Annotated in this window: 404 protein-coding genes, 2 tRNA genes, 2 other RNA genes and 12 pseudogenes (2 of these 420 running past the window's edge); 256 read left to right on the top strand and 164 right to left on the bottom strand. The window is 50.7% G+C overall.

Annotation, left to right across the window (positions count from 1 at the left end):
* Together MNO13_RS14595 and gss are read left to right on the top strand one after the other, a co-directional pair.
* Window positions 1–1,592, top strand: the 3' portion of a protein-coding gene (locus MNO13_RS14595) for a glycoside hydrolase family 3 N-terminal domain-containing protein (protein ID WP_241938935.1). It extends 793 nt beyond the left edge of the window; the window shows 1,592 of its 2,385 coding nt (coding positions 794–2,385); the start codon falls outside the window, past its left edge; the stop codon is at window positions 1,590–1,592.
* A gap of 86 nt (window positions 1,593–1,678) precedes the next feature.
* Window positions 1,679–3,556: a bifunctional glutathionylspermidine amidase/synthase gene (gss, locus tag MNO13_RS14590; protein WP_241938934.1), complete on the top strand. Its 1,878-nt coding sequence runs from the start codon at window positions 1,679–1,681 to the stop codon at window positions 3,554–3,556.
* Window positions 3,557–3,559: 3 nt separating this feature from the next.
* Here gss and rprA read toward each other — a convergent pair.
* Both rprA and ydiK read right to left on the bottom strand, forming a co-directional pair.
* Window positions 3,560–3,666, bottom strand: an RNA gene (gene rprA / locus MNO13_RS14585) — antisense sRNA RprA.
* Window positions 3,667–3,863: 197 nt separating this feature from the next.
* Entirely contained in the window at window positions 3,864–4,964 is a 1,101-nt protein-coding gene (ydiK, locus tag MNO13_RS14580; protein WP_241938933.1) for an AI-2E family transporter YdiK, read from the bottom strand.
* Between the two features lie 287 nt (window positions 4,965–5,251).
* On the opposite strand from ydiK, the gene ydiJ reads away from it, so the two are divergent.
* The 19 genes from ydiJ to eutR all read left to right on the top strand — a co-directional run bounded on the left by ydiJ (window position 5,252) and on the right by eutR (window position 23,717).
* Entirely contained in the window at window positions 5,252–8,308 is a 3,057-nt protein-coding gene (ydiJ, locus tag MNO13_RS14575) for a D-2-hydroxyglutarate dehydrogenase YdiJ (RefSeq protein ID WP_232886850.1), read from the top strand.
* Entirely contained in the window at window positions 8,305–8,715 is a 411-nt protein-coding gene (gene menI, locus MNO13_RS14570; protein WP_064547483.1) for a 1,4-dihydroxy-2-naphthoyl-CoA hydrolase, read from the top strand. The genes ydiJ and menI overlap by 4 nt, the downstream gene beginning before the upstream one ends.
* Window positions 8,716–8,898: 183 nt before the next feature.
* Window positions 8,899–9,234: an ethanolamine utilization microcompartment protein EutS gene (eutS, locus tag MNO13_RS14565; RefSeq protein ID WP_064547481.1), complete on the top strand. Its 336-nt coding sequence runs from the start codon at window positions 8,899–8,901 to the stop codon at window positions 9,232–9,234.
* Window positions 9,235–9,238: 4 nt separating this feature from the next.
* On the top strand, window positions 9,239–9,700 hold the full coding sequence (eutP, locus tag MNO13_RS14560; RefSeq protein WP_064547479.1) for a EutP/PduV family microcompartment system protein: 462 nt from the start codon (window positions 9,239–9,241) through the stop codon (window positions 9,698–9,700).
* Window positions 9,697–10,386 carry an ethanolamine utilization acetate kinase EutQ gene (gene eutQ, locus MNO13_RS14555; protein WP_064547476.1) on the top strand — a complete coding sequence of 230 codons (690 nt, stop codon included), beginning with the start codon at window positions 9,697–9,699 and terminating at the stop codon, window positions 10,384–10,386. Before eutP ends, eutQ begins: the two co-directional genes overlap by 4 nt.
* 12 nt (window positions 10,387–10,398) lie before the next feature.
* A complete protein-coding gene (gene eutT / locus MNO13_RS14550) occupies window positions 10,399–11,208 on the top strand; it encodes an ethanolamine utilization cob(I)yrinic acid a,c-diamide adenosyltransferase EutT (RefSeq protein ID WP_121815515.1) in 810 nt (269 codons plus the stop codon).
* Window positions 11,198–12,208, top strand: a complete 1,011-nt coding sequence (pta, locus tag MNO13_RS14545) for a phosphate acetyltransferase (protein WP_241938932.1) — start codon at window positions 11,198–11,200, stop codon at window positions 12,206–12,208. Before eutT ends, pta begins: the two co-directional genes overlap by 11 nt.
* 173 nt (window positions 12,209–12,381) lie before the next feature.
* Window positions 12,382–12,675, top strand: a complete 294-nt coding sequence (gene eutM, locus MNO13_RS14540) for an ethanolamine utilization microcompartment protein EutM (protein ID WP_034455942.1) — start codon at window positions 12,382–12,384, stop codon at window positions 12,673–12,675.
* A gap of 105 nt (window positions 12,676–12,780) precedes the next feature.
* On the top strand, window positions 12,781–13,068 hold the full coding sequence (gene eutN, locus MNO13_RS14535) for an ethanolamine utilization microcompartment protein EutN (protein ID WP_064547470.1): 288 nt from the start codon (window positions 12,781–12,783) through the stop codon (window positions 13,066–13,068).
* A gap of 15 nt (window positions 13,069–13,083) precedes the next feature.
* Complete coding sequence (locus MNO13_RS14530) at window positions 13,084–14,493, top strand: aldehyde dehydrogenase family protein (RefSeq protein ID WP_064547468.1); 1,410 nt, start codon at window positions 13,084–13,086, stop codon at window positions 14,491–14,493.
* 10 nt (window positions 14,494–14,503) lie between these two features.
* On the top strand, window positions 14,504–15,343 hold the full coding sequence (eutJ, locus tag MNO13_RS14525) for an ethanolamine utilization protein EutJ (RefSeq protein WP_121815517.1): 840 nt from the start codon (window positions 14,504–14,506) through the stop codon (window positions 15,341–15,343).
* Window positions 15,333–16,520 carry an iron-containing alcohol dehydrogenase gene (locus tag MNO13_RS14520; protein ID WP_064547464.1) on the top strand — a complete coding sequence of 396 codons (1,188 nt, stop codon included), beginning with the start codon at window positions 15,333–15,335 and terminating at the stop codon, window positions 16,518–16,520. Before eutJ ends, MNO13_RS14520 begins: the two co-directional genes overlap by 11 nt.
* A 46-nt stretch (window positions 16,521–16,566) precedes the next feature.
* Complete coding sequence (eutH, locus tag MNO13_RS14515) at window positions 16,567–17,811, top strand: ethanolamine utilization protein EutH (RefSeq protein ID WP_064547462.1); 1,245 nt, start codon at window positions 16,567–16,569, stop codon at window positions 17,809–17,811.
* A complete protein-coding gene (gene eutA, locus MNO13_RS14510; protein ID WP_121815518.1) occupies window positions 17,808–19,205 on the top strand; it encodes an ethanolamine ammonia-lyase reactivating factor EutA in 1,398 nt (465 codons plus the stop codon). The genes eutH and eutA overlap by 4 nt, the downstream gene beginning before the upstream one ends.
* 12 nt (window positions 19,206–19,217) lie before the next feature.
* Window positions 19,218–20,579, top strand: coding sequence for an ethanolamine ammonia-lyase subunit EutB (locus tag MNO13_RS14505; protein WP_064547459.1), 1,362 nt, complete (start codon window positions 19,218–19,220; stop codon window positions 20,577–20,579).
* 19 nt (window positions 20,580–20,598) lie between these two features.
* Complete coding sequence (gene eutC / locus MNO13_RS14500; RefSeq protein WP_232886847.1) at window positions 20,599–21,492, top strand: ethanolamine ammonia-lyase subunit EutC; 894 nt, start codon at window positions 20,599–20,601, stop codon at window positions 21,490–21,492.
* 13 nt (window positions 21,493–21,505) lie between these two features.
* Entirely contained in the window at window positions 21,506–22,165 is a 660-nt protein-coding gene (gene eutL, locus MNO13_RS14495) for an ethanolamine utilization microcompartment protein EutL (RefSeq protein WP_064547455.1), read from the top strand.
* Window positions 22,166–22,172: 7 nt separating this feature from the next.
* Window positions 22,173–22,646 (top strand): ethanolamine utilization microcompartment protein EutK, encoded by a 474-nt coding sequence (eutK, locus tag MNO13_RS14490; protein WP_064547453.1) that lies wholly within the window; start codon window positions 22,173–22,175, stop codon window positions 22,644–22,646.
* 18 nt (window positions 22,647–22,664) lie between these two features.
* The gene (gene eutR / locus MNO13_RS14485) at window positions 22,665–23,717 is read left to right on the top strand and encodes an HTH-type transcriptional regulator EutR (protein ID WP_064547451.1); all 1,053 of its coding nucleotides are present in this window, start codon (window positions 22,665–22,667) and stop codon (window positions 23,715–23,717) included.
* Window positions 23,718–23,847: 130 nt separating this feature from the next.
* On the opposite strand, the gene MNO13_RS14480 is transcribed toward eutR, so the two are convergent.
* From MNO13_RS14480 to MNO13_RS14470, 3 genes are all read right to left on the bottom strand, one after another.
* Window positions 23,848–24,282 carry a hypothetical protein gene (locus MNO13_RS14480; protein ID WP_241938931.1) on the bottom strand — a complete coding sequence of 145 codons (435 nt, stop codon included), beginning with the start codon at window positions 24,280–24,282 and terminating at the stop codon, window positions 23,848–23,850.
* Window positions 24,283–24,545: 263 nt separating this feature from the next.
* Window positions 24,546–24,842, bottom strand: coding sequence for a NadS family protein (gene nadS / locus MNO13_RS14475; protein WP_133523092.1), 297 nt, complete (start codon window positions 24,840–24,842; stop codon window positions 24,546–24,548).
* Window positions 24,812–25,207 carry a type II toxin-antitoxin system RelE/ParE family toxin gene (locus MNO13_RS14470; RefSeq protein WP_269811556.1) on the bottom strand — a complete coding sequence of 132 codons (396 nt, stop codon included), beginning with the start codon at window positions 25,205–25,207 and terminating at the stop codon, window positions 24,812–24,814. The genes nadS and MNO13_RS14470 overlap by 31 nt, the downstream gene beginning before the upstream one ends.
* A gap of 252 nt (window positions 25,208–25,459) precedes the next feature.
* Between MNO13_RS14470 and nudI the strand changes: the two genes are divergently transcribed.
* The 5 genes from nudI (at window position 25,460) to MNO13_RS14445 (ending at window position 28,832) form a co-directional block, all read left to right on the top strand.
* Window positions 25,460–25,885 (top strand): nucleoside triphosphatase NudI, encoded by a 426-nt coding sequence (nudI, locus tag MNO13_RS14465; RefSeq protein WP_121815520.1) that lies wholly within the window; start codon window positions 25,460–25,462, stop codon window positions 25,883–25,885.
* A 35-nt stretch (window positions 25,886–25,920) separates the two neighbouring features.
* A complete protein-coding gene (locus tag MNO13_RS14460) occupies window positions 25,921–27,234 on the top strand; it encodes a sensor histidine kinase (protein ID WP_241938930.1) in 1,314 nt (437 codons plus the stop codon).
* Window positions 27,234–27,848 (top strand): response regulator transcription factor, encoded by a 615-nt coding sequence (locus MNO13_RS14455; protein ID WP_121815522.1) that lies wholly within the window; start codon window positions 27,234–27,236, stop codon window positions 27,846–27,848. Before MNO13_RS14460 ends, MNO13_RS14455 begins: the two co-directional genes overlap by 1 nt.
* Window positions 27,849–27,949: 101 nt before the next feature.
* Complete coding sequence (locus MNO13_RS14450) at window positions 27,950–28,453, top strand: GlcG/HbpS family heme-binding protein (protein WP_133523089.1); 504 nt, start codon at window positions 27,950–27,952, stop codon at window positions 28,451–28,453.
* 217 nt (window positions 28,454–28,670) lie between these two features.
* Complete coding sequence (locus MNO13_RS14445; RefSeq protein ID WP_166642090.1) at window positions 28,671–28,832, top strand: hypothetical protein; 162 nt, start codon at window positions 28,671–28,673, stop codon at window positions 28,830–28,832.
* 71 nt (window positions 28,833–28,903) lie between these two features.
* Here MNO13_RS14445 and MNO13_RS14440 read toward each other — a convergent pair whose 3' ends face one another.
* Both MNO13_RS14440 and MNO13_RS14435 read right to left on the bottom strand, forming a co-directional pair.
* A complete protein-coding gene (locus MNO13_RS14440) occupies window positions 28,904–29,218 on the bottom strand; it encodes a hypothetical protein (protein ID WP_241938929.1) in 315 nt (104 codons plus the stop codon).
* 296 nt (window positions 29,219–29,514) lie between these two features.
* A pseudogene (locus MNO13_RS14435) lies at window positions 29,515–29,703 on the bottom strand (hypothetical protein); the annotation flags it as partial.
* Between the two features lie 213 nt (window positions 29,704–29,916).
* Here MNO13_RS14435 and MNO13_RS14430 point away from each other — a divergent pair.
* From MNO13_RS14430 to ldtE, 8 genes are all read left to right on the top strand, one after another.
* Window positions 29,917–30,744, top strand: a complete 828-nt coding sequence (locus MNO13_RS14430) for an aminoglycoside phosphotransferase family protein (RefSeq protein ID WP_241938928.1) — start codon at window positions 29,917–29,919, stop codon at window positions 30,742–30,744.
* Window positions 30,745–31,157: 413 nt separating this feature from the next.
* Window positions 31,158–31,526 (top strand): Fe-S cluster assembly scaffold SufA, encoded by a 369-nt coding sequence (gene sufA, locus MNO13_RS14425; protein WP_121815525.1) that lies wholly within the window; start codon window positions 31,158–31,160, stop codon window positions 31,524–31,526.
* 8 nt (window positions 31,527–31,534) lie between these two features.
* Window positions 31,535–33,019: a Fe-S cluster assembly protein SufB gene (gene sufB, locus MNO13_RS14420; RefSeq protein ID WP_232886840.1), complete on the top strand. Its 1,485-nt coding sequence runs from the start codon at window positions 31,535–31,537 to the stop codon at window positions 33,017–33,019.
* 16 nt (window positions 33,020–33,035) lie between these two features.
* A complete protein-coding gene (gene sufC / locus MNO13_RS14415) occupies window positions 33,036–33,782 on the top strand; it encodes a Fe-S cluster assembly ATPase SufC (RefSeq protein ID WP_133523085.1) in 747 nt (248 codons plus the stop codon).
* Window positions 33,757–35,037, top strand: a complete 1,281-nt coding sequence (sufD, locus tag MNO13_RS14410) for a Fe-S cluster assembly protein SufD (protein ID WP_241938927.1) — start codon at window positions 33,757–33,759, stop codon at window positions 35,035–35,037. Before sufC ends, sufD begins: the two co-directional genes overlap by 26 nt.
* Window positions 35,034–36,254 carry a cysteine desulfurase SufS gene (sufS, locus tag MNO13_RS14405; RefSeq protein WP_241938926.1) on the top strand — a complete coding sequence of 407 codons (1,221 nt, stop codon included), beginning with the start codon at window positions 35,034–35,036 and terminating at the stop codon, window positions 36,252–36,254. The genes sufD and sufS overlap by 4 nt, the downstream gene beginning before the upstream one ends.
* Window positions 36,255–36,267: 13 nt before the next feature.
* The gene (gene sufE / locus MNO13_RS14400) at window positions 36,268–36,684 is read left to right on the top strand and encodes a cysteine desulfuration protein SufE (protein ID WP_064547428.1); all 417 of its coding nucleotides are present in this window, start codon (window positions 36,268–36,270) and stop codon (window positions 36,682–36,684) included.
* A gap of 101 nt (window positions 36,685–36,785) precedes the next feature.
* Window positions 36,786–37,835 carry a L,D-transpeptidase LdtE gene (gene ldtE, locus MNO13_RS14395; RefSeq protein ID WP_064547426.1) on the top strand — a complete coding sequence of 350 codons (1,050 nt, stop codon included), beginning with the start codon at window positions 36,786–36,788 and terminating at the stop codon, window positions 37,833–37,835.
* Between the two features lie 72 nt (window positions 37,836–37,907).
* Here the strand turns inward: ldtE and MNO13_RS14390 are convergent, their stop codons facing one another.
* From MNO13_RS14390 to ynhH, 3 genes are all read right to left on the bottom strand, one after another.
* Entirely contained in the window at window positions 37,908–38,144 is a 237-nt protein-coding gene (locus tag MNO13_RS14390) for a major outer membrane lipoprotein (RefSeq protein ID WP_034455915.1), read from the bottom strand.
* A gap of 307 nt (window positions 38,145–38,451) precedes the next feature.
* Window positions 38,452–39,864 carry a pyruvate kinase PykF gene (pykF, locus tag MNO13_RS14385; RefSeq protein WP_064547424.1) on the bottom strand — a complete coding sequence of 471 codons (1,413 nt, stop codon included), beginning with the start codon at window positions 39,862–39,864 and terminating at the stop codon, window positions 38,452–38,454.
* Entirely contained in the window at window positions 39,861–40,100 is a 240-nt protein-coding gene (gene ynhH / locus MNO13_RS24560) for a protein YnhH (RefSeq protein WP_422387222.1), read from the bottom strand. Before ynhH ends, pykF begins: the two co-directional genes overlap by 4 nt.
* Before the next feature lie 511 nt (window positions 40,101–40,611).
* Between ynhH and MNO13_RS14380 the strand changes: the two genes are divergently transcribed.
* The gene (locus tag MNO13_RS14380) at window positions 40,612–40,926 is read left to right on the top strand and encodes a hypothetical protein (protein ID WP_064547422.1); all 315 of its coding nucleotides are present in this window, start codon (window positions 40,612–40,614) and stop codon (window positions 40,924–40,926) included.
* Window positions 40,927–41,014: 88 nt separating this feature from the next.
* Here MNO13_RS14380 and MNO13_RS14375 read toward each other — a convergent pair whose 3' ends face one another.
* From MNO13_RS14375 to pth, 5 genes are all read right to left on the bottom strand, one after another.
* Window positions 41,015–41,905 carry a transporter substrate-binding domain-containing protein gene (locus MNO13_RS14375; protein ID WP_241938925.1) on the bottom strand — a complete coding sequence of 297 codons (891 nt, stop codon included), beginning with the start codon at window positions 41,903–41,905 and terminating at the stop codon, window positions 41,015–41,017.
* A 55-nt stretch (window positions 41,906–41,960) separates the two neighbouring features.
* The gene (locus MNO13_RS14370) at window positions 41,961–42,878 is read right to left on the bottom strand and encodes an amino acid ABC transporter substrate-binding protein (protein WP_133523080.1); all 918 of its coding nucleotides are present in this window, start codon (window positions 42,876–42,878) and stop codon (window positions 41,961–41,963) included.
* Window positions 42,879–42,885: 7 nt separating this feature from the next.
* Window positions 42,886–44,409 (bottom strand): diguanylate cyclase domain-containing protein, encoded by a 1,524-nt coding sequence (locus MNO13_RS14365; RefSeq protein WP_241938924.1) that lies wholly within the window; start codon window positions 44,407–44,409, stop codon window positions 42,886–42,888.
* A 433-nt stretch (window positions 44,410–44,842) separates the two neighbouring features.
* Window positions 44,843–45,934, bottom strand: coding sequence for a redox-regulated ATPase YchF (gene ychF / locus MNO13_RS14360; RefSeq protein ID WP_064547413.1), 1,092 nt, complete (start codon window positions 45,932–45,934; stop codon window positions 44,843–44,845).
* A 137-nt stretch (window positions 45,935–46,071) separates the two neighbouring features.
* On the bottom strand, window positions 46,072–46,656 hold the full coding sequence (gene pth, locus MNO13_RS14355; RefSeq protein ID WP_064547411.1) for an aminoacyl-tRNA hydrolase: 585 nt from the start codon (window positions 46,654–46,656) through the stop codon (window positions 46,072–46,074).
* A gap of 274 nt (window positions 46,657–46,930) precedes the next feature.
* Between pth and ychH the strand changes: the two genes are divergently transcribed.
* Entirely contained in the window at window positions 46,931–47,209 is a 279-nt protein-coding gene (gene ychH, locus MNO13_RS14350; protein ID WP_064547408.1) for a stress-induced protein YchH, read from the top strand.
* Window positions 47,210–47,266: 57 nt separating this feature from the next.
* Here ychH and dauA read toward each other — a convergent pair whose 3' ends face one another.
* From dauA to lolB, 4 genes are all read right to left on the bottom strand, one after another.
* A complete protein-coding gene (gene dauA, locus MNO13_RS14345; RefSeq protein ID WP_232886823.1) occupies window positions 47,267–48,940 on the bottom strand; it encodes a C4-dicarboxylic acid transporter DauA in 1,674 nt (557 codons plus the stop codon).
* A gap of 130 nt (window positions 48,941–49,070) precedes the next feature.
* Complete coding sequence (gene prs, locus MNO13_RS14340) at window positions 49,071–50,018, bottom strand: ribose-phosphate diphosphokinase (protein WP_008454180.1); 948 nt, start codon at window positions 50,016–50,018, stop codon at window positions 49,071–49,073.
* A gap of 122 nt (window positions 50,019–50,140) precedes the next feature.
* Entirely contained in the window at window positions 50,141–51,010 is an 870-nt protein-coding gene (gene ispE, locus MNO13_RS14335) for a 4-(cytidine 5'-diphospho)-2-C-methyl-D-erythritol kinase (RefSeq protein ID WP_064547404.1), read from the bottom strand.
* Entirely contained in the window at window positions 51,010–51,633 is a 624-nt protein-coding gene (gene lolB / locus MNO13_RS14330) for a lipoprotein insertase outer membrane protein LolB (RefSeq protein ID WP_064547402.1), read from the bottom strand. Before lolB ends, ispE begins: the two co-directional genes overlap by 1 nt.
* Window positions 51,634–51,837: 204 nt before the next feature.
* Here lolB and hemA point away from each other — a divergent pair, with 204 nt between their 5' ends.
* From hemA to kdsA, 6 genes are read left to right on the top strand one after another with little or no spacing between them, the layout of a single operon-like run.
* Complete coding sequence (gene hemA / locus MNO13_RS14325) at window positions 51,838–53,094, top strand: glutamyl-tRNA reductase (protein ID WP_064547617.1); 1,257 nt, start codon at window positions 51,838–51,840, stop codon at window positions 53,092–53,094.
* 35 nt (window positions 53,095–53,129) lie between these two features.
* Entirely contained in the window at window positions 53,130–54,212 is a 1,083-nt protein-coding gene (prfA, locus tag MNO13_RS14320; protein ID WP_064547400.1) for a peptide chain release factor 1, read from the top strand.
* Complete coding sequence (prmC, locus tag MNO13_RS14315) at window positions 54,212–55,042, top strand: peptide chain release factor N(5)-glutamine methyltransferase (protein ID WP_121815549.1); 831 nt, start codon at window positions 54,212–54,214, stop codon at window positions 55,040–55,042. The genes prfA and prmC overlap by 1 nt, the downstream gene beginning before the upstream one ends.
* A 19-nt stretch (window positions 55,043–55,061) precedes the next feature.
* On the top strand, window positions 55,062–55,451 hold the full coding sequence (gene sirB2, locus MNO13_RS14310) for an invasion regulator SirB2 (RefSeq protein ID WP_064547396.1): 390 nt from the start codon (window positions 55,062–55,064) through the stop codon (window positions 55,449–55,451).
* Between the two features lie 3 nt (window positions 55,452–55,454).
* The gene (gene sirB1 / locus MNO13_RS14305) at window positions 55,455–56,264 is read left to right on the top strand and encodes an invasion regulator SirB1 (RefSeq protein WP_064547394.1); all 810 of its coding nucleotides are present in this window, start codon (window positions 55,455–55,457) and stop codon (window positions 56,262–56,264) included.
* A 40-nt stretch (window positions 56,265–56,304) separates the two neighbouring features.
* Window positions 56,305–57,159 (top strand): 3-deoxy-8-phosphooctulonate synthase, encoded by an 855-nt coding sequence (gene kdsA / locus MNO13_RS14300; RefSeq protein WP_064547392.1) that lies wholly within the window; start codon window positions 56,305–56,307, stop codon window positions 57,157–57,159.
* Window positions 57,160–57,307: 148 nt separating this feature from the next.
* Here the strand turns inward: kdsA and chaA are convergent, their stop codons facing one another.
* A complete protein-coding gene (gene chaA, locus MNO13_RS14295) occupies window positions 57,308–58,411 on the bottom strand; it encodes a sodium-potassium/proton antiporter ChaA (protein ID WP_241938923.1) in 1,104 nt (367 codons plus the stop codon).
* Between the two features lie 279 nt (window positions 58,412–58,690).
* On the opposite strand from chaA, the gene chaB reads away from it, so the two are divergent.
* On the top strand, window positions 58,691–58,921 hold the full coding sequence (chaB, locus tag MNO13_RS14290; RefSeq protein ID WP_064547377.1) for a putative cation transport regulator ChaB: 231 nt from the start codon (window positions 58,691–58,693) through the stop codon (window positions 58,919–58,921).
* 225 nt (window positions 58,922–59,146) lie between these two features.
* On the top strand, window positions 59,147–59,842 hold the full coding sequence (locus tag MNO13_RS14285; protein WP_064547390.1) for a gamma-glutamylcyclotransferase: 696 nt from the start codon (window positions 59,147–59,149) through the stop codon (window positions 59,840–59,842).
* 41 nt (window positions 59,843–59,883) lie between these two features.
* On the opposite strand, the gene MNO13_RS14280 is transcribed toward MNO13_RS14285, so the two are convergent.
* Together MNO13_RS14280 and MNO13_RS14275 are read right to left on the bottom strand one after the other, a co-directional pair.
* A complete protein-coding gene (locus tag MNO13_RS14280; RefSeq protein WP_064547375.1) occupies window positions 59,884–60,129 on the bottom strand; it encodes a DUF1883 domain-containing protein in 246 nt (81 codons plus the stop codon).
* Between the two features lie 236 nt (window positions 60,130–60,365).
* A complete protein-coding gene (locus MNO13_RS14275; RefSeq protein ID WP_064547373.1) occupies window positions 60,366–60,719 on the bottom strand; it encodes a DsrE/DsrF/TusD sulfur relay family protein in 354 nt (117 codons plus the stop codon).
* A gap of 83 nt (window positions 60,720–60,802) precedes the next feature.
* Between MNO13_RS14275 and MNO13_RS14270 the strand changes: the two genes are divergently transcribed.
* The 7 genes from MNO13_RS14270 (at window position 60,803) to MNO13_RS14240 (ending at window position 73,323) form a co-directional block, all read left to right on the top strand.
* Window positions 60,803–62,017: a nitrate- and nitrite sensing domain-containing protein gene (locus MNO13_RS14270; RefSeq protein WP_064547371.1), complete on the top strand. Its 1,215-nt coding sequence runs from the start codon at window positions 60,803–60,805 to the stop codon at window positions 62,015–62,017.
* 240 nt (window positions 62,018–62,257) lie between these two features.
* The gene (locus tag MNO13_RS14265) at window positions 62,258–63,511 is read left to right on the top strand and encodes a CmpA/NrtA family ABC transporter substrate-binding protein (protein WP_064547369.1); all 1,254 of its coding nucleotides are present in this window, start codon (window positions 62,258–62,260) and stop codon (window positions 63,509–63,511) included.
* 10 nt (window positions 63,512–63,521) lie between these two features.
* A complete protein-coding gene (gene ntrB / locus MNO13_RS14260; protein WP_064547367.1) occupies window positions 63,522–64,403 on the top strand; it encodes a nitrate ABC transporter permease in 882 nt (293 codons plus the stop codon).
* A gap of 10 nt (window positions 64,404–64,413) precedes the next feature.
* Window positions 64,414–65,202: an ABC transporter ATP-binding protein gene (locus MNO13_RS14255; protein WP_064547365.1), complete on the top strand. Its 789-nt coding sequence runs from the start codon at window positions 64,414–64,416 to the stop codon at window positions 65,200–65,202.
* A 10-nt stretch (window positions 65,203–65,212) separates the two neighbouring features.
* Window positions 65,213–69,280: a nitrite reductase large subunit NirB gene (gene nirB / locus MNO13_RS14250; RefSeq protein ID WP_074388578.1), complete on the top strand. Its 4,068-nt coding sequence runs from the start codon at window positions 65,213–65,215 to the stop codon at window positions 69,278–69,280.
* Window positions 69,277–71,856, top strand: a complete 2,580-nt coding sequence (locus MNO13_RS14245) for a nitrate reductase (protein ID WP_064547363.1) — start codon at window positions 69,277–69,279, stop codon at window positions 71,854–71,856. The genes nirB and MNO13_RS14245 overlap by 4 nt, the downstream gene beginning before the upstream one ends.
* Window positions 71,857–71,922: 66 nt before the next feature.
* Window positions 71,923–73,323, top strand: coding sequence for a YchO/YchP family invasin (locus tag MNO13_RS14240; RefSeq protein WP_121815552.1), 1,401 nt, complete (start codon window positions 71,923–71,925; stop codon window positions 73,321–73,323).
* 95 nt (window positions 73,324–73,418) lie between these two features.
* Here MNO13_RS14240 and narL read toward each other — a convergent pair whose 3' ends face one another.
* Complete coding sequence (gene narL / locus MNO13_RS14235; protein WP_064547361.1) at window positions 73,419–74,069, bottom strand: two-component system response regulator NarL; 651 nt, start codon at window positions 74,067–74,069, stop codon at window positions 73,419–73,421.
* Window positions 74,056–75,846 (bottom strand): nitrate/nitrite two-component system sensor histidine kinase NarX, encoded by a 1,791-nt coding sequence (gene narX, locus MNO13_RS14230; protein WP_241940069.1) that lies wholly within the window; start codon window positions 75,844–75,846, stop codon window positions 74,056–74,058. Before narX ends, narL begins: the two co-directional genes overlap by 14 nt.
* 307 nt (window positions 75,847–76,153) lie before the next feature.
* Here narX and narU point away from each other — a divergent pair, with 307 nt between their 5' ends.
* The 8 genes from narU to narI all read left to right on the top strand — a co-directional run bounded on the left by narU (window position 76,154) and on the right by narI (window position 87,748).
* On the top strand, window positions 76,154–77,548 hold the full coding sequence (gene narU / locus MNO13_RS14225) for a nitrate/nitrite transporter NarU (protein ID WP_064547357.1): 1,395 nt from the start codon (window positions 76,154–76,156) through the stop codon (window positions 77,546–77,548).
* Between the two features lie 195 nt (window positions 77,549–77,743).
* A complete protein-coding gene (locus MNO13_RS14220; protein WP_064547355.1) occupies window positions 77,744–78,451 on the top strand; it encodes a GntR family transcriptional regulator in 708 nt (235 codons plus the stop codon).
* Between the two features lie 8 nt (window positions 78,452–78,459).
* Window positions 78,460–79,434 (top strand): sugar phosphate isomerase/epimerase family protein, encoded by a 975-nt coding sequence (locus MNO13_RS14215; RefSeq protein ID WP_241938922.1) that lies wholly within the window; start codon window positions 78,460–78,462, stop codon window positions 79,432–79,434.
* A gap of 92 nt (window positions 79,435–79,526) precedes the next feature.
* The gene (locus tag MNO13_RS14210) at window positions 79,527–80,792 is read left to right on the top strand and encodes an MFS transporter (protein WP_064547351.1); all 1,266 of its coding nucleotides are present in this window, start codon (window positions 79,527–79,529) and stop codon (window positions 80,790–80,792) included.
* A 299-nt stretch (window positions 80,793–81,091) separates the two neighbouring features.
* Window positions 81,092–84,838: a nitrate reductase subunit alpha gene (locus MNO13_RS14205; protein ID WP_241938921.1), complete on the top strand. Its 3,747-nt coding sequence runs from the start codon at window positions 81,092–81,094 to the stop codon at window positions 84,836–84,838.
* A complete protein-coding gene (gene narH / locus MNO13_RS14200) occupies window positions 84,835–86,370 on the top strand; it encodes a nitrate reductase subunit beta (RefSeq protein WP_133523074.1) in 1,536 nt (511 codons plus the stop codon). Before MNO13_RS14205 ends, narH begins: the two co-directional genes overlap by 4 nt.
* A complete protein-coding gene (narJ, locus tag MNO13_RS14195; RefSeq protein ID WP_133523073.1) occupies window positions 86,367–87,068 on the top strand; it encodes a nitrate reductase molybdenum cofactor assembly chaperone in 702 nt (233 codons plus the stop codon). Before narH ends, narJ begins: the two co-directional genes overlap by 4 nt.
* A 2-nt stretch (window positions 87,069–87,070) precedes the next feature.
* Window positions 87,071–87,748, top strand: coding sequence for a respiratory nitrate reductase subunit gamma (gene narI / locus MNO13_RS14190; RefSeq protein WP_064547343.1), 678 nt, complete (start codon window positions 87,071–87,073; stop codon window positions 87,746–87,748).
* 297 nt (window positions 87,749–88,045) lie between these two features.
* Here narI and MNO13_RS14185 read toward each other — a convergent pair.
* The 5 genes from MNO13_RS14185 to MNO13_RS14165 form a co-directional block, all read right to left on the bottom strand.
* A non-coding RNA gene (locus MNO13_RS14185) (RtT sRNA) lies at window positions 88,046–88,176 on the bottom strand.
* Between the two features lie 44 nt (window positions 88,177–88,220).
* Window positions 88,221–88,305 (bottom strand) — tRNA-Tyr (locus MNO13_RS14180).
* Window positions 88,306–88,348: 43 nt separating this feature from the next.
* Window positions 88,349–88,433: transfer RNA gene (locus MNO13_RS14175), tRNA-Tyr, on the bottom strand.
* 166 nt (window positions 88,434–88,599) lie between these two features.
* Window positions 88,600–89,442: a formyltetrahydrofolate deformylase gene (gene purU / locus MNO13_RS14170; RefSeq protein ID WP_064547341.1), complete on the bottom strand. Its 843-nt coding sequence runs from the start codon at window positions 89,440–89,442 to the stop codon at window positions 88,600–88,602.
* A gap of 53 nt (window positions 89,443–89,495) precedes the next feature.
* Window positions 89,496–89,954 carry a YchJ family protein gene (locus MNO13_RS14165; RefSeq protein ID WP_064547339.1) on the bottom strand — a complete coding sequence of 153 codons (459 nt, stop codon included), beginning with the start codon at window positions 89,952–89,954 and terminating at the stop codon, window positions 89,496–89,498.
* A gap of 115 nt (window positions 89,955–90,069) precedes the next feature.
* Here MNO13_RS14165 and rssA point away from each other — a divergent pair, with 115 nt between their 5' ends.
* The 5 genes from rssA (at window position 90,070) to MNO13_RS14140 (ending at window position 95,582) form a co-directional block, all read left to right on the top strand.
* Window positions 90,070–90,978, top strand: coding sequence for a patatin-like phospholipase RssA (gene rssA, locus MNO13_RS14160; protein WP_064547337.1), 909 nt, complete (start codon window positions 90,070–90,072; stop codon window positions 90,976–90,978).
* 92 nt (window positions 90,979–91,070) lie between these two features.
* Window positions 91,071–92,084 carry a two-component system response regulator RssB gene (rssB, locus tag MNO13_RS14155; protein ID WP_064547335.1) on the top strand — a complete coding sequence of 338 codons (1,014 nt, stop codon included), beginning with the start codon at window positions 91,071–91,073 and terminating at the stop codon, window positions 92,082–92,084.
* A gap of 199 nt (window positions 92,085–92,283) precedes the next feature.
* Complete coding sequence (gene galU / locus MNO13_RS14150) at window positions 92,284–93,192, top strand: UTP--glucose-1-phosphate uridylyltransferase GalU (protein ID WP_064547333.1); 909 nt, start codon at window positions 92,284–92,286, stop codon at window positions 93,190–93,192.
* A 24-nt stretch (window positions 93,193–93,216) separates the two neighbouring features.
* Window positions 93,217–94,557 (top strand): UDP-glucose dehydrogenase family protein, encoded by a 1,341-nt coding sequence (locus tag MNO13_RS14145; protein ID WP_064547332.1) that lies wholly within the window; start codon window positions 93,217–93,219, stop codon window positions 94,555–94,557.
* A gap of 14 nt (window positions 94,558–94,571) precedes the next feature.
* Entirely contained in the window at window positions 94,572–95,582 is a 1,011-nt protein-coding gene (locus MNO13_RS14140) for an NAD-dependent epimerase (protein WP_064547330.1), read from the top strand.
* 144 nt (window positions 95,583–95,726) lie between these two features.
* Here the strand turns inward: MNO13_RS14140 and hns are convergent, their stop codons facing one another.
* On the bottom strand, window positions 95,727–96,137 hold the full coding sequence (hns, locus tag MNO13_RS14135; protein ID WP_034494985.1) for a histone-like nucleoid-structuring protein H-NS: 411 nt from the start codon (window positions 96,135–96,137) through the stop codon (window positions 95,727–95,729).
* A gap of 556 nt (window positions 96,138–96,693) precedes the next feature.
* Here hns and tdk point away from each other — a divergent pair.
* Complete coding sequence (gene tdk / locus MNO13_RS14130) at window positions 96,694–97,299, top strand: thymidine kinase (protein WP_064547328.1); 606 nt, start codon at window positions 96,694–96,696, stop codon at window positions 97,297–97,299.
* 122 nt (window positions 97,300–97,421) lie between these two features.
* On the opposite strand, the gene adhE is transcribed toward tdk, so the two are convergent.
* Window positions 97,422–100,109 carry a bifunctional acetaldehyde-CoA/alcohol dehydrogenase gene (gene adhE, locus MNO13_RS14125; protein ID WP_121815560.1) on the bottom strand — a complete coding sequence of 896 codons (2,688 nt, stop codon included), beginning with the start codon at window positions 100,107–100,109 and terminating at the stop codon, window positions 97,422–97,424.
* A 479-nt stretch (window positions 100,110–100,588) separates the two neighbouring features.
* On the opposite strand from adhE, the gene MNO13_RS14120 reads away from it, so the two are divergent.
* The 7 genes from MNO13_RS14120 (at window position 100,589) to MNO13_RS14090 (ending at window position 108,606) form a co-directional block, all read left to right on the top strand.
* On the top strand, window positions 100,589–101,236 hold the full coding sequence (locus MNO13_RS14120) for a YchE family NAAT transporter (RefSeq protein WP_064547324.1): 648 nt from the start codon (window positions 100,589–100,591) through the stop codon (window positions 101,234–101,236).
* Window positions 101,237–101,997: 761 nt separating this feature from the next.
* Window positions 101,998–103,632 (top strand): oligopeptide ABC transporter substrate-binding protein OppA, encoded by a 1,635-nt coding sequence (gene oppA, locus MNO13_RS14115; protein ID WP_064547322.1) that lies wholly within the window; start codon window positions 101,998–102,000, stop codon window positions 103,630–103,632.
* Between the two features lie 217 nt (window positions 103,633–103,849).
* Complete coding sequence (gene oppB / locus MNO13_RS14110) at window positions 103,850–104,770, top strand: oligopeptide ABC transporter permease OppB (RefSeq protein ID WP_064547319.1); 921 nt, start codon at window positions 103,850–103,852, stop codon at window positions 104,768–104,770.
* 14 nt (window positions 104,771–104,784) lie between these two features.
* Window positions 104,785–105,693: an oligopeptide ABC transporter permease OppC gene (gene oppC / locus MNO13_RS14105; protein WP_064547317.1), complete on the top strand. Its 909-nt coding sequence runs from the start codon at window positions 104,785–104,787 to the stop codon at window positions 105,691–105,693.
* Window positions 105,694–105,704: 11 nt separating this feature from the next.
* Window positions 105,705–106,718 (top strand): ABC transporter ATP-binding protein, encoded by a 1,014-nt coding sequence (gene oppD / locus MNO13_RS14100; RefSeq protein ID WP_064547315.1) that lies wholly within the window; start codon window positions 105,705–105,707, stop codon window positions 106,716–106,718.
* Window positions 106,715–107,719 carry a murein tripeptide/oligopeptide ABC transporter ATP binding protein OppF gene (gene oppF, locus MNO13_RS14095; RefSeq protein WP_064547313.1) on the top strand — a complete coding sequence of 335 codons (1,005 nt, stop codon included), beginning with the start codon at window positions 106,715–106,717 and terminating at the stop codon, window positions 107,717–107,719. The genes oppD and oppF overlap by 4 nt, the downstream gene beginning before the upstream one ends.
* An 80-nt stretch (window positions 107,720–107,799) precedes the next feature.
* Entirely contained in the window at window positions 107,800–108,606 is an 807-nt protein-coding gene (locus MNO13_RS14090; RefSeq protein ID WP_064547311.1) for an ion transporter, read from the top strand.
* Between the two features lie 50 nt (window positions 108,607–108,656).
* Here MNO13_RS14090 and MNO13_RS14085 read toward each other — a convergent pair whose 3' ends face one another.
* Both MNO13_RS14085 and cls read right to left on the bottom strand, forming a co-directional pair.
* Window positions 108,657–108,986, bottom strand: coding sequence for an HI1450 family dsDNA-mimic protein (locus tag MNO13_RS14085; RefSeq protein ID WP_034455830.1), 330 nt, complete (start codon window positions 108,984–108,986; stop codon window positions 108,657–108,659).
* Between the two features lie 37 nt (window positions 108,987–109,023).
* Complete coding sequence (cls, locus tag MNO13_RS14080) at window positions 109,024–110,484, bottom strand: cardiolipin synthase (protein WP_064547309.1); 1,461 nt, start codon at window positions 110,482–110,484, stop codon at window positions 109,024–109,026.
* Window positions 110,485–110,689: 205 nt separating this feature from the next.
* Here cls and MNO13_RS14075 point away from each other — a divergent pair, with 205 nt between their 5' ends.
* A complete protein-coding gene (locus tag MNO13_RS14075; RefSeq protein ID WP_074388575.1) occupies window positions 110,690–110,872 on the top strand; it encodes a YciY family protein in 183 nt (60 codons plus the stop codon).
* 47 nt (window positions 110,873–110,919) lie between these two features.
* Here MNO13_RS14075 and MNO13_RS14070 read toward each other — a convergent pair whose 3' ends face one another.
* Both MNO13_RS14070 and MNO13_RS14065 read right to left on the bottom strand, forming a co-directional pair.
* Window positions 110,920–111,075, bottom strand: a complete 156-nt coding sequence (locus MNO13_RS14070; protein WP_157092958.1) for a hypothetical protein — start codon at window positions 111,073–111,075, stop codon at window positions 110,920–110,922.
* 112 nt (window positions 111,076–111,187) lie between these two features.
* On the bottom strand, window positions 111,188–111,445 hold the full coding sequence (locus MNO13_RS14065) for a YdgH/BhsA/McbA family protein (RefSeq protein ID WP_064547307.1): 258 nt from the start codon (window positions 111,443–111,445) through the stop codon (window positions 111,188–111,190).
* 288 nt (window positions 111,446–111,733) lie between these two features.
* Here MNO13_RS14065 and MNO13_RS14060 point away from each other — a divergent pair, with 288 nt between their 5' ends.
* Entirely contained in the window at window positions 111,734–112,081 is a 348-nt protein-coding gene (locus MNO13_RS14060) for a hypothetical protein (RefSeq protein WP_064547305.1), read from the top strand.
* 77 nt (window positions 112,082–112,158) lie between these two features.
* Here the strand turns inward: MNO13_RS14060 and MNO13_RS14055 are convergent, their stop codons facing one another.
* Window positions 112,159–112,455, bottom strand: coding sequence for a YciI family protein (locus tag MNO13_RS14055; RefSeq protein WP_064547302.1), 297 nt, complete (start codon window positions 112,453–112,455; stop codon window positions 112,159–112,161).
* A gap of 223 nt (window positions 112,456–112,678) precedes the next feature.
* Between MNO13_RS14055 and tonB the strand changes: the two genes are divergently transcribed.
* Window positions 112,679–113,398, top strand: coding sequence for a TonB system transport protein TonB (gene tonB / locus MNO13_RS14050; RefSeq protein ID WP_064547300.1), 720 nt, complete (start codon window positions 112,679–112,681; stop codon window positions 113,396–113,398).
* A 62-nt stretch (window positions 113,399–113,460) separates the two neighbouring features.
* On the opposite strand, the gene pqqU is transcribed toward tonB, so the two are convergent.
* From pqqU to MNO13_RS14030, 4 genes are all read right to left on the bottom strand, one after another.
* Window positions 113,461–115,584 (bottom strand): TonB-dependent receptor PqqU, encoded by a 2,124-nt coding sequence (gene pqqU / locus MNO13_RS14045; RefSeq protein WP_121815564.1) that lies wholly within the window; start codon window positions 115,582–115,584, stop codon window positions 113,461–113,463.
* A gap of 244 nt (window positions 115,585–115,828) precedes the next feature.
* Window positions 115,829–117,295 (bottom strand): L-asparagine permease, encoded by a 1,467-nt coding sequence (gene ansP, locus MNO13_RS14040; RefSeq protein ID WP_064547296.1) that lies wholly within the window; start codon window positions 117,293–117,295, stop codon window positions 115,829–115,831.
* 209 nt (window positions 117,296–117,504) lie between these two features.
* Window positions 117,505–120,600, bottom strand: a complete 3,096-nt coding sequence (locus MNO13_RS14035; protein ID WP_241938920.1) for a beta-galactosidase — start codon at window positions 120,598–120,600, stop codon at window positions 117,505–117,507.
* Window positions 120,601–120,712: 112 nt separating this feature from the next.
* A complete protein-coding gene (locus tag MNO13_RS14030) occupies window positions 120,713–121,819 on the bottom strand; it encodes a LacI family DNA-binding transcriptional regulator (protein ID WP_121815566.1) in 1,107 nt (368 codons plus the stop codon).
* Window positions 121,820–121,905: 86 nt separating this feature from the next.
* On the opposite strand from MNO13_RS14030, the gene MNO13_RS14025 reads away from it, so the two are divergent.
* The gene (locus tag MNO13_RS14025) at window positions 121,906–122,706 is read left to right on the top strand and encodes an arylamine N-acetyltransferase family protein (RefSeq protein ID WP_241938919.1); all 801 of its coding nucleotides are present in this window, start codon (window positions 121,906–121,908) and stop codon (window positions 122,704–122,706) included.
* A gap of 61 nt (window positions 122,707–122,767) precedes the next feature.
* Entirely contained in the window at window positions 122,768–122,998 is a 231-nt protein-coding gene (pptA, locus tag MNO13_RS14020; RefSeq protein WP_064547288.1) for a tautomerase PptA, read from the top strand.
* 44 nt (window positions 122,999–123,042) lie between these two features.
* Here the strand turns inward: pptA and MNO13_RS14015 are convergent, their stop codons facing one another.
* Window positions 123,043–124,077, bottom strand: coding sequence for an AI-2E family transporter (locus MNO13_RS14015; RefSeq protein ID WP_064547286.1), 1,035 nt, complete (start codon window positions 124,075–124,077; stop codon window positions 123,043–123,045).
* 225 nt (window positions 124,078–124,302) lie between these two features.
* On the opposite strand from MNO13_RS14015, the gene MNO13_RS24600 reads away from it, so the two are divergent.
* From MNO13_RS24600 to mdtI, 3 genes are all read left to right on the top strand, one after another.
* A complete protein-coding gene (locus tag MNO13_RS24600) occupies window positions 124,303–124,416 on the top strand; it encodes a protein YdgV (protein WP_479683964.1) in 114 nt (37 codons plus the stop codon).
* 141 nt (window positions 124,417–124,557) lie between these two features.
* Window positions 124,558–124,935, top strand: coding sequence for a multidrug/spermidine efflux SMR transporter subunit MdtJ (mdtJ, locus tag MNO13_RS14010; protein ID WP_083963401.1), 378 nt, complete (start codon window positions 124,558–124,560; stop codon window positions 124,933–124,935).
* Complete coding sequence (gene mdtI / locus MNO13_RS14005; protein WP_241938918.1) at window positions 124,922–125,251, top strand: multidrug/spermidine efflux SMR transporter subunit MdtI; 330 nt, start codon at window positions 124,922–124,924, stop codon at window positions 125,249–125,251. The genes mdtJ and mdtI overlap by 14 nt, the downstream gene beginning before the upstream one ends.
* Before the next feature lie 37 nt (window positions 125,252–125,288).
* Here mdtI and MNO13_RS14000 read toward each other — a convergent pair whose 3' ends face one another.
* From MNO13_RS14000 to MNO13_RS13985, 5 genes are all read right to left on the bottom strand, one after another.
* On the bottom strand, window positions 125,289–126,095 hold the full coding sequence (locus MNO13_RS14000; RefSeq protein ID WP_064547281.1) for a trypsin-like serine peptidase: 807 nt from the start codon (window positions 126,093–126,095) through the stop codon (window positions 125,289–125,291).
* A gap of 129 nt (window positions 126,096–126,224) precedes the next feature.
* Window positions 126,225–126,305, bottom strand: coding sequence for a small membrane protein YdgU (gene ydgU / locus MNO13_RS24595; RefSeq protein WP_458573714.1), 81 nt, complete (start codon window positions 126,303–126,305; stop codon window positions 126,225–126,227).
* Window positions 126,306–126,384: 79 nt separating this feature from the next.
* Window positions 126,385–126,708, bottom strand: a complete 324-nt coding sequence (asr, locus tag MNO13_RS13995; protein WP_064547279.1) for an acid resistance repetitive basic protein Asr — start codon at window positions 126,706–126,708, stop codon at window positions 126,385–126,387.
* Window positions 126,709–126,857: 149 nt separating this feature from the next.
* Window positions 126,858–128,342 carry a carboxypeptidase M32 gene (locus MNO13_RS13990; protein ID WP_241938917.1) on the bottom strand — a complete coding sequence of 495 codons (1,485 nt, stop codon included), beginning with the start codon at window positions 128,340–128,342 and terminating at the stop codon, window positions 126,858–126,860.
* A gap of 74 nt (window positions 128,343–128,416) precedes the next feature.
* A complete protein-coding gene (locus MNO13_RS13985) occupies window positions 128,417–129,667 on the bottom strand; it encodes an MFS transporter (protein ID WP_064547275.1) in 1,251 nt (416 codons plus the stop codon).
* A 99-nt stretch (window positions 129,668–129,766) separates the two neighbouring features.
* Between MNO13_RS13985 and MNO13_RS13980 the strand changes: the two genes are divergently transcribed.
* The 3 genes from MNO13_RS13980 (at window position 129,767) to bioD (ending at window position 132,865) form a co-directional block, all read left to right on the top strand.
* Window positions 129,767–130,675 carry a LysR family transcriptional regulator gene (locus tag MNO13_RS13980; protein WP_241938916.1) on the top strand — a complete coding sequence of 303 codons (909 nt, stop codon included), beginning with the start codon at window positions 129,767–129,769 and terminating at the stop codon, window positions 130,673–130,675.
* 117 nt (window positions 130,676–130,792) lie between these two features.
* Window positions 130,793–132,010, top strand: a complete 1,218-nt coding sequence (gene mlc, locus MNO13_RS13975; protein ID WP_064547271.1) for a sugar metabolism global transcriptional regulator Mlc — start codon at window positions 130,793–130,795, stop codon at window positions 132,008–132,010.
* A 159-nt stretch (window positions 132,011–132,169) separates the two neighbouring features.
* A complete protein-coding gene (gene bioD / locus MNO13_RS13970; RefSeq protein ID WP_241938915.1) occupies window positions 132,170–132,865 on the top strand; it encodes a dethiobiotin synthase in 696 nt (231 codons plus the stop codon).
* Here bioD and clcB read toward each other — a convergent pair.
* From clcB to MNO13_RS13920, 10 genes are all read right to left on the bottom strand, one after another.
* Complete coding sequence (gene clcB / locus MNO13_RS13965; protein WP_241938914.1) at window positions 132,818–134,113, bottom strand: voltage-gated ClC-type chloride channel ClcB; 1,296 nt, start codon at window positions 134,111–134,113, stop codon at window positions 132,818–132,820. The two genes, bioD and clcB, sit on opposite strands and share 48 nt — an antisense overlap.
* Before the next feature lie 59 nt (window positions 134,114–134,172).
* The gene (gene osmV / locus MNO13_RS13960) at window positions 134,173–135,318 is read right to left on the bottom strand and encodes an osmoprotectant ABC transporter ATP-binding protein OsmV (RefSeq protein WP_133521336.1); all 1,146 of its coding nucleotides are present in this window, start codon (window positions 135,316–135,318) and stop codon (window positions 134,173–134,175) included.
* A complete protein-coding gene (gene osmW / locus MNO13_RS13955; RefSeq protein WP_064547263.1) occupies window positions 135,318–135,965 on the bottom strand; it encodes an osmoprotectant ABC transporter permease OsmW in 648 nt (215 codons plus the stop codon). Before osmW ends, osmV begins: the two co-directional genes overlap by 1 nt.
* A gap of 9 nt (window positions 135,966–135,974) precedes the next feature.
* Window positions 135,975–136,877: a glycine betaine ABC transporter substrate-binding protein gene (gene osmX / locus MNO13_RS13950; protein WP_241938913.1), complete on the bottom strand. Its 903-nt coding sequence runs from the start codon at window positions 136,875–136,877 to the stop codon at window positions 135,975–135,977.
* Between the two features lie 22 nt (window positions 136,878–136,899).
* Window positions 136,900–137,616: an osmoprotectant ABC transporter permease OsmY gene (gene osmY, locus MNO13_RS13945; protein ID WP_241938912.1), complete on the bottom strand. Its 717-nt coding sequence runs from the start codon at window positions 137,614–137,616 to the stop codon at window positions 136,900–136,902.
* Window positions 137,617–137,904: 288 nt separating this feature from the next.
* Window positions 137,905–138,531: a Tat proofreading chaperone DmsD gene (dmsD, locus tag MNO13_RS13940; RefSeq protein WP_241938911.1), complete on the bottom strand. Its 627-nt coding sequence runs from the start codon at window positions 138,529–138,531 to the stop codon at window positions 137,905–137,907.
* A 46-nt stretch (window positions 138,532–138,577) separates the two neighbouring features.
* Window positions 138,578–139,435, bottom strand: a complete 858-nt coding sequence (locus MNO13_RS13935; RefSeq protein WP_241938910.1) for a dimethyl sulfoxide reductase anchor subunit family protein — start codon at window positions 139,433–139,435, stop codon at window positions 138,578–138,580.
* A gap of 1 nt (window position 139,436) precedes the next feature.
* Entirely contained in the window at window positions 139,437–140,054 is a 618-nt protein-coding gene (locus MNO13_RS13930; protein WP_064547252.1) for a DMSO/selenate family reductase complex B subunit, read from the bottom strand.
* Window positions 140,055–140,064: 10 nt separating this feature from the next.
* Complete coding sequence (gene ynfE, locus MNO13_RS13925; protein WP_121813249.1) at window positions 140,065–142,506, bottom strand: selenate/tellurate reductase subunit YnfE; 2,442 nt, start codon at window positions 142,504–142,506, stop codon at window positions 140,065–140,067.
* A gap of 227 nt (window positions 142,507–142,733) precedes the next feature.
* The gene (locus MNO13_RS13920; RefSeq protein ID WP_064547248.1) at window positions 142,734–143,036 is read right to left on the bottom strand and encodes a DUF1161 domain-containing protein; all 303 of its coding nucleotides are present in this window, start codon (window positions 143,034–143,036) and stop codon (window positions 142,734–142,736) included.
* A 234-nt stretch (window positions 143,037–143,270) separates the two neighbouring features.
* Here MNO13_RS13920 and MNO13_RS13915 point away from each other — a divergent pair, with 234 nt between their 5' ends.
* Together MNO13_RS13915 and MNO13_RS13910 are read left to right on the top strand one after the other, a co-directional pair.
* Entirely contained in the window at window positions 143,271–143,981 is a 711-nt protein-coding gene (locus MNO13_RS13915) for a YnfC family lipoprotein (protein ID WP_237931875.1), read from the top strand.
* Window positions 143,982–144,001: 20 nt separating this feature from the next.
* On the top strand, window positions 144,002–145,000 hold the full coding sequence (locus tag MNO13_RS13910) for a bile acid:sodium symporter family protein (RefSeq protein WP_064547240.1): 999 nt from the start codon (window positions 144,002–144,004) through the stop codon (window positions 144,998–145,000).
* A gap of 29 nt (window positions 145,001–145,029) precedes the next feature.
* On the opposite strand, the gene add is transcribed toward MNO13_RS13910, so the two are convergent.
* The 3 genes from add to malX form a co-directional block, all read right to left on the bottom strand.
* A complete protein-coding gene (gene add / locus MNO13_RS13905) occupies window positions 145,030–146,031 on the bottom strand; it encodes an adenosine deaminase (protein WP_121813251.1) in 1,002 nt (333 codons plus the stop codon).
* A gap of 102 nt (window positions 146,032–146,133) precedes the next feature.
* On the bottom strand, window positions 146,134–147,306 hold the full coding sequence (locus MNO13_RS13900; protein ID WP_241938909.1) for a MalY/PatB family protein: 1,173 nt from the start codon (window positions 147,304–147,306) through the stop codon (window positions 146,134–146,136).
* A gap of 41 nt (window positions 147,307–147,347) precedes the next feature.
* The gene (malX, locus tag MNO13_RS13895; RefSeq protein WP_241938908.1) at window positions 147,348–148,940 is read right to left on the bottom strand and encodes a maltose/glucose-specific PTS transporter subunit IIBC; all 1,593 of its coding nucleotides are present in this window, start codon (window positions 148,938–148,940) and stop codon (window positions 147,348–147,350) included.
* A 174-nt stretch (window positions 148,941–149,114) separates the two neighbouring features.
* Between malX and MNO13_RS13890 the strand changes: the two genes are divergently transcribed.
* Window positions 149,115–150,149, top strand: a complete 1,035-nt coding sequence (locus MNO13_RS13890) for a Mal regulon transcriptional regulator MalI (RefSeq protein ID WP_064547234.1) — start codon at window positions 149,115–149,117, stop codon at window positions 150,147–150,149.
* Window positions 150,150–150,253: 104 nt separating this feature from the next.
* The gene (locus MNO13_RS13885) at window positions 150,254–152,155 is read left to right on the top strand and encodes a diguanylate cyclase (RefSeq protein WP_241938907.1); all 1,902 of its coding nucleotides are present in this window, start codon (window positions 150,254–150,256) and stop codon (window positions 152,153–152,155) included.
* Between the two features lie 308 nt (window positions 152,156–152,463).
* Here the strand turns inward: MNO13_RS13885 and MNO13_RS13880 are convergent, their stop codons facing one another.
* The 4 genes and pseudogenes from MNO13_RS13880 to MNO13_RS13865 form a co-directional block, all read right to left on the bottom strand.
* Window positions 152,464–152,679, bottom strand: a complete 216-nt coding sequence (locus tag MNO13_RS13880) for a hypothetical protein (RefSeq protein ID WP_241938906.1) — start codon at window positions 152,677–152,679, stop codon at window positions 152,464–152,466.
* 244 nt (window positions 152,680–152,923) lie between these two features.
* A pseudogene (locus MNO13_RS13875) lies at window positions 152,924–153,181 on the bottom strand (RHS repeat-associated core domain-containing protein); the annotation flags it as partial.
* 458 nt (window positions 153,182–153,639) lie between these two features.
* Window positions 153,640–154,029, bottom strand: a complete 390-nt coding sequence (locus MNO13_RS13870; RefSeq protein WP_232886797.1) for an Imm50 family immunity protein — start codon at window positions 154,027–154,029, stop codon at window positions 153,640–153,642.
* 12 nt (window positions 154,030–154,041) lie between these two features.
* A pseudogene (locus MNO13_RS13865) lies at window positions 154,042–154,758 on the bottom strand (HNH/endonuclease VII fold putative polymorphic toxin); the annotation flags it as partial.
* A gap of 31 nt (window positions 154,759–154,789) precedes the next feature.
* On the opposite strand from MNO13_RS13865, the pseudogene MNO13_RS24395 reads away from it, so the two are divergent.
* Window positions 154,790–154,867, top strand: a pseudogene (locus MNO13_RS24395) (SymE family type I addiction module toxin); the annotation flags it as partial.
* A gap of 51 nt (window positions 154,868–154,918) precedes the next feature.
* A complete protein-coding gene (locus MNO13_RS24360) occupies window positions 154,919–155,047 on the top strand; it encodes a hypothetical protein (RefSeq protein ID WP_277881107.1) in 129 nt (42 codons plus the stop codon).
* 67 nt (window positions 155,048–155,114) lie between these two features.
* Here MNO13_RS24360 and MNO13_RS13855 read toward each other — a convergent pair whose 3' ends face one another.
* From MNO13_RS13855 to manA, 5 genes are all read right to left on the bottom strand, one after another.
* Window positions 155,115–155,438 carry a hypothetical protein gene (locus tag MNO13_RS13855; protein ID WP_232886795.1) on the bottom strand — a complete coding sequence of 108 codons (324 nt, stop codon included), beginning with the start codon at window positions 155,436–155,438 and terminating at the stop codon, window positions 155,115–155,117.
* Window positions 155,431–159,789 (bottom strand): PAAR-like domain-containing protein, encoded by a 4,359-nt coding sequence (locus tag MNO13_RS13850; RefSeq protein WP_241938904.1) that lies wholly within the window; start codon window positions 159,787–159,789, stop codon window positions 155,431–155,433. The genes MNO13_RS13855 and MNO13_RS13850 overlap by 8 nt, the downstream gene beginning before the upstream one ends.
* Before the next feature lie 2 nt (window positions 159,790–159,791).
* Entirely contained in the window at window positions 159,792–160,970 is a 1,179-nt protein-coding gene (locus MNO13_RS13845) for a DUF2169 family type VI secretion system accessory protein (protein ID WP_241938903.1), read from the bottom strand.
* 361 nt (window positions 160,971–161,331) lie between these two features.
* Complete coding sequence (locus MNO13_RS13840; RefSeq protein WP_241938902.1) at window positions 161,332–162,882, bottom strand: YdgA family protein; 1,551 nt, start codon at window positions 162,880–162,882, stop codon at window positions 161,332–161,334.
* Window positions 162,883–163,016: 134 nt separating this feature from the next.
* Complete coding sequence (manA, locus tag MNO13_RS13835; RefSeq protein ID WP_232886793.1) at window positions 163,017–164,189, bottom strand: mannose-6-phosphate isomerase; 1,173 nt, start codon at window positions 164,187–164,189, stop codon at window positions 163,017–163,019.
* A gap of 208 nt (window positions 164,190–164,397) precedes the next feature.
* Here manA and fumA point away from each other — a divergent pair, with 208 nt between their 5' ends.
* Together fumA and fumC are read left to right on the top strand one after the other, a co-directional pair.
* Window positions 164,398–166,044, top strand: coding sequence for a class I fumarate hydratase FumA (fumA, locus tag MNO13_RS13830; RefSeq protein ID WP_064547229.1), 1,647 nt, complete (start codon window positions 164,398–164,400; stop codon window positions 166,042–166,044).
* Between the two features lie 51 nt (window positions 166,045–166,095).
* Window positions 166,096–167,493, top strand: a complete 1,398-nt coding sequence (gene fumC / locus MNO13_RS13825; RefSeq protein WP_064547228.1) for a class II fumarate hydratase — start codon at window positions 166,096–166,098, stop codon at window positions 167,491–167,493.
* A gap of 17 nt (window positions 167,494–167,510) precedes the next feature.
* On the opposite strand, the gene tus is transcribed toward fumC, so the two are convergent.
* From tus to ydgH, 7 genes are all read right to left on the bottom strand, one after another.
* Window positions 167,511–168,440 (bottom strand): DNA replication terminus site-binding protein, encoded by a 930-nt coding sequence (tus, locus tag MNO13_RS13820; protein WP_241938901.1) that lies wholly within the window; start codon window positions 168,438–168,440, stop codon window positions 167,511–167,513.
* Window positions 168,441–168,714: 274 nt separating this feature from the next.
* Complete coding sequence (gene rstB / locus MNO13_RS13815; protein ID WP_241938900.1) at window positions 168,715–170,004, bottom strand: two-component system sensor histidine kinase RstB; 1,290 nt, start codon at window positions 170,002–170,004, stop codon at window positions 168,715–168,717.
* A gap of 176 nt (window positions 170,005–170,180) precedes the next feature.
* Window positions 170,181–172,283 carry an EAL domain-containing protein gene (locus tag MNO13_RS13810; RefSeq protein WP_064547225.1) on the bottom strand — a complete coding sequence of 701 codons (2,103 nt, stop codon included), beginning with the start codon at window positions 172,281–172,283 and terminating at the stop codon, window positions 170,181–170,183.
* Window positions 172,284–172,614: 331 nt separating this feature from the next.
* Window positions 172,615–173,343, bottom strand: coding sequence for a two-component system response regulator RstA (gene rstA / locus MNO13_RS13805; RefSeq protein WP_064547223.1), 729 nt, complete (start codon window positions 173,341–173,343; stop codon window positions 172,615–172,617).
* 74 nt (window positions 173,344–173,417) lie between these two features.
* Window positions 173,418–174,143, bottom strand: a complete 726-nt coding sequence (gene folM / locus MNO13_RS13800; protein ID WP_241938899.1) for a dihydromonapterin reductase — start codon at window positions 174,141–174,143, stop codon at window positions 173,418–173,420.
* A gap of 17 nt (window positions 174,144–174,160) precedes the next feature.
* Window positions 174,161–175,543 carry an amino acid permease gene (locus MNO13_RS13795; protein ID WP_121813337.1) on the bottom strand — a complete coding sequence of 461 codons (1,383 nt, stop codon included), beginning with the start codon at window positions 175,541–175,543 and terminating at the stop codon, window positions 174,161–174,163.
* A gap of 193 nt (window positions 175,544–175,736) precedes the next feature.
* Entirely contained in the window at window positions 175,737–176,681 is a 945-nt protein-coding gene (gene ydgH, locus MNO13_RS13790; RefSeq protein WP_064547216.1) for a DUF1471 family protein YdgH, read from the bottom strand.
* A gap of 554 nt (window positions 176,682–177,235) precedes the next feature.
* Here ydgH and pntA point away from each other — a divergent pair.
* Both pntA and pntB read left to right on the top strand, forming a co-directional pair.
* The gene (gene pntA, locus MNO13_RS13785) at window positions 177,236–178,762 is read left to right on the top strand and encodes a Re/Si-specific NAD(P)(+) transhydrogenase subunit alpha (protein ID WP_064547215.1); all 1,527 of its coding nucleotides are present in this window, start codon (window positions 177,236–177,238) and stop codon (window positions 178,760–178,762) included.
* 10 nt (window positions 178,763–178,772) lie between these two features.
* Window positions 178,773–180,161, top strand: a complete 1,389-nt coding sequence (gene pntB, locus MNO13_RS13780) for a Re/Si-specific NAD(P)(+) transhydrogenase subunit beta (protein WP_064547214.1) — start codon at window positions 178,773–178,775, stop codon at window positions 180,159–180,161.
* A gap of 218 nt (window positions 180,162–180,379) precedes the next feature.
* Here the strand turns inward: pntB and hpaR are convergent, their stop codons facing one another.
* Window positions 180,380–180,796, bottom strand: coding sequence for a homoprotocatechuate degradation operon regulator HpaR (hpaR, locus tag MNO13_RS13775; RefSeq protein ID WP_064547212.1), 417 nt, complete (start codon window positions 180,794–180,796; stop codon window positions 180,380–180,382).
* A gap of 264 nt (window positions 180,797–181,060) precedes the next feature.
* Here hpaR and MNO13_RS13770 point away from each other — a divergent pair, with 264 nt between their 5' ends.
* The 18 genes from MNO13_RS13770 (at window position 181,061) to mazF (ending at window position 198,331) form a co-directional block, all read left to right on the top strand.
* Window positions 181,061–181,693, top strand: coding sequence for a fumarylacetoacetate hydrolase family protein (locus MNO13_RS13770; RefSeq protein ID WP_237931824.1), 633 nt, complete (start codon window positions 181,061–181,063; stop codon window positions 181,691–181,693).
* On the top strand, window positions 181,690–182,451 hold the full coding sequence (locus tag MNO13_RS13765) for a fumarylacetoacetate hydrolase family protein (RefSeq protein ID WP_064547210.1): 762 nt from the start codon (window positions 181,690–181,692) through the stop codon (window positions 182,449–182,451). Before MNO13_RS13770 ends, MNO13_RS13765 begins: the two co-directional genes overlap by 4 nt.
* On the top strand, window positions 182,451–183,917 hold the full coding sequence (gene hpaE / locus MNO13_RS13760) for a 5-carboxymethyl-2-hydroxymuconate semialdehyde dehydrogenase (RefSeq protein ID WP_241938898.1): 1,467 nt from the start codon (window positions 182,451–182,453) through the stop codon (window positions 183,915–183,917). Before MNO13_RS13765 ends, hpaE begins: the two co-directional genes overlap by 1 nt.
* Before the next feature lie 10 nt (window positions 183,918–183,927).
* Window positions 183,928–184,779: a 3,4-dihydroxyphenylacetate 2,3-dioxygenase gene (hpaD, locus tag MNO13_RS13755; RefSeq protein ID WP_064547204.1), complete on the top strand. Its 852-nt coding sequence runs from the start codon at window positions 183,928–183,930 to the stop codon at window positions 184,777–184,779.
* Window positions 184,780–184,788: 9 nt separating this feature from the next.
* Window positions 184,789–185,169 carry a 5-carboxymethyl-2-hydroxymuconate Delta-isomerase gene (locus MNO13_RS13750; protein WP_064547203.1) on the top strand — a complete coding sequence of 127 codons (381 nt, stop codon included), beginning with the start codon at window positions 184,789–184,791 and terminating at the stop codon, window positions 185,167–185,169.
* 10 nt (window positions 185,170–185,179) lie between these two features.
* A complete protein-coding gene (gene hpaH / locus MNO13_RS13745) occupies window positions 185,180–185,983 on the top strand; it encodes a 2-oxo-hept-4-ene-1,7-dioate hydratase (protein WP_064547382.1) in 804 nt (267 codons plus the stop codon).
* Window positions 185,984–185,997: 14 nt separating this feature from the next.
* Window positions 185,998–186,789: a 4-hydroxy-2-oxoheptanedioate aldolase gene (hpaI, locus tag MNO13_RS13740; RefSeq protein ID WP_064547384.1), complete on the top strand. Its 792-nt coding sequence runs from the start codon at window positions 185,998–186,000 to the stop codon at window positions 186,787–186,789.
* Window positions 186,790–186,897: 108 nt separating this feature from the next.
* Complete coding sequence (gene hpaX, locus MNO13_RS13735; RefSeq protein ID WP_241938897.1) at window positions 186,898–188,274, top strand: 4-hydroxyphenylacetate permease; 1,377 nt, start codon at window positions 186,898–186,900, stop codon at window positions 188,272–188,274.
* Window positions 188,275–188,283: 9 nt separating this feature from the next.
* Entirely contained in the window at window positions 188,284–189,174 is an 891-nt protein-coding gene (hpaA, locus tag MNO13_RS13730) for a 4-hydroxyphenylacetate catabolism regulatory protein HpaA (protein WP_064547201.1), read from the top strand.
* Window positions 189,175–189,569: 395 nt separating this feature from the next.
* Entirely contained in the window at window positions 189,570–191,528 is a 1,959-nt protein-coding gene (locus MNO13_RS13725; RefSeq protein ID WP_241938896.1) for a type VI secretion system Vgr family protein, read from the top strand.
* Between the two features lie 2 nt (window positions 191,529–191,530).
* Complete coding sequence (locus MNO13_RS13720; RefSeq protein WP_241938895.1) at window positions 191,531–192,370, top strand: DUF4123 domain-containing protein; 840 nt, start codon at window positions 191,531–191,533, stop codon at window positions 192,368–192,370.
* The gene (locus MNO13_RS13715) at window positions 192,361–193,977 is read left to right on the top strand and encodes a hypothetical protein (protein ID WP_121813343.1); all 1,617 of its coding nucleotides are present in this window, start codon (window positions 192,361–192,363) and stop codon (window positions 193,975–193,977) included. Before MNO13_RS13720 ends, MNO13_RS13715 begins: the two co-directional genes overlap by 10 nt.
* A 12-nt stretch (window positions 193,978–193,989) precedes the next feature.
* A complete protein-coding gene (locus MNO13_RS13710) occupies window positions 193,990–194,931 on the top strand; it encodes a hypothetical protein (protein ID WP_241938894.1) in 942 nt (313 codons plus the stop codon).
* 40 nt (window positions 194,932–194,971) lie between these two features.
* Window positions 194,972–195,259: a type VI secretion system PAAR protein gene (locus MNO13_RS13705; RefSeq protein WP_232886859.1), complete on the top strand. Its 288-nt coding sequence runs from the start codon at window positions 194,972–194,974 to the stop codon at window positions 195,257–195,259.
* Window positions 195,260–195,567: 308 nt separating this feature from the next.
* Complete coding sequence (hpaB, locus tag MNO13_RS13700) at window positions 195,568–197,130, top strand: 4-hydroxyphenylacetate 3-monooxygenase, oxygenase component (RefSeq protein WP_064547186.1); 1,563 nt, start codon at window positions 195,568–195,570, stop codon at window positions 197,128–197,130.
* A gap of 19 nt (window positions 197,131–197,149) precedes the next feature.
* A complete protein-coding gene (locus MNO13_RS13695; RefSeq protein ID WP_064547185.1) occupies window positions 197,150–197,656 on the top strand; it encodes a 4-hydroxyphenylacetate 3-monooxygenase reductase subunit in 507 nt (168 codons plus the stop codon).
* Window positions 197,657–197,753: 97 nt separating this feature from the next.
* Entirely contained in the window at window positions 197,754–197,999 is a 246-nt protein-coding gene (locus MNO13_RS13690) for an AbrB/MazE/SpoVT family DNA-binding domain-containing protein (RefSeq protein ID WP_064547184.1), read from the top strand.
* Entirely contained in the window at window positions 197,999–198,331 is a 333-nt protein-coding gene (gene mazF, locus MNO13_RS13685; protein WP_241938893.1) for an endoribonuclease MazF, read from the top strand. Before MNO13_RS13690 ends, mazF begins: the two co-directional genes overlap by 1 nt.
* Before the next feature lie 91 nt (window positions 198,332–198,422).
* Here mazF and uspE read toward each other — a convergent pair whose 3' ends face one another.
* The 6 genes from uspE to MNO13_RS13655 all read right to left on the bottom strand — a co-directional run bounded on the left by uspE (window position 198,423) and on the right by MNO13_RS13655 (window position 205,313).
* Window positions 198,423–199,373, bottom strand: a complete 951-nt coding sequence (uspE, locus tag MNO13_RS13680; protein WP_064547181.1) for a universal stress protein UspE — start codon at window positions 199,371–199,373, stop codon at window positions 198,423–198,425.
* Window positions 199,374–199,509: 136 nt separating this feature from the next.
* The gene (fnr, locus tag MNO13_RS13675) at window positions 199,510–200,262 is read right to left on the bottom strand and encodes a fumarate/nitrate reduction transcriptional regulator Fnr (protein WP_064547179.1); all 753 of its coding nucleotides are present in this window, start codon (window positions 200,260–200,262) and stop codon (window positions 199,510–199,512) included.
* Window positions 200,263–200,462: 200 nt separating this feature from the next.
* A complete protein-coding gene (gene ogt / locus MNO13_RS13670; RefSeq protein ID WP_064547177.1) occupies window positions 200,463–200,978 on the bottom strand; it encodes a methylated-DNA--[protein]-cysteine S-methyltransferase in 516 nt (171 codons plus the stop codon).
* 12 nt (window positions 200,979–200,990) lie between these two features.
* A complete protein-coding gene (gene abgT, locus MNO13_RS13665; RefSeq protein ID WP_241938892.1) occupies window positions 200,991–202,517 on the bottom strand; it encodes a p-aminobenzoyl-glutamate transporter in 1,527 nt (508 codons plus the stop codon).
* 40 nt (window positions 202,518–202,557) lie between these two features.
* Window positions 202,558–204,003: a M20 family metallopeptidase gene (locus tag MNO13_RS13660; RefSeq protein WP_241938891.1), complete on the bottom strand. Its 1,446-nt coding sequence runs from the start codon at window positions 204,001–204,003 to the stop codon at window positions 202,558–202,560.
* Complete coding sequence (locus tag MNO13_RS13655) at window positions 204,003–205,313, bottom strand: M20 family metallo-hydrolase (protein WP_241938890.1); 1,311 nt, start codon at window positions 205,311–205,313, stop codon at window positions 204,003–204,005. Before MNO13_RS13655 ends, MNO13_RS13660 begins: the two co-directional genes overlap by 1 nt.
* A gap of 165 nt (window positions 205,314–205,478) precedes the next feature.
* On the opposite strand from MNO13_RS13655, the gene MNO13_RS13650 reads away from it, so the two are divergent.
* Together MNO13_RS13650 and smrA are read left to right on the top strand one after the other, a co-directional pair.
* Window positions 205,479–206,375, top strand: coding sequence for a LysR family transcriptional regulator (locus tag MNO13_RS13650; protein ID WP_241938889.1), 897 nt, complete (start codon window positions 205,479–205,481; stop codon window positions 206,373–206,375).
* 73 nt (window positions 206,376–206,448) lie between these two features.
* The gene (gene smrA, locus MNO13_RS13645) at window positions 206,449–207,012 is read left to right on the top strand and encodes a DNA endonuclease SmrA (protein WP_064547165.1); all 564 of its coding nucleotides are present in this window, start codon (window positions 206,449–206,451) and stop codon (window positions 207,010–207,012) included.
* Between the two features lie 73 nt (window positions 207,013–207,085).
* Here the strand turns inward: smrA and MNO13_RS13640 are convergent, their stop codons facing one another.
* Complete coding sequence (locus MNO13_RS13640) at window positions 207,086–207,892, bottom strand: IclR family transcriptional regulator domain-containing protein (protein WP_121813349.1); 807 nt, start codon at window positions 207,890–207,892, stop codon at window positions 207,086–207,088.
* 182 nt (window positions 207,893–208,074) lie between these two features.
* Between MNO13_RS13640 and MNO13_RS13635 the strand changes: the two genes are divergently transcribed.
* Genes MNO13_RS13635 through pcaC form a run of 6 tightly spaced genes read left to right on the top strand, consistent with a single transcriptional unit; the run spans window position 208,075 to window position 213,149 of the window.
* On the top strand, window positions 208,075–208,758 hold the full coding sequence (locus MNO13_RS13635; RefSeq protein WP_232886776.1) for a 3-oxoacid CoA-transferase subunit A: 684 nt from the start codon (window positions 208,075–208,077) through the stop codon (window positions 208,756–208,758).
* A gap of 11 nt (window positions 208,759–208,769) precedes the next feature.
* Window positions 208,770–209,426 carry a 3-oxoacid CoA-transferase subunit B gene (locus tag MNO13_RS13630; protein WP_064547160.1) on the top strand — a complete coding sequence of 219 codons (657 nt, stop codon included), beginning with the start codon at window positions 208,770–208,772 and terminating at the stop codon, window positions 209,424–209,426.
* Between the two features lie 9 nt (window positions 209,427–209,435).
* Entirely contained in the window at window positions 209,436–210,638 is a 1,203-nt protein-coding gene (gene pcaF, locus MNO13_RS13625) for a 3-oxoadipyl-CoA thiolase (RefSeq protein WP_064547158.1), read from the top strand.
* A gap of 9 nt (window positions 210,639–210,647) precedes the next feature.
* A complete protein-coding gene (locus tag MNO13_RS13620; RefSeq protein ID WP_133521363.1) occupies window positions 210,648–212,003 on the top strand; it encodes a 3-carboxy-cis,cis-muconate cycloisomerase in 1,356 nt (451 codons plus the stop codon).
* Window positions 212,000–212,758: a 3-oxoadipate enol-lactonase gene (gene pcaD, locus MNO13_RS13615; protein ID WP_237932435.1), complete on the top strand. Its 759-nt coding sequence runs from the start codon at window positions 212,000–212,002 to the stop codon at window positions 212,756–212,758. Before MNO13_RS13620 ends, pcaD begins: the two co-directional genes overlap by 4 nt.
* A 4-nt stretch (window positions 212,759–212,762) precedes the next feature.
* A complete protein-coding gene (gene pcaC, locus MNO13_RS13610) occupies window positions 212,763–213,149 on the top strand; it encodes a 4-carboxymuconolactone decarboxylase (protein ID WP_133521365.1) in 387 nt (128 codons plus the stop codon).
* 85 nt (window positions 213,150–213,234) lie between these two features.
* Here pcaC and pcaQ read toward each other — a convergent pair whose 3' ends face one another.
* The 3 genes from pcaQ to pcaH form a co-directional block, all read right to left on the bottom strand.
* Entirely contained in the window at window positions 213,235–214,158 is a 924-nt protein-coding gene (gene pcaQ, locus MNO13_RS13605) for a pca operon transcription factor PcaQ (RefSeq protein ID WP_133521366.1), read from the bottom strand.
* Window positions 214,159–214,327: 169 nt separating this feature from the next.
* Window positions 214,328–214,948, bottom strand: coding sequence for a protocatechuate 3,4-dioxygenase subunit alpha (gene pcaG / locus MNO13_RS13600; protein WP_241938888.1), 621 nt, complete (start codon window positions 214,946–214,948; stop codon window positions 214,328–214,330).
* A complete protein-coding gene (gene pcaH, locus MNO13_RS13595; RefSeq protein ID WP_064547145.1) occupies window positions 214,948–215,670 on the bottom strand; it encodes a protocatechuate 3,4-dioxygenase subunit beta in 723 nt (240 codons plus the stop codon). The genes pcaG and pcaH overlap by 1 nt, the downstream gene beginning before the upstream one ends.
* 244 nt (window positions 215,671–215,914) lie before the next feature.
* Between pcaH and hglS the strand changes: the two genes are divergently transcribed.
* Window positions 215,915–217,258: a 2-oxoadipate dioxygenase/decarboxylase HglS gene (gene hglS, locus MNO13_RS13590; RefSeq protein WP_241938887.1), complete on the top strand. Its 1,344-nt coding sequence runs from the start codon at window positions 215,915–215,917 to the stop codon at window positions 217,256–217,258.
* Between the two features lie 82 nt (window positions 217,259–217,340).
* On the opposite strand, the gene fbpC is transcribed toward hglS, so the two are convergent.
* The 7 genes from fbpC to MNO13_RS13555 all read right to left on the bottom strand — a co-directional run bounded on the left by fbpC (window position 217,341) and on the right by MNO13_RS13555 (window position 226,242).
* The gene (gene fbpC / locus MNO13_RS13585; RefSeq protein WP_241938886.1) at window positions 217,341–218,390 is read right to left on the bottom strand and encodes a ferric ABC transporter ATP-binding protein; all 1,050 of its coding nucleotides are present in this window, start codon (window positions 218,388–218,390) and stop codon (window positions 217,341–217,343) included.
* A 14-nt stretch (window positions 218,391–218,404) separates the two neighbouring features.
* On the bottom strand, window positions 218,405–220,483 hold the full coding sequence (locus MNO13_RS13580; RefSeq protein WP_064547123.1) for an ABC transporter permease: 2,079 nt from the start codon (window positions 220,481–220,483) through the stop codon (window positions 218,405–218,407).
* 65 nt (window positions 220,484–220,548) lie between these two features.
* On the bottom strand, window positions 220,549–221,580 hold the full coding sequence (locus tag MNO13_RS13575; RefSeq protein ID WP_064547117.1) for an ABC transporter substrate-binding protein: 1,032 nt from the start codon (window positions 221,578–221,580) through the stop codon (window positions 220,549–220,551).
* A gap of 9 nt (window positions 221,581–221,589) precedes the next feature.
* Complete coding sequence (gene uhpC, locus MNO13_RS13570; protein ID WP_241938885.1) at window positions 221,590–222,918, bottom strand: MFS transporter family glucose-6-phosphate receptor UhpC; 1,329 nt, start codon at window positions 222,916–222,918, stop codon at window positions 221,590–221,592.
* 87 nt (window positions 222,919–223,005) lie between these two features.
* Entirely contained in the window at window positions 223,006–224,547 is a 1,542-nt protein-coding gene (locus MNO13_RS13565; RefSeq protein WP_133521371.1) for an MASE1 domain-containing sensor histidine kinase, read from the bottom strand.
* Entirely contained in the window at window positions 224,548–225,177 is a 630-nt protein-coding gene (locus tag MNO13_RS13560) for a response regulator transcription factor (protein WP_121813359.1), read from the bottom strand.
* 204 nt (window positions 225,178–225,381) lie between these two features.
* On the bottom strand, window positions 225,382–226,242 hold the full coding sequence (locus MNO13_RS13555; protein WP_121813360.1) for a LysR substrate-binding domain-containing protein: 861 nt from the start codon (window positions 226,240–226,242) through the stop codon (window positions 225,382–225,384).
* 122 nt (window positions 226,243–226,364) lie between these two features.
* Here MNO13_RS13555 and MNO13_RS13550 point away from each other — a divergent pair, with 122 nt between their 5' ends.
* From MNO13_RS13550 to MNO13_RS13540, 3 genes are all read left to right on the top strand, one after another.
* Window positions 226,365–227,534 (top strand): pyridoxal phosphate-dependent aminotransferase, encoded by a 1,170-nt coding sequence (locus MNO13_RS13550; protein ID WP_064547106.1) that lies wholly within the window; start codon window positions 226,365–226,367, stop codon window positions 227,532–227,534.
* Window positions 227,535–227,546: 12 nt separating this feature from the next.
* On the top strand, window positions 227,547–228,323 hold the full coding sequence (locus MNO13_RS13545) for an ABC transporter substrate-binding protein (protein WP_121813361.1): 777 nt from the start codon (window positions 227,547–227,549) through the stop codon (window positions 228,321–228,323).
* 216 nt (window positions 228,324–228,539) lie between these two features.
* Window positions 228,540–230,195, top strand: coding sequence for a glucan biosynthesis protein D (locus MNO13_RS13540; RefSeq protein ID WP_241938884.1), 1,656 nt, complete (start codon window positions 228,540–228,542; stop codon window positions 230,193–230,195).
* A gap of 208 nt (window positions 230,196–230,403) precedes the next feature.
* Here the strand turns inward: MNO13_RS13540 and hpxO are convergent, their stop codons facing one another.
* Window positions 230,404–231,561 carry an FAD-dependent urate hydroxylase HpxO gene (hpxO, locus tag MNO13_RS13535; protein ID WP_241938883.1) on the bottom strand — a complete coding sequence of 386 codons (1,158 nt, stop codon included), beginning with the start codon at window positions 231,559–231,561 and terminating at the stop codon, window positions 230,404–230,406.
* A 181-nt stretch (window positions 231,562–231,742) separates the two neighbouring features.
* On the opposite strand from hpxO, the gene rimL reads away from it, so the two are divergent.
* Window positions 231,743–232,336, top strand: a complete 594-nt coding sequence (gene rimL, locus MNO13_RS13530) for a 50S ribosomal protein L7/L12-serine acetyltransferase (protein ID WP_241938882.1) — start codon at window positions 231,743–231,745, stop codon at window positions 232,334–232,336.
* On the opposite strand, the gene ydcK is transcribed toward rimL, so the two are convergent.
* Window positions 232,321–233,250 (bottom strand): YdcK family protein, encoded by a 930-nt coding sequence (gene ydcK / locus MNO13_RS13525; protein WP_241938881.1) that lies wholly within the window; start codon window positions 233,248–233,250, stop codon window positions 232,321–232,323. The genes rimL and ydcK overlap by 16 nt on opposite strands.
* Before the next feature lie 121 nt (window positions 233,251–233,371).
* Here ydcK and tehA point away from each other — a divergent pair, with 121 nt between their 5' ends.
* The gene (tehA, locus tag MNO13_RS13520) at window positions 233,372–234,361 is read left to right on the top strand and encodes a dicarboxylate transporter/tellurite-resistance protein TehA (protein ID WP_064547092.1); all 990 of its coding nucleotides are present in this window, start codon (window positions 233,372–233,374) and stop codon (window positions 234,359–234,361) included.
* 1 nt (window position 234,362) lies between these two features.
* On the top strand, window positions 234,363–234,950 hold the full coding sequence (gene tehB / locus MNO13_RS13515) for a tellurite resistance methyltransferase TehB (RefSeq protein WP_422387194.1): 588 nt from the start codon (window positions 234,363–234,365) through the stop codon (window positions 234,948–234,950).
* On the opposite strand, the gene MNO13_RS13510 is transcribed toward tehB, so the two are convergent.
* Window positions 234,947–235,339: a VOC family protein gene (locus MNO13_RS13510; protein WP_133521378.1), complete on the bottom strand. Its 393-nt coding sequence runs from the start codon at window positions 235,337–235,339 to the stop codon at window positions 234,947–234,949. The genes tehB and MNO13_RS13510 overlap by 4 nt on opposite strands.
* A 195-nt stretch (window positions 235,340–235,534) precedes the next feature.
* Here MNO13_RS13510 and MNO13_RS13505 point away from each other — a divergent pair, with 195 nt between their 5' ends.
* Complete coding sequence (locus MNO13_RS13505; protein WP_121813368.1) at window positions 235,535–236,206, top strand: DUF3313 domain-containing protein; 672 nt, start codon at window positions 235,535–235,537, stop codon at window positions 236,204–236,206.
* 34 nt (window positions 236,207–236,240) lie between these two features.
* Here the strand turns inward: MNO13_RS13505 and MNO13_RS13500 are convergent, their stop codons facing one another.
* Window positions 236,241–237,146: a DMT family transporter gene (locus MNO13_RS13500; RefSeq protein ID WP_064547086.1), complete on the bottom strand. Its 906-nt coding sequence runs from the start codon at window positions 237,144–237,146 to the stop codon at window positions 236,241–236,243.
* A 178-nt stretch (window positions 237,147–237,324) separates the two neighbouring features.
* Here MNO13_RS13500 and MNO13_RS13495 point away from each other — a divergent pair, with 178 nt between their 5' ends.
* Complete coding sequence (locus MNO13_RS13495) at window positions 237,325–238,197, top strand: AraC family transcriptional regulator (RefSeq protein ID WP_064547084.1); 873 nt, start codon at window positions 237,325–237,327, stop codon at window positions 238,195–238,197.
* On the opposite strand, the gene MNO13_RS13490 is transcribed toward MNO13_RS13495, so the two are convergent.
* Window positions 238,177–239,343, bottom strand: a complete 1,167-nt coding sequence (locus MNO13_RS13490; RefSeq protein ID WP_064547082.1) for a benzoate/H(+) symporter BenE family transporter — start codon at window positions 239,341–239,343, stop codon at window positions 238,177–238,179. The two genes, MNO13_RS13495 and MNO13_RS13490, sit on opposite strands and share 21 nt — an antisense overlap.
* A gap of 106 nt (window positions 239,344–239,449) precedes the next feature.
* Entirely contained in the window at window positions 239,450–241,384 is a 1,935-nt protein-coding gene (locus tag MNO13_RS13485; RefSeq protein ID WP_121813369.1) for a putative bifunctional diguanylate cyclase/phosphodiesterase, read from the bottom strand.
* A 285-nt stretch (window positions 241,385–241,669) separates the two neighbouring features.
* Here MNO13_RS13485 and MNO13_RS13480 point away from each other — a divergent pair, with 285 nt between their 5' ends.
* On the top strand, window positions 241,670–243,631 hold the full coding sequence (locus MNO13_RS13480; RefSeq protein WP_241938880.1) for a peptidase U32 family protein: 1,962 nt from the start codon (window positions 241,670–241,672) through the stop codon (window positions 243,629–243,631).
* Window positions 243,632–243,729: 98 nt separating this feature from the next.
* Here the strand turns inward: MNO13_RS13480 and MNO13_RS13475 are convergent, their stop codons facing one another.
* Window positions 243,730–244,593, bottom strand: a complete 864-nt coding sequence (locus tag MNO13_RS13475; RefSeq protein ID WP_241938879.1) for a LysR family transcriptional regulator — start codon at window positions 244,591–244,593, stop codon at window positions 243,730–243,732.
* Between the two features lie 102 nt (window positions 244,594–244,695).
* Here MNO13_RS13475 and MNO13_RS13470 point away from each other — a divergent pair, with 102 nt between their 5' ends.
* On the top strand, window positions 244,696–245,136 hold the full coding sequence (locus MNO13_RS13470; RefSeq protein WP_064547074.1) for a multidrug/biocide efflux PACE transporter: 441 nt from the start codon (window positions 244,696–244,698) through the stop codon (window positions 245,134–245,136).
* 74 nt (window positions 245,137–245,210) lie between these two features.
* Here the strand turns inward: MNO13_RS13470 and tam are convergent, their stop codons facing one another.
* The gene (tam, locus tag MNO13_RS13465) at window positions 245,211–245,984 is read right to left on the bottom strand and encodes a trans-aconitate 2-methyltransferase (RefSeq protein WP_241938878.1); all 774 of its coding nucleotides are present in this window, start codon (window positions 245,982–245,984) and stop codon (window positions 245,211–245,213) included.
* 104 nt (window positions 245,985–246,088) lie between these two features.
* On the opposite strand from tam, the gene MNO13_RS13460 reads away from it, so the two are divergent.
* Window positions 246,089–247,120: a DUF2157 domain-containing protein gene (locus tag MNO13_RS13460; RefSeq protein WP_232885956.1), complete on the top strand. Its 1,032-nt coding sequence runs from the start codon at window positions 246,089–246,091 to the stop codon at window positions 247,118–247,120.
* 70 nt (window positions 247,121–247,190) lie between these two features.
* Window positions 247,191–247,484, top strand: a complete 294-nt coding sequence (locus MNO13_RS13455) for a hypothetical protein (protein WP_064547068.1) — start codon at window positions 247,191–247,193, stop codon at window positions 247,482–247,484.
* 132 nt (window positions 247,485–247,616) lie between these two features.
* Here MNO13_RS13455 and MNO13_RS13450 read toward each other — a convergent pair whose 3' ends face one another.
* Together MNO13_RS13450 and ftrA are read right to left on the bottom strand one after the other, a co-directional pair.
* Window positions 247,617–247,991 (bottom strand): RcnB family protein, encoded by a 375-nt coding sequence (locus MNO13_RS13450; RefSeq protein ID WP_064547066.1) that lies wholly within the window; start codon window positions 247,989–247,991, stop codon window positions 247,617–247,619.
* 70 nt (window positions 247,992–248,061) lie between these two features.
* Complete coding sequence (gene ftrA / locus MNO13_RS13445) at window positions 248,062–249,081, bottom strand: transcriptional regulator FtrA (protein ID WP_232885977.1); 1,020 nt, start codon at window positions 249,079–249,081, stop codon at window positions 248,062–248,064.
* 65 nt (window positions 249,082–249,146) lie between these two features.
* Between ftrA and MNO13_RS13440 the strand changes: the two genes are divergently transcribed.
* Together MNO13_RS13440 and MNO13_RS13435 are read left to right on the top strand one after the other, a co-directional pair.
* A complete protein-coding gene (locus MNO13_RS13440) occupies window positions 249,147–249,536 on the top strand; it encodes a rhodanese-like domain-containing protein (RefSeq protein WP_241938877.1) in 390 nt (129 codons plus the stop codon).
* Between the two features lie 77 nt (window positions 249,537–249,613).
* Window positions 249,614–250,114: a DUF1993 domain-containing protein gene (locus MNO13_RS13435; protein ID WP_064547062.1), complete on the top strand. Its 501-nt coding sequence runs from the start codon at window positions 249,614–249,616 to the stop codon at window positions 250,112–250,114.
* Between the two features lie 134 nt (window positions 250,115–250,248).
* On the opposite strand, the gene MNO13_RS13430 is transcribed toward MNO13_RS13435, so the two are convergent.
* Complete coding sequence (locus tag MNO13_RS13430; RefSeq protein ID WP_241940067.1) at window positions 250,249–251,166, bottom strand: bestrophin family protein; 918 nt, start codon at window positions 251,164–251,166, stop codon at window positions 250,249–250,251.
* Window positions 251,167–251,407: 241 nt separating this feature from the next.
* Between MNO13_RS13430 and MNO13_RS13425 the strand changes: the two genes are divergently transcribed.
* Window positions 251,408–252,520, top strand: coding sequence for a cobalamin-independent methionine synthase II family protein (locus tag MNO13_RS13425; RefSeq protein WP_241938876.1), 1,113 nt, complete (start codon window positions 251,408–251,410; stop codon window positions 252,518–252,520).
* A gap of 69 nt (window positions 252,521–252,589) precedes the next feature.
* Here the strand turns inward: MNO13_RS13425 and MNO13_RS13420 are convergent, their stop codons facing one another.
* The gene (locus tag MNO13_RS13420) at window positions 252,590–254,128 is read right to left on the bottom strand and encodes a methyl-accepting chemotaxis protein (RefSeq protein WP_121813378.1); all 1,539 of its coding nucleotides are present in this window, start codon (window positions 254,126–254,128) and stop codon (window positions 252,590–252,592) included.
* A gap of 187 nt (window positions 254,129–254,315) precedes the next feature.
* On the opposite strand from MNO13_RS13420, the gene MNO13_RS13415 reads away from it, so the two are divergent.
* The 12 genes from MNO13_RS13415 to MNO13_RS13360 all read left to right on the top strand — a co-directional run bounded on the left by MNO13_RS13415 (window position 254,316) and on the right by MNO13_RS13360 (window position 265,654).
* Window positions 254,316–255,602: an esterase-like activity of phytase family protein gene (locus tag MNO13_RS13415; RefSeq protein ID WP_237932656.1), complete on the top strand. Its 1,287-nt coding sequence runs from the start codon at window positions 254,316–254,318 to the stop codon at window positions 255,600–255,602.
* Between the two features lie 621 nt (window positions 255,603–256,223).
* A complete protein-coding gene (yiaK, locus tag MNO13_RS13410) occupies window positions 256,224–257,225 on the top strand; it encodes a 3-dehydro-L-gulonate 2-dehydrogenase (RefSeq protein ID WP_064547051.1) in 1,002 nt (333 codons plus the stop codon).
* A 24-nt stretch (window positions 257,226–257,249) separates the two neighbouring features.
* A complete protein-coding gene (locus MNO13_RS13405; RefSeq protein ID WP_064547049.1) occupies window positions 257,250–257,741 on the top strand; it encodes a TRAP transporter small permease in 492 nt (163 codons plus the stop codon).
* On the top strand, window positions 257,738–259,018 hold the full coding sequence (locus MNO13_RS13400) for a TRAP transporter large permease subunit (RefSeq protein ID WP_064547047.1): 1,281 nt from the start codon (window positions 257,738–257,740) through the stop codon (window positions 259,016–259,018). Before MNO13_RS13405 ends, MNO13_RS13400 begins: the two co-directional genes overlap by 4 nt.
* 18 nt (window positions 259,019–259,036) lie before the next feature.
* Entirely contained in the window at window positions 259,037–260,011 is a 975-nt protein-coding gene (locus MNO13_RS13395) for a TRAP transporter substrate-binding protein (RefSeq protein WP_241938875.1), read from the top strand.
* Window positions 260,012–260,099: 88 nt separating this feature from the next.
* On the top strand, window positions 260,100–260,792 hold the full coding sequence (locus MNO13_RS13390) for an L-ribulose-5-phosphate 4-epimerase (protein ID WP_133521388.1): 693 nt from the start codon (window positions 260,100–260,102) through the stop codon (window positions 260,790–260,792).
* 207 nt (window positions 260,793–260,999) lie between these two features.
* Complete coding sequence (locus MNO13_RS13385; RefSeq protein WP_232885952.1) at window positions 261,000–261,491, top strand: NanQ anomerase/TabA/YiaL family protein; 492 nt, start codon at window positions 261,000–261,002, stop codon at window positions 261,489–261,491.
* Complete coding sequence (locus MNO13_RS13380) at window positions 261,488–262,972, top strand: FGGY-family carbohydrate kinase (RefSeq protein ID WP_241938874.1); 1,485 nt, start codon at window positions 261,488–261,490, stop codon at window positions 262,970–262,972. The genes MNO13_RS13385 and MNO13_RS13380 overlap by 4 nt, the downstream gene beginning before the upstream one ends.
* A gap of 2 nt (window positions 262,973–262,974) precedes the next feature.
* Window positions 262,975–263,619 carry a 3-keto-L-gulonate-6-phosphate decarboxylase UlaD gene (locus MNO13_RS13375; RefSeq protein ID WP_241938873.1) on the top strand — a complete coding sequence of 215 codons (645 nt, stop codon included), beginning with the start codon at window positions 262,975–262,977 and terminating at the stop codon, window positions 263,617–263,619.
* A gap of 6 nt (window positions 263,620–263,625) precedes the next feature.
* The gene (locus MNO13_RS13370) at window positions 263,626–264,402 is read left to right on the top strand and encodes an IclR family transcriptional regulator (protein ID WP_064547035.1); all 777 of its coding nucleotides are present in this window, start codon (window positions 263,626–263,628) and stop codon (window positions 264,400–264,402) included.
* Window positions 264,383–265,264, top strand: a complete 882-nt coding sequence (locus tag MNO13_RS13365) for an L-ribulose-5-phosphate 3-epimerase (protein ID WP_064547033.1) — start codon at window positions 264,383–264,385, stop codon at window positions 265,262–265,264. The genes MNO13_RS13370 and MNO13_RS13365 overlap by 20 nt, the downstream gene beginning before the upstream one ends.
* A gap of 66 nt (window positions 265,265–265,330) precedes the next feature.
* Window positions 265,331–265,654, top strand: a complete 324-nt coding sequence (locus tag MNO13_RS13360) for a hypothetical protein (RefSeq protein WP_241938872.1) — start codon at window positions 265,331–265,333, stop codon at window positions 265,652–265,654.
* A 198-nt stretch (window positions 265,655–265,852) separates the two neighbouring features.
* Here the strand turns inward: MNO13_RS13360 and MNO13_RS13355 are convergent, their stop codons facing one another.
* A complete protein-coding gene (locus tag MNO13_RS13355; RefSeq protein ID WP_121813380.1) occupies window positions 265,853–266,806 on the bottom strand; it encodes a hypothetical protein in 954 nt (317 codons plus the stop codon).
* Window positions 266,807–267,243: 437 nt separating this feature from the next.
* On the opposite strand from MNO13_RS13355, the gene MNO13_RS13350 reads away from it, so the two are divergent.
* Both MNO13_RS13350 and MNO13_RS13345 read left to right on the top strand, forming a co-directional pair.
* Window positions 267,244–268,002, top strand: coding sequence for a hypothetical protein (locus tag MNO13_RS13350; RefSeq protein ID WP_064547028.1), 759 nt, complete (start codon window positions 267,244–267,246; stop codon window positions 268,000–268,002).
* A gap of 102 nt (window positions 268,003–268,104) precedes the next feature.
* Window positions 268,105–268,569: an NUDIX domain-containing protein gene (locus MNO13_RS13345; RefSeq protein ID WP_241938871.1), complete on the top strand. Its 465-nt coding sequence runs from the start codon at window positions 268,105–268,107 to the stop codon at window positions 268,567–268,569.
* 102 nt (window positions 268,570–268,671) lie between these two features.
* Here the strand turns inward: MNO13_RS13345 and MNO13_RS13340 are convergent, their stop codons facing one another.
* Window positions 268,672–269,643, bottom strand: coding sequence for a LacI family DNA-binding transcriptional regulator (locus MNO13_RS13340; RefSeq protein ID WP_232885949.1), 972 nt, complete (start codon window positions 269,641–269,643; stop codon window positions 268,672–268,674).
* 185 nt (window positions 269,644–269,828) lie between these two features.
* On the opposite strand from MNO13_RS13340, the gene MNO13_RS13335 reads away from it, so the two are divergent.
* The 11 genes from MNO13_RS13335 (at window position 269,829) to MNO13_RS13285 (ending at window position 282,984) form a co-directional block, all read left to right on the top strand.
* Window positions 269,829–271,076: an MFS transporter gene (locus tag MNO13_RS13335; RefSeq protein ID WP_064547020.1), complete on the top strand. Its 1,248-nt coding sequence runs from the start codon at window positions 269,829–269,831 to the stop codon at window positions 271,074–271,076.
* The gene (locus MNO13_RS13330; protein ID WP_241938870.1) at window positions 271,066–272,154 is read left to right on the top strand and encodes a Gfo/Idh/MocA family protein; all 1,089 of its coding nucleotides are present in this window, start codon (window positions 271,066–271,068) and stop codon (window positions 272,152–272,154) included. Before MNO13_RS13335 ends, MNO13_RS13330 begins: the two co-directional genes overlap by 11 nt.
* Window positions 272,154–273,212 carry a sugar phosphate isomerase/epimerase family protein gene (locus MNO13_RS13325; protein WP_232885947.1) on the top strand — a complete coding sequence of 353 codons (1,059 nt, stop codon included), beginning with the start codon at window positions 272,154–272,156 and terminating at the stop codon, window positions 273,210–273,212. The genes MNO13_RS13330 and MNO13_RS13325 overlap by 1 nt, the downstream gene beginning before the upstream one ends.
* 2 nt (window positions 273,213–273,214) lie before the next feature.
* Window positions 273,215–274,330 (top strand): Gfo/Idh/MocA family protein, encoded by a 1,116-nt coding sequence (locus MNO13_RS13320; protein ID WP_241938869.1) that lies wholly within the window; start codon window positions 273,215–273,217, stop codon window positions 274,328–274,330.
* A 178-nt stretch (window positions 274,331–274,508) separates the two neighbouring features.
* Window positions 274,509–275,774, top strand: coding sequence for an ABC transporter substrate-binding protein (locus MNO13_RS13315; RefSeq protein WP_232885943.1), 1,266 nt, complete (start codon window positions 274,509–274,511; stop codon window positions 275,772–275,774).
* Window positions 275,775–276,689, top strand: coding sequence for a carbohydrate ABC transporter permease (locus MNO13_RS13310; protein ID WP_241938868.1), 915 nt, complete (start codon window positions 275,775–275,777; stop codon window positions 276,687–276,689).
* Window positions 276,689–277,534 carry a carbohydrate ABC transporter permease gene (locus tag MNO13_RS13305; protein ID WP_133521394.1) on the top strand — a complete coding sequence of 282 codons (846 nt, stop codon included), beginning with the start codon at window positions 276,689–276,691 and terminating at the stop codon, window positions 277,532–277,534. The genes MNO13_RS13310 and MNO13_RS13305 overlap by 1 nt, the downstream gene beginning before the upstream one ends.
* Window positions 277,535–277,536: 2 nt before the next feature.
* On the top strand, window positions 277,537–278,631 hold the full coding sequence (locus tag MNO13_RS13300; RefSeq protein ID WP_064547006.1) for an ABC transporter ATP-binding protein: 1,095 nt from the start codon (window positions 277,537–277,539) through the stop codon (window positions 278,629–278,631).
* Between the two features lie 134 nt (window positions 278,632–278,765).
* On the top strand, window positions 278,766–280,349 hold the full coding sequence (locus tag MNO13_RS13295) for a glycoside hydrolase family 13 protein (protein ID WP_338423839.1): 1,584 nt from the start codon (window positions 278,766–278,768) through the stop codon (window positions 280,347–280,349).
* A gap of 3 nt (window positions 280,350–280,352) precedes the next feature.
* Window positions 280,353–282,002 carry a glycoside hydrolase family 13 protein gene (locus MNO13_RS13290; RefSeq protein WP_241938866.1) on the top strand — a complete coding sequence of 550 codons (1,650 nt, stop codon included), beginning with the start codon at window positions 280,353–280,355 and terminating at the stop codon, window positions 282,000–282,002.
* Window positions 282,003–282,177: 175 nt separating this feature from the next.
* Entirely contained in the window at window positions 282,178–282,984 is an 807-nt protein-coding gene (locus tag MNO13_RS13285; RefSeq protein WP_241938865.1) for a YdcF family protein, read from the top strand.
* A 109-nt stretch (window positions 282,985–283,093) separates the two neighbouring features.
* Here MNO13_RS13285 and MNO13_RS13280 read toward each other — a convergent pair whose 3' ends face one another.
* The 8 genes from MNO13_RS13280 to MNO13_RS13245 all read right to left on the bottom strand — a co-directional run bounded on the left by MNO13_RS13280 (window position 283,094) and on the right by MNO13_RS13245 (window position 292,055).
* On the bottom strand, window positions 283,094–284,512 hold the full coding sequence (locus MNO13_RS13280) for an L-fucose/L-arabinose isomerase family protein (protein WP_241938864.1): 1,419 nt from the start codon (window positions 284,510–284,512) through the stop codon (window positions 283,094–283,096).
* Between the two features lie 19 nt (window positions 284,513–284,531).
* Complete coding sequence (locus MNO13_RS13275; protein WP_241938863.1) at window positions 284,532–286,022, bottom strand: FGGY family carbohydrate kinase; 1,491 nt, start codon at window positions 286,020–286,022, stop codon at window positions 284,532–284,534.
* A gap of 2 nt (window positions 286,023–286,024) precedes the next feature.
* The gene (locus tag MNO13_RS13270; RefSeq protein WP_241938862.1) at window positions 286,025–286,969 is read right to left on the bottom strand and encodes a transketolase family protein; all 945 of its coding nucleotides are present in this window, start codon (window positions 286,967–286,969) and stop codon (window positions 286,025–286,027) included.
* Window positions 286,962–287,792 carry a transketolase gene (locus tag MNO13_RS13265; RefSeq protein ID WP_241938861.1) on the bottom strand — a complete coding sequence of 277 codons (831 nt, stop codon included), beginning with the start codon at window positions 287,790–287,792 and terminating at the stop codon, window positions 286,962–286,964. The genes MNO13_RS13270 and MNO13_RS13265 overlap by 8 nt, the downstream gene beginning before the upstream one ends.
* 86 nt (window positions 287,793–287,878) lie before the next feature.
* The gene (locus tag MNO13_RS13260; protein WP_121813392.1) at window positions 287,879–288,979 is read right to left on the bottom strand and encodes an ABC transporter permease; all 1,101 of its coding nucleotides are present in this window, start codon (window positions 288,977–288,979) and stop codon (window positions 287,879–287,881) included.
* A 1-nt stretch (window position 288,980) separates the two neighbouring features.
* Window positions 288,981–290,498 (bottom strand): sugar ABC transporter ATP-binding protein, encoded by a 1,518-nt coding sequence (locus MNO13_RS13255; protein WP_241938860.1) that lies wholly within the window; start codon window positions 290,496–290,498, stop codon window positions 288,981–288,983.
* Entirely contained in the window at window positions 290,498–291,100 is a 603-nt protein-coding gene (locus tag MNO13_RS13250) for a DUF2291 family protein (RefSeq protein WP_241938859.1), read from the bottom strand. The genes MNO13_RS13255 and MNO13_RS13250 overlap by 1 nt, the downstream gene beginning before the upstream one ends.
* 13 nt (window positions 291,101–291,113) lie before the next feature.
* Complete coding sequence (locus MNO13_RS13245; protein ID WP_121813394.1) at window positions 291,114–292,055, bottom strand: D-ribose ABC transporter substrate-binding protein; 942 nt, start codon at window positions 292,053–292,055, stop codon at window positions 291,114–291,116.
* Between the two features lie 211 nt (window positions 292,056–292,266).
* Here MNO13_RS13245 and MNO13_RS13240 point away from each other — a divergent pair, with 211 nt between their 5' ends.
* From MNO13_RS13240 to yncE, 17 genes and pseudogenes are all read left to right on the top strand, one after another.
* Window positions 292,267–293,211 carry a sugar-binding transcriptional regulator gene (locus tag MNO13_RS13240; RefSeq protein WP_121813395.1) on the top strand — a complete coding sequence of 315 codons (945 nt, stop codon included), beginning with the start codon at window positions 292,267–292,269 and terminating at the stop codon, window positions 293,209–293,211.
* Between the two features lie 214 nt (window positions 293,212–293,425).
* Window positions 293,426–294,865 carry an aldehyde dehydrogenase gene (gene aldA, locus MNO13_RS13235; RefSeq protein ID WP_232885931.1) on the top strand — a complete coding sequence of 480 codons (1,440 nt, stop codon included), beginning with the start codon at window positions 293,426–293,428 and terminating at the stop codon, window positions 294,863–294,865.
* A gap of 292 nt (window positions 294,866–295,157) precedes the next feature.
* Window positions 295,158–297,266: a type VI secretion system Vgr family protein gene (locus MNO13_RS13230; RefSeq protein WP_241938858.1), complete on the top strand. Its 2,109-nt coding sequence runs from the start codon at window positions 295,158–295,160 to the stop codon at window positions 297,264–297,266.
* A 56-nt stretch (window positions 297,267–297,322) separates the two neighbouring features.
* A pseudogene (locus MNO13_RS13225) lies at window positions 297,323–301,009 on the top strand (RHS element core protein); the annotation flags it as partial.
* Complete coding sequence (locus MNO13_RS24555) at window positions 300,986–301,435, top strand: DUF4329 domain-containing protein (RefSeq protein WP_074388572.1); 450 nt, start codon at window positions 300,986–300,988, stop codon at window positions 301,433–301,435. The pseudogene MNO13_RS13225 and the gene MNO13_RS24555, both read left to right, overlap by 24 nt.
* Window positions 301,436–301,438: 3 nt before the next feature.
* Window positions 301,439–301,723 carry an NTF2 fold immunity protein gene (locus tag MNO13_RS13220; protein ID WP_241938856.1) on the top strand — a complete coding sequence of 95 codons (285 nt, stop codon included), beginning with the start codon at window positions 301,439–301,441 and terminating at the stop codon, window positions 301,721–301,723.
* Window positions 301,724–301,915: pseudogene (locus MNO13_RS24550) on the top strand (RHS repeat-associated core domain-containing protein); the annotation flags it as partial.
* A 1,230-nt stretch (window positions 301,916–303,145) separates the two neighbouring features.
* A pseudogene (locus tag MNO13_RS24545) lies at window positions 303,146–303,354 on the top strand (hypothetical protein); the annotation flags it as partial.
* A gap of 281 nt (window positions 303,355–303,635) precedes the next feature.
* Entirely contained in the window at window positions 303,636–304,106 is a 471-nt protein-coding gene (locus tag MNO13_RS13205) for a hypothetical protein (protein WP_241938854.1), read from the top strand.
* A 34-nt stretch (window positions 304,107–304,140) separates the two neighbouring features.
* Window positions 304,141–304,641, top strand: a pseudogene (locus tag MNO13_RS24540) (RHS repeat-associated core domain-containing protein); the annotation flags it as partial.
* An 861-nt stretch (window positions 304,642–305,502) separates the two neighbouring features.
* Window positions 305,503–306,072: a hypothetical protein gene (locus tag MNO13_RS13195; protein WP_241938853.1), complete on the top strand. Its 570-nt coding sequence runs from the start codon at window positions 305,503–305,505 to the stop codon at window positions 306,070–306,072.
* 79 nt (window positions 306,073–306,151) lie between these two features.
* A complete protein-coding gene (locus MNO13_RS13190) occupies window positions 306,152–306,505 on the top strand; it encodes a hypothetical protein (RefSeq protein WP_232885926.1) in 354 nt (117 codons plus the stop codon).
* 279 nt (window positions 306,506–306,784) lie between these two features.
* Window positions 306,785–307,780: pseudogene (locus MNO13_RS24590) on the top strand (RHS repeat-associated core domain-containing protein); the annotation flags it as partial.
* Window positions 307,773–308,372, top strand: a complete 600-nt coding sequence (locus tag MNO13_RS13180) for a hypothetical protein (RefSeq protein ID WP_241938852.1) — start codon at window positions 307,773–307,775, stop codon at window positions 308,370–308,372. The pseudogene MNO13_RS24590 and the gene MNO13_RS13180, both read left to right, overlap by 8 nt.
* Before the next feature lie 27 nt (window positions 308,373–308,399).
* Window positions 308,400–308,611 (top strand): annotated as a pseudogene (locus MNO13_RS13175) (RHS repeat-associated core domain-containing protein); the annotation flags it as partial.
* 163 nt (window positions 308,612–308,774) lie between these two features.
* Complete coding sequence (locus MNO13_RS13170; protein ID WP_133521411.1) at window positions 308,775–309,047, top strand: hypothetical protein; 273 nt, start codon at window positions 308,775–308,777, stop codon at window positions 309,045–309,047.
* Between the two features lie 617 nt (window positions 309,048–309,664).
* Window positions 309,665–310,726 carry a 7-bladed beta-propeller protein YncE gene (gene yncE, locus MNO13_RS13165; RefSeq protein ID WP_232885924.1) on the top strand — a complete coding sequence of 354 codons (1,062 nt, stop codon included), beginning with the start codon at window positions 309,665–309,667 and terminating at the stop codon, window positions 310,724–310,726.
* 100 nt (window positions 310,727–310,826) lie between these two features.
* Here yncE and nifJ read toward each other — a convergent pair whose 3' ends face one another.
* Window positions 310,827–314,357, bottom strand: a complete 3,531-nt coding sequence (gene nifJ / locus MNO13_RS13160) for a pyruvate:ferredoxin (flavodoxin) oxidoreductase (RefSeq protein WP_241938851.1) — start codon at window positions 314,355–314,357, stop codon at window positions 310,827–310,829.
* Window positions 314,358–314,644: 287 nt separating this feature from the next.
* Here nifJ and MNO13_RS13155 point away from each other — a divergent pair, with 287 nt between their 5' ends.
* Window positions 314,645–314,926, top strand: coding sequence for a putative hemolysin (locus MNO13_RS13155; protein ID WP_064546958.1), 282 nt, complete (start codon window positions 314,645–314,647; stop codon window positions 314,924–314,926).
* 5 nt (window positions 314,927–314,931) lie between these two features.
* Here MNO13_RS13155 and hslJ read toward each other — a convergent pair whose 3' ends face one another.
* Together hslJ and MNO13_RS13145 are read right to left on the bottom strand one after the other, a co-directional pair.
* Window positions 314,932–315,357: a heat shock protein HslJ gene (hslJ, locus tag MNO13_RS13150; protein ID WP_133521414.1), complete on the bottom strand. Its 426-nt coding sequence runs from the start codon at window positions 315,355–315,357 to the stop codon at window positions 314,932–314,934.
* Between the two features lie 178 nt (window positions 315,358–315,535).
* Entirely contained in the window at window positions 315,536–316,525 is a 990-nt protein-coding gene (locus tag MNO13_RS13145) for a 2-hydroxyacid dehydrogenase (RefSeq protein WP_232885921.1), read from the bottom strand.
* 222 nt (window positions 316,526–316,747) lie between these two features.
* Between MNO13_RS13145 and MNO13_RS13140 the strand changes: the two genes are divergently transcribed.
* The 6 genes from MNO13_RS13140 (at window position 316,748) to MNO13_RS13115 (ending at window position 323,735) form a co-directional block, all read left to right on the top strand.
* Window positions 316,748–319,390: a YdbH family protein gene (locus MNO13_RS13140; protein ID WP_241938850.1), complete on the top strand. Its 2,643-nt coding sequence runs from the start codon at window positions 316,748–316,750 to the stop codon at window positions 319,388–319,390.
* Window positions 319,387–319,587: a YnbE family lipoprotein gene (locus MNO13_RS13135; RefSeq protein ID WP_064546921.1), complete on the top strand. Its 201-nt coding sequence runs from the start codon at window positions 319,387–319,389 to the stop codon at window positions 319,585–319,587. Before MNO13_RS13140 ends, MNO13_RS13135 begins: the two co-directional genes overlap by 4 nt.
* A gap of 5 nt (window positions 319,588–319,592) precedes the next feature.
* Window positions 319,593–319,916 (top strand): YdbL family probable chaperone protein, encoded by a 324-nt coding sequence (locus tag MNO13_RS13130; protein WP_064546919.1) that lies wholly within the window; start codon window positions 319,593–319,595, stop codon window positions 319,914–319,916.
* A gap of 106 nt (window positions 319,917–320,022) precedes the next feature.
* Window positions 320,023–320,328 carry a hypothetical protein gene (locus tag MNO13_RS13125; protein WP_241938849.1) on the top strand — a complete coding sequence of 102 codons (306 nt, stop codon included), beginning with the start codon at window positions 320,023–320,025 and terminating at the stop codon, window positions 320,326–320,328.
* Between the two features lie 530 nt (window positions 320,329–320,858).
* Window positions 320,859–322,244, top strand: coding sequence for a diaminobutyrate--2-oxoglutarate transaminase (locus MNO13_RS13120; protein WP_121813408.1), 1,386 nt, complete (start codon window positions 320,859–320,861; stop codon window positions 322,242–322,244).
* An 18-nt stretch (window positions 322,245–322,262) separates the two neighbouring features.
* The gene (locus MNO13_RS13115) at window positions 322,263–323,735 is read left to right on the top strand and encodes a pyridoxal phosphate-dependent decarboxylase family protein (RefSeq protein WP_064546954.1); all 1,473 of its coding nucleotides are present in this window, start codon (window positions 322,263–322,265) and stop codon (window positions 323,733–323,735) included.
* Between the two features lie 487 nt (window positions 323,736–324,222).
* Here the strand turns inward: MNO13_RS13115 and MNO13_RS13110 are convergent, their stop codons facing one another.
* Window positions 324,223–325,557 (bottom strand): aminotransferase-like domain-containing protein, encoded by a 1,335-nt coding sequence (locus tag MNO13_RS13110; protein ID WP_241938848.1) that lies wholly within the window; start codon window positions 325,555–325,557, stop codon window positions 324,223–324,225.
* Window positions 325,558–325,671: 114 nt separating this feature from the next.
* Between MNO13_RS13110 and MNO13_RS13105 the strand changes: the two genes are divergently transcribed.
* Together MNO13_RS13105 and MNO13_RS13100 are read left to right on the top strand one after the other, a co-directional pair.
* Window positions 325,672–326,562, top strand: coding sequence for a DMT family transporter (locus tag MNO13_RS13105; protein WP_241938847.1), 891 nt, complete (start codon window positions 325,672–325,674; stop codon window positions 326,560–326,562).
* Between the two features lie 28 nt (window positions 326,563–326,590).
* Window positions 326,591–327,481, top strand: coding sequence for a dihydrodipicolinate synthase family protein (locus tag MNO13_RS13100; RefSeq protein ID WP_241938846.1), 891 nt, complete (start codon window positions 326,591–326,593; stop codon window positions 327,479–327,481).
* Between the two features lie 81 nt (window positions 327,482–327,562).
* Here MNO13_RS13100 and azoR read toward each other — a convergent pair whose 3' ends face one another.
* Window positions 327,563–328,168: an FMN-dependent NADH-azoreductase gene (gene azoR / locus MNO13_RS13095; protein ID WP_064546909.1), complete on the bottom strand. Its 606-nt coding sequence runs from the start codon at window positions 328,166–328,168 to the stop codon at window positions 327,563–327,565.
* Between the two features lie 206 nt (window positions 328,169–328,374).
* On the opposite strand from azoR, the gene hrpA reads away from it, so the two are divergent.
* The 15 genes from hrpA to MNO13_RS13020 all read left to right on the top strand — a co-directional run bounded on the left by hrpA (window position 328,375) and on the right by MNO13_RS13020 (window position 345,952).
* Window positions 328,375–332,274 (top strand): ATP-dependent RNA helicase HrpA, encoded by a 3,900-nt coding sequence (hrpA, locus tag MNO13_RS13090; RefSeq protein WP_241938845.1) that lies wholly within the window; start codon window positions 328,375–328,377, stop codon window positions 332,272–332,274.
* Window positions 332,275–332,616: 342 nt separating this feature from the next.
* Entirely contained in the window at window positions 332,617–333,381 is a 765-nt protein-coding gene (locus tag MNO13_RS13085; RefSeq protein ID WP_121813413.1) for an SDR family oxidoreductase, read from the top strand.
* Between the two features lie 181 nt (window positions 333,382–333,562).
* Window positions 333,563–334,687 carry a 1-propanol dehydrogenase PduQ gene (locus MNO13_RS13080; RefSeq protein ID WP_241938844.1) on the top strand — a complete coding sequence of 375 codons (1,125 nt, stop codon included), beginning with the start codon at window positions 333,563–333,565 and terminating at the stop codon, window positions 334,685–334,687.
* A 2-nt stretch (window positions 334,688–334,689) separates the two neighbouring features.
* Window positions 334,690–335,346: a phosphate propanoyltransferase gene (gene pduL / locus MNO13_RS13075; RefSeq protein ID WP_241938843.1), complete on the top strand. Its 657-nt coding sequence runs from the start codon at window positions 334,690–334,692 to the stop codon at window positions 335,344–335,346.
* 12 nt (window positions 335,347–335,358) lie between these two features.
* Entirely contained in the window at window positions 335,359–336,063 is a 705-nt protein-coding gene (locus MNO13_RS13070; RefSeq protein ID WP_241938842.1) for a hypothetical protein, read from the top strand.
* A gap of 8 nt (window positions 336,064–336,071) precedes the next feature.
* Window positions 336,072–336,341, top strand: coding sequence for a EutN/CcmL family microcompartment protein (locus MNO13_RS13065; protein ID WP_121813417.1), 270 nt, complete (start codon window positions 336,072–336,074; stop codon window positions 336,339–336,341).
* A gap of 12 nt (window positions 336,342–336,353) precedes the next feature.
* Entirely contained in the window at window positions 336,354–336,863 is a 510-nt protein-coding gene (locus MNO13_RS13060; RefSeq protein ID WP_237930023.1) for a GlcG/HbpS family heme-binding protein, read from the top strand.
* Window positions 336,864–336,952: 89 nt separating this feature from the next.
* Window positions 336,953–338,149, top strand: coding sequence for a propionate kinase (gene tdcD / locus MNO13_RS13055; protein ID WP_241938841.1), 1,197 nt, complete (start codon window positions 336,953–336,955; stop codon window positions 338,147–338,149).
* Window positions 338,150–338,333: 184 nt separating this feature from the next.
* Window positions 338,334–338,615, top strand: coding sequence for a propanediol utilization system shell hexameric protein GrpH (grpH, locus tag MNO13_RS13050; RefSeq protein WP_064546893.1), 282 nt, complete (start codon window positions 338,334–338,336; stop codon window positions 338,613–338,615).
* A gap of 21 nt (window positions 338,616–338,636) precedes the next feature.
* A complete protein-coding gene (gene pduB, locus MNO13_RS13045) occupies window positions 338,637–339,422 on the top strand; it encodes a propanediol utilization microcompartment protein PduB (protein ID WP_064546891.1) in 786 nt (261 codons plus the stop codon).
* Between the two features lie 52 nt (window positions 339,423–339,474).
* A complete protein-coding gene (locus MNO13_RS13040; protein WP_241938840.1) occupies window positions 339,475–340,986 on the top strand; it encodes an aldehyde dehydrogenase family protein in 1,512 nt (503 codons plus the stop codon).
* Window positions 340,987–340,997: 11 nt separating this feature from the next.
* Window positions 340,998–341,297: a BMC domain-containing protein gene (locus tag MNO13_RS13035; RefSeq protein WP_064546887.1), complete on the top strand. Its 300-nt coding sequence runs from the start codon at window positions 340,998–341,000 to the stop codon at window positions 341,295–341,297.
* A gap of 84 nt (window positions 341,298–341,381) precedes the next feature.
* Window positions 341,382–343,919, top strand: a complete 2,538-nt coding sequence (gene grpM, locus MNO13_RS13030; RefSeq protein ID WP_241938839.1) for a glycyl radical protein — start codon at window positions 341,382–341,384, stop codon at window positions 343,917–343,919.
* A 262-nt stretch (window positions 343,920–344,181) separates the two neighbouring features.
* Entirely contained in the window at window positions 344,182–345,105 is a 924-nt protein-coding gene (locus MNO13_RS13025) for a glycyl-radical enzyme activating protein (protein ID WP_133521428.1), read from the top strand.
* A 37-nt stretch (window positions 345,106–345,142) separates the two neighbouring features.
* Window positions 345,143–345,952, top strand: coding sequence for an MIP/aquaporin family protein (locus tag MNO13_RS13020; RefSeq protein ID WP_241938838.1), 810 nt, complete (start codon window positions 345,143–345,145; stop codon window positions 345,950–345,952).
* A 122-nt stretch (window positions 345,953–346,074) separates the two neighbouring features.
* On the opposite strand, the gene MNO13_RS24355 is transcribed toward MNO13_RS13020, so the two are convergent.
* The 5 genes from MNO13_RS24355 to pepT form a co-directional block, all read right to left on the bottom strand.
* Complete coding sequence (locus tag MNO13_RS24355; RefSeq protein ID WP_277881106.1) at window positions 346,075–346,479, bottom strand: BMC domain-containing protein; 405 nt, start codon at window positions 346,477–346,479, stop codon at window positions 346,075–346,077.
* Window positions 346,480–346,506: 27 nt separating this feature from the next.
* Complete coding sequence (gene metK / locus MNO13_RS13010; protein ID WP_241938837.1) at window positions 346,507–347,655, bottom strand: methionine adenosyltransferase; 1,149 nt, start codon at window positions 347,653–347,655, stop codon at window positions 346,507–346,509.
* Window positions 347,656–347,800: 145 nt separating this feature from the next.
* The gene (locus tag MNO13_RS13005) at window positions 347,801–348,853 is read right to left on the bottom strand and encodes a response regulator transcription factor (RefSeq protein ID WP_064546880.1); all 1,053 of its coding nucleotides are present in this window, start codon (window positions 348,851–348,853) and stop codon (window positions 347,801–347,803) included.
* Between the two features lie 18 nt (window positions 348,854–348,871).
* Window positions 348,872–350,101: a sensor histidine kinase gene (locus tag MNO13_RS13000; protein ID WP_133521433.1), complete on the bottom strand. Its 1,230-nt coding sequence runs from the start codon at window positions 350,099–350,101 to the stop codon at window positions 348,872–348,874.
* 136 nt (window positions 350,102–350,237) lie between these two features.
* A complete protein-coding gene (gene pepT / locus MNO13_RS12995; RefSeq protein WP_237930028.1) occupies window positions 350,238–351,467 on the bottom strand; it encodes a peptidase T in 1,230 nt (409 codons plus the stop codon).
* Between the two features lie 134 nt (window positions 351,468–351,601).
* On the opposite strand from pepT, the gene MNO13_RS12990 reads away from it, so the two are divergent.
* Window positions 351,602–353,215, top strand: coding sequence for an ABC transporter substrate-binding protein (locus MNO13_RS12990; RefSeq protein ID WP_237930029.1), 1,614 nt, complete (start codon window positions 351,602–351,604; stop codon window positions 353,213–353,215).
* Window positions 353,216–353,367: 152 nt separating this feature from the next.
* Here MNO13_RS12990 and MNO13_RS12985 read toward each other — a convergent pair whose 3' ends face one another.
* Window positions 353,368–355,758 (bottom strand): glucose/quinate/shikimate family membrane-bound PQQ-dependent dehydrogenase, encoded by a 2,391-nt coding sequence (locus MNO13_RS12985; RefSeq protein WP_241938836.1) that lies wholly within the window; start codon window positions 355,756–355,758, stop codon window positions 353,368–353,370.
* Between the two features lie 214 nt (window positions 355,759–355,972).
* Complete coding sequence (locus MNO13_RS12980) at window positions 355,973–358,270, bottom strand: FdhF/YdeP family oxidoreductase (RefSeq protein ID WP_241938835.1); 2,298 nt, start codon at window positions 358,268–358,270, stop codon at window positions 355,973–355,975.
* A gap of 246 nt (window positions 358,271–358,516) precedes the next feature.
* On the opposite strand from MNO13_RS12980, the gene MNO13_RS12975 reads away from it, so the two are divergent.
* Window positions 358,517–360,211, top strand: a complete 1,695-nt coding sequence (locus tag MNO13_RS12975; RefSeq protein WP_241938834.1) for a methyl-accepting chemotaxis protein — start codon at window positions 358,517–358,519, stop codon at window positions 360,209–360,211.
* Between the two features lie 72 nt (window positions 360,212–360,283).
* On the opposite strand, the gene MNO13_RS12970 is transcribed toward MNO13_RS12975, so the two are convergent.
* From MNO13_RS12970 to MNO13_RS12960, 3 genes are all read right to left on the bottom strand, one after another.
* The gene (locus tag MNO13_RS12970; protein ID WP_241938833.1) at window positions 360,284–362,008 is read right to left on the bottom strand and encodes an ABC-F family ATP-binding cassette domain-containing protein; all 1,725 of its coding nucleotides are present in this window, start codon (window positions 362,006–362,008) and stop codon (window positions 360,284–360,286) included.
* 289 nt (window positions 362,009–362,297) lie between these two features.
* Window positions 362,298–363,764 (bottom strand): aldehyde dehydrogenase, encoded by a 1,467-nt coding sequence (locus MNO13_RS12965; RefSeq protein ID WP_241938832.1) that lies wholly within the window; start codon window positions 363,762–363,764, stop codon window positions 362,298–362,300.
* 83 nt (window positions 363,765–363,847) lie between these two features.
* Complete coding sequence (locus tag MNO13_RS12960; protein WP_241938831.1) at window positions 363,848–364,750, bottom strand: LysR family transcriptional regulator; 903 nt, start codon at window positions 364,748–364,750, stop codon at window positions 363,848–363,850.
* 97 nt (window positions 364,751–364,847) lie between these two features.
* Between MNO13_RS12960 and MNO13_RS12955 the strand changes: the two genes are divergently transcribed.
* Complete coding sequence (locus tag MNO13_RS12955) at window positions 364,848–365,813, top strand: NmrA/HSCARG family protein (protein WP_241938830.1); 966 nt, start codon at window positions 364,848–364,850, stop codon at window positions 365,811–365,813.
* Window positions 365,814–365,889: 76 nt separating this feature from the next.
* Window positions 365,890–366,687, top strand: a complete 798-nt coding sequence (locus tag MNO13_RS12950) for an MBL fold metallo-hydrolase (protein ID WP_241938829.1) — start codon at window positions 365,890–365,892, stop codon at window positions 366,685–366,687.
* A 56-nt stretch (window positions 366,688–366,743) separates the two neighbouring features.
* Here the strand turns inward: MNO13_RS12950 and MNO13_RS12945 are convergent, their stop codons facing one another.
* The 3 genes from MNO13_RS12945 to MNO13_RS12935 are packed head-to-tail and all read right to left on the bottom strand — an operon-like array spanning window position 366,744 to window position 373,165.
* Window positions 366,744–368,876, bottom strand: a complete 2,133-nt coding sequence (locus MNO13_RS12945; RefSeq protein ID WP_241938828.1) for a virulence factor SrfC family protein — start codon at window positions 368,874–368,876, stop codon at window positions 366,744–366,746.
* Window positions 368,873–371,845, bottom strand: coding sequence for a virulence factor SrfB (locus MNO13_RS12940; protein ID WP_241938827.1), 2,973 nt, complete (start codon window positions 371,843–371,845; stop codon window positions 368,873–368,875). The genes MNO13_RS12945 and MNO13_RS12940 overlap by 4 nt, the downstream gene beginning before the upstream one ends.
* Window positions 371,846–371,848: 3 nt before the next feature.
* The gene (locus tag MNO13_RS12935; RefSeq protein ID WP_241938826.1) at window positions 371,849–373,165 is read right to left on the bottom strand and encodes an SrfA family protein; all 1,317 of its coding nucleotides are present in this window, start codon (window positions 373,163–373,165) and stop codon (window positions 371,849–371,851) included.
* Between the two features lie 196 nt (window positions 373,166–373,361).
* Here MNO13_RS12935 and MNO13_RS12930 point away from each other — a divergent pair, with 196 nt between their 5' ends.
* The 4 genes from MNO13_RS12930 (at window position 373,362) to MNO13_RS12915 (ending at window position 377,054) form a co-directional block, all read left to right on the top strand.
* Entirely contained in the window at window positions 373,362–374,075 is a 714-nt protein-coding gene (locus MNO13_RS12930; RefSeq protein ID WP_241938825.1) for a glutamine amidotransferase, read from the top strand.
* Window positions 374,076–374,249: 174 nt separating this feature from the next.
* Window positions 374,250–375,848 carry an ABC transporter substrate-binding protein gene (locus MNO13_RS12925; protein ID WP_133521447.1) on the top strand — a complete coding sequence of 533 codons (1,599 nt, stop codon included), beginning with the start codon at window positions 374,250–374,252 and terminating at the stop codon, window positions 375,846–375,848.
* A gap of 152 nt (window positions 375,849–376,000) precedes the next feature.
* The gene (locus MNO13_RS12920) at window positions 376,001–376,756 is read left to right on the top strand and encodes an alpha/beta fold hydrolase (protein ID WP_241938824.1); all 756 of its coding nucleotides are present in this window, start codon (window positions 376,001–376,003) and stop codon (window positions 376,754–376,756) included.
* A gap of 64 nt (window positions 376,757–376,820) precedes the next feature.
* Window positions 376,821–377,054, top strand: a complete 234-nt coding sequence (locus MNO13_RS12915) for a DUF2526 family protein (RefSeq protein WP_064518779.1) — start codon at window positions 376,821–376,823, stop codon at window positions 377,052–377,054.
* Window positions 377,055–377,122: 68 nt separating this feature from the next.
* On the opposite strand, the gene dtpB is transcribed toward MNO13_RS12915, so the two are convergent.
* The gene (gene dtpB, locus MNO13_RS12910; RefSeq protein WP_064546835.1) at window positions 377,123–378,601 is read right to left on the bottom strand and encodes a dipeptide/tripeptide permease DtpB; all 1,479 of its coding nucleotides are present in this window, start codon (window positions 378,599–378,601) and stop codon (window positions 377,123–377,125) included.
* A gap of 460 nt (window positions 378,602–379,061) precedes the next feature.
* Between dtpB and atzF the strand changes: the two genes are divergently transcribed.
* The 10 genes and pseudogenes from atzF (at window position 379,062) to MNO13_RS12860 (ending at window position 392,130) form a co-directional block, all read left to right on the top strand.
* Window positions 379,062–380,858, top strand: coding sequence for an allophanate hydrolase (atzF, locus tag MNO13_RS12905; protein WP_241938823.1), 1,797 nt, complete (start codon window positions 379,062–379,064; stop codon window positions 380,856–380,858).
* A gap of 11 nt (window positions 380,859–380,869) precedes the next feature.
* On the top strand, window positions 380,870–384,490 hold the full coding sequence (gene uca / locus MNO13_RS12900) for an urea carboxylase (RefSeq protein ID WP_241938822.1): 3,621 nt from the start codon (window positions 380,870–380,872) through the stop codon (window positions 384,488–384,490).
* Between the two features lie 91 nt (window positions 384,491–384,581).
* Window positions 384,582–385,259 (top strand): GntR family transcriptional regulator, encoded by a 678-nt coding sequence (locus MNO13_RS12895; RefSeq protein WP_121813450.1) that lies wholly within the window; start codon window positions 384,582–384,584, stop codon window positions 385,257–385,259.
* Between the two features lie 25 nt (window positions 385,260–385,284).
* Window positions 385,285–386,556 carry an urea ABC transporter substrate-binding protein gene (gene urtA, locus MNO13_RS12890; protein WP_241938821.1) on the top strand — a complete coding sequence of 424 codons (1,272 nt, stop codon included), beginning with the start codon at window positions 385,285–385,287 and terminating at the stop codon, window positions 386,554–386,556.
* Between the two features lie 103 nt (window positions 386,557–386,659).
* Window positions 386,660–388,150 (top strand): urea ABC transporter permease subunit UrtB, encoded by a 1,491-nt coding sequence (gene urtB / locus MNO13_RS12885; protein WP_121813451.1) that lies wholly within the window; start codon window positions 386,660–386,662, stop codon window positions 388,148–388,150.
* Window positions 388,150–389,223 carry an urea ABC transporter permease subunit UrtC gene (gene urtC, locus MNO13_RS12880; RefSeq protein ID WP_121813452.1) on the top strand — a complete coding sequence of 358 codons (1,074 nt, stop codon included), beginning with the start codon at window positions 388,150–388,152 and terminating at the stop codon, window positions 389,221–389,223. The genes urtB and urtC overlap by 1 nt, the downstream gene beginning before the upstream one ends.
* Window positions 389,223–390,020, top strand: coding sequence for an urea ABC transporter ATP-binding protein UrtD (urtD, locus tag MNO13_RS12875; RefSeq protein ID WP_241938820.1), 798 nt, complete (start codon window positions 389,223–389,225; stop codon window positions 390,018–390,020). Before urtC ends, urtD begins: the two co-directional genes overlap by 1 nt.
* Window positions 390,021–390,152: 132 nt before the next feature.
* The gene (gene urtE / locus MNO13_RS12870; RefSeq protein ID WP_241938819.1) at window positions 390,153–390,851 is read left to right on the top strand and encodes an urea ABC transporter ATP-binding subunit UrtE; all 699 of its coding nucleotides are present in this window, start codon (window positions 390,153–390,155) and stop codon (window positions 390,849–390,851) included.
* Between the two features lie 103 nt (window positions 390,852–390,954).
* Window positions 390,955–391,644, top strand: a pseudogene (locus tag MNO13_RS12865) (GNAT family N-acetyltransferase); the annotation flags it as partial.
* A 162-nt stretch (window positions 391,645–391,806) separates the two neighbouring features.
* Entirely contained in the window at window positions 391,807–392,130 is a 324-nt protein-coding gene (locus MNO13_RS12860; protein WP_232885973.1) for a GNAT family N-acetyltransferase, read from the top strand.
* Between the two features lie 40 nt (window positions 392,131–392,170).
* On the opposite strand, the gene ydeE is transcribed toward MNO13_RS12860, so the two are convergent.
* The gene (gene ydeE / locus MNO13_RS12855; protein WP_241938818.1) at window positions 392,171–393,382 is read right to left on the bottom strand and encodes an efflux MFS transporter YdeE; all 1,212 of its coding nucleotides are present in this window, start codon (window positions 393,380–393,382) and stop codon (window positions 392,171–392,173) included.
* A 190-nt stretch (window positions 393,383–393,572) separates the two neighbouring features.
* Between ydeE and eamA the strand changes: the two genes are divergently transcribed.
* The gene (eamA, locus tag MNO13_RS12850; protein ID WP_133521455.1) at window positions 393,573–394,466 is read left to right on the top strand and encodes an O-acetylserine/cysteine exporter; all 894 of its coding nucleotides are present in this window, start codon (window positions 393,573–393,575) and stop codon (window positions 394,464–394,466) included.
* Between the two features lie 42 nt (window positions 394,467–394,508).
* Here the strand turns inward: eamA and marB are convergent, their stop codons facing one another.
* Genes marB through marR form a run of 3 tightly spaced genes read right to left on the bottom strand, consistent with a single transcriptional unit; the run spans window position 394,509 to window position 395,600 of the window.
* Window positions 394,509–394,718, bottom strand: coding sequence for a multiple antibiotic resistance regulatory protein MarB (marB, locus tag MNO13_RS12845; RefSeq protein ID WP_064546814.1), 210 nt, complete (start codon window positions 394,716–394,718; stop codon window positions 394,509–394,511).
* A 52-nt stretch (window positions 394,719–394,770) separates the two neighbouring features.
* Complete coding sequence (marA, locus tag MNO13_RS12840) at window positions 394,771–395,145, bottom strand: MDR efflux pump AcrAB transcriptional activator MarA (protein ID WP_064546812.1); 375 nt, start codon at window positions 395,143–395,145, stop codon at window positions 394,771–394,773.
* Window positions 395,146–395,165: 20 nt separating this feature from the next.
* Window positions 395,166–395,600 (bottom strand): multiple antibiotic resistance transcriptional regulator MarR, encoded by a 435-nt coding sequence (gene marR / locus MNO13_RS12835; protein WP_064546810.1) that lies wholly within the window; start codon window positions 395,598–395,600, stop codon window positions 395,166–395,168.
* Between the two features lie 199 nt (window positions 395,601–395,799).
* Between marR and MNO13_RS12830 the strand changes: the two genes are divergently transcribed.
* Window positions 395,800–396,471, top strand: a complete 672-nt coding sequence (locus MNO13_RS12830; RefSeq protein ID WP_064546808.1) for a MarC family NAAT transporter — start codon at window positions 395,800–395,802, stop codon at window positions 396,469–396,471.
* Window positions 396,472–396,520: 49 nt separating this feature from the next.
* On the opposite strand, the gene MNO13_RS12825 is transcribed toward MNO13_RS12830, so the two are convergent.
* The gene (locus MNO13_RS12825; protein ID WP_064546806.1) at window positions 396,521–397,717 is read right to left on the bottom strand and encodes a sugar transporter; all 1,197 of its coding nucleotides are present in this window, start codon (window positions 397,715–397,717) and stop codon (window positions 396,521–396,523) included.
* 166 nt (window positions 397,718–397,883) lie between these two features.
* Between MNO13_RS12825 and MNO13_RS12820 the strand changes: the two genes are divergently transcribed.
* On the top strand, window positions 397,884–398,681 hold the full coding sequence (locus MNO13_RS12820) for a PhzF family phenazine biosynthesis protein (protein WP_064546804.1): 798 nt from the start codon (window positions 397,884–397,886) through the stop codon (window positions 398,679–398,681).
* Here MNO13_RS12820 and ptrR read toward each other — a convergent pair.
* Window positions 398,678–399,538 carry a putrescine utilization regulator PtrR gene (ptrR, locus tag MNO13_RS12815; RefSeq protein ID WP_241938817.1) on the bottom strand — a complete coding sequence of 287 codons (861 nt, stop codon included), beginning with the start codon at window positions 399,536–399,538 and terminating at the stop codon, window positions 398,678–398,680. The two genes, MNO13_RS12820 and ptrR, sit on opposite strands and share 4 nt — an antisense overlap.
* A 101-nt stretch (window positions 399,539–399,639) precedes the next feature.
* On the opposite strand from ptrR, the gene sad reads away from it, so the two are divergent.
* The 5 genes from sad (at window position 399,640) to MNO13_RS12790 (ending at window position 405,321) form a co-directional block, all read left to right on the top strand.
* On the top strand, window positions 399,640–401,016 hold the full coding sequence (gene sad / locus MNO13_RS12810) for a succinate-semialdehyde dehydrogenase (protein ID WP_064546800.1): 1,377 nt from the start codon (window positions 399,640–399,642) through the stop codon (window positions 401,014–401,016).
* Between the two features lie 80 nt (window positions 401,017–401,096).
* A complete protein-coding gene (gene glsB / locus MNO13_RS12805) occupies window positions 401,097–402,023 on the top strand; it encodes a glutaminase B (protein ID WP_064546799.1) in 927 nt (308 codons plus the stop codon).
* Between the two features lie 68 nt (window positions 402,024–402,091).
* Window positions 402,092–403,546: a GGDEF domain-containing protein gene (locus MNO13_RS12800; protein ID WP_241938816.1), complete on the top strand. Its 1,455-nt coding sequence runs from the start codon at window positions 402,092–402,094 to the stop codon at window positions 403,544–403,546.
* Window positions 403,547–403,700: 154 nt separating this feature from the next.
* Window positions 403,701–405,152 carry a tagaturonate reductase gene (locus MNO13_RS12795; RefSeq protein WP_064546795.1) on the top strand — a complete coding sequence of 484 codons (1,452 nt, stop codon included), beginning with the start codon at window positions 403,701–403,703 and terminating at the stop codon, window positions 405,150–405,152.
* Between the two features lie 10 nt (window positions 405,153–405,162).
* Complete coding sequence (locus tag MNO13_RS12790) at window positions 405,163–405,321, top strand: hypothetical protein (RefSeq protein WP_241938815.1); 159 nt, start codon at window positions 405,163–405,165, stop codon at window positions 405,319–405,321.
* A gap of 50 nt (window positions 405,322–405,371) precedes the next feature.
* On the opposite strand, the gene dsbG is transcribed toward MNO13_RS12790, so the two are convergent.
* Entirely contained in the window at window positions 405,372–406,136 is a 765-nt protein-coding gene (dsbG, locus tag MNO13_RS12785) for a thiol:disulfide interchange protein DsbG (RefSeq protein WP_241938814.1), read from the bottom strand.
* Between the two features lie 145 nt (window positions 406,137–406,281).
* On the opposite strand from dsbG, the gene MNO13_RS12780 reads away from it, so the two are divergent.
* Entirely contained in the window at window positions 406,282–406,572 is a 291-nt protein-coding gene (locus tag MNO13_RS12780) for a VF530 family protein (RefSeq protein ID WP_064546791.1), read from the top strand.
* Window positions 406,573–406,611: 39 nt separating this feature from the next.
* Here the strand turns inward: MNO13_RS12780 and MNO13_RS12775 are convergent, their stop codons facing one another.
* The 4 genes from MNO13_RS12775 to MNO13_RS12760 all read right to left on the bottom strand — a co-directional run bounded on the left by MNO13_RS12775 (window position 406,612) and on the right by MNO13_RS12760 (window position 410,721).
* Complete coding sequence (locus MNO13_RS12775) at window positions 406,612–407,616, bottom strand: FecCD family ABC transporter permease (RefSeq protein WP_241938813.1); 1,005 nt, start codon at window positions 407,614–407,616, stop codon at window positions 406,612–406,614.
* Window positions 407,616–408,572: an ABC transporter substrate-binding protein gene (locus tag MNO13_RS12770; protein ID WP_241938812.1), complete on the bottom strand. Its 957-nt coding sequence runs from the start codon at window positions 408,570–408,572 to the stop codon at window positions 407,616–407,618. Before MNO13_RS12770 ends, MNO13_RS12775 begins: the two co-directional genes overlap by 1 nt.
* Before the next feature lie 77 nt (window positions 408,573–408,649).
* Entirely contained in the window at window positions 408,650–409,450 is an 801-nt protein-coding gene (locus tag MNO13_RS12765) for an ABC transporter ATP-binding protein (RefSeq protein WP_241938811.1), read from the bottom strand.
* Window positions 409,451–409,533: 83 nt separating this feature from the next.
* Window positions 409,534–410,721, bottom strand: a complete 1,188-nt coding sequence (locus MNO13_RS12760) for a TCR/Tet family MFS transporter (protein WP_237931941.1) — start codon at window positions 410,719–410,721, stop codon at window positions 409,534–409,536.
* Between the two features lie 365 nt (window positions 410,722–411,086).
* Here MNO13_RS12760 and MNO13_RS12755 point away from each other — a divergent pair, with 365 nt between their 5' ends.
* The 4 genes from MNO13_RS12755 (at window position 411,087) to MNO13_RS12740 (ending at window position 413,810) form a co-directional block, all read left to right on the top strand.
* Complete coding sequence (locus tag MNO13_RS12755) at window positions 411,087–411,353, top strand: hypothetical protein (RefSeq protein ID WP_064546780.1); 267 nt, start codon at window positions 411,087–411,089, stop codon at window positions 411,351–411,353.
* Window positions 411,354–411,551: 198 nt separating this feature from the next.
* Window positions 411,552–412,142, top strand: a complete 591-nt coding sequence (locus MNO13_RS12750) for a lipid-binding SYLF domain-containing protein (RefSeq protein ID WP_064546778.1) — start codon at window positions 411,552–411,554, stop codon at window positions 412,140–412,142.
* 202 nt (window positions 412,143–412,344) lie between these two features.
* A complete protein-coding gene (locus MNO13_RS12745; protein ID WP_064546777.1) occupies window positions 412,345–413,511 on the top strand; it encodes a methyl-accepting chemotaxis protein in 1,167 nt (388 codons plus the stop codon).
* A gap of 134 nt (window positions 413,512–413,645) precedes the next feature.
* Window positions 413,646–413,810, top strand: coding sequence for a YnfU family zinc-binding protein (locus tag MNO13_RS12740; protein WP_074388569.1), 165 nt, complete (start codon window positions 413,646–413,648; stop codon window positions 413,808–413,810).
* A gap of 25 nt (window positions 413,811–413,835) precedes the next feature.
* Here the strand turns inward: MNO13_RS12740 and MNO13_RS12735 are convergent, their stop codons facing one another.
* Complete coding sequence (locus MNO13_RS12735; protein WP_241938810.1) at window positions 413,836–415,458, bottom strand: ABC-F family ATP-binding cassette domain-containing protein; 1,623 nt, start codon at window positions 415,456–415,458, stop codon at window positions 413,836–413,838.
* Window positions 415,459–415,686: 228 nt separating this feature from the next.
* A complete protein-coding gene (locus MNO13_RS12730; RefSeq protein ID WP_133521467.1) occupies window positions 415,687–415,899 on the bottom strand; it encodes a hypothetical protein in 213 nt (70 codons plus the stop codon).
* 110 nt (window positions 415,900–416,009) lie between these two features.
* On the opposite strand from MNO13_RS12730, the gene MNO13_RS12725 reads away from it, so the two are divergent.
* The gene (locus MNO13_RS12725; RefSeq protein ID WP_133521468.1) at window positions 416,010–416,372 is read left to right on the top strand and encodes a hypothetical protein; all 363 of its coding nucleotides are present in this window, start codon (window positions 416,010–416,012) and stop codon (window positions 416,370–416,372) included.
* Between the two features lie 53 nt (window positions 416,373–416,425).
* On the opposite strand, the gene MNO13_RS12720 is transcribed toward MNO13_RS12725, so the two are convergent.
* Window positions 416,426–416,734, bottom strand: coding sequence for an ArsR/SmtB family transcription factor (locus tag MNO13_RS12720; protein ID WP_064546771.1), 309 nt, complete (start codon window positions 416,732–416,734; stop codon window positions 416,426–416,428).
* Window positions 416,735–416,845: 111 nt separating this feature from the next.
* Here MNO13_RS12720 and MNO13_RS12715 point away from each other — a divergent pair, with 111 nt between their 5' ends.
* Window positions 416,846–417,871, top strand: a complete 1,026-nt coding sequence (locus tag MNO13_RS12715) for a permease (RefSeq protein ID WP_241938809.1) — start codon at window positions 416,846–416,848, stop codon at window positions 417,869–417,871.
* 41 nt (window positions 417,872–417,912) lie between these two features.
* Here the strand turns inward: MNO13_RS12715 and arsC are convergent, their stop codons facing one another.
* Genes arsC through MNO13_RS12700 form a run of 3 tightly spaced genes read right to left on the bottom strand, consistent with a single transcriptional unit; the run spans window position 417,913 to window position 420,026 of the window.
* The gene (gene arsC, locus MNO13_RS12710) at window positions 417,913–418,341 is read right to left on the bottom strand and encodes a glutaredoxin-dependent arsenate reductase (protein WP_241938808.1); all 429 of its coding nucleotides are present in this window, start codon (window positions 418,339–418,341) and stop codon (window positions 417,913–417,915) included.
* A gap of 28 nt (window positions 418,342–418,369) precedes the next feature.
* Window positions 418,370–419,659, bottom strand: a complete 1,290-nt coding sequence (locus MNO13_RS12705) for an arsenic transporter (protein WP_064546765.1) — start codon at window positions 419,657–419,659, stop codon at window positions 418,370–418,372.
* 46 nt (window positions 419,660–419,705) lie between these two features.
* Window positions 419,706–420,026, bottom strand: coding sequence for a metalloregulator ArsR/SmtB family transcription factor (locus MNO13_RS12700; protein ID WP_064546763.1), 321 nt, complete (start codon window positions 420,024–420,026; stop codon window positions 419,706–419,708).
* A gap of 87 nt (window positions 420,027–420,113) precedes the next feature.
* Between MNO13_RS12700 and arsH the strand changes: the two genes are divergently transcribed.
* Complete coding sequence (gene arsH, locus MNO13_RS12695; protein ID WP_064546761.1) at window positions 420,114–420,818, top strand: arsenical resistance protein ArsH; 705 nt, start codon at window positions 420,114–420,116, stop codon at window positions 420,816–420,818.
* Window positions 420,819–420,951: 133 nt separating this feature from the next.
* Here arsH and MNO13_RS12690 read toward each other — a convergent pair whose 3' ends face one another.
* Together MNO13_RS12690 and MNO13_RS12685 are read right to left on the bottom strand one after the other, a co-directional pair.
* Complete coding sequence (locus MNO13_RS12690; protein WP_064546759.1) at window positions 420,952–422,256, bottom strand: glycoside hydrolase family 28 protein; 1,305 nt, start codon at window positions 422,254–422,256, stop codon at window positions 420,952–420,954.
* Between the two features lie 28 nt (window positions 422,257–422,284).
* Entirely contained in the window at window positions 422,285–423,703 is a 1,419-nt protein-coding gene (locus MNO13_RS12685) for an MFS transporter (protein WP_133521471.1), read from the bottom strand.
* A gap of 619 nt (window positions 423,704–424,322) precedes the next feature.
* Between MNO13_RS12685 and MNO13_RS12680 the strand changes: the two genes are divergently transcribed.
* Window positions 424,323–424,607, top strand: a complete 285-nt coding sequence (locus MNO13_RS12680; protein WP_064546755.1) for a SemiSWEET transporter — start codon at window positions 424,323–424,325, stop codon at window positions 424,605–424,607.
* A gap of 85 nt (window positions 424,608–424,692) precedes the next feature.
* Here the strand turns inward: MNO13_RS12680 and MNO13_RS12675 are convergent, their stop codons facing one another.
* Genes MNO13_RS12675 through MNO13_RS12660 form a run of 4 tightly spaced genes read right to left on the bottom strand, consistent with a single transcriptional unit; the run spans window position 424,693 to window position 430,194 of the window.
* Window positions 424,693–425,340: a hypothetical protein gene (locus MNO13_RS12675; protein ID WP_064546753.1), complete on the bottom strand. Its 648-nt coding sequence runs from the start codon at window positions 425,338–425,340 to the stop codon at window positions 424,693–424,695.
* An 8-nt stretch (window positions 425,341–425,348) separates the two neighbouring features.
* Complete coding sequence (locus MNO13_RS12670) at window positions 425,349–427,499, bottom strand: hydantoinase/oxoprolinase family protein (protein WP_064546751.1); 2,151 nt, start codon at window positions 427,497–427,499, stop codon at window positions 425,349–425,351.
* Between the two features lie 43 nt (window positions 427,500–427,542).
* Window positions 427,543–428,838, bottom strand: a complete 1,296-nt coding sequence (locus tag MNO13_RS12665; RefSeq protein ID WP_202914368.1) for a Na+/H+ antiporter NhaC family protein — start codon at window positions 428,836–428,838, stop codon at window positions 427,543–427,545.
* Between the two features lie 9 nt (window positions 428,839–428,847).
* The gene (locus MNO13_RS12660; RefSeq protein WP_064546748.1) at window positions 428,848–430,194 is read right to left on the bottom strand and encodes an FAD-dependent oxidoreductase; all 1,347 of its coding nucleotides are present in this window, start codon (window positions 430,192–430,194) and stop codon (window positions 428,848–428,850) included.
* Window positions 430,195–430,470: 276 nt separating this feature from the next.
* Here MNO13_RS12660 and MNO13_RS12655 point away from each other — a divergent pair, with 276 nt between their 5' ends.
* The 3 genes from MNO13_RS12655 to MNO13_RS12645 all read left to right on the top strand — a co-directional run bounded on the left by MNO13_RS12655 (window position 430,471) and on the right by MNO13_RS12645 (window position 434,093).
* Window positions 430,471–431,391, top strand: a complete 921-nt coding sequence (locus MNO13_RS12655) for an ROK family protein (protein WP_133521474.1) — start codon at window positions 430,471–430,473, stop codon at window positions 431,389–431,391.
* Between the two features lie 24 nt (window positions 431,392–431,415).
* Window positions 431,416–432,396, top strand: a complete 981-nt coding sequence (locus MNO13_RS12650; RefSeq protein ID WP_064546939.1) for a LacI family DNA-binding transcriptional regulator — start codon at window positions 431,416–431,418, stop codon at window positions 432,394–432,396.
* 149 nt (window positions 432,397–432,545) lie between these two features.
* Window positions 432,546–434,093, top strand: a complete 1,548-nt coding sequence (locus MNO13_RS12645) for a BglG family transcription antiterminator (protein ID WP_232885879.1) — start codon at window positions 432,546–432,548, stop codon at window positions 434,091–434,093.
* Between the two features lie 6 nt (window positions 434,094–434,099).
* On the opposite strand, the gene nagA is transcribed toward MNO13_RS12645, so the two are convergent.
* From nagA to MNO13_RS12630, 3 genes are read right to left on the bottom strand one after another with little or no spacing between them, the layout of a single operon-like run.
* A complete protein-coding gene (gene nagA / locus MNO13_RS12640; RefSeq protein WP_064546743.1) occupies window positions 434,100–435,311 on the bottom strand; it encodes an N-acetylglucosamine-6-phosphate deacetylase in 1,212 nt (403 codons plus the stop codon).
* A 3-nt stretch (window positions 435,312–435,314) separates the two neighbouring features.
* Entirely contained in the window at window positions 435,315–436,664 is a 1,350-nt protein-coding gene (locus MNO13_RS12635; protein WP_121813482.1) for a class-II fumarase/aspartase family protein, read from the bottom strand.
* A 2-nt stretch (window positions 436,665–436,666) separates the two neighbouring features.
* Entirely contained in the window at window positions 436,667–438,229 is a 1,563-nt protein-coding gene (locus MNO13_RS12630; protein ID WP_064546739.1) for a PTS transporter subunit EIIC, read from the bottom strand.
* Between the two features lie 287 nt (window positions 438,230–438,516).
* Between MNO13_RS12630 and MNO13_RS12625 the strand changes: the two genes are divergently transcribed.
* The 9 genes from MNO13_RS12625 (at window position 438,517) to MNO13_RS12585 (ending at window position 445,597) form a co-directional block, all read left to right on the top strand.
* On the top strand, window positions 438,517–439,122 hold the full coding sequence (locus MNO13_RS12625; RefSeq protein WP_232885877.1) for a CDP-alcohol phosphatidyltransferase family protein: 606 nt from the start codon (window positions 438,517–438,519) through the stop codon (window positions 439,120–439,122).
* Window positions 439,119–440,036: a phosphatidate cytidylyltransferase gene (locus MNO13_RS12620; RefSeq protein WP_241938807.1), complete on the top strand. Its 918-nt coding sequence runs from the start codon at window positions 439,119–439,121 to the stop codon at window positions 440,034–440,036. Before MNO13_RS12625 ends, MNO13_RS12620 begins: the two co-directional genes overlap by 4 nt.
* 6 nt (window positions 440,037–440,042) lie before the next feature.
* On the top strand, window positions 440,043–440,681 hold the full coding sequence (locus MNO13_RS12615; protein WP_064546732.1) for a lysophospholipid acyltransferase family protein: 639 nt from the start codon (window positions 440,043–440,045) through the stop codon (window positions 440,679–440,681).
* Window positions 440,674–442,434, top strand: coding sequence for a bifunctional alpha/beta hydrolase/class I SAM-dependent methyltransferase (locus MNO13_RS12610; RefSeq protein ID WP_241938806.1), 1,761 nt, complete (start codon window positions 440,674–440,676; stop codon window positions 442,432–442,434). Before MNO13_RS12615 ends, MNO13_RS12610 begins: the two co-directional genes overlap by 8 nt.
* A complete protein-coding gene (locus MNO13_RS12605; protein WP_241938805.1) occupies window positions 442,431–443,717 on the top strand; it encodes a phosphatase PAP2/dual specificity phosphatase family protein in 1,287 nt (428 codons plus the stop codon). The genes MNO13_RS12610 and MNO13_RS12605 overlap by 4 nt, the downstream gene beginning before the upstream one ends.
* Window positions 443,693–444,094, top strand: a complete 402-nt coding sequence (locus MNO13_RS12600; protein ID WP_121813486.1) for a hypothetical protein — start codon at window positions 443,693–443,695, stop codon at window positions 444,092–444,094. The genes MNO13_RS12605 and MNO13_RS12600 overlap by 25 nt, the downstream gene beginning before the upstream one ends.
* Window positions 444,095–444,181: 87 nt before the next feature.
* Window positions 444,182–444,505, top strand: a complete 324-nt coding sequence (locus tag MNO13_RS12595) for an antibiotic biosynthesis monooxygenase family protein (protein WP_064546725.1) — start codon at window positions 444,182–444,184, stop codon at window positions 444,503–444,505.
* Window positions 444,498–444,890, top strand: coding sequence for an amino acid-binding protein (locus tag MNO13_RS12590; RefSeq protein WP_133521479.1), 393 nt, complete (start codon window positions 444,498–444,500; stop codon window positions 444,888–444,890). Before MNO13_RS12595 ends, MNO13_RS12590 begins: the two co-directional genes overlap by 8 nt.
* Window positions 444,887–445,597: an ArsR/SmtB family transcription factor gene (locus MNO13_RS12585; protein WP_241938804.1), complete on the top strand. Its 711-nt coding sequence runs from the start codon at window positions 444,887–444,889 to the stop codon at window positions 445,595–445,597. Before MNO13_RS12590 ends, MNO13_RS12585 begins: the two co-directional genes overlap by 4 nt.
* A gap of 64 nt (window positions 445,598–445,661) precedes the next feature.
* Here MNO13_RS12585 and MNO13_RS12580 read toward each other — a convergent pair whose 3' ends face one another.
* Window positions 445,662–446,033: a hypothetical protein gene (locus MNO13_RS12580; RefSeq protein ID WP_232885872.1), complete on the bottom strand. Its 372-nt coding sequence runs from the start codon at window positions 446,031–446,033 to the stop codon at window positions 445,662–445,664.
* Between the two features lie 333 nt (window positions 446,034–446,366).
* On the opposite strand from MNO13_RS12580, the pseudogene MNO13_RS12575 reads away from it, so the two are divergent.
* Window positions 446,367–454,947 (top strand): annotated as a pseudogene (locus MNO13_RS12575) (GH36-type glycosyl hydrolase domain-containing protein).
* Here the strand turns inward: MNO13_RS12575 and MNO13_RS12570 are convergent.
* Window positions 454,940–455,524, bottom strand: coding sequence for a nuclear transport factor 2 family protein (locus MNO13_RS12570; protein ID WP_064546717.1), 585 nt, complete (start codon window positions 455,522–455,524; stop codon window positions 454,940–454,942). The pseudogene MNO13_RS12575 and the gene MNO13_RS12570 overlap by 8 nt on opposite strands.
* Before the next feature lie 108 nt (window positions 455,525–455,632).
* Between MNO13_RS12570 and MNO13_RS12565 the strand changes: the two genes are divergently transcribed.
* Together MNO13_RS12565 and MNO13_RS12560 are read left to right on the top strand one after the other, a co-directional pair.
* A complete protein-coding gene (locus tag MNO13_RS12565) occupies window positions 455,633–456,520 on the top strand; it encodes a LysR substrate-binding domain-containing protein (protein WP_241938803.1) in 888 nt (295 codons plus the stop codon).
* A gap of 85 nt (window positions 456,521–456,605) precedes the next feature.
* Window positions 456,606–457,028: a ribosomal maturation YjgA family protein gene (locus MNO13_RS12560; protein WP_241938802.1), complete on the top strand. Its 423-nt coding sequence runs from the start codon at window positions 456,606–456,608 to the stop codon at window positions 457,026–457,028.
* A gap of 229 nt (window positions 457,029–457,257) precedes the next feature.
* Here the strand turns inward: MNO13_RS12560 and MNO13_RS12555 are convergent, their stop codons facing one another.
* Window positions 457,258–458,313 carry a LysR family transcriptional regulator gene (locus MNO13_RS12555; protein ID WP_083963377.1) on the bottom strand — a complete coding sequence of 352 codons (1,056 nt, stop codon included), beginning with the start codon at window positions 458,311–458,313 and terminating at the stop codon, window positions 457,258–457,260.
* Window positions 458,314–458,558: 245 nt separating this feature from the next.
* On the opposite strand from MNO13_RS12555, the gene MNO13_RS12550 reads away from it, so the two are divergent.
* The 5 genes from MNO13_RS12550 (at window position 458,559) to MNO13_RS12530 (ending at window position 461,113) form a co-directional block, all read left to right on the top strand.
* Window positions 458,559–458,948 carry a tautomerase family protein gene (locus tag MNO13_RS12550; protein ID WP_241938801.1) on the top strand — a complete coding sequence of 130 codons (390 nt, stop codon included), beginning with the start codon at window positions 458,559–458,561 and terminating at the stop codon, window positions 458,946–458,948.
* Between the two features lie 135 nt (window positions 458,949–459,083).
* Entirely contained in the window at window positions 459,084–459,407 is a 324-nt protein-coding gene (locus tag MNO13_RS12545; protein WP_237931110.1) for a hypothetical protein, read from the top strand.
* A 38-nt stretch (window positions 459,408–459,445) separates the two neighbouring features.
* Window positions 459,446–459,739: a DUF1330 domain-containing protein gene (locus MNO13_RS12540; RefSeq protein WP_064546708.1), complete on the top strand. Its 294-nt coding sequence runs from the start codon at window positions 459,446–459,448 to the stop codon at window positions 459,737–459,739.
* Window positions 459,740–460,199: 460 nt separating this feature from the next.
* Window positions 460,200–460,835, top strand: coding sequence for a DUF6904 family protein (locus tag MNO13_RS12535; RefSeq protein WP_237931108.1), 636 nt, complete (start codon window positions 460,200–460,202; stop codon window positions 460,833–460,835).
* Window positions 460,836–460,942: 107 nt separating this feature from the next.
* Window positions 460,943–461,113, top strand: coding sequence for a hypothetical protein (locus MNO13_RS12530; protein ID WP_157092953.1), 171 nt, complete (start codon window positions 460,943–460,945; stop codon window positions 461,111–461,113).
* A 118-nt stretch (window positions 461,114–461,231) separates the two neighbouring features.
* Here the strand turns inward: MNO13_RS12530 and MNO13_RS12525 are convergent, their stop codons facing one another.
* Window positions 461,232–461,373 carry the 3' portion of a GNAT family N-acetyltransferase gene (locus MNO13_RS12525; RefSeq protein WP_232885866.1) on the bottom strand. The gene runs 359 nt beyond the window's last position, so the window shows 142 of its 501 coding nt (coding positions 360–501); its start codon lies beyond the right edge, outside the window; it ends in the stop codon at window positions 461,232–461,234.

The following is a 461,373-nucleotide window of genomic DNA, read 5'->3' as shown; positions in this document are numbered from 1 at the left end:
ACCAGCCAGGCCACTCGGATGAATTCTTACTGACCACCGTGTTGCGTGAACAATGGGGCTTTGATGGGCTGATTGTTGCTGATTATGGCGGCGTGAGTTTGCTGCATCAGCATCACGGTATTTCGCACGATGCGGCAGAATCTGCGGCGCTGGCATTTAATGCCGGGCTGGATGTGGAACTACCAAAAGATGACTGCGCGCGCCATCTGGCCCAAGCCGTCGAGCGTGGTTTAATCACCATGGAAAAAGTGGATGAGATTGTCGCTCGCGTGTTGAAAGAGAAATTCCGCCTCGGGTTATTTGAACAGCCTTATCGCGATGAAAACGGCGTCGTATTGCAAAGTGAATCGACAAAAAATATCGCTCGGGAAGTCGCCACACGCTCCATCACCATGCTCGAAAACGACGGAACGTTACCGCTGAAAGGGCAGCCGCGCGTGGCGGTTATTGGGCCAACGGCCGACGACCCGCTGGCTTTGCTCAGTGGTTATAGCTTCCCGGTGCATTTGATCATCAGCGATATGCTGGAACAAACTTCACAAGTCGTCACCCCACTGCAAGCACTGCGCGAACAACTGGGTAGCGACAACATCCGTTATGCCAAAGGTTGCCATATTATCGAAAAACGTATGGCTGGCGCGCCTGTTTTCCCCGGTGATAGCGGCGGCAAACCGATGCAGTCTTCTCCGGTTTCAAACGACATTTCATTGATTCCTGATGCGATGAAAGTCGCCCAACAAAGCGATGTTGTGGTGCTGTGTGTCGGGGATTTATCCGGCTTATTCCAGAGCGGTACAGTGGGCGAAGGTTCAGATACCGACAGCCTGGTGTTGCCGGGTGTACAGCAGCAATTGCTGGACCAACTGATTGCCACCGGCAAACCGGTGGTCGTAGTGATGACCGGCGGGCGTCCTTACAATTTAGGCGGCCAGGAAGACAATGTTGCGGCATTACTGATGGCCTGGGCGCCAGGGCAAGAAGGTGGGTACGCCATTGCTGATGTGCTAACAGGGCGCGCAGAACCCGGCGGGCGGCTGGTAGTTTCCATCCCTAAAAGTGCGGGCGCAATGCCGTATTACTACAACCACAAACTCAAAAGCGGCGGCACGCCGTTTGCCTTCCACTTCGGTTCCCGGTATCCGTTTGGTTTTGGTAAAACCTGGACTGAGTTCGACTACAGCCCGCTGCAATTTTCCCGTCACGAGGTGCCGAATGATAATGGTGTGGTGAATGTCAGCGTGACCGTCAGCAACCGTGGGGTGGTGGCAGGTAGCGAAGTGGTGCAGCTTTATGTGCACGATAAAGTGGCGTCGATGGTGCGGCCGGTACAGGAGCTTAAAGCTTTCCAGCGAGTACATCTTGAGCCAGGGGCCAGTGCCAGTCTCACTTTTGATATTCCCACCGATATGCTGAATTTCACCCGTCGCAATGGCGAACGCGTGGTGGAGCCTGGCGAGTTTGAGATTCGTGTTGGCGCATCAAGTGGCGATATTAAAAGCTCGGGAATTGTGCGGGTCACCGGTGACACCCGGGTCATCAACGGGGAGTGGCGAATGGTAAGTCATTGCGAGGTAGAGCATTTTTTCGCGTAAAGATCCTTTTTTCCGAACGAAGCGCGTAAGATTGATGCTTATCCTTGCTGTCGGGATGGCAGCGATAAATTTCTAAGGCTGTTGTCATGAGTGTAAGCACTTCAGAAAGCCATGCTCCTTTTGGTGCGTTATTAGGCCATGCCCCAGGCGGTGTGGCCATTTACTCCTCAAATTACGATTCGCTTGACCCCAACGCCTGGCCGGATGACACGTGGTTCAGACATTATCTGGACCACGAATACATGGGTTATAAGTGGCAGTGTGTCGAGTTCGTGCGCCGCTTTCTTTATATCAATCACGGGATAGTTTTCACTGATGTCAGCATGGCATATGAAATCTTCTCGTTGCGCTATCTGCGCCAGGTCGTCAATGACAATATTCTTCCCCTTCAGGCGTTTGCCAATGGCTGTGAACGCGCACCAGTCGCCGGTTCATTGCTGGTCTGGCAACAAGGGGGCGAGTTTGAGCACACCGGACATGTGGCGGTGATTACTCAGGTTCTGGCCGATAAAGTCAGGATCGCTGAGCAAAACGTCATCCATCATCCACTGCCAGTCGGCCAGCAATGGACCCGTGAACTGGTTTTGGTCAATCAGGATGGGAAATACTTCATTCAGGACACCTTCGATGATACGGAGATCTTAGGCTGGATGATTCAGACGGCGGAGAGTCAATACAGCCTGCCGCAACCGGAAATTCCGGCCCAGTGCCTGGCGATTCATTGTCAGCAAGTCGATGATAAAGGGCAGTTTGCCAGTCACTGGCTGGATGAGCAGGACCCGGTCGAGTTGGCCTATGTTCAGGCCAAAGAAGGGCACATTGTTAATGCCAATCCGTATCGTTACTTTACGCTGTCCCACAGTGCGGAACAGGAACTCATTCGCGCCACCAATGAGCTGCATCTCATGTATCTGCATGCCACCGACAAGGTGCTGAAAGATAATGATCTGTTGGCGTTGTTCGATATTCCGGAAGTGTTATGGCCGCGCCTGAGACTCTCCTGGCAGAATCGTCGCCATCATATGGTGACGGGGCGTCTTGACTTCTGCATGGATGAACGCGGATTAAAAGTGTACGAATACAATGCGGATTCGGCCTCATGCCATACCGAGGCCGGTTTGATTCTGGCGAAATGGGCGCAGCAAGCGGGTGTGACAGAAGGTAGCGATCCTGGCGAGCGTTTGTTTAATGCGCTAACCAATACCTGGAAACATAGCTATGCGCGTCCGTTTGTCCATATCCTGCAAGATAACGACGCGGAAGAGAATTACCATGCGCAGTTTGTTCAACGCTCGCTGGCGAAGGCGGGGTTCGAAAGTAAAATTCTGCATGGTCTGGATCAGTTGCAATGGGATGCCACCGGGCAATTGGTTGACGGTGAGCATCGCCAGATTAACTGCGTGTGGAAGACGTGGGCATGGGAAACCGCACTCGACCAGTTGCGCGCTGAGAGTGAAGCCGCCTACGCCGGGCTGCCGATTCGTACCGGGCATTCTCAAGATAGCGTCAGGTTGATTGATGTCTTGTTGCGTCCGGAAGTGATGGTTTTTGAACCGCTATGGACCATTATTCCCAGCAACAAAGCGATACTGCCGGTGCTTTGGTCTTTATTCCCGAACCACCGCTACCTGCTGAATGCGGATTTCGAAGTCAATAAAGCGCTTGAGCAAAGCGGTTATGCCGTCAAACCGATCGCCGGACGTTGCGGCAATAATATCGGGCTGATTAGTCACCAGGAGCAAGTGCTGGATGAAACCAGCGGCAACTTCTCCGGGCAGAAAAATATCTACCAACAACTCTGGTGCTTGCCTAAAGTGGCTGGTCGTTATGTGCAGTTATGCACGTTTACAACTGGCGGGCATTACGGCGGGGTGTGCGTCCGTTCTGAGAACAGTCTTGTGATAAAAAAAGAGAGCGATATCGATCCGCTGCGCATTCTTGGCGATGAGCACTTTGTTAAATAACGCGCAAAAAAAAGCCCATCGTTGAGATGGGCAAAGACTACACACAGCAATTCGTTGTTTCACTCAGGGGATTTCCATGCTTATAAATCAATGCGTTGATTCATAGCCGTGAAGTAATAGTAGGTATATCCCCTGGGAGCGTCACTCGGATTCCTCTCAATAGTTAATGGATAGTTAACGATTAAGATCACATTTATCGAATCGAAACTCTGTGCGGAAGATAAAAGCGGAGGGATAGATAAGCATTGCTAACCTTTACGCTTGTGTTACTCCCCGATTGAGGGAGCAACACAAGTTTCAATGACGGTTATTCTCGCTCTTCCAGAACTTCAACCACTTCATTGGGGTCGTCTTGCGGGGCTGGTGCTTCATGAATCCACACCGAAATCAGGCGATATGAAACCGCCAGCAGAACCGGCCCGATAAACAAGCCAATCATGCCAAAGGCAATCAAACCGCCAATGACGCCAGAAAGGATCAGGATCATCGGCAAGTCAGCACCCATACGAATCAGCACCGGACGAATAAAGTTATCCATCGTGCCGACCACGCAACTCCACACCAGCAGCACGGTGCCCCAGGTGCTATCACCCGTCCAGTACAGCCAGGCAATGGATGGAATCAGCACCAGCAACGGGCCGATTTGCACCAGGCAACACATCAGCATCACCACGGTTAACAGTGTGGCATTGGGGATACCGGCAATCGCCAGACCCACGCCGCCCAATATCGACTGAACCAGTGCTGTGACCACCACGCCCAACGCCACTGCGCGAATCGCTTGCCCGGCCAGTAACACGGCGGCATCGCCGCGTTTGCCTGCCAGACGGAACGCAAAATGGCGAATCCCATTGCCCAGCGTTTCACCTTTTGCATACAGCAACACGCTGAACAACAGCATCAGGCCGCAGTGCATCAGGAAGCTGCCAACGTGAATCGCTTGTCCAAGGAACCAGGTCGTGGTGCTGCCAATATAAGGGCGAATTTTTGCCATAATGGCGCTGCCGCCGCTGTCTACCAGCGTATTCCAGCCAGAGTAAAGGCTGTCACCGATCAGCGGAATGCTATGGAGCCAATCAAATTTCGGCAATTCCATATTGCCTTTGGTTGCCCACTCAATAACCGGGCCGCTGTTATCCACCAGGCTATTAACCAGCAGCGCCACCGGAATAACAAACAGCATCAGTAGCAGAAGCGTCATCACCAGTACGGCTAGCGAACGCTTTCCCCACAACAAATGTTGCACTCTGATCATCAACGGCCAGGTCGCAAGAACGATTGTCCCCGCCCAGGCGAAGCCGAGCACAAACGGACGGACAATCCAGATACAGGCGATCATCATCACCGAAATAAACAACACCGACAGCAAGATCTGCAGCAGATCCTTTGGCTGACTGACTTTAACCATAGATAAAATCACCTTAATAACCGATCGCGGGCAAAGTGCCTGCGTTAAAACCGCAAAGCGGTAACGATAATGATGATGTATTTACAGGATTTTTAACAGGAACAAAACAGTCAGGCATGTCCTAAAAAAATGTGTTAAAAAATGGGGACCCCTGATTCTTCAAGCTGTGGATGCGTTAACCGCGTTCATCACTTTGCCTGCAACTCGAATTAATTAGGGTATTAGGATGAATATTAGAATTAATATACGCAAACGATAACTTACAACTCATATGGGTCGACCCAGCAATGATCCCACAAATTTCTCAGGCACCAGGCGTTGTTCAATTGGTGCTCAATTTTTTGCAGGCACTGGAACAACAAGGTTTTACCGGCGATACCGCAACCAGCTACGCTGACCGGCTCACGATGGCAACCGATAACAGTATTTATCAGTTGCTACCGGATGCGGTTTTATTCCCCCGTTCTACGGCTGACGTTGCATTATTGACCCGGCTTGCCTCAGAAGAACGCTTCAAATCCCTGGTCTTTACACCGCGAGGCGGCGGCACTGGCACCAACGGCCAGTCCCTCAATAAAGGCATCGTCGTCGACATGTCGCGCTACATGAATCGCATCATTGAAATCAACCCTGAACAAGGTTGGGTGCGTGTCGAAGCGGGCGTGATAAAAGACCAGCTAAACCAATATCTCAAACCTTACGGTTACTTCTTCGCTCCGGAACTGTCTACCAGCAACCGCGCCACACTTGGCGGTATGATCAATACCGACGCCTCGGGGCAAGGCTCGCTGGTCTACGGGAAAACGTCCGACCACGTGATGGGAGTGCGCGCTGTTTTGCTCAGTGGCGATATTCTTGATACCCACCCAATGTCGACCGCACTTGCGCAAGACCTTGGTCGTGACGACAGCCCGACCGGCAAGATTTATCGCACGGTGCTTGAGCGTTGCCGTGAACAACGCCAGCTGATTATCGACAAATTCCCGAAACTCAACCGTTTCCTGACGGGCTACGATCTACGCCACGTTTTTAACGACGATCTTTCGCAGTTCGACCTGACGCGCATTCTTTGCGGTTCCGAAGGTACGCTGGCGTTTATCACCGAGGCGAAGCTGGACATTACGCCGCTGCCAAAAGTGCGTCGTCTGGTGAACATCAAATATGACTCGTTCGATTCCGCGCTGCGCAATGCACCGTTTATGGTGGAAGCACGCGCGCTTTCCGTCGAAACCATCGATTCAAAAGTCCTCAATCTGGCGCGGGAAGATATCGTCTGGCATTCAGTGAATGAATTGATCACCGATGTACCGGGCAAAGAGATGCTCGGCCTGAATATCGTGGAATTTGCTGGCGACGATCTGGAATTAATCGAAGGCCAGGTTGCTGCACTGTGTGAGCGTCTTGACAGCTTAATGGCCGAAGGCGAGGGCGGCGTTATCGGCTGGCAGGTTTGTACTGAACTGGCTGGTATTGAACGCATCTATAACATGCGTAAAAAAGCCGTCGGCCTGCTGGGGAATGCCAAAGGTCAGGCCAAGCCGATTCCCTTTGCGGAAGATACTTGCGTACCGCCGCAGCATTTGGCCGATTACATCACTGAATTCCGCGCATTACTTGATAGCCACCACCTGAGTTACGGTATGTTCGGCCACGTTGATGCTGGCGTTTTGCATGTGCGTCCGGCCCTGGATATGACCGATCCGCATCAGGAAGTGCTGATGAAGCGCATTTCCGACGATGTCGTGGCACTTACCGCCAAATACGGCGGTTTGTTGTGGGGTGAACACGGTAAAGGTTTCCGCGCTGAATACAGCCCGGCGTTCTTTGGCGAAACGTTGTATGAAGAATTACGCCGCATCAAAGCGGTCTTTGACCCGGATAACCGCCTGAATCCAGGTAAAATCTGCCCGCCGTTAGGTGTCGATGACCCGATGATGCAGGTCGATGCGGTAAAACGCGGGACTTTCGACCGGCAAATCCCGATTGCGGTGCGCTCCTCATGGCGTGGCGCGATGGAGTGTAATGGCAACGGTTTGTGCTTTAACTTTGATGTGAATAGCCCAATGTGCCCGTCGATGAAAATCACCAGCAATCGCATTCATTCGCCAAAAGGGCGCGCAACGTTGACGCGCGAATGGCTGCGTTTGTTAGCCGATCGTGGCGTCGACCCGGATGCGTTAGAAAAACAGATGCCGGAAAAACGTGCCAGCCTGCGCACGCTAATCGAGCGCTCGCGTAACTCCTGGCATGCCCGCAAAGGCGAGTACGATTTTTCTCATGAAGTGAAAGAGGCAATGTCCGGTTGCCTGGCGTGTAAAGCGTGTTCTACGCAGTGTCCAATTAAAATCGACGTGCCGGAATTCCGTTCGCGTTTCTTGCAGCTTTATCACACCCGTTACTTGCGCCCAATGCGCGACCATCTGGTGGCGACTGTCGAAAGCTACGCACCACTGATGGCGCGAGCGCCTAAAACCTTCAACTTCTTTATGAGCCAACCGTGGGTGCGCAATCTGTCGGCCAAACACATTGGCATGATTGATTTACCGATGCTCTCCACGCCAACGCTGCAGCAGGAATTGGTCGGGCATGCGTCTGCGAACACCACGCTTGAACAGCTCGAAAGCTACAGCGCACAACAGCGAGCCAAAACGGTGCTGGTGGTTCAGGATCCGTTCACCAGTTATTACGATGCGCAAGTGGTGGCGGATTTTGTGCGTCTCGTGACTAAATTAGGCTACAACCCGGTGGTGCTGCCATTCTCTCCAAATGGTAAAGCGCAGCATATAAAAGGCTTCCTGCAAAAATTTGCCCGCACCGCGCGTAAGACTTCGGAGTTGCTGAACCGCATTGCGAAGTTGGGAATGCCGATGGTTGGCGTCGACCCGGCGCTGGTGCTTTGCTATCGCGACGAATATAAACAAACGCTGGGTGATGAACGTGGTGATTTCCAGGTGCAACTGGTTCACGAATGGCTGCCAGCGGTGCTTGATAACCGCGAAACCACGGCGGTGAGCGGCGAGTCGTGGTATTTGTTCGGCCACTGTACCGAAGTGACGGCACTGCCGACTTCGCCAAACCAGTGGGCGGCTATTTTTGCGCGTCTGGGGGCGAAACTTGAAAATGTCAGCGTCGGTTGTTGTGGCATGGCGGGAACCTACGGGCATGAAGTGAAAAACCATGCCAACTCACTGGGGATTTACGAACTTTCGTGGCATCAGGCAATGCAGCGCCTGCCGCGTCAACGCTGCCTGGCGACCGGCTATTCGTGCCGCAGCCAGGTCAAACGTGTGGAAGGCAATGGTGTTCGCCATCCGCTACAAGCATTACTGGAGATTCTGGGATGATCTGGCGACGTGAAGTGAATCTTGAAGCGCTCAATAAAATGGGTGCCGACAATATGGTGCAGCATGTGGGCATCGTTTTTACCCGCATTGGCGAGAACGAACTGGAGGCCATCATGCCAGTTGACCATCGCACCCGCCAACCGTTTGGTTTGTTACATGGTGGCGCTTCGGTGGTGCTCGCAGAAACGCTCGGCTCGGTCGCAGGATATTTATGCACCGAAGGGGAGCAAAATATTGTTGGGTTAGAAGTTAACGCTAACCATTTGCGCTCAGCGCGTGTTGGCATTGTGCGCGGTGTCTGCAAAGCGGTTCATGTTGGGCGTCGCCATCAGGTTTGGCAAATTGAAATCAGCGATGAGCAAGAACGGCTTTGTTGCACTGCCAGATTAACAACTGCTGTGGTCTGATTAATACTAATAATAATGACGGCGAGATATTATCTCGCCGTTTTTTATTTACATTTTGAAATCAATATTGGTGTTTCCTTATTTATTAGGTGATCAACTTCACCTTTCCTCATTACTTGCCGAAATTTGTTATTCCCTTTTCCAGATTATTGTCAGCATGAAGAAAATTCTTCAGGAGGCGCAATGGAAAAGGAACGCATTATTCAGGAATTTGTTCCTGGAAAACAGGTCACACTGGCGCATCTAATTGCCCACCCCGGTGAAGAACTGGCAAAGAAAATAGGCGTTCCTGGCGCTGAAGCCATTGGCATTATGACCCTTACTCCAGGGGAAACCGCGATGATCGCAGGCGACCTTGCGACGAAAGCTGCAAGCGTACAAATTGGTTTTCTCGACAGATTCAGCGGTGCGCTGGTTGTTTATGGATCAGTAGGTTCGGTAGAAGAAGCGCTACAACAAACCATTGCCGGCCTCAGTAACATCCTCAGTTATACCGTCTGTACGCTGACACGGAGTTAGCCCTATGAAACGCATCGTGTTTGTCGGCGCTGTGGGGGCAGGGAAAACAACGTTGTTTAATGCGTTGCAGGGGAATTATTCGCAGGCGAGGAAAACCCAGGCCGTTGAGTTTAGTGATACCGGAAATATTGATACGCCAGGGGAATTTTTTAGCCACCCCCGTTTGTACGCGGCGTTAATTAATACCCTGACTGACGCCGAATTACTGATATATGTCCACGCCGCAAATGATTCCCAGTGCCGTATTCCTGCGGGATTATTGGATATTTATCCACATCTAAAACGTGTTGCGGTAATAAGCCAAATTGATCTACCCGATGCAAATATTGCGCAAACCGAGGAGCTGTTAATTAATTCAGGTTTTGCGCCACCGATATTTGCGCTGAACAGCCTTGATGCTTCAAGCGTCAGGCAACTTGAGAATTATCTGACTGAAGCATGTGGCCAGGAGGAACCTGTTCAATGAAAAAGCTCATTACGGCGAATGATATTCGTGACGCTCATCACCAAGGCCTGAAGACGATTGCTTATGTCCTCAAAGAATCCATCGTCACCCCTGAAGCGCGTGTGGTTGCTGAGCAATTAGAGATTGCGTTAGTGGAAGACGCGGTTGCTCCGGCACCAGCAGCGGATAGCCCACCACAGCGCTCAGAACGCCAGCGTATTCGTGAAGAAATCATTGCTCAGCTACCGGAAGGCCAGTTCACCGAAAGCCTGGTGGCGCAGCTGATTGCGAAAGTTGAACAAGAGCAGAAAACCCGTTCTGGCAGCGGTATGCAGCCAGGTTTTCACTCCATCACCGGCAAAGGCGGCATCAAAGTCATTGACGGCAGTTCGGTGAAATTTGGCCGCTTTGATGGCGCGCAGGAACCGTGTGTCGGGTTAACCGACCTGGTCACCGGTGCCGATGGTAGCAGCATGGCGGCAGGGTTCATGCAGTGGGAAAACGGCTTTTTCCCGTGGACGCTGAATTACGACGAAATCGATATGGTGCTGGAAGGGGAGTTACATATTCGCCACGAAGGGGAAACGCTGATTGGCAAGGCCGGGGATGTGATGTTTATCCCGAAAGGTTCCAGTATTGAATTTGGCACCCCCAGCCACGTTCGTTTTCTGTATGTTGCCTGGCCTGCCAACTGGCAGGAATGCTAAGGCGGGGCGCATATGAGCACCTTCATCACCGAAGATTGGCTACGGGCAAACCACACGCTCAGCGAAGGCAGCGAAATCCGTCTGCCGGTTGACAGCCGCATGACGCCCTCGGCCCGCGAACTGATTGACGCTCGCCATCTGCTGGTGAAATTCCAGGATGACGAGGGTCGCCTGTTTGTTGAAGAGCAAGAACAATTGCAGCCGGTACATGGTTTGACGAGTGAACCCGCCGCACAGGTTGCACATTGTGAGTTGTGCAAGCAACACGTGCAGGAAAAGCCTGACACGTTAACCCACCTGAATGCGCAAGTGATGGTGGCGAAAAATGATCCTCGTCTGGCGTTTCGTGCCAGCCTGGACAGCTCGATTGCTACAGCGGTATGGCTGCAAACAGAGTTCGATAAATCCGCCGCACTGTGGCTTGCGGATATCCGTTCCCTACTGGGCAATATCATGCGTGCCGATGCACTGGAAAAAGCGCTACCCGAGCAGCAAATCGTCGGCTTATCGGCGGATGATTTACACCGTTTATCGCACCAACCACTGAAATACCTTGGGCACGATCATCTGGTTCCCGACGCGGCTCATGGGCGCGATGTGGCACTGCTTAATCTGTTACGCACAAGTATTCGTGAAAGCGAAATCTGTGCAGCGCAGGTGTTTATCGGCGTGGATTACCACGTGCAAAAAGCCGATTTATTGCAGGCGCTTAATCGCCTCTCCAGCGCGGTTTATGTGTTGATGATCTTGTGTCTGAAAAAAGAGTGGCCGGATGCGAAAACACTGCAACGACGTTTAGCCGGAGGCACTCATGCTGCTTGAACGTTGTCGTCGCCAGGCACAAAACCAGCCTAAGCGCGTGGTTTTCCCGGATGCACAAGATGCCCGGGTTATCGAAGCGGCGCACTACTTACAGCATTACGGCCTGGCGCAACCTATTTTACTGGCGAATCCGTTTGCCTTGCGCCATTTCGCTCTGACCGCGGGGTTACCGCTTGACGGGCTACAGATTATTGACCCGGCGATGTCACAGGCCTGGCTGACGCAGTTTCAACAGCAGCTTACGCAGCGTCTCGGCGACAAAACGCCAGATGACGCAGCCGTGCGCTTACGTGACCCGCTGTGGTTTGCGGCGGCGATGGTTCAGGCCGGTAAAGCGGATCTGTGTATCGCCGGGAATATTTCATCGACTGCCGCGGTTTTGCGGGCGGGGCTGAAAGTCATCGGCCTGCAGGCGGGTGTGAAAACGCTGTCATCGCTGTTTCTGATGTTGCCGCCGGAAGGTGAGCGGATGCTGGGTTTTGCAGATTGCAGCGTGGTGCCACAACCCACGGCGGCACAGCTTGCTGATATTGCTATCAGCAGTGCGCAAAGCTGGGAAGCCATTACCGGGCAAACTGCTCGAGTCGCTATGTTGTCGTTTTCGACCAATGGTAGCGCCAGGCACCCGTGTGTCGCGACGGTACAGCAGGCGACGGACATGGTGCGTGAACGTGCACCTAATTTGTGTGTAGACGGTGAACTGCAATTTGACGCGGCATTTGTTCCCCAGGTCGCGGCACAAAAAGCGCCAGAAAGTGAGCTGGCAGGGCAGGCCAACGTATTGGTTTTCCCGTCGCTTGAGGCGGGCAACATCGGCTACAAGATTGCCCAACGCTTAGGAGGGTTCCGCGCGCTAGGTCCATTGATTCAAGGGCTAAATGCACCCCTTCACGATCTTTCTCGTGGTTGCAGTTCGCGGGAAATTGTTGAATTGGTGTTGGTCGCTCAAACCACCCTCACCCCAACCCTCTCCCTGAGGGAGAGGGAGGAAACGGCCTGATCCCCTTTCCTGGGGGAGAGGGAGGAAACGGCCTGATCCCCTTTCCTGGGGGAGAGGGAGGAAACAGTCTGATCCCCTCTCCTGGGGGAGAGGGTTAGGGTGAGGGCGAACATGAAGGCGAGCAGTGAAACGAAACAAAACAAGACTTTTAACCGAGTGAGAGGAAATAAATCATGGAAGCACTAGGACTGATCGAAACCAGAGGTTTGGTTGCTGTGATTGAAGCATCGGACGCAATGGTCAAAGCGGCTCGCGTCAAACTGGTAGGTGTAAAACAAATCGGCGGTGGGCTGGTAACAGCCATGGTTCGTGGTGATGTGGCGGCCTGTAAAGCCGCGACAGATGCCGGGGCTGCCGCCGCTCAGCGTATTGGTGAACTGGTCTCCGTTCACGTCATTCCACGCCCACATGGTGATTTGGAAGAAGTTTTCCCAATTGGCCTGGGTAGCGACAAAACGATCGACTGATCGTCGGTGACGTCATCCCCGGACGTCACCCTTCTTTAATCTAATTATCTGGCAGCCTCAGGGCGGCACGGGATAGTTGTACCTGAATGTTGTCCGGAGGCGAGCATGAAGCTAGCTATGGTCGTAGGTCAAATCGTTTGCACAGTCCGCCATAGCGAGCTGGCACACGACAAATTACTGATGGTGGAGATGATTAATCGCCAGGGTGAACCGAGCGGCGAATGTGCAATAGCCACTGACAGCATTGGTGCCGGAAACGGTGATTGGGTGTTATTGGTGGGCGGCAGCTCCGCCCGCCGGGCACACCACAGTGAAGCCTCTCCCGTCGACATGTGCGTGATAGGCATTGTCGATGAAGTGGTCATGGATAGAGAAATCATCTTCCATAAATAGTGAGGGTTGAACGACATGGACAGGCAGCAAATTGAACAGGTGGTAAAGGCGGTACTCGCAGGCATGGCGGTGAACACCACAGCAGAATCCACTGCGAAACCCTGCGGTGCGGGTGTTTTTGTCTCACTTGACGACGCGGTTCAGGCGGCTAATGTCGCCCAAAAATCTTTGACCAGCGTAGCGATGCGTCAAAAAGCCGTTGCGGCCATCCGCCTTGCGGGTGAACAACATGCACAACCGCTTGCGGAAATGGCGGTAGCGGAAACCGGAATGGGGCGTGTCGCCGATAAATGCGCCAAGAATATTGCTCAGGCGCGCGGCACACCTGGTGTTGAATGCCTGACTCCGCAAGTGCTGACGGGTGATAACGGCCTGACGCTTATCGAAAATGCGCCGTGGGGGGTTGTCGCCTCGGTGACTCCGTCAACTAACCCTGCCGCCACCATCATTAATAATGCGATCAGCATGATTTCAGCCGGCAATAGCGTGGTGTTTGCTCCACATCCGGCGGCCAAAAAAGTCTCGCAGCAAACCATTACCTGGCTTAACGAAGCGATTGTCGCGGCAGGTGGCCCGGCGAATTTACTGGTGACCGTGGTTAATCCTGATATTGAAACCGCGCAACGCTTATTCAAATTCCCTGGCATCGGTTTGCTGGTGGTTACGGGCGGCGAAGCGGTGGTAGAAGCCGCGCGCAAACACACCAATAAACGCCTGATTGCTGCCGGTGCTGGCAACCCGCCAGTGGTGGTGGACGAAACTGCCGACATTTCTCGTGCGGCAAAATCCATCGTGCAGGGCGCATCGTTTGATAACAACATCATCTGCGCAGATGAAAAAGTGCTGATTGTGGTGGCAAGCGTGGCAGATGCGCTGCTCGAAGAAATGCAGCGCCATCACGCCGTGTTACTCAGCAATGCGCAGGCAGAACAACTTCAGCCGGTGTTGCTTAAAAATGTCGATGAGCACGGGAAAGGGCAAGTCAGTCGCGACTGGGTCGGGCGTGATGCGGCGAAAATTGCCGCGGCCATCGGCCTTAACGTGGCACCGGAAACACGCTTGCTGCTGGTCGAAACCACGGCTCGCCATCCGTTTGCTGTCACCGAAATGATGATGCCAGTGCTGCCGATGATTCGCGTGGCAAACGTCAGCGAAGCCATTGCTTTGGCGGTGAAACTGGAAGGCGGTTGCCACCACACCGCGGCGATGCACTCACGCAATATCGAAAATATGAACGCGATGGCCAATGCCATCGACACCAGTATTTTCGTTAAAAATGGCCCTTGTATTGCCGGGCTGGGGCTGGGCGGTGAAGGCTGGACCTCAATGACCATCACCACGCCAACCGGCGAAGGCGTGACGTCGGCCAGAACCTTTGTGCGCCTGCGTCGCTGTGTACTGGTCGATGCTTTCCGCATCGTATAAGGAGCTTGTCATGTCACGTACCGAACAGACCTGGCTCAACGACCGTTTAAGTCATGCTGCTTTGCTGTGCAACGGGCAGCCCGATGCTGCGCAACAACCGCTGTGGTTGGGTATCGATCTGGGCACTTGCGATGTGGTGTCACTGGTTGTGGATAGTGACTGCCAGCCAGTTGCGGTCTGCCTGGACTGGGCCGATGTGGTGCGTGACGGCATCGTGTGGGATTTCTTTGGTGCGGTGCAAATCGTGCGCCGTCACCTCGATACGCTGGAACAACAGTTGGGATTTCGTTTTACCCATGCTGCGACCTCATTTCCACCAGGCACCGATCCGCGCATTTCCGTCAATGTGCTGGAATCCGCCGGGCTGGAAGTCAGCCGTGTGCTGGATGAACCGACAGCCGTCGCCGATATGCTGCAACTCGACAAAGCCGCCGTGGTGGATATTGGCGGTGGCACCACGGGCATTGCGGTGGTGGCGCAAGGGCAAGTGATTTACTCCGGCGACGAAGCGACCGGTGGGCACCACATTTCCCTGACGCTGGCCGGTAATCGGCGCATCGCGCTGGAAGAAGCGGAACAGATGAAGCGCGGCAGCGATGCGACTCTCTGGCCGGTGGTTCGCCCGGTATACGAAAAAATGGCCGATATCGTGGCGCGCCACATTGAAGGTTACGACATTGAACACCTCTGGCTGGCGGGCGGTTCCTGTATGCAGCCCGGTGTGGAAGGGTTGTTCCAACAGTCTTTTCCTGGTGTCACGGTGCGGCTACCGCCACATTCAATATTCATGACCCCACTCGCCATCGCGGTTTGTGGCATGACAGAAGTGGAGGGTGCTCATGCGCAGTGAAGAAATGCAGTCCGCGCTGTATCAGGCGCTGGACATGATGAATGCCCGCAACGTGCGCGAGTTTTCTGTTCCCCCCGCCACGTTTATGGGGCCGGGTGCGGTGGCTCGTTGTGGCGAAGCATTACGCGAGCGTGGCATTAACCGCCCTTTGTTGATGGTCGATGGCATGTTGCATGGTGCCGGAATGACCGAAGTGCTGGAGCGCAATCTCAGGCACAGCGGCATTGATTACGAAGTCTGGCCTTGCCCGCCGGGTGAACCTGTCGACCGCGACATTGGTGCCGCCGTTGAGCAAATCGCCCGTTGCCAGTGCGATGGCATTATCGCCCTCGGTGGCGGCTCCGTTCTGGATGCCGCCAAAGTGGTCGCGGTGATTGCCACCAATCCTGACTTAGCCCTCGACAATCTTGTGGCAGGCACGCGTCTGAATCGCCGCTTGCCGTTTATTGCTATCCCGACGACGTCGGGTACCGGTTCGGAAGCCACTAATGTCGCGGTGATTATTGCGGCACAAACGCACCGTAAACAGGTGCTGGTTCACGCCATGCTGATACCCGACCTGGCGATTATTGATGCCTGCCTGACGTTAGGTGTCCCGGCTCATATCACCGCCGCCACCGGAATCGACGCATTAACGCACGCGATTGAAGCCTACGTGGCAAGCAATGGCACACCGCTCACTCGAGGACTTGCTTATCGCGCCATTAGTAGCATCGGCCAGGCTTTACCGCTGGCGGTTGGGCAAGGGCATGATTTAGCCGCACGTGAAGCGATGATGCTGGCCTCTTACATGGCGGGCATGGCGTTTTCCAACGCGGGACTAGGTTTATGCCACGCCAGTGCGCATCAGATTGGCGCGGCGTATGGCATCCCCCATGGCAAAGCTAACGCCATCATGTTGCCCGCCGTGATGAAATTTAACCAACTGGTATGCAAAAGCACCTACGGAGAAATTGGCCACGCGCTGACAGGGAAATCTTGCGCGGCCAGCGAGACTATCGCCTGCGTTGAACACCTCATTAACGAACTAGGACTTGGTTGCGGATTACGTGCAGCAGGAGGCTGCGAAACTGACTTTGCCAACTTCGCTCGTGCGGCACTGAGCGACATCTGTATTACCACCAATCCACGCACTGTGACGGAAGCCCAGATTATTGAGCTGTATCAGGACGCCTGAACGGACATGACACCCGCCTGCCAGCAGGCGATGAAGGAGAAGGGATATGGGAATTAACGACATTATCATGTACATCATGATGATTTTTATGCTAATTGCCGCCGTTGACCGGGTATTCACCCAGTTTGGCGGTTCAGAAAAAATCCTCGGTTTTATTGGGCTAGGCAAACTCGGGAAAAGTATTTCCGGTTCCGGTGGCCAGTTCGAAGAAGGTTTTATGGCAATGGGTGCGCTGGGGCTGGCAATGGTCGGGATGACCGCGCTGGCACCGGTTCTGGCTTACTTGCTTGGCCCGGTGATTATCCCGGTCTATGAAATGCTCGGTGCCAACCCATCGATGTTTGCCGGAACCTTGCTGGCTTGCGATATGGGTGGTTTCTTCCTTGCTAAAGAACTTGCTGGTGGGGATGTCGCCGCCTGGATGTATTCGGGGCTTATTCTAGGCTCAATGATGGGGCCAACCATTGTGTTCTCGATTCCGGTGGCGTTGGGCATTATCGAGCCTTCCGACCGGCGTTATCTCGCATTGGGCGTACTGGCAGGGATTGTCACTATTCCTATCGGTTGTATTGCCGGTGGGCTGGTGGCGATGTATTCCGGTGTTGAAGTGAACGGGCAACCGATTGAATTCACCATGAGCTTGATTCTACTCAATATGATCCCGGTGATAATCGTCGCAGTGCTGGTGGCGCTGGGGCTGAAGTTCATCCCGGAAAAAATGATCAACGGTTTCCAGATTTTCGCCAAAATTCTGGTCGCCCTTATCACCATTGGCCTGGCGGCCGCAGTGGTGAAATTCCTTGTCGGCTGGACCATCATTCCAGGGCTTGATCCTATCTTCATGAGCGAGGGTGACAAACCTGGCGAAGTGATGCGCGCCATCGAAGTGATTGGCTCGATCTCTTGCGTGTTGCTGGGCGCTTACCCGATGGTTTTGCTGCTGACTCGTTGGTTTGAAAAACCGCTGATGAGTGTCGGCAATCTGCTGAAAATCAACAATATTGCGGCGGGTGGCATGGTGGCGACACTGGCCAACAACATCCCTATGTACGGCATGATGAAGAACATGGATGCGCGCGGCAAAGTCATCAACTGCGCGTTTGCGGTGTCGGCGGCTTTCGCACTCGGTGACCATCTGGGCTTCGCGGCAGCCAACATGGCACCGATGATCTTCCCAATGATCGTCGGCAAATTGGTGGGTGGCGTGACGGCGATTGGCGTTGCCATGATGCTGGTACCGAAAGAAGAAAATACTCCGGCTGCGGTGGAATCAGCGGAGGCGCAATCGTGAAAATCCGCGAACTCCTGAGCGTTGGCATTGATGTTGGTACCACCACTACGCAGGTGATTTTCTCCTGCCTGGCGTTGGTCAACCGGGCTGCGATTTCGCAGGTGCCACGCTATGAGTTCGTGAAACGTGAAATCACCTGGCAAAGCCCGGTGTTTTTCACCCCGGTTGATGTCGATGGGCATCTGCGCGAAGCCGAGCTGTTAACGCTTATCCTCGCGCAGTATCAGGCCGCAGGTATTGCACCTGAAGCGATTGATTCCGGCGCCATTATTATTACCGGCGAAACCGCCAAAACCCGTAATGCACGGCCTGCCGTGCTTGCGCTCGCACAACAGCTTGGCGATTTTGTCGTCGCTACCGCAGGCCCGCATCTTGAGTCGGTGATTGCCGGTTACGGTTCTGGTGCGCAGGCACTCTCACAACGCCAGCTAAATCGAGTGATGAATATCGACATCGGTGGTGGCACCGCCAACTACGTGTTGTTCGAAGGTGGCAAGGTGGTGGCGTCAGCCTGCCTGAATGTCGGCGGGCGGCTGTTTGAAACCGATACCCACGGCAATGTCACTTTTATCCATCAGCCAGGCAAGTGGATTGCTGACGAGCTATTCGGCGAAGGCCAACACTCGCTGACAACCGCACAGCTTGAAGCCGTTGCCGACCGCATGGCGCAACTGCTTTTTGAAGTGATAACCGGCGATATTTCACCGCTGGCGCAGCGTTTATTAATGACCGATACGCTGTCTGGCGGGAAAGCTGCGGACGTGATTACGCTGTCTGGCGGAGTGGGGGAATGCTATCGCCAGCCGCCAGCCAACCCCTTTGAATTCGGTGATATTGGACCGCTGCTGGCACAGGCGATTCATCGCCACAGCGGGTTTTCCACACTCCCGGTGCAAGTTCCTGAGCAAACCGTGCGTGCCACCGTCATTGGTGCCGGTGCGCATACGCTTTCGCTTTCCGGAAGCACCATCTGGCTTGATGAGCTGACCCTACCGCTGCGCAATATTCCGGTAGTTCATCCCATCGGCCACGACGACCTGGCTTTGAGCTGGCAACAGGCTTTGGCGCTGATGGATCTCAACGCGACACAAGACTGTTACGCCCTGGCGGTGCCGTCTGAATTACCAACCTGTTATGCAACCGTACAGCAAGTGATTGATGCACTGAATATTTTCAACCAGCGTTTTCCCTGTTCACAGCCGCTGATTGTGGTAGCGGAGCAGGATCTGGGCAAAGCGTTGGGAATGCTGCTTTATCCGCAAATGAAGCAGCGCAAAGTTGCGGTGATCGACGAAGTGGTCACCCGTACTGGCGATTATATCGATATTGGTTTGCCACTGTTTGACGGGGCTGTCGTTCCGGTAACCATTAAATCGCTCGCCTTTCCTTCCTGAGGGATCGACACAATGAAATTAAAAACCACGTTGTTTGGGCAAGTTTATCAGTTCAAGGATGTTAAAGAAGTGCTGGCGAAAGCCAACGAACTGCGTTCCGGTGATGTGCTGGCAGGCGTTGCCGCACAGAGTTCGCAGGAGCGTGTGGCGGCAAAACAGGTGTTGTCTGAGATGACGGTGGCGGATATCCGCATGAACCCGGTTATCGCTTACGAAGACGACTGCGTGACGCGCATTATTCAGGATGACATCAACGAAACTTCCTATGCCCGGATTAAAAACTGGAGCATTAGCGAGCTGCGTGAATACATCCTTAGCGATGAAACCAGCGTTGATGACATTGCGTTCTTGCGCAAAGGCATCAGTTCTGAAGTGGTGGCTGCGGTGGCAAAAATCTGCTCAAACGCAGATTTAGTCTATGGCGGCAAAAAAATGCCGGTCATCAAAAAAGCCAACACTACCATTGGCTTACCCGGCACGTTCAGCGCACGCCTGCAACCGAACGATACCCGCGATGATGTGCGCAGCATTGAGGCACAAATTTACGAAGGGCTGTGTTTCGGTGTGGGCGATGCTGTCATTGGGGTTAACCCGGTGACCGACGATGTTGGCAACTTAACCCGCGTGCTCGACACCATTTACAGCGTTATCGACAAGTACTCCATTCCGACGCAAGGCTGCGTACTGGCGCACGTCACCACACAAATTGAGGCGATTAAACGCGGCGCACCTGGCGGGCTTATCTTCCAGAGTATTTGTGGCAGCGAGAAGGGGCTGAAGGAATTCGGCGTAGAGCTTGCCATGCTGGACGAAGCGCGCGCGGTAGGTGCGGAGTTCAACCGTATTGCCGGAGAAAACTGCCTGTACTTCGAAACCGGGCAGGGGTCGGCACTGTCTGCCGGAGCCAACTTTGGTGCAGACCAGGTGACGATGGAAGCGCGAAATTACGGTCTGGCGCGCCATTACGATCCGTTTATCGTCAACACCGTTGTCGGCTTTATTGGGCCGGAATATCTCTATAACGACCGCCAGATTATCCGCGCCGGTCTGGAAGACCACTTTATGGGCAAGCTCAGCGGCATCTCAATGGGCTGTGACTGCTGCTACACCAACCACGCGGATGCGGACCAAAACCTCAATGAAAACCTGATGATCTTGCTGGCGACCGCCGGGTGTAACTACATCATGGGCATGCCGCTTGGCGATGACATCATGCTGAATTATCAAACTACGGCCTTCCACGATACCGCCACTGTGCGTCAGTTGTTGAACCTGCGGCCTTCGCCGGAGTTTGAGGCATGGCTGGAAACCATGGGGTTGATGGCAAATGGCCGTTTAACTTCACGGGCGGGCGACCCGTCGTTGTTCTTCTGAAATCATCAGGGAAATCATCATGGATCAAAAACAGATTGAAGAAATTGTACGCAGCATTCTGGCAAACATGGATACACCGGAAAATGCAGTACCGCCTGTGCAGGCCGCTTCCCCAACCACGCCTGCCGCAACGACTACGACTGAAGAAAGCTGTAGCGTCGATTTAGGTTCTGTTGAGGCGAAAATGTGGATTGGTGTGCAGAACCCGCATCGCGCAGATGTGCTGGAAGAATTGCGCCACAGCACGGTTGCCCGTGTGTGTACAGGGCGTGCTGGCCCGCGTCCGCGTACTCAGGCGTTGCTACGTTTCCTGGCCGACCATTCCCGTTCCAAGGATACCGTTCTCAAAGAAGTGCCAGCCGAATGGGTGCAGCAACAGGGTTTGCTGGAGCTGCAATCAGAAATCAGCGACAAAAACCTATACCTGACCCGCCCGGATTTAGGGCGCCGTCTGAGTGCGAATGCTATCGAATTGCTGCGCACCAGCTGTAAGCAAAACCCGGATGTTCAGGTGGTTATCTCCGACGGGCTTTCAACCGATGCGATAACCGCCAACTACGGCGAGATTTTACCGCCACTGCTACAGGGGCTGGAACAGTCTGGTCTGCATGTCGGCACGCCTTTCTTCGTGCGTTACGGGCGCGTGAAGATAGAAGACCAAATCGGCGAGCTGTTAGGTGCGAAAGTGGTGATTTTACTGGTCGGCGAACGACCAGGGCTTGGGCAATCTGAAAGCTTGTCTTGCTACGCCGTGTATTCACCAAAAACAGCCACCACGGTTGAAGCCGACCGTACTTGCATTTCCAACATTCACCGGGGTGGCACACCGCCAGTAGAAGCGGCTGCCGTCATTGTCGAACTTGCAAAACGTATGCTGGCGCAGAAAGCGTCGGGCATCAACCTGACTCGTTAAAGGGAGCGATATCATGCCAGCTTTAGATTTGATTAAACCGAATGTGAAAGCGATGCGGGTTATCGCCAACGTGAGCGAAGGATTTGCCCGCCAGTTGAAATTGCCTTCCCATATTCGTAGCCTGGGTTTGATTACTGCCGATTCCGATGATGTAACCTATATCGCAGCCGACGAAGCGACTAAACAGGCACAGGTTGAAGTGGTATTTGGCCGTTCATTGTACGCAGGTGCCGCACATGGTCCATCGCCAACAGCTGGGGAAGTGCTGATTATGCTGGGTGGGCCGAATCCGGCGGAAGTGCGCGCCGGGCTGGATTCCATGCTTGCCACTATCGAACAAGGACCAGCATTCCAGTGGGCCAACGATGCAGAGGATACCGCGTTTTTGGCACATTTAATTTCCCGTACAGGGTCGTATCTTTCGACTACCGCCGGAATTTTGCTGGGTGACCCAATGGCTTATCTGGTTGCGCCGCCGCTGGAAGCCACCTTTGGCATTGATGCTGCGCTGAAATCTGCTGATGTGAGCATTGTTACCTACGTGCCGCCGCCATCGGAAACCAACTACTCCGCGGCGTTTATGACTGGTAGCCAGGCTGCATGTAAAGCCGCCTGTAATGCCTTTAGCGAAGCGGTGCTTGAGATAGCACGTAACCCAATCCAGCGCGCGTAGGGGGCCAATAATGAACTCTCTCGGCTTACTGGAAGTTTACGGTTTGGTGGCGGGTATCGACGCTGCAGATGCGATGCTAAAAGCGGCAAACGTGCGTTTACTCAGCCACGAAGTGCTCAACCCTGGCATGGTGACGCTGGTTGTCGAAGGTGACCTCGCGGCCTGTCGCGCTGCGCTGGATGCGGGGTCTGCTGCTGCCAGCCGCACCGGGCGAGTTATTAGCCGTAAGGAACTGGGCCGCCCGGATGAAGACATCGAGCGGCTGGTTTGTGGGTTTGGGCGTAAACCTGCGGTTAAAAAACCGCAGTATACCCAGCCACTGCTTGATGCCCTGGAAACTCAGGCGCATGGCATGACCGTCGGTGAAGTTGCGGCACATTTTAACTGGCCGCTTGAAGAAGCTAAAGCACAGCTCGATGCGCTATTCCGTGACGGGAAATTGCGCAAACGTAGCAGCCGCTATCGTCTGAAGCCGGATTAGCGACGCAAGGAATCGCGTATGAGTAGCAAAATAAATGCTGACTTACACCATTTGCGTAAAACTGAGTACGCGCTGGACGAAAAAGTGATGCCTCTGATTGAAGAAGAGAGCGTACAACAGCGCGTCACTAAAGATGTGTATGAACATGCCTGCACCATAACGGCATGGCAGCAACTCTATGATCAGCTCCAGCCAGGGCATTTTCAGGGGGAGCTGACGGAGATGCTGCTGGATGATATTCAGATGTTTCGTGAATACACCAGTCTGGCGCTTCGTCAGTCGTGCATGGTATGGCCAAATGCTTTTTGGTTTGGCATACCTGCTACTCATGGTGAAAAGGGGTTTATCGGTTCCCAACTGCTGGGGAAGGAAGAGATCGCGGTCCGCCCTGGCGGGGCTGAATTTGAGCTGAGCACGCCAGACGAATACACCATTCTTGGGGTCGTCATCGCCAACGATGTGTTATTTCGTAACGCCGGGCTGTTTCATGAACCGGAAACACTGTTTAAGCTTTTGCTGAATAACTCTGCGCTGGATGTTTGCCAGCAGAAGAAAGAGACACTGTGGTGTTTTATCCATCATGCCCTGGCTCACGGCAGTATCGACCCGCAATCTATGCGTAATGAGAATGTGCGTAAAGTGCTCACCCATAATCTGTTATCCGGGGTGAGTGAACTGCTGGAAAGTGCTCAGCCTGTCTCTTCTGAGGTAATCTCACGCAAAATCAGTTACCAAAAGTTGGTGTCGCAAGCGCGTGACTGCGTGCTAAGCCGCACGTCGGAACCATTAACGGTGCTCGACCTTTGTAATGAACTGCACGTTAGCCGCCGTACTTTGCAAAATGGCTTCCAGGCGGTGCTGGGTATCGGCCCGAATGCGTGGTTAAAAACCCTGCGCCTGAATGCCGTCCGCCGCGAATTGATAAGCCCATGGTCGACCTGGAGCACAGTGAAAGATGCCGCTATGCAATGGGGTTTCTGGCATCTGGGGCAGTTTGCGACGGACTATCAACGCTTGTTTCTTGAGAAACCTTCTGAGACGCTGCATTTACGGCAACGGGATTTACAGTAAAGGGGGATTTTCAGCGCTGCTACTTTAAAACGAAAAAGAGCACAAAGAAAATGTCGGGTGACGCTGCGCTTACCCGACCTGGGAAATGCCGTTGTAGGGTGGATAAGCGCTAGCGTCATCCACCAGTTTTTCAGGCTACATTTACAGTACGCAAAAAGCGCGGCGTTTTTAAATCATCTACCAGCGCATTAACCAGCCGCATCAATAAACCATTCAGTTGCTGTGTTGCTTTCAATGGCAGCGAGCGGCATAACATCGCTCGCGCAACAGCCTGGCAGTAATCACAAAGATCGTCGCTATCCGCAAGCCATTTCGCATCGGGGAATTCAGACGGATCGTCAACCGATAATTGTTCAATACGTGCAGCCGATAATGGTTTATCCAGATTCTCTTTTATCGCTTCAATATGTGCATATACGTAATTGCACAGCGCTACGCATTCGGCTGGGTTTTCGCTATCGATTAATATATCGGTGAGTAATTCACAGCGTTCGGCAAGATCGATGATATCGAGGTTTTTGGTGTTAATTGAAATAGGTGTTAAGTAGTGAAGATAAGCAACCATTTCGGCGTCCTTTCTAACGAATGAATGATTAAAAGTGATTTTCCGTCAGTGTGCAGGACGCCAGGCCTGGCACCTGATTTCGCAGGTGCGTGGGTATATTATTGCTTTAAAAACGCATCCGAAAGCGTGTGATTCAGATACTGGAAAGCCACTCGCAAACAATTTTTTTGATTTGCATAGAGTGAAAAATTACGCTTTTAAATAAATGGATGTATTTCTCATCATAAATATGATGAATAACTCAAGCCATTAAAAGATTGTAGCTACAGTGCCAGCAGCACATTAATCAGCGCCGGATTGTGTTCGAGCATCAACAATATTTTTAGCGATGACCCTGATGGGATGCGGCGTTTTTGCTCCCAGCTCTGTACCAGCGAAGGGCTAACGCCTACAGCACGGGCAAATTCTTCTTGTTTTAATCCGGCAGTTTCACGGATTTCTTTTACCGCTGGCATCGGGTGGCGGTGAATCCTCTCAGGAGGCGGTTGCACTTCTCCATTATGAATGGCAACCATCTCTTCCATGCTTTTTACCAAATCGTCAAAAAGTTCTTTATCCATATCAAGGCCTTTACCGTTGAGCTGAGGGGTATTTGTTTTTGAATAATCAGTTTTTCAGTTAATTTTTTAAATGTATTTTTTTCTGCGTCAGTCAGATCGTCTTTTGCATTTTTAGCGTAAACCGTTAGCAAAAAAATTCTGTTATCAGGTTCGACGACATAATAAATAACCCTGACCCCGCCTTGTTTTCCCATACCAGGGCGATTCCATCTTATCTTTTGGCAGCCACCGGTTTTGCGTATCGTATCGCCATCTGAATGATATTTGATCAGGAATACCTGAAGTTCCATGAAGCTGTCATCATCTAGCAACGTAGCTCTCTGCCTGCTGAAGATTACTGTCTCGATGAATTCAAAATAATCCATATCGTACTCATTTCCTTGTGATGATCCTATGCGTACACAGTACGATTGACAAGTCCTTTCTCGTACTTTGTACGTTTCTGTTGGAGTCGTAATATATTTTCTCAGTCACGAGAAAATGCGACTGTATTACCAGAAAACGGGGAGCGACAGCCACTGCCAAAAATTGTGGAAAGTGCCTCGCAAAATATTTTTCTAAGCAAATTGAGTAATCTGTTAAGGTCATACGGCGGCCATAAAACATAAGGAAATCCAATGCGTCAGAGAGTTATCGTTTGCCCGATTATTGAAAATAATGGCGAAGTGCTGCTGTGTAAGATGGCGGACGATCGCGGTGTTTTTCCCGGCCAATGGGCGCTATCTGGCGGAGGAATGGAGCCTGGGGAGAAAATGGAAGAGGCGTTATTGCGCGAAATCCAGGAAGAGCTGGGGGCTGAGTTACAGATAACCCGCATCAAACCCTGGACCTTTGCGGATGATATTCGGGTAAAAACCTATGCTGATGGTAGCAAAGAAGAAATCTACATGATTTATCTGTTGTTCGATTGCATCAGCGCCAATCGCCAGGTCACTTTTAATGAAGAGTTTCAGGAAATCGCCTGGGTCAAACCGTCAGACCTGAACAACTATGATTTAAACGAAGCGACCAGAATCACCTTTACCAGGAAAGGATGGCTTTGACCGCTGTTTAACACTTCGCCGAATTAAGGAACGCGATGCGTAAACTACTCATCTGGCTGATTCTCACGGTGCTCTCTGGCGGCGGCGTGGTTATCTATGCGTTACATCAGCAGTATGAGGAACAAAGCGCCGAGTTTCGTATTTTGTACCGTGATATCACGGTTAAGCTTGCGCAAAATGATGTGATCCTCGCGCTGCTTTCGAACAGCAGCGACCCGAAAGTCGTGCAGCAAAAATTCCCCTATATTCTGCGCTGGCAAACCAAACCCCATGAGCCACCACGCCCGGATATTAACCCTGCGCGTGCAGGCACTTACTGGATAAACTCGCCGCAGGGATCTTTGCTGATTGATTTGCCAACGTTGCTGGCCGATTTTGTTCGCACCCAGAAATTCCACCATTTCAGCCTTAACTGGAAAGATACGCCGCTTCTCACGCAGGGGGCGGAAGGCAAGAATGACTGGTGGAGTTGGGAAAAGCACATCGCCAGCCCTTCACAGCCGTTGAATTTGCTGGTGACGAGTAATCCGGACTGGCGAAGTTTGCCCTGGTTGGGTTTACTGCTGGTGGGTGTTTTTTGGGCGGTCGTTATCTACTTTTATAATCAGTATCAGATGACTAAACGACAGCGCAATATTGCCAATTTACGCGCTCATTTTTCAGAGTTGGCGCGTTTGAATGCGATGGGAGAAATCGCCGCAGGCATGGTGCACGAACTGAATCAGCCACTCACGGCAATTTTAAGTTATTCGCAGACGGCACAGCGTTTAATTAAGCAGCAACAGGCGGAAAAAGCCCAGCCACTGCTGGATGCGTCGGTTATGCAAACCAAACGCATCAGCGCTCTGCTACTGGCATTCAGAGAAAAATTGCACAGTGACGAACAGGCACTGCAACCGGTCAATTTGCGCCAGGTTTGGGAACGAGTGGTCATGCTGCTGGGCAACGAAATCGAGCGTGGCAAAGTCAGTGTCATTAACCAGATTCCTGAGTCTCTGCCTCCACTCATCGCCTCGCCATTGGGTATTGAGCAAATCTTCCATAATCTGCTCAATAACGCGATTCAGGCGCAGCAGCAAACGGACAAAGCCTGGGTCACAATCAATGCATCCCAGACGGCTGACAGCATTATTCTGACGGTCAAGGATGGCGGGCAGGGTTTATCCGAACAGGCCTTAGAGCAAGTATTTATGCCTTTCTTCACGACTCGAAAAGAAGGGCTGGGGTTAGGAATGGCGTTGACCGAAACGCTGGTACAACGGCTTAACGGCAGCATTCAGGCAGAAAATAGCCCCAATGGCGGAGCGTGTTTTACCCTGATATTTCCCTTTGCTCAACAGGAGGCATGATGGCGCAATGTATCTACCTAATTGATGACGATGAAGCGATACGCTTTTCGCTAAGCGCACTTCTGGCGACCATGGGATGGGAAACGAAGGTTTTTGAAAGCGTGCAGTGTTTTATGGAAGCAGAGCCTGATGTGCAAAACCTGAACGGTTGTTTACTGCTGGATATTCGCATGCCAGGAAAGTCAGGCATTACGTTGCTTGAGAACTGGCAGCAAATGGGGAGCACTTTGCCAATCATTATGATGACGGGTCACGGCAGTATCGATCTTTGCCGTCGTGCATTTAAAAATGGCGCGTTTGAGTTTCTTACCAAGCCAGTTGATGCAGATTTGCTGATTGAAACAGTGGGGGCGGCACTCGAACAACAGAAACTCAGCCAGCAACAGCGTGAAAATCAGGCCGATTTACAGGCGAAACTGGCGACTCTTTCTGCCCGCGAGCATGAAGTGATGGCGCTTATCATGCAGGGGAAATCGAACAAAGAGATGGCTCGCGATCTTTCGTTGTCACCGCGAACCGTGGAAGCGCACCGCGCGAGTTTGTTTGCCCGGCTAGAAATAAACTCGCTGGCGAAGCTGATTAAAATCTACGGTGGTTTAAAAGGAACTACGTAAAATTACCTGGTTTACCAGGTATTCGCCCGAATGGTTTCGCATCGCACGGTTGGTTACCTTAACTCCTGTAAATTAATCACTCCGAGTTGAGGGAAGAAACCATGAAAAAATCAATCTTGTTAGCGGCTGTTCTGTTCAGTGGTGCCGCAGCAATGCCTGCATTCGCCAGCAACGTGCTGAGCGAAAAGAACCTCTCACTCGAGTTTGCCGATAAGCTCGCACAGAGCGCAATCCAGGCCTGTAGCGCTAAAAACTACAACGTGGCGGTAACGGTTGTTGACCGCGCGGGTGTGGTGAAAATTGTTAAACGCATGGATAACGCAGGTCCGCATACTGTAGAAGCCAGCCGTATGAAAGCATACACCGCGCTGACTACCAAAAATGCCACCGGTGATGTTATGAAGAGTGCACAGGATAACGCCGGTGCGCAGAATATGCGTGATATCCCTGGCTTCTTATTATTGGGCGGTGGAGTTCCTGTCAAAGTCGATAACCAGACTATTGGCGCTATTGGTATTGGCGGCGCACCTGGCGGGCATTTGGATCAGCAATGTGCGGTTGACGCGCTCGAAGCAAATAAATCACTGCTCAATACTTCCGCTTAATAATCCATCCATTTTGTTTAAGTTGCAGGTCTATTATATAGCCTGCAACTTAAATTATTTCAGCTATAAGTTGTATCTCACGCGCTATATAAAACAGCCTTGAATCCAGCGCACCTTGCCCATGAACTCTTTTTTTGTCAAAATAACGGCGTAAGCGTCAAATACTTTAAGTATTACACGGACGTTATTTATACAGATATGAGTTTATGGAGCTATAATGAAGTATGTACTTGCACTTATGTTGGGCGTGGTATTATCCGGTTGTACAGCTAATGACTGGGTAGATGCTGCTGGTGGCATAATGCAGGCTAAAGATAGCCATGAAAAAGACAGCAGGAATAAGCGTATAAAAGCGGCTAATAAGGCTGCAGGTTACTAATATTTAGAGAAATTCACACATCCCTCTTCTGACTGTATAGAGTGAGAAGAGGAATGATCTTTTATGATGACTTACTGGCTAAATACTCCTTTGGCTCTCGCCTGTTGGCAGGAGATATAGCCATAATGTTTGCGGTTTCCATTCTCATCGAATGCCACATAAAAAGGCATTGTCTCAGCATCTTTTTTTAGCGTGTAATTGATGCAAGTCCCATTGATTTCTGGAACATTCATCTCACTGTCTGGTTTCCCACCCGCTGCAATAACGGAGCTTTTTGTCGCATTAGTCGCGTACGTCGCTTGTACTAACGGATAATTATCAAACTTCATAAAACTGAAACTACAGGCACTTAATAAAGGCACAATTATAAAAGGTGTATAGCGCATTGGATATCCTTCCGTAGAATATAATTACCAACAAAATTAAAATTAACGAACGGATTTTTCTTGCTCGTCAAAGCCACTTTCTCATATATATTAAGCGTATGAAGGACTCAGTACAATTACCGGGCTAATGGTCACGGTATTTAACAAAATGAAGAACAGGGGATATTGTCGCTGGGCATAAAAAAGCCCCGCAGATGCGAGGCTCACGGACAGGGGAATATGTTAATCGAACACACCGTTAATGACGGAGGTCACAATGGCCATGCTTAAAGCAATAAGCACCAAATCATTACCCACCGCTTGCCATGATCCTCATTCGACTTTCCGTTACCCTGGCCTTTGTTGCCCTGGTCCCCGCTATTACCACTGTTACCGTGATTACCGCCACCATTGCCGTTGCCCGGGTTTGCATAAACGGGGGCTGCAAGGACCGTCAGAGAAATAACCGCCGCAAATGCAGTTTTGAGAGTGCGACGCTTAATCATGATGCTTATTCCTTGAGGGGAAATACACACTTTGAAAATATGACGAGGTTATAACCTTAACAATCTTATGTTTTCTTATTTTTAAATACAGTTGCATGAATGACCTAACCATCAGATTTAAGTTGAGAAAAATTTACTCAAGCTATGAGTTAGAATTGTTCACATGCCTGTCGCATTCAGTGACTTTCACGATAAGGAAGTAAGGAAAATATTATGGACATTAGCGGGTTCACACTCTGGTTAGATCGCTGGAACCTCATTCCAGATGGTACACCGTTCACAACCCATACCTCCAAACTCTTGCCTGTTGAGACAATAACAGGAGGTATGAAAGCCATGCTTAAAATCACAGATGATGCGGATGAGCAATCCGGTAATGCTCTAATGTCATGGTGGGAAGGAAATGGCGCAGCACAGGTTATTGCATATGAAAATGAAGCCATTCTTCTCGCACGCGCAATGGGGGAGGCATCACTCTCCTCTATGTCCCGGGAAAGTCAGGATGCTGAGGCGTGTCGGATTTTATGCTTTACAGCAAACAGACTTCACACCACCCCAAAACGGCCTTTACCACAACTTCCGACTCTGGCTGAGTGGTTTTGTCCTCTTCAATCAGCAGCCCAGCTGTATGGAGGCATCCTGTCGCGTAGCGCTGAAATAGCAGAAGAGTTGTTATCGACTCCACAAGAGTTGGTCGTATTACATGGCGACTTACATCATGAGAACGTTCTTGATTTCGGTGCCTCAGGCTGGCTGGCCATTGATCCAAAAGGAATCATCGGTGAACGAGGTTTCGACTTTGCCAATATTTTTACCAATCCGGATCTTGGCAATCCCATACCCCGGGTTGCTACTGTCCCAGGAATATTTAAACAACGACTGAATCTGGTTAGCGAAATGGCGGGCCTTGATAGAGAGCGTCTACTCAAATGGATCATTGCGTGGTGCGGACTCTCAACAACATGGTCACTCGAGAGCAACGAAACAGCATCCATAGCATTAGAAGTTGCAGCGCTGGCAGTGTCCGAACTGAATCAGTGAACATGCAGTCTCGAGTTAAATGCCCGTAGGCCACCTGTCTGGATCTTGCAACAGGAAGTGTTGAGGCTATTTTCACGTCACCAGATTAAGCAGAAATAGTTAAATTGTTGATGTTGCAGTAAATCGTTGTTTTCAGACATTTTAGGTTACCTATCGCATAAATCGGTATTCTCTATACATCTTTTACTTTCTATCACCTAATCATTCGCCCGGCATTTAAATCCTTCTCAATTCAGTGGCTTAAATAGCTCTTTTCACCACCTGCAAGACTTTCAGTAGGGTCTATCCTTAGTTAAGACGCCTAAAAATGCAGCATTTTTCGAATACCCCTGTTATCAGGATGTTGTATTGATAATAGTTATCATTAACATGGGGTGTAGGCTTTTAGGCGCCAAAACATTAAGAGGTGAACTATGGATGTGCAAACCGGTAGCTTCGATCCCAGTGAATTTGCCTGGAAGGGACTGACGTTGACCCCTGATGCGTGCTCACATATTCGCAAACTGGCAAGCCAGCAACCTGGATTTTTGGGTGTGCGTTTGGGGATTAAACAGACAGGTTGTGCAGGGTTTGGCTATGTACTGGACACCGTAAAAGAACCAAAACCCGACGATCTCCTTTTTGAAACAGACGGCGCAAAGCTGTGGGTGCCACTTTCAGCGATGCCGTTTATCGACGGGACGGAAGTCGATTATGTGCGCGAAGGATTAAACGAAATATTCAAATTCAACAACCCGAAAGCCCAGCACGAATGTGGCTGTGGTGAAAGCTTTGGGGTGTAGGCGGGATTATGTCACGTAACACTGAAACGTCTGAAGAAGTGCAAACCTGGGCGGGCAGCCATTCTTATAAAGAAGGTTTTTTCACCCAGTTAAAAACCGACGAAATGGCGCACGGCATCAACGAAGATGTGGTGCGGGCAATTTCTGCGCGGCGTAATGAGCCTGAGTGGATGCTGGAATTTCGCCTGAGCGCATATCGTGCCTGGCTTGAAATGGAAGAGCCGCACTGGCTGAAGGCCAATTACGAAAAACTTAACTATCAGGATTACAGCTATTACTCCGCGCCGTCGTGCGGGAGTTGCGACGATAACTGTGAGTCTCAACCGGGTGCGGTTCAGAAACCCGGCAGCAACGCCTATCTGACCGGTGAAGTAGAAGAGGCATTTAAACAGCTAGGTGTTCCGGTGCATGAAGGCTCGAATATCGCCATGGATGCGATTTTTGACTCCGTTTCTGTTGCCACCACTTACCGTGAAAAACTCTCTGAACAGGGGATTATTTTCTGCTCCTTTGGCGAGGCGATTCACGAATTCCCTGAGCTGGTGCAAAAGTATCTCGGCACCGTGGTTCCGAGTAACGACAACTTCTTTGCCGCACTTAACGCGGCGGTTGCCTCCGACGGCACGTTTATTTATGTGCCGAAAGGCGTACGTTGCCCGATGGAGCTTTCTACCTATTTCCGTATTAACGCCGAGAAAACTGGGCAGTTCGAACGTACCATTTTAGTCGCTGATGAAGGCAGCTACGTCAGTTATATCGAAGGGTGTTCAGCACCTGTGCGCGACAGCTATCAGCTTCACGCAGCGGTGGTGGAAGTCATCATCCATAAAGATGCTGAAGTGAAATATTCCACGGTACAAAACTGGTTCCCAGGCGATGGCAACACGGGTGGCATTCTGAATTTTGTGACCAAACGTGCGCTGTGCGAAGGGGCAAATAGCAAAATGTCCTGGACGCAATCCGAAACCGGTTCTGCTATTACCTGGAAATACCCAAGTGTCATTCTTCGTGGCGATAACTCTATTGGCGAGTTTTTCTCCGTAGCGCTGACTGCCGGGAATCAGCAGGCCGACACTGGCACCAAAATGATCCACATCGGCAAAAACACCAAATCGACAATTATCTCGAAAGGGATCTCCGCCGGGCATAGCCAGAACAGCTATCGCGGTTTAGTGAAAATCATGCCGACGGCGACCAACGCCCGTAACTTCACACAGTGCGATTCGATGCTTATCGGCCCGGACAGCGGCGCGCACACTTTCCCGTATGTTGAGTGCCGCAATAATACCGCCCAGCTTGAGCACGAAGCCACCACCTCGCGCATCGGGGAAGATCAGTTGTTCTATTGCCTGCAACGCGGGATAGCCCAGGACGATGCAATTTCGATGATCGTCAACGGGTTCTGTAAAGACGTGTTCTCAGAATTGCCGCTCGAATTCGCGGTGGAAGCACAAAAACTATTAGCGATCAGTCTGGAACATAGCGTCGGTTAAGGATTAAGGGAAAATTATGCTGAGCATTAAAGATTTACAGGTAAGCGTTGAGGACAAAGAGATCCTGCGCGGTTTGAGCCTTGAAGTGAAACCGGGCGAAGTACACGCCATTATGGGGCCGAACGGCTCCGGGAAAAGTACGCTTTCTGCAACGCTTGCTGGTCGTGAAGACTATGAAGTGACCGGTGGCGAAGTTCATTTTAAAGGCAAAGACTTACTTGAGTTATCGCCGGAAGACCGTGCCGGAGAAGGCATTTTTATGGCGTTTCAGTATCCGGTAGAAATTCCGGGAGTCAGCAACCAGTTCTTCCTGCAAACCGCGCTGAATGCGGTGCGAGAGTATCGCGGCCTTGAAGAACTCGACCGTTTTGATTTTCAGGATTTGATGGAAGAGAAGATCAAACTGCTGAAAATGCCGGAAGATTTGCTGAGCCGTTCAGTGAACGTGGGTTTTTCTGGCGGTGAGAAAAAACGTAACGATATTCTGCAAATGGCGGTGCTTGAACCGGAACTGTGCATTCTTGATGAGTCAGATTCCGGGCTGGATATTGATGCGCTGAAAATTGTCGCTGAAGGTGTTAACTCCCTGCGTGATGGCAACCGTTCATTCATCATCGTTACGCACTACCAGCGTATTCTTGATTACATCAAGCCTGATTTTGTTCATGTGTTGTATCAGGGCAGGATTGTAAAATCGGGAGATTTCAGTCTGGTGAAACAACTGGAGGAGCAGGGTTATGGCTGGCTTACCGAACAGCAGTAACAGCAACGCTCTGCAACAGTGGCACCACCTGTTTGAAAGCCAGGGCGATAAACGAAGCAAAGAAGCGCAGGAACATATGCAGCAAATGCTGCGTCTGGGTCTGCCAACGCGCAAACATGAAAACTGGAAATATACGCCACTTGAAGGGCTACTGAATAATCAGTTTATCTTGCCCGCACCTGAAGTTTTTACAGCTGTGCAACGCGACGAGCTGGTGCTGCCAATAGATGCGTGGCGACTGGTGTTTGTCGATGGGCGCTTTAACGCTGAGCTAAGTGACGATCTCACCAATAGCGGTTTTGACGTTATCGTTGATGAAAAGCGTGATTCTTTGCCAGCAGCCGTGCAGGGTGAAGTGTTTCTGCATCTCACTGAAAGCCTCGCCGAAAGCGTGACGCATATCCGTGTTGCGCGAAATCATAGCCCCGCTAAGGCGTTGTTATTGATGCACATCAGCCGTGGCAGTGAATTGGGTGAAATGAATACTGCGCACTATCGCCACCATTTATCTCTTGGTGAGGGTGCTAAAGCGACGGTTATCGAGCATTACGTCAGTCTGAATGATCAGGCGCATTTCACGGGCGCACGCTTGACTGTCGATGCAGCGGCAAACAGCCAGTTGCACCACTACAAGCTGGCGTTTGAGAACGCGCAAAGCTACCACTTTGCCCATAACGATTTAGTGATAGGCCAGGATGCCACCGTTGACAGCAACAGCTTCTTGTTGGGTACCGCGGTGTTGCGCCATAACACCAGTTCGCAGCTCAATGGCGAAAATACGCAGTTGCGCATGAACAGTCTGGCGTTGCCGATTAACAACGAAGTGTGCGACACGCGAACCTGGCTTGAACACAACAAAGGCTACTGCAACAGCCGTCAGCTGCATAAAACCATCGTGCGCGATAAAGGCCGGGCGGTGTTTAACGGCATGATCAAAGTGGCGCAGCATGCGATTAAAACTGACGGACAGATGACCAACAACAACCTGTTGCTTGGGCGTCTTGCGGAAGTGGACACCAAGCCGCAACTGGAAATTTACGCCGACGATGTGAAATGCAGCCACGGTGCCACCATCGGCCGTATCGACGATGAACAGATGTTCTACCTGCGTTCGCGTGGCATTAAAGAGCAGGCTGCACTTCAGATGATTATCTATGCCTTCGCCGCAGAGCTTACGGAAAGCATTCGTGACGAAGCATTAAAACAGCAAGTGTTGGCGCGGATCGGCCAACGGTTTGCAGGGGGCGAGGCATGAGTTTTTCCATAGAACGGGTGCGTGCTGATTTTCCAATTTTAAGCCGGGAGGTTAACGGGCAGCCGCTGGTCTATTTAGACAGTGCCGCTAGCGCGCAAAAACCGCAGGCGGTCATTGATGCTGAACTGGATTTTTACAGCCACGGTTACGCTGCGGTACATCGCGGGATCCATACGCTGAGCGCGGAAGCGACACAGTTAATGGAAAACGTACGCAACCAGGTTTCGCGTTTTATTAATGCGCAATCGCCAGAAGAAATCGTTTTTGTTCGCGGCACCACCGAAGGGATTAACCTGGTCGCCAACAGCTGGGGGCGTGCCAATATCCAGGCCGGAGATAACATCATTATTTCCACCATGGAGCACCACGCGAATATCGTGCCGTGGCAAATCCTCTGTGAGCATACCGGTGCAACACTGCGTGTGATTCCGCTGAATCAGGACGGCACTTTGCAACTGGATGTGTTCCCTACGCTGATTGATGAGCGTACAAAATTGCTGGCGATTACCCAGGTTTCTAACGTACTGGGCACTGAAAACCCGGTGCGAGAAATGATCGCCACAGCGCATCAGGCTGGTGTGAAAGTGCTGGTGGATGGGGCTCAGGCCATCATGCACCACACTATCGATGTGCAAGAGTTGGATTGCGATTTCTATCTTTTCTCGGGGCATAAAATTTACGGCCCAACGGGTATTGGCGTGTTGTATGCCCGTGAAGAAATCCTGCAAAACATGCCACCGTGGGAAGGCGGCGGGTCGATGATCGCCAGTGTGAGCCTGACCGCAGGCACGACCTACGCCGCGGCACCGTGGCGCTTCGAAGCGGGGACGCCAAATACCGCAGGCATCATCGGACTGGGCGCCGCGTTACGTTATGTCGATAGCCTAAACTTAACTGAGGTGAGCGAGTACGAGCAATCGCTGATGCGTTATGCGCAGCAGGCGCTAAAAGCGGTTCCAGACCTGACGATTTACGGCCCGGATCAACGTCTTGGGGTGATCGCGTTTAATTTGGGTAAACATCATGCCTACGACGTGGGGAGTTTTCTCGATAACTATGGCATTGCGGTGCGTACCGGGCACCATTGCGCCATGCCGTTAATGGCGTTCTACCAGGTTCCGGCGATGTGTCGCGCTTCGTTCGCCATGTATAACACTGAAGAAGAGGTGGATCGCCTGGTGACGGGGTTACAGCGTATCCATCGTCTATTGGGCTAACAGGGAGAAAGCCATGGCCACCATGCCCGACAAAGAAAAGTTATTGAAGAATTTCAGCCGCTGCAGCAACTGGGAAGATAAGTATCTCTACATCATTGAACTTGGCGGGCGTCTGCCCGAGTTCCCTGAAAGTGAGCGCAAAGCGGAAAACACCATTCAGGGTTGCCAGAGCCAGGTGTGGATTGTGATGCAGCAACAGCCTGATGGTGTGATGAAGCTTGAGGGCGACAGCGACGCCGCGATAGTCAAAGGGCTGATTGCTATCGTGTTTATTCTCTACCAACAGATGACTGCGCAGGATATTGTTGCGTTTGATGTTCGCCCATGGTTTGAGAAACTTGAGTTGGCTCAGCACCTTACACCTTCTCGTTCCCAGGGGCTTGAAGCAATGATCCGCGCAATCCGTACCAAAGCTTCTAATCTTAGCTAAACTCAAAGAACAGCTTTCATCCTGTAAACGCGAGGTAATTTTATTACCTCGTACGGTTTTCAGCATTCCGGCATTCCAGCCGGTGAATACAGGAATCCAGTATGAAGCGCGCGTTCTCTCAAATTACATTAATTCTTATCAGTGCTCTGGCGGTAAGCCAGTCGGCCTGGGCCGTTGACTATTTATTGCCTCCTCCTGGCAGCCGAATAATTGGCGAGAATCAAACCTATATTGTTCCTGGTGATGGTAAAAACCTTGAGGCAGTTGCTGCGAAATATAATACCGGAGTGTTACTGTTAATCGAGGCAAACAATACTGTTGACCCTTTCTTACCGAAACCGGGAAGTGAATTAACCATACCGTCGCAAATGATTCTGCCAGATGCCCCGCGTGAGGGGATTGTTATCAATTTGGCCGAGTTGCGGTTGTATTACTATCCGCCAGGGCAGAACCGGGTTGAGGTTTATCCGCTCGGTATTGGTCAGCTTGGGCGTGAAACACCAGTGATGGTGACTCGCGTCAGTCAAAAAATCCCTAATCCGACCTGGACGCCAACCGCGAATATTCGTGCACGTTCAGCCGCACAAGGTATTACGCTGCCCGCAGTGGTGCCAGCAGGGCCTAATAACCCACTTGGGCGTTATGCACTGCGCCTGGAGCAGGGCGGCGGCGAGTTTTTGATTCACGGTACTAATGCCCGTAACAGTATTGGCTTACGCGTGAGTTCGGGTTGTATGCGTATGCGTGCGCCGGATATTAAAGCGTTGTTTAGCCAGGTGGCGTGGGGGACACGGGTTCAAATCATCAACGAGCCGGTGAAATTCAGCATCGAACCTGATGGCAGGCGTTATGTGGAAGTGCATCAGCCGTTGTCGCGTAATGACTGGGAGAATCCACAAACCGTGCCGATTGCTATTTCAGCCTCGTTTGGTTCGTTTATCGACAACCCGATGAGTGACAAAGCGCAGGTAGATAGTGCCATCGCGAGGCGAGCGGGTTATCCGGTATTAGTGAATGCTGCGCAAGGTGTTCCATCACAACCCGTCAACATTACCCCGATACAGAGCGTCAGAACGACCACAGGCAGCGCGCCTGCGACAAACAGTACTGGGAGCATGGTTAGCGGGCAGAGTAGCGTGGTGATGAATTAGAGGCGTTTTGAGTGCAGGATATTCAGGCAAAAAAAATGGCGCACAATGTGCGCCATTTTAATACAAGTACTCTTACTTACGGTAAGAGTGAGCTTGGTTGTCCAGACGCTGGTTAGCGCGTGCTGCGTCGTCTTTAGCAGCTTGAACGTCAGAACGCATTGCGTTCACGTCGTTGCTCAGCTGATCAACTTTAGCGTTCAGAGTCTGAACGTCAGAAGACAGTTGATCGATTTTAGCGTTAGAAGAACAACCTGCCAGCATAGTAGAAGCCAGGATTACCGCGCCCAGTACCAGTTTAGTACGATTCATTATTAATACCCTCTAGATTGAGTTAATCTCCATGTAGCGTTACAAGTATTACACAAAGTTTTTTATCTTGAGAATAAATTTTTGATGGGAATGCACTTAAATTTGATCGTTCGCTCAAAGAAACACCGAACCGGGGCTAAAACCTAAAAAAAATAGAAAAAACAGAGGATTTTAATCGGATTCATCTTAGTAAAACACGACTTAAATAGAGCAGGCCGATTTGCTTTTTAATCAGAAATGGCTTCTAAGCCGAATAAAAAAAGCGCCCGAAGGCGCTTTTTAAGCAAATTATTCGTTCACAGTAAATTTACAGTACGTGAACAGACGCAGTATTGGTTGTGCCACTTGGTACCAGAGCACCAGAAACCATCACTACGATGTCGCCTTTGCGAGCCAGGCCGCTTTCCAGCGCAACTTCTTTACCCAGACGGTAGAAATCATCAGTAGAAGCGATTTCTTTAACCAACTGAGGAATCACACCTTTGCTCAGAACTAACTGACGAGCAGTCACTTCATTGGTGGTCAGCGCCAGAATAGTTGCGTTCGGGAAGTATTTACGCACAGCTTTCGCTGATTTACCGCCCTGGGTTGCGACCACAATGACTGGCGCTTCCAGGTTTTCTGCAGTTTCAACCGCACCACGGCAAACTGCTTCAGTAATGCGCAGTTTACGGCTGTCATGGTTGTTATCCAGACGGCTGGTCATCACGCGGTCAGTACGCTCACAGATAGTAGCCATGATGGTCACGGCTTCCAGTGGGTATTTACCTTTAGCAGACTCACCAGACAGCATTACTGCGTCGGTACCGTCGATGATGGCGTTAGCAACGTCACCAGCTTCTGCACGGGTAGGGCGTGGGTTTTTGATCATGGAGTCGAGCATCTGAGTTGCAGTGATAACAACTTTACGAGCGCGAACACATTTCTCGATCATCATCTTCTGCGCGAAGATAACTTCTTCAACCGGGATTTCAACGCCCAGGTCACCACGAGCAACCATGATACCGTCTGAAGCTTCGAGGATTTCGTCGAAGTTGTTCAGGCCTTCCTGGTTTTCGATTTTAGAGATGATCTGGATGTTTTCGCCGCCATGAGCTTTTAAATGCTCGCGGATTTCAACGACGTCAGAACGTTTACGGATGAAGGACGCAGCAACGAAATCAACGCCTTGTTCGCAACCGAAGATCAGATCTTGTTTGTCTTTTTCAGCCAGAGCTGGCAGAGCGATGGAAACGCCTGGCAGGTTAACGCCTTTGTTTTCGCCCAGGTCGCCGTTGTTCAGTACTTTACAAACAACGTTTTTACCTTCAATTGCAGTGACTTCCATACCGATCAGACCATCGTCTACCAGTACAGTATTGCCCACGCTCAGGTCGCTGGTGAAACCTTCGTAAGTCACAGCAACGATGTCGCTGTTACCTACAACAGTTTTGTCAGTGGTGAAAGTGAAAGTCTGGCCCGCTTTCAGAGAAACGTCTTTGCCACCTTCCAGTTTGATGGTGCGGATTTCAGGACCTTTGGTGTCCAGCAGAATTGCTGCTTTCTTACCTGATGTCGCCATTACGTTGCGCAGGTTCTTGATACGCTGACCGTGTTCTTCGTAGTCACCGTGGGAGAAGTTCAGACGCATTACGTTCATGCCAGCATCAAGCATGTTGCTCAGCATTTCTTCGGATTCGGTTTTTGGACCGATGGTGCAAACAATTTTAGTCTTTTTCATGACAGTCTTATCTGTAAGTTGAGAAGGATTGTGAAAATTCGGTTCCGGTCGATACGGGCGCCGGAGCGCAAACTAAAGCTGGTATTGTTCAAGTGCCACCTGGTAAGGATAGGTGACAGAAATAAAGCGTGCAGAGGAAAGTGTGCTTGCGGTTCAGCCTGCCGGTGATGTGGATTGCTTTCTAATGTAATAAGACAGTTCAATGTGCTGAAACCATTCAAGTCAGGACCTCGCATATTATAGAGGTAACTTGCAGCGAAAGGAATTAAAAACACTGTTTCAAAATCGGAATGCGCAGAAATACAGCGAAGTGTTATCAATGCGTTAATAAAATATTGCCGAGACTGGTAAGGAAAAAAGAGTGGTGTCCTGTTTTTGGCAATGGGTTTACATCCAGAAAAACGCTTCAGCTTTCTCTATATGATGAATGGGTCTTAAAAATTATTTGCAGAATGTAATATTTTGTTGAAAACAAATTGTGGGCATTAAAAGCCCCTTACTGGACAACGAAGTTCCCACGCTGGCAAATCTCGTTACTATTCAGAAATAGCCCTTTACACGGTAAGCTTTCAATTGTTATTCACGGATGAGCAATTTAGCGCCAATTCACTTGAAATATTTTCAACTTAAGTTTTATTAATCTTTATGTGCTTGATTAGGTTATTTCTTAGCTACATTATTATTGAACAATGGATAGGAGGTAAATGATTTACCTCTGAGTGTTATTATTAATCACGGATTTTGATTATGTTGTCACTGGAAATGGAAGAAGATGTTGTCCTGCGGGTAAAAGGCATGGAGAAAATGCTTGAAGGAATTGTCCGCGAACTCAAAGCTAACAAGGGTGTTGTCGATGAGTTTATTCGGGATGATATTGCTAGATTCCGACATTGTTCAAAAGATGTAATATCACACCATGTTCAGGTTTCGCGCAGCGTACGTAAAAGACTGGAAGACGTCACCATCCATTCTCAAAAACGCGTACGCAAAACAGCACAGAATAACTTGTTATATGGTGTATTGTGCGGTATGTCTTTCTGCATGATTCTGCAATTGATGTAATTAACATCAATTCATGGTAACTGTATTGGGGGAGAAAGTAAGCTTTCTCCCTTTTTTATCTCTGATATTCAGAAATATGATTGAATAATCATGACTCTTTTTGAGTTAAATATTTATACATGGACGATGTCAATGGGATATGAAGATTAATATTTTTTCCTGGTAAGGTATGATTAAACCATTGTTCATAGAACTGTTTGAAATCTGGGCGTTCAAATCGAGTTAAAAGCGTCTTATCAATAATTTTTTTAAACTCAGTATCGTCATGACGTAGCATAATACCGAGGTTCTGGGCAGGACCAAAAACCCCATCTGAAACAGCATATTGTGATGAATCCCCACTATTTTCAATAAGTTCTCTTAATGACACTTCATTCATGGCAGCAGCAAAACATTTATGATTGCTCATCATATCAAATGACTCTTTCATTGTTGGTTGAGAAAGGATCAAAATATTAAGCTTTTGCAGACGGTTAAGCTGATTAAGATTCACTAAGTCAGATGAGCCTCTTGCCACACTGATTGTTTTCCCCGCTAAATCGTTATAGGTGTGAACAGAATTCCCTGCCTGCATCCCCGCACGTGTACTCACAGATAAATAATGGCGAGAGAAAAGAACGAGGCTTGCACGTTTCACCGTATCAGTGTTCACCGAACAGTCCATATCAATAATATTATGGTTTAGCATTGTGGTGCGCATCGTAAGGGGCACAGGAACATAATTAACCGCCAGATTGCTAATATGCAGTTCCTTTTTCAAAGATTCGGTAACATCTCTGCATAAGTCAATGACATATCCAATAACATGCCCATCGCTGGTTTTATAAGAGTAGGGGGCTGCATCACGATAGCCAATATTAATCATTTTCCGTGCAGAAATATTCTGCAAAGTGGAGAGATTTGAGTCGGAATGAACCAGTCCTGTATAGCAGACGAATAAAAAACTTAGGCTATATGTAAGAAAACTCATTTTTTTCATTTTTTTAACTTTTTATTGTTGGCTAAATTCCCCGGGGTGCCCCGGTGAAAACCTTTTAATAAGAATAAAATTGTTTCGAAAGCGTTGATTGCTGCAACTCAGGTGATAATGGCAAGTTGAGCGTAATACCTTCAGGCATGATTGGCTGCATAAACCATTTGTTATAAATAGTAATGAATTCAGTGCTCAACATCAGGCGCTTCATCGCGTGATTAATCAACTCCGCAAATTGGGGGTTACCTTTCTGCATCGGCATTCCGATGGGCAGGCGCGGGCTTAGCAAGTCATCTGATAGGGTAAACGCCTCGGGATTGGCTGAAAGCGCTATTTGCCCAAGTAATAAAACCTCACTGGAGATAATTGCTGGCGTTCTGCCGCTTTCAAGTTCAGAGAAGGCTTTAACATTGTCGGTATCAAGGTCAATGTTAAGGGATAGCTGATACAAAGCATTAGCATCCTGGATGTGCCTGACGAACACGGTGCCACTTTTTACCATCACCGTATGCCCATTAAGTTCGGTAATGCCCGAAATATCATCTTCCTTACGCGAGACAAAACGAGTTGCCGAAAAGAAATAGGGCTCGGAAAACGTCACGGTTTGTTGGCGCTCGGCGGTGTAGATCGTGGGAATACATCCCATATCGATCGTTTTATTTTTGATGGTTAAAAATTGAGTAGCAGTGGTGACTGGAACCCAATTAATCTTCAACAATGGCAGATGAAGTTCCTGCCTGATCATGTCGACCAGTTTATAGCAGATATCAATGGAGTATCCGTGTGGTTTGTTATCTGCAACATAGGAGAAGGGGAAAACATCTGTCTCATAGCTCAGCGTAATCGCGCTGGTTTTCTCGATACTTGAAACCAGCTCATCTGCTCTGCTGGCAGAAGATGCCAGCAGGCTGAAGCTGAGCGTCAGTATCAGAGCCAGTGAGGATAATGAATAATTTAAATGAGAGACTCGATTCTTCATGGCTTTTCTATTTTCTCTTGCCCGGCTCTGTCGTCACTCGGGCATTGCCTGGCGCCTGGTCAAAATAGTTTCCCGCTACAGTCATTGCTTCGTGGTTCATGGTCATGCCGTTAGCGTAGAAATGAAAGCAGTTGCGGCCGAAGTTTTTGGAGGTGTAAAGCGCGAGATCGGCGTGCGCAAATAAATCCTCGCGGGTTTGGCCGTGCTGCGGTGCGCAAGAAATCCCGATACTGCTACTGATGGCAAAAGTATGCCCACTGCAGTTAAAGGGAGCGTTAAGTGCATGTAACACTTTATTGGCTAACGCCTCGGCTTCTGAGATCTGGTTGCAATTAACCTGCTGAAGAATGGCAAATTCGTCCCCACCTAAGCGGATAGCCGTATCTCCACTGCTGACCAGGGTGGACAATCTTGTCGCTGATTCGACGAGCAACTCGTCTCCCACGACATGTCCGTAGGTGTCATTAACAGGTTTAAAATTATCCAAATCGATTAACAGGAGATTAAAGAGGGTGCCTTCGGTTTTCACTTTGACCAGCCGTCCGTCGATGGAATTTCGATAGGCAACTCTATTAGGCAGTAAGGTCAGAGAATCATGGTGCGCCATGTATTCCATTTTTAGTGCCATCTCCTGCATGCGTTGCAAATAGCCGCGCTCAACCATAGCGACCCGCAACTTTTCAATCGCCCTTGCGAGCTCACCTATTTCATCCTCCTGAGACTGGAACGGTGTAACCTGATCGGTTTTTTCATCGGCTATCGATGATACTGCCTGGATAAGACGGGGAACGGGGCGAAAAAGATTACGCACCAGCCAATTAACCACAACAACTGTCGCGCCGAGGATTAGAACCAGTATCAGTAAAGTGTGATTCAATAATTGATTATGGATCTCCAACAGTGCGTCACGTTCACCGATACTGGTGACCACAGCACCGAGTAACTTGCCTGACAAATTAACAATTGGAATCGAGCCGACGAAATACTCTTTGCTGCCGAGAGTGGCAAATCCACGGTAATATTCCTTGAGTGCAAAGCCTGGGCCTTTATTATCATCAGTTATCGTGACTTGTTGTTGCGTTTGGGTATCAATAAAGCCGTGTTTATCATCGTAATACAATAACCACGTTGGATTATGAGTTTGCGTTGAAACCAGAGTCAGCATATCGGCTGGATTGAAACCTGTCTGGATTACGCTTTCGTCATCCCATAGCGGTCTTTCTGATTCAATGCTGACAACCTGTCCTTCGCTATTGGATTTAACAGCAACGGAAGTGTAGATATTACGAATAATATAGCTGGTAATTTGCGAATTAGTCGCAGCCTGCTTAAACCACTGTGTTTGAGAAATGCGCTTCACTTCAAAAAATCCAGCACCAGAACCAACGCTATAGGCAATCAAGACCCCAAGCATCAGGTAAATGGCTACCTTCCCGGTAATCGAATGATACCAGTGGTACTCCCCATGGTTGTTGGACTCCTTCCTTGCCGACGGCACAACTTCATGACGAATGAGCTCTTTATCAACCATTGTTCTGTACGTGCTCTTATTAAGTGATTAAAGAAGACTCTGGAGGAAAGTTATAAGTTGATAATTTTAATGTTCTTTATAGATCTGACTCTAAAATTACGGCTCTGGTAATGTTAGAAAAAAGTACTTACTCGTTACACTTATGAAATAAATGGTTTGGATAACAGGTAATGTTTACATGAGAGGGGCGGGATTATAAATCTGGCTATTTACTGCGTCAACGATAAATATTATTGTGGTCGATGTCCAAAAATATACACTTTATTCCTCATCTAAATAAATAATTACTGTATAAAAATGGACAGTGGATAAGTTTCATTATTGGTGATAATGGATATATTCAGACGATAAAAAAAGCCCACGCAATAGCGTGGACTTTTAATTGTTTCATCTTCCAGCCCTGAGCATAAAAATGCTGTGGGCTGAAAGGGAATTAGACGTTGAACAAGAAGTTCATTACATCGCCATCTTTAACGATGTAGTCTTTACCTTCAGCACGCATTTTGCCAGCTTCTTTCGCGCCTTGCTCACCTTTGTAGGTGATGAAGTCTTCGAAGGCAATAGTCTGAGCACGGATGAAGCCTTTTTCGAAGTCAGTGTGGATTTTACCCGCAGCTTGTGGAGCTGTAGCGCCAACTGGGATAGTCCATGCACGTACTTCTTTCACGCCAGCGGTGAAGTAAGTTTGCAGGTTCAGCAGCTCGTAACCCGCGCGGATAACGCGGTTCAGGCCAGGTTCTTCGAGGCCCATTTCTGCCATGAACTCGTCACGGTCAGCATCGTCAAGTTCAGCAATATCAGACTCAACGGCGGCACAAACAGCAACAACCACAGAACCTTCGGCAGCGGCGATTTCGCGCACTTTGTCGAGGTATGGGTTGTTTTCGTAACCGTCTTCATTGACGTTCGCGATATACATCGTTGGTTTCAGCGTCAGGAAACTCAGGTATTTGATTGCCGCTTTGTCTTCTTCGGTCAGAGGAAGCGCACGCAACATACCGGCGTTCTCAAGCTGTGGCAGACATTTTTCCAGCGCAGCCAGTTCAGCTTTTGCGTCTTTATCGCCGCCTTTTGCTTTCTTCTGCACGCGGTGGATGGCACGTTCGCAAGTATCCAGATCTGAAAGCGCCAGCTCAGTGTTAATGACTTCGATGTCATCGGCTGGATCAACTTTGTTATTCACGTGAATGATGTTGTCGTTTTCAAAACAACGCACTACGTGGCCGATGGCTTCGGTTTCGCGAATGTTGGTCAGGAACTGGTTACCCAGGCCTTCACCTTTGGATGCGCCTTTCACCAGACCGGCGATATCAACGAACTCCATGGTAGTTGGCAGAATGCGCTGTGGTTTTACGATTTCGGCCAGTTTATCCAGACGTGGGTCCGGCATTGGTACCACACCAGTGTTCGGCTCAATGGTACAGAACGGGAAGTTTGCAGCTTCGATTCCCGCTTTGGTGAGCGCGTTGAACAGGGTTGATTTACCAACGTTCGGCAAGCCGACGATACCGCATTTGAATCCCATGGTTTAATTCACCTTAATTACTTGATATTCAATGAGTTGATGTTGTCTCATTGATAAAATGATCATAACTTTCCCCATTATACACCCAAACGGCATATAACGGGCGCAGAAATCCTTGCTGAAAGCCGCGAGAACGTTTATTGCGCTTTAAAGGCGTGCAGGCGATTAGTGGCTTTGGTTAAACCTTCCTTCAGCCATACCTCAGTGCAACGTGCCGCTTCGTCTACTGCGTCATCAATCAGCTTCTGTTCGCTGAGCGGCGGTTTACCCAATACAAAGCCGACAACTTTGTTTTTATCACCAGGATGGCCGATTCCGACGCGTAAGCGGTGAAAGTTAGGGTTATTGCCCAGTTTGCTGATGATGTCTTTCAGGCCATTGTGGCCACCGTGGCCGCCGCCGAGTTTGAATTTTGCTACACCTGGCGGTAGATCTAACTCATCGTGCGCAACAAGAATTTCATCTGGCGCGATGCGGAAAAATGTCGCCATCGCCCCAACAGCTTTACCACTGAGGTTCATAAACGTGGTTGGCACCAACAGGCGAACATCTTCACCGGCAAGGTTTATGCGCGCTGTGTAACCGAAGAATTTGCTTTCTTCTTTGAGCGACTGATTATGGCGCTGTGCAAGCAGATCCACATACCAGGCTCCTGCGTTATGGCGGGTTGCAGCATATTCCGCACCTGGATTTGCCAGGCCAACAATTAATTTAATGCTCACGTTTAATATCCTGAAAACAGACAAGAGCCGCGTAGTTTACTGTGCCCAGGACTCGATGACAAAGAAGCAATGCAATCCCTATTCAAGTGTTGAATAGTTCACCATCTAAACAATTAGAATTTCATGCTATTCAGCGAGTTATTTGTAAATATATGTAGGCTTTCATTCGTAATTGTGATCGCCCACGCACATAATTCGAAGCGGTGTTGTCTATACTTTACACACAAGGAATGGGGATTTCCCCCGCCGACCCAGGTACACCCGGAGGTGATATATGAAACGCAAAAACGCTTCATTACTCGGCAACATTTTCATGGGCTTGGGGCTTGTCGTCATGGTGGGTGGTGTTGGTTACTCAATTTTAAACCAACTCCCTCAATTCAATTTCCCGCAATATTTCGCCCACGGTGCTGTGTTAAGCATTTTTGTTGGTGCGGTGCTTTGGCTGGCTGGTGCGCGTGTCGGTGGGCACGAACAAGTAGGCGACCGTTACTGGTGGGTGCGCCACTTTGATAAACGTTGCCGCCGCGATGACAGCCATAAACATAGTTAACTAAATTTAGAAAATGAAAACGGTTCTGTCGCAGAACCGTTTTTTTTGGCAAAAACTTTACTCAGCCAATGCAGCCTGAATATCCGGGAAGAAAGCAAGGCGACCCGCAATGGGCTTAACACCCGCTCGAGCCAGTGTTTTAAGCGGCTGAAACTCCAGGTTAGTTACCCGCAACTCGCAACCTTCCGGCAGTTTTTCCACAAAACGTTGAAACGCATCCAGTCCACCGGCATCCAGTACCGGAACGGCATCCCATTGCAAAATAATCAGATGATTTTGCTCAACGCGCTGGGCGAGATCATTAAATAATCCCTCGGCGGCGGCGAAGAATAGCGGCCCGGTGACGCGTAATGCCAGCACACCTTCTGGCGTAGGAATGTTTACCGGTGCCAGACGGGTCATGCGGGCAATGCGACGCATAAACAGTAAAGAGGCCAGCACAATCCCCACGCTAATCGCGATAACCATATCGAACAGCACCGTTAACGACATGCAGATAAGCATGACGATGATGTCGTCTTTCGGCGCACGGCGCAGCAGGCTGACCACTTTATGCGCTTCACTCATATTCCACGCCACCATTAGCAGCAGGGCGGCCATTGCGGAAAGCGGCAACCAGGAAAGCAGAGGGGCCAGCACCAATAACGCCATAATCACCAGCAATGCGTGAATCACGGCAGCCATCGGTGATGTTGCGCCAGCGCGCACGTTGGCGGCTGACCGGGCAATGGCGGCGGTGGCAGTAATCCCACCAAAGAATGGCGCAATGATATTGCCCATCCCCTGGCCGATAAGTTCGCTGTTGGCGTTATGTTTGGTGCCCGTCATACCATCTAACACCACGGCGCACAGCAGCGATTCAATTGCGCCGAGCATCGCCATCGAAAAGGCTGCCGGGAGCAGGGCGCTTAAAGAATCCCAGCTCAGCGTGAAGTTTGAGTTGGGAATATTCCACGGCAGCATCAGTTGTGGCAACAGTTGTGGAATGCCATTGCCCTGGGTGCCGTCAGCCAATACATAGTGGAAGCGTGAGCCGATAGTCGCCACATCGAAGCCTGCTGCATGTACCGCTGCCATGGTGGCACAGCCTGCCAGCAGTGCCGGTAAGTGGCCGGGTAAACGAATGCCAAAACGCGGCCAGAGAATCAACACGCCGAGTGTCACGATGCCAATTGCCGCATCGCCGAGATTAATTGTTGGCATTGCCATCGCCAGCGCCGCCACTTTATTCAGGTAGTGTTCCGGCACGTGTTCCAGCGTCAGGCCAAAGAAATCTTTCACCTGCATAGTGGCGATGGTAATCCCAATCCCGGAGGTAAAACCGAGTGTTACGGAAAGCGGGATGTATTCAATCAGGCGGCCAAACCGCGCCAAACCAAACAAAATAAGAAACACGCCGGACATCAATGTGGCGATGAGTAAACCCGCAAGGCCGAACTGTTGCGCCACCGGATAGAGGATCACCACAAACGCCGCTGTTGGGCCGGAAACACTGAAACGTGAACCGCCGCTTAAGGCAATCACAATCCCGGCAATCGCTGAAGTATACAGGCCATACTGCGGGGCGACACCGCTGCCAATCGCTAACGCCATCGCCAGGGGAATAGCAATAATCCCTACGGTAATACCAGCGATAACATCGCGGCTAAAACGAGAAACCGTGTATTTCTCTCGCCAACAAGCGTCTACCAGAGCGCGGAAAGGTAATATAGAAGAAGATACGTTTTTCACTTTGATTCCATCCGTGAGCGCATCATCTGTCATTTATGAGGGATATGGCAGGTGAAGGAGGCATTGGTTTAATAAATACATACTACAAAAGAAAAAACCCGCCGCAGCGGGTTTTTTTAAACGAGTTCGATTAGTGCTCGAACATCGCAGAGATTGATTCTTCATTGCTGATACGGCGAATAGCTTCAGCCAACATGCCAGACAGAGTCAGGGTGCGGACGTTAGGCAGTGCTTTGATTTCATCAGACAGTGGGATGGTGTCACATACGATAACTTCGTCGATCACGGAGTTACGCAGGTTGTGAACCGCATTGCCGGAGAAAATCGGGTGAGTTGCGTAAGCAAACACACGTTTAGCACCACGCTCTTTCAGTGCTTCAGCTGCTTTGCACAGAGTGCCGCCGGTATCGATCATATCGTCAACCAGTACACAATCACGGCCAGATACATCACCGATGATATGCATAACCTGGGAAACGTTAGCGCGAGGACGACGTTTGTCGATGATAGCCATGTCGGTATCGTTAAGCAGTTTTGCGATAGCACGAGCACGCACAACGCCACCGATATCTGGAGAAACCACGATTGGGTTTTCCAGGCCGATTTGCAGCATATCTTCTAGCAGGATTGGGCTACCGAAAACGTTATCTACAGGAACATCGAAGAAGCCCTGAATCTGTTCTGCGTGCAAGTCCACGGTGAGAACACGGTCAACCCCAACACTTGAGAGGAAGTCAGCAACCACTTTCGCGGTGATTGGCACACGGGCGGAACGCACACGGCGATCCTGACGAGCATAACCAAAGTAAGGGATAACAGCGGTGATACGACCTGCAGAAGCACGGCGCAGGGCGTCGACCATAACAACCAATTCCATAAGGTTGTCATTAGTTGGTGCACAGGTGGACTGGATGATGAAAATATCACCACCGCGTACATTTTCGTTGATTTGTACGCTTACTTCTCCGTCGCTAAAACGACCGACGGCGGCGTCACCAAGGGAGGTGTACAGGCGGTTGGCAATACGTTGTGCTAGTTCCGGGGTGGCGTTACCAGCAAAAAGCTTCATATCAGGCACGAGAAAAACCTCAGGCATGCGTCCAGTGGCGGATGGTACTACCGCAGCTTATGCGGGCGGGGTAGCGCCATCCAGGCGGTGTATAAAGAGCTTGATGCAACGTCTGAAACAAGGTGACGTTGTCACCAATACTCAGCTTGCCCGGATATGGCCTGATGCAGCGGGGAGACATTAACGCCTCGCGCAACAAACCCATGCAGCCATTCCGGGGCTTGCTTAAGCACCTGGCGGGCAGCGTTCTCGGTGTCAAATTCAGCAAACACACAAGCGCCGGTGCCGGTCAGGCGCGACGGCGCGTATTCTAACAGCCAGGAAAGCAGCTCATCAACCTTACGAAAACGTTTTCTTGCGATAACCTCACAATCATTACCAAATTCACAGTTTAATAACGTGTCAATTGATCTGATCGGGGTATTTCGTGGTAGCTCTGGATCTTTGAAAATGACAGGCGTGGGAATGCTGACGCCAGGATGTGCAACCAGGTACCACTTTTCCGGTGGAGAGACGGGGGTGAGCTTCTCACCAACACCTTCGGCAAAAGCGGCAAATCCACGCACGAATACGGGGACGTCGGCGCCGAGAGTGATACCCAACGCCGCCAGTTGATCTTCAGTCAGGCCGGTGTTCCACACATGGTTTAGCGCCACCAACACTGTTGCTGCATTTGATGACCCGCCACCTAAACCGCCGCCCATTGGCAATCGTTTTTCAACGCTGATTTCTGCCCCGGCACCCTGCGGCAACGTGCCCATTAGCAGGGCGGTGTCTTGCAATAATCGAGCCGCGCGGACAATTAAATTCTCTTCATCCGGCACCCCTTCAATCGGAGTAGCTAAGCGAATTTGACCATCATTTGTCGGCTCAATGCTGAGGGTGTCGCCATAATCAAGGAACTGAAATAAAGTTTGTAAATTATGGTATCCGTCTTCACGACGACCGGTGATATACAAAAATAAATTCAGTTTTGCTGGGGATGGCCAACGTTTTCTCATTATTTGACTGTCCAGTTATCCATTTTGAGTTTGATACGCTGTGAGCCTTCGCGCAGTTCCATATTTGACGGCAGAGCAGGCTGCACACTGTCGTCATAATCGCTATACACCACTTTCCAGGTTTTGCCGTCCTGGGTGTAGTTGATTTCACTCAGGCGATATTGAGCATCAATTTTATAGTCAGTGGCCTCACCCGGCAGGCCGAGGATCCATTGACGCAGGCTATTGAGCGGAATAGGCATTCCCGTCAATTTACCCACCATCTCTTCTGCATTATCGGCGACGTACTTTTTGCCATTGCGGTCAGTCAGTTGCACGACACCAGGCTGCGCATTGAGCTCAAGCTCGGTGCTGCCTAACGGGTTAGTCAATAATAAGCGATAGCGATCCGGCGAGGTTTGTTGCCAGTTATAGCGTGCATAAACTTTTTGACTATCGGAGAGATAAGCAAAAGCACCACGTGTTTGATATTGGGTGATTTTTTGTACTTGTTGCTGGTGTTGTAACCACTGCGGAGAGTCAGGACTTTTGCCTGGACCGCTTGGTTTTGGCGTGACACAAGCAGTCAAAATAAGGCTTGCCAGTGGCGCAAGGCGCAGCAGACGGGCTTTCGTCATAGACATAGAGGCAACGGTTCCTTCTCATTAATTTTAGTTGTTAACTGTTTATGCTAGCGGCGCATAGTCAGGTCGTCTATGGTCATGTTGTCTTAAATCATTAATTGTAGTGATACCCCACAAGGAGTGGCTCCCTTTTATTGACTGCACGCATCCTGTATGATGCGCCGAGTTAATCCTTATCAACATCGGTATTACTCAGACCGCTCAATGACCCTTTTAGCGCTTGGCATCAACCATAAAACAGCTCCAGTCTCGTTGCGAGAACGTGTTACGTTTTCGCCGGACACGCTCGACCAGGCATTGAACAGCCTGCTCGAACAGCCGATGGTGCAAGGTGGGGTGGTGTTGTCGACGTGTAACCGGACTGAGCTGTATCTGAGCGTCGAAGAACAGGAAGACCTGCACGAGCAGCTCGTGCGTTGGCTATGTAATTACCACAACCTCAACGAAGAGGAAGTGCGTAAAAGCCTGTACTGGCATCACGACAACGACGCAGTCACCCATTTAATGCGTGTCGCAAGTGGTCTTGATTCGCTGGTGCTCGGCGAGCCACAAATCCTCGGGCAGGTTAAAAAGGCCTTTGCCGACTCACAAAAAGGGCATTCGCTTTCCAGCGAACTGGAGCGCATGTTCCAGAAGTCCTTCTCCGTTGCCAAGCGTGTTCGCACCGAAACCGAAATCGGCGCGAGTGCCGTATCCGTAGCGTTCGCGGCCTGCACCCTGGCACGACAAATTTTCGAATCCTTATCGACTGTCACCGTGTTGCTGGTTGGTGCGGGTGAAACCATTGAACTGGCGGCGCGTCATTTACGTGAACACAACGTTCAGAAGATGATTATTGCCAACCGCACGCGTGAACGCGCTCAGGTGCTGGCTGATGAAGTCGGTGCCGAGGTAATAAGCCTGAGTGACATTGATTCTCGCTTGCAGGAAGCTGACATTATTATTAGTTCCACCGCCAGCCCACTGCCAATCATTGGTAAAGGCATGGTCGAACGCGCGTTAAAAGCTCGCCGCAACCAGCCGTTACTGTTAGTCGATATCGCCGTCCCGCGCGATGTTGAGCCGGAAGTAGGCAAACTGGCGAACGCCTATCTGTATAGCGTTGACGACCTTCAGGCGATAATTCAAAGCAACCTCGCGCAGCGCAAGGCTGCCGCCGTTGAAGCTGAAACGATTGTCGCACAGGAAAGTGGTGAGTTCATGGCCTGGTTGCGTGCCCAAAGCGCAACGGAAACTATCCGTGAATACCGCACACAAGCAGAACAGGTTCGTGATGACCTGGCTGCTAAGGCTATCGCCGCGCTCCAGCAGGGTGCCGATGCCGAAACAGTCCTTCAGGATTTGGCATGGAAATTAACCAACCGCCTGATCCACGCTCCAACCAAATCGCTCACGCAGGCTGCCCGTGACGGGGATGACGAACGCCTGCAGATTCTGCGCAACAGCCTCGGGCTGGATTAGCAAATAAACTCTTATTACAAGGTGAAACACCGCCCATGAAGTCTTCTATCGTTGCCAAACTAGAAGCTCTGCAAGAGCGCCATGAAGAAGTTCAGGCACTGCTTGGGGATGCTGCCACAATTGCCGACCAGGATCGTTTCCGTGCTTTGTCACGTGAATATGCCCAGTTAAGTGACGTTTCCAGTTGCTTCCTGAAATGGCGTCAAGTGCAGGAAGATATTGAAACCGCACAAAGCATGCTCGATGACCCGGAAATGCGCGAAATGGCGCAAGAAGAATTAAACCAGGCGAAAAGCGACAGCGAAGAATTAGAACAACAACTGCAAGTCTTGCTGCTGCCAAAAGATCCTGATGACGAACGCAACGCTTTTGTGGAAGTTCGTGCCGGGACCGGCGGTGATGAAGCGGCTATTTTTGCCGGTGACCTGTTCCGTATGTACAGCCGTTACGCAGAAGCACGTCGCTGGAAAGTTGAAATACTGAGCGCCAACGACGGTGAACATGGTGGCTTTAAAGAAGTAATCGCCAAAATCAGTGGTGAAGGTGTTTACGGCCGTTTGAAGTTTGAGTCCGGCGGTCATCGCGTGCAGCGTGTTCCGGCAACTGAATCTCAGGGGCGTATCCATACTTCCGCTTGTACCGTGGCAGTGATGCCAGAAATTCCTGAGGCAGAATTGCCAGATATCAACCCAGGTGATTTGCGTATCGACACCTTCCGGTCCTCGGGCGCGGGCGGTCAGCACGTTAACACCACCGACTCTGCAATTCGTATTACCCACTTACCGACCGGGATCGTAGTGGAATGCCAGGACGAACGTTCCCAGCATAAAAACAAAGCCAAAGCGCTTTCGGTATTGGGTTCGCGTATTCGTGCCGCTGAAATAGCAAAACGCCAACAGGAAGAAGCTTCAACGCGTCGCAATTTGCTGGGCAGTGGCGATCGTTCAGACCGCAACCGTACTTATAACTTCCCGCAAGGCCGTGTAACCGACCATCGCATCAACGTGACGTTATACCGTCTGGATGAAGTGATGGAAGGGAAACTCGACGCATTGATCGAACCTATTGTGCAGGAGTTCCAGGCAGACCAGTTAGCGGCGTTGTCTGAGCAGGATTAATGGATTTTAAACACTGGTTACAACAGGCAATTGCCCAGCTTCAGGAAAGTGAAAGTCCGCGTCGCGACGCGGAAATCCTGCTGGGTTTTGTCACCGGTAAAGCACGAACCTTCATCCTCGCTTTTGGTGAAACCGAGCTGGCAGCCGAGCAACAGCAACAACTTGCTGTTTTGCTGGCAAGACGTGTGAAGGGCGAGCCTATCGCGCATTTGGTTGGCGAGCGTGAGTTTTGGTCGCTGCCTTTGCGCGTATCGCCGGTGACGCTTATTCCGCGCCCTGATACCGAATGCCTTGTCGAACAAGCCCTCGCCAGAATGCCTGCCACCGCGTGTTCCGTGCTGGACTTAGGCACCGGTACCGGGGCGATTGCGTTGGCGATTGCCAGCGAGCGCCCGGATTGTGACGTTGTCGCACTGGACTTGATACCTGATGCGGTTGAACTTGCGCGCGATAATGCGAGTCGCCTTGGAATAACCAACGTTGAGGTCTTGCAAAGCAACTGGTTTAGTGCGCTCAATACGCAGCGTTTTGCCGTGATTGTCAGTAATCCACCCTATATTGATGAGGAAGATCCGCACCTTTTACAGGGTGATGTTCGCTTTGAACCTCGCAGTGCGCTGGTGGCTGATAACCACGGTTTGGCCGATTTACGCACGCTGGTGGAAACATCGCGCAACTTCCTTGAATCGGGCGGTTGGTTATTGCTCGAACACGGTTGGCAGCAGGCAGCACAAGTTCGTGAACTGTTTAGCGACGCCGGATATACCGAGATACAAAGCTGTCAGGATTACGGTGGCAATGACCGTCTGACAACAGGACGCTTTTTCTAAAGATAAGGAACTGAGCAAAATGGCAACTTACTTCGCGCTCAAGCATTTTCATATTCTGACGGTTATCATTTCCGTGAGTTTGTTCGTTTTACGCTACTGGTGGCAATACCGCGATTCAGCCATGTCGAACAAGCGCTGGGTGCGCATTGTGCCGCATGTGAATGATACGCTATTGCTGGTCAGCGGTGCTGCACTGGTGATGATTACGCATTTCTATCCCTTCACGCCGCAAGGTGCATGGCTGACTGAGAAGCTATTTGGCGTTATTATCTATATCGTTTTAGGGTTTATCGTGCTGGGCAAACGCCCGCGCAGTCAGCAGATCCGGCTATTTGCCTTTTTGCTGGCGCTGGTGGTGCTTTACATCATCATTAAACTCGCCACCACCAAAATACCATTACTGGGGTAAGTCATGAGGTCGTTAGCCGATTTCGAATTCAATCAGGCGCCGTTGTGCGAGGGCATGATTTTAGTCTCGCAGTTGATCCGTGATGATTTCCCGGCAGAAGAAGTGCGTGCACAACTGGAAAGCCTGGCAAGCCTGGCGCGGGAAGAGATCTGCGAAGGTCAGCACCAGGATGTGCAACTCGAAAAATTAGTCGAGCTGTTTTATGGCAGTTGGGGTTTTAAAGACTCCAGCGGCGTTTACCGTTTATCCGATGCATTGTGGCTTGATAAAGTGCTGACAAAACGCCAGGGAAGTGCGGTGTCTTTGGGGGCGATTCTGTTATGGATTGCCGAGCGCCTTGATATCCCGTTAAATCCTGTAATTTTCCCCACGCAGCTAATTTTGCGTGGCGACTGGATGGACGGCGAAATGTGGCTGATCAACCCATTTAACGGCGATACGCTCAACGAACATACGCTGGAAGTGTGGTTGAAAGGTAATGTCGGGCCAACAGCTGAACTGTTCGATGAAGATTTAGATGAAGCTGATAACGCGGAAGTGGTGCGTAAATTACTCGACACCCTTAAATCTGCGCTGATGGAAGAACGTCAAATGGAACTGGCACTGCGTACCAGTGAAACCTTGCTCCAGTTTAATCCGGAAGACCCGTATGAAATTCGCGATCGTGGCTTAATTTATGCGCAGCTTGATTGCGAACACGTGGCTCTTACCGATCTCAGCTATTTTGTCGAGCAGTGCCCGGAAGACCCGATTAGCGAGATGATCAAAGCGCAAATTAATTCGATTTCGCAAAAACAGGTCACTTTGCACTGATGCTAAATTTTTAAATGTTTCCCAACAAGGCGAGATAAAGATGGAACAAAAAGTGGTTAAGATTGGTGACATCAACGTCGCAAACGACCTGCCGTTTGTGCTGTTTGGCGGCATGAACGTACTGGAATCACGCGACCTTGCAATGCGTATTTGTGAGCATTACGTCACCGTGACCCAGAAACTGGGCATTCCATACGTGTTCAAAGCGTCCTTCGATAAAGCCAACCGTTCATCCATCAACTCTTATCGTGGCCCAGGCCTCGAAGAAGGGATGAAGATTTTCCAGGAACTGAAGCAAACCTTCGGCGTGAAAATCATCACTGACGTTCATGAAGCAAGCCAGGCACAACCTGTTGCCGATGTAGTTGATGTGATTCAGCTGCCTGCGTTCCTCGCCCGCCAGACCGATCTGGTAGAAGCGATGGCGAAAACCGGTGCGGTGATCAACGTCAAGAAGCCTCAGTTCGTCAGCCCTGGTCAAATGGGTAACATCGTTGATAAATTCCACGAAGGCGGTAACGACCAGATTATCCTGTGTGACCGTGGCGCGAACTTCGGTTACGACAACCTGGTTGTCGACATGCTCGGTTTTAGCGTAATGAAGCAGGTATCTAACGGTTCACCGGTTATTTTCGACGTGACACATGCTCTGCAATGCCGCGACCCGTTTGGTTCAGCGTCGGGCGGCCGTCGTGCGCAGGTGACTGAACTGGCTCGTGCCGGTATGGCGACTGGCCTGGCAGGTCTGTTTATCGAAGCGCACCCGGACCCAGATAACGCACGTTGTGATGGCCCATCTGCATTGCCGCTGGCGAAGCTCGAGCCATTCCTCAAGCAAATCAAAGCGATTGACGATCTGGTGAAGAATTTCGAACCACTGGATACCAGCAAGTAAGTCAGGACTAATGGCGGATGACGTTGCACTTATCCGCCCTACAAAAATCAGACTTTTTGACGTGGTAGGGTGGATAAGCGCGAGCGTCATCCACCAAAATAAAAAGCTCTTATCTCACGATAAGAGCTTTTTTTATGACGCAAATTCGTCAGGCAAAAATGGTCATCAAATAAGCGGCAAACAGCGCAAGGTGCGCGGTGCCGTTGAGCACATTGGTGCGCCCGGTTGAAAACGAAATCTGGCATAACACTAATGAAGTTAGCATCACGACTAACTCAGGCATCCCTAAACCAAAGGTCAGGTCGTTGCCCGTCAACATCGCAATCAGCGTCACCGCAGGGACTGTCAGTGAAATCGTCGCCAGTACCGAGCCAAAGAACAGATTCATGGCTCGCTGAACCTGGTTACTCAATACGGCTTTCAACGCCCCCAGGCCTTCAGGCGAGAGAATCAATAATGCCACCAGGAAGCCAGTAAATTGCGCCGGTGCATTCAGTGTCGTTAGCAGTGACTCCAGCGGGCCGGCATTCATTTTAGTGACCGCAATTACCGCTACCAGATGCACGATTAACCAAATGGAATGCCAGGTGCTGCTATGCGCAGATGGCTTACCATGATGCGGGTCGTCGTCGTCAGACTCGTCTTCATGCTCATAGACAAACAGGCTCTGGTGCGTTTTGGTCTGAATCAACAAGAACACGCCGTACATTGCCGCCGAAATAGCCGCCGCCATTAACGCCTGGCCGGTACTAAAATTACCTTCCGGAAGCGCTGTGGGTAACACCAGCACAATGACCGCAAGGGGAAACAGGGCAATCAAATACTGTTTGATGCCAAACAGGTTCATATACTGTGTGGCGAATTTATTTCCACCCAGCAGAAGAGAGAAACCAACCAGCCCCCCCGTCACAATCATGATGATGGAGTAGAGCGTATCGCGCATCAGTGTCGGCGCGGCATCACCGGTCGCCATCAATGCAGAAATTAAGCTAACTTCTAGAATAACCACCGAAAGACTAAGAATCAGGGAACCATAAGGTTCACCTAAACGGTGCGCAAGCACGTCAGCATGACGCACCACGCTAAAAGCACTACTTAAAATGCCCACCAGGGCCAGAATATTAATCCCTACAACCGCCGGTAAAGACTGGCTTCCTCCCCACACCGCCAGTACGACCAGCGCTAATACCGGGAAAATGAGGGAACTCTCCTTATGACGGGTTTTCACCGCCTCATGTTGTGTTTTGGTCAAAATACTTCTCCAGTTGCATAGGTATTAAGCAATTTAGTTATTATAGTCGGACATTAAAACCCCGTTAAAATAGCAAACTAAGGCGTTTTTATGGGGAAATTTACTCAGTTTTACCGCTTATATAGCCATAGTATTTCTGATGAATAAAAATCACAGTTTACTGATTTTAAGCAATACTAAACATAGAGATAGAATTTGTATAAAAGCAATAACCCCGATTTCTGGCAAAATCACATATGTTGTTTCACACTTTAGTTTTCCCTGACTGAGGATGGTGTGATGCCTTACAACAGCCGAAGTGACCTCCCTGAAAGTGTTCAAAACGTTCTTCCCGCCCACGCCCAGGATATTTACAAAGAGGCATTTAATAGCGCATGGGATGAATATAAAGACAAAGATGACCGTCGCGATGAGGCCAGTCGCGAAGAAACAGCCCACAAAGTTGCCTGGGCGGCGGTGAAACACGGTTATCAAAAAGGGGACGATGACAAATGGCACAAGAAAAAGTAAACCTTACATAATGTATTGATATCCATATTCAAACGCCGCAACACACATCAGTATGGCAAGTTAATATGACATTTTTGTTGTTTTGTGATCGTCATCAAACTTGCCAGCGTCCCGCTAATTGCTTATGTTCTCAGATATGTTGCTCTATATATGAGCAGTAACTAAAAAGCCCGGAAGGCACATCTGACGTAGTCACACGGAAGTATGCAGTGGCGGAGGTGTATGGTGTTAACGCGTGATTTCTTAATGAAAGCGGATTGTAAGACAGCTTTTGGTTCCATTGAGGAATCGTTGTTGTGGAGTCCTGAGCAGCGCTCGGCATCACTTGCCGCGACGATGGCTTGCCGTCCCGATAACAGCCCCGTATGGATTTTCGGCTATGGCTCCCTGATGTGGAACCCGGCATTTGAATATGAAGAGTCGGCCGCAGGAACGCTTGTTGGCTGGCACCGTGCTTTTTGCCTGCGTTTGACGGCAGGGCGCGGAACCGCTTGTCAGCCTGGGCGCATGCTGGCGCTCAAAGAAGGCGGGCGCACCACGGGTCTGGCCTACCGCCTACCCGATGCGATGCTTGAGGATGAGCTGACGCTGGTGTGGAAGCGGGAGATGATAACAGGCTGCTATTTGCCGACGTGGTGCAAACTCGGACTCGATGATGGCCGTGTCGTCAACGCGCTGGTCTTTATCATGGATCCGCGCCATCCGCTGTACGAAGCCGATACGCGAGCTGAAATTATCGCGCCGTTAATTGCCGCCGCCAGCGGCCCGTTGGGCACCAATGCGCAGTATCTCTTCTCGCTGGAACAAGAGTTAATCAAGCGGGGGATGCATGATGATTGCCTGGATGAGCTGGTGAATAAAGTCAGAGACTGGCTACAGCCGAAGGGCGATGACGGGGATTTACAAACTCACTTCGCATAAATTCATTCCGGCTCTTATTAATCAGAGCCGGAATGCTGCTTTTAAGCAGGAACATAACTAATTGAATGCTCAAGCGATTTGCTGTGGCTATCAATCAGCACTTTCCACTTCCCGCTGTACGGCACCGTCAAATAAGCAGACTGCCTGTCTTCCACGCTCAAAATATCCGCCTGCGGTTTGCCCGCAGAACTGTTGTCGCTCATCAAATGAATATGGCTTTTATTTGAACAGTGAACCACCACGGTATCACCGCCGAAAAGATGCAGACTGGCTTTCACTACAGGCATTTTTATACTCCGCTATCACAACAAAGTTAGACATCCGCGCCGCTGGTTTTGCTGGTGATTAGTGATGTTGTTCACAAATCACACTTTATGCATAACACCAGACCCCGACGTCAGAAATGCTGACTTCGATCAAAAAATGCTGTAACGAATCAACTTTAGTGTACATATTCCTGAGACCATTCAGCTGATGAATTTTTATGCGGGAAATTCGCCTCTGGTCATCATTAAATCTGGTGTCAGAAGGTTAAGACTTTATCGGCGGCCAGCGTCCACTCAGCCAGTTCAACTAACGTGCCAATTTCAACGCCATCAACCAAAGGTAAAGCCGTGATGCCGCGCCCGTCGGTGCAGGTCTTGCACAGTTTTACCGGTACGTTCTGCGCAGTCAAAATCTCCAGCATTTGCTGAATGTTATAGCCTTCAGAAGGTTTCTGGCCGCGTAAACCCGCGGTCACTGCATCAGACATCAAAAACAGTTTCACTTCCGGCTGCGGCTGTTGATCGCACAACGCGATGGCCAGGCGCAGACTGTTAAACAGAGATTCACTGCCGTAAGCAGCCCCGTTGGCAATAATCACAACTTTTTGCATTTGTTCTCCTTTGCGCCCGACGGCACGACTTTTGCTTAATTCTTTGCATCATTAGAGCAACACTTGCCGCTCAGGAGCGTTATATGAAGGCTACCGTCGCCGCGAATCCTACTGCTCGCGACTTTTTAATCGCGGCCCGAACCCGTGGGCGTGAGCAATTGCAGGACATTTTGCAAATCGGTGAGTTGACTGGCTGCATAGCCAGGCTCGCGCACATGCTACAACGCGAACGCGGGGCTTCCAACATCTGGCTGTGCTCCTCCGGTCAATTATTTGGCGATCAACATCAGCGCTGTATCGCAGAAGTTGATCGTGAGCTGGCGCATTTTCGCCTGGCTATCGCTGAACCCGATTATCTGCCGGGGAGTGCTCTGTTTGTCAGTCTCGCGTGTGCGCTGCATTACCTTGAACGGTTACCCGAGTTGCGAGTGCAAATTACCGCTCAGCAGATTCAGCCCTTGCATGCGATGGAGCAGTTCAATCTCACCTTGCGCCATCTCCTCAGTATTGTGCCTGAAACCAGCAACGTGATAGATGAAGCCGGTGTGGCTCGGGCTCTGGCGGCGTTGTTTAGTTTTATGCAAGGCAAAGAGCTCGCCGGACAAGAGCGGGCGATTGGTGCGCTGGGTTTCACGCAAGGGGAATTTAGCGACACCTTGCGCCAGCAACTGGTGGATCGCATCGATAGCCAGCAACGCTGTTTTGACGCATTTTGCAGCATGGCGGAGTTGCCTCTACGCCAGCAATTCCTCGACTGTGGGGAACCGTGCCGCGAAACGGAACAACTCCGGCGCATGGCTTGCACCCGACTCCTGCACGATGGGGATGAACCGCAGCGAGCATTGCGCTGGTTTGCGCTGCTAACGACGCGAATTGACGCCCTGAAAGAGGTGGAAGACGCGCTTATCGATGCCGTGATGGCGCAAGCGCAGCAGGCACTTGGTCAGGTGTTGCAAGAAAGGGAACCCGGCGAGAGCGACATCGCCAGTTGGGTCGCCGGACATGGCGGTCAGGAGGGCGAGCGTTATTTCGATCGCCATCTTTTACCGCTGGTGCGCCAGCAGGCCCAGCAACTCGAAACCATGGCTCAACAGTTAGCCTCGCTCAAGGCCACGCTTGAAGAGCGCAAAGTTATCGACCAGGCCAAAGCCATGCTGATTCATCACCAGGGTTACAGCGAAGAACAGGCGTGGCAAACGCTGCGCAAAATGGCGATGAACCAGAACAAACGCATGGTGGATGTTGCAAGCGCGATGGTGTCCGTGGCGGATATCTGGCGGCTACCCACTAAGGAGTAGCTGCACGAAGTGTGGGCATTTAATGCGTTTTTCCGGTGCATGACTTAGCTGATTTACCCTAAAACCCGTGTTTCATCGGCTTTCTAACCTGGCACGAGAGTTGCAGTAATAACGTGAAGATTATTTTTGACCTGGATTGTGCCAATGGCGGTGCGGTTCGGGTTGGACAAAGGCGTCCTTCAATGTGCTGACCCACATTGTTGGGCGCTTTTTTTTTACCCTTTTATCAGGATGAAACCGATGAGCAACAAAACCATAACCCTCTCACGCCGTCGATTTCTACAGGCGGGTGCGGCATTAGGCGGTGCATATTTGCTGCCTGGCATGATGAATTCCGTGTGGGCGGCGGGGAGCGACAAACCCGAACAGAACACGGTGAAAGTCGGGTTTATCCCGCTGACCGATTGTGCCTCGGTCGTCATGGCTGCGGTCAAAGGCTTTGATAAAAAGTACGGTATTTCAATTGTACCGAGCAAAGAAGCAAGCTGGGCGGCGGTGCGCGACAAAATGGTTTCCGGTGAACTCGATGCTGCTCACGTGTTGTACGGCCTGGTTTATGGCCTGGAAATGGGCATTGCGGGTAAACAGCAATCGATGGCGAACCTGATGACGCTTAACAACAACGGCCAGGCCATCTCCCTTTCGATGGATCTCGCAAAGCAGGGCGTGACGGATGCGCAAAGCCTGAAAAAACTCGTGGCCAGCAAAGAGCCGGGAAGTTTCACCTTCGCGCATACCTTCCCCACGGGTACCCACGCGATGTGGCTCTATTACTGGCTGGCGCAGGCGGGCATTAACCCGTTTACCGACGTGCGCACCGTGGTCGTTCCGCCGCCACAAATGGTGATGAATATGCGCATTGGCAATATGCAGGGATTTTGCGTCGGTGAACCCTGGAACCAACGGGCAATCAGCGACGGTATCGGCTTCACCGCTGCAACCTCGCAATCAATCTGGCCGGATCACCCGGAAAAAATCCTCGGTACCCGCAGTGCTTGGGTGGAACAAAATCCCAACACCGCACGAGCCTTAGTCGCCGCCATTCTTGAGGCATCGCGCTGGATTGATGCCAGCGACGACAACCGCCGCGAAACCGCTAATGTGCTCGCCGGGCGGGCGTACCTCAACACCAAAGCCGATTTCCTGACCGGGCGCATGCTCGGGCAATACGACAATGGCATCGGCAAGAAATGGCAGGACGACCACGCCATGCATTTTTTCCGTGATGGCGAAGTGACCTTCCCGTGGCTTTCCGACGGCATGTGGTTCCTGACCCAGCACCGCCGCTGGGGCTTGCTGGATAGCGACCCGGACTACCTTGCTATCGCCAAACGCATCAATCGTATCGACATCTATCAGCAGGCCGCAACCGCCGTGGGCAATATTTCCGTCTCCACAAGTCCGATGCGCAGCAGCACTTTGATGGATGGCAGCACCTGGAACGGCAATGACCCTGCCGCCTACGCCGCAAGTTTCGCCATTAATAAACGCTAAGGGGAATGACATGAATCAGCCTGCACAGAAACCGCCCGCCACGGCACTTAGCACCACCGTTGGGGAAGTGATTGTTCTGCCGCCCGTCACCGTTCGCCGCCGTACACCGCAGTGGCGTAAATATTGCGTGAGCTTTTTCCAGCGCCTGGTGCCCGCCGTTCTGGGACTGGGATTGTTAGTGGTGGCCTGGCAGATTGCCGCGCTGAACAGTAAAGGTTTCCCGACGCCGCTTAGCACGCTGGAATCGGCCATCACGCTGTTTTCCGACCCGTTCTATAACGCCGGGCCAAACGACCAGGGGATTGGCTGGAATATTCTTGCCTCGCTCGCGCGCGTCGCCGTTGGCTTCGGCCTCGCCGCCATTGTCGGTATACCGGCAGGCTTCCTGATTGGTCGCTTTACCTTCTTAGCCCGCATGTTTAACCCGGTTATCTCGCTCTTGCGCCCGGTCAGCCCGCTGGCCTGGCTGCCGATTGGTCTGCTGCTGTTTCAAAAAGCGGAGCCTGCGTCGAGCTGGACCATTTTCATCTGTTCCATCTGGCCGATGGTGATTAACACCGCCGAGGGGGTGAAGCGCATCCCGGACGATTACCTCAACGTGGCGCGTGTGCTGCAGCTCTCCGAATGGACGGTGATGCGGAAAATTTTGTTCCCGGCGGTTTTGCCCGCGGTATTAACCGGTGTGCGGTTATCTATCGGCATTGCGTGGCTGGTGATTGTCGCCGCCGAAATGCTGACCGGCGGCCTGGGCATTGGCTTTTGGATCTGGAACGAGTGGAACAACCTCAACGTCGAAAACATCCTGATCGCAATTGTGATTATCGGTGTCGTCGGGCTGCTGCTCGAACAGGGTTTGATGTTATTGGCACGTCATTTTAGCTGGGAAAAATAAGGGGAAACCAATGAAGAAGATCATCCAGGTTCAGAATGTCAGCCAACGTTTTTCCACCGCAAGTGGCGAATTTTTAGCCCTGAGCAACGTCAGTTTTGATATCGCCGAAGGGGAAACCATCAGCCTGATAGGGCACTCGGGTTGCGGCAAATCCACGCTGCTAAATCTGATTGCCGGGATCACCTTACCCTCTGACGGCGGCCTGCTTTGCGACAACCGCGAAATCGCCGGGCCGGGGCCGGAGCGCGCCGTAGTGTTCCAGAACCATTCCCTGCTGCCGTGGATGACCTGCTTTGAAAACGTGGCGCTGGCGGTGGATCAAGTGTTTCGTCACACCATGAGCCGCGCCGAGCGTCGCGAATGGATAGTTCACAACCTCGAACGCGTGCAAATGGGCCACGCGATAAACAAACGACCCGGTGAAATATCCGGCGGCATGAAACAGCGTGTCGGCATTGCCCGTGCGTTGGCGATGAAACCGAAAGTGCTGCTGATGGACGAGCCGTTCGGGGCGCTCGATGCTTTGACGCGCGCCCATTTGCAGGATGCGGTAATGCACATACAACAAGAGTTGCATACCACCATCGTGCTGATCACTCATGACGTTGATGAAGCCGTTTTGCTCTCAGATCGCGTGCTGATGATGACCAACGGCCCGGCGGCTACGGTAGGTGAAACATTACAGGTTGATTTACCGCGCCCGCGTAATCGTGTGGAACTGGCGGAGGACAGCCGCTATCACCATCTGCGCCAGCAAGTGCTGCGCTTCCTCTACGAAAAGCAGCCAAAGGCTGCCTGAGGGAACGCTCATGATGCGACGTCTGATTGTTATCGGCAACGGCATGGCGGCCATCCGCCTGGTCGAACAAATTGTCGCGCAAGCGGCGGGGCAGTTTGCCATCACTGTTTTTGGTGAGGAGCCCGCTCTGAGCTACAACCGCATTTTGCTCTCGCCGGTGCTGGCGGGGGAGAAAACCGCCGGCACGACACAATTGCACGATGCCGCCTGGTATGTCTCCCACGGTATTGAGCTTTTAACCGGCGAAGCGGTATTAGAAGTGAATACTCAGCGCCGTACCGTGCATTCGGACAAACGCATGCTCGAATATGACGAACTGGTTTTTGCCACCGGTTCACGCCCGTTTATCCCGCCGATTGACGGGCATCAGTTGCCGCATGTACACGGTTTTCGCAACCTGGCGGATGTCGACGCGATCCTGGGCGGCGAGGGAAATGCCGTGGTACTTGGCGGCGGTTTACTGGGCGTGGAAGCGGCGGCGGCACTTTGCGCGCGCGGTATTCCCGTCACTTTAATTCACCGCCAGCCGTGGCTAATGGACATTCAACTTAACCCGCAGGCGGGTTTGCTGCTTGAGGAACATCTCGCGCAAAGGGGGATTTCATGCCAGTTAAATTGCGGCATTGAACGCATTTCTGATGCCAGTGTGACGTTAAGCAACGGCGAGGTATTACCTGCCGGGCGGGTGATTATCGCCACCGGTGTGAAGCCGAATATTACGTTGGCACAAGAGTCCGGAATTGCCTGCCAGCGTGGCATCACCGTCGATGCGCAACTGCGAAGCTCGATGCCCCATATCAGCGCGCTGGGCGAATGCTGCGAAATTGACGGGCAAACCTGGGGGCTGGTGGCGCCTTGCTTGCAACAGGCCGATGTTTTAGCCGCCCGTTTATGCGGCAACACAGCGCACGACTTTTGCTATCAGGACTGCGGCACGCGCCTGAAAGTCAGCGGTATTCCGCTGTTTTCCGCAGGTGAAATCCGCAGGCAGCCAGACACGCGTGTGCTCACCGCTTTTGATCCCCTGACAAAACACTATCGCTGCCTGCATTTGCGCGGCGGCAAGCTGGTGGGCGCATTGCTGATGGGGGATATCACGCCCGCCAGTGCGCTCACCGACATTTTACTCAGCGCGACCCCCGTTACACCTGGCGTGCTGTTTGATGAATATCACTCTGATGAGCAGCAACTGGCTGCTGGAAATGACGACATGACAAAAGCAACCCTGGTAGTCATTGGGCACGGTATGGTCGGGCACCACTTTCTGGAACAGTGTGTGGCACAGCAACTGCATCACAGTTATCACATCGTGGTGTTCGGCGAGGAGCGCCACCCAGCGTATGACCGCGTGCATCTCTCGGAATATTTTGCGGGCCGTAGCGCCGAATCGCTCTCGATGGTGCAGGGCGATTTCTTTAACCAACACGGGATTGAGCTGCGTTGTCAGAGCAAAATCGTTGCGATTGACCGCCAACAGCGCGTTGTGCGCGACAGCGAAGGGCGTGAAACCTACTTCGATAAACTGGTGCTGGCGACAGGATCTTATCCGTTTGTCCCGCCGGTTCCCGGCAACGATTTGCCCGGGTGCTTTGTCTATCGCACGCTCGACGATCTGGATGCTATCGCGCAACGTGCGCGTCACGCCAGACGTGGTGTTGTGATTGGCGGAGGTTTGCTCGGGCTGGAAGCGGCGAATGCTCTCAAACAGCTTGGACTGGAAACGCATGTGGTGGAGTTCGCCCCAAATCTGATGGCGGTACAACTCGATAACGCGGGGGCGACGATGCTGCGTGAGAAAATCAGCGATATCGGCGTGCAGGTGCATACCAGCAAATCGACGACGGCCATTACAGATACCGATGGTTTGCAGCTTAATTTCGCTGACGGCGAAACGCTGAGTACCGACCTCATTGTCTTTTCCGCCGGGATCCGCCCGCAGGATGCACTGGCTCGCAGCAGCGAACTCGCCCTTGGCGAACGTGGCGGCATTGTGATCAACGACAGCTGCCAGACCAGCGATAACGCGATTTACGCTATCGGTGAATGTGCGCTGTGGGAAGGGAAAATCTATGGCCTGGTGGCGCCGGGTTATCAAATGGCGCGCGTCGCGGCGGCAGCGCTTGCCGGGCAAGAGTCCGTATTCCGGGGGGCGGATATGAGCACCAAACTCAAATTGCTCGGCATTGAAGTGGCATCGTTTGGCGATGCACTCGGGCGCACACCCGGCAGCCAAAGCTACCAGTGGACTAACGGCCCGCAGCAGATCTACAAAAAGATTGTGGTGTCTGCCGACAACAAAACCCTGCTCGGCGGCGTGCTGGTGGGTGACAGCCAGGAATACGCTACGTTGCTGCAAATGATGCTCAACGGCATGGCGCTCCCCGCACAGCCCGAAAGCCTGATTCTGCCTGTATCCGCAGGTGGCGTGCCAAAAGGTCTGGGGGTTGCGGCATTACCGGAAACCGCACAGATTTGCTCCTGCCATAACGTCAGCAAAGCCGATATTTGTGCCGCGGTGAGCAACGGAGCGGGCGACATGGGGGCCATTAAAACCTGCACCAAAGCAGCAACGGGCTGCGGCGGTTGTTCAGCCCTGGTGAAACAGGTGATGGAATACCAGTTGCAAGAGCAGGGTGTTGAAGTGAAAAAGGATATTTGCGAACACTTCCGGTACTCACGCCAGGAAATCTACCATCTGGTGCGCGTTAACCATATCCACAGTTTTGAACAGCTGATTAGCCGCTACGGTCATGGGCACGGTTGCGAAATTTGCAAACCGCTTGCTGCGTCGGTGCTGGCATCGTGCTGGAATGAGTACTTATTAAAACCAGCGCATCTTCCGCTCCAGGACACCAACGACCGCTATTTCGCTAACATCCAGAAAGACGGTACTTACTCCATTGTACCGCGTGTGCCTGCCGGGGAAATCACGCCGGATGGGCTTATTGCCATAGGCCAGGTGGCAAAACGCTATCAGCTGTACAGCAAAATTACCGGCGGTCAGCGTATCGATTTGTTTGGTGCACGCCTCGAAGAACTGCCCGCCATCTGGGAAGAGCTGGTGGCGGCTGGGTTTGAAACCGGGCACGCCTACGGTAAATCATTGCGCACGGTGAAATCTTGCGTTGGTTCAACCTGGTGCCGCTACGGCGTGCAGGATTCTACCGGCCTGGCGATTGAGCTTGAGAACCGCTACAAAGGTTTGCGCTCTCCGCACAAAATCAAAATGGCTGTTTCGGGCTGCACCAGAGAATGTGCCGAAGCGCAAAGCAAAGACATCGGCGTGATTGCCACCGACAAAGGCTGGAACCTCTACGTGTGCGGCAACGGCGGCATGAAGCCGCGGCACGCCGATCTGTTCGCCAGCGATCTTGACCGTGAAACACTGATCCGCACCATCGACTGTTTGCTGATGTTTTACATCCGCACCGCAGACCGTTTGCAGCGCACCAGTACCTGGATGGATAACCTTGAAGGCGGCATTGAATATCTGCGCGACGTCATACTCAACGACAGTCTTGGCCTTGCCGATGAGCTGGAAAAAGAGATGGCGGGCGTGGTGGAGACTTACCAGTGCGAATGGCAGACCACGCTTAACAGCCCGGACCACCTGGCGTTGTTCCGCTCTTATGTCAACAGCGAACAACCCGACGAAGCGGTGCAACGCCAGACTCTGCGCGGGCAGCTACAGCCGGTCAGCGAAGTTGTCCATCTGCCCGCCACGACGCCAGCCAAACCATGGCAGGCGGTGTGCGATATCAGTGCAATCCCGGCGCAGGCAGGTATTGGCGCACGTTTGGGCGAGTTGCAAATCGCGCTGTTCCGTATTGGTGATGCCATTTACGCGCTGGATAACCTGGAGCCTGGCAGCGATGCGAACGTGCTTTCTCGCGGGATTGTTGGTGACGCTTCCGGCGAGCCGATTGTGATTTCGCCGCTCTACAAACATCGTATTCGCCTGCGCGATGGGCGTATGCAGGACGGTGAGCAGGCGGTTCGTGCCTGGCCGGTCAAAGTAGAACATGGCACCGTGTGGGTCGGGAGTCAGGCGCTAATTTTGCGTGCGGAGGCATCATGAATAGCGTGGTGCGCACCACTTGCCCTTATTGCGGAGTCGGGTGTGGCGTTGAAGCCCGGCCAGCAGAAAATGGCGGCTACGAGATAACCGGTGATAAACATCACCCGGCAAATTTTGGGCGGCTGTGCGTTAAAGGCGCCGCGCTCGGAGAAACGCTTGGCCTTGACGGGCGTTTGCTTTACCCGGAAGTCGGCGGCGAACGCGTGAGCTGGGACGCGGCGCTGGATGAAACCGCCAACCGATTGCAGGCCATTATTAATGAGTTTGGCCCAAAAGCGGTCGCGTTCTACGCTTCCGGCCAGTTGCTGACCGAAGATTATTACGCCGCCAATAAACTGATGAAGGGGTTTATCGGTGCGGGCAATATCGACACCAATTCACGGCTGTGCATGTCGTCAGCGGTGGTGGGGTATAAACGCGCCTTTGGCGCAGATTTTGTGCCGTGTAGCTATGAGGATCTTGAGCAAACCGATTTGGTTATTCTGGTCGGATCCAATGCGGCCTGGGCGCATCCGGTGCTGTATCAACGCCTGGCTCAGGTTAAAAAACTGCGTCCGCAGATGAAAGTGGTGGTTATCGACCCACGCCGTACCGCCACCTGCGACATTGCCGATTTACACCTGGCGCTGCGCCCCGGAAGTGATGCCGCCTTGTTTGTCGGGCTGCTGAATATTTTGCAGCCGTCTTTGGCTATTAATTCTTTTGATGGCCAAAACGCAGCGCTTGAAATCGCTGCCGAGTGGAGCCTGGAGAAATGTGCCGATTTTTGTCAGCTCGAAAGCGCTGCGGTGCAGACATTCTGGCAATGGTTTACGCAGGCCAATCGGGCGATGACGCTTTACACCATGGGCATCAATCAATCGTCGAGCGGCAGTGACAAATGCAACGCTATCATTAACGTTCACCTTGCGAGCGGAAAAATTGGGCGCGGAGGTTGCGGTCCGTTTTCGCTGACCGGGCAGCCAAATGCGATGGGCGGGCGAGAAGTGGGCGGTCTGGCGAATCAGCTGGCCTGCCATATGAATTTCGAGCCTGCGGATATTGCCCGTCTGGGGCGCTTTTGGGGCAGCGAACGCATTGCCGAAACGCCAGGATTGATGGCGGTTGAACTGTTCGAGGCGATAGGGCGCGGTGAAGTGAAGGCCGTGTGGATTATGGGGACCAACCCGGTGGTATCGCTGCCGGATAACTCCCGTGTGGCGCAGGCGCTGGCGCGGTGCCCGTTGGTGATTGTCTCAGATGTGGTGTGCGAAACAGATACTTCGCGCTTCGCCAGCGTTAAATTTCCGGCTCTGGCGTGGGGGGAGAAAAACGGCACCGTCACTAACTCTGAACGGCGAATTTCGCGCCAGCGCGCGTTTCTACCGGCGCCGGGTGAGGCTCGCGCCGACTGGTGGATGGTGGCGCAAATAGCCCGGCGCCTGGGTTATCGCGAGGCCTTTGACTGGCAGCATCCGCAGCAAATTTTCAGCGAACACGCAGCGCTTTCAGGTTATGAAAATAATGGCACTCGTGCATTTGATATCAGCAACCTGGCGTACATGACGAGTGAACAATACGACGCGCTGGAACCTGTGCGCTGGCCGGTTTCAGGAGATGCACATTCATCATTTAAAAGCTGGCGCGAGAATGGAAAGTTTCAACTGCTGCCGGTGGAACCGGTTTTACCGCAGGCAAAAGTCGACCATTATTATCCGTTGATTCTGAACAGCGGACGCATTCGCGATCAATGGCATACCATGACGCGTACCGGGAGCGTGCCGCGCCTGATGCAGCACATCACTATGCCGATTATGGAAATTCACCCGAGGGATGCGAAACGTTACGGTGTCACCCATGAAGGGTTGGTCAGAGTGGCCTCGCGTTCCGGTGGCATGGTGGCGAAGGTGCGGGTGAGCGAAAGCCAGTTACCGGGGAACGTCTTTGTGCCGATGCACTGGAATCAGCAATTTGCGCGAAAAGGGCAGATTAACAGCCTGGTGGCAAGCGTATGTGACCCGCATTCCGGGCAGCCTGAAAGTAAGCAAACCGCAGTACGTATTCAGCGCTGGCAGCCCGCATGGTGCGGAGAGATTTTTGCCAGGGTCGCTATCGCCTTCGGCGAGGAGTTTCACTGGTGGAAGCAAGCAACACCCGGTGTTCACCATTTCCTGTGTGCGGCAGACAGCGACGCTAAAGCGTGGATTGAAACGCTTGCCGCAGGGCGTGGCTGGCAGTTGCAAACCGCCTGCGGAGACGGTCAGTTTCACCATGTGCTCGCCTGGTATCACGGGGAGTTACAGCTGGCTTTTTATAGCGCAAATGGCTGGCAAGACATCAGTGCGGCAGCGGTGCTCAGCGCTTTTGAACAGGCCCCGACAACGGCATCGGAACGCCATCGCCTGCTGGCCGGAAAGGCACCCGACACACAACCTGATACGGGGGCCACGGTGTGTAGCTGCTTTGGCGTGGGAGAGAAAACGATCCTTGCTGCCATCGCCGGGGGATGCCGGTCGGTCGCCCAGTTGGGTGAAAAACTGCGCTGCGGCACAAACTGCGGATCCTGTATTCCTGAACTCAAAGCGTTGTTGAAGTAAAACCAGAGTAATCTGTGTTTACCAGTTTGGGCGTGAATTGCAGGGTTGAGATGTTATAATTTCCAGATGTTTAGAAAAGCCGTTCCATTTTTTACCCTGTCTTATGCACTCCTCAGCGCTGGAGGGGCTGCCAGTACCCGGCAGACCTTTATCGAACAAGCCGAAAATCCTTTTGACCAAACCACCGAACAATTACCGGACTTAGGCATGGCGCCGGAAAGCGATGCCACGGCGCGGGAAATCGCCGCCATGGCGAAGAAATTCGGTGAAGCGAGCATGGTGGATGATGGGCTGGATGCGGGCGATCAGGCGCGGATGTTCGCTTTTGCCCGGTTGCGCGATGTGTTAACCAGCAAAGTGACCAACGAAGCGGAATCGCTGTTATCGCCGTGGGGTAAAGCCAGTATCAATTTGCGGGTGGATGAACACGGTAACTGGAATGGCAGCAACGCCTCGCTGTTTAGCCCGTGGGAAGATAACAGCCGTTATTTGACCTGGAGCCAGGTGGGGTTTACCCAGCGCGATGATGGCACCATCGGCAACCTTGGGGCCGGGCAACGTTGGGTTGCCGGTGACTGGTTGCTGGGCTACAACGCGTTTTACGACAATCAGCTTTCCACCCATTCGCAGCGCGCAGGGTTTGGTGCCGAAGCGTGGGGCGAATATCTACGTCTTTCGACAAATTTCTATCAACCGCTAAAAAACTGGCAAGAAGGCGAAAGTGAAACGATGGAGCAGCGCCTGGCACGGGGTTACGACGTGACCGCACAGGCCTGGTTACCGTTTTACCGGCACATCAATACTAGCCTGAGCTTTGAGAAGTATTTTGGTAACAGCGTTGACCTGTTTGATAGCGGCACCGGTTATCGCAACCCGGTGGCGGTGACGATGGGGCTGAATTATACCCCCATCCCGTTATTGACGCTGACCGCCCAGCATAAGCAGGGGGAAAGTGGTGTCTCGCAGGATAACCTTGGCCTGAAAGTGAATTATCGTTTTGGTGTGCCGGTGAGTAAGCAGATTTCTGCGGCTGAGGTCGCCACCACCAGTTCGCTGCGCGGTAGCCGCTACGACAACGTGGAACGTAATTCGCTGCCGGTGATGGAATATCGTCAACGTAAAACGCTGGCGGTCTTTTTGGCGACACCACCCTGGGAATTACAGCCTGGTGAGACTGTGGCACTGAAGCTGCAAATCCGCGCCAGCCATGGTATCCGCAGCGTAATCTGGCAGGGTGACACCCAGGCGCTGAGTTTGACGCCACCTGCAGATAATCGTGACACCAGCGGCTGGAGCATGATTATGCCAGCATGGAGCGAGCAAGGGCCCAATGAGTTCCGTCTTTCGGTAGTTATCGAGGATGATAAAGGCCAGAAAGTGACCTCTAACTGGATTACGCTGCAGCTGGCGGAGCCGTTGATTGTCAACCCGGTTGGTGACCCCAGATATGAGTTGTTGCCCGAATAGTAGGTTATGTCGGATGGCGGTCATGTCGGATGACGGGATTTTGTAGGGTGGATAAGCGCAGCGTCATCCACCATTCTTTTCCATCATTCAAACCATCAGAAAATACGATCCTGATGCACCCACACCGCCGCTTCAACGCGGGATTTAAGCTTCATCTTCTTCAACAAATGCTTAACGTGAACCTTCACCGTACTTTCGGTAATGTCCAGACGGCGTGCGATCATCTTGTTCGGCAAGCCCTGGGCGATAAGTTTGAGAATGTCGCGCTCGCGCGGCGTAAGCAGATTCACATCACGGTCAGAGGTGGCGCGGTTGGCGCGCAAACTGGCAGCCAGCACTGGCGTTAACGCTTCACTCAGTACCATTTCCCCGGCGGCGGCTTGTTGCAAGGCTTTCAGCAAATCTTCCGGTTCCATGTCCTTCAACAAATAACCATCTGCGCCTCTTTTCAGCGCCGTCACCACATCTTCTTCATGGTTCGACACGCTAAACACCACGATGCGGCCAGAAAGCGGTTTTTCACGCAGGCAATCCAGCGTTTCCAGACCGTTCATACCCGGCATATTCAAATCCAGCAGAATCAGATCCGGGTCGAGTTCCTCCGCCAGTAGCACGCCTTGCGCACCATTGCCCGCTTCACCCACGACGGCTAACTCCGGCGCCATACTGATCAATTGTTTAACACCAGTGCGCAGCATCGGATGATCGTCGATGAGCAAAATGGTTGAGGCTTCAGGGTGACTCATGATTGGCTCCTGTGGCTATTTCGGGGATAAAACTGACGACGATCTGGGTACCGCCATTTGGGCGCGCCAGTACCTGGCAGTCACCTTTCAGACTCTGCGCGCGGTCACGCATAATGATCAGTCCGTAATGATTGCGCCGCTCGCCGTTGTCGGGGATACCACGACCGTTATCCCATATGGTTAAGGTCATTTGATTCTCGCGATGTATCACGCTTACCCCACACGCGGTGGCGCGGGCGTGTTTGAGGCAGTTATTCAACGCTTCACGGGTGATTTGCACCAGATGAATCGCCTGATGTGAGGGCACCAGACGCGGCGGTACTTGATAATCAAGAACCACCGGGAAACCCAGTTTTTCACTAAACTCGCGGCAACTCTCTTCAAGTGCCGGACGCAACCCAGGCTCGATTAACTGCAGGCGGAAAGTGGTCAGCAGTTCGCGCAACTGTCGCCATGAAGTATTCAGTTCGCTGCGCATCTGGCTGAGTAAGGTCTGCATCTCAGGCGGCAGCGTGGCCCCCTGCATTTGCAAACAGCTGACCTGCATCTTCAGGCAGGATAGCGATTGGGCGATGGAGTCGTGCAGTTCACGGGCAATGGCGGAACGCTCTTCCATCACCACCAGTTGCTGTTGGCGTTCATATTGCCTTTCCAGCGCGAGAGTGGCCGTCAGTTGTTCCATCAGGGTCAGCACTAATTGCTGCTGGTCGTGCGTCAGACTGCAGCCGATCGGTAATTGCGCCAGCACCAGGCCATATTGAATGTGGTTGTCGGTTAATCGCCACTTTTGCGGCGTGGATTCGCAAGGCTGCGGTGCCGGTTCGCGTGGGCAAAGATTGCAGCCGCTGGCTTCGCAACTGCTGTCTGGCTGGTAGGTGTATTCTTCGTAATTCTCTTCATCTTCATACTCATACACCCGCAATTCGAGATTCCGCAGCGGCGTCAAATGCTGTAGTTCGCTGAGTACCGGAGACAGGCGCTGGCACAGCGGAGCCTGCGAGTGCAGGCGGCGATTAGCCTGATAGAGAAACGATAACATCTGATTCTTTTGCTCAAGCCCGGCGGTTTTCTCGCGCACGCGCTGCTCAAGGCTGGCGTAACTTTCTGCCAGTTCCGCCGACATACTGTTTAAGGCGATGCCCAGCGTTGCCATCTCATTTCGCCCGCGCACCTGCACGCGATGGGTGAAGTCACGCTGGCCAATCGCCTGAGCCATAGTCAATAATTTTTGCCACGGGCGTAGCAGGCGTTTGCGTAACCAGATGACGGTGAAAATGATCAGCAAACCCATTAATGCGGCCATGCCCATTTGTAGCTGAATAATTCGCTGCAGGCGCAGTTCGGTGGTGTGATCAAAGGTGGTGACCAGTTGGTCTATGCGCCCGACGAAACCCGCGACATGCGGTTTGACCTGGTCGGCATTCTGGGCACGATGCAGTGCGGGTTCTAGCACCTCGCGCCAATAATGTTGCAGTGCAGCTAATTTGTCTTGTTGCCCATCCTGCTGTGCGGCTTGTGCTAAATCGTTGCTCCAGGTGGTTTTTTCCATCTCGTCGAGCAGGGCGCTGTCCTGTTCGGTGAGCGGAATGGCGGCTAGCAGACGATAGCTCTGCATGCGCATCGACCCGGCTTTGTTGATAGCGTGCGCGTTGCCCTGAATACCTTGTGCCAGCCAACTCGCCAGGCTCATTCCCGCAACACCGAGCAACGCCAACAACAGCACTATCAATGCCAGTTGGTTAAACAAGGTGAGAGGGGACAACAGGCGTTTTAGCATCGAAAGGTGAACTCCGGAGTCAGGATAGAGAGTGCGGGTATTCTCAGACATCCCCTGGAGTATACCCATACCCCTTAAGGATTACCCACTAATTGCCAGGGGTGGCATAGCGAGATAGCGGGTGACTAACACCTGCTTTCAGCCATGTGAAAAACCACACTATTTTCATTTTCAGTGCTTACCCATAAAGAATGACGGTGAGTTTTTGAACGTTGTTTAGATGGTTTATCCCTTGATTCACATCAATTTCTATTCCTGATTAGCCCCTAATGTGGCGGCAATTACTCTCACTTTTTTTGAGGTGTTTATGTCCCAGTCTCCCGATAGTAGCCAAAAAACGGGATCGCTTATTACCGAGTGGCGACCAGAAGAACCGGCGTTTTGGCAAAGCAGGGGTCACGGCATTGCCAGCCGCAATTTATGGATTTCCGTACCTTGTTTGTTGTTAGCATTCTGCGTGTGGATGCTGTTTAGTGCGGTGGCGGTAAACCTGAATAAGGTGGGTTTCAACTTCACTACTGACCAGCTGTTTATGCTGACTGCGCTGCCGTCAGTTTCCGGGGCTTTGTTGCGCGTGCCTTACTCCTTTATGGTGCCGGTATTCGGTGGCCGCCGCTGGACGGCGTTCAGTACCGGGATTTTGATCATTCCTTGCGTGTGGTTAGGTTTCGCGGTGCAAAACCCAGCAACGCCATTTAGCGTGTTCATCATCATCGCGCTGCTTTGCGGTTTTGCGGGGGCAAACTTTGCCTCCAGCATGGCGAATATCAGCTTCTTCTTCCCGAAAGCAAAACAGGGTGGTGCACTGGGTATTAACGGCGGTCTGGGGAACCTGGGCGTGAGCGTGATGCAGCTTGTTGCGCCGCTGGTGATTTCGCTGTCGATGTTTGCAGTATTCGGTGGAACTGGCGTTGAGCAAGCGGATGGCACCATGCTGTTCCTCGAAAACGCCGCCTGGGTGTGGGTGCCATTGCTGGCGATTTTCACTCTCGCCGCGTGGTTTGGTATGCACGACCTCGCCACCTCGAAAGCCTCGTTGAAAGAACAGTTGCCGGTGCTTAAACGCGCGCACTTGTGGATCATGGGCGTACTCTATCTGGCGACTTTCGGTTCGTTTATCGGTTTTTCTGCCGGTTTTGCGATGCTGGCAAAAACCCAGTTCCCGGATGTCAACATTCTGCACTTCGCCTTCTTTGGCCCGCTGTTCGGTGCGCTGGCGCGTTCTGCGGGTGGCGCAATTTCCGACCGTTTTGGTGGCACCAAAGTGTCGCTGATTAACTTTGTATTTATGGCGATTTTCAGTGCGTTGCTGTTTACCACGCTGCCACACAATGGTGTCGGCGGTAACTTTATCGCCTTCTTCGGGGTATTCCTGATGTTGTTCCTGACGGCGGGTTTGGGGAGCGGTTCCACCTTCCAGATGATCTCCGTTATCTTCCGTAAGTTGACCATGGATCGTGTGAAAGCGCAGGGCGGCACTGAAGAAAGAGCGTTGCGCGAAGCGGCAACCGATACGGCGGCGGCACTGGGCTTTATCTCGGCGATTGGTGCTGTTGGCGGCTTCTTTATCCCGAAAGCATTTGGTACATCCCTTGCTCTAACCGGTTCTCCGGCGGGGGCAATGAAAGTTTTCCTGGTGTTCTACATTGTTTGTGTGGTGATTACCTGGGCCGTTTATGGCCGCAAATCATCGCGTAAATAGTCCATTTTTAACCATTTGGTTATCCCTTGCGCGGCTTCGGTCGCGCTTTTTTTTGCCTGAAATACCCCCCTGATCCTGCCTTATTCTGAGAGAAACCTCACATTTAGAATAACTACTACCCCTGGTACCATTGTCACTTTCGCAGGCAAAGAGTACCTTTGCCGTAAATCTGGTTTAAACCAAATGGGTTAAAGCATGAAAAGCCGTTCCACAGTAGAAGCCGCAAAAGAGATGCTCAACGACTGGCTGAGCAAAGGTGTGGTACAGCCGGGCAGTAAATTACCTTCTGAACGTGAACTGGAAGAGTTACTGGGCATCAAGCGCATGACACTGCGGCAGGCGCTGTTGTTTCTCGAAGGGGAAGAAAAGATCTTCCGTAAAGATCGTCGCGGCTGGTTCGTTGCCTTACCGTGTTTCAAATACACCCCGAACACGTCCACCAGTTTTAAGCAGGCCGCACTTGAACAGGGCCGTTTGCCATCCTGGGGATTCCTGGAGAAAGAGCGTGTTTATAGTGCTGAGCCGGAAATTTTGGCGTTGTTGAACGTCAAAGAGGGTGATGAAATCTACCAGATTTGTGGATGGGGAGCTCTTGATAATCATAAAGTTTTCTATCATGAAACCTTTATCAATGCGCAGTTTGCACCCGGTTTTATCGACAAATTAGGCGACCGTTCATTTGTTGATGTGTGGCAAGAAGCCTTCGGCAAAAGCTCGCACACGCAGCACTTAGCGTTTAAACCAACACGGCTTTCGGCGGGCGCCTGCAAAGGTATGGGCGGCACGCCCGGTACACCGGCTATCCGTGTTGAAAAATACCGTGCCGACGAAGCCGGGCACGTTATTCAGGTTGATATTGAATATTGGCGTTTTGAATCTGTAGAGTTTTATATCGATTTATAGGAGTTACCATGGATAGCATCCAAGCTACAAAAATTGTCGAGCGCGCCGCAAATCTGCCGCTTTATCTGCATGCCTATGCGTTTCATTTAAACATGCGTATGGAGAAGATCCTGCCGGAAGATTTGCTGGATATTGCCAGCCAACAGCAACTGAAAGGGGTGAAGATTCATGTTGTTGATGGTGAAAGCCAGTCGCTAAGGCATGCCAGCGGTGAGCGGCTCGAGCGTTTTGCGGCGAAAGCGCGCCAGCTAGGGCTGGATGTGCATATCGAAACCAGTGCATCGGATGCGCGGACGATTGATGAAGCGGTCAATATTGCGCTGAAATCGGGTGCCACGTCAGTGCGGTTTTACCCTCGCTATGAAGGTTCGTTGTCTGAGGTAATGGACATTATTGCGAAGGATATTCAGTACATTAAAGCGCAATACCAACACTGCGGCCTGACCTTTACCCTTGAGCAACACGAAGATCTGCAAAGTCACGAATTGGTGCAACTGGTGCAACAGGCCGACTTCCCGCAGCTTTCCCTGCTGTTTGATTTTGCCAACATGATTAATGCCAATGAAGAGCCACTTGAAGCGTTGGCGGTGATGGGAAAAGAAACCACCCAGGTACATATCAAAGATGCGCTGATTAATCACGAAGGTACCGGACGCGGACATACCGCATGTATTTCCGGGCAAGGCGAATTGCCGTTTAAAGAGTTGCTGCTGCAATTAATCTGTTTGGGTGAGGATAAACCCCAGGTCACGGCATTCGGTCTGGAAGAAGAAGTGGATTATTACGCGCCCGCATTTCGTTTTACCGATGAAGACAGCAACCCATGGATCCCATTACGTGAGATGAGTGAAACTCCTTTACCCACATCGGGGCTGGCTGAAAGGCTGAATAAAGAAATTGATGATGCAATGAATCAAATAAGTCATGTCCGCAATATTGTTGCTGACTTGAATAAAGATGCGCTAGCTGTTTTAAATAAATAATTAGAATCATTTAAAGCCAAGTTTCTCACATTGTGTGAGATGGCTATATTCTCAAAAATAATAAATACCGCTAATTCAGGGTGGGGTGTCTTATGCTAACTAAAAAAAGATGGACTATATTTAGTCTTTTGGTTCTGTGCGGTGGAACAATATATAAATTGCCTTCATTGAAAGATGCATTTTATGTTCCTATGCAGGAGTATTTTCATCTCACCAACGGTGAAATTGGTAACGCGATGTCGGTCAACTCGATTGTCACGACGATTGGTTTCTTCCTGTCTATTTATTTTTCTGACCGTCTGCCACGCCGGTTTACCATGTCGTTTTCACTGATCGCCACCGGTCTGTTAGGTATTTACTTATCCACCATGCCGGGCTATTGGGGGATACTGTTTGTTTGGGCGCTGTTTGGTGTGACCTGCGACATGCTCAACTGGCCGGTGCTACTAAAGTCCGTCAGTTTACTCGGTGACAACACCCAGCAAGGGCGCTTGTTTGGCTTCTTCGAAACCGGACGTGGCATTGTTGATACTATTATTGCCTTCAGTGCACTGGCAGTGTTTACCTGGTTCGGTAGCGACTACTTTGGTTTTAGAGCGGCTATTATATTCTATTCCGCTATCGCGATTGTCGTCGGCGTGGTCATTATGTTTGTGCTGAAAGAAAGCCCGGAAGAACAAGTGGTGAAGCAAGAATGTTCTGAGGAAAAAGCAGATAAACCAGGTATGGGTAGCGTATTAAAAAATAAGACCGTTTGGTTAATTGCTTTCAGCGTATTCTTTGTGTATGCGGTGTATTGCGGCCTGACTTTCTTTATTCCATTCTTAAGAAATATCTACGCATTACCGATTGCCCTGGTGGGTGCTTACGGGATTATTAACCAATATTGCCTGAAAATGGTCGGTGGCCCAATTGGCGGTTTAATTGCCGATAAAGTTTTAAAATCACCAAGCAAGTATCTGTTCTATACCTTTATTGTTAGTGCCATTGCATTAGTCGGCCTGATTTTATTACCACATGAACATATGCCTGTTTATTTGGGTATGGCTTGTACATTGCTGTTTGGCGCAGTGATCTTTACCCAACGTGCCGTGTTCTTTGCCCCTATCGGCGAGGCGGGCATCAGTGAAAAGAACACCGGTGCGGCGATGGCGCTGGGCAGCTTTATTGGTTATGCCCCAGCGATGTTCTGCTACAGCCTGTATGGTTATATTCTGGACCACAACGCTGGGCTTATCGGCTACCAGATTGTGTTTGGTTTGATGGCGGTATTCGCTTGCGCAGGGATTATCGTTTCTGGCCTGCTGATGAGAAACATCCGTGCGACTCGCCAGTCTGAACTTGTCGAATCTGTCTGATGAATATTTGGGGCTTGCCTTGCTGCAAGCCCCAGTGATTACCCCTTAATACCCAGCCTCTCAATTTTCAACTCCTTTTTAGCCGTAAATACCGATAAATAATCTTTTTTATTAATGACTTACTTTCTGTTTGGCGCTTGCCACTTTGGTGGTATATCGGCTGTTCTTGCCTGGAAACTGCTCAACCCCAGTTGATCCTCATCAATTCTCCCCACCTATGCGCGGGTTACCGTGCCAGCAGTCTTAGCAATGTCGACCTTACCAGAAGAGCCTCCAGGCTCCACATCAGGAGAACCCCGATGAGCAAATTTCTTGACCGGTTTCGTTACTTCAAACAGAAGGGCGAAACTTTTGCCGATGGACATGGCCAACTGCTCGATACCAACCGTGATTGGGAAGAAGGTTATCGCCAGCGTTGGCAGCACGACAAAGTGGTTCGCTCCACTCACGGTGTAAACTGCACAGGCTCCTGTAGCTGGAAGATCTACGTCAAAAGCGGCCTGGTGACCTGGGAAACTCAGCAAACCGACTACCCGCGTACCCGCCCTGATATGCCAAACCATGAGCCACGCGGCTGCCCACGCGGTGCAAGCTACTCCTGGTATCTCTACAGCGCCAACCGCCTGAAATATCCTTTGATGCGCAAGCGCCTGATCAAACTGTGGCGTGAAGCCAAAACCCTTCATGCTGACCCGGTCGACGCCTGGGCTTCCATCATCAACGACGCGGAAAAAGCCAAAAGCTATAAACAAGCCCGTGGTCGCGGTGGTTTTGTGCGCTCTAGCTGGCAGGAGGTGAATGAGCTGATTGCTGCCGCCAACGTCTTTACTGCCAAAACCTTCGGCCCTGACCGTATCGCGGGTTTCTCACCGATTCCAGCGATGTCGATGGTTTCGTACGCTTCTGGCGCGCGCTATCTTTCACTGATTGGCGGCACCTGTCTGAGCTTCTACGACTGGTACTGCGATTTGCCACCGGCTTCGCCAATGACCTGGGGCGAGCAAACGGACGTGCCGGAATCGGCCGACTGGTACAACTCCAGCTACATTATCGCCTGGGGTTCTAACGTCCCGCAGACGCGTACACCTGATGCCCACTTCTTTACCGAAGTGCGTTACAAAGGCACCAAAACTGTGGCGGTGACGCCGGATTACGCCGAAATCGCCAAACTGTGCGACCAGTGGCTGGCACCAAAACAAGGCACTGATGCCGCGATGGCACTGGCAATGGGCCACGTGATGCTGCGTGAGTTCCACCTCGATAACCCGAGCCAGTATTTCACCGATTACGTGCGCCGCTATACCGACATGCCAATGCTGGTGATGCTCGAGGAGCGTGACGGCTTCTACGCAGCAGGCCGTATGCTGCGCGCATCTGACCTGGTGGATGGCCTCGGCCAGGAAAATAACCCGCAGTGGAAAACCGTGGCCATCGATAGCCAGAACGGCGAACTGCTGGCACCGAATGGTTCGATTGGTTACCGCTGGGGCGAGAAGGGCAAGTGGAACCTTGAGCAGCGCGATGGCACCAGCGGTGAAGAAGCTGAACTGCGCCTGAGCCTGTTGGGTAGCCACGACGAAGTGGCGGATGTCGGTTTCCCATACTTTGGTGGTGAAAGCACCGAACACTTCAGCAACGTGAAGCTCGATAACGTACTGATGCACAAACTGCCGGTTAAACGACTTCAACTGGCTGATGGTTCAAGCGCGTTAGTGACCACCGTTTATGACCTGACGCTGGCCAACTATGGCCTCGATCGTGGTCTGGACGACTCGAATTGCGCAGCAAGCTATGACGATGTTAAAGCGTATACCCCAGCGTGGGCTGAGCAAATCACCGGCGTTTCTCGCCAGAACATTATCCGCATCGCACGTGAGTTTGCTGACAACGCAGATAAAACCCATGGCCGCTCGATGATTATCGTCGGTGCCGGGATGAACCACTGGTTCCACATGGACATGAACTACCGTGGCCTGATCAACATGCTGATCTTCTGCGGTTGCGTCGGCCAAAGCGGTGGCGGCTGGGCACACTACGTTGGCCAGGAAAAACTGCGCCCACAAACCGGCTGGACTCCGCTGGCGTTCGCCCTCGACTGGCAGCGCCCACCGCGCCATATGAACAGCACGTCATTCTTCTACAACCATTCCAGCCAGTGGCGCTATGAATCGTTGACCGCAGAAGAACTGCTCTCTCCGCTGGCAGATAAATCCCGTTATAGCGGCCATTTGATTGACTTCAACGTGCGTGCTGAACGCATGGGCTGGTTGCCGTCAGCACCTCAGCTCAACACTAACCCGCTGCATATTGCACAGCAGGCGAAAGCGGCAGGCATGAGCCCGGCGGATTACACCGTTCAGCAGCTGAAAAGTGGCGATATTCGTTTTGCCGCCGAGCAACCGGATGCCGGCAATAACCATCCGCGCAACTTGTTCGTCTGGCGTTCAAACCTGCTGGGTTCTTCCGGTAAGGGCCACGAGTACATGCTCAAATACCTGCTGGGTACCGAAAACGGTATTCAGGGCAAAGACCTCGGTAAAGAAGGCGGCGTGATGCCGGAAGAAGTCGAGTGGGTGGATAACGGCCTCGATGGAAAACTGGATCTGGTTGTAACGCTGGACTTCCGTTTGTCGAGCACCTGTTTGTATTCCGATATCGTGCTGCCAACGGCCACCTGGTATGAGAAAGACGATATGAATACTTCGGATATGCATCCGTTTATTCACCCGCTTTCTGCAGCCGTTGACCCAGCCTGGGATTCAAAAAGCGACTGGGAAATCTATAAAGCCATCGCTAAGAAATTCTCTGAAGTGTGTGTCGGCCATTTGGGCAAAGAAACCGACGTGGTAACGCTGCCAATTCAGCATGATTCCGCAGCAGAACTGGCGCAGCCGTTTGGCGTGATGGACTGGAAAAAAGGTGAATGCGACCTGATTCCAGGTAAAACCGCACCGCATCTGGTGACGGTTGAACGCGATTACCCGGCGACCTACGAGCGTTTCACCTCGGTTGGTCCGTTGATGGAAACCATCGGCAACGGCGGGAAAGGTATCGCGTGGAACACGCAGTCTGAAATGGATCTGCTGCGTAAGCTCAATTACACCAAAACGGAAGGCCCGGCAAAAGGCCAGCCGATGATCAACACGGCTATCGACGCCGCAGAAATGATCCTCACCCTGGCACCCGAAACCAACGGCCAGGTAGCCGTGAAAGCCTGGGCGGCGCTCAGTGAATTTACCGGTCGTGACCATACGCATCTGGCGCTCAATAAAGAAGATGAAAAGATTCGCTTCCGCGATATTCAGGCACAGCCGCGCAAAATTATCTCCAGCCCAACCTGGTCGGGCCTGGAAGATGAACACGTTTCTTACAGCGCTGGTTACACCAACGTTCACGAGCTGATTCCATGGCGCACCCTGTCTGGCCGCCAGCAGCTGTATCAGGATCACCAGTGGATGCGTGATTTTGGCGAAAGCCTGCTGGTGTACCGTCCGCCGATTGATACCCGCTCCGTCAAAGGCGTGATGGGTAAAAAATCCAACGGTAATCCGGAGAAAGCGCTGAACTTCCTGACGCCGCACCAGAAATGGGGCATTCACTCAACTTATAGCGACAACTTGCTGATGCTGACGCTGTCACGCGGCGGGCCGATTGTCTGGATGAGTGAAATCGACGCCAAAGATTTGGGCATCGAAGATAACGACTGGATTGAAGTGTTCAACAAAAACGGTGCGCTGACGGCGCGTGCAGTGGTCAGCCAGCGTGTGCCTGAAGGCATGACCATGATGTATCACGCGCAGGAACGCATTGTGAACTTGCCTGGTTCTGAAATTACCGGCCAGCGTGGCGGGATTCATAACTCGGTCACCCGTATTAGCCCGAAACCGACGCACATGATTGGCGGTTACGCGCAACTGGCTTACGGCTTTAACTACTACGGCACCGTCGGTTCCAATCGTGATGAGTTCGTGGTGGTGCGCAAGATGAAAGACATTAACTGGTTAGACGGTGAAGGCAACGACCAGAAACAGGAGAGCGTAAAATGAAAATTCGTTCACAAGTCGGCATGGTGCTGAATCTTGATAAGTGCATCGGCTGTCACACCTGTTCTGTGACCTGCAAAAACGTCTGGACCAGCCGCGAAGGGATGGAGTACGCGTGGTTTAACAACGTCGAAACCAAACCGGGGATTGGCTACCCGAACGACTGGGAAAACCAGGAAAAATGGAAGGGCGGTTGGATCCGTAAAATCAACGGCAAACTGCAACCACGCATGGGTAACCGCGCCATGTTGCTGGGTAAAATCTTTGCTAACCCGCATCTGCCGGGCATCGACGATTATTACGAGCCGTTTGATTACGACTATCAGCATCTGCATAACGCACCGGAAGGCAAGCACCAGCCGATTGCGCGCCCGCGCTCGCTGATTACCGGCCAGCGGATGAATAAAATCGAAGCGGGCCCGAACTGGGAAGAGATCCTCGGTGGCGAATTTGAAAAACGCGCCAAAGATCAGAACTTCCAGAACATGCAGAAGGCGATGTACGGCCAGTTCGAAAACACCTTCATGATGTATTTGCCGCGCTTGTGCGAACACTGCCTGAATCCAGCCTGTGTCGCGACTTGCCCAAGCGGGGCGATTTATAAGCGTGAAGAAGACGGCATTGTGCTGATTGACCAGGACAAATGCCGCGGCTGGCGGATGTGTATCACCGGTTGCCCGTACAAAAAGATCTACTTCAACTGGAAAACCGGCAAATCAGAGAAGTGCATTTTCTGTTATCCGCGTATTGAAGCGGGGATGCCGACAGTCTGTTCGGAAACCTGTGTGGGACGTATTCGTTACCTCGGCGTGGTGTTGTATGACGCCGATGCCATTGAACAGGCCGCCAGTACCGAGAACGAAAAAGATCTCTACGAGCGCCAGTTGAGTATTTTCCTCAACCCGAACGACCCGGCGGTTATCGAACAGGCGCTGAAAGATGGCGTGCCGCAGAGTGTGATTGATGCCGCGCAGCAGTCGCCAGTGTACAAAATGGCGATCGACTGGAAGCTGGCGCTGCCGCTGCATCCGGAATATCGCACGCTGCCGATGGTTTGGTATGTGCCGCCGTTGTCGCCAATTCAGTCTGCGGCTGACGCGGGTGAACTGCCGCATACCGGCATTCTGCCTGACGTTGAAAGCCTGCGTATTCCTGTTGAATACTTGGCGAACTTGCTGACGGCGGGCGACACCGCGCCGGTGCTGCGTGCGCTGAAACGCATGATGGCGATGCGCCATTACAAACGTGCTGAAACGGTCGAAGGCGTTATCGATACCCGTGCACTGGAAGAAGTTGGGCTGACGCAAGCGCAGGCGCAGGAAATGTATCGCTACCTGGCGATTGCTAACTACGAAGATCGTTTCGTGGTGCCATCAAGCCACCGCGAGCTGGCGGCGGATGCGTTCCCTGAAAGCAAAGGCTGCGGCTTCAGTTTTGGCGACGGTTGCCACGGTTCTGATAGCAAATTCAACCTGTTCAACAGCAAACGTATCGACGCGATTGATGTGTCGAGCAAAACGGAGCCAAAACCATGATTGAGCTGCTGATCATTTCCCGTTTGCTTGAGTACCCGGATGATGCTCTTTGGCAGCATCAACAAGAGCTACGCGATGCTTTAGCCGAGGGCGAGGCGCTTAATTTGCAACAGGCTGCTCAACTCAACGGCTTTATTACGACGCTGTGCAGCCGTGATTTGCTGGATGCGCAGGCCAGTTACAGCCAGCTGTTTGACCGTGGGCGCGCCACTTCATTGCTGTTGTTTGAACATGTTCACGGCGAATCTCGTGACCGTGGCCAGGCGATGGTCAACCTGATGAACCAGTATCAGCAGGCGGGTATGGAAATTGACAGCCGTGAGCTGCCGGACCATCTGCCGCTGTATCTGGAATATCTGTCGCAGCGGGAAGAAAGCGAGGCGCGTGGCGGTTTGCAGGATGTGGCGCCGATTCTGGCTCTGCTGGCAGCACGCCTGAAACAGCGTGAAAGCGATTATGCGGCGCTGTTTGATGTGCTGTTGGCTATCTCGCAAAGCGATGTGGCGGTGGAAAGCGTTAGCCAGCAAATCGTTGATGAAGCACGTGATGATACGCCGCAAGCACTGGACGCCGTCTGGGAAGAAGAACAGGTGAAATTTGTGGCTGACGCAGGGTGCGGCGAGTCTGAAATCAGCAGCCATCAGCGTCGTTTTGCCGGGGCTGTCGCTCCGCAGTATCTGAATATCGGAGGACAGTAATCATGCAATTTCTCAATGTGTTCTTCTACGACATCTATCCGTACATTTGCGGCACGGTATTCCTGCTCGGCAGTTGGTTGCGTTACGACTACGGCCAGTACACCTGGAAAGCCGGTTCCAGTCAGATGCTGGATCGCAAAGGGATGAACCTGGCGTCCAACCTGTTCCATATCGGGATTCTGGGGATTTTCGCTGGTCACTTACTGGGGATGTTAACGCCGCACTGGATGTATGAGTCTTTCCTGCCTATCGATGTGAAGCAGAAAATGGCGATGATTGCCGGTGGTGCATGTGGCGTGATGACGCTGGTGGGTGGTTTGTTGCTGCTTAAACGTCGTCTGTTTAACCCGCGGATTCGTGCGACATCAACGACGGCGGATATACTGATCCTTAGCCTATTGATGATTCAGTGCGCACTGGGCTTGTTGACCATTCCATTCTCTGCCCAACATATGGATGGCAGCGAGATGATGAAACTGGTCGGCTGGGCGCAGGCAGTGGTGACGTTCCAGGGCGGTGCATCTGAGCACCTTGATGGCGTGGCGTTTATCTTCCGCGTGCATTTGGTATTGGGTATGACGCTGTTCCTGTTATTCCCATTCACCCGTCTGGTGCATGTATGGAGCGCGCCGGTGGAGTATTTGACGCGTAAGTATCAGGTGGTTCGCGCTCGTCGCTAAGTTTTGTTGTTTAATTTGAAGATACCTGGCTTAGGCCGGGTATTTTTTTGTGCTTTTGTTGGCGTGGCTGTGTCGGATGACGCTGCGCTTATCCGACCTACGGTTCGGTTTTGGTTTTGGTTTTGTAGTGGCTGTGTCGGATGACGTTGCGCTTATCCGACCTACGGTTCGGTTTTGATTTTGGTTTTGAATTTTGGTTTTGAATTTTGGTTTTGTAGGTTGGATAAGCGAAGCGTCATCCAACAAGAAGTGCTGAGTATGTTGCGATTTGGATAATTTAGGAAGGTACTAAAGAGATGGTGGCGGGGGAAGGATGACTCGACGCTTTGCGTCTCACCCTTCGGGTCGTTGCCTGCGGCAACGCTTTCTCGCTTTGCTCGAATCGAACCTTAGTCGAAGCTTCTCATCCTTCCCCAACGGGAATATGAAAATTTGTGCGATTTGGATAAGTTCGGGAGTTATTACTAAGAGATGGTGGCGGGGGAAGGATTCGAACCTTCGAAGTCGATGACGGCAGATTTACAGTCTGCTCCCTTTGGCCGCTCGGGAACCCCGCCAGGGGTGTTTGCTATTACAGGCCGTGCTTTTGAAGCTTGATGATGGTGGCGGGGGAAGGATTCGAACCTTCGAAGTCGATGACGGCAGATTTACAGTCTGCTCCCTTTGGCCGCTCGGGAACCCCGCCAGGGGTATTACATTTTGTTGGCTTTCTTGCTCGCGTCCTTTGTCTGGAAGCGGGGCGCATCATATCAAATGAAGCGCCGCTGTAAAGCATTCACTGTAAGAAAATGAATCGTTTGCCGTTTTTTTACACGTAACGTTGTAAAGCTAAACAATTCATACGCCAACAGCTAGAGAATGATGGTGCGATTGCCATAAACAAACACGCGTTGCGCCAGTACCTGGTATAACGCGCGGCTTAAAACGTTTTTCTCAACATCACGCCCGGCGCGCATCATATCTTCTGCGGTGTAGGTGTGATCGACGTGAATTACATCCTGCATGATGATTGGGCCTTCATCCAGATTGTCATTCACATAGTGCGCGGTGGCACCGATGATCTTCACGCCACGTTCGTATGCCTGGTGATAAGGACGAGCGCCGATAAACGCTGGCAGGAACGAATGGTGGATATTGATAATCTGGTTCGGGAAGCGTGAAACAAATTCTGGCGTCAATACGCGCATATATTTTGCGAGTACCACGTAATCCGGTTTGTGCGCTTCAATGGCATCTGCCATCTGCTTATCGTGATCTTCACGAGTCAGCCCTTCATGGCTCACCAACTCAAACGGAATATCAAAACGTTCTACCAGAGTGCGCAGCGTTTCGTGATTGCCGATAACCGCGGCAATTTCGACATCCAGGCCACCGTAGTTGGCTTTCATTAATAGATCGCCCAGGCAGTGCGCTTCTTTGGTCACCAGAATGACAACGCGGCGACGGCCAGCAGGCGTTAACTCACGCACCGAACCTTCAGGCAATGCGCTATCTAAATCGGCCAACAGAGTGTTGTCGTTGAAAATACCTTCAAGCTCGGTACGCATAAAGAAGCGACCGGTGCGATGGTCAACAAACTCATTGTTCTGAACAATGTTCAGCTCGTGTTTGTAACAAATATTGGTGATCTTGGCGATTAACCCTTTTGCGTCAGGGCAGATGGTGCGTAGTACTTTTCGTTGTAATGCTTGCATCGCTTGGTAAGTCCTGTTGTGCGTGTATTTGCTTCAATGTCTGCCACGGCTCGTTATCGGCCACAGCACTTTTTAAATTTTTTCCCGGAGCCGCAAGGGCAGGGGTCATTACGGCCAAACTGTGGGCGCATCCCATCAGCATAGTACCACTGACCGTTTTCCTTTAAGAAACGCGAACGTTCGATGATGGCACTTTCTACGCCTTGCTCTTCAAAACGCGCCACGAAAGCGACGAAACCTTCGTTCTCATCACGTCCGTCAGCGGTTTCATACACCGTCAAACCCAGCCAATGTGTCGTTGCAAAACTACCCGAAATATCGCTTTTCAGTGTCGGGCTGCGTGTCTGCGGATACCAGCTTGTTACCAAATAATCTGCTTCCTGCATCACATAGGCGGTATAACGTGAGCGCATAAGCTGTGACGGGGTTGGCGCATACCGGTCTGCGCGTAGGTAAGGCTGGCAACATAAGCTATACTCCAGACCGCTACCACATGGGCAAAGTTGCGACACAGCATCTCCTTGGTTACAAAAAAAGAGTCGGCGTAAATACGCGGGGTTGATATGTTAACTGAGCAGTGGCGACTTCGTCACGGATGATATACCGGGGAACAAAGACCGAGGCGGAATGAGACAGGTAAAGATCGGCCTGGCGTTAGGGTCGGGAGCAGCAAAAGGATGGGCGCATATTGGTGTCATTAATGCGTTAAAACGTGCAGGCATTCAGATTGATATCGTTGCAGGTTGCTCCGTAGGGGCACTGGTCGGTGCCGCTTATGCCAGTAATCGCTTGCCTATGATGGAACGCTGGGTGCGCTCGTTCGGCTATTGGGATGTTCTGCGACTGATGGATCTTTCCTGGCGCCGTGGCGGTTTGTTGCGTGGCGAAAGAGTGTTCAATAACATTCGCAAGATAATCACCGAAGAAAATATTGAAGACTGCGCGCTGCGCTTCGGTTCCGTTGCCACCAATTTAAGTACTGGCCGCGAGCTATGGTTCACGGATGGTGATCTGCATCAGGCGGTTCGTGCGTCTTGTAGCATGCCAGGGTTGTTGTCGCCTGTTGGATACAACGGTTATTGGTTGGTGGATGGTGCGGTGGTCAACCCTGTGCCAGTGTCGCTAACCCGAGCGTTAGGGGCCGATATCGTTATCGCAGTCGATCTACAGCACGACGCGCATCTGATGCAGCAAGATTTACTTTCCGTCAATATGACGACGCCCTTGGCAGACAACCAGGTGCAACCTGATAGCTGGCGTGGGCGGTTGCGTGAGCAACTGGGTAAAATCACCACCCGACGAGCCAGTACTACGCCAACGGCGATGGAAATCATGACCACTTCCATTCAAGTGTTGGAAAACCGCCTGAAACGCAACCGTATGGCGGGCGACCCACCAGATATTTTGCTGCAACCTTTCTGCCCGCAGATTTCAACTCTGGATTTCCACCGTGCCGCTGAGGCGATCAGTGCCGGGAGCCTGGCGGTTGAAAAAAAGATAGATGAGTTGCTGCCACTGGTTCGTACCCATGAATGAATTTTCTGATTTACATGACTTCTGGCAATTCTGACAGGCGACCAAGGCCATACCATGCCACTATTTAATTATTGCCAGTCAGGGGAGCGCACATGACACAGCCACTCGATGGAAAGCTCATCCTCATTGTTGAGGATGAGCCCGTTTTCCGCTCTTTGCTGGATAATTACCTTACCTCTTTAGGGGCGATAATTACGGTTGCCACAGATGGCATTGATGCGCTGGAGAAAATGAGCCATTTAGCCCCTGATTTGTTGATTTGCGATCTGGCTATGCCGCGCATGAACGGGCTAAAACTGGTAGAGCATTTGCGTAATGAAGGGATTCAAACGCCGATACTGGTCATTTCGGCCACCGAAAATATGTCAGATATCGCCAAAGCATTACGCTTTGGTGTGCAGGATGTCTTGCTCAAACCGATTAAAGATCTCAACCGCCTGCGTGAAACGGTGTTCGCCTGCCTCTATCCCAACATGTTCAATTCTCGTGTCGAAGAAGAAGAGCGATTATTTAAAGACTGGGACGCGCTGGTTAGCGACCCGCAGGCAGCATCCAAATTATTGCAAGAGTTGCAACCTCCCGTGCAACAAGTGATGTCGCACTGCCGCATCAATTACCGTCAACTGATCACCCTTAATCAGCCTGGGCTTGTGCTGGATATCGCGCCGCTTTCAGAAAACGATCTGGCATTTTATTGTCTTGATGTGACCCGCGCCGGGGATAACGGTGTGTTAGCCGCGTTGTTATTACGCGCGTTATTTAATGGCTTACTGCAAGAGCATCTTTCCCAGCAACGCCAGCGCTTACCAGAGTTAGGGAATTTACTTAAACAAGTGAACCAGTTATTACGCCAGGCGAATTTGACCGGCCAATTCCCGTTGATGGTGGGCTATTATCATAGCGAGCTCAAGAATCTGATTTTGGTCTCGGCGGGGCTGAATGCCACCTTAAATACCGGCGAGCATCAAATCCAGGTCAGCAACGGTGTGCCGTTAGGAACCCTGGGCAATACTTACCTCAACCAAATCAGCCAGCGCTGCGAATCCTGGCAGTGCCAGGTTTGGGGTACGGGCGGGCGATTACGCCTGATGTTGTCTGCGGAATGAGCATCTGGACGACTGAAAACATTTAGTTTTTCTCCCCTGACAGCGTGGGTGTTAATATCGCAATTAACTCATTCGTATTTATCTTAAATTACCAACGCATCGGGTAAACAGCCGTAGATTTCATTTTTAAGCTGATATACTCGAGGCGTTTTTTAATTGACTTGCAAGTGAAAACTTGAACAGTCCAGGAGATTTTTCAATGGCTGCCCTTAATTCAAAAGTAAGAAAAGCAGTAATCCCTGTCGCGGGATTAGGCACGCGTATGTTACCGGCTACTAAGGCTATTCCTAAAGAGATGTTGCCTTTGGTTGATAAACCTTTAATTCAGTATGTGGTCAACGAATGTATCGCCGCAGGTATTACTGAAATTGTTCTGGTGACTCACTCTTCGAAAAACTCCATCGAAAACCATTTCGATACCAGTTTCGAACTGGAAGCGATGCTGGAAAAACGCGTTAAGCGCCAGTTGTTGGAAGAAGTTCAGGCTATCTGCCCTCCACATGTCACGATTATGCAGGTTCGACAGGGTCTGGCAAAAGGCCTTGGTCACGCCGTGTTGTGTGCTCACCCGGTTGTGGGTGATGAGCCAGTTGCGGTAATCCTGCCTGATGTGATCCTTGATGAGTTCGAATCTGATCTTTCCCAGGATAACCTGGCTGAAATGATCAAACGTTTTGATGCTACAGGCCACAGCCAAATCATGGTTGAGCCCGTAGAAGATGTGACGGCTTATGGTGTTGTTGACTGCAAAGGCGTTGAATTGAACGCAGGCGATAGCGTGCCAATGGTGGGTATCGTTGAGAAGCCGAAAGCAAATGTTGCGCCATCCAATCTTGCTGTAGTGGGGCGTTATGTCCTGACGGCAGATATCTGGCCGCTGCTGTCCAAAACGCCTCCGGGTGCTGGCGATGAAATTCAGCTGACTGACTCCATCGCTATGTTGATGGAAAAACAGACTGTTGAAGCCTACCACATGAAAGGCGTTAGCCATGACTGCGGTAATAAACTCGGCTACATGCAGGCGTTTGTGGAATACGGTATCCGTCATAGTTCTCTGGGGCCAGATTTTAAAGCCTGGTTAGAAGAGATTGTTGGCGCGAAAAAGTAATTCATTTCAACGCAGGATAGAAAGATGAAAGTTACTGTATTTGGTATCGGCTATGTTGGACTTGTGCAGGCTGCGGTGCTTGCAGAAGTCGGTCACGAAGTGATGTGCATAGATGTCGATGCGAAGAAAGTTGAAAATCTGAAAAACGGCGTGATCCCGATTTTTGAACCTGGCTTAACGCCACTGGTTAAGAAAAACTATGAAGAAGGCCGTTTGCAGTTCAGCACCGATGCTGAAATGGGTGTTCATCATGGTGAAATGCAATTTATTGCTGTTGGCACGCCGCCTGATGAAGACGGCTCTGCTGACCTGAAATATGTCACTGCTGTGGCGCGTACCATCGCGCAGCACATGACTTCCCATAAAGTTGTGCTCGATAAGTCTACCGTTCCAGTCGGAACCGCAGACAGAGTGCGCAGCGTAATGGAAGAAACGCTGAAAGCGCGTGGCGTAGAAATTCCATTCGATGTAGTTTCTAACCCTGAATTCCTGAAGGAAGGTGCCGCAGTTTCTGACTGTATGCGCCCTGAGCGTATTGTTATCGGTACTGATAACGATGATGTGGTCGATTTATTGCGTGAACTGTATGAACCGTTCAACCGCAATCATGACCGTATGATCCTGATGGATATCCGTAGCGCCGAGTTGACCAAGTACGCAGCCAACTGCATGCTGGCGACTAAAATCAGCTTTATGAACGAAATCTCTAACCTGGCAGAACGTCTGGGTGCGGATATCGAGAAAGTGCGTATGGGTATCGGTTCTGACTCACGCATCGGTTACAGCTTTATCTATCCTGGCTGTGGTTATGGTGGTTCCTGCTTCCCTAAAGATGTGCAGGCACTGATTCGTACTGCTCAGCAGATTGGCTATACACCACGTATTCTGCAAGCAGTCGAAGAGGTAAACCACGACCAGAAGTTAAAACTCCCTGAGTTTATTTCTCGTCACTTTGGTGAAGACCTGAAAGGCAAGACCTTCGCGCTGTGGGGGCTCTCTTTCAAACCGAATACTGACGATATGCGTGAAGCCTCAAGCCGCGTCCTGATGGAAGCGCTTTGGGAACGCGGTGCTCAGGTGCAGGCGTATGACCCGGAAGCAATGGATGAAACCCAGCGCATTTACGGACATCGTTCAGACCTGAAATTGATGGGTACCAAAGAAGCTGCATTACAAGATGCAGATGCTCTGGTTATTTGTACAGAGTGGCAAAGTTTCCGTGCACCTGATTTCGATGCAATTAAGAAATCACTAAAGCAACCGGTTATCTTTGACGGCCGTAACCTGTATGATCCTGAGAGACTCAGCAAGCGCGGCTTTGTTTATTATGCAATCGGCCGCGGAGCGTCCATCAATATTGCATAATAAATGAGGGTTGTATGAAATTTCTGGTTACCGGCGCCGCAGGCTTTATTGGATTCCATGTTAGTGAACGTCTGCTCAACGCCGGTCACCAGGTTATCGGTATCGATAACCTGAACGACTATTATGACGTCAATCTCAAACAAGCTCGTCTTGATCGCCTTGCTCCTCATTCATCATTCCGTTTCGAAAAAATTGACCTCGCCGATCGTAATGGTATGGCGCAATTATTTGCCACTGAGAAATTCGATCGTGTGATTCATCTTGCTGCGCAAGCTGGTGTTCGTTATTCAATCGATAACCCTCACGCTTATGCGGATTCAAATCTGGTAGGGCATTTAAATGTGCTCGAAGGTTGCCGCCATAATAAAGTCGGGCATCTGTTATATGCGTCTTCAAGCTCAGTATATGGCCTGAATCGTAAACTCCCGTTCTCCACGGATGACAGTGTCGATCATCCAATTTCTTTATATGCGGCAACTAAAAAAGCCAACGAGTTGATGTCACATACCTACTCGCACTTATATGGATTGCCAACGACGGGTTTGCGTTTCTTTACCGTTTATGGTCCGTGGGGGCGCCCGGATATGGCGTTATTTAAATTTACTCGTGCGATTGTCGAAGGGAAGAGTATTGATGTTTACAATCACGGACAAATGCGTCGTGATTTTACTTATATCGATGATATTGCTGAGGCGATTGTGCGTTTACAGGACGTCATTCCACAAGCTGATGCACAATGGACGGTAGAAGAGGGAACTCCAGCAACTAGCTCAGCGCCGTATCGTGTATATAACATCGGTAATAGCAACCCAGTGACGCTGATGGATTATATTACGGCCCTGGAAACCTCACTGGGTAAAGTTGCGCACAAGAACATGCTTCCTATGCAGCCTGGTGATGTACTGGAGACCAGTGCGGATACACAGGCGCTGTATGATGTTATCGGCTTCAAGCCTCAGACATCAGTAAACGATGGCGTACAGAACTTTGTAGACTGGTATAAGGCATTCTATAAAGTCAGCTGACACTGTGATTAGTTTGTAAAATGAAAAAGGAAGCTCAGGCTTCCTTTTTTGTGGATACTGTTTTCGGCATAATTTAAAAAAACATTACACACAAATAAAAATCCCGCCGAAGCGGGATTTAATAAGCAGCACTAAAAGCGAAAATTAGGCAATCAGGAAGTCTTCCAGTTTCTTGCCTTGTTCTTCCATTGCTTTTTTGATTACTGCTGGAGTACGGCCCTGGCCAGTCCAGGTTTTGCTTTCGCCGTTTTCGTCGATGTACTGATATTTAGCTGGGCGCGCAGCGCGTTTTGCTTTGCCTGCAGATTTAACAGCAGCCATGCTATTCAGTAATTCGTTAGGATCAATGCCGTCAGCGATCAGCATTTCACGGTATTGTTGCAGTTTACGAGTACGCTCTTCAATTTCTGCAGCAGCAGCATTATCTTCTTCGCGACGTTCGTTAACAACAACTTCTAATTTTTCCAGCATTTCTTCCAGCGTTTCCAGAGTACATTCTCTAGCTTGTGCACGAAGAGTACGGATGTTGTTCAGAATTTTAAGTGCTTCGCTCATTTTAGTAATCTCAATCTTATATTGATGGTTGGCTTGATGGGCTAATAATAGAGGCTTAAATTAACTTCTGCAATAGGCGGGAATGTAAGGAATTCAAAATTCCATAATATTTTGTCGATTTATAAAAGAACATTAACTTAAATTTTGCTTCATACGGCGGGAAAACAAAACGTGGATAACTCACTTTTTCAACAACAACCCTGATAGTAACAGGGGTTGTTGAGGCTCTAAATTGAGGTGTGACCGCATTAATGGTGAAATATCAACCTTTGGTATTATTGTCCAAAACAGTGGATATTCTTAATAGATAATTATTATTAGGGATTCAATGAGTTCCATCGTATAGCAATGAAAATGCTGAAAACTCCGTAAGTTAAGTGCAGCGTGACGAACTTCAAACATCAGGTGCATAACAACCATTTTGCTCTACTACTTATATATCAGAAGAACAATACAGAATTTTTTCTTACAAACCTCAGGCAACGATAACTCTGTAACGGCTTATGATATAATCCGTGTTAATAATATTTACATTTTAACTCAGGCTAGCTGACCAATGGCACAACTCTACTTTTACTATTCCGCAATGAATGCGGGTAAATCCACGGCATTACTGCAATCCTCATACAACTATCAAGAGCGCGGGATGCGTACGCTGGTGTATACCGCAGAAATTGACAACCGGTTTGGCTCTGGGAAGGTGAGTTCACGTATTGGATTATCGTCGCCCGCTAAGCTCTACAATGGCTCAACCCAATTATTCAATGAAATAAGTGAAGAGCATCAGCGTGATGCCGTGCATTGTGTTCTGGTGGATGAATGCCAGTTCCTGACACGCGATCAAGTACTAGCGTTATCAGACGTGGTGGATGAATTAGATATTCCCGTACTGTGTTATGGATTACGTACTGATTTTCAGGGCGAATTATTTGGCGGAAGCCGCTATTTATTAGCGTGGTCAGATAAGCTAGTAGAATTAAAAACTATTTGTTTCTGTGGTCGTAAAGCCAGTATGGTGTTGCGACTTGATCAGGAAGGCCGTCCATATAACCAGGGTGAGCAAGTGGTTATTGGTGGCAATGAACGTTATGTGTCGGTTTGCCGCAAGCATTATAAAGAAGCGCTACAAAAAGGCTCTCTGCAGGGCATCCAGAGCGCATAAAAAATAAAAGCGAGGGGAAGGCTAGTCTTTCCCGCTGGTCTTCGTGAAGGGCTGTACATTGCGAATTTGAAAAGCAGACATAAAAAAACCCGCCGAGGCGGGTTTTTTATTAGGCTTTACAATTAAGCGGTTTTCTTCGCTTTCTTGTCAGCTTTAGCTGCTGGAGCAGCTTCTTTTGCAGTCGATGCTGGCACGCTACCTTCTTCTACATAATCACGACCGTAGAAGGTATCCATCAGAATCTGTTTCAGTTCAGAGATCAGTGGGTAACGCGGGTTAGCACCGGTACACTGGTCATCGAACGCATCTTCAGACAGTTTATCAACGTGAGCCAGGAAGTCAGCTTCCTGAACGCCTGCTTCGCGGATGGACTTAGGAATACCCAGTTCAGCCTTGATGCTTTCCAGCCATGCCAGCAGTTTTTCGATCTTAGCAGCAGTACGGTCGCCCGGTGCGCTCAGACCCAAGTGGTCTGCGATTTCAGCATAACGACGACGCGCTTGTGGGCGGTCATACTGGCTGAATGCAGTCTGCTTGGTTGGGTTGTCATTCGCGTTATAGCGGATAACGTTGGAAATCAACAGGGCGTTCGCCAGACCGTGAGGAATGTGGAACTGTGAACCCAGTTTGTGCGCCATTGAGTGGCACACACCCAGGAAGGCGTTAGCAAACGCGATACCGGCGATGGTCGCAGCGTTGTGTACACGCTCACGAGCAACTGGGTTTTTAGCGCCTTCGTTGTAAGATGCTGGCAGGTTTTCTTTCAGCAGTTTCAGTGCTTGCAGAGCCTGACCGTCAGAGAATTCGCTAGCCAGTACGGAAACGTAAGCTTCCAGTGCGTGAGTCACGGCATCCAAACCACCGAAAGCACACAGGGACTTAGGCATATCCATCACCAGGTTGGCATCAACAATTGCCATATCTGGAGTCAGAGCGTAGTCCGCCAGCGGGTATTTCTGACCAGTTGCATCATCAGTTACAACCGCAAACGGGGTCACTTCTGAACCAGTACCGGAAGTGGTGGTAACCGCGATCATTTTCGCTTTTACGCCCATTTTCGGGAACTTGTAGATACGCTTACGGATGTCCATGAAGCGCAGCGCCAGTTCTTCGAAGTGAGTTTCTGGGTGCTCGTACATAACCCACATGATTTTCGCAGCATCCATCGGTGAACCGCCGCCCAGCGCGATGATCACGTCTGGTTTGAAGGAGTTCGCCAGCTCTGCACCTTTACGTACCACGGTCAGAGTTGGATCCGCTTCTACTTCGAAGAATACTTCAGTTTCAACGCCAGCTGCTTTCAGAACAGAAGTGATCTGGTCTGCATAGCCGTTATTGAACAGGAAACGGTCGGTAACGATCATCGCACGTTTGTGACCATCAGTAATCACTTCGTCCAGCGCGATTGGCAGAGAGCCGCGGCGGAAGTAGATAGATTTCGGAAGTTTATGCCACAACATGTTCTCAGCTCGCTTAGCAACGGTTTTCTTGTTGATCAGGTGCTTAGGACCCACGTTCTCAGAGATGGAGTTACCACCCCATGAGCCACAACCCAGAGTCAGGGAAGGCGCGAGTTTGAAGTTGTACAGGTCACCGATACCACCCTGTGAAGCAGGGGTGTTGATCAGGATACGTGCAGTTTTCATTTTGTCGCCGAAGTGCTTAACGCGCTCTGGCTGGTTGTCCTGGTCTGTGTACAGGCAAGAGGTGTGGCCGATGCCGCCCATCTCAACCAGTTTCTCAGCTTTAACAACAGCGTCTTCGAAGCTCTTAGCACGATACATAGCCAGAGTTGGAGACAGTTTTTCGTGAGCGAATGGCTCCGAATCGTCAACAACGCTAACTTCACCAATCAGGATCTTGGTGTCAGCCGGTACAGTGAAGCCTGCCAGTTCAGCAATTTTAGTTGCTGGCTGACCAACGATAGCGGCGTTCAGTGCGCCGTTTTTCAGGATGATGTCCTGAACAGCTTTCAGCTCTTTACCCTGCAGCATGTAGCCGCCGTGGGATGCAAAACGTTCGCGTACTGCATTGTATGCAGAGTCAACAACGATAACTGATTGCTCGGAAGCACAGATTACGCCGTTATCGAAGGTTTTAGACATCAGGATAGAAGCAACAACACGTTTGATGTCGGCAGTTTCGTCAACAACAACAGGGGTGTTACCTGCGCCAACACCGATTGCTGGTTTACCGGAGCTATATGCTGCTTTAACCATGCCTGGACCACCGGTTGCCAGAATCATGTTGATATCTGGGTGGTGCATCAGAGCGTTAGACAGTTCGACAGATGGCTGGTCAATCCAACCAATCAGATCTTTAGGTGCACCAGCAGCGATAGCAGCTTGCAGAACGATGTCTGCGGCTTTATTGGTCGCGTCTTTTGCACGTGGGTGTGGAGAGAAGATGATCGCGTTACGAGTCTTCAGGCTGATCAGAGATTTAAAGATAGCCGTTGAAGTTGGGTTAGTCGTTGGCACGATACCGCAGATGATACCGATTGGCTCAGCGATAGTGATAGTCCCGAAGGTGTGGTCTTCATCCAACACACCGCAGGTTTTCTCATCTTTATAGGCGTTGTAGATATACTCAGAAGCAAAGTGGTTTTTGATCACTTTATCTTCAACAATACCCATGCCAGATTCGGCAACGGCTAGTTTCGCGAGAGGGATTCGAGCATCAGCGGCAGCCAGAGCGGCGGCGCGGAAGATTTTATCAACTTGCTCTTGAGTAAAGTTGGCATATTCACGCTGGGCTTTCTTGACGCGCTCTACAAGTGCGTTAAGTTCAGCGACATTAGTTACAGCCATAATGCTCTCCTGATAATGTTTAAACTCTTTTAGTAAATGAGCTGCTCGAGTCGACAGTATAGTCAGCGGGCAACAGCTTGCGTAGAAGAGGGCCACGACTATCCAAAAACTTCCCAAAACATCTTGCTGATTTACTAAAAGAGCCTTATCGAAAAAACCTATTCATGGTCTGAATCATACGCTCTTCAGATGTTTCCAAGAGTACTCACTTCTGAGTAGGTTTTTTGTGACTTGCATCACATTATCCTAAGGCTGACTCCATTCAGCATGACAGATTCAGGTTATTGATAAGTCTTTAAAATTCTTGTCACAGCAAAGCTAAAACAAACTACCATATTTTCAACAAGTGAGTAACAATATTGTTTAATATCGTAATTGTGCATAAAAGTAGTTATCTATGCTGCGAAAGGGCGTAGCGCCAGAACTGGTTTTCCATTACATTACCGCGGCCTTTGCTACGTTCATTTGCGGAGTTTTTAGTGGCTCAATCCTTATTTGATTTGCCAACCTATTTTAAGTTCTTTATTGGCCTGTTCGCGCTGGTAAACCCAGTTGGGATCATTCCCGTGTTTATCAGCATGACCAGCTACCAAACCGCGTTGGCGAGGAATAAAACAAACCTTACCGCCAACCTGTCAGTAGCGATTATTTTATGGACGTCGTTGTTCCTCGGTGACGGTATCCTCCAATTATTCGGCATATCAATTGATTCCTTCCGAATTGCCGGCGGCATTCTGGTGGTGACCATTGCGATGTCGATGATCAGCGGTAAACTGGGTGAAGATAAACAGAACAAACAAGAAAAATCAGAAAGTGCTATTCGCGAAAGCGTAGGCGTCGTTCCGTTAGCTCTTCCATTAATGGCAGGTCCTGGTGCAATCAGTTCGACTATTGTCTGGGGCACGCGATACCACAGCTGGAATTATTTAATCGGTTTTACGATTGCCATTGCGCTCTTTGCTTTTTGCTGTTGGTTAGTTTTCCGTCTAGCTCCTTTGCTAGTGCGCCTGTTAGGGCAAACGGGGATTAACGTTATTACCCGTATAATGGGTCTGTTATTGATGGCTCTGGGTATTGAATTTATTGTGACTGGTCTGAAAACTATTTTCCCAGGATTATTAAGTTAGTTCTGCTGAAAGCTACATATGAAAAAGCAGAATAACCATTCTGCTTTTTTTTGTTAAATTCCCACAAACTGATTTGAATCATAAGCGCTGCTGTTCTTTTCACTAGAAAACCATTCATAAGAAAATGCTTTGGAAACCGTATATTAGCGGCCCCGGCATTTGTCCGTTGTACATAAAGTTAACAATCAAATCGTTATTTAACTAACCCTACACAATGATGCTTGCTGCAGCTTTATTGAGATGATATTAGTTAATCAAGCTGTCTTGTAGATGAATGTGCTAAAAAATAACCAATTGTTAATTTTATGTGAACGCTAGTGTGTTGTGTTCATGTTGCAACAGAACAAGCCAGATTAACACTGCAATTTCTTTATTTTTTAGTGTGTTAACTCGACAAAATGCATTGATGCAGCATCTTTCCAGACGACGTTCTGGATAGATAAAAGAGAAATGGTTAACAAATTTGCAAATTGTATTGGCGGGAATTAGGTGCTTTTGATACTTTCCGGACAACACAATTATCTGAAAAATGTTTCATTTACAGATGACTCATCAAAATCAACCTCAGTACAGGGTAGGTTGATTAAGAATCGACGGAGCAGGGTGCCATAAAGAGCATCCCCCAAATAAAGTCGGTGATAGCAAGTAAGACAAAAAATAAAGCCTGGCAGTTGCATAACGCTCTTGCACTGTAAAGGAACCCCTGAGGGGAAGAGGCTGGCTTTCGGGTCGGTAATTATAATGAGTGGAGTATCAACACAATGTCCATCATCACAAAAAAAAGTCTGGTAGCAGCAAGCATTTTATCCGCGCTAATCGTAGGCAATGTGGCCATGGCGGCCGAAGTTCCTGCCGGTGTTCAACTGTCAGAAAAGCAAACGTTGATTCGCAATAACGGTGCTGAACCACAGTCTTTGGACCCAAACAAAATTGAAGGTGTTCCTGAGTCAAACGTGAGCCGTGACCTGTTTGAAGGCTTACTGATTACCTCTCCAAAAGACGGCCACCCAATTCCGGGCGTGGCAGAGTCCTGGGATAATAAAGATTTTAAAGTCTGGACCTTCCATCTGCGTAAAGATGCGAAATGGTCTAACGGCGAGCCAGTCACGGCACAAGATTTCGTCTATAGCTGGCAGCGTCTGGTTGATCCAAATACTGCTTCCCCATACGCAAGCTACCCGCAATACGGCCATATCGTAAACGTTGATGCCATCATCGACGGCAAAATGAAACCAAGTGAACTGGGCGTAAAAGCCATTGACGACCACACGCTGGAAGTCACTCTGAGCGAGCCTGTTCCTTACTTCTACAAACTTCTGGTTAACCCGGCGATGTCCCCGGTGAATAAAGCGGCCATTGAGAAGTTTGGTGAGAAGTGGACCCAACCTGCCAACATCGTGAGCAACGGTGCTTACAAACTGAAGGACTGGGTGGTTAACGAACGTATCGTGATGGAGCGTAATACCAATTATTGGGATAACGCGAAAACTGTTATTTCACAAATTACTTATCTGCCAATCTCCTCTGAAGTCACGGATGTTAACCGCTACCGCAGCGGCGAGATTGACATGACATATAACAACCTGCCAATCGAACTGTTCCAGAAGCTGAAAAAAGAAATTCCAGCTGAAGTACACGTTGACCCGTATCTGTGTACTTATTACTACGAAATCAACAACCAGAAAGCTCCGTTTAACGATGTGCGCGTCCGTACCGCTCTGAAACTGGGCCTGGATCGTGACATCATCGTTAATAAAGTGAAGGCGCAGGGCGATCTGCCAGCTTACGGCTACACGCCTCCTTATGCTGACGGTGCAAAACTGACTAAACCTGAGTGGTTCTCATGGACTCAGGAAAAACGTAACGAAGAAGCTAAGAAATTGCTGGCTGAAGCGGGCTACACCAAAGACAAACCGCTGACCTTCGACCTGCTGTACAACACTTCCGATCTGCACAAGAAACTGGCCATCGCTGCCGCTTCTATCTGGCAGAAAAACCTCGGTGTGAACGTTAAGCTGGTAAACCAGGAGTGGAAAACCTTCCTTGATACTCGTCACCAGGGCAACTACAACGTTGCACGTGCTGGCTGGTGTGCGGATTACAACGAACCGACTTCCTTCCTGAACACCATGTTGTCTGGCAGCTCAATGAACACCGCGCATTATAAGAGCCCGGCCTTTGACGCCATCATGGCGGAATCGCTGAAAGCAACAGATGAAGCACAACGTGCCGCCGCGTACGATAAAGCGGAACAGCAGTTGGGCAAAGATTCTGCAATCGTTCCGGTTTATTACTACGTGAACGCCCGTCTGGTGAAACCATGGGTAGGCGGTTATACCGGCAAAGACCCGATGGATAATATCTATACTAAAGATATGTATATCATCAAACATTAATGGCAATTCGTGGGGTAAGTTTTACCCTTCATACTTCACGCGGCAGGTGCGTTAACTGCGCTCATTCACCCCAGTCACATAGTTTGTCTATGTTCCTGGGGATTCATGAGTTTGTTGCCTTCCTGCACCGTGAATTATTTAGGGTAAAAAGGGTAGGACTTACCCCATCGTGTCTTATTTAATCGCATGCTAAAGGCACAGCCAGAAGGTACGGGCAATGTTGAAATTTATTCTACGTCGTTGTCTGGAAGCAATTCCGACACTCTTTATTCTTATAACTATTTCATTCTTCATGATGCGTCTTGCGCCGGGTAGTCCATTCACCAGCGAACGCGCGCTTCCGCCAGAAGTGATGGCGAACATCGAAGCTAAATATCATTTAAACGATCCAATCACGACACAGTATTTCAGTTATTTGAAACAACTGGCACACGGTGATTTTGGCCCGTCATTTAAATACAAAGATTATTCAGTAAACGATTTGGTCGCCTCAAGCTTCCCTGTCTCGGCAAAATTAGGTGCTGCTGCATTTATCTTTGCGCTTGTTTTAGGTGTTTTAGCGGGGGTCATCGCCGCACTGAATCAAAATACCAAATGGGATTACGCCGTAATGGGGGTGGCCATGACGGGGGTTGTTATCCCGAGTTTCGTGGTGGCGCCATTACTGGTTCTGATATTTGCGATAACACTTAAGTGGCTGCCCGGAGGCGGGTGGAACGGCGGTGCCATTCAATACATGATCCTGCCGATGGTTGCACTTTCATTAGCTTATATTGCGAGTATCGCGCGTATCACTCGTGGCTCAATGATTGAAGTGCTGCACTCTAACTTCATCCGTACAGCTCGCGCTAAAGGTTTGCCAATGCGTCGCATTATTTTGCGCCACGCGTTAAAACCGGCTCTGTTACCCGTACTGTCATATTTGGGCCCAGCTTTTGTCGGTATTATCACCGGCTCGATGGTGATTGAAACCATTTACGGGTTACCGGGTATTGGCCAGTTGTTCGTAAACGGAGCATTGAACCGTGACTACTCACTGGTTCTGAGCCTTACCATTCTGGTAGGCGCGCTGACGATTCTCTTTAACGCGATTGTTGACGTGCTGTACGCCGTTATCGATCCAAAAATCCGTTACTGACACTGGAGTTCGCCATGATGTTGAGTAAGAAAAACAGCGAGGCGCTGGAAAACTTCAGTGAAAAACTAGAAGTAGAAGGCCGTAGCCTTTGGCAAGATGCCCGTCGCCGTTTTATGCATAACCGTGCCGCGGTTGCCAGTTTGATTGTTCTGGCGATTATCGCGCTGTTCGTGGCCTTTGCGCCGATGCTGTCGCAGTTTAGCTACTTTGATACCGACTGGGGAATGATGTCGGCAGCACCAGATATGGAATCCGGGCACTACTTTGGCACAGACTCCTCCGGTCGAGATCTGTTAGTTCGCGTGGCAATCGGCGGGCGTATTTCTCTGATGGTGGGTGTCGCTGCGGCGCTGGTCGCGGTAGTCGTTGGCACATTATACGGCTCGCTCGCGGGTTATCTGGGCGGTAAAACCGACTCAGTGATGATGCGCTTGCTGGAAATCCTCAACTCCTTCCCATTCATGTTCTTCGTGATTTTGCTGGTGACCTTCTTTGGGCAAAACATCCTGCTGATTTTTGTGGCAATCGGGATGGTTTCCTGGCTGGATATGGCGCGTATCGTCCGTGGCCAAACTCTGAGCCTGAAACGTAAAGAGTTCATCGAAGCAGCCCAGGTTGGCGGTGTCTCTACCGTTAACATCGTTGTTCGTCACATTGTGCCAAACGTACTCGGCGTGGTGGTGGTTTATGCCTCGCTGCTGGTGCCAAGCATGATCCTGTTCGAATCTTTCCTGAGCTTCCTGGGTCTGGGTACACAAGAGCCATTAAGTAGCTGGGGTGCATTGCTGAGCGATGGTGCCAACTCCATGGAAGTGTCCCCATGGTTGCTGATGTTCCCGGCAGGCTTCCTGGTTATCACTCTGTTCTGTTTCAACTTTATCGGCGATGGCCTGCGTGATGCCCTCGACCCGAAAGATCGTTAAGGAGTGCCGCGATGAGCACAATTGAAAATCCTGCGGTGGTGACTCCACTGAGCCAGACTTCTACGCTGTTAGACGTAAAAGATCTGCGCGTCACCTTTGGTACTCCAGATGGTGACGTTACGGCGGTAAACGATCTGAATTTCAGCCTGCGCGCCGGTGAAACACTGGGCATCGTAGGTGAATCCGGTTCCGGTAAATCGCAAACAGCATTTGCGTTGATGGGCTTGCTGGCGGCGAATGGCCGTATTGGCGGGTCGGCTAAATTCAACGGTAAAGAGATCCTGAATCTGCCAGAGAACCAACTCAACCGACTGCGTGCAGAGCAGATTTCCATGATCTTCCAGGACCCAATGACCTCACTGAACCCTTACATGCGTGTAGGTGAGCAGTTGATGGAAGTGCTGATGCTGCACAAGAAATTGGGCAAAGCCGAAGCCTTTGAAGAATCTGTTCGTATGCTTGATGCGGTAAAAATGCCCGAAGCGCGTAAGCGTATGCGCATGTTCCCGCATGAGTTTTCCGGTGGTATGCGTCAACGTGTGATGATTGCGATGGCGCTGCTGTGCCGTCCAAAATTGCTGATTGCCGACGAACCGACCACTGCGCTGGACGTCACCGTTCAGGCGCAAATCATGACGCTGCTTAACGATCTCAAACGTGAGTTCAATACTGCGATCATCATGATTACCCACGATCTTGGCGTAGTCGCCGGGATCTGTGACAAAGTGCTGGTGATGTATGCAGGTCGTACTATGGAATATGGCCAGGCGCGCGACGTGTTCTACAACCCGGTTCATCCTTACTCCATCGGCCTGCTCAACGCGGTTCCACGTCTTGATGCTGAAGGCGAATCTTTGCTGACCATTCCTGGCAATCCACCAAACCTGTTACGTCTGCCGAAAGGTTGCCCGTTCCAGCCACGTTGCCCACACGCCATGGAAATCTGCAACACGGCTCCGCCGCTGGAACAATTTGGTGAAGGCCGCTTACGCGCTTGCTTTAAGCCAGTGGAGGAGTTGGTATGAACGCCGTGACACAAGATAAAAAAGTCCTGCTGGAAATTGCCGATCTTAAAGTTCACTTTGATATCAAAGACGGCAAACAGTGGTTCTGGCAACCCTCCAAAACGCTGAAAGCGGTTGATGGCGTGACACTACGTTTGTACGAGGGTGAAACGCTGGGTGTGGTAGGGGAGTCTGGCTGCGGAAAATCGACCTTTGCCCGTGCCATTATCGGCCTGGTCAAAGCCACCGAAGGCAGAGTTGCGTGGCTGGGTAAAGATCTGCTGGGGATGAATCAGGACGAGTGGCGCGATGTGCGCAGCGACATCCAGATGATTTTCCAGGACCCGCTGGCATCACTCAACCCGCGAATGAACATCGGCGATATTATCGCTGAGCCGCTGCGTACCTATCACCCGAAAATGCCGCGTCAGGAAGTCCGTGACCGTGTGAAAGCGATGATGATGAAAGTGGGCTTGCTGCCAAACCTCATCAACCGTTACCCGCACGAATTCTCAGGCGGCCAGTGTCAGCGCATCGGGATTGCCCGCGCGCTGATCCTTGAGCCAAAACTGATCATCTGTGACGAACCCGTTTCGGCACTCGATGTATCCATTCAGGCTCAGGTGGTGAACCTACTGCAAAAACTGCAACGTGAAATGGGACTGTCGTTGATCTTCATCGCCCACGACTTGGCGGTGGTAAAACACATTTCAGATCGCGTCCTGGTGATGTATCTGGGTCATGCAGTTGAGCTGGGTACTTACGACGAGGTGTACCACAACCCGCTGCATCCTTACACCAAAGCCTTGATGTCTGCGGTACCCATTCCCGACCCGGATTTGGAAAGAAACAAAACGATACAACTTCTTGAAGGGGAGTTGCCATCGCCTATTAACCCGCCGTCAGGCTGTGTTTTCCGTACCCGTTGTCCTATTGCTGGGCCAGAATGTGCCAAAACTCGCCCGGTGCTGGAGGGCAGCTTCAAGCATGCCGTTTCCTGTCTTAAGGTAGACCCGTTATAATCTCGCAGGGCTGGCATGATGCCAGCCCTTTTTGTTTGTGAGGTTACTTGCCTGTGCTTATTCTTGTTACCCGTCAGCGGATGTACCATCTTCTCTTTGATCAAAAAACGCGCTCAGGCCGACGCTTTGAAGCGTTATGCGGGTTATTCGCTTTACTCAGCGTGATTGCGGTCTTTATCGAGTCAGGACTCGGCACGCAATACCATCTGACCTACGATGAATGGCAGCTCTTTGTGGCTCTGGAAATTGGCTTCACTCTGCTGTTTACGCTGGAGTATATTCTGCGGGTGCTGTGTTGGCCTGACCCCAGAAAGTACGTCTTCAGCTTCTGGGGCTTCATCGATCTGGCGACGATTTTGCCGCTGTACGTGTTGTGGCTGTGGCCTGAAATAGGCGTCAATTACGTGTTTGCGTGGCGCGCAATGCGTGCAATCCGCGTACTTAGAATACTCAAACTGCTGCGCTACATGCCGACGTTGCACACCTTATGGCAAGCTATTGTTAATGCTCGCCACCAATTGATTCTGTTCTATTCCTTTATTCTCATCGTGATGGTGGTCGCTGGTGGCCTGATGTACGGCATTGAAGGGCCGCCAAACGGTTTTACTAACCTGGGGACGTCGGTGTACTGGGCGGTGGTGACGGTGACGACAGTGGGGTATGGCGACATCACTCCGCATACCGGGCCGGGGCGCATGGTCGCTTCAATTCTTATCTTGATTGGTTACTCGGTGATTGCCATCCCAACCGGGATTATTACCGCGCATATGACTAACGAGTTTCAGAAACAGCGGAATGCCCGTTTGTGCCCAAACTGCCATAAAGGCAATCACGACGAAGAGGCTCGATTCTGCAAATCCTGCGGGAGTGCGTTACCTAAGCTGTAGGTCAGATGTAAATGGCGGATGACGCTAACGCTTATCCGCCCTACAAAGGCTTATTCGCGCCAGAGAATATGGCAAAGTTTGTGGTCTTTTTCGCGGCACAACAGTACACGTGCGAAGATGTCGTTAATTTCACCGCCATCGGTATCGGCCAGGCCAATCACCACTTCGGCGAAGAAATCAGGGTTCAGATCGAAATCCACATGTTCCTGCCAGTCTTCTGCCGGGTCAAAAAGCTCAGCACCGCCGCGCTCTTCAAATTGCAGATTAAACAAAATTACATCGGCTGGGTCGAGGTTATCGACCGCCAGCTCAAGAAAAATATCGTAAGCCTGCTCGAGGGTTTCATCTTCTGTCAGGCGATTGTTCAGATCCATTTCCATGTCTGGTTCCACTTATTAAATACTGATGCGCCACGTTTTACAGCAACGGGCTAAAGAAGTAAAACAGTCGCTCTACCACGCGCTGCCACATTGGACGCTTAACCCACAAACGCTGGTCTAACAGGCGAGAGCGGGAGATATAATCGTCTTGTACCGCCGCCAGATCGCTGGCAAAACCGGAGTCATCAATCACCAGCGTAATCTCGAAATTAAGCCACAAGCTGCGCATATCCAGATTCACGGTACCGACTAAACTCAATTGCCCATCGACCAGCACACTCTTGGTGTGCAGCAGACCGCCTTCAAACTGGTAAATTTTCACCCCAGCAGCCAGTAACTCAGTGAAGAAGGCTCGGCTCGCCCAGCCCACCAGGAGAGAGTCATTCTTGCGTGGGACAATAATACTCACGTCGACGCCACGTTGCGCCGCGGTGCAAATAGCATGTAGCAAATCATCACTCGGGACGAAATAAGGCGTCGTCATAATTAAATATTCACGCGCCGCATAAACTGACGTTAGCAGCGCCTGATGAATTAAGTCTTCCGGGAAACCAGGACCTGAGGCAATGGTATGAATGGTATGCCCGGTCGCCTCTTCAAAAGGCATAATATTCGCGTCTGGAGCCGGTGGTAAAATACGCTTACCGGTTTCTATCTCCCAGTCACAGGAATAAACAATCCCCATCGCGGTGGCGACCGGGCCTTCCATACGCGCCATTAAATCGACCCATTGCCCGACGCCAGCATCCTGTTTAAAGAAACGCGGATCGACGAGATTCATACTGCCGGTGTAAGCAATGTAGTTATCGATCATCACCATTTTACGGTGCTGGCGTAAATCCATACGGCGCAGGAACACACGCATCAGGTTAACTTTGAGCGCCTCAACCACTTCGACGCCAGCGTTACGCATCATATTCGCCCACGGACTGCGGAAGAACGCGACGCTACCCGCAGAATCGAGCATTAATCGGCAATGAATCCCGCGACGCGCGGCTGCCATCAGCGATTCAGCAACCTGGTCAGCTAAGCCCCCTGGCTGCCAGATATAAAACACCATCTCGATATTGTGGCGAGCCAACTGGATGTCACGAATCAACGCGTGCATCGTTTCATCTGACGTGGTGAGCAGTTGGAGTTGGTTGCCTTTGACACCGCCAATCCCCTGGCGGCGCTCACACAGCTGGAACAGTGATGTCGCCACTTCGCTGTTTTCTTCGGCAAAAATATGTTTGCAGCTTTTAAGATCGTTCAACCATTTGGCGGTTGATGGCCACATGGCACGCGCGCGCTCTGCGCGGCGTTTACCCAGATGCAGTTCGCCAAATGAGAGATAGGCGATGATCCCAACCAGCGGAAGAATATAAATGATAAGAAGCCATGCCATGGCTGAAGGAACTGCACGACGCTTCATCAAAATTCGTAGCGTCACGCCGGCTATTAAAAGCCAGTAACCTAAAATTATCAGCCAACTAAAGACTGTATAGAAGGTTGTCATCGTTCAAAAATCCTTTAGAAACCGTATGCTTTTGAGTTTACGCACAACAGCCAGCGGTTAACACTAAAACTATACCCAAAATTGGGAATACGAGCAGCCAGCGGGCCAACAGCTTGAAGTGTGACGGGTATAATCGTAAAACGACTGGTCTGTAGGGCAGAAGGCACTATAATGGCGCGTCTTACATGCAACCCGAGTCGTAAAAATGAGGCGTAGTAGAACTGAGGTCGGACGGTGGCGTATGCTTCGTCAGACGCAACGGCGCAGATCGCGTTGGCTGGAAGGTCAGTCACGCCGCAACATGCGCATTCACGCCATCAGAAAGTGCCAGACAAACCGCGCGCGTAATTCCTTGCTGTTTGCTATTCACGATCAATGGGCGTCGTAAAGAAAAGGGCACCGCTCGCGGTGCCCAGTATCATTTAGCTGCGACCTTTAGAAGAAATGCATCGCAAGTACAATAATCAGAACTGTTATTGTGGCCGCCGCCACTAACACCATTGGGTGACTGGCCAGCCAGGCATTCCAGCGAGCTTCCTGATTTCCCACCGATTGCTTATGTTGTTCATAAGACTCATCAAAAAGATCCATGAAAATTTCCCGACAAATTCAATAACAGCATTAACTTAAAATTACCCATTCAGTACGCTGCGCATTGTCACCTTTTGTGAATCTTTGAACAATGTTTCCTGGTTATCCAATGTTATTTGTAGAGGGTCGCCTCTCCGTAGACCTGCCCATCATCGCTACTCTCGGTCGTGATCGTATAGGCTGATGCACCGTTGTTTATTGCTTCTGCTTTAAGGGAGTTTTCCACTTCTTCAATAGTGCTCCCCCTTGCTGTGAGGGTGCCGCTTTGTTGGTTATAAGAGGTTTCATCGGCGAGAGTATCAACAGCCAGGGTCGTTATCGGAAGGGCTATCAGGACCGCAGCTACTGAAAAATAAAGTAAATTTTTCATCATTACATCCTCAAGGCTTACGAGTGATTAAAAGTAATTACCTCATAAAGTGTAGGTGAAATGACTTGGCGAAAAGTCAAAAAAACGATGGGATAATTCTCATTTTGTTAATGCTAAAACATGACGAATTTGCTGTTTTGATTTTCATGCAACACTTGTGAATTGGAACCGTGTCAGCCGATCATGATTGCGCTCGGCAGTTAGATTTATTCAATAAACCGGATAACATTGACTACTATTAGGGGGAAGCCGCTAAAGGGTTGATTTTCGTAACCTAAGGAATGAATCATGTTGAAAAAATTCTGTGTTATTGCCGTGACAGGCGTTCTTGTTTCAGGCTGTGCATCCCAGAATGATTTATCCCCACAAGAAAAGAAATACCAACGTGTAAATGCCGCCGCGCATCAATGTGCAGAAGAAGTAAAAAATAAAACCATCGAATTAACCGCCAAAGGAATGTCAACTACCGTCCGTTGGACGACCTTACAGTATGTGGTGACAGGCTCCGATGGCACAGAAAATCTGCGCGCAGTTGAGTACAGAACGTCAACAGTTCTGGATAATGACGTACCGGGGAGTGCGTGGAAAATATGCATGCAAAATGCCGATGCGTTGGTCCCAGAGTTGAAGTTCTGAGTGTCGTATTCAGAAAGAAAAGGCACTTCAAAATACGATGAGTACTTATTTGTGCCCTTTATGAATTAAAGAATAAATCAAAAGACCTTTTTATAGGGCTTGATCGCGACCTGTTTAACGACGCCAGCGGCGATATAAGGATCGGCCTCGGCCCAGGCTTGTGCATCTTCTAGCGACGCAAACTCAGCAATAACCGTTGAACCGGTAAAACCCGCAGCCCCTGGATCATTGCTATCAACGGCAGGCATTGGCCCCGCGGTTAACAAGCGACCTTCATCGCGTAAAAGTTGTAGGCGTGCAAGATGGGCAGGGCGCACAGCTAGCCGCTTTTCGAGAGAATCGGCATTATCTTCCGCATAAATGATATACAGCACGTGCAGCACTCCTTTTGATATGAGGGTTGTAAAATACGGTAAGTGAATGGCGCAAAGACTGCAATTGAAACATAAACAAGATGTTAAATCGCGGTCACGAATGGGGGAAAAACCTGCAGGTGGAAGGAAAAAGAGCCACTTTCTTCGATGCGTTGTTGAATATGATTGCTATTTGCATTTAAAATTGACGCCTGTTTAAGAGACTTAAGCCATTATGACGTCAATGACCCTTGATTTACCTCGCCGCTTTCCATGGCCAACCGTTCTCTCGGTTGTGATACATGGTGCTGTTGTCGCGGGGTTGCTCTATACCTCGGTACATCAGGTTATTGAGTTGCCAGCGCCCGCACAGCCTATCAGTGTCACCATGGTGACCCCGGCTGAGCTCGAACCCCCACAACCTGAAGTGGTGCAACCGCCTCCGCAGCCGGTAGCAGAACCTGAGCCAGAACCGATTCCCGAACCGCCAAAAGAAGCGCCGGTAGTCATCCATAAGCCTGAGCCGAAACCCAAACCAAAGCCTAAGCCAAAGCCGGTGAAAAAAGTGGAACAGCCGAAGCCAGAAGCCAAACCGGTTGAACCCCGTCCAGCAACTGCGGTAACCAACACTGCACCAGCTCGTCCGGCACCGGTTGCTAAAACGGCACCAGTGGCGTCTACCGCTCCGGTTGCGACAGGGCCACGCGCGCTTAACCGTAATTCGCCACAGTATCCTTCTCGTGCACATGCGTTACGCATTGAAGGTAAAGTGCGGGTGAAGTTTGATGTTGGCCCGGATGGCAGCGTGAGTAACGTGAGCATCCTCTCCGCAACGCCTGCCAATATGTTTGAGCGTGAAGTGAAAATGGCGATGAAAAAATGGCGCTACGAAAGCGGAAAGCCAGGCCAGGGTTTGATTGTCAATGTGGTCTTCAAACTTAACGGCGGCGCAACGATGGAGTGATCAAGCTCCTTGCCAAATAAAAACGGAACCTAATGGTTCCGTTTTTTGTTTATAAGCTGTACTTACAAGAAGGTGTAACTCAAATTCACACCCACGCCATAATTGCGCCCCGGTGCAGGTTCGAAGTAGCGACCATTACTTTCGTTGACGATGACAGAGCCGACATATTCCCGATCAAATAAGTTATCGACACGCCCCCAAACATCCAACAGCCAGCGTTCCTGAATACGCAATTTGTAACCGCTGTTGAGCGAGGCAACCGTATAAGCAGGCGCCTGTTCGCTATTCTCATCATTGGCCTGAATGTCACTCATATAGCGAACGTCAGCACCGGCATAAAAACCTTCTGGCGGTGCGTATTCCAGCGCCGCGTAGCCCATGTTACGCGCAATACCCGGAATGCGATTTCCCTCGCAATTGTCTTCACCCCCACAAGCGTTACTGCGATACGTTGCATCCAGATAAGTCCACGCCATTTTTACGCGCCAGTCATAACCTAACTGGCTATCAGCAGAAAGCTCCATGCCACGACGGCGTGTCTCACCGGCATTTTTATAGGTTGTGCGGCCACCACTACTTTGGTCGGCAACAATCTCATCGTCGGTGTCTGTCTGGAATAGCGCGGCGGTCAACAAACTGTTGCCGACCCGGGTTTTGCTGCCGATTTCTATGGTGTCGCTGGTGGATGGCTTCAGACCGAAATTCAAACCCGCCTGGCCATTATCACGATAGGAGAGTTCGTTGATGGTCGGTGTTTCAAAACCGCGACCCGCAGAGGTATACACATTCCACGCATCGTTGACTGCATACTTCAGTGCCGCCGCTGGCAGCCATTTGTGATAGCTCGCGTCACCACTGTCATCGCCATTCCGGGCAGTAATGTATTCGTCATTCGAATCGAAATAAACCGAACTAAAACGCACACCAGCATCGAGACTCAGCTTATCGGTGAATTGCCACGCGGTTTGTAGATACGGGTCAACATTCCACATCAGATTACGTTCGTCACGGCGCAAATCGCCTTTCTCACCCAAAACCGTGGTGCCATTTTCGACCACAAAGTTTTCATAGCCTTTGCGCTTTTCTGACATGGTTTCGTAATCAAGACCCGTGGTAAATGTCACTGGGACAGATAGCAGATTGCCACGGTGCGTCCAGCGTGAATCAATCCCCTGATAATGGCGGCTCAGCTCAATCACACCACCGGGATGAGTTGGGTTTAACTGCGGAGCGACGGGTATCGATTGGTATTGAGTGGTTTCGCGCACACCTGCATAGGTCATGACACTGAGGTCATCATTAGCGGTTAATTGCCTGTCGTAACGCAGGCCGGCCTGCGTTTGTTTTGTGGTTTTACGCGTATTGTACTGCTCAGCGCGAGGTGCCTGAGTGGGGTTATCGTGCCATTCCTGCTCGGTTAAACCGCCTGGGTCGTTGGCATCAATATCGACGCTATTGAGCAGCAGCGTCAATTTACTGGCTTCATTAAGGCGCACACCCAATTTGGCGTTACCGAGATTTTTTTGCGCGCTGCTGTGGTCACGATAACCATGAGTGGTAAAGCGCGAAGCCGAAACCGCGTAATCGACATCGCCTGCTTGTGTGCCATCGCCTGTTGCACCGGTGGCTTTAATGCTGTTGCGCCAGCTTCCGAAACTGCCGTAATAACTGCTGGCTTCCAGCGTTGGTGGCTGAGTTCCGGTAGTGGTGCTGACATTCACCACACCGCCAGAAGCGTTGCCGTAAAGTGCGGAGAAGGGGCCACGTAACACCTCGATACTTTCTACGCTATTGATGTCGATATTTGAGGTTTGGCCCTGGCCATCAGGCATGGTTGCCGGAATGCCATCTACATACATGCGTACGCCACGCACACCGTAAGTGGAACGCGAACCAAAACCACGAACCGACAACTGTAAATCCTGCGCATAGTTTTGACGGTTCTGGACTTGCAAGCCTGCAACACTGCCCAGGCTCTCGGAAAGATTCACACGCGGTGCCGCCTGGCGCATATCATCGCCATTAACAACACTCACAGCCGCAGGCGTATCCAACTCGGAAATCGTGCCTTGTGTTGCAGTCACGACCATCGTCTCTTCTGCCGCAAGCGCGGGCAGGGCGAACGAAGAAAGGGCCGGAACTAAGATAAGTGGAAGCGACAGCTTTCCATGTTGCACAATTTTCATCAGACATTTTCACAGGTAGGAACATTTACGCTCCGGACGAACCATCTGGAACATTCAAGTGCATATGTTAATACTTGTGATGAATGTTTGAAAAGTGTTAACGGCACATAACGTTAATGCGATGAAAAACGGCAGGCTAAAAAAATAGCCCCAAAATGGGGCTATCAGATGGCTGACAAAGGCCACTAAACAGGTGTTGCAGGGGGATTAGCGATAGCGTCATCCACCCTTTGCGCAAGTTTTGTCAGCTGGCGTTGTCTTCGTAGTGTTTATTAACATCGTGAGCGAGTTCATGGACACGTTTACGTGCACCAAACCAGCCAATGACAAGCACCAAAGCAATCAATGGGATAGAGGCGATGGTGTAGGTTCCATTCGGGTAATCAAAGGCCATCAACACTAACACGCTGAACAGGAATAACAGCGTCAGCCACGAGGTGAAAGGCGCACCCGGCATTTTAAAGCTGACATCTGCGGCTTTGCCTTCTTTAATCGCTTTGCGTAAACGCATCTGGCAAACCACGATAAACGCCCAGGAAGAAATAATACCCAGCGAAGCCACGTTAAGGACGATTTCAAAGACCTGCGACGGCACCAGGTAATTCAGGAATACGCCAATCACATACACTCCAAGCGTCACCAGAATACCCGCGTAAGGGACTTGCTGCTTGCTCATTTTCGCCATGAATTTAGGCGCTGAACCGCCCATCGACATCGAACGCAAAATACGTCCGGTGGAATAGAGGCCAGAGTTCAGGCTGGATAATGCAGCACTCAGAACCACCATATTCATAATGTCGCCGATATACGGCACGCCGAGTTTTGAGAAGAAGGTGACAAATGGGCTTTGTCCGGCTTGATAGGCATTCCATGGCAACAACAGCACCAGTAAAACCACCGAACCGACGTAGAAAAGACCGATACGCCAGATAACGCTATTAATGGCTTTTGGTACCATATTCTGCGGGTCTTTACACTCGCCAGCCGCCGTACCCACCAGTTCAATCGAGGCGAAGGCAAATACCACGCCTTGCACCAGCACTAATGCCGGTAATAAACCGTGTGGGAAGAATCCGCCGTTATCGGTAATTAAATGGAAACCCGTGGTATTGCCATCGAGCATTTTCCCGCTGCCGAGGAAAATAGTACCCACCACCAAAAAGACCACGATGGCGAGGACTTTAATTAACGCGAACCAAAATTCCATTTCGGCAAACCACTTCACGCCGATCATGTTCATGGTGCCGACTATACCCAGTGCGCACAGTGCAAATACCCATTGCGGTACATCACCGAAGGCACCCCAATAATGCATATATAAAGCGACAGCGGTAATGTCGACAATGCCGGTCATTGCCCAGTTGACGAAGTACATCCAGCCTGCAACATACGAAGCTTTTTCACCGAGAAATTCACGGGCGTAAGAAACGAAGCTGCCGCTTGATGGGCGATGGAGCACCAGCTCGCCCAGTGCGCGTAAAATGAAGAAAGAGAAGATCCCGCAAACCAGATACACCAGCGCTAACGCCGGGCCTGCCATTTGCAGACGAGCACCTGCACCTAAAAACAGACCGGTGCCAATGGCGCCGCCGATGGCAATCATTTGTACCTGACGATTACCCATCGCTTTGTGATAACCGGAATCATGAGAATTGAGCCAGCGTCGCTTGGCTGCGTGTTTTTCTGCTTCCGTTTTGTGTGTTGCTTTCATGTTAACCCTGTTCCCTTGTTAAAAGATCCCCGTGCATTTGCCTGGCATTTTTATAACTTCAGCGCCATGGCAAATCGGGCGCTAGATCCTATACAGGATTGTTAACGGACGCTAATGTCTTTTTTTGAAAAAGGGGGTTGGGGCGCGAAAAAAATGTTACGAAAATGCAACGCGGAAAACCCGCGCTGCATAGAGGAAGATGCGAGGAATCAGCGGCGCTGCCAGCTTATCGCGTAGTGATAGTGTTTTTTATCAAGCCAAAACTCGGGTGATACGCTCGGGCTCCAGGAGTCATCGCCACCTACGCCCATATGGAAACCATCCAGATTTAAACAAGTTCCAGCTTGCTTGACCAATAAATGGCGATGCGAGGTTTCGCGCAATTGTTGTTGGCTAAAGCGGCTGATATTGAAATGGAAGTTCCCCTGCCAAAGGTTGTCGCCATATTCCAGCGTCTGGGTAGCGCAGCGCAGGCCGTTTTCGGATGGGAAAACATATGGCGTATACAGATCTTCAAGCGGGCGCTGCCAGTGGCCAAATAATGCCGATTGCTGGCGATCAGGGTAGTTTTCATGCGGCCCCAGCCCCAGCCAACTGACAGGCGCATCAATTTGCGCTAATTCGCAAGTCAGCCCGATGCGCGCCGGAGGCGGGGTGCCAAAAGCCACCTCAACATCAACGCTAATATGCAGTGTGCCTTCGCAATCAATACGCCAGCTTTTATGGCTGACAAACAGCGTTTTCCCGTTGTGCTGCCAGCTATGAGTGGTGCGGATCAGCACTTCGTTGGCCAGTTGTTCGGCTTCACAATTTTGCAACTGGGATTCCAGTTGATACATGCCCGCCGCTTTCCAGCGTTCGACCCAGGCGTTGGGATCGATACGGCTGGCTTCACTGACGCCAATGTCGTTATCCAGCGGGGCGCGAGTGAACTGGTCTTGCAGTGGTTGCAGCAGTGCGGGTTGCTGCGCTTTCCACCACTGGCTTAATAAACCGGTTTCACGATTGAACTGCCAGTGGTGCTTGCCGAGGCGAATAGTGAAATGACAATGGCTGGTTTCAAGCCCTGGCGTTTCACCGCTAAATGGCAGCGGTGTGGTGCTGAGTATGCCCGGTAACTGCCATTGATCCCAGGCGCAAACATGCCCGGCTTCACACCAGTCGGTAGCGTGGATTTGCTGCACTTTCACCGTCAGCCACACGTCGCCATTTTCGGTTATCGGCGGCAGGGCATCAAAAACCAGGTTCTGTGTGCCTTCAGGGGCAATATCTAACAACACTTCACCTTCTGCGAGCAGCACTCCAGCCTGCGAAACCTCCCAAATCAGGCGCTCGTTATCGCTAGGGCGGAACAAATATTCGCTTATCACCTCAAGGCGCAATGGGGTTTCACGATGCAGGGCGAACTGAAAAAACTGCTGTGCTTGCTGGGCTTCATACAGCGCCGGATGCGGTGTGCGGTCGGCAAACACCAGGCCATTCATACAGAACTGCCGATCGTTTGGTTTGTCGCCAAAATCACCGCCGTAAGCTGACCAGGCTTCACCGTTTTCGTCATGTTTAATCAACGACTGGTCGACCCAATCCCAGACAAAGCCGCCTTGTAAGCGAGGATGCTGGCGGAATGCTTGCCAGTATTTGTGGAAGCCGCCAAAGCTGTTGCCCATGGCGTGGGCATATTCGCAAAGGATCAGCGGGCGTGTTTCATCCGGCATGCCGATCCACTTTTTAATCGACCATTTTGGCACCGCCGGGAACGGCTGATCCTGGTCGACACGCGCGTACATCGGGCAAATGATATCGGTGGCAGCACTGTTGGCACCGCCGCCTTCATATTGCACCGGGCGTGTGGGGTCGAATGATTTTATCCAGCGATACAGAGCGTCATGGTTCGCGCCATGCCCGGACTCATTACCGAGCGACCAGATGATAATTGAAGGGTGGTTAACATCGCGTTGTACCATGCGCGTGACGCGTTCTGTCATCGCAGGTAGCCAGACCGGGTCGTCACTCAGGCGATTCATTGGCACCATACCGTGGGTTTCAATGTTCGCCTCATCCACCACATATAAGCCGTAACGGTCGCACAGCCGATACCATAATGGGTGATTGGGATAATGCGAGCAGCGCACGGCGTTGAAGTTGTGCTGCTTCATTAACACAATGTCCCGGCGCATGGTTTGTTCGTCCATGACCTGGCCGTTAAGCGGATGATGTTCATGGCGGTTGGTGCCACGGATCAGCAATGGTTTACCGTTTAACTTCAACAACCCCTGATGGATTTCAACTTTACGGAAACCGACATCATAAGCTTCTGCTTCGATCGTCGCGCCCTGGTTATCGCGTAATGTCACCACTGCGCGATAAAGATGGGGTTGCTCGGCACTCCACAGCAGCGGGTTGGCGACAGCAATTTTTAATGTTGTGCGGTCAGAGTATGCGCCACGTTCATCAATAATTTCACTGCCGAGGGCTTGCTGTTTTTCGTCGATGCAATCTTCGCCGTGCCACAATTGCAAGCTGACTTGTCCAGCGCTGTCGATATTGCCTTTAACAACCACCTGCGCTTGTAACATCGCGTGGCTAAAATCTTCGTTTAACTGCGTGCTGATACGCACATCGCTGATTTGTGTGGCGGGTTTATGCAGCAGCGTCACGTTGCGGAAAATCCCGCTCATACGCCACATGTCCTGGTCTTCCAGATAGCTGCCGTCGGACCAGCGCAGCACCATGACCGCAAGGCGGTTTTGCCCTGAGTGCAGCACGCCACTGAGATCAAACTCCGATGGCAGGCGGCTGTCTTGCCCGTAGCCAATCCAGTGCCCGTTACACCACAAGTGAAACGCTGAATTCACACCATCAAAAATAATCCGTGTCTGGCCGCTCTCAAGCCAGGAAGGTTCGACACTAAATGTGAGCGAGTAACAACCAGTGGGGTTTTCTTCAGGAACGTGCGGTGGGGTGACCGGAATGGGATAAGTGACATTGGTGTAAATCGGCGCATCGAAACCATGCATTTGCCAGTTTGATGGTACCGGAAAAGTCTGTGCATCCGCTAAGTCCGCATCCAGCCAATCTTCGGGAACCTTCTCGGGTTGCGTAAAGTAGCTGAACTGCCAGTCCCCGTTCAGGTGTTTCACACTTTCTGAAACTGCGTCTTCGCGCGCAGCCCGTTCATTACGCCAGCTGGCAAACGGTGGATGAGCTGGCAGGCGGTTTAATTGCGTGACTGCCGGGTTTTCCCAGTCACGGCGGCCAAGAATCGCTGCCAGAGAGGCGGCAACAGTACCTGATTGAATTGTCATGCTGGAGGTTCCTTTGCATTTTTGTGATGCGCTCACAATTTATAGCAATATGATTTTTGTCACTGGCAAAGTAAAGCAGCAAAACAGCTTCAGGTGAGGCGATTCACAGAAATTACTTCAGCCGCGAAACCTGGCGGGCGAGCACAGTCAGCGCATCGGCCAGCGTTTGTGGGGAAGGGGTTGAGGTATCTGGCGCGGCCGTCGTTTTACGTTCGATAAGCGTGATCGGCAGTACCGTGGCCTGCACGGGCATATTTGGCGAGCGTATTTGTTCAATCAGGCGGTCAACGCTGGCAGAACCCAGCAGCTTAAAATCTTGTTTGATGGTGGTCAGCGGCGGGATAAAACAGGCGCTGTCTTCGGTGTCATCATAACCCATTACCGATACTTGCCCCGGTACCGCTAAACCAGATTCATTCAGCGCCCGTAACGCGCCAAGTGCCATTTGGTCGTTGGCGACCAGCAGGGCAGTGAAAGTGATGCCCTGGCCGATTAATGCCAGTGTCTGTAGATAACCCGCTTGTGAGCTCCAGTCGCCTTGCAATTGTGCCACGGCGGTCAGCTGATGCTTTGCCAGCGCCTGTTGCCAGCCTTCAAGACGCAGGCGCGCAGAAACGGAAGCCAACGGCCCACTCAGTAAAGCAATTCGCTGGTGGTCTTGCGCAACCAGATGCTCAACCGCCAGATGCGCACCTGCCGTAGCATCAAAGATAATACTGTCCAGATTCAGCGCGGGTGAGACATCGAGGAACAGCACGGGCACCGTGCCAGACATTTCGTTGATGATTCGTGCCTGCTCACTTTCCAATGGAATGTTGACGATCAAACCGTCGACGCGCTGCGCAAGCAAGTTGTTGACCGCACTTTTGCAGGCTTCTGGATCAGGCTGTTCAATCATCGACATCATGACATTAAAGTGCCGCCGGCTGGCCTGTGACTTAATGGCAGCGGCGATTTGCGACGGGGCATGTAGCGACAAATTACTGGTCACCAGGCCAATGTTCTGGCTCAGTTTCCCAGCCAGCTGCTGCGCTACACGATTGGGAACGTAATTGAGCGACTGCATGGCCGCTTCGACTTTACGCCGGGTTTTATCAGAAACATGCGTCGCCTGATTAATCACGCGTGACACCGTTTGATAGGAAACATTGGCATGTTTCGCCACATCGTAAAGCGTTATCGACTTGGTTTTCACGGTGAGTTTCCTTATGGCGCTCATATTCCTGAGTGTGTAGGGCATTATCGATCATCTGCGAGCAAAAAACGCATTATAGTGAATTCATCTGTTTTTAAGAGATTGAGATCATGGCTTTTGACCTTCAGGCATATTTCACGCGCATTGGTTTGCAGGGCGAGGCAAAACCGGATCTGGAAACCTTACAACGCATTCATCTGCTGCATACGTGCGCCATTCCTTTTGAAAATTTGGATGTGCTGTTAAGACGAGAAATCCGCTTAGAAATAGAGTCCGTTTTTGAAAAACTGGTGGTCGCAGGGCGAGGGGGATACTGCTACGAGCAAAATGCATTGCTGCGTGCGGCTCTTGAGAGTATCGGCTTTGTGGTCGAAGACCTGGCTGCCCGGGTGTTGATTACGCAACCTACCGAGATGCCGCCGCGAACGCATCGTTTATTGCTCGTCACCCTCAATCAACAACGCTACCTGGCCGATGTTGGTTTTGGTGGCAAAACGCTGACGTCCCCGCTGCGATTCGACATGGACGTCGTGCAGACCACCGATTTCGGTGATTATCAATTAACGCAGGTGGACGGTGACTTTTTGCTGAGCACGCATCAGCAGGATAAATGGCTGGCGCTGTATCGTTTCGATTTGCAGCCCCAGTTTCTGTCAGACTTCGAGGTGGCTAATTATTATGTTTCGACCTGGCCGCAGTCGCATTTCTGCCAACATTTAATGATCTGTTTGAAAAATGCCGATGGCACAACGTTTACGCAAAATGACAGGCAATTTAACGATGGCCAGCCGCGGACGCTTGACGATGCCGCCGAGTTTTATCAGTTGCTACAGGATAAATTTGGTTTGCGGGTCAATCACCCACGCTATGGCTTCAGTCTTGCGGAATTCGCAGCGATTTCTCTGCCTTAACGGTTGCAAGGAACGGGCGCTTAACGTAAGTATATTGTTTCCAATAAAGGGGAGAACCGCTGTGCCACATATCACTGTAAAACACTTTCCGCGTGAACTGACTGACGAACAAAAAGAAGCGCTGGCTGCCGATATTTGTGCCGTACTCAAGAAGCATTTCAATTCAACGGATGAATCATTGTCTGTCGCGTTGACCCCAATCCAGAAAGATCGCTGGAAAGAGGATGTTTACGATAAAGAGATCGCCCCAGCTCTGGATACGCTGGCTAAAAAACCGGGTTACACCCTGTAAACTTTGCTCAGAGCCGCTCCCCAATGGCGAACGGCTCTGGCTGATTAGCTTTTTGTGACATCACTCAACAACACGGCGATACTCTTGCCGCCTTCGGTTTGCTCCAGCGCGATTTTCACCGCAATCGTCAGTGGTACCGACAACAGCATACCTACCGGCCCCAGTAGCCAACCCCAGAAGATCAACGACAAGAACACTACCAGAGTCGATAGCCCCAGCCCTCTGCCCATCATGCGTGGCTCGATGATATTGCCAAACACCAGGTTGATAGCCAGATAACCGGCAACCACCAGTAAGGCTTCATACAAGCCACTGAAGACCAATACCTGCGCGACAGGCGGGATCGCTGCCAGTACCGAACCGATGTTAGGAATGTAATTGAGTGAGAAGGCGAGAAGCGCCCAGACGAAGGCAAAATGCACATCTAACATGATGAGCATAATCCAGACTACCAGGCCGGTGACCAGGCTAATCACAGTTTTGAGCACCAGATAATGGCTTACGCTGTCTAATGCTCGCTGAATCGCGACCATGCCGACTTCGGGACGGGACATTAATTGCTGAAGTTTTATTGGCAGCTGTGGCACTTCTATCAGCATGAATATCACGGTCAGCAGCAGTAAAAAGATCGATGACATAGCATTAGAAAGCTGGGTGATAAGACGTGTGGCAAGCGTCATCGCTGAATTCGGGTCGATATACTTGAACAGTTCATCCACTGACACCTTGATTCCGGCCCGTTGCAGCCACGGGTCAATTGCCTGCAGAGGGGAAATAAACGAGGCACGGTATTGCGGCACGGTGCGTGTCAGTTCATTGAGAATGGTGCCAAGATAGGCCAGCAGCAGTACAACCAGGAAGATAATCACCGAAATCACCAGGGTAATCGCCAGCACACGTGGGACATGAATGCGCTCCAGACGACGGATCATCGGGTTGACCACGATGGCAATAAATAGCGCCAGAATAAACGGAACGATCATATCGGCCGCCACTTTTATTCCTGCCAGGATGATGACCAGCATCCCGAACATGAGGACGACTTTTAATCCACCTAACGTAATAATGGGTTTTGCCACTATTGACGATCTCCTTCACAATAATTCGTTCCTTAATTATGGGTATAATACGGGGGCGCAACTGACTAATACACCGTTATTTTTTTGGCAAATCATCGTAAAGAATTGAAAAGAGAGGTTGAGAATATTCTTTCATATGCTACAAATTAGCAATCTTTAGCTACTGAGGACAATTTACTATCCGCAACTGATGAGAAGCAACAACGCGGATACGTTGTGAAAACTATGGACATTATGCTTACCAACAAGCTGCTCCACACGTCAGAAATCCATCAAACACCCTCGTTTACTTTTGCTTATTCACTTTGCGGTGAACAGCACTGGCGCAACGCGCTTTAGATCCGCTCTCCTGCTTATCCCGTCATATTTCGCGCCCCAGCTGCGTCTGCATGTTTTGCTGGAACTCGAATTATTTAGGGAAAAAATACACACATTTTATTTTAAAGCTTTCGTACAGCTATTTTCTCTGTCAGGAGAGGAATCATGATCTATTGGATATTATTAGCATTAGCCATTGCTGCGGAAATTACCGGCACTTTATCAATGAAATGGTCGAGTGTTAGCGATGATAACCTCGGTTATATTTTCATGCTGTTAATGATCACACTTTCTTATATTTTATTATCATTCTCGGTGAAAAAAATCGCCCTCGGCGTGGCTTACGCTATGTGGGAAGGTATCGGTATTTTATTTATTACTTTATTCAGTGTGCTGCTGTTTGATGAGTCAATCTCATTGCTAAAAATAATTGGACTCACGACGCTGGTGGTCGGGATCGCGCTGATTAAATCAGGTACCGCGACCAAGAAAGAAAGCGCCAGGAAACCAATAAAGGGTAGCGAACATGCAGTCGTTTGAATGGATTCACGCATTATGGTTACTGGCGGCAATTGTGTTGGAAATTGTCGCCAACATTTTCCTGAAACACTCGGATGGTTTCCGTCGTTTTGGTTACGGCGTGCTCTCTCTCTGTGCGGTACTGGCGGCCTTCAGCGCGTTGTCTCAGGCGGTGAAAGGTATCGAATTGTCGGTGGCTTACGCGTTGTGGGGCGGGTTCGGTATTATCGCCACCGTAGCGGCGGGCTGGATTTTGTTTGGTCAACGCCTCAACCGTAAAGGATGGATAGGGCTGGTTCTGTTGCTTACGGGTATGGTGCTCATCAAAATGGCGTAAAAGAAAAGCCGCCTGGCATGAGTGCCGGGCGGTGTCATCATTGACTAGCTAATTTCTGTAACTGCTCGCGAAAACCGGTAACTGAGATCGCCCGGTTGTCGGCGCGATAGCGGTCTTTAGCCGCAGGAGCCGAACTTTGTACGGCGATTAATTGCCAGCCGTTTTCTGTTTTCAGCATCAATGGCGAACCACTGTCACCAGGCAAAGTGTCGCACTGGTGTGATAACACCGTTTTCTGTGCCCAGCCGGTTATCTGGCAATCATTATGCGTGTAGAGATCGTCGAGATGGTCTTCTGGATAACCCGACTGCGTGACTTTACGGTCCTGGTTTTTCAGCGCTTCGGTGAGCGCATCACGGTCGCCTTCAAACAGCGGCAACGGCGTGATGCCTGAAGGCGGGTTGTGCAACACAATCAGGCCAAAATCGTGAGGTGCCGCATTAGATGGCACAATCCAGCCATCGCCGTCAGGTTTCAACCGACGCCCCAGCGTGGATTCTACTCGCCCTTCAATATCATGAATCTCGTAACGCCACTTTCCTTTCTGCGAAACAAACCGCAAAGCAATCGCTTTGTCAGGAGTCCCGCGCGGCGGTTGCAGCAAACAATGTCCTGCGGTTAGCGCCAGATGGGGGGAAATTAAGGTCGCAGTGCATAAATTACCGCTGGCAGTCTCAAGCTGACCAATGGCATCCCACGGGGAACTGGCTGAATCGGCGACACGTGTGCGGTCATCCTTACCAAAGAACAGCGTTTTGACGTCAGCAGTGCTCTCGTCATCTGCATGGGAAAGGGCAGGTAAAAAACACAGCACGCCTAACAACAACACCACTTTTTTGCGCATATCACTCTCTGATGGGGCGATTAATTTTAATTTTTATACCCGTCATCCTTCAAGCTGCAGGGGTATATATAGAACCTGTGAATGGATTAACTATAGACGGGTAGCACAGAAAGTGGGAGTAAAAAGTCATTACAGCCAGAAGCTTAGCGTAATAATGCCGCAAAGAATAAGCAGCGTGAGGATGATTTCAAAACTATAGCGTCGCAACATCATCCAGACTCCGGAAGTAAACACCCGGCGAGCCGGGTGTTTGTAGTGTGGCTATGCTTTCGGGATTGCCCCGACAACCTTATGCTGCTGGCTGAGTAGCTGGTTTAGCCGCTTCAGTTTTTGCTACAGGTTTTTTGTGGTGTTTTTTAGCAGCTTGCGCTTTCTGTGCAGCAGGTTTCGCAGCATCAGCTTTCGCTACAGGTTTTTTATGGTGCTTTTTAGCTGCCTGAGCTTTTTGCTCGGTTGCTGCTTTTTTGTGTTTTTTATGATGAGTAGTGGTGGCAGCAGGTGCTTTAGCCGCAGAAGTTGCAACTGGCGCTGCAGTTGCAGTCGTTTCAGCAGCGAAAGCGGCAGAGGACAGACCCATTGCAGCGACTACAACCAGAGCTAATACTTTATTCATCTCGACATCCTCAAATTTGTTTATGTTTGAACCCCTGAGGGGCCGTTGAGATGAACTATAAACTCGTGGATCAATGGCTTCAGTGAGTGATTGGTGTCGGCGTGTAACGGTTTGTACAAAGCCGGGGAAAGTTCCCCGGCTTTGGTGGCTTACAAGTAACGAGCTTCCAAATGTTTACGGAAATACAGCGGGTTGAGATCTTCACCCGTTGCATTAGTGATCAGCTCTGAAGTGGTGAATCGGCTGCCGTGCTGCCAGATATTCTGGCGTAACCAGTCGAACAGTGCGCTGAAGTTGCCCTCGGCAATATCGGCTTCAAGCTGCGGCAAGGCGAGTTTGGCGGCGTTGAACAGTTGTGCTGCATACATTGCGCCCAGCGTGTATGACGGGAAGTAGCCAAACGCGCCGTCCGTCCAGTGAATGTCCTGCATGCAGCCGTTGCGGAAGTTGTTTTTGGTAGACAGCCCCAGCCAGTGCTGCATTTTCTCATCCCAAAGTGCCGGAATATCTTCAACTTCGATTTCGCCATCGATGAGCGCACGCTCAATTTCGTAGCGCAAAACGACGTGGGCCGGATAGCTGACTTCATCGGCATCAACGCGAATATATCCGCGTTCAACGCGCTGGTTTACCGCAATAAAGTTCGCCGCTTCAAACGCCGGTTGTTTGCCGAAGCGCGTGGTCACCATTGGCAGCAGCAGTTTCAGGAACTCTTTACTGCGCCCTAACTGCATTTCAAAGAACAGACTTTGGGATTCGTGGATCGCCGTAGAACGTGCCAGAGCAACGGGCTGACCAAGCCATTCACGCGGCAGGTTTTGTTCATAACGGGCATGGCCGGTTTCATGGATCACGCCGAATAATGCGCTAACCAGATCGCTTTCATCGTAGCGAGTCGTGATGCGCACATCTTCCGGCACACCGCCGCAGAATGGATGCGCACTAACATCCAGCCTGCCGCCGTTAAAATCAAAACCCAGTAACTTCATGGTTTCCAGCCCCAATTCGCGCTGGTCGTGCGTGGCGAATGGGCCTGATGGGGTGATAACCGATTCTTTCGCTTGCTTATCAACGACTTTTTGTAGCAAATCAGGCAGCCAGCTACGTAAATCACCAAATAGCACATCGAGTTTGGCGCTAGTCATGCCCGGCTCGTAAATATCTAACAGCGCGTCGTAGCAGGATTTTCCTTTGGCATCGGCACGCAGTTTTGCCTCTTCACGGCAAACGCGAACCACTTCCTTCAAATTGGCGGCAAACCCTTGCCAGTCGTTAGCGGGCCGCTGCGTTCGCCAGCCATGCTCGCAGCGCGTACCGACCAGCGATTTTTCTTCTACCAGCGAGGCGGGCAGCAAAATGGCTTCCTGATATTGGCGGGTCATTTCACGCAGGTTGGCGCGTTCAACATCATTGAGATCTTCCTGAACCGCAGCCTGTAACAGCGTGGCGATTTTTTTATCGGTCAGGATTTGGTGTTGCAAAACGCTGAGTTCCGCCAGCGCTTCGCCACGAGCGGTGCTGCCATTGGGTGGCATATTGGTGAACATATCCCAGCCAGCGATGGCTGAGAGGTGTCCGAAACGGGAAAGACGCTGGAAGGTGCGGGTGAGGTGATTGTAGTTTTGCTTTTCCATAGTGCCTCGTGAAGAGATGATTTACGCAAGCGAAAATAGCAAAAAGCCATCCCGAAAACGAGGCCGTAACGGGGTTAATGTGCGCGGTGATGCAAACGCGTGCCGACTAACAATGCAATCACCAAAAGAGAGCCAATAAAACTCGCCACACCGCCCCAACCAAATGCGTGCCAGAAGATGCCACCGAGCGTCCCGGCAATGCTTGAACCAAGGTAGTAGCTAAACAAATATAACGATGAGGCTTGCCCTTTCGCGCGTTTCGCCCGTGGGCCAATCCAGCCACTGGCGACCGAGTGTGCAGCGAAGAATCCGGCAGAAAAAAGCAGCATCCCAATGAAAATAATCGCCAGCGGTGAAAACACGGTTAATACCAGGCCGAGCAACATTACCGCAGTTGAGAAAATCATCACCGGGCCACGGCCAAATTTGGCGGTCATTGCCCCGGCTTTTGGCGAACTCCAGGTTCCGGTTAAGTAAGCCACCGACAGCAGGCCCACCACCGCCTGGCTCAAATACCACGGCCCTTGCATTAAGCGATAACCAATGTAATTAAACAGCGTGACAAACGCGCCCATCAGCAAAAATCCCTGGGTAAATAACAGCGGTAACCCCTTGTCGCGCCAGTGCAAACGGAAGTTAATAAACAGCGTTTTCGGGCGTAATGAAGAAGGGCGGAAGTGCCGCGATTCAGGCAATATCTTCCAGAACATTAAGGCTGAGGCTAGGGCGAAACAGCCGATGGCGGCGACCGCAATGCGCCAGTTAAACAAATCAGTCAGCACACCGCTTAACAGGCGGCCACTCATGCCGCCAATCGAGTTACCACTGATGTACAAACCCATCGAAAAGGCCACGACACTCGGATGAATCTCTTCACTCAGATAGGTCATACCCACCGCGGCGACGCCGCTGAGCGATAGCCCAATCAAGGCGCGCATCACTAATATGCCGTGCCAGCTGGTCATCATAGTCGAGAGCAGTGTGCAGCTTGAGGCGAGCAACAACGCCGTTACCATGACTGGTTTGCGGCCAATGGCGTCAGAAAGTGGCCCGGTGAATAACAACCCAACGGCTAACATGGCGGTAGAAACTGACAGCGAAATACTACTACTGGCGGGGGATACGCCAAATTCATGCGACAGCACGGGCAAAATGGGTTGCACACAATAAAGCAGCGCAAAGGTGGCAAGTCCGGCAGAAAATAGCGCCAGGGTGACGCGCATGAATTGGGGTGAACCCCGCTTAATATAAATTGCCGGCTGGAGGGGAAGTCTGTCGTCTACATCTTCTGCCGGAGCGGTGTTGACGAGGGTTGTACGGCTCAAAATCGATCCTTAGTGCACTTTTGAAGTCTTCTTTTCAGAGTAGAAAATCGGGAATGTTCTGTCTAATATATTAATAATCTCAATTGATATGTTTAAAATATGAATATTGAATTGCGCCACCTGCGTTACTTTGTTGCGGTGGCTGAAGAGCTGCATTTTGGCCGTGCCGCTGCACGTCTGCGAATCTCACAGCCGCCCCTGAGCCAGCAAATACAAATTCTGGAACAACAAGTCGGGGCGCGTTTACTGGCGCGAACCAACCGCAGCGTGAGCCTAACCGCGGCGGGTGATCAGTTTTTGCTCGATGCCAGGCAGATTTTAAGCCAGGTTGAAAGCGCCGCCGCCCGCGCCGCCCGGCTGCATCACGGTGAAACAGGCGAATTACGCATTGGTTTCACCTCATCGGCACCGTTTATCAAAACCGTCTCTGACAGCCTGTCGACATTTCGCCGCAGTTATCCCGATGTGCATTTACAGATGCGGGAAATTAACACACGTGCGCAAATTGCACCGCTGAATGAAGGTGAGCTTGAACTGGGGCTGATGCGCAATACGCGGCTGCCGGACACTCTCGACTGGAAACTGGTGTTAAGGGAACCGCTGATGGCGATGGTGCATCGCGACCATCCGTTAGCCCAATGTACGGCGATTTCCCTGCAAAAACTGGCAAACGAGCCTTTTGTCTTTTTTGACCCGCACGTCGGAACTGGCCTGTATGACGATATTCTTAGTTTGTTACAACGTCACGACATTACGCCGTTTATCACCCAGGAAGTGGGCGAGGCGATGACGATTATCGGCCTGGTTTCCGCGGGGCTAGGTGTTTCGATCCTGCCTGCATCGTTTAAACGCGTTCGGATCTCGGAAGTGGTTTGGTTGCCCATTGAAGAACCCGAGGCACAATCAGAAATGTGGCTGGTGTGGCCTAAACATCGCGAGTTGTCTGCCGCAGCACTTCGAATCTCCGCATTGCTAACGGAGTCAATAACTCGATTAAAAGGCATTTAAAACACCGTAATATGTGCGGTAAATCACAACCCTAGGTAAATATTTGACTCCTTTGGTTGAAGTGTTTCACCATAGCCCAAAGTTTATTTCGAAGCGCGAAAATAAAGGGAGTCGCAAGTGGTTGCTGATAGCCAACCGGGCCATATTGATCAGATCAAGCAAACCAATGCGGGCGTAGTTTATCGTCTGATTGATACCCATGGACCGGTGTCGCGAATCGATCTTTCTCGTCTGGCGCAACTCGCTCCTGCCAGTATCACGAAAATTGTTCGTGAAATGATAGAAGCGCATTTGGTGCAGGAAACGGAAATCCAGGATCCCGGTAGCCGGGGGCGTCCTGCGGTGGGTCTGATGCTGGAAACTGAAGCATGGCACTATTTGTCTGTGCGGATTAGCCGTGGGGAAATCTCTCTCGGTCTGCATGATTTAAGCAGCAAATTGATTGTTGAAGATACCGTCTCGCTCGCGGTTGAAGACCAGCAGCCGCTCATTGAGCGGATAATCGCGCAAATCGACCAGTTCTTTATTCGTCATCAGCAAAAACTCGAACGCCTTACGGCGATTGCTATCACCATGCCGGGGATTATCGACACCAAACGCGGCATCGTTCATCGCATGCCGTTTTATGATGTCTGTGACATGCCTTTGGGCGAGATCCTCGAAAACTACACCGGCGTGCCGGTGTATGTGCAACACGACATCAGCGCGTGGACCATGGCAGAAGGGCTGTTTGGTGCCTCTAAGGGCGCACGCGATGTGATTCAGGTAGTAATTGATAATAACGTCGGTGCCGGTGTGATTACCGATGGACGTTTGCTTCATGCGGGCAGCAGCAGCCTGGTCGAGATTGGTCATACTCAGGTCGACCCTTACGGGAAACGCTGCTATTGCGGCAATAACGGTTGCCTTGAAACCATTGCCAGCATCGACAGTGTGCTGGAATTGGCCCAGTTGCGCATGAGCCAGTCGATGGGCAGCATGCTGCATGTCCAGCCACTGACCGTTGAGTCGTTGTGTGATGCTGCGTTAAACGGCGATCTATTAGCGAAAGATATCATTCTTGGGGTGGGGACCAACGTCGGTCGAATCCTGGCGATTATGGTCAACTTATTCCATCCACAAAAAATTCTGATTGGTTCGCCACTTAATCGAGCCGCAGAAATTCTGCATCCGGCGATTACCGCTTGCATTCGTCAGCAGTCGTTACCGGCTTATAGTGAACATATGATTGTTGAAAGTACCCAGTATAATCACCGTGGAACCATGGCGGGTGCAGCGCTGGTAAAAGACGCAATGTATAACGGTTCGTTATTGATTCGCCTGCTGCAAGGCTAATGTTTATGGCTTGATCCACTAAAAATTGCGCTATCTCAATCTGACTGAAGCACTATTCTTTTAGACTTTCCCTCCTGAATTATTCAATTTCTAATCACTCATATCCGTCTTACAAATAAATAAAGACGGGTATTTGCAGCATTTCCTTGGGAGTTAGTCATGCTTACGCGTTTCTTTATAACGGGTACCGATACTGCAGTCGGGAAGACTGTGGTTTCACGCGCCTTGTTGCAGGCGCTTGCAGCCAGCGGCAAAAGTGTTGTCGGCTATAAGCCGGTAGCCAAAGGAAGTAAAGAGACGCCAGAGGGCCTGCGCAACAAAGATGCGTTAGTTCTGCAAAGTGTTTCCACACTTGAATTGCCTTATGAAGCTATTAATCCTATCGCGCTGAGCGAAGAAGAAAGCAGCGTGAGTCATAGTTGCCCGATTAACTATTCGCTGTTGTCTGACGGGTTGCAAAATTTAGCCGGGCAAGTGGACCACGTTGTGGTTGAGGGCACTGGCGGTTGGCGGAGTTTGATGAATGATTTACGCCCGTTATCTGAATGGGTAGTTCAGGAACAATTGCCGGTGTTGATGGTTGTGGGTATTCAGGAAGGTTGTATTAACCATGCTTTGCTGACGGCTCAGGCCATTGCAAATGATGGCTTACCGCTGATTGGCTGGGTGGCGAACCGCATCAACCCAGGCCTTGCGCACTACGCAGAAATCATTGATGTATTAAGCAAAAAACTGCCAGCGCCGCTGGTGGGCGAGCTGCCTTATTTACCACGCGCCGAACAGCGTGATTTGGCAAATTACATCGATTTATCCCGCCTTTGCGGCGCTCTGGCGATAGACCGTTTGCGGGCGTAACCAGCGCGAAAGTGCTGAAGCAATCACGCACGACAGCAACAGGCCGGGGAGCAATGTAAACTCCCCGGTCATTTCACAAACCATCAGCGTGGACATTATCGGTGCATGTGTGGTGGCGGCCAGCAGTGTTGCCATTCCGGTTAATGCCAGCAAAATCGCAATGTTATCGCCACTCCACGCCCATATCCCGTACCACTGCCCGACCAACATTCCCAATGCTGCGCCAACAAATAACGTCGGAGTAAATACGCCGCCCGGCGCACCAGAGCCGCTGCTTGCCAGCACTGCCGCCAATTTGTAAACCAGAACACCTGCCACGAACAGCAGTGCAGGCGGTTGCGAGAGAAATGACTGCACCACGCTGTAACCGTTACCCCAAACCAGCGGGGTGATAAGCGACAGCAACCCAACCAGCAATCCCCCTAACGCGAGTTGCCACGGCGGGCTTAAATGCAGACGCTGGAATATTTTGCTGCTTTGCGCCATAAGCCAGAGAAACAGTGGCCCAGCAAGCCCCGCGAGCATACCGAAGGATGCCATCAGCAAATATTGAACTGGCTGCGGAGCGCTGAGTGCGCGCACGGTGTAGAGCAGCGCTTGTTCGTCATTTAACAAGTGGGTCATCAGCAGGGCACTGACAGCGGCAATGACCACGGGGCCGAGGGAGGCGAGCATCAACGTGCCAAACAGAATCTCTGCGATAAACAAGCTACCCGCCAGCGGGGCATGATAGGCGCTGGCCATCCCGGCTGCCGCACCACAGGCGACCCACAACTTCCATTCGTCTGAACGTGAAAAACGCTGCGCGAAAACAGAGGCAAAGACGGTTGCCAGCAGTACCATCGCACCTTCACGGCCAATGGCGCTGCCGCTGGCGACAACAATCAAAGAGGCGGCAGATTTGACCAGGCTTGCGCAAACATCTAAGCGCCCGTCGCCGGTTTCAATCGCCTCCATATAGTCGGTGGGAGCCGAAGGGCGCTGGCGTGTCGCACGCTGCCATGCCCAAAGTAGCGTACCGGCAAGCAATCCACCTATTGCAGGGGTGAGCAGTCTTCGCCAGGGCGGTAGTGCCGCCGCAGCAGCGACCAGGCTGCCACTGTGGTCACCTAAAAAAAGACCTTCAAGGAAATACATCGACTGGCGAAACAGCCAGACCACCATTGCTGAGGCGATACCAATCCAGACGGCGAATATTAGCCGCCGTAGCATGCCTTTCATGTCGGGGAAGTGGTGTAAGCGGTGCATAGCAAGCATTGTAGGGTGGATAACCGCGAGCGTCATCCACCAATGTGAAGTAAACCCTGCTACGGTTGGTGAATATTCAATACCCGACGAGTGCGTCCCGAGCTGAGATAGTCAGCGATGTAATCCTGCGAAATCTCACCACTATAACGACCATCTTCATCGGTTATCGGCATCCACACCATGTTGTGCTCGTAGAGTTTTGACAGCACGATACGCAAGTTATCTTCTGCGCGCCCGGTCACTCTGAAGGGGTGGAGCACATCTGCGCAAACTCCTGTGGCTCCCCGCGTTTCACGGCGTTTCACAAACCCTAATGGTTTACCTTCATCGTCGACCACGGTTATCGAACGCATATCGTTGTCATCCATGATCGAGAAAGCTTCTGGTAACGAAGTCGATTCACGTGCGGTGACGGTCGGTTGCTGGCCGGTGACGTCTCCTGCTTGTACCAACAGCAGGCGTTTCAGCGTGCGATCCTGGCCCACAAATGAGCCAATAAATTCGTTAGCCGGTTTAGCCAGTAATTCATCGGGGCTGGCACATTGCACAATTTTCCCCTGGCGGAACACCGCGATGCGGTCACCTAATTTCAGTGCTTCATCAATATCGTGACTCACCAGCATCACGGTTTTCTTCAACTGGCGCTGCATTTCCAGAAACTCATTCTGAATCGCTTCGCGGTTGATGGGGTCGACCGCGCCAAAAGGTTCATCCATCAACAGTACCGGAGGATCCGCCGCCAGCGCGCGTATCACGCCAATACGCTGTTGCTGCCCGCCGGACATTTCTCGCGGGTAACGATGGAGAAATTTGTTCGGGTCCAGCGCCACCATGCTCATCAGTTCGCTGGCACGCTCTTTACAGCGGGCTTTTTCCCAGCCCAACATGCGCGGCACCACGGTGATGTTTTCTTCAATCGTCATGTTAGGGAACAGACCGATTTGCTGGATAACGTAGCCAATATTGCGGCGTAGCGTCACGGTATCCAGTTCGTTAGTATTTTTACCGTTGATCAGAATATTGCCGCCAGTGGGGGCAATCAGGCGATTGATCATTTTGAGTGTGGTGGTTTTGCCACAGCCGGAAGGGCCGAGCAGCACACACATTTCACCTTCCGGCACATTCAGGTTGATATTATCAACCGCATTAAAAGGTTGGCCATTCTTCTGAGCGAACTGTTTGGTGAGGTTTTCCAGTTTTATCATTATCGAATCCCCTTTGGTGTCAGGACTAATTGCAAACGATGTAGCAACCAGTCCAGTAGAATCGCTAAAACACAAATCAATACCGCGCCGGCGATCAACATGCGGATGTCGCTGCTGCCGATACCGTTAAGCAATAACAAACCCAAGCCGCCAGCACCGATAACTGCGGCAATGGCCATGACGCCAATATTCATCACTACGGCAGTACGAATGCCGCCGAAAATAACCGGTAATGCCATGGGGATTTCAACCCAGCGCAGGCGTTGCCAGAATGTCATGCCAATACCACGACCCGCTTCACGCAAACCTGGCGGCAGGCTGTCGAGTGCGGTATGCGTGTTACGGACAATCGGTAACAGGGAATAGAGGAATACCGCGGTGATGGCAGGCAATACGCCAATCCCTTGCCCGATCATCGAAAACAGCGGAATCATCAGACCAAACAGGGCAATGGAGGGAATGGTCAGCACAATGGTGGCGATACCCAGCACCGGCGTGGCAAGCCATTTGTGACGCACGATTAAAATGCCCAGCGGCACACCAATCACAATCGCCAGACCCACGGCCATTAACACCAACCATAAATGTTGCAGCGTCAGACTGCCGAGATAGCTCGCGTTATCAAGCATATAGTGCAACGTTTCCATGGTGCCTCCTTAGAGCAAGCCTTTCTGCTGCAGGAATTCACGAGCCACCTGCTGTGGGGTTTCATGGTCGATGTCCACTTTGGCATTCAGGGTGGAAATCACGTCGTTGTTCAGTAAACCGGAAAGCGTATTGAGTGCTTCTTCAAGGCCGGGGTTGGCGGCGAGTGTTTCTTTACGCACCACAGGCGTAACAGCGTAACTTGGGAAGAAGCCTTTATCGTCTTGCAGCACTTTTAAATCGAAGCCTTTTACTCGCCCGTCGGTGGTGTAAATCAGCCCAGCGTCAACGAAACCATCGCGCACTGCGTTATAGACCAGTCCGGGGTCCATTTGGCGTATCTGCGGCCTGTCCAGCGGCATGCGGTAGGCTTGCTGCAATGGTTTCATGCCATCGCTACGACCAGAAAACTCCAGGTCCAGGCCGAGCATCCAGTTGTTATCAGGGTCGGTCTGGCGGATATGTTCAATTTTTTCCACCAGTTCTGACATGGTGTTGATGTTCTCTGCTTCCGCACGTTTGCGCTGCATGGCGAACGCGTAGGTGTTGTTCATATCCGCCGGTTTCAGCCAGACAATCCCCAGTTTTGCATCGAGTTTTTTCACCGTGTCGTAGGATTCCTGCGGCGTCATTCGTTTGTTGATGTGATTAAAAATAATCAGCGACGTGCCGGTGTATTCCCAGGTCATATCCACTTGTTTGTTGACCATGGCATTACGCGAAATCACGGTAGCAATGTTGGTCTGTGGCGTGACCTGGAACCCTTTTTCTTGCAGATACTGCGTGGTCATAGCTGAAAGGATGTGTTGTTCGGTGAAGCTTTTGGTTGCCAGAACCAGCGGCTCAGCTCGTGCTGCGCCCGCCAGGAATAGTGTGGCGGCTAATGCAGCAAACAACGGTTTAAACGGGATCATAGTTATCTCCTTTTTATTATTGTTATTCCGCTGTGTGGGGGCTTAACACGCGCCCTAAGCCCGCGAGTGCAATATCAAGCAGCAGGGCAACGAGTGCCGTGGCGGTTGCGCCCAAAATCAGCGTTGGGAAATCGTTGAGATAAATGCCAGGGAAAATCAGCTCGCCATAACTGCTGGCACCAATTAAAAAAGCCAGCGGCGCCGTGCCGACGTTAATGGCTGTGGCAATGCGGATCCCTGAAAGCATGACCGGCCACGCGTTGGGCAACTCGACCTGGCGCAAACGTTGCCCCTTGGTCATGCCAATCCCATTGGCCGCTTCGATAAGCGAAGCCGGGACGCCGCACAACCCTGAATAGGTGTTACGGACAATGGGCAGCAGCGAGGCGAGGAATAGAGCGATAATCGCCGGTTTATCGCCAATCCCGATGAAGACCATCGCCAGTGCCAGCACCGCCAATGGTGGCAAGGTATTCCCGACGTTAAATATCTGCATCGCATACTCAGCCCAACGCCGTGCGCAAGGACGGCTGAGTAGAATACCGCCAGGGATCCCCACTAACAGGGCCAGCGCCATCGAGTTAAACACCAAAATTAAGTGTTGTTGCCCGAGATACAATAAGTCGACCTGGCGTGCTTTTATGACGTTGGGGCCGATGCCCCAGATGAGTAAACCGAGCACGATTGTCAGTGCTATGACGCCTAAAAAAGTGCGTTTTATGAACGATGAACGCTGCATTGCTGTGTGTCTCCCTGGGTGCACGTTATAGCGACGTGATGGATCGCCTGTTGTTATGCCGTGTGTCGGCAGGGTGTTTTGACCTATAACAATGTGAGGGGAAGGAATCCAGCTAATGAGGGAAATAGCAGATTAATGATTTGCGAGGAAATTAATGCTTTGGCCTGCACCGCCTCGCTTGCGAGGGTGAGATAAGAATTGTCTTAAAATGCATTAGCTAAAGTTACGGCGTAACTTTTGGTTTGTGCGGTGGATAAGCGCAAGTGTCATCCACCGCTTCTAAAATTATTAGAAATACAGCTCTTTAGTGGCAACCGGAATCAGCATCTCTTTGCGCCACTCGGCCAGGGTGATTTGAGTCAATTCACCTAATGCCTGGTAGAACGGATGTTCGGCATGAGCAATAAACAGCTCCAGGAAACGCCCACTCCACGGCAAAATGTGCCACGCCAGCAGTTCGTCGACTTTCTGCTGCAAACCTTCTTCAGCAAGCCACGCCGCCAGCATCAGCAATATCCCGATGTGGTCGTCCGGTTCGTTGCTCGCTTGTTCGTTGGCGATGTCGTTCTTGCGCATCCATTTGCGCAATTCAAGCATCGAATCACCAAACAGCACGTTTTCTTTATCGAGATACACAGAACCCCATGGTGAAGCTGGTAGTGCGTAAGGGCCTATAAACAGGCGTTGCCAGGCCTGGCTCAATGATTCTGGTTCATAACTGAAACCCTCAGCCATGCGTTGGGCGAGAGCATCCAGCTGTTCATGCTGCACCGGCCATTGTTTCGCCCATTCAGGATCTTCAAGTGTGGCGTAAAGTGCGGCGACTTCCTGGCTGGTGGGAGCTTGATAATACAGCGCACCCAGTACTCTTCCGGTCAGGGCGATGTTCGCCAGTCTTTGTGTCGTTGTAGACATTTTTCTCTTCCTTGTTGCGCGGATTGCTCCGCGCATTTTGTATCAATTAACCTGCTACCGCCATGCCGACTGTCATATGCAGACCGTAAAAAATCCCACGGCCAATACATTCACCGACAACCACCAGTATGAATCCGAGCAGCAAACCGGATGTTTTGGCTGGTGTGCGGCGTATCAATGAGCAAATCCAGCAACCCAAACCCAGCGCTATTAACGCAATGCGCCACACTTGCAGCGAGGTGTAATCAGGCACCAACGCGCTGGCATGCTGCACAGAACTCTGTATTTCCGCCAGTTCGTTGCTTTGCAAAACGATCACCGCAATGGCGATGAATAACGCCAGAACGCTGACTGTTGCCAGTCTACGGCTGCGGTATTCGTAACCGATGCTTCGCAGCAACAGCACCGCCAGCAGTGGGCCAGTCAGTAAGACGGTGAGGAAGAAGCTCAGCGTGGTGTATCCGTTATGCCAGGTTGGCACGGTATCAATCTGGTAAACACGAGTCATCGCCGCGACAAAAAACACGCCCAACAACACGGTTATGACGAGCCAGATTTTGCCAATCGCCGCAGGCATTTTCTTCAGTATTGAAATCAGCCACCAGAAACCGCCAACGGCGAAGAACACCGAACCACTGGCAATTTCATTGCTCAAAGCCGATTCGCCAATACGATTGAGTGAGTTAAACGCCCGTAACGGGGAGCCGAGGTGCATCACCGAGGCAATAAACGCAATGCCCATCAACAGCCAGATAAAGAACATCGGGCGTAACATTTTATGCTGCAACTCACTGTTATTACTGGCGTGATTCCAGGCATAACTCATGACAATGACAGCCCCAACCACGCACTGGCCCAGTACGGTAAACAACACCAACGGCCATTCATGCCATCCGCTTCCCATCTCAAACCTCCTTTGGATTCGCCAGGTAGCCGGTTTTATCCCCGCAAGGACGGCTGTTGGCATTGGGTTTAATCACAATATTTGGCTTCGTGAAATGTGCTGACGGCAGCGGAGCAATAGCGGCTTGCTCGCCGTATTTTTTACGTAGTTCGTCGATGGGAGCCAAATCCAGCGCACGCAATGGGCAAGATTCCACACAGATAGGTTTCTTGCCTTCCGCGACTCTGGAGTAACAGCCATCGCATTTGGTCATATGGCCTTTTTCGGCATTATATTGCGGCGCACCGTATGGGCAGGCCATATGGCAGTAGCGGCAGCCAATACAAATATCCTCGTTCACCACCACAAAACCATCTTCGCGTTTGTGCATCGCACCACTTGGACACACCTTAGTGCAGGCGGGATCTTCGCAATGGTTGCAGGCGATGGATAAGTAATAAGCAAACACATTTTGCTGCCAGACCCCATTGTCTTCCTGCCAGTCGCCACCGGCATATTCATAAATGCGGCGGAAGCTGACGTCCGGGGATAAATTTTTGTAGTCCTTACAGGCCAGCTCGCAAGTTTTGCAGCCGGTGCAACGACTGGAATCAATATAAAAACCATATTGGGTTGTCATCAGCTATTCCTTACGCCTTTTGGATTTCGACCAGGTTGGTATGTTGCGGGTTGCCTTTAGCCAACGGTGAAGGTCGATGAGTGGTCAGCGTGTTGATGCATGAACCGTGATCGACACGGTCGCCGCTCATATTGGCTTCGTGCCATGCGCCCTGGCCCATTGCGGTGACGCCCGGCATGATACGTGGCGTGACTTTCGCCGGAATACGCAATTCACCACGGCCATTAAACACCCGCACCATATCGCCACTGGCGATACCACGCGCCTGCGCATCTATCGGGTTAATCCACACTTCCTGACGACACGCGGCCTTCAGCACATCAATGTTGCCGTAGCTTGAGTGGGTACGCGCTTTGTAATGGAAGCCGAACAGTTGCAGTGGGTAAGTGCTGCGTTCGGCCGCATCCCAGCCGTCGAAGGTGGAGGCATAAACGGGCAGTGGGCTGATGGTTTCGTCTTTTTCTAACTCCCAACTGGCGGCAATGTCAGCCAGTTTGCTGGAGTAGATTTCGATTTTACCAGAGGGGGTTTTTAATGGATTGGCATCCGGGTCGTTGCGGAAAGCCTTGTAGGCAACAAAATGGCCGTTCGGGTCTTTACGCTTATAAATTCCCATCTCGCGTAACGCCTCATACGAGGGTAATTGCGGGTCTTTTACCAGCATCTTCGCGTACAAAAATTGCAGCCACTGCTCCTGAGTACGCCCTTCGGTAAATTTCTGGTAGATATCCGGCCCGAGGCGACGAGCCACTTCGCTGGTTATCCAGTAAATTGGCTTACGTTCAAATTTCGGCTCGGTGGCAGGCTGGATGAAAATCAGATAGCCCATATTCCCGGCGTAATCGTTCGGGATAATGTCTTCTTGTTCGACCGTCATTAAGTCTGGCAGCAGGATGTCGGCGTATTTTGCCGACGAGGTCATGAAGTTCTCGATGACCACAATCATTTCGCACTTGCTGTCATCTTGCAGAATGTCGTGAGTTTTGTTGATGTCGGAATGCTGGTTGGTAATGGTGTTACCGGCGTAGTTCCAGATAAACTTAATCGGCACGTCGAGCTTATCTTTACCGCGCACGCCGTCGCGTTTGGCGGTCATTTCCGGGCCGCGAACAATGGCATCGGTCCAGCTAAAGCAGGAAATTTGCGTTTTCACCGGATTGGTCAACACCGGCATACGTTCAATAGTGATGGTGTAAGTCGATTCACGAGCGCCGCTGTTTCCACCGCTAATCCCGACGTTTCCGGTCAAAATCGGCAACATCGCGATAGCGCGTGAAGTCAGTTCACCGTTGGCCTGGCGTTGTGGCCCCCAACCCTGAGCGATATACGCCGGTTTGGTGCTGCCAATTTCACGCGCCAGCTTGATGATTTTGTCTACCGGAATACCGGTAATCACGGACGCCCACTGCGGAGATTTTGCAACGCCGTCATCACCCTGACCGAGAATATAAGCTTTGTAATGTCCGTTGGCTGGCGCACCTTCTGGCAGCGTTTTCTCATCATAGCCGACGCAGTATTTGTCGAGGAACGGCTGGTCAACGAGGTTTTCGCTAATCAGTACGTGGGCGATACCGGCAACCAGTGCGGCGTCGGTGCCCGGACGAATCGGCAACCATTCATCTTCGCGCCCAGCGGCGGTATCGGTATAGCGCGGGTCGATAACTATCATGCGCGCATTGGAACGTTCACGCGCCTGTTCCAGATAATAAGTAATGCCGCCGCCGCTCATGCGGGTTTCGGCAGGGTTGTTGCCGAACAACACCACCAGTTTGCTGTTTTCAATATCAGAGGTGCTGTTACCGTCGTTGGTGCCGTAGGTGTAAGGCATCGCGCAGGCAATTTGCGCGGTACTGTAGGTGCCATAGTGGCTAAGAAAACCACCGTAGCTGTTCATCAGTCGGGCAACCAACGAGGCGGATGGGGAAGAGCGGGTGATGTTGCCGCCGACAATCCCCGAGGTGTAGTTAATGTAAACCGCCTCGTTACCGTATTTTTCCACCGTGCCTTTCAGGCTTTTGGTGATGGTATCCAGCGCTTCATCCCAGGAGATGCGCTCGAATTTCCCTTCGCCGCGTTTGCCCACGCGTTTCATCGGGTAGTTCAGGCGTTCAGGGTGGTTGATTCGGCGGCGAATCGAGCGGCCACGCAGACAGGCGCGGACTTGATGATTGCCATAAATATCATCGCCGGTGTTATCGGTTTCCACCCAGGTGACTTCATTATCGCGCACGTGTAACCGCAGCGCGCAGCGGCTACCGCAGTTTACCGAGCATGCCCCCCACACGACTTTGTCTTCTGTCTCAGGGTTAACAGCCGCACCCACCGCAGTGGCAGCGGCTCGCAGGCCAAAGGGCAGGGATATTCCACTTACAGCCAGCGCCAGCCCGCTGATGGCGCTGGTTTTCATCAGGGTTCGACGGGAAATCCCATCATGGCAACATTGGTTCGACATAACTCACTCCGTGTTATCTCTGGTTGGGATGTCATGGATGTTTCTAATTTTTTTACGAACGGCGAGGACGCGAAATATTGCTTATCAGGCGAATATTATCGGCGGGGATGAGTTTTACTCATTTAGAGGTAGCAGTTGTTAACACGGGTCAAAGTAAGTGTGGAGTGTTGAATGAAAGCTGATTGAGCGGAGAAAATAAAGCGGGGCGATGCCGCCCCGGCAATCGATTACTGTGGTTCGGCTGGTGTGCCGTCTTGTGTAGCAGTGCTGCTGGCTTGAGAATTGCCACTGCTGGTACGCGTATAAAGAATTTTCTGCGTATCATTAGCACAGTGGCCAACGACTTGTGCGTCAGGTTGGTCGGCCTGGTCGTTCGGAACAATCGTCAAACTGAATCCAGATTCCGCAACACCATTGCCAATGATTTTTTGCTGAATGTCTGCCTTAACTTTGTCACATGACGTCTGCGCAGCCAGCACGGGAACAGTCGCTGCCAACAGGCACACACCCAGCCAGATTGAACGTTGCATGGTCTCTTCCTTATGTTGAGGATGATGTATACCCGTCATCCTTCAAGCTGCAGGGGTGTTGGCTACACTCACTTACCCAAATCACTTACTTAAGTAAGCTCATCGGGATAAGCTCCCAGGCCGCCTGGCTGCAACTCGAATGCTAACGGGTATATAAGAATAGTCGCTGTAGTGTAAAGTGTTGTATTTGCTTATATCATGTATATAACAATTCCAGTCGGAGACCGGACTTACGTGAAGAAAATCATTATCCTCAGTGTGCTGGCAGTGTCTATTGCCGGCTGTGATAATCAGAATATTACGCTGACCTACACGCCAGAAATGGCCAGTTTTTCGAACGAATTTGATTTTGATCCATTGCGCGGGCCGGTTAAAGATTTCACACAGACATTGATCAACGACAAGGGCGAGGTCATCAAACGCGTGGTTGGGCTGGTGTCGGAAGAAGGCTGTTTTAACGAGCTTGAATTCCATGATCTGGAAAACAACACCGGTGCCACTCTGGTGCTAAATGCCAATTATTATGTTGATGCAATAAGCCATGAAAGACGGGTCAAACTTCAGGGGAAATGCCAATTGGCGGAATTACCCCAGGCGGCACTCACTTATGAAACCGACGATAATGGCTTTGTCGTTGCCGCGCATGGTGAAAAGACATCGATAGTTTATCGCTATGATGCTGACGGCTATCCGTTAGGTAAAATAACTAAATCGCAGGACGACACACTCACCATCACCGCGAAAACTGGCAGTGACATCAAGAAAAAGCTCGATTACACCGCAGAAAGCATACTGAACGGTAAATCTATCGGCTTAGCCAAACAATCCTGTGATTACGACGGCCATTTCAACCCACTGGAGTGCGTGCTGAACATCACCAATGAAAGTGCAAAACCGCCTAAAGTTGAAACCTACACCATCAAAAACAACATCAATTATTATTGATAGCGAACAAAGGAAGCCGGATGAAATGGTTGCAACGCCTGAAAATTGATACTTTTTTGCTGATCATGATCGCTGTGGTGATCCTGGCTTCACTATTTCCCTGCGAAGGCGCGGTAAAAACGGCATTTGAATACCTGACCACTGCGGCGATTGCGTTGTTGTTTTTCATGCATGGGGCAAAGCTTTCCCGTGAGGCGATAGTGGCAGGAATGGGGCACTGGAAACTACACCTCGTGGTTTTCCTCAGCACCTTTGCACTTTTCCCGTTATTGGGGCTGGCGATGGGCTTTCTTTCACCAGCCATCCTTAACCAACCCTTGTACATGGGCTTCCTGTACCTTTGCGCGCTGCCCGCAACTGTACAATCGGCTATCGCCTTCACCTCGGTTGCTGGTGGAAACGTTGCCGCCGCGGTGTGTAGTGCTTCGGCATCAAGCATATTGGGGATTTTCCTGTCACCAGTGTTAGTCGGGGCATTAATGAACACCCAGGAAGGCACCACCGACACACTGCACGCGATTGGAAAGATCATCCTGCAATTGATGGTGCCGTTCGTGGTGGGGCATTTGTCGCGCCCGCTGATTGGCCGTTGGGTAGATAAACATAAGAAACTGATTAGCATGACCGACAGATCATCCATTTTGCTGGTGGTGTACGTGGCATTCAGCGAAGCGGTGGTGGAAGGCATTTGGCATCAGGTTAATGGGGTGGCGTTGTTAGCTGTTCTGGGCTGCTCAATTGTGCTGCTGGCAATTGTGCTGGTGATTAACACCTGTGTGGCACGGTTGATGGGGTTCAACACTGCAGATGAAATTACCATTGTGTTCTGCGGCTCCAAGAAAAGCCTGGCAAACGGTGTGCCGATGGCGAACGTGCTGTTCCCGGCCAGTGCCGTGGGCATGATGGTCCTGCCGCTAATGATATTCCATCAGGTGCAATTGATGGTCTGTGCGGTGCTGGCGCAGCGTTATGCACGAAGAACGGCGAAGGAAAAAAGAGCGCTTGAGTCAGTTTCCTGACCCAAGCGTTTGACGAAGGGATTGGCTGATTAAGCGGCGCGAACTTTAGCGATCAGCGCCTGCTTTTCTGCTTCACTCAGGAAGGCAATTTTCAAACCATTCTCTTGCGCGGTGCGGATATGCGCAGCACTCAGACCCGCTTGCGGGGCGGCTACTGTATATTCATGAATAATATCGATACCCTGGACTGCGGGATCATCGGTATTAATGGTCGCCAGCACGCCTTTATCCAGGAAGGTGATTAGCGGGTGCTTATCCAGCGAGGCGATAGTGCTGGTCTGGATATTGGACGTCAGGCACGATTCAATCCCGATACCGTGTTCCGCCAGGAAATCCATCAGCGCCGGATCTTCAACGGCTTTGACCCCGTGACCGATACGTTCAGCACCCAACTCACGAATCGCCTGCCAGATACTTTCCGGGCCTGCCGCTTCACCCGCGTGAACGGTGATATGCCAGCCGGCATCACGCGCACGGTTGAAGTGATTCAGGAATAAGCTACCAGGGAAACCGAGTTCATCACCGGCAAGGTCAAGCGCGGTAATGTGGTCGCGATGCGTCAGCAGTGCATCCAACTCCGCTTCGCAAGCGGCTTCACCAAACGTACGGCTCATGATGCCAATCAAACGGGCTTCAACACCAAAATCGCGGCAGCCCTGACGGACACCTTCAATCACCGCTTCTACTACACCGGCGACTGGCAAATTATGCGTCATCGCCATGTAACCTGGTGAAAAGCGCAGCTCGACATAATGCAGGCCATTGCGCGCGGCATCTTCAATATTTTCCCATGCCACACGGCGGCAGGCATCAAGAGAGGCAAGGACTTTCACGCCCCAGTCGAGTTTTTGCAGGAAGCTGACCAAATCAGGCGCGGTTTCCACAACCTGTACATGCGGGCGAAGTGCTTCAAGAGAATCAGCCGGAAGCGGTAAATTAAACTGGCGGCCTAGATCGAGGATAGTTTGCGCACGAATATTACCATCGAGGTGGCGGTGCAAATCGGTTAACGGCAGGGTGGTATCAATCATGGTCGCACTCTTTTATTGATTAAAGTGCGATAGATTATAAAAACAAATGTGTCCAAAAAGCTACGTTGCGCAAATAAAAAGGGGAGTTGCCTCCCCAGACGTTTATTGCAGCGACTTGATTGCCGCAATCAGGCGTTTCACACCTTCTTCAAGCTTAACTCGTGGGCAACCAGCATTCAGGCGCACAAAACCTTTCCCTTCTTCGCCGTAGGTATATCCCGGCATGATGGCGACTTTTTGCTGTTCGATCAGCACTTTTTGCAGCGCGTTGTCATCAATACCCAGCGGACGCAAATCAATCCACGCCAGATAAGTTGATTCCGGTGGTTGCCAGTTCAGTTGCGCAAACTCACTGTTTAGCGCATCTGCCACATAGCGAAGATTGCTTTGCAGGTAAGCGCGCAGTTCATCCAGCCATGCGGCACCTTCCTGATAAGCCGCAATGTGGGCGATAACCGCCAGAATGGCAGGGGATGACAGTCCATCCTGGCCTTTCAGCACATTCAAATACTGCTGGCGTTCATGAGCATCGTTAATCAGGCCGTAGGCTCCGGTTAACGCAGGAATGTTGAAGCTCTTGGAACCGGAGGTGAACAGCGCCCACTGGCCTTTGCCTACTTCACACCATGGCGTGTGCAGGTTTCCTTCCCACACCATATCCATATGAATTTCATCACTGATAACTCGGACGCCGTGGCGTTCGCACAGCAAGGCCATGGTTTCCAGTTCGCTGTGTGTCCAGACTTTGCCGGTTGGGTTTTGCGGGCTGCACAGCAACATGATTTTGCATTCAGGTTTGGCCAGTTGCGCCTCGAGTGCTGTCATATCGCACATCCAGCCGCCATCGGTTTTATGCAACGGTGCGCTAAAGACCTCGCGCTGGTTGCCTTCGATGGCTTTGTAAAACGCATCATAAGCCGGAGTATGGATCAGTACCGCGTCACCTGGTGCTGACCACTGGCGAATCAGCTGTGAAACCATGTAGATAACAGAAGGGCCGTAAACCACCGCTTCTTTATCTATCACGCTGTTAAAACGAGCTTGATACCAGTGGGCAATCGCGCCAAGAAACTCGTCATTCTTCCAGCGGCTATAACCCAATACACCGTGAGATAAACGCTTTTGTAATGCGTCCAGAATGACCGGAGCGGTAGGGAAATCCATATCGGAGATGGTAAAGGGCAGGAGGTCTGCGGCACCAAAACGGTCTGCGACATAATCCCACTGGGTACACCAGGTTCCGTAACGGTCAACGGGGGTGGAAAAATCGAACATATCACCTCGCAACAAATGGGCGCTGAAGCGCCCATCGTGATTTACGCCTGAGCAGTTTGCATCAGATGCGCCATTTCATCTTTCACTGACTGGACCTGCGGCCCAATCACCACTTGCAGATTATGCTGGTTAAGCTGAACCACACCAATGGCGCGCAGATTCTTCAGTGCGGCTGAGTCGACTAAAGACATATCTTTTACGGACATACGCAGACGAGTGATGCAGTTATCGAGAGACACGATATTTTCCGCACCGCCAAGTGCGGCTAGCATCGCTGGAACATTGTATCCAGACTTGCCAACCTGACCGGCAATCGCTTTTTCAGCGCTGCTGGTAGTGTCAACATCGCGACCCGGTGTTTTGATATTGAAGCGAGTAATCGCGAAGCGGAAGATGGCATAATACGCGCCGAACCAGATAGCTGCGACGACTGGCACCATGTACCATTTAGTCGCCAGGCCATGCAGGATCCCGAACACTACGAAGTCGATGATGTTGCCATCGGTATTGCCGATAGTCACGCCCAACACCGCCATAATGGTAAAGCCAAGGCCAGTCAGCAATGCGTGGATGACGTATAGCACTGGAGCAACAAACAGGAACAGGAATTCCAGTGGTTCTGTGGTGCCACCAACGACGCAAGCAATCACGCCAGAGATCAGCAGCCCTTTAATTTTATGGCGGTTTTCTGGGCGAGCACAGTGGTACATCGCCAATGCAGCACCAGGTAAACCACCAAGGAAGGCTGGCATTTTACCCTGTGACAGGAAGCGGGTGGCGCTTTCAGAGAAGCCGTGAACGCTTGGGCAACTCAGTTGAGCCTGGAAGATGGTCAATGCGCCGCTGACGCTGTGACCACAAACATCCATGGTGCCGCCAGCATCAGTAAAGCGAATCAGCGCAACCAGAATGTGGTGCAAACCGAACGGCAGTAATAAACGCTCGCCAGTACCGAAGATCATCGGCCCAAACATACCTGCGCTGTTAATCATATTGCCCAGCGCGTTAATGCCTGCGGCAAAAATTGGCCAAATTAACGGGATAACCAACCCAACCAGCCCCATCACCACCGTGGTGATGATGGGCACAAAGCGTGTACCGCCAAAGAACGCCAGCGCATCAGGCAGACGCACATTGTGGAAACGTTCATGAAGCAGGAAAACAATCACCCCGACAATCACTGCACCTAAAATACCGGTGTCAATTGACTGGATCCCAAGGATGCTTTGAATGTTGTTTGCCTTCAGAATCGCGGTATCGGTGGTAGGCAAAATGCCTTTTGCGGTAAGCCAGAAGTTGACTGCCAGGTTCATTACCGCATAACCGACGAAACCTGCAAATGCGGCAACACCTTTATTTTCACGCGCCAGCCCAAGAGGGATAGCGATACAGAACATGATTGGCAGGAAGCTGAATGCAAACGAACCTACTTTGCTCATCCAGACGAAAATGAGCTGTAAAACTGGGTTACCTAATGCGGGAAGCAAAGTGACCACGTCGTGGCTACTCAGTGAGCTTCCGATCCCGAGCATGATGCCGCAAAACGACAGCAGTGCCACGGGCAACATAAAGGTTTTGCCAAGGTTTTGAAAAAACTCCCAAAGCGTAATTTTTTGTGTTGTATTAGCCGCCATAACGACTCCTTGAACCTTGGTTAATAAATGAGTAGCAGTACAAAACGAAGCGGATGATAAAACGTTTTACCAAGCTTTATTGCGTGCTGTATCACAGATTCAAAGCTCGACAGAGTGCCTAATACACCTGCTGAGATTAAACGTTTTATCACTGCTGGAGGGTTCGTCTCGCCGATGACGACTCAGGAAAAGAAAATCACGATTAACGAAGTGGCCGAAGCTGCTGGTGTTTCTGTCACGACGGTCTCTTTGGTGCTCAGTGGCAAAGGGCGTATTTCCCCGGCGACGGGGTTACGCGTGAGCGAAGCCATCGAAAAATTAGGATTTGTGCGCAACCGCCAGGCGGTTTCACTGCGTGGAGGCCAAAGTGGCGTGATTGGCCTCATCGTGCGTGACCTCTGTAACCCGTTCTATGCTGAACTGACCGCTGGCCTGACCGATGAGCTGGAAAAACAGGGGAAGTTGCTGTTCCTGACGCAAAGTGGTGCACAAGGTCAGCATATGCAGCGTTGTTTCGACATGCTGGTCGCTCAAGGCGTTGATGGTATTATCGTGGCGGGTGCTGCTGAGCAGGGTGCGGATATGCGTGTCATTGCGGAACAAAAAAATCTGCCGCTAGTTTTTGCCTCCCGCGCCAGTTATCTCGACGAGGCCGATATCATCAGGCCTGATAATATGCAGGCTGCGCAACTCGTGACTGAGCACCTTATCAAACGCGGACATCAGCGAATCGCCTGGCTGGGTGGTGACGGTTCTTCATTAACACGGGCCGAACGCGTCGGCGGCTACTGCGCGACATTGCTGAAATACGGTTTGCCTTTCCATAGTGAGTGGATCATCGAATGCGAGCCGAGCCAGAAAAAGGCGGCTGATGCGATTACCACACTGCTGCAACACAATCCAACGATTACCGCTGTGCTTTGCCACAACAGTACCGTGGCGATGGGAGCATGGTTCGGATTATTGCGAGCCGGGCGGCAAAGTGGAGAAGGGAGCATCGACAGCTACTATGACCGGCATGTAGCGTTGGCAGCCTTTGCTGAAGTGATGGATGATGAACTGGATGATTTACCGCTGACCTGGGTTTCTACACCCGCTCGAGAAATTGGGCGCACTGCGGGGCAAAGGATCCTTAAACGCGTACAAAACGACAACGAAGAAGTTCGTAGTCAGATCATGCCTGCAAGATTAGTCATTCGGAAAAATTAAAACGCCCACAATTGCCGGTAGGTTACGGCTGGCAGCTTGTTGATACTCTTCGTGATATATACTTAAAAAAACCTGATTTGATCGGGGATTCATGGAATGGTTGTATGAATGTGTTTGCGACTAGCCTTACATCATATCTGAGTCGGGTGTTATCAAACCTGGGTGAAAAGCGCTGGGTACTGGTTTTAGTGATGCTCATTCAGGCCGGTGGTTTAGTCATTTACTTGTACTTGTCGCATAACTGGATTGAATCTGGTGTGGTGCAGTCATTGAGAAATGTGTCGTCGATGCACTTGCGGGGTTTTGAACAACTCGAAAGGACGATTAGCTACCAACTTGCTTCGGTGGGGGAAGCGGTGGCGGACGATGCACAGTTCAGATATGCGAAAGAATATATCCGTGGTGAAGTGGAACAAACCGGGCTGGATTCCATCATAGTTTTGGATAGGACTGGCAAGATTATTGCGTCTGAGTCTGTTGTCCCGCTGGAATTGATCCTACCTCCCAGTGTCTTCGCGACACAGTCCTTCAGGGATTTACCGCAATTTAAAACTTTTCAGCGTGGCGGAACGAATTCTACCTTTTTTGTATCCCGGCAGTATGTTCCCGAAATGGGGGGCAACGGCATGATTATGTACCACATGATGACATCTCCTGAAGGACGGCCGCTGGGCAGCGTAATTGGTTATACCAGCCCGCGTAGTTTGTCTATGCTGCTTTACGCGGATACCGCTCGGGGATTCGATCTGGGCAAAAACGGTGTGTTATCAATTTTTGATAACCACACCCGGCAGGTCCTGTATCGCTATGCTTATTCACGTGTTCCCGTTGAGGAACATAGTTTGGCGCTGCCAGCCATCAGAGACAGATATTTTCAAAACACACGTTATGGGCCGGACGTGAAGTATTACCAGTCTCCGGTTGACGGTGTGGAAAGGCTGGTGGTGTTAACTCCACTGCATCTTGGTCAATGGATGCAGCTGGTGGGTGAAAGCCCGAATGAATACCTGTTCGAGTGGCGAATACAGGTGGCGATTTCGGTATTTGTTTTTATTTGCGTCAGTTTCTTGCAAGTGCTGTTGATGGATATTTTTCGCCAAAACAAGGCCCAGCGTACCCTGCTGGATTTGGTTCTCAACTCCGTGGATGCCTGTGTTTACTTAAAGACCAGCGATCGACGTTTCAGCTATGTTAATTCGAAAACTGCCGAGCTGTTTGGGCTTCCAGTGGAACAGATAATCGGTCGCCGGGATAAGGATATTCTTCCGCAAAAGTTAGTCGATGATTTCTGGGCGACGGACAAACAGGTGCTAGAGACTGGCAATAGGCAACTCTGTACTGAGATGATGATTAACCCGCAAGGGGAACGCCGCTACTTTTCGACGATAAAAGAGCTGGTGAGAATACCGGATCAACTTCCTGCGGTGATTGGCTTGTCCACGGATGTCACCGAACTGCATGAACAAACAGAGGCAAGAAAGGCCGCTGAGGATGCCATTCGAAAAATGGCATTTTTCGACCAACTGACTGGGTTGCCTAACCGCCGTATGTTAGAAGAACGCCTTGGCAAAACGCTTGCTCAGGCGAAATTGAAACAGCAGAAGTTATCGCTGCTTTTCATTGATCTCGACAAATTCAAGGCAGTAAATGATTTGCATGGGCACAAGACCGGTGACTGGCTGCTTACTCAGGCTGCATCTCGCATGAGTAGCGTACTACGCGCGTCCGATATCGTCTCACGCATTGGTGGTGATGAGTTTGTCGTTCTGTTGCCTGATGCCCAGAGTCTGGACGAAGCGGTGAGGGTAGCGGAAAGGATCCGTGCTTTATTGGAACAACCTTTTGTGATGGATAATGGCGTAGCGCTGGATATCTCATCAAGCATTGGTGTGGTGATTTACCCAGACCTGGCCGATAACGTGCATGATTTACTGCACTTTGCCGATGAGGCCATGTATCGCGCCAAGAAAGGTGGCAAGAACGCGGTCGAGGTCTTTACCGGCTAGTTTGCGGCGTTAGATTACCGGATAAAACAGCTTCTCGTAGGCGGCTGTATCAAACTGAACCGGTCGTACTTCCAGTGTTTGAGCATCCTCGACATGCAGCCGAGTACCCACATTTCACTGTTAAAATAGCTGACAGCTGCATTGTGATTATTAAAGACAGCGAAGAAGTGGATATGCTGAAACATGAGCAGGAAGCGCTGCGTCAGCAACTGCGGGATATAATCTGAATATAAAGAGCGCGGCTCCGTGGGATGGCAGTTTAAGAAATAGAGTCGGAAAGATCTTTCGGTCTTTCCGACTCTATTTACTTATTGCCCAATAATAGTTATGTCTGGCTTGCTATCTTTTTTATAAAAATCATTAAGATGCTCATGTCCAAACTTGCTGCCATGAGCCTCCATCAATTTTGCCGTATTTCTTAGAAATTCAATAAATTCGTTAAGTTCTTTTACTGATAGCTGAAGTGTAAGTTCACTAAGCGATACTAAGTCGCTGTCTTCAGACTCATAACCGTAGATTTTCATAAATACCCCAACTACTCCGGTGGAATCCAGCCATGTTCTCGTAGCCAGTCTTGAGTTTTTTTACTCGGATTCGGTGTTCCATTATGTGCGTCGTGAACGCCGCCGCTCAGATTGGATGAAGTCCCGTCTTTATAATGAACATGTGGTTCTTGACCTGGAATATGTCCTTTATCTACTCGAATGACATCTCTGGGAGCCTGCCCTCTCTCAACTTGCTTTTGCATATTCCCTGGAGAAGAAACCTTCCCCTTAACTCCCTGACAGCAGTCCTTCCCAGCCAGCCCCTCAGTGGATTCGACACATACCCGTAAGGATTAACCCCACCCAGCAAGCCTATCGGGTCAGGCGTCAGATACTGTCCCGTTTCACTATCATAGTAACGGAAGCGGTTGTAGTGCAATCCGGATTCTTCATCTTCATACTGACCCGCAAAACGCAGGTTGCAGCTCACTTTATCCGCCGCCTGCCTGCGCCAACGGCTCCCGCTACCCCAGTTGGTTAATGGATGGGAGGGACATCATAAAACAGCAGAGAAGATCGTGGATTGAGTTTCTCTGCAATTATTTATAATTTTCTGTTGTATTTTTGAGGTGTTTTACACAAGTCCAATGACAATTACAGTAAAATACTCTTGATCTTGGTTAGGTTATGTTTTCAATATTTATATAATTAATATTAGTATGTAAATCCCCCTTCATTGTTATAATGACTTCATGGAAGTGATAATCACAGGTATTATTTTAAATTATTATAAAATTTTCATCAATAAAAAAGATACTAAATCACTTGTCGGCTTACAAATCTCAATATTATCTACTTTCACAACTAATATAATCCTATAGGAATTCCAATTGGACGTAATATGTTTTGATAATCTCCTACAGAGTATTATGGTAGTTTAGGGACAATAAACATAGTATTGCCGGGAAGGCTTAATATCTTCCCGGTTTGGCTTTCTTTTTAATCCCATCTTTCATCTATGTAAGGAGTGATTCCCTCGATAGTTAAAAATTTTGCTCTACAGTACAAACTAAGTTCATTACATTTTAATTTTATTTCCGAATAATCCTTAAAAGAATTTATTATTGGAGAGCAAAAAAAACCAACTCGTGAACCTGTAATATCAAATTCAATTATATCACCAAAAGTAACTACCAAACTAAGGGCGTTAAAACGTTCTTTATCCCATTTTTCAGGATGTTTTTTGGGAATATTCTTACAGCAAAAATGAAATTTCAAGTCTGAAAACCTCTCCAGGCAAAAGCTATTAATTTCAATGTGTTGTACACTAAGTTCATTATCAAACATGAATTGAATTTTTTCTTTACCTATAGCATGTTGAAACCACATTCTTGGCTCCTTTCAAAAGTTATAATGACCATGAGTTCCAGGTACACTACCTGTATTCAAATTCTCAGGTGGTCTGACATTAAAATGTGGTTCAGCCCCATGCCCTGGCGTAGCCTTGGTATGACCTAAACTATGCTCTTGTATAAAGACAGAGTTTCCATTATCAGTAGTAAATTCATATTGTCTTGTTTTTATTGGCTGTCCGTTACTGTTTAATAATTTCTTACCACTACCATCTAATAAATCAGGTTTTGTAACTGATTGAGACTGCTGATTCATTGGGATTCCAGCGTCTCGTTTAGCCTGTCTGAATGCATCTTTCCGGCCACTGCCATCGTAAGTTGTCTTTTTAGTAGGACAACAAGCCAGCCCCAGCGGATCAACCCACCTCAACGGATTCGCCACATACCCGTAAGGATTCAGCCCACCCGCCAAGCCGATAGGGTCTGCTGAAATGTACTGCCCCGCCTCACTATCATAGTAACGGAAGCGGTTGTAGTGCAACCCGGATTCTGTGTCTTCGTATTGCCCCGGAAAGCGCAGTCTGCAACTCAGGTTGCCATCGTTAGCACTTTCTTCACGACCCCAGAGCTGTTGCTTGCCGCGCCAGACGATGGTGCCGTCTTCGGTCAGTAATTCCTGAATGCGGCCGACGGTGTCTGTGACGGCATAGTGCAGTTTTCCCTTCGCATGCCGCGCGACAGGCGTTAGTGCCGCCGGCTCGTACAGCTACTGAACTCTTTCCTCAAACGTCGGCGTTATTGTCGGCTATGTACCGAACCGGGGCGATACCGGCACTCCCAATATTCATTTAAAGGGTAAATGGCTGAAAGAGACGGGATTTGAGACGGGTGCACATCTCACCGTTAAAATATCGGACGGCTGCATTGTGATTATTAAAGACAGCGAAGAAGTTGACGCGCTGAAGCATGAGCAGGAAGTGCTACGTCAGCAACTGCGGGAAATTAATCTGGCTAATCTGAATATTAAATCTGCATTACAGGGCATAGCGAGTTAAATGAAAAAGCAGGAAAGGTCGGGATGATCTTTCCTGCTTTTTGTCATCGCAATAAATTGATATTGAATCAATCTGTTGCGAACATATTTATATCATCCATTGCATCTTCAATTCTTCCAATCAAGTTATGGTTACTTTTTTTACTCATAAGAACTGGGATAACTTTTTCTTTGTTAATTTTTGAATGAATTCTAGCCACATGACCTAAACATGTTATTGCAAGTCCGCTTATATCATCGTTATCACAGTTAAGCAGCGAAAGACAATAATCTTCAATCCAATCAACATCATCAATATTAAATGTTGCATATAAAAGCGCATCACTTATAACTTTTACATCAGTGGATTTATGCAATAGCTCATTAAGCTCTGCTTTTGAATAATTATCCACAGCATTTTCCTTTCTTATTTACTTTGCGAGTATTTTTCAACGCATTTTGTTGGTCAACATGCAGATCATTCCACGATCTTACATGTCCATGATAGATATCATCGCCATTAGGTAATGTTCGTGTTTTATCTAAAACAACGAATTCGCCAGTTGCATTATCAACTCCAACTCGTCGAGGTGATGTCGATTTAACTTGGGTGGAGTTATCTAAAGCTCCTTGCCCATTTGTTGGTGCTCGGCTTTTAACTGAATTATCGGTTTTTCCGTGATAAGGAGCATCTTCATAAATCGCAATCAGCCCCAGCGGGTCAACCCAACTCAGCGGATTCGCCACATACCCGTAAGGGTTCACCCCACCCAGCAGCCCTATCGGGTCTGCCGAAATGTACTGTCCCGTTTCACTATCATAGTAACGGAAGCGGTTGTAGTGCAACCCGGATTCTGTGTCTTCGTATTGCCCCGGAAAGCGCAGCCTGCAACTCAGGTTGTCATCGTTAGCACTTTCTTCCCGACCCCAGAGCTGTTGCTTGCCGCGCCAGACGATGGTGCCGTCTTCGGTCAGTAATTCCTGAATACGACCGACAGTGTCTGTGACGGCATAGTGCAACTGGCCTTTTTCATAACGTGCCAGCGGTGTGAAGCTGCCTGGTTCGTAAATCCAGCGGATACTGTCGTCATATGCCGGGGGGCCACCGGCATACACCGGGATTTCTTCGGTCAGCTGGTCACCATTCCAGTGGAAGTCGTAACCGGTTTTCTCGCGGTTGGTGCAGCGTTTGCTGATGCGCCTGCCAGACGGGTCGTAGCGGTATTCCCAGCGTTCGCCGTCCGGGGTTTCCAGCGCGGTGAGCTGGCTTCTGGCGTCCCAGCGGTAGCGCCACTGAAGAGGGCGATAGCCGCCTTTATCCACCAGTTTTTCCACCAGACGCCCGTTAACATCGTATTTCCAGGTGATGTTGTGTTCGTTCACCACCCGGACAAATTTTCCGTCTTCGGGTTTCCCGCTGTCGGGGTTGATGCGCGAAGTGGTGTGCCGCCAGGCTTTGTGCTCCCGCGATGCGACCCGGCCATGCTGCTGTTGCTGGTAGGCCTCACTTTCCATTACGTCATTCACCCAGGTCTGGCGGCGGGTGATATTGAGGTTCTGGTCATAGGTGAAGCGTTCTTCGCGCATCGGCACACTGCTGTTGCCGGTCCAGGTGGCGTGGCTTATCTGGTCGTTCGCGGTCAGGGTGTGAACTGCGGTACCGCGCAGTGAGTCGGCAATCATGGTCAGGTTATAAGCTTTGTCATACAGCCACTGGCGGTGCAGGGTTTTGTTGCGCCGGTCGTGCGGATTCAGCTCTGCCGGATTGCCGACCTGTTGCTGCGTCAGCATCCCGGTTGGTGTGTAACCCAGTTGCTGACGGAAGCCGGTGTCACTCTGTCGGGTGATTTCGTGGCCGCGCAGGTCGTGGGTGAAGGTCAGTGGCGCATGGTCTGCTATCTGCCACTGTGTCAGCTCTCCCATTAATCCACGGGTGAAGTGTTCGGTGAGTCCTTCAGTGGTGCGTTGTGAGATATAGTCGCGTTCTTTTTCCCATGTATATTCAGTGCGTCGGCCGTTGAGAATTTCGGCAGTAAGGCGACCGGCCTCATCATATTCATAATTGACGGTAGCATCGTCATTCTTTGCTTCGACCAGACGGCAGAGGGTGTCATAGCGGAATAGGGTGGCACTGAGTACGCGGGTGCTGTCGCCCTGAGTGACGTCCTCGCGTACGACCTGGTCGGTGACGTTATATACCCGGTTAAGGTGGGCGCCATCCGGGAAAGAAGTGCAGATACAGTGGCCTGCGGCGTCGTAGCGGTAATTCAGCATTCTGCCGGTAAAGTCGGTTTCCGCAATAAGTTGCCCGGCTTTGTCGTAGGTCAGACGGTAGTGCTCACCGGCGGCGTTGGTGATTTCAGTCAGGCGGGTGAGTTTATCGTAACGGCATTCCAGCCGTTCACCGTCCGGGCGTATCACCGCCGTCAGCAGGTCGAATGCACCGTATTCATAACGGGTGGTTTTTCCTTCCCCGTCAGTGAAGCTTTCGGGCAGTTTTTCACTGTTCTGACGCATCAGTTCGCGCACACCGTCGGGGCGGTTAATTTCCTCGATGCTACCCTGTGGCCCGGCATGTTTTTTGCTGTGGCGGAACTGCGTGGTGAAGCCCAGCGGGTCTTTGACACTCAGCAGACGGCCCAGCATATCCTGTTCTGTGTGTGTGATACCGCCATTCGGGGCAGTGGTTTCGCGCACCTGGTGCAGGGCATCATGGCTCCAGCGCCAGGTCGCGCCGCCGGGAAGAATATGAGCCTGTAAATCGCCCTGTTCGCTGTAGCTGAACTGCTGGCTCCGGCCCTGCGGGTCAGTGAGGCTGACCACGCTGCCGAGCTCGTCGTAAGCCCACAGCCATTGCTGGTCGCCCGGTGTGGTCAGGCGGGTGAGCTGTCCGGCGTCGTTGTACTCGTACCAGAGACTGTGGCCGCCGGGGAGGGCGACATGGCGGATATCGCCTTCATCGTTATAGTGATATTCAGTGGTGCGCCCAAGGGCATCGGTGCGTGACTGAAGCTGGGTGTTCTCCCACACCGTGATTTCTTCCCGTCCCAGCGGGTCGGTGCTGCGGGTAACCAGGCGATCTTCGTTGTACCAGTAACGGGTTTCTCCGCCCTCCGCATCCTGGTAGGTGGTACATTTTTCTTCATCGTTATAGATAAAGTGGTCACTGTAATAGCCTTCGGTTGACTGTGTGCTGATGACCCGGCCCTGCATGTCATAGCTGATATCGACACAGGTTTTATCCGTATCCCGCCAGCGGGTCATAAACCCTTCAGGAGAGTATTCGTGCCACAGATGGGTGAACTGGAAGGTGTCGCATTCAGCGAGAAAACCGTTGCTGTCATAGTGGCAGGTGACAAGGCGCTGGCGTTGAGGGGTGACCAGGTCAATGCTCATCAGTTGCCGGTTCTGCCAGTCAAGGGCGAGCGTGTAACCGTCGCTGTGGCGGATTTCAGTCAGCAGATCATCTGTGCGGATAAAGTCAATGCGGTTGCCGTAACGGTCATAAATAGTGGAGAGTAAATAAGTTCCGCAGCCTGCCGGGGAAAACACCTGGGTCTGTTGCGAACGACGGTCAAAAACGGACAGTTTATCGCGAATATCCCCCATCAAACGGTAATGCGTCTGACGAGAGTTAACAGCTTCGTGGAAAATACCGTCCTGAGGAATGGGGTAATAGAGCACCACGCCTTCGTGGTCGGTGAAGTGTAAATCACCGTCGTGTACCGTCAGAGATGTAGACCATTCATCGGTCCATTTCGGGCCGAACAGACCACCAGTTCTGGCTTGCGAACGGTAGGTGCGCGAGAGGGGTAGAGGCAAGGTGCCTGGCAGGGCCAGGACACTCAGTTGCTGAAGAAAATCGCCAGTTACCACATCAACAGGCTCACCCGCTTTGGTGCAAAAAGATAATGAAAAGTTTTCCCCTTCTCCTGCCTGACCCTTTGTTTTTCCTTTGACCCTGGCACCATCCATGTCTATGCCCCCCGCAGATCGCAGAGAATATGCCATCATCATTCCCTGAACTGCCTGCATTAGCGCCCGGTTCTGCGGTGTGTCTATAGTATTAAAGTTTTCAAGCGCCTCTCCGCCTATCTGCTCGGCAATGTTCCGCGCCGTTTCAGCAGACATATTGTAATAACTCCCAGCACTCAGCATTGCACCTATTGCCTGGCTATTCATAACATCGTCAGGCGTATGGTCGGTGAAAAAATCTGTGGTCGCGTTCTGAACAGAGTTTGCCGTGTCGGCTATTGCCCGAGCCTTTTGAAGCTGATACTCGACATATGATGTTAACAGGGATTGAAAGAACCCCTTTTCCTCTGCAGTTTCAGTCTGAATGGCAGGGTCAGCATCGTGGGCGGATACAATCGCTGCCGGAGGCTGGCCAACAATAATGCCCGTGGTATTACGGGCATTCATCCAGAATATATCGTCATGACGCAAAACGGGTTTCCCCCCAGCCCGCACGGTCTGACTGTGTGCCAGCGGTTCGCAGATATCACCGACGGTGCCACTCGACACTCCCTTCGCGATACCAGCTTCATCTCCTTTTGTCCGGGGCATGAAGCTCTGATCAAGTACCAGCAGCGGGCCGCCATTCGCCCTCACATTAGGGATCACATTCATGGCATCGGCCATGCTAGCCGTTACTGGATAGGGGACCGGGGGAATTGCTGGACCCATGGGTGTCTTACAGACATCGGGTTTGGTACTGATCACCAGCCACTGGATGTCCTGGCGTGCAATATAATTAATCGCCATATTCATTTCCCTTCGGTGCGATAGCGGGCTTCCATTACCCGGATATCATTGCGGACGGGTAGCCGGTAGCGCCAGGTCAGTGCGACAGTGAACGTGTCGGTATTTATTGCCAGGGTATCTATCCATAACAGTTGTGGTATCAGCCCACCGATGTTCATTCGGAGTAACACCATTGCCTGATGCGCTGGAAGGATAAAACGGATATCCCCATCCGGGTGAAAGCCTGTCAGCACAAATTCTGGTCCCGGTTCGGGATACCGAATCTGCTGGGTATGCGGTGCTCCATTCCAGTAGCCAAAATCAAAATCATCCGGCAGGTCGGGGTGCTGCGTTTCCAGCCATTGCTGGTCGTAGGTTCCTGCCAGCGGCAGGCGTGGCAACCAGGCGCGACCGATACAACCAAAGCCGGCAGGCTGATATTCGGAAGCAAACCAGTCGGCTTTCCCGTCAAGGCAGGCAACGAATTGTTTGAGGGTAAAGGGGGCGTCCAGCGCGATGATACGGGGAGCTTCAACCTGCTGAACCTCGCAGGCGTGCAGATACCATGGCTGCATGTAACCCAGCCCCAAAGGGTTCACCGGGCAGGCCATATGCGCCAGCGGTGGGTTGTTCTGGTCGGGATGTTCGCGGCGTTGCACATCTGTCAGGAGGTATTCTTCGGGAATGCGCTCAGCGTGATGACTATCAGCCTCTATGCGACACTCGCCGCCAAAGGCGTAACGGTAATCCAGCGGCAGGGAAGTAAATGGCTCCGGCTCTGTGTCATACCACTCCCCGGTTAGCGCCTGGCGCTGGTAAAAGCGTCTGCCTGTTACCTGCAGTTTCTTGTCCACCAGTACTTCGCCTGAAGGTGAGTACATCTGTATACCTGCCGTCATTTCCTGCGCGGCAGCCCCGCCAGGTGTATAAGCGGTACCGTTGACGATGATATCGCAGAGAGGTTTCAGCGGGGCGAGGTCACTTTCACGCAGAACCGGGGAAAGGTTCATCTCACCGGCATATTCATCTTCCACACATAACGGTAGCACCGGGTTTTCCATCAGTAGTGCCTGCCACAGTCCCTCAGCATCCTGTACCAGCCGGAAGCCGGTTTTCATGGCAACCACCCGATGACGTTCGTTATGCTTATCATCCATTGCGTATTCCATCACTGAAAATGGAGTCCGATTACGGAATTCCATATATATTCCTTTCCTTTTTCTGAAATAAAAGAATGCGTATCTATTTATGTATTAGTGGGATTCATTTTTATGATGAATGAAATAACGTTTTTTTCTAAAAAACAATATCAATAATTAGAAGGTATTTTGAATGTGAAGTTTATGCGGATTGTCAATTTAATGAGTTTTTTTTAATTGATATGTGAGTAATGATTAATATTTTGGTATTTCTGGTGAAGTGCTAAGGCAAAGTGTTGAATTATATTTTGGAGAGCTTTGCCAACTCATTTTTTATTTTAAGTATCACTAACTTCATTCTTAACTAAATGGCTAGGAGATAAAAAAGCCTCCCGCAGGAGGCTCTATCAAACTAAACCAATACTTACTGTTGTGGAACCGCGGGAACCGCAGGCAGTGCTGGAACCGGTGGCACTTCCAGTTCAGGCGCTGGCTCGGCACCGGTATCTGGTAAACCAAACATGCCAAACAGTTCGCTCAGTGGCATTTTCTGGCCGTTCAACGTGACCTGACTATTGGAATATTGCAGGCTGGAAACCACGTTATTTCCGTCCATTGTGGTCACACGGAACATTTGCCCCATTGCGGCCATGCCTTTAATTTGTTGCTCGGCAAGTTTAGCGGCCTCGGCTGGCTGATACCCTTCAAGCTGTGCAATCTGAGTCATTAACTCTGTCGCCATATCCACTGGAATCACCAGCTTGCTATCGAGGGATTTCACCACGCGATTAATCTGTTCTTCCTGAGAGGTTGGCTCGCCAGTAGCGGTTGATGGGTCTTTCAGGAACAGTGAGAGGTTAAAGGTACTTTCGCCTTTGGCATTCTTCCAGCTCAACGGTGCAATGGTAATGACCGGATCGCCTTTTAACAACAGTGGCAGGTTAGCGGCAAACAGCTCAACAATTCGCTGCTGATAAATATCTGGATCTTTCGCCGTTGCCGGGTCTGCCAGCAGTTTTTGCGACTCAGCATTGTACAACTTGCTGAACTCTTGCACGGCCGCACCATCAAGGTTGCCAATTTTTACCGTCAATTTGCCACTACCAAGATCTTTGCTCTGTACTTTGAGCGACTTCAGGGTGTAATCGATTTGACCAGAAAGATGTTTTTTATCTTCCTGCAATTCGGATTTGGCATCGATACCTAAACCTTCCACCACGGCCATCTCTTTGCCTTCGATGGAAACCGCGAGTTTGTCGATAGAACCTTTTTGGCTACCAATACGTTCGATAAATTCGCTACGGCTGCTATTGCCTTCGGTTTTGATGCCATTGAATGTCATCAGTACTTTTTGGCCATATTCGTTGGTGGTATTCACCAGGCCGCTTTGTGCTTCTCCGCTGATAGCAATTTTGTCACCGTTACCATCGACATCCGCTTTGAATTGACCGCCGCTGAAGGCCACTTTTTCATCGCCTTTAACGTAGTCCAGTGGCAGCAAATTGATATCTGAAGAGGTATCACCGCTATAGCCGATACGCGTTTGTGCATCAATAAATGACTGCCCTTTAGCGATATCAAATAAAGGTTTAGTGGTCGGGTTATTGACCAGCGTGGTGTGAACGGATGCCATGGCCGGCAGCAGATTGAATTTTTTCAGTTGTGCGAAGGGGAATGGGCCGTGATCAATAGTTTCATTGAATACGATACTTTGCTCAGGCCTGAGAATGGCACTGGTCACTCCTGCTTTCGGTTTGATAACTAACTGCATTGAGCTGTGGAACAGACCACGCTGATAGTCCTGGTAGCTTAGCGTTAAACCAGCTTCCGGTGAGGCTTTGTTCAATTCGGCGTTAGCGTTAGCCACCATCTCCGCCATGCGGCCTTCAAGCTGTTTACCGGTGTACCAGGCAGTACCTGTCCACACCACACCCAGAGCCACAATGACACCTACAGCAACCAGTGATTTTTTCATTCAGTCGTCGTCCATATAAAGTGCGTCTGCTGGTAGTCCTCCAGCAGACGATTGAAATGCCAACCGGCATTTAAGAAATCTATCCTGTGAAGCTTAGCAATCCTGAATTAAAAGATCAGTAAGTTACTTCAAACTCAGATTTTGGAATAGACGCGAGCCACACGGCCAACGCCGCTAATAGCAACCGGTGATTCTTCGGCGGAGATAAACGCCGACTCACCAGGTTTGAGTACCAGTTGCTGTTGGTCCTTGCTCAAGACTGCTTCGCCTTCGGTACAGAAAACGATGGCCGCACTGGTTTGCGCAAGCTCGGTCTTTTGCGCGCTGAGATCGTGCAAAGAGAACGCGAAGTCATCAACCGGAATAGGGAAGTCCAGCTCGTTTGCCAGTTTCACTGGCTGAGTTAACAACTCTGCCGCCGGTTTAGGTTCAAACTTCACGTTTGCGACCAGTTCAGGAATATCGATGTATTTTGGCGTCAGACCGGCACGCAGCACGTTATCGGAGTTCGCCATCACTTCCAGCGCCACACCCTTCAGGTAGGCATGCGGGGTTTCGGCAAACAGGAACATCGCTTCGCCTGGCTGCAATTTCACGACATTTAATAGCAATGGTGAGAACAAACCACTGTCATCCGGGTAGAACTCAGAAATCACCCGAATGGTTTCCCATGGCTCACCCTGTTGATTATTAAGAGCGGCTTTCAATACGCCCAACGCAAGGGACTTTTCATCACCTTTCATATTCAGCAAGCTGGCGAAAAGCTGTGACAAACATTCAGCATCAGGCTGTTGTAAGAAGTGAGCGATGGCAGGATGTGCACCGGAAACTGGCTGCAAAAGCGAAACAATGTCAGCAAATTCGCGGAAGGCGTTCATGGCGAGGAACGGCGTTAAGGCAAACACCAGTTCAGGTTTATGGTTTGGATCTTTGTAGTTACGCTCAGCAGCATCTAACGGGATACCTGCCGCGTTCTCTTTGGCAAAACCTAACTCAGATGCTTTCTTGTTAGGATGCACCTGGATGGAAAGCGGTTGATCGGCACATAGCACTTTAAAGAGGAAAGGTAACTCGCCAAAACGCTCTGCAACGGCCTTGCCCAACAGTGCGGGTTTGTTCGCATCAATCACATCACGCAGTGAACGCGCCTGACCATTATCAAGAATTTTTGAGCTGCTTTTCGGGTGTGCACCCATCCACAGTTCTGCCATTGGCAGGTTTTGCGGATTTTGCACACTATAAAGTTCCGTTAACGCAGTTTTACTTCCCCATGCGTAGTTTTGCACTGAGTTGATCAGTTTTTGCATTATCAAGCCCTGTAGTAATGTAGATAAAGTTCCGGCTATTAAACCAATTATCTGTGATGAAGTAACCTGGGGAGTAAAAAGTCGTATTAGTCTCAGTTTTTGTTAAAAAACTGTGTAGCATATTGTGATTCATTTTTAACACGGTGCAGGTTTACTGTACCCGAAGCCATAAATAGTTAACGTAGCTAATGTCGTAAGTGAGAGAACAATGCCGAACAAAGCCTTTCATTATCAAGAGCCGTTCCCGTTAAAAAAAGATGAAACTGAATACTACTTGCTAAGCAGTGATTATGTTTCAGTGTCGGAGTTCGAAGGGCAGGAAGTCCTGAAAGTTGACCCCAAAGCCCTCACGTTACTGACCCAACACGCCTTCCACGATGCCTCGTTTATGTTGCGCCCGGCCCATCAGCAGCAAGTGGCCGATATCCTCAATGATCCTGAAGCCAGCGAAAACGATAAGTACGTCGCGCTGCAATTCCTGCGTAACTCTGAAATCGCCGCCAAAGGTATCTTGCCGACCTGCCAGGATACCGGTACGGCGATAATCATGGGTAAAAAAGGCCAACGTGTCTGGACAGGTGGTGGCGATGAAGAAGCGCTGTCTCGCGGCGTCTACAACACCTTTATTGAAGATAACCTGCGCTACTCGCAAAACGCGGCGCTGGATATGTACCAGGAGGTGAACACCGGCACCAACCTGCCAGCACAAATCGATCTCTATACTGTCGATGGTGACGAATACAAATTCCTCTGTGTCGCCAAAGGTGGCGGTTCAGCTAACAAAACCTATCTGTATCAGGAAACTAAGGCGCTGCTGAGTCCTGGCCGTCTGAAAGATTACCTGGTCGATAAAATGCGCAGCCTCGGTACTGCCGCGTGTCCGCCATACCATGTCGCGTTTGTGATTGGTGGCACTTCAGCTGAAGCCACGCTGAAAACAGTCAAACTGGCATCAACCAAATACTATGACGGACTGCCGACCGAAGGTAACGAACACGGGCAGGCCTTCCGCGATGTTCAGCTTGAAGAAGAGTTGCTCAAAGAAGCGCAGAATCTGGGGTTAGGTGCGCAGTTCGGTGGCAAATATTTCGCGCATGACATCCGCGTTGTGCGTTTGCCGCGCCACGGGGCATCATGCCCGGTAGGGATGGGCGTTTCTTGCTCCGCCGACCGCAACATTAAAGCCAAGATCAACCGTGACGGTATCTGGATCGAGAAACTCGAGCACAATCCTGGCAAGTTCATTCCACAAGAACTGCGCCAGGCGGGGGAAGGCGAGGCGATTAAAGTCGACCTGAATCGCCCAATGAGCGAGATCCTCAAGCAGCTATCGCAATACCCGGTTTCTACCCGTCTTTCTTTAAGCGGCACGATAATTGTGGCGCGTGACATCGCCCACGCTAAACTCAAAGAGCGTATCGACAACGGCGAAGGGTTGCCGCAATACATTAAAGATCATCCGGTGTATTACGCGGGACCGGCCAAAACGCCAGAAGGTTATGCGTCGGGTTCCCTCGGGCCGACAACCGCCGGGCGCATGGACTCTTATGTCGATCTATTGCAAGCCAATGGCGGCAGCATGGTGATGCTGGCGAAAGGTAACCGTAGCCAACAAGTGACGGATGCCTGCCATAAACACGGTGGTTTCTATCTTGGCAGTATCGGCGGCCCGGCAGCGGTTCTGGCGCAGCAAAGCATCAAGAGCCTCGACTGCGTTGAGTATGCTGAGCTGGGGATGGAAGCTATCTGGAAAATCGAAGTCGAAGACTTCCCAGCCTTTATTCTGGTCGATGACAAGGGCAATGACTTCTTCCAGAAAATACACGCTTCGCAATGTACGCGATGCGTGAAGTAGACCACTCAAGCCGCCCATAAGGGCGGTTTTTTTTGCTCAAAGGAGAATGAAATGGTAGCCGTTCGTAGTGAAAAAGACTCAATGGGCCCAATTGACGTCCCGGCAGATAAACTGTGGGGCGCGCAAACTCAGCGCTCTCTTGAGCACTTCCGCATTTCCACTGAAAAAATGCCAACTGCACTGATCCAGGCGCTGGCATTAACCAAACGGGCAGCCGCGAAGGTGAATATGGATTTGGGCCTGTTGGTGGCTGAGCGCGGCAACGCCATCATCAACGCGGCTGATGAAGTGCTGGCAGGTAAACACCCGGATGAATTCCCGTTAGCCATCTGGCAAACCGGCTCTGGTACCCAGAGCAACATGAATATGAACGAAGTACTGGCAAACCGCGCGAGTGAAATTCTCGGTGGTGTGCGCGGCATGGAGCGTAAAGTTCACCCCAACGACGACGTGAATAAAAGCCAAAGTTCGAACGACGTTTTCCCAACGGCTATGCACGTTGCGGCGGTGATTGCGCTGCGCGAACAACTTATCCCGCAATTGAACGTGCTGAAAGCAACGTTGCACAGCAAAGCCGAAGCCTTCCGCGACATCGTCAAAATTGGCCGTACCCATTTACAAGATGCCACACCGTTAACCCTCGGCCAGGAGATTTCCGGCTGGGTAGCGATGCTTGAGCACAATCTTAAGCATGTCGAGAACAGCTTACCGCATGTTGCGGAGCTGGCGCTGGGTGGGACAGCAGTGGGAACCGGGCTGAATACGCACCCTGAATATGCCGTTCGCGTAGCCAAAGAACTGGCTGAAATTACCGGGCAACCGTTTATCACCGCGCCGAATAAATTCGAAGCGCTGGCAACCTGCGATGCGCTGGTGCATGCCCATGGCGCATTAAAAGGGCTGGCGGCGTCACTGATGAAAATTGCCAACGACGTGCGTTGGTTGTCCTCTGGGCCGCGCTGCGGGATTGGTGAAATCGCGATTCCTGAGAACGAACCGGGCAGTTCAATTATGCCAGGCAAAGTTAACCCAACGCAGTGCGAAGCGATGACGATGCTGTGTTGCCAGGTGATGGGCAACGATGTGGCTGTGAATATCGGCGGCGCATCGGGCAATTTTGAGCTTAACGTCTACCGCCCGATGGTGATTCACAACTTCTTGCAATCGGTGCGTTTGTTGGCCGATGGCATGGAAAGTTTTAACGAGCATTGCGCGGTAGGCATCGAGCCGAACCGTGACCGAATCGCCCAATTGCTGAATGAATCGCTGATGCTGGTGACGGCGCTCAATACACACATCGGCTACGACAAAGCGGCGGAAATTGCCAAGAAAGCCCATAAAGAAGGGCTGACACTGAAGGCATCAGCGTTAAAGCTCGGTTATCTCAGCGAAGAAGAATTTGACGCCTGGGTGCGTCCGGAAGAGATGGTCGGCAGTATGAAACAGTAAGCTTTACTGCGCCTGCCTCACTCTTCGCAATACAGATGCAGGCGCGGGATCACCAGCCGTAACGGTTGCGCATCCGGCTTATAACGATGGCGGATATTCTGCGCATCATAATTGAGTAACTCCCCGATTTCAGGCGGCATTTCGCCATTGTCAGAATTGCACAATACAATCAGCGGCGAAGGGCAGGCATGTTGCACCTGTTTTTTGCGTGCCTGATACCATGCGCGAGCCACAGGCTGCACCTTGACGGGACGTTTAATTTTCAGGCGCACGTTATCCGACAGGCGACTGATGTCATTGAGCTCGCGGGTAATTTGTTCGGCCCATTGTTCGCGGGTATACGGCGGCACAGCGCGATTTGCTTTCAGGCTCTTCTCAAGTATCTCGATCACCTCACGCCGGGAATAGTTTTTGATGATTTGCTTATTCGCCCAGCCAAAATTGAGCGTGTCCGGGTTTTCCAACAGCGTGATGGTGCGATAGGTGTTGAGCGTAATCAGCCCAGGTAGTTGGCGGTGTACCCACTCAAAACGCTGCACGCTGGCTAAACCTGATTCCACACTGACAATATTTTCAAACTCTTGTTTGTGCTGATTAATTCGCTGAATCAGTTCTCGTGTTTGCTCGCGTTCCTGCTCGTTTACCTGATAACAAACCGCACCCGGTAGGCGCACAGCGGCCTTACTGCTGGTTTTTTCCGACTGCTGCTGGATAAACAGGCGAGTAAAGTGGGAAAGGGTGGCCTGGTGCGCGGTTTTACCGAGTAGTTGCGTGACCTCAATTTTAGTCACCGCATCGTGCTCTTTCCCTTTATCTACCGTAGGAAGCGGGAAAACACGACCAACCAATAATCGATAACTCTCGAGATGTTCACGTAATTGATGCAGGTCGCGCTCGATCTCACGAAAGGTACTGTTCAGGCGTTCAATCAAATCATATTTAGCCATTTCGCCATCCATTAGTTACAACATACTAATTGATTTATAGCATAGGGAGATGAACCTGACCATCGGTGTGGTGATGGTCAGGCAGGTGGCAATGGATTTTTAGCAGGGTGGCGTCATTGAAGCTAATGGCAGAGGGGATTGAGACTGATGACAAACCTTTTTCACAGGTCGGATAAGCGCAGCGCCATCCGACACTTTTATCTGTAACAACAGGCGAAAATGGTGGATGACGCTATCGCTTATCCACCCTACTAAACCTGTTTAGTGACCTTTGTCAGCAGTCTGATTCGGTTTTTATCGGCCAGCTAAAGCGGAAGCGAGCACCACCCAGAGCACCGCTATCCACCACCACCGATCCTTCCATCGCCGTGGCAACGGAGTGCACGATTGCCAGCCCTAATCCACATCCGCCCGTGGCACGGTCGCGGCTAGGGTCGAGGCGCACGAATGGTTCAAATACTCGCTCGCGTTCTTCGGCTGGAATGCCGGGGCCATCGTCTTCGACTTGCAAAATTGCGGTTTTGTTATCGCGCCACAGGCTGATGCGCAGTTTCTCTTTGCTGTAACGCAGCGCGTTGTTGACCAGATTATCGGTCACACGCTCCATCAGGCGCAGGTCTATCAGGCCAAAATCACCGGCGGCTGGTGTATCCAGCAAAATAGTGAGCTGCGGATGAATGATTCTGACATCGGCAATATGTTCATCAAGCCAGCGGGGGACATCCACGCTTGCCAGTTGCAGCTCCGTTTGCGGGCGGTCGAGGCGTGCGTAAGTGAGAAGTTCTTCAATCAGTGCTTCGAGTTGGCCAATATCACGGTTCAGCGCCAGTGACTCTGCTTGCGTCAGGTTATCACTCATCTCAAGGCGATAACGCAAACGCACCAGCGGCGTGCGCAGCTCATGGGCAATCCCGTCAATCAACATTTTCTTACTGGCAATTTGGGCGTTGATACTGTCAGCCATTTGGTTAAATGCGACACCTAATCTCTCGAAACTGGAAGCGCTGTCGAAATGAATACGCTCATCAAGATACCCGGCACCTAACCGCTGCGCGGCGGTTTCCAGTTTGAGCATGTCCTTCCAGTGCGGGCGCATCCAGATAAACACCGGGAAGGCGAGGGAAATGGCAATAAACGCCATGAGCGCGACGTCCAGCAGACGCATCTGGTGCAAGAAAAAGAGATAAGGAATAGGGCCGACGGCCAGAACGTAATGGCTGCGAGGAATACGCTGAATAAAAGTGTATTCATCGTCGAGAGCGACGATTTCACCGGCACGCAGGTGGCGCATCGTCATGTCATCAAGCTTGAATTTTTCAAGCGGCTCGATGTGCAGTTTAAAGGACAAGTTGAGGTCGAGATCTTTAATGGTTTTGTTCCAGTCACGCGGCGGGATTTCGCGTAACTCGCTACGCATCAAGTACAGCGAGCTTTTCATTAAATCATCAAGCGACTGGCGGCCGGCCCGTTCGGCAGTGAATTTGTACACCAGGCCAACCAGCATGGTCATCACCAGGAAGCAGACGAACAGTAAGAGATAGAACTGAATAAATAGCTTTTTCAACGAAAATCACCGGTTTATCAGATTATGAGAGCTGCTTCCTGTCAGGCAGGAGTGCGACGAGGACAAGCGGGACGGCGTGTTCTTGCCCCATCTGGCTGGCTATGTAAGCAGGGTTTGCCTCTGCTGACAATATCCGGCATCTAATCTGGCATGTAAACTCAGGGGAAATGTCTGAATTACACCGTGGCGGCAACCGATTGGTGGGTGGGGCTCATCGGTTTGTGCTGTTCTGCCAGCAACTGGCAAACGGCATTGCCTGGTAAAGGGCGGTGGAATAAAAACCCCTGACACAGTTCGATTCCTGCTTCTTGCACTTGCTCCAACTCTTGCGCTGTTTCAACGCCTTCAATCAGGATTTCACACTGAATAACTGTGCATAATTTCACGACTTGTTGCAGGAAGCAAAATCCATCTGGCTTGGCTAAACCCAGCACCATGGAGCGATCCAGCTTAATTTTATCCAGCGGATAGCGGGTCAGATAATGCAGCGTGGAATATCCTGAGCCAAAGTCATCGAGGGCAATTTTGATTCCCAGTCTGCGCATTTTATCCAGTACTTCGGCAACGCGTACCGGTTCCTGCACCTTTTGCGACTCGGTAATTTCGAATTCCAGTTGCCATCCAGTGGGTAGCGGTTTAGCCATCACTTTACGGACGATATTGAGCAGCCGGTAGTCGATCAGCGTCTGCGGTGAAATATTGACCGAGAGCGTCATGTTTTCGGCATCAGACATATGTTCGCGAACGTAATCCAGCGCGTGCTCCATGACCCAGAAATCAATCTCCGGCATCATGCCGGTGCGCTCATAGTATTTCAGGAAAACGGGAGGGGTAATCTTGCCGTCATCGCTCTGGTGGCGGAGCAACACTTCAAGGGCGACGATTTTCCGGTCTGTAAGACGAACCTGTGGCTGGAAATAGAGGATGAACTGACCGCTGGTTTGCAATTTCTCAATTTTCCGCTGGGCTTCGATATAGCTATTTTGCTCAACCACATGGCTGTAATTGGGCACCATTTCAAAATCAGTCGGTTGGTTGATTTTCATCTCGCCAGTCAGTAAATCGAGATCGGTATTATCAGCAGTGGATTGTTTTAATGAGCTTTTGACGAAAGGGCGATAAATGATCACGCCAAGAGCAAGCAACAGCAGATAAAGCAGCACCGCAACCGGCGAGTGGCCGCTGGCTAGCCACACTTTTAGCGGCCCAGGTGTTGACCAACTGACGATTTCTGAAATCCGTGGAATGAGTTCCATATACGTCGCGCCATAGGCCACCAGATAGGCGGATAACGGTGTCAGGACGAACGGAATGATCATCACTGGGTTGAGGACAATCGGGAAGCCAAAAATCAGCGGTTCATTGATGTTAAACAATGCCATCGGAGCGGCAACGCTCAGCAAGCGACGGTGCTGGTTTTTTTTCTGCATCAAAATGCAGATAATCAGGCTTAGCGTATTTCCGGTACCACCAGAATTACACCACATATCATAAAACACCGGGCTGAGAATATTGAGTGCGCTATGTCCGGCATGCCATTCACTGATATTGACTTTAGCCGCGGCAGTAAATGCGACATCAATGTCCATAAATAGATAATAACCATGCAGGCCAAAGAACCATGGCACACTGCGTAACAGTACATACAAAATACCGTGTAGAAAATCTGTCGGATAAAAATACAGCGACAAACTGCTGAAGAAATTCATCGTATTCGTGACATAGATTTCAGCACCTAATTTTATTACGCTGCTGAACAGGGCGATAATTCCCAATGTGACAAAAAAGGAGATAATCGTAATATTATTGTTATCTTTCCATTGCCGAATTTTTAGCAGGTTTTTACTGACGACTTCTTGTAATACATTACCGATAATTCCGGATGCCAGAGCCATGGGAATACTGATGTCGAGGAAAAACTGGGCATTGTCATCAAGTATACGGCGGAAGATCATCAGGGTGCTGATACTGAGCGCGATACAATAAATTTGTGAAAGCCGGTTTCTCACTGCCCAGTGCACCGCGATATAGATGTTCATCACCAGCGGTGCCAGAGACAGGAAACCGATCTGCAACTGCATGAACCACACCGCGGCGTTGTTGAAGCCTGCAGTGTCACAAATTACGGAAGCGGTAATCACCAGCCCGCGAACAATCGAAAGAGGAACTATCGCCATCGTGCTGGCGATAATGGCATTGGCATAGCGATTATTTAATAACTTAATTTGGCTATTATTTAAACGGCACAGCAGGTTGTTGTGAAGCCACTCTTTTATCACAAAATCACCTAAAGCAATGATGGCTATTAATAGTTTTTTTACATGGATGATCGAGGGCGCTGAATCAGAGTTTTTATGTTTATGCCATCGAAAAATATAGTCATATTTCTACAATTAATGGTGCTGGTTATATCCAAAAATAAACACATGCGCTAAAGTTATTCTCGCTAATTTATTTTAAAAAACGTGTTTTGTCTTGAATAAAACAAATTCAGAGGGAATCTATCATAACTGAGGTTATTATTTCTATGCGAGCGAGTATTAAATTTGGCCACCTGAATTTAACTCATCATCAAATCAGGTGGCTCGCACTATAACGGGTATAAAACTGTCAGGCTTCGCTTTCCCACGCATGCGGGGCAAATAAATAACCTTTATTGCGTACGGTTTTTATTCTGAAGGGTTCCGTGGCGCTATCGTAGAGTTTCTTTCTCAAGCGGGAAATGGCGACATCAACGCTGCGATCTAAGCCGTCATAAGTCACGCCACGCAGGTTTTTCAGCAAGGCATCGCGGTCCATGATTTGTCCCGCGTGGGTAGCCAGTTCCCATAGCAAATCGAAATCAGCCGTTGAGAGCGTGATATTTTCGCTACCCAGCGTCACCTGGCGGTTTACCGGGTCAATACACAACGTGCCAAAGCGCATCGCTTTGTGAGGTTTAAGCGCATTAGAGCTACTTTCGACGGTTTGCTGTGCTGAAACGCGCTGGCGCAGATGAAGGCGCAGACGCGCTAACAGAACGGCTGGCGGAGTAGTTTTAAGAATATAATCGTTGGCACCCATTTCGAGCGACAATATATGGTTCATATCGCTGTCGAGTGAGGTGAGCAACACAATCGGGCCATCCCATTGCGGGCGTAAATCACGGCATAACGTCATGCCGTCTTTGCCTGGTAGCATCACATCCAGCAGGACAAGGTCCGGGCACTGCTGCGCAATCGTCGCTTCGGCGCGATCGCCACGGCTTTCGACAATAACGTCAATGTCATGTTTGCCGAGGTAAGCGGCAATTAACGCTCCTACTTCTGGATCGTCTTCTACGTATACGATTTTATTCATGGCCAGCGCATCAAATCAAAAGGAAAACATACCCTGGTTCTGGGGGCAAAACCATATATGACGGGTAAACGGATTTATCGAAGCGGGCGGCCGCCATCAACGGCATGTGTCCGGCCAGTGACGTATTGGCTGCGGAGCAGATAATCGACCAAAGCAATTATTTCCTGCTCGCCAGGGGCGATTTTCATCAGTGATTTGTTGAGCGCCTCTTGACGGTACTGCGCATCGTCATGGTCGTTGAACATAATCATTGCCGGTGCAATGGCATTCACCTTCACCTCAGGTGCCAGCTTACGGGCAAAAGAACGCGTCAGATTATCCAGCGCGGCTTTACTGGCGGCATAGGCGATATGCTTGTCGCTCCCGCGTTCGACGACATAATCGGTGAAATGAATAATGTCGGCACTGGCATGACCACGCCCGCGCAGCAATGGTTCAAGAAGATGATTGAGTAAATAGGGCGTATTGACGTGAATTTGCAGCATCGCTGCCAGAGTCGCGGCGGGAGATAAGTCGGGCGACTCGGCAAGCCAGGCACTGGCGTTATGCACAATGGCGCGCAAGCCAGCGCAATGCTGCTTCACGGCATCAGCAAACTGCGTAATGCCGTCATTGCTCGAAAAGTCCCCGTACAAACAAACCGCTCCAGCTTGTTCAAGCTCATCTACCGCAGCATAACGCGTGCGGTAGCTGATGATTACGGGTTGTTGCTGAGCCAAAAAGTGTCGTGCTAATGCCAGGCCAATTCGTTTACCGGCACCGGTAATCAAAACAGGACGAGCAGATGATGTAATCCCCATCGACGACTCCTTGTTAGTTACTTCACCAGTACCCATGTCGCCGGAAACGCCGCTACCAGCATCAAGATAATTACCGATTTTTCTTTGAGATTCAGCCCAATATCATGCGTATGGGTGCTGCGAGTGTACATAAAGACTAATAAACCCGGCGCATACAATACCACTGAAAGCAGCAGGTGCATCGGGCCTGACGCATAAAGTAACCATAAGCCATAAATACAGGCTCCCAGGCCAATCGCCTTATGCAGCGGTCGGGTTGAGATTTTCAGCAAAAAGGCGCCAACCAGGAAATAGGGTACCAGAATCATTTCTGAAGCGATGGTTAAAAGGGTGTTGTAATCCGACCCGGTCAACCAAATCAACACCAGGCAAATTTGCACGCTGATGTTGGTCAGCCACAGGGATGCGGATGGCGCGTTATTTTTGTTCTGACGGGCAAAAATTTTCGGGAATGCTTTGTGCGTTGCAGCGAGGAACGGGACTTCAGCCGCCATTATCGTCCAGCTAAGATAAGCGCCGCATACCGAAACAATCAGCCCTGCGGCGATAATAATTTCACCCCATGGCCCCATCATTTCGACCATCAAGCCTGCCATCGACGGGTTGCGCATGCCAGCAAGTTCCGGACGTGCAATCACACCCAGAGAAAGCAACGTTACCAGCAGGTAAACGCATAATGCGGCAACTACCGCTAACAATGTGGCGCGACCAACGTCATTTTTATTACGCGCTCGAGCGGAAACCACCACGGCACCTTCCACACCAATAAATACCCACAAGGTAATAAGCATGGTGTTTTTGACCTGTTCCCAAACCGGAACACCCAGCGCAATCCCGCTGAAATCAAGGCTAAAAGTGGAGAGTTTAAAGGCTATCGCCGCCAGCACCACAAACAAACCCAGCGGTATCAATTTTGCCAATGTGGCGACCAGATTGATGCTGGCTGCGGTTTGTACGCCACGCAGAACCAGGAAATGCACCATCCACAGCAAGACAGATGCACCAACAATCGATTGCCACGTATTACCATCACCAAACAGGCGTAATTCTGGCGTATCGGTGAAGAAACTTAACGCCGAGAAAACGATAACCAAATATGAAACGTTGGCGATGACGGCACAAAGCCAGTAACCCCAGGCAGAAAAGAAACCAATCAGCTCGCCAAAGCCTTCACGTGCATAAGTAAAAATCCCGCCATCGAGATCCGGACGCAAACGGGTCAACACCAGCATTGCCAGTGCCAGCAGTAAAATACCAGCACCCGTGATGGCCCAACCGATCAGCAAAGCTGCCGGGCTAGCCACACTCGCCATATTTTGCGGCAGGCTAAAAACACCAGCACCGAGCATTGAACTCAAAACTAATGCCGTTAATGCAGCGAGGCCAAGCTTCTTTTCCATTGCAGTCCTGTAATTTTCCAATTAGAGCCAGAATAATTATTATGCTTTTGTGCATAAAAATGGTGGGTAACGCTAAGGCGCGGGATTTTACGGAGAGTACGAGCTGCTTGCAATGGCATGAGCCACAAAATCATCGGGGAAATAAAAAAAGGGCACTCACGGCCCTTTTTAGAATTTTTAGCGGGGGGATATCTTACTTGTACAAATCCGCGCTGATAGTCAAGTTACCACCACGTTCTTCCCATTGACGGGTGATGTGGTAGTACTTAGCGCCTTTCTTCGCAGCACGTTTAGCAACCTGATAAGAAACTTCAGTGCTGCTGCTGTAGTGGCCGGTGAACTTCACGCTATCAAATGGAACCATTTGTGCGGCGGTGACTTTGTTCACTTCCTGGATTTTTGTACCGTCAGGGAGCGTTACGGTGTAACGGCCACCTTGTGTGGTTTGCGTTTCAAAGAAACGGCCAACATCAGCACTTGGGGTACTGGAACTGGCGACACCCGGGATCTCAACAGCGGCAGCGGCGGCACCACCGGCTGCCAGGGCGGCTTTACCTGCTTCGGAATCAGCAGGGATCACATCAGAACTTTGCACCACACGTTTCTTGGCATCTTTTTTATAGATATAAGCGGTAATACGCTGGTTGCCACCGGAGTTTGCGTCGATTTGACGAACGATGTAGAACGAATCCGCACCTTTTTGTTTAGCCACTTTGGTGATCGCATCGTTAACTTCAGGCTGACTGCGATAAAAACCCTGGATGGTCACGGTATCGAATGGCTCAAGAAGATAGGCTTGATCTTTCGGTAATTCCGTCACGCCATTAATCACGCGATTAGTCGTTTTCTCAGCTTCAGGGGCATCTGCATGATACACATCTGCGACTACACGCCAGTTACCGCTGCTGCCAGTATCGTTAGTGTCCAACACGTAGAAAGATGCCGCACCCATATTATCCGCACGACGAGAAACAGATTTCACTGCTTCGCCAATAGAGTTAAAGCGGCCAGTGATGGTAATGCGATCAAAAGGTTTAAGAGCAGCAGCTTGATCGGGTGTCAGCTCTTTTGCTGCCTGAGCGGACAGCGTAGTAAGAGATATCAGTGCTGACGCCAGAAGAGTGGTCTTGAGCTTCATAAAAATAATCCTTCGCCTTGCGCAAAATGAATACAAATACCGCATTCTCTGAGGGTTACCTGCTAACCGCCGATTATGGCATTGAAACACTGCAACTGTCTGCGGCATTTTTCACTCTTCAAACGCGGATTACAGATATTTTCCATAACGAATATTTATATGTTAATAAAAGAGTCCTTTGACCAGTAAAAGCGGTAAAGCTTACAACTTAATTAGTTAATGTAATGTTAAATGTGCAATTTGCGATGGCTCAGAATCGTGAATTGAGGCTAAGTTTAAGCGGATTATCAGGTCTCACAGATTAAAGTCAGTCAAAAAGAGCTGTCTGAAAGGCTCAACGCTAATCTTTTACGATAATGATACAAATACTGAGATCCTGATCTAGATCACAGGCGTTATTTTCAGTAGGTTATAAAAAGTTTGTTACAGATGTATTTTTATTGAATCGGTAACGGAAATGACGATTGCCTTGTGTTCTAAACAGGCAACGTGTCTGGATTGCCAAGGCAATGTCTGACAAACCATCAACAAAAAATCAGATGGAAGGGAATACTATGCGTATTGGGGTACCAAGAGAGCGGTGGGCGGGAGAATCCCGAGTGGCAGCCACGCCAAAAACAGTGGAGCAATTGCTGAAGCTGGGTTTCACCGTCACCGTTGAGAGTGGCGCAGGTAAGCTGGCAAGCTTCGATGACGAAGCGTTTGTAAAGGCTGGCGCGACCATTTCAGATACCGCTGATGTCTGGCAGTCTGACGTTATTCTGAAGGTGAATGCACCACAGGACAGCGAAATCGAACTACTGCGTGCAGGTTCTACGCTGGTGAGTTTTATCTGGCCTGCACAAAATCCTGAATTACTCGAAAAACTGGCCGCAAAAAACGTCACCGTGATGGCGATGGATTCCGTGCCGCGTATTTCTCGTGCGCAATCCCTTGATGCCCTGAGCTCCATGGCAAACATCGCGGGTTATCGTGCCATCGTCGAAGCTGCTCATGAATTTGGCCGTTTCTTTACCGGGCAAATTACTGCTGCGGGCAAAGTTCCACCGGCTAAGGTGATGGTTATCGGCGCCGGTGTGGCAGGTCTTGCGGCGATTGGCGCGGCAAACAGCCTGGGTGCTATTGTCCGTGCATTCGACACCCGCCCGGAAGTCAAAGAACAAGTGCAAAGTATGGGCGCTGAGTTCCTTGAACTGGACTTTAAAGAAGAAGCGGGCAGCGGTGACGGCTACGCCAAAGTCATGTCCGAAGCCTTCATTAAAGCCGAAATGGCGCTGTTCGCCGCGCAAGCTAAAGAAGTCGACATTATTGTCACCACCGCGCTGATCCCTGGTAAACCGGCTCCAAAACTCATCACTCGTGAAATGGTTGATTCCATGCAGCCGGGTAGCGTGATTGTCGATTTGGCAGCACAAAACGGCGGTAACTGCGAATACACCGTGGCGGACAAAGTCACCGTCACACCAAACGGTGTAAAAGTGATTGGCTATACCGATTTACCAGGACGTCTGCCAACACAATCCTCTCAGCTTTACGGGACTAACCTGGTTAACTTGCTCAAACTGCTCTGTAAAGAGAAAGATGGCAATACCGTGGTTGATTTCGAAGATGTGGTCGTTCGTGGTGTGACAGTGATTCGCGATGGCGAAGTCACCTGGCCGGCACCGCCAATTCAGGTGTCTGCACAGCCGCAGGCTGCCGCAAAACCTGCTGCACCGGTTGAAGAGAAGAAGCCTGCATCACCGTGGCGCAAATATGCGTTTATGGCACTGGCGATCATTTTGTTCGGCTGGCTTGCGGACGTCGCACCGAAAGAGTTCCTCAGTCACTTCACCGTATTCGCGTTGTCGTGCGTGGTCGGTTATTACGTGGTGTGGAACGTTTCGCACGCATTGCACACACCTTTGATGTCGGTAACGAATGCCATTTCAGGGATTATCGTGGTTGGTGCTGTGCTGCAAATTGGTCATGGTGGCTGGGTTAGCTTCCTGAGCTTTATTGCGGTGCTGATTGCCAGTATCAATATTTTTGGTGGATTCACCGTCACTCAGCGCATGCTGAAAATGTTCCGGAAGAACTAAGGGGTAACACATGTCTGGTGGATTAGTTACAGCAGCATACATTGTTGCCGCGATTCTGTTTATTTTCAGCCTGGCGGGGCTGTCAAAACACGAAACTTCAAAACAAGGCAACTTGTTCGGTATGGCGGGTATGGCCATTGCGCTGGTCGCAACCATCTTTGGGCCTGAAACCGGCAACGTCGTGTGGATTATCGTGGCTATGGTGATTGGTGGTGCCATCGGTATTCACCTTGCCAAAAAAGTAGAAATGACCGAAATGCCGGAGCTGGTGGCGATTCTGCACAGCTTCGTAGGTCTGGCTGCGGTTCTGGTTGGCTTCAACAGCTACCTTGATCACGCGCCAGGTCTTGAGCCAGTGATGGAAAACATCCATTTAACGGAAGTGTTCCTCGGTATCTTCATTGGTGCGGTGACCTTCACAGGTTCAATCGTGGCGTTTGGTAAACTGCGCGGCAAAATATCCTCTAAACCGCTGATGCTGCCAAACCGTCATAAACTGAACCTGGCTGCGCTGGTCGTTTCCTTCGCGATGCTGATTATCTTCGTGCGTACCGAAAGCGTTGGCCTGCAAGTGCTGGCGCTGTTGGTCATGACTATCATTGCGCTGGTTATTGGCTGGCACCTGGTGGCGTCCATTGGTGGCGCAGATATGCCAGTTGTGGTTTCCATGCTGAACTCCTACTCCGGTTGGGCGGCGGCGGCGGCAGGCTTTATGCTCAGCAACGATCTGCTGATCGTGACGGGCGCGCTGGTGGGTTCTTCGGGTGCGATTCTGTCTTACATCATGTGTAAGGCGATGAACCGTTCCTTTATCAGCGTAATCGCTGGCGGCTTCGGTACTGACGGTTCCTCAACCGGTGAAGGCGAAGAAGTGGGCGAACACCGTGAAATCACGGCAGAAGACACGGCTGACATGTTGAAAAACTCAACGTCAGTGATCATCACCCCAGGCTATGGTATGGCGGTGGCTCAGGCGCAATACCCGGTGGCTGAAATCACTGAAAAACTGCGCGCTCGTGGCATCAAAGTTCGCTTTGGTATTCACCCGGTTGCTGGGCGTTTGCCAGGCCACATGAACGTTCTGCTGGCTGAAGCCCGCGTACCGTATGATGTGGTTCTGGAAATGGACGAAATCAACGATGATTTCACCGACACCGACACCGTTTTGGTTATCGGCGCGAACGACACGGTGAACCCGGCAGCACTTGAAGATCCACGCAGCCCAATCGCGGGCATGCCAGTGCTGGAAGTGTGGAAGGCGCAGAACGTTATCGTCTTCAAACGCTCGATGAACACCGGTTACGCAGGGGTGCAAAACCCACTGTTCTTTAAAGATAATACCCACATGCTGTTCGGTGACGCGAAAGCCACCGTTGAAGCAATTTTGAAAGCACTCTAGTTTTTAAGTAATTGAGATGCTCAGCAAAACCGCCTTTCGGGGCGGTTTTTAGATTGCTGGTAAAGGTCACTAATCAGGTGTTGTAGGGGGGATAAGCGATAGCGCCATCCACCATTTGCGCCTGTTGTTGCAGATAAAAATGTCGGATGACGCTGCGCTTATCCGACCTGGGAAGAGGTTTGTCATCAGTCTGAAAACCGCCTTTCGGGGCGGTTTTTTTATGGTTCGCCCAGAGCAATAAGCTCTTGTAGCAGCGCCGTCAGCTGTTGCATTTTCTCCGGCGTAAACTGAATTTCAATCTGCTTATAGGCCTCTTCAACTTGCGCCTGCGCGCGGGCATACAGCGCATTTCCCTCTTTGGTCAGTGAGATGTACAACTTACGCTGGTCGTTAACCGGTTTTAACCGCAGCACCAGACCATCGCGTTCCATACGCGTCAAAATACCCGTCAGGCTGGGGCGAAGGATACAAGTACTGAACGCCAGATCATGAAAATCCATGGAAGGGTTGTCAGCCAGCACACGAATAATCCGCCACTGCTGCTCCGTTAAATTGTGCTGCTTAATAATCGGGCGAAAGTAGCCCATTGCCACTTCTCGCGCCTGCATCAAGGCGATGGTTAAAGAAACCTGCATCATGCCTCCTGGTGTCTGAACTCATTAATATGTGAATAATATAATAATGTTGCTTTTATCGACAGCTTATTTTCCTGTGAAATAACGGTAAGTTTTACAAAAAATTAATAACAACTTGATAAATAACAACTTAATTTAAATAATGTAAATTTATTGTTAATCAAATCACAAAAAATTAACTCGCGCTTGCTAAATGCATAATGGGGGAATAAAACATATTGTTAATATATTAATGAAATGTTTGCTGTCTCTGAGGAGCTATCAATGAAAGGTACTGTTTTCGCCGTAGCGCTCAACCACCGCAGCCAGCTTGATGCCTGGCATGAGATGTTTGAGAAAGCCCCCTATAAAACACCCCCTAAAACGGCGGTCTGGTTTATCAAACCGCGCAATACCGTCATTCGTGGCGGTGAGCCGATTCCGTATCCGCAGGGGGAAACGGTGCAGAGCGGTGCCACCGTGGCGCTCATTGTTGGAAAAGCAGCACGCAAAGTGAGCGTTGAAAACGCGCATCAATATATTGCCGGTTATGCACTGGCCAACGACGTCAGCCTGCCGGAAGAGAGCTTCTACCGTCCGGCAATCAAGGCGAAATGCCGTGATGGTTTTTGCCCGCTAGGGGAAATCGCTACCGTTGATGACGTCAACAATCTCACCATCGTGACTGAAATTAACGGTCGCGAAGCCGACCACTGGATCACCACAGACTTGCAACGCAATGCCGCCGAACTGCTAAGCGCGCTGAGCGAATTTGCAACCTTAAATCCCGGTGACGCTATTTTGCTTGGCACACCGCAGTCCCGTATCACGTTGCGTCCAGGTGACCGCGTGCGTATTCAGGCCACAGGGTTCCCGGCGCTTGAAAACCCAGTAGTTGCCGAAGGAGAACTCGCATGAAAAAGGCTCGTATTCGTTATCAGGGGCAGGATATTGACGTTTGCGTCGATGGGCAAAATCAGGTGCTGCTGGCAGGCGGCCATAAGCTCGAAAACGGCACTTTTAGCTGGCTGCCACCCGCCGACGGCACGCTGTTCGCGTTGGGATTGAACTATGCCGATCACGCCAGCGAACTGGATTTTAAGCCGCCGGAAGAACCGCTGGTATTTATCAAATCAGCCAATAGTTTTATCGGCCATGAGCAGGAGTCAGTTCGTCCGGACAACGTCGAGTACATGCACTACGAAGCAGAATTGGTGGTGGTTATCGGCAAAACGGCGCGCAAAGTCAGTGAGGCCGATGCCATGGATTACGTTGCCGGTTATACCGTTTGCAACGATTACGCCATCCGCGACTACCTGGAAAACTACTACCGCCCAAATCTGCGGGTAAAAAGCCGCGATACCCTGACCCCAATTGGCCCGTGGATTGTCGATAAAGCCGATATTCCGGACCCGCACAACCTGGCTTTGCGCACCTGGGTTAACGGTGAATTGCGCCAGCAGGGCACCACCGCCGACTTAATTTTCAACATCCCGTATCTGATTGCTTATCTCAGCGATTTTATGACCCTGCAACCAGGCGACATGATCGCCACCGGCACGCCGAAAGGGCTGTCTGACGTGGTACCAGGGGACGAAGTGGTGGTCGAAGTTGAAGGCGTGGGCCGTCTGGTCAACCGCATCATCAGCCAGCAGGCGTATGAGGAGCAGCTGTAATGAAAAAGATTAATCATTGGATCAACGGCAAAAACGTCGCGAGCAAAGACTACTTCCAGACCACCAATCCGGCGACGGGCGATGTACTGGCGGATGTAGCTTCTGGTGGCGAAGCTGAAATCAACAGCGCGGTTGCCGCTGCCAAAGAGGCCTTCCCGAAATGGGCTAACTTGCCGATGAAAGAGCGTGCGCGCCTGATGCGCCGCCTGGGTGACTTGATTGACCAGAACGTGCCGGAAATTGCGGCGATGGAGACTGCCGACACCGGTTTGCCTATCCATCAGACCCAAAACGTGTTGATCCCACGCGCTTCCCATAACTTCGAATTCTTTGCTGAAGTGTGCCAGCAGATGAACGGCAAGACCTATCCGGTCGATGACAAGATGCTCAACTATACCCTCGTCCAGCCAGTGGGGGTTTGTGCGCTGGTGTCGCCGTGGAACGTGCCGTTTATGACGGCCACCTGGAAAGTTGCACCATGCCTGGCGTTGGGTAACACCGCGGTACTGAAAATGTCTGAACTGTCGCCGTTAACGGCCGACCGTCTGGGTGAACTGGCGCTGGAAGCAGGGATTCCGGCGGGTGTGCTGAACGTGGTGCAGGGCTATGGTGCGAACGCGGGCGATGCCCTGGTGCGTCATAACGATGTCCGCGCTATCTCGTTTACCGGCGGTACCGCTACCGGACGGCGCATTATGCAGAATGCGGGTCTGAAAAAGTATTCCATGGAACTGGGCGGTAAATCGCCGGTGCTGATTTTTGAAGATGCCGATATTGAGCGCGCACTGGATGCCGCGCTGTTTACCATCTTCTCGATCAATGGCGAGCGCTGTACTGCGGGCTCACGCATCTTTATTCAGCAAAGCATCTATCCAGAATTCATCAAACGTTTTGCTGAACGTGCAAACCGCCTGCGTGTCGGCGACCCGACAGACCCGAACACCCAGGTTGGCGCATTGATCAGCCAGCAACACTGGGAAAAAGTGTCCGGCTATATTCGCCTCGGCATTGAAGAAGGCGCGACACTGCTGGCGGGTGGCCCTGATAAACCGTCCGATTTGCCTGCACATTTGCGCGGCGGCCACTTCCTGCGACCAACGGTGCTGGCGGATGTCGACAACCGTATGCGCGTGGCACAAGAAGAAATTTTTGGCCCGGTTGCTTGCTTGCTGCCATTTAAAGACGAAGCGGAAGGCTTGCGTCTGGCTAACGACGTTGAATACGGACTGGCTTCGTATATCTGGACCCAGGATGTCAGCAAAGTGCTGCGCCTGGCGCGGAGTATCGAAGCGGGAATGGTGTTCGTGAACACCCAAAACGTACGAGACCTGCGTCAACCATTCGGCGGCGTGAAAGCCTCTGGTACCGGACGTGAAGGTGGTGAGTACAGTTTTGACGTGTTCGCCGAAATGAAAAACATCTGCATTTCCATGGGCGACCATCCGATCCCGAAATGGGGCATTTAAGGAGAATATCATGGGCAAATTAGCGTTAGCCGCCAAAATCACCCACGTACCGTCAATGTATCTCTCTGAACTGCCGGGAAAAAACTACGGTTGCCGCCAGGCCGCCATTGACGGGCACAAAGAGATTAGCAAGCGTTGCCGTGAACTGGGTGTTGATACCATTATCGTGTTTGACACCCACTGGCTGGTCAACAGCGCCTATCACATCAACTGCGCCGACCATTTTTCCGGGGTCTACACCAGTAACGAACTGCCGCACTTTATTCGCGACATGACCTACGACTACGACGGTAACCCGGAACTGGGGCAATTGATCGCCGACGAAGCGGTGGCGCTGGGCGTGCGTGCCAAAGCGCACAACATCCCAAGCCTGAAGCTGGAATACGGCACGCTGGTGCCGATGCGTTATATGAACAGCGACAAACATTTCAAAGTGGTGTCCATCTCTGCCTTTTGTACCGTTCACGATTTTGCCGACAGCCGCAAGCTCGGTGAAGCCATTGTTAAAGCGATTGAAAAGTATGACGGCACCGTCGCGGTGTTCGCCAGCGGCTCGCTGTCGCATCGTTTCATTGACGACCAGCGTGCGGAAGAGGGAATGAACAGCTATACCCGAGAATTTGACCATCAAATGGATGAGCAAGTGGTCAAGCTGTGGCGCGAGGGCAATTTCAAAGCGTTCTGCACCATGCTGCCGGAGTATGCCGATTACTGCTACGGCGAAGGCAATATGCACGACACAGTAATGCTATTGGGGATGCTGGGTTGGGACAAATATGACGGCAAGGTGGAGTTTATCACCGAGCTGTTCGCCAGCTCCGGTACCGGCCAGGTGAACGCTGTTTTCCCGCTACCCGCCTAAGGACAAACCATGCCGCATTTTATTGCTGAATGTACCGACAACATCCGTGAACAGGCCGATTTACCCGCGCTGTTTGCCCAGGTTAACGAGGCGCTAGCCGCTACCGGCATCTTCCCGATTGGCGGCATCCGTAGCCGGGCAATCTGGCTGGATACCTGGCAGATGGCCGATGGGAAGCACGATTACGCTTTCGTACACATGACGTTGAAAATCGGTACCGGGCGCAGCCTGGAGAGCCGTCAGGAAGTCGGGGGTATGCTGTTTGAGCTGATAAAAAACCACTTTGCCGCCCTGATGGACAGCCGTTATCTGGCCTTGTCGTTCGAGATTGAAGAACTGCACCCTACGCTGAATTACAAGCAGAACAACGTGCATGCGTTGTTCCGTTGAGGTCACCAAAATGCTAGATAAATCAATTCATAGCCTGATTGCCCAGCGGTTGAACCAGGCTGAAAAGCAGCGTGAGCAGATTCGCCAGATCTCGCTTGATTACCCAACGATCACTATTGAAGACGCCTACGCCATTCAGCGCCTGTGGGTCGAAATGAAGATTGCTGAAGGCCGCGTGCTAAAAGGCCACAAAATCGGTCTGACCTCAAAAGCGATGCAGGCCAGTTCACAGATCAGTGAGCCGGACTTCGGCGCGTTGCTTGACGACATGTTCTTCCACGACGGCGGCGACATCCCAACCGATCGCTTTATCGTTCCGCGCATCGAAGTGGAGCTGGCGTTTGTGCTGGCAAAACCGCTGCGTGGCCCAAATTGCACGTTGTTCGACGTCTACAACGCTACCGACTACGTGATTCCAGCACTGGAGTTAATCGACGCCCGTTGCCATAACGTCGATCCGGAAAGCCAACGCCCGCGCAAAGTGTTCGACACCATCTCCGATAACGCCGCCAATGCCGGAGTCATCCTCGGTGGTCGCCCGATCAAACCCGACGAACTCGACCTGCGATGGATTTCGGCACTGCTGTATCGCAACGGTGTGATCGAGGAAACCGGCGTTGCTGCTGGTGTGTTGAATCATCCGGCGAACGGCGTGGCATGGCTGGCGAATAAGCTCGCCGCTTACGACGTCCAGCTGGAAGCAGGGCAGATCATTCTTGGCGGTTCGTTCACCCGTCCGGTTGCCGCGAGCAAAGGCGACACCTTCCATGTCGACTACGGCAACATGGGTTCGATCAGTTGCCGCTTTGTGTAAGGGGAAACAAGATGATGAAAAATAGCTTTAAAGAGGCGCTGAAGGCGGGGCGTCCGCAAATTGGATTATGGCTGGGATTGTCCAGCAGCTATAGCGCCGAGCTGTTAGCGGGAGCGGGTTTCGACTGGTTGCTGATTGACGGCGAACATGCGCCGAACAACGTGCAGACGGTGCTCACTCAGTTGCAGGCGATTGCGCCATATCCCAGCCAAGCGGTGGTTCGTCCGTCGTGGAATGATGCGGTGCAGATCAAACAACTGCTGGATGTCGGCACGCAAAACCTGCTGGTGCCGATGGTGCAGAACGCCGAAGAAGCTCGCGCGGCGGTTCGTGCCACACATTATCCACCGCAGGGTATTCGTGGCGTGGGCAGTGCACTGGCGCGCGCTTCGCGCTGGAACCGCATCCCGGATTACATTCATCAGGCCAATGACGCAATGTGCGTACTGGTGCAGATTGAAACCCGCGAAGCACTAAATAATCTTCCACAGATTCTGGACGTTGAAGGCGTCGATGGCGTGTTTATCGGCCCGGCCGATCTCAGTGCCGACATGGGTTTTGCTGGTAACCCGCAGCATCCGGAAGTCCAGGCCGTCATTGAACGTGCCATCGTGCAAATTCGCCAGGCGGGCAAAGCTCCCGGCATTTTGATGGCTAACGAGCAACTGGCAAAACGCTATCTGGAACTGGGGGCGCTGTTCGTCGCCGTCGGTGTCGATACCACGCTGCTGGCACGTGGAGCCGAGGCACTAGCCGCGCGCTTTTGCGAGCAGAAAATCTCGTCAGATTCGTCCGGTGTTTACTAGCACTATCAATCACAACATTCATTGCTAATTGCCATCTGGTGTCATCGCGCCAGGTGGTGTGGTACCCACGCTGTCTCACTACAAAAATGCCCATCAGAGGAAAGGACAATGAGCGACGCATCACCTGCAATCCCGGAACAACTTAACCCTGCTGACCAGCATAAACAGCTGACTGCCAGACAGCAGTCAGTCATCAACAAGCTGTTTCGTCGTTTGGTTCTGTTTTTGTTTGTGTTGTTTATCTTCTCATTTTTGGACCGCATCAATATTGGTTTTGCCGGGCTGACCATGGGGCAGGATTTGGGGCTTAACGCCACCATGTTCGGGCTAGCCACCACGCTGTTTTACGCCACCTACGTGATTTGCGGTATTCCCAGCAACGTGATGCTTAGCATCGTCGGTGCGCGCCGCTGGATAGCCGCCCTGATGGTGTTGTGGGGCATTGCCTCCACCGCAACCATGTTCGCCGTCGGGCCGAAAAGCTTGTATGTGCTAAGGATGCTGGTGGGCATCACCGAAGCGGGCTTCCTTCCGGGCATTTTGCTCTACCTGACTTACTGGTTCCCGGCGTTTTTCCGCGCTCGTGCCAACGCGCTATTTATGATTGCGATGCCCGTGACCACCGCCCTGGGTTCGATAGTCTCAGGCTATATTCTCTCGATGGATGGTCTGTTGAATTTACACGGCTGGCAGTGGCTGTTCTTGCTCGAAGGTTTCCCATCGGTGCTGCTCGGTATTTTGGTTTGGTTCTGGCTGGATGATTCCCCGGCTAAGGCGAAATGGCTGACCGAAGATGACAAGAAATGCCTGCAAGAGATGATGGATAACGACCGCCTGACCTTGGTTCAGCCGGAAGGGGCTATCATTCATCATGCCATGCAGCAGCGCAGTCTATGGCGTGAAGTCTTTACGCCCATTGTCCTGATGTACACCTTTGCCTACTTCTGCCTGACTAACACGCTCAGTGCTATCAGCATCTGGACGCCGCAAATTCTGAAAAGCTTCAACGAGGGCAGCAGCAATATCACCATCGGCCTGCTGGCCGCTATTCCGCAGATTTTTACTATCCTCGGGATGATTTACTGGAGCCGCCATTCGGATAAACATCAGGAGCGAAAACACCATACCGCCTTACCGTTCCTGTTTGCTGCTGCGGGCTGGTTATTGGCGTCGGCGACCGACCATAATCTGATCCAGCTATTGGGGATAATCATGGCCTCCAGTGGTTCGTTTAGCGCGATGGCGATTTTCTGGACCACGCCAGATCAGTCAATCAGTTTACGCGCCAGAGCAATCGGCATCGCAGTGATCAACGCTATGGGGAATATTGGGTCGGCGCTAAGTCCGTTTATGATTGGCTGGCTGAAAGATATTACCGGCAGTTTCAACAGCGGATTATGGTTTGTCGCCGCGTTGTTGGTCATTGGGGCGATGGTTATTTGGCTTATCCCGATGAAATCCTCGCGCCCACGTGCCACGCCGTAAGGAACCACTATGTGCCAGCGTGCGATCGCCAATATCGACATCAGCAAAGAGTACGAGGGAAGCCTGGGCACAAAAGATGTGCATTACCAGTCGTTTGCCCGCATGGCTGAATTTTTTGGCCGTGATATGCAGGCACATCGTCATGACCAGTATTTTCAGATGCACTTTCTTGATACCGGGCAGATTGAACTGCAACTCGACGATCACCGCTACTCGGTGCAAGCCCCGCTGTTTGTGCTGACACCACCGTCGGTTCCGCACGCTTTTATCACCGAGTCAGACAGCGACGGCCACGTGCTCACGGTACGCGAAGATCTCATCTGGCCGCTGCTGGAAGTGTTGTATCCCGGCACGCGGGAAGCGTTTGGCTTGCCGGGAATATGTTTATCGCTGGCGGATAAATCGGAGGAGCTGGAAGCATTGGCGCACTATTGGCGGCTGATTGAACGTGAATCATCTTCGCAGTTGCCAGGGCGCGAGCACACGCTGGTATTATTGGCGCAGGCGGTTTTTACGCTGCTGCTGCGTAATGCGCCACTGGACGATCTGGCCGCCAGCGGGGTGCGTGGCGAACTTAAACTGTTCCAGCGTTTTAACCAGATGGTCGATAAAAACTACCATTTACACTGGAATATGCCGGACTATGCGGCGGAGCTGCATTTGACGGAGTCACGTCTGACGGACATCTGCCGCCGTTTCGCCAACCGCTCGCCAAAGCGGCTTATTTTTGACAGACAACTGCGTGAAGCTAAGCGGCTACTGCTGTTTTCTGACAGCACCGTCAGCGAAATCGGCTGGCAGCTTGGTTTTAAAGATCCTGCCTATTTTTCCCGCTTTTTTAACCGCTTAGTCGGTTGCTCGCCGAGCGAGTTTCGTGCTCAGCAGGTTCGTGTGTCGTAAGTTTTTCGCGCTCTGATATTTTGCGTGAGGGATAACAGTTGGCCTCGCAGGTTTTCCATTCACCCGTGCGTTCAGTTATCTCTTTAATTTCCGATAACGGTGAACGGAACCTTCTCCGTACGGGCACTTTCTCTTCCTGCAATACCACAAATGCCCGTAACCTCCTGCGGGTTCATTTCCGAACATCTCCGAATGTGACCTCGCTCACTGATCAACCCTCTGATTAAGCCTACCTTCAATTTTTAATTATCATATTGATTTTATTATATTTGTTTGAATTATGTGTGAAATTGAATCATACATTCAGGCTAATAACTCCATCTAAATTAAAGGAATAACATGATGGCATCTGATGCGTTTCATGGATCCGTTTTCTCTACATCAGGGAGAGCGCTGTGTCATTAAAAGGACTGCGTTTCACACTGGAGGTGGAAGGGATGGAGCCGGACACTTTTGCGGTGGTGAGCTTTCGCCTGCTGCAGCATAACTCCGCTGCATTTGTCCTCGATGCTGACGTCGCCAGTAAGTCTTTCCGCCAGACGGCTGACCCGTTGCTGGAGAAAAACGTCACCCTGACGCTCTGGCAGGGGCAGAAAGTCCTGCGCCATGTCAGCGGCATTATTGCCACCTTCGGCATGAGCGAGCACAACGGCTGGCAGATGCAGTACTCCCTGCGCATTCATCCTTCCCTGTGGCGCTGCGGCCTGCGCCAGAACTTCCGTATCTTCCAGCAGCAGGATATTCAGACCATCACCGCCACGTTGCTGGCAGAAAACGGCGTCACCAACTGGACGTCGGTGTTTTATGAACCCCATCCGGCCCGCGAGTTCTGCGCCCAGTACGGGGAAAGTGACTTCGCTTTTTTATCCAGACTGTGGGCCGAAGAAGGCATTTTCTTCTTTGACGACGTCTCCCCGGAAGGGGGGCAGCGGCTGATGCTGACTGATGATGTGACCGGCCTGCGCAGGCGGCAGGATGCCTTTCCCTTTAATCCGAATGTATCGACTGGAACCACCACGGAGCACATCAGTGTGTTTCGTCACGAAGCGGGCATTGCGCCATCATCGGTCACCAGCCTGGATTACACCTTTAAGATGCCGGACTGGCCGGGGGGCTATCGCCAGAAAGCACAGAGCCTGAATGGCCAGCGCACACAGTATGAAGTGCTGGATTATCCGGGGCGTTTTAAGGATGAACAGCACGGTGAAGATTTCACCCGCTATAAACTGGACGCCTGGCGTAACCAGGCCGAAACCGCCACCGGCACCAGCAATTCTCCGGCGCTGTCGCCTGGCGTGCGTTTCCCCCTTTCCGGCCACCCGATAAAAAGCCACAACCGGCAATGGCAGGTCATCAGCAGTGCGATGACCGGGGAACAGCCACAGGCCCTGCACGGCAGTCGCGGCGAGGGGACCACCCTCACCAACCGGTTTGTGGCCATACCGGGAGACCGCACCTGGCGCCCGAATCGCCCGCAGAAACCAAAGGTCGACGGCCCGCAGAGCGCGGTGGTCACCGGTCCGCCGGGGGAGGAAATTTTCTGCGACGAACACGGGCGGGTGCGGGTGAAATTCCGCTGGGACCGTTATCACGGCGAAACAGAAGACAGCTCGTGCTGGATACGGGTGTCGCAGGCGTGGGCCGGTGCCGGGTTCGGTCACCTGGCGATACCGCGTGTCGGCCAGGAAGTGATAGTCGATTTCCTCAACGGCGACCCGGACCAGCCCATCGTGATGGGGCGTACGTATCATGAAGATAACCGCTCGCCGGGCAGTCTGCCTGGCACAAAGACGCAGATGACCCTGCGCTCAAAAACCTATAAGGGTAGCGGGTTTAACGAACTCATGTTTGAGGATAAGACAGATCAGGAACTGCTATTGATACATGCTCAAAAAGACATGCAGGTTAAAGTTCTTAACAGTAAAGATGTGCGTGTAAATTACGACAGAACCGTCAGCATCGGGCACGATGAGTTGTTGGTAGTAGCCAATGACAGAAAAGTGACCGTTGAAGGTCAGCAGGATCATAAGACCACTAAAGATTATTTAAGCTTGATTGAAGGTGAACACCATATTGAAATCAAAGGGGATCTGGCTCAGAAAGTTGCAGGCGCAATGGGAATTAAAGTTGAGGGCGATATTGTTTTACACAGTGACAGTAAAATTAGTTTCCGTGTTGGTGGTTCATTTATTTCCATCCATGCAGGTGGTGTCGATATTAAAGGGCCAAAAATCAATCTGAATGGTGGGGGCAGTCCCGGCGAGGTTATTTTACCGATGAGCCCCGCGATTCTGAAGGCCGCAGCGGGTGACGGAACAATGTTTGTCGCTCATTGCCCAATGGAGGATGAGTAATCATGGACTCTGTACGTTATGCCATCGTTGATGGTGCTGTCGTTGAAGATCTCCTGGATTTTCTGTCTGAGTATAATCCTCCACATTCTTGCCTGTACTCTGAGCCACTACAGCCAGAATTAGTAAAACTGGCTCCATATTTACTTGAAGTTACAGCGGATGTAGAGAACTGGTTAAATTCTTGTACAAGGCCGTGGGGAATATATCTGACAACAAAAGTCACGATGCGGATACTGCGCCAGCATTTAAGAAAATTTCTGCAGGTACTTCTTCCCGATGAAACAAAACCTGTAATATTTCGCTTTTATGATCCACGAAATATTTGGGATTTTATAAATGTCTTATCAGGCTGGGAAAAACATCTTTTTCTTAAAAATATTCTAAAAATAGAAACAACTTACCGACATGGTCAGGAGTTGTTATTAGATGAGTTGCATGGAATCTATCCACCAGACTCCAGAAAAAAGCAGTCGTCTAAATTAATGGTGATCACTAAAGCACAATACTTACAACTAGAGAAAGTATTTGAACGAAGATACATTGAAGATCTGGCAGGAATTATGAACTCGGATGCTGGAGCAGTAGAACGTTTTTCCATAGACTGGGCAGGGAAATTATTCAGTTACTTAAGAGAGTTAGGAATAACAGACCGCCGAAGTATAGATGAGATCGCAAAATTATTTTCGCGTGATAATATCCACCATTTGAGTGAGATCCCAACAAGATACAAGGCTATTTTAGAAGGAACAATGAGCCCCGGACATTATCGCACGGATCTTTTACTGCTGGATGTTTATGGTGAAATACCTGTCTGGAAAAGGAGTGGGTTATCATGGGGATAAGTTTGACAGCAGGTTCACCTAAATGCTCCTGTAAAAATCCAGACACCTGTACACATGCATTAGAAATTAAAACAAGCACTCCCGACGCAACCTATGAATATAAGCAAGGTGAATCATTGCCTGTCATTTACCTTCATGACAAAGATGCAGAAGGGGTTAAAGTAACGACAACTCTTGCAGGTAAAACATGTGTTAGTAATAGTCCTGACTGCCCGTCAGGTGTTATATACAATGATTACTACCTTAGTCAATTAACAAAGGGTATAAATAACGATACGTTAAAGTATCTTAGCTACGATGAAAAACTGAAGCTGACAATGGGGGGAATGGGTACGAAGGGCGGCGAATTAACTGCATCAAAATATGTTTATGGGGCTCTGGAATATTTAGATATAGTCACCTTTTTAAGTGATGTTGTTTTCGATGGTCTTAACAAAATTGATAAAACAGAATATGAGTTACAGGCAGGAGAATGCCTGGGACAACCAGTAAAAGAATTGATCTTCCCACTTAAAACAACAGCGAATGATAAAGCTAAATATCCGATCTATACGACTGTCGATACCAGAATAATAGTATTCCCGAAGTTTTCTTGGTCTGTGGGGGTAAATATTACAGGTGGAAAGAACAATGGCACCAAAGAACTCACTGATGATGAACGCTATGATATTTTGCAAGGCAGAAATAATAATGAGTCAATGAGTGTAGGTAAATATGCGATTACCCGAGGTGTGAGTATAGATGGCACGGCGTCAATAAGCGTCGGAAGTAGTAGTAAAGATTATCAAAAGACGATGCAGGCGGAATTTACACGTTACAAAGATAAATTAAGTCTACTGAAAAAAGCAGAGGAAACGATTGATACTGTTACCAGCCTTTTTAAAGCGGATGATAGTAAGATACAGGTATTAAAAGTTGATGTTAAATACCCTTTAATTGATGTTAAAGGGAGTGGTGAGTTATTTCTTGGTAAAAATAATAAACCCTATATTCACTGTGCTGTAGATGTAAAGTTATCGCCGCTGATTAATTTTACTATCACTCTCGATTTGATTCAGGCTTTTGCAGCTTATTTTCATCAGGAGAGAAACATTGCAAAGATAAGAGAAAAAGCGCAATCACAAGAGGATGATGTTAATAAAGGCGGAAATGGTATTTATGCCAAAGCCGTTTTAAACCTTATTGTTACCGGCGATATCAATCTTTCTTATCGCTATTTATCGGATGAAAAGTATGATTTTCATTCTGAGCTAGGTGATAAGAATGAAGGGACGCTTGGTTTAGCACTGGAATCTAAAGTCGAGGCTGGGCTTAAAGTTGTGATCGTGGAGGCATTCTTTAGTGCTGAAGCAAAAATCACTGCTGAATGTTGTTTTGCATTGGAGAAAAAAAAGGATAAAGATCTTGAACTGATCTTTTTCCATAACGGCATTGTTATGTATGCGAAATATAAAATTAAAGTTGAGATCGGTAATGATGATGATGATGAAAAAAGCCCTACTGGGAGGAGCGAGTCTCAAGATGAAAGTTGGGAAGAAGGAAAGGGGGAATGGACCATTTGTGATGCACTAGGAAAAGAACAATCATCCTTTAGGATAAAATTTTGAGGCGTGTTCATAATGTATAAGTTATTAATCGCGAGTGCTTTATTATTTTCTAATTATATATTTGCTGGAGCCAATATGGATAATGTAAGATATTCTGCATATTTTAAAACACTCAGTAGTACTTGTATACTTTCAGTGAATGGGCTTGATTATCTTAGTACACTAAAAGGATCAAGGAATATTAGTACAGGTAGTGATATAACTGATGCGTTAGAGAACGGTGTGAATAATAGTATAGGGTTGATATTTTTTCCTTCTGAGTCAAAAATAAAAACTGAAACATATTCTTGTGAAGTGAAAATTGTGAAGTCAGTGCCAGATCGGCATGATGAAATAGTCACTAACTTCAAAGTTTTTTTCGATGGTAAAAATAATCGGCCATTTAATGACTTGGAAGGCTATTCTATACAAGATATAAGTGATGGGACTAAGCAACCTATTATCAAAGGTATTTCAAATCGAATTATATTTTCTGGCGAAGAAAAACCAGAAGATTGGCTTACAGCTTATCGTAATTTTACTGTTTCAGAAATTCCTGTATGGCGATGGACAAAAGCTACGCCACAAAAAGATGATTTGGCTTTACGTAGTCAATTGATAGCAGCCTATAATGAGCTAATCAATGATTTGAAAAAAAGAGATCTTACTACCATTAAGAAAAAATACTCAATTGCTTTGGGTGAATATGCGAAAGCAGGTTTGACGGATGATACTGAATTCTTTTTCAATTCTATTGGTTTAGTTAGCGCACTCCAAAAAGGTGAAGTAATTTTAAATCCTGACTGGAAAAAATACAAAGTGTTAATGTATCAAAATAATAGAATGTTTTGTCTTGGTATCGGTGGGGCAAGTAGAAACTCTCCAATTCAATTCTTCAATGCTGAAGGGAAAAGAATATTCTCCTGGAACCCCTTCTTCGCCATGATCGACGGTAAAATGGTATTAGTTCGTTAAATAAAAACTAATATCTTCACTGACTGTAATAAGGATATTTATGCCGTTAGCCGCAAAACTGAATGATCAAGGAACTGAACACGATGGTTTTCATTCCACGCCGATAATTGCTGGTTCACCAACAGTATTTATTGATGGTTTACCTGCAGCCCGGTTGGGGGATCCGTTATTTGAGCACAGCAAACCGCCAGATCACCCACCTCATCCTCGCGCTATCTCAAGTGGCTCTGGGACAGTTTTTATCGATGGGATTCCGGCAGCCAGAACAGGGGACAGTATTAGCTGTGGCGGCGTTGTGATTGGGAGTGGGACTGTCAATATTGGTTAAATAGAACCATCCTTACCCTAACTATCTCAAGACTATCTCTTATATAAAAATCACCCTGGCAATCTTGTCAGGGTGAGATCTGTAAACCTGCGTGATTTTCCGTTTACCCGTGTGTTCAGTTATTTGTTTGATTCCCGCAGACGTTCACCGGTTCCGTGGAGACCCCGATCACAGAACACCATCCCGCCTGAAAAGTACCAGCCATTGACCTAAAAGTCTCTTCACCGAATCGGGTTTAAGAGCTTCAATTAAGAAACAAAAACAAAACATAAATTTAACAAAATCCGATTAATACTGAAGAGGTCACGATGAAACCTGAAGATTTCCGCGCAGACACAAAACGCCCGTTCACCGGTGAAGAGTACCTGAAAAGCCTGCAGGATGGCCGTGAGATTTATATTTACGGTGAGCGTGTTAAAGACGTCACCACCCATCCAGCATTCCGCAACGCGGCGGCATCTGTCGGCCAGTTATATGACGCGCTGCACAAACCTGAGCTGCAAGACTCCCTGTGCTGGAACACCGATACCGGCAGCGGTGGTTACACTCACAAGTTCTTCCGTGTCGCCAAAAGTGCTGATGACTTGCGTCAACAGCGTGATGCTATCGCCGAATGGTCGCGTCTGAGCTACGGCTGGATGGGACGCACCCCGGATTACAAAGCTGCCTTCGGTTGTGCGCTGGGGGCTAACCCGGCGTTCTATGGGCAATTCGAGCAGAACGCCCGCCACTGGTACACGCGTATTCAGGAATCCGGCATGTACTTTAACCATGCCATTGTTAACCCACCGATCGACCGCCATAAATCGGCCGATGAAGTCAAAGACGTTTACATCAAGCTGGAAAAAGAGACCGATGCCGGGATCATCGTTAGCGGGGCGAAAGTTGTCGCGACCAACTCAGCATTGACCCACTACAACATGATTGGCTTCGGCTCGGCGCAGGTGATGGGTGAAAACCCTGATTTCGCTTTGATGTTTGTTGCACCGATGGATGCGGAAGGCGTGAAACTTATCTCACGTGCATCTTACGAATTGGTGGCAGGTGCGACTGGCTCACCGTATGACTATCCGCTCTCCAGCCGTTTCGACGAAAACGACGCAATTCTGGTGATGGATAAGGTGCTTATTCCATGGGAAAACGTACTGATTTACCGTGACTTCGATCGTTGCCGTCGCTGGACAATGGAAGGTGGCTTTGCGCGTATGTACCCGCTGCAAGCCTGTGTGCGTCTGGCGGTGAAGCTCGACTTTATTACCGCGCTGCTGAAAAAATCGCTCGAATGTACTGGCACCCTTGAATTCCGTGGTGTGCAAGCGGATCTCGGTGAAGTTGTGGCCTGGCGCAATATGTTCTGGGCATTGAGTGACTCTATGTGTTCAGAAGCGACGCCGTGGGTGAACGGGGCATATCTGCCAGACCACGCTGCACTGCAAACCTACCGTGTGATGGCGCCGATGGCCTACGCCAAAATTAAAAATATTATCGAACGTAACGTGACCAGCGGCCTGATCTACCTGCCGTCGAGCGCACGTGACCTGAATAACCCGCAGATTGATCAGTATCTGGCGAAATACGTGCGCGGCTCCAACGGTATGGACCATGTGCAGCGCATCAAGATTCTCAAATTGATGTGGGATGCTATCGGCAGCGAATTTGGCGGCCGCCACGAACTGTATGAAATCAACTACTCTGGTAGCCAGGATGAAATTCGCCTGCAGTGCCTGCGCCAGGCGCAGACCTCCGGCAACATGGACAAAATGATGGCGATGGTCGATCGCTGTCTGTCCGAATACGACCAGCACGGCTGGACAGTTCCGCATCTGCACAACAACGCGGATATTAATCTTCTGGATAAGCTGCTGAAGTAATTCACAGCAGGAGGTCACTATGCAATTAGATGAACAACGTCTGCGTTTTCGCGATGCCATGGCCAGCTTGTCGGCTGCCGTTAATGTGGTCACGACTGAAGGTGAGGCGGGTCGCTGCGGCATTACCGCCACCGCCGTGTGTTCGGTCACCGATACTCCGCCAACAGTGATGGTGTGCATCAACGCGAACAGCGCGATGAACCCAGTGTTTCAGGGTAACGGCAAATTGTGCATAAATGTGCTGAACCACGAACAGGAAGTCATGGCTCGCCACTTTGCCGGGATGACCGGTATGGCAATGGATGAGCGCTTCAGTCTGGTCGGCTGGCAGCGTGGCGCTTTGGCGCAGCCAGTGCTTAAAGGGGCGCTGGCGAATCTGGAAGGGGAAATCCGTCAGGTGCAGACCATCGGCAGCCATCTGGTTTACCTGGTTGAAGTGCAGAATATTTCACTGGGCGAAGAAGGGCATGGATTGATCTATTTCAAACGCCGTTTTCATCCGGTGCTGATGGAGGCGCTGGCGTAAAAAACGAGTCGTCATTTAATGCTAGTATCAGCAATGTTGACCCTTCTAATGATGAGTGATAGCGTATCATCATTGTTGATACTATGAGATCGAAAACATGTCGAAGGTAATAGTGAAAAAATGGGGTAACAGCCCATCCGTACGGCTTCCTGTGGCCATTATGCAAGCGGCATCATTGAATGTGGATGATACCGTTGATATTTCGGTTGAAGACGGCCGTATTGTCATTGTACCGGTGAAAACGAAGGAATATTCCCTTGATGCGCTGTTAGCCGGGATTACTCCTGACAACATCCATGAAAAAGTTGATTTTGGCGCTCCGGTCGGTAAGGAGCTGATCTGATGGTTTCACGTTTTGTACCGGATTCTGGCGATGTTATCTGGATTGATTTTGACCATGTAGCAGGACACGAACAGGGCGGTAATCGCCCTGCCGTGGTGCTGAGCCCATTTGCATATAATAATAAAGTGGGTTTACTACTCTGCGTTCCCTGTACAACCAAAGCAAAAGACTATCCGTTTGAGGTTGAACTCTCTGGCGAACGTGAAAGCGTAGCCCTGGCCGATCAAATCACATGCGTTGATTGGCGAGCCAGAAAGGTGACAAAAAAGGGAAGCGTTAGTGTTGCCGAACTGGCTGATATAAGGGCTAAAGCAAAAACACTCATTGGATAACATAATGAGTGTTTATATGAAGCTACAACGAAATAATCAGCCTGAAATTAAAAGGCCTGAGCCCGTAGAATACCGAACCCAGGCCAATCAGTTAATCGTCTTCGTCGTCATCCAGTTCTACTGGCGTTTGGTATTCATCAGGTTTGATGACCAGCAAATCGCAACGTAAATGGTCAATGACTTGCTCGGCAGTATTACCGAGGAACGCCGCCGATAGCCCGGTGCGCCCCACAGTACCGAGCACTACAATACCGGCCTGCAAATGCTCCGCGAGATCGGGAATCACTTCTTCAGGTAACCCTTTCTCGACATGAGTCATTTTCTCATCAATAGCGAATTTTTGACGTAACGCTTTCATCGCGACTAAATGCTGGCCGCGAATCGCATCGTTATAAACACTTGGGTCAAAATCGGGGAGTTCGATGGCGATATTAATCGGGGTTATCGGGTAGGCGCCTACCAGGTGAACTTCGGTGTGGTTAACATCGTTGGCGAGGCGAATCGTCTCTTTAACCAACTTCTCATTCAGTGCGTTGTGGTACAGCTCTTCACTTGCCAGATTTACCGCCACAACCGCTCGGCCACCTTCAGGCCATGGCTTTTCATTAACCATCCACACCGGGCATGGGCATTTACGCAGCAAATGCCAGTCGGTTGGGGTGAAAATAACCGCTTCCAGTTTGTCGTGCTGGTGCGTCATTTTCAGCACCAGATCGTGTCCACCGCTAATCACTTCCTGAATAATCGCCTCGAAGGGACGATTATGCCAAACCACTTTAATTTCAATGGGTACGCCCGAATCGATGTAGTACTGCGCTTGTTCTTTAATCCAGGCCGCGCGCTGGCTGATTACGCCTTTGCGCATAGCCGTACGCTCATCAGGCGACAGAAGGGTGGTCATCTCGTAGGAAAAATCATAGATAGGCAGAAAGGCTTTGATCCTGCCCCCAATCCGTTGATGCAGGTAAACAGCACGCCGCAGGGCGGGTTGATCGTCCTGATTGGGATCTATAGCGACTAGCATGTTTTGATATTTTGCCATACAGGTCTCCTTACAACTGCTTAACCACAGTCTGTTAAGTAAGATTAACCTATATGTGCTAATTGAAACAGGTGATAACCCATTGCAGGATCAATAAATCAACAAAATCCATTGATCCTGGTTAGGGAAGCAGAAATCAGGCAACGTTGCGTGACTGACCAGCGAGTTGTGCGAGAATTTCGCTGTTTTCGATGGTGATGTACTTTCCTTTCACCGCCAGCATGCCACTTTTCTGGAAGCGACCTAACAGGCGACTGATAGTTTCAACGGTCAGACCGAGGTAGTTACCGATATCGCCACGCGTCATGGTCAGACGGAATTCCCGAGGGGAGAAACCGCGCTGGGCAAAGCGACGTGAAAGGTTATAGATAAATGCCGCCAGGCGCTCTTCTGCATTCTTTTTCGAAAGCAGCAGAATCATATCCTGGTCGCCCTTAATTTCGCCGCTCATCAAACGCATCATCTGCTGGCGCAGGTTGGGCATTTTACCGGACAAATCATCAAGGGTTTCGAAGGGGATTTCGCAGACCATAGAGGTTTCGAGCGCTTGTGCGAAACTTGGGTGCATCCCAGTCCCGATAGCGTCAAAACCTACCAAATCGCCGGCTAAATGGAAGCCCGTAATTTGCTCGTCACCTTGTTCAGTGATGGTGTAGCTCTTAATGGTCCCTGAACGAATAGCGTACAGCGACTTCAGCTCATCACCTGCTTTAAACAGGGTTTGTCCCTTCTGAATAGGCTTCTTACGCTCGATGATATTATCCAGCTGATCAAGCTCATGTTCATTGAGAGTGAAGGGGATGCATAATTGGCTGATGCTGCAATCCTGGCAATGGATAGCACAACCGCCAGACTGAATGCGTCGAATAATTCGCTTTTCAGGGATCATAGATATGCTCGGGCCGTTATATTGATATTGGTCAATTTTAACATCTTTTTCTTAAGCACGTAAGTATGATGAAAGACCATTCAGAATATAACGACTAATAAGATGGGAGATTAAGACGTATCCCATTGAAATTAATGGGACTGTTTATGAAAGTGTATTATTCATGAGCGAATAAAGAATAACCTGCTGCGCACAATTAGCTAAAGCAGCAAATATCCTTCATGACGCAATAACCACTCTTTACGACCCACGCCCCCCGCATAACCTGTCATGGTGCCATTTCTGCCAATCACGCGATGACACGGCACCACCACACTCACCGGGTTGGAACCATTCGCCGCACCGACTGCCCGGGCTGCACCTGGCCGCCCAAGTTGCTCCGCTAATTGCCCATAATGCATCACCTGGCCGCATGGGATAGTGCGCAGTGTTTGCCACACTTCCCGCTGAAACGCAGTACCTGCCGTGGCGGTAGGCAACGTTTCAATCACCGCTAAATCACCGTCAAAATAATCGTGCAACTTATCGCTCAACCCATCCGGATTAGCGCAAGCTACGCGCTGATAACCGCTGACACCATAATGAAGACCCAGTAATTGCACCATTCTGTCGCTATGTTCTTCCCACTCTACGGCGCGCAAATGGTATTGCTCGTCGCAGATAATCCATAGCGGGCCTAATGGCGTCACGATCTTGTCTTCTAACAGTGTCAGCATGCTGTGCTCCGGTTAACTGAGATGCGGGTAAACCCCTGGCCCAATAGGCAAGCCAACAAGATACCACGCTACCAGTAGCAGCAACCAGACAGCCAAAAAGATCAGTGGATAAGGTAAGACGAGAGAGTAATACGTCCCTAATTTGGCATCGGGTTTATAGCGTTGCAGGAAACCTAAGAATAATGGAATAAACGGCGAAACCGGAGCCAACGGGATAACCGAAGAGTCTGCGACACGGAACAGGATTTGCGCAAACGCCGGGTGAAAGCCCAACATCATGAACATCGGCACGAAAATAGGCGCCAGAATAGACCAGATAGCCGAGCCGCTGGCGATAAACATACATAAAAACGACGACAGCAGCGCCAGGCCAAGAAACGCCGGAATGCCATTCAGCCCCGAGCCTTCCAGCACATCGGTCAGTCCGACCGCCATAAACTTGCCCATGTTGCTCCAGTTGAACATCGCAACAAATTGCGCCAACGGGAACACCATCACGATGAAACCGGCCATCTCCTTCATTGGTTCAATCATTAACTGCGGTAAATCCGCCTGCTTGCGTATCTTTTGGGTGGCGATGCCGTAGGCCAGCGAAATGATAAAAAAGAACAGGATAATCAGCGGCACGATCCCGCTAATAAAAGGTGAAGGAATGATGGTGCCTTTCACTGGGTCGCGCAGTAGACCATTTTCCGGCACCAGCAGCAGGGCGATAACCGCCACAAACAGCAATGACACAATCCCAGTAACACGCAAACCAAAGCGTTGTACATCGTCGAGTTGCTGAAGTTTTTCTTTGTTTTCGCCTTGCCAGCTTCCCAAACGCGGCTCGACGATTTTGTCGGTAATCAGCCCACCAACAATTGACAGCACAATCACCGATGTCGCCATAAAGTACCAGTTATCAATCACGCTCACGTGCATCATCGGGTCGATGGTGTGAGCGGCTTCGGTACTGATGCCCGAAAGCAGCACATCCGTGGTCACAATTAACAGATTGGCAGTAAAGCCACAGCCTACACCGGCAATCGCTGCCAACAAACCGGCCACTGGATGGCGACCCACGGCGAGGAAAATCAGCGCGCCCATTGGCGGCATGATGACCAACGCAGCATCGGATGAAATGTGGCTGAAAAACGCGATAAACAACACCATGTAACTGGCATATCGAGCGCTAACATGCGAGGCCATCTTCACCATCAGGCTCGGTAACAGGCCGACGCGCTCCGCCAGCCCGGCACCTAATACCAGGGCCAGAATGGCCCCTAACGGCGCAAAACCGCTGAAGTTTTTAATCACATTGGGCAAAAACCAATGCACCCCTTCGGCGCTTAACAAATTTTTGACCTGTACCAGGCTGCCATCTGCGGGATTACGCACCCCGACATTGAATGCCGAAAGCACGGCGGTGCTCACCGATAAAATGACAATCAAATAGACGAATAGCAAAAAAGGGTGCGGGACTTTATTGCCAATTTTCTCGACAAGGCCGTACAGCTTGCCAGAGCCGGAGGGCGTGGGTAGGGACGAAAGACTCATAGACGGGCCTCTATCGGTTGCGATGTTGTGTTTTATGTCATTATTTTAAAGGTGACGGTGTCACGCCTTCCGGGATCGGACACTGATACGGGCGTTCAGCGAGTTGTGCGTGCAACTCACTTTGGCAAGCTTCCAGTGTCTGCGGCTGGGTAAACAATTGCAGCGCGGTCGCAGCCATCACTTTGCCGGCGTGCAGCATCCCTTTGTGTGCAATCGACGTGCGTCCCTGGCTCACCAGTTGCCAGGTGTGCAGCGGGGTGCCGACGGTAAAGCACGGGCTAAAACATTGCGCGACCGGCACCTTCCAGCTGACATCACCCACATCGGTAGAACCTGGGAGGATTTTGTCATTTGCGGCATACGGCGCAATTTCGTCAATCAGCAACGTATCGCGATGGCGACCAGCAAACGCTTTTCCCTCTTCATTCGAGGTGTTAGCAATATTATTTAAGCTGTTTTGCAGGTCATTTTCGCTCAATGTGGCGCGGATTTGTCTGGCAAACGCGATTTCTTCTGCGCTCCATTCAGGTACGCCAAGAGCTTGCAGGGCCTGATACATCACGTTTTCTAACTGGCGGTTAGGCAGGTAATTCGAACAGGCTTTATCAAAACGCACATTCACTGTGGTTTCGGTCATCAGCGCGGCACCTTCAGCAATTTTATTGATGCGCTCAAAAATATGCTGCGCCTGTGCCATTTCCGGTGCACGAATCAAATACAGCACTTCGGCTTGCGCCTGCACCACGTTGGGCGAAATCCCACCGGCATTGGTGATGGCGTAATGCACGCGGGCTTTTTCAATGATGTGCTCGTTGAGGAAGTTGCTGCCGGTGGTCATTAGCGTCACGGCATCCAGTGCGCTACGCCCCAAATGTGGCGAGTTAGCGGCATGGGCAGCAATACCCTGGAAGCGATAAGCCACCTGAATATTCGCCAGCGAACTGGTGCTAAACATGCCCGCGTAAGCTTCAGGATGCCAGGTGACCGCAGCGTCGACATCATCAAACAGCCCCTCGCGCACCATAAAGGTTTTTCCGGAACCGCCTTCTTCGCCAGGGCAGCCATAAAAACGCACCGTTCCGCTACCGCCGTATTGTTCAAGCCACTGTTTTACGGCTACCGCTGCGGCAAACGCCGCGGTTCCCAGCAAATTGTGGCCGCAACCATGGCCGTTAGCACCTTCAGCCAATGGATTTGGCGCGGTTTCCCCTGAACGCTGGCTTAAACCGGCGAGGGCATCATATTCGCCGAGCAGCGCGATAACCGGTTTTCCGGAACCGAAACTGGCAACGAATGCGGTTTCGATATTGCCCGCGTTGCGCTCGACGCTAAAACCTTCTGCTTCCAGGGCGCAGGCCAGGCGTTCAGCAGACCAGTGCTCTTCAAAACGGGTTTCCGGATGATCCCAGATATCATCGGCAATCGCAGTAAACTCGCCGCGTTTGGCTTCAATTACGTCATCAACAAACTGGTAAATTGCGCTCATCACACACCTCGCTGCCAGGGGAAATTAAGTGCCAGGCGCGCCATGGTAGCCACGGCAATTTCCATCACTTGCTCGTCAAAATCGAACTTCTCGTTATGGTGTCCGGCGCTCAATTCGGTGCCGAATACCATATATGACGCTTTCCCGCCTTGTTCCTGTACCCGCTCCATCATTAATGTTGCATCCTCAGAACCCGCCGCACCTTTCACGGTATCGACAACTTCGCTGACGCCATTCACTTCAAGCGCTTGTTGATGGATAAACTCAACCCATTCTGGCGACGGCACGCTGTTGGTCGCAGCACCCATCAAACGCACCTCGGCTTTGATGCCGTACATCGTCGCGATACCCTGAATAATCTCTTGCGAGCGTTCAAACACGTAGTCGTTAATCACGTTGGTTTCGCCACGCGTTTCCACTTTCAGCAACGCTTGCGCAGGCACCACATTGCGCCCACTGCCAGCCTGTAAAACACCGACGTTGACGCGCGAAGCTCCCGCACTATGCGGAGCAATACTGTGCAATGCCAACGCGGTTTGCGTGGCGGCGAGCAGGGCGTTGCGGCCTTCTTCGGGTTTACCGCCCGCATGTGCGGCGACGCCAGTAAACTCAACATCAAATTTGGTGGTCGCCATAAAGTTGTCGCTGCCACACACCACGGTGCCGAGCGGGATGCCGGTGCCGATATGAATCGCGGTAAAATAGTCGATATTATCAAGTGCACCTGCAGCAACCATCGCACGAGCGCCGCGCGTGCCTTCTTCCGCAGGCTGGAAAATAAGTTTGATGGTGCCGTTAAGCTGGTCGGCAAACTGCTGCAATACGGTGGCGAGCCCCAGCCCGATGGCTGTGTGCCCATCGTGACCACAGGCGTGCATCATTCCGGCGTTGCAAGAGGCAAAACCCTCGGCAAATGGGCGATGAACCGGTTGCAACATTTCGCCTAAATCCAGCGCGTCCATATCCACGCGGAAAGCCAACACCGGCCCTGGACGGCCGGTTTCCAGCGTCGCTACAATGCCGGTGAATCCGCCAGAAAAATGCGGTAACCATTGTTTAAGTGCGCCTTGTTCCAGCGCACGTTGTTCTTCACGCACCAGCACTTCTGCTGACGGTAGACCCATACGTGCCGCGTCATCTACCACGTCACGCCCCAGCGCTAACTGATAACCTAATTGATGCAGCACTTCGGCGACATGCGTGGCGGTGCGAAACTCAAGCCAGCCGGACTCGGCAAAGTGGTGAAAGTCACGCCGCCAGTGCTGCATGCGTGGTGCTAACTCATGAACTGCCCATTCTAATTGCGACATACCCCATCCTGTTCTGTGATCAAGTTCACGTGGTGATAGTTTTTACTTATCACTCAGCGATTTCTGTAAGTTTTCGCCGTCGTAGGATTACCCTGGCACAAGAGTTTGAATTACAGTAGATGCCAAAATCTTTCGGTTGATAGCCAATGGTTATCAGGGGGCGCTGTGACCTTCCAGGTAAAGCTTCATCAGATTCGTGCGTTTGTCGCTGTGACGCAAAATGGCAGCATTCGTGGTGCCAGCCGGGCGTTAAATATGTCGCAGCCCGCGCTGACAAAATCGATTAAAGAATTAGAGGAAGGGTTATCGGCGCGGCTGTTTATCCGGCGCAGTCAGGGTGTGGCATTGACCGAATGCGGTGAGAGTTTTTATCAGCATGCGCAGCTGATTCTCGAAGAGTTACGCGCCGCGCAAGAAGATATTTTGCAACGCCAGGGGCAACTGGCAGGGCAGATCAATATTGGTATGGGCGCGAGTATTTCACGCACACTGATGCCGCCAGTTATCACCTCGTTTCACCAAAAACACCCGCAGGTCAAAGTGCGCATCATGGAAGGGCAACTGGTTTCGATGATCAACGCGTTGCGCCAGGGCGAACTGGATTTCACCATCAATACCTATTACCAGGGGCCGTACGATCACGAATTCACCTTTGAACGGCTGCTTGAAAAACCCTTTGCGGTGTTTGCCCGTGAAGGCCATTCGGCGATTAATGCCACCTCATTAAAAGAGTTACTGCATTACAACTGGACGATGCCCACCCCACGTGGCAGTTATTACAAACAACTGGAAGAAATGTTCCAAAAACGCTCAGAAATCCCCACCGTCAGCGTGGTTTGCGAAACGTTTTCTGCCTGTATCAGCCTGGTGGCGCAAAGTGATTTTTTGAGTATCTTGCCCGCAGAACTGGGCCAGGATCCGTTGCTGGCGCACCAGTTAAAGCAGATACATGTCACCGAAACGCTGCCACAGGCAACTTACTATTTGATTCAGCGGCGCGATGCAACACCGGCACCGCTAACGGTGGCGCTAATCAACCAGTTTCGTCGCCAGTGCCGTTAAACGGGCGTTGAGCCACGGCACATCGGCGGTTATAGTGATTCCAGAATTAAGCCTGGACCAGGAGGAATTGCCCATGAGCCTTGACGAAAAATCGCTGTTTCTTGACGCCATGGAGGATGTCAAACCACTGAAAGATTGCCAAAGCAGCCAGTGGTTGAAACCGGTGAAAGAGAAGGTGGTGCAAAAGCTCGATACCGTGCAGCTTGATAACTTCCTCACTACCGATTTTCTGGAAATTATTCCGCTCGCCATACAGCTTGAATTTAAGCGCGAAGGGTTGCAAATTGGTGTGCTGGATAAACTGCGACAGGGTAAATATAAACAGGAAGCCAGCCTCAACCTGATTCGTCAGCCGGTCGAACAATGCCGTCAGTTGCTTTTTGCTTACATTCAGCAAGCCAAAAAAGACGGGCTGCGTAATTTGCTGATCGTTCATGGCAAAGGACGCGAAGATAAATCCCACGCCAATATCGTGCGCAGTTATGTTGCCCGCTGGCTGGCAGAATTTGAAGAAGTGCAGGCTTTTTGTAGCGCGATGCCCCATCACGGCGGCAGCGGTGCATGCTATGTGGCGCTTAAAAAATCTGAGCAGGCAAAAGTCGAAAACTGGGAACGCCACGCAAAACGCAGCCGTTAAACATTCTTTGGTGGATGACGCTGCGTTTATCCACCCTACAAAACCTTCTGAAACCGCGATTTACCCGCCACATCTATTTCAACAATAACGACAACTCCTGCGCTGCTTCCTGCAACTTAGGCAACACACGGTTGAGCAACTCTTGCGATGAAACCTGCCCGGCGTGAACGCCGACGTTAAGCGCCGCTACCACCGCGCCATCTGGGTTAACCAACGGAACGGCAATCGAACGCAGCCCCATTTCCAGCTCCTGATCGTTAAGTGCGTATCCTTGCTGGCGCACGCGTTTTAACTCTTCGCGCAGTTTGCTCACCGAATCCACCGTTTGCGGGGTGTAGCGAATCATGGTGATACGCCCAAGAAAATCATTCAGCTGTTCTTCTGGCAAATAACTCAACAACACGCGTCCCATTGACGTCGACCACGCGGGCAGGCGGCTACCAATATCTAAATCAATGGTCATGATGCGCGAGCTGGAAGCGCGGGCGATATACAGAATATCGTCACCATCCAGCGTGGCAATCGAGCAAGACTCATTGAGCATTTCACTTAGATGTTTCAGCACCGGCTGGGTGGATTTCGCCAGCGGCGTGGAGGCCAGATAAGCGTGGCCGAGCGCTAAAATCCGTGGCCGCAATTGGTAATACTTGCCATCTTCAGCATAGACAAAACCCAACTTGCCCAGGGTGTACAAACAACGGCGCACCGCCGCACGAGGGATCCCTGTTTTTTGGCTGATTTGTGAAATAGACATCTGCCGACGCTGCGGAGTAAACGCCTGAATCACTTCCAGCCCACGCGCCAGTGACGCCATAAAATTAGGATCGCCCTTAAACGGATCGCCATCACCCGCTGCCAGTTCTTCACGTTGAATTTCCATTCTGTTCTCCTGAATGTTCGTTGTTGATCACGCTGTTGATCACACTCTGCAAACAAACATACATGATGTTCGATAATCGCACCATATTTCGATTATCGCCCTTGACCAGCTTCGTTAACGGGGTCACATTTTGTTCGAACAACGCAATCTTGTGCGAAATGCGCACCCCCAGGAGAAACGTGATGATCAACAAAAGTGTGGCTTCGCTTGAAGAGGCCGTCGCCGGAATTTTCGACGGGGCAACCATCATGATTGGTGGCTTCGGCACCGCAGGCCAGCCAACGTATCTTATTGATGCGCTGATTGCTCAGGGCGCAAAAAACCTGACCATTATCAACAACAACGCCGGTAACGGTGAAGTCGGGCTGGCGGCCCTCCTGAAGGTCGGACGGGTGCGCAAAATGGTCTGTTCTTTCCCGCGCCAGGTGGATTCACAGATTTTTGATGACCTGTATCGCCGTGGTGAAGTTGAGCTGGAACTGGTGCCACAAGGTAACCTGGCGGCGCGTATTCAGGCCGCAGGTTCAGGTTTGGGTGCGGTATTCACGCCAACCGGTTATGGAACGCCGCTCGCAGAAGGTAAAGAAACGCGGGAAATCGATGGCCGCCACTACGTGCTGGAATACCCATTAAAAGCCGACTTCGCGCTAATCAAAGCTTATGAAGGCGACCGTTGGGGCAACCTGGTTTATCGCAAAGCGGCACGTAATTTTGGGCCAATTATGGCCACCGCCGCGACAGTCACCATTGCTGAAGTCAGCCGCGTGGTGCCATTGGGTGAACTCGACCCGGAACATATCGTGACGCCTGGGATTTTTGTCCAGCGCCTGGTCGCCGTCGAAACCTCACTGGCACAGAGCGCATAAGGAGCTAAAACGTGAAAAAACTCACCCGCGATGAAATGGCAAAACGTGTTGCCCGCGACATTCCCGAAGGCGCTTACGTTAACCTTGGCATTGGCTTGCCCACGCGCATTGCCAACTACCTCCCGGCAGATAAAGAAATCTTCCTGCACAGTGAAAATGGCTTGTTGGGCATGGGGCCAAAGCCGGCTGAAGGGGAAGAAGATCCCGAATTGATCAACGCGGGGAAAGAGTACGTCACCCTGTTAACCGGCGGCTGCTTTTTCCACCACGGCGACTCCTTCGCCATGATGCGCGGCGGGCATCTCGATATCTGCGTGTTGGGGGCTTATCAGGTGTCTGCCAGCGGTGATTTGGCGAACTGGAGCACCGGTGCTGTGGATTCCATCCCGGCTGTCGGCGGGGCGATGGACTTAGCTATCGGCGCGCGCCAGGTATTTGTGATGATGGATCACCTCACGCGTGACGGCGAATGCAAACTGGTAGAAAACTGCTCTTATCCACTCACCGGAATTGGATGTGTGAGCCGCATTTACACTGACCTTGCAGTGATTGATATCACTGAAAAAGGGCCAGTGGTACGTGAAATCTTTAACGGCCTGTCATTTGAAGAATTACAACGTATTACACCGGTCACACTTGGCTTCGAACAACTGGCAGAAAGCGCGTAAGGAACTATGATGAATCAAGCATTTATCTGTGATGGAGTGCGTACTCCGTTTGGTCGATTTGGTGGCACACTGTCAGGCGTACGTAGCGATGATTTAGCCGCGCTGCCGCTGAAAGCACTGATGGAGCGCCACCCGAACGTTGACTGGTCGGCGGTCGATGACGTGATTTATGGTTGTGCCAATCAGGCGGGTGAAGATAACCGTAACGTGGCGCGCATGGCGTTACTGCTGGCGGGAATGCCGGAAACGGTTCCCGGCACCACCATCAACCGTTTGTGTGGCTCAAGCCTTGATGCGCTAGGTGTGGCAGCGCGGGCGATTAAAAGTGGTGAAACACAGTTGATGATTGCCGGTGGCGTCGAAAGCATGTCCCGTGCGCCGTTTGTGATGGGCAAAGCGGAAAGTGCATTTAGCCGCAGCATGAAGATGGAAGACACCACCATTGGCTGGCGTTTTATCAACCCGCAGATGAAAGCGCAATACGGCGTTGATGCAATGCCAGAAACGGCAGAAAACGTCGCGACTGATTTCAATATCAACCGTGAAGATCAAGACGCTTTTGCGTTACGCAGCCAGCTTCGCACCGCACGCGCGCAGGAAATGGGCATCTTTGACGATGAGCTGATTCCCGTTTCCATCGCGCAACGTAAAGGCGACGCGCTGTTATTTAACCGTGACGAACATCCGCGTTCTACCTCGATTGAGTCGCTGGCAAAACTTAAAGGCGTGGTGCGTGCAGACGGCACCGTCACCGCCGGAAATGCCTCGGGGGTTAACGATGGAGCTTGTGCTTTGTTGCTCGCCAGCGAACTGGCGTTAAACACCCACGGTTTACAGCCGCTGGCGCGTGTCGTGGGCGTGGCAACCGCCGGAGTCGCACCGCGTATCATGGGCTTTGGCCCTGCACCTGCGGTGCGTAAAGTGCTGGCACAAACCGGGTTAACTCTCGCGCAGATGGATGTGATTGAATTAAATGAAGCCTTTGCGGCGCAAGCACTGGCGGTAATGCGCGACCTTGGCCTGCCGGATGACGCAGAACATGTTAATCCGAACGGAGGAGCCATCGCGTTGGGGCATCCGTTGGGTGCTTCTGGTGGCCGCCTGGCGATGACCGCCGCATGGCAACTGAAGCGTAGCGGCGGGCGTTACGCACTGTGCACCATGTGTATTGGCGTTGGTCAGGGAATTGCACTAATTATTGAACGCGTTTAAGGAGCAGGCATGACACTGTTTAACCCGATGTTGCGTGCATCACCGTTGAGCGAAATCTTCAGCGACCACAGCACGTTACAAGGGATGCTGGATTTTGAAGCGGCGCTGGCGCGGGCGACAGCGCTTTGTGGCGCGATCCCCGAATCGGCAGTGCAGCCGATTGCCGTACAGTGTCAGGTCGATAAACTGGACGTGCAGGCGTTAGCTCAGGCGGCTGCGGGCGCTGGAAACCTGGCGATTCCGCTGGTGAAACAGCTCACCGCCTGCGTCAAACAGCATGACGAACAGGCCGCGCGTTATGTTCACTGGGGCGCAACCAGCCAGGACGTGATTGATAGCGGCCTGGTTTTGCAACTACGTGCGGCGCTCGTTGCCAGTGAAGCATTGCTTGGGCAGTTAATCAGCGCGTTAATCGAACAAATCCAGCGTCATCAACATAGCGTGATGCCAGGCAGAACCTGGATGCAACACGCATTGCCGATAACGTTTGGTTTGAAACTTGCGGGCACGCTCGATGCGTTACTGCGCTGGCAGCAACGTTTGCATGAAATGAAACCGCGCGTGTTAGTGCTGCAATTTGGCGGTGCCGCAGGCACGCTGGCTTCGCTAAAAGAGCAGGGCATCAACGTTTCACTGGCTCTGGCAAACGTGCTGGCGCTGAACCAGGCCGATACACCGTGGCACAGCCAGCGCGACAGATTACTGGAAGTGGGGGCGTGGTTCGCCGGTGTCAGCACCACACTCGGCAAATTTGCCAATGATTTTTCATTACTGATGCAAACCGAAGTGGCTGAAGTGGGCGAACCGATTGCCGAAGGGCGCGGCGGTTCTTCCACCATGCCCCATAAACGCAATCCAGTGAGTTGTGCGGCGATCCTGACCGCAACCACCCGTATTCCTGGGCTAATGGCAACACTTTACGCCAGCCAAAATCAACAACATGAAAGAGCACTCGGCGGCTGGCAGGCCGAATGGGAAACCCTTCCCGAACTGATTACGCTGAGCGGTGGCGTGATGCAAACCGCGCTGGATTTAATCGGCGGGATGCAGGTCAACGCAGAAAAAATGCGTGCCAATCTGGATATCACCCACGGCCTGATTATGGCGGAATCGGTCACGCTGGCGTTGGCGACATCACTTGGCAAACAGGCGGCGCATCATCTGGTGGAACAACTTTGCCATCGCGCACTGGATGAAAACCAGCCGCTTGCGGCTTTGCTCGCACAACACCCACAAGTCGCGTCATATCTATCTTTGACACAAATCGAACATCTGCTCGACCCGCAACAAGCCCTTGGTAGCAACAACACGTTTATCAACCAGGTTTTGGCGCGGGCGGCACAACAAAACAGGGAGCTAGTATGAGCCATTATTATCAACTCGAAGGGCCGAGCGGCGCGCCGGTGGTGGTGTTATCAAACTCACTGGGCACCACATTTGAGATGTGGCAACCACAAATGGCGGCGCTGCTGGAAAACTTCCGAGTGCTGCGTTATGACACGCACGGCCATGGGCGCACACGCAAAAACGAGAAAACCACGCTGCCACAGTTAGCGGAAGACGTGCTGAGTGTGATGGATGATGCCGGAGTCCAGCAGGCGCATTTTTGTGGGATTTCAATGGGCGGATTAACGGGGTTGTGGCTGGCACGTTTTGCCCCCGAGCGTTTTCTTTCGGTGACGGTAGCCAATAGCGCGGCAAAAATCGGCGAACAAAACGGCTGGCTGGAACGAGCGCGTACTGTGCGCCACGAAGGGATGTCGGCGATTGCCAAAAGTGCACCATCGCGCTGGTTTACTGACGATTTTGTCAAACACCACCCTGCGCAAGTTGATGCGCTGTGCGCAACACTTGGGCAAATCAACCCTGAAGGTTATGCCTCCTGTTGCGAAGCGTTAGCCGCAGCCGATCTACGTGGTGAAATTGACGCTATTACAGTGCCGATGCAGTTTATTGCGGGTGCCAACGACCCCGTTTGCAGCGTGGCAGACAGCGAATTTATGCACCAGCAGGTTCACGGTTCTCATCTTGTGACGCTTAAAGCATCGCACCTTTCCAGCATTGAAGACGCCCACGGCTTTAACGTCGCACTACTCAACTTTATTCAACAGGACGACTGACATCATGAAGGATGAAGATCATTACCAACAAGGAATGAAAGTGCGCCGCGAAGTGCTGGGTGATAAGCACGTCGACCGTACATTGACGCAGCTCACGCCGCTTAATGAAGAGTTCCAGAACTTTATTACCCGTTATGCCTGGGGGGATATCTGGACACGTCCAGGGCTTGAGCGCCATACCCGCAGTATGATAACCATCGCGATGTTGATTGCGTTAAACCGTGAAGCTGAGCTGAAAATGCACCTGCGCGCGGCGTTTAACAATGGTGTGACGCGTGATGAACTCAAAGAGTTGATTATGCATTCGGCGCTGTACTGCGGATTGCCCGCCGCCAACGCCACCATGCATCTGGCTCAGCAGGTGTTTGATGAGCTGGACACCGCCGGTTAATTCATGTCGGATGACGCTAACGCTTATCCGACCTACGAAAACAGTGTTGTAGGGTGGATAAGCCATAGGCGTCATCCACCATTTTTCACCCCGGAATCGATTTGCGAATCGACGCCAACAAAATTTGCGCACCCGGCGACAACGGCGTATCGACACGCGTCAAAATACCAATCGGTTCGCCCGCACCCTGAGTGGTGACCGGCAACGACGTCAGAGTTCCCTGGCGTAAATCCTCTTTCACCGCGCACGACGGCACAAACCACACGTAGTTGTAATCCACCGTCAACTGGCGAGAAAGCGAAGCGGAAAGCGTTTCTACACAACTCGTAGACATCTTACAGCCCTGGCTGGCAAGCAAGGCTTCGGCATTTTGTCGCGGAATAGTGCCTTTCGGGGAAACCACCACCGGCCACTCCATCACTTTACTCAGCGTGATGTTCTCTTGCAGCAGCGGGTGACCCGGCCGCACCACCAGTTTTAATGACTCGAGGAACAACAGCTCATAATTCAGCCCGGTCATCAATTCCGGGTCGGACATTCTGCCGATACCTAAATCCAGCTCACCCGATTTCAGCCCCGATAACAGCATGGTGTTATTCATGGTCGCTACTTGCAGCGTGACATCACTTTGTTGCTTGTGAAACTGGCCGATAACTTTTGGCAAAATCCCCAGCGCCGCCGTGGGCAGCGCACCCACGCGGATAACAGACGTGCTTTTGCCATCTTTCTGAGTGAGTGATTGCCCTGCGTGATTCAACGCATCCAGCACCTTAACGGCATGTGTCAGGAACTGTTCGCCCATCAGCGTCATTTGCGCGCCCAGACGTCCGCGATCAAACAAACGCGTGCCGGTTAGCTGCTCAAGTTCATTAAGCGTCTTTGATAAAGCAGGCTGGCTTAGATTAAGAGTCTCAGCTGCGCGCCCCAGCGTTCCCTGTTGAGCGACAGCTACGAAAGTATGAAGATGGCGCAAGCGAATGCGCTGACTGAACAAACCGTTTTTTTCCATAACCTGATGTTAAAAACAGACCCGACGCGCTGACAAGATAAGTTGTTTAATTTTGATAACTTGCTAGCAAAAATTCATTAACAATTGATTTGTTTTGATAACAAAGGGTGAGGGTAATAAGGGTTAGGGTGGATAAGCGCTCGCGTCATCCACCCGTTTTAATCTGAACTTACAAGTCAAAAAACACCGTCTCCCGATCCCCCTGCAAATACACATCAAACGTATACACCACCTCGTCGCCACGCTGCTCGCGCTTGCCAATCAACGTCTTACGGCGCACTTCCCACTCAATCAAATTCAGCACCGGATCGGTCTCATTCGCCGCGTGCTCGTCGGAAAAATACATCCGCGTATTCAGGCCGATATTTATCCCGCGCGCCACAATCCACAGATTCAGATGGGGAGCCATCATACGCCCATCACGGCCAGTCACTGCACCGGGTTTGATGGTGTCAAAACGCCACACGCCGCTGTCGAAATCTGAACAGGTGCGGCCCCAGCCACGAAAATCGTCATCCAGTTTTTTATCCGTTTGCTGGTCGGCGGGGTGGTTGTAACGCCCGGCAGCATTGGCTTGCCACACTTCCAGCAACACATCGCGCACCGGCGTGCCGGAACCATCAAACACCCGGCCTTCAACGATAATCCGCTCGCCCTGGGTATGCGAGTTCGTCAGCACATGGCTAAAATTTTTCTCAAAAATGTTAAATCCCGCCGCTTGCGGAGCCAGGCCGATATGGACATATGGGCCCGCGGTTTGCGAGGCGGTTTCCGCTAAATAATCTTTCATCACACGGCTCCTTGGGTGCGGTTTTCAAACAACGTAGCGCGGTGGCCGCGTAACACTAAATCAAAACGATAGGCCAGGCTGTCGAGCGGGACGGCCGCATGGGTATCCAGCTCGGCAATCAAGGTGCGGATAGCATCATCGTTATTAATCGTTTTCACAATCGGGCACTGTTTGATCAGCGGATCACCTTCAAAATACATCTGGGTAATCAGACGTTGGGCAAAGGATTCGCCGGAGAGCGAAAAGTGGATATGTGAAGGACGCCAGTCGCTGGCCTGGTTACGCCATGGATACGGGCCGGGCTTGATGGTGCGGAAAAAGTAATAGCCATTTTCATCAGTCAAAACGCGCCCACAGCCGCCAAAATTAGGGTCGATTGGTGCAAGATACTTGTCTTTTTTATGGCGATAACGGCCGCCAGCATTGGCTTGCCACACTTCCACCAGCGTGTTTTTCATCGGGCGGCCAAAACCATCACGCACATAACCGTGCACGATAATACGTTCACCAATTGGCAAACCGTCTTTGGCGTAATTCATGATCAAATCGTTATCCAGCGGGTCGAGATCTTTCGCGCCAAATATCGGGCCAGTGATTTCAGATAGCGAGTTTTGCAGTGAAATCAACGCATTTCGCGGCGAACGCAGCACGCTGGTTTTATACCCCGGCGCGAAAGCCGGAGGATGGGAATCGTAATTGCGATGGACAAGTTCTTTCGACATTGGGAACTCCAGGCAGAGGGTGATGTTTTATTTATTAAGTACCGTCCCAAACAGTTTCAGTTAATGGATTGTTAAATTAAAGTGAATTTAAGTACCGCCAATCATAACCTTTAGCTATGAAAGCCGTTGTTAGCATTACTTCTGATGTTGGCCTGTAGAGTCGATCACAAAACGAAAATTCTTCGCCCAAAACCGCTGCGCAACATTCTACGCTTTCAGCAATATTCACTGGAGATACGACATCATGGCGAACAACATCACGGCTGATGATATTCGGGAAAAATTTTCGCACGCTATGTCGGCGATGTACCAGCAAGAGGTGCCGCAGTACGGAACCTTGTTAGAGTTAGTCGCCGACGTGAATCTGGCGGTGCTGGAAAATAATCCGGATCTGCAACAGCAACTGGAAAATGCCGATGAACTGGCACGCCTGAATGTTGAGCGCCACGGCGCGATTCGGGTGGGAAAAGCAGAGGAACTGGCAACCTTACGCCGCGTGTTCGCGGTGATGGGCATGTATCCGGTCGGCTATTACGATCTCTCTCAGGCGGGCGTTCCGGTGCATTCCACGGCATTTCGTCCGGTTGACGATGCGGCGCTGGCGCGTAATCCGTTCCGCATTTTCACCTCGTTATTGCGTCTTGAATTAATCGAAGACCCAGAACTGCGAAAGACCGCTGCGGCGATCCTCGCAGAACGCGATATTTTCACCCCGCGTTGTCGGGCATTGCTCGATATTTACGACCAGCAGGGGGCGTTTAGCGAAGCCCAGGCCAATGAGTTTGTCGAACAGGCGCTGGAAACTTTCCGTTGGCACAGCCATGCCACGGTAGATGCGCAAACCTACCAGGCATTTCATCAACAGCACCGCCTGATTGCCGACGTGGTTTGTTTCCGTGGTTGCCACATTAACCACCTGACGCCACGCACCCTGGATATTGACCGTGTGCAGGCGTTGATGCCGGAATATGGCATTGCGCCGAAAGCGATTATTGAAGGGCCACCACGCCGCATGTTCCCAATATTGTTGCGCCAGACCAGTTTTAAAGCGCTTGAAGAACCGATTATTTTTGCTGGCGTCCATCATGGGACGCATACCGCGCGCTTTGGGGAAATTGAGCAGCGAGGTGTTGCGTTAACCCCGAAAGGGCGCGCGTTGTATGACGAGCTACTTAATGAAGCGGGCAACGGGCAGGATAACTTTAGCCACCAGCAACATTTGCAGGAAATTTTCACCCGACTGCCAGACAGCGAGACGCTGATGCGCTGCCAGGATTTGGCTTATTTCCGCTATCGTTTAACGCCAGTAGGGGAAACGCACCGCCAGGCGATAAAACCCGGTGATGATCCGCAGCCATTAATTGAACGTGGCTGGCTGGTGGCACAACCGATTATTTATGAAGATTTTCTGCCGGTCAGTGCGGCTGGGATTTTCCAGTCGAATTTGGGTAGTGAAGGCGGCCAACGCAGCCACGGCCATTCCAGCCGTGTCGCGTTTGAAGAAGCGCTGGGCGCGCCGGTTGCCGACGAATTTGAACTGTATCAGCAGGCAACTGACCGCAGTAAAAAGCGTTGCGGATTAATGTAATCGCCATCGTTGGATGACGCTGCGCTTATCCGACCTACGAATTGGTTTTGTAGGGTGGATAAGCGCTAGCGTCATCCACCATCTACGCCGCATCCGCCAGAATAAACATTCCGTACGGATGGATCTCGAGATAGTAATTATCCCCCACATCAGGCTGTAGGCGCGTGGCATTCACCTGCAACAACAGCGCCTGACCATGCCATTCCACCGTCACTTCATATTGCGGCCCCATATACGCCACATGGCGCACCACGCAACGCTGGCTTTCGTCACCGTGTTCACTCAGCGTTATCGCCTCCGGGCGCACGCCAACCGTGCCTTCCGCTTGCGTAATAGTGAGCTGAGGCGGGCGGGGTAAACGGTAGCCGTGGATCTCGACAAAATCGCTGCCAAAGCGCGCCGGGAAGATGTTGGCATCGCCCATAAAACTTGCCATAAAGCGCGAGGCGGGCTGGCGATACAACGTCTGCGGGCTGCCAATCTGCATGATTTCGCCTTTGTTCATTACCAGCACCGTGTCCGATACCGCAAAGGCTTCGCTCTGGTCGTGGGTGACGTACAGCGAAGTAATGTTGAACTGTTTTTGCAGCTCGCGGATTTTGTCGCGCATGCTGCGGCGCAGGTTGGCATCCAGGTTACTCAGTGGTTCATCAAACAGCAGCACTTTGGGTTTGAGGATCAGCGCACGCGCCAGTGCCACACGTTGTTGCTGGCCTCCGGAAATCTGGTCAACAAAGCGGTCTTCGAAACCGTCTAAATCCACCATTGCCAGCGCTTCTTTTACGCGCGTTTTGATTTCTGCGCGTGGCGTGCCGAGCATTTTCAGCCCGTATCCGACGTTATCGCCCAGCGACATATGCGGGAACAGGGCATAGGACTGGAACACCATGCAAATGTCACGTTGCTGAATAGAGCGGTGCGTCACGTCTTCGCCATCAATAAAAATCTGCCCTTCGGTGGGTTTCTCAAGCCCGGCGACCAGGCGCAAAACTGTAGTTTTCCCGCAGCCGGATGGCCCGAGCAGCGTCACCATTTCCCCTTTAGGAATGGCCAGATTAATGCCCGCAATGACGGTGTTATTACCAAACCGTTTCGTGACATTGCGCAGTTCTACAAAATGAGGTTGTTTCATGTTTTACTCCGTAATCACGCGTTGGTTTTGGCTTTTGAACGTGAAATTCGCGCTTCACCAATCAACCAGTCAAAGATGAAAATAATCGTCAGCATCACGACAATAAGGATTGAGCCGTAGGCAATCGCCACGCCATATTCGCCATCTTCCACGCGGTTCAGAATGTAGGCGGTGGCGACACGGGTATCCGGTGTGACGAGGAACACAATGGCGCTGACGGTCGTAATGGCGCGCACAAAGCTGTAAATCAGCGCCGACAGAATCGCCGGGCGCAGCAGCGGCAGCAGAATGTTGATAATGGTGCGCATCGACCCGGCTCGCAGGCTCAAAGAAGCTTCGTCGAGTGACTTGTCGATTTGCCCCAGCCCGGCAATGCCCGCACGGATACCTACCGGAACGTTACGCATCACCATCGACATAATCACAATCGCCGCAGTTCCCGTCAGGTAAACTGGCGCGCTGTTAAACGCCAGAATGTAGGACACGCCTGCCACGGTGCCTGGTACCGCAAAGCACAGCATGGTGGTGAACTCGATAGTCTTTTTGCCACGGAACTGCTGGCGCACCACAATCCAGGCAATCAACAAGCCGAAGAAAGCGGTGATGGGCGCGGCAATTCCCGCGTACAGCAGGGTGTCGAGCAGTGAAGGCCATGCGCCATCGCTCATTCCCTGGCCGAACAGTTTGATGAAGTTATCGAAGGTCAGCGTGTAATCCACGCCCCAGTTGACGGTGAAACTGCCGTAGAAAATGCTGCCATAGAGCAGGGCGTTAAAGGCAATCCACACCGCTAATAACGCCACCACTGCCCACACCAGGGTGACCGGCAACGGTTGTACGTCGCCACGGTTGGATTTACCGGAAACCGTGACGTAGGAGCGTTTGCCAATCCACATGTACTGAATGCAGAACACCAGCAGCGAGAACAGCAACAGGAACGCGCCGAGGGTACTGGCGGCCTGGTAATCCAGCTGTGAACCGGTGATGTAGAAGTAGATTTGCGTGGCGAGCACGTCAAAGTTGCCGCCTAACACCAGCGGGTTACTGAAGTCCGCCAGCGATTGCACAATCACAATCAAAAATGCGTTTGCCAGCGCCGGTTTCAGCAGCGGTAAAAACACCCCTTTGAAGGTCTTCCAGCGTGTAGCCCGCAGGGTATAAGAGGCTTCTTCCAGCGACGGGTGAATGGTTTTAATCGCGCCATCGAGGATCATAAATGCCATTGGTGTGAAGGCCAGAACTTGCGCCAGCCAGATGCCGGTAAAACCGTACAGCCAGTTGGTGTTCGTCAACCCGAACCAGTCAACCATCAATTCGGTGATATAACCTGAACGCCCCATCATCAGCGTGACGCCAAGGCCAACCACAAACGGCGGGGTGACAATCGGCAGAATCGAGAAGATACGGCCAATAATGGCGCTACGTTTGGCGATGCGTGTCGTGTAAATCGCCAGCACCAGACCGAAGAAGGTGCAGCCAATGCCCACCGCAATCGACAGTGCGATGGAGTTGATAATCACCTGAATAATATGCGCCTGGCTGAGCACCGCCATAAACGCCAGTGGGGCAAACTCGCCGCTGTCGGTGGTAAACATCGGAATGAAAATCGCGATGCTTGGCCAGACAATAAACACGCCAATTAGCGCCACAATCGCCACCAGCGAGCCAATGACAAAACTGTCGCCGCCCAGCCATTCGAGGCGCGTCAGAGCAAGGGTGATAACCATGCCGAGCGCGATAAACAGCACCAGTGTGGCATAGCCTAGCCCGCGTTCCGTCACGGTGGCGCTGACCACCACAAAGGCCATGCACAGCAACGCCCAGCCTGCATCGAAATAGTGGCGCTGGCGCTTTTCCGGCCCTGAGGCATGGAACGGGCGCAGCAGTAATAGCGACGGTAAAACGTACCACAGCAAACTGATGTTAATTCCCGACCAGCTATAAGCCGCGAGCAGTTCGTCACCGGTTGATTCAAACAGGCCGTAATCCAGGCTCCAGCTTGGCAGCAGGGCAAAAGCCAGCCAGCACAACGCCACCCACCAGAGAATAGCGTCCCGCTTCTGCGCAGGACGCAAAAGTAAAGTTTCAGACATAAGTGCCTCATCGGCCAAAAGAAAAGGAGGGGGCAGGTGACGTGACGCCGTCACCTGCTAATGGGTTAGTTACCCATTTTCACTTCGCTAACCCACTTATTGATCAGCGCTTTGCGCATCTCGGTTGCGCCGTATTTGTCCATGTCATAGTTGATGAGTTTCAGGTCATCGAGCTTGAGCGACAGCGGGGAGCTTTCAGCGGTGGTGTTGGTCAGAATTTGGTAGGACTTGCCTTTTTTCCACGACAATTCCTGCGCTTCTTTCGACAGCACCCAGTCAACGAACAATTTGGCGTTGTCCATGTTGCGCGCGCCTTTCAGGATGCTGACGCCGCCAATTTCATAGCCGGTGCCTTCGCAGGGGGAAATCAGCTCCAGCGGTGCGCCGTTCTCTTTTTCCAGCGAGTAATCATGCAGGAAGCCAATGCCGATAGCGGTTTCGCCACGAGCGGCGTTACGTGCCGGAGCAATGCCGGATTTGGTGTACTGGGAAATATTGCCGTTGAGTTTTTTCAGGTAATCAAACGCCTGATCTTCGCCCCAAAGCTGCGCGAAGGTTGCCAGTGCGGTGTACGCCGTGCCTGAGCTTTGCGGGTCAGCAACCTGGATTTCGCCTTTATAAATTGGGTTGGTGAGATCTTTCCAGCACTTGGGCACCGGCAGGTTTTTCTCTTTCAGGCGCTGAGTGTTGACGCCAAAACCGAGAATGCCGATATACACCGCAGAGGAGTAGTTGCCTTTGCGTTTTGCCGGGTCCTGGAACTTCGGCATGATTTGCGCGAGGTTGGCGGATTTATACGGCTCCAGCAGGTCCATTTCACCCGCCTGAGACTGCGGATCCAGCGTGCCGCCGTACCACACATCGGCCTGTGGGTTTTTCTTCTCGGCATCCACCTTCGCCAGTGTGCTGCCGGAACCGTTACGGATAAACGAGGTTTTCACATCGTATTTTTCGCCAAACGCTTTGGTTTCAGTTTCACACATTTCATTGGTGGCGCTGCAATACACCACCAGACGGCCTTTGGCCTGCGCGGCACCGGACAGGGTAGCCAACGCAACACCCGCAGCAACCAGAGAAGAGAGCACGGTCAGTTTCATATTATTATCCTAAGTGTCCTGAGGTAAGGTGATTGCCGGGTCCATGGCACCAACACTCCTGTCTTGCGCGCTGATGCCCGCCATTAACAGGGGCATCAGCAAAAATCCAATCAGTGCGGCAGCCACGGTTAACAGCGCGAACATCCCGGACCAGCCATAACGCTCAATCACTTGCGACAGTGGCCATCCCGCCAGTGCCGCGCCTAAATAGGCAAACAAACCTAAGAATCCTGTGACGCTACCCGCAGCCTGCTTATGGCTGCATTCCACGGCGGCGAGGCCAATCAGCATCTGCGGGCCAAAGACAAAAAAGCCGATGGAGAAAAAGCACACTGCCAGTAGTGCGTAATGGTGTACGGGCGATAACCACAGGGCGGCGACGGAAACAAACAGCCCTAACGCAAACAGTAAAATCATCGGCCCGCGCTGGCCGCGAAACAGCAAATCTGAACCCCATCCGGCAAACAACGCCCCCAGCAAACCGCCCATTTCGAACAACATCACCGTGGCGTTGGCGCTGAGTAAATTCACGCCGTGGCTTTCGGAAAGCCAGATATTGCCCCAGTCGTTAAGCGCGATACGAATCAGGTACACCAGCACGTAACTGACGCCGAGCAGCCAGACCATTGGGTTTTGCAACACGGTGCTGCGAAACATTTGCCACTGTGGCAGCGGCGGGCTGAGTTGCTGCTGGCGCATTTCTAGCGGGTCATGTCGCCAGACACCGACTGGTGGTAATCCCATTTCTTGTGGCGTGCCGGTTAAGCTACGGCATAGCCAAATCCCGGTGATGATGCCGATACCACCCGAGACAAAAAGCGACGCCTGCCAGCCGAACCACAGCGCCATCAGCGCGGAAATCAGCGGAACGGCGGCACCGCCGAGGTTGATGGAAGTATTCCAGCAGCCCCACCAAAAACCGCGTTCGTTGCGCGAATACCAGTGCGTTAGCAATCTGGCGCAGGGCGGCCATCCCCAACCCTGGAAGAAGCCGTTCAGCGTCCAGATAACCAGCAACATCGGTAAGTTGCTGCCGAAGGCAAAAAGAATGTTCAGTATTCCGGTTGCCAGCAGGCCCGCGCCCATAAACCAGCGTGCGCCCCGACGGTCGTGCCACAATCCGGCGGCAAATTTCGACAGGCCGTAGGAGAGGTAAAACAGCGTACCCAGCAGGCCGACATCGCTTTTGCTTAACGCCAGGTCGACCTGCATTGCCGGGAGCACAAAGCTGACGCTCTTGCGTGTCAGGTAAAATGCGCCATAGCCCACGACCATCGACAGCAGCAAACGTGGACGCCAGTAACGATAATCACGACCGATAGTTTGCTCGGAAATCATCTGATTCCTCCGGATTGGAATGACTATAGAAAACGCAGATACAAAGGGGATGAGACAAGGTTTTAGCCAACCAGGAATTTTTCCTGGTTATCCCTGATTTTGTTGAAAAAGTGTGGGCAAGTTAACAATTACGCGTGTGCCGGACTGGCTTTCAATCTGCAAATCCCCACCTAACGCGCGAATGCGTTCCGCGATCCCTTGTAATCCCTGGCCGTTATGGGTGTTACCGCTAAAGCCGATGCCATCGTCTTTGACTTCCAGGCGTACGCCTGCGGGTTGTTGGGTTAAAGAAATCTCAATCAGGCTGGCGTCGGCGTGTTTACAGATATTGTTGAGTAGTTCCTGCACCAGGCGATAGAGGGTAAAAATCACCGGATCGCTGACGGGCTGGCCGGGTAAATCGTAATGGAAGCGGCAGGTGATACCGCGTTCGGCAAAGGCGAACTCCTGAATCAAATGATGCAGCGCTTTATCGAGCGAGATTTCGTCCAGCACCGGCGGGCGAAGCTGGCGCAACAGATGGCGAGTCGAGTGGTGAATGCGTTGGGCAAGCTGGTTGATTTGCTCGGCGGCGAGCACCGTGGCATCGCCGCTGGCGGTGCGTTTTACCAGCATCGACTGGATTTGAATCGCGGTAATATTCTGGCCAATTTCGTCGTGCAGCTCACGCGCCAGATCTTTGCGCGTGTCTTCTTCGGTATGCACCAGTTGTTCCATTAGCTCGCGCCTGGCCTGTAATTCCACTTCCAGCCGTTGGCGATAACGGTGCAGATTATTGGCAAGATGCTGCTGACGGCTTATCGCAATCCCCAGCCCAATGCCCAGCAGCGCCTGAGTGGAAAGAAACAGCTCCATTTCCATCAGCCCGTTAAAGCCGCTGCCTATCTGGCGGGCGATGGTAATCATCATGCTGCCCAACAGTGCGGCAAGTACGCCGCCTTGCCAGCCAAATTTGTAGGCCATCACTACGTTTGGCAAAAACACCACAATCAACAACAAGCGTTCGATTTCAGGCGACACCACCATTTGCGCACCCACGCCAATGATGAAAAACAGGCTGCACCAGATTAGCAACGAGGTGCGCAGCGGAGGATTGGGCGTTTCTTGCGCCAAAAGGCTTTCGAGGTGTTGCTGGCGCAGGTATTCATAAATCAGGTAGACAAACGGTGTGAGCACTACGCCGCCGGTAAATGCGGCCAGCAAGGTTTGCGAAGCGCTGCTGGAGAGAAAAGGGGTTAGCACCAGCGTGTGTAGCAACGCATCGCTGGTGATCGCCGCCATCAACAGTGACAAGCGTTGCCAGTAGAGGGTGAAACGGTGCCAGTAATGCTGGACAAACAGCGCGGGGATCGCACTTAGCAACGGGGAAAGTAGCATCACCGGTTCGGTCATCAACTGCTGTTGCCAAAGCCCGCCAAGCAGGCCGAACACCGGGAGAAACAACGCAGGCCAGTAGCGGCGATGCAGCAAAATCAGTAACGCCAGATGCACGCCTTGCGGTAACAGTAGCGTGGCTTGCTGGCCGTTATTGGTGAGGTAGAAACTTATCGTCCAGAGGGCAAGCCAGGTCAGCCCCCAGGCGAAAACAATAAACAGCGATAACAACAGATGACGCCACGAACGAGACATTTAGTGCCCGGTTAACAGTTGGTGGTCGAGGGCAAAGTGCACCAGTTCGATGGTGCTTTCGCATTGCAGTTTGCCGAGGATATTGGCGCGATGCACATGCACGGTTTTGTGGCTGAGATTCAGTTGCTCGGCAATATGCTTGACGCTTTCGCCTTTAATCAGCAAATCGAAAACTTCGTGCTCGCGTGGGGTGAGGGCTTCCAGAACTTTGGCCGGTTGCCCCGCGTGGCGTAACGCGCGTAGCGCATCGGCACATAAATAATGGCCGCCCATACCGACGGTGCGCACCGCCTGCACCAGTTCTTCAGGGCCGCAGCGTTTGGTGAGATAACCGCTTGCTCCGGCATCCAGCGCGCTTTGCACAAACGCAGTGGTGTCGTAAATGCTCAGAATGATGGCGCGAAACCCAGGGTGATGCTGGCGCAGGCGTTTAAGCAAACTCAAACCATTTTCATCGGGCATGGCGATGTCGAGTACGGCGACATCGGGCTGGCGTTTTATCAGCGCGGGCCAGGCTTCGGCGGCAGAACTGTACTGCCCGACAATTTCAATATCGCTCTCAAGGCTCAGCAACTGCGCAAAACCGGAGCGCACTACAACGTGGTCATCAACTAAAGCAACGGCAATCATGGTTATGCTCTTCAGGAAGGATCTGGCGCCATCATGCGGACGAATCTATTCAGCGCAACGGCTGTGTTGGGAATATGTTACAGCGGTAGCAAAAAAGAGTCCTGCAAATAAACAGGGGTCATTTCAATTGAGGTGGGTGATGTCGATTATGTCGGATGACGCTCACGCTTATCCGACCTACGCGCTTTGGTGCGTCATCCACCATTATTCACTTAGCGTCAGTAAACTGTGTTTGAAGGCTTCAAGGTCGGCGCTGTTTTCATTTGCATGGCGTAGCACCAGTCGATAACACGCCCCCGTTTTCACCTGGCTGGCAAACGGCTGCACCAACCGGCCACGCCGCAAATCTTCGGCCACTAGTGTTGCATCGGCAATTGCGATACCAAATCCTTGAATCGCGGCGCTGATCGCTAAATCCATGGTGTCGAAGTGTTGATTTTTATTCATAACAGGAGCGATGTCGGTATTTTGCGCCAGCCACAGTGACCAGTCGGTACGATCGCGTGTGGGATGCAGGAAGGTGTAGCGGCTCAGTATCTCAGCGGTGAGCGGCTCTTCCGGGAGCAACTGTTGGCTGACTACCGGCGTGAGGCACTCCTCAAACAGCAACGTGCCGTGGTTATCTGTATGCCCGAAAATAATCGCGGCATCATATGACTCGTTTTTGAAATTCACGCCATGTTCGACGGTGGTGGTGAGCGCCACCTGGATTTCAGGTGCGGTGCTCTCCAGTTGCACAAGCTTTGGCACCAGCCAGCGCATGGCGCAGGTTGGGGCTTTCAGGCGGATGACACTGGATTTATGGCAGGCGTTGTTCGCCACACTCAACAAATGCTCAAAGGCGTGCTGCATTTCTGGCAGCAGGGTGTTGCCTTGCGGGGTTAAATGCAGCCCACGGGCATGGCGGTCAAACAGCGCATAGCCGAGCCATTCTTCGAGTGTTGAGATTTTACGGCTCACAGCGCCCTGCGTCAGACAAAGCTCTTTTGCGGCGCGAGTCAGATTCAAATGTTTGGCCGTCACCAGAAAAGCATCAACCGTATTCAGAGGGAAATTGCGCCGCATATGTGATGGCTCTCCGTTGAGCTATGAATTTTTTGCATGGCTATTATGACAACAATTCGGTTGTGGTAGCAACCCGTTACAGTTTGAATAGTTATGCAAATCGCGCATATACAGGAGCGGCCATGACCATGCAAACCCCGGTGCAACTTCGTTCAAAATTACCGGATGTTGGAACCACTATTTTTACCGTTATCGGCCAACTGTCGGCGCAACATAACGCCATCAACCTTTCGCAAGGCGCACCTAATTTTTCACCTGACCCGAAGTTGGTTGCGGGTGTCAGCAAAGCGATGCAGGAAAATCATAACCAGTACGCATCGATGACCGGTTTCAGGCCGCTAAAAACGCTGATCGCTGAAAAAGTGGCGGCGCTTTATGGCTCACATTATGACGTTGACGATGAAATTTTAGTCACCGCCAGCGCCAGCGAAGGGCTTTATTCCGCCATCAGCGGGTTAGTGCATCCGGGTGACGAAGTGATTTACTTCGAACCCTCTTTTGATAGCTACGCACCGATTGTCCGTTTGCAGGGGGCGACACCGGTCGCGCTAAAACTGGCGCTGCCGGATTTCACCGTTGACTGGGATGAAGTCCGCGCGGCAATCACGCCACGCACGCGTATGATCATTATCAACACGCCGCATAACCCGAGCGGGCAGGTGTTCAACGCCCATGACCTGGAAATGCTGGCGGCGCTGACGCGTAACACCGACATCATTATTTTGTCCGATGAAGTCTACGAGCACATCGTGTTTGATGGTGAACGCCATCACGGCATGGCAACGCACCCGGCACTGGCCGAACGCAGCGTTATCGTTTCGTCATTTGGTAAAACCTTCCATGTGACCGGCTGGCGCGTGGGGTATTGCCTGGCTCCTGCGGAACTGATGGCAGAAATCTGCAAAGTGCACCAGTTCCTGATGTTTTCCGCCGACACGCCGATGCAGCATGCGTTTGCTGAATATATGAAAAACCCGGACACTTATTTATCGCTGGCGGCGTTTTATCAACGTAAACGCGATTTAATGCAGTCATTATTGGCGGAGTCGCCATTTAAGCTGCTGCCAAGTGCAGGGTCGTTCTTCCTGCTGGCGAAGTTCGATCATTTCAGCGATGAATCTGACAGTGAAATGGTGAAGCGCCTGATTACTCAATATGGCGTGGCGACGATACCGCTCTCTGCGTTTTATACCGATGGGACAGACAACAAGTTGATTCGTTTGTCATTTGCGAAAGATGAAGCTACGTTACGTGCGGGTGCTCAGGCACTTTGCCAGGTTAAGCCACGCTGATACGAGGTCATAATGAAAAAAGTTTATGCATTAAGTTTATTGGTTGGGATGTGCGCTTCATTCTCTGCTTTTGCAGCAAGCGAAATGCGTTACGGCGTGGAAGCCGAGTATCCACCGTTTGAAAGCCGTAACACGGCGGGCGAGCTGGAAGGGTTTGATATCGATTTGGGTAACGCGATTTGTCAAGCGGCAAGCCTGAAATGTTCATGGGTGGAAACCTCATTTGACGCCTTGATTCCGGGGCTGATGGCGAAGAAATTCGATGCGATTAACTCGGCGATGAACATCACCGAACAGCGCCGTAAAAGTATCGATTTTACCCAGCCAATCTACCGTATTCCGTCACAACTGGTGGGCAAAGCCGATAGCGGTATGGAAGCCACGCCAGAAGGGCTGAAGGGTAAAACTATCGGTGTTCTGCAAGGTTCCATTCAGGAAACTTATGCCAAAGAACACTGGGAAAAACACGGTGTCACGGTTGTGTCCTATAAAGATCAAAATATGGCGTGGGGTGATTTGCTCAATGGCCGTATTGATGCGTCGCTGGTGATGTCAGCCGCAGGCCAGGCCGGTTTCCTGAGTAAACCGCAGGGCAAAGGTTTTGGCTTTATTGGCAAGCCGGTGAGCGACGATACCATTTTGGGCAGCGGTATCGGCTACGGTTTGCGTAAAGGCGACGAAGCAACCAAGAAGCAGCTTGATGCGGCAATCGACAAAGTGCGTGCTGATGGCACCATCACTACGCTTGCGAAGAAGTATTTCCCGGGTATTGATGTCAGTGTGAAGTAAGTTTTTCTTTGTAGGGTGGGTAAGCGAAAGCGTCATCCACCGTTTACGCTTATCCACCCTACAAATCACGAAATAATTAGTGATTCGTTGCGTAAAGGTCTGTGTCTCTGATTGGTTTTTCAGTGATTTTTGTCTAGAGTGTGCGGTCTAGATTTTGCCGCTGTTCTGCCCCTGGTGGGACCAAACACATCGACAATGAAGGACTATTTTTCAGGCATGAACCGTAGACGTTTTATCAAAGCCTCAATGGCTCTCGCCGCAGTCAGCGGCACAACTTCACTTGCCACGCTCTTCTCACGCGCCGCTTACGCGTCAGAGTCTGAAATTGCCGATGGTCGCACCACCGAGTTCGATTTCTCTGTGCTCCAGTCAATGGCTCACGACCTGTCGAAGAAACCGTGGGTTGGCAAACCGCGCCCGTTGCCGGACACCCTGGCAAACTTAACGCCTCAGGCTTACAACGCCATTCAGTATGATGCTGAGCATTCACTGTGGAATAACGTTGAAAACCGCCAGCTTGATGTGCAGTTTTTCCACGTGGGGATGGGCTTCCGCCGCCGGGTACGCATGTTCTCTGTTGACGCCACATCTCATCAGGCGCGTGAAATTCACTTCCGCCCTGAGCTGTTCAAATACAACGATGCAGGCGTAGATACTAAACAGCTTGAAGGCCAGATTGATCTTGGCTTTGCCGGGTTTAAAGCCTTTAAATCGCCAGAACTGGCGCGTCGTGACGTGGTTTCCTTCCTTGGCGCGAGCTACTTCCGTGCGGTAGATAAAACTTACCAGTACGGCTTGTCTGCACGTGGGCTGGCGGTCAACACCTATACCGACCAACTGGAAGAGTTCCCGGACTTTACCGCGTTCTGGTTTGAAACCGCGAAAGCAGGTGACAGCAAATTTGTGGTCTACGCTCTGTTGGATAGCGCAAGCGTCACCGGAGCCTACAAATTTAATATTAGCTGCGAATCCGAACGTGTGGTGATGGATGTCGAAAACCATCTGTATGCGCGTGAAGATATTAAGCAACTGGGTATCGCGCCGATGACCAGTATGTTCGCATGTGGCACTAACGAACGCCGGATGTGCGACACCATCCACCCGCAAATTCACGACTCTGACCGCCTGGCGATGTGGCGTGGAAATGGCGAGTGGGTGACGCGTCCATTGAATAACCCGCAGAAATTGCAGTTCAATGCTTACACCGACAACAACCCGAAAGGGTTTGGTTTGCTGCAACTAGACCATGAGTTTGCCAACTACCAGGACATTATGGGCTGGTATAACAAACGCCCAAGTCTGTGGGTTGAACCGCTGAACAAGTGGGGCAAAGGCACCATCGGCCTGATGGAAATCCCAACTACCGGTGAAACGCTGGATAATATCGTTTGCTTCTGGCAGCCGGAAAAACCGGTGAAAGCGGGTGATGAACTGTCGTTCAAATATCGCTTGTACTGGAGTGGTTTGCCGCCAATCCAGTCGCCGCTGGCGCGCGTTTACGCAACACGCACCGGAATGGGGAGTTTCCCGGAAGGTTGGGCACCAGGCGAGCATTTCCCAGAGAAATGGTCACGCCGTTTCGCGATTGATTTTATCGGTGGTGATTTGAAAAACGCAGCACCGAAAGGGATCGAGCCGGTTATCACACTGTCTAACGGTGAAGCCAGGCAGATTGAAATTTTGTACGTCGAGCCGTTCAACGGTTACCGCATTCTGTTTGACTGGTACCCAACTGACGACTCAACCGATCCGGTCGATATGCGCATGTTCCTGCGTTGCCAGGGCGATGCCATCAGTGAAACCTGGTTGTATCACTACTTCCCGCCAGCACCGGATAAACGTAAATACGTTGATGACCGCATCATGAAGTAAAAAATGGTGGATGACGTTTGCACTTACCCCCTACAGGGCACGGTTTTCGTAGGTTGGATAAGCGCAGCGTCATCCGACAAACGAGTGTAAAACCATAGCATTTGTAGGTCGGATAAGCGCAGCGTCATCCGACAAACGAGTGTAAAACCTTAGCATTTGTAGGTCGGATAAGCGCAGCGTCATCCGACAAAAGGGTGCCACCCACTCTCTACTCCAGCGGCCCGCCAAGAATAGTTTCACGCATCCCAGAAAGTACCCGTTCACCGGTTTCGCTTTTCAGTTCCTCATACCAGTTGTGGGTGATGTTCATATCCTTTCCGTGGGTCACATCGCAGCGTTTACGCGCTTTGAGTACCAGATCTTTGACGCGCCAGGCACGTTTTTGCTGGTAGCGTTGCAGGGCATCTTCCACGCCTAATGAGTTGGTTTGCAGCGCCATAGCCAGTACCACCGCGTCTTCCATGGCAGCACAACCACCCTGGCCAATATCCGGCGTGGTGCTGTGGCCGGAGTCGCCGAGTAGCGCCACGCGCCCACGCACTAGTTGCATAAATGGCTCGATATCATGAATTTCTATGCGGTTGGTGGTGTCGGGTTTAATCGCGGAAATCAATTTTTGTACCGGTTCAGCCCAACCGGCAAAGTAGCGCGTTAAATCAGCTTTAACGGTGGTGCGGTCTTCTGGTAGCCCTTTCTCAAGGGGAACATCAAAGAAGAAGTAAAAACGATTACCGGCAACTGGCATTAAAGAAACCCGTTTTCCTTCGCCAACAAATGTTGTCCATTGATTGGCCGGGGCAATAGATTCGTCAATTTCCACCAGACCGTTCCAGTTAACGTAACCGGCGTAGCGGCGTTCTGTCTGGTGACCAAGAACATACGGGCGGATCAGGGAGTGGGTGCCATCAGCGGCAATTAGCACATCGCCCACCGCGATATGCCCATCTTCAAAATACGCTCGTACGCCGCCATCAAATTCTTCGACTTTAGCCACGCGTTTGCCAAACTGAATATCTGTGCGGCCATAGGTATCGATCAGCATGTCTTGCAGTTCAGCCCGCGCCACAGGATAGGGGCGTTCGCCGACGCTTTTGATTAAAGGATCGAGACTAAAACGCGTCAGGGTTTGGCCGTGGACAAACTCTTTGTAGGCCATGAATTCCATCGGCCCACCGAGTTGCTGAAGCTGCTCTTTCATGCCGAGCCAGTTCAGGCATTTTACGCCATTGGGCCAAATTGAAATCGCCGCACCGACGGGTTTGATCTCTTTCACCGCTTCATAGACTTCCGTTGCAATGCCACATCTTTTCAGGGCAATTGCCGCTGAAAGTCCACCAATGCCGCCGCCAATTATGATCGCTTTCATCAGAGTCTCCTTTGGGTTACAAAGATGTTAAGCAATATCTATACCAGCGTGGTAAACCGTTCAGTTCAGCGGTGGCAGGCGGCGCGTGGCAAATCTATTGTGCAAAAGTGGGGAAACCTGGTGGTGCAAAGATTTATTCTGCACCATTATTTCCCACAGAAACCAAAGAAGGAGAGGTAGCGTGCGGGATTCCGATAACTGGCAAGACGACCTGATTAACATTGACGACAGCATTACGTTGCACTCTATCCACGAATGTTACGTGGATGAAATCTTTGCGCTGGTGCAGAAGAATAAAGCCTGGCTGCGAATGGCGATGGATTGGCCGCAATATGTTTTGTCGGTTGAGGATTCGCGCAAAATGGCGCAGGGTAACTACCTGTTGCATCATCGCGGTTACGCGAAAATGTTCCTGATATTTCAGCAGCAGAAAATGGTTGGGGTCATTTCGTTTAACCAGATTGAACCCACTAATAAAGTGGCTTACATCGGTTATTGGCTGGATAAAGACGCTCAGGGGCAAGGGATTATTTCCCGCGCACTACAGGCCGTGGTTGAGAAATATTCCCGCGAAGGAATGGTGCGCCGTTTTGTCATTAAGTGCATCGTCAGTAATACCGCCAGCAACCAGGTGGCGTTGCGCAATGGCTTCACGCTTGAAGGCCGTCTGAAACAGGCCGAGTTTTTAAACGGCGTATTTTATGACCAGAATATTTACGGACGAATCGTGGAACAGGGCGATAGCCTTTCCCGCTCGGCTCAATACACGCCATAAAATGGCGAGCGCGTGACACGTTGTTCGCCGTTAATATCCTTAATCCCACGAATATGAATCAGTTCGCCTCCCAGACCATCCACCGCCGCCTTATCGTAAATGTTCACGCTATTCTCGATTAACACATTACCGGTAATGCGCGCCTGGCCGTAGATTTGCACCTTGTTGTCGAGCTGAATCGGCCCGCCGATAAGCGTGGCATCATCGAAAATATGCACCTGATGTTTTAATACACAATCGCCTTTAATCAGCGCGTTACCATAAACTTGCGAGGAGTAACGAATAGTTGGGATTTGGTCATCGCCGCGCCCGGCAATAATCCGCGCATTGTCAAACACGCGCGCACAGTCGCAAACCCAAATATTGTTCTCGTCATTGCCTTCAAGAATGGCGTGGCCGAAAATTTCGGCGCGGTGTTCAATAAAAGCATTGTTGACCAGGGCATTGCCAAAAATTTGCGCCTGATGTACCACGCGGGATGCGTTTATGGTGGCGTTGCCGTAAATTTGCAGCAACTTATTGTCGTCGGCAGTCAACCCACGAACGGCAATCACCTGGCTGCCGTTCAGGATGCGAGCTGCATCGAAAATCCGGCATTCACCGCTGATCAGTGATTGTTCAACGAAGCTTTTACCGCTGACATGGGCCTGGTGGCAAAGGGTAGAGCTGCCATGAATTTGCGCATCCTCAGTCACGCATGAGCCACCGAAAACCACGCTTTCGTGGCCATAAATCCAGCAATGGCCTTGCTGGCTGAGATTGTCTTCGTTTTCAATCCAGCCCCCAAGTTGCCCGGCTTTAACATCGCTGAAATCGCAAAGTGCGACCACCTGCCAAAGTTTCACCTGTTGTTTTGTGCCATCAACCAGATAATCATGCAGACGTGCGTCACCCATTAGCTGATACTTGTTCATCCGATGTGCCTCAGTATTTGTTTCAATCGCTGTTTAAAACGTAGCAGGTAAATCCCCTGGTGGTGTTCTGCTGCGCCATCGCATAAAATGCACCCAAACTAAATTTTAAGATTTAAAATAAATGGATAAATCAGTAACCCGTCCCATGCTCAACCTCCCGGCTGGGTATTTTGGCATCGTGCTTGGTGTCATCGGCATGGGCTTTGCGTGGCGTTATGCCGCCAAAATTTGGTCAGTTTCACCTGCCATTGGTGATGCACTGGAAAGCCTGGCGATGGCTATCTGGCTGGCGTTAGCCGTGGCTTTTATCGTGCGTCTGGTTAAATATCCGCACAGCGTGGTAGAAGAAATCAATCACCCGCTAAAGGGGAGCTTTGTCAGCTTATTCCCCGCAACCACGATGCTGGTTTCTATCGCGCTGGAACCTTACTTTCGCTTTTTGGCTGCTGGGCTGTTTGCCTTCGGTGCGTTGGTGCAACTGGCTTACGCGGCATGGCAAAGTGCGGGGATGTGGCGGGGCAAGCTTCCGGCGGCTGACACCACTCCAGGGCTTTATTTGCCGACGGTGGCGAATAATTTTATCAGCGCCATGGCTTGCGGAGCGCTGGGATATCACGATCTGGGGATTTTATTCTTCGGGGCGGGGGTATTTTCCTGGTTAAGTCTTGAGCCTGCTATTTTGCAACGTTTGCGTAGCGGCGGTGAGTTACCAACCCCTGTGCGTACCTCGCTTGGTATCCAGCTTGCTCCGGCGTTGGTGGCGTGCAATGCGTACCTGAGTGTCAACGGTGGGCAAGCGGATTTCTTCGCCAAAATGCTGTTTGGTTACGGGCTGCTGCAATTGCTGTTCATGTTGCGCCTGATGCCCTGGTATCTGAAGCAACCCTTTAACGCGTCGTTTTGGAGCTTCTCGTTCGGTCTTTCTGCCCTGGCGACGACGGCGCTGCATTTAAGCCACAGCAGTAATGACGGGCTTTTTAGCGCCATCGCACTGCCGCTGTTTATTTTCACTAATGTTATTATCGGTCTGTTACTGGTGCGCACGGTTGCCTTGCTTTACCAGGGTAAATTACTGTTACGTAGCGAACGGCCTACGAAAAGGACAAATTAAGATGGCTTCTGAAAACTATTACACCGAGAAATATGGTTTAACCCGCACTCACTCTGAAGTGCTGAATGCGGTCACCATCGTCCCACCGGGTAAAACGCTGGATCTCGGTTGTGGCAGCGGGCGCAACAGTTTGTATCTGAATCAAAAAGGGTTTGATGTGACCGCCTGGGATAAAAACCAGATAAGTATCAGCAACCTGAATAAAATTATTGCAGCAGAAGGGCTGAAAAACATCATCACCGATGTGGTTGATTTGAACACATTGGCGTTCGACGGTGAGTACGATTTTATCCTGTCGACTGTGGTGATGATGTTTTTAGAACGCGATACCATTCCTGGATTAATTGCGAATATGCAGCGTTGCACCAAACCTGGGGGCTATAACTTAATCGTTGCCGCCATGGACACCGAAGATTTCCCTTGTACTGTCGGTTTTCCATTTGCTTTTGCTGAAGGTGAATTACGCAATTATTACGCGGGCTGGGAATTACTTAAATATAACGAAGATGTCGGTGAATTACATAAGACCGACGAGCAAGGTAATCGTATTAAATTACGTTTCGCCACTATGTTGGCACGCAAAAATTAACCTATTGGCCACGCGCGGTTTTGTAACACAGTGCGATAGCCATCGTTATCAATAAAGGTACGACCGGCGACATCCCAATAAGGATTAAAACTATTAATGGTTAAAAAACCTGCATTCAGCATTTGCTGGCAGGTTTTTTGCCATAGGATGTTATCTGGATAATAAAGTACCAACAGGTCGTCCACGGTAGCCGCAGGTTCGACCGGGTGGCGGTGGCATACAGTAAACTCAAGGTGCCAGTTTAAATCGCTGCGCCCAAGCATGATGCCGCTAAAACCATCATGTTCATCAAAATTCCCCAGTTCTTGCAAACCTAAGCCGAGGCAATACAACTTTTTACTTTCTGCAAGATCGGTAACTGGTCGGGCAATGCGCAGATGAGGGATCATGTTTATTCCTTATTATTTGTCGTAATTATGTATTTTAGATTATACATACAAAAATAATTATTATTTATCTGTGAGTAGCAATAAAATTCACTCTGAAAAGTTTGGTTTTAAACTCATTAGCATTTTTCACCGCTTATTATTCTCCTTTTTATTGCTATAACGCGCTCGCTTACATGCAATCTAAACGGAGGATTAATGAAAACTTCAATGTTTTTAAAAGTAGTCTGTCTTACAGGAATATTAGCGTTAGCGGGTTGTGCTTCTTCTACACCGGAACCTGAAAAATATTCAGGATTCTTAAAAGACTATTCTGGGCTGGAAAAAACTGAAACGACCACGGGCAGAACTATCGTGCGTTGGGTTGACCCTGACTATAAAGGGAGCAATTACGACAGCCTGGTGTATAACCCGATCACCTATTACCCGGAGCCACAACCGAACACACAAATTGGCAGGAAAGTGTTGGACGGTTTGTTGAACTACACCAATACCAAACTTAAGAGTGCTGCCCAAGCGCGCATCCCACTGGTGGCGACATCAGGCCCTCGCAGCCTGATCTTCCGTGGTGCCATCACCGCAGTAGACAGTTCTAAAGAAGGTCTGCAATTCTACGAAGTGGTGCCTATTGCGCTGGTTGTCGCAGGTACGCAAGCGGCGACGGGCCACCGTACTATGAACACCAACCTCTATTTCGAGGCGGAACTCATTGATGCGGCAACGCAGAAAACGGTGATGCGTGTGGTGCGTAAAGGCGAAGGCGAAGATTTAAGCAATGAAAATACGGAGATGACGCTGGATACGCTTAAACAGGTTATTGATGATCTGGCGACAGATGCCTCAACATTTGATACTCAACAGAAATCGTGAATCTAAAGGGAGCCTGGCTCCCTTTTTAATCGCTTTACACCGTGCGTTTGCGCCACGTCAGCAAGTTAAACATCCCCGGTTTCGAGAACATCACCAGATTCCCCAGCAGGATCATCACCAGCCCGATAATCGCATTGCTGTGCCAGATGTAACCTTCATAGAGCGTTGACAGACTAAGCGCGACTAACGGGAACAGCAGCGTGCTGTAAGCCGCCTGGCTGGCACCAATACGCCCGACCAGCGTGAAATAGGCACCAAAGGCAATCACCGAACCGAAAATCGCCAGATAGAACAGCGAACCCAGATAGCGTAGCGTGAACTCCGGCATAAACGAATCCCCACGCAATAGAGCCAGCACACCCATGATCACGGTGCCATAAAACATCGCGTAGGTATTGGTGGACAGAGTCTCCAGCCCGCGGCGCTGATGGCGCGTACTGATCATATTGCCCAGCGAGAAACCAAAAGTACCGAGCGCGCTTAAGCCGATCCCCAGCAGCAACGACGGTGCCAGTTGCGTGGCGACCAGGTCATGCCAGAATAGGGCGACCACCCCAGAAATGCCGAGCACCGCCGCTGGCAGCAAGTTTTTGTGCGGGCGCTGGCGGAAGAAAATCATGCTATTCACGGCGTTAAACAGTACCGCCATGGAGAAAATTACCGATTCCAGGCCGGAGCTGATATACGCGGCGGCATGATAAAAGCAGACGAAGTTAAAGCCGAAAACGCAGCCGCCTTGCAGCATACAGAACAGATGGTCGCGCAGACTGATACGACGCAAGCGCCCCAATGCCTTCAGCACCACCAGCATCACTATCGCCGCCACGGCAAAACGCCAGAAAATAGAAACGGGTACGGATACCACGCCTTGCTGCATATAAATGGCTAGCCACGTTGTACCCCAAATCACTACCACCAAAATATAAAGTAACGCATTCATGTTGTTATCTCCCGAAACGGATGGCAGGAGTATCGGTGAAAGCGCGGGCAGATACTTTCATGCAGTTGCGGCGCTTGCATATTCTTGCGGTTTTTTTTACCGGAGGGATTGTTAATGGCTGGTAACAGGCTCGCGCACTACTTAAACTGTGACTCCTGAACTTTGATGGCCGCCCGTTATGACCCAGCCGTATCACGCATTTGAAAATCTTCGCCAGCACAACGCGGTGCTGGAAGATAACGTGCAGCTAGGCTCCGGGATTCAACTCTCGGCGTGGTCAAACAGCCTCGATCGCGTGACGCAATGCAGCGATCACCATACCTTGAGCATGTATGTGAATGAGGGCTACGAAACCTATCAGAAAACCTCGGCGGGCTGGAAGAATGGCGGCGGGCCGGACCGTTTTTGCCTGATGCCAAAAGAGAGCGAAACGACCTGGGATATCCGCAATCACTTTTCGTTTGTGCATCTGTATTGTACTGATGAGCATCTGCGCAATATTGCCGAGCAAATCTGGGATCGCAGCCCGGCGGCTATCCAGCTCGATGAGAAAATCTTCAGTGATGACCCGCGCATTACGCAGTTATATCGCCACTTTTTATTGAGCAGCGACTGGCAACAGCAGGCAAATCATTTGATGTTAAGCACCGCATCGACATTGTTGCTCACCCACCTGGTGCAGACTTACAGCAATGTGCAGTGGCGCTTGCCGAATGTGCGTGGCGGGCTGGCTCCCGTGGTGTTACGCAATATCCAGGCGTACATTGAACAACATCTTAGCGAACCTTTAACCCTGACTGAACTGGCTGTAGAAGCGGGTTTGAGCGAGTTTCATTTTGCGCGCATGTTCAAGCAGTCGACACAACTTGCCCCGCATCAGTATGTGATGCAGCGGCGCATGTTACGCGCCGAAGCGCTGGTGAAAAACAGCCCGTTAACGTTGACCGATATTGCGATGGCTTGCGGATTTAGCTCGGCAAGCCATTTCAGCAATCGCTTTAAAGCCACAATCGGTGTGACACCTTCGCAACTACGCGCGGCGGGAAAGTGAGAACAGCGCGTAACAGATTCCACCCGCTACCAGTCCCCAAAAAGCAGAACCCACGCCCAACAAACTGACGCCTGACGCGGTGACCAAAAATGTCACTATCGCGGCATCGCGCTCCCGTTCGTGGTTTAACGCCTGAAACAAGCTTCCGGCGATGGTGCTCAGCAATGCCAAACCTGCCAGGGTATGAATATAAGCCACCGGGAGTGCGGTGAGTAATGTGGTTATCGAGCCGCCAAAAATACCGGCCAGTAAATAAAATACCCCAGCGGCTGCGGCGGCAAGCCAGCGTTTTGCCGGATCAGGATGAGCTTCGGAACCCTGGCAAATTGCGGCAGTGATTGCAGCAATACAGATTGAAAACACACCGAACGGTGCCAGCAGCAGAGCAATAGCGGCAGTCACGACAATCAGCGGTGAGACGGGAACGTCATAACCCGAAGCTTTTAGCGTAGCGACACCGGGCGCATTTTGTGACGCCATCGTGACGAGGAAGAACGGAATACCGATACCCAGCAAGCTGCTGAGTGAAAAATGCGGAGCCGTAAACTCAGGCATCACCATCGCCACAGGCACGCTGCCGCTTTGCAGATTTCCACTCATCACACAGACCAACAGACCGATAACCATGGCGACCACAACGGCATAACGCGGTGCCCATGCTTTTGCCAACAACCAGCCAAGCAACATGCTCGCGCAAAGCAAAAAATTGCCCTGCAATGAAGTAAAGGCATCGAGGCCAAAGCGCAGCAAAATTCCCGCCAGCATGGCGGCGGAGAGTGTTGAAGGGATGAGGCGCATTAAGCGGGCGAACAGGCCGGTGGCACCACACAGCAGAATCAACAACGAGGAGAAAAGAAAGACGCCAACGGCTTCGTTTAGCGAATGCCCAGGCAGGCTGGTGGCGAGCAGCGCAGCACCTGGCGTTGACCAGGCGGTAAGAATCGGCGTGCGGTACCAAATTGTCAGTACCAGGGTGCTGATACCCATGCCAATCCCCAGCATCGTCAGCCAACCGGCGATCTGCATGGTGTTAGCACCCGCGGCCTCTGCGGCCTGCCAGATGATCGCTGCGGAACTTGCGTAGCCGACTAATACGGCAACAAAACCGGTCAGCACCGTCGGTAACGGAATCGAAATCGAGCGCATCATATCTTCCTTATTGTTGACGGCAAACTATAGCATTACAAACCGTTAACAACAGACCGGATGATATTGAAAAATCTGCAAGATCGTATTCTCGAATGTTGCTGCGTTATTCCGACTTATGCGAAGCATCTCCGAGATAAGCCAGCGCATCCTGGCGTTCCATTGGGCGCGAGAAGAAGTAACCCTGCATATATGGGATGCCACACTGTTCCAGCATATGGCGCTGTGTCTCGGTTTCGACACCTTCAGCAATCACCCGGAAGTTGAGGGTTTTAGACATATCCATCACCGCCTGCACAATAGACAAGCCTTTGTTTTCGATGTGTTGAATAAATGAACGGTCGATTTTAATGTAATCGATATTCATATTCTGGATAACAGAAAGGCTTGAATAACCGGTCCCGAAATCATCGACGGAAAATTTCACACCACACTTCTGCAACTGACTCACTTTATGGTTAACCTGCATTTGTTCAGACTGGAAGATCGATTCCGTCACTTCCAGGTGCAGCAAATGCCCGGGAATAGCCTGCTGTTCGATAACCTGCTTAACGTTATTCACAAAATCTTTATCGTAAAACTGAATCAGAGAAATATTCACGCACATGCAGATTTCGGCGTGGCCCTGGCGCAGCGTCACCAACATTTTGCAGGCTTCTTCCAGAACCCAACTGCCGATTTCGACAATGCGACCGCTTTGTTCCAGCAAGGGAATGAATTCAACAGGCGAGATTTCCTGGTCTTGATAATGCCAGCGTAGTAAGGCTTCAAAGCTGACAATCTGGCCAGCGGAATCAACAATGGGTTGATACACCAGACGCAGTTCCTGGCGCTCAAGTGCGCATTTTAACGCCTCGTTGAGCATGATTTTACGATGCAGATTGTGTTCCAGATTGAGATTATAAAAAGCCATGCGCTCCGGATATTTGCCCTTTTGCGAATACATGGCGATATCAGCCAGTTGGATAAGGCGCGTGACTGAGGTGTCATGTTCCGGGCACACTGAAATCCCAATGGTGGCGTTGAGGGTGATGGTTTGGTCGCCTAAATCTATGGGCTGAGAAAGGGTGGCGGTAATTTTTTGCGCCAGCGCGCGGATCGTCTGATGTCGGTTTTCTTTTACCAGCAAGATAAACTCATCTCCGCCCCAGCGGCACATTAGCGTGTCAGCGGCATTACAGCTTTTTAGCCGCTCACTGATATTCACTAATACGTTGTCGCCAGCATTATGACCGAGCGTGTCATTAATATTTTTAAAACCATCCAGATCGATAAAAAAGATGGCAAAGCCTGTTATATGGTGTTGGTTGAAATCTTGCTCTACACGTTCGACGGCAGATAAAAACGCTGTGCGATTGTATAAACGGGTTAACGAATCTTTATTCGAGATCTCATAAACTTCCTGAGTCCTGATGCGGATAGTTTCTTCCATGCGTGAGACCAGTTTTTTGTTTCTGTAACGTAACAAAATGGCTTCTTTAATATAATTTGCGGAACGTGCTGACGAGATGATCATTATTATCGTGAAGCAAATCCCCAGACCGCCAAGATTAATTTTATATTGTTCGGGCTGCATCATGAGCAAAACTGACATTGGTATCAGGATGATAATGTTGTATATCGAAGCAAGCATGAAATTAGCGGAAAGAATGCTGGTTGCCCCTCCGGCCATGGCGGCCAGAATCACATTGGTAGAGCTGAGTTCTTCGATAGAAAATTGTTGATAGAAAATGACCGCATACAAGCTCCACATCAACGCGGTGAGCAAACATCCGCAAGAAAACCGCATGGTCCAACTCTTTCTGCTTTTGCCTTCTGGAGTGCTTTTTAACCACATGCGTGTATCAACAACTCGAACGGCGAGAATAGCTGTCATCACCAGCCACCAGATGACTTTTGCATGCAGATTATTATTGGTGAAAGTGAAGGCAAGGGTAGTGGCCGCAATAAAGGTAATCAGAATGCCGGGTAATGAGTTGCTGTAGAGCAACCGGACACCTTCTGATTGATAGAGCTTTGAGTGTTCGAGGTTTTTTGTCATTTTCAATTATCTTAACTCTGTCATTCATTTAGCTCCCACATAAACAGACCTAATATGATAACTCATGGTAATTATTTCCATTGTGAGTATAAATTATATCAATATCTAGTACAGCATCTTTAGCTAATTCAGTGTTATTACTGCGTGTGTTAAGCCCAGGAGGAAAAAAATCGCAGCGGAGGAGGCGGATGCACCATTTTCTATGGGTTGCGCAGCTCTTTGCATACGTGCCCAATCTGACTACAATGGCCGCCTTTCGCCCATAACACAGAAAACAAATTCACTATGCGCCTGCACGCCAATCATCTCGAATTACTCAGTCCTGCCCGTGATACCGCCATTGCCCGTGAAGCCATTTTGCATGGTGCGGATGCGGTTTACATCGGTGGGCCTGGCTTTGGCGCTCGCCATAATGCCGGTAACAGCCTGCAAGACCTTGCAGAACTGGTGCCGTTTGCCCATCGTTATGGGGCGAAAATTTTCGTTACGCTCAACACCATTCTGCATGACAACGAACTCGAACCCGCTCGTCATATGATCCACGACCTGTATCAGGCCGGTGTCGATGCGCTGATTGTGCAGGACATGGGCGTGATGGAAATGGATCTACCGCCGATTGAAATTCATGCCAGCACCCAGTGCGACATTCGTAGTGTAGAAAAAGCGAAGTTCCTTTCTGATGTGGGTTTCTCGCAAATCGTGCTGGCGCGTGAATTGAACCTCAAACAAATTCGCGCTATCCACGAAAACGTTGATGCCACCATTGAATTCTTTATTCATGGTGCGTTGTGTGTGGCGTATTCCGGGCAGTGTAATATCTCCCACGCCCAGACAGGGCGCAGTGCAAACCGTGGTGATTGCTCCCAGGCTTGCCGTTTGCCGTACACACTTAAAGACGATCAGGGCCGCGTGGTGGCCTATGAAAAACATCTGCTGTCGATGAAAGACAATGACCAGAGCGCCAACCTGGCGGCGTTGGTCGATGCTGGTGTGCGTTCCTTCAAGATAGAAGGGCGCTACAAAGATATGAGCTATGTGAAAAACATCACCTCGTATTACCGTCAGTTGCTGGATGAATTAATGGACCAGCGCACCGATCTGGTTCGTGCTTCTTCGGGCGTGACCTCGCATTTCTTTATTCCTTCGCCGGACAAAACTTTCCACCGTGGTAGCACCGACTATTTCGTTAACGAGCGTAAAATCGATATCGGCGCGTTCGATTCACCGAAATACATCGGCCTGCCAGTGGGCGAAGTGCTGAAAGTCGGCAAAGATTTCCTTGATGTGAATGTCAGCGATTCATTGACCAACGGCGATGGCCTGAACGTGCTGATTAAACGTGAAATCGTTGGTTTCCGTGCTAATACCGTAGAGAAAACCGGTAAAAATCAGTACCGCGTCTGGCCAAACGAAATGCCGGAAACCCTGAAAAATGTGCGTCCGAACCATCCTCTGAACCGTAACCTTGACCATAACTGGCAGCAGGCGTTGACGAAAACGTCCAGCGAACGCCGGATTGCGGTAGATATGGAGTTAAGCGGTTGGCAGGAACAATTGGTTCTGACGATTACCAGTGAAGAAGGTGTGAGCGTCAGTAAAACGCTGGAAGGGCAGTTCGAAGTGGCGAACAACCCAGAAAAGGCTTACGGCAGCCTGCGTGACAGCCTGGCGAAACTGGGGCAAACCATGTACCAGGCACGCAAAGTCGATCTGAATTTGCCTGCCGCGTTGTTTATTCCCAATAGCCAGCTTAACCAGTTGCGCCGTGAAGCTATTGACGAACTGAGCGAAGCGCGTTTGCAGCAGTACCAACGCGGCAGCCGTAAAGCGGTGAGTGAGCCTGCGCCAGTTTACCCTGATGAACACCTCACTTTCCTGGCCAACGTGTACAACCACAAAGCGCGTGAGTTCTATCAGCGTTACGGCGTGAAATTGATTGATGCGGCGTATGAAGCGCACGAAGAAAAGGGCGAAGTGCCGGTGATGGTAACCAAGCACTGTCTGCGTTTTGCCTTCAACTTATGCCCGAAACAGGCAAAAGGTTCGGTGAAAAGCTGGAAAGCCACCCCCATGCAACTGGTGCATCAGGATGAAGTGCTGACGCTTAAATTTGACTGCAAGCCGTGCGAAATGCACGTGATTGGCAAAATGAAGAATCACATTCTCAAAATGCCTTTGCCGGGCAGCGAGATTGTGGCGTCCATTAGCCCAGACGACTTATTGAAGACGATGCCGAAACGCAAATAAACATTGTTGGATGACGCTGCGTTTATCCGACCTGGGTGACTGATTCTACAATGGTTTTGTAGGTCGGATAAGCCTAAGCGTCATCCGACATTGGCTGCTTAACTCTGCGCCCGCAACTGGTCAATCATCCAGCGCCCTGCGGGCCCAGGTGGCGTTTTATTCGACCACAACACATCCACGTCAATACGCTGCGGCCAGCCTGCAACCGGCAACTCTTGCAAAACATCGTGACCAAACTGCTCGACCAGCCAGCGCGGCAAAATCCCCCAACCAAAACCTTGCTCCGCCATCTCCAGCAGCATCAGTAATGACGGTGACGACCACGTCGGGCCGCCGCTTTTGTTGCGCGTCGGGTCGGTAAAAGTACTCAAACTGAGCTGACGCACGGTTTGCAGGGTGTCCATCTCGACGGCAGGCAAGCGGGCTAACTCATGCTGGCGGTGAATAAAAATCGCCATCTCAGCACCGACCTGCAAACGAGCCACCGTGACATCCACCGGATAACGTGGCTGCACACGCAATACGCCAACGTGGGCGCGGCCAATCTGAATCAGGTCGATAACGTCTTCATCCTCGGCAATCAAACATTCAAACTCGATATCCGGAAAGCGTTGCGAAAAACGTTGCAGGATTGACTCGTGGTGTGCGGTTTGCCACACATCAGACAGCACGAAACTCAGACGCGGTTCGACATCGCCCGCCAGGCGTACCGAGACTTCATTCAGCCGCTCGCTGGCCGCCATAATTGACTGGATATACGGCAAAACATGCTTCCCCTGGTCAGTCAAAACCGGCTGGCGACTCTGGCGATCAAACAGCGTCACCCCTAAATCGGCTTCCAGATTGGCAATCGCAGCACTCACCGTCGACTGGCTTTTCTTGAGCTTACGTGCCGCTGCAGAAAACGATCCGGTTTCGACTGCCTGCAAAAAGGCTTCGAGGGATTCGGGAGAATATTTCATAATCTATCGCTTTTATCGATGGTTACTAACTTCAGTCTACCAGTAATAGCGATGATAATACGCCGCATAGCCATATTGCTTGATTTATCTGGAGTGAGTTTTATGCAGTCTCAAAAAAGAACATTTGCCGAGCGCGTCGTGCATGCGGTGGGTTTTGAAGTTATCGCCATTGCGATTTGTGCGCCGCTGGCGGCGTGGATCCTGAACAAACCCTTATTCCAGATGGGGGCGCTGGCCATCATGCTGTCTACCGTCGCTATGGTCTGGAACATGATTTATAACGCCGGGTTTGATAAGTTCTTCCCGGTCGGGGAAAAGCGTCGGCTGCCGCTGCGCATCGCCCACTCGCTGGGCTTTGAAGGAGGCTTTATTTTGATTGGCCTGCCGCTCGCCGCCTGGATGCTCAACATTTCATTGCTGCAGGCGTTTATGGTCGAGATTGGTTTCTTCCTGTTCTTCCTGCCGTATAGCGTAATTTATAACTGGGGCTATGACACATTGCGTGGCCGCTGGTTTCAGCCGCAGGCGGCTTCCACAAAATAGTGCAAATGGCGGGAGGCGCTAGCGTCATCCACCATTTACGCCAGTTTCGTCGGAAGACGCTGCGCTTTTCCGACCTACGAAAGCGCGATACCGCCTGTTTTGCGCGCCACAATAAACAGCCGTGGGAACAACATCAGCACATTGCCATCGTGTTGTGGCGGATAGGCTTGCTGTAAAAGCGCGTGGTAACGCTCGAGAAATGCCTGCTGCTGAATGTTATCGAGTTTGGCGAGGTACGGACGCAAACCGGTCGAACTGAGCCAGGCAATAATTGCTTGCGCAGACGGCATGACGTGGAAATAGGTGGTGCGCCAGATATCCACGCTGCAACCTGATTGCGCCAGCAAATCGTAATATTGTTGGGCGGATAACAACGCCTCACGTCCGGAATCTCCGTACCCTAGTTCAGCCGCTACCTGGCGCATCAAGGTGTGTGTCGGCTCTTGCCAATTATCCGGCATCTGTACCGCTAAAACCCCGTTATCCGCCAGTTGTGCCGCCAGGTGCGGGAACAACTGAGCATGGTCACTTAACCATTGCAAAGACGCATTCGCATAAATCACATCTTGTTTTATTGTGGGCTGCCAGTGCGCCACATTAGCATTTTCAAACTGGCAATCAGGCAGTGCGGTTCGTGCCTTTTCAAGCATCGCCGGAGAATTATCAATGCCCGTTATCGTCGCCTGTGGGAAGGCCTTATGCAACAACGCAGTGCTGTTACCGGGGCCGCAGCCCAAATCAGAAACGTGTTGCGCCTCAGGGTGCTGAATACGCGCGGCTAATTCCGCGGCTGGGCGGGTACGTTCGGCTGCAAACTGCAAATAAAGAGCGGGGTTCCAGTCCTGCATCGGTTGATCCTCAGACTAAAATGAATGAATCGGAAATTGTGCATCTCATAGATTACGACAAAATGCGTTAACGTGATGTCAATAATCTGGCAAGGAAAACCAATATGAAAGTGACACGCAAACAGCAAAAAATCGTCCTGCGTACCCTGGACGGCTGGCGTCAGGAGGGGGTTATTGACGAGGCAGAGCAGCAGCGGTTGCAACAACATCTCTCGCCGCAACTTTTTGACTGGCAACGGTTAAGCCGTTACGCCTTCTGGATTGCATTGGCTTGCGCGATTATCGCCATTGGAAGCCTGGTCGCCGATGAGTATTTAATGGCGCTACTGTTTGATTTTGGCTATGCCACCCGTGCCATTATTCTGGCGCTAATTGCCACGGCTTGTTACTTCTGGGGCTTTCGTCGCCAGAAACACACGCCAGAAAAGCGCTACAGCAACGAAGCGATCATGTTCCTCGGCGTTTTATTCACTGCACTCACGTTGTCACAAGTGGGTATGGCGCTGGATAACGGTAGCGGGAACGTTGCGCCGCTATTTTTACTGGGCTGTGCGATTTACGCCGTGATTGGCTACCTGAGCCGTTCGGGGTTGATCTGGCTGTTCTTCCTGTTGTCGTTGGGTAGCTATTTTGGGACATCTACAGGTTACGCGTCAGGATGGGGCGCTTACTGGCTGGGTATGAATTACCCGATTCGTTTTGTGTTGTTTGGTGGCGTATTACTTGCCGCCTGCTATCTGCTGCAAAAGCCCTTACAGCAGCGTAATTTATTGAACACCAGCAAAGCGATGGGCTTGTTGTATCTGTTTATCGCGTTATGGATTTTGTCGATCTTTGGCAATTACGACTTCGATATCTGGCAGAGCGTGCGCCAAATTGAACTGCTGCACTGGTCGCTGCTGTTTGCGCTCGCGGCACTGGCGTGTATCTGGATTAGCCTGAAAACCGACGACGGCATGCTGCGAGGTTTTGGGTTAACCTTCCTCGGGATTAATCTTTACACGCGCTATTTCGAACTGTTCTGGGACGGCACCAATAAGGTGATTTTCTTTCTGTTACTGGCCATCTCACTGGCGCTTGTCGGGCGCTATGCCGAGAGAATTTGGCGAGTGGGGGAAGCGGGAAAGTCACACTGAGACTGTCTTTTCTCCTCATCTTTTGCGAGGATAGCGCCAAATTTCGGCTATTAGCAAAAGGGTAAAAAACATGGCTAAGCATCCTACGGGCAAGCATCTGCGTGCGCCAATCGTGTTCAACGACAAAAACGTGTTGGTTTATGTGGTGCGCGGTTCAAAAATTGAAGATATGCCAGCAGACGAAGATGAGGACTATCCAGGCGATATGCAGATGCTGATGCCGCAGTTGTCAAAAGAGTTTGATACGGAGTTAAACGAAACTCTGGAAGAGTGCGGGTCGGGCGATGTGATTGTCTTTATGTGTACCACTGACATGATTTTTGAGTACGGTTACTCGAAGATTAAAACCATGCGCAGTGCTTAAACTATTGCCTGCCGGATAAAATAAAACCCCGGTGGATTACCGGGGTCACTAGACAGGTGTTGTCGGATGGCGCTAGCGCTTATCCGACCTACGAAAAGGTTTAGCATCAGTCTCGGTTTGTTCTGCGGTTACTTAGTGCTGATAAAAAATCTCACCTTTCATAGCGCGTAAAATTTTCCCTTCCGCGTCGCTAATCAACACGTAGTTGCCGCCCATGTACGTCCAGTGGCTACCCGCTTCCGGGGCTGGCAGGTTTCTGATTTTCCAGGCATCAATCTGATAGGGTTTAGTACGGTACAGATCCGGTACGATGTCGCCAATTTTGAATGGCTTATAATCGGCATGGAACTCGGTGATTTCATAAGAGTTTTGTGGTGCAGGGGCCGCAACCGGAGCCTCTGCAGCAGGAGTTGCAACCGGAGCATCTGCTGCCTGAGCGGTCAACGCCATAGGTAAAGAACCGGCCATCAGGGCCGCAGAAAAAAACCACACATTCAATTTACGCATATCTACTCCAGATAAATTCATCTGCTGAACTAATAAAATAATGCCGTTATCTCTATCACGTTGTTTAGCGTCAAGTAATCATTTTTTCGTTACCTGAAGTAAATGCTTTGCGGTATGCCGCGGGAGTGGTCGACAGCTTAGCGCGGAAATGATGGCGTAATGTGGCGGCACTGCCAAAGCCGACACGCTCAGCAATGTCGTCGATGGACAACGTGCTGCTTTCCAGTAAATCACGGCAGCGTGTCAGGCGCATGTTCAGCAACCAGCGTGAGGGTGTGGTGCCGGTAGTCGCGGCAAAACGGCGCAAAAAAGTTCTCGGGCTCATGCCGATAAACGCCGCCAGTGACTCAACGGTATGCTCATCGGCAAGATGACTTTGCAAAAAATCAAATAGCGGGCTGAGGCGCTGGCTTTCATAAGCAGCAGGTATCGGTTGTTCGATAAACTGCGCCTGGCCGCCGACGCGATGTGGCGGCACGACAAGCCTGCGCGCCACGCTGTTGGCGGCAAACTGGCCGTAATCACGCCGCACCAGATGCAAACTCAAATCAATGCCTGCGGCACTGCCAGCGGATGTCAGCACCGAGCCATTATCGATATACAACACATCCGGCATCACCTGAATATCAGGATAACGTTGTTGCAGCTTTTCGGTATAACGCCAGTGCGTTGAGGCCTGTAATCCATTGAGCAAACCGCTGGCTGCCAGCACAAACACACCGGAACAAATCGACATAATCCGTGCGCCACGCGAATGTGCCGCACGTAATGCTGTGCAGAGTTCTTCGGGAACCGGTGCGTCGGCACCGCGCCAGCCAGGTACAATAATGGTTCCGGCTTGCTCTAGCAGAGAAAGCCCACCATCCACCGCCATGCGTATACCACCGGTCGCTCTGAGTTCACCAGGTTCAATACCCGCCACCGCAAATCGATACCAGTTATCGCCCATTTCCGGACGCGGCAGGCCAAACACTTCCACTGCCACACCAAATTCAAAGGTGCACAGGCCGTCATACGCTAGTGCAACAACAAGAGGGTTTTGCAAAGGTGTATCCCGAACGATTGTCATGATCTTCACGTTATCTGTCATTTCTGCCATACGTCAAGCTACACGCTGCGCTCTATAGTGAGATCTCACCACTACGAGGAGGTTTTATGAGTCACGTTACTGATTTTCCCGCTGCCGCCCCAGAAATTGCCGCCGCTCATTTTCTTCAGCGCCTGAACCTTGAAACTGATTGCGATGATGTACACAGCGCGATGAAAGAAGGGGATATGGATTTTGTGCTGCTGCATGTTGTCGGCAGCCCTGAAGCTTATGCCCGTCGCCACATTGCTGGAGCGCTACATTTGCCGCATCGTGAAATATCAGCTGAGCGCATGGCGCAGTGGCCGGCAGATACCTTGTTTGTGGTTTATTGCGCCGGGCCGCATTGCAACGGAGCAGACCGCGCGGCGCTAAAATTAGCGCGCCTGGGGCGTCCGGTGAAAATAATGATTGGTGGGATTACCGGTTGGGTAGATGAAGGATTTAGCTTCGCCTGAGCGCGGAATTCGCTATCCGTGAGGCGAGAAGTGAGTGTAATCTTGCCATCACTTTGTCATGTCTAAAGGAAGTTACAATGTCGATTTACAGTGAAACTAATGCGCAGTTCATTCTTGGTTTAACCAATTTGTCTGCCATCCTTGAGAAGGCCGCCCAGTGGGCGAAAGAGAACGGCAAATCGGAAGAGAGCCTGCTTACGGCGGCACTTGCAGAAGACATGTATCCGCTGGTGCGCCAGGTGCAAATCACCACCGATATGGCAAAACGTGCCGTTGCACGCCTCGGCCGCGTTGAAGCGCCAGTTATGGAAGATAACGAAACCACGATTGCGCAGCTTCAGGCGCGTATCGAAGCCACCATCGCGTTCATGAAAGGGATTAGCGATGCGCAACTCGATGGTGATGACGAGCGCCAAATTGTGGTGATGGCACGCGAGCACGAACTGCGTTTCACCGCGCGCAACTACGTGTATAAATTTGCCACACCAAACTTCTATTTCCACTTCACCACCGCCTACGACATCCTGCGCCAGGCGGGCGTGCCGTTAGGCAAACGTGATTTTGTGGGCCAAATCTAATCTACCTATACCCTAAATAATTCGAGTTGAGGAAAGGCGGCAAGAGAGCGAATCCCGATGAGCTTAGTCAACTAAGTGAATTGGGTGAGCGAACATAGCCAACGCATCATCAACTCGAAGTATGACGGGTATTGTTAGCTCAGCCGATAATGGCGATTTGGGCGCAACTTCTCGGGCAGATGCTCATTCTCATCCATATCGTGTAAATCCCGCTCAATGGTGTTGCAGATGGCATCCAGCGGCAGGTCATTGTCTTCGGTGCCAAACGGCTCCTCCAGTTCTTCTGCCAGTGTGTCGAGCGAAATAAAGGTGTAGGAAATAAACACCGACAAAAATGGTGTCATGTAGTGCAGGTCGGTGACCAGTGCAAACGGCAGCATGATACAAAACAGATACACAGTGCGATGCAGAATCAGCGTGTAGGCGAACGGGATTGGCGTACCGGCGATGCGTTCACAACCTCCGGCTACCGCCGAAAGATCGTTAAGATGATGATTCAAAGCGCTCCACACCACGTCGGAAATTAAGCCTTGTTTGCGCTTATCGGCTAACCAGTCTCCCATCAACAGCAATACGCGATTACAAGGTGCGTGGCTTTGTATCACCCATTGTAAGTCATCATTGGTGAGGAATTTTTTCAGTGTTTCTTCAGACGGGCGTTTACGCAATGTCAGCCGCAGAGCATGGCTAAACGCAATCTGCAAATTCACAAACTCCGTGACCTGGTTTTCATGGTTGCCCAGCAGGCTTTTGATCTCGCGTAATAATGAGCGCTGAGTAATCGCCAGTTGCCCCCACAGCGTACGGGCTTCGTTAAAGCGGGCGTAACAGACGCTATTTCTGAAACCCAAAAATATCGCTATCGCCACGCCGAGAATACTGAAGGGCGCGATGGTGAGTTTTATGCCGAGCGTTTCATACCACGGTAGAAAGAAAATCACGCTGATCGACAACGCGACATTCAGCAGCAGGCGCGAATAGATTTTTTGTAGAACCGAGCCATGCCAGACAAATAAGCGGAATAACCAGTGTTGCTGCGGACGAACAATCATAATCAGGAGGCTCAAAAACAGGACATCATATTTAACGGCAAACTGTGACGCAGATCAACTTGCACTTCACACTGGGTTAACAACATGAATTATTTTCAATAACCATGAAAGATCTTCGTTTGTCCTCAAGTCGCGCATCTGCCATTCTCCGTTACATAATATGGCCGTCCAGATGGCTAAATATTCAAACCATGAATTATCACCTCGCTAAATTAGTTAGCCAGGTCAGCGGAGAAATCACATGCCACACTCTTTGCCACATCGCGCGCCATTCCGTGCCGACATTGTCGGTAGCTTCTTACGCCCAGCCACCATCAAAAACGCCCGTCAGGCATTTGCTGCCGGTGAGATTGACGCCACTCAGTTGCGCAAAGTGGAAGATGACGCCATCCGCGCATCAGTTGAGCAGCAATGCGCTTGTGGCCTGCATGTGGTGACGGATGGCGAGTTCCGCCGCGCCTGGTGGCATTTTGACTTTTTTGACGGTCTGCAAGGTGTGGAGCGTTATGAATCTGAGCAAGGCATTCAGTTCAACGGCGTGCAAACCAAAGCGCACAGCGTGCGCGTCATCGGTAAACTGGGGTTTGGTTCGCATCCGATGCTGGAAGATTTCCGCTATCTGAAAAGCATCAGCGGTAACGCAGTGCCGAAAATGACCATTCCAAGCCCGAGTGTGCTGCACTTCCGTGGTGGCCGCAATGCCATCGACAGTACGGTATATCCTGATTTAAAAGAGTATTTTGACGATCTCGCCACCACATGGCGTGATGCAATTCAGGCGTTTTACGCCGCAGGCTGCCGCTATCTACAACTTGATGACACCGTGTGGGCCTATTTATGTTCCGACGCCCAGCGTGCAGAAATCCGCGCTCGCGGTGATGATCCAGACCAACTCGCACAGATTTATGCGCAAGTGCTGAATAAAGCGCTGGAAGGCAAACCGGACGATTTGACCATCGGCCTGCACGTTTGTCGCGGTAATTTCCGTTCAACGTGGATTTCCGAAGGGGGTTACGAGCCAGTTGCGCAAGTGCTGTTTGGCAGCGTGAACGTCGATGCGTTCTTCCTTGAATACGACAATGATCGTTCGGGCGACTTTGCACCGCTGCGCTTTGTGCGTCCGGGTCATCAGCAGGTGGTTTTAGGTTTGATCACCACCAAGAATGGTGAGCTGGAAAACCCACAATTGATTGAAGACAGAATCAAAGAAGCGGCGAAATATGTCGATATCAACCAAATTTGCCTGAGCCCCCAGTGTGGATTTGCCTCCACCGAAGAGGGCAATAGCCTGACGCCTGAGCAGCAGTGGATTAAAGTTCGTCTGGTGACGGAGCTTGCCCAAAAGGTGTGGTAAACGGTTTTGTCGGATTCGGTGTTGTAGGGTGGATACGCGCTTGCGCGTCATCCACCACTTTCACAATACTTACGCCAGCTTAAACACCGCTACTGTTTCATTTAGCGCCTGTGACTGCTCTTTTAGTGACATCGCCGCAGCGGAAGCTTGTTCCACCAACGCGGCGTTCTGCTGTGTTACCACATCCATTTGCACCACGGCCTGGTTAATTTGCTCAATGCCACGGCTCTGTTCTCCGGTAGACACCGCAATCTCTTCCATCAAACTGGTCACTTGCTTAATCGCGTTAGAAATACGCTGCATGCTTTCGCCTGCACGGTTCACCAGGTTGCTGCCAATATTCACTTGCTCGCCAGACAACTCAATTAACTCTTTGATCTCTTTGGCGGCCACGGACGAACGCTGCGCCAGGTTGCGTACTTCAGATGCGACCACGGCAAATCCACGCCCTTGTTCGCCAGCCCGCGCGGCTTCTACCGCTGCATTCAGCGCCAGGATATTGGTCTGGAAAGCGATGTCTTCAATGATGCTAATGATATTATCGATTTTGCTGGAGCTGGACTCAATATTACGCATTGAATCAATCACATCACTGACGATTTCGTTGCCGTCATTAGCCGCAACCAACATGCCGCTTGCCAGTTTATTGGCCTGATGTGAATGGTCAGAGGTCAGTTTCACCGTAACGGTAAGCTGCTCCATACTGGCCGCCGTTTCACCCAGTGATGCCGCCTGTTCTTCGGTTCTGGCAGACAAGTCGGTATTGCCTGCGGCTATCTCTTCAGAGGCGTAAGCCACGGTCTGGCTCGACTCACGTACCTGGCCGATAATACTCGCCAGCGAAACACGCATTTGCTCCAGTTCGCGCATCATCGCGCCAATTTCATCTTTGGCGGTGGCGACAATCGGCGTATGCAGCATGCCGTTAGCAATTTCCGTACAGTGTGATTTCGCCTTATCCAGCTCGTTCAATACCCGTTTTTTCAACAGCCAGAATACTGCGCCAAGAATTACGGCGAACAGCAGGGCAAAAACAGCGATGCTCATCAGGCTCTGATTGAAACTGGCCTGCGCATCCTGGTTCAATTGCTGGGCGTGCTGTTGACGAAATGCCAGCAGTTTATCCAGCGTCACCTCAAATTGCCTGTCGAGTTGTGGCAGTGTAGACGTCACCAGAGCGCGAGCTCGCGCGGCATCGTTGGCTTTCACGGCATCAAGCAACGGTTGCAAACCTTGCTCGCGATAGTTAACAAATGCACTCTGATAAGCATCGCTCAGCACTTGTTCACCTGGTTGTTTCGGTGCATCAAGATATGCCTGAAACGCAGAGTTGGCCTTCACCAACACCCCCTGCGCCCCGGTGAGTGCGGTATTCCCTTGCTCACTCAACCCTTGCTCATGTTCTTCTAACGCTTCCATAGCGCGAACACGCATCGTGCGGCTGTGGTTAATAGGGTCAATGACCGATAACACCACGCGGATCTCGCGGTTGACGTTATCCAGAGATTGATTGCTACGAGTTAATGACCAGATGTTGGATGCAGTGCTAACCAGAAAAATAATCAGTAATGTACTGAAAACTAAAATCGAAAAACGCCTGACGGACATGCGATACCCTTATGTTGAAAAAATAATCTGACTCGTTTCAGCCAGTACAACAAGGTTATCGGCAAGAAGGGCGGGATATTTAGCCACGGAAATAATCACGCCAGAGAATAGTCATATTTGTGTCATGTGGCTGCTTTATATCTTGTAAAACCAAAATGGGTGACCAAAAACAAGAGAAGCGAACAGCATGAAATTAAAACCTTTTGCGTTATTACTGACCTCTTTATTCCCTCTGGCAAGTCAGGCGGCAGATCCGCAAGTTGAACGTTACATTGTCACATTTCCGCAAGGTGACCATGTTGAATATCAGGGCGCCTATGCTGCTAATTTCCCTGATGGATTGCCGGTTGGGGTGGGATCGGGTTTGCAGTTTATGGGTAAAGAGGGTGACAAGTTGTTTTTTGCCACCGTTACCGATCGCGGCCCCAATGCTGATTCACCAAAAGTCGGCGACAAAGAATCAAAGATTTTTGCCAATCCTAAATACACTCCGCTGCTGATGACCATCCGCGTGGCTGATGGCAAAGCGCTGGCGACTGATGCCCATGCATTGCACGACGAAAACGGCCCAATCAGCGGTTTGCCACTGCCGGAAGGGTTGATTGGTGCGACCAATGAAATCGCGCTCAGCGATACTTTACAGCCATTGTCGAGCGACAAACGCGGGCTGGATACCGAAGGCATTACGCCAGATGGCAAAGGCGGTTACTGGCTGTGCGATGAATACGGCCCGTTCATTATCAACATCGACGGCAAAGGAAAAATCCTCAAAAAATACGGCCCGCAGGCAGAACAAGGCGAGCAGGGTGTTGCGGGTGGATTACCGAATATCCTGAAATGGCGCCAGGCTAACCGTGGTTTTGAAGGTATTACGCGGATGCCTGATGGGCGGATTATTGCGGCGGTGCAAAGCACGCTGGATATCGACGGTAAAAGTAAAAACAGTGCGCAGTTTACTCGACTGGTGAGCTTCAACCCGGAAACGGGGCAAACCGTGATGTATGGCTACCCAATTGATGTCGATGTTTATAAGAAAGCCAAAGACGCCAAAATTGGCGACATTGTGGCGCTGGACGATAACCGCCTGCTGGTAATCGAACAGGGAGGCGATAAAAACAAAGTAATGCGCAATCTGGTTTATGTCGTCGATCTCAGCCAGGCTAGCGACTTGAGCACCTTCGATAAAGAAAAAGCGCCTGAATTTGATGATGCGGCACAACTGACAGCGCGTGGCATCAAACTGGCAGAGAAAAAGCAGGTGGTCGATTTGCGCAAACTCGGCTGGCAGCAAGAGAAAGCTGAAGGTATGACGCTGATCGATAACCAAACCATCGCGGTGATTAATGACAACGATTTCGGTCTGCAATCGGTCGTGGACAAGTCCGATGCCACAAAAGTCTCCATAAAACCGCTGGATAAACCCGAATCGCAAAACGAGCTGTGGGTGATTAAGTTGCCGGAAGCCTTGAAGTAATTATTCGAAATGTGTCGGGTGACGCTAACGCTAACCCGACCTACAAAAACCGCTGTTGCTGTGGATTTGTAGGGGAGATTAGTGCACGTGACATCCACCAATTTTGCAGTAAACCCAGAAAGTTGGACACACTAATAAGCAAAGTGTCCCTTTTGCTAGCACACCTCAAAAATACTGTTCTTGCGTTCATCCTCAATATGTCTGAGCCGAGCATCATGGCAGAGTAAGTCAAATGCCTGATACAGGTGTACCCGGCTGCCATCTTTTTCTTTACGGGTTTGGCGAATGACTTGTTGTGCAGTACTTCAGGTACAGTCCGAACTGATAAATCCAGTGTAGTGCAATGCAAAATCCCGCGATGAAATTCCATTTGTTACCAACTTGTTTCTTAATTTTCATTATCACGTCTCTGTTTTGTGATTTTCTTGTAATCGATATGTGTTTTTAGTGAGCTTATTACAAGCAAAATTTCAACACTTCTTTAACAAGTTACTGGTGATACTCATCACAAAAGATGTTTTTTTGTGCATGTTGTCATGAAACCCAAATGGAAATAATGACAAAGAAAACGGAATTATAGATAGTCCTGATTCCGCATTATGGAATTTACAGGATAATAAAATGGCATTAGTGACAACTAAGAAACTGCAGGAAGAATATGAGCGCGTTTTGCTGGCCAGGGATATGAAGCCTGAAATGGCGACAAAACTTGCTGCTGGTTTTGTCGAAATGGCAAATGAAGGGACTTATTCACACGGTATAAATCGCTTCCCTGTGTTTATTGATCAAGTAGATAAGGGACAAATACAGTTAAACAACACCCCTGAATGTGTAAACAGCATGGGCGCACTTGAGCAATGGGATTGTAAATTTGGTCCTGGTGTATTGAATGGTTTGATTTGTTCCGAGCGTGCAATGGAACTGGCTCGCGAGTTTGGTATTGGCATGGTCGGAATGCGCAACTCTAATCATTGGATGCGCGGTGGAACGTATGTTTTAAAAATGGCCCGTGAGGGTTTTGCTGGTATTGCCTCAACAAACTCTATTGCAGTGATGCCTGCATGGGGCGGAAAAGACCACCGAGTAGGATCAAACCCTCTAATTATGGCAATTGCTGGTGATCCACCAGTTTTAGTTGACTGCTCAATGAGTCAGTATTCCTACGGGCAACTTCAAAATTATGTCCTTGAAGATAAAAAGTTACCTGTTGTTGGTGGTTTTGATGATAACGGCGAACTGACTTCAGACCCTCATGTTTTATGGAAGAATAAGCGATTACTGCCAATGGGATTCTGGAAAGGATCTTCTATGGCAATAGTGCTGGATATGATGCTGACAGCCATTTCTGGCGGTAATTCTGTGCCTGCATTGACCGAAGATATGGGCGGGGAATTTGGTGTATCTCAATTTTTAATTGCAATTGACCTCTCCAGAACTATTGAAAAAGACCAATTTACAAATGAAATGAAGCGCATTCGTGATTATGTATTAGCTTCTGAACCAGCGGAAACCGGGTCAGTTATGATTGCTGGTTCGGAAATTGAAAAATTTATTGATAAACACGAAAAAGCCGGTGGGATCGAAATTCATGATGAAATTTGGGAACAAATTAAATCATTGTAAAAATATCGAAACCAGGAGGGCGCTATGCGAAAAGTATTTAAGTGGGTCTGGGACTGCATCGATATATTTATGGCTGCCATTTTAGCTTGCATGATCGTACTTGTTTTTACCAATGTAGCTTTGCGTTATGGATTTTCTTCAGGTTTACGTCCATCAGTAGAATTATCTCGCTTAGGTCTTGTATGGGTTGTAATGCTCGGTGCTGCCGTTGTATTACGTCGAGGCGAGCATCTTGCTGTTGCTGAATTTACAGAAAAATTAATGCCTAAATGCGTACCAATATTAAGACGCATTTGTTCAGTGGTGATTTTAGTATCAGTGGGAATGTTATTAATCGGTTCACATCAACAGATGATGTCAACCTGGCAAGATGTATCACAACTGACTGGATTACCAACGGCACTATTCGCATTAGCAGGTGTAGTATCCGGCGCATTAATGACAATCATTGCACTTGTCCGAATTATTAGCCCTGATTGGTTATTGGATTTAGATGAGATGGAGAGTAAACAATGACTTTGGCGATATTTTTATCAGTACTAATTATATCAATACTGCTCGGTTTGCCAGTTGCATTTGCACTGTTATTATCATCCATCGCATTGATGTTCCATATGGATATGTTTAGTGCAGATATTCTAGCTCAAGGGTTGCTGAATGGGGTCGATAGTTTCACTTTACTAGCTATTCCATTTTTCTTAGTGGCAGGGGAGGTCATGTCAACGGGTGGTTTGTCTACACGAATAGTTCGTTTGGCAACTACGTATGTTGGGCATAGAAAAGGTGGTCTTGGTTATGTCGCAATATTGACCTCTGTGTTACTGGCTGGCTTATCTGGGTCCGCGGTGGCGGATGCCGCAGCATTGGTAAGTATCCTTTACCCAATGATGAAGGCTGGAAAATATCCTGAAGGCTCGTCAATGGGATTGCTGGCATCTGGCGGTATTATCGCCCCAGTTATTCCACCATCGATACCATTAATCCTCGTTGGTGTTGCCGGTGGCATCTCTATTAAAAACTTATTCTTGGGCGGTATTATTCCTGGTTTGCTAATGGGGTTAACCCTGATGCTTGTTTGGGGACACATAGCAAAAAAAGAAAAATTAGATGTTGTAGAACGCGCAAGTAAAGAAGAAAAAAGAGCAGCATTGAAGGATGGTATTTGGGCATTATTCCTACCAATCATTATTATTGTTGGTATTCGCTTTGGTATCTTTACACCAACCGAGGCCGCTGTTGTTGCAGCTGCATATGCAGTATTCGTATCGACAGTTATTTATCGCGAATTGACATTTAAAAAATTCTTCCACATTTTATTGGCGGCTGGCAGGTCTACAGCTATGGTGATGTTCCTGGTCGGCTGTGCGATGGTTGCGGCATGGTTGATAACAGTTGCTCAGTTGCCACAACAATTAGCCGAAATGTTAGGACCGTTGGTGGATAGTCCAAGATTATTAATGGCCGTCATTATGTTGCTAGTACTTTGTGTCGGCATGGTAATGGATCTAAGTCCAACAATTTTGATACTGGTCCCATTATTAATGCCAATCGTAAAATTGGCTGGAATTGACCCAACTTACTTTGGTTTAATGTTTGTTATTAATTGTTCGATTGGCCTACTTACACCACCAGTTGGCACGGTATTAAATGTAGTATGTGGTGTTGCTAAAGTTCAAATGTCTACAGCGGTTAAAGGGGTTATACCATTTATTGCTGCATACTTGATGCTTTTAACGATGTTCGTTCTGTTTCCGGAAATCATTACAGTACCAATGCAACTTGTAATTGGTTAATTACACTAAGGAGAGAGTATGAAAAATTTATATAAAATAGTTGGAATCGTATCAACTCTGGCATTTTGTTCATCAGCCATTGCCCAAACCACATTAAAATTAGCTCATGCAGCGCCTGAATCAGACCTTCAGCAAAATATGTCATTATTCTTTAAAAAAGAAGTAGAATTACGGACTAATGGGGAGATTAAAGTCAATGTCTTCCCTCAAGGCCAGTTAGGTAATGATAAGCAAATGATTGATGGAACACGTTCTGGCATTGTAGATATTTCCATGGTTGGGCTGAATAACTACTCAGGCATAATTCCAGAAGCGGCTGCCTTCGAATTACCATTTATCTTCCCAACCCGAGTGGAAGCATATAAAGCACTTGATGGAAAACCAGGGAGTGAAATATTTTCAAAAATGGAAGCGCTGAACCTGAAAGGGTTGGGGTATCCAGAAAATGGTTATCGTAATATAACTAACAATCGTGGACCAATTAAAGAGCCAACAGATCTCTCTGGTTTGCGGATGCGTGTGAATGATTCTAAAGCACTTAATGATATGTTTAACGAGCTTAAAGCCAATCCACAGCAACTTCCTGTAGCTGAATTGTATAGCGCATTGGAAACCGGTGTTGTAGATGCGCAAGATCATCCTCTAGGTGTGACCCTTTCATTTAAATTTTATGAGGTTCAAAAATACCTAAGCCTGACACAGCATGCATATTCACCTTTAGTTGTAACAATGAACTATAAAAAATTTAATACGCTGAGTCCAAAAGATCAAAAAATCATTACTGATGTTGCTAAAGAGGCCGTAGATTTGCAGCGTAAGTTGAGTATTGAAAAAGAAAATACAATGATCAGCGAGCTTAAATCAAACGGAATGAAAGTGAATAGAGACGTTGATGGTGCTGCATTCCAGGTCGCCGCAAAACCAGCATGGAACTCTTACATCAAAACAAATGGTGATGCCATGATTAAGGAAATTCAAGCCGCAGTTCAATAATCTGCAACGGCATTAAATAAATAGTCTTCCTGTTGGTGCATAGTTAGACTATTTATTTTCTTTAATTTAACTAAACGGATGGTGTTAAATGTTTAATGATCTAAAAGAACGTGTGTTAAGAGCCAATCTCCAGTTGCCGAAATATGGACTGGTAACTTTCACGTGGGGAAATGTTTCTGAAATTGATAGAGATAGAGGTGTTATTGCTATAAAACCATCTGGTGTTGAATATGATGTTATGAATGTCAATGACATTGTTATTGTTGATTTAGATGGCAATCGTATTGAAGGGGATCTAAATCCCTCAAGTGATACGGCTACACATCTGGAGTTATATAAAGCATTCAAGGGTATTGGTGGTATTGTTCATACTCACTCACGTAATGCAACTGTGTGGGCACAAGCGGGATTAGATATCCCTGCGTTAGGAACTACACATGCAGATTATTTTTATGGTGATGTACCCTGCACCAGACAGTTGTCGAATGATGAAATCAATATTGAGTATGAAAAAAATACAGGGTTAGTCATTGTTGAAACATTTAGCAAAAATAATTTAGATCCTCATGCTATGCCTGGTGTCATTATCGCTGGCCATGCTCCATTTTCTTGGGGGAAAGATGCCTTTGATGCTGTGCATAATGCAGTTGTTTTGGAGGAAGTCGCGGCAATGGCCATTTCTACCAGGGTGATTAATGAAAGCATAATGATCAATCCTGCTTTATTAGATAAGCATTACAATCGTAAGCATGGTAAAAACTCATATTATGGTCAAAAATAGTCATCAGTTAGGATGTTAATTTGTTGATATTTAATCTCTATGGAGCAGTGCTAAATGCTGAGCATGACATTAAATGATTTTGGGTTTGTTATACGAACTAATCATGCTGAACAAGTAAGGTTCTTGATTGCGTAGTAGGGTTTTTATCAAAATAATGTTCAAATTTTGTCATTAATTCTTCATCTTATTTGTAAAAGGGATAATTATATGTTGGTTGGAAATGTTAAAAAAAATTCAATATCGGAAAGTTATCCTTTTGTGGTGAACGATGTATTGTCAAAATTAAATGAAATTGATTTAAGTTCGTTGCCTCTTGGTAGGCATGAACTTGATGGATATGACTCAAAGAAACTCTGGTTTGTGATTTTGGAGTACCATACGAGTCCACTTTCTGATTTTCACCCGGAAGTTCATAAGTATCACTCAGACTTACAAATTTTGTTGTCAGGCACCGAGTTAATGGCTTGGTCAATAGACACAGGAAATCATCCACACTTCGGTGATTATAATGATACAAGAGATATTTTATTCTATGAGTCTGATTGTGTTAATTTAAACATTATGAATGCAATGCCTGGTGAGTTTTATTTATTTACACCAAATGTAGTTCATATAACAAATGTAATAAATAAAGAACCTGAATTTGTTAGAAAGTTAGTGGTGAAGATACATAATGATTTATTAGCGGGGGTGCTATGAATTATTACATTGGCTTGGACTCCGGTGGGACTTTTATGAAAGCGGCCCTGTTTGATGCGCATGGCAATCAGCATGGGTTAGTAAGAAAATCAGCGAGTGTTATTAATGAAAAGCAAGGGTGGGTCGAACGTGATCTGAATGCATTATGGAATGATGCAGTCATTGCAATTAAAGAATTATTAACCGTAACGGCAATAGACCCAAAAAAAATTAAAGGATTGGGCATTTCGGCACAAGGTAAAGGTGTTTACTTACTTGATAAAAGAGGGCATGGTTTAGAACGAGGAATTATGTCTTCAGACTCACGCTCATTACCAATAGTGAAAAAGTGGGTGAGTGAAGGGTTGCCAAATATTGTTTATCAAAAAACATTACAGACATTATGGACTGGACATCCTGTATCGATTGTTCGCTGGCTTAAAGATAATCAGCCCGATACTTACTGCAATATTGGTTCAATCTTGATGGCTCATGACTATCTTCGTTATCGTTTTACAGATGTCATTGCCGCTGAAATTACTAATATGTCTGAAAGTAATTTTTTTAATGCCCGTACAGGAAAGTATGATTTAGATTTATTACATTTATTTGGCATTGAAGAAGTATGGAGTGCATTACCACCAATAATTAATTCTAATGATATCGGTGGTTATATTACTGAAGAGGTTGCAAAAGAAACAGGGTTGTCTGCTGGAACGCCTGTTTTCGGTGGCCTATTTGATGTAGTCTCAACGGCATTATGCTCAGGTATTAACTCTGGTGAAAATTCACTTAATTATGTAATGGGGACATGGGCAGTAACCTCCGGGATTACAAAATCAATTACTCAAGAAAAATATAATTTCGTTTATGGTCGTCATGCAATCACTGATGAATATGTTATACATGAAGCGAGCCCTACCTCGGCAGGGAATTATGAGTGGTTTTCAAACTATCTTGGGGAAAATGGTAGCTTTAATCATAAAGGTAATGAGGCCTTGGTTTCAGATCTAGAGGTTGCATCTAGCAGTGTATTTTTTGTTCCATTTTTGTATGGTTCTAATCAGGGACTAGGTCTCAAATCTGGTTTCTATGGTTTACAAGCGCACCACACCAAAGGACATATAATCCAGGCAATATGGGAAGGTATTTTATTTTGTCATAATGTTCATTTAGAACGAATGCGTATTAGATTTCCAGAGGCTAAAGTTCTGAAAGTAACAGGAGGCCCTGTTTCTTGTAGAACATGGATGCAAATGCTAGCAGATTTGAGCGGTATGACGGTTGAAGTCTTAAATATAGATGAAACCGGTGCGTTAGGTGCGGCTATTGTTGCTATGGTTGGCGCCGATGAATATCCAACTGTCAGTGATTGCGTTAAAAATATTCAAACACAAACAGTGCAATTTAAGCCAGATTCTGATAATTTTATCAAATTCCAGAATAAATATAATAAATATCAGAAGCTTGTACAACTTTTCAAAGAATTCGAGGAATCATGAAGATGACCAGGCCCTTACTGCAAATGGCTCTTGATGCCACAACGATTGAATCTGCATTAAAATCTGTTGAATTGGTATCAAGAGATTTAGATGTTATTGAAGTTGGTACCATTTTAGCCTTTTCGTATGGTATTGATTGTGTTGCTATTTTGCGTGAAAAGTATCCAAACCATATCATTGTTTGTGATATGAAAATTACTGATGCCAGCGCCATTTTAACGCGTTTAGCCATGCAGGCAGGGGCAAACTGGGTTACTGTCAGTGCTGCTGCACATATAGAAACTATTCGCGCAGCTAAAAAGATAACTGATGAGTTTAAAGGCGAAGTTCAAATAGAGCTTTATGGTAACTGGACCTATGATAATGCAAGAGATTGGGTAGCAATGGGAGTAAGACAAGCTATTTACCATAGATCTCGTGATGCTGAATTAGCTGGAGTAAACTGGACAGAAGATGATCTGGTAAAACTTAAAAAACTATCTGAATTAGGATTAGAGCTTTCCATCACGGGTGGCATTGTTCCGGAAGATATTCATTTATTCAAGGGCATCAATGTTAAAGCATTTATTGCCGGCAGAGCTTTAGCTGATTCAGATGGTCCAGATATCGCTCAACATTTTCATAGTGAAATTAAAAAACATTGGTAGACATTTATGAGTGAGCAAATTAAATCACTATCTAAAGCCTTAACTATCCTTGAGTATTTGGGGCAGTATCCTAACGGTGTTTCTTTACAGGATATATCTGAGGGGACTGGCTTTAATAAGTCATCTATTCATAGAGTTCTTTCTACCTTTGAGTCATCTGGCTATGTTGCCCAGATGTTTTCAGGAAAAGAATATCGTTTGACGATGAAGTTGATGCAATTAGGCCATGCAGCATTGAATTCAGACGTTACTGGGGTTGTTAAACCCTACCTATCCGAATTACTTTCTGAATTAAATGAAACCGTTAATTTTTTATCCTTTGATGCAGATAATATAATTTTCCAGGATAAACTTGAACCTCGAGATGCTTCATTTAGAACCCGTACTTATGTTGGATTGCATTCACCTATGTATTGTTCTGCAGCAGGTAAGTGCTATTTAGCATTTAGTACTGATGCTGTGAAAGAGTCATATTGGCAACGAAACTCCAGTGTCATGCAGAAATTAACAGAAAACACTATTTTAGACAAAGAACCTTTTTTTGATACTCTTGGGCAGATTAAAGTCCGAGGTTATGCAATTGATGATGAAGAAAATGAGGCTGGAATATCCTGTATAGCCGTTCCCATCCTTGACAAAAATGGTACACCTGTTTATGCGGTGAGCGTGTCTACATTGACACCTAAAATGCGGCAGATTGGTTATTCGGTGATCGCTGATAAAGTAAAAGTATTTACTGATAGAATTCAACAGCACTTAAATTATGGAGGATCAAGTGATTAACTTTACTGAAAAATACAGGCTAGGGATTTATGAGAAAGCAATGCCAGCAACATTAAGTTGGGAAGATAGATTACTCTACTCCAAAGATGCTGGCTTTGATTTCGTTGAAATTTCAGTTGATGAGACAGATGAGCGAAGAGCCCGACTGGACTGGTCTGATGAAGAGATATATGAGTTACGTAATTTATGCATAAAGCATGGCATGCCATTGCAGTCCATGTGTTTAAGCGCGCATAGAAAGTTTCCCTTTGGCTCTATGGACGAAACTATTCGCCTGGAAGCGCTTTCTATTATGGAAAAGGCGATCACATTAGCCTATAAACTTGGTATTCGTTGCATTCAGATGGCAGGTTACGATGTTTATTATGAACCTCAATCTGAGAGTACACACCTGCGCTTTATTGATGGTATGAAACAAGCTGCGAAAATGGCAGAAAAAGCGGGTGTAATGCTTGGCGTGGAAATTATGGATACGCCATATTTAAACTCGTTAAGTAAATTTGAAGTTCTGAAACGTGAAATCCCATCCCCTTACTTCATGGCCTATCCTGATGTGGGGAATATAACTGGCTGGAATTATGATGTGTGTACTGAGTTAATGTTGTCAAAAGACCATATTATTCAAGTCCACTTAAAAGATACTCGTCGTGTTTCTAGTACGTCTAAAGGCCAGTTCCGCGACTTAGTGATTGGTGAAGGTGAGGTTGATTTTTTCTCAATTTTTAAAACTCTAGCCGCTATGGATTATTGCTCACCTTTTGTTATTGAAATGTGGGCTCAAGATGACAAATGGTTTGAAAACATTAAAGAAGCCAAGAAGACATTGCAAGAAACAGCCAATAAAGCAGGCTTTTATCTTTAATTTATTCAAACAATAAACCATTCGGATTTTTTCACTGATAAATTATTAACTCAGTAGGATAAATATATGACTATTATAAGAACTGCTTTTTTTGAAGCTGATTTAAACAATGAAGAAAAAATAGACTTTTACAATTATATGGAAAAAGAAGTTGCACCAATTATTCGTACTTTCCCTGGTAATAAAGGTGTTGTATTGAGTAAGCCAGAATTTATAGAGTCTGAGCGACATCAGAGTGTTATTTTGATGATGCAGCACAGTTATGAAAATAAAAATGCGATGGAACAAGCGTTAAACTCACAGCAACGCATCGCGAGTATGAATGCAACTAAGATTATTGTTGAAAAATATAACTTGCGTGTGCATCACATGAACTTTATGGTTGAGTAATTCCGGCTTGTATACAAATGTCGTGTACTGGTATGTATAAGATAAGCTGCAACCGTTGATGTATCCCAGTTTGCTTCGATGACATCTGAGATATATCAACGTTTTTTAAATAGTAGTTGAGCTAACCGTTATTTCTGCAATCTGATGTTGTGCACATGATTGGGTGGCAACTCCCAGGCTTTGCAAAATCAACCCGCCTTAAAAACTCATCGCCAATCCTAAACCGTAACCATTGGTGTTATTACCAAACATATAACGCGCCACCAGTCTTGTGCGGGTGATGAAAACATCATAATCACTGCTATCTAGCTCGAACCCTAACCCCATCGATGTCAGACTATTAAAACCGAGTTGCCCACGTTGCTCCCCCAAATACTCGGTATGTGCCCCTTCCAGAACATAACGTAGCGGCTTATTGAGCAACGTCCAGTCCGAGACAGGAGCACGACGACGCAGATAAACGCCCAGATTTTGCGTGTTGGCCTCGCCTCTGACGGCTTCGGATGTGCTGCCAAAACTGCGCAGAGTCATGTCGGAATAACGCAACTCGATATCGATATCCTGAGGTTTTGAGAACAATTCATAATCGAGCATCAGCGAACCGCCCAAACCATAGGCATTGAGCCGCCCACCATTCAGAAAATCAAAATCTTTATTAGTACGTCGTTTGAAAACATAAGTGCCAATGCGTAGGTCACTGGCCATGGTGCCGAGCATGAAATTGAAGATTGGGCGCAATACCAGGTTGCCACCCCATCTATCGGTATAGACGTGAAAATCCCAGCCAACGCCACCCGTGGCGGTTAGACTGTTCCATTTGGTCGGGATTTTGCGGCTTTGGGTCCCGTCGGAAAGGACAAATTGCGGGTCATAACGGCTGTAACCCATCGTCCCTTCAAGATAGAGAGGAACTTCCTTGCTGATGGTTGCGCCACCGCCGAACTGGGTAATGGATAGCTCTTGCGTCCCGCTGGTACCGTTATCGATATTCAGATCGCTGGCGGTGATATCCGGCCAGACGGTGTAACTCATTAGCGCGAGTACCGCATCAGCATGCTTTTTAGGGCGGCTCGCATCAACGGCATAACTCACCGGGCTGGCTAACGACAGCGCAGCAATAATGGGCAAAGCATAAGAGTATGGCACCGTCATGTTGCTCCCAGTCTCCCCATTGAACGAACATGAGTTCTATGAATGTATTTGCAAGAATACCTTTGTTTTCAGTATAGAAGCGATCAAAATTTTCACGGGGAGATTTGATCTACCTGGTCGGTACTGAATTAATTGGGAATATTACTTGTTAATGGGATGTGACCACAGAATGATTACACTCAAGATATAATTAATAATATTTTTTGTCAGCGGCGAAATTATTGATTTTGATCTGTTATCTTTTTTTTGTTACAAAAATATCAGCGAAAAGATTTAGAAATATCGCTGGTGTCAACTGAAAGTATTATATATGCAGCAAGCCAGCGGAATCATAATTCAATTTCACCAACAATCTTGTTATTGTTAATGACGAAATTAATAGTTTCGATTTTAAAAAATAACATTCCTGATGTTTAATAGTTATTGGAGATGTCATTATGGCTGCAATTACTAAAGCATTGCTTGGTCAAGATCTATCCCCGGAGTTAAGGGATGAGTGCTCAGCTCATCTTGATACTCTCATGGCTCTGGGTCAGTCAAAGACTCAATATTACGCAGAAAAAATAAACACAGATTTATTAGGGGCAGGGCTTGGTACCAATAGAACGTTTCCCATAAGTTCAATACAATCTTTTATTTATCAAACAAAAGCTTTTACGTCAGATAATGCAAAAAATATTACTGACGTTGTGAATAATTCGGTATCAGATTTCGTTGCAGGCGACAATAAATCTGCTGTTGCAACAATAGTTAGTGGGTTTGTCAATATTCTTTTTGGTTCAACTGAGGGTTCTGAAAGCGAAGTACTCAGGTATTGCGCTATTCTTGAAGGTGCATCAATGGTTCGCCTCGATTTTGCTGGGTGGTCACGCACGGTGACATCCACATCATTGAAATCAAAATGCGATAAGGTCAGCTCATTTGTGCTCTACCGTTCAATTGTCGACATGAGCAAAGTCACACTGAATGATTTTATCCAGGTATATCAAGTGACGGTTAAAGCAGAAAATAAAGACATTGATACTGCTGGCATGCTTAAAAAATGCCAGGATCTCTATTATGTATTCAATCCAAAATCAAAACCTCTTAATCACGTATCTGATTTTGCATTAGATCTTGATTCACACGAGCAATTTGAACCATCAGTTGGTCATAAGTCACTAGATGTTTTCAGCAATAAAATAACTTCATTGTAGAAAATACATTTAATTAGCTGAGCATAAGAATCTCCCTCACAGGCAATCTGAGTCTTTGCCTGTGAGGTGAGAGTTGTTCATATATAAACACAGGAATTAATTATGGCTAAAATATATCTCATACTCACTGATAGGAAATACGTGCTCGTTGCCAAAGGTGGCAAGTCGGGAAATCCACCCGAGGAACGCCGTGGATATCATCTCCCCGGCGGGAAATTTGAAAATAGAGATAAAAATAGCTTCGGTACCGTTATTCGTGAGCTTGAAGAAGAAACGGGTATTAAACTTGAAAACCATCAACCATGGGGCAATGAGATTACCCATAAAAAAGCTGTGGGTGCTAAATTTGTTATCGTAGAAACTGAAAACGTACCTGCTTTGGTTGAAGGGTTCAATAATCTCGATGTTTCTAAACGCCCTAAAATAACCAATAAATACGACGAGCCATTTACGGAATTGGTCAGTCTGCCATTAGAAAACTGCTGGAAAGACCAGAATTTTAATTCAGATTATTTGACCGATTATTTTGGTTATGGACTTGAAGAAGCCATGAAAGTACTTGGCTGAGATTAAACTACTTCCCGATAGTTTTGGAGCGTGAGTTTTAACCTTTTTATATAAAGTGTTAGACCCCGAAGGAACGGGGTTTTTTCTTACTACTTATAGACGTCACACCGACCCACGCACCACCAGCTTCCAGTCCAGAATCTCATTCACGGTTTCGACTTCCGGGTTATCAATACGCTCGAGCAATAATTGCACGCTACGCACACCGAGCTGGTGCATCGGTTGTTCGATGGTGGTGAGAGGAGGGAAGGTCACTGCGCCAAACGGTACGCCATCAAAGCCCATAATCGCCACATCTTCAGGTACACGCAGGCCTTGCTCATGGGCGTAATGCAGCGCACCACCGGCCAGTGCATCGGATATCGCGAATACCGCATCCGGCGGTTCTGGCAGGGTGAACAGTTCGGCCATTGCCTGCACGCCTGCCTGATATTCAAGGCCATCGGCATACACCACCGCTTGCCAGTTTTTGCCACAGGATGCGCGATAACCCGCTTCACGTTGTTGGGAGTAGAGATAACGCAAATCGCCGTTAATCAAAGCGATGCGTTGGTAACCCGCGCTGTTCAGGTGGTCGACGGCAGCGGCAGCCGCTTTAAAGTTATCAATAGTCACCGACGAGGCACGATAACCGGGGTCGCCTTCGCCGCATTGTACCCACGGCGAGTCACCGATTAGCGTCGTTAATCCAGGCAAACAACTGACGGCATCCATAGTGATCACACCATCGACCACTTTGCCGCTCAACAGGCGCAAATAGGCCGATTCGCGGGTCAGGCGCGATTCAGAATTACACAGCAGAATGTGGTAACCGTGTTTTTCCGCTTCTTCTTCGATACCGCGCACCACACGGGCGCAGAAGGGGTTGGTGATGTTGGACACCAGCACCAGCAACATGCGGCTGCGTGAAGTGCGCAACTGGCGCGCCAGCAGGTTAGGTTGGTATTCACAGGCCTCAATTGCCGCCAGCACTTTGTCGCGCGTCTCGGGTTTCACCGCAGGGTTGCCATTCAGCACCCGGGATACGGTGGCGGTAGAAACCCCAGCCATTCGCGCCACTTTATCTATCGACATGTTGATCCTTTGCCCGATCGGCTGAATTGTGAACCGCATTCCAGATTTGAATTGATACTACCAAATAATTCACCAGCATGATGGCAAGTTAAATGAAATCGATTACATTTTTATTGAAGTGCGAATGTAATCGATTACAAAAATAACCTCTTACCCTTAAATCAATACTCTGTACCGGAGGATTTATGTCTTCTCAGTCGGCCGTTGGGGCACAAGTGGTCACTCATAAATGGGTGATTCCACGCTTGTCGTTAATGATGTTTCTCGAGTTTTTCGTCTGGGGTGCCTGGTATGTGACCCTCGGCGTGGTGATGGGCAAATACGGCCTGAGCGCATTAATTGGTGATGCGTATTCCACTGGGCCAATCGCCTCGATTTTGTCGCCGTTTGTGCTCGGCATGTTGGTCGACCGTTTCTTTGCCTCGCAAAAGGTGCTCGGCGTGTTGCACCTGGTCGGCGCGGCGTTGTTGTGGTGGCTGCCAGGGATGTTTGAAAGCGGGCAGAGTGGCCTGTTGTGGGTTGTCTTCGCCTACATGCTTTGCTACATGCCAACCATCGCGTTGAGCAATAACGTGGCGTTCCACAGCCTGGCAAACAGCGAAAAAGGGTTTCCGATTGTGCGTGCGTTCGGCACCATCGGCTGGATTGTCGCGGGGCTGATTGTCGGCACCAGCGGTCTTTCAGATAGCACCGGCATCTTCACGCTGGCGGCCATCGCTTCGGTGGTGTTGGGGATCTACAGCTTTACGCTGCCAAATACCCCCGCGCCGGATCGCGGCAAACCGCTTTCAATGCGTGACCTGGTGTGTGCCGACGCTTTTGCGTTGCTCAAACAGCGCCACTTTATGGTGTTTATCATCTGCGCCACGCTGATCTCGATTCCTCTGGCGGCTTATTACGCCTACGCCGCACCGTTTATTTCAGCGGTTGGTTTTGAAAATGTGAGTGGGGTGATGGCGTTTGGTCAGATGTCTGAGCTGCTGTTTATGCTGCTGATTCCCTTCTTCTTCCGTCGTCTGGGCATCAAAATGATGCTGCTGATCGGCATGTTATCGTGGTTCCTGCGCTACGCCATGTTCGCGTTGGGGATCACCGAAGAAACCCGCTGGATGATCTACATCGGCATCATCCTGCACGGGGTCTGTTACGACTTCTTCTTTGTGATTGGCTTTATCTACACCGACAAAGTGGCGGGCAACAAAGTGAAAGGGCAAGCGCAAAGCCTGCTGGTGCTGTTCACCTACGGTCTTGGCATGTTGATTGGTTCGCAAATCAGCGGCGCGGTATTTAACCGCTCAGTGACTGCGAAAGGTGCGGAGGGCTTATTGCAATGGCAACAATTCTGGTGGATGCCAGCGATTGCAGCAGTGGTGATCGCCGCCATCTTCTTCTTCAGCTTCAATTACAAAGAGGGTGAGCAGCATGGCAAATAAGCCGCTGCGCGTGTTGGTTGTGGGCTGCGGGAATATGGGGGCTGCCCACAGCCTCGCGTATCAGCAAGTCGATGAGTTTACGCTCTGCGGGCTGGTGGCTCGCGGAGCGTCAAAAGTTCGCCTCAAAGCACAACTGGCGGCCGACATTCCTCTGTTCGATGATTTGCCGCAGGCAATCAAAGAAACCCAGGCTGATGCGGTGTGCATCGCTACCTGGCCGGATAGCCATGAAGCGCTGGCGCTGACGGCACTGGCGGCAGGTTGCCATGTGTTTCTGGAAAAACCGCTCGCCACCACGGTGAGCGGGGCGAAACGTGTTGTTGCTACCGCGAAACTTGCGGGCAAGAAACTGGTTGTCGGGTACATTCTGCGCCATCACCCTGTCTGGCAGCGGTTTATTCAGCTATCGCACGGGCTGGGCAAACCGCTGGCGATGCGCATGAACCTCAATCAGCAAAGTAGCGGCAGTGCCTGGCACACCCACAAAATGCTGATGCAGTCGCTTTCGCCTATCGTCGATTGCGGTGTGCATTACCTTGACGTGATGTGCCAGATGGCGCAATCCAGTCCGCTGTCGGTGAGTGCGATTGGCGTGCGTTTAAGCGACGATATCGCACCAGAACAGTTCAACTACGGCCAGCTTCAGGTGCGTTTTGAAGACGGTTCAGTTGGCTGGTACGAAGCGGGTTGGGGGCCGATGATGAGCCAAACGGCCTTCTTTATTAAAGATGTAATTGGCCCGCAAGGTTCGGTGTCGATCGTGGCGCGCGAAGCCGGGGGCGAAGGGCAATCGGCAAATGTTGAGGCGCACACACGTACCGAATCGTTACGCATTCATCACGCCGAATTAAACGCGCAGGGCGAGTTTGCTTACCAGGATGAATGGGTGACAGCAAGCGATGAACCGGACCATTTTGCCTTGTGCCAACGGGAACAACAGTTTTTTGCCCGTGCCATTTTTGATGATAGCGATTTGTCACTGCATCAGCAGCAGGCGATTGAAAGCCTCGCTGTGGTGCTGGCGGCGGATCTTGCGGTTCGTGAACAACGCACGGTGTTAATTAAGGAGATGTTGTAATGAAAACCCTGAAAGGGCCGTCCATTTTTCTCTCGCAGTTTATTACGGATAAGCCACCATTTAATTCACTGGAATCCCTTGCCGAGTGGGCGGCGGGGTTAGGTTACAAAGCGCTACAAATCCCAACACACTTACCGCATATTTTTGATCTCGCCAAAGCGGCGAAAAGCCCGGAATACTGTGCAGAAATTCGCGCAATGCTGGCAAATGTTGGGCTGGAAATCAGCGAGTTATCGACCCATTTGCAAGGGCAATTGGTGGCCGTGCATCCGGCGTACGATGCGGCATTTGCAGGCTTCGCGCCGCCTGAACTGGCGCACGATGCTAGTGCCCGTCAACAATGGGCAGTCAACAGCCTGAAACAAGCGGCTCGCGCTTCACAAAATTTAGGGCTAAATGCCCACGCGACTTTTTCTGGCGCGCTGGCGTGGCCCTATTTTTACCCATGGCCGCCGCGCAACGAACAACTGCTTGATGAAGCGTTTCGTGAACTGGCTTTCCGCTGGAAACCGATACTGGACAGTTTTGACGAGGCGGGCGTTGATGTCTGTTTTGAGCTGCATCCCGGCGAAGATTTGCATGATGGCGTCACGTTCGAGCGTTTTCTGGCACTGGTCGATAACCATCCGCGCTGCAATATTCTCTACGATCCAAGCCATATGCTGCTGCAACACCTCGATTACCTCGGTTTTATCGACCATTACCATGCGCGAATCAAAGCCTTTCACGTTAAAGATGCCGAGTTTCAGACGTCGGCAAAAAGCGGCGTTTATGCGGGTTATCAGCCGTGGATTGAGCGCCCAGGTCGCTTTCGTTCGCTGGGGGACGGGCAGGTTAATTTCAAGGCAATTTTCAGCAAACTGGCGCAATACGACTATGACGGATGGGCTACGCTTGAATGGGAGTGTTGCCTGAAATCAGGCGATGCGGGGGCGCGCGAAGGGGCAAAATTTATCGCCGATCATATTATTCCGGTTGCCGATTATGCCTTTGACGACTTTGCGCATCACAAAAGCGATGTGTCTGCGGTGCGTCGTATGCTCGGGCTGGAGGGTTAACCATGAAACGGCTACGTTTAGGGATGGTCGGTGGCGGTGAAGGCTCATTTATTGGTGGCGTGCATCGTATTGCGGCAAGGCTTGATGACCAGTTTGAATTAGTCGCCGGTGCATTTTCATCCTCGCCAGAAGTGGTAAAACGCAGCGGTGAAGCGCTGTATGTTGATGCCGGGCGGTGCTACGCCAACTGGCAGGAGATGGCGCAACAAGAAGCCGCTCGTGCCGACGGTATCGAAGTGGTGGCGATTGTCACCCCTAATCATCTGCATGTTCCGGTGGCAAAAGTCTTTTTAGAGCACGGTATTCACGTGATTTGCGATAAACCGCTTGGTGTGACGCTGGCGGAAGCGCAGGCGTTGGCGCAGGTTATCGAAACCAGCGGGTGCCATTTTATTCTCACCCATAACTACAGCGCGTTGCCGATGGTCCGGGAAGCGCGCGCCCGTATTGCCAATAGCGAAATTGGCGATATCCGCGCCATTGAAGTTGAGTATTTGCAGGACTGGCTGAACGACCGGTTAGAGCTGACCGATAACAAGCAGGCGAGCTGGCGCGGTAATCCTGCAATGGCTGGCGCTGGGGCGATTGGCGATATTGGTACCCACGCATGGCAACTGGCGGCGTTCGTCTGCGGCATGGAACCAGAATTAGTGCGTGGCGAACTGCTAACGCGCATTGAAGGGCGGGTGCTGGACGATGAAGTGTACGCCGAAATGCGTTATGACAATGGTGCAAGAGGGCGTTTGTGGGCAAGCCAGGTGGCACCCGGTTTTGAAAACGACCTGCGTCTGCGCATCGTTGGCAGCAGGGCGACCATCAGCTTCCGTCAGCAACAACCTGAAATCCTTGAAATACATCCGCATCATGGCAATAGTTACGTTGTCACGCGCAATGGTGTCAACAACCACGATTCTGTGCGCCACCAGTGCCGCACACCTGCAGGCCATCCCGAAGGTTATCTGGAAGGATTCGCGCAAATCTACCGTGAAGCTGCCATTAAAATTCGTGGGGGCAAAGCGCCGTTGCTTCCTGGCATCGCCGAAGGACTGGCTGGCATGAAGTTTATCGAAACAGTACGGGAAAGCAGCCATCGCGGTGGCGAATGGCTGGAATGGTGACCAACATCGCGTAGCGTGTCCCGCGCAAAAGTGAAATAAAAAATAGCGATACGTGCACCAGGTCGAGGTTTCGTACAAAGATTAGCCAGCTAAGTTGCTGATGTAGGCGGTTGTTAACTAGCTTTTTTAATGGTGTAGCTGTTTTCCCTCCAGTTTGGTCAAAACAAATGAGGAAGCCATGAAAAAGCTGACGTTAAGTCTGATTACCTTAGCGCTTGCGGGCGTTTCTAACGCTGCGTTTGCCGATACCCTGCGCATGGAATGCCCGATCTCGCCTGGCGGGAAGGAATACTGCAACTACGTCAAAGACCGATTCGAGAAGCAGACCAGCAACAAGCTGGAATTTATCGAGTTCCCTGCGGCGTCTGACGAAAAGCTGGCTTTGTTGCAACAGTTGTTCGCCGCTAAAGATGAGAAAGCGGTCGATTTATTCCAGTCAGATACCATCTGGGTGGGTCTGCTCGATAAGCAAACGCTCGATTTAACCGATGCGGTTGGCGACATGAAAGGGGATTTCTTCCCCGGCCCCTGGGCGAACGATACGGTAAACGGCAAGGTGAAAGCGGTTCCTGCGTATCTCGACACTGGCGTGCTCTATTACCGCAAAGATCTGCTGGAAAAATACAACGAGCAGCCGCCGAAAACCTGGGAAGACCTGACGCGTATCGCCACCAAAATTCAGGAAGAAGAACGCAAAGCCGGACACAAAAATTTCTGGGGGATGATCTTCCAGGGCAAGTCGTATGAAGGGCTGACCTGTAACGCGCTGGAGTGGATTGATTCTTACGGCGGCGGCACGTTTATCGACGAAAAAGGGAACGTGACCATTAACAATCCTAAAGCGGCAGCGGCGCTGGATATGGTCGCGGGCTGGATGGGTAAAATCACGCCGAAAGGGGCGTTGGGTTACAAAGAAGAAGAGTCTCGAGCGGTATTCCAGAATGGTGACGCGTTGTTTATGCGCAACTGGCCTTACGCCTATTTGCTCTCGCAAGGGGCGGATAGCCCGCTGAAAGGCAAAGTTGGCGTGGCACCTCTGCCTGCGGGGCCTGAGGGCAAATCAGCTAATGCGCTGGGCGGCTGGCAGTGGTCTATCAATGCGAATACCAAAAACAAAGATGCGGCGATTGCGCTGCTGAAAATCCTCACCGATGCTGATTCGCAGAAAATGCAGTTGAAGTATCTCGGTTTTGCACCGACGCGTTCGGCCCTGTATGAAGACAAAGCAGTGCTGGAAGCCGCACCCCATCTGACGTTGTTTAAAGAAATCTTCGCCAACGCGGTACCGCGTCCAGCAACCGCCACCAAAAGCCAGTATCCGCGAGTCTCTAACGCTATCTTCAACGTCACCTTCAAAGTGCTCAATGGCAGTAGCGACGGCAAAACGGCCGTGGCGGATCTGCAAAAACGCCTTGAACGCGTGAAAGGTAAGGACTGGCACTAATTGGCCCGTTCATACCAACAGCGGCGTCGCCGTATCGCGTGGATACTGGTGGCGCCCGCACTCTTGTTACTTGCACTGGCGGCCGGATGGCCACTGGTGCGCACCTTCTTTTTCAGTTTCACCAATGCGATGCTCGACAACCCGTCTGAGTATCAAATGGTGGGGTTGGCAAATTATTACGCTACTCACGACGGCGACAGCAGCGGGGTGTTGGTCGATCCGGTGTGGTGGCAAGCCGTTGGCAATACCTTGTGGTTTACTGTGGTTTCCGTTGGCATCGAGTTGGTCTTCGGTATGTTGCTGGCGCTGCTGATGAACCAGAAGTTTCGCGGCCAGGGCTTAGTACGCACCGCAATTCTGGTGCCATGGGCGATTCCGACTATCGTCAGTGCCAAAATGTGGGGCTGGATGTTCCACGACCAGTACGGCGTGGTGAACGATTTGCTGGAAAAAATATTTGGTTATCAGGCACATCTGGCATGGATTGCCGAACCGTCGCTGTCGATGTGGGCGGTGGTGATTGCCGATGTCTGGAAAACCACACCATTTATGGCCCTAATGCTGCTGGCGGCACTGCAACTGATCCCCAACGATCTTTACGAGGCTGCGCGCGTTGATGGTGCCAGCGCGTGGCAGCGTTTCAAGCGCATTACCTTGCCGCTGATTATGCCCGCGATGATTGTGGCGCTGATTTTCCGTGTCATGGACGCGATGCGGATTTTCGACCTGATCTTCGTGCTCACCTCCAATAGTGAAGCCACGATGTCGATTTCCGGTTATGCCCGCGAGCAAATTATCTCTTATCAGGATATGGGGATGGGGTCGGCCGCCTCTGTGCTGGTGTTTATGATGGTAGCGGGCATTGCTGCCTGTTTTATCCGCGTCTCACGCTTAAACGAGAAGGAGAAGCGGTGATGAAAACCACGCGTCGGCAGCGCAAATTTGCGCACAATCTGGTGATTTATGGGGGGGCGACCTGCGCGGTGTTGTTCTGTATTTTTCCGTTTTATTACGCGATTCTGACCTCGCTGCGCACTGGGCAGGAGCTGTTTTTACCGGCCTATTTCCCGAGTGGTTATCACTGGAGCAACTACGTCACCGCGCTGGTAGCGAACGGCATTGCGCGTAGCTTACTGAACTCGGTACTGGTGGCGACGATAACCGTGGGGATTTGCTTGCTGGTGTCTATTACGGCTTCATTCGCACTGGCGCGGGTGCAGTTCCGCGGGCGTAAATTCCTGTTGTTCACCATTCTGTGTGTCTCAATGTTCCCGCAGGTGGCGGTGCTAACCGGCATGTTCGAGCTGGTGCGTTTTCTTGGGTTATATGATTCGCTTGGCGCACTGGTGTTGTCGTACACCACTTTTTCGCTGCCGTTCACCGTTTGGGTGCTTACCACCTTTATGAAATCGATTCCGGTGGAGCTGGAGGAGGCGGCGATTGTCGATGGCGCGAAAACCTGGACCATTATCCGCCGCGTGTTTGCGCCGATTCTGGCTCCAGCACTGGTCACCACCGGCTTGCTGGCGTTTATCGGCGCGTGGAATGAATTTATGTTCGCGCTGACGTTTATTATTTCCAGCGATAAACGCACGGTGCCGGTGGCGATCAGTATGTTCAGCGGCGCGTCGACCTTTGAGTTGCCGTGGGGCAGCATTATGGCAGCCTCAGTCATGGTGACGCTGCCGATTATCGTGTTGGTGCTTATCTTCCAGAAACGCATTGTCAGCGGGCTAACCAGTGGGGCGATTAAGGGATAACCATGGCGCAACTTGTGCTCGATAAAATTCAAAAACGCTATAACAGCACTTCGGAAGTGATTAAACCGCTCGATCTGGAAGTGAATAGCGGCGAGTTTGTGGTGGTGGTGGGGCCTTCCGGCTGCGGGAAGTCGACATTACTGCGCATGGTCGCAGGGCTTGAGGAGATAAGCGGCGGCGAGATGCGTATTGACGGCGTTTGCGTTAACGATGATTCGCCGTCGGAACGCGGCATTGGCATGGTGTTCCAGTCTTACGCGCTGTATCCGCACATGACGGTGTATCAGAACATGGCGTTTGCGCTGGAGATGGCGAAACTGCCGGTCAAAATCATCGATGAAAAAGTGCGAGAAAGTGCGCGCATTTTACAGCTTGAGCATTTGCTCGATCGGCGTCCCAAAGATCTCTCCGGCGGCCAGCGCCAGCGTGTGGCTATCGGGCGAGCCATTGTGCGTGAGCCGAGTCTGTTTCTTTTCGATGAGCCGCTCTCAAACCTTGATGCTTCACTGCGCGTGCAAATGCGCATGGAAATTGCCGCACTGCATAAACGTATCAACGCCACGATATTGTACGTCACTCACGACCAGGTCGAAGCGATGACGCTGGCCGATCGTATAGTGGTGCTTAATCAGGGGCAAATCGAACAGGTGGGTACGCCGCTTGAGCTCTACGACCGCCCGGCGAACGTGTTTGTCGCGCAGTTTATTGGCTCGCCAAAAATGAATTTGATCCACGGTGTGTTAACGCACGGCAGCGCACTGCGTACCGATGTTATGTTGGAGAATCGCCAGGAAATTACGCTGCCGATAAACAGTGCCGGCGTGCCAGAAGGGCAAGCGGTGCAACTGGGTATTCGCCCGGAACACGTCCAGATAACCGAGCTGGTGCAGGCGGATATCGAAGGCGAAGTGTTGTTTGTCGAACAGATGGGCAACGAGACTTTACTGTACGTGAACAGCGGTTATGGTAGCGAACCGTTAGTTATGCGCCATACTTTCAGGCTTGAGATTAAGGCTGACAGACGTATCGGCCTGCGGCTACCGCCGGAAAATTGCTATTTGTTTAATAATGACGGGCGGGCATTTGTGCGAATTTAGCTGATGATTATTGGGGTGGATGACGCGGTTCGTAGGTCGGATAAGCGCAGCGTCATCCGACAAAAAAGGAGAAAAAAGTGGAAAAAAAATGGTGGCACAACGCGGTGGTGTACCAAATCTATCCGCGTAGTTTTATGGACAGCAACGGCGATGGTATCGGCGACATTAACGGCATCATCAGCAAACTCGACTACCTGCAACAGCTCGGCATCAACCTGATTTGGCTCTCGCCGGTTTACCGCTCGCCGATGGACGATAACGGCTACGACATTTCCGATTACGAAGATATAGCCGCTGAATTTGGCACCATGGCGCAGATGGAATCCCTGATAGCGCAGGCGAAACAGCGCGACATTCACATCCTGATGGATCTGGTTGTTAACCACACTTCTGACGAACACCCCTGGTTTATCGAAGCGCTGAAATCGAAAGATAACCCGTATCGCGATTTCTACATCTGGCGCAAACCCGCGGCAGATGGCGGCCCGCCGAACGATTTCCACTCATATTTTGGCGGCAGTGGCTGGGCATTTGATGAAGCCAGCGGCGAATATTATCTACACCAGTTCTCAACACGCCAGCCCGACCTCAACTGGGAAAACCCGCGCGTTCACGCTGAAGTCCACGCCATGATGAACCGCTGGCTGGCGAAAGGCATCGGCGGTTTCCGCATGGACGTTATCGACCTTATAGGTAAAGAAGTTGACGCGCAGATTATGGCGAATGGCAAAAATCTGCACGCTCTGATTCGCCAGATGAACCGCGCCACATTTGGCAAAGGTGACGCCGTCACGGTGGGTGAAGCCTGGAGCGCCACGCCCGCTGACGCACTGCTTTACAGCGGTGTCGAGCGCGAAGAACTCTCGATGGTTTTCCAGTTCGACCACATCAAACAGTTCTGGGATGAGCACGTCGGGAAATGGCGCAGCAAGCCATTTGAACTGGCGAGTTTCAAAGCGGTCATTAAGAAGTGGCAAACCGCACTGGCGCACCAGGGCTGGAATTCGCTGTTCTGGAGCAACCACGATTTACCGCGTGCGGTGTCAAAATTTGGTGACGAAGGCGAGTTCCGTGTGGCTTCGGCCAAAATGCTTGCCACCGCGCTGCATTGCCTGAAAGGCACGCCGTATATTTATCAGGGTGAAGAGATTGGCATGACCAACGTGCGCTACGAAACCATTGATGAATATCGCGATATCGAAAGCCTGAATCTTTATCAAGAGCGGCTGGCGGAAGGTGTCAGCCATGAGGAGATGATGCAGGGGATTCATGCTAACGGGCGTGATAACGCGCGCACGCCGATGCAGTGGGACGATAGCCCGAATGCAGGTTTCACCACCGGAACACCCTGGATTACCGTGAACCCGAATTACCGCGAGATCAATGTCGCGGCGGCCCTCGCCGAACCGGATTCAATTTTGTGGCATTACCAGAAACTGGTGGCGTTGCGTAAACAGTACCCGGTTTTGGTGTACGGCGATTTCCAGCCTGTACTGCGCGAGCATCCGCAGGTTTTTGCCTGGCTAAGAGCACTTGATAGCGAGCGGTTATTGGTCATCAATAATTTCACCGCTGAGCACCTGACGCTCGATATCCCGCATCAGATGCAGAACTGGCACGGCGAATGTTTGATTAGCAACTACGCGCCACGCGATCGGCTTGCTGTCAGTATTGAACTCCAACCTTATGAATCTTTTGCTTTATTAATCGGGAGGTAAACGATGGCGAGCTGGTGGAAAGAGGCGGTGGCCTACCAGATTTATCCGCGCAGTTTTAAGGACAGCAACGGTGATGGCATTGGTGACCTGAACGGCATCACTGAAAAGCTCGATTACCTCAAAGATCTCGGCATCGATCTCATTTGGATCTGCCCGATGTACAAATCGCCTAACGATGATAACGGTTACGACATCAGCGATTATCAGCAAATCATGGCGGAATTTGGCACCATGGCGGATTTCGACCGCCTGCTGGAACAAGCCCACGCGCGTGAGATGCGGTTGATTATCGACCTGGTGGTTAACCACACCTCCGATGAACATCCGTGGTTTATTGAATCGCGTTCCTCACGTGATAACCCGAAACGTGACTGGTACACCTGGCGCGATGGTAAAAATGGGGCGGAACCCAATAACTGGGAAGGGATTTTTAAAGGTTCAGCCTGGGAATTTGACCCGCACACCGAACAGTATTACCTGCATCTGTTTACCCGTCGCCAGCCGGATCTGAACTGGGAAAACCACGATGTACGCCGCGCGGTGTACGACATGATGCGTTGGTGGCTGGATAAAGGCATCGACGGTTTCCGCATTGACGCCATCGCGCACCTGAAAAAAGAGCCGCTGCTGGCGGACGTGCCGAATCCGGACAAATTGCGTTACGCGCCATCAATGAAAAGCCATCTTAACTACGACGGACTGCTGGATTATGTCGATGACATGAGCCGCAATGTGCTCCAGCACTACGATATTGTCACCGTTGGTGAGATGAACGGCCTGAATTCCGAACATGCTGAAGAGTGGGTGGGCGAACATCGTGGGCGGCTCAATATGGTGTTCCAGTTTGAACACGTGCGTTTATGGGAGCCAGAGGCCGGTTTGCGCCCGGAACCGGCGGTCCTGAAAAAGATCTTCACCGCCTGGCAGCAAGCCCTGGAAGGCAGAGGCTGGAATGCGTTGTATGTGGAAAACCACGACCTGACGCGCATTACTTCGCGCTGGGGTGACACCGAGCACCACTGGCGTGAAAGTGCGACCTGCATTGCAGCACTCTATTTCTTAATGCAAGGGACGCCGTTTATCTATCAGGGCCAGGAAATTGGCATGACCAATACCCGCTTCGAGGGGCTGGACGATTTTGATGATGTCTCTGCGAAAAACATGTGGCGCGAGCTGGAAGCTCAGGGCAAAAGTGAAGCTGAAATCATCGCGTTCCTCACCAATACCGGGCGTGATAATTCGCGCACGCCGATGCAGTGGAATGGCTGGCCAAACGCCGGTTTTAGCGATGCCGCACCGTGGTTTAAGGTGAATGCTAACCATGAAATGATTAACATCGCCAGCCAGCAGCAAGACCCGGATTCGGTACTGAGTTTTTATCGCGCGTTGATTCAACTGCGTAAACAAGAGCACACGTTAATTTATGGGCGCTACGAGCTGGAGCTGGAAGACCACGAACAAATTTATGCTTATAGACGTGTGCTTGAAGAGTCGGAATTCGTGGTGCTGTGCAATATGTCGGGGAAATCGGCGCGCTGGACGGGGGAGGAATTAGCGCTCGAATGGGCCGAATGTGTGCTGGGGAATTACCCGCAGGTGGATGAACTGTATCGGCTGCATCCGTGGGAAGCGCGGGTTTATAAGCTCACCTAAACAAGTTTTGTCGGATGACGCTGCTGTATGACCTACGAAAAACGGTTTTGTAGGGTGGATAAGCGCCAGCGTCATCCACCGTTTTCGCCACGCTTATTGAAGTCTCAGAGCAACCCTATACAGTAACGGCGCGGCCTGCGGTATGATGTGCGCTGGTTTTTAACAAGGAGGGGTTATGTTGTCGACAACATTTCCAGCTTTGCAGGCCACGACCATAGAGGCTATTAATACGCTTGGCGAGTGGCTTTCTCACAATGAGTTTGATGCACCGCCCGCGGTGACTGATGGCGAACTGATTATTCTCGCAGGCAATGCCGTCATTCCCACCATTGATGCGGCCTGCGAGCTTGCAGCTAACAGCGGACTGCCGCTGCTCATTACCGGCGGTATTGGGCATTCCACAACCTTTTTATACGCAGCCATCGCTAAACATCCGCGCTATAACACTATCCCAACCACCGGGCGCGCTGAAGCTGCAATCATCAAAGATATTGCCACCCAGTTCTGGAAGATCCCCGCTGAAAAAGTGCTGACGGAAGAGAAGTCCACCAACTGCGGCGAGAACGCACGCTTCACTTATGACTTGATGCAAACGCTGAAAATAACACCTGCGAGCGCGATCGTTATTCAAGATCCCACCATGCAGCGCCGTACCGTCGCGACATTTGAACGTGCCTGGCAGAATGATGCACATCAACCACAGTGGCGCAGCTGGCCGGGGTTTGTGCCGTTGCTGGTCAGTGACGAAACCCAGACTGTATTTCGTCCGCATCAAAAAGGATTATGGCCGGTTGAGCGTTACATTTCGCTGGCGCTGGGGGAAATCCCGCGAATCAGAGATGATGCGCAGGGCTACGGGCCAAACGGACGTGACTTTATTACCCACGTAGATATTCCGCTGGCCGTGATTAATGCCTGGGAAGTTCTGGCCAGTGATGCCGCGCTGGCACAGTGGATGCACGAGCGTGGTTTATCAATATGAGTGATTTCGGCGGATGACGCTGCGCTTATCCGCCCTACAAAATCAACACAAGAAGCGCATTTGTTGTTTGTACGGTGGGTAAGCGAATGCGCCATCCACCGTTTTCACCTTAACGATGCTGGTAACAGTTCACACCCAAATACTTGCTGAACGCTTCCTGTAATACCACGCCCGTCGCTGAGTGGTTCATGGCGACGTGGTGCTCAAAACCGTTATTACAAATCCACGCCAGTAAATTCTCCAGATGTGGCACTTCAATGACCGCACGGCAGCCGACGGTATCTAACGGATCGTCAACCGATTGCCCTTCGCCAACATAGGCTTTCACTTCGCCAGTAAAATCATCCGATGACAGACGGAAGTAGGTCAGCGGCCCGCTTTTCAGGCGGCCATGCACCGCGCCACAGGTGTTTTCTTTGCCGACTGTAGTGCCAATGATATCGGCGGTACCCATCGACGGTGATTCCAGGCTGCTGCTGGCAAAGTTTCCGCAGTGGAACAGCACGCATTTGTTGCGATCGTCGCCGAAGTTGTTATTCCAGTCGGCAATCGAGGCCGGGTTAAGCGACGCGCTGGCGAGGGCATACATCGACAACGCGCCCATCACGTCCACTTCGCAGGCGCTTGGCATTAACTGCCCTGACATCACGCTCATAATCGAGCAAACGTTAATGCCGAGGTTTTCCTGAAGCGACGTCCAGCACTGAATCGCCGTGGTGTCGATGTCGTTTGCGACTACCCATTCGCTGATCACCACGAACAGTTTTGCCATCTGGGTTAACTTGTCGGCTGGGATCCCGCTGGCGTCAGCGTTTTCAATTAAGATGCCACGCTTCTCGTGCACCCGCAGATCGTCATCGCTGATGTGTTTGATGCGGGTGAAAATTTCCGACAGGTCGAGGGTTTCAACCGCCACGCCCATTTTTTCGAGCAGTTTTTCGCTGTAGCGCACGGTGTTAAAACTGGCCGGACGCGCACCAATCGCCCCGATGCGCACGCCCTGCATCGATTTCACCACCCGGCAAATTTGCGCAAAACGCTGTAAATCTTGTTCGAACACTTCACCGCTTAGCGCACAAACATGCTGCGTGGTGAGCGTGAAGGGGATGTTGTACTGGCGCAGGTTGTTACACAGGGAGATTTTCCCGCAGAAGCTATCGCGGCGAGTCGCCAGGCCCATTTTATCAAGATTGTCTTCTTCAGCCTGGATTAACACCGGGACTTTCAAACCGGAAAGGCGAATCGCTTCTGCCACCGCTTTTTCATCACCAAAGTTTGGCAATAACACCACCACACCATGAATTTCGTCACGATGCTGGCGGAACAGTTCGGCGCAGACTTTGGCATCCTGACGGGTTTCCACGCCACCGAGATGCGTTTGCCCATCTTTTAACATCACGGTTTTGATACCCAGTTTGCCAAACAGGGCTTCGGCCTGTTCGTGCGCCTGCGCCACTAAATAGCTCGGGAAGAACCCGCGGTTTCCGATGATAACGCCGAAAGTTAATTCTTTTGGGATACGAGACATGGCTTCACTCCAGTAAAAGTTAATTCGGCACAAAGCGGCAGCGGGCCACGGCTTCAAGCCACTGTTTATAGTTTTGTTGCATTGCTTTTTGTTGTTCTGCCCGTGGCTGCAAACGCTCGCCACAGTGGGCCAGTGCGGCAAGCGGTGTGCCGTCTTGCCACCAACCGAGGGTTTTTCCGGCTAACAGCGTTGCGCCGAGTGCGGAGATTTCAGCAGCGGGTTGAATGATCAACGGGCGTTGCAGTACATCGGCCTGCAACTGCATCAACCAGCGATTTTGGGTGGCGGTGCCATCAACGCACAGCGACTCAAGGTGCTCGCCGGTTGCCTGTTCCATGGCGAAAAAGACATCGGCAATTTGATAGACCAGCGACTCCAGTGCGGCTCGCGCCAGCACCGCAGGGGTAGCGGCGTCCGTCAGGCCACAAATCATGCCGCGTGCGTGGAGATCCCACCACGGCGCACCCAGCCCGGAAAGCGCAGGCACGTAATAAACGCCCTGGTTACTTTCTGCGGATTGCGCAAGCCGGGTCAGTTCTGCCGGGTCGTTGATGCCCAGCATTTTCCCAAGCCATGCGGCACCCGAGCCGGTATGGGTGATGTTGCCTTCCAGCGCGTAATTCAGCTCGCCGTCGTGCCAGGCAAGCGTGGTGCTCAGGCGATTGCTGCGGTTTGCCGGTTCGGGAAGCGAAAGCATCAATGACGAGCCGGTACCATAAGTGGCTTTCACCACCTGCCCGCAAACGCTGCGTTGGGCGTAGAGTGCCGCATGTGAATCACCGATCAGTGCCAGCACCGGCGTACCGATCGGCAAGCCTGGAATGGTGTTGATTTGCACTTCACCGTGGTGCCCGGCAGAAGGGCGCACTTCAGCAAGTGCTGCACGCGGAATGCCGAATAATTGCAGCAGTTCGTCGTCCCATTCGCCCCGGTAAATATTAAACAGCTGCGTGCGGGCCGCATTCGAGTAGTCGGTGGTAAACGAGTGTCCGGCAGTCAGTTGCCAGTTCAACCAGGAATCGATGGTTCCGATACACAGCTCACCCGCTGCGGCGCGTTTCATGCCGTCGGGAATGGCATCGAGCAGGGCGCGGATTTTCGCCGCCGGGAATAACGGGTCGACGGGCAGGCCAGTAAGACGGGTGATAAGCTCGCCATGACCCTGCGCTAAAAGTTGCTCGCAGGTCTGCTCTGAACGGCGATCCTGCCAGCTGACGACCGGCGTTAACGGTTGGCCGTTATGGCGCTGCCACACCAACACCGACTCGCGCTGGTTGCTTATCGCAATCCCGGCAATGGTGACGGAACCTAGTTGTTGCAGGCAGCCGCTCAGCGCTTCGCAAACGGCGCGCCACAGCGCAACGGGATCTTGCTCTGCAAGCCCTGGTGCCGGGTGCGTCATTGCCACGCCGACACTGCAACGGGCACAGATTTCCCCGTTGCTATTCACCGCCACCACTTTGGCGTTGGTGGTGCCCTCATCAATAGCCAGAATTACCGGGCTGGACATGGCTATGCTCCTTTGCAAAGCGCTGTGGCGGAACGTGTGACCCCTGCGGCATCAATTCCATGATGAGCACGCATCTCCTTGCGATCCGCCGCAATAGCATAGCTACCGTCTGCAATCCCGAGCCGCAACAAAGGGATGCCACACCCGGCTTCCGCTAACACTTCCGCGACCAGGCTGCCGACACCGCCATTCACGTTGTGCTCTTCAACGGTTATCACATGGCGTGAATTTTTAAGCATGGTGAGAAGTTGCGCGGTATCGCAAGGGCGAATAGATGGAACGTTGATCACCGCCGCATTAATACCTAAATCGGCGAGTTGTGCCGCAGCCGTAACGATTTCATGCACCGTTGAACCCATTGCCACTAAGGCCACATCGTCGCCTTCGCGCAGTTGCTCAACTGCTCCTGGTTTGAACTGGTAATCCGCATCGTGCAGTTCCGGCAGGGCTTTCCCATCGAGGCGAATATAAACCGGGCCAAGATGCTCAAGCGCGTAGTCAATAATCTGGCGGCATTCAATCGGGCAGGACGGTGCATAGATTTCGATGTTGCCAAAACCGCGCAGCACGGCGATGTCGTCAATGCTGTGGTGAGTGCTGGCAAGCGGGCCGTAGCTGGCTCCGGCATTGAGACCAAACAGTTTGACGTTGCTGTTGTTGTAGCAAACGTCGACTTTGATCTGCTCATTAGCGCGTGAGATTAAAAACGGAGCCGCATTGCAGGTGACGGCTATTTTCCCGCCCATCGACAGGCCAACCGCCGTTCCCACCAGTGTCTGTTCTGCAATTCCGACGTTTACCAGTCGGTCCGGAAACTGTTTCATAAACGGTGAGATTTTTGCCGTAGAGGTTGAGTCGGCAACGACCGGCACCAGGTCTACGCCACGTTCGACGGCGTCAATAAAGGCATTCACCATTACGGTTGCCAGGTGTTCGCTATTACTCATCTTTCAGTTCCTCCAGCGCCAGTTCGATTTCGTCACCTTTCGGTATCCGGTGGTGCCATTCTGCGCGCCCCTGAATAAAGGAGATGCCCGCGCCTTTGGTGGTGTTGGCAATCACGACGTGCGGTTTGCCGTGCGGCTGTAACCCTTCAAGGGTGGCGACCACATCAGCCATGTCATTGCCACTGCACTCGGTCACTTCCATGCCGAACGCGCGCCATTTCTCATCGAGCGGGTCGGTATTGAGGATCTCTTTGGTCGAGCCTGCGAGTTGCAGATTGTTTTTGTCGTTAATAATGATCAGGTTATCGAGCTGGTAATGCGCCGCGACCAGTGCGGCTTCCCAGTTGCTGCCCTCGGCCAGTTCACCATCGCCAGTCACCACAAAAACGCGGCGCTTGCTGTTGTTGCGTTTAGCCGCCAGCGCGATGCCAACGGCGACCGGCAGGCCGTGGCCCAGAGCGCCGGTGTTAAGCTCCACACCCGGCGTTTTGTGTTTCACCGGGTGGCCGGGCAGGTGAGAGTCGGCATGCTGATAAGTCGGCAGCCACTCCACGGGAATAAACCCGGCTTCAGCCAGCACACAGTAATAACCGCCAACCGCATGGCCTTTGGACTGAATGTAGATGTCACGTTCGTCGCTGTTAATCAGTTGCGGCGAACAATTCAGTATCCGGAAGTACAGGGCGGTTAAGATCTCCACCTGTGATAAATCGGCCCCGGTATGGCCGCCAGCCGGGCTGTTGGCATTGAGCAGGACGATACGGCGACGGACGGCGCGTGCTCTTTTCTCCAGATCCGTAACTGACAGTGCGAACGGATTCATAGTGTTACCTCTTGCATTAAAAATCATAGATGAATAATTATTCCGTACGGGTAAAAAAATACCCGCCGTTGAGGATTTGTGATGCGCTACACTTTCCCGCTACTTTCCATGATGGCTTTCTGGGCCACGACCGCCGCTTTTTGCTGCATGCGGTTTTGCATCTGGTCGATGATGACCGCCACAATAATCACGATGCCTTTGATGACCATTTGCCAAAATTCACTGACCCCCATCATCACCAGGCCGTCAGCCAGAAAACCAATCACGAATGCACCGACCAGCGTGCCAAGAATGGTGCCGCGCCCGCCAGCCAGCGACGTTCCGCCGAGCACCACAGCGGCGATGGCATTCATCTCAAAGGCCGTGCCGTTTGCCGGGTGGCTGGCAACCAGCTGCGCGGAGACGACAATCCCGGCGATGGCGGCGCAAAAACCGGACAGCGTGTAGACCCAAATTTTCACCTGGCGGACTTTGACGCCTGACAGTTCAGCGGCGCGTTCGTTATCACCAATCGCGTAAACATGGCGGCCAAAGGGCAGGCGGCGAGCGACATAGGCAATGGCGACGGCCAGCACAATCATCATCCAGATAGCCCACGGAATACCGAACAGCGTGCCGGAGCCAATCAGGTCAAAACCGGTATTGCCGAGTTGTGGGTTACCGGAAAGTCCGGGGAAGGTTTCACCGCCCGAGGTCAACATGGCGGCCCCGCGCAAGATGTACATGGTGCCCAGGGTGCAGATAAACGGCGCGACGTTGTAGCGGGTGATAATCCAGCCGTTGGCCGCGCCAATCAGCCCGCCAACCAGCAGCACCAGCGGCACAATCACCCACACACTTGGGAAGATAGCGATGCCGAACATCGGCAGCACAATACCTTTGGTTATCAGCCAACCGGCAATCATGCCGCACAGCCCCAGCGTGGCGCCAATCGACAAATCAATGCCCGCCGTGATGATGACAAAGGTGATGCCGAGTGCCAGAAAGGCGTTGATGGCAATGTGTTTAATCATGATCACCAGGCTGCCCATGGCGAGGAAATCCGGCACCATGATGGCGAAGAAGCCGACAATCAAAAACAGCGCAATAAAGGTGCGGAGTTTGAGCAGTAACAGCAGCAGATTTTCCCGCGAGCTAAACGGCGAGCCTGGTCTGGCGTTGAGCGCGACAGTATCATTCGTTTTCATATCAGAACCCTTGTGCACTAGCGGAAACCAATGCCGATTCTTCGGCGTGTTCGCGGGGAATATCAGCGGTAATTTTCCCGCCTGACATCACCAGAATGCGGTCGGAAACCGCCATGATCTCTTTGAGATCCGAGGTGGAAAACACCACCGCAATCCCTTGCTCCGAGAGCTGAACCATCATGCGGAACACGTCGGCTTTCGCGCCAACGTCGATTCCACGCGTCGGTTCATCGAGCAGTAGCAGTTTCGGGTTGGTCAACAGCGAGCGGCCAATCACCACTTTTTGCTGGTTCCCGCCGCTCAACGCCTGAATTTCCACATCAGGTGAGGAGACTTTTATCGATAAGTTGCCGATGGTGCTGGCGACCACCGCCGTTTCATCAAGCTGCGAAATCGCAAAACCTCGCTGTAAACGCCGCCATAAACTGGCAATCGTCAGGTTGCTGGCGACTGATGATATCGGGAAAATTCCGGTACGTTTGCGATCTTCAGGCACCAGACTCATTCCCATACGGATGCGTTCGGCGGTGGCAAGGCGCGGCGGCACCGGTTTGCTGTCGAGCCATAATTTGCCGAGGTAATTGCGTTGTGTACCCAACAGGCATTCGAACAATTCGGTGCGCCCGGCCCCCATCAGCCCATAAATACCGACGATTTCGCCCGCGCGGACCTGGAAGCTGACATCGTTAACCACCGTGTTGCCCGCTGAATTGACGCAGGTGATGTGTTCCGCTTCCAGAATGGCTGCGCCAAAATCACGCCCGGGCTTCAGGAAGCTGGACACCGGCTCGCTGCCCAACATTTCGCGCACAATCCACGGTACGTCGATATCACTGACCTGCGCTTCGGCCTGGAATTTGCCATCGCGTAGAATGGTAATCACATCGCCAATCGCCATTAACTCTTCCAGACGGTGCGAGATATAAATAATGGTGACGCCCTGGCGGGTAAGTTCGCGAATCACCCGGAACAGAATTTCCACTTCGGTTTTACTTAACGCCGAAGTCGGTTCATCAAGAATTAAGATGTCGGCGTCTTCGGCCAGTGCTTTGGCGATTTCAACCAGTTGCTGTTGGCCGACTTTCAGGTTTGCCACAATCTCTTTCGGCGAAATAGGCTGATCCAGGCGCTTGAGCAATTCCGCGCTGCGTGCCTGTTGCGTGGCTTCATCAATGGGCGACAAACCGTGTTGCAGTTCGCGCCCGAGGAAAATGTTTTCGGCAACCGTCAGATTTTCGAACAGGTTCAGTTCCTGGTGAACCATGCCGATGCCATGTGCGGCGGCCTGGCGCGTGCTGTTAAACTGCACCACTTCACCATTCAGACGGATTTCACCCACACTTGGTTGCTGAACGCCCGCCAGAATCTTCATTAGCGTCGATTTGCCCGCCCCGTTTTCACCGATGATGACGTTCACTTTGCCGCGCCAGACGTTGTAATCAATGTTGTCCAGCGCCACGGTGCCGGGGAACAGCATCGAAATACCACGGGTGTGCAGAATGATCGGATCTTGCGACATTATGGTTGCCCCCGTTCCAGTGAAACTGCTGCGGCATCGCTCAAGGTACCGTTGCGCAGGGTGACGGCCATCACCACCGTGATGGGTTGTTGTTGCCAGCTTTCATCTACTGTCGGCAAGTGTTTTGCCGCTTCGCGGTTGTAGGCTTTTGAGAGCTGCGCAAACTGCACCTGGTTGGTGAAATCTTCGAACTTGTAGCCGGTGGCGTCGCGAATGGCGTTACCGCGAATCATCGGCCCGACCTGCACTTGCAGTGGCTGATCATTAACAGTGACGGTCAATGTGCGTTCACGTTCGTTAGCCAGAGACACGCTGTCGACTTTGCCCTGAACCTTCACGAATACGCTTTCGTTATTGGCGCTGGCGGCACGGGTTTTCAGCGCGCTGCTGTCCAGCGCTTGTGTCTGCGCAGGCGTCATCACTTTGTTGTTCCAGGTTTGTTGCGCTATCTGCGCGGGTGTCTGGTTGGCGAAACTCGCTTTCGCATTCGGATCTGCAGGAATAATCGGTTGCCCGTTTTCATCCAGATCCACCACCCGGCAGGCAGTGAGCAACAGGGCACTGCAACATAACAGGCCAATACCCCATTGTTTGAGCGACATACAGCCTCCCGGATTACTTAGCCAGCTTGAAGGTTTTCAGCATCGATGCATTGCTGTCGTCAATTAACACGCAGTCCATCAGCTGTTTTTCCTGCAATTGCGGTTTACCGTTTTTCAGGTAGAAATCGGCTTGCACCACGGCCATTTGTGCCTGTTCCCAACCAGGTTGCAGCACGGTAGCTTTAATATTGCTCTTCGCGATAATTGAGTCGCGCACGTAGTCGCTGCCGTCAAAACCCACCACGATGACATTGGTTTTCCCGGCGGCTTTTAAGGCGGCTTCTGCGCCAAGCGCCATGGTGTCGTTACCGGAGATCACGCCAACGATGTCGGGCTGAGTCTGCAAAATGGACTCCATGCGGGTGAAGGCTTCGGTCTGACTCCAGTTAGCGGTTTGCTGCGCCACCATTTTCATATCCGGGTAGTCGTCGAGAATGTCGTGGTAGCCCTGTGAACGCACATGGGCGTTGGTATCTGACTGGCGGCCCAGCAGTTCAACATATTTGCCTTTGCCGTTAAGCAATTTGGCAAATTTATCAGCACCCAACTGCGCACCTTGATAGTTATTGGAAACAATCTGCGCCACGGCCACGCCGGTTTTGTTGATTTCACGGTCGATAAGGAACGTCGGTACTCCGGCGGCTTTCGCTTTTTCCAGCGGGCCGACGGTGGCATCTGCACCGGCGTTATCGAGAATGATGGCTTTCGCTTTACGGGCGATAGCGGTTTCAATCAGCTGGTTTTGTTTGTTTACATCATCGTCATGAGAGGCAACCAGCGTGGTGTAACCCAGCTCTTTTGCCTTCGCCATCGCACCGTCGGCTTCGGCTTTAAAGAATGGGTTGTCATGCGATGGGGTAATAATGGCAATCAGCCCATTATCAGCAGCATAGAGATTGGCAGATGAAGCAAGCAGTGCAGCAACGAGTGAGGTCTTGACCAGGGTAAATTTCATTTTTATCTCCACATTGAATATATATTCAAACATGATTTATTATTCAATGTAACGATATGCCCCGCTTATGGTTCTGTCCATGTGGAATCGATCAAAATGATAAAAAGGCGAATGTGATCACAAATCGTACGAATTAACGGTAAAAGGAATGCTGTCTTGTTATTTATGCAGGGTTGAATAAAAATATCAGGTAGAGAAACAGGAGGCGCTCATGTCAAAGCAGGACGAACAACGTTTGTTGGTCAAGATCGCGACGCTCTACTTTGTAGAAGGGATGAAGCAGTCAGAAATCGCCGGGTTATTGCACCTGTCGCAGTCATTTGTCTCACGCGCCATCACACGCTGCCAGAAAGAGGGCGTGGTAAAGATCAGTGTTATCCAGCCCGCTAATATTTTTCTTTCGCTCGAACAGGCGCTGGAGAAAAAATACGGAATTCGCCAGGCGATTGTGGTGGATGTGGACGAGTCGGCACCCGCCGCGCAAATCAAGCATGCGATTGGCAGTGCTGCCGCGCATTATGTCGAAACGCGTTTGCGGCCAAACGATTTGGTCGGTATCTCTTCCTGGAGTTCGACCATTCGTGCGATGGTCGATGAGCTGCACCCGCAGAGCATTAAAGCGCGCGGCGTGATTCAACTGCTCGGCGGCGTGGGGCCGAACGGTAACGTGCAAGCAACCATTCTGACGCAAAACCTGGCGGCACAACTCGATTGCCCGGCCTGGCTGCTGCCATCGCAAAGTATTGAGCATTCCGTTGAAGAGCGAGCAAAACTGGTCGCCAGCGATGATGTCGCCGAAGTGGTGAATAAATTCGCCGAAGTGGACGTGGCTATTCTCGGTATCGGTGAGCTTGAGCCGTCTCAGCTGCTGAAAAACTCAGGCAACTATTATGGCGAAGCGATGCTGAAAACCCTGGCCGAACGCGGTGCGGTGGGGGATATCTGCCTGCATTATTTCAATGCGCAGGGCGAGCCGGTTTTGAGCAAAGAAGAAGACCCGGTTATCGGCATGGAGCTCAGCCAGGTCCGCGACTGCCCGCATGTAGTGGCGCTTGCAGGCGGAAATGACAAGGCTAATGCCATTCGTGGTGCACTACACGGCGGCTATATCGACGTGCTGATCACCGACTACCCGACCGCCAGCCAACTGCTGTAATTCCCCTTTGATGACCGTTTTCAGGTGAGCACGCTGAAAACGGTCATTTTCAACTTTCTGAGTTGCCGCGAAATCGTTTTATTTCCGGCGTTTTTATTGAGAACCATCACAGAACATGACCATTTTGCCCGAATGACTATTTTTGCTACCTAAAGTATTCACATGCTATTTACATCTATGAAACATAACAGCAGTGAACGCGAAGGAGCCAGTCATGACAGCACCTGTACAACACCCAATGTATATTGATGGTCAATTTGTTCAATGGCAGGGCGATAAGTGGATTGATGTGATCAATCCTGCTACTGAAGCACTGATTTCACGCATTCCTGATGGGGGAGCCCAGCAAGCTCGCGATGCCATTGACGCGGCAGCAAAAGCGCAAGCGGGTTGGGAAGCATTGCCCGCCATTGAACGTGCCGGATGGCTGCGTAAAATTTCTGCCGGTATTCGCGAACGAGCGAAATCAATCAGCGCGCTGATTGTGGCGGAAGGTGGCAAAACCCAACAACTGGCGGAAGTGGAAGTGGCCTTCACCGCGGATTATCTCGACTACATGTCCGAGTGGGCGCGCCGTTACGAAGGCGAAATTCTGCAAAGTGACCGCCCGGGTGAAAATATTCTGGTGTTTAAACGAGCGTTAGGCGTGACGACCGGTATTTTGCCGTGGAACTTCCCGTTCTTCCTGATTGCCCGCAAACTTGCCCCCGCGCTGATTACTGGCAACACCATCGTTATCAAACCGAGCGAATTCACGCCAAACAACGCTATCGCTTTTGCGGAAATTGTCCACGATATCGGGCTGCCAAAAGGGGTGTTTAACCTGGTTCTGGGGCGCGGTGAAACGGTAGGGCAAGAATTAGCGGGCAACCCGAAAGTGGCGATGGTCAGCATGACGGGCAGCGTTGGCGCGGGTGAGAAAATCATGGCGGCAGCGGCCAAAAACATCACCAAGGTGTGCCTGGAATTAGGCGGCAAAGCACCTGCTATTGTGATGGACGATGCCGATCTTGATATCGCGGTGAAAGCGATTGTTGATTCACGCATGATCAACACCGGGCAGGTATGCAACTGTGTGGAGCGTGTGTATGTGCAAAAGGGCATTTACGACGAATTTATTACTCGCCTGAGCGAGGCCTTTAAACAGGTGAGTTTTGGTGATACTGGCGAGCGTAACGATGTTTCGATGGGGCCATTGATTAACGCCGCAGCACTTGAACGTGTCGAGCAGAAAGTGGCGCGTGCGGTCAGCGAAGGCGCGCGTGTGGTGCTGGGCGGTAAAGCACCAGAAGGGAAAGGGTACTTCTACCCGCCAACGCTGCTGGTGGATGTTCGCCAGGAAATGGCAATTATGCACGATGAAACCTTCGGCCCGGTACTGCCAGTGACCACATTTGAAACGCTGGAACAAGCACTTGAGATGGCTAATGACAGCGATTACGGACTGACATCCTCGGTGTATACGCGTGATTTAAATGTCGCGATGAAAGCGATTAAAGGGCTGAAATTCGGCGAAACCTACGTCAACCGTGAAAACTTTGAAGCAATGCAGGGCTTCCACGCGGGCTGGCGTAAATCGGGTATTGGTGGTGCCGATGGCCGCCACGGACTGAATGAGTATCTGCAAACGCAAATGGTCTATTTGCAGGTGTAATGATTTGTTATACAGGGAAGCTACGGCTTCCCTGTACTCCTCGCACCTGACTCCTTGTCCGCCGTTTGGATTTAAGTCAAAACGATTAATTCACAGCCCGAATTCATTTGTTGGATTCATATCTATAACTAATTAAACTATTGATATATAAGTGATATGTTTGTCTATTTTTTGATTTTCAACCTGAAAAACTGACCGCGGTCACACTATAAAAAACCAGACTGCTTATTCTTCTTCACCTGTTAACCATGTTTATCATTTGTCCGGCAGCGCGTCGGCACAGGGAAGAATTATGTCAGTAAAAGGACTGCGTTTTACGCTACAGGTGGCGGGGCTTGAGCCGGACACCTTTGCGGTGGTGAGTTTCTTCCTCCGCCAGCATTATTCCTCCTCCTTTATCCTCGACGTCGATGTTGTCAGCGACTCCTTCCGCCAGACTGCCGAACAGTTACTCGAGCAGAATGCCACGCTGACGGTCTGGCAGGGTGCCACCGCCGTGCGCCATGTCAGCGGCATTATTGCCACCTTCGGCATGAGCGAGAACAACGGCTGGCAGATGCGCTACCGTTTCCGCATTCATCCTCCCCTGTGGCGCTGTGGCCTGCGCCAGAACTTCCGTATTTTTCAGCAGCAGGATATCCGAACCATCACCGCCACGTTGCTGGCGGAAAACGGCGTCACGGACTGGACCTCCTCCTTTTATGAGAGCCATCCGGCACGGGAATTCTGCGTTCAGTACGGGGAAACTGACCTGGATTTTCTGGCAAGACTGTGGGCCGAGGAAGGCATCAGCTTCTTCGATGACGCCTCAGCGCAGGTGCAGAAACTGACGCTGTGTGATGACGCAGCTGGCCTGGTCCGCGCAGAAAATACCTTTCCCTTTAACCCGAATACCCCGGACGTGACCAGGGAGTGCATCAGCGTGTTTCGTTACGAAGCGAACGTGCTGCCGTCTTCGGTCATGAGCCAGGATTACACCTTTAAGGTACCGGACTGGCCGGGGAGGTATAACCACAAGGCCGACAGCCTGAACGGCCAGCGCGCACAGTATGAAATTTATGATTATCCGGGGCGTTTCAAGGATGAGCAGCACGGCCGGGATTTTACCCGTTACAAAACCGAGGGCTGCCGCAATCAGGCGGAAACCGCCACGGGGACCAGCACGTCAGCGACGTTATGGCCGGGGGTGTGTTTCACCCTTTCCGGTCACCCGATAAAGGCCCAGAACCGGGAATGGCAGGTGGTGAACAGTATCCTGACCGGTGACCAGCCGCAGGCGCTGCATGGCAGTCGCGGTGAGGGCACCACCCTCATCAACCAGTTCAGTGTGATGCCCGCTACACGCACCTGGCGTCCGGCCCCGCGCTTCAAACCGAAAGTCGATGGCCCGCAGAGTGCGGTGGTGACCGGCCCGCCGGGGGAGGAGATTTTCTGTGACGAACACGGGCGGGTGCGGGTGAAATTCCGCTGGGACCGTTATCACGGCGGCACGGAAGACAGCTCGTGCTGGATACGGGTGTCACAGGGGTGGGCCGGTGCCGGGTTTGGCCACCTGGCGATACCGCGTGTCGGCCAGGAAGTGATAGTCGATTTCCTCAACGGTGACCCGGACCAGCCGATAGTGATGGGGCGGACTTATCATGAATTTAACGCTTCACCGGGAGACCTGCCGGGAACGAAAACGCAGATGACTCTCCGCTCAAAAACCTACAAGGGCAGCGGGTTTAACGAACTGCGCTTTGATGACGCGACCTCAGCGGAGCAGCTGTACCTCCATGCGCAGAAGAACATGGACACTGAAGTGCTCAATAACCGCACCACCGATGTGAAAGTCAACCATAGCGAAACCATCGGTGGCAACCAGGTCATCACCGTGAAGCAAAACCAGCTGCAGACGGTGGTGCAGAACCAGAAAGAAATCGTGGGGCAAAACCAGAGTATCACCGTCGGCCAGAACCAGTCGGAGACGGTGGGTATTGTCCGCGCGCTGACCGTGGGGCTGGCTTACCAGACCACCGTCGGGGGCGTGATGAACACCTCGGTGGCGCTGACGCAGTCCTCACAGGTGGGGATACAGAAATCGCTGGTGGTCGGTAAGGGGTATCACGTCAGCGTCGGGGAGAATGTCACCTTCACGGTGGGTAAAAACCGCACCGAGAGCACCGGCAAAGTGGCGGTGTATTCCGCAGGTGAGCATCTGGAACTGCGCTGCGGGATGGCGAGGCTGGTGCTGACGAAGGACGGGAAAATCTTCCTCAACGGCACCGCCATTAATCTGCAGGGTGTGCAGAGCGTCAGCGGCGATGCCCTGATGATTAACTGGAACTGCGGTCTGACGGACAATCCGCCGGAAGCACCGGAGGCGGACAGCCGCCAGCCGCCGGACATGCGGCAGTTCTGAACGGCAGCCCCGCGTAACCATCAATTTTCAGTTCATGTAAACAGAAGGATTTGTGTATGACCGGTAAACCCGCGGCACGGATGGGTGACATGACGGCAATGGGCGGCCCGATAGTTCAGGGCTCCCCAGGGGTGATGATTGGCGCACCAACCGGGGTGGCCTGCTCGGTGTGCCCGGGCGGCAGAACCTCCGGCCACCCGGTGAACCCGCTGCTGGGGGCCAAGGTACTGCCCGGCGAAACCGACCTTGCCCTGCCGGGGCCGCTGCCGCTGGTGCTTTCCCGTACCTACAGCAGTTATCAGACCCGGACGCCGGCGCCGGTGGGCGTGTTTGGCCCCGGCTGGAAAGCGCCTTTTGATGTGCGCTTACAGATACGTGATAACGCCCTGATACTCAATGACAACGGCGGCAGAAGCCTGCACTTTACTCCGTTGTTTCCGGGGGAGGTGGCGCTCAGCCGCAGTGAATCCCTCTGGCTGGCGCGGGGGGGCGTGGCCGCCCTGCAGGATAACCACCCGCTGTATGCCCTCTGGCGGGCACTCCCGGAAGACCTTCGCCTGAGCCCCCATCGCTACCTCGCCACCAGCAGCCCGCAGGGGCCGTGGTGGGTGCTCGGCGGGTGTGAGCGCATCCCCGCCGTGGATGAGGTGCTGCCCGCGCCGCTGCCGCCGTACCGGATACTGACCGGGATGGTGGATAATGTCGGGCACAGGATGACCTTTCACCGCGAGGTTGCCGGTGAATTCAGCGGTGACATCACCGGTGTCACCGATGGCGCAGGCCGCCGTTTCCGGCTGGTGCTGACCACGCAGGCACAGCGTGCAGAACAGGCCCGGAAACAAAAACAGCCGCCTTTCCCGGAGGCGTTGCCCGCCACCGGTTACGGCACCGACACCGGTGTGCGCCTGGCGGAAGTGTGGCTCACCCGTGACCCGCTTTACCCGGATAACCTGCCGGCTGAGCCGCTGGTGCGCTATCACTATTCCCCGCGGGGCGAGCTGGCCGGGGTGGATGACCGCAGCGGCACCGCCGTGCGCGCCTTCACGTATGATGCACTGCATTCCGGAAGGATGGTGGCGCACCGTTACGCCGGTCGCCCGGAGATGCGTTATGTCTATGACGCTGACGGGCGGGTGACGGAACAGCGCAACCCCGCAGGGCTAAGCTACACCTACCGCTATGAGCAGAATCGCGTCACCACCACCGACAGCCTGAACCGCCGCGAGGTGCTGCACACCGACGGTGAAGGCGGCATGAAACGGGTGGTCAAACAGGAATTTGCCGACGGCAGCCTCACCCGCAGCGAGTTCGATCCGGCCGGCAGACTGGTGGCGCAGACGGATGCGGCGGGACGCACAACGCAGTACCGGCTGAGCCCCGGCAGCGGCCAGCTGACGGAGACCGTCGCCCCGGATGGCCGCCGCACGGCGTTTTACTACAACCGCCAGCAGCAGCTGACCAGCACGGTTCACCCGGACGGACTGAAAAGCCGGCGTGACTATGATGAGCACGGCAGGCTGACCGGCGAAGTGCAGCGGGACGGCAGTGTGACGCGTTATGGTTATGATGATCCGCACAGCGAATATCCCACCACCCGCGACGATGCCACTGGCAGCCGCCTGATGAGCTGGAGCCGCTACGGCCAGCTTCTGACGTACACCGACTGCTCGGGCTATGAAACCCGCTATGAATATGACCGGTTCGGGCAACTGAGTGCCGTGCATCAGGAAGAAGGCCTCAGCCGCTACCGGGCTTACGATGCGCGCGGCAGGCTGGTCAGTCAGCAGGACGCGCAGGGCAGGCAGACGCGTTATGAATACAACGTCGCCGGTGACCTCACCGCCGTGATGTCCCCGGACGGCCGCCGCACCACCACGGCGTATGATGCGTGGGGTAACGTGGTCAGCACCACCCAGGGCGGGCTGACACGCCGGATGGAGCACGACCCGGCCGGGCGTGTCACGGCACTGATGAACGAGAACGGTGCCACCACCACCTTTGGGTACGATGTGCTGGACCGGCTGACGCAGGAAAGCGGCTTTGACGGCAGAACGCAGCGTTACCACTACGGCCCCACCGGGCAGCTCATCCGCAGCGAAGATGAACAGCTTGTCACGCACTGGCATTACGATGAGGCAGACCGCCTGACACACCGCACGGTGAATGACGAACCGGCAGAACAGTGGGGCTACAACGAACGGGGCTGGCTGGCGGACATCAGCCATCTCAGCGCCGGACAGCAGGTGGCGGTTCACTACGGTTACGACAGCCGGGGGCGGCTTATCAGTGAGCGCCAGACGGTGCATGATCCGGCAACGCAGGCGCTGCTCTGGCAGCACGAGACAAAACAGGCCTACAGTGAGCAGGGGCTGATGAACCGGTTTAAGCCGGATAACCTGCCGCCGGTGGCGTGGCTGACCTACGGCAGCGGGTATCTGGCGGGCATGAAGTTCGGTGACACACCGCTGATGGACTTCACCCGTGACCGCCTGCACCGCGAGACACAGCGCACCTTCGGGGATTATGCGCTGACGACGGCCTGGACGCCCGCCGGGCAGTTACAGCACCATCACCTGAGCCTCCCTCAGCTTAACCGCGATTACGGCTGGAATGCAGACGGGCAGCTGACCGGTATCCGCGGGCCGCATGAGCAGCGCGATTACCGGTATGACGGAGCCGGACGGTTACTCAGCACCCAGATAACCTCCGCGCAGCATACGCTGTCGCAACTGAGCCTGAGTGACCCGGCGGGCAACCGGGTGGCGGACAGGAAGGCCTTCCCGGCACTGCCGCAGAGCTGGCCGGCTAACCGCATCAGCGAAGATGCGCACTGTTTTTACCATTACGACGGGCACGGCAGGCTGACTGAAAAAGACGAACGGCGCATTCACCCGCACGGCAGCATCACGCACCACTACGGCTATGACCACCAGCACCGGCTGACGCATTACCGGCGGATGCAGAACGGCAACATGCTGACAGAGAGCCGTTATGCTTATGATCCGCTGGGCCGCCGCATCCGCAAACAGGTGTGGCAGGGAGAGGCATATGATGGCGGCTGGTACGTGCCGACAGAGCCTGCGGAAAGCGTGTGGTACGGCCAGGAGGGCGACCGGCTGACCACCACGCAGACGGATAAATCGCGTATCCAGACGGTGTACCTGCCGGGAAGTTTCACGCCTCTGCTGCGGGTGGAGACGGCAACAGCTGCGCTGGAAAAAACCGTACGCCGCACGCTGGCGGAGAAACTGCAGCAGGACGCGGGGCTGGTGCTGATGCCGGAGCTGGTGACGCTGCTGGATAACCTGGAGCGGGAGCTGCGCAGCGGCCAGCTCAGTGACCAGAGCCGCCAGTGGCTGACGCAGTGCGGGCTGAGCGTGGAGCAGATGGAAAAGCAGCTGGAGCCGGAACACACGCCGGAGAGAAAAATCCATCTTTACCACTGCGACCACCGGGGACTGCCGCTGGCGCTGATTGATGAAGCAGGAGCGATAGCCTGGCAGGCCGAATACGATGAATGGGGCAATCAGCTGTCGGAGGAGAACCCGCATCATCTGCAACAGCTCATTCGTCTGCCGGGCCAGCAGGCTGATGAAGAGACGGGATTGTATTACAACCGCCACCGTTATTATGACCCGCAACAGGGGCGGTATATTACCCAGGATCCTATTGGGTTGAGTGGTGGGTGGAATGTTTATGTTTATCCGCTAGATCCTGTAATGAATAGTGACTCTCTGGGATTAAAGTCAAAGGAGTATTCATTATCAATAGATAAGGCGGCCCAAAATATATTAAATAAAATCAACGGGAGATCAATTTGTGAGAGTTCAGAATATGCAGGGTTAATATGTTCAAAACAAGTTGGTATAGATGAGTTTTATTATGCAAGCGCTCCCAATAAAGGTAATCAAGATACATCGTGGCCATTTAAAAGTCCATGTGATGATAATGATCATGAAGTTGCGTGGTATCATACACACGGTTCATTTGATCCTAAATACGGAATTGGGAATGAAACTTTTTCTACTGATGACTTTTCCATTTCCATTGGGCATGGTATAGATGGATACTTGGCAACGCCGAAAGGTGATTTTCGAAAATATAACTACAATGAAAGTAGCAGCAGTTCCATAAATCATAATATGCCATCTCAATGCAATAAGGAGTGAAATATGAAGGGGCTGTTTGTTTTTTTATTGTTACCCTTGTGTTCATTTGCGTCTTTTTATAAAGATATTGTCTCAACGTCTATTTTTGCAGAAGAGTTGGCTTTTGTATATGTAAAAAACATATATGGGGAAGATGCGGCCATTAACCAAAAACCATATAAAATTGTAGAACAAAAAAACTCATGGATAGTAAAAGGTCGTGAAGAGAAAGATAGAGCTGGAGGGAGTTTTTTTATTGAAATAGCAAAAAAAAATGGTGAGATAGAAGATTTATATCATACAAAATAACAACCATTCCATTTTCCGGACCAACAGGCTGATGAAGAGACGGGGTTATATTACAACCGCCACCGTTATTACGACCCGCAACAGGGGCGGTATATTACCCAGGATCCTATTGGGTTGAGGGGGGGGAATGTTTACTCTTATGTTTATAATGATCCACTTGGTTTTGTTGACCCGTTAGGGCTAGATATTTGGATTGAAACTCAAGGGCCAGATGAACCTGCACTTCATCAAAGTGTAAACGTAGGGTTGCCTGATGGCAGTTATAACTCGTACAGTTACGCTATGGGCTCTTTTCCCTATGGAGAGGTTTATAATGATATGAAGCATGGTGGGAAAATTGAAATGTATAAAAAAACAACAAAAGAACAGGATGCAGCTTTTAATAAAGCAATGAAAGATCAAATAGGGGAGCATGGCTATTATGGATATGATGATATTTGTCGTAGCTGGAGTCAACGTCAATTTAACTCAGCTCCTGGGAATAAGGAAACTCCACCTGAACGTAAAAATGTAATTGTTACAATGGGTGGGTTTGATTTATCATCGAAAGGGAGTAGTTCTAGAGGTAGCGGAACCTCTCGATGAGAAATTTTATATTTATTTTAGGGTTGTTTTTTTCTATCACTGCATGGATTTCTGATAATATTACTGTAGTGAATGAAAATACCTACAATATACTTTTCTTTATAGCTATAGTCGCAGTTTTTCTATCCATCCTTGCATGGTTGTATTTATCTATAAAAAAGGGATGGTTGTGGGTTTTCTCTTTCATATTTGTATTTAATGGGGTGGATATTATTTTTGATGTATGCACTCGTTTTTTTCATTGTTTATTATGACTCGCAGCATGGACGGTGTATTACCCAGTGCTCTCTCAGAATGATGCGTATGACTCTTTACATTTTTCACCGAAGGATCTTAACGGGATAAAATATGATGGGGTGGGTAATCATGATTATGTTGGTTATTTATCGACACCAAATAATAAGTATTATAAATTCACCCCGCAAACAGAAAGAAAGGTGTAAATGAAATAAAGTGGGATGGCTTTTTTATTTGTTGGTTTATTACAATACCGTTAAAGTGTTTGGATGAGAAAACTATTTTCTTGGGCGAAACACAATCAAAAATAATGGATGTGGCCTTTGAATATTTCAGAAACAATGTAAATTGGAATTTACTTAACACTATGATAATTGATGGTGCTGAAGATATGCATATCACCTTCTACTGTAAATCCGATTCAGGAGAGACTCGTGGTAGAGGTGATATGAAAATTATTTATGTTAATTAAAAAATTAATTTTAGAATTAACATAAATAAGAATCGTGGCAAGTGAAAGAGGCTGTGAATGATAACTAGGTGGCAGTATGATGTGCCGTAGGCCAAGGCGAGTAACATGAGCCGGAAAAGGGATAGGATATCACCTCTAATCCGATAGAGTTGAAAGGGGGATGGAATTTGTACCAATACATATTAATCCTGTCACAAATACAGATCCTTTGGGGTTAATAGAAGTTCTTCCAGGCCCGATACCTTTCCCAGTCCCATGGTCAAATAGCCCTGCACAGAAGGAGGCCAATGATAATGCTGTAAAAGCATTAACAAAATGGTTGAATGAAGTATTTAGTGATAGTGAGGAAGAAGAATGCCCTCCATGCAATCCACCTGCGGGAGAAAAATATAATATTGATATTCATTATCAGGCTCATACAGGAAGAGGTTTAAATGATGGTTCTCATGGATGTGAAATTCTAACTGGAAACCCAACGCATTGGCATTATGATGTAAATAATCAGAATCCGAAAACATGTAGATGTTACCCCCAGGAACATGTTTTTGGCGGATGTGGTACACCTTAGTGTCTACTGGCACATGATCTTGAACCTTAATTTTATTTGGGAGTTTTATTATGGGTATTAACTTGGTCAATGATTGTCAATTTCATGATAATTTAATTCATGGGGTTTCATTTGCTTCAGATGTTGGTGATTTTAGCTCTGACATTCATTTCGACATTGATCACATACTGGAATGGCTATGCTGTTCTAAAAATATGGACGAATCAATGTTCTCGGTTTCAAGGGCATTACTTAAGTTTCATGATGTAAGTGATTTAATACTTGACTTGTCATGGGGCGAAACCCAATACGGTAAGTTTACTGGTTTCAGATCGGGTGTATTTATCCTGGATGTTAAAAAAGAGAAGGTGGAATCACTACTCGCGAAGGATGATGGAAGTTATTATAAATGGCAAATATTGACAAATAATAAAAATAGTATCATTCAGTTTGGTGCATCATCAATGTCATTAGAGTTAATTGGCACGCCCAAGATAGTAAATAGGCAATATTTAATAAACAGTGAACGAAGAGTTGAATAATTCAATCCACGACAACATTATAACTGCCACCATGATTGCGGAGAAACTGCAGCAGGACGCGGGACTGATGCCGGAGCTGGTGACGCTGCTGGATAACCTGGAGCGGGAGCTGCGTAGCGGCCAGCTCAGTGACCAGAGCCACCAGTGGCTGACGCAGTGCGGGCTGAGCGTGGAGCTGATGGAAAAGCAGCTGGAGCCGGAACACACCCTGGAGAGAAAAATCCATCTTTACCACTGCGACCACCGGGGACTGCCGCTGGCGCTGATTGACGAAACAGGAGCGATAGCCTGGCAGGCCGAATACGATGAATGGGGCAATCAGCTGACAGAAGAAAACCCGTATCATCTGCAACAACTCATTCGTCTGCCGGGTCAGCAGGCTGATGAAGAGACAGGATTGTATTACAACCGCCACCGTTATTATGACCCGCAGCAGGGGCGGTATATTACCCAGGATCCTATTGGGTTGGCGGGTGGGATGAATTTGTATGTTTATCCACTGAATCCAAACAAGAATATTGATCCTTTAGGATTAGAACCATTTACTGGTATTGATATGGGGGCAGGGATCAATGAACGAGCTTCTCTGGGTGAATGGATGACTGGGCATGGGGATTCTCCGGAGGAAATAAGTAAAGCTATGGCGCCATTTTTACCACCAAATCCTATGTCAAGAGAGTGTCGGGCATCTGGAACAGCTGCGTTAGGTACTGGTGTATCAGGATCTGTTTCAGCTAATGAAAATACAGGTGTTAGTGGGCTTGGCAGCATTCCAGTTGCTGCTGTTGGCGCACGCGCAAGTGCGACATGTGGGCTGAAATTTAGAGACCCTAAAGCTAAGGATTTAAAAGCAGCTGCTGGCTTTTCTATTGGATTCGGAATTGCAAGTATTGAGATAATGCAGACATCAACATGGCCAGAAGTATACATTGGTGCTGGGCCTGGGGCTGGCCCAGAACTTAAAATCCCATACAATCCTAATGTATCTGTACCATTTTTCTAGGTAGGGTAAATATGTGTGAAGAAATTAGAATTGCCAGAATTATTGTGTTCTTTATTATATTTTCATTGGCTTTAATTGCCGTCTTTTCAGGAATGAATTTTTGCAAGAGGAAAAACATAGATTTTAATACAATCACTGGTATGTTTGAAATGTATGCTCGGGTATTTAAATTTGAAGATAAGATGTTTTCTTTCTTGATGCTAATTTGCATGTACGGAGGTGCTTTGCTCGGGATAATTATGATCGGTATCAGTTTTTGGGCCGAAGGGAAAGGATGTGTGTTCCCAACGCAACATAATAAATAACCATCAATGCAGAGGTGTTAGTGTAACTTAAAAGGTCTGGAGAGTATTTTGTACGGAAGGATATGTTGGGTTGAGGGGTGGGTGGAATTTGTATGCATATCCGCTGGATCCAGTTAAGGGAGTAGATCCATTAGGGCTGATTACATTTAGTGGTGCATTTGGTAAGGAGGCTGGTTCAGCAGTGAATGCTGCTTCCGAAGGCTATATGTCATACGAAGAAGCATCGGCAACAATAGATGCGGCAAATGGACCAACATATTCACCATTACTATTTTCAGTTAGTGCTGATGCCGGCGTATCTGGTTATGGAGTATTTGGTGGAAGTTTTTCTGGTGGAGTTCTTACCGGAAATGGCGATAAAGGATTGGATTTATGTTCGTATCTTATGGCATGTCAGGGAGTTGGGGGCGTTGCTGCGGGTGCTATTTCTCTATCAGGTACTATCAGTAATGCACCTCCCAGCAGTGGCATGACTATTCTTTCCGGGGCAACGACCGATGTTGGCTTTATTATTAATGGTTCTACGACTGGCTTGGTTGAAATAAATGGCAGTAATGGTCCTATAAATCTTTCTGCTACCCTTGCTGCTGGGGTGGGAGGGGGAACATTCTCAGGTGGTATAACTTGCCAACAATATACTCGCTGTATAGTTAATTGAGATAAATATTATGATTAATAGAAAGATATTGTATTGCTTTGTTTTTTTTCTGCCTTTAGTAGGGTGTAATGATACTAATGTGAATATTGCTAAAGAGAAAGTGCAAGAATTTCATGTTAAATATAATGAAAAAGAATTTGATGTTATTTATGATACGATTTTGTCTAAAGAGTTTAAAGAATCTATGAATAGGGATAATGGTGTTCCATTTATGAGCAATGTGTATGATATATTTGGGGGTTATCAGAATAGTGAATTAAAAAAAACTAACGTAATCACAGGGTTTATTGGTGGTGAAAAAATAGAATTATTTTATTATTCTAACTATAAAAAATATACCGTAAATGAATTATTTGTTCTGAAAAAAGAAAATGATAGTTATAAAATAATTAAAGTAGAATATTCTAATACTCAAGTGAGGAGTGGTAAATAGATTTCATAGCATTGATAACATATGTGAATTTACCATGTTCTAATGAAAATACATGATCAATTGACAATGTTTAACTGATGACAAATAGAGATAAGCTGAATCAGAAAATACGGCCCGCTGCAGAGAGTATTTTTCAGTTCATGTAAACAAAAGGATTTATGTATGACCGGTAAACCCGCGGCACGGTGGGCGACATGACGGCAACAGCCGCGCTGGAAAAAGCCGTACGCTGGCGGAGAAACTGCAGCAGGACGCGGGGCTGGGTGCTGATGCAGTGGCCAGCTCAGTGACCAGAGCCGCCAGTGGCTGACGCAGTGCGGGCTGAGCGTGGAGCAGATGGAAAAGCAGCTGGAGCCGGAACACACGCCGGAAAGAAAAATCCATCTTTACCACTGCGACCACCGGGGACTGCCGCTGGCGCTGATTGATGAAACCGGAGCGATAGCCTGGCAGGCAGAATACGATGAATGGGGTAATCAGCTGGCGGAGGAGAACCCGTATCATCTGCAACAGCTCATTCGTCTGCCGGGTCAGCAGGCTGATGAAGAGACGGGATTGTATTACAACCGCCACCGTTATTATGACCCGCAACAGGGGCGGTATATTACCCAGGATCCTATTGGGTTGAATGGTGGGTGGAATTTATATTGCTATACATCGAATCCAGTACAGCAAAGTGACCCATTAGGTCTTAGTGATAATTGGGGAACCTTTTTTTCATTGGGAACTGTAGGTGGAGTTGACTATGGTGAAGCCGCGGAGTCTGCAGGACCCCGTTTATCATCTGATGAATCGGTTAGAGCATTAAGCAATATGGCATCCACTGAAGGAGCGTGGACTCCAGGTTCTGAATATGCAAAAGCATGGGCAATTAATACGCCAATTACTGGGTTGACAGCTATATATGGGGCAGCGGCATCTTTAGTGAATATTTTAAAGAGTAGCACCATTTTTTGTTCTGCAAATGTAACATATCAATTGGTTGAATATGGAGAGGTAAATCCTTCTGATGCTTTCGCCGCTGCATTGACCGGCGTTTTCTATTCTGGACGTTCACTTGGTGCCAATACATTGATCGCCTCAGGGATTGCTTATTTGAATACTGGGAGTAACGGTGGCGCTGTCGGTGCAGGGACTGGATCATTCGTAAGTGGTCTTCTGGGGAAAATACCTTTGTTGTCAAATGTTATTGGTGATTATGCGACAGGATTAATTTCCGAAGGCACCAGTGATAATGTGGGGAGTTCAATGAAAAAGGATAATGATAATGATTAAAATGTATTTTTTTAAACGCTGTAATAATTTCAATGAAAATATTTCCATGGCCTCATACATATTGATATCTGCTTTGTCAGCTTTCCTTGCTATTATTGTGGTAATTGGCGCAATCTATTACTTTAATGGGGCGCGGGGGCATTATGATGGCGGGTATACACTAAAGGTTTTAAAATTAATTTTCATAAGCGGTTTTTTTGCAATTCTTTATAGTTCTGTGACATTTTATTTTGATAAGAGAAAGGTTAAGGGGGTGATTAATGAATTTAAACATGAATACAATAATATGGATTGTGATAAAGGAATGTGTGTTACAAGGAGTATGGATGAAAAATCTATTCCTGACACCTTGAAAGAAATTAAAAAAAGAAAAGTTCATGATAGAGAGTTGAGAGAATTAAACATTCAGTCTATAAGTGTTACAGTGACAGGGATAAATATGAGGAGAATGGAATACAGGGTTTTTTGTATTTCCATGTACTCTTCAGAGCGAAGTGAGAATATTTACTTTAATTTTTATACAATAAATAGCGGAGATCTAATGTTGAGGAATATAGAATTCTCAGTTGATATTGTACAGGTTGAAGTGTGAGATTAAGCGGGAGAATGACTGGCGTAATGGGGCAACCAGCTGGCGGAGGAGAACCCGAGTTGATCCGTCTGCCGGACCAACAGGCTGATGAGGAGACGGGGTTATATTACAACCGCCATCGTTATTATGACCCGCAACAGGGGCGATATATTACCCAGGATCCGATTGGGCTGGCGGGTGGGTGGAATGGGTATACAGATCCACTGAATCCTACTAAGTATATAGATCCATTGGGATTAACTAAAACCGCTCAGTCGTATATCGTTAGTAGAGATCTAGCAGCTCTTGGTGATGAGGCTAGATCTCGTTGGAATCCACTTACACATACGTTTACAGTAACGACAGATGGTCAGGGAATATATTGCATACGTATAGTTGGGGGAATGATGAAAATTTAAAAGGGTGGAATTTAGATCAACCATCGATATAAAAACAGCCAGAGAAGCATTGGATAATGATTTGTCCAAGCCAACACTGGCCGAAAATTATTGTGTGGAACAGGCATATAATGAATTAAATAAGAAAGGAAATGAACATATAAATTTATTCATTGCAAGGAATTGTAAGCAAGAAACAAATAAATTATTATTGGAAGCAATGTCTATTTTTACTAATGGCCGTTGGGGAGCGTCACCGTTTCCACCGAAACCAGGTATATATGGGTATTCATATTGATTATGAAAAATATATTTTTGAGTTTGTTAATCGCCGCTGGTGTTAGCATGGTTTCTGTTATTATCTATACGGAATTCATTAGCTTATATGGTAAGGGGTGTTATTTTTTCTATGTTAAATTATTTTTTGCATTGAGTATTATTGGTGGTGGAGGGGGGGGTCTATTGCATTTTATACACAATAAAAAAGGAAGGTTTTATTTGTAGTGTTGCTTACGGAGTCCTCACCTCGTTTATGATATTTTTTTTGATCTGGTTTATTATTGTAAATACTTATGGATCATAGCTTTCAATAATTAAAAGAAATGGATCGAAATATGGTCATGATCGCAGGTAAGTCGTACTGATAAATGCTTAGGACGGCACTGACTGGCGGGCAGAACTGAACCCGTGGGGCAGCAGTATTTAATGATTTTGCCGATTCTTTGGTTTGTCGTTCCTGGCAAAGGTTGCCTTGTGATGGTGGTTAATTAAGTTGATTAACCCTTGTGTCATTCCATTTAAATGAGAATCATTTACTTTTGTTGGCGGAAATGATAATAATTATCAACAGTGCTTTGAGCTATAGCTAATATCCTGTTAGTTATAGCTTTTTACTTACTATTGATAAGGATATTCATGTCTGCTTTACCACAAACTCGTTTACGCGTACTGCCTGCATTAATGCTTTCCAGCCTGCTGTTTTCCAGTTCATTATTTGCTGATACCTCGTTTACCGTTGAAAGAAAACCGGTCGGTAAAGGCGCGTATGAAATGGCCTATAGTGCGGATCAATCGGCCTTGTACGTTGCCACTTCGCAAAGCCGCAAACTGGATAAAGGCGGGGTGGTTTATCGTCTTGACCCGGCAACCCTCGAAGTGACGCAGGCGATTCATAACAACCTGAAGCCGTTTGGTGTGGCGTTTAACAAAACCACCGGCACCTTATTCCTGGGTAACACCACCAGCAGCGCGGTGACCGCCATCAACAGCAAAACAGGGGATGTGATTAATTCATTGGTGGTTGATGAAACCAAACGTAGCGAAACGGTGCGCCCGCTGGCTCCACGGCAGTTAGTGGTCAACGAGGCTACCAACACGCTGTATATGGGCGGGTTGGGGGAGTCCAGCGTACTGTGGGTGATTGATGGCGCAACGCTTGAAATGCGCGATACGATTAAAGATCTCGGCAAAATGGCGACCGGCCTGGCAATTGATGAGCAAGCGGCACGCATTTATATGACCAATGCCGACAATGAATTTATCGTCATCGACAGCAAAACCAACAAGGTTATTTCGCGCACCAGGCTGGATACCGAAGGTGAGCATTTTTATCTGAATATTGCGCTGGATAAGGCAAACAACCGTGCGTTTATCAGCGATTCCAAGACACCGCAGCTACTGGTTGTGGATACCAAAACCAGCAAAGTGCTGAACAAAGTGGATGTGCCGCTGGGTCTGGATGTGTTGTTCAACCCGACGCGCAACGAAGTCTACGTGACGCATCGCAAAGCCGGTAAAGTCAGCGTGATTGATGCGAAAAGCTACAAAGTGCTGGAGACTATTGACACGCCTGCATTGCCAAATAGCCTGGCGTTGTCACCAGATGGGCAGCAGTTGTTTGTTAGCGTGAAGCAGCCGGGCAGCCGCGAAAAAGAGCCGACCAGCCCGGATGATATTTTACGTATTAGTTTTAACTAGGCTGTGATGAAAATGGTGGATGACGCTAATCGCTTATCCACCCTACAAAGCCAAAATCGTAGGTCGGATTAGCGCAGCGACATCCGACATTTTCACGGACTCACTCGCTGTCCGCTTTCTCCGCTTTGCCTGCCATTTGCGCCAGGAAATCGTAGCGTTTTTGCAAATCTGCAGCGGCATCTTTCCAAAGCTGTTCGGCAACTTCTGGCTGCTGCGCGTTCAGGCGGCGGAAGCGCTGTTCTTTCATTAGCGTATCGGCCAGCGCATCAGATGGCGGACGCGAATCCAGCGCCAGCGGCAATTTACCTTCGTCGGCACGACGCGGATCATAGCGATAAAGTGGCCAGAAACCCGTTGCGGTGAGCTGGCGCATTTGATCATGGCTGAGTGCCAAATCGTAGCCGTGTTCTTCGCAAGGGCTGTAGGCGATTATCAGCGACGGGCCGGGATAAGATTCGGCTTCCTGAATCGCTTTCACGGTTTGGTTAAGTTGTGCGCCGAGTGAAATCTGCGCCACATAAACATGCCCGTACATCATCATGCTAACGCCGAGATCTTTACGCGCTTTACGCTTGCCGTGTTCGCCAAACTTAGTGACTGCACCCAGCGGTGTCGCTTTCGATGCCTGGCCGCCAGTGTTGGAGTAGCACTGGGTATCCAGCACCAGAATATTGACGTTTTCGGTCAGGCTTAACACATGATCCAGGCCGCCAAAACCGATGTCATACGCCCAGCCGTCACCACCAATCAGCCAGATAGATTTTTCAACCATGGCGTCAGCGTCGGTGATTAACTGGCGCGCGTCCGGGTCGTCGATATTCGCCAGATGTTTGCGCAGTTCAATAACCTGCTCGCGGCGCACTTCTGGCGTGGCTTCGGTGTGAAGCTGCTCATTAAGTTCAGCGGGCAGTTGGTCGGCAAATTTATCGACCAGACGCATCACGCGGGCGCGGTGCTGGTCAACGGTTAAGCGGAAACCGAGGCCAAATTCGGCGTTATCTTCAAACAGTGAGTTTGCCCACGCCGGGCCGCGTCCGTTGCCGTCGGTGGTGTACGGCGTTGAAGGCAAGTTACCGCCATAAATTGACGAGCAACCGGTGGCGTTGGCAATCAACATGCGGTCGCCATACAGCTGAGTCAGCAATTTAATGTACGGTGTTTCGCCACAGCCGGAACACGCGCCTGAATATTCAAACAGCGGTTGAAGCAGCTGCGAAGTACGGATATCAATGCGCTCGAGGCTGGTGCGCTCCATTTCCGGCAGACTGAGGAAGAAGTCGTAATTCTCTTTTTCTTCTTCAACATGTTCAAGGCGCGACATCATATTGATGGCCTTGATTTCCGGGTTCTGGCGGTCTTTCGCCGGGCAAACTTCGACGCACAAGTTACAGCCGGTGCAATCTTCAGGTGCTACCTGCAATACGTATTTCTGCCCACGCATATCGCGGGATTTCACATCCAGCGATTGCAATCCGGCAGGGGCGTTTTCCATCGCTTCAGGTTGCACCACTTTGGCACGAATGGCTGAATGCGGGCAGGCGGCAACGCAGTGGTTACACTGGGTACAAATATCTGGCTTCCAGATGGGGATTTCTTCGGCGATGTTGCGTTTTTCCCACTGCGTGGTGCCCATCGGCCAGGTGCCGTCTGGCGGCAGCGCGGAAACAGGTAGCGCGTCGCCGAGTCCTGCAAGCATCGCGGCGGTGACGGTTTTGACGAAATCAGGTGCCGCATCGGAAACCACTGGTGGGCGCATTGGGCTGCTTTCGTTCACTTCCTGCAATGTCACTTCAGCCAGCGATTCACGCGCCAGGGCTAATGCCTGCCAGTTACGTTCCACCAGTTCCTGGCCTTTGCTGCTGTAGCTTTTGGCAATGGCACCTTGCAGTTCTGCCAGTGCGCTGTCACCAGGCAGGATATTGGTCAGATGGAAGAATGCCATCTGCATGACGGTGTTGATACGCGCGCCAAGCTGGCATTCACGGGCGATTTTTGCCGCATTGACCACAAAGAAGCGCGCTTTTTTCTGGTTCAGGACAGCCTGCACTTCTTGCGGCAGGCGATGCCACACTTCGTCCGCGCCATACGGCGTGTTGAGCAGGAAAATACCACCCGGTTTCAGGCGCTCGGTCATCTGATATTTGTCGATAAACTGCAACTGGTGGCAGCCAACAAAATCTGCTTTATCAATCAGGTAGGTCGAGTTAATCGGCTGCTCGCTGACGCGCAGGTGAGAAACGGTCAGGCCGCCTGCTTTTTTCGAGTCATAGACGAAATAACCCTGGGTGAAGAACGGCGTCGAGTTACCGATGATTTTGATATTGTTTTTGGTAGCTGACACGCTGCCGTCGCTGCCCAGCCCGTAAAACAGCGCTTCAAGTTTGGCACGGTTCGGCAGGGTGTTTTCCGGCAACGGTAACGACAAATTGGTGACATCGTCGTAAATACCGACCGTAAAGCGTGGGCGCGGTTTGGCTTGGGTCAGTTCGTTAAATACCGCTAGCACGCAATCCGGGCCAAACTCTTTGGACGAAAGGCCGTAACGCCCGCCAATCACGCGAGGTAGCGTTTCACGCTCGCCACGGTTAAAGGCTTCGGCAAGGGAAGTCATCACGTCAAGATACAGCGGTTCGGCCAGTGCGCCGGGTTCTTTGGTGCGGTCGAGCACTGCAATCTGGCGTGCGCTTTCTGGCAATACTTCCAGCAAATGGTCGGCGGAGAAAGGGCGGAACAGGCGAACTTTCAGCACACCCACTTTTTCGCCGCGCGTCAGCAGTTCATCAACCACTTCCTCGCAGGTGCCAATAGCTGAACCCATCAGGATAATGACGCGTTCGGCTTGCGGGTGGCCGTAATATTCAAACGGGCGATACTGGCGACCCGTGGCGGCGGCAAAGCTGTCCATCGCTTGTTCGACGTGTTGGTAAACTGCGTCGTACCACAAATTACTGGCTTCGCGGGACTGGAAATAAGTGTCCGGGTTGGCGGAGGTCCCACGGATAACCGGATGTTCAGGATTGAGCGCACGGGCGCGGTGTTCATCAATCTCTTTTTGCGGCAGCAGTTCCAGGATGGTGCTGTCAGCCAGCGGGACGATTTTGTTGATTTCATGCGAGGTGCGGAAACCATCGAAGAAATGAATAAAAGGCACCCGGCTTTTCAGTGTGGCGATATGCGAAATCAATGCTAAGTCTTGCGCTTCTTGCACGCTGCTGGCACATAACATCGCGCAACCGGTCTGGCGAATCGCCATCACATCCGAGTGATCGCCAAAGATAGACAGCGCATGGGTTGCAATGGTGCGGGCCGCCACATGCAGTACAAACGGCGTTAATTGTCCGGCCAGTTTGTAGAGTGTCGGGATCATCAGCAGTAAACCCTGCGATGAAGTAAATGAGGTGGAAAGGGCACCTGTTTGCAGCGCGCCGTGAACCGCGGCAATCGCTCCCGCTTCGGACTGCATTTCTACCACGCGAGGGATATCTCCCCAGATGTTTTTCCTGCCATCTCCAGACCAGGCATCAGCAAGTTCCGCCATAGTTGAGCTGGGAGTTATCGGGTAGATGGCAATTACTTCACTGGCGCGAAACGCCACAGAAGCGACTGCACCATTGCCGTCAATTGTGATCATGGGACACCCTTACATTGCGCAACAAAATAAACATGAATAGACCCGCATGCCTGCGCGAGTCGAAGAATAATCATTTAATTCTAGCAAACCCCACAGAAGGTGATTTTCGCTTTTGTGTCCTGTGTTGAGCTTTGATTGAGGTCGTGAAAAGGAAAGATGCCGATGTTTTGCGCAATTAAGTGATCCACTTTGCAAAATCACACACTTTTTATGGCTTTGTGGCCTCGACGGAACACAGCGGCAGCCTTATGCTTCTTAGGTTTTGCAACATTCAGGAGAGAAGAGTCATGCGAGCTGCGTTTTTAGCCGGTTGTGCCGCGCTGTTATTATCAACCTCATTGTTGTCGGCATGCAGTAGTGAACCACCTCAACAAGCCACCGCGGCTCACGTACCGCCGGGTATGCGCGCAGCGATGTCCAGCCAGGGGCAAGCAAGTTGTGCAATGATTGGTGGTTCGCTGAGCGTTGCTCGTCAGCTAGATGGAACGGCAATCGGGATGTGCGCAATGCCGAACGGCAAACGCTGTAGTGAAAACGCGCTTGCCGCCGGAACGTGTGGGGCTTATTAGTCGAATCAGTTGACCAGATCGGCCAGTTTATAAACTAAAGTATGCTGGCTGGTTTTGAGCGTGAGCTGTTGTGGCGCTAAAGCGACTTTTGCGCCGCTGGTCAGCATGTCGTTAATCATGTGATCAAGCTCGTTTAGCTGTGGCTCAGCACACATCATCATGGTCATTCCCAGACCTTTCGCTTTCAGCGTATTGTCTTCAAGTGTGGCCTGGCCCATAAAGCGGTTACACATCGCACCCGAGATATGCATCTTTTCACCGAAACTCAGTTCTGGCATGCGTTGCACGCCGGTCAGCGGTTTGCCGTCTACGGTTTGCAGCACATAACGGTGATGTTGCAGATCTTGCGCGGTGACAGAGGATTTGTCGTTCGATTGGGCGCAACCGGCCAGTACCATTGCAGCCAGAGCAATTGAAGCTAATTTTTTCATTTCTTGTCCTTAAGTTATTCTGTTCATCAATGAGTAATGAGGGGGACTATATCAAAATTATATCTGATTATTATAAGGATATTCTTAAAGCCACCCTCATTCCGGCCTCCTCCCTGAGGGAGAAGGGGTAAACGGTTTTATTCCCTCTCCCGGGGGAGAGGGTTAGGGCGAGGGCGTATTAGTTCACCTGATTAACACAAGGCTCGCCGTTTTCTAACTGACGCAGGTTTTCCAGCGTTGTTTCGGAAATACTGGTTAATGCTTCTGCCGTCAGGAATGCCTGGTGGCCGGTAAACAGCACGTTATGGCAGGCTGACAGGCGACGGAACAAATCGTCCTGAATCACATCGTTAGATTTGTCTTCAAAGAACAAATCGCGCTCGTTCTCATACACATCCATCCCTAACGCACCAATTTTCTGATTTTTTAGGGCATCGATAGCCGCCTGCGAATCAATCAAACCACCACGACTGGTGTTGATCACCATTACGCCATTTTTCATCTGTTCAAACGATGCACGGTTTAGTAAATGGTAGTTTTCTGGTGTCATTGGGCAGTGCAGAGAGATAACGTCAGACTGCGCAAACAGGGTTGGCAAATCGACATATTCCACGCCCAACTCAAGAGCTGCCGCACTTGGATACGGATCAAACGCCAGCAGGCGCATACCAAAGCCTTTCAATATTTTCAGCGCGGCAAGGCCAATCTTACCGGTACCAATCACACCCGCCGTTTTGCCGAACATAGTGAAGCCGGTCAGTCCTTCGAGAGAAAAGTTCGCATCACGGGTACGTTGATAAGCGCGGTGGATACGGCGGTTCAGGCACATCATCATACCGACCGCATGTTCAGCGACCGCTTCTGGAGAGTAGGCTGGCACGCGTACCACAGGCAAACCGAGTTCTTTAGCCGCGTCGAGATCGACGTTGTTAAAACCGGCACAACGCAGCGCGATAAATTTCACACCCTGCTTTTTGAGCTCTTCCAGCACCGGGCGGCTGGCATCGTCGTTCACGAAGATACAGACACCGTCACAACCAAGAGCAGTTTTGGCTGTCTTTTCGGTTAGTAAGAAGTCATAAAATTCAAGATCAAAGCCATATTCAGTGTTAACCTGCTCCAGATACTTTTTATCGTACTGTTTTGTGCTATAAACTGCCAGTTTCATGAGACTTATCTCCAGAATGATATTGCTGTAAAATTACCACGCTTAAAATAATCATACAAATTTTAAACTATATTTTTAGGCACGAAATTCTGCTGCTAACTCAGGGTTAGCTACGCTTAAACCAGGCTTGACCTTCACGCCCGGGCTGAATCATGTAAGAATCATCGTATTTACCGAATCGCCGGGTACAAAATTGTCGCTTAATCAGGATCTTAATCGCCCATGAAGGGTAAATATAAAGCCATTATTGCGTTGCTGCTGGTTATCATCTTACTGTTGCTAACGCTCACGATGACTATCGCTAATTGGCTGCCCACGCTTGCCGGAATCTGGCTGCCGCAAGGGACTCGCATCGCCCTGGAGGCCAGCCCAAAATTTAAACGTGGCGCAATTATTGTTCCTGATTTGCGTTACCTTGCCGGGGACTGCGTACTGGCGACAATTAAAGACGCCTCCTTGAGCCATCCGCAGCGCTGGCGCATCCACCTTGATACGCTCAATCTTAATGTCGATTGCCTGAGTAAAATACCACTCGACCAGTCGGGACCGGCAGCACCGCGTTCGCTTGCCGAATGGCAATCATTGCTTCCCGAAAGCCTTATCACTATAGATAAGGTCAACATTACCCCGTTTCAACAGTTCTCTGGCGCCTTACGCCTGACTCTCTCACCGCAGCAGCAATCTATTCATTATGCTGGCGCTTCCTTAAGTGTAGATGCGCAACTGAACGGCCCGCTATTAGAGTTACAAAAGTTAAAGGTTCAGGCGATAGCGGGGATGGAGCCGCTTGAATTGGCTGGCCAAATAACGTTACCACCGCTTACCGACAGCTTGCCGGAAGAAGGTCATCTCGAGACAAAACTGCGTATTCCGCAAGAACCTGAGCTGGTTGATGTCGCGCTGGGCTGGAAGGCCGAAGAAGGGGCTTTAACCGTGACAAAACCAGGTGCGGCTGAACCTTTGGTTACACTGCCCTGGACTGTTAGCGATAAAATTTTTGAAGTAAACGGCGGACAGTGGTTCTGGCCATATACCGGTGTTCCACTGCGCGGAGGCATTGCGCTACGGGTGGATAACTGGAAACAAGGGTTCGAAAACGCCGTCGTCAGTGGCCGGATGAATGTCGTTACCCAGGGGCTGGCGGGTAAAGCCAACGCGGTGCTCAATATTGGCCCAGGTAAACTGAGTCTGGAAGACAGTGCATTGCCGGTGCAGTTAACCGGTGAAGCCAAACAGAATGGAATGGTGTTTTATGCGGTGTTACCGGGGGAAATTAGCGGGGCGATTGCTGACCCTAAACTCCTGTTCCGGCCTGGCGCGCTGTTGCGTTCACGCGGGCGAGTTATCGACTCTATTGATGTCGATGAAATTCGCTGGCCTTTGGCGGGCGTTAGCGTCTCGCAACAAGGTGTTGACGGGCGTTTGCAGGCGATCGTACGTGCGCATGAGAATGAGACGGGTAACTTCGTGCTACATCTTGATGGCAAAGCCGACAACTTTTTACCGGATGCAGGTTTGTGGCGCTGGAAATATTGGGGTAATGGCGAATTCACACCGATGCAGGCGCGCTGGGATGTGCGTGGCTATGGGGAATGGCGCGATAGTGTGATTGAGTTAACGTCGCTATCGACCGGTTTTGACAAACTTGAGTATGGCTCAATGCTTGTTAGCGAGCCGCGCCTGAAACTCGACAAACCGTTGCACTGGCAACGAGATGAAACCGCACCCTCATTTGATGGTGCGTTCACGTTAAATGCCGGGAAAACTACCTTCAGCGGTGGAAGCACGTTGCCGCCGTCGGCATTAACCTTCAGCGTCAGCGGCGTTGACCCATCATCGTTCCAATATAAAGGAGACCTGCATGCCGGAGATATAGGTCCGGTACGGGTCAATGGTCGTTGGGATGGGGAACGCCTGCGCGGAAATGCCTGGTGGCCGCAACAAGTCCTGACCGTATTCCAGCCGCTGATCCCAGATGACTGGAAAATGGTCTTAAAGGACGGCACGTTGTATTCACAGATCGCTTTTTCCGCGGCACCGGGTCAGGGATTTGAAGCAGGTGGGCATGGCGTAGTTAAAAATGGCAGCGTCTGGATGCCGGATAACCAGATTAATGGCATTGATTTTGTGCTGCCATTCCGTTTTGGTGACAGTACCTGGCAGTTGGGAACGGACGGGCCGGTCACTCTGCGCATTGCCGAAATCAAAAACCAGTTCACTACCACCAACATTACTGCGGATCTTGAAGGCTGGTATCCGTGGAGTGACGCACAACCGCTGATACTCAGTAACGTAAATGTTGATATTTTGGGTGGAAAAATGCGTGTGCAGCAGTTGCGTTTACCACAACGGGACGCCGCCTTGCTACGCTTAGAAAATATCTCTTCAAGTGAATTGATTACTGCGGTCAATCCCAAACAATTCACCATGTCTGGCCGGGTAAACGGCGCTCTGCCGCTGTGGCTTAATCATCCGCAATGGATAATTAAAGATGGCTGGCTGATGAACCCAGGGCCGCTGACATTACGACTGGATAAAGACATGGCGGATGCCATTGTTGAGAATAATATTGCCGCAGGTGTTGCTGTTAACTGGTTGCGATATATGGAAATTTCTCATTCCTGGACCCATATTAATTTAGATAACCTTGGGGTATTAACTTTGCAGGCGAATGTGCAAGGCATTAGCCAGGTTGAAGGGAAAAGGAACGCAGTACGGCTGAATTACAGCCATCAGGAAAACCTCTTTACGCTTTGGCGCAGCCTGCGTTTTGGGGATAATTTGCAAACCTGGCTTGAGCAACATACCGCGCTACCGGATGTGCGTTGTCAGACACGCGATAAAGCTTGTGAGGAAACACAATGAAAATCGTCATCGCTTCACTCCTGGCGACAGGGATTGCCACATTAACGGGTTGCACTCCGCGCATAGAAGTGGCGGCGCCCAAAGAACCTATCACCATTAATATGAACGTTAAAATTGAGCATGAAATTCATATTAAAGTGGATAAAGACGTGGAAACGTTGCTTAAAAACCGCAGCGATTTGTTCGGCACGGAGTGAGCGTCATGAAAAATATCGTTAAAGGCGTTTTGTTGGCGAGCATGATGTTTAGCAGCCAGGTGTTGGCGTTAACCTTGTCCGAAGCTCGCCAGCAGGGGCGCGTAGGGGAGACACTCAGCGGCTTTATTGCACCAATCAAACAGGACAAAGAGACGCTGGAGTTAGTGAAAACCATTAACGAAGCGCGTTCAGAAAATTATCAGAAACTGGCGGATAGCAATAATATTTCGGCCAATCAGGTTGCGGAACTGGCCGGGCAAAAGCTGGTGGCGCGGGCACAGCCGGGTGAGTATGTGCGCGGTATTAACGGGCAGTGGATGAAAAAGTAGCGCTCCACTACACTCAATTGGCAGCAATTCTGTATGCGTGAAATAGCCAGGGACGATTCATCCACTCAACTATTCCATACTGCCGGTATCGAATGGGGAACAATTGATGAAAAAGATTATTTTGGCAGTCGCGTTGTCTCTGGTTAGCACGGCGGTGTTTGCTCAATTAACGTCAACCTCTGGCATCAATTCTGGTTCAGGTAGTTCATCCAACACATCCAGCCAGCAAACGTCGACAGTTCAGGGCACCATCGATTTACTGGGGAGTGATACTGTCACCGGTATTGGCACCAGCGATACGGTGGCAGGGCCAGGTAGCAGTGACTCGCAGACTTCCAATCCGGTATCTTCGCCAATGCCCGCCTTTGGGCATACGGGCAATCTCAGACAACCGGGTTCCATCCGTCACTAATACTCTTCAAACTTTAAGCTACATGTGCATTAGCAATACCCGGCGGAGCCTCGCTCCGTTGGGGTGAGGTAGAAGTGATTAAATATAAATGCGTTAACAACCGATTAAACTCATTGATGTACTTTCTTTTTATTCTGTTTACTCCTTTCTCTAATCTTCTTTTAAAGCTGATATCACGTCAGAACAAACTTAGACCATGAAAAGTGTAACTTTGCCTGTCAAACCGCCTGAAAAACCCCATTAATACCCGTCAAAATTTGTGTACGAAGTGATATAAACTGCTGAAAATCTATTTTTAATCCAATTTAACACCTGAATATTGTTTTTTTTCAGCATTAGAATCCGGTCGACGTTCGTTGCATCGTTTTTCATCACAATGACAAACCAGAAACATTCGGAAATTGGAAAAATAAATTATTGAGCACAGAGCAAAAAGAACCTATATTGGCCGCGATTTTTATAGGGTCCTTAGTTTTTCTAATTCATTTAATCAGCTGCGAAATTAATGATTTAGCAGTTGTAGGAGAGATATGATGACGGATAAAGTCCGTATTGACAGTTTAGGTACGAATTCATTAAACGGAAACAATGAAACCTATTTAGCCAGACAGGCTGAATTTGAATCGAATGTTAGGAGTTATCCACGTAAATTGCCTTTTGCAATTGCGAAGGCCAACGGTGTTTGGATCACTGATGTTGAGAATAATCAATATCTTGATTGCCTTGCAGGGGCAGGTACGCTTGCTCTTGGACATAACCACCCTGACGTGCTGCAAAGCATCCAAAATGTCATTACTAGCGGCTTGCCGTTACATACACTGGATCTGACAACGCCGTTGAAAGATCAGTTCTCTGAATATCTTCTCTCTTTATTGCCTGGACAGGGTAAAGAGTATTGCCTGCAATTCACCGGCCCATCCGGTGCGGACGCGGTTGAAGCAGCGCTGAAACTGGCTAAGAAAGTGACCGGTCGTGCAGGCATCATCAGCTTCTCCGGTGGCTATCACGGCATGACCCACGGCGCACTTTCCGTGACAGGTAACCTGTCCCCGAAAGAAGCCGTCGACGGCATGATGCCTGAAGTTCAGTTTATGCCTTATCCGCATCAGTACCGCTGCCCACTGGGTATTGGCGGTGAAGCTGGCGTTAAAGCATTAACCTATTACTTCGAAAACCTGATCAACGACGTTGAGAGTGGCGTGCGCAAACCTGCGGCAGTCATTCTGGAAGCGGTTCAGGGGGAAGGCGGCGTGAACCCGGCTCCTGCTGAGTGGTTGCAGCGCATTCGCAAAGTCACCAAAGAACACGGCATTCTGCTGATCATCGATGAAGTGCAGGCTGGTTTCTGCCGTACCGGCAAACTGTTTGCCTACGAACATGCTGGCATTGAGCCAGACATCATCGTGATGTCTAAAGCAGTCGGTGGTGGTTTGCCATTGGCAGTGCTGGGCATTAAGAAAGAGTTTGACGCATGGTCACCTGGCCACCACACCGGTACTTTCCGTGGTAACCAACTGGCGATGGCTACCGGCCTGACAACGCTTAAGCATCTGACTGAAAACAAGATTGCTGACAAAGTGGCCGCACAGGGCGAGTGGCTGAAAGGCCATCTGGCAAGCATGCAAAAACGTTACCCGGTCATTGGCCAGGTGCGTGGTCTGGGTCTGATGATCGGTATTGAGATCGTTAAACCAAACGAAGCTAAAGACCATATGGGTTGCTACCCGTCTGACCCAGAATTGTCCGCATTGCTGCAGAAAAACTGCTTCAAAGCTGGGTTGATTCTGGAGCGCGGTGGCCGTAACGGTTGCGTGCTGCGTCTGCTGCCATCCCTGCTTATTACTAACGATGAGCTGGCTATTTTCCTCGATAAGTTTGAGCAGGCGCTGTTAGCGTCCGGCATCAAACCTGTCTGAGTGGAGCGAATGACCACGATGTCTGATTTAAACCCGATTCTGGCAGGCTCAGCGCAAAGCACTGAAGCCTACCAGCAGGCGATTGCACAGAGCAGCGCGGCTGTTGTGCAGTGGCTGCAGCAACCTGAGATGTATCAGGGCAAAAGCGTTACTGAACTGCGTGAGCGCATTCAACTGGATTTTAATCCGCAGGGCCTGGGCAACCAGGCTGCGATTGAACGTGCGATCGAGTTCTTTTTAAAAGACAGCCTGTCGGTGCATCACCCACAGTGTGTTGCGCATCTGCACTGCCCAAGTCTGGTTATCAGCCAGGCGGCTGAAGTGCTGATCAACGCCACCAACCAGAGTATGGATTCCTGGGACCAAAGCCCGTCAGCGACCATCATCGAGATGAAGCTGATTGAGTGGCTGCGTGCTCAAGTCGGTTATCAGGCAGGCGACGCGGGTGTGTTCACCAGCGGCGGCACCCAAAGTAACCTGATGGGCCTGATGCTGGCGCGTGATGCGTTCTTTGCTCGCCAGGGTCACTCTATTCAGCAGGATGGCCTGGTCGGTGATCTGAGAAAGATTAAAGTCATGTGTTCTGAAAATGCCCATTTCTCAGTGCAAAAGAACATGGCTTTGATGGGCCTCGGTTACCAGTCGGTGACGCTGGTTAAAACTGACGAATTCGCGCGTATGGATCTCAACGATCTGCGTGAAAAAGTGGCGCAAGCTCAGGCTAACGGTGAGCAGATTCTGGCGATTGTTGCTACTGCAGGCACCACCGATGCAGGCGCAATCGACCCGCTACGTGAGATTGCCGCACTGGCTGCACAGCACCAGATTTGGGTGCACGTTGATGCAGCGTGGGGCGGGGCATTGCTGATGTCCGAGCAGTATCGTGACTATCTGGACGGTATTGAATTAGTGGACTCCATTACCCTGGACTTCCATAAACAATTCTTCCAGACCATCAGTTGCGGTGCGTTCTTGCTCAAAGAAGCCCGTCACTATGAACTGATGCGCTACCAGGCGGCTTATTTGAACTCTGAGTTTGATGAAGCGGCTGGCGTACCAAATCTGGTGTCTAAATCTTTGCAGACCACACGTCGTTTCGATGCACTGAAACTTTGGATGGGCCTGGAAGCGTTGGGTCAGAAGCAATATGCTGCGATCATTGATCATGGCGTTACGCTTGCTCAGCAAGTTGCGCAGTACGTGACTGAACAACCTTCGCTGGAGTTGGTGATGAAACCACAACTGGCGAGCGTCTTGTTCCGTTTCCGTCCTGAACAACTGGCCAACAGCAGCGATGCAGCTATCGCGCTGCTGAACCAGCAGATTGGTGATGCGTTGTTAGAATCTGGTCGCGCCAACGTGGGTGTGACTGAGCATAACGGTGTTACCTGTCTGAAAATGACGTTGCTGAACCCAACTGTTACGCTGGAGGATATTAAACTCCTGCTGGCGTTAGTCGAAAAGACAGCACATCCGTTGCTGGAAAAATAAGTCATTTTGAATGGGCGGCTTAATACCGCCCATTTAATATTTACCCCACCTAATACCAACCTTTCTGTATATATAACTCTTTTTATATTCATTTAAATTATCATTTCTTTTTTCATTAATACTAACATCTTGATTAAATTCAATTATTTTATTAAATAACACTAATTGCAAAAGAAAATCCAGGCAGTTAGTATTACTTAAAATTAATTGAAGGCATGTTAAGCATTGCTCCACTCTTTGAGCCTACGCTTGTCTACGTTTCATGGATGAAAACGTTATGATTATTCTGACGACAATTACGATATATATTTTACGCTTATGCTATCCACAATATGACTGGAATGGTCTGCGAAGCCGTATTTTCTTTTGGTGGATAATGAACTGTCTTTTCGCATTTGCGTTTCTTTATACGCAATGGTTTGGATTAACATTTCTCATCTCCTCTTTCTTATTAATATTTATGTTCTTGTAAGTTTCGTCATATCGTTCAGCGATATTGCTCATATTCAATTGTTTCACGCACCGTAATGAGTGCCTGACGAAGATTAACTTCGCTGACTGAACCCAATGCTAACCGAATGGCATGGGGGACGTTTTGTGAAGTGCTAAAAGGTTCTGCAGTGGAAATTGAAATATTTTTGTCCATCAACCTGCGTACCACGCTTTCTGCGCGTACTTCTTCTGGCAGCGGGAGCCAAATAAAGTAAGATACCGGATGGCTGATATACGGGAGTGGGGCAAGCAATTCACGAGCCAGGCTCTGGCGCTTTTGGGCATCCGCTCGCTTCAGCGATTCCAGCCTGCTGACCGTTCCTTCCTTAATCCAGCCGCAAACAATACTTGTCATCAGCGATGGCGTGTTCCAGGTGGTTGCACGTATTGCGCGCTCCAGGCTGGCACGATAGCGGGAAGGGCAAACAACAACTCCTACACGCAGACCCGTTGCCACATTTTTGGAAAAACCGGTGATATAAATTGTCCGCTCTGGCGCGAAACAGGCCAATGGTCGCGGTGGATGGCTGACCAGATAAGCGTAGGCGGCATCTTCTAGCATCAGAAGATCATACTCTCTGGCAATGGTTGCTAACTGCTGGCGCTGAACATCATTGAGAACCCACCCCAACGGATTATGCAGCGTGGGCATGGTATAAATCGCGCGCACACGTCTGCGTTGACACAATTTCTTTAGCACATTCAGGTCAGGCCCATTTGCAGATACGGGAATCGCTTCCAGCTCAAGGTGAAAGGTTGCCGCCAGCGTTTTAAAACCTGGATATGTCAGCGCATCGACAGCAACAACATCTCCGGGTTTGAAACACCCCATGACGCTGACCGCCAGGCCATGCTGGGCCCCATTAACAATCAGAACATCAGCGGCGTCAGGAGTCATTCCACTCTCTGCAAGATGTGTTGCTATTGCTTCGCGATCGCTGAGTCGGCCCGCATGTGTCTGGTAACGTAGCATAGCTTCGAGATCACCAGAACTCGTGAGCTTGCGCAGCGCATCGCGCAGCAGTTCAGTCTGTTCGGGCAGAGCGGGATAGTTAAAATTGAGATCTAGCATATCCGTGGCGATGGCTTGCTGATCAATGCCATGTCCCGTTGGCAGAGAGATCTCCCTGACAAAAGTCCCACGCCCTGTCTCGCCGCTCACCAGCCCGATGGATTCCAGTTCTGCATAAACCCGTGTCGCCGTAGCGAGTGATATGTGCTTTTCAGCTGATAACGCCCGATGTGTAGGCAGCCGCGTTCCTGCCGGTAATGCGCCGGAACGAATCGCGGCTGCGTATTCATCAACCAATGTTTTATACCGAGCTTTCATTGAATGTATTCATGACAATATTTTGATTGTCATGGATTGTGGCGATTATCATTCACTCTGTCTATGAAACAAGAAGCATTGTTTCTCTATTCTTCTGACAAAATGAGGATAATCGTGGGTCATTCAGCAGTAAGTAAATCGGGGTCAGAATCATTTTCAGGGTGGCTACACGGTCTGATTGGCGTGATTATTTTTAGCGGTTCTCTCCCGGCCACGCGCCTGGCCGTGATGGATATCAATCCTTTTTTCCTGACCTTTCTCAGAGCTTCTATCGCTGGCATGCTGGCGCTAATCTTGATTTTGATCTGCCGGGAAAAGCGTCCTCATTCATCGCAGATTTTCTCGTTAATGGTTGTCGCATTTGGCGTGGTTATCGGCTTTCCACTGCTGACAGCCATGGCGCTTCAGTATGTGACATCCGCTCACTCCATCGTATTTCTCGGGCTTTTGCCGCTGTCTACGGCCATCTTTGGGGTTATTCGTGGTCATGAACGGCCATCACTGGCATTTTGGGTGTTTTCCATATTGGGAAGCCTGATGGTGGTAGGCTTTGCCCTTTATCAGAATTTGTCCGTGTCGATAGCGGGTAATTTATTAATGCTGGCGTCAGTGCTGGTCTGCGGTCTGGGTTATGCAGAAGGGGCGACGCTTTCAAGGGCGCTAGGCGGTTGGCAAGTGATTAGCTGGGCCTTAGTTATCTCGCTTCCCTTCATGTTAGTAGCTTCGTTCATGACGATGCCAGACACGTTCAGCGATATTGGTGTTCAGGCCTGGATGGGGCTCGGTTACGTGTCACTTTTTAGCATGTTGATTGGTTTTATCTTTTGGTACAAAGGACTCGCCATCGGCGGTATTGCGGCAGTCGGACAGCTACAATTGCTACAACCCTTCTTTGGCCTGGCGCTTTCGGCGACACTGCTCCATGAAACAGTGAGTTTGCAAATGGTGGCGGTGACTTTCGGAGTAATTTGTTGCGTCATCGGCTCGCGTAAGTTCGCACGATAATCGGCGCAACTGTGTAAAAGGAATAAAGATGTTTAAGGGGCTTTGTGCTTTCCCGCTTACGCCGCTGATAGCTGGCGAAATAGACGAAAGAACTTTCGTTTCATTGATAACGAACCTGGCTGAAGCCAGGGTGGATTCGATTGGCGCACTGGGTTCTACCGGAAGTTATGCCTATTTGACTCGCGCGCAGCGTTTACGGGGCACGCAACTTGCCGTTACTGCGGCAAATGGTATTCCGGTAATGACCAGTATTGGTGCTGTACGTGTAGAAGAAGTACTGAATCTTGCCGTTGACGCACAACAAGCGGGCGTGAGTGGTGTTCTTCTGGCTCCGTTATCTTATCAGCCACTTGGTGGTGATGAAGTTTACGAACTGTATAGCCGCGTAGTCCGCGAATTGTCGGTTCCACTGTGTGTGTATGACAATCCGGCGACGACCGGTTTTTCGTTTAGTGATGAACTACTTTCAGCTATTGCGGGCCTGCCAGGGGTAAACTCGGTGAAACTCGGCAGTTTGCCGGCTGAACGTGAAGAAGCCCGCGTGCGAATCGCGGCACTGCGCAGCAAAATTCCTGCCCACGTGACGATTGGGATTAGCGGGGATGCTCAGTCTGCTCGTGGTTTGCTTGCGGGATGTGACGTCTGGTATTCCGTTCTGGCGGGTTTATTTCCACAGTATTCGCGCATACTTACCCGAGCCGCTCAAGCCGGGGATGAGGAAAAAGTGAATCAGCTTGATGGTGCACTTGAAGCGTTATGGGTATTTTATCGACGTTATGGAAGCCTGCGGGTTATTGCTACGGTTGCCGAACTACTGGGCAGAGTTCAAACGCCATGTCTGCCTTTCCCGTTACGAACAATACAGGGTGGAGAACGGGAACTGTTGCAGCAGAAATTGAATCTGTTGAATTTGTATTAATAAAAACGGCAAACATAATGTTTGCCGTTTTTTCACGTAGGGTGGGTAAGCGTTAGCGCCACCCACCATTTGCATCAAAAACTATGCAGTTACGATGCTATCAATTGCCGCTTTTGCGTCAGATTGCGCTTTGCTCGCCACTTCCGGACCGTAAGCAATCCCTTCAGCGAACACATAGTTCACATCGGTAATCCCGATGAAGCCGAGGAAGATGTTCAGATACGGTACCAGCAGATCGGTTGGGGTATCTTTATGAATACCGCCACGGCTGGTCAGGATCACAGCACGCTTACCGGTAACCAAGCCTTCTGGGCCTTTTTCGGTGTAACGGAAAGTCACGCCAGCACGCGCCACCAGGTCGAAATAGTTCTTCAACTGTGTTGGAATGTTGAAGTTGTACATTGGCGCGTTGATAACAATCACATCGTGAGCTTTCAGCTCAGCAATCAGTTCGTCAGACAGCGCCAGCGCTTCTTGCTGACGTGGAGACAGTGGGGCGTCGCTTGGACGCAGTGCGCCAACCAGCTCGCCATCCAGTACAGGGATTGGGTTTGCAGCCAAATCACGCACGGTGATCTCATCTGCGCTATGCTCTTCACGCCATTGTTCAACAAAATAGTCGGACAGTTGATTTGACTGAGAGTAACCTGCCAGGATACTGGACTTCAGGACTAATACTTTGCTCATGGGTGATTCCTTTATTGTGTTCATTCGGACAGATTGCCCGTTCGCTGAGGGTTACTTTATTCACAATCCGATTGCAGTGATAGCGCAATATATCGAACTCTATGTTCGATTTTATTGAACAAGGCGTCAAAAGGCGTGATGTGCTAATCTAGCGCCAATTAACGATAAAGACTTACCAGGCAGTGCGCTGCCCAGATGACTACGCAATGGAAAACATAAAACCCTCACTGTCCTCATTATTCTCTCGCCTCGACGGCTTAATGCTACGCGACAGACAACGCTTCTCCCGCCGTATACATGGCGCGAAGAAGGTGAAAAATCCTGAATCGCAGCAGGCGGTGTTAGAGGCTCTGGCCCAGGAAATCGAAGCGGCAGCCGGTAAGGTTCTGCTGCGCGCAGCCTCGCGACCGAAAATCACCTACCCAGAAAACCTGCCTGTCAGCCAAAAGAAACAGGACATTTACGATGCCATTCGTGACCATCAGGTGGTTATCGTGGCGGGTGAAACTGGCTCAGGTAAAACCACGCAGTTGCCAAAAATCTGCATGGAACTGGGGCGCGGGTTAACAGGGCTGATTGGTCACACGCAGCCGCGCCGTCTGGCGGCACGAACCGTTGCCAACCGTATTGCCGAAGAACTGCAAACCGAGCCCGGTGGTTGTGTAGGCTATAAGGTGCGTTTCACCGATCACGTCAGTGAAAACACCATGGTCAAACTGATGACCGACGGCATCTTGCTGGCGGAAATTCAGCAAGACCGACTGCTGATGCAGTACGACACCATCATCATTGATGAAGCGCACGAACGCAGTCTGAACATTGATTTCCTGCTGGGTTATTTGCGTGAACTACTGCCGCGTCGCCCCGATCTGAAAATCATTATTACCTCGGCGACCATCGATCCTGAACGCTTCTCGCGCCATTTCAATAATGCGCCAATCATCGAAGTGTCTGGCCGCACCTATCCGGTTGAAGTGCGCTATCGCCCGATTGTTGAAGAAGCTGACGATACCGATCGTGACCAGCTACAAGCCATTTTTGACGCGGTGGACGAACTCGGTCATGAAAGTGCCGGCGATATACTGATCTTCATGAGTGGTGAGCGCGAAATTCGTGACACCGCTGATGCATTAAACAAGCTGAACTTACCGCATACCGAAGTGCTGCCGCTGTATGCACGCCTGTCGAACAGCGAACAAAACCGTGTGTTCCAGTCGCACGTCGGGCGGCGCATTGTGCTGGCGACCAACGTGGCTGAAACCTCGCTGACCGTGCCGGGAATCAAATACGTTATCGACCCCGGTACCGCGCGAATCAGCCGCTACAGCTACCGCACCAAAGTGCAGCGTTTGCCGATTGAGCCGGTTTCGCAGGCGTCGGCCAACCAGCGTAAAGGGCGTTGCGGGCGTGTATCCGATGGGATTTGTATTCGCCTCTATTCTGAGGATGACTTCCTGTCGCGTCCGGAATTTACCGACCCCGAAATTCTGCGCACCAACCTGGCATCCGTTATCTTGCAGATGACGGCACTCGGGCTGGGCGATATTGCCGCATTCCCGTTCGTTGAAGCACCGGATAAACGCAATATTCAGGATGGCGTGCGCCTGCTTGAAGAGCTGGGCGCGATTACCAGCGACGAAGAACATAGCGTCTATAAATTAACGCCTTCGGGCCGCCAGCTTGCTCAGCTCCCTGTTGACCCACGCCTGGCGCGTATGGTGCTTGAAGCGCAGAAATTTGGCTGCGTTCGTGAAGTGATGATTATCACCGCCGGGCTGTCCATTCAGGACCCGCGTGAACGCCCGATGGACAAACAGCAAGCGTCCGATGAAAAACATCGTCGCTTCCATGACAAAGAGTCTGACTTCCTCGCGTATGTCAATTTGTGGAACTACCTTGGCGAGCAGCAAAAAGAGCTATCGTCGAACCAGTTCCGCCGCCAGTGCAAACTTGACTACCTCAACTATTTGCGTGTGCGTGAATGGCAAGACATCTACACCCAATTACGTCAGGTTGTGAAAGAACTCGGTTTGCCGATTAACAGCGAACCGGCTGATTTCCGTTCGGTTCACTGCGCCTTACTGACCGGCTTGCTTTCCCATATCGGCCAGAAAGATGCTGATAAACAGGAATACACCGGCGCGCGCAACGCCCGTTTCTCTATCTTCCCAGGCTCCGGTTTATTTAAGAAACCACCAAAATGGACGATGGTCGCCGAACTGGTGGAAACCAGCCGCCTGTGGGGGCGCATTGCCGCCCGTATCGACCCGGAATGGGTGGAGCCGCTGGCGCAGCATCTGCTCAAACGCTCTTACAGCGAACCACACTGGGAGAAATCCCAGGGCGCGGTAATGGCGACAGAAAAAGTCACGCTGTACGGCTTGCCGATTGTTGCTGCGCGCGGCGTCAATTACAGCCAGATTGACCCAGCGTTATGCCGCGAGTTGTTTATTCGCCATGCGCTGGTGGAGGGCGACTGGCAAACTCGCCATGCCTTCTTCCGCGACAACCTCAAATTGCGCAATGAAATTGAAGAGCTGGAACATAAATCCCGCCGCCGCGACATTCTGGTAGACGACGACACACTGTTCGAGTTTTACGACCAACGGATTGCCCATGATGTGATCTCTGCGCGTCACTTTGATAACTGGTGGAAACAGGCCAGCAAAGAGACGCCGGATCTACTCAATTTCGAAAAGAGCATGTTGATCAAAGAGGGCGCGGAACAAGTCAGCAAGCTCGACTATCCGAACTTCTGGCATCAGGGCAATCTCAAGCTACGCCTGACTTACCAGTTTGAACCAGGTGCTGACGCCGATGGTGTAACGGTGCATATCCCGCTGCCGTTGTTAAACCAGGTGGAAGAGGCCGGGTTTGAATGGCAAATTCCTGGTGTGCGCCGTGAACTGGTGATTGCGCTGATTAAGTCGCTGCCAAAACCAGTACGTCGCAACTTTGTGCCTGCGCCTAACTATGCCGAAGCATTTTTAGGCCGTGCCACGCCGCTGGAATTGCCGCTGCTTGAAAGCTTAGAGCGCGAATTCCGCCGCATGTCGGGCATCACCATCGACCGCGAAGACTGGCATTGGGATCAGGTGCCCGATCACCTGAAGATGACTTTCCGTATCGTCGATGAAAACAACAAGAAACTCAAAGAGGGTAAAGACCTCACCGAGTTGAAGGGCGGGTTGAAGGATAAAGTCCAGCAAACGCTCTCTGCGGTTGCCGATGACGGCATCGAGCAGAGCGGGTTGCACATCTGGAGCTTCGGTTCATTGCCGGAAAGCTACGAGCAAAAACGCGGTAACTACCGCATGAAGGCGTTCCCGGCGCTGGTGGATGAAAAAGACAGTGTGGCGATCAAACTGTTTGATAACCCGCTCGAACAGCGGCAGGCGATGTGGCGGGGTTTGCGCCGTTTACTGCTGCTGAACATCCCATCGCCGATTAAATACCTGCATGAAAAATTGCCGAACAAAGCCAAGCTCGGCCTGTACTTTAACCCGTACGGCAAAGTGATGGATTTGATTGACGACTGCATCTCTTGTGGCGTGGATAAGTTGATTGCGCAGGCTGGCGGGCCAGTGTGGAGCGAAGAGGGTTTTGCCACGCTGCATGAGAAAGTGCGTGCAGAACTCAACGAAACCGTGGTGGAAATTGCCAAACAGGTCGAACAAATTCTCACGGCTGTTTTCAACATCAATAAACGGCTGAAAGGGCGCGTGGACATGACCATGGCGCTCGGTTTGTCAGATGTGAAAGCGCAAATGAACGGCCTGGTGTATCGCGGTTTTGTCACCGGAAACGGCTACAAACGTTTAGGCGATACGCTGCGTTATCTGAATGCCATCGAGAAACGCCTCGAGAAAATGGCGGTTGACCCACATCGCGACCGGGTGCAAATGCTGAAAGTTGAGCATGTGCAGCAAACCTGGCAGCAGTGGCTAAACAAACTGCCACCGACTCGTCGGGTTGACGATGACGTGCTGGAAATCCGCTGGATGATTGAAGAGCTGCGCGTCAGCTTCTTTGCGCAGCAATTAGGTACGCCGTACCCGATTTCCGATAAGCGTATTTTGCAGGCGATGGAAGCGATTACTGTTTAAAACAACCCTCATCCTAACCTTCTCCCTGAGGGAGAAGGGACTGTCTGGTGTTCTCGCTGTCCTGAGGGCTGTCTCTTAGTCACATCTGCGTGAGTCGGGAGACAGTTCCGTTCACCGTTTTCGGGGATTAAAGAGATAACTGAACGCACGGGTGAACGGAAAATCAGCGAGGCTTACAGATCTCACCCTGACAAAATTGCCAGAGTGAGTTGTGTATAAGAGACAGCTCCTGAAGGAGAGGGCCGGGGTGAGGGCATCCCTATAGCCAATAATGCAATAATCCCCTTCCGGAACCATACTCCATGAGTGGTCAAATTCTGACCGCTCCACTGGGGTGCTTTCATGAAACGATTAGCCGATAAAGTTGCCATTGTTACCGGAGCCAGTTCTGGCATCGGATATGTCACCGCCAAACTGTTCGCCGCTGAAGGCGCAAAAGTGGTCGTCGGTGCCAGGCGTGAAGCCGAACTTGCTCAACTGGTTGATGAAATCAAAGCTGCGGGAGGCGAGGCCGTCGCCGTAACGGGCGATGTGCGCGAAGAAGCCTACGCTAAAGCGCTGGTGGAAAAAGCGGTGCAAACCTGGGGCCGCCTGGATATCGCCTTCAACAATGCGGGGACGTTAGGTGAAAATGGCCCGAGTACTGAAGTCTCAGCGGAAGGGTTTGCCAATGCGGTTGCCATCAATCTGACCGGATCTTTCCTCGGAGCTAAACATCAAATTGCCGAAATGCTCAAACACGGCGGTGGTTCAGTCATCTTCACCTCAACTTTTGTAGGCTACAGTTTTGCATTCCCACAAGTCGCCTCGTACGCGGCAAGCAAAGCCGGTTTGATTGGTTTGACTCAGGCATTAGCATCGGAATTTGGCCCGCAGAATATTCGCGTCAATTCTGTTTTGCCGGGCGCGGTGGATACCGATATGTATCGCGATATGAATGATACGGCGGAATCGCAGGCATTTATTACCGGGTTACATGCACTCAAACGGGTAGGGAAACCGGAAGAAATAGCGCGAGCGGTATTATGGCTGGCGTCTGATGAATCGTCGTTTGTCACGGGCACCGCGTCTTTAGTAGACGGAGGGGCATCAATTAACGGAGTTTAAGTTTAGTGATACCCCCGAACCACAACATTGTGTCTGTCGTTCGGGGGTATTTTTTTGCTGCCTTTAAAAACAACCGGGCAAAATAATCCTTATCCTGCACAAGCATTGGTAGCCTGTTTTAAATTCCCTCATGCTAGCTTAAAACCCTCTTTTTCGGTTGGTGTTTATAGGTATTTAAGCGATGGCGAATTATTTTTTCTCCTGCCCAAAAATTTATTTTGGTGAAGAGGCGATAAGCTCATTAAGTGCGTTAAATAATAAACGCGTCGCCATCGTTACCGATGAGTTTATGGTGTCATCCGGTAAGACTCGTTATCTGATTGATGTGATGCCACATGCGGCAATATCCATATTCAGTGAAGTAAAACCTGATCCTAATATCGACATTTTAAAAGCAGGTGCGGAAAAATTTAAAGCATTCAAACCGGATGCCATTATTGCATTGGGCGGCGGTTCGGCACTGGATGCGGCGAAAGGCATTAAAGTCACACTTGAAGAACACTATCGCTCACAGGCAATCGAGCTGATTGCGATTCCCACCACCAGTGGTTCGGGTTCTGAAGTCACCTCTTACGCGATTATTTCTGACCCGAAAAATGGCCGTAAATATCCCTTAGTGGCGCAAGAATTGGTTCCCGACATGGCCATTCTTGACCCTAATCTGGTGCTAAGCGTACCGCGACATATTACCGTTGACACAGGAATGGATGTGCTGACGCATGCGATTGAAGCACTCGTCTCAACGGGTGCTAACGATTTCAGTGACGCACTGGCGGAAAAGGCGATTGCGCTGGTCTGGCAATATTTACCGCAAGTTTGTAACGATGAGAGCAACCTACAGTTCAGATCGCATATCCATAACGCTTCCTGCATGGCAGGCATGGCATTTAATTCTTCCGGTCTGGGCCTGGTTCACGGTATGGCGCACGCCATTGGCGGCATGCTGCATATTCCCCACGGCAAAATTAACGCCATGTTGTTACCCCTGATCATTGAATTTAATGCCGCTCCTGCGGCACCGCTTACGCTCGAACGCTATATCAAATGTGCTCGAATTATGGGCATCGAGCATGAAAACTCACAGATTGCTATTTCCCATCTGGTCAAAAAAATCCGCCTTATTAATCGCCAGTTCGGTATTCCGGCCACATTAAAAGAATTGGGGACCGATAAGCCGTTATTTGAATTGTTACGCCAGCCATTAATTGATGCGGCACTGGCCGATGGTTGCACTATAACCAATCCACGCCAGCCCAATGTTCAGGATATTGACCGCTTACTTTCACTTATTTATCAGGCCGCTTAGCTATGAATGATATCCAGCAACAAGCCGAATGGATCACCCGGCAAATTATGCAGGAATTAGCTGCCGGTAAAAATCATGCGCCGTTGATGATTCCGGTCGGGGTTTCTAACCGCCATATTCACCTGTGCCGCGAAGATATGGACGTGCTGTTCGGTTACGGTTCCACCTTGACGCGCATGAAAGCGGTTAAGCAACCGGGGCAATTTGCCGCTGAAGAGACAGTGACATTGCGCACTCAAAAAGGCGATATCCCCAACGTCAGAGTTTTGGGGCCACTGCGCAACACCACGCAAATAGAGATCTCGGTAGCAGACAGTTTCGTGCTGGGCGTGAAAGCGCCGGTGCGTATGTCCGGCGATCTGCATGATTCGCCGGGCATCGAAATCATCGGCCCGAAAGGGCACGTCGCGAAACCACACGGCACGATTGTCGCCTGGCGTCATATTCATATTTCCCCGCAGGAAGCCCAGTTGCATGGCTTGCGCGATGGGATGGAAATCGACGTGCAGGCCGAGGGTTTGCGAGCCGGTGTTTTAGGGCATGTCGTGGTGCGCGTCAGTGCTGATGCGGTGTTGGAACTGCATATCGATGTGGAAGAAGCCAATGGTTTTGGGCTACGCAACGGCGACCTGGTTTATCGAATCAACCCAACTGTTTAATGTGAGGGCGCTATGGATCACCAGGCTTTATCCCAACGGTTGGACACACTGATTGCAGCGCTGCTGGAACAAAAACGTCGTGAGCTAAACGCCGGGCGTAAAAAAGTTCGCGTGGTGGTAACGGGGGACAATTTCAGTAGCTTGCCTGCGGCATTGCTCAGCCTTGCGGCGCTGGATCGCGCGGGATATCAATTGCTGGTGACATTCTCCCATAGCGCCAGCGTATCCGGACTGAAAGCCGCTTTCATCAGCGAGGTCGACTCGACTTGTGTTGGGGCATTGTATGGCGAACAAGAACCCGCCGCTGGTGACGATGATTACAGCAGCCTGTTTTTACCGGCACTTTCTACCAATAGCCTGAGCAAGATTGCGCTGGGAATCAGAGACAACATCGCCAGTTCATGGGTGTTTCATGCACTCAATCGGCGCATAAAAGTGATCGCCACCTTAAATCATGAATGCCTGAATCACGAGGCCACGGGGCTTCCGCTTTCGCTGCTTTCACGCCTGGCAGAGTACGTCACCACGCTTGAGCAATATGGCATTGTCATTGCGGGCAAAAAAATACCGACGGCAGGCCAAACTCTACTCACGTTGAGCGACATCCGCACATTTTCAGGGGATGCGGGTTTGCGTGTTGCACGCCACACCCTGATTACCCCTGCCGCGCGGGATGAAATTCGCCGTCAGAACATCACGATTATTCAGGAGCCTTAGGAGGAAATATGTACCTGGCAAAAGTCACGTGTGCGCTAGTTTCTACCACCAAACATGCCTCATTAAACGGCTGCAAATTGCTGGTTGTTGCCCGGCTCGATGAACACTACCAACCGACCGGCAGCGCCCAGGTGGCGGTGGATTGCGTGGGGGCAGGGAACGGTGAAATCGTCATTATTACCACCGGCAGCTCTGCGCGTATGAGCAACAGCAAAGAACATTCGGTGATTGATGCGGCGGTGGTTGGCATCGTCGATGCGCTGGAATCTAACGTTTAACGAGGTGCGGATATGTCACAGCCATCAGCCATAGCGTCATCAACCATGGATGGTTGGATAGCCTCAGCGATTACGCGCCAGTTACCTGAACGGCGGCTCTCTCTGAGCCTGGAAGATGCCGCAGCACTTGGGCGTTATGCCTGTCTTGAAGCGCAAGTTTTCGACCTGCCAATCGTCTTCAGCCTGGTAGATGCCAGCGGTCAGCAACGCTACTTTTTCAGCCAGGATAACGCGCTGTTGGTAAGCCAGCGCCTTGCTTTTCAGAAAGCCTGGACGGCCATCGCACTCAAAATGGCGACTCACGAATTAGCGCCTCTGGTGCAGCCCGGCGCCAGCCTGTATGGCCTCCAGCACGAAAAAGACATCTGCTGTTTTGGTGGCGGTGTGCCGTGCTGGGCAAATGGCGCGTTAGTGGGTGCTATCGGCATTAGCGGCGGTAGTGTTGAACAAGATATGGCTATTGCCAGCAACACGTTGCGCCGTTTTAGCCGCGAACATTTCGTATTAACGAGCAGCAAATAAAACATGTTGTCGGATGACGCTTCGCTTATCCGACCTACGGTAGGGGGATAAGCGAAGCGTCATCCACCATTTTCTTTGGGATTACCACTATGTCCAACGCTTCACTGGTTTTAGTTATTAATTGCGGGTCGTCCTCGCTGAAATTTTCGCTGATCCCTTTTAACGATGGTGCTCCCGTGCTTTCCGGGCTTGCTGAAAAGCTCGGGCTTGAAGAAGCCTGCATCACGTTTAAAGACCTAGCGGGGAATAAATCAAGCCAGCCACTGCCGGAAGCCAGCCATCTCAGCGCATTGACAGCCTTGTTTGCTGAACTGAAGCAGCGCCAATTGCTGCCTGCGGTGAAGGCGATAGGGCATCGGGTCGCCCACGGCGGCAATGAATTTAAACAGTCTGTGGCGATCAATAGCGAAGTCATTGAAAAGATCCGCACACTGTCCGCGTTAGCGCCGTTACATAATCCGGCCAATCTGATTGGCATTGAAGCGACGATGGCCTTGCTGCCAGCGGTGACACAAGTTGCGGTATTCGATACCGCTTTTCACCAGACGTTAGCGCCGGAAGCCTACACCTACGCCATTCCGCTGGAATATCAGGAGCGTTATCAAGTGCGGCGCTACGGTTTCCATGGCACATCACATCGTTACATTGCCGCCGAAGCTATCAACGCATTTGGTCTTGATCCTGCCAATCACGGCATTCTGATTGCTCATTTGGGTAACGGTTCGTCAGTTTGCGCAGTGAAAAATGGCAAAAGCGTGGACACCTCAATGGGGATGACGCCGCTGGAAGGGTTGGTGATGGGCACGCGTTGTGGCGATCTGGATTTTGGCGCCGCGGTGTATATCGCCTCCTGTACCGGGCAATCCATTGAATCGCTATACAAAATGGTGAATAACGAGTCCGGGCTGTATGGGGTGTCCGGGCTTTCCAGTGACTGCCGTACTTTGCAGGAAGCTCGACGTGAGGGCCACGCTCGCGCCACGCTGGCGATTGATGTGATGGTGCACCGCCTGGCTCGTCATTTAGGCGCGCATCTCACTTCGCTTCACCGTTTTGATGCATTAATTTTCACTGGTGGCATTGGGGAAAACTCGGCGTTAGTCAGGGAATTGACGGTTAAACGACTCGGCGTGCTCGGTTTACAGCTCGATGAAAAGAAAAACCAACAAATGTGTGGTGGCTTGAGTGGGGTTATTTCAACAGCCAATAGCGCGTGGGTGGCGGTATTACCCACGAATGAAGAAAAAATGATCGCGATGGATGCAGTCGCTATTTCTTCATTGTGATAACAAAACAGGATTTTATTGTCTGGAAGCGTTCCTGAAAACAAAATAATCAAGCTAACGGGCAAAACATTTTGTCCTGACATCTCTAGTATCGTAATACGAAAATATATTACGCGTAGAAGAAAAACCTTATTGGTTATTCCTCTGCGTGTATTCAATTACCAATGAAATACATGAGGTCATTATGCAACAAGAAGCGCTGGGTATGGTTGAAACAAAAGGTTTGGTTTCTGCAATTGAAGCGGCAGACACCATGGTTAAATCGGCGAACGTCACTTTAGTCGGTTACGAAAAAATTGGTTCTGGCTTGGTGACCGTGATTGTGCGTGGTGACGTGGGTGCAGTGAAAGCCGCGACTGACGCGGGTTCTGCTGCAGCCATTAAAGTGGGTGAGCTGGTTTCTGTCCACGTTATTCCTCGTCCTCATATGGAAGTAGAAAAAATTCTACCTAAAGCCGTCGGTTAATAATGCCAGAGGATACTGACCATGAGAGATAATCTTGTTGAGCAGATTATATCTGAAGTAATGAATAAACAGACTGATGTCAGTGCAACGGGTAAAAATACCGCCAATATTCCCGCATGTGGTTTAACAGAATTTGTTGGCACTGCAATGGGGCACACAATTGGTTTGGTGATTGCCAATGTCGATAATCAATTACATGAAGTGATGAAAATCGACAAGAAATATCGCTCCATCGGTATTCTTGGCGCGCGTACTGGGGCAGGGCCACATATATTTGCGGCTGATGAAGCCATTAAAGCGACCAACAGCGAAATATTATCCATTGAGCTGGCTCGCGATACAGAAGGCGGTGGTGGACACGGTTGCCTGATTATTTTCGGTGCAACCGATGTTTCTGACGTGCGTCGTGCCATTGAAGTGGCGCTGGCAGAAATCGACCGCACCATGGGCGATGTTTACGGTTCTCCCGCAGGCCATCTGGAATTTCAATACACCGCACGCGCCAGCCACGCGTTGAACAAAGCATTTGGTGCACCGGTGGGCAAATCCTTCGGCATGACCTGTGCTTGCCCGGCGGCAATCGGCGTATTGATAGCTGACGCCGCAGCAAAATCAGCCATTATCGAGCCGATTGGTTACGCCAGCCCGGCAAACGGCACCAGCTTTAGCAACGAAGTGATCTTCACCTTTGCCGGTGATTCCGGAGCGGTTCGTCAGGCAGTGATTGCGGCACGAGAAGTCGGGTTGCAACTGCTCGCCACCCTGGACCCCGCACCGATTCAGTCTGCTACCAAACCTTATATCTAGGCCGCGGGCGCAAAATGCTTGTGAAGCGATGTGCAGCAAGGAAATTAACAGCATGAATGATAATGACATTGCTCAGGCGGTTTCGAACGTGCTGAGTAAGTACACCAAAACCACGCCGGATGTCGCTCCACAGGCCAAACCTGCTGCCACAACCGGGCAGGAAAGCGACCCACTGGATGCGATTATCGCTAAAGCGTTGGCACAGCAACCTGCAATTTCTGTGGTTCGCGAGCCAATGACCGCGGGCAGCGGCGCTTTCGCCACAATGGATGAAGCCATTGCGGCGGCAGTGGTTGCCCAAGTTCAGTATCGCCACTGCTCGATGCACGACCGCGCCACCTTTATTCAGGGCATCCGCGAGGTTTTCCTGCAAGATGATATCTTGCGTGCCATCTCGCGTATGGCGGTGGAAGATACGGGGATGGGGAACATAGAAGATAAGTTCACCAAAAACCGCCTTGCGGCGCTGAAAACACCGGGGCTGGAAGACCTCACCACGGGGGCGTTAAGCGGTGATAACGGCCTGACGCTGACCGAATACTCAGCGTATGGCGTGATTGGTTCGATTACGCCCACCACCAACCCCACCGAAACCATCATCAATAACAGCATCGGGATGCTGGCGGCGGGAAATACCGTGGTATTCAGCCCACATCCGCGTTCGCGCAACGTTTCATTGTATGTGGTTGAATTAATTAACCACAAACTGGCAGATCTGGGCGCACCCGCCAATATGGTCGTCACCGTGACGCAACCTTCCATTGATAACACCAACGCGTTAATCAACGACTCGCGCATCAATATGCTGGTGGCGACAGGCGGCCCGGCGATTGTGAAAACCGTGATGTCATCGGGGAAAAAAGCCATCGGTGCTGGCGCAGGTAACCCGCCCGTGGTGGTAGATGAAACGGCAGATCTTGAAAAAGCGGCCCGCGACATCGTGAAAGGATGCAGTTTCGATAACAACTTGCCGTGCATTGCGGAAAAAGAAGTGATTGTGGTGAACCAGGTGGCGGATTACTTGATTCATTGCATGAAAAAAAGCGGAGCGTATTTGCTGTGTGACCCGAAACTGATTCAGCAACTGCAAACCCTGGTGTTAAACGAAAAAGGTACGGGCCCGAATACTGCTTTTGTCGGCAAAGATGCACGCTACATTCTGCAACAACTGGGTGTGAATGCGCCGAGTGACACAAAAGTTATCTTAATTGAAACTGAGAAACATCATCCATTTGTGGTGCATGAACTGATGATGCCGGTGCTGCCGGTGGTGCGGGTCGACAACGTCGATGAAGCGATTGAATTAGCAGTACAAGTCGAACATGGCAACCGCCACACCGCCATCATGCACTCTACCAATGTCGACAAACTCACCAAAATGGCACGTCAGATCCAGACCACTATTTTTGTCAAAAATGGGCCGTCATATGCGGGCCTGGGCGTCGGTGGAGAAGGGTACACCACCTTTACCATTGCCGGGCCGACCGGTGAAGGTTTGACGTCGGCGCGGGCTTTCGCCAGAAATCGCCGTTGTGTGATGGTTGAAGCGCTGAACGTGCGCTGAGGTGCCAGAAGATGAAAAAACGCATCATTAATGCACCCACACCTGAAACCCTGGCGATGCTGAAACGGCGGATGCCCAGTGAGTTCCGCTCACGTCTGGACTCGATTCGCATTGATGCGATTGGCCTGGCGATGTTGCCAATACCCGATCTCTATTTCTTTGCCGATGTCGCCAGTAAAAGTGCGCATGTTGTGGTTTCGGAAATTCATGGCAGTTGCCCACAACACGTTACCACCCTTGCCATATTTGGCGAAGTGTCAGCCGTTAATGAAGCCATGCGATTAATAACAGACGACGTTAATACATTCTGAGCATTTGCGATGGAAAGAATATGACTTCTCGCAGGTGATTTCTCTGAAGCCTATTAGATTAAATAACTCATTCCGGGAGTATTTATGTTAGAGAAAGGTTTTACTCATCCAACCGACCGTGTTGTCAGACTCAAAAATATGATCCTACAGGCTAAGCCTTATGTGGAATCTGAGCGTGCAGTGCTGGCAACCGAAGCTTATAAAGAAAGTGAGCAACTGCCTGCTATTATGCGTCGGGCAAAAGTGGTTGAGAAAATATTTAATGAATTACCGGTAACGATACGTCCAGACGAATTAATTGTTGGCGCAGTGACTATTAACCCGCGCTCTACAGAGATCTGCCCGGAATTTTCTTACGACTGGGTAGAAAAAGAATTCGACACCATGGAACATCGTGTTGCCGATCCTTTCATTATTCCGAAAAAAACCGCCCAAGACCTGCATGAAGCTTTTAAATATTGGCCGGGTAAAACCACCAGCTCGCTGGCGGCATCGTATATGTCAGAAAGTACCAAAGAAAGTATGGCGGGCGGCGTGTTCACCGTAGGGAACTACTTCTACGGCGGCGTAGGTCACGTGAGTGTGGATTACGGCAAAGTGCTGAAAATCGGTTTTCGCGGCATCATCAATGAAGTGACGCGTGCGCTGGAAGCGCTCGACCGCAGCGAACCGGGGTACATCAAGAAAGAACAGTTCTATCGCGCGGTAATCATCAGCTATAACGCCGCGATTAACTTTGCTCATCGTTATGCGCAGGAAGCGACTCGCCTTGCTCAGCAGGAAAGCAACCCGACGCGTAAACACGAACTTGAGCAAATTGCCCAGAACTGTATGCGGGTACCTGAATTCGGCGCGACCACCTTCTGGGAAGCGTGCCAGACTTTCTGGTTCATCCAGAGCATGTTGCAGATTGAATCCAGCGGCCACTCTATTTCCCCAGGGCGTTTCGACCAGTACATGTACCCGTATCTGGTGGCAGACCAAGCTATCTCCAAAGAGTTTGCTCAGGAACTGGTGGACTGCTGCTGGATCAAACTTAACGACATCAACAAAACGCGTGATGAAGTCTCCGCGCAGGCCTTTGCCGGTTATGCGGTGTTCCAGAATTTATGCGTCGGCGGCCAGACCGAAGAAGGGCTGGATGCCACCAACGACCTGAGCTACATGTGTATGGAAGCGACTGCCCACGTTCGCTTGCCGCAACCGTCGTTCTCGATTCGCGTCTGGCAAGGTTCGCCTGATACCTTCCTGTATCGTGCTTGTGAACTGGTGCGTTTGGGGCTGGGTGTACCAGCAATGTACAACGATGAAGTGATCATTCCGGCGCTACAAAACCGTGGCGTATCGCTACGTGATGCGCGTGATTACTGCATTATCGGCTGCGTGGAACCACAAGCGCCACATCGCACAGAAGGCTGGCACGATGCGGCGTTCTTTAACGTGGCAAAAGTGCTGGAAATCACCCTCAACAACGGGCGTGCCGGTAGCAAACAACTCGGCCCTGTGACCGGGGAAATGACCCAGTACACTAACATTGACGATTTCTATACCGCGTTCAGCAAACAGATGGCGCACTTTGTTCATCAACTGGTTGAAGCGTGTAACAGCGTCGATATTGCGCATGGCGAACGTTGCCCGTTGCCGTTCTTGTCGGCATTGGTGGATGACTGTATCGGGCGCGGTAAATCTTTGCAGGAAGGTGGGGCAATCTATAACTTCACCGGCCCGCAGGCATTTGGTATCGCTGATACCGGCGACTCGGTTTATGCCATCCAGAAGCAGGTATTTGAAGATCGCAAACTGACGCTCAGTGAACTGAAAGGGGCGCTGGACGCCAACTTTGGCCATCAGGTGGGAAGCGTGGCGGCGAAATCCACTTTGGGTGAGCAAGACGTCTACGAAGTGGTAAAACGCATTATTGATAGCCACGGCTCGCTTGATGCGGCGGCGATTAAAAATGAAGTTTACCGCCAGCTTGCCAGCGTATCTGCGGCTCCAGCAGCCAGCGGCAACAACTCTCGTTTTGAAGAAATTCGCCATATTTTGGAAAACACACCGTGCTTTGGTAACGACATTGACGATGTTGATTTCGTGGCGCGTCGCTGTGCGCTGATTTACTGCCAGGAAGTGGAGAAATACACCAATCCGCGCGGCGGCCAGTTCCAGGCAGGCATCTATCCGGTTTCGGCTAACGTGCTGTTTGGTAAGGATGTGAGTGCGCTGCCGGATGGCCGCCTGGCGAAAGAACCGTTGGCCGATGGCGTTTCTCCGCGCCAGGGTAAAGATACCTTTGGCCCGACAGCAGCGGCAAATTCGGTGGCAAAACTCGACCACTTTATTGCTTCTAACGGAACGCTCTACAACCAGAAATTCCTGCCATCCTCACTGGCGGGGGAAAACGGTTTGCGCCACTTTAGTGGCCTGGTGAGAAACTACTTCGACAAAAAAGGGATGCACGTTCAATTTAACGTTATTGACCGTAACACCCTGGTGGAAGCGCAAAAAAATCCTCAGCAGCATCAGGATTTGGTGGTGCGCGTCGCCGGATACAGTGCGCAGTTTGTGGTGCTGGCGAAGGAAGTTCAGGACGATATTATAAGCCGTACCGAGCAACAGCTTTAATTAATATTTATACCCGTCATCCTTCAAGCTGCAGGGGTGTTGGCTGCACTCACTAACCCCAGTCACTTACTCAAGTAAGCTCCTGGGGATTATGAGCCTAGTCCATGAGGCTCACCCTTCGGGCCAGCGCAAGCGCTGTTCAAATCTGTTCCAGACAGATTTGTAGCTCCCTTGCCGCCTACCTGCAACTCGATTGCTAACGGGTATCGAACCTGTGGGTCACATGACCCTTTTATTAATTGCTGCTTAGGGCGTGAGCAATATGCTAAATAATAAAGTCGATGACCAAATGGAAGGCGTGTTATTTAATATTCAGCGCTATTCTTTGCATGATGGCCCCGGCATTCGCACCATTCCTTTTTTAAAAGGATGCCCATTATCATGTAAGTGGTGTAGTAATCCAGAATCACAACGGCCACAACCGGAATTAATCTTTAAAAAGAATGACTGTATTCGTTGTGGCAAATGTGTGGATATTTGCCCGCAGCGAGCGTTATCAGTCACCAATCCTTATTTCATTGACCGTTCAGCTTGTATTCAGTGCGGGAAATGCTGCGAAGTTTGCCCAACTCAGGCTCTGGAAATGAAAGGTAAACGCATGACGGTGGCTGACGTAATGCGTGAATTACAAAAAGAGGAAAACCTGTACCGGCGTTCAGGTGGCGGTATTACGCTATCTGGCGGCGAACCGCTGGCACAACCGGAGTTCGCTCGTGAATTACTGAAAGCGTGCAAGGCAAAGGGTTGGCACACCGCCATTGAAACAACTGGTTTTACTCAACCTGAAGTGATTGATGAAGTATTCCCGTATGTTGACCTCGCACTGGCTGATATCAAGGCGATTAATCCCACAGTGCATCTCAGTAACACCGGTGTGGATAACCGCCGCATTCTTGAAAACCTGATCAGAATGTCGTTTATCACTAAGGTCATTGTGCGTATTCCGGTAATTCAGGGTGTTAACGACAATGTTGAAGAAATCCGCAGTATCGGTGAGTTCGCCCGCTTAATGTCGAATGTCGACACCATTCATTTATTGCCTTATCACTCTTACGGCGAAAATAAATATCAGCTTTTAGGCCGTATTTATCCGCTGGGTGATGTTCAAAAAATAAGTGAAGAAAAAATGACGCTATTAAAGAATGAAATAGAGTCATTAGGGTTTCAATGTCATATCGGCGGTTAGTCGATATATGAATAATCAATCACAAACAGGGTAACCTATGAACGATTCACTCAGAGCCCAATGCACCGCGGAATTTCTCGGCACCGGATTGTTTATGTTTTTTGGTATCAGTTGCCTGGCGGCAGTAAAAGTCGCTGGCGCGAGTTTTGGTTTGTGGGAAATATGTATTGTCTGGGGGTTGGCCATCTCGCTGGCGGTCTATTTAACTGCTGGGATCTCCGGTGCGCATCTTAACCCGGCGATTACCATTGCATTATGGTTATTCGCCTGCTTCCCGGCGCGCAAAGTACTCCCATACAGCATTGCCCAAATTGCCGGTGCTTTTGGCGGTGCAATGCTGGCTTATCTGATGTATCACAACCTTTTCACGGACTATGAGACCGCGCACAACATGGTTCGGGGTAGCGTAGATAGCCTGCAATTAGCCAGCATTTTCAGTATCTTCCCGTCGCCAGCTATTAGCGTCTGGCAAGCTGCGTTTGTAGAAATCGTCATCACTTCTATGCTGATGGGTTTGATTATGGCGCTGACTGATGATGGTAACGGTGTGCCTCGCGGCCCATTAGGCCCATTGTTAATTGGTATTCTGGTGGCGGTTATCGGGGCGGCGACCGCACCATTGACCGGGTTTGCGATGAACCCTGCTCGTGATTTTGGTCCTAAATTATTTACGTTCTTCGCCGGTTGGGGAGAGGTATCAATGACCGGTGGCCGTGATATTCCTTATTTCATTGTGCCGATAGTCGCGCCCATTATTGGAGCCTGTCTTGGGGCGGCAATCTATCGCTTCGGTATCGCGAGGAATTTGCCGTGTAATACGTGCAAGGTGGAGGATAGCCAATTGTAGTTTACGAGATGCAGCGTCGGATGGCGCTGCGCTTATCCGACCTACGCGGTTTCATAAGACTTTGTTTTCATAGGGTGGATAAGCGCGAGCGCGCCATCCACCATTACCAGTCGACTCACGGCTTAGCGCTTTTTATGTTTCCCTGAACCCGGCTTTTTCTTGCTTTCGTCTTCTAACATCACTATCGGTATTTCAAGACTGACCACCGGTGGTGCTTGTTGCGTTTTTACCGGCGCAAGCCCCACGGTATCGGCGGAGTGAATAAAGTTATCAATACCCTCGGCGGTGCGCGCGATAACCCGATGAGCGTAAACCGTGCTCACTTTGTTCGCCGCCGCTACACCTGCGGCAACCGCCGCATTAATCGAGCCTACATCGCCTTCAAATTTGACGGTGACCATGCCGCCACCTTTAGTCAGTTCATAACCTACCAACTGGACATTGGCGGATTTCATCGCGGCATCAGCGGCTTCGATTGCCGCCGCCAGCCCAATGGTTTCAATCAAACCTAAACTTTGCCCGGACATAACGTTCTCCTGTGAAAAACTTTGGGGTTAGCGCGCATCAGCGCGCAGAACCGCTGCTTTATCCGTTTTTTCCCATGGGAAAATATCCCGGCCAAAATGGCCGTAGCAGGCGGTTTGACGATAACGTGGCACCAGCAAATCCAGCGATTTTATGATGCCGTAAACGCTGAGATCAAAATGACGAGCGACCCGCTCCTGAAGGGTACTGGCGGCCAGTTTCCCGCTGCCAAAGGTATTGATACGAATCGACACGGGGCGAGGCAGACCGATAGCCCACGCCAGCTGGACTTCACAACGTGTTGCGAGACCTGCCGCGACAATATTCTTCGCCACATAACGCGCCGCATAGGCAGCTGAACGGTCAACTTTTGAGGGATCTTTTCCTGAAAAAGCGCCACCGCCGTGGCAGGCAGCACCTCCGTAGGTATCGACAATAATTTTTCTCCCCGTCAGGCCGCAATCACCCACCGGGCCACCAATCACAAAGCGCCCGGCGGGGTTAATCAGAAAACGGGTTTGCGGGGTAAGCCACTGAGCAGGAATCACCGGTTTTACAATCTCTTCAATAACCGCTTCGCGCAGTTGCTCCAGTGAAATATCCGGGTGGTGCTGCGTGGAAACCACAATTGTATCCGCAGCCTGGATCTGGCCGTTGTGATAACGCAGCGTTACCTGGCTTTTAGCGTCCGGTAGCAGGAAGGGCAGTCGTCTGGACTTGCGCAACATCGCTTGTCGCGCCATTAAACGATGAGCGTAAACCAGCGTTGCGGGCATCGCTTCGGGGGTTTCGTTACAGGCAAAACCAAAGGTGATCCCTTGATCGCCTGCGCCGAGTAATTCGCGAGTGGAGCCCGCAATACCGCTGGCAATATCAGAAGATTGTTTACCGAGGATATTGAGCACGCCGCAGGTATTACCGTCAAAACCGAGATCGGAATGGTCATAACCAATGGCTTTAATCGTGTTACGAACGATGGATTCAATATCCACCACCGCAGAGGATGCGATTTCCCCGGCAACAATGGCGATACCGGTTTTCACCATGCACTCGCAGGCGACTTTTGACCACGGATCCTGGAGCAGATACGCGTCCAGAATGGCATCGGCAATCTGGTCGGCCATTTTGTCCGGGTGCCCTTCGGCCACGGATTCGGAGGTAAATAGATAATCGTCCAAAGGGGATCCACTATGAAAAACAGGATTTCTCCATCTTAGAGGGCAAGGCTGGCTACAGAGGTAAACTATCTTGTTGGCATGGTGGACTTTTTTGCTTCACCCACAACGCCTTGCGCAATATTGCCAAGGCGAGTGGGGGGAGCGATTAATGCAGTTCGGGAGAGACAATTTTGCGGTAGTCAGATGGAGCCATACTGGTCTCTTTTTTAAAGATGCGGCAGAAATAATTCGCATCCTGGTAAGATAATTCAAGGGCAATGGTATTGACCTTAAGGTTACTGAATTGCAACAGCGATTTCGCAATGCTTATTTTTCGGCTGGCAATATAATTTGAAAAACCGGTGCCAATATTTTTCTTAAATGCACGGCTTAAATAGCAGGTGCTCACGAAAGACTTCGCGGCGATATCGTCAAGCGTGAGATTGTTTAACACATTCTTTTCGATGTGGAATTTTGCCCGCTCGGTGAAGTCCATATTGCCGTTGAAATGCTTCAGAGCATGGTCAAACACTTCTTCACTGATGGTCAGCAGGCCGATCATTATCCGGTAATAGGCCGTGCTGGTTAAACCGTGCTGGGTTATATCCTGAATGAGTGCGGCGATTTTTTTCCCGGTAGGCACCATTTTGTCGCCCTGCGTCGTAATATATTGATGCAGTATTTCCAGCACATCCGTCACGGTTTTACGTTGATCGGCCGTCAGCGATTTGCGGGTGCAGGCATCATCGAGTTTTTTAAAGATAAAACTGTGCCATTGGGCGTAATCGCAACTTTCGATCAGGCAAATAATGGTCTGTTTTAGCTCTTTGAGCGCGGCAATATCGGCTTCATTAACATCCAGCGTCTTTTTAATGGTTTCGGTCAGAATGCTTTGTTTCACCGGTTTAAGCAGGTAGTCGTCAACTTTCAGGTTCAACATGCTGCGGACCAGATCAAAATCGTCATTGGCTGTCGTGACGATCACTTTGGTATCATTGTTTTTGCTTTTTAAATACTCAATAACCTGATTGCCGTTAGGCAACGGGATATTAATATCGACAAACATCATATCGATCTGTTCCAGCGTATCAATGAGATGAATGGCTCTTTTCCCAGTGGCGGCTTCATGGATCACCGCATTATCCACGCAACGTGAAATAATGCGCCGTAATGACTCAGTTTCAATCGGCTCATCTTCCACAATAACAATGTTGTACATGTTAACTCTCCGTCGTTATCAGGCTTGCAGCATAGGGAAACGCAGTTTGATAGTGGTGCCCATTGCGGGTTGATGAGCACTGATAATTTCCAGCCCATAACTTTCACCAAATAACAAGCGCAGGCGGTCCTGAATATTATTAATACCGATACTGCCTTTCAGGCGATTTTGATCGCCTGATAAAATATTGGCAATGTTCTCTTGTGAAATGCCATCGCCATTATCGGTGACTTCAAGAATAACATCACGTCCATCGTCGACTGCACGTATCAGGAGGAAACTGCTGGTATCCCGTGGCTCAACTACGTAATTGAAGAAGTTTTCGACCAGCGGTTGTAGTATTAAGAACGGGCAGACAATATCAAGATATTTATCGGGGACGTCACACTGGTAATCAAAACGGTCGCTCATTCTGACTTTTTGGATCGACATATAACTCTTAACATAGTTTATTTCATGATTCATGGTAATTAACCCATGGTTACTTTTGCGTAATAAATAACGCATCATGTCAGAGAAGTCATGAACCATTGTTTCGGTACGCGTGGCATCTTCCAGGTAAGCCAGTCGTCCGATAGTATTTAAAACATTAAACAAAAAATGGGGGTTAATTTGATAAGACAAGGCTTTAAATTCAGCCTCATGTAATGAACGTTCAATCTCAACACGTTTTCTGAGTTCATCAGTAAGTTCCAGATCTTTTTTATGCAACTCACGTTGAATATTATTAGCATGAGCTTGTTCGACTAAATAAGAAGAAACATGCAGCAGTGTGGAGGCGGTGGACTCAAAACGTTCATAAGGCATTCTTTGGGTGTTGTCATGTAAATTAATTAACCACGGGTTTTTCTGCCAGACCTCATTATTATCCAGAATATATGGAATGGTTTGCTCCATTTCCTCTTCAACTTTTACCTGGCCAGAAATAAAGGCCCCCAGATAATGGTCATTAATCATGATTGGCACGGCAAACTCGACAAACCCGCAGTAACAGCGATACACCACAGGTTTAAGGGTTTCCATTGCTGCCCGGCCACCGGCGTTGTCGCTTTCATGGCAATGTTGGGCAAGTGCTGAGTTAAGGCGGGAACGCGCACAAAAATTGGAAAACCCACTCGGAGTCGTCACCGGAATGCCATCGTTATCAACCACCACGAGGGCAATCATCATCGACTTGCTAAAATTATCCTGTAACGTCTGAAGCCGTTTGACATCAAGAAATTCGTGTAATTTATATTTATTATTCATTCCAATTTCCGACCAATTTAATTATTGACAGACATTGAAAATATATCCTAAAGGCTCCAGTAAAAAATTGAATCGGGTCACATGCAGCGTCAGAAGGGAAGACGGGTTCACGCTAACACCAGAACCCGGAATAGATCTATTTTGCGGCCAGCAGGCAAAGTTTTAATGCCACGTTATACGAAGCTTCAAATGCCCGTAGTGGTAAAAACTCAAACTTAGAGTGGAAGTTATGTGCACCAGTAAAGAAATTAGGTGTTAATAACCCTTTGGCGGAAAGTGCCGCGCCGTCAGTGCCGCCGCGCATCGGAATAACTTTCGGCTCGATATTCAACTCTTTCATAGCATCAAAAATAAGATCAATGGCCCGGCGATCTTCTTTAATGGCGTTGCTGATATTACTGTAAGTATCACTGATGGAAACGTCGACTTTAGCTGTTGGGTGCTGTGCAGCAATTATCGCGGCGACATCACGAATCTGTTGTTTACGTGCTTCAAACGATTGGCCATCAAAATCACGAATATTCGCCTTCAATATCGCGTCATTTTGGGTGGTGTTCAAGCCGTTAAACCAGATATAACCTTCGCGTCCTTCGGTATTCTCTGGCGTTTGATTACGGTCGAAATGGCTAATAAAATCGTGCGCCATTAATAATGGGTTCACTAATACGCCTTTGGCTGACATCGGGTGGGCGGTTACGCCAGTAAAACGAATCTCAGCATGGGCGGCGTTAAAGTTTTCATACACCACTTCGCCTAATTCACAGCAGTCGATAGTCCAGGCAAAATCGACATCAAAGCGCGCAAGATCCAGCGCTTTTGCGCCGCATAAACCAATTTCTTCATCGGGTACAAAGGCGACAACAATATCGCCATGCGACATGTCAGGTGTCAGGTTTTCCAGCAGCGTCATCACCACCGTAACGGCAGCTTTATTGTCGGCGCCCAGCACGCTGGTGCCATCGCTAAAAATAATTTCTTCACCTGGATAGGCGAGGATTTCCGGGTGTTCAGATGTGCGCAGCCAGACATCTTGTTGTGGGTTAAGGCACAGATCTTCACCGTTAAAACGCAACACCTGCGGGTGAATATCCGGTGACAGACCGACATCGACGGTATCAATGTGGGTGATAAACCCAACGCGTGGCGCTCCTTCAACGTTGCCTTTTTTGACTGCCGTGACGGTGGCATGTTCGTCAATCACTACATCATCAAGACCGAACTCACGCAGTTCGCGGGCGAGTAACTGCGCCATTTCATGCTGGCCGGGTGTGCTTGGCAAAGTGGTTGCACCGGCCTGGCTTTGGCTGGTGATCGCGAGGTAGCGGAAGAAGCGTTGCGTTAATTGGTTTGCGAGCGGCGATGACATTGTTAATCCTTCTTTTGGAATCTGCTGGATATATTCAATTGTTTGCAATCTACTTTTAATGTTATTTATTAAGCTGCTTTGCACAAGCGTTAATTCTTTCTGGGTCAGGAAAATATAAAATTATAAGGGCAGGCATGAAAACTTCTATCACAACACTCTCAACAACAACCACAAAACTTGCATTGATAATAGCCGCGTTGACAGTCAGTTCCACTGTTGCGGCCAAAACATTAGTGTATTGTTCCGAAGGCTCACCGGAAAACTTTAACCCGCAGTTATATACTTCCGGGACCAGCGTTGATGCCAGCGCGGTACCGGTTTATAACCGTCTGGTGGATTTTAAAGTAGGTACCACTGAATTGCAGCCAAGCCTGGCTGAAAGCTGGGATGTCAGCGAAGACGGCAGGGTCTATACCTTCCATTTGCGCAAAGGGGTGAAATTCCAGAGCAACAAATACTTTAAACCAAGCCGTGATTTTAACGCTGACGATGTCATTTTTTCGTTTATGCGTCAGAAGGACCCAAAACATCCTTACCATAATGTTTCCAATGGAAACTATTCTAATTTCGAAAGTTTAGAATTCGGAAAATTAATTACCGCTATTGATAAAGTCGATGATAATACCGTGCGCTTTACCTTGACTCATCCTGAAGCGCCATTTATTGCCGATCTCGGCTGGTATTTTGCCTCTATTCTTTCCGCTGAATACGCCGACAACATGTTAAAAGCGGGCACGCCAGAACGCGTGGATATGGACCCAATCGGCACAGGACCATTCCGTCTTGCACAATATCAAAAGGATTCGCGCATTCTGTTTACCGCATTTCCTGAATACTGGCAGGGTAAAGCCAATATCGACAAACTGGTGTTCTCGATAACTCCGGATGCCTCGGTGCGTGTGGCAAAACTTGAGAAGAACGAATGCCAGGTGATGCCATTCCCTAATCCAGCGGATTTGCCACGCCTGAAAGAAAACGCCGATATTAACCTGATGCAAAAAGCGGGACTGAATACCGGTTTCCTGTCCTTTAACACTCAAAAAGCGCCAACGGATAATGTGAAAGTTCGCCAGGCATTAGCCATGGCCATCAATAAACCGGCGATTATTGACGCGGTATTCCGTGGCACCGGAACAGCGGCAAAAAACCTGCTACCACCGGGCGTGTGGAGTGCTGACGACACGCTCAAAGATTACGAATATGACCCGGAAAAAGCCAAAGCTTTACTGAAAGAAGCAGGTTTCACCAACGGTATGACCATCGACCTGTGGGCGATGCCGGTGCAGCGTCCGTATAACCCGAATGCTAAACGCATGGCCGAGATGATTCAGGCCGACTGGGCGAAAATTGGCGTGACGGCGAAAGTGGTGACTTACGAGTGGGGCGAGTATTTAAAACGCGTGAAAGACGGTGAGCATCAGGCGGCGCTGATGGGCTGGACCACGGCAACCGGCGACCCGGATAACTTCTTCGGCCCGCTGTTTACCTGTCGTGCAGCCGATGGCGGTTCTAACTCGGCGAAATGGTGTTATCAGCCGTTTGATAAGCTGATCCTTGAGGCGCGGACGTCTAGCGACCACGAAAAACGTGTGGCGTTATATAAAGAAGCGCAGCAGATGATGCATGACCAAATGCCTGCGGTGATGATTGCGCACTCGACGATTTTCGAGCCGGTTCGCAAAGAAGTGACGGGCTACGAAGTTGATCCGTTTGGTAAACACATTTTCTACCAGGTGGATGTGAAGTAATTGGTTGTCGGATGACGCAAGCTTACCTGACCTACGAAAAGCGAACAGTTGTTGTAGGGGGGATAAGCGTTAGCGTCATCCACCATTTACGTCAATGCAGGCAATAAATGATGAAAAGCAAAACGGGTGCCAACTGCACCCGTTTTTTTGGCTTATTTTGCGTCTGGCAACGCGTAAGCAATAATGTAATCACCACGGTCTGGAGACTGACGTGCTCCGCCTGCGTTAATCACAATATATTGCTTGCCGGTCTTCGGTGACACATAGGTCATCGGGCCAGACTGGCTGCCTACTGGTAGGCGAGATTTCCAGATTTCCTTGCCGTTTGCGGTATCAAAGACGCGCAGATAGAAATCTTGCGTACCCGCAAAGAACAGCAGGCCAGACTGGGTGGAGAGCGATGCGCCCAGCGTTGGCATGCCGATGGGGATCGGCAGGTGCATACGAATGCCCAGCGGGCCGGTGTCCTGCACGGTACCCACCGGAACCTGCCAGACCACTTTCCCGGACTTCAGGTCAACGGCTGACATGGTACCAAACGGTGGTTTCTGGCACGGAATACCGAGCGGCGACAGGAAACGCTCGCGCATTGCGCCGAACGGCGTGCCGTCCATTGGTACAATACCCATCTCGATACCGCTGGCGTTTTTCGCCACATTGGCACGCGGCACCATATAGTTTGCCAGTCCCAGACGCATATCGTTGACGAACATCAGGCTGTTGTTCGGGTCAACAGAAACGCTTCCCCAGTTCATGCCACCCAGTGAACCTGGGAATTGCAGCGAACGATCCAGACCCGCCGGGGTGTAAACACCTTCGTGGCGCATCTCTTTAAATTCGATACGGCAAATCAACAGGTCGATTGGCGTAGCACCCCACATGTCCGACTCGTTCAGGGTTTGGTTGCCAATCATTGGCATCCCGACAGAGTACGGCTGGGTTTTTGAGTAGCGTTCACCTTCAACATTACCTTGTGGAACGGGACGTTCTTCCACTTTCGCCACCGGTTCACCTGTGGCGCGGTTAAGCATGAAAATCATGCCCTGTTTGGAGGTCTGCACAATCACCGGCGTGGTACTACCTTTGCCGTTTGGCAAGTCATACAACAGCGGTTGCGATGGCAGGTCGAAATCCCACAGGTCGTGGTGAGTGGTCTGATAATGCCAGCGCACCTGGCCCGTTGCGACGTCGACCGCCACAATAGAGGAGCTGTATTTGTCGTCTTGCGCAGTACGTGTGCCGCCGAAGAAATCCGGTGTTGCGTTACCGGTTGGCAGGTAAACCAGGCCGAGTTTTTCATCAAAAGACATGGCAGACCAGACGTTTGGCGTACCGCGTGTATAGGTCTGGCCTTCAGGCGGGACACCGGTAATCGCCGGATTCCCCGGGTCCCATGCCCATGCCAGTTTACCGCTGTGCACGTCATAAGCGCGCACCACACCAGGAGGTTCGCCAGTGGAGAAGTTATCTGCCACTCGGCCACCGACGATCACCACATTCCCTGCTACCAACGGTGTAGAGGTTTGCTGGTAATAGCCCGCTTTGACTTCACCCATGCCGGTTTTCAGGTCAACCGTACCGTGGTCACCAAAGTCTTCGCACAGTTTGCCGTTGTCGGCATTAATCGCAATCAGGCGTGCATCGGTGGTTGGCAAGAACAGGCGACGAGGGCAGGCCGCAGGTTGCGCAGGTTCTGCAACAGGGGTTGAGGCTTGTTGAGTGGTTTCCTCGAAATAGCCTAATCCACGGCAGCGTTGCCAGTTTGGCGCGGTTGCTTTGCTATCAAAGCGCCATTTTTCTTTACCTGAATCGACATCCAGCGCCAGCACTTTGCTGTACGGCGTGCAGACAAACAGCGTGTCGCCAACCTGCAATGGCGTGTTCTGATCTTCCGCGCCGGAACCGTTACTTTGTGGGATGTCGCCAGTGTGGGCAATCCACGCCACTTTCAGGTCGTTGACGTTGCCTTTGTTAATTTGATCAAGGGCAGCAAAACGGTCGCCGTGAGTGGTATTACCCCAATGTTTCCAGTCTTTTTGCGCATCCGCCGCAGTAACCGGTTTGACCGGCACGTCTTCATTGGCGGCAACTTGTACCTGTGGCACAAACATCCAGCCAGCACTCACCAGCATACACACGGCTAGCAGGGTGGCGATGCCATAAGCAGGTGCTTTTTTTACCGGAGCACGACTGTGTGCAGCACGTAAAATCGGCCACGCGATGGCGGCGAGGAATGCCAGCACCGCGAAGGTAAACAGGCGCGAGAATAACGGCCAAAAATCCATTCCCGCATCGCTAATTGCCCAAAAGATAGAGCAGATGAATGCCAGACCATAAAGCAGCAGGCCAGCAGTTTTCTTTTTCAAAATCAAAACAGCGGAGATAAGCATCACGATGCCCATCAGCAGGAAATAAAAAGTCCCGCCGAGTGCGACGAGATAAGCACCGCCGATACCAATAGCGAGGCCAATCAAAGCCATCAGCCCGCCGAGAACCCACAGCAGCCCTAATGCCAGGCCCCGCGGGGGAGTGTAACTTGCCATAACGTTCTCCTGTCGAAGTGTGTTCCATTCACTTCTTTATGATAAAAACCACATAACGAACCAAATGGTTAATTGTGCGGATATCATAATCTCACGTTATGATATTGCAAAGTTGTTAATGAGAAATCGCGCATTTATTGCGAATAGGTAATGAAGTGCGTTGAGGTGTCGGGTAACAGGGTGCTACCCGACAAGTGCTGAGGGGAAGGGAGAGTTAGGCGATACGCTGGCTTTCAACGGAAACGGTACGGCTGATTTTTACCGGTACAGATTTTGAAGTTGGCGTCCCAGTGCCGTCACCGATGCTGGTTAGTGGAACCAATGGGTTCGTTTCCGGGTAATAAGCCGCCAGATTGCCACGCGGAATATTGTACGGCACGATTTTGAAGCCGCTGACTTTGCGCGTAATACCATCGTTCCAGATAGTCTCAATATCCACTAAATCGCCGTCATGCAATTCCAGTTCGGCAAGATCTTCAGGATTAATAAATAAAACTTCGCGTTGGCCGTAAACGCCACGGTAGCGGTCGTCCAGCCCATAAATGGTGGTGTTGTACTGGTCATGCGAGCGCAAAGTCTGTAGCACAAACGGTGCGGTTAATTCGCCGAACAGGGACTCCGGCAGCGGGGCGGCGCTGAATTCCGCTTTGCGCGATGGCGTATTGAAACGCAACTGTGCCGCCGCATTGCCAAGATAGAAACCACCAGGGTTTTCGCACTGCTGGTTGAAGTCTTTAAAACCGGGAAGGGTGGCGGCGATGTGGTCGCGAATCAGATTGTAATCGTCTGACATAGCCAGCCAGTCGAGTTTTTCACATCCCAGAACGGCTGCGGCAATTCCGGCGACAATCGCCGTTTCTGAACGCTGAGTGTTGGCAATCGGTTTACCGATCCCTTCGGAGGCATGCACCATGCTGAACGAGTCTTCGACGGTGATAAACTGCCGTCCGCTGGCCTGCATATCCTCTTCGGTGCGCCCAAGCGTTGGCAGGATTAATGCCGCTTTACCTGGCACCAAATGGCTGCGGTTGAGTTTGGTGCTGATATGCACCGTCAGGCCGCAGCGCTGTAACGCTTCTTCAGTGCGCGGGCTGTCTGGTGCCGCAGCCGCGAGATTCCCGCCCAGCGCAATCAGCACTTTAACTTCATCTCGCAGCATAGCGGCAAGCGCTTCTACGGTATTGTGGCCGCGAGCGCGTGGCGGTTCAAAATCAAAATGCGCCGCCAGGCTGTCGAGTAACGCCGCCGAGGGTTTTTCATCGATGCCCATCGTGCGGTTACCTTGCACATTACTGTGGCCGCGCACCGGGCAAAGTCCGGCACCAGGTTTACCTAAGTGACCACCCAACAATTGCAGGTTAACGATTTCACGAACGGTATTCAGTGAATGTTTGTGCTGCGTAATCCCCATCGCCCAGGTGCAAATCACACGCTCAGCCTGCTGCCAGACGGCGGCGGCATCGCGAATTTGTTGTTCGCTCAAACCGGACTGCTGGGTAATGTGCGCCCAACTGGTGTTGTCGATTTCGGCAAACCAGCCATCCACACCGTGAGTGTGTTCAGCAATAAATTCCTGATCAAAAATTCCCGCTTCGCCTTGTGCCAGTTGCCCACGATGCACTTCCAGCAACGCTTTCGCCATACCGCGAATCGCCGCCATATCACCGCCCAAATTTGGCTGGTAATAATACGTGCTGATATTACCTGCCAGCGGCGTTACCACTTCTAACGGTTTTTGCGGATCGGCAAAACGCTCAAGTCCGCGTTCGCGCAGGGTATTAAAGGTGACGATTTGCGCGCCGTTCTCTGCAGCGTGGCGCAAACTGTGCAGCATGCGTGGGTGGTTGGTGCCAGGGTTTTGGCCAAACACGAAAATCGCATTGGCTTTATCAAAATCATTAAGATGAATGGTGCCTTTGCCGACGCCGATACTGCGCTTCAGGCCGCTGCCGCTGGCCTCGTGGCACATATTGGAGCAATCCGGGAAATTGTTGGTTCCGACCATGCGGCCAAAAAGTTGATACAGATAAGAGGCTTCATTGCTGGCGCGCCCTGAGGTATACAGCTCCATCTGGTCAGGATTATCCAGCGCTTTGATATGCTGAGCGATCAACGCCAGCGCGTCGTCCCAACTGATGGCTTCGTAATGGTCGGTCTGCGGGTTGTAGCGTAGCGGTTCAGTCAGTCGGCCTTGATATTCAAGGAAATAATCGCTTTGTTGATACAGTTTGCTGACGCTATGTTGGGCGAAAAACTCATGGTCGATAAAACGACGAGTCGCTTCCCATGTCACGGCTTTTGCGCCGTTTTCGCAGAAGCTAAAGGTACTTTTATTGTCATCACCCCATGCGCATCCCGGGCAATCAAAGCCTTTGGCTTTGTTCATGCGCATTAAATTACGCAGATTTTTTAAGGCATGTTTGCTGTCGATAACAAAGCGAGTGGTGGCTTCAAGCGAGCCCCAACCACCGGCTGCCGCATGATAGGGTTTTATTGCAGATTTAAATTTCATAATGCTTATTCGTGTCCTGAGGGCGACCGCACGCGGTGACGCCATTTACTGTTACATTGAGTTTACTCCTGTTTAACTTTTATGTAAGGCACACTTATTGCTGAAAAATACTGTGATCTGGTTAGCTTTTCGTCATTAAAGTGTTAACCACAGCACAAAACAACAACGCGATATTCAACCTTTTGTCTCTGCTGGCCGATGAACTTCCTGGAACAACAACCATTAACCAGAAGAGACACCCAGGACATGGCAAAAACAAAAATCTCCCCGCAAGGGGCCGTTCGTTTCTGGCATCACATTCGTCTGGTGCCGTTATTTACTTCCATATTGGTTGGCATCTTAATTCTGTTCGCGTTGTGCGTTGGGCTGGCGAGTTACTTTTTAGTGCAGAGTGACAAAGCACTGCAAGACGTGACTAACGAAATTCAGGTGCGCATCGGTCTGTCTGATAGCGCCACTGATTTGCGCAGTGCACGTTTAAATTTCATTCACGCGGGAGCGGCAGGGCGTGTGGCTGACATGGACGATATGAAGTCTAATATTGCTGAGGCCGACAGGTTGATTAAACAGGCACAGGCGAGTTTTGATATTTATATGGCGCGTGCTGACAAAGTTGAGGAAGGTGCTGCGCTGGATAGCCAACTGCGCGAGCGCTTCAACGAGTACCTGAGCAAAGGCATGGCACCGATGATGAAATACGCCAAAAACGGCATGTTTGAAGCCATTATCAACCATGAAAATGACCAAGCCCGTCAGCTTGATGCCGACTACAACAAGGTCCTGATGCAAGCGGCGCAAATCCGTACCGAACGCGCGATGGCGCTTAAAGAACAAGCTCAGGCCCGTTCTCATTTTAGTGTGATGCTGATGGCAGGAGCATTTGCGCTGGCTATCTTCATGACCGTTTTCACTTTCGTAGTGCTGCGTCGTGTGGTTGTCCAACCGCTGCAACAGGCGGCAACGCGCATCGAACATATCGCTCAGGGGGATTTAACCCTGGCGTCGGCCGCCTATGGTCGCAGTGAAATCGGCAAGCTCAATCAGAACCTACAGGAAATGCAGGCCTCACTGGTGAAAACTGTCGGTGAGGTGCGTTCTGGAGCGGAGGCGATTTATCAAGGTACCAGTGAGATTTCTGCCGGAAACACTGATTTATCGGCCCGTACTGAACAGCAAGTGGCGGCGCTGGAAGAGACTGCGGCTAGCATGGAGCAGTTAACGGCGACCGTGAAACAGAACGCGGATAACGCCCATCACGCCACCAAACTGGCTGAAGAAGCGTCGCACAAAGCCAGCGATGGCGGGCGCATTGTCTCGGGTGTGGTCAGCACCATGAACAACATCTCTACCAGTTCGAAGAAAATTTCCGAGATAACGGCGGTGATCAACAGCATTGCATTCCAGACCAATATTTTGGCGCTCAATGCGGCGGTAGAGGCGGCGCGTGCCGGTGAACAAGGGCGCGGTTTTGCGGTGGTCGCAACCGAAGTACGCACGCTGGCCCAACGCAGTGCACAAGCAGCCAAAGAAATTGAAGGGTTGATCAGTGAATCAGTGTCGTTGATTGATAGCGGTTCAAATCAGGTCGCACATGCCGGAGAAACCATGACCGGAATTGTCAGCGCAGTGCGTCGTGTCACCGATATCATGCAGGAGATCGCCGCGGCGTCTGACGAACAAAGCCGTGGCATCCAGCAAGTGGGTCTGGCGATCAACGAAATGGATAACGTCACGCAACAAAATGCTTCGTTGGTTGAAGAAGCATCGGCAGCGGCGGTGTCGCTGGAAGAACAAGCGGCGCGGTTAACCGCGGCGGTGGGGATTTTCCGTTTAAGCCATCAGCCAAATGGGGTGACAGCGAAGGCAGAAAAACCAAAAAAAGCCGCGCCAATATCGCGCACCAGCGTGGTGACTGATGACGATAATTGGGCGACCTTTTAGTTTGTGAACCCGTGGATGACGCTAACTACCCATGCCGCTTGTAGGTCGGATAAGCTTCGCGTCATCCTGCACTTACTCCATATCCAGCCGCACGCTAAGTGCGGCTATCTCGTGGCGCCATTGCTGTTGCAACGCGGGTTTCTGGTGGCCGGGCTTGCGCGCTAAATCCTGTGCAAGCTTCTCCTCCAGTTCCACTAAACGCTCCAGCCAGCCGTCGGCCTCTGTATGACTAATCACTGGCTGAACAGATTTGGATGGTGACAACGTCACGTCAAGGCTTTCACTGGTCAGTTGCGCATACAACCCCTCCAAAGAGTGCCACTCGCTCAGCTCGCCATTATCAATCAGCCAGAAGCGGTTACAGCTCTTAGCGATTAACGTGCGGTCATGCGTCACCAGTAACACGCCGCCTTCGTAACTTTGCAGTGTTTCTGCCAGCGCCTCTTTGCCTTCCATATCCAGGTGGTTGGTCGGTTCATCGAGCAACAGCAGCGAATAACGTGCCAGAGTCAGCCCGACAAATAACAGCCTGGAACGCTCGCCACCGCTTAACGTGCTGACCGTTTGCCCGTGGCGCAACCACGCAAAACCGGCACTGATCAACGCCATTTTGCGATCGCGCTCGGTTAACGGCGCAAACGGTTCGAGTGCTTCAAGCAACGTGTCGTCATCACGCAACTGGTGCAGCGTTTGGTCGTAATAGCCCATTTCAACGCGCGGGTGCAGACGAATCGCCTCGTCATTCAGCGGTTGCTGATATTGCTGCCACAGCAGGCGCAATAGCGACGATTTACCACAACCATTACGGCCAATTATTGCCACCCGATCACCACTTTTCAGGCGCTGCATTTGCAGGGTGAACAGTGGCGGGCAATCGGCTGCCGGGCTGACGGACAGGTTTTCCATCTCCAGCAAACGGTCAGCGGGTAACGCTTCACCTTTGAGTATCAGTTGCCACAAATTCGCGGCACTCAGTTCGGTCTGGCTGTCTTTTAACTTGTCGACGCGCTTTTCCATTTGCTTAGCTTTGCGGGCGAGGTCTTCGTTATCGTAAACCTTTCCCCAAATAGCGAGGCGTTTGGCACTGGCGGCAATGCGGTCGATCTCCTTTTGCTCAGCCTGGTGACGGTGGGCATCGGTTTTATCGCGCTCATCCAGCGCCTGGCGCGCCGCCGAACAGGGCAACTGGAAGAAACTGAGCGTGTGGTCACGCAAGATCCACGTGCCGTTGGTGACGCTATCCAACAGATGTTGATCGTGGGAAACCAGCACAAAGCTGCCATTCCAGCTGCGCAAGAACTGCTCCAGCCACAGCAAGGTCGGCAAATCAAGGTGGTTACTCGGTTCATCGAGCAGCAGCAGATCGGGTTCGGTGATCAACGCCCGCGCCAGCAATAAACGCGTATGTTGCCCACCGCTCAGTGTTCCGGCGGTGAGTTGCCACGCCGTTTCATCAAAGCCCATGCTGGCGAGAAGCGCTTGTGCCCGCCAGCCATCGGTATGGCGTTGTGCATCACTTAAACGCGCCATTACTGCATCAAGCAACGTAAGAGGGTGCAATTCCGCCGGTAAATGCTGTTCGACTCGCGCCAGCAGGCAGTGATGCGCACGCGTCACGCAGCCAGAATTGGGCAAAATCGTGCCATCGAGTAATTTCAGAAGGGTACTTTTACCGCAGCCGTTATGGCCGATTAAGCCCAGGCGGTCGCCTTTTTTCAGCGTAAAAGTGATGTCAGCCAGCAGTGGGCCGAAAGCGGTATCAAGGCTAAGAGATTGTGCGGTTAATAATGTGCTCATTGTTGCTTACTCAAGAGTCAGGCGATAAAACGCCTCGTCAGAATGACGATAACCCAGTAAGCCCGAGGGAAGATTTAGTGTTGGGTTGCTTCGCTCAAGCCGGATTATCGCAGTGCGATATCGATAACGCTTGAGCTATGACGATCGCCAAAAGTCTGCGAAATAAACAACATTTCACAAAACAGCATGGGATCCTCCTTATATTCAGTTAGTTGATGAGTGGTGAAATCCTGGCAGAAATAATCAATAAATGCCAGCGGGCCAGGCGCTGGCATACACTATTTGTGACTCAAAACGGTAGTGAGCGCGGCTGCATTTGCATCGTTATCCAGCGTAACTCAGTAAACTCTCTGACGCCCGCAAGCCCACCAAAGCGCCCGTAGCCTGAATCTTTGACGCCACCAAAGGGCATCTGCGCTTCATCGTGTACCGTTGGGCTATTGATATGGCAAATGCCACTCTGAATGCGGCAGGCAATATTCCATGCCCGCGCGGTATCACGGCTGAACACGGCGGCTGAAAGCCCAAGCTCATTATCATTGGCGATAGCCACCGCTTCCTCTTCGCTTTCAGCGCGGATCACCCCTTTAACTGGCCCGAAGGATTCTTCGTGGTAAATACGCATCTCCGGGGTGACAAAATCCAGCACTGTGGCGGGCATCAATGTTGAACTGGCTTTCCCGCCGACCACAATTTTGGCCCCTTTAGCCAGCGCGTCATCAATTAAATCATTGCAGCGCGAAACGGTCTGCACATCAACAACTGAACCCAAAACCGTCGGGCCAAGGCGAGGGTCGCTACACGGTAAACTGGCGGCTTTGGCCGCAAATTTCGCGACAAATTCATCGGCAACGCGCTCATCGACAATGATCCGCTCGGTCGACATACAAATTTGCCCGGAGTTGGCAAACGCGCCGAAAGCTGCACAGTTCACCGCAAGCTCGATATCGGCGTCGTGTAACACCAGTAACGGTGCTTTGCCGCCCAGTTCTAACACCACCGGTTTGAGATAGCGCGCGCAGGTTTGTGCAATGATCCGCCCGACATGCGTCGAACCGGTGAAATTCACTCTGCGCACCGCCGGATGGGCAATCATTGCCTCGACAATGCTGGCGGCATCCTGCGGCGCGTTAGTCACAAAGTTAACCACACCGGCAGGGAAACCCGCTTCACTGAGCGCTTCGATGATTAAACCGTGGGTAGCCGGGGAAATTTCAGAGCCTTTTAGCACCACGCAGTTGCCACATGCCAGCGGAGTCGCAATCGCACGGACACCAAGGATGACAGGCGCATTCCACGGCGCGATCCCCAGCACGACGCCTGCGGGTTGGCGGATGGCCATAGCTAAATTGCCTGGCACATCAGAGGGGATGACTTCGCCGTTAATTTGTGACGTGAGGGCGGCGGCTTCACGCAAAATCCCGGCACCTAAATGCACGTTAAATTCTGCCCATTGCGCTGTGGCACCGGTTTCTGCCGCCATGGCGGCGACAAACGCGGCTTGCTTTGCTTCCAGCGCATCAGCGGCTTTCAGAAGCAAAGCGCGGCGCTGATTCGGGCCAGTTTGTGACCAACTGACAAACGCCAGGTTTGCGGCTTCGACGGCGGCACGTGCATCGTGGGTTGTGGCGGCGGGTGCGATAGTGGCGACGTGTTCATCAAGCGGGTTACGGCGTTCAAACGTGGCCTGGTTTTGTGCTTCAACCGCTAATCCATTGATGAACATAGAAATAGACACAGGGGATGTTGGTTGCATAGGACACCTCTTTTGTTATTGAAATGTTAAGGTGTCATCGAGTGTAGACAGGTTCAGGCTGTTTTCCCAGTGGTTTACCCGGCTTATGAGTGGGAGAGCAATTCAGCAATTAACTCACGAACCCAGCGATGCCCGGCATGCCCGTGGCTGCGTTCGTGCCACACCAAATTGACATCAAATTGTTCCGCAAGCCACGGAAGTTCAATCACTGAGAGTAGTTCTGATTTCACCTGCAATAAGCGTCGCGGAACCAGCGCGACAAGGTCGCTGACGGAAACAATCTGAGGCACGAACAAAAATGTGGCCGCCGACATCACGACATTACGTTTGTGGCCGAATGTCGCCAGTGCGTCATCGATGGGCGTGGTAAAGCTGCCACCGCTGGGCGAAACAATCACATGCTCCAGTTGTACAAACTCTTCGATAGAGAGATTTTCTTTAAGAGCAGGGTGATCGCGTCGGCCAATTAGCACATACGTTTCGTCAAACAAATGGCTGCTTCTTAAATGCGATTTCGCTGCATCATGCGAGGCAATAGCGATATCAAGTTCACCGCTCGCCAGCTGTTGTTCAAACTGGGCAGGATTGTAGTGACGGGCCGCGATGCGCACGCCAGGGGCTTGTTGCCGCAAAGCCAGCACCAGCGGCATCACAATCGCCGCCTGCGTGTAGTCGGTGCAGGCGATATTAACGGTCAGTTCTGCTCGTTGCGGGTAAAAATCTTTGTGGGATTGCAGCGTTTGCCGCAATTTTTCAAGAGACTCGTGTACCGGAATAATTAATTCCAGCGCCTTGGCTGTTGGCGTCATTCCGCGTCTTGCTGGGATCAGCAGTGGATCATCAAACATATCCCGCAGGCGGTTGAGTTGGGCGCTCACGGCGGGCTGGCTGAGATGAAGCCTTGCTGCTGCTTTCGTTACATTCTGTTCCGCAAGCAAGGCTTCGAGCGTAAGCAGCAGGTTTAAATCAAGACGTGTGGTATCCATTGGGTGGATTCCTTAATAAAAAACAATCGATTTCTCTTATCCCTGAAATCTCCTGATAATTCAAGCCACACACATATGAATCATCAGGAGAAAGACCATGTCATCGAATCAAAAACCCGTTATCACTGTAGTTGGCGCACTCAGCAAACAAGGGCGCAGCGTAGTACGGACACTACTGGAAAGTCAGCGTTACCAGGTGCGGGCATTAACCCGCCGCATGGATTCCCCGCAAGCACAGGAGTTGGCAAAACTGGGTGTGGAGTTTATCAATGTGCCGCTGGAGCCTGGTCATAAACAGGATTTTATTCAGGCTTTTAAGGGCGCACACGGCGTATTTATGATGACACCGGGTATTACACCAGAAGCGGTTAACGCATCGACACATGAAACGGAATTAGGCAAAGAAATTGCCGATGCTGCCGTGGAAGCGGGCGTACAGCATCTTGTCTTCACCAGCCTGGAAAATGTCGACCGTATTACCGACGGGGCGAAATGGGTGCCACACTTTACCGACAAGGGGCGCATTGAGGACTATATCCGCACGCTGCCCATTTCCAGCTCTTTTATTATGATGGCGTTTTTCTATACCAATTTGCTTGAGTATTACCAGCCGCGCTTTGAGGGCGATACTTTAGTTTTCCCCATCTATTTACCCGAAGATTTTCACGCCCCGTTTGTGGACCCTTTAACTGCAACTGGCCCAGCGGTGCTGGAGATTTTTGATAATCAGAATAAATACACAGGCTGCGCTTTACCGGTTGTTGGCGAATTTCTTTCACCAACAGAGATTGTTGAAACCTTTAGCCGTGTGACCGGGATAAAAGCCGCTTATCGCCCGGCGATGACGCGTGACGAAATGCTGCAATATTTCCCATCATTTGCTGATATGGGCGGGTTAGTTGCTGAGCTGGTCGGGATGTCTGACTACGCCGTTGAATATGGTTACTACAGTAAAGAGCGTGATGTGCAATGGAGTCGCCAGGTTAATCCAAACGCATTAACCTGGGAGCAATTTTTGCAAACCACGGGTTGGCAGGGGCAAGGGCATTCTTTCGGGCTTTGAGTCGCCTGTCACTGCGCCATTCAGAATAATCCCGCAAACTAAGAGGAAATGGATTTCCTCTCAGGCAAGAGCAAACATGGCATTAACGATCAGGGTATTACTGGAAAACCGGCGTGCTGACGGCGCAGATGAATTGTTGCGGGCTAAGGCAGGATTGAGTTTGTTGGTGGCGGATGAAACCACCAGCGTTTTATTCGATACCGGCCCTGATAGTAGCTTCGTGCATAACGCAGAAATGTTGGGTGTCGATCTGACAAGCTTAACCGCGACGGTACTTTCCCATGGTCATTATGATCATTGTGGCGGTGTGCCCTGGCTACCCGATAACAGCCGCATAATTTGCCATCCACAGATAGTCAGTGAGCGTTACGCGGTAGTGACGCTGGCGGGTGTTAGCCGAAAAATTAAGAAATTATCGCTGGATATTGATTACTCCCGCCACCGCATGGAGTACAGCCGCACGCCTGTACAGATTAGCGATCGTTTCTTATGGTCGGGAGAGATCCCTGTTGATGAACCCCGAGCATACGGGATGATTAGTGGTAACCCTGCGGCTGCGGATTACGTTATTGACGAGGGCGTTCTGATATATAAATCCGAGCATGGATTGGTGATTATCACCGGTTGCGGGCACCGGGGGATTATCAATATCGTGCGCCATTGCCAGGATATTACGGGCATCAGGAAGGTCTATGCGCTGATTGGCGGGTTCCATTTGCGCAGTGCACCACCGTGGGAATTGTTGCGGGTCAGACGTTTTCTCCATCAACAACAAATAAACAAAGTCCTGGGGTGCCATTGTACCGGTGCATGGGGGCGATGGTGGTTGCCGGAGGTTATTGCTCCGGCGACGGGAGATATTTTTACTTTGTAATTTCCGGGGGATTGTCGGATGTCGCTAACGCTAATCCGACCTGGGGTTTTGACTCACTAAATCAATAACTCCCGCAACTGCTGGCGTTGTTGCTCGCTCACATCCAGCGGATGGCGATAACCGATGTTTTCCAGCGCGCGGGTGTACAGCGCCACCAGCCAGTCGTAAACATACAGCGTATTGCCGCGAGCAGGTTGGTCGCCCAAACGCACCAGGCGGGTGCTGGCGGTTGCCTGGGCTTGCGGGGTAAACACGGGTGAACCTTTGTTGACGCGGCTTGCCGGGCGTAATGCTGGTTCAATATGCGCGTAGCCTAACCAACTGACAAAATCGCCCAACACCGCGCTTACACAGGTGATTTCCTGCGCCATGCTGCCATCGCCATGGCGCAACGCTGTGTCGAGTTGTTCCGATAGTTTCAGGCGATAACTGGCGATGATCAGCAACTGGCACAAGGCCTGAAGCTGAGTGTTATCCAGCCCGCAAAGCTCGGCAATTTCCCGGCGCGCCGCCAACTGGCGCAGATGGTTAATCCACAACAGATGCACCACGCTTGCGAAGCTGTCGATGCCCGCTGTTTGTGGGCTATGGCTCTCTTCGTCGGCGAACAGGTCGATATCCAGGCTAAAACCAGCGGGTTGTTGTTTGCGCAATTGCTGATGACTCAACCAGCTTTGTTGCAGCACATGGCGTTCTGGCAGCAGGCTGGCGAGCAGTTCACCATGGCTGGCAGCGCGAGTCTGTAGTGTCCGCACCAGATCTTCTGCCTGCGAACGTGCGCGCTCCGGCGTGAGGTTTTCGCCGTCGAGAAGATGAGCGAACAGGGCGCTGATTTCTGTGTTCAGCGCGGCCTGTAACATTTCAATGCGCAGCGTTCGTTGCGCGGGAACCAGTGCGTCCGTCAACCATCCCAGCAAACGGTGCATATTCCGGCTGTCCAGCGCTTGCAGCGTACCCCAGCGTTTGCCCGGCAGGCCGATAATACGCTGCACGCCTTCATCCAGATTTGCGCCGCTAAAACGGGCATCTCGCGGGGTAATCGCCCAAATTAAACCTGGCGTGGTGGCGTTGCTGGCCTGGGTTTTATCTACCCAACGAGCCAGCATTTTACCTGCGGCGTTCACTTCGCTGCGCTCTGATGCCGCATTGCACACCACTAATTTATCGGGTTGCAGATATTGTGCGTAATCGTCGAGTTGCAGCAGGGGAATATCCACCACATCGACGTGTGGCAACTGGGGTAAATGGTTAAGCGTCAGCGTGATTTCGGCACACAGTTGCTGCAAATCAAGCAGTGAAAGACTCACTTGCGTAGCGATTTCCTGATTGAACAGCGGGCAGACCAGCACGTCGGCATTGATTTCCACCACGTCTGGTGTGGCCGGAAACAGAAAACCTTCCACGGGAAGTAAAAAGGTATCCACCAGCAAATTGGCAGGCGCCAGCACCTGGCGGGCATAACCCAAATGATTCAGCATCTCGGCAAGATGTTGCCACTGCGCGGTGCTGGTGGCGTTGTCCCCCCATAGCGGAGCCAGCAGCGCGGCCTGATCGGCACTGCTCAGCCACGGCATCAGCTCAGCCATTTGCTGCCACAGCGCGCTGCCCAGATGATACTGGCGACGCACCACTTGATGATAAGCCTGCGCAATATCAGACAGTTGCAACTGGGTTATCGCTGGGTTAGGTTGCACCAGGCGCTTAGTCTGCAATTCCCGAAGTCTTGCGGCGATCGCCTCAGGTTGCGCAAAACGGGCAGCTGACGTGGCGTGATACTGGCGAATCAGGCGTTGAGCCAGTTCGCTTGCATTACACAGCGTCAGCAGCAGCGGGTAATGTTCCGCAACCGGTAATTCGCGACGGGTAAAGCGCACCGCCACACTCGCGGCATGGCCAGGGTTAATGTGCGTCAGGTAATCCAGCACTTTGCCGCCAAGCAAAATCTCAATGCGCTGGAAGTTATCGCCCAATAACGTGGTCAGCAGATGGTGTTTGCCGTCTACCGAGTGGCCATATAAACCCAAAGTTAGTGGCTGCTCCGCCTGCAAGTCCATCTGAATCTGGCGTTGCTGAAGGGCGGCCATGTTATGTAGTAGCCCATCGGCTTCGTTATCAATGAACGGAACCGACAGACGAGCCTGCTGTAGCCAATCCACTAATTGTTGCAGCGTTGAGGTTTTTGAAGTCATTTTTGGTACACGCTCCCGCTGTCAATCCAGTAATGGCTGGCACCGCTGTAGCTTCCTGCCAGAGTATTCAATTTAAAACTTAATTGGTTGAGCGGCACTTTGCTGCCGTCCTGCAACCAGGCTTCCGCCAGCACAAAAGCGTCGGCTTCGCGCGTTTGTTGCAAGCGCACGTTTAATACGCCTTCTCCGGCAATGGCTTTGGCTAGTTGCGGCGAGTTGATTGCCAAAGTGTAGAGCGGCGTGGCAGGCCAGCGCGCATCGTCAAGCTGGCGGAACCCCAGGCAGGCGTTACCGCGCAGTGGGAAATGCAGGCGGGTATCCAGTGTGGATTTGGGATCGTCGAGATCGATATCGCGATACCAGACATTTTTCTCGACCAGTGTGTTGTTGCCATCCAGCATCCCCAGGTAACGCACTGTGGAATAAGCCTGAATGTCGGACGCTTTAAAGTTAAAGCCAGGCAAACGTAAATCCATCGCCAGGCTGCACAACATGGCCCCTACGGCCGCGGTGGATTTCGGGTTGCCGATGCGGCCTTGCTGGCTAAACGGATACCATTCATGAGTCTGATAGTTATCCAGCCAGACGATACGGTTGACCGGCACCGGCTGCTGGTAGCGTAACAGCGCCTGCACGCCCGGCAAGCAGCCTGGTCGGCCAGTGACCAACAACACATCGCAACAGTAATGGCTGATGACTTCACACAACGCTTGCAGCGGGGTGGTCAGCGTAAACTGGCCTGCCAGCATCGCTTCTTGTAACTGGGCCAACTCAACATGTAGCGGTACGCTAAACAAATCAAACGCTGGGGCATCGGCGGGCAGGGCGTGTTGGACCGCCTGCTGAACATAGTTAATCACGTTATCGGTTGGGCGTTGGGTTAGCAGTTCACCAAACGTCGCTTCCAGCATGGCGTGGCTGTCATCCGGGTCGCTATTTTCCCAGCACGACAACACGGCATGGCCAAGCGGGATAAACAGTTGCAGCGCCGTTTGTTGGCGCAGCGTGCCACGCGTATCCATCCGTCCGGATTCGCCAAACAGCGTAGTCATTAATCCTGCGGTATCTGCCACACCCGCCTGATGAATTTGTGTCTGAAGTGCGGGCAATACGCAACGCTGGATAACATCCAGCAGAATGTCGTCTCCCGCCACTTTGAACCCTTCACGGAACAGTAAACGTGGCGTGATTTTGACGTTGCTGCCGACACCTTCATCCAGATGATATTGGGTGATCGCCATGTCCGTGGTGCCGCCACCAATATCAATTGAGGCGACACGAAGCGTTTTACCTGGTAGCTCATCGGCGGCTAATTTGCGGTCTGGGCGCGCCAGGCTTTGGAAGAAGTTCCCGCTTTGCCCCGCATAGTTGACCAGCGCTTCGTTATACAACCACACCAGTTGCCCGCAGGTGGCTTCGTCCCATTCCATCTGCACATCAGGAACCGGAACCACACTTTTCTGGAAATCACGATCGTTGCTGAAACCGTCATCCGTCGGGTGCCATTCCATTGCTTTCCACACCAGCCCAACCGCTTCCTGCATCCGCTGGCGGAAGATTTCACGCTCTTGTTTCGGCATCGCCGACGGCAGAGTGAGGATCAGATGGCGCAACTGCCGTGGCGCATTCAGGTGGCCCATGCTTTGGCGCGAGCCGACGCTGTTGATTTGCATCAGCGCCTGCGCCAGTAATTCACACAGCATTAAGGTCATCAACGAACTGCGGCTGTATTGCGGCGAGAACACTGGCAGGCGGTCTTCTAACGGTAATGAATAGAGCGGTTGCCCGTCGTCGTTCATCAGGTTCATTAACGGGAAAGCGGTGGCCAGCGGTTCGCGCTGCGTTTTCACGCCCATCTGGCTAAAGCGCCAGTCCTGGTTGGCCGGTGTTTCATCCCACAAATAGCGGCGTGGGCTGGAAATACCACTGGCACCTTCGGTTCCTAAACGGGCAGATGCCATGCTGCGTGCTTCATCACCGACGCGGGCAATCGATGGCCAGACAAATGCGTCATCGCGACCACTTTCTACCGAGCAATGTTGTTTGCCGAATTTGGCTTCTGAGAACTCAAGGCGGCTGGTGAACATCGCTTCATTGATGGTTTGCGGTTCGCTGAGCGAACGAATTTGCAGCTCGGCGGTCTGGCGCAGGCCATCGTTCGCTTCGCCGTGGTCTTCAATCAACACGCCGCAAGTGTGAGTGTTACCAACGTCCAACACCAGATCGACCGGAATGGCAGGCGCTTGCAGCGTGGCGGTGACAATTTTCACTTCCGGCACCGCCAGTTGTGCACCAAGCATCTCAATAATATTGAGGTAGTGTGCCTGATACTCGAAGGTTTTCAGCGCATGGCTGAGTTCACGCTCGCTGCGTGACTCGTGGCGCGTAACAAATTGCGTGAACACTTCGCGTAACCAGCCATCAACCCAGGTCTGGTCAATAAAATCGTTAATTTCTTCGTTTTGCCAGGCCAGCGCAAAGCGTGCGCCGTTACGCACATCATTTTGCGTGGGAGCCAGATGTGCGGCTGGGTTGTCGTCAGCCAGAATTTTGGTGTCCAGCGCGAGGGTAATACGCACGGTGTTGCCTGCGGAGTCCGGTGTTTCAAGGCTGCGAATTTGCACCCGCGCCCAGTTATCCGGGCCGCCCACAAAGGTGCGCGGCGGGTTAAAACGCAGGAACGGCAGCGGCAGCCAGGTTTTATCCAGCAGTTTTAGCGAGTGACCCAGCGTGATGATGCTTTCAGGTTTGACGACTTCGGGAGCGGCTCCCTGAGTGCCGGGCAGGGTGAACTTACCAGGCACGACATCGTAATCAAGGCGCAGCAGTGGGCCATTTGCCGTTTTACGCACAAAGCGCCCGGTGTGCGGGGCGTTTGGCTGCGGCGCCAGGCCGAAATCCAGAAACTGAATGCCGCTGTCTTTAATGAGCGTCACGCTCGGTTTATAGGGATACAGGGTGGCAAGCATGGCTTAATCACTCACTTTTTTAAATGTCACAGGCACCACGGTGTCACCTTGATAACGCCCGATGCACTCCGCGATATCATTCGCGCCAGCATTACAGGCAATTTCCGGCAGCGGGTAGCGCGAACCATCGCTACAACGCGCATTGCCACGGGTTTTAATCATCAATGTTCCGGACTGCATCAACCCTGAAAAGACTTCCGCTTTACAGACAATGTTGTCGCCATGAACCAGGCGCACAGTGCCTTTGTTTTTGGCGATTTGATAACGCAGCGTCGGCGGTTTGCCGGTAATCGAATCTTTCACATTGATGGCGACGCGCCAGCTGCCGTTAAGGAATTTGGTGGAACCGGCTTTTAATGCGTCGGCGGGTAAAATCAGCGTGCCTTTGGGGATGTCAGCAGGCGCAACCACCGGCTCTGGCTCAGGCGCGGGCGGTTCGATAACGGCGGCCTGGGCAACAGGCAATGTGGAAACGTGGGCAACGGGTTGCGCCTGAATCACCGCCGGAGCGATAACCTTTGGTTTAACTTCTGGGGCAATTTGCGCTAAAGGTTCTGCGTGCGGGGTCGATATCAGAAACCAGGCGAGCGGGGCAGCGATGCTGGCAATAATTGCTGCCGCAACGGGCAGCAACCAGCGCCGTGTTTTTTTAACCGGTGAAACATCAGGCACAGTTTGGGCAACGGGCTGTTGCACCGGCGGCGTTTCGATGACGGGTTCGGCATTAATAATAGAAGGCGCAATAGAATAGAGCGGCTCATCCGGCTCGCTAAGCACCACTACAGGCGGAGCGGCAGGCGGCGGTTCGGGAAGAAACTCGATAACCGGTTCATGTTCTTCAACGATGCGTAAACAGTCCATGGCATCGGTACGGGCGTCAGTATTGAGGCTGACAAAGCCCCAAAACGTGAGGACCGGTTTGCCGTCAACCAGATAGACATGCTGGCTGCCTGGAAACTGTAATGCATTCGCCAGCAACGAACCAAACAGCTGGATAGCCGTTTTTTCCGCCTGCTGGCAGCGCTGAATTAACGAGGCGACATTGGCCTGGCAGTTATCGAGGTAACGCAGGGCTTTTTTGCGTTGTTCATCACTCGCTGCCGCCCAACTGACGACTGTGCCTTCAAATGGCGCGTACCAGTCAACCCGGTCACCTTCATCGTTTGGCTGCGGGATTGCCAGACTATCGACCACTGCCTGCTGTTTGCGTAAGCGCAATGTTTCGCGAATTTGTAGCGCTGAGTCGAACACTGTCTGCCCGTTTTCGCCTAGCGAAAGGAAGTCATCTAAGCATCCGCTGCGCAATAATGTTTTTGCCACGTCATCAATCCTGCTGTTTTCAGCTCAGTTTGAGCCATCTTCACGCTTGCCACTTTACTGAAAGCTTGCGCAAGTGAACGGTGGAAGAGACGGGTTTTTTCTCTAATTATCGGGCGATTGCACTTAAGTCATTGGGACGTTCCCTGGTTTTGTGCTACTCATTATTCTTCGCAACTCGTCTGGGAGCGCGCCACAAATGCCGCAAACATTGCCGTTATTACTGGTTCAAATGGGTCATCCGCCGTTAGATATTCGCAAAGCTGTAGGTGAACAGCCGCAGTGGTTTAACGCGGCATTGGGGGATGTTGGCCCGATTAGCGTGGTGTGCCCGTTTGAAGGGGAAGCACTTCCCGCTGTCGGCACGTTTAGCGGCGCGGTGATTACCGGTTCATGGGCAATGGTGACGGACCATGAAGAGTGGAGTGAGCGCACCGCCGAGTGGCTGCGGGAAATTATTCAGGCCGGGGTGCCTGTACTGGGCGTATGTTACGGGCACCAGTTGATGGCTTACGCGCTGGGTGGTGTAGTGGATTACCATCCAAAAGGCAGCGAAGTGGGGCAAATAGCCGTCACGTTGAATGACGCCGCCCAGCACGACCCGCTTCTTAGCGGCCTGCCAAATTCGTTCGATACCTTTTTAAGCCACGAGCAAAGCGTGCTCGCGCTGCCTAAAGGTGCAGTGGTGTTGGGCGCATCCAGCCACGACCCGCATCAGATAGTTCGTTACTCGCCAACCGCATTCTCAGTGCAATTCCACCCGGAATTTAGTGCGCCAGTGATGAATAAAATCATTACCAGCCGCAGTGAAAGGGTGGCGATGAAAGGCAAAGATCGCGATGCTTTACTGGCGGCTGTCAGTGACACGCCAGTTTCACGTTCGATCCTTCAGCGATTCGTTGCATTGTTGTAAAAATGACTGGCGGGAGATCGTGCTGTATTTGACGGAAAACTGCACAAATATCCCTGTTTCTGAATAACGTGAGAGCCTTTTGTTATTTGTCAGTGGCCCTGGGTTATGGTGTGATTCATCCTTAAAAATAATAAGTTCACTCATCATTTTGGCAAGCAAACAAAAGGTAAAATCATGTCGACAGGGAAAACCTTCCTCGCGCTGCTGTTAACCAGCTTATTACCCGCCAGCTCCGCATTCGCTGCCGCGAATAACACCCTGGTTTACTGCTCAGAAGCCTCTCCAGAATCCTTCAACCCACAAATCGCCAGTTCCGGGCCAACGTTTGTTGCCAGCTCGCAAACGTTATACAACCGGCTGGTTGAATTCCGCCCGAGTGATAACCTGCCGGTGCCGTCTTTGGCGACAGAGTGGAAAATCAGCCCGGACGGTAAAACCTACACATTCACGCTGCGCAAAGGCGTGAAGTTCAATAGCAATAAAGAGTTTAAACCGACGCGCGATTTCAACGCTGACGACGTGGTGTTCTCGGTGATGCGACAAAAAGACCCGAAACACCCGTACCACAATGTCTCGCAGGCAAGTTACGAATATTTCAACGATGTTGGCCTCGATAAGCTCATCACTGAAGTGAAGAAGATCGATGACAATCACGTTCAGTTCACTTTGAGTGAGCCAAATGCGGCCTTCCTCGCAGACTGGGGAATGGACTTTGCGTCGATTCTTTCGGCTGAATACGCCGATGCGATGCTAAAAGCGGGCACGCCAGAAAAGGTCGATACCGCACCCATCGGCACCGGCCCGTTTGCGTTGCAGGAATACAAAGTGGATTCGTTGATTCGCTACGTGGCAAACCCGAATTACTGGAATGGCGAAGTGCCAACTAAACACCTAATCTTCTCGATTACGCCAAACGTGCAAACGCGCATGGCGAAATTGCAGAAGAACGAATGCCAGATTATCCCCGCACCGGCACCGGTACAGTTCGAAGCTATCAAAGCCGATAAAAACCTCGAGCTGCATACCGTCGATGGTTTGAATGTCGGTTATCTGGCGTTTAATACCACCAAAAAACCGTTCGACAACGTGCTGGTTCGCCAGGCGCTGAATTACGCCGTCGATAAACAAGCCATTATTAATGCCGTGTTTATGGGCTCGGGCACCATTGCAAAATCACCGATTCCACCAGCCATGTTAGGTTTTGATAAAGATCTGAAAGATCGCAGCTACAACCCAGCCAAAGCCAAAGAGTTGCTCAAGCAAGCGGGCCTTGAGAAGGGCTTCGATACCGATTTATGGTCGATGCCAGTGCAACGCCCATACAACCCGAATTCACGTCGCATCGCCGAGATGATTCAGCATGACTGGGCGAAAGTGGGCGTGAACGCGAAAATCGTCACCTTTGAGTGGGGCGAATATCTTTCAGGTATGCGTAAAGGCGAACATTCCTCCGCATTATTTGGCTGGATGAGCGACAACGGTGACCCGGACAACTTCGCCGATACCTTGCTCGGTTGTGGCAGCATCCAAAGTGGCTCCAACGCCGCGCGCTGGTGCGACAAGCAGTACGATGCGCTGACACAGAAAGCAAAACTGACTAGCGACCCGGCCGCACGCGCCAAACTTTACGAGCAGGCACAAGAAGTGTTCTACCAGCAAGCACCGTGGATCCCACTCGCTAACGGCAAAACCTTCTACGCCACGCGCAGTAATGTGACGGGTTACAGTGTGAGCCTGAACGGTAGCGACTTCTCGAAAGCAAAATTGAACTGATAAGCTTTTGTGTAGGTCGGATTAGCGTTAGCGACCTCCGACATTATTGGCATTAATGGTGGATGACGCCTTCGGCTTATCCCCCCTACAAGACAGCAGTTGTAGGGATGAATGTTAGCGACATCCACCGTTAAAAAGACAGGAATAACGACATGGAGTCATTTTTTTCAACCACTGCAAACTGCCGCGTCCGCTGGCTGGACTTGCCCGGCAGCGGCACACCGCTTGTATTTGTTCATGGCCTCGGTTGCGCCTCATCTTATGAATATCCCCGCGTCGTTGCTGATAAAAATTTTGCTGGACGAAGGGCGATTCTTATCGACCTCCCCGGTTACGGATATAGCGAAAAACCCCGCGATTTCAGTTATTCAATTAAAGAACAGGCGCAAGTGGTGGCTGAATTTATTGGTCATCTGAAACCGGAGAAGTATTTTCTCTATGGTCATAGCATGGGCGGCAGTATCTGTATTGAAGCAGCAGAATTATTGACGGCAAATTTATCCGGGCTGATCGTTTCAGAGCCTAATTTCCATGCGGGCGGCGGCTTTTTTAGCCAACAAATTTGCAGCGTAACTGAAGCGAATTATGTCGCAGATCGGCATAATGCAATGGTTAACAATGAAAATGGCCCATGGTCAGGAAGTTTGGCGGCAGCGGCACCCTGGGCTGTATGGCGTGGAGCGGAAATTCTGATCAAGGGTAATCATTGGTTAACGATTTTCGCGCGCCTGGAGAAACCGCGTTCGTTGATCTTTGGCGAACAATCGCTCCCCGACGGTGATTTCACCCAAGTTCAAAACGGTGGCATTAGCACATCGGTATTAACCGAATGCGGGCATTCCATGTCATGGGAGAATCCAGCGGCATTGGCCGGAGCTTTAGATTCATTCTGTAAACAGCACGAATGATTAATGATCTTGAGAAAATCACCGCGGAGTCATAAGGTATACCTCTAAAATTAAGGAGATAGTTATGGCGCACCTGGAAGATGTTATTGCCCGCGTAGACGCAGCGGTAACTGAAAATGTGATTGAGCATATGAATGAGTTGCTGATTGAACTGAGCGACGATGCTGAGTTAACCCGCGAAGACCGTTACGCACAGCAGCAGCGTTTACGTAACGCCATTGCGCAGAAGGGCCATCATCACAAAGCGGAAGTGGAACAGCGCCGTGATGATTTAACCAAAGGCGGCACCATTATTTAAGTTTCAGAAAGTGTTATCACAAACCGCCTTCGTTGAAGGCGGCTTGATAAGAAACAAAGACGAAGAAGTTAAGCGGTTTTCACTTCCGGTTGCATATTCATCATACGGTTTAGCCACGGCACCATTGCGGCCATAATCAGCGCGATAACAAAGGTCGTGATGCCAATTTTGCTGAACACACCAGTATAAATCGGCAGCGTTTGCAGCGGATCGTTAAGGGATTCTGGCACTGCAGTGAAGGTGGCAACGTAGCCGCCGAGCAGGAAGGCCGCGGCCTGGGTCAGGAACCACATCCCGAGAATAAAGCCCATCATAGTTTGCGGCACCAGCGCTGCGACCATTGCTAAACCTAACGCGCTTATCATCAATTCACCCAAACTCTGGAACAAATACACCAGCACGATAAACCACGGTGAGGTCAGCCCTTGCGCGTCAGCAAACCACATCCCAGCAGCGGCGGCAGTTAAAAAGCCTAACGAACACAGGAACATGCCGAGAGTGAATTTGGCAGGCATCGTCAGATCTTTGCCTTTGGCACCAAAACGGGTATACAGCGAAGCCAGAATAGGGCTGGCGACCACTACCCAGAATGGGTTCAGAGCCTGAAAACTGACGGGGTTGATAGTAAACCCGAGAATTTCATGGCGCACGTTATTGATAGCAAAGAAGTTCAGCGACGTCGGCATCTGGGCATACAGAATGTAAAACAGTACCGCTTCAATCATCAGCACAAAGGCGACGTACATGCGGTTGCGATCGCTTTTGTTTTGCTTCGCGGCCTCACGGAAGAAGAGGAAAATCACGATGATGGACAGCACAATTAACACAATATTGGCCACTTTTACGTTATGCATCAGCCAGGCACAAACGTAAATCATCAGCACAGTTCCCGCTAAAACCAGCAGTAAGTTTTTGTAGCTCATCGGCTTGCTATCGGGTTCCGAGCCGATGTCGCGCACCATGCCACGGCAGCAGAAATAAACCAGCAATGCGAAGACTAAGCCAATGCCGCACAGGTTGTAGGTAACGGCGTAGCCATATTTGTTGGCAATGACGGGAGCAAGAGACAAAGACAACAAAGAACCAATGTTGATAGACATGTAAAAGAGGGTGAATGCGCCGTCCAGACGGGGATCTTTTGGCGGATAACATTTTGAAAGCAGACTGGCTGGGTTGGCTTTAAATAGCCCGTTGCCCACCGCAATGGTGCCCAGGGCAATAAAGATCATATCAGGATTATGCAGCGACAAACCGGTCATAAAGTAGCCCAGCGCCAGTACCACGGCACCAAGAACCATCGTGCGTTTTGTTCCTAATAAATGATCGCCAACATAACCACCGATTGAGATCAGCCCGTAAACCAGTGCGGCAAAGGCACCAAAGGTAACAAAGGCCTGTTCCTGTGAAAAACCGAGCTCTTTAACGAAGAAAACGGCCAGAATACCTTGCACGCCGTAGTATCCAAAACGCTCCCATAACTCAACAAAAAAAATCATAAAAAACGGTTTAGGTTGCTGCAATAAACCGGTAGGGGCGGGCTTATTCATGTTCGTTTGCCTTTAGACATTTTAAGGAAGTATAAGCAGCTATTGGCGCTATACCTAAGTTCAATCTGTGATGGAATCGTATTCTATTTTGCGCATCCGCATGCGGCGTTAATGCCGCATTTAAGACGATACTTAGGGTATTGTATGGTTAATTTGCTTTCCTGGTGGTTGATCACACTATCAAATCACGAGCATGACATTTTTATGTTTGCCCGGGGATTTTCGTAGGTCGGATAAGCTTAAGCGTCATCCGACAAATCTAAAATATAAGAAAATAATATGAAGTTATCTATTTGCACCTTTCTGGATAATTAACTTAATTCTTCGCTCTATAAGGGTGCGGAAAATGAATGCTGCGTGCTTAATAATATTTAAACCTGTTGATTTTCAGTGCTGTAAATACCTGGCACGGTAAATGCTTTATTCATTCCATCTTGTATACCAGATGGGATTCCAGTTTATGTCAGTAGCAACCTTGCCTGAATGGGTCGCGAGTTACCGCCAGCACCCGCAACAGCTAGTGGCGGCATATCAGCAATTAAATGCAAATTTATCCCGTGATGATAATGCGTGGATATATATCGCCACGCAGGATGAAATTTATGCGCAATTAACCACAATTTTTCAGGCAATTAATTCTGGTGAAAAGCAAGTAGCAGATTTTCCATTATTAGGCGTTCCTTTTGCGGCGAAAGATAATATTAATGTTGCCGGAATGCCCACCAGCGCGGCGTGCCCGGCATTTACTTACACCCCTGAAAAAGATGCGACGGTGATAGCCCGCCTGAAAGCGGCCGGGGCGATTGTGGTCGGTAAAACCAACCTCGACCAGTTTGCCACCGGATTAGTCGGCACTCGCTCTCCGTTTGGTGCAGTAAAAAATACCTTCAACCCTGAATATGTCAGCGGGGGTTCCAGTTCGGGCTCCGCATCGGTGGTGGCTCGCGGGCTGGTGTGCTTTGCGCTGGGAACCGACACTGCCGGTTCAGGCCGCGTGCCAGCAGGTTTTAACAATATTGTTGGTCTGAAACCGACCAAAGGTTGGGTTTCTACTGCCGGTGTGGTTCCTGCGTGTCGATTGAACGACTGTGTTTCAGTGTTCGCATTAACCGTTGAAGATGCTGAAACCGTTGCAGCGATTGCTGGCGGTTACGATCGGCAAGATCCTTACTCCCGTGCCAACCCGCAGACCGCTCCGGCACGTTTTAGTGAAAAACTCCGTTTTGCCATTCCCGATCGGCTTGAATTCTTTGGGGACCGTTTAAGTGAAGTGGCTTTCGCCAAAACCCTGGCGCGTTTGCAGCAGCAGGGCGCGGAACTGGTACCGATTGATTTCACGGTGTTTAACGAGTTAGCCGCTCAACTGTATAACGGCGCGTGGGTGGCCGAGCGCACCGTTGCGGTTGGCGATATTTTCAAAAATAAGCCTGAAGCCATGGACCCAATCGTGCGCGGTATTGTGGCAAACGGCCTGAACTACACGGCTTGTGATGCCTGGCAGGCGGAATACACCCGCGCTGAACTCTCGCGCCAAATTAACGCGCAACTCAGCGAGTTTGACGCGCTGGTGGTGCCAACGTCTCCGACTATTCATACCCTCGCTGAAATGGCGCAGGAACCGGTGCGCTACAACTCGCAATTTGGCACCTACACCAACTTTACCAACCTGGCTGACCTCTGCGCGCTGGCGCTGCCGGGGGATTTCCGCGCAGACGGAATTCCTGCCGGAATCACGCTTATCGCGCCCGCATGGCATGACCAGGCGCTGAGTCACTTCGGCAAAAGCTGGCAGCAGGCGTTGAACCAGCCGCTGGGTGCGACTGAAAAAGCACTTCCTGCGACCATTACCGCAAAAATCTTGGCAAACCACGTTCGCGTTGCCGTGGTGGGTGCACATCTGCGTGGAATGCCGCTCAACCACCAGCTCACCACGCGCAATGCGGTGTTTATCGAAGAATCGCGCACCGCTGCCAATTATCGCCTTTATGCGCTGGCCAATACTCAGCCGCCAAAACCGGGCCTTGCCCGCAGTCTGGAAGGGCAGCCGATTGCCGTAGAACTATGGGATATCCCGCTGGCTAGATTCGGTGAATTTGTGGCGGAGATCCCCGCGCCGCTTGGGATCGGTACTTTGACTCTGGAAGACGGCAGGAGCGTGAAAGGGTTTATTTGCGAACCCGCAGCACTAAGCGATGCCACGGATATTACCGCGTGGGGCGGCTGGAAAGCCTGGCTTGCCCGTCACCACAGCGCCTGAGGAGATGAAAAATGTTTAGCTCAGTATTGATAGCCAACCGCGGTGAAATTGCTGTTCGCGCCATTAAAACATTGAAAAAAATGGGGATCGCCAGCGTGGCGGTGTATTCCGAACCCGATGCCAATGCACAGCATGTGATGGATGCCGACGTCGCCATCGCGTTGGGCGGTGAGAAAGCGGCTGAAAGCTATCTTGATATCGAGAAAATCATCGCAGCAGCCAAACAAAGCGGCGCTCAGGCGATTTTCCCAGGCTACGGTTTTTTGTCCGAACGCGCGGAATTTGCCCAGGCGTGCGCTGAAAACGGCCTCGTTTTTATCGGCCCCACCGCTGAACAAATCCGTGACTTTGGGCTGAAGCATTGCGCTCGCGACCTGGCGTTTAAAGCTGATGTACCAATGACGCCGGGAACCGGTTTGCTGTTAACGCTGAAAGAAGCGCAACTGGCGGCAGCTGAAATTGGTTACCCGGTAATGCTGAAAACTACCGCTGGTGGTGGTGGCATTGGCCTGACACGTTGTGAAGATGAAGCGAGCCTGGTTGACGCCTGGTCGAGCGTGAAACGCATGGGCCAGCAGTTTTTCAGCGACGATGGCGTGTTTATCGAGCGTTTTGTCGACCGGGCGCGCCATCTTGAAGTGCAAATTTTTGGCGACGGCAAAGGCAAAGTGGTGGCGCTGGGCGAACGCGATTGTTCATTGCAACGCCGTAACCAGAAAGTTGTTGAAGAAACGCCCGCGCCAAATTTACCGCAGGCCACGCGTGAAGCTATTCACGCCGCCGCCGTGGCACTCGGCGAATCGGTGAATTACCGCAGCGCAGGCACCGTGGAGTTTATCTACGATGCTGCCCGCGATGCGTTTTACTTCCTCGAAGTGAATACCCGTTTGCAGGTAGAGCACCCGGTTACCGAAATGGTCACCGGTCTGGATCTTATCGAATGCATGATTAACGTCGCCGCAGGCGTCACGTTTGACTGGCAGCGTTTAGCGCAACCGCCGAAAGGGGCATCCATCGAGGTGCGCATTTACGCCGAAGATGCGTTGAAAAACTTCCAGCCAAGCCCTGGCGTGCTGACCGACGTTTTCTTCCCCGAAAATGTGCGCGTCGATGGTTGGGTGAGTACGGGCAGCGAAGTGAGCGCGTTTTACGATCCGATGATCGCCAAAGTGATCGTTTATGGTGACGATCGTCAGCAGGCGTTAAGTAAACTGAACACCGCGCTCGCCGCCACGCGTTTACACGGTATCTCCACCAACCTCGATTACCTGCGCCAAATAGTGCAACTGGCTGAATTTAAAGCCGGAATGATGTGGACGCGTTTGCTTGATGGTGTGGAATACCAGGCGCATGCGATTGAAGTGCTGGAGCCGGGCACCTGGAGCAGCGTGCAGGACAGCCCTGGTCGACTGGGTTACTGGGACATTGGCGTGCCGCCATCGGGGCCAATGGACGATTTTGCGTTTCGCCTCGCAAATCGCATTGTCGGCAACCATCCGTCAGCCGCAGGTCTTGAATTTACCCTGCAAGGGCCAACGCTGCGTTTCCACAGTGCGGCGACCATTGCCTTAACGGGCGCGGATTGCCCGGCAACGCTCGACAATGAAGCGGTTCCTTACTGGCAGCCAGTGATTGTGAAAGCAGGGCAAACGTTAAAGCTGGGGCGTGCGACTTCGGGTTGTCGCACCTATCTGGCGGTGCGTAACGGAATTGATGTGCCGGTGTATCTCGGTAGCCGCTCAACGTTTGCCCTTGGGCAGTTCGGCGGCCACGCCGGGCGCACCTTGCGAGTGGCGGATGTGCTGGCGATTTCCCAGCCTTGCTTGCCAGCCTGCACCACGCCTGCGCCGATTTCACTGCCGCAAACGCCGGAACCGGCGGTGATTCCGCAGTACAGCGATGTGTGGGAAATCGGTGTGTTGTACGGGCCACACGGTGCACCTGATTTCTTCACGCCGGAGTCGATGCAAACGTTCTTTGAGTCCGAATGGCAGGTTCACTACAACTCCAACCGCCTTGGCGTGCGATTAGTTGGCCCGAAACCGCAGTGGACGCGAGCTGACGGTGGCGAAGCGGGGCTGCATCCTTCCAACGTTCACGACTGTGAATACGCGATTGGCGCGGTGAATTTTACCGGAGACTTCCCGGTGATTTTGACGCGCGACGGCCCAAGCCTTGGTGGGTTTGTTTGCCCAGTGACCATTGCCAAAGCGGAACTGTGGAAAGTCGGGCAGGTGAAGCCTGGCGACCGTATTCGCTTCCACGCCATTACTTTTGAACATGCTCAGTCGCTGGAAATCGCCCAGGACGTGGCGGTCACTAATTTGCTGCACGTGTTGAACCTGCCGGATTTGCACCCGTCGATCACCCCAACTACCACTTCAAGTGCGGCAATTCTCGCAGAACTGGCGGCGCAGGGTGATTTACCGGCGGTGGTATACCGCCAGGCAGGTGACAACTATGTGCTGATCGAATATGGCGACAACGTGCTGGATTTGGCGCTGCGCCTGCGTATTTATCTGCTGATGAAAGCCATCAATCAGGTCGGGGTTTCCGGCATTGAAGAGCTTTCGCCGGGCGTGCGTTCGCTGCAAGTGCGTTACGACAGCCAGCATATTTCCCAGTCGCAATTGCTCACTTTACTGCTTGGCCTGGAAAAACAGCTCGGCGATGTCACGAAACTTAAAATCCCGTCGCGCATTGTGCATTTGCCGATGGCCTTTGAAGACAGTGCAACCCTTGCCGCCGTTGAGCGTTACAAAGAAACCGTGCGCGCCGATGCGCCATGGCTGCCCAATAACGTTGAATTTATTCAGCGCACCAATGGGCTGGCGCACCGCGACGAGGTTCGGGAGATCATCTTTAACGCCAGTTATTTGATTCTGGGTTTGGGAGATGTGTATCTCGGCGCACCGTGCGCAGTGCCGCTCGACCCGCGCCACCGCTTACTCAGTTCGAAATATAACCCAGCGCGCACCTGGACTGCCGAAGGCACCGTCGGGATTGGCGGCATGTATATGTGCATCTACGGCATGGATTCACCCGGTGGATACCAACTGGTGGGGCGCACGCTGCCTATCTGGAATAAATTCCTTAAAAACGAACAGTTTGGCGACGAACCATGGCTGCTGAAATTCTTCGACCAGGTGCGTTTTTATCCGGTAACGGAAGATGAGTTGACCGAGTTCCGCAGCGCTTTCCGTGAAGGACGCGCGCAGGTGCGTGTTGAAGAAGTCGAGTTTGATTTTGCCGCTTACACCACGTTCCTTGCCGACAACGCCGATGACATTGCTGATTTCCGCCAGCACCAACAACTGGCATTTAACCGCGAAGTGGCGAACTGGAAAGAGCAAGAAAGTGCTGCCATTGAGATCGCGATGCAGGCGGAGCCGCTGGATATTGAAGACCAGGAGGGCCATCTGGTGAGTGCCGATTTGAACGGCAATATCTGGAAAATCCTCGTGGAACCTGGGCAAACGGTGAAGCAGGGTGAGCCGTTGATTGTGGTGGAAGCCATGAAGATGGAACTGATGGTGGCCGCACCATGTGATGGCACGGTCTTGCGAATCAGTTGCCAGCAAGGGCATCCGGTTGGGCCGGGCGATGCGTTGTTGTGGCTGGATGCGGTGTGATGTTTGGTAACGGACGCCCTCATCCCGACCTTCTCCCCCAGGAGAAGGAGAAAACCGAACAATCCCCTCTCCCGTGGGAGAGGGTGAGGGCATGAAAAAACCAGAAGGCATTGCCGAGCGCATCTACCGCTTACTGAAACAGGAAATTTTTGATTTCCAGTTACTGCCAGGCGACCGATTCAGCGAAAACGACATCGCAGTGCGCATGGCGGCGAGCCGCACTCCGGTGCGCCAGGCGCTGTATGCGCTGGAACAAGAAGGCTATGTCGAAGTGCAGCCGCGTAGCGGTTGGCAGATCAAAGCGGTGGATTTCGATCATCTGGAATCACTCTACGATCTGCGCATTGTGTTGGAACTGGAAGCCGTAAAACGGCTATGTGCGCTGCCTGCAGAAGTACGCTCGCGGTCGTTACAGGCGCTAAAGCAGTTCTGGATTGATGCACCGCAATTGCCAGACGGCGCGGAAGTCGCCAGCCACGATGAAGTTTTCCATATGACGCTGGTCGAAGCCGCAGGTAACCCGGAAATGGCGCGGGTACACCGCGAAATCACCGAAAAAATTCGTATTGTGCGGCGGCTGGATTTCACCAAACGCCCCCGCGTCAGTGCCACGTATCTCGAGCATGGGCAGATTTTGCTCGCCATTTTGAACCGTCAACTTCAGGAGGCGCAGACCCGCTTACACGACCATATAGCCGCAAGTCAGAAAGAGGTTCGTCAAATTACTCTCCATATGCTTCATCAGGCGAAGCATGGGGTTATTTCTTAATAATACGTTTGGGAGTACACACACTATGCAACGTCGCACCTTCATTAAAGCTTTCGCGCTCTCCGCGTCTGTTGTCAGCATGGGGCTGGCCTTCAGCGCACAAGCGGCTGACACCATCAAAGTGGGCATCATGCACTCGCTGTCCGGCACTATGGCGATTTCTGAAACGCCGCTCAAAGATGTGGCGCTGATGACTATCGCCGACATTAACGCCAAAGGCGGCGTGCTGGGCAAACAGCTCGAACCAGTGGTGGTTGACCCGGCGTCAAACTGGCCGCTGTTCGCTGAAAAAGCACGCCAGTTATTAAGTCAGGATAAAGCGGCGGTGGTGTTTGGCTGCTGGACGTCGGTATCACGCAAATCAGTGTTGCCGGTGTTTGAGGAGCTGAACGGGCTGCTGTTCTACCCGGTGCAGTACGAAGGTGAAGAGATGTCGCCAAACGTGTTTTATACCGGTGCGGCACCAAACCAGCAGGCGATCCCGGCGGTGGAATACCTGATGAGCGAAGACGGCGGGGCGGCGAAACGCTACTTCCTGTTGGGTACGGATTACGTTTACCCGCGCACTACCAACAAGATTCTGCGCGCGTTCCTGCATTCCAAAGGCGTGCAGGATAAAGACATTGAAGAGGTGTATACGCCGTTTGGTTACAGCGATTACCAGACCATTGTTGCCAATATCAAGAAATTCTCGGCGGGCGGCAAAACCGCGGTTATCTCCACCATTAACGGCGACTCCAACGTGCCGTTCTACAAAGAACTCGCCAATCAGGGCCTGAAAGCGACCGATGTTCCGGTGGTAGCGTTCTCGGTCGGCGAAGAAGAGCTGCGCGGTATCGACACCAAACCGTTGGTCGGCAACCTGGCGGCATGGAACTACTTCGAATCGGTGGATAACCCAACCAACAAAGCGTTTGTCGCCGAATGGAAAGCCTACGCCAAAGCCCACAAGCTGCCGAATGCCGACACGGTCGTGACCAACGACCCGATGGAAGCGACCTACGTCGGCATCCATATGTGGGCGCAAGCGGTGGAAAAAGCCGGAAGCACGGACGTCGACAAAGTTCGTGAGGCGATGGCAGGGCAAACATACAAAGCGCCGTCTGGCTTTACGCTCACCATGGACGCCACCAACCACCATCTGCATAAGCCAGTGATGATTGGTGAAATCGAAGGCAACGGCCAGTTCAACGTGGTGTGGCAGACCGATGCACCGGTACGCGCCCAGCCGTGGAGCCCGTTCATTGCCGGTAACGACAAGAAGTCTGACGAGCCTGTGAAAATGGCGAGCAACTAAAGCAAAACCAGTGTCGGGTGACGCTAACGCTTACCCGACCTACAAATGCCTTTGTAGGGTGGATAAGCGCAGCGTCATCCACCATAAACTCCAGGAGATGCCCATGAAACTACTCCGCTGCCTGTTATTCGTAGCCTGGCTGCTGCCGTGTTTCGCTCATGCCGGAGACGCTGAGGATTTTGCCGCAGCAAACCGCACGCAACAGGCAAAACTGCTGCAAACATGGGCGGCGGCACCGGATGCAAAGCGGTTACCGTTACTCAACGCTCTGGCGCAAGAAAATCTGGTCATTAACGATAAAAAAGTCCGACTGACTAACCGATTACGCGTTCTTGCAGGCAGCGCACTCGCCAGTCATCGCCTGATAAGTGACAATGTCACTGAGCGTTTGCAAGCGGCAGAGGCGCTGCAACGCGACGTGCAGCCTGATTTGCTGCCGTTGCTGCAACAAAGGCTGAAAGCTGAACCGGATGAAAATGTCCGCCACGCGCTGGAAGGCGTGCTGGCACAACTACAACTCGCGAGCACTGACGCAAAAGTGCGTTTAAATGCAGTCGACCTGCTGAGTCACTCGGCTGACCCCGACACCCAGGCACTACTCAAACCGCTGACGGACGCGCAGACCGAACCCGACGCGCAGGTGCGCAAAGCGGCGAGCGAAGGGCTGAAAAAAATTCAACACCGTTTAATGCTGGGCGAGATTCTCGGTCAGGCATTTATGGGGCTGTCGCTGGGTTCTATTTTGCTGCTGGCAGCGCTGGGGCTGGCGATTACCTACGGTTTGCTGGGCGTGATTAATATGGCGCATGGCGAAATGCTGATGTTGGGCGCGTATTCCGCATGGCTGGTGCAAAGCGCTTTTCAGCAATATGCACCGGCCTGGCTGACGTTTTACCCGATTGTCGCTTTGCCGGTGGCATTTGCCATCACCGCCGGAATCGGCATGGCGCTTGAGCGCACCGTGATTCGCCATCTTTATGGCCGCCCGCTGGAAACCTTGCTGGCGACGTGGGGCATCAGCCTGATGCTTATCCAGATTGTGCGCATGGTGTTTGGTGCGCAGAACATGGAGGTCGCCAACCCGGCGTGGCTGTCTGGTGGCGTACAAGTGCTGCCAAACCTGATTTTGCCGTGGAACCGCCTGGTGGTGATTGGTTTCGTGATGCTGGTGTTGCTCTTCACCTGGTTGCTGCTCAATAAAACGCGTCTTGGCATGAATGTGCGAGCCGTGACGCAAAACCGCGCCATGGCCGCCTGCTGCGGCGTGCCAACCGGGCGCGTGGATATGCTGGCGTTTGGCCTCGGTTCCGGCATTGCAGGTCTTGGCGGGGTGGCGCTTTCTCAGCTTGGTAACGTCGGCCCGGAGCTGGGGCAAGGCTACATCATCGATTCATTCCTGGTGGTGGTGCTCGGCGGTGTCGGGCAACTGGCGGGAACCGTGGCCGCAGCTTTCGGGCTTGGGATCTTTAACAAAATTCTGGAACCGCAAATTGGCGCGGTGCTGGGCAAAATCCTCATCCTTGTGCTGATTATTCTGTTTATCCAGAAACGACCGCAAGGCCTGTTCGCCCTGAAAGGGAGGGTTATCGACTGATGAGCCAGCCGCTAACGTTAACACTGACCCGCAAAGCACCGCGCATCTCGATGGCGCTGGGTTCGCTGATGGTGGTGCTGATGCTGACATTGCCGTTTCTGACGCTGTTGCCAGCCAGTCATCCACTGAGTCTTTCGACTTACACACTGACGCTGGTCGGCAAAATCCTCTGTTATGCAACTGTCGCGGTTGCGCTGGATTTGGTGTGGGGATACGCCGGGTTATTGTCACTTGGGCATGGCATTTTCTTTGCACTCGGCGGCTACGCGATGGGCATGTACCTGATGCGTCAGGCCGCAGGCGACGGGCTACCGGCGTTTATGTCGTTCCTTTCCTGGGATCAATTGCCGTGGTTCTGGTGGGGTACGCAGCATTTTGCCTGGGCGTTGGCGCTGATTGTACTGGTGCCGGGGCTGCTTGCGTTGGTGTTTGGTTTCTTTGCCTTCCGCTCAAAAATCAAAGGCGTCTATTTCTCGATTATGACCCAGGCGCTGACCTACGCCGGAATGCTGCTGTTCTTTCGCAATGAAACTGGCTTTGGTGGCAACAACGGTTTCACTGGCTTTACCACTATCTTAGGTATGCCGATTACCGCAACGGGTACGCGCATCGGGCTGTTTATCGCCACGGTTTTGTTGCTGATGGCAAGCCTCGGAATAGGTTTCACATTGGCTCGCAGCAAGTTTGGCCGGGTACTAACCGCGGTGCGCGATGCGGAAAACCGCCTGGTGTTCTGCGGTTATGACCCAAAAGGTTTCAAGCTGCTGGTGTGGACGCTATCTGCGGTACTTTGCGGGCTGGCGGGGGCGTTGTATGTGCCACAAGTTGGGATTATCAACCCTGGTGAAATGTCGCCAACCAACTCTATCGAAGCCGCTATTTGGGTGGCACTCGGCGGGCGCGGCACGCTGATAGGCCCGATCCTTGGCGCAGGTCTGGTGAACGGTGCGAAAAGCTACTTCACCATGGCAGTGCCGGAATACTGGCAGCTGTTTCTTGGCCTGATTTTTATCGTCGTCACGCTGTTTTTACCGCGCGGCGTGATTGGCCTGCTGCGTAAAGGAGAGAAATAATGCAACCCGGCGAACCACTTTTTACCCGCCAGCATGAGGCTGACCGCTTCCGCGACCAGACCGACCCGGTGCTGATGCTGGAAAACATCAATGTCAGTTTTGACGGTTTCCAGGCTCTGACGAATTTGTCGCTCAATATTGGCGTTGGCGAATTGCGTTGTGTGATTGGCCCGAACGGTGCCGGAAAAACCACGCTGATGGATGTGATTACCGGCAAAACGAAACCGCAAAGCGGCAGGGCATTTTACGATCAATCCACCGATTTAATGTGCCTCGAACCGGCAGATATCGCCAAACGCGGTATTGGCCGCAAATTCCAGAAGCCGACGGTGTTTGAAGCGCTGACGGTGTTTGAAAATCTCGAAATTGCCCAGAAAACTGATAAATCGGTGTGGGCGAGTTTGCGGGCAAAACTGAATTCTGAGCAGCGCGACCGCATCGACGAAATGCTGACAACGCTGCGACTCGCTGCCGAACGCCATCGCAAAGCGGGCCTGCTTTCCCACGGGCAAAAGCAATTTCTCGAAATCGGCATGTTGCTGGTGCAGGAGCCGCATTTGCTGTTGCTGGACGAACCCGCCGCAGGCATGACCGATGCGGAAACCGAATATACCGCCGAACTGTTTCGCAGGCTGGCGGGCAAGCATTCGCTGATGGTGGTGGAGCACGATATGGGCTTTGTGGAAACCATTGCTGACCATGTGACGGTGTTGCATCAGGGGCAGGTGCTGGCGGAAGGTTCACTGCGTGAAGTGCAGGCTAATGAACAGGTGATTGAGGTTTATTTGGGGCGCTAAATTCATGGTGGAGGACGCTGCGCTTTTCCACCCTACAACTTCATGGTGCATGACGCTTCGTGTTTCCACCCTAAAACTGTCCATGTAGGTCGGATAAGCGAAGCGTCATCCGACACAAACGCGGGGATAACTATGCTCATAGTCAACGATCTAAACCAATACTACGGCGGCAGCCATATTCTGCGCGGCGTCTCGTTTGAAGCAAAGATTGGTGAAGTCACCTGCCTGCTGGGGCGCAATGGCGTGGGGAAAAGCACATTGCTGAAATGCCTGATGGGGTTGATCCCGGCAAAATCCGGTAGCGTGAACTGGCAGCAAAATAATATCACCAGCCGCAAACCACACCAGCGTGTACAGGCAGGAATTGCCTATGTGCCGCAAGGACGCGAGATTTTCCCGCGCTTAACGGTCGAAGAAAATCTGCTGATGGGGCTTTCACGTTTTACCGGGCGTGAAGCTAAACAAGTGCCGGAAGAGATTTATCACTTGTTTCCGGTACTCAAAGAGATGAAGCAGCGGCGCGGCGGCGATCTTTCCGGCGGCCAACAGCAGCAACTGGCCATTGGCCGTGCGCTGGCCTGTAAACCGCAGTTGCTGATTCTGGACGAGCCGACCGAAGGGATACAGCCTTCGGTGATTAAGGAGATCGGTCAGGTTATTAGTAGTCTTGCCGCAAAAGGCGATATGGCTATTTTGCTGGTCGAACAATTTTATGACTTCGCCGCCGACCTTGCCGACAGCTATTTAGTCATGTCGCGCGGTTCAATCATTCAACGCGGTGCGGGAGGGAATATGGAAACCGATGGGGTCAGGGGACTGGTGGCGATTTAAACCACGGCATGGTCTACAAAAACGGCCACATTTTGGTTCTTTGTGTTGTGCCTTTAGTTGTTTATATTCAGGAGACTAATGTCAAAACCTGGTGAGGCGTCGCTTGAGTGGATTAAACGAATATCAACAACCAGTAGGCCATGCTCTGCCAGCCTGGCAGCCGTGCCCGCGCCCGCAACGTAGGGTGCTGGAAGGGCGCTTTTGCCGCCTCGAACCGCTATCTGACGCACATAGTGCAGATTTGTGGGCCGCATGGAATACGGCGCAAGATGGCCGTGGCTGGACGTATCTGAGTATTGGGCCGTTTGCTGAGCAACAGCAATTTGCCGACTTTATTGCCAGCGCCGCGCAGAGCAACGACCCGCTGCACTTTGCGGTTGTCGATTGCCAGAGCGGCAAGGCCTGGGGAACGCTGTCACTAATGCGTATCGACCCGGCGAACGGGGTAGTTGAAGTCGGTTTTGTGATGTATTCGCCGTTGCTGCAACGCACTGTTCAGGCTACCGAAGCCCATTATCTGCTGATGAAATATGCCTTTGACCTGGGCTATCGTCGCTATGAATGGAAATGTGACAGTCTGAATGGCCCATCGCGCCATGCGGCGATCCGCCTTGGCTTCCGTTATGAAGGGTTATTCCGCCAGGCCGTGGTGTACAAGCAGCGCACTCGCGATACCGCGTGGTTTTCGATTCTCGATAGCGAATGGCCGCTGATTCAGCAGGCATTTGAAAGCTGGCTTTGCGTTGAGAATATGCCGGATGGCGTGCAGAAACAGGGGTTGGCGCAGATTCGTGAAAGCCTGAGCCACCATCGTCCAGCCGACAGCAGAAACACGCTGCAAGTCAGAGCACTGGAAGAGGGCGATCACGCGGCGTGGGCTGTTTTATGGCAGGGTTATTTGACGTTTTACAACAGCCAGCTCAGTGATGAAATTAGCCAACTGACGTGGCGCAGAATGCTTGACCCTAACGAACCGATGTTTGCGCTGGGGGCGTTTGACGGGCAGGGGAAAATGGTCGGTTTTACCCATATGGTTTACCACCGAGGCACCTGGTCGGCAGAAGATCATTGTTATCTTGAGGATCTGTTTACCGCGCCTGAATCACGCGGCAAAGGCATTGGGCGGGCATTAATCGAAGGGGTTTATCAGCATGCTCAGGCGAAAAGTTGCCAGCGCGTGTACTGGCATACCCATGAAACCAATGCCGCAGGCCAGGCGTTATATGACAAGTTAGCGGATAAGCCGGGCTTTATTCAGTATCGAAAAGATTTGGTTTAGCGTAAGCCATAAATGTCGGATGACGCTGCGCTTATCCGACCTACGCTTGTCCGACCTGCGGTTCGGTTTGCTTGGCCGCCATCCCTTTCACAACCATCAAATAAGCCAGCGCGATGGCGGCCATCAATACCACAAACAGCATATACGGCGGCAACCAGGTCAGCATTAATCCGGTGAATAGTGGATTACATGCGCCGCCTAACCATCCCAATTGTTGGGCTGAGAAATAGCTGGCTTTCAGTCCCGCTGGGGCAATGTTATCCACCAGCATATATTCACCAGGGGCGAAGATAAGCTCGCCGAGAGTAAACACCGCCGCCGATAAGCCCCACAACAGCAAGTTGTCGCCGGAAATCATAAAGCCTGCCAGCCCGGCGATGAAAAATAGCGTGCCGTATGCCATCAGCTTTTTAATGTTATCCGGGCGAATGCGTTTACCAACCATGTATTGAAAAACCACCACCACAAACGCATTCACTGGCAGAACCACACCCACCACTTTTTGTGCCAGATCCGAATCAGAGATGGCAATTGCATACTGCGATAAACACGCGGCGAACGAGCCGAAGACCAGCGAGCCGAGGAAAGCCGACAAAGTGAAATACATCAGCGCCTTATCTTTGAGCATTTGCAACGGCGAAAGCCTGACGTTGCTGTCTTGCTGGAGTTCACTCACCGGCACGCTATGCACATAACGGCTAATCACGATAAACGGAATGATCGCCGTCAGGCCGGATAACCAGAATGGCAGGTTAGTGCTGTAGAGCACCGCCAGCGTGCCAATCGGCGGGCCAACCGTCCAACCGATATTGGCGAAGGTGTAATTGAGCGAGAAAATTTTCGGTTTCTGGTGAATTTCCAGCGTGTCAGAAAAATAGCCTTTTAGCACCGTCGCAAACACCGAATAAGCGCAGTTAATCAGCGAGTAAAATACCACCACCAGAACGGCGTTATTCACCAGCGGGATCGCGACAAATCCGCCGAGAAAAATCACAATTGCCAGCAGCATGTATTTTTTCTTGTCGAACTTATCTGCCAGGATGCCAAACCACAGGCTGAAAACCACCCCAGCGGTGAGAGCCATCGTCAGCGCCATGCCAATTTCGTTTAACGGCATGTTGTATTGCCGGGAAAGGTAAATGGTCATGAAGGGGAGCGTTAGCCCACGTCCTACGGTCAGTAACAGTGAGGAGAGCAGTAAAACGCTGATGGAGAGTTGCTTGCCAGAGAAACGCGTTGCTAAAGAAACCATTTTATCGTTTGTTTTTATTAATGATTAATTGGGGGTTATCAGATTTAGCATGAAGATTTGGCAAAGTATAGATGCCGTTTATCAGGGAATGCTTTCTGTATCTAAGCTTTAAAGTGCCAACTGTATCTATTCAAACTGTTAGTTTAGCCGTAATTTTTAACAAATTTGTAATATCAACAGAGGTCGAAGTATGACGCGCAAAGATGGACTGCTGGCGATGCTGGTCGTAGTGGTGTGGGGGCTGAATTTCGTAGTGATCAAAATGGGGCTGCATAATATGCCGCCGCTGTTATTGGCTGGTCTGCGTTTCTTGCTGGTTGCTTTCCCTGCGTTACTGTTTGTCGCGCGTCCGAAAATTCCTTTTCGCTTGCTGGCCGCTTACGGGCTGACGATCAGTTTTGGGCAGTTTGCATTTTTGTTCAGCGCCATTAAATTTGGCATGCCTGCGGGGCTGGCTTCACTGGTGCTTCAGGCGCAGGCGTTCTTCACTATTATCCTCGGCGCTTGTGTCTTCAAAGAACGTCTGCAAGGCAAGCAACTGGCGGGGATTTCCTTAGCTGTTATCGGTGTACTGGTGCTGATTGAAGGCAGTCTTGGTGGGCAACATGTGGCTTTGCTCGGTTTTATGCTGACGCTGGCCGCGGCGTTTAGCTGGGCATGCGGCAATATCTTCAATAAGAAAATTATGCAGCTGGAGGCGCGTCCGCCAATTATGTCTTTGGTGGTGTGGAGTGCATTAATTCCGGTACTGCCATTCTTTGCCGCCAGTTTTCTGTTCGATGGGGCAGCCGTGATGTGGCAAAGCCTGATAGCCATTGATATGACGACGATTTTGTCGCTGGTTTATCTCGCATTTGTAGCAACAATTGTTGGTTACGGGATTTGGGGAAGTTTGCTGGGGCGCTACGAAACCTGGCGTGTTGCACCGTTATCGTTACTGGTGCCGGTTGTCGGGATGGCGAGTGCCGCATGGCTGCTGGGGGAAACCTTGTCGATGACACAGTTAGCGGGGGCGCTGCTGATTATGGGCGGATTGTATATTAATGTCTTCGGCTTGCGGGTGCGCAGAACGGTGACGAATTAGTGTGCCGGGCGGGTCAGCGTTCCAGACCCGCCATGGTAGAGATTAGTGGCTGTTGTCGCGGTAATACGGCGTACCCAGCAACTCAGACTTGTCACCCATCATGTGGCTATCGTCAGCACAGTTTTCAGACGCGGGGATAATCATGTTGCCATGATTGGCTTGCGTGGCACTGAATTGGGTTGATTGCTCCGCCAGAGCGTTGGTGGAAGCCAGAATCAAAAGCAGGCTTGCCGCGGAGATGTAACGTTTCATAAATCCTCGGTGTCTGACTCAACAGACGGTTGCATAGCGTTTGTTAACAATATTAATGATTTAGCGGATGAATATACTTTCCTTCACCACCTGAACACGCAACGCGGAACCGATGAGGAGGTACAGAAAAGTAATTCTTGAAGGTCCGAGTGAGCGTCTGTTGCGACTCAAACCCATACTGCTCTGCCAAATAGAGAATCGGCTCGTTGCTTTGTTTCAGCTTGAGGGCGATCTCAGTCAATTTGCGATTGCGGATGTATTGGCCTAATGAATGGCCGGTCTCTTTTTTAAACATCCGTTGCAGGTGCCACTTCGAGTAGCCCGAACGCTGCGAAACCTTCTCTAGCGACAGAGGGGTTTCCAGGTTTTCTTCAATCCAGTCCAAAATGCTTTGAATGGTGATTGAATCATTGTTTCGTCTGGACATCGTTCACCTCTTTTCAGGTTTTACGGCAATACCTTTGTCAGCAGTTGATAAAGTGTGGTCACTTCATCTGCTGTCAGGTTTTTAGTCAGTTCTTGATGCAGGTTTTTTCCGACAAGTTGGTGACATTTTTCGCACAATGTTTTCCCTTCCGGAGTCAATCGTACCAGTACACCGCGTTTGTCGTTGGGATTAGGCAACCGTTCAATCCACCCCTTGCTCAGCAGGCGGTCCAACATGCGAGTTAACGCACCCAGGTCTACTGATAAGGCTTTTTTCAACTCGACAGGCTGTACGCACTCTTCGCAATAAATGCTGCAAAGCACCTTAAATTGCGTGGCGGTGATATCGAGTGGGGAAAGATGATCGTTTAGCAGGCGATCCTTATGTTGGTTAACCATATGAATCAGTCTTCCAAGCGGAATCACCTCGTTAAACAGATCGTTAGTGTTTTTCACTATTATTGCCCAGGCAAGTATATTTAATCACGGCAGATATTATTGCTCAGGCAAGCATATGTCAACGTTATGAATATGTGATGACACAAATAGCTAAAACGGTTCAACTGTTAACATACATACAGTTCTGTAACGAATGCGCGAAGGGTGACTGCTATACTCTGAATCGCGAAAAGTCACTGCAATTAAGGGTTAGAAGATGATGGATTTGGTAAAGGCCATAGGGTTTGGGCTGGTGGTGTTATTGCCGCTGGCTAACCCGTTAACAACGGTAGCATTGTTCCTCGGCCTTGCTGGCGATATGAATAAAAAGGCGCGTGATAGAACTGCGCTGATGGCGTCAGTGAATGTATTCATCATCATGATGGTGGCTTACTACGCTGGGCAAGTTGTGATGAACACCTTTGGTATTTCGATACCGGGCTTGCGTATTGCGGGTGGCTTAATTGTGGCCTTTATTGGTTTCCGCATGCTGTTCCCGCAGCAGAAGGCGCATGAATCACCGGAAGCACATACAAAAGCCGAGGAGCTTGAGCAGGAGCCTGATACCAATATCGCGTTTGTCCCATTGGCGATGCCAAGTACGGCGGGGCCGGGGACCATTGCGATGATCATCAGTTCATCGTCAACGGTTGAGCATGGTGTCAATTTCCCCGCCTGGGTTGTGCTGGTGGCTCCACCGCTGATTTTTGCGCTGGTAGGGCTGATTTTGTGGGGGAGTTTACGCAGTTCTGGTGCGATTATGCGCCTGGTCGGCAAGAGCGGTATTGAAGCGATTTCGCGCCTGATGGGCTTCCTGCTGGTGTGTATGGGGGTTCAGTTCATTATTAACGGGGTACTAGAGATTATTACCAAGTTTCCAGCCCAATAAACGCGAATGTCGGGTAAGCGCAACGCTACCCGACATCCTTTTATCCTGGCTAACCGTGGCTGTGCTGTTCTTCTAAGGAAACCGGCCAACGACGGAAAATTAATACTGAAACGATAAGCGCCACCAGTGCCGGAACCGCCCCCACCAGCCCAATACTCGACATATCAAAATGCAGGCTAACCTGGTTACCTACCAACGCGCCCGCGCCAATCCCGAGATTAAAAATCCCTGAGAATAACGCCATAGAAACATCGGTTGCATCGGGTGCCAGTGCCAAAACTTTCACCTGCATGCCGAGGGTGATAACCATAATGGCGATTCCCCAGAACAGGCATAACAGAGTGAGCTGAGTGCTGCTTTGCGCGGCAGGCAGTAACAACGCGAGGCACAACACCAGTAAACCGATCGAACCGCTGACCAGCGTTGATGAATGGCGATTGCCCAGTTTACCAAACAGCACGCTGCCAATAATCCCTGCGGCACCCAGCACCAACAGTAGCAGAGTCGCCACATTCGCACTCAATCCGGCTACGGTTTGTACGAACGGTTCGATGTAGCTGTAGGCGGTGTAATGCGCGGTCACCACCACCGCGACCAATACATATAAGCTCACCAGGGCTGGGCGTTTAAACAGCAACGGCAAACTTTTCAGCGAACCTGAGTGTTCGCTTGGCAATTTAGGCAGCAGTTTCATCACACAGAACAGCGTGAGCGCCGCGACGACACCAATAGCGAAGAAAGTGGTACGCCAGCCGAAATATTGCCCAACGATCCGTCCAAGCGGCAAACCTAAAACCATCGCCAGCGCGGTACCAGTGGCTATCAAGCTGAGTGCTTGAGCCTTTTTCCCGGCCGGTGCCATACGAATCGCCAGCGACGCGGTAATTGACCAGAATATGGCGTGGGCAAAGGCAATCCCAATGCGGCTAATCACCAACACCGGGAAGCTCCAGGCGACGAATGAGAGCACGTGGCTTACGATAAATAAGACGAAAATACTGACCAATAAGCGCTTTCGTTCGACCTGACTGGTTAACAGCATAAAGGGAAGGGACATTAGCGCCACCACCCATGCGTAGATAGTTAGCATGATCCCAACTTGCGCAGTCTGCATACCAAAACTATCGGCAATGTCAGACAGTAAACCAACCGGGACAAATTCCGTGGTGTTAAAAATAAAGGCCGCGACAGCGAGCGTAACGACGCGTAGCCACGCCGTTTTGCGTGAGACTTTGCTTATAGTCATAGATGGTATTCGCGCAGGTTTTAGAAAGAGTGGTGAGCAGGCGATCATAAAACCATCAAACCAGCTGTACAACCAATTTTGTGATTTAAGTCTCATTTTATTGTGGTGATTTTCATGGAAGTTATGACATGGTAGAAGTCATAGGCTTACCGAGGGAGAAAATGCCATGCAGCAAATTGATTTTTATATGGTCGATGCGTTTACGGACACCACTTTTGGTGGCAATGCTGCTGCGGTTTGCCCGCTGACGGAATGGCTGCCAGATGCAACCTTACTGGCAATGGCACGACAGCATAATCAATCGGAAACAGCTTTTTTTGTCACCACCGATGAGGGTTTTGAGTTGCGTTGGTTTACCACGCAAGGGGAGGTTAACCTTTGTGGCCATGCAACGCTGGCAAGCGCGCATGTGATTTTTGAATATCTGAATTACCCGGAAACTGCAATTCAGTTTTCAACGCGATTTGTGGGCCCGTTGACCGTCACGCGAAATGGCGATTGGTTAACTCTGGATTTCCCGGCCACCAGCAGCGAGCCGGTCACACCGCCGCAGTTGTTGCTGGACTCATTGGGGATCAGTGAATATCAGGAAGTCCGCCTGGGGCGTACTTACACCGTAGTGCTCAGTACGCAACAGCAGGTTGAAGCAATAAAACCTGACTTCCAGCTGATGCTGGGGCTGAATCAAAAGGTTTGTATCACCGCACCGGCCAATGACGAAGGCTATGATTTTGTCAGCCGTTTCTTCTCGCCCGCGTCGTCAATTACCGAAGATCCCGTCACCGGATCGACGCATACCATGCTGATCCCTTATTGGGCTCAAAAGCTTGGTAAAACCCAGATGTTGGCTCGCCAGGTTTCCCAACGCGGTGGTGATTTACGCTGCCAGTTAGTCGGTGACAGGGTGCATATCGCCGGGCAAGCCGCCACCTATCTAGTTGGAAAAGTGCTGTTGCGCGGCTAAGGTGTTTGTTCCAGTAACCCGATAAACGCGTCGAGTTGTCGGGTTTTCGCACCCCGTCGCCAGATTAGCCAGGTATTCAGGAACCGCCACTCTTCCGGCAATGCCGATATTGAGACCTGATGGCTGCCGGGCATGCTTTCCAGCATGCTGCGCGGCATCAATGCAATGCCTGCCCCCGCTATGACACACGCCAGCATGCCGTGGTACGACTCCATTTCGTGAATTTTACCGGGTGCTGATTGCTGGCTGTGAAACCAGCTTTCGAAATGTCGTCGATACGAGCAGTTGGCGCGAAACGCATAAATACTGGCTTCGCTGACTTGCAGGGCATCGGTAATCATTACGTGGCCCGCAGGGGCGACAATCACCATTTCTTCTTCATAGACCGAAATTCCTTCAAGCGACGGATGCATGACCGGGCCATCGACAAAGGCCGCCGACAAGCGCCCGTCCAGCACACCATCAATTTGATCACCTGACGGGCCTGTGGCGAGCGAAAGCTGAATTTTGGGGAAGCGTTGGTTAAACAACGCTAAAATACCGGGAATGCGCACCGCCGCCGTACTTTCCAGCGAACCGAGCATCAAAAAACCGTGTGGTTCATCACCTGAAACCGCCATCCGTGCTTCATCAACCAACGCCAGAATCCGTTTACTGTAGCTGAGAAAACTGTGTCCGGCGGGCGCAAGGCGCAAGCGTTGGTTTTCGCGGATAAACAAGTCCACACCGAGATCGGCTTCAAGTTGTTTAATACGCGTAGTGAGATTAGACGGTACGCGATGTACCTTCGCCGCCGCGGCGCTGATACTGCCGGTTTCTGCTACCGCATTAAACATTTCAAGTTGCGTAAGATCCATAAAGCTTTCTCGATTCGTGAATGACTCACTCATTATTATTCATTTTTCATGATTGTCACGGGCGATTAAGGTGAGGGCATCAACTGAACTCTGGGGGCATTATGAACACACACGCTATTTCCATTAATCCGGCTAACGGTGAGCAACTGTCAGCCACACCTTTTGAGTCGGCTCAACAGTTAGATAACGCGCTGGCGGGGAATCATGCGGCGTTTAACCTCTGGCGGCAGGTTTCGCTGGCGCGTCGCGCAGAGAAATTACAGGCTCTTGGTACGGCACTTCGCAACAATGCGGAAGCTTTAGCGCAAATGATCACCGCTGAAATGGGTAAACCCATTGTTCAGGCACGTGGCGAAGTGGCTAAATCGGCAAATTTATGTGACTGGTATGCCGAACACGGCCCGGCGATGCTGGCGACCGAAAGTACACCAGTGGAAAACCAACAGGCGGTGATTGAGTACCGCCCTCTGGGTGCGATTTTGGCTGTGATGCCGTGGAACTTCCCATTCTGGCAAGTGTTGCGCGGTGCGGTGCCGATTCTTTTGGCAGGTAACAGTTATGTACTGAAACATGCACCAAATGTGATGGGAAGTGCGCGACTGATCAAACAGTTGTTCAGCGAAGCGGGCTTCCCTGAAGGGGTGTTTGAAGTGATCAATGTGACGCCAGAAGGTGTGAGCCGGGCGATTAACGACGCGCGGATTGCAGCGGTTACCGTCACCGGGAGTGGGCGAGCGGGTGCTGCGATTGGCGCGCAAGCCGGTGCTGCGTTGAAAAAATGTGTACTGGAGTTAGGAGGTTCCGATCCCTTTATCGTGCTGAATGACGCAGATCTTAATGAAGCCGTTAAAGCGGCTGTCGCCGGGCGTTATCAGAATACTGGACAAGTTTGTGCAGCGGCCAAACGCTTCATTATTGAGGCAGGAATTGTTGACGAATTCACGAAGCAGTTCGTCGCGGCGGTGCAAGCTTTAAAAATGGGCGATCCCACTGACGAAACCACCTACATTGGGCCGATGGCGCGTTATGATTTGCGTGATGAGCTGCATCACCAGGTTACAGTGTCACTTAAACAGGGGGCGAACTTACTACTTGGCGGTGAGAAAGTGGCGGGTAAGGGCAATTTCTATGCGCCAACCGTTCTGGGGAATGTCACGCCAGAGATGGTGGCATTTCGTGAAGAATTGTTTGGCCCAGTCGCCACGATTACCGTCGCCCGTGATGCCGAACATGCGCTGGAACTGGCTAATGACAGTGACTTTGGGCTTTCAGCCACCGTATTTACCACCAATAGCCAACTCGCAGAAGAATTTGCCGCACGCCTTGAATGTGGCGGTGTGTTTATTAATGGCTACAGTGCCAGCGACCCACGCGTGGCATTTGGCGGCGTGAAGAAAAGTGGTTTTGGCCGCGAGCTTTCCCATTTTGGTCTGCATGAGTTTTGTAATGTGCAAACTGTATGGAAAGACCGGCGTTAGTTTCGGGTTTTCACCTGCCTGCAACGAACGCAGTCTGATATACTGGCGGGCGTAAAATACCCGCCATTCAGGAGTTTGCAGTGCCAGGTTTGTTAGATAATCAATTACTCGAAGATATTCTGGCGCAGGTTCGGCCACTCATTGGTCAGGGTAAAGTCGCTGATTATATTCCCGCACTGGCTGAAGTTCCGGGCAATAAACTGGGGATTTCCGTTTGTACCGTCGACGGTGAAGTCTTCAGCGCCGGAGATGCCGCAGAACGCTTCTCGATTCAATCTATTTCAAAAGTGCTCAGCCTGGCGCTGGCGATGGCGCGTTATGATGAGCACGAAATCTGGCAGCGCGTGGGTAAAGAGCCTTCGGGGCAGCCTTTCAATTCATTACTCCAGTTAGAACTTGAACAGGGAAAACCCCGTAACCCGTTTATTAATGCCGGGGCATTGGTAGTGTGCGACATGCTGCAAACACGCCTGAGTGCGCCGAAACAGCGCATGCTGGAAGTGGTGCGCGCAATAGCCCAACAACCCGATCTGGCCTATGACAGCCGCGTTGCGAAATCTGAATTCGAGCATTCGGCGCGTAATGCTGCCATCGCCTGGCTGATGAAATCATTTGGTAATTTCGATAACGATGTGATTACCGTCCTGCAGAATTATTTCCACTATTGCGCACTAAAAATGAGCTGCAATGAACTGGCGAAAACTTTCTTATTTCTGGCAAATCAAGGGTGTGCATTACACCTTGATGAGCCAATTATTAGTGCACAACAAGCCCGACAAATAAATGCGTTAATGGTGACCAGCGGAATGTACGATGGTGCGGGTGAGTTTGCCTATCGAGTGGGTATGCCTGGTAAATCCGGTGTTGGCGGCGGCATTATTGCCATCGTTCCGCATGAGATGTCTATTGCGGTCTGGTGCCCGGAACTGGATACCTCGGGTAACTCGTTAGCCGGAACGGCCGCGCTGGAAATCCTCGCACAGCGGATTGGCCGATCAATCTTTTAAACTTAAGCTAAAATTTATTTTTGCACTCATTCAGGTGTATTAACTCTCTAAGTAGTGCATACATAAATATGAATCAAAAAAGCATATCTATTCAAAAGCATATTACGTTATTTTCACCTAAAAAACGCCTGGCGAATGCCGTTAATATATTTGTCATTACCACGCTGTTCTATTTTTTCGGTGCGTCACTTCGCCTGATTGATGAACTGTCGCTGTTCTGGCCGCTCAACGCGGTGCTGGCGGCGGTGTTTGTCCGCCACCCGTTCCTGAACCGGCCTGTTTATTATGTTGTCAGCTATAGTGCGATGGTGGTTTACGACATCGTCACCACCCACTGGGGATGGCAATCGGTGATAATAAACCTCTCTAACATGGTATTTATTATTATCGTCGCCCGCTTATTACTGCGATATTCCAGAACCCAGGATGAAAACAATTGGGCGCTAAATGCGTTTAATCTTTTTTATACCTGTTTGATTGGTGCCGTTCTCAGCTCTTTATTAGGCTCCATTGGCTCAACTGGTCCATCATCTGATTATCGTCACTTTATTTCGCTGTTCGCTGACTGGTTTAGCGAACAGTTTTCGACGGGTGTGTTGATGATGCCGTTTTTGCTGATGACCAAATGGCCGCAGTGGAAGGCGTTGCCTGCTTTGCAGTTGTCGAAACTCTACCCATTGCTGGGCGTTGTCATTTCAATTCTTGCTTCGGTGGTGATTGGCGGTGCCGGTAGCCTGGCGTTCCCGTTACCCGCGCTTATCTGGTGTGCCATTCGTTATCCATTGCCGGTGACGGCGTTGCTGACGCTATTAACCGGTGGGGCAGAGATTATTCTGCTGGCAAATTCGATTGTGGCGCTTTCCCCCGATACCCCGTTGGTAGTGAGTGAGATGTTCTCTGCCCGCCTGGGGATCGCCACGATGGCGATTTGCCCGCTAATTGTTTCCGTCAGCGTAGATGCAATCAATCGGCTGATTAAGCAAACCTCGCTGCGTGCGGATTATGACTACCTTACTGGCGTTTATTCCCGTTCAGGTCTGTATGAAGCGTTGAAAAACACCGCACCACTGAACCATCAACCTGAGCAAAAATTCTGCGTGATGTTGCTGGATATCGACTATTTCAAACGTATTAATGATAACCACGGCCATGAATGTGGCGATGTGGTGTTGGCTGCTTTCGCCCGGCGTCTATCCGAAATCGTCGGTGAAACAGGGCTGGTCGCTCGTCTTGGCGGTGAGGAGTTTGTGGTGGCCTGTAGCACGGATACCGAACAAAAAGGGTATGCCATCGCGGAGCAAATCCGTAAGGATATTGAACGCACCGCGTTTCGTTACCAGCAACAAACGCTGTTTATCACCGTCAGTATTGGCCTTGCAACAACGACTCCAGGACAACAAACGCTTCTCGATGCGTTTAACTCGCAGCTCGCGCAAGCGGATAAGTACCTGTATTTGTCCAAGCGCAACGGGCGCAACCAGACCAGCAGAGCGTCGTTGAGCGAGTGCGTTATTAATAGTTAGTGTGATGAGGTCGACATTTTATTAGTTGTCGTACCAAAAATAATTGGTATAACAACTCTTGTTTGATCAAAACGGGGTTTCACTTTGTTGGGTTCTGATAATTTGTTTGGGATATTTCTAGTCGTTCATCCTGTACACACCAAGGAACAACATAGTGAAAACTCTAAATCGTCATGATTTCCCTGGCGCTCAATATCCTGAACGTATTATCCAGTTTGGTGAGGGCAACTTCCTGCGCGCTTTCATTGACTGGCAAGTCGATTTACTCAATGAACATACGGACTTAAATGCGGGCGTGGTGATTGTACGTCCGATCGACAGTGCATTCCCACCGTCGTTATCAACCCAGGATGGGCTTTACACCACGGTTATCCGTGGCCTGAACGAGCAGGGCGAAGCGGTAAGTGACGCACGTCTGATTCGCTCAGTAAACAGAGAAATCAACGTCTATCAAGAGTACGACGCGTTCCTTAAGCTGGCACATAACCCAGAGATGCGTTTTGTGTTCTCCAACACCACCGAAGCGGGTATCAGCTACCATGCGGGCGATAAATTTGCAGATGCACCAGCGGTAAGCTATCCGGCTAAACTGACCCGTTTGCTGTTTGAACGTTTCAGCCATTTCAACGGTGCGGTCGATAAAGGCTGGGTGATCATTCCTTGCGAACTGATCGACTATAACGGCGATGCACTGCAAGAGTTGGTGCTGCGTTACGCGCAAGAATGGGCACTGCCAGCAGCATTCATTCAATGGCTGAATGACGCCAACACTTTCTGTTCAACACTGGTTGACCGTATCGTAACCGGTTACCCGCGCGACGAAGCCACCGAGATTGAAAATTCACTCGGTTATAAAGATAGTTTCCTCGCGGCGGCAGAACACTTCTACCTGTTCGTGATTCAGGGGCCGGCATCTTTGGCTCAGGAACTGCGCCTGGATAAATTCCCGCTGAACGTGCTGATTGTTGATGACATTAAGCCTTATAAAGAACGCAAGGTAGCGATCCTCAACGGTGCTCACACCGCACTGGTTCCGGTTGCGTATCTGGCAGGCTTGAATACCGTTGGCGAAGCCATGAACGATGCCGAAGTGTGTGGTTTTGTGGAAAAAACCATTGCGGAAGAGATTATTCCTGTCCTGGATTTGCCGCGCGACGAATTACAGTCATTCGCCCAGGCGGTCACCAGCCGTTTCCAGAACCCGTATATTCAGCACCAGTTGTTATCCATCGCGCTGAATGGCATGACTAAATTCCGCACCCGTATTCTGCCGCAATTGCTGGCGGGCCAGCAGGCGAGCGGGACATTGCCTCCGCGTCTGACTTTCGCACTGGCGGCACTGATTGCCTTCTATAAGGGCGAACGCAACAACGAAAGCTATCCATTGCAGGATGACGAGCATTGGTTGGTTCGTTATCAACAGCTTTGGACATCACTGGGCGACAAGCAAATCACCGTGCAGCAACTGGTTGAGGCCGTGTTAAGCGACAGCGATCATTGGGGCCAGGATTTGACTCAAGTCGCGGGTCTGGTGGCTAAAGTTAGCGAAGATTTGCAGGTTATTCTGAGCCAGGGCATGCGTGCTGCGGTAGCTCGTTACTGCTAAGCATCAAAAAATGTGGTGGATGGCGCTTGCGCTTATCCACCCTACAAAACCGGTTAACGTGTGGCTTGATTGGTGGATGGCGCTTGCGCTTATCCACCCTACAAAACCGGTTAACTTGTGGCTTGATTGGTGGATGACGCTGCGCTTATCCACCCTACAAAACCAGTAATCATGCGGTTTGTAGGTCTGATAAGCGCAGCGCCATCCAACAAAATCCCTTTATTTATCGTCGCCCATAATGGTTTTCATGGTGGCTTCGTCAGGCAGACCCTGATGTTGTTGCAGGCGCCCGTCTTTGTTCAGGTAGTAAATGGACGGTGTGGCGCTACCGCCCAGTTCGTCCATTAATGCCAGGTTGTTTTCAAGAGCTTTGGTGATTTCTGGTTTGATGGTCGCAGGGACGTTTAACGTCATTTTGCCCTTGCTGTTTTCATATTCCGCCAGCGTTTTTGCCGGGTCGTCAGACATCATAATGGCTGCGGCTTTTTGACCGCTATCCGGGCGCAACATCCCAACCATTAAGACACGCAGTTGTACTTTGCCGGAACTCAACCACGGTTGTGCGTTGAGCCAAAACTGGGTGCAATACGGGCAGTAAGGATCGGCAAAGGCGTAAACAATCTGCGGGGCGTCAGCTTTACCTGCTGCGATCCAGTGATTTTTCTCGAGTTTTTGCCACATCTCTTTAGCCATCGGCGCATAAACCCATTTCTCTACCTGAGCATCGCTGAGGTTTTTACCGCTGGCATCGACCAGATTTCCCATAATCGCATGCTGTTTATCCGGGGTCAGGAACACGGTAGTGCCTTGTCCCTGAAACTGCATCACATAGCCTGGTAAGTCACCTGGACCTTTAAATTCACCTTTCAGTTCAAATCCTTGCTGCTGTAAGGCGCTAATCGGGGCAGGGAGTTTAGCATCCGTAGCCAGCGCAGAAGTGTTGGTGAGGAGTGCAAGCGACAGGGTCCATACTGCATGTTTCATTATCTAATCCTTTTCATTCTTTTGATGAATGTACGCCTCGCCAGGATACCTGCCGTCGGCCAGGAAGGAAAGTTATCGATTAGAAAGATGAACGGGCGTTAATTTGCTATCGTATGCGCCATTATTCAGATTCATTGGACGCATTATGACCCACTCATCGAAAGACCCTCTGCACGGCATGACACTTGAAGCCATTGTGAATGCTTTAGTTGCACGTTTTGGATGGGAAGAACTGGCAAAACGCATCAACATCAATTGTTTTAAAAGTGACCCAAGCGTGAAATCCAGCCTTAAGTTTCTACGCCGTACCCCATGGGCGCGTAAAGAAGTCGAAGATTTGTATCTTGATTCTTTAGAAGACGAAAAAGTCGCTCAAAAAGAACCCCCTGCTGATAGCCCGTGGGCAAATTGGCAGAGTAAAAAAGGGCAGGAATAACGATTCACAGCGGGGACTGCAATTTGTGGTTCCTGATCCTTAGCTCCCTCTACGCAACATGATAACCAACACAAACATTCCGCCAACACCTGCGGTGATAATCCCGATTGGCAGTTCCTGTGGGGCAATGAGTGTTCGGCTCAACAAATCTCCGGCAGACAGCAGGATTGCGCCCAGGATGCCAACCAGCGGCAATAATCTGCGATGCCGCACGCCAGCAAATGGTCGTGCCAAATGAGGTACCATCAACCCCACAAAACCAATGACACCGGTGAGTGAAACGAAGATTGCTGTCGCCATTGAGCAACAAAGAAAGACTTCACTACGCAGGCGTGTCACGTTAATGCCCAACGAACAGGCAGTCTGTTCACCCGCCAGCAAGCCATCCAGTGAACGCCAGCGTAGTGAAATGAATGCGATAAGCAGAAGCAGGGCGATGGCGGCAAAGCCAAGGTTATCCCAGCGCGCCAAACCCAGCCCCCCTAACGCCCAAAACAGGGCATGACTGGCAGTGCGTTGGTCGCCGGAAAAAATCAGATAATTAGTGAGCGCACCAAACAAAAATGACACTGCCAGCCCGCAAATAATCAACTTCTCTGTCCCTTTATGCGACTGAGACATAAAGATAATCATCACCGCTGCCGCAGAAAGCATCCCGCCAGCAAACGCGGCGATGGGCAAAGTCCACATGCCAAGAGTGCTGCCAAGACGGGTGGTCACCAGCACAACACCCGCAGAAGCGCCAGAAGACAAGCCAAAGAGAAAAGGGTCAGCCAGGTCGTTACGCGTGGTGGTTTGTAGCAGTGAACCGACCAGCGCCAGGCCTGCTCCAGCCAACATTCCCAGTAACGTGCGCGGTACACGCAACTCCAGCACGATGCTTTTTATCATCGGCGAGACTTCACCTGGCATTAAATCCAGTGCGGTCAACACGTCGGAAAAAGAGAGCGGCACGCTGCCTTTCGCCACGTTTGCCAGTGTTAAACCCGCCAACAGAAACGGCGCGATAATCCACACCACTAAAAATCGTTTATCGGCGTACATCAGTTGAATGCGCCAGGGTAAAGCGCATGGGCGACTTTGCCGATCGCGGTGATATTGGCAGGGCCGGGCGTCAGCTCCTGGTATTTAAGTCTTAGGTAGCGGTGATGAATAACGGCTGGTGTGTTTTTCATTAACGGATGCTGTTCGAGGAACTGCTGTAACTTGTCAGCTCCACCATTAAAATCTGACTGATAGTCCACCAGAATAATGAACTCAGGCTCGGTCGCGGCGACACTTTCCCAGTTGCTGAATGCCCAACTTTTGTTCAGCGTATCCATGACATTTTTACCGCCGGCAGCTTCGATAATCGCCGTTGGCATGGCGTAAGCCCCGCTGGTATAGGGTTTATCTTCACCGGAGTCGTAAAGAAACACGCGCAGCGGTTTGCGTCCGGCAGTTTTGTTATTTAAATCGGCAACCTGCTTTTTCCAGCGACTCACCAGTTTTGCTGCATCTTCTGCTTTGCCAAACACTTTACCCAGTCGTTCCATATCGCCGTAAAGCAAATCCATACTGGCGCGTGGGCGGTGGCTATCAACGTGAATACAGCTTTCGCTCAGGATAAGCGTTTTGATATTGAATTTTGCCAGCGCTTGCGGAGTGACATCACCGCGCAGACCGTAGTTCCAGCCAGCATAAAAGAGGTCAGGCTGGGCAGCCAGCAGGGTTTCCATTGACGGATATTTGGCGGCAAGCTCAGGAATATCTCCCTGTAATCGCCTAAACGCCGGGATGTTTTTGTACCAGCCAGAAACACCGGTAATGCCAACCATTTTGGGTTGCAGGTGCAGGTCAAACGCCATTTCGGACAGGTTAATGTCATGAACGACCATGCGTTTAGGGGCTTCGGTAAAGGTCAGCGGTTTTCCGCAGTTATCGACAGTTACCGGAAAACCAGAGGCACCGGCAGTACCGGTAAGTGCGGCTAACAGTGCCGCAAGCATTAAATTTTTCACACAAACTCCTGATTCATCAGGCGTTGCACCTTACAGGAATTAATAGTGTGAATGGATTCGATTAGATCAATTAATGATTAGTTATTTGTATAACCATTAACTTCTGAGGCCAGGGCTTCAAAAATACGCACCGTTTTGCCATTTTGGGGATGGGTAACGTGCAGGCTCTGCATGCCGAAAACCCGCGCAAGCCAGGGGGAATCCAGCACTTCTTCGGGCGTACCACGGCAAACCAGGCTCCCGGCATTCATCATAAGCACCTGGTCTGAAAACGGTTGGATCAATTCAAGATCGTGAAGTACTGCAAGCGTAGTGATGTTTTTGTGCTTAACCAGGCTCAGTAACTGGTAGCGAGCGAGCGGGTCGAGATGATTTGTCGGTTCATCGAGTAACAGTAATGCCGGTTTTTGCGCCAGTACACGGGCGAAGCCAGCGCGTTGTCGTTCTCCACCGGATAATTTCCCCAGCGCCACCTGCCGCAAGTGGTTGATGCCGACATCATTGATCGCACCAGCAATCGCTTCGTTATGTTCAGTTTGCGTGTGTTCGGCTTGCCAGGGGATGCGACCCAACGCCACATACTCATTGACTGTCAGCCGTGAGTCCGCATTGTCATGCTGGGTGAGCAGCGCCACGCGGCGCGCCCGTTCAAGCAGCTTCATCGTGCGTAACGTTCTACCCTGAATCACTATCTCGCCACGGGCGGCCTGGAGTTCGCTGATGATAAGGCGCAGCAATGTTGATTTCCCACTGCCATTCGGCCCAATAATCGCGACAAATTCCCCGGCGTTAACATCAAAAGAGACCGCATTAACTTGCGGCGAGTGACCGGAAAAACACAGGGTGAGGTCGCGGACACAGAGCAGGCTTCCAGACATTGAAGAATTCATTAGGTAAATCATTTACAGAAACAATGGCGCACAGGATAGCAGCCTTTGCTGCTAGTCCGTAAACATCCCTGTCAGGCTGTTGCCGTTGCGGGTTTGCGTGTACCTAACATCACCAAAGGAATAGCGAGCAAATAAACGGCCACCACCGAAAGCCAGATAGCGCCAGGCCACTGTTTCTGTACAACGAAATAAAAAGCGGAAAAGAACAGCGGGGCAATGATCGAGGCGAGACTCACGGCGGAAGCCAGTACCCCCTGGAATTGCCCCTGACTATCGGCATCCACCTGGCGAGTTGCCAGCGCCTGAAGCGCTGGTGTGCCGATACCGCCTAACGCAAACAGCGGCATAATCGCAAACACCATCCAGCTTTCATGCGCAAAGGCGATGGTCATCAGGGCAATACAGGCGCAGCTGATTCCGACGAACACCGCACCGCGTTCTCCAAATAGCCTTGCCGCTGGTCCTGGCAGAAATACCTGTACCAGCGCCTGACACAAGCCAAATGCTCCCAGCGATAAACCTATCCAGAAACCATTCCAGCCAAAGGCGTCAAACCCCCACAGTGCCCAGCAAATCCCGTAAGCTTCGCCGGTGGCACTAAGAATGAAGAAGGTGAGTACTACTGGCATTAGCCCTTTCATGGAACAGATCCAACGAAATGGCCGCAGTGGATTAAGTGCCGTGAGGTCGAGTTTCTTGCGTTCAGGTTGATGAGACTCAGGCAACACAAATAGCGCGAGCAGAAAATTGCAGCCATTGAGTACCGCTGCCGCGATAAATGGCAGGCGCACCCAATAGTCCCCCAGAATTCCGCCCAGTAACGGGCCGACAATAAAGCCGAGTCCAAACATCGCATTGAGTAGACCAAAATGCCGCGCACGTTGGTCAGGTGCGGAGACATCGGTCAGATAAGCGGTGGCGACGGAGATATTGGCGCTCGTCATACCAGCAATGGCGCGGCCAACAAACAGTAATGCCAGATTCGGTGAAAAGGCGAGAAACAGGTAATTTACCGCCGCGCCACCGAGAGATAACAACATCACAGGCCGGCGGCCAATACGGTCGCTGAGCGTGCCAAGAACGGGTGCGAGCACGAACTGCATCGCAGCATACAACGCGGTCAATGTACCGATATAAATGGCGACATTGCCACTATGGGTAATGTCTTTTAATAGCGAGGGGAGGATCGGAAAGATAAGACCAATACCCACGGCATCAAGAGCAATAGTGGTGAAAATTACCATAAGGGGTTTATTCATAAAGCGTTCCTGTCGGTATTCAGGTTGCGCACTGAGTGGAGCAAAACCTGTAACGAGCCTAAAACTATTCAGGCATTTAAGGACGCTGGTCGAGAATTGCGCGGAGCGCATCTTAGACTTGTGTGGCGACCACGGTGAGTTTAGTCAAACTGTGGTCACTTTTTCGCGAGGTCTGTCTTTATATCACACACTTCGACAAATTAAAGACCTTCGCTGACAATGATTTTTGCGCATTTTTTTCCAGGAAACCGCGCAACTTTTTAACCAGGTTAAACTTTTATGAGCGGTGACTGGTTTATGATGGTCTTCGACTTGAAGATATCCAGGCTATCTATAGTGGGTGCGAGCACAGAGGAGAATGGTGTATGGAAAAGTATGTGTTTTACGTCAAAGACGAAGCCACGAAAATTTTTGCCCGTAGCGCACTGTCGAAAGACGATATCAAAAAGCTAAAACAAGACGGCTTTAAAAAATATCCGCTGGAGTTTGAGGCGGAAAGCAAGCAGGAAGCCATTGACAAGTTAAATGAAAACACCCGTGACAATATGGATTCTTTAGGTGGTTTTTCTGCCACTATCGCTTTTATAGCGTTGACCGTTGTGATCATGGCAGTGCTGGTTTATCTATTCTAATCTACGCCCCAAACCATTACCAAAATTAATGGTAATTAGGCAATATCTTGTTTGTTTAAAATTAAACAAAAAAAATCAGGCTTAGCACAAAAGAATTAACCACAACATCGACTGTGTCATAAAATTCGCGTCCTTATTTTCGGTATTTATACAACTCTGGTTGTTTAATGACCGTTCTTTAAAATGGATTGGGATCACATGCGGTTTAAAAAAATACTTCTTATTGCAGTTTTGGCTATTGCCGGTTGTAGCGCTAAAGGCGATACCGCTAGCCAGCAACGTAACACTATCCAACAAATGCGAATTGATACGTTAACTAAATTGTATAAGATTCATCCTGAGGCTCGTAAACAGATTCTGAAGTCTAAAGGGTACGCCGTATTCTCAAATAATAGCAGCAAAATCCTGGTGTTAGGGTTCGGCAGTGGTTATGGCGTGGTGAAAGATCTTAGAAGCGGCAAAGACACCTATATGAAAATGGCTCAGGCTGGAGCCGGTGTCGGGATGGGCGTTAAGCAATTACGCACCGTTTTGGTCTTTAATGACAGCAAAGCGCTGAGCGACTTTATTAAAAATGGTTATATTGTTGGCGCTGATGCAAATGCTGCGGCAAAATATGACGATAAAGGTTTGCCTGCAGTCAATGCTTCGGCAAGTGCTGTCGCACCAAGTTCAGTCGAGTTACCTAAACAGCTTTACGTCTATGAAATGACAGAAAAAGGCCTTGCTGCACAGGCCATGGTTAACGGCTATAAATACTGGCCAGATGATGCTCTGAACGGTAAGTAATACAGAATAAAACGGTGCCTGGAGCACCGTTTTTTTATGTTTTTGTTCCACCTCTGCTTTCCATCCTCTCTTGTAAGGAAGTGTAAAAAACTTCGCCATTTGCTTATGTCAGTATTTAGCTTTGATTTTAACTGCGCACTGGATCTTTCATAAATAACGCCGATAAATATAAACACCCGTGAAATATGTAATAGGTCTGAACATGTTTAAAGATTACAGCGTAAGAACCGTAATTATTGTTTTTACAGCAATTGCAATTGCTGCCATGGATTTAATAGCCTTCCTGTTACTAGCAAATGTTAATATTTTACTTATGTTAACTGTGATCGGTGTCGTTTTACTGCTCATCTTATGGGCTTACATGACTAAATATCTGGTCAGGCCGATTAATGAAGTTAAAAGAAATATTGATGAAATCAATACAGGTAATTTGTCCATATCTATACGTGAGTTTGGTAATAACTGTGCAGGGAAATTAATTCCCGGAATAAACAGCCTGGCAAAAGAAATCTCCAATTTGGTTATGGATATCAGGAGGTCTTCAAATTCAGCCAGTGAGTTATCGAGCACTCTTGCTAACCAAAGTGCGGATTTATCGGTAAAAACAGAACAACAATCGGCGATGTTGATGCAAACCGCCGCCAGCATGGAAGAGATTTCCGCAGGGACCAGGAGTAATGCAGAAAACACCCGCCAGCTAAACGTCATCACCAGCGAAGCACATAAATCTGCCGGGCATGGCAGTGATTTGATGCATAAGCTGACCGAAAATATGGTGTCGATTACCGATTGCTCAAAGAAAATGACTGAAATTATTAGCATAATTGATGGTATTGCATTCCAGACCAATATCCTGGCATTAAATGCCGCAGTGGAAGCCGCCAGAGCGGGTGAGCACGGTAAGGGTTTTGCTGTCGTCGCCGGTGAAGTCAGAGTATTAGCGAAAAAAAGTTCAGAATCTGCCAAAAATATTAAGTCGTTAATTGAGCAAACGAATATTAATGTGATGCAGGGCGCGAAACTGGTTTCTGAAGCAGAAAAAAATATGCACGATATTGTTTCGGGATCCGACGATCTTAATTTGCTGATGGAGCACATCTTTATCTCGACCCATGAACAGGAAAAAGGGATCCAGCAAATTACTGTCGCGTTATCAGAGTTGGAAAAAGTTACACACAGCAATGCGGCAGTGGTGGTAGAACTGGCTCATTCTTCTGATGTGTTAAAAGACCAGGTTGTGGAATTGCAAACCAGAACTAATAATTTGCGTCTTGGCGACGAAGAAAGGGTGCTCGTAACTGGCACACCCAGGAAAGTTCCTGCTAATCCACTGAAACAGGCTGAAGAAGGGTTGTGGCAAACATTTTAATTTAGCGTTATTAAATGCCCGTTTGCCTTTGCCGTAGCCATACACGCCCGAAGAGATCGGCCACAGGATAACTTGTGCGCTATTTGTTCAGGGCGTGATACGATGAACTTCATTCATTGAAATGGCTAATCATCATGTCCCTCTTAGATTACGCAATGAAGCGCTTCGGTAATGCGGCAAATAGCTCGGTGACATGTCCTATTTGTGGAAGCAAATCTTCACATCCAGCAAATAAAATCCGTCAGGGGCAAACATTGCTCTGTCCAAAATGTAAATCACTGTTCGTGATACCGCGATAACACGCTGTTATGCGATAAATCCCGGTCATGAAATACTCCAGACCTGAAGTTGCCAACCATGTTTAGTTATTGATAACCGGTCGGATAAATTCAGATTCTGCAAAAAGACCTCATCATGTGAAACAACGACCAATGCCCCCTGGTAACTGCAGAGCATAATTTCCAGAGCCTGTATGGAAATTAAATCCAGATGGTTACTGGGTTCATCAAGCAGCAAGAGTTGTGGGATTGGGTCGGCGTACAGCACACAAGCCAACGCCGCTTTCAGGCGTTCACCCCCACTCAGCAGGCCGCTGGGGATCTGGATTTTGTCAGCATCAAGGCCGAGCTGCGCCAGCCGCATGCGTAAATCCGCTTCACCAGCAGTGCGGTTGGCGAGCTGGATCTGTTCCAGAACAGTGCATTGTGGGTCAAGGCTCGTGAGGTGCTGATCGAGCCACGCGTAACTGTGTGAGACACGAGACTCCCCGGACAATGGCTGAAGCAGACCCGCCAGCACTTTTACTAATGTCGATTTCCCACATCCGTTATCTCCGACACCCCCGATGCGCTGCTGGGCGGTTATCGTCAGATTCAGAGGAGCAGGGAAGTTAGCCACATAGGGAAGTTGCACATCTTTGAGTTCAGCAACCATGCGTCTGCCAGGTGAATTCACTGCCAGGGAATGCACCACAATCGCCGAGTTTTCCTCTACCTGAGTTGCCGCTTCATGTACCCGTTTATCGAGTAGCGCCTGGGCGGCGAGATGTTGCTGGTTTAATTTCCCAGCTGATGCTTCACTGCGTTGTTTTTGCCCGCCCAGTAAAATTTTGGCCTGGTTGGCTTCGCGTCCTTGTCGGTTTCCCCTGGATTGCCGCTTCTCAAGCCGTTGCTTCTGCTCACGAAGCGCTTTTTGTTCGCGCTGGCGCTCACGTTTGCGTTGTTCAAGTAGTTGCAGAGCATTTTGCGTTTCTAGCGCCTTAAGCTGCGCGTAAAAAGAGTAGTTTCCGCCGTAGTTACTCAAACCCAGTGATGACAATTCCACAATTCGCTGCATTGACTCCAGCAGTTGCCGATCGTGGCTTACGACCAACATCCCACCCTGCCAGCGTTGTAACTGGTTAATCAGCGCCCGCCGCCAGGTGCTGTCGATATGGTTGCTTGGCTCATCAAGGATTAAAAAATCAGCCTCCGACAGCCAGGCACCAGCCAGCGAAACGCGCATCGCTTCACCACCACTTAACAGGCTGACAGGCGTGGATGCGTCAAGATGCCCGAGCCCACATCTTTCAAGTTCAAACTGTAATTGCTGACGGATATCCCAGCGCTGGCCAACAAGATCAAAATCGGACGTAGACACGCTGCCTATTTCGATGCGTTCCAGTGCGTCAATCGTTGCCTGCACACCGGCAAGATCCGCAACGGTAGACTCCGGCGGATAGACAATCTGCTGTGCCAGATACCAGGCGGTACCGGAACGTGTGCAGCGCCCGGATGACGGTGGAATTTGCCCTGCTAAAATCTGCGAGAGCACACTTTTACCCACGCCATTTCGCCCAACAAGGCCGGTATGACGGGTGTCAAAAGTTTCAGTGAGTTGCGTGAACAGCGGGGTGCCGTCAGGTAAGGTGAATTCGACGCTTTCCAGCGCGATATAAGTATTCGTCATGGTGTACTCCATAGATGCCAGAAACTGACCCGAACAGGCGGGGCAACTCAATTGGCCGTCAGACAGACGGCAGCATCAATGGCGCATTGGCGTAATACCTATAGAGAAGAAATGAAGTGAATTATTCTAGATACGATGTATTGAAAGTAAAGGGCAGTATGAATTTTGCGCACAAATAGTTTACCGGAAAGGTGACTAACAACCGGTCGTCATGACGACCGGGAAACACTATTTTTTCATGCTCTCGTTCATAATGGCGGTCACTTGCTTGAGCGTCTGCGCCGCATCTTTAACACCTTTTGCTTCCTGTGCTTTCACCCAGTTTTCTTGTACCTGTTGATACTGCGTGATCACTTTCCAGCTTGCCACTTCCTGCGGCGTCAGCGTACGGATAGTCACGCCATCGTTTGGTGCTGAAAAATGCCACTGGGTAACATTCAATATTATTGATTCCCTTTGTAAAACGAGGAAATCATATTCAGCAGGTTGATAGATCCGAGGTTTGTACCAGGCTTAGCTGATTCACACCGATTCTGAATGAGGTCATGTTTATGAACGCAGAAATTAAGGGGGGGATTGATATTGCCATCAAAGTCCCCTCACATCAGTATCAACAGACGCTTGATTTTTATCGTCATACTCTTGGACTCCCTGAAATCACAGACAAATTACCGGCCACCGGCTTCGTACTTGGCCCAAATCGATTGTGGATCGATGAAGCGCCAGGTTTGAGCCAGGCCGAGGTGTGGCTCGAACTGTTTACTCCTGATTTCAACCTGGCGCAGCAGCATATACAAGAACATGGGGTAGTTCGTTGTGACAGTGTCGAACTCTTACCCGAGGGTTTTAAAGGGGGGTGGATAATGAATCCATGCAATATTGTGCATATGTTAAGGGAGCCAGAAGCCTGGTAAAATATGTGTATCCGGAGCAAAATTAGGCTGCCCTGGATTCTGCCGCTACAGCGTTATTTTTCCGGAATAGTTTCTGACCCATTGATGCAGCACTCATCTTGTAAGTACTCAATAATGCTTGCAAGAACATCGTACTGTGCGACGCACATCAGTGTCCGACTTTCCCGATTTTGTTGCAGCAGACCCACAGATACCAGCGCTGAAATATGATGGCTAAGCGTCGACCCCGGTATCTCTAACTGTTTCTGTAGTTCACCTACGGGTAATCCCTGACTGCCAGCTTTGACCAGATGTTTGAAAATAAACAGACGTGTAGGGTGCCCCAACTCTTTCAATGCTTTAGCGACCATTTCCAGTTGCATAATCTCACCTCCCGATAACTGATATTTCGATAATACCAGAAATATCTTTTGCCCCACAAATCACTTCGAATATACTAGAAATATAGTTTTTAAATTTGTGAGGAGATGAAGATGAGTAATGGATTAACAATGCTGTCCGATGCGTCAAAGATGTTCCTTTTTTTGGCCGCCGAGTTGTCGCTGTTGTTTCTGGTGATTAGCCTGGGCGTCAATTTACTACGGCAGAAGATTCCAGATAGCAAAATTCAGGCAATGCTGGGGGCACGCAAGGGCAGAGGCTATGTCATTGCGGCTTTGCTCGGGGCGATCACCCCATTTTGTAGCTGTTCGACGATTCCCATGTTACGTGGGTTGCTGTCAGCCAGAGCTGGCTTTGGCCCGACGCTGACCTTCCTGTTTGTCTCGCCGCTGCTCAACCCGATTATTGTTGGCTTGATGTGGGCGACTTTCGGGCTGAAAATCACTCTGCTCTATATTGTTATCGCCACTGTCGTATCAGTGCTGTCCAGTCTCATTCTGAGTCAGTTCGGTTTTGAACGGTATGTCATTAACGAGAAGCGCAAAGGAATATCTTCTCCCGTAGGCTGCTCTGCACCCAATACAAAACTTCAGGTAGCCTCATGTTGTAACAGCAACACGACACCGGTTCGGATAAATATTCAATCTATTAAAACGGGTAGTTCATGCTGTGTCAGCACGCGTAGTGAGGTATCAACAGCATCAACACCAGGAGCGATGAAGCAGGCATGGCAGGAGGCGTGGAAACAGTTTAAGGAAGTCTTTCCGTATCTGCTGGCAGGGGTGCTGATTGGCGCTTTTATTTATGGTTTTGTTCCCACCGAGTGGATTGCCAACCATGCCGGGAGCAATAACGCTTTTGCCGTCCCATTGAGTGCGATTATCGGTATTCCGCTTTATATCAGAGCGGAAGCCGTGATCCCGCTGGCGTCTGTTTTAATGACTAAAGGGATGGGAACTGGCGCAGTCATGGCGCTAATTATCGGCAGTGCGGGAGCCAGCTTAACAGAGGTGATTCTGCTTAAATCTATGTTCAGAATGCCGATGATTATTGCCTTCCTGACAGTGATTTTAGGCATGGCCGTGATGATGGGGTATCTGACGCAGTTGCTCTTCTAGCGGAAAAACCAAGGGAGCAGCCTGTGCTCCCTTGATCTTATTTAGTTCTTGATCTGTTTACCTTCTGCATCAATAACTTGTTCACCATCTTCCTTAGTGAACGCGCCGCGTTGCGCATCAGGCAAAATATCTAATACCACTTCGGAAGGTCTGCATAACCGTGTGCCCAGAGGGGTAACCACAATCGGTCGGTTAATCAAAATAGGGTGCTGCAACATAGAATCAATTAACTGCTCGTCACTGAAGGAATCTTCCGCCAGCCCTAATTGCTCATACGGTTCGACATTCTTACGCAACAACGCCCGCGCCGAAATCCCCATATCGGCGATCATTTTTACCAATTCCGCACGCGTGGGAGGCGTTTCCAGATACAAAATAACCGTCGGTTCAGTGCCGCTGTTACGAATTAACTCCAGCGTGTTACGGGACGTTCCACAACCGGGATTATGATAAATAGTCACATTGCTCATGGTGATGATCTCTTGTTAAAACAAAAAATTACAGTGCTACCGACAACCGCAGGGCTAATGCCGCCAGCGTGACGAATAACACAGGGATAGTCATGACAATGCCCACCCGGAAGTAATATCCCCAGGTAATCGTCATATTTTTCTGTGCCAATACATGCAGCCACAGCAACGTTGCCAGACTGCCGATTGGGGTAATTTTAGGGCCAAGATCGCTGCCTATTACGTTGGCATAAATCATCGCTTCTTTGATGACACCGGTGGCAGTGCTGCCATCTATCGACAGCGCGCCGATCAGAACAGTCGGCATATTGTTCATCACCGACGACAGGAATGCCGTCAGGAACCCGGTGCCCAATGTCGCCGCCCACAAGCCATGTTCTGCCAGTTGGTTGAGCAGGGAAGAAAGGTAGTGGGTCAGACCCGCATTGCGCAGACCATAAACCACCAGATACATCCCCAGCGAGAAGACAACAATTTGCCACGGTGCGCCACGTAGTACCTTGCCGGTATTAATGGCATGGCCTTTTTTCGCCACCATAAACAAAATTAGCGCGCCAACGGCAGCGACCAGGCTGACCGGTACCCCGAGTGGCTCCAGAGCAAAGAACCCCACCAACAGCAGCACCAGAACCAGCCAGCCGGTTTTAAAGGTGTTGATATCGCGGATTGCCGCTTTCGGCTCTTTTAACAGTGAAATGTCGTATACGGCGGGGATATCTTTGCGGAAAAACAAGTGCAGCATCACCAGCGTGGTTGCAATGGCCGCCAGGTTAACCGGCACCATCACCGCGGCATATTCTGCGAATCCGAGGTTAAAGAAATCAGCCGAGACAATATTTACCAGATTCGAAACAATAAGAGGCAGGCTGGCCGTATCGGCGATAAATCCTGCGGCCATCACAAAAGCTAGCGTTGCCCCTGGGCTGAAACCCAGCGCCAGCAGCATCGCAATCACGATAGGCGTCAGGATCAGTGCAGCACCATCGTTGGCGAACAGTGCCGCCACCATTGCGCCTAACAGGACAATCCAGGTAAACAGCAACCGACCACGGCCATTGCCCCAACGAGCCACATGCAGAGCAGCCCATTCAAAGAAACCTGACTCATCTAGCAGAAGGCTGATAATGATAACCGCGATAAAGGTAGCGGTCGCATTCCAGACAATCTGCCAGACCACCGGAATATCACTCAGTTGAACAACACCTGTCAGAAGCGCAAGACCTGCTCCAAGCGAGGCACTCCAGCCAATACCCAACCCACGAGGTTGCCAGATAACCAAAACGAGAGTGAGTAAAAAAATTGCACCGGCCAATAACATTATGAACTCCATTCATATTTGATTAGGCGTATGTATCTTCTGTTCCTCAACATGAGGCAGTCAAAGTATTCTTGAGTTTATTGCGTATGTTCTCGCGTTCGCAGTTCCAGGCGGAGTCAATAATCGCGGCAGCCCAGGCAGGTATATGTGGCGACAAACGATAGTGAACCCATTTTCCTTCACGGCGGTCGGTTACCAGTTCCGCCTCACGTAACAAAGCCATATGACGGGATATTTTGGGTTGGGATTCAGCCGTGGCTGCACAAATATCGCAGACACATAACTCGCCATACTCCCTTAGCAGCATCACGATAGTTGAACGAGTTTCATCGGCAAGCAGTTTAAAAAGCTGAACAGGCTGTAGCATTTTTAACCTCAATATGAATTGACAATACATATGTTAATTCATATATGATTGGTTTTAAAGTACAGCTTTAAAAACGGAGAATTTTTCATGACTCACTTACCCGCAATTGACCGAGGCTCTTTTGATGAAGCAATTGCCAGCAAACTTCAGAGCGATAACCAGGAAGCTCCACGCATTTTGATTCTTTATGGTTCGGTGCGGGCGCGTTCTTACAGCCGCTTTGCCGCCGAAGAGGCAGGGCGCTTGCTGAGTGAAATGGGGGCTGAAGTAAAAATTTTTAACCCTTCAGGATTACCATTGCCTGATGACGCACCGGATACTCATCCTAAAGTGCTGGAATTACGAGAACTGGTCAGGTGGTGTGATGGCATGGTCTGGAGTTCCCCGGAAAGACACGGCGCCATGAGTTCTGTTATGAAGGCGCAGATAGACTGGATACCGTTGAGTGAAGGAGCAGTGCGGCCATCTCAGGGTAAAACACTGGCCGTGATGCAGGTTTGCGGTGGGTCGCAGTCATTTAATACTGTAAACCAGATGCGCGTGCTTGGTCGCTGGATGCGGATGTTCACTATTCCAAATCAGTCATCAGTACCGAAGGCATGGCAAGAATTTGATGATGAAGGGCGAATGAAACCGTCTGCCTGGTATGACCGGATTGTAGATGTCACTGAAGAGCTGTTCAAAATCACTCTCATCCTAAAAGGGCACACCGGATATCTTTCTGACCGTTACAGCGAAAGAAAAGAGAGCCATCAGGAACTGTCGAAGAGGGTTAACCAGACGAAAATCTGACAGGCCAAACTTCCTACGTTAAAGCAGTTGTCACCCTCCTGGAAAAAATACCAAAAGGGTGACAGTACTGAAATTCAAAATTAAACCGTAGTATTAGTAACCACTTTTTAATCTATGTTGAATATAAGTACGATTAGCGATTATCAAATGTATCATTTGAATAATCGTTTTCACCGGCGATCGAGACAGTGACATCATTAAATTGCAGGCCATTCACGGCAACGATGCGGCCGAATTCTTTTGCTTCGATGCTGCACTGACTGAAGCGAATATTCTCCATCGGTTTTTCCGGGAACGCGACGAGATCAAATGCCCTTGCAGGTAATTTGTAATCTGGATCTAATGTGGCTTTAACATTAGAGATGCTGATATTTCTCACCTTGGTCATTTGCATGTTTTCAGGGATTTGCAACGCCACTGCCTGCCACATTTCAGGTAACTGGTCGATATTTTCAAACAGTTTTCTGTTATATGAGTTATGCCAGTCCATTATCCATGAGAATGGGAACTGAACGTTCTTCATATGTAGATTTTCCACCACCACATCTTCAATGAAACCACCGCGTTCTTTGGATGATTTCATTCGGAATCCGCAATCAGAGTCTTCAAATTCGATGTCATGAATATGAATGCCGCGAAGACCGCCACTGACTTCACTACCCAGCGTGATACCGTAGCCTGACTTAATCTTACAATTATCGATTTCAATGTTTTCAGAAATTTTACCGACACGGTAACCATCACCATCGCGTCCGGATTTAATCACGATGCAATCATCACCACACGAGGCTACGCACTCTGTGACACGAACATTAGTCGATGAATCAATGTCAATTCCGTCAGTGCTTGGCCCATGGTTATCACCAATTTTTACATTACGAACCAATACGTTATTCGCATAGGTGATTTGCAAGTTCCAAAAACCAGCTCTCTCAAATGTGATATCAGAAATCTTGATGTTTTCAGCCTCGTAAATCAGGCAGGAGCGAGGGCGCTTCACCAGATAATCGGCAATCCAACGCAGACCTTTCTTGTCATAGTCGACGCGTAAACCGCTGTTTTTATCAGCACCGCAATAAATATCCCACCAGTGTTGGCCTTGCCCATCAATTAAACCATTGCCTGAAATTTCAACATTATTGGCTGAGATTGCATTTAAAATTGCTGCTGGCCACGGCATTTCAACACCGGCCACTCGGGTTTCGATTTCTGGATAATCTGCCAGATCTTTAGAGCCCAGCAGAGTGGCACCATCCTCAAATTTTAATTTGCTGCCTTCTTTTAAAAAGAGTGCACCAACCAGATAAACCCCTTTTGAAATAAATACTGCTTTGCCTTGTGCTGCACCCAGGTCGATTGCTTGTTGAATAGCATGGGTATCTTTTTCAACCCCGTTACCCGTTGCACCAAAGTCTTTAATATCAAGTTGTGTTGTCATGCTAAAAATCTCTTTATGGTTTTTACGATTAAATGCCGTTGATCTTGTTCAAAGTTTTTTCCATATCCAGTGTTGTTTTCTTATTCAATGGATAGAAATAAATCAATATGACAGCTGAGGCAAATAAGCAGAATGCAGGCAGAAGGTTAGCCATGGTATAAATGCTTTCTTGTACTTCGAGGCTTTGTACTGTTCCACCGGTCGAAGAAGACTGGTAATTAATTAATGCCAACATGAAGCCGGCAATCCCACCCGCACAAGCTTGTCCGATCTTTCTGGCGAAGAAGTTCACTCCGTAAACGGTACCGTCTTCACGCGTTCCAGTCACATACTGATGATAGTCACAGACATCAGTCATAAATGCCCAGATCATCAAGTTGAACAGGCCAGCGCCCAGGGTTGCCAGGAACAGGAAGACCAAATAGATCTTAGGATCTGTTATGTGGCAAAAATACATAATCAAATACATGGCAACGGAGAACATCAGTGCACAAACGCTGGCTTCTTTCTTGCCAAAACGGCGGGTCAAGAATGATGCAGAAGGTGCCAGTAAAACCAGAGAACCAAAGGTGAACAAGAGGGCGATGGACATGGCCTGTTTATCATGGAAGTAATCGTTAAACAGATAAGTCATGTTGGTTCCGGATAACCCCTGGTTGATCACAATAAGCAGGTCAACCACCACCAGAACGATCAGCGCTTTATTTTTCAGCAGACCTTTCAGCAGCTGTGAAAGGGCCATACTCTCTTTCGCTTCTACACGCACACGCTCTGTGGTTAATTTGCATGTCAGTGTCAGGAAGATGAATGCCAGGCATGCACAGCCAATGGCGATCCAGAAGAAATGCTGTCCAGAAATCACCTGGCTGCCGTCAACCATCGTTTTGTACATCAGGATTGGGATAAAGAACCCTGTTGCGCCGCCACCGATTGCCGAACCCACGCTTCTGTAGGTAGAAAGGGACACGCGATCATCCGGGCTGGAGCTGATAGCCGCAGACATTGCGCCATAAGGAATGTTGATGGTCGATAACAGGGCGCCGTATAAAAAATACGAAACGCAGATATAAATGATTTTACCTGTATAGGATAACTCTTGCGCAAACGGCAGGAATAATACGATTGCAATGGCACAGAATGGATACTTCATTCTGCGAATCCAGGGGTTAAAACGACCTGTTGCTGTCAATTTTGACGTGTCACACATGCGACCGACGGTCACATCAACAAATGCGTCAAACAATTTTGTGCCGAAATATAATGAACCAACAATGATCCCTGAAACACCAAGGACGTTTGTGTAATAAATCATTAAGAAGCTATTAACTAGCCCTAAAATAAAGCAGGTGCCTAAGTCACCACACATGTAACCAATTTTATCCCTCATACCAAAGGGCTTCATTGCAGCTATTCTTATTTTTTCATCATTTAAAACTTTGGTACTCATAGAGCTAACCCTCTTAATTCTCATGTAATAAAAATATTAAGAATCTATTGCGATTTTGTATACCACTTCCTATTTGTGTCATACAGGTAAGTAATGCTGAGAATAATTGGTATGACATGATTGTTTGTTGTTGGCGGTCACATAAATAAAAAACCCAAGATAATTACTCTGATAATTGTGATTTTATTCACATTGTTATTGTTTGTTTTTTAAAAGTTTATTTTTAAACTTTTTAGGGGCGTGAAAGTGGTTTACCAAATAATTTATTTTTAAATGAATTGTTTATTGTTTTTTAACAGTGGGTTATTTATTATTTTTGGATAATGGCAATTTTTTAATTCGCGAGAATCAGTAATTATTAAGCTGAATTGTCATTGTTAATAATGGAAATGAATTGATTAATCAGTATGTTATGACTTACCATGAACTCGAAATAATCACGGAATGGTAAGGGTTTTGTGAGAGGGCGGGTATTTTAAAAGATGGTGTCTGGAGAGATGTTTACCAGGTAAAATAATTGGTCCAATAACTGTGTTAAGACTCAATGCTATCTTTCAAGGAGCATGCCGAATCAACACTTTGATTGGCGTTAAGCTCTAGTTTTACGAGAATTTACTACATGAATACGATTGATATGGTGGGGTTTATCGGTGGTGCATGTACCACTGTTTCATTTATCCCTCAGGTAGTTTTGGTTCTGAAAAGTAAGTCGACAAAAGATATATCTTTAACAATGTACTCTATTTTTGTGTTTGGTATTTCTCTATGGCTAATGTACGGCATTATGTCTAATGCATTGCCAGTCATCATTCCAAACTTCATTACTTTTATCCTTGCGGGTTCAATTCTTGTCATGAAAATCAGAAATGATATTGTTACAGGAAAGAAGGCATTAAATAGTTAACCCCTGCATTCCGCAATAAAGGGCAGGGAGAACCGTTCTCCCTGCGCTCTAATCTCCCCTAATATTCCCCCAATTAGCATGTTTTTCACATCTGGCTTAGTTCCTGCCACGAATGGGCAAACAGTTCGTCTTTCTCCCGCTCAGTTTGTTTTCCGCTGTGCACCAGCCAAAGAAAATCGTAGTAGGTTGGGTAATGTTCAAGGCCGTTTAGCACCTGGCAGAAGCGATGCGCAGCAATTTCTGAAGTGGCGCACACCGTCGAATAACTGCGGAACGGACCGAGGGAGACATGACAGACTTTCTCAAGCGTTGCCCCAACAGGTTGATGCCGGTGGTGTTCCAGAAAATGGAAAAACTCGTGCGCCAGATGGATATCGATGATTTTACTGAGTGGTAGTTGCAACCCAGATTGTTCGCAGCTGCGTTGTAAACTTTCCAGCGAGGGTTGATACAACGTTACCCGCCGAATGGACTTCACTTCACTGTATTCAAACTGGGCGCGGAACTGGACGGTGAAAAACAGGCCATCCCCCTGTTTAAGCTGAATGTCGATGCCATTTTCTGCATACAGATCACGGATGTTTTTTCCGTGAAACTCGCTGGCCGCTTGTTCCCCGGCAGCCAGCGCGTTGTCCAGATAATAGCGGTATTTCGCGGGCGGTATTTTGTTAAATACCGCATCATTACGAAGGTCCAGCCATGCAAGCACTCGATTGAGTTCAACAGGGGTCATGATTGCTCCTATTGCCAGGCCACGGCGATAACTGGCTGCTCTTGTTCCAGCACATCCAACTCCATCTCGATAATCGACAGCATCTGTTCTTTCGTTTGCATGCCAGTGAGATCAAGCATTTTCTCCTTCCAGAACAGGAAGGTTTTGGGGATGGTGGCATTTGCTTCGGAGTAGCGGGTATTATCATCAAGGAATTCTGCAAAGCTTGATGTCACTTCCTGGCGCGTGCACAGTAACCAGTTCGCATTCTCTTTTTTCAGCCGGACGACGCCTTCACGGTCAATCATACTCAGGCAGATTTTTTTCTTTTTCATCAGGCCAAAGAAACGCTTATGTTCACTGATGTTTTCAAAAAGATGCCAGCGCCCGGTCTGACAGGCCGGTTTGGTGGTTTCGACAGGCAGATTGATCGACTCAGCTGCAATTTGTTGCAACTGCTCAAGGGGTAGCGTTTCGTTGAGGCTCTCTTTCTGACGCAGTTCGGTCGCCCCAGTGGCAATCGCTCGCAGCACGTTTTTTTGTTTGTCTATCTCGATGTTGATATCAACAGTGGCTTCATTGGCTCCGGATTTAACAATGCGCTCCATTATTTCGGCGCGAATCTGTTTTATCTCGGCTTCTCCGGGGTTCACGACGCTTTTTTCGATCATTTCCCGCACCATCGCCATGCCCACACCAATGGTAGAAATGTAAGGCGCGTTGTTGGCATTTTTATGCTTCATGGCTGCTTTTTCAGCCATGGCTGGCACCAGCACACAACCGCTGCCACCGCCGCCCACCAGCGTAATGAAGTGCCGCTCCAGCTTGTATTCGTTGATCATTTCGTTGACCACCACCATCACTTTATCGATGGCGATATCCAGTGCCTGACGCGCAGCGTCTTCTGCCGAAACACCGAGATGGTCACCCAGCAACTGCCAGGCGATGCGGGCGCTATTAATATTCCCCGCTGCGTAGTCATCTGCCGGAACATAGCCGAGCAAGTTTGCCGCACCAGCCACTGTCAATGCGTAACGTTTGCCTTCGGCACCGTTCACTACGGCATAAGTTTGCGGGTCGCCTGGGCGCGGGCTAATAAAGGTGAGCTGCGGATTTTCACCAAATGCGGATTCAGCAATAAAGCATTCATATTCACAGCCGGCGATGTGTGCGCTGCGTGGGCCAGTCATGGTGATTTTGCCGTTTTCGACCATCATCATACTGCCGCCCGCAACCGCCAGAGTACGCACGTCGAGTGAACGCAAGTAGGTGCGATGACCGCCGACCTGGGCATTTTGGATCATCACTTTGCCGTTTTTAATAACCGAGATATCGACGCTGGTTCCACCGACTTCAAAGAATATGCCGTCAGAGACTTTTTCGTACATCAGCGCTCCGGCAACCCCGGCAGCCAGGCCAGACAACATGGTGAGGATGGGGCGTTTTCGCACTTCGTCAATACTCATCACACCACCGTCACAGCGCATGATCATCAGTTGCGAGGTAATGCCAGCCTCGATAATTGCCTGTTCGGTCATGTTGGCGGTTTCCAGCATCCGTGGGATCAGGCTGGCATTGACGACGGCAGTGCGGGTACGGGTTTTCAGACCGTACAGCTGGGTAATTTCGTGGCCACCCGTGGCACAAAGACCCATTTCCGCCGCCACGGCCATCACCCGTAATTCGTTGGTCGGGTCATCAACACTGTAGGCTTCTGAGGCAACAATAACTTCCGCGCCTTGCTCACGCAGCGTTTCAATCGCTGCACGGATGTTGTCATCGCTGAGCTGACGGGTGTCGATATAGGTATTAAAAGTGTGCAGAAACTTACCGTCGGCCAGTGGGATATCGAGGATGTTGGCTTCTTTTTTGGCACTTTTTCCTTCAAGCCCGCTCCCCATGGCGACAATGCCCACTTTCGCGACGTCGCCTTCCAACAGGGCGTTGGTAGCCTGAGTGGTACCGTGGGCGATAAAACTGACTTCCTGTGGCGAAATCCCGTTCTCTGCCAGCACCTCATGAATAATGGTAATAATGCCGTGCGCGACCCCATTAGGATGGTGGTGTGTCGTGGGGATTTTCTTTTTCGCGATCAAGGTAAAGTTGTCGTTATCGATAACTGCAGCGTCGGTAAACGTGCCACCCACATCAATACCAATGCGATATTTTTTGTCCGTCATAACCATTCCTTAAAATCACTCCGGCCAGGGCCGGAGCAGGGTATTAAAAGGCGATATAACCCGCCATCAACATGGAGACCAGCACGGCAGCCATGGCCCACGGCAAGGTCTTACGCATTATTTCGTTTACGTCGACCTTCGCGAAATCAGATGACCAGACGTTATGGGTGTTTGTCGGATCGGAAAGCCCTTGCAGCAGGGTCGCCGAGCGTAACGCCAGCATGGTTGCCAGAGGTGAAAGGCCACCGCCAAGCATCAACACGCCTAAACCGCTGCCCAGACCGTAGCTATTGAGCGGGCCTCGGTACAACGCCAGCGGGCTGAGGATCGAGAAGAACAGAATGTAAGTCAGTGGTGAGGTTGGAATAATCGTTTCAATCAATGGTTTTAAGACCATGCTGACCTGAGGCGCGGTGACCGCGTTCAGTAGAATACCGATGCCAACCATCAGACCAATGGCACCCGCCACGTTCTGAATACCTTCGACCAGGCTGCTGACAAGCACATGCGTCGGGCGTTTTGGCATGGCAAGCAGCAGACATATCACCAGACTCAGAACGATGGCCGGGACCACTTCAATTTTGAATGCAAAGATAATCACCACCGGCACCAGCGGGGAGAGCAACGCCAGGGCATTCACTTGTTTGCGCTTACTGAGTTTTTCGGCAACTGGCATGGACCACGCTTTGCGGACGATCACATCGCGTTTCACCATCCATACCACCATCGCGATATAGATAATGGCTGCTGGAATGGCAAACATAGTTGCGTAGCGGGCCATATCGGCAATCGAAATGCCATATAGATCGTGCATCAGGGCCCAACCACTGACAGAGAACAGGCTACCTAAAGCATGGCAGGCTAACAGGACAATACAGCTGGTGAGCGGTGAAAGCCCGGCAGTGAGCAGAATCGGGATCACAATACTGCCGACCAGGATAACCATTCCTAATCCATCGCTGGAAGAGAAAATCACCGTGCCAATAATGAAAAAGACAATGGCCATCGTCAGTGGTTTATCACCGGAAAGTTCTGCGGCTTTGCGAACTAATGCCTCAGTCACGCCGACTTTTTTCAGGACTTCGCCAAACCATGCGCCAAATATCAAAGCGATAATGGTCGCGCCCAGACGCAAAGAACCCTGGGTCAGCACGTTATTCGCGATGCTAAACGTGGTTTTATCTTCACTAAACAACGGGACGCCTGCAACCAGCGGCATCAGGATCCCCATCAGCGGTAATGCCAAAATCGCCGGCATTTTGCGGGTCATCATCAACCCGGAGAAAACCACAAAAATGGCAAGGATCGCGCCGATCCTTAAAATGTGTAACATGTCCATGTGTTGTCCTCAGAAGTCGAGATAACCCTGTTGCTGACGAATGGCATCCTGTAACTGTTTTGCAGATACCTGATGTACGCTTAACCCTTGTTGTGCTGCCAGTGCTGCTGCAATTCCCCCTGCCTGGCCAATTGCGCCTACGGTTGGAGTGGTGCGGATTGCGGCCTGCGCTTCAAAGGTGGCAGAGATACAGCGCCCGACGACAATGAGATTGTCGGCTTCCTGGGCTATCAAGCTGCGCCATGGAATGCCGTACATACCGCCGTGGCGTAACTTGCCATGTTCGGTTCCTTCACCATCAGGGCTATGAATATCAATCGGATAGCCAGAGATGGCGATGGTGTCTTCGAATTGTGTTTCGTCGAGCAGATCCTGGGCGGTGAGGTGATAGCAGCCTTTGATTTGGCAGGAACTGCGCACGCCAACGGACGGGCCGGTTTGCACAACAATAGCCTGTTCGAATCCTGGAACGACGCGTTTCATGAATTTTTCCAGCTCCCGACATTGCTGGCGGCCAACCACTTCAGCCTGGCTCAGACTCCACGGGTCGGTGGCGTCATGGCCGAGAATACGGCTGGTGTTGAAGACAAATTCACCGGGATTGTTGGTTTCAAAAATCAGTACATCTTCACGCGGAATGGTGATTTCACCGGCAGCTTTCGCCGCTGCAAACTCTTTCACAAAACCATGGCAGGCAAGGTGAGTGGCGGTGCGTATATCTTCGGCTTGATAGTCATTGTTAAGAGAAGATATGTTCTCCAGCATATAGGTGCGCAGCTTTTCGCGATCGACGTTGATCATCTTCATGGTCATGGTCATCGGCTGTGATTTGCCGTCAGACTCGCGGCCTTTCACCACCGGCACACCGGTTTTTACCGCCAGCATGGCATCGCCGCTGGCATCAATGAAGATAGCGGCAGCAATTTTCATCAAGCCGGATTTAGTACATACGGTGATGCTATCGAGATGATTTCCCTCGCGTGTGACATCGGCAAGCAAGGCGTGATAAAGCACGGTACCACCAGCCTCCAGCAACATGAGTTCCAGTTCATGTTTCATCGCTTCAGCATCGAACGGGGTATAAGTGGTGGTGAAATGCCCAGGGTCACGGACATGACCGGGGGATTTGTCCTGAGCTTTTAAACGCTCTATCAGCTCATCGGTAATACCGCGAATAACCTGCTTCTCACCTGCGTGAAAAGTCATCATCGGATTAACACCGTTGGTGGTCAGAGAACCACCAAGACAAGCCGTCGCCTCAACGATGAGTGTTTTTGCCCCGGCTCTGGCGGCGGCAATCGCCGCAATGCTTCCTGAGAAGCCACCGCCTACGATGACGACATCAAAATGTTCCATTCTTTATCCTTTTAGTAAACAAGATGTACTGACGGCAATCCTGGTCCTTTACGCGCAACTTGTATACTCTCGCATCGACCTATTGTGAAGGGTGTCGATATTTTTAATAAACAGGCAATGGATTTTGTGATCGCGAAATCATTATTCTTTTAAATGCTGTTACCAGCCCATTTTTAACGGGCTTCTGTCTGATTTGTGAGATGTGACATTGTGTATAGTAAACAAATTAAGTAGGCTGCATTCAGGATAACCAGAGTGGAAATGAGGTTAAGAACGATGAGGCTGGGACTGGATATTGGTGGGACGAAAATTGAAGCCGTGGTATTGAACACGCAGGGTGAGGTGATGTATCGCGAACGCTGCGCCACCGCAAAAGAGAGTTATCAGGACTTTTTCTTAAACGTCGTTAAGGTGATTGAAACGGCCAGTGCCGCAGTTCAAAGCCCTTTGTCGATTGGTCTTGGTATTCCGGGCGCCGTAGACGGCGAGGGTTTGATCAAAAACTCTAATATTCTGGTGCTGAACCAGCAACCTTTTGCACGGGATCTCGAGCAGCATCTGGCGATGCCGGTGGCAGTCACTAATGATGCCAACTGTTTTACGCTTTCCGAGGCGATGGACGGCAGTGGAAAAGGTTATCGCGTGGTGTTCGGCGTAATACTCGGCACCGGTTGCGGTGGCGGGTTGTGTATTGATAACCATCTTATTTCTGGGCCAAATGCCTGCGCTGGTGAATGGGGCCATAACGCTTTGCCTCGCTACGATCCCCGACAGGATGGCGAAGCGATAAAATGTTATTGTGGCCAACTGAACTGCATTGAGAGTTTTATTTCCGGTAGTGGTCTGGAAAGACAGTACACCCAACGATTCACTCATCATGAGAGTGTTCCGGCTATCGTTAAACGATTAGAATCTGCGGACGCTGGTGTGCGGGCGCTATGGGATCAGTATTGTAATCAACTGGCGCGCTCGCTGGCGGGAGTGGTGAATACGCTTGATCCGGATGTCATTGTTTTAGGTGGTGGGGTTTCAAATATCGAGTATTTGTATCCCGACCTTCAACAGCGAGTGGCAGAGTATGTGTTCGGTAAACAGTGCAATACCCCAATAGTGCGGGCTCAACACGGCGACAGCAGTGGTGTTCGAGGTGCGGCATGGTTGGGTGCGCAAATCTCAGTGCCAAAAGTCATGGCATAGCGAAGATTAATGAAAGAGAGCGAAATGACAAAACCTGTAAGGATACGCGACATTGCCCAGGCCTGCGGCGTGTCTCTCGGGGCCGTATCCCGCGCCTTGAAAGGGCAGCCGGGGCTACGTGAGGAAACACGGTTGCGCATTATTTCTGCTGCCCAGCAGCAGGGATACGATTTTTCCCGTTTGCGCAGCGACAAAATCAAGCGTGTTCTTTTCTTGTTGCACCGACAACACAACATCAGCCGCGCATTGCCATTTTATTCGCAGCTGCTGTTGGGAATTGAAGATCTGTGCCGCGATCAGGGTATTGCATTGAGTTTTCTCTCCATCGGACCTGGTGATGCAGTGAGTGAACAGGCGATGCTGCATCAGCCAGATGCTCTAATCTGTGCGGGTTTTTTCGAACCTGAATTGCTGGGGCTACTCCAGCAAATGAAACTACCGATGGTGCTGGTTGATTTATGGGCGCCAGGTTTACCCTGTGTTAACCCGGATAACACACAGGGCGGATATCTGGCGACCCGTCATTTGATTGAACAGGGGCGTAAAGGCATCGCTTTTCTCGCCAGCACACTGTCGCATTACAGTATTCGCCAGCGTGAAAAAGGCTACCGACAGGCATTGTATGAAGCGCGTTTACTGATGCCGCCAGAATACGAAGCGATCGCTTCACCTTCTCTGGATACCGAACAAGCGCTGGTGGATGCCGTAAACGATTTGCTCGATTTACCCGAACCTCCCGATGCCATTTTTGCTTATAACGATGCGGCAGCACTTGTGGTGCTACAGGTTTGCGCGCAACGAGGCTTGCGGGTCCCGCAGGATGTCGCACTGGTAGGCTTTGATGATATCGATTCTGCGGCCTGGTCGAACCCACCTTTGACGACTATCGCAGTAGACAAACAACAACTAGGGCGCGAGGCGCTGGCGCTGTTGTTAGAAGACACTCAGGAAGAAAATAAGCTATTGCCGGTGAGTTTAATTAAACGTAGTAGTTCCGGGGGGTAAAACTGCCTCTGGCAGTAGCGAAACCAGGAGCAGACGCTGTGGAAACCGTGACATAACGGCGTTGGTCACGGTTTTGATTTCGTGGCTAATGTACGATGGCAAGATGATGAAAACATAGCGTCGTGCGGCGTTGCCTGTCAGAGTTTTTAATGAACAGTTTTGATTTGTCCTTTCTGAAATTCCTTCAGGAACACAGCCCGGTTTATGTAGAGGATGCCGTCCAGCATTTTGGTAAAACGCTCTCTACACTGAAACGCACGATGAAAGAAATCAACGATCAGCTTGATCCCGCTTTTCATCTGCATATTGAAAATCAATCGATTTTCACCGCGATGGGCTATCGTGAGTACGTGTCATTTCTCGAAAATATTCACTTCAACCGATATCTCACCAGCCCGGAAGAGCGGGTGCGTGATTTAACCGTGGCACTGTGTTTGCAGGACATCGTCAATAAAAGTGATTACTACCAGAAATTCCACGTAAGCCCAGGCACCCTGAAAAATGATAATCAGGCGCTGGCGATGTTTCTCCAGGCTAATAAACTTGCAGTACAAAGTGTTCACCGGCAAGGTTCCCGGCTGCAAGGGGATGAGATCTCACTGCGTATCGCCATTTGTCTCACCATTCTTAAAACCATTGAGATTGGTGAAGATAACCACCTGGTTCAACACTCCGCCAACGAACCCATTAACCGCTCAATCGCCTGTCAGTTTTTGCAGCATTGCGAGAAGGAAATCCGTGAAGCTGCGGACATTTACCGTCAACGAATCGCGCCACGCCTGACCTTGGGCTATAACGGCAAAAAATACTTTCTGGTGTATATGAGCATTGCCTTACAGCGCACCGGCCGTGGCCATGTGATTACCGACACCCATGCACTGGATTTTGTCACGGCGATGGATTTCGGCCTGCTGGTACCGCCTGCTGAAAACCGTTTTCTCAATTTGTTGCTCTCTTCGTTGTCGTTCACCTGGCGGCCATTCACCCTCTATGACGTACCGCTTATCGACAAGGTACGGCGCTTTAGCCTGGCGATTGCACCTTTTCTTCAGGCGACGGTTAATAACCAGCAAGCCTGGTTCGGTGAGGTCTATCAGTTTATTTATACCGCCATCGTGCAGAATAAATTCAATCTGTGGTTTGACGATAAGAAACTGCACCATGTTCGCGATCGCTATCCGGCGCTGTATCAGGGTGTCTGTGTGGAAGTTCGGGAAATTGAGCAAGAGTGGGCGGTGAATTTTTCACCGGTGCATATTGCGACGCTGGTGCTGATCCTCAAAAAGTACGAGTTGCAGAATCGCCTGCATGATGAGGTGAAAAAGAGGGTGGTGATCGTCACCAACTCATCAGAAAGTAAAGTCGGCTATTTTAAAGAAGTGCTGAAGTCATGGTTTCATATCGACATTGTTGCAAGCGTGAACATTAACGAAATACATCAGTTGCAGGCTATCCCTTTCGATTTGCTGTTAACCTTCACCAATAAGATCTCCAGTTATCTGCGTTATTATCAGTTCGATTACGTCAAAGTGAGTTTCCATCTGACACAAGAAGATATCTCCACGTTGCGTCAGATGGGGCTTTCACGGGCGAAGAAAAAAATCGCCATTGAGACTTTTATTGAAGAGAGCAGGAACCTGGCGGATAGCGAGCTACGGCAGTATCTTGAAACTCGCTATCCTGAAATTTTTATCTGACCTTTATCAGCGAACGGGTAACGGTTGACGGACTCCGCGACACCATACATCAGTCAGATTTAATTCATGGTCAAGGCAGAGAATATCTGCGTCTTTCCCCACCGCCAGGCTGCCTTTCCTCGATGCCACGCCAGCCAATACAGCGGGGTTGTGACAGGCAATTTGCGCCACAGATTCCAGGCCTTTTTCCAGTCGTCCGACAATATTCTTCACCGAATCGAGGAAATTCATTTCCAGCCCGGACACCACTGGCCAGTCATCCGGTGAGACACGTTGGCACTCGCCATTCTGCGCGGTGATTTCCAGTTGCCCCTGGCGAATGCGAAACGTTTGCTGGCGCAGGTAGTGATGAAATTCATAACCTTCCGGAAAATCGGCATAGCCCATGCAATCACTCATTAATACCAGCCGTCGATCCCCTTTCAGGCGATAGAGAATGTCAAAAGCCTGGGGTTTAATGGTGATGCCACTTTGTTTCGCCACTTCTGCATATACATCCGGGTAATACATCAGCGCACCCACGACGCCCAATTCGCGGTGATGAAAACCGCGCATCGCGCTGAATGCATGGGTAAAGTGCATCAGACCGGCGTCGATGGCCTCGGTTATCTGGTCAAACGTGGCATCGGTATGTCCGGCAGAAACCGTAATCCCTTTACTGTGTAAATGACGGATAAAGGGTAGGGAGCCTTCCAGTTCCGGTGCCAGCGTCACCAGCCGGATGTGTCCTTTTGCCAGCGCATTAAATTGCTCGAAACCTTCAATAGACGGGGACTGCAGGCAATCAGCCCGCTGCATCCCCAGATGTTTCGGGCTAATCCATGGCCCTTCCATATGTACACCGAGGACTTCCGCCCCGTCCGCTGGCGTTGCTGCTTCCAAATAATTTGCAGCGGCGGCGACGGATGATTTCAGAAAGTCGTCCGGCATGGTGCCGGATGTCGCCAGATAAGCAGTGACACCGCTACTGACTAAATCACGGCTCATGTTGACCAACGAAGCATGGTCGCCTTTATAAGCGAAAGACCCGCGCCCCCAGCCATGCACATGGATATCGACAAATCCGGGCATCAGGTAACGGCTACCATAATCAGTGGCCGCGCCGGACCAGCACTCCTCAATGCCAATGATCGTGCCGTTTTCAATCAGCAAGTATCCAGCACGAATGCCGTCTGCTGTCACAATATTCGCTGATTTCAGAGCCGTGACGTCACGCATGGTTCACTCCTTTCTGGCAAAAACGGTGTTAGCCAGTTCTTCTGCCAACACGGCGCAAAGCCCGGTATAGGCGGCCGGATCAAGTAAATCGCGGATTTCATCATCACTGAAGTTGTCGCGGATCTCCGGCTCGTTACGCAGCACACTGGCGTAATCCAGCCCTTCATGGGTGCTGCGCATCGCCATTGAGTACACCAGTTCATGCGCCGGATCTTTCCCTAACCGTTCGACCAGACTCATCATGATTTTTTCACTGTTGATAAGACCGTGCGTCAGCATCACGTTTTGCTGCATACGGGATTTATCGATGATCAGTGTGCGGGTTAGCTCTTCAGCGCGCAGCACGATTTCAGCCATCAATTCCATGCTTTCTTGCAGGTTGGCATCAAAGATGAAATAGGCAGAACTGTCGGCCTCAAACGGGCGAGGGCAGACGTACAACGACGATGTCATCACCGCGTACAATCGCTGGGCATTGGCTATGATTCCCTTCGCCAGTTTCGGGTTCACTTTTTGCGGCATGGTGCTGCTACCGACCGTGCCTTTGGCAAACGCCTCAGATACTTCACCAAATTCCTCGCTGGAGGTCTGATAAACCTCCTCGGCAATTTTGTGGAAGGTGGTCGCCAGCAGGCATAAATTGCTGATGTACTCGGCACGATAAACCCGTGCATTACGGGATGGCACGCGCATTGGGTACATATTCAATGCTTGTGCGACCAGATCCTGTACCTGCCGCCCAGGTTCTCCGGTGGCGTGAAACGCGCCTACTGCGCCGCCCATCATCACGGTAAAGACTCGTTTTTCCGCTTCCTGCATCCGTTCAACGGCACCCAGAAGCTCGTAAATCCACACCGACACTTTATAACCGTAGGTAATGGGCAGGGCATGTTTACCGTGGGTACGGCCCGCCATCAGGGTGTCTTTATGTTGCAGGGCCAGTCTAGCCAGGTTCTCAAGCGTGGCATCGACAAAGCTCATTAGTTGCTGGTGGAATTGCTTCACCAGATAGAGATGCGCGGTTTGCTGGATGTTTTGTGTTGTCACCCCGTAATGCACATATTTGCCGCTTTCTTCGTCGCAGGCTTTAACCAGCACTTTAATCACTGGCACAAACCCGTGGCCTATCTCCCGCAACAGGCGTTCAACTTCTGCCAGATCGATACGGTCAAGCTGACAGTTTTCGGCGATATTTTTTGCCGCAGCAGCAGGAATAATGCCGACTTTAGCCTGTGCCGTCGCCAGCGCTGCTTCCACATCAAGCCAGGACTGAACCCGCGCTTCGTGGGTGAACAAGGCTTTCATTCCTTTGTCATCAATGGTTTTACTTTTTGAATCATAAAGTGCGCGCATGGTTATCTCTCCTGTTTGGCCATGGCATCGTCCACCGCGTTGCGAACGAACTCAACGTGGGGGCCAAATACAACATGAATATGGTTACTGGACGGAATAAAGGTTCCCAACGAGCCTGCTTCTTTCAGAATCGCCATATCCAGTTTCTTTTGATCGGCAAGGTCGATACGCAAGCGTGAGACACAGTTCTCAACGCGTTTAATATTACTTTTGCCGCCGAGGCCTTCTACTACCAGCGCCGCGACTTTGTCATACTCTTTATTGTTCAAGAGGGTACTGTCGCCCATGTCACTTTCGCGACCCGGCGTTTTAATGTCGAACTTGCGGATGGCGAAACGGAAGACAAAGTAGAACACCACAAAGTTCACGATGCCGAGGATAACGAGATTGAGCCACTGAGTGTGTTCATACATCAGCCCAAAGATGCCAAAGTCAAAAATAGTGCCACGAATATAGCCGACGGAAACATCCAGTATCTGTAGTGGGATTGTCAGCAGGCCACACAAGATGGCGTAAACAATAAACAGCTTAGGCGCAATAAACAGGAACGAGAATTCCAGTGGTTCGGTGACATTGCCAAGTACAGCGGTTAATACCACAGTCAGGATCATGCCTTTGGCGAACTTTCTGTTTTTCACGTAGGCCATGTGGTACATCGCCAGACCAATAGCCGGAACACGGAATAACGTGGTCAGCATTTGTGACGACGCCAGATAGCTGGTCAGGGTTGGCATATATTCTTTCCATGCCGGATGATTCGGGCCTAACTCAAAAAGAATTTTGTTCATTGCCGGTAAAATACCGACATAAGTTTGCCCATCAATTAAGTAAGTGCCACCCGCCGCAGTAAAACGAACCGTAGAACTTAAAACATGGTGTAAGCCGAAGGGGATTAATAGACGGTTGAGTGTCATATAGATCCCGGCACCAATATTTGGCGCCATCAGAACAGTCGAAAGGCTGTTCATTCCGGCGGTAAACAGATCCCAGATAAAGGGAATAAGCAGGCCGACGGGAATAGTAAAAGCAATAGATAAAATGGCGACGGATTTTTTACCGCTGAAAAAGGCAAAAGCCAGCGGTAACTGCAAACGGTAATATTTGTCGGTCACTTTTGCTGCCAGTAAGCCAGCGATGATGCCGCCCAGCGCCTCAATCTTCAGCGTCTGGATCCCCAACACCATGCCTTGCCCAACCAGCGATAAATCTCCTTTCGCCAGTTGTCCGGCCAGTTTTAAGTGCACGTGCATCGAAATTAACAGTGTTAGGTAGGCCACCACGGAGGCAAATACGGCGATGCCTTTTTCTTTTTTCGACATTCCATAAGCGACCCCCATCGCAAAGAGTAAGGGGATATTCTGGAATACCACACTGCTGATTAAACCCAGCGATGAGAGCAGATCTTTAAAAATGGCGTTACCTAAAAAAGGTAACTTTTCAATCATATAATTCTGGCCCAGCGCGCTACAAATGCCCATAACCATGCCGACAGGTGCCAGCACAGCAATAGGTAATAGCAACGACCGTCCGAACGTTTGTATTTCATTCTTAAAATTGGCGTTCATAGACCCGTCCTGAAGTGTTGTCTCCGGGATATAAGACACGCTATCGGCATGAGTGAGCAAGGCCAAAAACTGGGCTGCCTCAGGCGCAGGATTTGCCCCTAAAATAGGTGGGTAGAAACCCACTTAAAGTTAGATGTGCTAGTCTGTATCCGCCGGTGGGAAACCGGTAACAATTATCCCTTTCGCAATCGAAATTCTGATTATTGTTTCGGTCGCTGAAAAATATCACTCCTGGTGCGGTTAATTAATGCACTATAAAGGAAATCGACAAACTATCAGGGAATATGATGACGCTTTATCAGATAAAGCCTGCCTTCCAGGCACTGTTACGCCCGCTGATGTTCTGGCTGCATAAACACCACGTTACGGCCAACCACGTGACTCTCGCTGCCATGGCACTCTCCTTTATTACCGGCGCGGTACTGATTATTTTCCCTGATCCCCGCTTGTTCGTTCTCCTGCCCATCGTCTTGTTTATCCGGATGGCACTCAATGCCCTGGACGGCATGCTGGCACGCGAATGCCATCAACAATCCCGGCTCGGAGCTATCCTCAATGAGACGGGAGATGTGCTCTCCGACATTGCGCTTTATCTGCCTTTTATGCTGCTACCCGAAAGCAATATGTTGCTGGTGCTGGTGATGTTGTTCTGTGCGCTAATGACCGAATTTTGTGGTGTTCTGGCACAAACGATTAACGACTTGCGCAGTTATGCCGGGCCACTGGGGAAAAGCGACAGGGCATTGCTGTTTGGTGCGTGGGGGCTGGCGCTGGCAATCTGGCCGCAGTGGGTGCAATGGAATAACGTCGTGTGGGGGCTGGCAACCGTGTTGCTGTTGTGGACGGTCGTTAACCGTTGTCGGAGTGCATTGCGTGATAAGGCGGCGAAATGATGTTGCTGGAAAAATCCCTCGCGGTAATTTTTGCACTTCTGCTGGTCGCATCGGTAGTGAATGGCCTGCTGGTGTGGCTACGTCCCGATAAAGACTGGCGGGAACTGACGCTGCGGATCCGCACATGGTGGGTGATCATCGTGCTGTTTTCGCTGGCGATGTTAAGCCCGAACTGGCTGGCGCTGACTTTCTTCGCGCTGGTCAGCTTTATGGCGCTAAAAGAGTTTCTGACGCTGGTGCCTTCGCGCCATTCCGACCGAATGCCTTTGCTGTGGTTGTTTATTGCCATTCCTCTTAACTACTGGCTGATTGGCATCGGTTGGTACGGCATGTTTGTGGTGTTTATACCGGTGTATGTGTTTTTATTTTTACCGGCGCGGATGGTGATTGCGGGCGACACTCAGGGGTTCTTGCGTACCGCATCCCAGCTCCACTGGAGCCTGATGACCACCGTGTTTGCCTTCAGCCATGTCGCCTTTTTACTGGTGCTGCCCGCCGATGGCCAACAGACTGGCGCTCTGCTGGTGCTGTTCCTGGTCGGCCTGACGGAGTTCAACGATATCGCGCAATACTTGTGGGGCAAATCGCTTGGGCGCATAAAGGTGACGCCGAAGGTCAGCCCGAATAAAACGCTGGCCGGGCTAGTGGGGGGCGTTGCGACAACGGCTCTGCTGGCAATGTTGCTCGGACCACTACTTACGCCACTGAGCTGGCCAATGGCGCTATTGGCAGGGGTGATTATCGGGGTTACCGGGTTCTGCGGTGATGTCGTGATGTCCGCCATCAAACGGGATATCGGCGTTAAAGACAGCGGCACGTTGTTACCTGGCCACGGCGGCATTCTTGACCGGCTGGATTCACTGATCTTCACCGCTCCTGTCTTCTTCCATTTCATTCGCTACTTTTGTTACTAACTTATGATGACACGAATGCTTCGCGCGCTTTTTACCTTGTGCATAGTCTGGCCGGTTATCTGGTTATGGCTGGGTCTGCGAGTCAAACATCGCGAACGGTTGCCGAAAAGCGGCCCGGCGATTGTGGTGGCAAATCACAACAGCCATATGGATGTTTTTGCGCTGCTGTCACTCTTTCCGTTACGCGAACAGGCGAAAGTGCATCCGGTGGCCGCTGCCGACTATTTTCTGCGTGATAAACGGATGGCGTGGTTTGCGCTGAATATTCTCAACATTATTCCCATTTCTCGTGAGGGCGGAGCAGCAAACCCGCTGGCGCAGTGCGAACAGGCGCTACGTGATGGCAAGACGTTGATCCTCTTTCCGGAAGGTACGCGTGGCGAGCCGGGAAAACTGGCACCGTTGAAATCCGGACTGTGGCATTTGAGTCAAAGCATGCCTGAAGTGCCAATTATTCCAGTCTGGCTACGCGGCACGGAGCAGGTGATGGCGAAAGGTAACCGTATTCCATTGCCATTGTTTATCGATGTCACTATTGGTGAAACGTTACGCTTTCATCCCGAGAAAAAAGTGTTTATGGACGACCTGAAGCAGCAATTGCTGATGCTTCAGCAACAAACCACAGGAAATCACCCTCATGAGTAATATCCGCACGCCTGACGAGCGGCAGTTTCTGACCAGCGATCGCACTGAGTTGTTTTATCGCCACTGGCCTGCTGTGTCGGCGGGTGCCACACCCAAGGTGATTGTCCTGTTTCACCGCGGGCATGAGCATTCCGGGCGTCTGCAACATATTGTCGATGAGCTGTCGATGCCGGATACCGCGTTTTATGCCTGGGATGCCCGTGGCCATGGCCGCTCACCAGGGCAACGCGGCTTTAGCCCGTCGCTGGCCCGCTCGGTGCAGGATGTTGAAGAGTTCGTCCGTTTCGCCGCCGCAGATAGCCAGGCCGCAATGGAAGATGTGGTCGTGGTTGCACAAAGCGTGGGTGCGGTGATGGCAGCTACCTGGGCTCATGATTACGCACCACCTATTCGTGGGCTGGTACTGGCATCACCCGCGTTTAAGGTCAAATTGTATGTCCCATTTGCCCGTCAGGGGCTGGCATTGATGCACCGTCTGCGCGGTCTGTTTTTCGTCAACTCTTATGTCAAAGGCAAGTATCTGACGCACGATCCACAGCGTGTGGCGAGTTTCAATCAGGACCCATTAATTACCCGACCCATTGCGGTGAACATCCTGCTCGATCTCTACAAAACAGCGGAACGGATTGTCAGCGACGCCAGCGCCATTACCTTACCTACGCAGATGTTGGTCTCCGGGGAAGATTTCGTTGTCCACCGTCAGCCACAGATCGATTTTTACCAGCGTCTGCGTAACCCACTCAAAGAACTTCATGTGTTGCCTGGCTTCTATCACGATACGCTGGGGGAACAAGACAGGCATCTGGCGTTCGACAAGATGCGCGAGTTTATTGACACGCTTTATGCCATGCCGCCACAGCATTTTGACTACAGTCAGGAAGACCGCTGGAGTCCGGGAGCGGACAGCTGGAGAACCTTAAGCGGTGGGCCGGAACCTTACTCAATTGAGGATATAGCGTATCGCGGTTTGCGCTATGGCATGAAGACGCTGGGGACACAGTCAACAGGTGTACGCCTGGGATTTGAAACCGGGTTTGATTCCGGCAGCACGCTGGATTATGTCTATCGAAATCAGCCGCAGGGCAGCAGCGCATTGGGGCGGATGATAGACAAAAACTATCTCAATAGCGTCGGCTGGAAGGGGATCCGCCAGCGAAAAATCCACCTGCAAACGCTGATTCAGCAGGCAGTCACGCAGCTGGTTGAGCAGGGCAAAACGGTGCGAGTCGTTGATGTTGCCGCCGGGCACGGGCGCTACGTGCTCGATGCGCTGGAAGGCAAAGAGGCGGTGAGCAACATTTTGCTGCGCGACTACAGCGAGTTAAACGTAGCGAAAGGACAGGAGATGATTGCCTCGCGTGGAATGGCAGAGTATGCACGTTTTGAACGTGGCGATGCTTTCAACCGCGAAGAACTGGCCGCGCTTGAGCCACGTCCGACGCTGGGAATTGTCTCTGGCCTGTATGAACTGTTTCCAGAAAACACCCTGGTGCGTAACTCGCTTGCCGGGCTGGCAGACGCGATAGAACCAGGTGGCATTCTGATTTACACCGGGCAACCCTGGCATCCGCAGCTCAAAACTATCGCCTGGTCACTCACCAGCCATAAAGATGGTAAACAGTGGGTGATGCGCGTTCGTAGCCAGGGCGAAATGGATGCGCTGGTACGGGAGGCGGGCTTCGATAAATGCGGCCAGTTGATTGATGAATGGGGCATTTTCACCGTGTCTATGGCAGTGCGCCGCGCATCATGACAAACCGACGTTCGCTATACTTGCAGGGTTTGGGTTGGCTGATTCTGCTTGCGCCCTTTTTCTTTTTAACCTACGGGCAGGTTAATCAGTTTACCGCCGGACGTGCGAACATTGGCAGCCTGGTGTTTAGCTGGGAGCGGCACATTCCGTTTGTGCCACTGACAATCCTCCCGTACTGGAGCCTGGATCTGTTGTACGGCTTGTCGCTATTTATCTGCACCTCGCTGAATGAACAGCGACGGCTGGTCTGCCGACTCGTGCTGGCATCAGTCATTGCCTGCCTGGGTTTTTTGCTATTTCCTTTACAGTTTACGTTTACCAGACCGGAGATAACCGGCTTGGCCGGTTGGTTGTTTGGGCAACTCGAGCAGTTCGACCTGCCGTACAACCAGTCGCCATCGTTACATATTATTCTGTGCTGGCTGCTGTGGCGGCATTTCCATCGCCACCTGACGGGGGTCTGGCAGAAATTGAATAGCGCATGGTTCTTGCTGATTGCCGTTTCTGTTTTGACCACCTGGCAGCATCACTTTATTGATGTGCTAACCGGCCTTGGCGTCGGAATGGTGATCGACTGGTTGATCCCGGAACAGGGGAAATGGAGCTGGCGAATGGCTGACGGGAAACGCAAAACGCTGGCCGTTCGTTATCTGTGCGGCGCAATAATCTGCCTGGCGGGAACTTGGCTGACCACCTGGCTGTGGTGGCCAACGCTGGCACTGGCGATTGTGGCGCTGGCCTACGGGATACTTGGCGTTGAAGCGCTACAAAAAGATGGGAAAGGGCGGCTGACACCTGCGGCCTGGTGGCTGTTGCTACCCTGGCGAGTCGGGATGTTGCTCTCTATGCGCCTCTATACCCGCCATCTACCGGCGTTCAGTCCGGTTACTGATGGGGTGTTTTTAGGGACATATCCGCTGACAACTCCCGCACAAAAAGCCGTATTGGATCTAACCAGCGAGTTTCCCCGTTCCCGTGTCTTGCAGGGCGTTGTGTATCAATGCGTGCCCATGCTGGACCTGGTGAAACCCGATGAAGTAACACTGGCGCTGGCAGTAGATAAACTGGAACGATTACGCCATGAGCAAGGTAGCGTACTGATTCATTGCGCGTTGGGGTTGTCGCGCAGTGCGCTGGTCGCTGCCGCCTGGTTGTTACAGCGCTACCCTGAGCTGGCTTCAGAAGATGCCGTTGAGCAAGTGCGTAGGGCGCGACCGCAGGTAGTCTTCACCTCTGAACATATGGAGTTGCTGGAAAGATGGAAGATAAAAGTGACATCGTAACAAATAACCACGCACTGCAATCGCTCTTGGTACAACAAACCCTGAATAGTTGGCGTTTCTTCCTGTTGTTTTCCGCTCCGCCGATGGTGTGGGTGATCTTTGCTGCACCGGTGGATTTGCTCCGCGTCTTGATCACGTTGTTGTGCGGCATAGTGTGGTTTGGCTGCTGGCGTCTTTGGCTGGACGCACGCTATTTCAGGTTGATAAATGAAGAGAATAATCATCAAGCTGGAGAGGCGCTTTGTGTTATCTGGCAGCGTGACAGATTGAAGACGCTTTCGCTTAGCGAGCGCCAGCAGGGCGCATTGAAACAGTGCCGACGCGCAATGTTTTTCACTGGTGCCCTATGGGTCGTGTGGCTGGTGGCGTTACTCTAAGCGATGACAAATCCATATTTCGCCCACCATCGAAGCATCAGTTGATTAACTCTTTATAGTTGGTTCGTCCACGTTAAGGAGATCAACATGATTGCGGTACTTTTTGAAGCCAATGCTATACCCGAACAACAGAATAGATACCTGGAGCTTGCGGCTGAACTCAGACCGGAGCTTGATAACATAAAGGGGTTTATTTCCATTGAGCGTTTTCAAAGCCTGAATACAGATGGGAAAATTCTCTCGTTATCATGGTGGGAAAATGAAGAGGCAGTACTTGAGTGGAAGAAGAACATGAAACACATGGCGGCTCAATTTGAAGGGCAGCAATCTATTTTTTCATTTTATAGAATCACCGTCGTTCAAGTGCTACGGGATTATTCATCTGAAAAAGAGGAATACCACCATGTATGATATTCATGTCATTCTCAGTAATACCCCAGGAGCACTTGCATTACTGGGAACTGCACTTGGTCAAAATGGTGTGGGCCTTGAGGGAGGAGGGGTATTCAGTGCTGGGAATAAAAGCCATGCTCATTTTCTGGTAGAAGACGGTGAACTTGCTCGCAAGGTGCTTACCGATATTGGCCTGCACGTCGAAAGTGTCAGTCAGCCGCTTATTCGTAAACTCAAACAAGAACGGCCTGGCGAGTTGGGGGAAATTGCCAATATACTTGCGCGGAATAATATAAATATCAGCGTACAATATAGTGACCACAGTAATCGGTTGATTCTGCTGACCGACAATAATGAAATGGCAGCCGCAGCCACCATGAAATGGGATGTATCCGCTGTATGAAGCCCAACGCTTTCAAAGCAGATATTGATGACTCTGATTTATTAGAAAAGTCGATGTCTGAAATTGCTTCTGCTATCGCTGACCCTTCTCGGGTCAGCATTCTGTGTGCTTTGATGGATGGGCGGGCATGGACGGCAACAGAGCTAAGTTCGGTAGCTAATATTGCAGCATCAACGGCAAGCGCTCATCTGGCAAAACTTCTTAATAGCCAATTAATTACGTGTCTGTCTCAAGGGCGCCATCGGTACTACAGACTAGCAGGAGTTGATATAGCGACACTGCTTGAAACCCTGATGGGAGTATCAATGAAGACGCAGAAGGGTTGCGTCACCAAAACCCCTGTGCATTTGCGCAAAGCCCGTACCTGTTATGATCATTTGGCCGGTGAAGTTGCTGTTGCCATGTATGAATTTATGGATAAAGAAGGCTGGTTTTTACCTGAAGGAGGCGCGTTATCACCCATTGGTATGGCTAAATTTCAGGAAATTGGTGTTGAAATTCTCCCGCACACAAAACGAAAAAGCGTTTGTACTTGCCTGGACTGGAGCGAACGCCGTTTTCATCTTGGGGGAAGTACTGGTGCGGCTTTGTTGGTGACGTTTGACCAAAAGGGGTGGATAGCCAGGACTGCGGGTTACAGAGAAGTGACTTTCACCGATGCCGGGATAAAAGCTCTCGGACGTTTATTCAAGCTCAGCTTAAAATAATAAACTCATCGCATCAGTAGATGAGTTTATTATTAATAATAGAAAATATAATCAACCAGAGTTATTAACCGAGCAACTCATCTAACGAATCAGATAGATTACAACTGGAACCCAGTTTGGTATCCGTAACATCGGTTAAATAAAACGTATATGCACCCTTATCGTCATTTTTCACATGACCAACAAAAGTAAAATAAAGAGGTTTATCTTTATTTTCCTTGAAGGTTTGATATGCGGCCTCGACGTTCTTCTTATTGACATCGTCTGTTTCAACGATCTTCATTTTTAATGACGGTCTATCACAACGAACAAAAACAATATCGTCACGATCTTGTACCAGCATGCCAGAGAATATGTCATTGCCAGCACTAGATTCTGCGTGAGCATTAACCATTGAAACTAAAGATAAAAATATCCCACTCAATAATTTTTTCATAACAATATCGATACCAGGGTCCATGGAAAGAAAATTTATGTTAATAACATAATCCCACAATTAAAATAGCATAAAAAAGCCATATCTGAGAATGGGGATATATACATAACCTGCTATTAATTCCAGAATAATGATAACTGTGCGTTGTTCGTTCAGGGCGTGCTACGATGACGAAAATCCACGCAAGAAAATCGAACAAAATTTAATCTATACTTTATAGAAGATCCTTGCAGCTGTTAAATCCCTGATGCCTGACACCCCATCCTGAGAGAACGTTTCTGATCTGATTGAACAACTGCTCCTGTGCGTTCACATCGCCTGATGAGCAAATTCATGAAATTAAGTCTAAAACAGTGGTTTTCTGCGCGTAAGTCACGGGAATTACCTACAGAAATCCCTGATTGGTTGGGTTCTGAACCCGCGAACGAAAGCCCTATCAAAGCTGAGCTGTTTTCTGCCGCCCAAATGGAGCGCTACGGCCAGAAACTGGCTCGTTCCCATAAATTATCGACCACTAAGCTGCCTTACTATTTACTCAAGCGTCTGGAAGATAATGAAGCCATCATCACCCGTAATTGCTATCTGCTCAATGCAGGGGAAAAATCGGGTATTACTCCGGCCGGTGAATGGCTGCTGGATAATTACTATCTCATCGAAGAACAGATCCGCGTGGTTCGTCATCATTTACCAAAGAATTTTGGTAAAGGGTTGCCACCGTTAGCTGCTCCTAATCATTGCCCGCGTATTTATGATATTGCCTCTGAAGCTATCGCTCATGCCGATGGACGATGGGATGCCGCAAGCCTAACCAGTTATATCGCGGCCTATCAGCAAGTGACTCCGTTAACTCTTGGTGAACTTTGGGCATTGCCGGGTATGTTGCGTCTGGCGCTGATTGAGAATCTACGACGCGTTAGTATTGAAGTGGCTGAGGCGCAAAAAGAGCGAAATCTGGCTGATGTGTGGGTCACACGAATTTTTGAATGTGCTGAAAACACGCCAGCGGATTTGATTATGGTGATTGCGGATATGGCACGTTCACGTCCGCCATTAAGCAGCGCTTTTGTAGCGGAACTGGTTCGCCGCTTGCAGGGGCGAGGGAACATGCTCTCTTTGCCGCTGACCTGGGTTGAACAGCGCCTTGCTGAAACCGGCGTCACCACGGATTACCTGATTCATCGCTTTAACCAGCAACTTGCTGCAAGCCAACTTTCAGTGAGCAACAGTATTGCCGGGTTGCGTCTGTTAAGTGAAACCAACTGGGCTGACTTTGCCGAAGCAATGAGTCTGGTCGAACAGACATTGCGCCAGGACCCTTCCGGGATTTATCCGGCAATGCACTTCGATACCCGCGACCATTATCGCCATATTGTTGAGATCCTCGCCCGTCACAGCCATCACAGTGAACCGGAAGTCGCCCGTTATATTTTAGAAATGGCTCAGGCAACGCCTGTTCATCATGTGGGTTATTACTTAATTGGTGAAGGGCGCTCGCAACTAGAACAAAAGCTTGGGGCAAATACATCGTGGGTCGTCCGGCTGCGTCATAGCTTTAACCAAATTCCTCTGCTTTCATGGCTTGGAAGCCTGAGCCTGTTGACCACAGCGTTCACTGCTGACATTTTATCCCGCACCCATCAACAAGGGATGAACTGGCCGCTGGCGCTTCTTGCGCTGCCGCTGGTGGTGCTGATTAGTCAGTTGGCTCTCAATTTGCTGAGTGAGGCGACGACTCGCTTCCGGTCGCCACTGCCTCTGCCACGCATGGATTTCTCAACCGGCATCCCGGCGGAGTATTGCACGATGGTGGTTATCCCTTGCTTACTCACCAGCCGCGCCGGGATAGACAAGCTGCTTAACAGCCTGGAGGTTTGCTATCTGGGTAACAACTCGCCAAACCTGTACTTCGCATTGCTAACCGATTTTGCTGATTCCCCGGACCAGAACTCACCAGAAAGCGGCGATCTGCTGCACTGGGCTGAAGCGCAAATGCAGAATTTGAATCGACGCTATGCTTCTGTTGCCCAACCACTTTTCTTTTTGCTGCATCGTTCAGCGCAGTGGAATGAACAACAAAACGTGTGGATGGGGTATGAGCGTAAACGCGGCAAGTTATCGATGCTGAATAGCTGGCTGCGCGAACCGACCGACCAATTTTCCGAAGTACACAGTAATGTGATTAGCCCACCAACGGGGGTTAAATATGTCATCACGCTGGATAGCGACACCGTTCTGCCACGTGACACTGCGCATAAACTGGTTGCCACTATGGCGCATCCGCTCAATCACCCGATCTACGATCCGGTAAAACAGCGTGTCGTTAAAGGGTACGCTATTTTGCAGCCCGGCCTTGCTGAAGAGATCCCACGAAACGGGCAGGGGCGCTATGCCGCGATGTGCAGCAACGTGCCGGGTAACGATCCTTACTCAATGATGTCATCGGATATTTATCAGGATCTGTTCGGCGAAGGCTCGTTCGTTGGTAAAGGTATTTACGATGTGGATACTTTTGCCCAGGCGACGCACAATACGTGCCCGGAAAACCTGGTGTTGAGCCATGATTTGCTGGAAGGGTGCTATGCCCGTTCAGGTTTGCTCAGTGAAGTCTTGCTATATGAGCAGTACCCCAATAACTACCTCACTGATGTGGCAAGACGTACCCGCTGGATACGCGGCGACTGGCAACTATTGAATTGGCTTAAATTCAGGCCCAGAAAAGCAGATGGAACACATGACAAAAACCCACTAAGCACGCTTTCACGCTGGAAACTGCTGGATAATTTGCGCCGCAGCCTCGTGGCACCATCATTTCTGATGCTGGTGTTTTGCGCCATTTTACTGGTCCCCAATCCTTTTTACTGGCTCGGCGTGCTAGCCGTTGTGCTGCTACTTCCTACCGTGCTGGTTTTAGCGCAGGATATTCTGAGTAAGCCAGCACGGCGGCCATTCGTCCAGCATCTGATTCTGGTTTCTTCCGGCGGGCTTAAACGCCTGTTGCGCATTGGCCTGGGATTTATCACGCTTCCTCATGAGGCCGGATATTCGCTTCATGCAATTGCAGTGACGTTATGGCGGCTGGGTATTAGCCACCACAACCTCAATCAGTGGGCTAGTTTTGACCAAAGCACTGAACGCGCCAAAGCCTCGCCGCTGCGTTTTTATCGGGCAATGTGGCTCAATGTCGTTTCAGGTATTGCACTCATCCTGCTCGCGGCCTTCCTTTCACCTATGCTGCTGTTTTTTGCTGTGCCTATCGGTGTGGTGTGGTGTCTGGCTCCTTTGTTATTAAGCTGGCTGAGCCGCGAGACTGTAAGCCATACCATTACATTTAATGCTGAAAATAAACGCCTGTTGCGCCAAAGCAGTCGCGAAATTTGGGCCTTTTTTGAAACCTTTGCCACAGAGAAAGAAAACTGGTTACCGCCGGATAACTACCAGGAAATTCCACATCCGGTTATTGCGCACCGCACTTCGCCGACCAACATTGGCCTGTCGCTAATGGCCAACTTAACGGCGTGGGATTTTGGTTATATTCCCCAGGGGGAAATGCTGCAACGCATCACGCTGACGCTCGACACCCTGGATAAAATGGAGCATTACCGCGGCCATTTATACAACTGGTACGACACCCGCACCCTGGTGCCGCTGAATCCGCGTTATATCTCAAGTGTCGACAGCGGCAATATGGCAGGGCATTTGCTCACTCTAAGTGCGGGGTTAACGGGGCTGCGTAACCAACCCGTACTCAATTGCACACAATTGCTGATGGGCCTTGATGACACATTACAAATCCTCGAGAAAACCTGGGGGCAGCATGCGCCGACCTCTTTGCGGCAGTTGCGCAATCACTGCAAAACTGCTGCCACACTCTCTCCATCGTTACTGTTTCCAGAGCTGAAAAACATGCGTGCGCAAAGTCATCGTCTGCACGCACTTTGTAGTCATGAGGATGGGCGTATCCGCCGCTGGGTAGAGCATCTTCAACACCAGTTGGTGCTGATCTGTCACGAATGGACGAATTTTCTCGGGTGGCTACCCGCCCATTGGGAGAGTAAATCGTTACCATCACTTTCCTGGCTTGCACAGGCAAAACATACCGGCGAAGGCACACCTTCAGAATCGGTGATCCGCCTGGCCCGCACACGGCTGGATATTATTACCGAGCTGGAACAGCGCCTGACAGAACACGCACGAATGGATTTTGTCTTCCTGTATAACGAAGTCACCAGCCTGCTCAGCGTCGGTTATAACTGCGATAACAATAAGCTCGATAACAGTCATTACGACTTGCTGCCTTCGGAAATTCGTCTTACCAGTTTTCTGGCGATAGCCACTAATCAGTTGCCGTTAAAAAGCTGGTTTGCGTTGGGGCGACTCTTCACCACCATTGATAACGAAACTGCGTTGATGTCGTGGAGTGGCTCAATGTTTGAGTACTTAATGCCGAACCTGGTGATGCCAACTTTCCCTGGCAGCTTGCTGGAGGAGATGAGCCAGTCAGCGGTGAAACGCCAGATTGACTGGGGCAAAGAGCGGGGCGTGCCGTGGGGAATTTCAGAGTCAGGTTACTACTCCTTTGATGCGCTGCAAAATTACCAATATCACGCCTTTGGCGTGCCGGGTCTTGGCTTGCGAAGGGGACTTGCGGATGACATGGTCATCGCACCTTATGCCACCATGATGGCACTGACGGTCTCTCCCGCATAAAGCTTGCGAAAACTTGCTGAAACTAGAAAAAAATGGTGCTCGTGGGGAATATGGCTTCTACGAAGCGCTGGACTACACGCCTTCACGCCTCGCCAACGGCCAGATGTATGCGGTGGTTCGTTCGTGGATGGCACACCATCAGGGAATGGCATTCCAGGCTCTTTCCCATGTGCTGTTAGGTGCGCCAATGGTAGACCGATTTATGACCAGCCCATCATTTCAGTCGGCTCGTTTGTTATTGCAGGAACGGGTGCCTGATGCCGTTGAGTTGTATAGTCCGCGTCGCCATTTCGAATCTCACGAAGGGGTTTTGCAACCTGTACAATACGAAGTGCGCGAGTTTACCGACGTTGATAGCCTGATACCCGAAGTTCAGTTGCTGTCGAATTCCGATTACCATCTGATGATCAGCCAGTCAGGAAGCGGTTACAGCCGCTGGAAAGACATTGCGTTGACCCGCTGGCGCAGCGATGCCACTTGCGATAACTGGGGTACTTTTTGCTATATTAGTGACAGTGTAACTAATGAGGTGTGGAGTAATACCTGGCAACCGCTTGGTGAACCGGTCAGCCAGTACGATGCGACATTTACCGACGCCGGCGCGGAGTTCAAACTGGTCGCGGGTACGATCAATGTTAAAACGCAGATTGTTGTCTCGCCCGAAGATGATATTGAGCTGCGCCGCGTCATGCTGCTGCATCGTGGGCGGCAACCACGCACCATTGAGTTAACCACTTACGCGGAAGTCGTGCTGGCTCCTAAAGAGAGCGATCTGGCCCATCCAGCCTTCAGTAATTTGTTTATTCAGACCGAGCTACTTGCCGATCAGCACGCCATTCTGTGCCACCGTCGTCCTCGTTCACCAGATGAGCGTTGCCCGTGGATGTTTCACACGATGGTGGTGCACGGGCAAGCGCAAAGCGAAACCTCATTTGAAACAGACAGAGCCAAATTTCTCGGGCGGGGCAGAACCCCGGTCAATGCTCTGGCAACCCAACAAAGCGGTGCGCTAAGTAATAGCGTCGGGCCAGTGCTGGACCCGATACTTGCCATTCGTCAGTCGATAGTTTTACAACCTGGCTTGCCCGTCACAGTCGACATTATTTATGGCGTAACGGACAGCCGTCAGCACAGTCAGGCACTGGTCGAGAAATATCATGACCATCCGATTGCCGACCGTGTATTTGAACTGGCGTGGTCACATAGCCAAATTGTGTTGCGCCAGATTAATGCCAACGAAGACGACGCAACACTCTTTAACCGCTTGGCCAGCGCGGTGCTTTTCCCTGGCCCCGAACTGCGTGCTGATGCCAAAACTCTTTGCCGTAACCGTCGTGGGCAATCAGGTCTTTGGGGTTGGTCTATTTCAGGCGACCTGCCGATTGTGATTCTTAACGTCACCAGCGATGAAAGTATTTTGCTCATCACCACAATGATTCAGGCACACCATTACTGGCGTTTAAAAGGGCTGGCAGTGGATCTGGTTATCCTTAACGATAGCCCTGGCGGTTATCAGCAGGAGTTGCAAAACCAAATTATCGAACTACTAATGGCGGGTTCTGAAGCCAACCAGATGGACAAACCCGGTGGCATTTTTGTGCGCAATGGCGAACATATGTCAGCAGAGGACCGCCTGTTGCTGCTGAGTGTGGCGCAAATCGTACTGGATGATCGTGCTGGAGGCCTTAAAGAACAGCTAAATCAGCGGCTTCTGGCAACTATTCCCGCACAGCCGAGCTTTACTCCCCGCACGGTGATGCCGGTTAATCAGCACGATCCCTGGCAGCCTGATACCAGCGCATTGGTCTTTTTCAATGGCCGCGGTGGGTTCTCGCAAGATGGCCGTGAATACCAGATGACGCTGGATGAAAATGACCAGACACCTGCGCCGTGGGCTAACGTTCTGGCCAATACTAGTTTTGGCACTGTCATTTCTGAAGCTGGACAGGCCTACACCTGGTATGAAAATGCACATGAGTACCGACTCACGCCCTGGGAAAACGACCCGATCAGCGATCGTTCTGGCGAAGCGTATTATTTGCGGGATGAAGAAAGTGGCGAGGTCTGGTCACCAACCACGCTGCCGGTGCGCGGCAACGGGCATTATCTTTCACGCCACGGCTTTGGCTACAGCGTTTTCGCCCACCGTGAAACAGGTATCGACACTGAGTTGACAATACTGGTGGCAGAACATGCGCCGGTAAAAATCGCTATTCTGACGCTGAGTAATACCTCAGGGCGGACACGAAAAATCTCGGTTACCGGTTATGTTGAATGGACGCTGGGCGAGTCGCGCAGCAAATCGGCCATGCATGTTGTCACTCGTACATCGACAACCGGGCGCGGCTGCGGTGTGCTGGCAAATAACTTCTATAACAGCAACGGTTCGGAAAGAACGGCATTTTTCGCGGTGACGGGAGTGCATTGCTCAGTGTCAGGTGACCGTCGGGAATTCCTTGGGCGCAATGGTTCACAGCGTGACCCAGCGGCTATGAAACAGCGCACGTTGTCTGATAAAACGGGCGCGGGGCTGGACCCGTGTGGTGCAGTTCAGTCTGCTACCACGTTGATTGATGGCGATCAGCGGACATTTATTTTTGTGCTGGGTATCGGGCAGAACCCGCAAGACGCGGAACTGATGATTAACCAGTATCTAAGTGAAGATGCCGCACGTAGCGAACTGGCGAATGTTCACCGTTACTGGCATCGCATGCTCGATCAAATTGTCGTAGCAACCCCCGATCCTGCGGTTAACTTACTGGCCAATGGCTGGCTGCTTTACCAGACCATCGCTTGCCGCCTGATGGCTCGCAGTGGTTACTATCAGTCTGGTGGTGCTTTCGGCTTCCGTGATCAGCTACAAGACACGCTGGCTCTGAGTCATACCGCACCGGAACGTTTGCGCGAGCAAATTCTGCTGTGCGCATCACGCCAGTTCGTTGAAGGCGACGTTCAACACTGGTGGCATCCCCCATTAGGGAATGGCGTTCGCACCCGTTGTTCAGACGATTATCTTTGGTTGCCGCTATCTATTTGCCGCTACGTAGAAACCACCGGCGACCTCGATTTGCTAGAACACCGCGTGGCGTATCTTGAAGGCCGTGAATTACAGCCAGGAGAGGAGTCAGCCTATGAACAACCGGTTATCAGCGCAGTTGAAGAGACACTTTGGCAACATGCGATAAAAGCCATTCGCCACGGCCTGCGGTTTGGTCAACATGGTTTGCCGTTGATGGGCGCGGGGGACTGGAACGATGGCATGAACCTCGTCGGGCTGGAAGGCAAGGGCGAGAGCGTCTGGCTTGGGTTCTTCCTCTATGATGTCTTGCAGCAATTTGCGCAGCTGGCGGAACAAATCCACGATGACGAAATTGCCGTGCTTTGCCGTACAGAAGCCGCAAAACTGCAAGCCAATATTGAGGCGACAGCCTGGGACGGGGCGTGGTATCGCCGGGGCTATTTTGATAGTGGAGAAGCCCTTGGTTCGCAGAACGCAGAAGAGTGCCAGATAGACGCCATTGCCCAGAGTTGGGCGGTGTTGTCCGGTGCGGGGAGCGAGGAACGCTGTGTACAAGCAATGCAGGCGCTGGACTCTCGCCTGGTTGATAACGAGGCTGGGCTGATAAAACTGCTTACGCCGCCATTTAATGGCAACGGGCCAAACCCCGGCTACATTCAGGGTTACCTGCCGGGCGTGCGTGAAAACGGTGGGCAATATACACATGGAGCCATCTGGGCAGTGATGGCATTTGCTCGCAGCGGCAATATCGAACGGGCCTGGCAGTTATGGTCGCTGATTAACCCGATTAATCACGGACTTACTACCGATGCCATTGAACGTTATAAAGTCGAACCGTATGTGATGACGGCGGATATTTATAGTGTTGCACCGCACAGCGGGCGCGGTGGCTGGAGCTGGTATACCGGTTCGGCAGGATGGGCGTATCAGTTGATAATCGAAACGTTGCTGGGGATCGAACGGCATGGCGACTCAATAACCGTTCACCCGTTACTGCCGCGTGACTGGCCTTCAGTGAGCCTTGTTTATAGACATGGCTCAAGTGATTACCAGATCAATGCGTTGCACAGTGTGGGCGAATATCAGCTCATGCTAGATGGCATATCGTTGCCAGGAAAAACCATACCGTTGAAGGATGATGGTCAACGGCATGTGGTGGAGATAAGTCTGGGTACCGTTCTTAACTAGCGGATAACCAGCGCTTAGCGTCGGCTTTCATTTTCAACTCTAGTTCGCTGCCGCGAGTGGCGAATACGCGCCCGAGAGGGAAGCCGCTCAGCTCGAGTAAATAGGCCAGCGCGGCATATTCACGTGGATACTTCACAACCACAGCCTGGTCTATCGCGACTGGGCCAAGTGGGAAAGTGAATGTGCCGATATCGTAAATACTCTGGCGGTGGAATAGTTTCCATACGCCATCCCTTTTTTCTGCCAGATCGTAAAAACGGTTGTGACACTCACAGCCAATGTTCAGTTTCACGTTCTCGGCAACGATGATTGCATTGGTTTCCAGAATTGCTTTATCCCCGGCATCATTGAAGGTTACCGCAGGTGAACCGATAAGGTGTTTGGTGCGCAAGTCGGAAGCGCCCATCCGCATTGAGCCATTAACAAAATCACTTCCCAGCCCTTCAAACCACGTTATTTCAATGGTGCCGTCAGGGTGGAACAGTTCGCGAAGCTGATCCCATTCGCCCAGATCGCGGTGCATCCAGCCATTCATCAGGTCATTAAGTTGTTGGCGGTCTTGTAGTGGATTTTGCATGTATTTAGTTCCTGTTAGTTGACTGGATTTAGTCTGGATGCAAAATACGACAATCTCAAATATATAGATTTTACTGATTAATCATTTTAAATGATTGATGGAGCCATTATGGATCTACGTCACCTGAAGTATTTTTTAGCCGTCGCCGAAGAACGGCATTTTGGCCGGGCGGCGGAACGGCTCAATATTGTTCAACCTGCACTGAGCATGCAGATAAAATCCCTGGAAACTGAGCTGGGCGGCCCATTATTCATTCGCACCAGCCGTCGGGTCGAACTGACCGAAGCCGGGAAGCTTTTGCAAGCTGAAGCCGCACGGACTCTGGAGCAAATGGAACATACGCGCCTTGCCGTTGAGCGTTCTATTCGTGGTGAAACAGGCCGGGTGCGAATCGGCTTTGCCGGTAATGCCGTCTTCAGTGGCAGACTGATGCAGGATGTACGATCTTTTCACAAGGCTTATCCGGATGCTGAATTAATTTGCCAGGAACTGGCACCACAGCTTCAGCGTGAGGCCATCCACAACGGAACGCTGGATGTGGGTTATATGCCTGATTACTATCCGGATCATGACTCTGCTTTTGTCTATCAATCGGTGGGTCAATGGGGAAGGGTGGTTGTGATGTCCAGCGACCATAAACTCGCCGCTAAAGAGAGCCTGACCATAGACATGCTGGCCCATGAGCCCTTGATTATGTATTCAATAAACGATGTGGATTCACATCTGGATAGGCAATTACAAAGGCTGCTTGGCGATTCGCTAAATATTTCCTGGCGAATCTCCAGTTCACTTAGCGTCCTCGCCATGGCCGGAGCCGGGCTGGGTATCGCTTTGGTTCCTGCACCGCTAGCGCAGGTGGCGATCCCTGGTGTAGTTTATCGGCTTCTTGACGCGCCGGATCTATCAGCGAACCTGATGATGGTGAGCCGTAAACACGAACCGAGTGCCGCTGTGCTTGCTTATCTTAATCACACGCGGATAACGGCGCTGGCTTAAGTTTTCATGTTGGTATTTTTAAAAATTGGATTGTTTCTTAAAGAGATACCTTTTTTCATTGAACTTCTTTCAGGTGATATTTGTTATGAGTTTACGGTTTGAACGCTTCAATTTTGTATGCTCCATCATACTGTTCGTGATGTTGGCTATCCTGGCAACTTTGGGGTCAAAGTGGGGATTGATACGAAGCCTTGGAGGAGACGTTCTGGCTACGATGTGGATTTACTACTCGCTGGCTGCAATAGTCAAAGCGAAGCCATTTTTACTCACCTGTATTTCATTCCTGGCTGGCGCTGGAGTTGAGCTTTGTCAATTACTGGCCGTTAAGGCCGACTATCAATTCGAGAGCCATTTGCTAAGAGTCGTGTTTGGCTCCACACCGGATTGGTGGGATTTAGTGGCCTATGCAATGGGTGCCTTGATTTGTTTGGGATGGAATACTCGCGGCCACATAAGTTATTTAAAAGAAAAGATGCATAAGTCCAGGCATGAGTCTCAAAAATTATAGAACAGTCACTCCTCAAATTAAATATCCACAATTAGATGCTGCTATTGCTGAATAGAGAGAAAAGGGTGTTAAGTTGATTTTCTGCAGGATACAGGCATTAGGTGAAAGAAATATCTGACCTGTTTTAATAAGCCAGATTCATTAATCAGAAAGTTCAGAACTGTTTTTTTCGATCAACGTGATATCAATCGAGAAACTATATATTTCCCGGTTCGGCGGGCGCCATATGCTATTTCACGGTGACGTTGGGCCTTTTTCCCGTCAGTTCTGAGGCTGAGTCGGGAAGGGCCATCACCGGAAGCTGGGACGATTCAATCAATTTGAACGAACGGGATGAAAAACCAGCGGAAAATGCGCTGCGGAGGAACTCGATGAACACTTGTGACACCCGCGATGTATGTGCGGAATACGGGCGAATGATATAGAGCCATTCACCGAATACTTCTGTCGGTCTCCATTGCGGTAGGACTTCAACCAGGCTGCCAGAGTCCAGTGCTGACTGCGCGCTGAAGTCGGGTAAAAGCACTATCCCCATGCCTTCAATTGCCATATTGCGTAGTGCTTCGCTGTTGTTGACGGCTATTGGCCCCGCTATCGGCACGGTCACCTGGTTGGGATACACAGCGTCATTGCTCTGCGCGTTGTTAGCTGCAGGAACAAATATCCAGGTTGTGCTCCCCTGGGTACGTGGATAGTGTAAGCATGCATGCAACGATAACGCTTCCGGCGTCTCGGGCATGCCGCGTTCTTGAAGGTATGACGGGCTTGCGGCCAATACCGTGCGAGTGGGCGCAAGCGTCCATGCTACATGGGTCTCAGGAGGGGAGTCGGTGTGGCGAACCGCGATGTCGTATCCTTCCTGCGCCAGGGGCCGAATCCGATCGGACATGTCTAGCTCCAGTTGGATCTCGGGATAGCTACGCAGGAATTTGGGCAAGTGTGGCAATAGTTGCTGCCGTGCAAACGCGACAGGTGCGGTGACGCGCAATTTTCCCCTTGGTACCCCAGCCAAGTCTCGAACGCTCGCAAAACCCATAGCTATCTGCTCGAAGGCACCTTGTGTCGACATGACCAGTTGTTTACCCGCCTCAGTGAGCGTTGCGCTCCGGGTCGTCCTTTGCACCAGTGAGATACCCGCAGCTCTTTCGAGGTCAGCAATATGCTGGCTCATCGATGCCTTGCTAACACCGAGGTTGAACGCTGCTTTGCTGAAACTACCTTGTTCTTGCAGTACGGCCAGCCAATGCAAGTGTCTCCAGAATCCGTCCACTTCGTCCCGTTTCATAGCTCCATCCTTCAATGAAGTCGCGCCGGATTTTTCAAGTTGTAGTTATCCGTACGACAAAATTTTGAACAATGTGTTTGCGTTAGGATAGCTACCCACGCGTATGGGCGCAATCTACACTGTGCAAACACTGACCGTCACAGCTTTATTTATCAGGAGACAGTCCATGACTGGGTTCGTTTCTGTACGTGCCAAAAGAGCATTATGCAACGTTGGCCTAATCCAACCATAAACAGGAGAACAATATGCCTCTCATCAAATTTGACATCGTCGAAGGACGAAGTGAGAAAGAAATCAAGATAATGTTGGATGCTGCCCACCGAGCAATGCTGAAGGCATTCGATGTGCCTGAACGTGACCGCTATCAGGTGGTCAACGAACACAAGGCTTCACATCTCATTGCCGAGGACACTGGTCTGGGCATTGTCCGGACCAGAAATATTGTCATTGTCTCGGTCGTTTCTCGACCAAGAACGGAACAATCCAAGAAGACCTTCTATCACGAACTTTGCTGTGAGCTTCAGGAACACTGCGGAATTGCTCCAAGTGACGTCATGGTATCGATCACTATCAACTCCGATGCGGACTGGAGTTTTGGTCATGGAGTGGCACAGTTTTTGACCGGCGAACTGTAAATTTTTTCGTTTATATCCATCTGGTTCAACATCACGTTTTGCCATTAATAGATAGTTTTGCCTCGTGTGTATTCGTGTAAAAAAAGCCGTGGTTTTTCGAAAATCAGGCCTAACATTCATTCTAAGGGGATATATATGATTACCGTTATTGTGACAATGAAACTTAATAAGGCGATTACGAGAGAAGAAGGGAAAAAGATATTTCTTTCAACAGCGCCTCGATATAAGACGATCGAAGGTCTTGTGCGCAAGTACTACATCTTATCGGAGGACGGCATCTCCTCCGGTGGTGTATACCTTTGGACGACGAAGGCTGCAGCGGAGGCCTGGTATACGGACAGTTGGCACGAATTTATTAAGGAAACGTACAATACAACGCCTTCCATTACCTATTGGGAAAGCCCGGTAATCGTTGACAATATTCTTGGATGCACTACTTCTGACGATCAAAAGTTATAGATTTGACGGTATCAGAAAATACATTAGGAGAGACCAGGATGAGCAAAGCCTATTGGGTTACTTCGTACCGCTCTATTAAGGATCAAACTGTGCTTGCCGCTTATTCGGTACTTGCCACCAAGGCAATTGAGGCATCAGGAGGGCGGTTTATCATAAGAGGGATCGCAGAAGAGGTGCGGGAACAGGGAATGAAAGAGCGAACGGTTGTGATCGAATTCCCCAATTTCGCACAAGCGGTGGCTGCATATGAAGCTGCTGCATATCAAAAAGCTCTGGCAGTTCTAGGCAATGCGGTCGAACGCGACTTGCGCATTGTACACGCGGTTGAGTAAATAACTTCAGCTTGATGAGTTAATCGAGAAAGTTGTCGAGCGGAACGAACTGTTTATGGCCAAACAACTCGGAATCATCGATTGCGATTAACGTTGAGTAAGGTTGTTCAACCACCGTGGTGGCACGGTGGTTGAACTTACCTTACTAAAGCAGATGCAGATTTTTTGGCAGAACGGCCAGAGATTATGGAGGAAGGCAGAACGTGATGGTATCAGCGCTGGAGAAAGAACTTTCAGAGGCTATCAGCAACCAGGGCAATCAGGTTGATTAAACACTGGATTCTTCCTTAGCCTACCTTTGTCAAACCTCAATTAAACAGACCGTTATCTGGCTCAATTGAAATGACCATTAATCCTGTTTCTTTTCAATTAATCACTGTGTTTTGTTTAATACTGGATGCTGAATGAAATCATTACTGATAGTCTTTTTTCATACTGAAATAATGAGAAGATGGACGTTATGTTTCGATTTGAATTAACACCCAATAATGCCGGTATTATTTTATGGGGAGATACGGCAGCACTGGATGAATTACACCAGTTTATCCATTTCGTTGTGGACGAAAGTCCTCTGATAAAGATTAAAGATGGCTTTATGCTGGCCCTGGCCTATGACATCCGCAAAGCCCGGGAAGGTTGTCGCCGTACTGAGCAGTATCAGTATGAAGAAGGGGATTCCTATCAGCTTTATGGCGTGGAACTGTTATGGCCACTGGTCTTGCTTCAGTCTGCAATCCTCAGACGTTCAATGAGTTACATCCAGACAGATAAAAAACAGTTATCCATTATGTATGCATTCGAGCATCTTCTGGAGTCTGCTTTACAGGAGTTTCTGCCGGGTAACCGGGCAGAAGTGATGATAAAACTGGCCAGCAGCGCAGCTGACTCTGACTTTGAATGGCTTGAGGACAACATTGACAGCCGGTGTTGTTATTTCCTCAGTCAGCCACCTGCAAAGAGAAAAGAAAAACTGGATAAGATCCTTTGCTCCTTTGATTCACTATGGAGTCAATATGCCCGTGAAAAGCCGGATACAAAAATGCTGAATACCATGAATAATACGGAGTGGGTCTGGCCAGATACGATTCACTGGTAAGCACGGTATTAAGTTGTCGTCGCACTCATTAATAACGGTTGAATCAGCCAGGCTTTTTGCCAAAGATTTGCTCAGAACGCGACTGAAGCTTCTTCAGGGCTTCAAGCATGTCATTTTTAGCCGGTGCCGCAGCAACATGGCCATCCACTCAGCATAATCGCGCACAGACTGCGGAAGTGATGATAAGCCATTCAGGAACGCGACGAAATACCGGAATTTTTTCCGGTGGTTGTCGGGTTGGGCAAGCCGGAGGCGCGTCAGCATGTGAGCAACCATGACCAAAAAGCTGTAATTCCCGTCTATCTCTACCTTGGTGCGCATAATGTATATTATGTTAAATTGCCTGCAAAGGTCCTTTACTTCATGAACCAAGATGGTTCGCATAAAATCATAGGGTTAAGTCCCCTCCACATCTTTCGGAAGTTTAAAAAATAATGTTCGCTCCTGCGTTTGCAATGGTTTAAAACCATGATGAATATAGAATTGTTTGGCTTCTTCAGTAAGTGCATGGACCATAATGGCCCGGACACCGATATTA

This window comes from Buttiauxella ferragutiae, from assembly GCF_022637515.1.
GTDB classification, from domain to species: Bacteria; Pseudomonadota; Gammaproteobacteria; order Enterobacterales; family Enterobacteriaceae; genus Buttiauxella; species Buttiauxella ferragutiae.
This window is presented reverse-complemented; position numbering and strand designations above follow the sequence as displayed.

Coding starts and splice junctions, on each gene's coding strand:
- MNO13_RS12530 (WP_157092953.1), top strand. CDS start 460,943: ATGTCATTTTTAGCCGGTGCCGCAGCAACATGGCCATCCACTCAGCAT.
- urtC (WP_121813452.1), top strand. CDS start 388,150: ATGAGCCAGCCGCTAACGTTAACACTGACCCGCAAAGCACCGCGCATC.
- MNO13_RS13435 (WP_064547062.1), top strand. CDS start 249,614: ATGTCGATTTACAGTGAAACTAATGCGCAGTTCATTCTTGGTTTAACC.
- MNO13_RS12535 (WP_237931108.1), top strand. CDS start 460,200: ATGTTTCGATTTGAATTAACACCCAATAATGCCGGTATTATTTTATGG.
- prfA (WP_064547400.1), top strand. CDS start 53,130: ATGAAGTCTTCTATCGTTGCCAAACTAGAAGCTCTGCAAGAGCGCCAT.
- ynfE (WP_121813249.1), bottom strand. CDS start 142,506: ATGTCGAACCAATGTTGCCATGATGGGATTTCCCGTCGAACCCTGATG.
- MNO13_RS13035 (WP_064546887.1), top strand. CDS start 340,998: ATGAAAAAACGCATCATTAATGCACCCACACCTGAAACCCTGGCGATG.
- ydgH (WP_064547216.1), bottom strand. CDS start 176,681: ATGAAGCTCAAGACCACTCTTCTGGCGTCAGCACTGATATCTCTTACT.
- nadS (WP_133523092.1), bottom strand. CDS start 24,842: ATGGATAAAGAACTTTTTGACGATTTGGTAAAAAGCATGGAAGAGATG.
- eutR (WP_064547451.1), top strand. CDS start 22,665: ATGAGTAGCAAAATAAATGCTGACTTACACCATTTGCGTAAAACTGAG.
- MNO13_RS12745 (WP_064546777.1), top strand. CDS start 412,345: ATGTTTAAAGATTACAGCGTAAGAACCGTAATTATTGTTTTTACAGCA.
- oppF (WP_064547313.1), top strand. CDS start 106,715: ATGAACGCCGTGACACAAGATAAAAAAGTCCTGCTGGAAATTGCCGAT.
- eutL (WP_064547455.1), top strand. CDS start 21,506: ATGCCAGCTTTAGATTTGATTAAACCGAATGTGAAAGCGATGCGGGTT.
- narU (WP_064547357.1), top strand. CDS start 76,154: ATGTCCCAGTCTCCCGATAGTAGCCAAAAAACGGGATCGCTTATTACC.
- MNO13_RS13350 (WP_064547028.1), top strand. CDS start 267,244: ATGGCTGCAATTACTAAAGCATTGCTTGGTCAAGATCTATCCCCGGAG.
- MNO13_RS14255 (WP_064547365.1), top strand. CDS start 64,414: ATGAAGAAGATCATCCAGGTTCAGAATGTCAGCCAACGTTTTTCCACC.
- narL (WP_064547361.1), bottom strand. CDS start 74,069: ATGAGTCACCCTGAAGCCTCAACCATTTTGCTCATCGACGATCATCCG.
- MNO13_RS12705 (WP_064546765.1), bottom strand. CDS start 419,659: ATGTTATTGGCCGGTGCAATTTTTTTACTCACTCTCGTTTTGGTTATC.
- MNO13_RS13845 (WP_241938903.1), bottom strand. CDS start 160,970: ATGGAATTCCGTAATCGGACTCCATTTTCAGTGATGGAATACGCAATG.
- MNO13_RS12965 (WP_241938832.1), bottom strand. CDS start 363,764: ATGCAACCAACATCCCCTGTGTCTATTTCTATGTTCATCAATGGATTA.
- chaB (WP_064547377.1), top strand. CDS start 58,691: ATGCCTTACAACAGCCGAAGTGACCTCCCTGAAAGTGTTCAAAACGTT.
- MNO13_RS13100 (WP_241938846.1), top strand. CDS start 326,591: ATGTTTAAGGGGCTTTGTGCTTTCCCGCTTACGCCGCTGATAGCTGGC.
- pcaG (WP_241938888.1), bottom strand. CDS start 214,948: ATGAAAGATTATTTAGCGGAAACCGCCTCGCAAACCGCGGGCCCATAT.
- oppD (WP_064547315.1), top strand. CDS start 105,705: ATGAGCACAATTGAAAATCCTGCGGTGGTGACTCCACTGAGCCAGACT.
- ispE (WP_064547404.1), bottom strand. CDS start 51,010: ATGAGAAAACGTTGGCCATCCCCAGCAAAACTGAATTTATTTTTGTAT.
- sirB2 (WP_064547396.1), top strand. CDS start 55,062: ATGGCAACTTACTTCGCGCTCAAGCATTTTCATATTCTGACGGTTATC.
- MNO13_RS12645 (WP_232885879.1), top strand. CDS start 432,546: ATGAACAGTTTTGATTTGTCCTTTCTGAAATTCCTTCAGGAACACAGC.
- MNO13_RS13705 (WP_232886859.1), top strand. CDS start 194,972: ATGCCGTTAGCCGCAAAACTGAATGATCAAGGAACTGAACACGATGGT.
- MNO13_RS13315 (WP_232885943.1), top strand. CDS start 274,509: ATGAAAAAGCTGACGTTAAGTCTGATTACCTTAGCGCTTGCGGGCGTT.
- MNO13_RS13270 (WP_241938862.1), bottom strand. CDS start 286,969: ATGAGTAATAGCGAACACCTGGCAACCGTAATGGTGAATGCCTTTATT.
- uhpC (WP_241938885.1), bottom strand. CDS start 222,918: ATGATTTCCGAGCAAACTATCGGTCGTGATTATCGTTACTGGCGTCCA.
- pykF (WP_064547424.1), bottom strand. CDS start 39,864: ATGAAAAAGACTAAAATTGTTTGCACCATCGGTCCAAAAACCGAATCC.
- MNO13_RS14375 (WP_241938925.1), bottom strand. CDS start 41,905: ATGAAAAAAATGAGTTTTCTTACATATAGCCTAAGTTTTTTATTCGTC.
- MNO13_RS12980 (WP_241938835.1), bottom strand. CDS start 358,270: ATGAAATTTAAATCTGCAATAAAACCCTATCATGCGGCAGCCGGTGGT.
- oppB (WP_064547319.1), top strand. CDS start 103,850: ATGTTGAAATTTATTCTACGTCGTTGTCTGGAAGCAATTCCGACACTC.
- MNO13_RS13840 (WP_241938902.1), bottom strand. CDS start 162,882: ATGAAAAAATCACTGGTTGCTGTAGGTGTCATTGTGGCTCTGGGTGTG.
- mazF (WP_241938893.1), top strand. CDS start 197,999: ATGGTTTCACGTTTTGTACCGGATTCTGGCGATGTTATCTGGATTGAT.
- MNO13_RS13240 (WP_121813395.1), top strand. CDS start 292,267: ATGTCAAAGCAGGACGAACAACGTTTGTTGGTCAAGATCGCGACGCTC.
- MNO13_RS12635 (WP_121813482.1), bottom strand. CDS start 436,664: ATGCGCGCACTTTATGATTCAAAAAGTAAAACCATTGATGACAAAGGA.
- MNO13_RS13305 (WP_133521394.1), top strand. CDS start 276,689: ATGAAAACCACGCGTCGGCAGCGCAAATTTGCGCACAATCTGGTGATT.
- MNO13_RS13475 (WP_241938879.1), bottom strand. CDS start 244,593: ATGAAATATTCTCCCGAATCCCTCGAAGCCTTTTTGCAGGCAGTCGAA.
- tdcD (WP_241938841.1), top strand. CDS start 336,953: ATGTCCAACGCTTCACTGGTTTTAGTTATTAATTGCGGGTCGTCCTCG.
- MNO13_RS13110 (WP_241938848.1), bottom strand. CDS start 325,557: ATGAAAGCTCGGTATAAAACATTGGTTGATGAATACGCAGCCGCGATT.
- pcaC (WP_133521365.1), top strand. CDS start 212,763: ATGAAGGATGAAGATCATTACCAACAAGGAATGAAAGTGCGCCGCGAA.
- MNO13_RS14035 (WP_241938920.1), bottom strand. CDS start 120,600: ATGACAATTCAATCAGGTACTGTTGCCGCCTCTCTGGCAGCGATTCTT.
- MNO13_RS13340 (WP_232885949.1), bottom strand. CDS start 269,643: ATGTCGATAGATAAAGTGGCGCGAATGGCTGGGGTTTCTACCGCCACC.
- MNO13_RS14270 (WP_064547371.1), top strand. CDS start 60,803: ATGAAGGCTACCGTCGCCGCGAATCCTACTGCTCGCGACTTTTTAATC.
- MNO13_RS13365 (WP_064547033.1), top strand. CDS start 264,383: ATGGAGGATCAAGTGATTAACTTTACTGAAAAATACAGGCTAGGGATT.
- grpM (WP_241938839.1), top strand. CDS start 341,382: ATGTTAGAGAAAGGTTTTACTCATCCAACCGACCGTGTTGTCAGACTC.
- MNO13_RS12750 (WP_064546778.1), top strand. CDS start 411,552: ATGCGGTTTAAAAAAATACTTCTTATTGCAGTTTTGGCTATTGCCGGT.
- MNO13_RS12570 (WP_064546717.1), bottom strand. CDS start 455,524: ATGCAAAATCCACTACAAGACCGCCAACAACTTAATGACCTGATGAAT.
- lolB (WP_064547402.1), bottom strand. CDS start 51,633: ATGTCTATGACGAAAGCCCGTCTGCTGCGCCTTGCGCCACTGGCAAGC.
- add (WP_121813251.1), bottom strand. CDS start 146,031: ATGATTGATACCACCCTGCCGTTAACCGATTTGCACCGCCACCTCGAT.
- aldA (WP_232885931.1), top strand. CDS start 293,426: ATGACAGCACCTGTACAACACCCAATGTATATTGATGGTCAATTTGTT.
- abgT (WP_241938892.1), bottom strand. CDS start 202,517: ATGAGTCTTTCGTCCCTACCCACGCCCTCCGGCTCTGGCAAGCTGTAC.
- oppC (WP_064547317.1), top strand. CDS start 104,785: ATGATGTTGAGTAAGAAAAACAGCGAGGCGCTGGAAAACTTCAGTGAA.
- ydgU (WP_458573714.1), bottom strand. CDS start 126,305: ATGTTGCGACGCTATAGTTTTGAAATCATCCTCACGCTGCTTATTCTT.
- MNO13_RS13250 (WP_241938859.1), bottom strand. CDS start 291,100: ATGTCGCTCAAACAATGGGGTATTGGCCTGTTATGTTGCAGTGCCCTG.
- MNO13_RS13550 (WP_064547106.1), top strand. CDS start 226,365: ATGACCATGCAAACCCCGGTGCAACTTCGTTCAAAATTACCGGATGTT.
- MNO13_RS12715 (WP_241938809.1), top strand. CDS start 416,846: ATGAGTAATGGATTAACAATGCTGTCCGATGCGTCAAAGATGTTCCTT.
- urtB (WP_121813451.1), top strand. CDS start 386,660: ATGAAACTACTCCGCTGCCTGTTATTCGTAGCCTGGCTGCTGCCGTGT.
- dmsD (WP_241938911.1), bottom strand. CDS start 138,531: ATGTCTACAACGACACAAAGACTGGCGAACATCGCCCTGACCGGAAGA.
- sufA (WP_121815525.1), top strand. CDS start 31,158: ATGGATGTGCAAACCGGTAGCTTCGATCCCAGTGAATTTGCCTGGAAG.
- MNO13_RS13880 (WP_241938906.1), bottom strand. CDS start 152,679: ATGAAAATCTACGGTTATGAGTCTGAAGACAGCGACTTAGTATCGCTT.
- MNO13_RS13640 (WP_121813349.1), bottom strand. CDS start 207,892: ATGGAAATTCAACGTGAAGAACTGGCAGCGGGTGATGGCGATCCGTTT.
- MNO13_RS12615 (WP_064546732.1), top strand. CDS start 440,043: ATGACACGAATGCTTCGCGCGCTTTTTACCTTGTGCATAGTCTGGCCG.
- MNO13_RS13020 (WP_241938838.1), top strand. CDS start 345,143: ATGAACGATTCACTCAGAGCCCAATGCACCGCGGAATTTCTCGGCACC.
- tehB (WP_422387194.1), top strand. CDS start 234,363: ATGGCTTCTGAAAACTATTACACCGAGAAATATGGTTTAACCCGCACT.
- MNO13_RS13390 (WP_133521388.1), top strand. CDS start 260,100: ATGTTTAATGATCTAAAAGAACGTGTGTTAAGAGCCAATCTCCAGTTG.
- MNO13_RS13455 (WP_064547068.1), top strand. CDS start 247,191: ATGGCTAAGCATCCTACGGGCAAGCATCTGCGTGCGCCAATCGTGTTC.
- osmX (WP_241938913.1), bottom strand. CDS start 136,877: ATGATCCCGTTTAAACCGTTGTTTGCTGCATTAGCCGCCACACTATTC.
- MNO13_RS13360 (WP_241938872.1), top strand. CDS start 265,331: ATGACTATTATAAGAACTGCTTTTTTTGAAGCTGATTTAAACAATGAA.
- MNO13_RS13330 (WP_241938870.1), top strand. CDS start 271,066: ATGGCAAATAAGCCGCTGCGCGTGTTGGTTGTGGGCTGCGGGAATATG.
- MNO13_RS13285 (WP_241938865.1), top strand. CDS start 282,178: ATGTTGTCGACAACATTTCCAGCTTTGCAGGCCACGACCATAGAGGCT.
- MNO13_RS13575 (WP_064547117.1), bottom strand. CDS start 221,580: ATGAAACTGACCGTGCTCTCTTCTCTGGTTGCTGCGGGTGTTGCGTTG.
- hpaD (WP_064547204.1), top strand. CDS start 183,928: ATGGGCAAATTAGCGTTAGCCGCCAAAATCACCCACGTACCGTCAATG.
- MNO13_RS13720 (WP_241938895.1), top strand. CDS start 191,531: ATGGACTCTGTACGTTATGCCATCGTTGATGGTGCTGTCGTTGAAGAT.
- eutS (WP_064547481.1), top strand. CDS start 8,899: ATGGAAAAGGAACGCATTATTCAGGAATTTGTTCCTGGAAAACAGGTC.
- malX (WP_241938908.1), bottom strand. CDS start 148,940: ATGGCGGCTAATACAACACAAAAAATTACGCTTTGGGAGTTTTTTCAA.
- MNO13_RS14505 (WP_064547459.1), top strand. CDS start 19,218: ATGAAATTAAAAACCACGTTGTTTGGGCAAGTTTATCAGTTCAAGGAT.
- MNO13_RS13580 (WP_064547123.1), bottom strand. CDS start 220,483: ATGTCTGAAACTTTACTTTTGCGTCCTGCGCAGAAGCGGGACGCTATT.
- MNO13_RS13220 (WP_241938856.1), top strand. CDS start 301,439: ATGAAGGGGCTGTTTGTTTTTTTATTGTTACCCTTGTGTTCATTTGCG.
- MNO13_RS12560 (WP_241938802.1), top strand. CDS start 456,606: ATGAGTTTACGGTTTGAACGCTTCAATTTTGTATGCTCCATCATACTG.
- MNO13_RS13265 (WP_241938861.1), bottom strand. CDS start 287,792: ATGAATCCGTTCGCACTGTCAGTTACGGATCTGGAGAAAAGAGCACGC.
- hpaA (WP_064547201.1), top strand. CDS start 188,284: ATGTGCCAGCGTGCGATCGCCAATATCGACATCAGCAAAGAGTACGAG.
- MNO13_RS12915 (WP_064518779.1), top strand. CDS start 376,821: ATGGCGCACCTGGAAGATGTTATTGCCCGCGTAGACGCAGCGGTAACT.
- MNO13_RS14275 (WP_064547373.1), bottom strand. CDS start 60,719: ATGCAAAAAGTTGTGATTATTGCCAACGGGGCTGCTTACGGCAGTGAA.
- MNO13_RS14070 (WP_157092958.1), bottom strand. CDS start 111,075: ATGGATCTTTTTGATGAGTCTTATGAACAACATAAGCAATCGGTGGGA.
- eutC (WP_232886847.1), top strand. CDS start 20,599: ATGGATCAAAAACAGATTGAAGAAATTGTACGCAGCATTCTGGCAAAC.
- MNO13_RS12860 (WP_232885973.1), top strand. CDS start 391,807: ATGCTTGACCCTAACGAACCGATGTTTGCGCTGGGGGCGTTTGACGGG.
- MNO13_RS13320 (WP_241938869.1), top strand. CDS start 273,215: ATGAAACGGCTACGTTTAGGGATGGTCGGTGGCGGTGAAGGCTCATTT.
- MNO13_RS13005 (WP_064546880.1), bottom strand. CDS start 348,853: ATGTACAACATTGTTATTGTGGAAGATGAGCCGATTGAAACTGAGTCA.
- MNO13_RS13495 (WP_064547084.1), top strand. CDS start 237,325: ATGACCCAGCCGTATCACGCATTTGAAAATCTTCGCCAGCACAACGCG.
- MNO13_RS13900 (WP_241938909.1), bottom strand. CDS start 147,306: ATGTTCGATTTTTCCACCCCCGTTGACCGTTACGGAACCTGGTGTACC.
- MNO13_RS14145 (WP_064547332.1), top strand. CDS start 93,217: ATGAAAGTTACTGTATTTGGTATCGGCTATGTTGGACTTGTGCAGGCT.
- MNO13_RS12760 (WP_237931941.1), bottom strand. CDS start 410,721: ATGAATAAACCCCTTATGGTAATTTTCACCACTATTGCTCTTGATGCC.
- MNO13_RS13325 (WP_232885947.1), top strand. CDS start 272,154: ATGAAAACCCTGAAAGGGCCGTCCATTTTTCTCTCGCAGTTTATTACG.
- MNO13_RS12700 (WP_064546763.1), bottom strand. CDS start 420,026: ATGCTACAGCCTGTTCAGCTTTTTAAACTGCTTGCCGATGAAACTCGT.
- purU (WP_064547341.1), bottom strand. CDS start 89,442: ATGCAAGCATTACAACGAAAAGTACTACGCACCATCTGCCCTGACGCA.
- MNO13_RS13205 (WP_241938854.1), top strand. CDS start 303,636: ATGGGTATTAACTTGGTCAATGATTGTCAATTTCATGATAATTTAATT.
- ptrR (WP_241938817.1), bottom strand. CDS start 399,538: ATGGATCTTACGCAACTTGAAATGTTTAATGCGGTAGCAGAAACCGGC.
- tam (WP_241938878.1), bottom strand. CDS start 245,984: ATGCAGGACTGGAACCCCGCTCTTTATTTGCAGTTTGCAGCCGAACGT.
- MNO13_RS12720 (WP_064546771.1), bottom strand. CDS start 416,734: ATGCAACTGGAAATGGTCGCTAAAGCATTGAAAGAGTTGGGGCACCCT.
- eutM (WP_034455942.1), top strand. CDS start 12,382: ATGGAAGCACTAGGACTGATCGAAACCAGAGGTTTGGTTGCTGTGATT.
- MNO13_RS13000 (WP_133521433.1), bottom strand. CDS start 350,101: ATGAATAATAAATATAAATTACACGAATTTCTTGATGTCAAACGGCTT.
- marB (WP_064546814.1), bottom strand. CDS start 394,718: ATGAAACGTTACATCTCCGCGGCAAGCCTGCTTTTGATTCTGGCTTCC.
- MNO13_RS13300 (WP_064547006.1), top strand. CDS start 277,537: ATGGCGCAACTTGTGCTCGATAAAATTCAAAAACGCTATAACAGCACT.
- MNO13_RS13395 (WP_241938875.1), top strand. CDS start 259,037: ATGAAAAATTTATATAAAATAGTTGGAATCGTATCAACTCTGGCATTT.
- tonB (WP_064547300.1), top strand. CDS start 112,679: ATGACCCTTGATTTACCTCGCCGCTTTCCATGGCCAACCGTTCTCTCG.
- eutH (WP_064547462.1), top strand. CDS start 16,567: ATGGGAATTAACGACATTATCATGTACATCATGATGATTTTTATGCTA.
- MNO13_RS13695 (WP_064547185.1), top strand. CDS start 197,150: ATGCAATTAGATGAACAACGTCTGCGTTTTCGCGATGCCATGGCCAGC.
- MNO13_RS14065 (WP_064547307.1), bottom strand. CDS start 111,445: ATGAAAAATTTACTTTATTTTTCAGTAGCTGCGGTCCTGATAGCCCTT.
- MNO13_RS13490 (WP_064547082.1), bottom strand. CDS start 239,343: ATGCGCTCGATTTCGATTCCGTTACCGACGGTGCTGACCGGTTTTGTT.
- urtA (WP_241938821.1), top strand. CDS start 385,285: ATGCAACGTCGCACCTTCATTAAAGCTTTCGCGCTCTCCGCGTCTGTT.
- hns (WP_034494985.1), bottom strand. CDS start 96,137: ATGAGCGAAGCACTTAAAATTCTGAACAACATCCGTACTCTTCGTGCA.
- MNO13_RS13560 (WP_121813359.1), bottom strand. CDS start 225,177: ATGATTGCCGTTGCTTTAGTTGATGACCACGTTGTAGTGCGCTCCGGT.
- MNO13_RS13690 (WP_064547184.1), top strand. CDS start 197,754: ATGTCGAAGGTAATAGTGAAAAAATGGGGTAACAGCCCATCCGTACGG.
- ydeE (WP_241938818.1), bottom strand. CDS start 393,382: ATGGTTTCTTTAGCAACGCGTTTCTCTGGCAAGCAACTCTCCATCAGC.
- urtE (WP_241938819.1), top strand. CDS start 390,153: ATGCTCATAGTCAACGATCTAAACCAATACTACGGCGGCAGCCATATT.
- sufD (WP_241938927.1), top strand. CDS start 33,757: ATGGCTGGCTTACCGAACAGCAGTAACAGCAACGCTCTGCAACAGTGG.
- pduL (WP_241938843.1), top strand. CDS start 334,690: ATGAATGATATCCAGCAACAAGCCGAATGGATCACCCGGCAAATTATG.
- MNO13_RS13885 (WP_241938907.1), top strand. CDS start 150,254: ATGAATGTGTTTGCGACTAGCCTTACATCATATCTGAGTCGGGTGTTA.
- MNO13_RS13540 (WP_241938884.1), top strand. CDS start 228,540: ATGAACCGTAGACGTTTTATCAAAGCCTCAATGGCTCTCGCCGCAGTC.
- osmY (WP_241938912.1), bottom strand. CDS start 137,616: ATGCAGCGTTCATCGTTCATAAAACGCACTTTTTTAGGCGTCATAGCA.
- MNO13_RS24600 (WP_479683964.1), top strand. CDS start 124,303: ATGGACATTATGCTTACCAACAAGCTGCTCCACACGTCAGAAATCCAT.
- MNO13_RS12690 (WP_064546759.1), bottom strand. CDS start 422,256: ATGACAACACAACTTGATATTAAAGACTTTGGTGCAACGGGTAACGGG.
- MNO13_RS14450 (WP_133523089.1), top strand. CDS start 27,950: ATGAAAAAATCAATCTTGTTAGCGGCTGTTCTGTTCAGTGGTGCCGCA.
- hpaE (WP_241938898.1), top strand. CDS start 182,451: ATGAAAAAGATTAATCATTGGATCAACGGCAAAAACGTCGCGAGCAAA.
- hglS (WP_241938887.1), top strand. CDS start 215,915: ATGGCGAACAACATCACGGCTGATGATATTCGGGAAAAATTTTCGCAC.
- MNO13_RS14000 (WP_064547281.1), bottom strand. CDS start 126,095: ATGCGCAAAAAAGTGGTGTTGTTGTTAGGCGTGCTGTGTTTTTTACCT.
- MNO13_RS13660 (WP_241938891.1), bottom strand. CDS start 204,003: ATGAGCGCAATTTACCAGTTTGTTGATGACGTAATTGAAGCCAAACGC.
- ydiJ (WP_232886850.1), top strand. CDS start 5,252: ATGATCCCACAAATTTCTCAGGCACCAGGCGTTGTTCAATTGGTGCTC.
- MNO13_RS13545 (WP_121813361.1), top strand. CDS start 227,547: ATGAAAAAAGTTTATGCATTAAGTTTATTGGTTGGGATGTGCGCTTCA.
- MNO13_RS12650 (WP_064546939.1), top strand. CDS start 431,416: ATGACAAAACCTGTAAGGATACGCGACATTGCCCAGGCCTGCGGCGTG.
- MNO13_RS14470 (WP_269811556.1), bottom strand. CDS start 25,207: ATGGATTATTTTGAATTCATCGAGACAGTAATCTTCAGCAGGCAGAGA.
- MNO13_RS12790 (WP_241938815.1), top strand. CDS start 405,163: ATGTGGTGGATGGCGCTTGCGCTTATCCACCCTACAAAACCGGTTAAC.
- sirB1 (WP_064547394.1), top strand. CDS start 55,455: ATGAGGTCGTTAGCCGATTTCGAATTCAATCAGGCGCCGTTGTGCGAG.
- MNO13_RS12590 (WP_133521479.1), top strand. CDS start 444,498: ATGTATGATATTCATGTCATTCTCAGTAATACCCCAGGAGCACTTGCA.
- MNO13_RS12605 (WP_241938805.1), top strand. CDS start 442,431: ATGACAAACCGACGTTCGCTATACTTGCAGGGTTTGGGTTGGCTGATT.
- eamA (WP_133521455.1), top strand. CDS start 393,573: ATGACGCGCAAAGATGGACTGCTGGCGATGCTGGTCGTAGTGGTGTGG.
- MNO13_RS12600 (WP_121813486.1), top strand. CDS start 443,693: ATGGAAGATAAAAGTGACATCGTAACAAATAACCACGCACTGCAATCG.
- narI (WP_064547343.1), top strand. CDS start 87,071: ATGCAATTTCTCAATGTGTTCTTCTACGACATCTATCCGTACATTTGC.
- narJ (WP_133523073.1), top strand. CDS start 86,367: ATGATTGAGCTGCTGATCATTTCCCGTTTGCTTGAGTACCCGGATGAT.
- MNO13_RS14140 (WP_064547330.1), top strand. CDS start 94,572: ATGAAATTTCTGGTTACCGGCGCCGCAGGCTTTATTGGATTCCATGTT.
- MNO13_RS12765 (WP_241938811.1), bottom strand. CDS start 409,450: ATGTCTGGAAGCCTGCTCTGTGTCCGCGACCTCACCCTGTGTTTTTCC.
- MNO13_RS12985 (WP_241938836.1), bottom strand. CDS start 355,758: ATGGCAAGTTACACTCCCCCGCGGGGCCTGGCATTAGGGCTGCTGTGG.
- MNO13_RS13715 (WP_121813343.1), top strand. CDS start 192,361: ATGGGGATAAGTTTGACAGCAGGTTCACCTAAATGCTCCTGTAAAAAT.
- MNO13_RS12740 (WP_074388569.1), top strand. CDS start 413,646: ATGTCCCTCTTAGATTACGCAATGAAGCGCTTCGGTAATGCGGCAAAT.
- ynhH (WP_422387222.1), bottom strand. CDS start 40,100: ATGCGAGGTCCTGACTTGAATGGTTTCAGCACATTGAACTGTCTTATT.
- MNO13_RS14075 (WP_074388575.1), top strand. CDS start 110,690: ATGAGGCGTAGTAGAACTGAGGTCGGACGGTGGCGTATGCTTCGTCAG.
- hpaI (WP_064547384.1), top strand. CDS start 185,998: ATGAAAAATAGCTTTAAAGAGGCGCTGAAGGCGGGGCGTCCGCAAATT.
- MNO13_RS13910 (WP_064547240.1), top strand. CDS start 144,002: ATGAAATGGTTGCAACGCCTGAAAATTGATACTTTTTTGCTGATCATG.
- MNO13_RS13040 (WP_241938840.1), top strand. CDS start 339,475: ATGAATGATAATGACATTGCTCAGGCGGTTTCGAACGTGCTGAGTAAG.
- pta (WP_241938932.1), top strand. CDS start 11,198: ATGCTGCTTGAACGTTGTCGTCGCCAGGCACAAAACCAGCCTAAGCGC.
- hpaH (WP_064547382.1), top strand. CDS start 185,180: ATGCTAGATAAATCAATTCATAGCCTGATTGCCCAGCGGTTGAACCAG.
- narX (WP_241940069.1), bottom strand. CDS start 75,846: ATGCTAAAACGCCTGTTGTCCCCTCTCACCTTGTTTAACCAACTGGCA.
- MNO13_RS13345 (WP_241938871.1), top strand. CDS start 268,105: ATGGCTAAAATATATCTCATACTCACTGATAGGAAATACGTGCTCGTT.
- sad (WP_064546800.1), top strand. CDS start 399,640: ATGAACACACACGCTATTTCCATTAATCCGGCTAACGGTGAGCAACTG.
- MNO13_RS12775 (WP_241938813.1), bottom strand. CDS start 407,616: ATGTACGCCGATAAACGATTTTTAGTGGTGTGGATTATCGCGCCGTTT.
- MNO13_RS12670 (WP_064546751.1), bottom strand. CDS start 427,499: ATGACGGACAAAAAATATCGCATTGGTATTGATGTGGGTGGCACGTTT.
- MNO13_RS13655 (WP_241938890.1), bottom strand. CDS start 205,313: ATGTCGCAATTAGAATGGGCAGTTCATGAGTTAGCACCACGCATGCAG.
- MNO13_RS12960 (WP_241938831.1), bottom strand. CDS start 364,750: ATGGATACCACACGTCTTGATTTAAACCTGCTGCTTACGCTCGAAGCC.
- MNO13_RS13230 (WP_241938858.1), top strand. CDS start 295,158: ATGTCAGTAAAAGGACTGCGTTTTACGCTACAGGTGGCGGGGCTTGAG.
- MNO13_RS12780 (WP_064546791.1), top strand. CDS start 406,282: ATGACCCACTCATCGAAAGACCCTCTGCACGGCATGACACTTGAAGCC.
- MNO13_RS13890 (WP_064547234.1), top strand. CDS start 149,115: ATGACGACTCAGGAAAAGAAAATCACGATTAACGAAGTGGCCGAAGCT.
- MNO13_RS13375 (WP_241938873.1), top strand. CDS start 262,975: ATGACCAGGCCCTTACTGCAAATGGCTCTTGATGCCACAACGATTGAA.
- MNO13_RS13295 (WP_338423839.1), top strand. CDS start 278,766: ATGGACAGCAACGGCGATGGTATCGGCGACATTAACGGCATCATCAGC.
- MNO13_RS14060 (WP_064547305.1), top strand. CDS start 111,734: ATGTTGAAAAAATTCTGTGTTATTGCCGTGACAGGCGTTCTTGTTTCA.
- bioD (WP_241938915.1), top strand. CDS start 132,170: ATGCTTACGCGTTTCTTTATAACGGGTACCGATACTGCAGTCGGGAAG.
- MNO13_RS12565 (WP_241938803.1), top strand. CDS start 455,633: ATGGATCTACGTCACCTGAAGTATTTTTTAGCCGTCGCCGAAGAACGG.
- pepT (WP_237930028.1), bottom strand. CDS start 351,467: ATGTCATCGCCGCTCGCAAACCAATTAACGCAACGCTTCTTCCGCTAC.
- urtD (WP_241938820.1), top strand. CDS start 389,223: ATGCAACCCGGCGAACCACTTTTTACCCGCCAGCATGAGGCTGACCGC.
- eutT (WP_121815515.1), top strand. CDS start 10,399: ATGAGCACCTTCATCACCGAAGATTGGCTACGGGCAAACCACACGCTC.
- MNO13_RS12955 (WP_241938830.1), top strand. CDS start 364,848: ATGTCATCGAATCAAAAACCCGTTATCACTGTAGTTGGCGCACTCAGC.
- MNO13_RS14445 (WP_166642090.1), top strand. CDS start 28,671: ATGAAGTATGTACTTGCACTTATGTTGGGCGTGGTATTATCCGGTTGT.
- MNO13_RS13500 (WP_064547086.1), bottom strand. CDS start 237,146: ATGAATGCGTTACTTTATATTTTGGTGGTAGTGATTTGGGGTACAACG.
- osmW (WP_064547263.1), bottom strand. CDS start 135,965: ATGGAAACGTTGCACTATATGCTTGATAACGCGAGCTATCTCGGCAGT.
- MNO13_RS14280 (WP_064547375.1), bottom strand. CDS start 60,129: ATGCCTGTAGTGAAAGCCAGTCTGCATCTTTTCGGCGGTGATACCGTG.
- MNO13_RS12630 (WP_064546739.1), bottom strand. CDS start 438,229: ATGAACGCCAATTTTAAGAATGAAATACAAACGTTCGGACGGTCGTTG.
- MNO13_RS12660 (WP_064546748.1), bottom strand. CDS start 430,194: ATGGAACATTTTGATGTCGTCATCGTAGGCGGTGGCTTCTCAGGAAGC.
- MNO13_RS13155 (WP_064546958.1), top strand. CDS start 314,645: ATGCGAGCTGCGTTTTTAGCCGGTTGTGCCGCGCTGTTATTATCAACC.
- MNO13_RS14430 (WP_241938928.1), top strand. CDS start 29,917: ATGGACATTAGCGGGTTCACACTCTGGTTAGATCGCTGGAACCTCATT.
- MNO13_RS13135 (WP_064546921.1), top strand. CDS start 319,387: ATGAAAATCGTCATCGCTTCACTCCTGGCGACAGGGATTGCCACATTA.
- hrpA (WP_241938845.1), top strand. CDS start 328,375: ATGGAAAACATAAAACCCTCACTGTCCTCATTATTCTCTCGCCTCGAC.
- MNO13_RS24355 (WP_277881106.1), bottom strand. CDS start 346,479: ATGTCCGGGCAAAGTTTAGGTTTGATTGAAACCATTGGGCTGGCGGCG.
- MNO13_RS13795 (WP_121813337.1), bottom strand. CDS start 175,543: ATGGAAAAGAAGCTTGGCCTCGCTGCATTAACGGCATTAGTTTTGAGT.
- MNO13_RS13275 (WP_241938863.1), bottom strand. CDS start 286,022: ATGTCCAGCCCGGTAATTCTGGCTATTGATGAGGGCACCACCAACGCC.
- MNO13_RS12580 (WP_232885872.1), bottom strand. CDS start 446,033: ATGAAAAAATTATTGAGTGGGATATTTTTATCTTTAGTTTCAATGGTT.
- manA (WP_232886793.1), bottom strand. CDS start 164,189: ATGCAAAAACTGATCAACTCAGTGCAAAACTACGCATGGGGAAGTAAA.
- MNO13_RS14265 (WP_064547369.1), top strand. CDS start 62,258: ATGAGCAACAAAACCATAACCCTCTCACGCCGTCGATTTCTACAGGCG.
- MNO13_RS14380 (WP_064547422.1), top strand. CDS start 40,612: ATGTTGTCACTGGAAATGGAAGAAGATGTTGTCCTGCGGGTAAAAGGC.
- hpaR (WP_064547212.1), bottom strand. CDS start 180,796: ATGCAGGTTTCTTTAACCATCGCCTTGATGCAGGCGCGAGAAGTGGCA.
- sufC (WP_133523085.1), top strand. CDS start 33,036: ATGCTGAGCATTAAAGATTTACAGGTAAGCGTTGAGGACAAAGAGATC.
- tus (WP_241938901.1), bottom strand. CDS start 168,440: ATGGCTAAATATGATTTGATTGAACGCCTGAACAGTACCTTTCGTGAG.
- MNO13_RS12555 (WP_083963377.1), bottom strand. CDS start 458,313: ATGAAACGGGACGAAGTGGACGGATTCTGGAGACACTTGCATTGGCTG.
- MNO13_RS14030 (WP_121815566.1), bottom strand. CDS start 121,819: ATGAGCGCCATAAGGAAACTCACCGTGAAAACCAAGTCGATAACGCTT.
- pqqU (WP_121815564.1), bottom strand. CDS start 115,584: ATGAAAATTGTGCAACATGGAAAGCTGTCGCTTCCACTTATCTTAGTT.
- MNO13_RS13425 (WP_241938876.1), top strand. CDS start 251,408: ATGCCACACTCTTTGCCACATCGCGCGCCATTCCGTGCCGACATTGTC.
- nagA (WP_064546743.1), bottom strand. CDS start 435,311: ATGCGTGACGTCACGGCTCTGAAATCAGCGAATATTGTGACAGCAGAC.
- MNO13_RS12830 (WP_064546808.1), top strand. CDS start 395,800: ATGATGGATTTGGTAAAGGCCATAGGGTTTGGGCTGGTGGTGTTATTG.
- fbpC (WP_241938886.1), bottom strand. CDS start 218,390: ATGAAACAACCTCATTTTGTAGAACTGCGCAATGTCACGAAACGGTTT.
- ydcK (WP_241938881.1), bottom strand. CDS start 233,250: ATGAACAAGTATCAGCTAATGGGTGACGCACGTCTGCATGATTATCTG.
- MNO13_RS12800 (WP_241938816.1), top strand. CDS start 402,092: ATGAATCAAAAAAGCATATCTATTCAAAAGCATATTACGTTATTTTCA.
- MNO13_RS13355 (WP_121813380.1), bottom strand. CDS start 266,806: ATGACGGTGCCATACTCTTATGCTTTGCCCATTATTGCTGCGCTGTCG.
- MNO13_RS12725 (WP_133521468.1), top strand. CDS start 416,010: ATGAACGCAGAAATTAAGGGGGGGATTGATATTGCCATCAAAGTCCCC.
- MNO13_RS13870 (WP_232886797.1), bottom strand. CDS start 154,029: ATGTGGTTTCAACATGCTATAGGTAAAGAAAAAATTCAATTCATGTTT.
- MNO13_RS13980 (WP_241938916.1), top strand. CDS start 129,767: ATGAATATTGAATTGCGCCACCTGCGTTACTTTGTTGCGGTGGCTGAA.
- azoR (WP_064546909.1), bottom strand. CDS start 328,168: ATGAGCAAAGTATTAGTCCTGAAGTCCAGTATCCTGGCAGGTTACTCT.
- eutQ (WP_064547476.1), top strand. CDS start 9,697: ATGAAAAAGCTCATTACGGCGAATGATATTCGTGACGCTCATCACCAA.
- ychF (WP_064547413.1), bottom strand. CDS start 45,934: ATGGGATTCAAATGCGGTATCGTCGGCTTGCCGAACGTTGGTAAATCA.
- MNO13_RS13025 (WP_133521428.1), top strand. CDS start 344,182: ATGCTAAATAATAAAGTCGATGACCAAATGGAAGGCGTGTTATTTAAT.
- ftrA (WP_232885977.1), bottom strand. CDS start 249,081: ATGACAGATAACGTGAAGATCATGACAATCGTTCGGGATACACCTTTG.
- pntA (WP_064547215.1), top strand. CDS start 177,236: ATGCGTATTGGGGTACCAAGAGAGCGGTGGGCGGGAGAATCCCGAGTG.
- MNO13_RS12665 (WP_202914368.1), bottom strand. CDS start 428,838: ATGGACATGTTACACATTTTAAGGATCGGCGCGATCCTTGCCATTTTT.
- rssB (WP_064547335.1), top strand. CDS start 91,071: ATGACACAGCCACTCGATGGAAAGCTCATCCTCATTGTTGAGGATGAG.
- ydiK (WP_241938933.1), bottom strand. CDS start 4,964: ATGGTTAAAGTCAGTCAGCCAAAGGATCTGCTGCAGATCTTGCTGTCG.
- MNO13_RS12820 (WP_064546804.1), top strand. CDS start 397,884: ATGCAGCAAATTGATTTTTATATGGTCGATGCGTTTACGGACACCACT.
- MNO13_RS13935 (WP_241938910.1), bottom strand. CDS start 139,435: ATGGGAAGCGGATGGCATGAATGGCCGTTGGTGTTGTTTACCGTACTG.
- MNO13_RS13930 (WP_064547252.1), bottom strand. CDS start 140,054: ATGACAACCCAATATGGTTTTTATATTGATTCCAGTCGTTGCACCGGC.
- MNO13_RS13380 (WP_241938874.1), top strand. CDS start 261,488: ATGAATTATTACATTGGCTTGGACTCCGGTGGGACTTTTATGAAAGCG.
- pcaF (WP_064547158.1), top strand. CDS start 209,436: ATGAATCAAGCATTTATCTGTGATGGAGTGCGTACTCCGTTTGGTCGA.
- ansP (WP_064547296.1), bottom strand. CDS start 117,295: ATGAAAGCAACACACAAAACGGAAGCAGAAAAACACGCAGCCAAGCGA.
- MNO13_RS14530 (WP_064547468.1), top strand. CDS start 13,084: ATGGACAGGCAGCAAATTGAACAGGTGGTAAAGGCGGTACTCGCAGGC.
- MNO13_RS13065 (WP_121813417.1), top strand. CDS start 336,072: ATGTACCTGGCAAAAGTCACGTGTGCGCTAGTTTCTACCACCAAACAT.
- sufE (WP_064547428.1), top strand. CDS start 36,268: ATGGCCACCATGCCCGACAAAGAAAAGTTATTGAAGAATTTCAGCCGC.
- MNO13_RS13370 (WP_064547035.1), top strand. CDS start 263,626: ATGAGTGAGCAAATTAAATCACTATCTAAAGCCTTAACTATCCTTGAG.
- MNO13_RS14220 (WP_064547355.1), top strand. CDS start 77,744: ATGAAAAGCCGTTCCACAGTAGAAGCCGCAAAAGAGATGCTCAACGAC.
- sufB (WP_232886840.1), top strand. CDS start 31,535: ATGTCACGTAACACTGAAACGTCTGAAGAAGTGCAAACCTGGGCGGGC.
- MNO13_RS12545 (WP_237931110.1), top strand. CDS start 459,084: ATGATTACCGTTATTGTGACAATGAAACTTAATAAGGCGATTACGAGA.
- MNO13_RS13990 (WP_241938917.1), bottom strand. CDS start 128,342: ATGGAAAAGCAAAACTACAATCACCTCACCCGCACCTTCCAGCGTCTT.
- MNO13_RS14460 (WP_241938930.1), top strand. CDS start 25,921: ATGCGTAAACTACTCATCTGGCTGATTCTCACGGTGCTCTCTGGCGGC.
- MNO13_RS13480 (WP_241938880.1), top strand. CDS start 241,670: ATGCGCCTGCACGCCAATCATCTCGAATTACTCAGTCCTGCCCGTGAT.
- MNO13_RS12625 (WP_232885877.1), top strand. CDS start 438,517: ATGACGCTTTATCAGATAAAGCCTGCCTTCCAGGCACTGTTACGCCCG.
- MNO13_RS12685 (WP_133521471.1), bottom strand. CDS start 423,703: ATGAGTACCAAAGTTTTAAATGATGAAAAAATAAGAATAGCTGCAATG.
- uspE (WP_064547181.1), bottom strand. CDS start 199,373: ATGGCAAAATATCAAAACATGCTAGTCGCTATAGATCCCAATCAGGAC.
- MNO13_RS12940 (WP_241938827.1), bottom strand. CDS start 371,845: ATGCTTGCCACCCTGTATCCCTATAAACCGAGCGTGACGCTCATTAAA.
- rstA (WP_064547223.1), bottom strand. CDS start 173,343: ATGAATAAAATCGTATACGTAGAAGACGATCCAGAAGTAGGAGCGTTA.
- tehA (WP_064547092.1), top strand. CDS start 233,372: ATGGATAAATCAGTAACCCGTCCCATGCTCAACCTCCCGGCTGGGTAT.
- MNO13_RS13070 (WP_241938842.1), top strand. CDS start 335,359: ATGGATCACCAGGCTTTATCCCAACGGTTGGACACACTGATTGCAGCG.
- MNO13_RS13470 (WP_064547074.1), top strand. CDS start 244,696: ATGCAGTCTCAAAAAAGAACATTTGCCGAGCGCGTCGTGCATGCGGTG.
- MNO13_RS13255 (WP_241938860.1), bottom strand. CDS start 290,498: ATGTCGCAAGATCCGATCATTCTGCACACCCGTGGTATTTCGATGCTG.
- hpaB (WP_064547186.1), top strand. CDS start 195,568: ATGAAACCTGAAGATTTCCGCGCAGACACAAAACGCCCGTTCACCGGT.
- MNO13_RS12755 (WP_064546780.1), top strand. CDS start 411,087: ATGGAAAAGTATGTGTTTTACGTCAAAGACGAAGCCACGAAAATTTTT.
- hemA (WP_064547617.1), top strand. CDS start 51,838: ATGACCCTTTTAGCGCTTGGCATCAACCATAAAACAGCTCCAGTCTCG.
- MNO13_RS13060 (WP_237930023.1), top strand. CDS start 336,354: ATGTCACAGCCATCAGCCATAGCGTCATCAACCATGGATGGTTGGATA.
- nirB (WP_074388578.1), top strand. CDS start 65,213: ATGATGCGACGTCTGATTGTTATCGGCAACGGCATGGCGGCCATCCGC.
- MNO13_RS14520 (WP_064547464.1), top strand. CDS start 15,333: ATGCGCAGTGAAGAAATGCAGTCCGCGCTGTATCAGGCGCTGGACATG.
- MNO13_RS13420 (WP_121813378.1), bottom strand. CDS start 254,128: ATGTCCGTCAGGCGTTTTTCGATTTTAGTTTTCAGTACATTACTGATT.
- MNO13_RS13130 (WP_064546919.1), top strand. CDS start 319,593: ATGAAAAATATCGTTAAAGGCGTTTTGTTGGCGAGCATGATGTTTAGC.
- MNO13_RS12825 (WP_064546806.1), bottom strand. CDS start 397,717: ATGACTATAAGCAAAGTCTCACGCAAAACGGCGTGGCTACGCGTCGTT.
- oppA (WP_064547322.1), top strand. CDS start 101,998: ATGTCCATCATCACAAAAAAAAGTCTGGTAGCAGCAAGCATTTTATCC.
- MNO13_RS14390 (WP_034455915.1), bottom strand. CDS start 38,144: ATGAATCGTACTAAACTGGTACTGGGCGCGGTAATCCTGGCTTCTACT.
- MNO13_RS12680 (WP_064546755.1), top strand. CDS start 424,323: ATGAATACGATTGATATGGTGGGGTTTATCGGTGGTGCATGTACCACT.
- MNO13_RS13385 (WP_232885952.1), top strand. CDS start 261,000: ATGTTGGTTGGAAATGTTAAAAAAAATTCAATATCGGAAAGTTATCCT.
- pntB (WP_064547214.1), top strand. CDS start 178,773: ATGTCTGGTGGATTAGTTACAGCAGCATACATTGTTGCCGCGATTCTG.
- ychH (WP_064547408.1), top strand. CDS start 46,931: ATGAAACGCAAAAACGCTTCATTACTCGGCAACATTTTCATGGGCTTG.
- yiaK (WP_064547051.1), top strand. CDS start 256,224: ATGGCATTAGTGACAACTAAGAAACTGCAGGAAGAATATGAGCGCGTT.
- MNO13_RS14085 (WP_034455830.1), bottom strand. CDS start 108,986: ATGGAAATGGATCTGAACAATCGCCTGACAGAAGATGAAACCCTCGAG.
- MNO13_RS13920 (WP_064547248.1), bottom strand. CDS start 143,036: ATGCAACGTTCAATCTGGCTGGGTGTGTGCCTGTTGGCAGCGACTGTT.
- clcB (WP_241938914.1), bottom strand. CDS start 134,113: ATGCACCGCTTACACCACTTCCCCGACATGAAAGGCATGCTACGGCGG.
- MNO13_RS13555 (WP_121813360.1), bottom strand. CDS start 226,242: ATGCGGCGCAATTTCCCTCTGAATACGGTTGATGCTTTTCTGGTGACG.
- MNO13_RS12675 (WP_064546753.1), bottom strand. CDS start 425,340: ATGACCCCTGTTGAACTCAATCGAGTGCTTGCATGGCTGGACCTTCGT.
- MNO13_RS12945 (WP_241938828.1), bottom strand. CDS start 368,876: ATGACTTCAAAAACCTCAACGCTGCAACAATTAGTGGATTGGCTACAG.
- pcaH (WP_064547145.1), bottom strand. CDS start 215,670: ATGTCGAAAGAACTTGTCCATCGCAATTACGATTCCCATCCTCCGGCT.
- prmC (WP_121815549.1), top strand. CDS start 54,212: ATGGATTTTAAACACTGGTTACAACAGGCAATTGCCCAGCTTCAGGAA.
- MNO13_RS12595 (WP_064546725.1), top strand. CDS start 444,182: ATGATTGCGGTACTTTTTGAAGCCAATGCTATACCCGAACAACAGAAT.
- MNO13_RS13450 (WP_064547066.1), bottom strand. CDS start 247,991: ATGCGTAAATTGAATGTGTGGTTTTTTTCTGCGGCCCTGATGGCCGGT.
- folM (WP_241938899.1), bottom strand. CDS start 174,143: ATGGGGATTACATCATCTGCTCGTCCTGTTTTGATTACCGGTGCCGGT.
- MNO13_RS12950 (WP_241938829.1), top strand. CDS start 365,890: ATGGCATTAACGATCAGGGTATTACTGGAAAACCGGCGTGCTGACGGC.
- MNO13_RS13415 (WP_237932656.1), top strand. CDS start 254,316: ATGAAATTAAAACCTTTTGCGTTATTACTGACCTCTTTATTCCCTCTG.
- MNO13_RS13620 (WP_133521363.1), top strand. CDS start 210,648: ATGACACTGTTTAACCCGATGTTGCGTGCATCACCGTTGAGCGAAATC.
- MNO13_RS13710 (WP_241938894.1), top strand. CDS start 193,990: ATGTATAAGTTATTAATCGCGAGTGCTTTATTATTTTCTAATTATATA.
- fumC (WP_064547228.1), top strand. CDS start 166,096: ATGGTAGCCGTTCGTAGTGAAAAAGACTCAATGGGCCCAATTGACGTC.
- MNO13_RS14240 (WP_121815552.1), top strand. CDS start 71,923: ATGTTTAGAAAAGCCGTTCCATTTTTTACCCTGTCTTATGCACTCCTC.
- kdsA (WP_064547392.1), top strand. CDS start 56,305: ATGGAACAAAAAGTGGTTAAGATTGGTGACATCAACGTCGCAAACGAC.
- MNO13_RS12655 (WP_133521474.1), top strand. CDS start 430,471: ATGAGGCTGGGACTGGATATTGGTGGGACGAAAATTGAAGCCGTGGTA.
- MNO13_RS13180 (WP_241938852.1), top strand. CDS start 307,773: ATGATTAAAATGTATTTTTTTAAACGCTGTAATAATTTCAATGAAAAT.
- MNO13_RS14210 (WP_064547351.1), top strand. CDS start 79,527: ATGCTAACTAAAAAAAGATGGACTATATTTAGTCTTTTGGTTCTGTGC.
- MNO13_RS14440 (WP_241938929.1), bottom strand. CDS start 29,218: ATGCGCTATACACCTTTTATAATTGTGCCTTTATTAAGTGCCTGTAGT.
- MNO13_RS12920 (WP_241938824.1), top strand. CDS start 376,001: ATGGAGTCATTTTTTTCAACCACTGCAAACTGCCGCGTCCGCTGGCTG.
- fnr (WP_064547179.1), bottom strand. CDS start 200,262: ATGATCCCTGAAAAGCGAATTATTCGACGCATTCAGTCTGGCGGTTGT.
- MNO13_RS13505 (WP_121813368.1), top strand. CDS start 235,535: ATGAAAACTTCAATGTTTTTAAAAGTAGTCTGTCTTACAGGAATATTA.
- ldtE (WP_064547426.1), top strand. CDS start 36,786: ATGAAGCGCGCGTTCTCTCAAATTACATTAATTCTTATCAGTGCTCTG.
- MNO13_RS12975 (WP_241938834.1), top strand. CDS start 358,517: ATGGCAAAAACAAAAATCTCCCCGCAAGGGGCCGTTCGTTTCTGGCAT.
- MNO13_RS13510 (WP_133521378.1), bottom strand. CDS start 235,339: ATGATCCCTCATCTGCGCATTGCCCGACCAGTTACCGATCTTGCAGAA.
- MNO13_RS12895 (WP_121813450.1), top strand. CDS start 384,582: ATGAAAAAACCAGAAGGCATTGCCGAGCGCATCTACCGCTTACTGAAA.
- MNO13_RS13260 (WP_121813392.1), bottom strand. CDS start 288,979: ATGAAAACGAATGATACTGTCGCGCTCAACGCCAGACCAGGCTCGCCG.
- eutP (WP_064547479.1), top strand. CDS start 9,239: ATGAAACGCATCGTGTTTGTCGGCGCTGTGGGGGCAGGGAAAACAACG.
- MNO13_RS12540 (WP_064546708.1), top strand. CDS start 459,446: ATGAGCAAAGCCTATTGGGTTACTTCGTACCGCTCTATTAAGGATCAA.
- MNO13_RS13765 (WP_064547210.1), top strand. CDS start 181,690: ATGAAAAAGGCTCGTATTCGTTATCAGGGGCAGGATATTGACGTTTGC.
- MNO13_RS13850 (WP_241938904.1), bottom strand. CDS start 159,789: ATGGCGATTAATTATATTGCACGCCAGGACATCCAGTGGCTGGTGATC.
- MNO13_RS13770 (WP_237931824.1), top strand. CDS start 181,061: ATGAAAGGTACTGTTTTCGCCGTAGCGCTCAACCACCGCAGCCAGCTT.
- osmV (WP_133521336.1), bottom strand. CDS start 135,318: ATGATAAAACTGGAAAACCTCACCAAACAGTTCGCTCAGAAGAATGGC.
- dsbG (WP_241938814.1), bottom strand. CDS start 406,136: ATGAAACATGCAGTATGGACCCTGTCGCTTGCACTCCTCACCAACACT.
- MNO13_RS13750 (WP_064547203.1), top strand. CDS start 184,789: ATGCCGCATTTTATTGCTGAATGTACCGACAACATCCGTGAACAGGCC.
- MNO13_RS12990 (WP_237930029.1), top strand. CDS start 351,602: ATGAAAACTTCTATCACAACACTCTCAACAACAACCACAAAACTTGCA.
- MNO13_RS14455 (WP_121815522.1), top strand. CDS start 27,234: ATGGCGCAATGTATCTACCTAATTGATGACGATGAAGCGATACGCTTT.
- MNO13_RS14245 (WP_064547363.1), top strand. CDS start 69,277: ATGAATAGCGTGGTGCGCACCACTTGCCCTTATTGCGGAGTCGGGTGT.
- MNO13_RS24555 (WP_074388572.1), top strand. CDS start 300,986: ATGAATAGTGACTCTCTGGGATTAAAGTCAAAGGAGTATTCATTATCA.
- pcaQ (WP_133521366.1), bottom strand. CDS start 214,158: ATGGAAAAAAACGGTTTGTTCAGTCAGCGCATTCGCTTGCGCCATCTT.
- ogt (WP_064547177.1), bottom strand. CDS start 200,978: ATGCTGACACTGTTAGAAGACAAGATCGTGACGCCATTAGGCCCGCTA.
- MNO13_RS13125 (WP_241938849.1), top strand. CDS start 320,023: ATGAAAAAGATTATTTTGGCAGTCGCGTTGTCTCTGGTTAGCACGGCG.
- asr (WP_064547279.1), bottom strand. CDS start 126,708: ATGAATAAAGTATTAGCTCTGGTTGTAGTCGCTGCAATGGGTCTGTCC.
- rssA (WP_064547337.1), top strand. CDS start 90,070: ATGAGACAGGTAAAGATCGGCCTGGCGTTAGGGTCGGGAGCAGCAAAA.
- MNO13_RS13460 (WP_232885956.1), top strand. CDS start 246,089: ATGAAAGTGACACGCAAACAGCAAAAAATCGTCCTGCGTACCCTGGAC.
- MNO13_RS13280 (WP_241938864.1), bottom strand. CDS start 284,512: ATGTCTCGTATCCCAAAAGAATTAACTTTCGGCGTTATCATCGGAAAC.
- ntrB (WP_064547367.1), top strand. CDS start 63,522: ATGAATCAGCCTGCACAGAAACCGCCCGCCACGGCACTTAGCACCACC.
- MNO13_RS13085 (WP_121813413.1), top strand. CDS start 332,617: ATGAAACGATTAGCCGATAAAGTTGCCATTGTTACCGGAGCCAGTTCT.
- MNO13_RS13140 (WP_241938850.1), top strand. CDS start 316,748: ATGAAGGGTAAATATAAAGCCATTATTGCGTTGCTGCTGGTTATCATC.
- uca (WP_241938822.1), top strand. CDS start 380,870: ATGTTTAGCTCAGTATTGATAGCCAACCGCGGTGAAATTGCTGTTCGC.
- MNO13_RS13485 (WP_121813369.1), bottom strand. CDS start 241,384: ATGACAAAAAACCTCGAACACTCAAAGCTCTATCAATCAGAAGGTGTC.
- MNO13_RS13080 (WP_241938844.1), top strand. CDS start 333,563: ATGGCGAATTATTTTTTCTCCTGCCCAAAAATTTATTTTGGTGAAGAG.
- arsH (WP_064546761.1), top strand. CDS start 420,114: ATGACTCACTTACCCGCAATTGACCGAGGCTCTTTTGATGAAGCAATT.
- atzF (WP_241938823.1), top strand. CDS start 379,062: ATGTCAGTAGCAACCTTGCCTGAATGGGTCGCGAGTTACCGCCAGCAC.
- dtpB (WP_064546835.1), bottom strand. CDS start 378,601: ATGAATAAGCCCGCCCCTACCGGTTTATTGCAGCAACCTAAACCGTTT.
- nifJ (WP_241938851.1), bottom strand. CDS start 314,357: ATGATCACAATTGACGGCAATGGTGCAGTCGCTTCTGTGGCGTTTCGC.
- eutJ (WP_121815517.1), top strand. CDS start 14,504: ATGTCACGTACCGAACAGACCTGGCTCAACGACCGTTTAAGTCATGCT.
- MNO13_RS12620 (WP_241938807.1), top strand. CDS start 439,119: ATGATGTTGCTGGAAAAATCCCTCGCGGTAATTTTTGCACTTCTGCTG.
- hslJ (WP_133521414.1), bottom strand. CDS start 315,357: ATGAAAAAATTAGCTTCAATTGCTCTGGCTGCAATGGTACTGGCCGGT.
- menI (WP_064547483.1), top strand. CDS start 8,305: ATGATCTGGCGACGTGAAGTGAATCTTGAAGCGCTCAATAAAATGGGT.
- sufS (WP_241938926.1), top strand. CDS start 35,034: ATGAGTTTTTCCATAGAACGGGTGCGTGCTGATTTTCCAATTTTAAGC.
- MNO13_RS12925 (WP_133521447.1), top strand. CDS start 374,250: ATGTCGACAGGGAAAACCTTCCTCGCGCTGCTGTTAACCAGCTTATTA.
- MNO13_RS14025 (WP_241938919.1), top strand. CDS start 121,906: ATGGCTTTTGACCTTCAGGCATATTTCACGCGCATTGGTTTGCAGGGC.
- MNO13_RS12735 (WP_241938810.1), bottom strand. CDS start 415,458: ATGACGAATACTTATATCGCGCTGGAAAGCGTCGAATTCACCTTACCT.
- MNO13_RS13115 (WP_064546954.1), top strand. CDS start 322,263: ATGTCTGATTTAAACCCGATTCTGGCAGGCTCAGCGCAAAGCACTGAA.
- MNO13_RS14215 (WP_241938922.1), top strand. CDS start 78,460: ATGGATAGCATCCAAGCTACAAAAATTGTCGAGCGCGCCGCAAATCTG.
- MNO13_RS13400 (WP_064547047.1), top strand. CDS start 257,738: ATGACTTTGGCGATATTTTTATCAGTACTAATTATATCAATACTGCTC.
- MNO13_RS13430 (WP_241940067.1), bottom strand. CDS start 251,166: ATGATTGTTCGTCCGCAGCAACACTGGTTATTCCGCTTATTTGTCTGG.
- MNO13_RS13635 (WP_232886776.1), top strand. CDS start 208,075: ATGATCAACAAAAGTGTGGCTTCGCTTGAAGAGGCCGTCGCCGGAATT.
- eutN (WP_064547470.1), top strand. CDS start 12,781: ATGAAGCTAGCTATGGTCGTAGGTCAAATCGTTTGCACAGTCCGCCAT.
- grpH (WP_064546893.1), top strand. CDS start 338,334: ATGCAACAAGAAGCGCTGGGTATGGTTGAAACAAAAGGTTTGGTTTCT.
- MNO13_RS14370 (WP_133523080.1), bottom strand. CDS start 42,878: ATGAAGAATCGAGTCTCTCATTTAAATTATTCATTATCCTCACTGGCT.
- adhE (WP_121815560.1), bottom strand. CDS start 100,109: ATGGCTGTAACTAATGTCGCTGAACTTAACGCACTTGTAGAGCGCGTC.
- hpxO (WP_241938883.1), bottom strand. CDS start 231,561: ATGAAAGCGATCATAATTGGCGGCGGCATTGGTGGACTTTCAGCGGCA.
- gss (WP_241938934.1), top strand. CDS start 1,679: ATGAGTGTAAGCACTTCAGAAAGCCATGCTCCTTTTGGTGCGTTATTA.
- pduB (WP_064546891.1), top strand. CDS start 338,637: ATGAGAGATAATCTTGTTGAGCAGATTATATCTGAAGTAATGAATAAA.
- nudI (WP_121815520.1), top strand. CDS start 25,460: ATGCGTCAGAGAGTTATCGTTTGCCCGATTATTGAAAATAATGGCGAA.
- tdk (WP_064547328.1), top strand. CDS start 96,694: ATGGCACAACTCTACTTTTACTATTCCGCAATGAATGCGGGTAAATCC.
- yncE (WP_232885924.1), top strand. CDS start 309,665: ATGTCTGCTTTACCACAAACTCGTTTACGCGTACTGCCTGCATTAATG.
- narH (WP_133523074.1), top strand. CDS start 84,835: ATGAAAATTCGTTCACAAGTCGGCATGGTGCTGAATCTTGATAAGTGC.
- galU (WP_064547333.1), top strand. CDS start 92,284: ATGGCTGCCCTTAATTCAAAAGTAAGAAAAGCAGTAATCCCTGTCGCG.
- MNO13_RS13565 (WP_133521371.1), bottom strand. CDS start 224,547: ATGTCTCGTTCGTGGCGTCATCTGTTGTTATCGCTGTTTATTGTTTTC.
- MNO13_RS13145 (WP_232885921.1), bottom strand. CDS start 316,525: ATGAAACTGGCAGTTTATAGCACAAAACAGTACGATAAAAAGTATCTG.
- MNO13_RS12930 (WP_241938825.1), top strand. CDS start 373,362: ATGCCGCAAACATTGCCGTTATTACTGGTTCAAATGGGTCATCCGCCG.
- marA (WP_064546812.1), bottom strand. CDS start 395,145: ATGTCCAGACGAAACAATGATTCAATCACCATTCAAAGCATTTTGGAC.
- MNO13_RS13335 (WP_064547020.1), top strand. CDS start 269,829: ATGTCTTCTCAGTCGGCCGTTGGGGCACAAGTGGTCACTCATAAATGG.
- fumA (WP_064547229.1), top strand. CDS start 164,398: ATGCCGAACAAAGCCTTTCATTATCAAGAGCCGTTCCCGTTAAAAAAA.
- smrA (WP_064547165.1), top strand. CDS start 206,449: ATGAGCCTTGACGAAAAATCGCTGTTTCTTGACGCCATGGAGGATGTC.
- MNO13_RS13440 (WP_241938877.1), top strand. CDS start 249,147: ATGAGTCACGTTACTGATTTTCCCGCTGCCGCCCCAGAAATTGCCGCC.
- MNO13_RS13290 (WP_241938866.1), top strand. CDS start 280,353: ATGGCGAGCTGGTGGAAAGAGGCGGTGGCCTACCAGATTTATCCGCGC.
- pcaD (WP_237932435.1), top strand. CDS start 212,000: ATGAGCCATTATTATCAACTCGAAGGGCCGAGCGGCGCGCCGGTGGTG.
- MNO13_RS12585 (WP_241938804.1), top strand. CDS start 444,887: ATGAAGCCCAACGCTTTCAAAGCAGATATTGATGACTCTGATTTATTA.
- MNO13_RS13405 (WP_064547049.1), top strand. CDS start 257,250: ATGCGAAAAGTATTTAAGTGGGTCTGGGACTGCATCGATATATTTATG.
- MNO13_RS14365 (WP_241938924.1), bottom strand. CDS start 44,409: ATGGTTGATAAAGAGCTCATTCGTCATGAAGTTGTGCCGTCGGCAAGG.
- MNO13_RS14205 (WP_241938921.1), top strand. CDS start 81,092: ATGAGCAAATTTCTTGACCGGTTTCGTTACTTCAAACAGAAGGGCGAA.
- MNO13_RS12550 (WP_241938801.1), top strand. CDS start 458,559: ATGCCTCTCATCAAATTTGACATCGTCGAAGGACGAAGTGAGAAAGAA.
- cls (WP_064547309.1), bottom strand. CDS start 110,484: ATGACAACCTTCTATACAGTCTTTAGTTGGCTGATAATTTTAGGTTAC.
- MNO13_RS13245 (WP_121813394.1), bottom strand. CDS start 292,055: ATGAAATTTACCCTGGTCAAGACCTCACTCGTTGCTGCACTGCTTGCT.
- hpaX (WP_241938897.1), top strand. CDS start 186,898: ATGAGCGACGCATCACCTGCAATCCCGGAACAACTTAACCCTGCTGAC.
- MNO13_RS12610 (WP_241938806.1), top strand. CDS start 440,674: ATGAGTAATATCCGCACGCCTGACGAGCGGCAGTTTCTGACCAGCGAT.
- MNO13_RS13120 (WP_121813408.1), top strand. CDS start 320,859: ATGATGACGGATAAAGTCCGTATTGACAGTTTAGGTACGAATTCATTA.
- MNO13_RS12970 (WP_241938833.1), bottom strand. CDS start 362,008: ATGAGCACATTATTAACCGCACAATCTCTTAGCCTTGATACCGCTTTC.
- MNO13_RS14480 (WP_241938931.1), bottom strand. CDS start 24,282: ATGGTTGCTTATCTTCACTACTTAACACCTATTTCAATTAACACCAAA.
- mdtI (WP_241938918.1), top strand. CDS start 124,922: ATGCAGTCGTTTGAATGGATTCACGCATTATGGTTACTGGCGGCAATT.
- MNO13_RS14090 (WP_064547311.1), top strand. CDS start 107,800: ATGTACCATCTTCTCTTTGATCAAAAAACGCGCTCAGGCCGACGCTTT.
- arsC (WP_241938808.1), bottom strand. CDS start 418,341: ATGAGCAATGTGACTATTTATCATAATCCCGGTTGTGGAACGTCCCGT.